Origin of the sequence: Rhodanobacter thiooxydans (assembly GCF_021545845.1) — a bacterium.
In the GTDB taxonomy this organism is placed as follows: domain Bacteria; phylum Pseudomonadota; class Gammaproteobacteria; order Xanthomonadales; family Rhodanobacteraceae; genus Rhodanobacter.
In genome coordinates this window covers 3,281,284-3,742,656 of sequence record NZ_CP088923.1, presented here as the reverse complement: position 1 = coordinate 3,742,656, position 461,373 = coordinate 3,281,284, and the positions used below count along the sequence as shown (strand labels likewise).

Sequence of the window (461,373 nt, the reverse complement as noted above, 5' to 3'; positions counted from 1 at the left end):
TTGTGCAGGCGCCGGTAGGTGGCGCTGACGCCCCACGACCACTGCGACGTGATCAGCTGCTGGAAGCCCAGGATCGCCTCGTCCTGGTAGACCGGGTCCATGTTCTTGTCGACCTCGGAACGCAGGTCGCCCACGGTGCCGTCGCCCTGCGAATTGTCGACCGCGCCGATTTGCGGCCCGAGCTTCGGGACAGCGTACTGCACGCCGTTGAGGGTCTTGTACTCCCAGCCGGCGAACGCGTAGTAGGTGCGCTCGTCGAGCAGGCCGCCGGCCTGCTTGATGTTGATCACGTTGGCCACCGGCAGGTAGTAGCGGCCGAGGTTGCCAAACAGCTTGGTGCTGCCGTCGCCCTTCATGTCCCAGGAGAAGCCCAGCCGTGGCGCGATCTGCCGGCTCATCTTGATGTAGCTGCGGCCGGCGGCGTCCTGGTTGTCGAAGCTGTCGTTGCGCACGCCGGCGTTGATCACCAGGTTGGGCGTGAGCTGCCAGTTGTCCTCGATGTAGTACGCGGCGTTCTTGGTGGTGAAGGTGCCGGCGATCTCATAGCGCCGCGCGCGCACGTAGGCGTCGTAGCCGGCCGGCACCACGCCGCCGTTGGAGATGGTGGAGCCGGCGCTGGCGGCGTACAGGTTGTAGTAGTACGCACCCGGTCCGGCGTAGTGGCGGCTGTAGTCGGAGGTGTCGTTCTCGTGGTCGTAGCCGAAGCGCACCAGGTGGTCGCCCAGCGTCCACTCGAAGTCGGCACGCGCCTGCTTGCGGGTGTCGTTGCGCTTGTACACGGAGGAACTGCTGGTGCAGCCCAGCCGCACGCCGGGGTCGTGCAGCCGCCTGAAGGCGTTGTTGGCCGCGACGTAGTTGCAGTCGATGTCCAGCTGCGAGTGGGTGAACGCCTCGCGCTCGTTGCGACCGGTCATCAGCTTCATCGACAGGTCGTTGGTGAGGTAGCTGGTCCAGGTCAATGCCCAGTTCTTGCCGCCGGTGTCGGTGAAGACCTGGTTGGTGCGGGTGCCGGTGGTGTTGGTGTCGTAGTCGTAGCCGTAGACGTCGCCGGTGTTCTTGTTCTTGTCGGAGAACGCCATCAGCTGCAGCACGTTGCTGCCGGTGATGTTCCAGTCGATGGTGGTGCCCCAGAAGCCGGTGTGCGAGTTGTTGGAAGTCAGCGTGGTGCCGGCGTTGTTGGTGTTGCGCGGGCTGCTGCCGCGCGCCTCGTACATGGCGAAGATGAACAGCTTGTCCTTGACGATCGGGCCGGAGGCCCAGACGTTGGTCTTCACCAGCGAGTCCTGGTCGCGGCTGGCGGTGAGGTAGCGCCGGCCGCTGGCGTCGTAGTGGTCATCGGCGCGCGAATGCCAGTTGCCCGGTTCCAGGGTGATCTCCATGCCGCCCTTGAATTCGTTGGAGCCCGAACGCACCACCGCGTTGACCACACCGCCGGTGGTGCGGCCGAACTCGACCGAGTAGCCGCCGGTCTTGACCTGGAACTGGTCGTAGAACGCGAACGGTGCCTCGGAGAAACCGTTGCGGTTGTAGAAGTCGGTGACGTTGAGGCCGTTGACGTAGAACGCGTTCTCGGCGATCGAGGAGCCGCCGAAGGAAATGCCGCCGAAGGCAGCGTTGCCCTTGACCACGCCGGGGGCCAGCAGGGCCACCGAGGTGACGTTCTGGTCGACCGGCAGGCGCGCCAGTTCGGCGCGCGAGACGATGGTGGCCGACTCGGTGGAGCTCACGTCGATCACCGGCAGCACCGAGCCGGTGACGTTGATGGTGGCCAGGCTGGTCGCGTTCGCCGCGCCCAGGTCCACCGTGGTGGTGGTGCCCAGCGCCACCGTGACGTTGCGCGTCGGCCCCACCGGCTGGCCGCTGCTGCTGGCGCTGATGGTGTACTGGCCCACCGGCAGGAACGGGAAGCGGTAGTTGCCGTCGTTGTCGGCGGTGATCGTGCGGGTCAGGCCGGTGGCCGGATTGGTCACGACCACGGTGGCGCCGGCCTGGGTGCGGCCGGCCACCGAACCGTCGTTGTTGGCTGCGTACACCTGCGGTCCGCCGAAGGCGGCCAGTGCCAGTCCGAGCGCCGTGCCGAGTACGGTCCTGCGCAATGTCCGGGTATTGTTCATGTCCCCATCTCCCCCATCGACGCCGTCGATGCCATGTTCATGAAAAGCTGCTGGTTGGTTAGTTGCTGCTGCGTCCCTGCGCCGCTGGCAGAACCTGCCAGTCGAAGTCGTAATCCAGTTGATCGAAATAAAGGTTGCCGCCGCGCCATTCGGCTTCGCCGCGCTGCGAGTCCACGTCGTCGGAACGGAAGTGCCGTTTGGACGGCTGGAAGCGGCGGCCGAAGTCGTCGTTGAAGGCGATGCGCCAGTTGTCGAGGCCGCCGAGGTAGAACCACTCCAGCGCCTGGTCGTCGCCGGGTTTCGGCTGCAGGCGGCCGGTGGTGACGTCCATCGGCACCCAGCCGTACGGCGGCAGGTATAGGTAGCCCCAGTCGTGGATGTTGCTGTAACGGCTGCCGTCGTCCGAATAGACCATGCCCGACTGCCAGCGCGCGGGGATGCCGTTGAGCCGCAGCAGGGTCATCAGCAGCAGGGTCTGCTGGCCGCAGTCGGCGTGGCCGGCGTGCAGCGCGTAGTCGCTGATGTTGGAGATCGTCGAGTACTCGCGCGCGCCGGCCCAGGGGATGCGGTCGACCGCGGCGAACAGCTTCTGTGCGATGCGGTACGGGTTCTTCTCGTCGCCGACGACCTTGCGCGAGAACGCGCGCATCGCGTCGGTGAACACGATGTGCGGCGCGCGCTCGGCCACGAACGGGGCCAGTTCCGGCGTGATTTTTTCCGCGGTGACCTTGGCCGGGTCGAGCGCGTGGTACTGCGCCAGCAGGGTCAGCTCGTAGGTGACCGAGAACACCGTCTTCTGCCCGGCCACGGCGGGCTTTTCCAGGTACACCGTGCGCTGCGGCGCCGACGCCGGCGCGATGTCGTGTTTCGCCGGCATGCTGGCCACGTAGCGGATGTCTTCCTGCTGGCCCGGCACCGCCTGCGGGTAGGGGATCCATGCGCGCACCGTCTCGCCGGCGGGCACCGCGTCGGCGTCGATGCTCAGCGTCTGCGTCATGCGCAGGCGCTGCGGCAGCACGCTGCTCTTGTGTTCGGCCAGCGCGGCCTGGTAGATCGCGCGCTGGTGGTCGTTCAGCACTTCCATCGGGCCGTCGCTGATCGGCGTCCGCACCGCTCGCCGCGCCACCGCTTCGGGGCTGAGCCGGAACAGGTTGCCGGGCGCGCGCTTGAAGTACAGCGTGCGGCCGTCAATCAGCTGATGTTCGAACAGGCCGGCCGCGTCCCATTTGGCGAACTCGGCATCGGTGAGGTCGGGGATCTGCTTGTGCACGCGCGCCTCGACATCGTCGGCGCTCAGCGTGAAGTCGAGCAGGATGCGGCGCATGCGTTCACGCTGGAAGGCGAGCGCGTCGCGCGTGCCGGCGGTCAGTCCGGGTTGTGCCAGTGCGTCGGCGATCGCCGCTTCGGCGGCCTTGAAGTGGCCGGCGTCGATCTGGGCGATGATGGGGGTGACGGCCTTGCCGTCTTTGTTGTTTTCGGCATGCGCGAACGGCACGACGAGCAGCAGGGCGAGCAGGGGCGCAGCGAGGCGCAGGCCGCGAGTGCGACGGCATATTCCCGGTGCGACAGGCAGCAACGTATCCATCGACAAACGTCCCCGCAACGAATCCCCTGAAACCGCTGTGTAACACGCTTGCAAATGCCGGTCAATAATTTATGCTTCTTTAATATGAAAGAAGAATCAACTATTCCTTGATGGCGGAAGCCGGCCAGCCTGCGAATACCCGCGAACGATCCACGAGGGGATGCAAGTGATCCATACGGTCTGGCCTTACCTGGCGCTGATGCTGCTGATCGCCGGGCTGTTTCCGGCGATCGAACGCCGCTTCGGCTGGAAGGTGTTTTCGGTGCTGCCGCCGATCGTGCTGACCTATCTGTTTGTCACCGCGCTGGCGGTGTCCGGGCTGTGGCAGGTCAACGCGGAGATCAAGGCGGCGCAGTCGATGCTGGTCTCCCACCTGGTGCCGGCGCTGCTGTTCCTGCTGATGATCAATTGCGACCTGCGCGCGATCTGGCGGCTCGGACCGCGCGTGCTCGGCGTGTTCGCCTGCACCTCGCTCAGCCTGTTCGTGGCCTTCATCGCCACCTACCTGCTCTACCGCCACTGGCTGCCCGGCGACGCCTGGCAGCCGCTGGCCGCGCTGTCCGGCAGCTGGGTTGGCGGCAGCGCGAACATGATCGCGGTGAAGCAGGCGATCGGCATGTCCGATACCTATCTGGCGATGTCGCTGCTGACCGATGCGCTCGGCTACTCGATGTGGGTGGTGGTGCTGTTCTCGGTGGCGCGACTGGCGCCGGCGTTCAACCGCTGGACCCGGGCGGTATCCAGCGGCGACATCCCGCTGGCGCCGGCGAAGACCAAGGCGCCGACCACCTACGACAGCGTGCTGCTGTGGCTGGGCATGGCGCTGGCGGCGGCGGCGCTGGCGGGCTGGCTGGCCGACTGGCTGCCGGCATCCGGCATGGTCAGCGCGACCACCTGGACCATCCTGCTGGCTACCGGCTTCGGTCTGGTGGCGGCGCACACGCCGCTGGCGGAGTTCCCCGGCGCCAGCACGATCTCCAGCGCGATGCTGATCAGCGTGGTAGCGGTGCTGGCCTCGCAGAGCAACTTCGAAGGCATCGCCGCGGCGCCGCTGTACCTGCTGTGTGGCGTCACCATCATCGCCATCCACGCGGTGCTGCTGGTCGGCTTCGCCAAACTGTTCCGCTTCGACCTGTACCTGTGCGGGATCTCCTCGCTGGCGCATATTGGCGGGGTGGCGGCCACGCCGATCCTGGCGGCGAGCTATTCGGCCGCACTGGTGCCGGTCGGCATCCTGCTGGCGCTGCTCGGTTACATCCTGGGTACCGGCTTCGGGCTGGTGGTGGCGATGGTGTTGTCGGCGCTGGCCGGCCCGTGACGCGGTTTCAACATAGGACCAAGACGATGCGAATTCCCCTGCTTGCCGCCACCGTACTCGCGCTCGCCTTCGCCGGCGCACCGCTGCAGGCGCGCGCGGCGAACGATGCGTTGACCGTGCCGCCGTCCGGCGTGCTAGGCGTCGGCGAGGCGCAGCTCACCCCCACGTTCTGGATCGGTCTGCAGGCCGAGCCCGACCGGGTGATCCTCGACCGCGCGGCGATCGAGGCGCAGAACGCGAAGCTGCTGCAGGTCGATCCGTCGATGCACGACCTGCGCGCGTTGCCGAAAACGCTGAGTCGCGAGCAGGTCGCCGGCTGGATCACGGCGTTGTCCGAGCGACCGGACCGTCCGCTGTTCGACGTCGACGGCCAGCCGGTGCCGGCCGCCACGCTGGACGCCATGGTCGGCAACCTCGCCCTCGGCGCGATCCCCGCACAGCAGCCGACACGCTACGGCCTGGTGGTGCGCCGCGCTGCGCTGCGCACGTTCCCCACCGCGCTGCGCGTATTCAGCGAGAAGGGCGACACCGACATCGACCGTTTCCAGGAGACCGCCGAATTCCCCGGCACGCCGGTGGCGATCGTGCACGCCAGCGCCGACGGCCGGTGGCTGTTCGTGGTCAGCCCCCGCTACGCCGCGTGGACCGGGAAGGAAAACGTGGCCGAAGGTAGTGCTGCGCAAGTGTTTGGCTACGCCGACAAGACGCCATACCGGGTGATCACCGGCGCCACCGAGCACACCGTGTTTACCCGCGAGCAGCCGGCGGTATCGCAGCTGCAACTGGACATGGGTGCGCGCATACCGCTGGTCACCGACCTGCCGCCGGACCAGCCGGTCAACGGCCAGACGCCGTATACCGCGCACGTGCTCGAGCTGCCGCTGCGCAAGGCTGACGGCACGCTGGCGTTCACCCCGGCGCTGCTGCAGAAGAACACCGATACCGCCGCCGACTACCTGCCGCTGACCCGCGCCAACATCATCCGCCAGGCGTTCAAGTTCCTCGGCGAGCGCTATGGCTGGGGCCACGCCTACGACGGCCGCGACTGCTCGGGCTTCGTCTCCGATGTGTACCGCAGCATGGGCGTCGAGATGCCGCGCAATACCAGCAGGCAGGCGATCAGCCCCGCGCTGGAGCACCGCGCGTTCACCACGAAGGACAGCCGCGAGGCGCGCATCGCGGCCGTGCAGGCGCTCGAGGTGGGCGACCTGGTCTACATCCCAGCTCACGTGATGATGGTGATCGGCCACCTGCACGGCCAGCCGTACGTGATCCACGACACCACCGGCATGAGCTACCGCAAGGCCGACGGCAGCAAGGCGCGGGTCAAGCTCAACGCGGTGTCGGTGACGCCGCTGCTGCCGCTGCTGTTCAACGACCAGCAGAGCTATGTCGAGCGCATGACCAGCATCGTGCGCATCCGCCCATGACGGAAACCCATCCCCTCTCTCGCGGCGTCATTCCCGCGCAAGCGGGAATCCACTTTGCCTTCCCGGTCCGGAGCAGGATGGATGCCCAGCTTCGCTGTTGAAAAAGCATCTACCGCTTGCGCGGGAATCACGTCGTGACATGTCATCGCACAGGATCAGAGCAAGCCAATCCATGAAGATCACAGACATCCAGTTCGGCATGCTGCGGGTGCCGCTGAAAACCCCGTTCAAGACGGCGCTGCGCACGGTCAACACGGTGGAGGACATCGTGGTGATGGTGCACACCGACTCGGGCCAGGTCGGCTACGGCGAGGCGCCGGCCACCGCGGTGATCACCGGCGACACCCACGGTTCGATCATCGACGCGATCCGCCACTACATCTCGCCGCGGCTGATCGGCCAGGACATCGCCAACCTCAATCACCTCACCCAGCTGATCCAGTCTTCGATGGAGAAGAACACCAGCGCCAAGGCGGCGGTGGAGATCGCGCTGTACGACCTGTGGGGCCAGCTCTACGGCGCGCCGCTGTACAAGCTGCTGGGCGGCGGCGACCCGGTGATCACCACCGACATCACCATCAGCGTCGACTACATCGACAAGATGGTGGCCGACTCGGTCTCCGCGGTGGAGCGCGGTTTCGAATCGTTGAAGATCAAGGTGGGCAAGGACATCGGCGTCGACATCGAGCGGGTCAAGGCGATCTATGCCGCGGTGGAAGGGCGTGCGCTGCTGCGGCTGGACGCGAACCAGGGCTGGACCGCGAAGCAGGCGGTGTACGCGCTGCAGACGCTGGAGGACGCCGGCATCAAGCTGGAGCTGATCGAGCAGCCAGTGAAGGCGCGCGACCTGGCCGGCATGCGCTACGTCACCGAGCGCGTGCACACCCCGGTGATGGCCGACGAGAGCGTGTTCGGCCCGATGGAGGTGATCGAACTGATCCGCCTGCGCGCGGCCGACATCATCAACATCAAGCTGATGAAGACCGGCGGCATCTCCAATGCGGTGCGCATCGCCGACATCGCCGGCATGCACGGCGTCGAGTGCATGATCGGCTGCATGCTGGAAACCTCGATCAGCGTGGCCGCGGCGGTGCACGTGGCGGTGGCGAAGTCGAACGTGATCACCAAGGTCGACCTGGACGGCCCCTCGCTGTGCCAGTTCAACCCGGTCGACGGTGGGGTAATCTTCAACGAGTCGGAGATCTCCGTGACGGACGCGCCCGGACTGGGCATCCGCGAGATCCGCGGATTGGAGAGGATCGAAGCCTGATGTCGCCGCTGGTCAAAATCCGTTCGGAACGCGACCAGATGTCGGCAGTGGAGCGGCGCATCGCCGACTTCATCCTGGAGAACGCGCAGCTGCTGCGCGACTACTCGTCGCAGCAGCTGGCCAATGCGCTGGGGATCAGCCAGTCCAGCGTGGTCAAATTCACCCAGAAGTTGGGCTTCAAGGGTTACCCGGACCTGAAGTACTCGGTCGGCGAGGCCATCGCCCGCGCCGACAACGGCGACACGCCGCAGGTCGCGGAGGCGAGCGGCGGCGAAGGCGGCGGCGCATCCGCCGGCCACCTGTGGCGGCGCAAGTCCGAAGCCGAGGAGGCGACCCGGCTGATCAACCCACCGGGAACCCTGCATGCCGTGGCCGACGCGATCGAGCAGGCCGGCCGCGCCGGCAAGGTGTTCATCATCGGGCTGGGCGAGGACGACATCCATGCGCGCGGCTTCGCGCTGAGGCTGTCGCTGCTGGGCATCCTCACCGTGCACAATTTCGACACCGCGCGGATGACCGCGAACGTCTCCGCCGCCGGTCCCGGCGACGTGCTGCTGGTGTTCTCCGAGCACGGCAACCACCCGGCGCTGTGCAAGATCGCCCGCTATTTCCGCGAGCGCCGCGGCCAGGTGATCACGGTGACCCGGCACACCGCCAACCCGCTGCGCGCGCTGGCCGACCTCAGCCTGGTGGTATCGGCGCACGATGAGCTGCCGTACATCCAGCCGCTGCTGTACCAGTCGGCGCTGCAGCACCTGCTCGACGGCGTGTTCGTGCAGTTGTGCGAAGGCCACGACGACCTCCACGCGCAGCTGCTGGCCAACCTTGACCGCATCCAGCTGATGCTGGAGCCGTGATTTGGCCGTTCAGGCGTTCCCGATGCCTCGGCGCCTGAGCCCCTCTCCCCCCGGGAGAGGGGTTGGGGAGAGGGTACGGCAAGGCCGCACGCTCCGCTCCGCCCGAACCCTCACCCCTGCCCCTCTCCCAAGGGGAGAGGGGTCCCACCGTGCGAGGTCGTCGCAAACCATGCGTATTTCCCTGCTGCTCGGCTTTGCCATCCTGTTTGCCGGCACCGCGCACGCCGGCGCCGCGAACGCGCCATGGCAGAACGCCCGCCAGATGATCGTGGTCACCACCGCCGACTGGAACGTCGATCACGGCGAGCTGCGCGCCTTCGAGCGTAGCGGTGACGCCTGGCAGGAGGTCGTCGCGCCCGCGCCGGTGACCGTCGGCAAGAACGGCGCCGGCTGGGGCCTGGGCCTGAGTGCGCCGCAAACCGGTGGCCCAGTGAAACGTGAGGGTGACAAGCGCAGCCCGGCCGGCGTGTTCCGCATCGGCGAGGCGTTCGGCTACGCCGCCCACGCGGCCACCGCGCTGCCGTACCGTGCGCTCACCGCCACCGACTGGTGCATGGATGTCAGTGGCGCGGCGCAGTACAACCGCATCGTCGATGCGGACGTGGTCGGCCTGGAGGCGGTGAACAGTTCCAGCGAACCGATGCGGCGCGACCTGCACGCGAACGGCGACCAGCGCTACCGGCTCGGCTTCGTGATCGAGCACAACGCGCAGGCGGCGCCGCAGGGCGGCAGCTGCATTTTCGCGCACCTGTGGAAGTCGCCGGCCGACGCCACCGCCGGCTGCACCGCGATGGCGCCCGCGCTGATGCAGAGACTGCTGGCCTGGCTGAAGCCGCAGGATCATCCGGTGTTCGTGCTGCTGCCGCAGGGTGAGTACGAACGCCTGCGCGCATCGTGGCAACTGCCGGCGCTGGCGGAGGCTGCGCGGTGAGTGCCACTACCCGGGTGCTGATCGGGCTGGCCGCCGGCGCGGTGATCGGTTTACTGCTGGCCGGCTGGAACGAAACCGTGGCGCTGCAGGTGGCGAACGTGGCGCAGCCGATCGGCAAGCTGTGGCTGAACGCGCTGCAGATGACGGTGGTGCCGCTGGTGCTGGCGCTGGTGGTGGTGGGCGTCAACACCGCCACCGACGCGGCCGCCTCGGGCCGCATCGCGCGCCGCGCGATCGTGGTGTTCATCGTGGTGCTGAGCGGCGGCGCGCTGTTCGCGGCGCTGGCCGCGCCGCTGGTATTCTCGCTGTTCCCGCACAATCCGGCGCTGATCACAGCGCTCGACCATGCCAGCGTGCCGGCGGCCGTGCAGGCGGCGCCGAACTGGATCGACACGCTGGTGGCGATCGTGCCGAACAACGCGATCATGGCCGCGGCGCAGAGCGCGATGCTGCCGCTGGTGGTGTTCGCGCTGTTCCTCGGTTTCGCGCTGACCCGGATCGAAGCAAAGCGGCGCGCGCTGCTGATGGAGTTCTTCCAGGCGGTCGCCGACGCGATGATCGTGATCGTGCGCTGGGTGCTGTGGATCGCGCCGCTGGGCGTGTTCGCGCTGATTCTTTCGGTCTGCGCCCGCTCGGGCCTGGGCATGCTCAGCGCGCTCGGCGTGTACGTGCTGGTGGAGTGCCTGCTGTATCTGTCGGTCACCGCGATGATGCTGCCGCTGGCGGTGGCGTTCGGCGGCGAGAAGCTGCGCCGTTTCGCGCTGGCGCTGGTGCCGGCGCAGGTGGTGGCGATCAGCACGCAGTCCTCGCTGGCCTCGCTGCCGGCGATGCTGGAAAGCGCCGACCGCCGGCTCGGCTACCCGCAGCAGGTGGCTGCGCTGGTGCTGCCGATGGCGGTGAGCCTGTTCCGCCTGACCAGCCCGGTGCAGTACGTCACCTCGGCGGTGTTCATCGCCTGGGCCTACGGCATCGACCTCGGCACCGCGCAGCTGTTGGCCGGTGCGCTGCTGGCGGTGGTGATCAGCCTGGGTTCGGTCGGCCTGCCGGGCCAGGTCACCTTCATCGCCACCAATCTGCCGGTGGCGCAGGCGATGGGCCTGCCGCTGTCCCCGCTGGGCCTAATGCTGGCCGTCGACACCATCCCCGACGCGCTGGCCACGCTGGGCAACGTCACCGGTGACATGACCGCCACCAGCGTGGTGGCGCGGCAGTCGCGGGGCGACCTCGGCCGGGCGCTTCCGTGAATTGACGCGGTGGCGGTGGCGCGGGCCGGCGACCCGGCGCGGTCACGCGCGGTGCGCGCAGTGCGGTTATCATGATGCACTGCGCCAATGCGACCGAAGCGACTCCCGCCATGCTGCTGATGATCGACAACTACGACAGTTTCACCTACAACCTCGTGCAGTACCTGGGCGAGTTGGGGCAGACGGTCAAGGTGGTGCGCAACGATGCGCTCACCGTGGCCGGCATCCGCGCGCTGAAGCCCTCGCACATCATGATCTCGCCGGGGCCGGGCACGCCGGACGATGCGGGCGTGTCGCTGGACGTGCTGCGCGAGCTGGTCGGCGAGATTCCGGTGTTCGGCGTGTGCCTGGGCCACCAGGCGATCGGCCAGGTGTTCGGCGGCAAGGTGGTCCGCGCCAAGCGGATCATGCACGGCAAGACCTCGCCGGTGATCCATCGCGGGCAGGGCGTGTTCGCCGGCCTGCCGAATCCGTTCGAGGCCACGCGCTACCACTCGCTGGTGGTGGAGCAGGGCTCGCTGCCGGATTGCCTGGAAGTCACCGCGTGGACGGAAAACCCGGACGGCTCGATCGACGAGATCATGGGCCTGCGCCACAAGACACTCGCGGTCGAGGGCGTGCAGTTCCACCCCGAATCGATCCTGACCCAGCACGGCCACGACCTGCTGCGCAATTTCCTGGGCCAGCCGCTGAGGGTGGCAGCATGAACGGTCACGCCCGCGAGATCACCATCACGCCGCAGGAGGCGTTGCAGCGCACGATCGAGCACCGCGAGATCTTCCACGACGAGATGATCGCGCTGATGCGCCAGATCATGGGCGGCGAGGTGAGCCCGCTGATGACTGCGGCGATCATCACCGGCCTGCGCGTGAAGAAGGAAACGGTGGGCGAGATCACCGGCGCCGCGCGGGTGATGCGCGAGCTATCGGCGAAGGTGGACGTGCCGGCGCACCAGCACTTCGTCGACATCGTCGGCACCGGCGGCGACGGCGCCTCCAGCTTCAACATCTCCACCACGGCGATGTTCGTGGCGGCGGCGGCCGGTGCGCGCATCGCCAAGCACGGCGGGCGCAGCGTGTCGTCGAAGTCCGGCAGCGCTGACGTGCTGGAAGCGCTGGGCGCGGCGATCGAGCTGCCGCCGGCGCAGGTCGCGCAGTGCATGGCCGAGACCGGCATCGGCTTCATGTTCGCGCCGAACCACCACCCGGCGATGAAGGTGGTGGCGCCGGTGCGCAGGGAAATGGGCGTACGCACGCTGTTCAACATCCTCGGCCCGCTGACCAACCCGGCCGGTGCGCCGAACATCCTGATGGGCGTGTTCCATCCCGACCTGGTCGGCATCCAGGTGCGCGTGCTGCAGCAGCTTGGTGCACGCCATGCGCTGGTGGTGTGGGGCCGCGACGGTCTGGACGAGATCTCGCTGGGCGCCGCGACGCTGGTCGGCGAGTTGCGCGACGGCGTGGTGCGCGAGTATGAGGTGGAGCCGGAGGATTTCGGCCTGGCGATGGCATCCAGCCGCAACCTGCGGGTGGAGAATGCGGACGAGTCGAAGGGCATGCTGCTGGACGTGCTGCAGGGTCGTCATGGCGTGCAGCACGACATCGTCTGCCTGAACGCCGGCGCGGCGCTGTACACCGCCGATGTGGCCGCTTCGATCGGCGAAGGCATCGAGCTGGCTCGCGCCACGATTGCCAGCGGCGCGGCGCATGCGAAAATGCAGGTCTTCGTGGCAGCCACCCGGCGGCTTGCCCCTTCGCGGTAGCTGCACGCGGCGCCGGTATCCTTGTTGCGCACTGGACGCGCCCCACACCACCAGTGAGATGCCATGACTGACATCCTCAATCGCATTCTTGCGCGCAAGACGGAAGAGGTGGCCGAGCGCCGGACCCGGCTGCCGGAAACCGAGCTGGTCGCGCGCATCGCCGAGCTGCCCGGCACCCGCGGTTTCGCCGCGGCGATCGAGGCCAAGATTGACGCCGGCCTGCCGGCGGTGATCGCCGAGGTGAAGAAGGCCAGCCCGAGCAAGGGGCTGATCCGCACCGACTTCGACCCGGCCGCGATCGCCAGGAGCTACGCGGCGGCCGGCGCTGCCTGCCTGTCGGTGCTGACCGACAGCGATTTCTTCCAGGGCAGCGAGGCGTTCCTGCAGCAGGCGCGCGAGGCGTGCTCGCTGCCGGTGCTGCGCAAGGATTTCATCATCGACGCCTACCAGGTGTACGAGGCCCGCGCGATCGGCGCCGATTGCGTGCTGCTGATCGTCTCGGCGCTGGATGACGACGTGCTGCTGCAACTGTCGCTGCTGGCGGCGGAGCTCGACCTGGACGTGCTGTGCGAGGTGCACGACGAGGAGGAGCTGGAGCGCGCGCAGGCGCTGCCGGTGCCGTTGATCGGCGTGAACAACCGCAACCTGCGCAGCTTCGAGACCTCGCTGGAGACCTCGCTGGCCCTGCAGGGGCTGATCGAGTACGACCGCGTGCTGGTGGCCGAGTCCGGCATCCACACGCAAGAAGACGTGGCGCGCCTGCGCGAGGGCGGCATCCAGGCGTTCCTGGTCGGCGAGGCGTTCATGCGCGCCGAGGACCCGGGCAGCGAGCTCAAGCGGCTGTTCGCCCTGCCGTGACCGTGATGACCGAGGGGGAAAGGGTGGCCGCGTCGCCACGCGTGGTGCTGTTCGATTTCGACGGTGTGCTGATCCGCGGCGATACGTTCCGCCAGTTCGTGCGCGAGCGCTACCGGCGGTCGCCGTGGCGCTGCGCGCTGGCCCTGCTGTGTTCGCCGCTGTTGCTGGCGCAGCGCCCGTTCTCGCGGCGCCTGCCGCTGTACACGCTGGTGCGCATCGCCCTGCTGGGGCTGGGCGAGCAGCGCTACCGGGCGGCGGCGGACGCGTTCGCCGCGATGCTGGCGCGGCGGCCGAAGCAGTTCTGCCGCGATGGCCTGCAGGCGTTGCGTCGACACCAGCTGGCGGGGGACCGCGTGCTGGTGGTGACCGGTTGCGAGCACACTCTGGCCAGCGGGATCCTGCAGCAGCTCGGCCTGACCGGGCTGGAGGTGCTGGCCTCGCAGCTGCGGCCGGGTTGGCTGGGCATGCGCTTGCTGCGGCACAACGTGGGCCGCCGCAAGGTGCAGTCGCTGACCGAGTACGGCGTCGGCGGCTGGCAAGTCGCCTACGGCGATTCGATGCACGACGCGGCGATGCTGGCGCTGGCCGCCGAGGCGGTGCTGGTCAACGGCACGCCCAAGCTGTGCAAGAAGATCGAGAAGGCGCTGGGCCGCGCGGTCACCCGCGTCGAATGGTTCTAGCCGCTACAGCAGCGTCTGCGCCAGCTGGCCCAGGCTGATCAGCACGATCAGGCTGCCCACCGCGGCCATCACGGCCTGTTCGGGCAGGTGGCGCACCAGCCAGGCGGCGAACGGCGCGGCGACCACGCCGCCGGTAAGCAGGCCCAGCACGATCGGCCAGTGGCCGACGCCGACGTGCCAGACCAGGGTGGCGGAGACGCAGATCGTCACCACGAACTCGGCGGCGTTGACCGAACCGATCGTGCTGCGCACGCCGCCGCCGCGTGCGATCAGCGTGCTGGTGGCCAGCGGGCCCCAGCCGCCGCCGCCGATCGCGTCGAGCAGGCCGGCGAAGAAACCGAGCACGCCGCTGTGCTGGACCTGGTGGCGGGTCAGCCGCCGGCCGAACGCGCGCAGCAGCACCATCGTGCCCAAGATCAGCAGGTAGGCGTTGACCCAGGGCCGGATCGCCTCGCCCGGCACGCTGGCCAGGAAGGTCGCGCCGAGGATGCCGCCGATCGCGCCGGGAATGGCCAGCTGCCAGAACAGCCGCCAACGCACGTTGCCGAACCAGGCGTGCGATGCGCCGGAGACGCCGGTGGTGAATACCTCGGCGGTGTGCACGGTGGCGCTGGCCACCGCCGGTGGCAGGCCCAGCGCCAGTAGGATCGAGTTGGAAACCAGCCCGTAGGCCATGCCCAGCGCGCCATCGACCAGCTGGGCGAGCAGGCCGACACCGGCGAAGACGAAGAATTGCCCGTAGTCCAAGCGTTGTCTCGCAGCCGGTGGCGGAACGCCATCCTTGACCAGTCTCCGTAAAAAACCGGTTCAGACGGCGGATGGTCGAGCCTGCGTGGAATCAGCGCGTGCCGCGCACCACGATGGTCTTGCCGGAGACGTCGATCATGCGCTGTTCCTCCAGCTGCTTGAGCACGCGGCCGACCATCTCGCGCGAGCAACCGACGATGCGGCTCACTTCCTGGCGCGAGATGCGGATCTGGGTACCGTCCGGGTGGGTCATCGAGTCCGGCTCCTGGCACAGGTCCAGCAGGGTGCGCGAGATGCGGTTGGTGACGTCCATGAAGGCCATCCGGCTGACCTGGCGCGAGGTGCGCAGCAGGCGGTTGGTCAGCTGCGAGCCGATGGCGAACAGGATCTTCGGGCATTCCTCGCGCAGCGGGCCTTCCATCAGCTGGAACAGGCGCTCGTAGCTGACCTCGGCCATCTCGCACGGCGCGCGCGTGCGCACCATCGACTCGCGCTGCGCCTGCTCCACGAACAGGCCCATCTCGCCGATGAACTGGCCGCGGCTGATGTAGGCGAGGATCAGCTCGCGCCCCTGCTCGTCCTCGGTGCACACCGCCAGCGAGCCGTCGATCACGTAATACAAGGTGTTGGCCGGGTCGCCAGGGCGGATGATCGCGGTCTTGCCCGGGTAGCGCCGGCGGTGGCACAGCGCCAGGAAGCGCTCCATCGCGGCGGGGTCCGGGGCAAAGCCGAGCGGCGCCTGCGAACGTTCGAAGGCCTGTTGGAGCTGATACTTGAGTTGCGCCACGATCATCTCCTAACGGTGGTTGTCATTGAACAGCGGCAACCATTGCCACACGCCGTGCGTGTTCATGAACCATCCTTGCAAGCCAGCATTATGGCAAACCTGAGCGCTTGTCGCTGGTTCAATTTCTGTTCTTTTTGCCTCATACTTCGCGGTCTTCCGGATGCGGCGAGGCCGTCGCATGCGGTTCACAAGGGTCGTGCAGGCTGCGCGCCTGTACTTCACACCATATCGCGGGGACCCTTGTCGCTAACCCGCCTCTGCTGCTGGCCGAGTGTTCGGCCATGGAGAGCCGCCTGTGGTCAAGCCACTCCCCCGTCTGCGCCTGCAGGGTTTCAACAACCTGACCAAGGCGTTGAGCTTCAACATCTACGATATCTGCTACGCGGTGTCCGAGGACCAGCGCCAGCGCTACATCGAGTACATCGATGAGCAGTACGACGCCGACCGCCTGACCCAGATCCTCACCGACGTGGCCGAGATCATCGGCGCGAACATCCTCAACGTGGCCCGCCAGGACTACGACCCGCAGGGCGCCTCGGTGACCATCCTGATCTCCGAGGAGCCGGTGGTGGAGAAGCTCGGCCGCGACTCGATCGCGGGCGCGGTGGTGGCGCACATGGACAAGAGCCACATCACCGTCCACACCTACCCGGAAACGCATCCGCACAACGGCATCGCCACCTTCCGCGCCGACATCGACGTGGCCACCTGCGGCGTGATCTCGCCGCTGAAGGCGCTGAACTACCTGATCGACAGCTTCGAGTCGGACATCGTCATCGCCGACTACCGCGTGCGCGGCTTCACCCGCGACGTGAAGGGCAAGAAGCACTTCATCGACCACAAGATCAACTCGGTGCAGGACTACCTGGCCAAGCACATCCGCCAGAAGTACGAGATGTTCGACGTCAACGTGTACCAGGAGAACATGTTCCACACGAAGATGCACATCAAGGACTTCGACCTCGACACCTACCTGTTCGAGGCGCACGCCGACGACCTCTCGTTCAAGGACCGCCAGCGCATCGAGCAGCTACTGCGCCGCGAGATCGAGGAACTGTTCCACGGCCGCAACCTGATGTGACGAAAAACCCGCCGGAAGGCGGGTTTTTTTTGGAGTTTTCTGTCGGGATCCGGGTCGGAAACCGTGCCATGCGGCACCTGCTGTTCAGGCTCCGCCGAACAGCTGCTCGGCGCGCTGGAACAGCACCCAGCTCGTCGCGATGACCTTGTCGCCGCCCTGCGGGCGGTTGCCGCGGTGGGTGTGGGTGAACGAAGCCGGCGCCAGCAGCAGCGTGCCGGTGCGCGGAACGATCTTCCGCTGCTGATGGAGGAACTCGGTTTCCCCCTCGGTGAAACCGTCGTTGAGGTAGATCGTCCACAGCAGGTGCCGGTGCAGGGTGTCCGCGCGCCGGTCGCGCGGGTACAGCTCGCAATGCCAGTAGGGATAGCCGCCGCGCCCCGCGCTGTAACGCTGCAGGTTGATGGCGCCCGGCCGGAAGACCATTTCCGCCAGGGCCGACAGCGCGCCGTCGTCCATCGCGCGCAGGCGCTCGGGCGTCAGCCGGTGGCGCGTGCCGCCTGGGCCCGGGACCTCAAGCATCAGCGGTGCGACCAGTGCGTGCGGATAGCGGCGCAGGTACGCCAGCAGGCCGCGGAACACCGTCTGGTTGAGCAACGCTTCCGCGTCGTGCCAGTCGGCTTGTTCGCTGAGGGCCAGATCCTGGCTGTCCTTCAGTTCGGGCAGCACGCCGCTGCCGACCCGGCCCGGGCGGGTTTTTCCGCTGGCGGCAAAGCGCTCCACCAGCATCGCGCACTGCGCTGCAGTCAGCGCATCGCGGTACGTCTCGATAAAGTCAGCCGGGCCATCGGCGGCATCAGGGGCAGTGGGCATGCGGGGCACCGTTGGCATGCAGCGCTCGGAAAGAGCGGGAGGAGTGCAGGCACCCATCATGGCATGCTGCGGGTCGGTCTTGAATACGCCGTAGCGCGGCGCGCCGCGGATAGCTAGTCGAGCAAGCCGCGGCGCAGCGCATATCGCACCAGCTCGGCGGTATTGCGCACGGCGATCTTGGTCAGTACGCGGGTGCGGTGGTTTTCCGCCGTCTTGGTGCTGATCGACAGGCGGCGCGCGATCTCCTTGGTGGTCAGGCCCTCGGCAATCAGGCCGAACACTTCGCGTTCGCGCGCGGTGAGGAGTTCGTAGCGATCGTCCGGCAGGCGCTCGGGATGCTGCAACTGCTCCGCCAGCGCGCGCGAGGCGTGCGGCCCGAAATGCGCGCGCCCGGCGTGGACGTTGCGTACCGCGGCGAGCAATTCGGCCGCCGCGCTGTCCTTGACCAGGTAGCCGCTGGCGCCGACGCGAACGGCCTGCAGCACGTACTGGTCTTCCTGGTGCATGGTCAGCACCAGCACGCGCGTGTCCGGCAATTCCTGGGTCAGGCGCCGCACCAGCTCGATGCCGCTCAGGCGCGGCATCGACAGGTCGGTGATGACGATGTCCGGACGGGTGGCCAGTGCCTTGCCGACGGCCTCGACGCCGTCGGCTGCCTGCGCGATGACCTCGATGTCGCCGTCGCCCTGCAGGATGCCGACGAGGCTCTCGCGGACCAGGTTGTGATCGTCCACGAGCAGGACACGGATGGGCTTGGGCGGCATGCGGATACCGTGCCCGCCATCCCGGGTTGCGTCAAGCACAGGCCCGGCGGGCCCGGGTCAGCGATTGTCCAGCGGCACGACCGCGCGCAGACGGGTGCCGTGGCCGGAAGCGGAACGCAGCTCGAACTGGCCGTTGAACAATTGCAGGCGTTCACGGATGCCGCCCAGGCCGGTGCCGCCGGCAGCCTGTGCCTGCACCGGGTCGAAGCCGCAGCCGTCGTCGACGATCTGCAGCTGCATGCGGCCGCTGCGCTCGACCAGGTGCACCAGTACGCTGCGCGCGCCGGCATGCTTGACCACGTTGTTGAGCGCTTCCTGGGCGATGCGGAACAGCAGCGTCTGCAACTCTTCGTCAAGGGCGGGTATCGGTTCGATTTCCACGGTGATCGCCATGCCGGCCGCTTCGCCGAGGCTGCGCGCCAGCCAGCGCAGTGCCGGTTCAAGGCCGAGGTCGTCGAGGATCGGCGGGCGCAGCAGCCGCGAGAGCTGGCGGGTGTCATCGAGGGTGTCGGCGCACAATGCGATCGCCTCGTCGAGGCTGGCGCGCAGCGTCCCGAATTGCACCGGCAGCGCGTCGCCGATCTGTGCGAGCCGGTGCTTGAGCGCCGTCAGGTTCTGGCCGATGCCGTCGTGCAGGTCGCGCGCGAGGCGACGCCGCTCGTCCTCCTGCACGTGCAGCACCGAGCGGCCGAGGCGACGGAATTCGCGCTCGCTCGCTTCGAGCCGCTGCAGCAGGTGCTGGTAGCGCAAGTGGGCTTCGGCGGGAGGAGGCGGGGTGTCGTGGGTCATGGCATAGGGGCATCCGCTTCCGTGCGGCGGGCCGGCGCACTTCCTGCATCGTGCAATCGGTCGGGCAATGTGGCCTGGAAGGCGGCCCGCGCCGCCGCCGCGGCTTGCTCGGCAGCCGTCGCCCCGGCGCCGTCGCCGGCCAGCCGCTGGGCGCTGGCGCCCAAGGTGTGGATCTGTGGCGCTCCCAGCACCTCGCTGCCGCGCATCAGGTTGACCGCCTCGCGGTAGGCGCGTACTGCCGCCGTCGCATCGAGCGCGGCGAGCGCGCGTTGCATCGCCAGGGTCAGCCAGTCCAGCCGCAGCTCGGCATTGCCGAGCATGGCGGTCGCAGCATCCAGGCCGGTATCGGCGCGCGGGTCGAGGTGCGCGCGCAGCAGCGCTACCCGCAGTTGAAGTTCGCGTACCCCCGACGCCTCGGCCAATGGCTGCGCGTCGTCCAGGGCTGCAGCCGCGCTTCTCGGGTCGCCCGCATGCACGGCCAGCTGCGCACGCACGATCTCGACCCCCGCACGCTGTTCGCGCGAGGTGCCGGGGCCGGTACCTTCGAGCGCCTTGAGTTCGCCCCGTGCCATGGCCTCGGCGCCCGCGGCGAGCAAGGCCTGCACGCGCAACAGGCGGGTGTCGGCTTCGCCGCGCCGATCGCCGCGCTGGCTGAACAGGGCGATGGCCTTGTCGGCCTGGGCGAGCGAGCCGGCCACGTCGCCCTGCATCAACGCGAGCTTGGCCAGATTGCGCCGGCTCACGGCCGCCTCTTCGGGCATCTGCTGCTTTTCGGCTTCAGCCAGCGCGCCTTCCTGCAGCTTGCGCGCCTCTGGCCAGCGGCCGCGCGCCGCCGCCAGCAGCCCCAGGTTCTGCCCGGTGCGGATGCGGCCGGTGTCGCCGAGGCCGGCCTCGCTTTCCGCGGTACGTTGCCAGTAGCTCTGCGCGTCGTCGTAGCGGCCGAGCTGGAAGTTGGCGAAGCCGATGTCGTTGAGTGCCTGGGCCAGTCCATGCGCATCGCCGACCTGCTGCCAGCCCTGCAACGCACGACGGTAGGCGTCGAGTGCTGCATGGTAGTCGCCGCGTTCCTCGGCAAGCACGCCCAGTTCGTTGTCCACGGCAGCCAACCCTTCGCGGTCGTCGAGCTCGACCGTCAGCGCGCGGGCCTGCGCGAGTGCGCTGCCGGCTTCGTCGAAGGCTCCGCGCAGGCTCAGCACGTTGGCCAGATTGCGCAGGCTGGTGGCCACGCCGCGACGGTTGCCGACGTCGCGCTGCAGCGCCGCCGCCTTGCGGTATTGCTCCTCGGCATTGGCGGTCTGGCCGAGGCGGCCATAGCCGATGCCGAGCGCGTTGGTCGTTTCCGCTACCCCGTAGAGGTTGCGGCCACGCTTGTACAGCACCAGCGCGCGCACCAGGTAATCGTCGACGGCGCGTCTCGCCTCACCCTGCAGGATCGAGAACTTGCCCAGCTCGAACCAGGCGCGCGGATCGTCGCTGTCGCGGGCAGTAAGTTGCGACAGCCTGGCAATGGCGGCGCGAAAATCGCCGCCGCCGCCCTGGGCTCGCGCCAGTTGCAGATCGGCCAGGGTGTCGTCGGGCGTTTCGGCCAGTTGCGCACGCCATTGCGTGATCGCAGCCGGAACGTCGCCGTCGGACAGCGCGCGTTCTGCGGCGAACACGCGCTGCAGCCGGGCAGGCCCGGCGTTGGCCGCGCGCTGCCCGTGTTCGATCGCCTCCAGCGCCACATCGCGCTCGCCGATCGCCTGCGCCAGGCGGAGCTGGGTGCGCCACAGCTCGGGGTCGTCGCGTTCATGCCGGGTGAGGGCGCGCAAATCCGTCAGTGCGGCGGGGATGTCGTTTTTCTCACGCGCCTGCAGAACCGCGCCGAAGGTATCCAGCGTCGCTATGGCGGTGGGTAGTTTCAGCTCCGATGCGGGCGCAGGTGCGCCGAGCGCCTTGGCCAGGGCCGGCTCGGTGAGCCAGGCGTGCAGGGCGCCAACCGTATCCGCGGCCAGCGGACCGTCCACGGTTTGCGGTACGCCGTCGTCCCCGCGCAGCTCGGCGTGCACGTACCAGTGACCGTCGCGCTGGCGCAGATCCGGGGACAGGGTGCGGTCGGCCACGGCAAGGCGGCGCAGCGTGGCGGGGTCGGGGGCGCTGCCGGCGGCGTCCAGCTGGCGCAGCGCCTGGAGGGTCCGGTCGGCATCGACGCTGGCGACGCCGGGCAGTGCGAACAGGGTTGCGCGAAGGTAGGCGTCCAGCGCGGTCACGCGCGGCGCCGGCAGCGCCGCGCCGCGCAACGGCAACACCAGCACCCGGTGGAGCGGCGGCGCGGCGGCGATGCCGGCCGCCTTGTCGTGCGGCATCCACCACAGCGTGCCGGCGACACCGATCGTGGTCAGCAAGGCCGCCGTGGCGAGCCAGGCGCGACGATGCGCGCGCAGGTCGGGCGGCATCGCGCGGCGGTCGATGGCCTCGATCACGGCGGCCGCATCCGGCAATCGGTGCGCCGGGCGCGGTCGCAGCAGCTGTTCGATCAGCCGGGCGACCCAGGTCGGCACGTCGGGGCGTTCGCGGGTGACCGGCGACGGGGTACGGACCAGTCGCTGGGCGATCGCCTCGGCGGCGGTGGCGCCCTGGAACGCAGGCGTGCCCGTCAGCATCTCGCGCAGGATCAGGCCCAGCGCATACAGGTCGCTGCGCGTGTCCACCGGATCACCACGGGCCTGTTCCGGGGAGAGATAGTCGGGAGTGCCGATCACCGCGCCCGTACCGGCCAGGGTAAGGCCGCTGCTGGCGAGCGAACGGGCCACGCCGAAGTCGCTGATGTACGCGTTGCCCTCGCGATCGATGAGCACGTTGGCCGGTTTCAGATCGCGATGCACCACCTGCCGGGCATGCGCAGCCTGCAGGCCGAGAGCGATCTGCCGCGTGATCCGCAGCGCGTCCTCCAGCGGCAGCGCGCCACGGTCGATGCGCCGGTCCAGCCCTTCGCCGTCGACGTAGTCCATGCTGATCAGCCAGTGGCCATCGTGCTGGGCGAGGTCGTGGATGCGCACCACCTGCGGGCTGGAAACCTGGCGCGCGAGCAACAGCTCCTGGCGGAATCGTTCGAACGCATCCGGCCGCGCCGCCAACTCGGGCCGCAACAGCTTGAGCGCGACCGGCACGTCCAGCGCGGTGTCATGGGCGCGGTAGACCACGCCCATGCCGCCCACCCCGAGCAGCGCCTCGATGCGAAAACGCCCGGCAAGCATGGTGCCGGGCGCCAGGTTCATGTGCGCATAGATGCCAGTGGCGGTCGGCTCGCTCGTCATGTCTCCAGCATTCTCTCGCCGAGGATGCTGTTCCAGTCGAGCGGCGTGGGCGGGACCATGGCCAGGTCCTCGCGCGCGCGATGCGCGATGAGCCACAGCGCGGTGCGCTCGGCAAATGCCTCCAGCAGTTCCAGGTCGAGCGTGGTCAGCGGTGGCCCTGCTTCGCGGCGGTCGGCGTAGATCGCGCCCAGCACCCGGTCGCCGTCCAGCAGCGGCAGGCAGACCAGCGTACGCAAGCCGCCCTGCACGACCGAAGCGCAGGCGCCGGGCCACGCATCGCCGCCGATGTCGTTGAAGACGACCGCGCGGCGTTGCTCGATGGCACGGGTGACTGCGCTGAGGCTGCCGGCGAATTCGCGACCGATCATCTGCGACGGTTCCAGCGCGAGCGCGGCGAGGACGCGGTGGCGGCCGTGCGTGTCGACCAGCAGGAAGCCCCGGCTGCAGCCGGCGAGTTCGGCCACCGCACGCAGGCTGGCGTCGGGCAGCGACTGGCCGGAGGCGGCATCATCGGTGCTGTCGTTGCGGGCGATCGCGTCCAGGTGGGCGGTGCATGCGGTAGCCGTGAGGCGGCGTTCGCTGCGACGTTTGGCGTCCGCTTCCGCCGCGGCGCCGTCGAGCAGCGCGAACTCGCAGTGGACGTCGCCGAAGCGCAGCCAGCAGGACGTGTCGATCACCGCGGAGTCGATCCGGGCGCCTTCGACGAAGCTGCCGTTCTTGCTGTGCAGGTCGGCCAGCTGCCAGCGTCCGTCGCTGGCGAAAAGTTCGGCGTGCATGCGCGATATCGATGGGTGTTCCAGCCGCAGACCGCTGTCGTCGGCACGACCGATCCGCAACCGGTCACCCGGGCCGAGGGGGCGGGTGAGGGCGGCGTGATCTGGGACGAATGCGGTCAGCCGTGCCTGCATGCGGCGATATTAGCGCACGGCATTCGCGTGCACAGGCGACCGCACAAGGCCCGGCGAAGCCCATGCGCCGTCCAGACCCACGTTCGCGCTGGCGAACCCTTCAGCGACCGAAATCGCGCTGGTAGCCGATACTGAAGGCCAGCGTGGAGGTGGCGGCCAGCAGTTCGCCGGCCTGGTTGTCGGTATCCCGGGTGGCCCGCCATTGCGAGGGAATCGCCGTGCCGGCCCGGCTCGCCACGCGTGCGCGCAGCTGATCGAGCGAGTTCAGGGCGTCGCCGAACTGCCCCTGGTTGACGGCGCTCTGCGCCGCGTCCGCGCTCATCTGCAGCGGTCCGCGTTCGGACAGCGGCAGCGCCGCGATCAGCGACTGCAGCCGGTCGAACTTGTCGGCCACCACCTCGCTGCTGGGGCGAGCATCGGTCAGCACCAGGAACTGCGAGAAACCTCCGGTGGTGCCGCGTGCGCGCACGCTGCCGGGCGCAATCTCATCGGTGATGTCGCGGAAACTTCCGTTCAGCGGTGCCTTGAACAGGCGCAGCTGGCTTCCGGCCGCGTAGGTGAGCGCATGGGTATGCACCTCGACGCGCACGGTGCGCTGAAAGCTGAGCCCACCCAGTGCCGGCGGCTCGATCGTGACCATCAGCGGAAACGAGGGATCGAGCCGGTTCAGGCCCGCATTGGGCAGCCGCGCCAGCAGCGCCGGACTGGACAGGTCCACCAGTTGCGCACTCACGCCGAGACTGTCGGGACTCAAGCCCAGGCTGTCGTCGAAAGTCAGGATCACTTCGGCCAGCGTCTGCTGGGTCGGCAGGTCGACCCGCGCCGTCGCTACGTTGCCGGCGACCGCGACGGTGACCGGCAGGTTCTGCACCAAGGCCAGCGGGGCGCACAGGCAAAGGGCCAAGCCAAACACCAGCTTGGCTGCAAGGGCGGATTTCGGCATGGCGGGCCTCCTGAATGCGGCGCCGGTGACGGCAGGCGCTCGAAAAATCGTGCGGACGCCTGAACCTAGCCGATCCGGTCCGCTGGCGCCAATAGGGGAGTTCACTCAGTACGCGCGCGTCTGGCGCTCCGAGTGCATGGCTGCGGGGATGCCAATGACAGGGCGGCGTGAGTGATTTCCCCTGTGGCGGATGGGTGCAATCCCGGATGGAGAAGCCGCCATGCCGGCCGGGATACTCCAAAAAGCGCCCCATCCCGGCGGGCGAATTTCCGGAGCCATCACCATGTCGTCCAGGTTTGTTCCAAACGTCAAACGCAGGACCTTCCGCCTCTGTGCCGTGGCGGCAGGCCTGCTGGCCAGCGGCGTTGCGCTGGCCGATGCCCAGCTTGATCCGCAGCTGCTGACGAAGATGGGCGTTGCCGCCCCCACGGACCAGTTGCAGGTCGTCATCAGTTACCAGCAGTCCGGCCCGGTCACCGCCGAGCAGGTTGCCGCGCTCCAGGCGCTTGGCATCGACAGGGGCGTGACCATGCGCACGCTGCCGATCGCCGGCGCGTTGGCCACCCCTGGCGAGATCCGCGCGCTGGCCACGCGCAGCGACGTGGTTTCGATCTATTTCAACGCCCCGCTGCAGTACCTCAACAGTGAGGCGCGCAAGATCTCCGGCGCCGCGCGCACGGTGGAGAACCCGGCCGACTACCACCGCGCGATCCCGTTCAGCGGCAAGGGCGTGAGCGTGGTCGTCAACGATTCCGGCGTCGACGGCACCCACATGGACCTGCAGTACGGCCCGCACCTGGTGCAGAACACGCAGGGCGTGACCAACCTCGCCTCGTTCGATTCGATGCTGCCGATCACCTATGTCGAGGGCGTGCCCAACACCGACTGGGGCTCGGGCCATGGCACCCATTGCGCCGGCACCATCGGCGGCACCGGCGCCCGCTCGAACGGCCTGTATCGCGGCGTGGCGCCGGGGGCCGACCTGGTCGGCTACGGCTCCGGCGCCGTGCTGCTCATCCTCGACGCGGTCGGTGGCCTCGACTACGCCGCGACCAACCAGTTCAGCTTCCGCAACCCGATCCGGGTGACCAGCAATTCCTGGGGCAGCTCGGGCAAGTTTGATCCACTGAATCCGGTCAACATCGCCAGCTACGAACTTTACAAGCGCGGCATCGTCAGCGTGTTCGCCGCAGGCAACGACGGCCCGGGCGAAGACACTCACAATCCCTACGCCCAGGCGCCATGGGTGATCTCGGTGGGCGCCGGCGAGAAGAACGGCGTGCTCACCGGGTTCTCCTCGCGCGGCAAGCGCGGCGAGTCCGGTACCTTCAAGATGCCGGACGGCGTGCAGTGGACCTATATCAACCAGCCGACCATCGTGGCGCCTGGCGTGGACATCGTCTCCACCCGCGACAGCACGGGCACGCTGCCGGCACTCGCGGCTGAAAAGGACGCGGCGACGCTTGCGCCGGCCGAACTGCCGTTCTACACCGTGATGAGCGGCACCTCGATGGCCACGCCGCACGTGGCGGGCATCGTCGCGCTGATGCTCGAGGCCAACCCGAACCTGACCCCGGCGAATGTCCGCGACATCGTCACGCGCACCGCCACCAACATGACCGGACGGCTGCCGTGGGAGGCGGGCGCCGGCCACATCAACGCCTACACCGCGGTGGCCGAGGCCGCCGGCGTGCGCGGTGGCTTCGGTGCGACCGTAAACGCGCTGAACAGCTTCAACAGCAGCGAGGTGCTGGTCGCGGGGCCGCCGCCGGTACCGTTCTCGGTGAACTTCGCGCCGATCGGGCCGGTGGGCGAGCAGTCCTTCACGGTCGGGCCGGAGACGGCCTGGGTGAGCGCGCGCGCCACCATCGACGCCAACACCCTCGCGCTGGTGCTGATCGATCCGGACGGCGTGCGCTACGGCTCGTCGATCGCGCTGCCGGTGCTCGGCGACACGGTGACCACCGGCGCGCCGGCCAAGCCGGGCGTGTGGCGCGTCACCGTGCGCGGCATCGGTTCGGTTTCCGGCGTCGCCCTCGATCCGGCCAAGGTCACCAACGGCTATGCGGCGCCCGGCACGGTGAACGGCGAGATCGGCTTCCTCAACAGCGGCGGTTACACCGGACTCGGCGACATCGCCAACCATCCGGCCAAGTCGGCGATCCAGTTCGCCGTGGCCAACCGCCTCGTCGACGGTTACCCGAATGGGCAGTTCCGTCCCGACCAGTTCCTCAAGCGCGGCGAGCTGGCGCAATACCTGCTGATGGGCACCAGCGTGCGCCAGTACCTGCCGTTCTCCGGCCAGCGCAGCTTTACCGATGTCGGTACCAGCGACAGCGTGTATCCGTTTGCCGAGTCGGCCGTCGCCAGCGGGGGCGCCTTGCGCGATCTGAGCAACAAGCAGGACGGCGTGATGACGCTGCAGCCGAACGCCACGTTCCGGCCGAACGACAGTGTCAGTCGGCTCGGTCTCGCCTATTCCCTGGTGCAAAGCCTGGCGTTGCAGAACGAGGCGCGTTCGTTCACTGGCGACCTCACCGCGTTCTACGACGGACGGCGCATCCCGCTCGACGATGCGGCCTCGATTCCGGCCAACCTGCGCGGTTACGTGCAGCTGGCGCTGGATCGCGGCGTCATCAATGCGCGCTTCGCGGTGGTCCAGGGTCCGTATGACCTGCAGCCGACCCTGCATGCCTATTTCGATCCGGGCCTTTCTGTCACCCGCGCGGCCTATGCCGTCGCCGCCGGTCGCTATCTCTCGCTTTACCAAAGCGGCAAGTAGGCCGGAGAGTCCGCGAAGCGTTTTGGATCTGCCATGCGGCCCGGCTCCCCGGGCCGCATTTTTTGTGGCGCTGGCTCGTGCCCCGCGGGAACCCGGACCTATACGCGGTAGGCCACCGCTTTCATCACCAGCGAGCTGAACCGCATCAACGTCGGCAGCGGGGCAGGCAGGTCAACGCCTCCTCGCTGCTGCGCGGCCTGCGCGTGGCGGATCTCGTCCGACTGCATCTGGGTCAACACCGCGCGCGAGCGCTGGTCCTGCGCGGGTAGCTTTTCCAGGTGCTCGGCCAGGTGGGCTTCCACCTGGCGCTCGGTTTCCACTACGAAGCCGAGGCTGAGCGGGTCGCCGGCCAGTGCGGCGGCGGCGCCGATCGCGTAGCTGCCGGCGTACCACAGCGGGTTGAGCAGGCTGGGGCGGCTGTCCAGTTGCTTGAGCCGCTCGGCACACCAGGCCAGGTGGTCGGTTTCCTCGACGGCGGCATGCAGCAGGTGCTGGCGGTTGTCGGCGTTGCGCGCCAGCGCAGCCTGGCCGAGGTACAGCGCCTGCGCGCAGACCTCGCCGGTATGGTTGACGCGCATCAGGCCGGCGGCGTGTCGGCGCTCGGCATCGTCGAGCGCGGCCTCGGCGAGGCCGGTGGCGGGCGAGCGGCGGTGCGCCGCGGGCGTGCCGGCGATCGCTTCCAGCGCGCGTTCGCAGCCGGCAAGCAGGCGGTCGAGGTGGCTCAGCGTGCGTATGTCCATAGGATTTCCAGCAGTGGTTCGGACCCGAGGCCGGTGGATGCCTCGCCGCCACCGTCTGCGGCAGGTGGCCCGCATGGTGGGGGCTTTTCAAGCGGTCCGGTGGTCATGCTATCATTGCCAGCTCACAGCTCGCCGGCCGGTGGGCTTGCGCCGTGGATGACGGCTCCGCTATCATCTCGCGCCTTTGTTCCACCGAAGCATGCTTCCTGAATCATGCGTACCGCCTCACGGCGGCAGACAGGTATTCTGAAATGAAAACGTTTAGCGCCAATGCCGACAACGTCAAGCGCGACTGGTTCGTGGTCGATGCCACGGACAAGACGCTCGGTCGCCTATCGACCGAAATTGCCCGTCGTCTGCGCGGCAAGCACAAGCCGGAATACACCCCGCACTGCGACACCGGCGATTATATCGTGGTGATCAACGCGCAGAAGGTGGCGGTCACCGGCGCCAAGCTGGACGACAAGATGTACCACCGCTTCACCGGCTACGTCGGCAACCTGAAGACCACCAGCCTGAAGGACCTGCTGGCCACCTACCCGGAGCGCGTGATCGAGATCGCCGTCAAGGGCATGCTGCCGAAGAACCCGCTGGGCCGCGAGATGTACCGCAAGCTCAAGGTCTACGGCGGTGCCGAGCACCCGCATACCGCACAGCAGCCGCAGGCGCTGGAGATTTAAGGAAATGAGCATGGCAACCCAGCAGAATTACGGCACCGGCCGCCGCAAGACCTCCGCCGCCCGCGTGTTCCTGCGCAAGGGCAAGGGCGCAATCGAAGTCAACGGCAAGTCGCTCGAACAGTTCTTCGGCCGCGAGACCTCGCGCATGATCGTGCGCCAGCCGCTCGAGCTGACCCAGAACACCGACAAGTTCGACATCAAGGTGACGGTTGCCGGCGGCGGCATCACCGGCCAGGCCGGCGCGATCCGTCTGGGCATCGCCCGTGCGCTGATCGAATACGACGAAAGCCTGAAGTCGCCGCTGCGCAAGGCCGGCTTCGTGACCCGCGACGCCCGCGAGGTCGAGCGCAAGAAGGTCGGTCTGCACAAGGCACGTCGCGCCACGCAGTTCTCGAAGCGCTAAGCCAAGTTCCATAGCCCCGTCGCCAAGCGGTAAGGCACCTGACTCTGACTCAGGCATTCGGTGGTTCGAATCCATCCGGGGCTGCCAAATCCAGATGCCATCACGCGCCAGCATGCATGGCGCCGAATCGGAAGCCCGCCTCTTGGCGGGCTTCTTCGTTGTGGCGACCCGGGTGCGGCGAACCGCATGAATCCGCAGGAAATTTCGCCGCCATTCTGGCGTCCCGCCTCTTCGGTTACGCATCGCGGCAGCGTAAAATTTCCAATTTCCTCCATGGTCACCCCATGACGCGAGCCACCGACACCCCCGTGGCGCACACCGACGTGCGCACGGTAGGCAGCACCGATGCGCTGCCGATTGCCCCGGCCCTCGGCCTTTCGCTGGACGCGGCGCGGATGCCGCGCAAATCAACCCTGGTCACCCGCCGCATCCTGCTGATCAGCGTGCTGGCGGTGATCCTGGGCGTGCTGGCGGCGTATATCGCGCAGTTGCTGATGCTCACCATCAACCTGATCACCGACCTGTGCTTCTACGGCCGGGTGTCGGACGTGATCGGCCCGCATGCGCGCGGCGGCTCGTTCGTACTGTCGCCGGCGGGCAACCAGCTGGGCGCCTGGGTCATCCTGGTTCCGGTCATTGGCGGTCTGCTGGCGGGCATCATGGCGCGCTGGGGCTCGCGCGCGATCCAGGGCCACGGCATTCCCGAGGCGATGGAGCAGATCCTCACCAACGAGTCGAACATCCCGGCGCGGATCACCTGGCTGAAGCCGCTGTCCTCGGCCTTCGCCATCGGCACCGGCGGTCCGTTCGGCGCCGAGGGTCCGATCATCTCCACCGGCGGCGCGATGGGTTCGTTGATCGGGCAGCTGCTGCGGGTCACCGCGAACGAGCGCAAGGTGCTGCTGGCCGCCGGCGCGGCGGCCGGCATGGCGGCGGTGTTCGGTGCGCCGGTGGCCTCGCTGGTGCTGGCAGTGGAACTGCTGCTGTTCGAACTGCGCCCGCGTTCGCTGATCCCGGTGGCGCTGGCGGCGGTGACTGCGGTCGGCGTGCGTTACGCGACCTACGGCGCGGAGCCGGTATTCCCCATGCCCGTGGTGCCGCAGCCGGGCGGCTGGGCGCTGATCGGCTTCGTCCTGATCGGCGGCCTGGTTGGCTATGCCTCGGTGTGGGTGACCAAGGCGGTGTACGGCGTCGAGGACCTGTTCGAGAAGCTGCCGATCCACTGGATGTGGTGGCCGGCGCTGGGCGCGCTCGTGGCTGGCGTGGTCGGCTGGATCGAGCCGCGCACCCTGGGCGTGGGCTACGACAACATCGACGCGCTGGTGCAGGGCCACTTCGGCCTTGCCATGCTGCTCAGCTTCGGCGCGCTGAAGTTCATCTCCTGGGTGATCGCGCTGGGCAGCGGCACGTCCGGCGGCACGCTAGCGCCGTTGTTCATGATCGGCGGTTCGCTGGGGGCGGTGATCGGCATCGGCCTGGATCATGTCCTGCCGGCTTTGGCCATCGACCCACGTATCGCAGCGCTGGTGGGCATGGCGGCCATCTTCGCCGGCTCCTCGCGCGCGCTGCTGACGGCGGTGGTGTTTGCCTTCGAGACCACGCACCAGCCGGCCTGCCTGCTGCCGCTGCTGGGCGGCTGCACTGCGGCCTACCTGATCTCCGCGCTGATCATGCGCAACACCATCATGACCGAGAAAATCGCCCGCCGCGGCGTGCGCGTGCCCTCCGAGTACGCGGCGGATTACCTCGAACAGGTGGCGGTGGGCGACGTGTGTTCACGCGAGGTGGTGACGCTCAGGACCAGCCAGACTCTGGCCGAGGTGCGCCCCTGGCTCAACGACGGCGCGCCGGAGACGCGCCACCAGGGTTTCCCGGTAGTGGACGAGAGCGGCCGGGTGTACGGCGTGCTGACCAGGCGCACCCTGCTCGATCCGCAGTGGCACTACACCCAGACCCTCGGCGAGCTGGTGACGCGCGAGCCCATCGCGGTCAACGAGAACCACTCGCTGCGCGAGGCGGCCGACCACATGGTGGCCGAGAAGGTGGGGCGGCTGATCGTGGTGGGCAAGGACGACTCGCGCAGGCTGGTGGGCATCCTCACCCGCGGCGACATCCTTGCTGCCCATGCGCGGCGCCTGCGCGAGGCGCGCGAGTCCTCGCGCCACCTGCGTTTCCGCGACGGCCTGAAACCACGCCAGGCTGCCGGCGACCTGATGGAAGGCTACGGGCACGCCCGCGGTTCGAAGAAGCGCTGAGGCAGACAGAGGCGGCGGCCCGCTGCGCCGGGCCGCCCACGCCTCACATCTCGCGGTCGCCGATCAGCACCACGTCCGCCGGCCTCCGCGCGAACAGGCCGACCGTGACGATGCCGGGCAGCTGGTTCAGCTCGCTCTCCAGCGCGGCCGGGTCGACGATCTGCCAGCCGTGCACGTCGATGATCCAGTTGCCGTTGTCGGTGGTGACGCCGTCGCGCCACACCGGCTGGCCACCGCGCTTGACGATCTCGCGGCCGATCAGGCTGCGCGCCATCGGGATCACCTCGATCGGCACCGGGAACTTGCCGAGCAGCTCGACCCGCTTGCTGGAGTCGATGATGCAGACGAACTTCTCGCTGGCCGCCGCGACGATCTTCTCGCGGGTCAGCGCGGCGCCGCCGCCCTTGATCAGCCGCTTGTACGGATCGCACTCGTCGGCGCCGTCGACGTAGAGCGTCAACGGGCCGGTGGCGTTGAGATCGAGCACCGGAATGCCCAGCTTCTTCAGCTGCGCGGTGGACTGCTCCGAGCTGGACACGGCGCCCTGGATGCGCTGCTTCAGGTCGGCCAGCGCGTCGATGAAGAACGCCACGGTGGAGCCGGTGCCGACGCCGACGATGGCGCCATCCTCGACGTAGCGGATCGCGGCTTCGCCGGCCAGGCGTTTTTCGTTGGCATTGCTCATGGATGGGGTCCGGTGAAAGAGGGTCGGGCAGCGCTCATTCCAGCGCGAGGATGTATTTCCAGTGCGCGGCATCGACCGGCATCACCGACAGCCGGTTGCCCTTGCGCAACAGCGGCATGTCGGCCAGCGCGTCGTGGCCCTTCAGTTCGTCCAGGCTGATCGTGCGCTTGAGCTTCTTCACGAACTTCACGTCGACCAGCATCCAGCGCGGGTTGTCGCGCGAGCTGCCGGGGTCGAAGTATTTGCTCTTGGGGTCGAACTGGCTGGGGTCGGGGTAAGCGTCGGTGGCGACCTCGGCGATGCCGACGATGCCGGGCACGGCGCAGTTGGAGTGGTAGAAAAACACCTTGTCGCCGGGGCGCATGTCGTCGCGCATGTAGTTGCGCGCCTGGTAGTTGCGCACGCCGTCCCAGGCTTCGCGCTTCTTGCGCTTGAGGTCGTCGATCGAGAACGCGTCCGGTTCGGACTTCATCAGCCAGTGGTTCACGCGGCGGTCTCCGGGTGGGGGGCTGGCGCGTGGCAGTCGATAAGTTCGCGCTCGGTGGCGACGAAATCGAGCGGAACGTCCCATTCCGCCTCTTCGATCGCGGGCAGTTCCTGGAACGCGTAGGCGATGCCGACCAGCAGCGGTTCGGTCGGGCGTACCTGCTCGTTGAGGAAGGCGAAGCTGCGGTCGTAGTAGCCGCCGCCGTGGCCGAGCCGGTGGCCGTGGCGATCGAAGCCGAGCAGCGGCACCAGTATCAGGTCGAGCTGGAACGGCTCCAGCAGTTCACCCGGCGCGACCGGCTCGGGTATGCCGTAGCGGTTCGGCTGCACCTCGTCGCCGGCTTGCCAGGGCGCGAAGCGCAGCTGTCGGCCCGCCGTGATCACCGGCAGCAGGAACTGCTGGCCGCGGCCGGCCAGCGGCGCGATCGCCAGATTCAGCGGCAGCTCGCCGTGGCTGGCCCAGTAGCCGGCCACGCGGGTATCGGTGAGGTATTCGGGCAGCTGCTCAAGGCTGCGACGCAGGCCCTGGGCAGCGGCGATGCGCTCGGTCGGCGGCAGGGCGCGACGCTGGTCGGCCAGGCGTTGGCGAAGCTCGCGTCGTCGGGCGAGGGCGTCCACGGTGCGCGCAACTCCGTCGTGGTGCGCCCCGTTCGTCGCTGGACGAACGGGGCGGGGGAATGAGTGGCGTCAACCGCGATGCCGCTGCCCGCCGAACGACCTTGATCCACGATGGATCAGGTGGGAGAGCTACATGGCCTCAAGGCTTTCCGCACGTGGCGGACATGCACAACAGCCGATGTGAAGCCGACCCGGGGCCGTATTTAGGAACAAGGCAAATGTAACGGCGTGCTGGCGCACATCGCAGAAAACGCCGGGGCCGATTTTAGGCGCTTGTTCCGGAATGTGCCACTGCCGGCGAGCGTGCGGACCGCTGTTCAGCGCCGCAGCGGTTCGCCGTCGAGCGCGGCATCGAGCTTGCTTCGCAGCGTGGCGAGGCCGTCGCTGAGGCGGCGCTCCTGGTTGTCGTGCTGCTTGCGCAGGCTGAGGAATTCGTGCGCCACGCTGATCGCGGTAAGCACGGCCAGCCGCTCGAAGCTCGGCGCCTTGGCGTTGGCGCGCAGTTCGCGCATCTTGCGGTCGAGGAAGCCGGCGGCCTCGAGCAGGCCCTCGCGCTCTTCCGGCGCGCAGGCGATCAGGAATTCGCGGTCGATCAGTCGCAGTGCGACCGGTTCACTGCTGCTGGACATGGGCACGCTCAACCGTTGTTCTCTAGCGATTTGAGCCGCTGGATCATCGCCTCGACGCGGCTGCGGGCCTGCTCGTTGCGCGCCAGCAGGCCGGCGCGCTCGCCGGACAACTGTTCCTGGCTCTGGCGCAGGCTGCGGTTCTCCTCGGTGAGGCGACGCACCGTATCGAGCAGCCGGTCAAGCTGCCGGGCCAAGGCGGCCAGCTCTTGATGGACCGGATCGGTCTGGACGGGTTCGGGCGTGCTCATGTCCAAAACTATAACAGGACGCCGGCGGAAAACAGCCGGCTCGGTGGCGGTGCCGGGCTGCATTAGACTGGCGGCCATTTCCTGCAGGAGCATCGCCATGGCGGCACCCGAATTCGTGGGCCACGACGAGATCGACGCGCTGGTCGGGCGTCTGCGCCTGGGCACCACGGGCAGCGAGCTGCATGGCTCGCTGAGCGGCTACCTGGCCGGCGGCGGCTCGTTGCGCGGCAGCCCGGTGCTGGCCGCGCTGCAACTGGATGGCGAGGTCGCCGACGTCGGCGCGCAGGACCTGGCCCTGCTCGACCGGCTGGCCCGGCAGAGCGAAGCCGAATTGGCCGATGCCGAGCTGGGCTTCGAGCCGCTGCTGCCGGAAGACGACCGCCCGCTGGCCGAACGCGCCGAGGCGATGGTCGACTGGTGCCGCGGTTTCCTGGGCGGTTTCGGTCTGGCTGGCGCCGCGGCGCACGCGCAGCTGTCGGAGGAGGCGCAGGAGGTGTTGCGCGATCTCGGCACGGTGGCCGCCTCGTCGTTCGATTTCGGCGATGAAGACGAGGACGAGGACGCGCTGGTCGAGGTGCAGGAGTTCGTGCGCGTCGCGGCGATGTTGCTGTACGCCGAATGCGCGGCGCCCGACCCGTCGTCCAGCGGCCGCGTGCATTGATCCCTGATGCCTCGAAACTGGCTGCGCTGGCGATCGGCGCAGAGGAGTTCGCGCGACGGCGCCGCCAGCTGATGCAGATGGCCGGCGAGGATGCGGTGGTGCTGGTCGCCGCCGCGCCCGAACGCATGCGCAACGCCGACGCGGCGTGGCCGTACCGGCAGGATTCGGACTTCCATTACCTGGCGGGTTTCCCCGAGGCCGACGCCATGCTGGCACTGCTGCCGGGGCGCCGGCACGGCGAGGCGGTGCTGTTCTGCCGCGAGCATGATCCGGCGCGCGAGCGCTGGCACGGCCCGTCGATCGGCACCGAGCGGGCGGTGGCCGACTTCGGGCTGGACGACGCCTTCCCGATCGAGGACATCGACGACATCCTGCCCGGCATGATCGAAGGGCGCAGCCGCGTGTACTGCCACTTCGGCCGCGAGCCGGATTTCGACGCGCACCTGCTCGGCTGGATGCGCCGCCTGCGCCAGCTGCGCGGCGGCGGCGTGGTGCCGAAGGAGTTCGTGGCGCTCGGCCACCTGCTGCACGACCTGCGCCTGTACAAGTCGCGCGCCGAGCTGAAGCTGATGCGCACGTCCGCCGCGGTCGCCGCGGACGCGCACCTGGCCGGCATGCAGGCCGCCACGCCGGGCCGCCACGAGTACGAGGTGGAGGCCGAGCTGCTGCGGGTGGTGCGCAGCCGCGGCGCGGTGGCGGCGTTCCCGCCGATCGTCGCCGGCGGCGCGAACGCCTGCGTGATGCATTACCAGAGCAACCGCGCGCCGCTGCGTGCCGGCGAACTGCTGCTGATCGACGCCGGCGCCGAACTGGATTGCTATGCGTCCGACATCAGCCGCACGTTCCCGGTCAACGGCCGCTACAGCCGCGAGCAGCGCGCGCTGTACGAAGTGGTGCTGGCCGCGCAGCTGGCGGCGATCGAGGAGGTGCGGCCGGGGCGGCCGTTCGGCGCCGCACACACGGCGGCGGTGCGCGTGCTGGCCGAGGGCCTGTGCGAACTGGGCCTGCTCAAGGGCAGCGCCGACGAGGCGGTTGCGAGCGGCAGCTACCAGCGCTACTTCCCCGCCAAGACCGGCCACTGGCTGGGGCTGGACGTGCACGACGTGGGCGACTACCGGGTCGACGGCGAATCGCGCCTGCTCGAACCGGACATGGTGCTGACGGTGGAGCCGGGCCTGTACGTGCCGCCCGACGACCGCTCGGTGGCCGAACGCTGGCGCGGCATCGGCATCCGCATCGAGGACGACGTGGCGGTGACCCGCGACGGCCACGAGGTGCTGAGCGCCGCGGTGCCGAAGGAACCCGAGGCGATCGAGGCGCTGCTGGCCGCACGCGGGTGAACGGATTGGGGCGTCGCTAGGTCAGCGCGTCCGGCAGTTCGGAATCCTCGCGCTGGCGGTTCGCCTCGTCGGTGGCGTGCAGCTCGTACCACATCGCGTTGAGGATCGCGAAGGCGCAGGCCAGACCCAGGCCGAGGATCCATGAGAAGTACCACATAGTCAGACCACCTCCGGTTCGTTGCGCACTCAATAACCGCCGTGCGCCTTGCGCACCTGTTCCAGCGTGACCCGCCCGCGCATCACCCGGTACACCCAGCCGGTGTAGAGGATCACCACCGGCAGCAATACCGCCGTGGCTACCAGCATCAGCTGCAGCGTGCCGCGGCTCGACGAGGCGTCCCACACGGTGAGGCTGGAACGCGGGTCGAGGCTGGACGGCAGCAGGAACGGAAACAGCGCGAAGCCGGCCGAGGCGATCGTGCCGCCGACCATCACGCTGCTGGCGAGGAAGCCTGCCATGTTGCGTCGGCCCACCAGCGCCTGCACGCCGACCGCCGCGGCCAGCGCCAGCAGCGGCGCGGCCCAGAACCACGGAAATTGCAGGTAGCTGGCGAACCAGCTGCCGCCGACCGCGACCTGCTTGAACAGCGGGTTGGAGACGCCTGCGGTCGCCGCCGGCCCGACGATCGCGTAGCCGGGCACGCCCCAGGCCAGCCACAGGCCGGCCAGCACGTACAGCGCGGCGAACACCAGCGTGGTCCAGCGCGCGATCGCCACCGCGCGCGCGGCGATCGCGTGGTCGGCCTTGAACGCCGCGAAGCACGCGCCGTGCGCCAGCAGCATGGCGAGCGAGATCAGTCCGCACAGCAGCGCGAACGGATGCAGCAGGTCGAGGAAGCCGCCATGCCAGCTCATGCGCAGGTCGTCGTCGAGGCGGAACGGCAGGCCGAGGAACAGGTTGCCGAACGCGACGCCGGCCAGCAGCATCACCGCCAGCCCGGAACCGGTCAGCACCCAGTCCCACAGCGAGGCCCAGCGCGCGTCGTGGATCTTGCCGCGGAAGTTGAAGCCGACCGGGCGCAGGATCAGCGCCAGCAGCACCAGCGCGATGGCGAAGTACATGCCGGAGAACGACACCGCGTAGAGCATCGGCCACGCCGCGAAGGTGGCGCCGCCGGCCAGGATGAACCACACCTGGTTGCCTTCCCAGGTCGGCTCGATGCCTTCCAGCAGCACCTGCCGTTCCTCATTGTCGCGCCCGAGCACCTTCAGCAGGCCGGCGACACCGAAGTCGAAGCCGTCCATGATCGCGAAACCGATCAGCAGCGTGCCCAGCAAGGCCCACCAGATCACCCGCAACATCGCGTAGTCGAGCATGGCGATCTCCTCAGGGCCGGTCGGAGGAAAGGACGGTGGTCGCCGGCGGCCAGATGCCCAGCCCGTCCGGCCCCTTGCGCGCGAACTTCAGCATCAGCACCACGTCGACCACCGCCAGCGCGGTGTAGAACAGCACGAAGCCGCCGAGCGAGGTGAGGACCTGCCCCGTGCTCACCGCCGACACGCCCAACGCGGTGGGCAGTACGCCCTCGATCGCCCACGGCTGGCGGCCGTACTCGGCCACGATCCAGCCCAGCTCGATGGCGACCCACGGCAGCGGCAGGCTCCACAGCGCCAGCCGCAGGTACCAGCGCTGGCTGTCCAGCGTGCGCTTGCTAGCCTTCCAGAACGAGAGTGCGAACAGCGCGATGAAATAGAAACCGCAGGCGACCATGATGCGGAACGACCAGAACAGCACCGGCACGTTCGGAATGGTGCTGTCGGCGGCCTGCTGGATGTCCGCCGGCGTGGCCCGGCGCGGGTCGTCCACGTACTTCTTCAGCAGCAGCGCGTAGCCGAGATCCTTGTCGTGCGCAGCGAGCGTCGCTTTCGCCTGTGCGTCGTCCTTGTTCCGGCGCAGCATCAGCATCGCGTCGTAGGCCTGGATGCCGTTGCCGATGCGTCCCTTCGCATCATTCACCAGTTCGTTGATGCCGGGCATTGTCTGGTCGAGCGAGCGGGTGCCGATCAGCCCCATCACCCACGGGATCTTCAGCGCGTAACGGGTGGTGCGCTGTCCCATATCGGGCAGGCCGAACACGGTGAACGGGGCCGGCGCCGGCTCGGTCTCCCACATCGCCTCGATCGCGGCCATCTTCATCTTCTGGTTCAGCGACACGCCGTAGCCGGATTCGTCGCCGAGCACCACCACCGACAGCGCCGCGGCCAGGCCGAAGCTGGCTGCCACCGTCATCGAGCGTTTGGCGAAGTCCACGTTGCGCCCGCGCAGCAGGTACCACGCGCTGATCGACAGCACGAACATCGCGCCCAGCACGTAGCCGGCGCTCACCGTGTGCACGAACTTCTCCTGCGCCACCGCGTTGAACAGCACCTCGGAGAACGAGGTGACCTCCATGCGCATCGTGGCAGGGTTGAACGCCGAGCCCACCGGGTGCTGCATCCACGCATTCGCCACCAGGATCCACAGCGCCGACAGGCTGGTGCCCAGCGCGAGGAACCAGGTCACCAGCAGGTGCTTGATCCGCGAGAGGCGGTCCCAACCCACGAAGAACACGCCGATCAGGGTGGCTTCGAGGAAGAACGCCATCAGCCCCTCGATCGCCAGCGGCGCGCCGAAGATGTCGCCCACGTAGTGCGAGTAGTACGCCCAGTTCATGCCGAACTGGAATTCCATGGTCACCCCGGTGGCCACACCCATCGCGAAGTTGATGCCGAACAGCACGCCCCAGAACTGCACCATGCGCTTCCACACTTCGCGCCCGGTCATCACGTAGACGCTTTCCATGATGGCCAGCATCCACACCAGCCCCAGCGTCAGCGGCACGAACAGGAAGTGGTACAGCGCGGTCAGCGCGAACTGCAGGCGCGACAACGTGACCACGTCGGCGTCGATCAGGATCATGGCTGGGCTTCCGGCGGTGCGGGCGAGGCAGGGGCCAGTCGTTGTGCGACCGCAGCCGGGCTGACGTCGGGTTTCGGCTGCGGCGCGAACACCACCCACCAGATCAGCGTGAGCGCCGCGAGCTTCAGCGCGACAATGCCGAACAGCTCGAGCGTCAGCCGCCGCAGCGGACGTGGTGCCGTCCGGAGGCTTGCGGGCGGAACGCTGGAAATCGCGGGACCGGACATGCTACGGATCCGTGCATCACCTGTTCGTCAGCATACGCCGCACGGATGTAGGCGCGGTGTGGACGAATATCGCAGCGGAGGCTGGTACCGGGCGCGGTGTCGGTCGCGATGGTCCGGCTCAGCTCAGCGCGAACGCGTCGCGCGTGAGGTTTTCCGGCGCGCCGTCGGTGCACACCACGTCATCCTCGATGCGGATGCCACCGTACTGGCGGAACGCGTCGACCTTCGCCCAGTCGACGTCGGCGGCGACCGGCTGGTTGCGCAGTTCGGCCAGCAGCATGTCGATGAAGTACAGGCCGGGCTCGATCGTCACCACCATGCCCGGTTCCAGCACGCGGGTCATGCGCAGGTACGGGTGGCCGTCCGGGCGCGCGATGCTGCCGCCGTGCTCGCTCTGCTGGAAGCCGGCGACGTCGTGCACCTGCAGGCCGATCGGGTGGCCCAGGCCGTGCGGGAAGAACGCGCTGCTGACGCCGGACTCGACCGCGCTTTCCGCGCTCATGCGGATGAAGCCGTGCTCGCGCAGCACGCCCGCGATGACGTGGTGGGCGTGGATGTGCAGCTCGGGGTAGCTCTGCCCGGCGCGCACCTTCGCCACGAAACCCTGCTGGGCGGCGTCGAGGCTGTCGATCAGCGCCTGGAATTCGGCCGCGTGGGGCGCGGCGTAGGTGCGCGTGATGTCGCTGGCGTAGCCGGCGGCGCTGGCGCCGGCGTCGATCAGGAACGAGCGGCTTTCATGCGGCGGTGTGCGGTCGAAGTGCGTGTAGTGCAGCACCGCGCCGTGTTCGTTCAGGGCCACGATGCTGGCGTAGGGCAGTTCGGCGTCGATCTGGCGCGCAGCGGCGAGGTAGGTCAGGTGGATGCCGAACTCGCTGCGGCCGGCGCGGAAAGCGGCCTCGGCGGCGCGGTGCGCGCGCGTGCCGATGCGGCTGGCTTCGCGCATCAGCGCCAACTCGTACGGGGTCTTGTACGAGCGGTGCCAGTGCAGGTAATCGAGCACCGCTGGCGGGTTGTTGACCTCCACGCCGTCGATGCCGGGGCAGGCCGGGGCAATCACCGCGCACCTGCCGGCCGGCAGCTGCGCGACGGCTTCCGCCGCGCTGCGCACGGTGACGATGTCGAAGTACTCGACCCAGTAGCCGCGCGGCGCTTCCGGCACTACGTGCCAGTAATCGCGCGGCTGCACGAACACCAGCTTCGGTTTCGCCCCCGGGGTGTACGCGACCCAGCTGCCCGGCGCGCCGTCCAGCGGCAGCCAGTGCCTGAAGTGCGGGTTGGCGATGAATGGGTAGTCCTGGTCGTCGAGGAACTTGCGCAGCGGCGTGCCGGCGGCGACCAGCAGGTGGTCGAAGCCGCCCAGCGCGAGGGCCTTGTCGGCGCGCTCGCGCAGGGTGGCCAGGTGGTGCGGATACAGCGGGGCGGCCTGCTCGTGCATGGTGACTCCTCGGCGGCGCGGGCGGATCGGCGGCGGCCAGTGGCCGCGTCGCGCGGGCGCCGGCGCGGCCCGTGAACGGGGAAGGGGAAACAGGTGACCATGATCGCGCGTACGCGCGCTGCCCGCCAGCGAACGACGGGCGGAGGCGGCTCAGAGGGTGTCGACAAAACAATCAGCTTGCGAGTCTAGTGGCGAGGATACGCGCTTCGACTAACCAGACCCAAGCCACCGGCGCCCATGCGGAGCGATCATGGTGCACCATCAGTCGCCGGGCGCGCTCGTTCCAGGCATGAGTGCGCTCAACAACCCAGCGTTTGGCAAGGACGACGAAGCCTTTGGCCACGGGGTCGGGCAGTAGCGGAAGCTGTGCACCCTGCCACGATCCCGTGTTGCGGTTTTGCGGGTGGCGAACGATCTCGACCTTCAAGCTCGGGTGCGCGGCCTCGATGCCTTCCTTGCACTTGCCGGCGTAGGCGCCGTCGGCATAGAGCTTGAGCAGTCCAGGAACCTTGGCAACGGCTTGATCCACAACGGCGGGCGCGGCATCGCGATCCTGCACACTGGCGGCGGTCACGCTCACCGCCAACAACCACCCGAGCGTGTCCACCAACAGGTGGCGTTTGCGACCCTTGACCTTCTTGCCGGCGTCGCGTCCAGTCATGCCGCCTTGCGCGCTGCTGCGGTTGCTTTGTGCGTCGATCACGCCGGCCGTGGGCTCGGGCTTGCGGCCTTCGCGTTCCCGCCACTGGGCGCGCAGACGATCATGCATGGCTTCGAACAAACCGGCCTTCGCCCAGCGGCTGAACGTCTTGTGGACACTGGCCCACGGCGGGAAGCTCTTGGGCAGCAAGCGCCAGGCGCACCCCGTGCGCACCACATAACAACAGGCGTCGACGACGCGTTTGCGCGCATAGCTTACGGGCCGCCCCTGCCCGCCATCGCGCTCGAACAAGTCAGCCACCCACGCCCATTCCGCGTCGGTCAGGTCGGTGTTCATGCCGCTGGCACCTTCCTTGCGCCGATGCCTTGCCGTATAGCCATAGCGTTGGGGTGCACCATCCGCCGGCGTGGGTTCCGGCTTGGCGATGGCAGGCTTCGCCTTGTGGATACCGGCCTGCCGCAGCGCCTTGCGCACCGTGGCCGAACAGACCTTGACCTTCGTTTGCTCACGCAACGCGCCGGTCACCTCGTCCAAGGTCGCGTGCGGCGATGCCTTCACGATGGTACGCAAGGCGGTGACATGCCCTGCGTTCAGGCTCGGCTTGCGCCCTCGTTTCACCGGCGTCGCCTCGGTCTTGCTCATTCAAACCCGCCCAAAGTGCCTGTTTACGGCATGTTCGCAGCCTATTTTTGTTTTGTCGACACCCTCTCAGAGCTTGTGAAGAAAACCACATCCCGTGGTTTTCTTCGATCGCGAGTCCGGTACACGCCCGGACCCGCTCACATGAAACAGTCACTGGCGTGACTGTTTCATGTTCGGCCGTCGGGCAACCGCTCCTGGGTTGCCTCAACTCGGGCATCCATGCCCTCGCCATGCCCTCGCCGCGGCTGGCCTGAGAGGTTGAAAAAATCACAACCTCTCAGTCCTGCGCCAGCCAGCTCTCGATCCGCGCGGCGTCGGCGTCGGTGATCGCCACGATGCGGTAGCCCGCCCAGATCTGCCCCGAACTGGCGGCGGCTTCATGCCACTGCTCCTGGATGCCGACTTCGATCGGTTGCGACGATGCCAGCATCCGCTCCGCACCGGGCAGCGTCAGGCTGACCTGGTACAACGCTTCGCTGCGCGGCGCCTGCGCGCCGATCAGCAGCATGCCGGTCATCGACAGGTTGCCCAGGTGGCCGATCGGCAGGCCGCTGATCGCGTCGGTGACCACGGCGTTGGCGCTGGCGCGCTTGCGTTCGGCGCGGCGCTGGTCGCTGCTGCTCATCGGTGTGCGTCCTCCGGCGGGGCGTGGCGGCGTGGCGCGGTGGCCTGGCGCAGGCTGCCGGTGAGGCTGCGCCAGGCGCGGTCGAGCAGGCTCTCCGGTTGCGCCGGTACTTCGCAGGCGCGACCGCTGGCCACCTCGCGGGCCAGCTGCGCCAGGCTCGTCTCCTCGCCGCGCTGGCCGCGCTGGCTGACCAGCAGGCAATGCCCGGAGACCGGCGAGTACCAGGCCAGCTTGCGCCGGGCGATCCGCCCGCTGGCCGGGTCGACGAACTCGAACCAGCTGCCGAACGGCAGCTGGCGCAGGTGCTGTTCGATGTCCCGTTCACGCGGGCTGGGCTCTGGCGCCGCGGCCGGCGGCGCCAGCGCCGATTTCTGCGGCGGAGCGGACTGCAATTCGCCGAGGCGCTGATGCTGCTTCAGGCGCAGCGCGAGGTCGGTGGCGCTGGGCAGCTCGCCGACAGGGTCGGGGGCACCCGCGCCGAGCAGCCGCTGCGCCACCTGCACGGCTTCCTCGGCGTGCATGCCGATCCGCTGCAGGCCGGCTTCCACCTCCGCCTGCAGCTGCCGGCGGTCGCCCACCGGCAGGCGGCCGAGCAACTGGTCGGTGATCGCCAGTTGCGTGTCGAACGCCTCGCTGTCCTCGCCATGCCGCAGCAGGGTCAGAGCCAGCACGTCGGACCAGGCGCGGTCGAGCAGGGCGCGCAACAGGCCGCGCGGCGGCGACAGCGCGAAGCGTTCGGCCATCAGTTCGCCGGCGCGGTGGCGGGCCTGGTCCAGCCGCTCGCGCCCCTGCGCGGCTTCCACGTGGCGCCGTTCGGCGGCCTGCGCCTTGCGCGTGAGCAGGGCCAGGTGGTGTTCGATGTCGGCCAGCAGCGTGGTGTACAGCCCCGCACTGGGCGGTTCCCGGCTGGCGCGGGCGACCAGTTGCTCGAGCTTGCTGGCGAGTGGGCGGTTGCTCTCGTCGTCGCTGCCGTCGAGCCAGTCGTTTGCGGCGGCAGTCACCGTGTCGAGCAGCCGGCGCGCCGGATGCTCGCGTTGCTCGAAGAAGCCGCGGTCGGTCACCGCCATGCGCAATACCGGCAGTTGCAGGTCACCGAGCAGCTGGCGGGCGTTGCCGCCGCGTTGCAGCTGCTGTCCAAGCTGTTCGAACAGCCGCGCGACCAGTTCGACCTTGTCGCTCTGCTCATCGCTCAGGCGGGTGCGTGGCGCGTCGCCGGGCTTGCCGGCGTTGAGCTGGGCCAGCAGCTCCTCGCGCAGCCGTGCCGCGCTGCGCAGTTCACGGCCGGCCTGGTCGGTGAGCTGGGCCAGGTGTTGCTGCAGCGCGCCCAGCGCGGATTGCAGCTCCTGTTCGCTGGCGGCGCGGCCGGCCGCCTGGCCGCTGACCCCGCTCTGGCTGGCGCGCTGGCGCGCGAGCAGGTCGCGCAGGGATTCAAGCACCTCGATCGGCGCGCCGCTGCCGGCGCTGACGCCGGTGTGGGGTGCGCCGGTGGGCGCGGCAGCCGGTTCGCTGGCCGCTGCAGCTCCGCTGCTGGCAACAGGGCGCGATCGTTTGCCGACGTGGCGCGGGATGGGGATGCTGCGCAGTTGCGGCAGGATGCCGTCGCCCTGCAGGTGCGCATTGATGACGTCGTACATCGGCGCCAGCGCCTGGATCACCCACTGGTCGAAGTGCTGCAGCAGCATCAACTGGTGCTTCAGCGGCAGTTCCAGCTCCGCCCCCGCCTCGTGGCAGGCCCGGGCCAGCGCGTAGGGACCCAGCGGCAGCGCCAGCCCCTCCAGTGGCGGTGCACCGATCAGCACCGCCAGCCGATGACCCAGCTCGTACAGCACACTGGCGTGGCGCACCTCGCCGCGGACGCCCAGCTGTTCCTGGCTCATCGACACTTCCTGCTCGCCGGGGTCGACCAGCGCCAGCGTCTGCCACGGCTTGGGGCTGGCGGCGGCCGGCGCGGACCGGGCGCTGTCGATGCCGTTGAACGCGCTGCCGATATGCAGGACGAAACGTTGCGTGTAGGCGGCGCGGCCCTGCAGCACACGCTGCCGGCTGGAGAAGCAGTCCTGCTGGTCGCCGGCATGGTGCGCGCGCTCGGCTTGCGCGAAAAGCTGCTTCTCGAACTCGCTCAGGCAGCGCCGCAGGGGTTCCTGCAAGCCGTCCACGCACTGATGGCAGCTGGCTTCCAGCAGGCGCTGCGTACGCGCCGGCCAATGCGCATTGCCGATGCGGCTGCCCTGATGCAACGCGGACGAATGACGTCGATCGTGCCCGACATCCATGCATGAACCCTGGTGAATCCCCCGAAGCGGCAAGTCTATGCCGGTTGCGGCAGCGACGCCATCCGCGCGGGTGGCCGCAGCGCGCTTTTCAGTCCAGGAAAAGGCCGATCACGTCGTTGAGGAAGCGCTGGCCCAGCGCGGTGGTGTGCAGCCGCTGCGGGTCGTCGTGCAGCCAGCCGTGCCGGCGCGCCGTTGACAGTGCGGCGGCGATGCGCGCCGACGGCAGGCCGGTGCGCTCGGCGAAGGCGGCCATCGGCACGCCGTGGACCAGGCGCAGCGCGTTGAGCATGTATTCGAACGGCAGCTCGTCCGCGCCGACCATGCTGTCGCCGCCGATCCGGTCCGGACCGCCGTTCGCTTGCATGTAGGCGCGCGGGTGGCGGCTCTTCCAGCGCCGCCGCACCAGGCCGCTGGCCGCGTCGCTGAGCTTGCCGTGGGCGCCGGCGCCGATGCCGAGGTAGTCGCCGAATTCCCAGTAGTTGAGGTTGTGCAGGCAGCGTCGGTCAGGCCGGGCGTACGCGGAGATTTCGTACTGGCCGTAGCCGGCCTCGGCCAGGCGCGCCTCGCAGGCCTCCTGCATCGCCCAGGCGTGGTCGTCGTCGGGCAGCGGCGGCGGGTTGGCGGCGAACACCGTGTTCGGCTCCAGCGTCAGCTGGTAGTGCGAGATGTGCGTGGGCGCGAGCGCGACCGCGCGTTCCACGTCGGTCAGTGCACCATCGAGATCCTGCCGCGGCAGCGCATACATCAGGTCGAGGTTGATGTTGGCGTAGCCGGCGTCCTGCGCCGATTTCACCGCGGCCTCGGCCTCGCTGGCCGAATGGATGCGGCCGAGCCGCCGGAGCTTGTCGTCGTCGAAACTCTGCACGCCGAACGAGATGCGGTTGACGCCGGCGGCGAGGTAGCCGTCGAAGCGACCGTGCTCGACCGTGCCGGGGTTGGTCTCCAGGGTGATCTCGGCGTCGTCGGCCAGCGGCAGCCGCTCGCGCACGCCGTCGAGCAGGCGCGCGATCAGCTCCGGCGCGAACAGGCTGGGCGTACCGCCGCCGAAAAAGATGCTGATCAGCGGGCGGCCTTCCAGCGCCGCGGCAAACTCGGCGCGGTCGGCGTCGAGGTCGGCCAGCAGGTGGCCGATGTAGGCGGCGTAGGGCGGCGGCTCGCTGCGCAGGCCGTGCGAGTTGAAGTCGCAGTACGGGCACTTCTTCACGCACCACGGCATGTGCACGTACAGCGACAGTGGCGGTGCGGTCAGCGACACGGCAGATGGCCGGGATGTGCGGATGTATCAGAGTAGTGGCGCATGAGGTCTCAGCAAGGCGACGGTCGCTGCCAGTTCGTGTCGCAAATAGCTGTCAAACAACTCTTCGGTCGTTCTCGGTGGGTTCTTGAGCGATGCGCGGTGACTGCGAACGGCCATAATCACGGCCGATCGGTCGATGCCGAAGGCATGCTCGATGAAGGTGTCGGGATGCTGTGCGGTGATTCCGTGTGGCGCGAGCGCGTTGTCAGGGAAATCCTTTAGGTTGTAGGTCACGATGGTTCCGGCGTGGCTGAAAATTGCTGCAGCAAGTATGTGGCGGTCGTCGGAATCGGGCAGGAGCAGCCCGTTCTCCAGATGTTCGTATCCCGTGATCAGGCAGTCGGGTATCGCTTCATCCATCAGTCGTCGAGTTCGCTCCAGATCGTCGCGGGAAAGATCGGGACGCTGGCGCACAATGCCCTGATCCATTCTTCGTGTACGCGCGCAGTCCAGCGCGCGCGGTACAAGCCACTCAGGGCGAGATGTAGCAAGAGATTGCGCAGGGATTCGCGGTACAACACGCAGGCGTCGAACATCGCGACGAAGTTCGACATGCCTCAATAGTCCAGATCGAGTTTTTGTGCCTGTTCGGCTAGGGCGTCCAGTGCTGCATGGCTCTGCATCAGACGTTGCTCGCGGTACGCCATCAGGTCGCGGAAATAGATACGTCGATGCGTGCCGACCTTGTGATGGGTCAGCTCGCCGCGATCGATCAAGCCGACCAGGTACGGCCGTGAGACGTTGAGAAAATCCGCGGCTTGCTGCGTGGTGAGCTCGGCATGGACCGGGACCAGGCTCATCGCGTTGCCTTCGGCCATGTTGGCGAGGATGTCTACCAGCATTCGCAGTGCCGCCACCGGCACCTCGATCTCCTGCTCGCCGTCGATCACGCGCAGGCGTGCGGTGGAGCCGTGGCCGATACAGGCCGCCAGCAGGCGGCTGCTGGTGCGCGCCAGTTCGGATTCCTGGGGAGTGGCGGGCAGGTTGACGAGTTGTTCGTTGCGCAGGGCGGTCATAGCAGAGCCTCCCGTGGATGGAGGACGAGCGTAACGCGGCATCGAAATAAACGCAATAAACGCAATAAACGCAAAAGCGAAACAAGCGAAAGCGGTACCTGTTAGTTACGGCGCCAACATCGTGGCGGATGCTGCCTGCGGCCAGCACCTTCATGCAGCCCGACACCAAGTCGTGGTGTGGTAGCGGCGGCGCAGATGCTTGCCCGGATCAGGCCGGGCGAAGTTTCGCGTGCAATTGCGCCAGCGCCTGGCCGCGGTGGCTGAGCGTGTTCTTCAGCGCCGGCTCGAGTTCGGCGGCGCTGCGCGACTGGCCGTGCGGCAGGAACAGCGGGTCGTAGCCGAAACCCCGCTCGCCGCGCGGCGCATCGAGCACGCGGCCGTGCCAGCGGCCTTCGGCGATCAGCGGGGCGGGGTCGTCCGCGTGCTGCAGCAGGACCAGCGCGCAGAGGAAGAATGCGCCGCGCTGCGCCGCCGGCACGCCGTCCAGCGCGCGCAGCAGCTTGGCGTTGTTCGCCGCGCTGTCGCCGTGCTCGCCAGCATAGCGTGCGGAGTACAGGCCGGGCGCGCCATGCAGGTGATTCACGCACAGGCCGGAGTCGTCGGCCAACGCGGGCAGGCCGCTGGCGCGCGCGGCGTGGCGTGCCTTGAGCAGCGCGTTCTCGACGAAGCTGAGTCCGGTTTCTTCGGCGTCCTCGATGCCCAGGCTCGATTGCGTGACCACCTCGAAGCCGCTGTCGGCGAGCAGCGCATTGAACTCCGCGAGCTTGCCGCGGTTGCTGCTGGCCAGCACGATGCGCTGTGTCATGGACTCACTCCGTCAACCTTTGGAAATGCGTGTAGGGCGGGCACTGCCCGCCGGCTGCTGGGTGGCAGGACGATGGCGGGCAGTGCCCGCCCTACGCTATCGGGCCAGTGCCGCGCGTTGCGCCGCGACCAGTTCGCCGATGCCCTTCCCGGCCAGCACCAGCAGCGCGTCCATCTCGTCGCGGCGGAACGCGTGGCCCTCGGCGGTGCCCTGCACCTCGATGAAGCCGCCGCCGTCGTTCATCACCACGTTCATGTCGGTGTCGCAGTCCGAATCCTCGGCGTAGTCGAGGTCGAGCACCGGCACGCCCCTGTAGATGCCCACCGAGACCGCGGCGACCGCGCCCACCACCGGGTTGCGCCGCAGGTTCTCGCGCTTCATCAGCAGGTTCACCGCGTCCACCAGGGCCACGTAGGCGCCGGTGATCGCCGCGGTGCGGGTGCCGCCGTCGGCCTGCAGCACGTCGCAGTCCAGCGTGATCACGCGCTCGCCCAGTGCCTGCCGGTTGACGCAGGCGCGCAGGCTGCGGCCGATCAGCCGCTGGATCTCCATGGTGCGCCCGCCCTGGCCGCCGCGGGTGGCCTCGCGCTGGGTGCGGGTGTTGGTGGCGCGCGGCAGCATGCCGTACTCGGCGGTGATCCAGCCCTCGCCCTTGCCGCGCAGCCAGGCCGGCGCGCGGTCCTCGATGCTGGCGGTGCACAGCACGCGGGTATCGCCGAAGCTGACCAGCACCGAGCCTTCGGCGTGGCGGGTGTAGTGGCGTTCGATGCTGACGCTGCGCAGCTGGTCGCTGGCGCGGCCGCTGGGGCGGATGACGGAGTTCATGGGCGGTCCTGGGGACGCTTGGCCGGATTGGGCAACGCGGACCGGAGAGTTTACCATTGCATCCTTTCCCCATGTCCGGAAGACGCCGATGATCCGCAGCATGACGGCCTATGCCAGTGCCGAGAACACCGGCCCCGCCGGCACGCTCAGCTGCGAGCTGCGCACGGTGAACCACCGCTATCTCGAGCTGAGCCCGCGACTGCCGGACGACCTGCGCGGCTTCGAGTCGCAGTTGCGCGAGCGGGTGGCGGCCAAGCTGTCGCGCGGCAAGCTGGACCTGACCGTGCGCCGCACCAGCGATGCGCGCAGCGGCTCGCTGCAGGTGGATCATGCGCTGCTGTCGCGCCTGTCGGAGCTGAACCTGGACATGGCCGCGCTGTTTCCCGGGCTGCAGGTGCAGTTCACCGAGTTGCTGCGCTTCCCCGGCGTGCTGCAGCAGGCCGAGGCCGATCCGCAGGCGCAGCAGGCGGCCTTGTTCGACGTGCTCGATCGCGCGCTGGACGCGCTCGCCGCCACCCGCGAGCGCGAGGGCGAGAAGCTGGGCGCGATCCTGCGCGACCGGCTGGATGCGATCGAGCGCGTGGTGGTCGACGTGCGCGGCTGGATGCCGGAAATCCGCGCCGCGCTGCGCAGCCGGCTGGAAGCACGGCTGGCCGATCTCAAGCAGCCGGTCGAGCCGGGCCGGCTGGAGCAGGAACTGGTGCTGCAGATCACCCGCACCGACGTCGACGAGGAACTGGACCGGCTCAGCACGCACATCGGCGAGACGCGCCGCGTGCTCGGCCTGAAGGAACCGGTCGGCCGCCGGCTGGATTTCCTGATGCAGGAGTTCAACCGCGAGGCGAACACGCTCGGCTCCAAATCGGTCGACGCGCGCAGCACCAACGCAGCGGTGGAGCTGAAGGTGCTGATCGAGCAGATGCGCGAGCAGGTGCAGAACATCGAATGAACGCCCCGCTCGAAGGCACCCTGTTCGTGGTCGCCGCGCCCTCGGGTGCGGGCAAGTCCACCCTGGTCAACGCGTTGCTGGAGCGCGAGCCGGGGATCTCGCTGTCGGTGTCGCACACCACGCGGCCGCCGCGGCCGGGCGAGCAGTACGGGCGGCACTACTACTTCGTCGAGCGCGCCGAGTTCGAGCGCGAGATCGCCGAAGGCGTCTTCCTGGAACATGCCGAGGTGCACGGCAACCTGTACGGCACCTCGCGCACTGCGGTGCAGCAGCTGCTGGGGCAGGGCCGCGACGTGCTGCTGGAGATCGACTGGCAGGGCACCCAGCAGATCCGCGCGAGCAAGCCCGATTGCGTCAGCGTGTTCATCCTGCCGCCGTCGCGGGCGGAACTTGAACGGCGCCTGCGCGGTCGTCGATCGGACAGCGCCGAGGTGATCGAGCGCCGCCTGCGCAATTCGCGCGGCGAGATCGCCCACGCGCACGAGTTCGACTACATCCTGGTCAACGACGTGTTCGACGAGGCGCTGGCCGGGCTGCAGGCGATCGTGCGGGCGGTGCGCCTGCGCAGCGCGCTGCAGTGGCAGCGGCATGAGGCGCTGATCGCCGAGCTGATGGCCGGAGCCTGAGACCCGTGACCGTTTTTACATGGTCTTCGCAGCGCGCTTCCATTACCTTGTCTCCTCTCCCCACGGCTTTCTCCGCCCATGACCGAAACCGTTCGCGCCACGCCTGACGACGCCACCCTGGTGCGCATCCGCGGCCTGACCACGGTGCTCGGCGGCAAGACCATCTTCGACGCGCTGGACCTGGACATTCCGCGCGGCAAGATCACCTCGATCATGGGCCCCAGCGGCACCGGCAAGACCACCCTGCTCAAGCACATCACCGGGCAGATGTACGCCGATGCCGGCAGCATCCACGTCGACGGCCGCAACGTGGCCGAGCTGTCGCGCGATGAGCTGTACAAGCTGCGCGAAGGCGTGGGCTACTTGTTCCAGAACTCCGCCCTGCTGACCGATTTCGACGTGTTCGAGAACGTGGCGTTCCCACTGCGCCAGCACACCAAACTGCCGGAGGTGCTGATCCGCAACCTGGTGCTGATGAAGCTGCAGGCAGTCGGCCTGCGCGGCGCGGCACGGCTGATGCCGAACGAGCTGTCCGGCGGCATGGCGCGACGGGTAGCGCTGGCGCGGGCGATCGTGTTCGACCCGCAGTTGATCCTGTACGACGAGCCGTTCGTGGGGCTCGATCCGGTCGCCCTGAACCAGGTGATCAAGCTGATCCTCACCCTGAACCGCACCCTGGGCATCACCAGCGTGGTGGTGTCGCACGAATTGGCTGCCGTGCAGCAGATGGCCGACCACGTGGTGCTGCTTTCCAACGGCAAGGTGGTGGCGCAGGGCGACCCGGCGACGATCGCCGACGACGGCTCGCCGTGGACGCGGCAGTTTTTCGGCGGCGAGGCGGACGGCCCGATCCCGTTCCGCTATCCGGCCGGCGACTACGCCACCGAGCTGGGCTTTGCCGGGGCGGCGAAATGAACGCACGCGCTCCGCGGCCCCGCAACGTGCTGACCCAGTCGCTGGCGCAGATCGGCGCCTGTGGCCTGTTCCTGTTGACCCTGCTGGCGGCGGTGCCGCGCAGCTTCCGCTACCTGCGCGAAACCATCCGCCAGCTGTGGTTCGTCGGCGCGATGAGCCTGACCATCATCATGGTCTGCGGCCTGTTCGTCGGCATGGTGCTGATGCTGCAGCTGTACCACGTGCTGTCGATCTTCGGCGGCACCTCGGCCAGCGGCATGGTGGTGGCGCTGTCGGTGTACCGTGAACTGGGGCCGGTGGTCACCGCGCTGCTGTTCGCCGGGCGTGCCGGCACCGCGGTCACCGCCGAGATCGGCCTGATGCGCGCCACCGACCAGATCTCGGCGATGGAGATGATGGCGGTCGACCCAGTCGCCTATGTCGCCACGCCGCGCTTCCTGGCCGGGCTGATCGCGATGCCGCTGCTGAGCTGCGTGTTCTGCGCCATGGCCATTTTCGGCGGCCACCTGGTCGGCGTGACCTGGCTCGGCATCGACAACGGTACGTTCTGGTCGAACATGACCGCCCAGGTCGACGTGCGTACCGACATCGTCAACGGCGTGCTGCTGAAGAGCCTTGCGTTCGGCGCGGTGGTGTCGCTGATCGCGGTGTTCCAGGGCTTCACCACGCCGCCGACCAGCGAAGGCGTGGCCTACGCCACCACGCGCACCGTGGTGGCGTCGTCGATCGCCATCCTGGCGCTGGATTTCGTCCTCACCGCCTTCCTGATGTGACCGCCATGACTTGTCGTTTTCCGAGGATTCTGCCGTGAGCCAACCGAGAAGTTCCTACGCCGTCGGCACCGGCCTGTTCATCGTGCTCGGCTTTGCCGCGCTGGCCTACCTGGCCACCCAGACCAGTTCGGTGGCGAACGTGCGCCAGGGCGACAGCTACGTCGTCGACGCGCAGTTCACCAACATCGGCCAGCTGAAGGAGCGCGCGCCGGTGAAGGTGGCCGGTGTGCGCGTGGGCCAGGTGCAGTCGATCACGCTGCAGCCGGGCCGCGACGTGGCCGAGGTGAAGCTGTCGATCGACAAGCTCCACGACAGGATCCCGCAGGATTCGGTGGCGACCATCTTCACCAGCGGCCTGCTCGGCGACCAGTACGTGGGCATCGAGTACGGCAGCGCGAAGCAGGTGGTGGCGGCCGGCGGCACGCTGGCGCGCACCAAGTCGACCCAGCCGCTGGAGGAGATGCTGGGCAAGTTCTTCGGCGCCGGCGGCGTGGTCGACAACGTCGGCGGCAGCTATGCAGTGAAGGCGAGCTTCACCAACGTCGGCACGCTGTCGGCCGGCGCGCCGGTGAAGATGGCCGGCGTGGTGATCGGCAGCGTGCAATCGGTGCATGCCGACCCGGTCAAGTTGAACGCCGACGTGGTGCTGTCGATCGACAAGCGCTACGACGCGATTCCCGACGATTCCTCCGCTGCGGTGTTCACCAGCGGTTTGATCGGCAGCCAGTATGTTGCGATCCAGCCGGGCGGTTCGCCCGACGCGCTCAAGGACGGCGACGAGATGATCCTGACCCAGTCCGCGTTGCAGCTGGAGGACTTGATCGGCAAGTTCCTGGTCAACGGTTCGCCCGGCGACAAGAAAGACGCCGGCAACGGCAACAAATAAAATAGCCCGCCATTCCCCGCCGGCTCGCCGAGCCGGTTAGCCCAAGGAGTTACCCATGTTGCGCAGACTGGCTCTTGCCACCGCCATCGCATTCGGCGCCGTCGCATTCGGCGCTGTCGCCACGGTTCCGGCGTTCGCCCAGGCGGTCCCCCCGGTCGCAGCCCCGGCGGCGACCCGGCTGGCTCCGGTGCAGGTCGTGCAAGCCATCGCCGACCAGCTGGCCACGGCGATCGAGGGGCATCGCGACGAGCTGAAGAGGAACCAGGAGAAGCTCATCAGCGTCATCGACGAGGCGTTCCTGCCGCACTTCGACATCGACTACGCCTCGATCCTGGTGCTCGGCCAGCATGCCCGCGAGGCCACCCCGGCGCAGCGCGAGCGCTTCGCCCGGGCGTTCTACAACTCGATCACGCACCGTTACGCCGAGGGCCTGTTGAACTACACCCGCGGCCGGGTCAAGGTGCTGCCGTTCAACGGCGATCTCAACGACAAGCGCACCGTGGTGCGCACCCAGGTGGTACTGGACGACGGCAAGCTGGTGTCGGTCGACTATGCCTTCCGCAAGGGGCGCAACGGTGACTGGAAGGCCTACGACGTGATCATCGAGGGCATCTCCTACGTCACCAACTACCGCAATCAGGTGGACGCGGAGATCCGCAAGGTCGGCGTCGAGCAGCTGATCAGCAATATCGAAACGCAGGGCTCCAAGGCGCTGGACGTGATGGCCAAGGACAACAAGGACAAGTCGTGACGCAGGCCGCCGCAGACAGCTTCCAGCTGGACCTCGGCACGCCCGGCACGCTGGGCGTGCGCGGCGAGCTGAGCTTCGATACCGCGGCCGCTGCGTGGCAGGCGATCCGCGTTGCGCTGGCGGGCGGCCCGGTGTCGCGGCTGGACCTGGCCGGCGTGCGCCACAGTGACAGCGCCGGGTTGGCCTGCGTGCTGGCCGTCGCGGCCGACGCGACCCGTCGCGGTCAGGCGTTGCAGGTCGTGCACGTGCCGGCCGGCATGCAGTCGCTGGCCCAGGTCTGCGAGGTCGACCGGCTGCTCGGCTGAGCGAAGGCCCGGGGTCGCGCAACACAAAGAAGGGGCCGCGAGGCCCCTTCTTTGTGTCGACCATGCGCTGCGCTCAGGGCTGCTTGCTGGACGTTTCCGGGTGCTTGTTTTCCCACTGGTGCTGCTGGTCCAGCAGTTCCTCGGGGTCGAAATTCTTTTCGTTCAGGCCTTGCATCTGCTGGATGATCTCGACCGGCGGGTTGCCGTCGTAGATCTTGTACAGGCGCTGCTGGCGGTACGCGTCGCGGATGAATACGTAGGGATCGTAGGCGGATTGCAGGAAGCCCTCCGCGTCGATTCCGCGCGAGCGCAAGGTCACTAGGTATATCGCCTGTGGCACGTACTCCAGGCCATTGTAGTCATGGTTGACTGCATACAGGCTCAACGGGTCGAAGAAGTAGCTGTCGACCGGCAGACGCCAGATATCACGCGCGGTACTGGGGCCGAAGAACGGCAACATCAGGAAGTCGCCTTCCGGGGCACCCCAACGCGCCAGGGTGACGCCGAAGTCGTTGTCTTCTATCGGCAGGCCAAGCTGGCTGGCCGGATCGAAGAAGCCGCCGACGCCCAGGGTCAGGTTCACCAGGAAGCGGCCGGTGCTCTGCAGCGCCTGCTTCGGACGCGCCTGCAGCAGGTCGTTGGCGACCGTGACCGGCATGCGGATATTGGTGAAGAAGTCGCTGAACGAGCGGCGTACCGGCGGATTGGTCACCTTGCGGTAACCCATCGCAACCGGGCGGATCACCGCCTGGTCCACCGCGTCGTTGAATTTGTAGGCGCCGCGGTTGTATTTCTCCAGCGGATCGTCGGTGCGCGGCTTGGCGATGGTGCAGCCGGCCAGCAAGATGATCGCGAGCACGGCCAACCAGCGGCGCAACTTGGGGAGTCGAAGCGGTGAGGGCATCGGTGCGGGGGTTCGCGTCGTGGGGGTAGTAAGTGTACTGTCTGGTTTTGTATCTTACACGGCTTTCAGCTGGCTTCCGGCGAGTGCGCCGCCGGTTCACGGCCAGCCCGCCATGATACGCGGCAGCCGCATTGCCAGCAAAGCATCCGCTCATCTACACTGTGAGGCCATATAAGTCGTTTTAATCCCTAAGGATTTCGCATGGCACGCATTACCGTGGAAGACTGCCTAGAGGTGGTCGACAACCGTTTCGAACTAGTACTGATGGCGACCAAGCGCGCGCGTCAGCTGGAAAAGGGCGCCGAGCCGGCCGTCAACCCCGACCATGACAAGCCGACCGTGCTGGCGCTGCGCGAGATCGCCGCCCGCCGCATCGACCAGGCCACCATCGACCAGATCGACAAGGCCGAGCGCGAGCGCGCCGAGCGCGAGGCGCTGGAGTGGGCCGCGGCCGAGGTTGACGACGACCTGTCCAAGGGCGGCGACGACTGATGGACGGCGGCTGCTGTAGCAAACGCACCTGTCGCGCCGGCAAGTCCGGTGCGGCGGTCGGCGCGCGCCGCGCAGCCAGCCGCTTCACCCCCGGCGAGGTGGGCGCCTGAGCAGGCGCCGGCAGCGAATGACTGCGGCCACCCACCCCGCCACGGTCGACCTCTCCGCGCTGCCGCCCTATGCGCTGGCCCTGAAAGAGCGCATTGCCTACCTGCCCGAGGTGCAGGTCGATCGCGTGCTGCGCGCGTTCCAGCTCGGCGCGCAGGCGCATGCCGGGCAGGAGCGCAAGAGCGGCGAGCCGTACATCACCCACCCGGTGGCGGTGGCCGGCATCCTGGCCGAACTCGGGCTGGATACCGAGACGATCATCGCGGCGATCCTGCACGACACCCTGGAAGACACCGAGCTCAGCCGCGAGATGCTGGCCACCGAGTTCGGCGAGGTGGTGGCCGAACTGGTCGATGGCGTCACCAAGCTGGACAAGATGCGCTTCGGCACGCGCCAGGAGGCGGATGCGGAAAGCTTCCGCAAGATGCTGCTGGCGATGGCGCGCGACATCCGCGTGATCCTGATCAAGCTGGCCGATCGCCTGCACAACATGCGCACGCTCGGCGCCAAGGACGCACCGTCACGCCGCCGCATCGCGCGCGAGACGCTGGAGATCTATGCGCCGATCGCGCAGCGCCTGGGCATGAACAAGTTCAAGGCGGAACTGCAGGATCTCGGCTTTCGCGCGCTGTACCCGGACCGCTACCGGGTGATCAGCGAACGCATCCGCGCCGCGTTGGGCAACCGGCGCGAGGCGATGGGCAAGATCGAGGCGGCGCTGTCCGCGCGGCTGGTTGCCGACCACCTGCCGGCGCGCGTGGTCGGCCGCATCAAGTCGTCGTGGAGCATCTATTCGAAGATGCGCAACGAGCACAAGAGCTTCGCCCAGCTGATGGACGTCTACGGCTTCCGCGTGGTGGTGGACAGCGCGATGAGCTGCTACATGGCGCTCGGCGTAGTGCATGCGCTGTACAAGCCGGTCGACCGCCGTTTCAAGGATTTCATCGCGATTCCCAAGGCGAACGGCTACCAGTCGCTGCACACCGTGCTGCTGGGCCCGTTCGGCGCGCCGATCGAGGTGCAGATCCGCACCGCCGAGATGGATTCGGTGGCCGAGCGCGGCGTGGCCGCGCACTGGGCCTACAAGACCGACTCGGGTCCGGCCAACAGCGCCCAGGCGCGGGCACGCGAGTGGCTGTCCTCGCTGGTCGACAGCTCGGCGAGCACGGTGTCGTCGTCGGAGTTCATCGAGAACGTCAAGATCGACCTGTTCCCCGACGAGGTCTATCTGTTCACTCCGCGCGGCGACATCCTGTCGCTGCCGCGCAACGCCACCGCGCTGGACTTCGCCTACGCCGTGCACACCGACGTGGGCGACCATGCGGTGGCCGCGCGCGTGGACAAGAAGCTGCTGCCGCTGCGCACCAAGCTGGAGTCCGGCCAGCTGGTGGAGATCATCACTGCGCCGTCGGCGGTGCCGAATCCGGCGTGGCTGGAAGTGGTGGTCACCGGCAAGGCGCGCACCGCGATCCGCCAGTACCTGAAGCACCTGCAGCACGAGGACGCGGTTGACTTCGGCCACCGCATGCTCGATCGCGCGCTGGACGCGCAGGGCAGCAGTCTGGACGGCATTCCGCCGGCGGTACTCGACCGTTTCCTGGAAACCTCCAAGCTAAAGCGGCTGGAGGAACTGCTGTCCGACATCGCGCTGGGCAACCGCATGCCCGACGTGGTCGCCAGCCAACTGCTGGCGTCGCGCGGCAGGAAGGCCGGCAAGCCGCACACGGCGGCGCACGCGCACGAGAAGATCCGCATCACCGGCGCCGAGCGTGGCGTGCTCAGCTTCGCCAACTGCTGCCATCCGCTGCCGGGCGACGAGATCATCGGCTACCTGTCCTCGGGCAAGGGCATCGTGGTGCACCGCGAGGAATGCCCGAACGTGGTCGAGCTGCGCAAGTCGCCCGAGCGCTGCGTGGCGATCGAGTGGGACCGCGACGTGCAGGGCGACTACCGCGCCGAACTGCGCATTGAGGTGACCAATCGTCCCGGCGTGCTGGCCACCGTGGCCGCCGCGATCGCCGCCGCCGACTCGAACATCGAGAACGTGGAGTATGTCGAGCGCGACGCCGTCGCGGCCACCCTGCTGTTCGCGCTGGAAGTGAAGAACCGCAAGCACCTGGCCGACGTGATCCGCCGCGTGCGCCGCACCGGGGTGGTCAGCGGCGCCTATCGCTACCCCTTGTGACTCGGGATTCGTTCGGAGCCTCAGCGTGCCGGAATGTGGGCAGGGGAGCTGCGACACGCTAATCTTCCCGGATCCGAATCCGAATCCCGAGGCCATCCATGTCCCGCAGCATCATCTCCACCGAGCAAGCCCCCGCCGCGATCGGCCCGTATTCGCAGGCCGTGCGTGCCGGCAATACCGTGTATTTCTCCGGGCAGATCCCGCTGGACCCGGCCACCGCAGCGCTGGTCGACGGCGACATCACCATGCAGACGCGGCGGGTGTTCGACAATCTCACCGCGGTGGCGGCGGCGGCTGGCGGCTCGCTGGCGCAGATCGTGCGCGTGGGCATCTACGTCACCGACCTGGCGAACTTCGCCGCGGTCAACGCGGTGATGGCCGAATACTTCCAGCAGCCGTATCCGGCACGTTCCACCATCGAGGTATCCGGCCTGCCGAAGGCGGCGCAGGTCGAGGTCGACGCGGTGATGGTGCTGGGCTGAGCATCATGGGCGTTGTGCGCCGACACGCGTTGTCGGCGCGTGGTTTACGACGGAAGGCGGCGCTCGGTTAGGCTTGCAGGCCATGGCCACCCGCACCATTCGCCCCGCTCTCGCCATCGATGCCGACCCGGGCCTCACCCCGGTAAGCGCGCTGCCGGGCGTCGGTCCGGCGCTGGCCGCGTCGCTGGCCCGGCTGGGGCTGGAGCGGGTGCAGGACCTGTGGTTCCACCTGCCGCTGCGTTACGAGGACAAGACCCGGATCACCGCGATCGCCGAGCTGCGGGTGGGCGAGCGGGCGCAGGTCGAGGGCGTGGTCGAGGCAGTCGAACGCGGCTTTCGCTATCGCCCGCAGCTGAAGGTGGCGGTCGGCGACGCCAGCCGGCAGACCCTGCTGCTGCGTTTCTTCCACTTCAACCGTGCGCAGGCCGAGCAGTTGCTGCCCGGCACGCGGCTGCTTTGCTACGGCGAAGTACGCCACGGCGCGCAAGGGCTGGAGATGGTGCACCCCAACTACCGGCGCCTGGACGAGGCGGCGGCAGCCACCGTCGACGAGACGCTGAGCCCGGTTTATCCCACCACCGAGGGGCTGGGCCCGAAGCGGCTGGCCGGGGTGATCGGCAAGGCGCTGGCGCTGTTGCCGCCGGCGGCGCAGCTGGAGCTGATCCCGGCGGCGTTGTGCGCCCGGCATGGCCTCACCTCGCTGCGTGACGCGCTGCTGTACGTGCATCGTCCGCCGCCGGATGCGCGTCTGGACCAGCTGATGCTGGGCCGGCATCCGGCGCAGCAGCGGCTGGCATTCGAGGAACTGCTGACCCAGCACCTCAGCCTGAAACGGATGCGCGCGGCGGTACGCCAGCGGCGCGCGCCGAAACTGGGCGGCGCGGACGAGCTGCGCGGGCGCTTGCTGGCAGGCCTGCCGTTCCGCCTGACTGCGGCCCAGCAGCGCGTTGGCGAAGAGGTAGCGCGCGACCTGGCGCAGCCGCGGCCGATGCTGCGGCTGGTGCAGGGCGACGTCGGCAGCGGTAAGACCGTGGTTGCTGCGCTGGCGGCGCTCGCCGCCGTGGAGTCGGGCCACCAGGTCGCGCTGATGGCGCCGACCGAACTGCTGGCCGAGCAGCACCTGCGCAACTTCCGCCACTGGCTGCAGCCGCTCGGCGTCGAGGTGGAGTGGCTGGCCGGCAAGGTCACCGGCAAGGCGCGCCAGCAGGCACTGGCGCGGGTCGCCGAAGGCGCGCCGGTGGTGGTCGGCACACATGCGCTGATGCAGGAGGGCGTGGCGTTTGCGCGGCTCGGCCTGGTGATCGTCGACGAGCAGCACCGCTTCGGCGTGCAACAACGGCTGGCGCTGCGCGACAAGGGCAGGGACGGCGAGCTGGTGCCGCACCAGTTGGTGCTGACCGCCACGCCGATCCCGCGCACGCTGGCGATGAGTGCATACGCCGACCTCGACGTGTCGTCGATCGACGAACTGCCGCCCGGGCGCACGCCGGTGCAGACCATCGCGATCTCGAACGCGCGGCGCAGCGACGTGATCGAACGCATCCACGCCGCCTGTGGCGAAGGGCGCCAGGTGTACTGGGTATGCACGCTGATCGAGGAATCCGAGCAGCTGCGGGCGCAGGCGGCCGAGGTGGCGTACGCCGAACTCTCCGCCGCACTCGCCGGCTTCAGGGTCGGCCTGATCCACGGCCGCATGAAGCCGAAGGAAAAGCAGGCGGTGATGGATGCGTTCAAGGCCGGCGAACTGGCCGTGCTGGTGGCGACTACAGTGATCGAGGTAGGCGTGGACGTGCCCAACGCCAGCCTGATGGTGATCGAGAACAGCGAGCGGCTGGGCCTGGCCCAGCTGCACCAGTTGCGCGGCCGGGTGGGGCGCGGCGCGGTGGCGTCGAACTGCGTGCTGCTGTACCAGCCGCCGCTGGGCCGGCTGGCGCGCGAACGGCTGCAGGTGATGCGCGACACCAGCGACGGTTTCCGCATCGCGGAGAAGGATCTCGAACTGCGCGGTCCCGGCGAGGTGCTGGGCACCCGCCAGACCGGCCAGCTCAGCTTCCGCATCGCCGATCTGGCCCGCGACGCGCACCTGCTGCCGGCGGTGCAGCAGGTCGGCGAGCATATGCTGGCCGAACACCCGCGCCAGACCACGCAATTGATCGAACGCTGGATCGGTGGCGCGGCGCGTTACGCGCATGCGTGATTTTTGCGATCATCCCTGATTGCGAAGATCAAACGGGCGGCCATCCCTGGCCGCACTTTTCAAGTTTTTTGCGATCATCCTTGATCGCGAAAAAATCGCCCGGAGCGATTTTTGACACCGTGCCAGCGATGGCCCGAAGGGCGGCCGCCAAGGAGGGTGGTCGCAAGATCAAACGGACGGCCATCCCTGGCCGCACTTTTCAATATTCTTGCAATCGTCCCTGATTGCGAAGATCAAACGGGCGGCCATCCCTGGCCGCACTTTTCAATTCTTGTGATCATCCATCCATGAGCAAGCCGCAACTCCTGATCGACACCGATCCCGGCGTCGACGACGCCCTGGCCGTCCTGATGGCCTACGCCCATGCCGACGTCGCCGGTCTCAGCATCGCCGCCGGCAACGTGGGACTCGGCCATACCGTGCGCAACGCGCGCACCCTGGTCGACCTGGTCGGCGCGGCGACGCCGGTGTTCGCCGGTTGTGCCGCGCCGCTGGTGCGCGCGGCGGACGAGGATGCCGCCTTCGTGCATGGCCAGGACGGTTTCGGCGACATTGGTTTTCCCGAGCCGGCCGCTGCGCTCGCCGCCGAGCCGGCCGCGCTGGCCCTGCTGCGGCTAACCCGCGAACGGCCGGGCGAGCTGACCCTGGTGGCGCTGGGGCCGCTGACCAACCTGGCGCTGGCGCTCAGACTCGATCCCACGCTGCCCGCGCGAGTGAAGCGGCTGGTGGTGATGGGCGGCGCGGTGACGGGCCACGGCAATACCGGCAAAGTGCCGGCGGAGTTCAACATCGGCTTCGACCCGGAGGCGGCGCACGTGGTGTTCGAGGCGTTCCCGACGTTCGACCTGGTGGACTGGGAAGCCACCTTGCGGCATGCCTTCGACGATGCCGAATTCGACGGCTGGCTGGCGACCGGCGATCGGCGCGCGGCGTTCTTCGGCAAGATCGTGGCCATCGCGCGCCGCTACAATGCGCAGCATGATCGCCACGGGCTGGTAGCCGCCGACGCGCTGGCGATGGCGGTGGCGCTGGACCCCACCATCGTCACCCGCAGCGAAACCCGCGCCGTGGCGGTGGAACTGGACGGCGGCCTGACCCGCGGCGCCACCGTGGTCGACTGGAAGGGGCGGCTGGGTTGGCCGGCCCGGGCGAACATCGTGCTGGAAGTGGACCAGGCCCGCTTTGCCGCGATGGTGCGGTATGCGCTGGGCGTGCCTACCTGAGCGGACTTGCGGCGTTCCCGGCTTCGCCGCTACAATGCCGCTCTTTTCACCACCGCTTTAGAGCCAGCCATGAAGCCTGCTATCCATCCGAACTACATCCCGGTGGTGTTCCAGGACCTGTCGTCCGACTTCGCGTTCCTGACCAAGTCGACCATGTCCAGCAAGGAAACCATCAAGTGGGAAGACGGCAATGAGTACCCGCTGATCAAGGTGGATATCTCCAGCCATTCCCACCCGTTCTACACCGGCAAGCAGAAGACGCTGGACGTCGGCGGTCGCGTCGACAAGTTCCGCCGCCGCTATGCGGGTGCCATCAAGGAATAAGTGACGCGAGAGCCGGCGCCCGGGCGTCGGCTGCGCGGATTGCGGTTTGGGACACGGGGCAGGCGCAGGCCTGCCCCGTGTCTTTTTGCGTTGGCCATTCGACCATTCGCCATCGAATGCCAGCGCGACCTTGTGCGATAATGGCTGCTGAACTGGCGTCAGCGCGCCCGTTGCATCGCGTGTTTTCCCCGGCATGCCATGCCCAGCATTCCCTCGCCGGCCGGCGCTCCCCTCGCGGTTGCCGGCGGTGGCGACCCACATGTAAGGAGGTTTCCGTGTCCGATCTCAAGACCGTCAAGCTGGTGGATGAATCGAGCAAGCGCAGCAGCGAACTGCCGCTGGTCAGCGGTACGCTCGGCCCCGCGTGCATCGATATTGCCACGCTGTACAAGGACACCGGCCACTTCACGTACGACCCCGGCTACGGTTCGACCGCCAGCACCAAGAGCGCGATCACCTACATCGACGGCGACAAGGGCGTGCTGCTGTACCGCGGCTACCCGATCGAGCAGCTGGCGGAGAGCTCCAGCTTCCTGGAGGTGGCTTACCTGCTGCTCAACGGCGAGCTGCCGAAGCCGGCCGAGTTCGCCACGTTCGAGCACGACGTCGCGCACCACACGATGCTGCACGAGTCGCTGAAGAACTTCTTCCATGGCTTCCACCACGACGCACATCCGATGGCGATGCTGGCCGCTGCGGTGGCCTCGCTGTCGGCGTTCTACCACGACGACCTCAACGTCGACGACCCGGCCGACCGCAAGCTTGCCGCGATCCGCCTGATCGCCAAGATGCCGACCATCGCCGCCGCCTGCTACCGCTATTCGATCGGCTGGCCGATGCGCTACCCGCGCAACAACCTCGAGTACGTCGACCGCTTCCTGCACATGATGTTCGAGGTGCCGAGCGAGCCGCTGCAGATGAACCCGGTGGCGGCCAGGGCGCTCGACCTGCTGTTCATCCTGCACGCCGACCACGAGCAGAACGCCTCCACTTCGACCGTGCGCCTGGTCGGCTCCACCGGCGCCAACCCGTACGCGTCGATCGCCGCCGGCATCACCGCGCTGTGGGGGCCTGCGCACGGCGGCGCCAACGAGGCGGTGCTCAAGCAGCTGCAGGAAATCGGCACGCCCGACAACGTGGAGTCGGCGGTGCTGCGCGCGAAGGACAAGAACGACAGCTTCCGCCTGATGGGCTTCGGTCATCGCGTGTACAAGAACTTCGACCCGCGCGCGAAGATCATCCGCGAGATGTGCCACAAGGTGCTGGCCGAGCTGGGCGTCAACGACCCGCTGCTGGACGTGGCGATGAAGCTGGAAGAGGCGGCGCTGAAGGACGACTACTTCGTCGAGCGCAAGCTGTACCCGAACGTCGACTTCTACTCCGGCATCATCTACAAGGCGCTGGGCATCCCCACCGAGATGTTCACCGTGATGTTCGCCATCGCGCGCACCGCCGGCTGGATCGCGCATTGGATCGAGCAGCACGAAACGCCCGGATCGCGCATCGGCCGCCCGCGCCAGGTCTATATCGGCGCCGACGTGCGCAACTACGTGCCGACCGCGAAGCGCTGATCGCCCACGTGGCACCGATGAAAAGCCCCGGTCCTGGCCGGGGCTTTTTCGTGCGGCGAGGTGGCCCGGAATCAGCGCAATGCCGCACCCAGCCGCTGTTCGAAGGCCTGGTCGGCATTCTCGTCGAGCAGCATCTCCACCTGGGCCAGCGAGGCGCGCCGCATCGGCCGGTCGTCGGCGCGGCCCAGCGGAGCCTGGCGCAGCGCGTCGCGCGGCAGCACGGTGAGGTCGAATGGCAGCTCGTCGGCGGCGAACAGCAGCACCGGGTATTCGGGCTGCTCGTCGCGGCTGTAGCGCAGCCGGCGCACCTGGGTCTCGACCGGCACGCCGCGTTCGCGCAGGTACAGCACGACCGCTTCCGGGTCGTCGCTGTACACGTGCAGGCACACCGCTGAATGCGCGTCGGCGGTGCCTTCGAGCACGCTGCCGACCAGGCGCGGCTCGAACGCGGCGAGAAAACGCATCGCCTCGACCGCCGCCTCGCGGCGCTGGCGCAGCAGCTGCGGCTGGCGGTCGGCGAGGAACAGCCGCTGGTGCTCACGCAGCGCCTGTTCGATCTCCAGGTTGCGCGGCAACGCCTGCGCATCGAGGATGCCCAGCCGCTCGGCGGCCTTCAGCTTGGCATGGTGGAAGTCGCGGATGCCGTGTTCGCTCATCAGCCGCGCGGCTTCCTGGGCCACCCGCAGGCGGTTGCGCTGCAGGCGGTCATGCGCGTGGATGCGGTGGTGGTCGCCTCGGGACATGGCGCATTCCTCAACGATGGGTGGGCGACGGCCGGGGCGGGTCTCGCCCCGGAGGGCATCAGAAGATGTCGTAGGCGTGCTGCTGGTCCTGCTCCTTCTGCTGGGCGGCCTGGCTGCGCAGGCGGTCGACGTCTTCCACTCTGAATATCTCGTTGATGCCGTCGGGGTCGCTGGTGGCGGTGGGCAGCCCGCTGTAGCGGTTGATCCATACCGTACTGATTCCCGGTGGCATCGGCAACGTGCTCGACGGCTGCCCCTTGAGCACGCTGCCCATGTAGGACATCCAGATCGGCAGCGCGGCCTTGGCGCCGAACTCGCCGCGGCCGAGCGAGCTGTAGTCGTCGAAGCCCACCCACACGGCGGTCGACAGCTCGCCGTCGAAGCCGACGAACCAGGCGTCGCGGTGGTCGTTGGTGGAGCCGGTCTTGCCGGCCAGGTCGTCGCGCTCCAACGCGCGTGCGGCCGAGCCGGTGCCGCGCAGGATCACGTCCTTCATCAGTGAGGTGACCAGGTAGTCGTTGCGTGCCTCGATCACGCCCGGCGCGAGTACCGGCGGATGCGCGCCTTCGCCATGCGCGTCGGCCGGCAGCACCGCGTCTCCGACGCCGTCGACGCTGCCGGACCCGGCGGGCGCGGTGGACGAGGCGCTGGCCAGGCTGTTGGCGGGCGCGGGGTTCATCCCGGCCGGTGGCGGGCCGGGTGGCCGTGTGTCAAGCAGGCGCTCCTGGCAGTTGCGGCAGGCGCGCGCGGGGTTGGCCACGTACACCGGCTGGCCGTTGCGGTCGTCGATCTCGTGGATGAAGTACGGCGTGACCAGGTAGCCGCCGTTGGCGAACACCGCGTAGCCGCGGGCCATGCCCATTGGTGACACCGAGGCGGTGCCCAGCGCCATCGACAGGTTGGCCGGCATGGCGTCCTGCGAGAAGCCGAAGCGGGTGGCGTATTCGCGCATGTAGCGCACGCCGACGGCGTCCAGCAGGCGCACCGAGACCAGGTTCTTCGACTGCACCAGCGCTTCGCGCAGGCGCATCGGCCCGGCGAACTTGTCGTCGTCGTTGGAGGGCGTCCAGATCCCGTTCGGACGCGAAGGGTCGGGCAGCGCGAGCGGCGCGTCGTTGATGATCGAGGCGGGGGTGAAACCGCGCTCGAACGCCGCCGAGTACAGGTAGGGCTTGAAGCTGGAACCGGGCTGGCGCGCCGCCATCACCGCCCGGTTGAACTTGCTGCGCACGAAGTTGAAGCCGCCCACCAGCGCCTGGATCGAGCCGTCCTCCGGCGCGACCGAGGCCAGCGCGGCCTGCGCAGCCGGAATCTGCGCCAGCTGCCACTCGCCCTTGTCGTCGCGCGCCAGCCGAATGATGTCGCCGCGCTTGAGTACGCCGTCGACCCGGCTCGGCGCCGCGCCGACGCGGTCGTCGTTGATGTGTGGGCGCGCCCAGCTGACAGTGGCGAGGTCGAGGATCACGCTCTCGCGGTTGGACAGGTAGACCGTGGCCTGCTTTGCGTCGCTGGCCGTGACGATGCCCGGCTGCATGCCGGAGACGCTGGTGTAGGCGGACAGCAGGCTGTCCAGCTCCGCCTCGCCGGCGCCGGCAGGCAGCTCCTGGTGGGCTTCCGGCCCGCGCCAGCCGTGCCGGCGGTCGTAGGCGATCAGCCCGTCGCGCAGCGCTTCCACGGCGGCCTGCTGGCGGCCGCTCTGCAGCGTGGTCCTGACTACGTAGCCTTCGGTCAGCGCGTCGTTGCCGAAGCGGTCGAGCACCTGCCGGCGCACCATCTCGGCCAGGTACGGGGCGTCCACCTCGATCGGCTGCTCGTGCGGGTAGGCGCGGTTCGGTTCGGCGATCGCCTGCTCGTACACGGCCTTGGTGATGTAGTCATGGCGCAGCATTTCGCCCAGCACCCAGTTGCGTCGGGCGATCGCGCGCTTCGGGCTGTTGATCGGGTTGACCGCCGAGGGCAGCTGGAAGGTCGAGGCGATCAGCGCGCATTCGGCCACGGTCAGCTGGTCCAGCGTCTTGCCGTAGTAGTACTCGGCGGCCGCGGCCACGCCGTACGAGCGATGGCCGAGGAACATCTTGTTGAGGTACAGCTCGAGGATCTGGTCCTTGCTGAGCTCGTGCTCGATGCGCAGCGCGATGAAGATCTCGGTGAGCTTGCGCGAGTAGAGCTTCTCCGGGCTCAGGAAGAAGTTGCGGGCGACCTGCTGGGTGATCGTCGAGCCGCCGGGGCCCTTGTCGCCGCCGGTCACCAGCACGTGCCAGCCGGCGCGCGCGATGCCGTGCCAGTCCACGCCGGGATGGTGGTAGAAGTCCGCATCCTCGGCCGACAGCACGGCGTGCTTGAGCCGGTCCGGCACCTTCCCGATGTCCACCGGGATGCGCCGGGTCTCGCCGAAACTGGCGATCAGCTTGCCGTCGGCGCTCAACACGCGCAGCGGCACCTGCATCGGGTAGTTCTTCAATTCGGCCACCGAGGGCAGCCTCGGCGCGATCAGCCAGTACGCTACACCCACCGCGACCACTGCAAGGAGCAAACCGGAAAAGGCCAGGGCCAGAGCCCAGCGCAGCAAGCGTTTGAAAATTTGCATGGTGTGGGGATAGCGAGACCTGAGTCAAAACACGGCAGAGTATAGATGTAGGAGTATTTCCGGCATGAGGAGCGGTCGACCAAACCCAAAGGCTGGTCCGGCAAAGCAAGGGTCGGGCCGATCGGAGCTTCCCCATAAATGTGGCGGGGATCACGCCAATTACTTGAGAAAGTTCCTGTAGGCCATTGCCATTGCGTTATTTTTTCGATTTAATGCCATTGCGTACCCCGCCAGGATTCTGGCTACGGGCGTCAGCGGCAAGGGGGAAACACCGTGGGGCTTTTTACACCGAAGAAGCCGGCGCTGATTGGTGTCGACATCAGTTCGACTGCCGTCAAGCTGCTGCAGCTAAGTCAGGCGGGCGGCCGTTATCGCGTTGAGCATTACGCGGTCGAGCCGCTGCCGCCGAACGCCGTGGTCGAGAAGAACATCGTCGAGATCGAGGCGGTGGGCGATGCGATCCGTCGCGCGCTGGCACGCTCGGGCTCCAAGCTCAAGCACGCTTCCGCCGCGGTGGCCGGGTCGGCGGTGATCACGCGCATCATCCCGATGACCGGCGACCTTTCCGACGACGACCTGGAAGGCCAGATCCAGGTCGAGGCCAATCAATACATCCCGTACCCGATCGACGAGGTCAGCCTCGACTATGAGGTGCTCGGTCCGGTCCGCGACAACCCCGACATGAACAACGTGCTGCTGGCCGCCTCGCGCACCGAGAACGTGGACATGCGCGTGGCTGCGTTGGACCTCGGCGGACTCACCGCCAGCGTGATCGACGTCGAGGCATTCGCGATGGAGAACGCCTTCGCGATGATTGCCGACCAGCTCAACGTGGGTCGCGACGCGCTGGTGGCGGTAGTCGACATCGGCGCCACCATGACCACGCTGTCGGTGCTGCGCAACCAGCGCACGATCTACTCGCGCGAGCAGGTGTTCGGCGGCAAGCAGCTGACCGACGAGATCATGCGCCGCTTCGGGCTGTCCTACGAGGAGGCCGGCCGCGCCAAGCGCAAGGGCGGCCTGCCCGAGTCCTACGAGACCGAGGCGCTGGAGCCGTTCAAGGAATCGCTGATCCAGCAGATCAGCCGCTTGCTGCAGTTCTTCTTTGCCGGCAGCGAGTACAGCAAGGTCGACCAGGTGGTGCTGGCCGGCGGTTGCGCCTCGATCGAGGGGCTTGGCCAGATGCTGGAGGAGCAGCTCGGCGTGCCCTGCGTCGTCGCCAACCCGTTGGCGCGCATGTCGCTGTCGCCGCGGGTCCAGGCACAGTCGCTGGCGCAGGACGCCCCCGCGTTGATGATCGCGGTCGGCCTCGCCCTGAGGAGCTTCGACTGATGGCACACGTCAACCTACTTCCGTGGCGCGCCGCACGGCGCAAGCAACGCGAACGCGAGTTCTACATGCAGCTCGGTGCCGCCTTCGTGGTGGGTCTGGGCGTGCTGCTGTTGTGGATTTTCTGGATGGACCAGCGCATCAACAACCAGAACGACCGCAACACCTACCTGCAGACCGAGATCAAGCAGCTCGACGTGCGCATCGCCAAGATCAAGGACCTTGAGAAGGTGCGCGAGCACCTGCTGGCACGCAAGCAGATCATCGAGCAGCTGCAGGCCGACCGCTCGCAGATGGTGCACCTGTTCGACGAGCTGGTGAAGACGATTCCCACCAGCGCGCGGCTGAGCGGGCTGAAACAGGGTGGCCAGGCGATGTCGCTCGACGGCGTGGCGCAATCCAACGCCAGTGTCGCCGAGTACATGCGCAACATCGAAGGCTCGCCCTGGATGGGCCATGCCGACCTGCGCAAGACCGAGAACACCCATAACGGCAGCCGCATGCCCTATACCTTCGGGCTGAACGTGACGCTGAACAAGCCGAAGGCCGACGAGACCGACAAGGTGTCGATGCTGCCGGGCGCCGCTGCTCCCGCTGCGGCGGCGACGGTGCCCGCCGCGGCAACCGCGCCGGTGGCTGCTCCTGTGGCGAAGTCTGCGACGACGGCCGTTCCGGAAACCAAGCCGGTGAGTGCGCCAACTGCCGCGGGAGGCGCCGGATCATGAGTTTCCTCCACGATATCCAGAACCTCGACCGCAACAACGTCGGTGGCTGGCCGCAGACGGTCAAGATCTTCTTCACCGCGCTGCTGTTCGGCTTCGTGCTGCTGGTGGGTTGGTACTTCTTCGTCAGCGACCAGCAGGACAGCCTGAAGACGCTGGCCGGCAAGGAAGACCAGCTCAAGCAGGAGTTCTCCACCAAGCAGGCCAAGTCGGTCAACCTGGAGGCGCTGCAGCAGCAACTCGACGAGATGCAGGACATGCTGCGCCAGCTGCTGCGCCAGCTGCCCAGCAAGACCGAGATGCCCGAGCTGCTGGTCGACATCTCGCAGACTGCGCAGGCCGCCGGTCTGGAGAGCGACCTGTTTCAGCCCGGTGCGGAGACGCCGAAGGATTTTTACGCGGAAAAACCGATTGCCCTGAAGTTTACCGGCACCTACCACCAGTTCGGCACCTTCATCAGCGGCGTGGCCTCGCTGCCGCGGGTGGTGATCCTGACCCTGCACGACGTCTCGTTGACGCCGAAGTCGCCGGGCAAGGACGGCACCTCCAACGGCCAGCTGGTGCTGCAGGGCACCGTGAAGACCTACCGCTACCTGGATGACGAGGAAAGCGCCGCCGCGAGCAAGGGCAAGCCGGCCGGGGGGGCGAAGTGATGAACATGTCTGCTGCAATCACGCCCACCCGCATCGCCCGGCTGATGCTGATGCTCGGCGCCGCGCTGATGCTCGCCGGATGCACCCGCGGCATGTCGGACCTGCGCACCTGGGTCGCCCAGGAAAAAGCCAAGAAGGGCGCGCCGATCCAGCCGCTGCCGGTGATCAAGACCTTCGAGACGTTCACCTACACCGACCAGGACCGGCGTGATCCGTTCAGCCCGAGCACGGCCGAGATGGACAACAGCGCCGCCGCCAGCGGACCGCGGCCGGACGCCAACCGCGCCAAGCAGCCGCTGGAGCTGTTCGCGCTGGACAGCCTGAAGATGGTCGGCACGGTCGGCACCGGCGCGAGCATGGAGGTGCTGGTCAAGGATCCGGGTGGCGTGATCCATCGCGTTCATGACGGCGAGTACATGGGCCAGAACTACGGACATATCACTGCGATCAGCGAAGACCACATTGAGCTGGTCGAGCTGGTATCCAACGGTAATGGTGGCTGGATGGAACGTCCCGCCAGCGTCGCGCTCGACGCGAAATAAGGAATACAGGGGCAGATGCAATGACCAACCAAATCCAATCCGTCCGGGGCCGTGTCATGCGCCATGCGAGCCGTTACATGTTGATGGGCCTGCTGATCGCCGGCGCCACCTGGGCCAGCGCTGCGATGGCAACCACCACCACGCTGAAGAACATCAGCTACGACGCACTGCCCGGCGGCAGCGTCGAGCTGCACATGGACTTCGGCGATGGCCCGGTGCCGCAGCCGAAGATCTTCACCACCGGCAATCCGCCGCGCATCGCGGTCGACTTTGCGGACACCGACAACGCGGCAGCCCGGCATCTGGACATCGGCAAGGGCTCGACCTCCGGCGTATCCGCCGTATCGGCCGGCGGACGCACCCGCGTGGTGGTCGAGCTGATGCGCGAGTCGAGCTACCGCTCGCGCGTCGAGGGCAACAGCCTGGTGTTGACCGTCAACAACGGCAGCGCCGACCAGTCGGTGACCACCGCGTCCACGATCGACCCGACCAAGGCACTGCCGTCGTCGTCGGCTGGTCCGGCCATCTCCAACATCGACTTCCGTCGCGGCCCGAACGGCGAAGGCCGCGTGCTGGTCAACTTCAGCGGCAGCGGCGCGAATGCCGAGATGACCCGCAAGGGCGACAAGGTGCTGGTCAGCATCGACCACGCCAACCTGCCGGCCAACCTCGCCCAGCGGCTGGACACGCTGGACTTCGCCACACCGGTGCAGTCCATCGTCACCCGCGCTGGCAACGGCGGCGGCGCACGCATGGAAATCACGGTCAAGGGCAACGTCGAGACCTCCGCCTACCAGACCGCCGACCAGTACGTGGTCGAGGTGGCGCCGAAGAAGGCCGAGGCCGCCAAGGACGCCAAGCTGGCCCGGCTGGGCCAGGAGCCGAGCTACAACGGCAAGCGCGTCACCTTCAACTTCCAGGACATCCCGGTGCGCTCGGCGCTGCAGCTGATCGCCGATATCTCCGGCCTCAACCTGGTCGCCTCCGACAGTGTCGGCGGCAGCGTCACCCTGCGCCTGGTCAACGTGCCGTGGGATCAGGCGCTGGACGTGATCCTGCGCGCGAAGAGCCTGGACAAGCGCCGCAACGGCAACGTGGTGTGGGTCGCGCCGCAGGCCGAACTGGCCAAGTACGAACAGGACCTCGCCGACGCCAAGCTGAAGGCGCAGGACACCGCCGAACTGGTCACCGACTACGTGCCGATCAGCTACGGCAAGGCGGCCGACATCGCCAAGCTGCTGACCAGCGGCAGCATGCAGGGTGGCGGCGGTGCCGGCGGCAGCGGCAATACCCAGCGCGGCTTCCTGTCGCCGCGTGGCAGCGTGTCGTTCGATACGCGCACCAATACGTTGTTGCTCAACGACACGCCGGACAAGATCAAGCAGCTGCGTGAGCTGATCGCGGTGCTGGACAAGCCGGTGCAGCAGGTGCTGATCGAATCGCGCATCGTGGTCGCCAGCGACGACTTCACCCGCGAGCTGGGCGCGAAGTTCGGCGTCAACGGCCGCATCAACAACACCGAGTTCCAGAACGCCGCCACGGCCACGCCGGCGCTGACCGCTGGCCTCGGCGGCGGCAACGTGACTTCGGGCGGCCTCAACGTGAACCTGCCGGTCACCCCGGCGGCCGGCACCTTCGGCCTGGCCATCCTCGGCGCCAACTACGCGATCGACCTGGAGCTCTCCGCGGCCCAGACCGAGGGCCGTGGCGAGGTGATCTCCAGCCCGCGCGTGATCACCGCCAACCAGCAGGAAGCGGTGATTCGCCAGGGCCAGGAAATCGGCTACGTGACGTTCCAGAACAGCGCCGGCAGCGGCGCCGGCAGCGGCACCGCCACGGTGCAGTTCAAGGACGCCGTGCTGGAGCTGAAGGTGACCCCGACGATCACTGCCGACAACCGCGTCTACCTGATGATCAACGTCAAGAAGGACGCGCTGGCCGGTTACGTGGACGCGCCAGGAAGCGGCAAGATCCCGACCATCGACACCCGCGAGATCAACACCTCGGTGCTGGTCGACAACGGGCAGACCGTGGTGCTGGGCGGCATCTACGAGATCAACAAGGCCAACACCATGACCAAGGTGCCTGGTCTGGGCGATATTCCCGGCGTCGGCGTGCTGTTCCGCAAGACCTCACGGACCAACACCAAGGCCGAGCTGCTGATCTTCGTGACGCCGCGCATCCTCAGCGAAACGCTGCAGTAAGCGCGCACGCCGGCCATGAAAGAGGCGGCTTCGGCCGCCTCTTTTTTTTGCGCGCGCCCGCGAAGCGGCCGCGGGCCGATTAAACTTCCAAGGTCGCCGATGGTCTGTAGCACGCCATCCGGTTCGGCGGCATCCGGCCATCCGGGCCGCGCCGCCGTCACGCCAAGCACGGAACCCGCTCATGGATATGCCCGAAACCCCGACGCCCAGCCGCCTGCAGCAGTCCTTCGTGCAGCTGCGCGGCGACCTGCAGCAATGCATCATCGGCCAGCCGCACCTGATCGACTGCCTGCTGGTGGCCCTGCTCGCCGATGGCCACCTGCTGGTCGAGGGCGCGCCGGGCCTGGCCAAGACCACCGCGGTGAAGGCGCTGGCGGCGCGCATCGAGGCGGACTTTCACCGCGTGCAGTTCACCCCCGACCTGCTGCCGGCCGACCTCACCGGCACCGACGTGTTCCGCCCGCAATCCGGCAGCTTCGAGTTCGAGCGCGGCCCGCTGTTCCACAACATCATCCTCGCCGACGAGATCAACCGCGCGCCGGCCAAGGTGCAGTCGGCGCTGCTGGAGGCGATGGCCGAGCAGCAGATCACCGTCGGCCGCCACACCTGGCAGTTGCCCGAACTGTTCATGGTGATGGCGACGCAGAACCCGATCGAGCAGGAGGGCACGTTCACCCTGCCGGAGGCCCAGCTCGACCGTTTCCTGATGCACGTGACGATCGGCTATCCGGATGCCGTCGCCGAACTGGCGATCCTCAAGCTGGCGCGCGAGCAGGCCAGTCGTCGTGCCCATCCGGTCGCCGCCCCGCCGGCGTTGCTCAGTCAGGCCGACGTGTTCGCCGCGCGCGATGCGGCGATGGCGGTGCACATGGCACCGGCGCTGGAGGAATACCTGACCCAACTGGTGCTGGCCACCCGCGACGCCGGCCGCTACGGGCCGGAGCTGAAGCGCTGGATCGCCTGGGGCGGCAGCCCGCGCGCCACCATCGCGCTGGACCGCTGTTCGCGCGCGCAGGCGTGGCTGGCCGGCCGCGATTACGTATTGCCGGAAGACGTGCACGCGATCGCCCACGAGGTGCTGCGCCATCGCGTGCTGCTCAGCTACGAGGCGGAAGCCGAAGGCGTGCGCCCGGACCAGGTGATCGAGCGCCTGCTGGATCTCGTGCCGCTGCCGTGAACGCCGTCGTGTCACATCGTGCGGACGGTGACGGCCGCAGCCGGGTCGCGCTGGCCGAGCTGATCGCGCTGCGCGCGCGGGTCGGCCGTGCGCGCCTGGCGCCGCTGCTCAGCCGCGCCGCGCGCAGCGGCCAGCAGTCCAGCCGTCTGTACGGTCGCGGCATGGACTACGCGGAATCGCGCGTCTACCAGGCCGGCGACGACGTGCGCCGGCTCGACTGGCGGCTCACTGCGCGCAGCGGCAAACTGCACACCAAGCTGTTCCAGGAAGACCGCGAAGGCTGCCTGCTGATCCTGCTCGACACCCATGCCAGCATGCGCTTCGGCACCCGCGTGCGCTTCAAGTCGGTGCAGGCGGCGCGCGCCGCCGCCGCCGCCGCGTGGTACGCGGTGCGCGCCGGTGAGCGGGTCGGGGTGATGGCGTTCGGCCACGCCGACCAGTTGCTGCGGCCGCAGGCCGGGCCGCGCGGTGCGTTGGCGGTGTGCGGTGCGCTGGCCGAATGGGACGCGCAGCCGGTGTCCGATCGGGTCGAGCCGCTGTCCGATGCGCTGGCCCGCGCTGGTCGCGTGCTGCACGGCGCCAGCCGCGTGCTGCTGGTCAGCGACGGCTTCAGCGCCGACACCGCGGCGCGGCAGCGCCTGCTCGACCTGGGCCGGCATGCCGGGATCAGCGTGCTGGTGGTGGCCGATGCGCTGGAACTGGCGCCGGCGCCGCCCGGGCGCTATCCGCTGGAACATGCCGGTGAGCGCTGCGAAGTGCTGCTGCAGTCCGAACGCCAGCGCGGCGATTTCCAGCGGGCGCTGGGTGCCGGCGCGGCGCGGCTGGGCAAACTGGCGCAATCGCTGGGCCTGCGCTGGAACAGCATCGACACCGCGGCCGATGCGTTCGAGGCGGTCAGCGGCCTGCTCGGCGCGAGGAAATCGGCACGATGAACGTGCCCCCGCCCGCGGCATCGTCCGGCCCCGACTTGCGCGATATCCACCTGCCGCCCGAGCCGCCCTGGTGGCCGCCTGCGTTGGGCTGGTGGCTGCTCGCCATACTGGCGCTGGCGTTGCTGCTGGCCGGTATCTGGTGGTGGCGCCGATACCGCCGCGCGCTGCGTCAGCGCCGGCAGGTGTTGCGGGAACTCGATCGGCTCGCGCAGCAGCACCAGCGCGACGGCGATGCAGCAGCGCTGGCGGGTGGGCTGCACCAACTGCTGCGTCGGGTGGCGCGCCGGCACGATGCGCTGGCAGTGCAGCAACGCGGCGACGCCTGGCGGCAAACGCTGGCGCGGGTGCCGGTCGACGCCGCCACGCTGGAGCGACTGCTGGCGCTGGACCAACAGATCTATCGGCCGCCCACCGCGTTCGACCACGCGGTCGCGATCGCCGCCGTGCGCCGCTGGCTGCAGCTGGCGTTGAAGCCTGCGGCGTGGAAGCCGGCCGCGACGGAGCGCGCCGATGCCTGAATTCGCCTGGCCCTGGGTGATCGTGCTGCTGCCATTGCCGTGGCTGCTGCGCCGCTGGCTGCGACCGGCCGCGCCGGGGCAGGCGCTGCACCTGCCGCAGCCGGGCGTGCGGCTGGCCGCCGTTGCCGGCAACCCGGCGGCGCGTGGCGCCACGCCGTGGCTGCTGGCGCTGGCCTGGCTGTGCCTGCTGGCCGCGGCCGCGCGGCCGCAATGGATCGGGCCGCCGCAAACGCAGCAACGCAGCGGCCGCGCGCTGATGCTGGCGGTGGACCTGTCCGGCAGCATGCGCACCGAGGACATGCAACTGGCCGGGCGGCCGGTCAGCCGCTTCGGCGCGGTGGAGGCGATCGCCGGCGATTTCATCAGCCGCCGCAGCGGCGACCAGATGGGCTTGATCCTGTTCGGCAGCCAGGCCTTCCTGGTGACGCCGCTGACCTACGACCTCAGCGCGGTGCGCGCGCAACTGCAGGGCGCGGCGGTGGGCCTGGCCGGCACCGAGACGGCGATCGGCGACGCCATCGCGGTGGCAGTGAAGCGGCTGGCCGCGCTGCCCGAGCAGGCGCGCGTGCTGGTGCTGCTCACCGACGGCGTCAACAACGCCGGCAGCATCGCGCCACGCGACGCGGCACGCGCGGCGAAGGCGGCCGGCGTGCGCATCTACACCATCGGCATCGGCGCCACGCGCATGCGCATTCCCGGTTTCTTCGGCAGTCAGCTGGTCAACCCCTCGGCCGACCTCGATGCGGACATGCTCACTGACATCGCCACGCAGACCGGCGGGCGCTTCTTTCGCGCCACCGACAGCGGCCAGCTGGCCGATGCGTATCGCGCGATCGACGCGCTGGAACCGATGCCGCAGCACGGCCCCAGCTTGCGTCCGCGGCACGAACTGTTCCGCTGGCCGCTGCTGGCCGCGGTCGCGTTGCTGTTGCTGGTGATCGTGCCGCGCCGTTTCGCGCGCGCGCGGGAGTTGCCGGCATGAACGAACTGCTGCAGCAGTTCCATTTCCTGCGGCCGTGGTGGCTGGCCGCGCTGCTGCTGTTGCCGCTGCTGGGCTGGTTCGGCGTGCGCCGCAACGTGGCTCAGGTGGAACTGTCGCGGCTGGTCGACGCCGAACTGCTGCCGCACCTGCTGTACGGGCGCGCCGGCAACCGCAGCTTGCCGTTGTGGCTGTTCGCGCTGGGCTGGATATTGTGCGCGCTGGCCCTGGCCGGGCCGACCTGGAGCCGCGTGGAGCAGCCGCTGTACGCCAGCCGCGCCGCGCAGGTGGTGGCGATCTCGTTGTCGCAGCACATGCTGGCGCGCGACGTGGCGCCAAGCCGGCTCGACCGCGCGCGCTACAAGGCGCGCGACCTGTTGCACGCCAACCAGGACGGCCTCAACGCGCTGGTCGGCTATGCCGGCGAGGCGTTCGTGGTGGCGCCGCTGACCTCCGATGCGCATAGCCTCGACGACCTGCTCGCGGCGATGGCGCCGGACACCATGCCGGTGGACGGCGACAACGCGGCCGCGGCGATCGAACGCGGCGTGGCGCTGATCCAGGACGCCAAGGCTGGCGGCGGTTCGCTGGTACTGATCACCGACCAGGTCGAGGTAACCGCCACGGCCGCCGCGCGCAAGGCGGATGCAGCGGGTGTGCGGGTCTCGGTGCTTGGCGTGGGCACGCCGCAGGGCGGCCCGGTGCCGCTGTCCGACGGCGGCTTCCTGCGCGACGCGCAGGGCGGCATGCTGCTGGCCCGTCGCGACGATGCCGCGTTGGCGGCGCTGGCCGCGGCCGGCGGCGGCCATTACGTGGCGATGGGCGCGGACCAGCGCGACGTCGACGCGCTGCATGCGCAACTGCAAAGCACCAGGGCGACGCTGGCAGACGGCCAGCACGGCGACCAATGGCAGGACCGCGGTGCGTGGCTGCTGCTGCCGCTGCTGCCGCTGGCGGCGCTGGCGTTCCGCCGCGGCTGGCTGCTGGTGCTGCCGCTGGCCGTATTGCCGCTGTGGCCGGGCACGGCCGCGGCGACGAGCTGGCACGACCTGTGGCGGCGCCCCGACCAACAGGCCGCGCAGGCCTTGCGCGCGGGCGATGCGAAGCGGGCGCAGCAGCTCGCGCGCGATCCGGCCTGGCGCGGCGCGGCGGCGTATCGCGCCGGCGACTACGCCGCTGCGGCGCAGGCGCTGCCGCAGGCGCCCGGCAGCGACGCGGCGTACAACCTCGGCAACACGCTGGCGAAGCAGGGCGAATATCAGCAGGCGCTCGCGGCCTATGACCGTGCACTGAAACTCGATCCGGCGAACGCCGACGCCAAGGCGAACCGCCAGGCGGTCGAGGACTGGCTGCGCCGGCAGCAACAGCAGCCGTCGGACCAGAAGGAACACGAAGGCCACGGCGGCAAGCAGAACCAGTCGTCGCAGGGCGAGCAGGGCAAGAGCGGCAAACAGGATGCGAAGGACTCGGCGTCCGCGCCGGACAACGCCGGGCCTTCAGGTCAGCCAGGCCAGAACGGCAAGTCGCAAGAACAGGACCCGTCTGGCAAGGATGCATCGCAGCAGGGCAAGTCCGGGCAGGGCGGCGCCGCTCTGCCCAAACCGCAGAGCGCGCAGCAGCAGGCCGAGCAGAAGGCGCAAGCGGAACAGGCGCAGCAGGCCCTGAAGCAGCAGATGGACGCCGAGTTGGCGAAGCCGGACGACGACAAGGCCGGGCACCAGCTCGGTACGCTGGCCAAGGACGACCCACAAGCGAAACTGCCGGCCGACCTGCGCCATGCCCTGCAGCGCGTGCCGGACGATCCCGGCGCGCTGCTGCGGCGCAAGTTCGAACTGGAATACCAGCAGCGCCACGGCGGCGCGCCGAGCGAGGATCAACAGCCGTGAAGTTCCGACATGTCGTGCATGGGTGCCTGCTGATGCTGGCGCTGGTTCCGGTGCTGGCCGGCGCCGCCGAGGTGACCGCCACGCTGGATCGCGACCACGTGCAACTGGGCGAGACGGTGACGCTGAACGTGCGCGTGCAGGGCGACACCGGCGCCGCGGCGCCCGATCTGCGCGCGCTGAACCAGGACTTCCAGCTGCTCGGTACCTCACAGAACAACAGCCTCAGCGTGGTCAACGGCCGGGCCAGCGCCGAGCTGACCTTCGGCGTGGCGTTGCGGCCGCGCCACGTCGGCGTGCTGCAGATTCCCGCGCTCAGCGTGGCCGGCAGCCGCACGGCGCCGCTGCAACTCACCGTGACCGCCCCAGACTCGACCGCGGCGGTCGCCACCCAGCGCGACGTCTTCATGGAATCGCAGGTCGAGCCGGCGCATGGCTACGTCGGCCAGCAGCTGACCTACGTGGTGCGCCTGTACTACGCCAACCGCATCGGCGGCGACGCACCGTCACCGCCGCAGGTCGATGGCGTGGAAGTCAGCGCGCTCGGCAAGGGCCTGAACTACGACGCCGAGCGCGGCGGCCGTACCTATCACGTGCTGGAGCAACGCTACGCGCTGATCCCGCAGCACGCCGGCAAGGTCGAGATTCCGCCGGTGGATTTCCAGGGCGAGGCCGCCGACCCGCGCGATCCCAACAGCTTTTTCGGCGCCACCGTGCCGGTCAGCGCCAGCGCGCCCGCACAGACGATCGAGGTGAAACCGGCACCGGCCGACTGGGGCGGTAGCGCATGGCTGCCCGCGCGCCAGCTGAGCCTGAGCCTGGACGGCTGGCCGACCGCGCAGAGCGCGTCGCCGCGGGTCGGCCAGCCGCTCAACCTGACCATGAACCTGCAGGCCAGCGGGCTGTCGTACGAAGCGCTGCCGGCGCTGAGCCTGCCGCCGCTGGACGGCGCTACGGTGTATCCGGACAAGCCGGTCACCGGCAACCGCCAGGACGGCCAGTGGGTCATCGGCCGGCGCCAGCAGTCGTTCGCCATCGTGCCTGAACACGCCGGCATGCTGACCATTCCCGCCACCACGCTGAAGTGGTGGAACGTGCTGACCGACAAGGTGGAAGTAGCGCAGATCCCCGCGCACAGCATCAGCGTACTGCCGGCGATCGGTGCGGCTGCTGCCGCCGCGCCGTCCGCACCAGTCGAAGCGGTGGGCAGCGCCGCCGCCACACCCAGCCCGGTGGCGCCCGCCACCATGCCATGGCGCCGGATCGCGCTGGCCAGCCTCGGCCTATGGCTGCTCAGCGTGCTGGCCTGGTGGCTGTGGCAGCGCCGCCGGCGCGCCTCGCCGGTGACGCCGCCGGCCGCAGCGCGCACTTCGGCGCGCAACGGCCAGCTGGCCTTCCTCGCCGCGGCGCGCGGCAGCGATGCGGCCGCGCAAGTACGCACCCTGCTGGCCTGGGCGCGCGCGGAACGGCCGGCGATCCAGCACCTGGGCGAGTTGTCGGCGGCGCTGGACGACGCCGCGCAGCGCACTGCGATCGAAACCCTGCAGCAGCGCCACTACGCTGCCGCGCCGTCACCCGATGCCGGCGTGAACCTGGCCGAAGCGTTCAAGCGCGGCTTCGCCTGGCGTGCCGTCGTTGCCGGCGAGGACTCCGGGCTGGCGCCGCTATACCCATTCAAGCTGCACTGAGAGGTTGTGATTTTTTCAACCTCTCAAACCGGCCACAGTCCGCCGTTTTCCGCACGCATGGCCACGAGGCAAGGAGCAAAGCGCTGTAGGGCGGGCACGGCCCGCCGGCTTTTGCCGGTGCGGCCGAGGGCGGCAGACAGGTTTTCCACCGGGCAGGTGCAGATCGGCGGGCGGTGCCCGCCCTACACCGTCAGCGCGTGCTGGAACACCGCGCGCATGCCTTCGCTGAAGCAGCACAGCGTCACTTCGATGTCGTCCGCGGCGGCCAGCTCGTCGCGCAGCGTGGCCACCGCCACTGCAGCAGCCTGCGCGGCGGGGTAGCCGTAGACGCCGCAGCTGATCGCCGGGAATGCGATGGTGCGCAGTTGTTGCCCACGCAGCAGGTGCAGCGCGTTGCGGTGGCAGCGCGCCAGCAGCTCGGCTTCGCCGTCGTCGCCGCCACGCCAGACCGGCCCGACCGTGTGGATCACCCAGCGCGCGGGCAGCGCGAAGCCGGGCGTGATGCGCGCCTCGCCGGTGGGGCAGCGTACGCCGGGAGCGATCTCCGGCAGCGCACGGCAGGCCTTGAACAGGGCCGGGCCGGCGGCGCGGTGGATCGCGCCATCCACCCCGCCGCCGCCGAGCAGGCTGGGGTTGGCCGCGTTGACGATGGCGTCCAGCGCCAGGCGGGTGATGTCGGCATGGATGACTTCGATGGGCATGGGGCGGCAGCTTACCTTATGCTTCGGACAGGCATTGGCGCGGCGGAGCGGCAACGGACCATGGCGAAAACGGAAGACCTCTCCTTCGGCTACCTGCTCAGCGACGTGACCTTGCTGTTCCGCAAGCATTTCGACCGGCGCGCGGTGAAATTCGGCTTGACCCGCGCGCAGTGGCGCGCCACCAAGGTGTTGTACCACCGCGAGGGCCTGCGGCAAACCGAGCTGGCCGAATTCCTGGAAATGGAGCCGATCGCGGTGGGCCGGGTGATCGACCGGCTGCAGGCGGCCGGCTTCGTCGAGCGCCGGCCGGACCCGAAGGACCGCCGCGCCTGGCGGCTGTACGTCACCGAGCAGGCGCGGGTGATCGTAGGCGACATGGAACTGATCGCGCGCGAGCTGCGCAAGGACGCCACCCGCGGCATCGACCACGACGAGCTGCAGCAGGCGTTGGCGGTGATCGGCCGGATCAAGGACAACCTGCAGGCGCTGGAGCAGGGCGAGCCGGGCACGCCGTGATCCGTGCCTGCGGCACTGGCCAGTGCCATTGGTCGCGGTCTCTCGTGAGCCGATCCGCGGTGTAGTGGGGACCGGCGTGGTGCGGGACGGGTCAACCCGGAGCCAGTGCATGCGTTGTCGTGAGCTTGGCGCATAGTCGTCGGCCCTGCGGTTCCCAGCCGCACCCGCATCGCCACCGCGCGTGGCGCGAAGATCGAGAAGCCTCGCGCATGTCCTGGAAAAAAAATCGCCCTCGTCGTGGTTGCCTTGCTGGCGGTCGCGCTGGTCGTGCGCTTCGGACGCGGCGGCGGTGACAGCGCCGAGCAGGCTGCCAGGACGCTGGCGGCGGTGCCGGTCGAGGCGGTCAGCGCCACCTTGCAGAGCGACCGCGCCGCGCAGGAACTGGCGCAGACCCAGCTCGACTATGCGCGCATCGTCGCCCCGTTCGACGGCATCGCCGGCGCGCCGCTGGCGTGGCCGGGCACGCAGATCAGCACCGACAGCACCAACCTCGTGGTGCTCAACCAGGTCGAGCCGGTGCGCGTGGCGTTCAACATCCCCGAGGACAGCCTGCCCGCCGTGCGCGCCGCGCTGGTCAGTGGCGCGCTCGCCGTACAGGTGACCGTCTCCGGCGACCAGGCACGCCGCTGGCCGGTACGCTGGAATTCGTCGACAACGCGGTTGACGCCACCACCGGCACCATCGTGCTGAAGGCGCGCTTCGACAATGGCGAACACCCGCTCACCCCGGGCCAGTTCGTGCGGGTGATGCCGCCCACCACGCGCCTGGCCGGCGTGGTCAGCGTGCCGGTGCAGGCGCTGCAAAGTTCCAGCAGCGGCAGCTTCGTGTTCGTGCTCGGTACCGATGGCAAAGTGCAGCAGCGCTACGTCACGCCCGGCCCGACCAGCGCCGGGCGCGCGGTGATCGACAAGGGCCTCAAGGCTGGCGAGCAGGTGGTCACCGAGGGCCAGATGCTGCTGGTCGACGGCAGCGCTGCCACCGTCAAGCGGAGCTGATCGGATGAACATCCCCGAGCTCTGCATCCGCCGCCCGGTGATGACCCTGCTGCTGATGACGGCGCTGCTGGTGTTCGTGATCTACCCGTTCCTCGGCAACCTGTCCGCCACGCTGATCCCGGCGGTGCGCCGCCGATCTCGGTGCTCGGCACGTTCGGCGTGATATACGCGCGCAGTACCAGTACACGCTGCAGTCGGTGAACCTCGACCAGTTGTACGAGTGGAGCGGCAAGGTAACCCGTGCATTCGCCGCGCTGCCGGGCTTCGAGCACGTCGCCAACGCCTCGCTCGACCTGTTCGCCTCCGTCGGCATCGTGATGCTGATCGGCATCGTCAAGAAGAACGCGATCATGCTGATCGACTTCGCGCTGGAGCGGCAGCGCGAGGAAGGTATGGCGCCGGCGCAGGCCATCGTCGACGCCCGCCGCGTGCGCTTCCGCCCGATCGTGATGACCACCATGGCGGCGATGGCCGGTACGCTGCCGATCGCGTTGGGGCTCGGCGCCGGCGCCGAGGTACGCCGCTCGCTGGGTCTGGCGGTGGTCGGCAGCCTGCTGTTCTCGCAGGTGCTCACGCTGTACCTGACGCCGGTGATCTATCTGTGAATGGACCAGCTGCGGCGGCGCTTCCGGCGCGCGAGCCTGCCCGCGCGGGCGGCGTAGCTTGCGATATCCAGCCGCGCGCAACTAGGCTGAGCGCTCCGTCAGCGAGGGAGCGGACATGCGTCGCCCGAGCACGATCGCCATCGTATTCGCCGCCGCCAGTGTGGTCGCCTGCGTCCATGCCGGCACCCCCGCGTCGATGGATGCCGCCGCACTGCAGGCCTGGGCCGGCAAGCCGTGGGACAAGGCCACGCTGATGCATACCACGGTGGATGTGGGCCGCTATCGCGGCGTGCCGGTGATCGCCGAGCACCCCTGTTCGGACGTCTGCCCGCAGTACACCGTGCGCATCATCCACTACCAGCTGCCGCCGGAGGCCTTGTGCGCCAGCGTGGGCGGCGTCGAGAAGGAAGTGCTGGTGCCGATCGCGATCACCGTGATGCCGAAGACGTTTTGCATACCCGAGCCGCTGGTGGCCTCGGGGGCGTACTACGCGAAGTAAGCGGTGCTTTGCTCCTCCCCCTGCTGCGCATGGGGAGGTTGGGAGGGGGTCGCTTTTGATCTTGGGTCCTGTCTGAAGAGCGACCCCACCCCGGCCCTCCCCTGCGTTGCAGGGGAGGGAGCACCGCTGTTTACTCGCCGGCGCCGTCCTTCGCGAAGGCGCCCAACGCGGAGCCGAAATCGCCCTTGGCCTGCGCCGCCATGTACGAGAACGCCGCGTACACCGCCACGTTCTGCGCCAGTTCCTTCGGGTCGATCTTGTCCAGCGTGTCGTTCGGAGTGTGGTGCCAGTCGAAGTACCTGGTGCCGTCCTGGGTCAGCGACAGCGCGGCCATGCCCTTGGCGTGCATCTGCGACAGGTCCGAACCGCCGCCGCCGGGGCGCTCGGTGTCGTAGGCCACGCCGACCGGCTCCAGCACCCTGGCGATCTGCGCGATGGCGTCGCGTGCCGCGGGCTTCACGCTGGCGCTCATGCGCCAGATCGGGCCGGCGCCGAAGTCCGACTCGGTGCCGAGCTGGAACTTCGCCACCTCCTTCGCGTGCTTGTCGGCGTAGGCGCGACCGCCCCACAGGCCCATCTCCTCGTTGGCGAACGCGATCACCCGGATGGTGCGGTCGGGGCGCTGCGGCAGCTCGCGGATCAGCTTGCCGGCGGCCATCGCGATGGCCACGCCAGCGCCGTCGTCGATCGCGCCGGTGCCCAGGTCCCACGAGTCGAGGTGGCCGCCGATCGCCACCACCTGGTCGGGGTGCTTGCGACCGGTGATCTCGCCGATCACGTTGGCGCCGGTGTACTCGCCGACCACGCCGCAGTCGAGGTCGAGCTTCAGCGTGACCGGTTTGCCGTAGGCCAGCACGCGGGTGAGCTGGTCGGCGTCGGGGTTGGCCAGCGCGGCGGCGGGGATCGCCTTGGTCGAGTCGCGGAAGCCGGCGACGCCGGTGTGCGGCGCGCGTTCGTGTACGTCGGTGCCGGCCGAGCGCAAGAGATAGCCGGCCGCGCCCTTCTCCGCGGCGAGCACCGGGCCGGCCACGCGTACCGCCGAGCCCATGCCGTAGCCGTGGCCGTCCTTCGCGCGCTGCATACGGTAGTCGACGTAGACGATCCGGCCCTTGACGCTGGCCGGGTCGGCCGCCTTCAGCGCGTCGAGGCTGTCGAACCTCACCACCTCGGCGCTCAGCCCGCCCTTCGGCGTGCCGGGCGAATAGCCTAGTGCGGTCAGCGTCAGCGGCTGCGGAAACGGCGCCACGATCGCGGCGTGCTCGCTGCGGCGGACCCACAACGGGTACGTCACCGGCTCGGTGTAGACCTTGTCGTAGCCGAGCTCCTTGAACTTCGCCACGGCCCACTCGACCGCGCGGCGGTCGGCCGCGCTGCCGGGCAGGCGCGCGCCGACCTCGGTGGTCAGCGACGCGGTGACCTTGTACGCGGTGTCGTCGTGCAGCGCCTGGTCGCGCAGTTGTTCGGCCGTCTTTACGGCCGCGACGGGGATCGTGGTAGCGGCGCTGGCGATGCCGCTGGCCAGCAGGCCGGCGGCAAGCAGGGTGAGGGGGAGACGGCGCATCGGGGAACTCCGCGTGGGGGAACCCCGATTATGGCGGCACGGGCCATCGCCGCTTAGGCCAGAAGTCATGGGTGGCGGAGCGCGCATGTAGGAGCCCGCTCGCGGGCGATGCCTTTGCTTGTTCTGCAGCGGGGGAGGGCTTCAGAGCGAAGAGCTTTCGTCTGCCTTTGGCAGCCGAGTTACTTTCTCTTTGCGTGGCCACGCGTACGCAGGATGCGTGCGCGAACAGCGAAGCTGGCCCGAAGGGCGAAGGGCAGGATGCCCGGAGTAAAGAGAAAGTAACCCAAGAGAAAGGCCACCCCGCTTCCGCGCTTTCCGGGCATCGGGCAACTGCTCTTGCGTTGCCTCAACTCGGGCATCCATGCCCTCGCCATGCCCGCAAGGTTCGCGTGCGGGCTACGGGGTTTTTCGACAGCACATCGGGCAACCGCTCCCTGCGTTGCCTCCACTCCGGCATCCATGCCGTCGCCTGTGCTGGCGACAAACTGGCCGGCATCCATGCCGGCCACCCTGCGGGCTTTTCCTCCACCCGCCCGCCGCTGCAGAGGGGACCCCGGGTAGAGCAGCGCGCATCCTGCGCGCACTCTTCAGGAGAACCAGATCAAGAGCAAGAGCGAGAGCGAAGCCACAGCAAAGCCACAGCAAAGCGGTGCTTTGCTGTGGCTGTTGCTTTCCGCTTCATCACCGAGTGCGGGCCAGGATGGCCCGCAGCTCTACCCGGGGCCCCTGTGCGGCGGTGAGCCGGGGTCGACAGGCCGCGCAGCGGGCGAGTCCATGGATGGACTCGCCTTTTCGCACGGGCAGGATGCCCGTTCGAAAAGCCCGGCCCCGGCTCACGAACTTGCCGGGCATGGCGAGGGCATGGATGCCCGAGTGGAGGCAACGCAGGAGCAGTTGCCCGATGCCCGGCAAGCGCCAAGCGGGGTGTCGTTTTCTCTGGGTTACTTCTCTTTTGGACAAGCCAGTACTGTCCGGTTAATCCGGAAATAGAATCAGTTGGTTAGCGTCGTCGTCGGCAGAAAGCTGTGGTTCCTGCCGCCGCAAGGCGCATTCCAGCGGGGTTTGCTCGAACAACGTCACACTCAGAATCTGTAGAAGTTCATAGAGTGAAGTCGTCAGCTGGAGACGCTTGCGCACGATGGCGATCAGCACGTAGACGGCGACGGCGATCCAGACCTGCGTCTTCACTGCGTTGGGCGAGGTGCCGAAGAACGCCTTGATGCGCAGGTGCTGCTTGATCCATTTGAAGAAAATTTCGATCTGCCAACGGTGGCGATACAGGGCACTGATGGTCGCCGCAGGAAGCACAAAGTGATTGGTCAGCAAGACGATGGACTGACCGCTGTCGGTGTCACGCACGCGTACACGGCGTAGCGGGCCAGGGTATTTCTTGCGGACGACGTCCCGTGTCAACACGACGGTCTGATCGCAACCGATGAGCGTGCGATCAGACACCGGATGGGAGTAGCGTCGCCGCACTCGGAGGTTCTTCTTGGTGCGCATCAGGAAGAAGGAACCTTCGCAGTGGAATCGATAGAGCCGCTCGAAATCGAGATAGGCGCGGTCCATCAGATAGATCGCGCCAGGTTCAGGCACGAGCTCGTCGAGCATGTGGACATCGTGCTGGCGGGACTCGGAAAAGCTGATGACCGTAGGGATTGCGCCGCGAATGTCGAGCAGCGTATGTACCTTCAATCCACCGCGGCCGGGATGCATCGCCCGCGCCCACGGGAACACCGACAGGCACAACTCGATCGTGGTGGAGTCGAGCGCATAGGCAGTGTGTGCCAATTCGACGTCGAGCGGTTCGTTGACGTAGAGACGGCGCGCCGTGGCGATCAGGGTTTGCGCGAACTCGGCATAGATGCGCCAGTCACGTTGTTCATTGGCATCGGCCAGTGTGCTGCGTGCTACATGCCCACGAATGCCCAAGTGATAGAGCTTGGCCTGATGAGCGCGCAAACAGATCTCGATATCGCGCAGGCTTTCGCGTCCGGTGAGTTGAGCAAAGGCCATACACAGGAACTGATCGAGGCACGCGAATCGCTTCACATAACGATTGCCATCGAACTTGGCAACGAGGCGACGAAACGTATGCATCGGCAGATGCTGCATGAGCTGCGTAAACACAAAGCGCCCTTCATGCATGACGACGTCCTCCGAGGTGACGTCGTCCAGCCTGAGGCAAACCGGGTTGAAATCGCTAACACCCGGAAAGCGTCGGTTACTGCCCTCAGATCAACCGTTTACCAAGCTCCGCGTGCGCTTTCCCCGGACAGTACTGGGACAAGCAAAAGAGAAGTAACTCGGGCGCCGCAGGCGCACGAAAGCTTTTGCCTCTGGCGCATTTCGCTCCGAACGGAGCAAGAGCATCACGCACGACCGAAGGGAGCCCCTTGCGGACAAGGTGCGCTCCCGCGCGAGCTATGGCTTGTTCTTCAGCAGGTCGCGGATCTCGGTCAGCAATACCACGTCGGCCGGCGGCGCGGCGGGCGCTGCTTCCTGCTTGCGGCTGAGCTTGTTGATCGCCTTGACCATCATGAAGATCGCGAAGGCGATGATGATGAACTGGATCAGCGTGTTGATGAAGGCGCCGTACTGGATCGCCACCTCGGCCACCTTGTGCGCCGGGTTGGTGTTGTCGGCCGGCTTGAGCACCCACTTCAGCTGGCTGAAGTCGATGCCACCGGTGAGCCAGCCGATTGGCGGCATGATGATCTGGTCGACCAGGGAGGTGACGATCTTGCCGAACGCACCGCCGATGACCACGCCGACCGCCAGGTCGATCACGTTGCCGCGCATGGCGAAGGCCTTGAACTCGCTGATCATGCTCATGCTGTGTCTACTCCCCTCGGGTTGGGCCGGATGGCGGGACGACTTTAGCGTGCCAACCTAGGCGCGCCCAGATGAAGGCGGCGTGGAAGCGTCAGACGATGCGGCCGTGCAGTTCCGCCACACCCACCAGCTCGGCGTGGAAGCGGTCGCCGCGCTGCAGTGCGGCCACGCCGGCCGGGGTGCCGGTGAACACCAGGTCGCCGGCCTTCAGCTCGAACAGCGTGGACAGCGCCGCCAGGATGTGCGGCACGTCGTGCACCATTTCACCCAGCGTGGCCTGCTGGCGCGGTGCGCCGTTCACGCTGAGCCGCAGCACGGTCTGCGCGTCCACCGTCGCCTCGTTGGCCGGGCGCAGCGCGGAGACCGGGGCGGAGTGGTCGAAGCCCTTGGCCACGTCCCAAGGGTGGCCCTTGGCCTTGGCCTGCGCCTGCAGGTCGCGGCGGGTCAAGTCCAGGCCCACGCCGTAGCCCCAGATCAGCGCCGCGGCCTGGTCGGGGCTGAGGTTGCGGCCGCCGGCACCGAGTGCCACCACCATCTCCACCTCGTGGTGCAGGTCGGCGGTGGCCTGCGGGTAGGGCACGTCGGCGCCATCGGCGACCACCGCGTCGGCCGGCTTGCAGAAGAACATCGGCGCGGCCTGGTCCACCGTGGCGCCCATCTCGCGCGCGTGTTCGGCGTAGTTGCGCCCGATGCAGAACACCCGGCGGATCGGGAAGCGCTGGTCGGAGCCGAGGATCGGCAGGCTGGGGACGGCGGGCGGGATGATGGCGTAGTTCATGGCCGCAAGCGTAGCAAAGCCGGGCCGGGCGTGGCGCCGGATGCCGCCCGCCGCGGCGTGTCGATTCGCTGCGTTCCCGTTCGTCGTCTGCAGGGGAGCCGTCCGGTGGCGGATGACAGCTGTCACCGCCGATGGTTGATGCCGTGCTCTGACAGCAATCCGGCATGTCGCCCATGCTGTGCCTCGTCATCTGGAACATGGCCGTTGAAACGGGAGTGGATGTGGACAACGCCGATCTGTTGAAGGAACTGCGCATCGAGCGCCACCAGCGCGAAGACCACGGGCGCAACCCGGGGCGCTGGCGCAGAACGAGCGCGACGCCGCGCGCCAGCGCGAGCTGGCGGCGCAGGGGCTGGTGCCGAAACAGGCGGTCGAACAGGCGTGCACCCTGGCCGACACACGCGCGCCCAGCTCGCCGCGTAACAGAAGCAGGTGGCCGCCGCCGACGCCCAGGCCGCGGTGGCGCAGGTCAACTTCGACTATTGCGCGGTGCGCGCGCCGTTCGACGGCGTGGTCACCACCAAGGACGCGCAGATCGGCGAGATCATCTCGCCGCTGTCCGCCGGCGGCGGCTTCACGCGCACCGGCGTGGGCACTACCGTCGCCACGCGCGCCCGTGAGATCGCCACGCTGCCCGCGATCGGCTTCCGCGGCCCGCCGGTGGTGGTGGCAGTGATGCTGGAGACCATGCTGCTGGCGTTGCTGGGCGGTATCGGCGGTGGCTTGCTGGCCTGGCTGGTATTCAACGGCTACAGCGCCTCGACCCTGGCCCAGGGCGCGGTCGGCACGCTCAGCTTCAAGCTGGCGGTGACCGCGGCGCTGCTGTGGACCGGCCTGAAGTGGGCGCTGGCGATCGGCTTCATCGGCGGCCTGTTCCCCGCCGTGTGCGCCGCGCGGTTGCCGGTCACCACCGCACTGCGCGAGCCGTAATTCCAGCTTGTCGCAGGAGCCCGCTGGCGGGCGATGCCTTCGCTCAAGAGCATCGCCCGCCAGCGGGCTCCTACAGTGGGTCTCGTCTCAAGGCATCACCGGTGGCACGTAAGTCAGCGTCAGCCCCAGCAGCCACAGCATGCCCAGCACCAGCGGCACGTGCACCACCAGCTGCATGAAGGTGTAGCCGACCACGTCGCGCGCCTTCAGCCCGAGTACGCCGAGCAGCGGCAGCATCCAGAACGGGTTGATCAGGTTCGGCAGCGCCTCGGCCGCGTTGTACACCTGCACCGCCCAGCCCAGGTGCACGTGCAGGTCGTTCGCCGCCTGTATCACGTACGGCGCCTCGACCAGCCACTTGCCGCCGCCGGAGGGCACGAAGAAGCCGAGGATCGCCGAGTACGCGCCCATCACCGCGGGGAAGCTCTCGGTGCCGGCGATGTGCACGAACAGGTTCGACAGCCGGTGGGCGAGGGTGGCGCCATCGCTGCCGGGCACGTGGGTGAGCAGCGCGGCGATGCCGCCGTACAGCGGAAACTGGATCAGCACTCCGGACGTGCTCGGCACCGCGCGGCTCACCGCGTCGAGGAAGCTGCGCGGGCGCCAATGCAGCAGGATGCCCAAGGTGAGGAACAGAAAGTTGTAGGTGTTGAGGTTGGCGATCGCGGTCACCGCCGGCTTGCTGGCGAACTCGTGGCCGAGCCAGCCCAGCCCGAGCAGGCCGATCGCCAGCGCCAGCAACGGGCTGTACTCCAGCCACTCGCCCGGTCGCGTGCGCGGCGGCAACGCGGGCGTCGAGCTTTCGCCGATGTCGAAATCCTTCGAGGTGCGCGCATTCGCATCCGATGGCGCGGTGTACCAGCAGATCAGCAGCGACACCACGATCAGCACCGTGGTCAGCACGATCGACTGCCACAGGAAGATGGTCTGGCTGAACGGCAGTACGCCGGTGATCGCCAGCAGCCCCGGCGGCATGCTGGCCGGGTTCGCCTGCAACTGCGCCGCCGACGAGGACAGGCCCATCGCCCAGATCGCGCCTAGGCCGAGATACGCCGCCGCGCCGGCCGCGCGGTAATCCATGCGCAGGTCGTCGCGCCGTGCCAGCGCGCGCACCAGCAGCCCGCCGAACACCAGCGAGAACCCCCAGCTGAGCAGCGAGGCCAGCATGCTGACCAGCGCGATGTACACCACCGCACCGCGGCCGCTGCGCGGCGCCCTCGCCAGCACATCGATGAAGCGCGCCACCACCGGCGCGGTGGCCAGCACGTAGCCGCCGATCACCACGAAGGCCATCTGCATGGTGAACGGGATCAGGCTCCAGAAGCCGTCGCCGAACGCCGTGACCGTTGCGGTCGGCGTGGCGCCGAAGGCGAATGCCGCCAGCGCCACCACCACCACGCCCAGCGCGGCGAACACCCACGCATCCGGAAACCAGCGCTCCGCCCACGCGGCGCTACGCAGCGCCATGTGCGCCATCCAGCCGTCCTGCCTCGCGTTCATGCCGCTCTCCGCCGGTGAATCACCACATCGTCGCGCGGCGGCGGATAGGCAGGCAAGCCGACGATAGTCGACCCCCCCGCTTCAATGAAGCAACGCTGCGTCGCCGCAGGCGGCGCCTCGTTCGCCCTTCCCCCTGCCAGGCAGGGGGAAGTTGGAAGGGGGTAACGCTTTTCGGCGCAGAGCAACCCCACCCTCCCACGAGGGATTCCCTTCGGTCACAACCCTCCCCTGCAAGCAGGGGAGGGAGCAAGGCCGCACGCCCCTGAGTTACAAGGGGAGGGCCAAGGCCGCACGCTCGGTCCCTCCCCCTGCAAAGCAGTGGGGTCAGGTGGGGGTAACGCTCTTGACCTACCGCTTCTGCTTCGCCAGCGTGATCACCGCCACGCCGGCCAGGATGATCGCCATGCCGGCCAGGTCGAACGGTCCGACGTGCTCGCCGGCCAGCAGCACGCCGAACAGCACCGCCACCGGTGGGTTCACGTAGGCGTAGCTGGTGGCCAGCGCCGGGCGTGCGTGCCTGAGCACGTACAGGTAAGTGCTGAACGCGATGATCGAGCCGAACACCGCCAGGTAGACGATCGCCAGGGTGGAACGCACGGTCGGGTGCACCGGTAACCGCTCGCCGCTGAGCAGGGCGAAGCCGAGCAGCGCGGCGCTGCCGCAGATCATCTGTGCGGCGGTGTTCATCGGACCGGGCGGCATCGCCTGGCGCCGGCTCCACACCGAGCCGAACGCCCACGCTGCCGCGGCCACCAGCAGGGCGGCCGCGCCGATCGACGAGCCGGCCAGGCTGCTGCCCAGGTTCAGCACGATCACGCCGGCGAAGCCGATGGCCAGGCCGATCGACTCGCGCCGGTGCGGCCACTCGCCATACATGCCCGAAAACAGCGCCGCGAACAGCGGCATGCTGGCCACCGCCACCGCAGCGATGCCCGAGCTCACCCGCTGCTCGGCGAAGCACACCAGGCCGTTGCCCAAGCCGAGCAGCAGCAGGCCGACGACTGCCGCGTTGCGCCACTGCTCGCGCGTCGGCGGCGCCATGCCGCGCCAGCGCAGGAAGCCATACAGCGCCACGCCGGCACCGAGGAAGCGCACGCCGGCGAGCAGGAACGGCGGCCAGCTTTCCAGCGCGAAGCGGATGCCCAGGTAGGTCGAGCCCCAGATCACGTACAGCGCCAGCAACGCCAACGGGATCAGTAAGCCGGGATCAGCCAGCCGGCGCGGCCTTGCGGCCGCGATGGAGGCAGCGGTATCGGACATGGGGGTGGACCCGCGTGGGGAAGGCGCATTATCCGCCGGTTTCCCCGCCGCGGGTTCAATGCGTGACCGGCCGTCCCTGGCGGATCACCACGAACTCGCCTTCCAGCACGGTCGGCTTCGTATCGGTCCTGGCGGCGGCCGGCCGGGCCGGGGCGCTGGCCAGCTTCCACTGGCGCACGGCCAGCCACATCAGGCCGCCGAGCAGCAGCACGCTGGCTACCACCAGCCCGAACACCAGCAGCACGCCCAGCACCGCGATGCCGAGCAGCAACGACAGGGCACGCGCCAGTGGATGGCGGGGACGATGGTGGAGCGGCAGGACGAAGCGCATGTGTTAAAAATCCGTGTGGTAAAATCAACGACTTACGCCACAACCATGGGGCTATCCGGCCCGCGAGGCAAGTGCCGATGGATACATTCACTCCCGCCCAGTCGACGAACCGGCAGGCGCTGTGCCGGCTGGACGAGATCCCCGACGGCGGCGCCACTGCGGTCGATGCCGTGCTGGCCGATGGTGAGGAAAGCATCATCCTGCTGCGCCGGGGCGACCAGGTGCGTGGCTACCTCAACGTCTGCCCGCACGCCGGCCGCCGCCTCGACTACGCCCCCGGCAAGTTCCTGCTGAAGGACGACACCCTGACCTGCTGCGTTCACGGCGCCACCTTCGACCGGGCCGACGGCCTGTGCATCGGCGGTCCGTGTCGCGGCGAGCATCTGCGCGTGGTGGCGGTGCAGGTGGAGGCGGGCGTGGTGAAGCTGGCGAAGTGAGGCTGGCGGGCCGGGCTACAGCCGGCCGTCCACCGCAGCGGGCGGCAGCAGGCTCTTGATGTCGAACACGACGCAGTTCTCGCGGCCGTAGCGGCGGATGTCCGCGTCGCCGTGGCCGAGGAAATCCCGGTGCGCCACGGCCAGCACGATGGCGTCGTAGGCGTGCCGGGCGGGGGCGTCGATCGGGGCGACGCCGAGCTTCTGCCGGGCCTCCTCAGGGTCGGCCCAGGGGTCGTACACGTCCACTTGGGCATGCGCCGTTTCGAGTTCACGCACGATTTCCACCACGCGCGTGTTGCGCAGGTCCGGGCAGTTCTCCTTGAAGGTCAGCCCCAGGATCAGGATGCGCGAGTCGACCACGTGGATGCGCTTGTTCGCCATCAGGCGCATCACCTGGTGCGCCACGTACAACCCCATGCGGCTGTTGATGCGCCGCGCGGCGAGGATCAGCTCGGGGTGATAGCCGAGGATGGTCGCCTTGTGCGTGAGGTAGTACGGGTCCACGCCGATGCAGTGGCCGCCGACCAGGCCGGGCTTGAACGGCAGGAAGTTCCACTTGGTGCCGGCGGCGTCGAGCACGTCCTGGGTGTCGATGCCCATGGTGTTGAAGATCATCGCCAGTTCGTTCACCAGCGCTATGTTGACGTCGCGCTGGGTGTTCTCGATCACCTTGGCCGCCTCGGCCACCTTGATGCTGGGCGCCTTGTGCGTGCCGGCGGCGATGATGCGGCGGTACAGCGCGTCGACGAAGTCGGCGGTCTCCGGGGTGGAACCGGAGGTGATCTTGGTGATCGTGGGCAACCGGTGCAGCTTGTCGCCAGGGTTGATCCGCTCCGGGCTGTAGCCGCAGGTGAAGTCGTGGTTGAAGCGCAGCCCGGAGGCGCGCTCCAGCACCGGCACGCAGATTTCCTCGGTGGTGCCGGGGTAGACGGTGGATTCGTAGATCACCACGTCGCCGCGCTTGAGCACGCCGCCGATGCTGGCGCTGGCGCTCTCCAGCGGGCGCATGTCCGGCCGGTTCGCCTCGTCCACCGGAGTGGGCACGGTGACGATGAACACGTTGCAGCGTGCGAGGTCGCGCACGTCGGTGGTGAAGCTGAGCCGACCGGCCGCGGCGAGTTCCCCGGCGGGGGTTTCGAGCGTGTGGTCATGGCCCCGCCGCAGTTCGTCAACCCGGCTGGCGCTGGTGTCGAAGCCGATGGTGTCCAACTGCTTGCCGAACTCCACCGCAAGCGGCAGCCCGACGTAGCCGAGCCCGACGAGGGCGATCCTGGGTTCGTTCAAGTGCGTATTCCCTGTTGCCGACGGCGGCGCATCGTGCGGCGCGCGGTCCGGCGGCGAACATACCAGCGATGCGCGCTGCTGTCGCTTGTTCGGCGTGCATTCAATGGAACATCAAGTTGATCGCGAGCAGGGTGACGACGAGGACCAGCAAGGTCAGCGGCAGGCCCACGCGCAGGAAGTCCTTGCCCTTGTAGCCGCCGGGGCCGGTGACCATCATCAGCGCGGGGTGGCCGGAGCTGAGCAGGAAGGTGTTGGAGGAGGACACCGCCACAATCAACGCGTAGGCCGACGGATTACCGCCGGTGGCGACGGCCACGCTGATCGCGATCGGCACCATCATCACGGTGGCGCCCACGTTGGACATCACCTGCGAGAACAGCAGGGTGAGCACGGCCAGCACCAGTTGCAGCAGGTAGGGCGAGGAGTTGCCCAGGTAGTGCAGTACCTGCTGCGCCAGCCACGCAGCGGTGCCGGTGGCGTCCATCGACCAGCCCAGCGGGATCAGGCAGGCGATCAGGAAGACGGTTTTCCAGTTCACCGCCTTGTACGCCTCGTCCATGTTCAGCACGCCGGTCAGCAGCATCGCGATGGCGCCGGTCATCATCGCGATCGACAGGTCGAGGTTGGTGAACAACGCCAGGCTCTGGGCCATCAGGAAGAAACCCACTGCCTGCCAGATCTTGCCGGGGCGCTGCTGCTCCTTCGGGATGTCGGTGACGACGACCAGGTCCTTGTCTTCCGCGGCCAGTGCCAGGTCGCGCCAGTTGCTGTGCAGCACCACGGTGTCGCCGGCGCGCAGGCTGACCGAGCGCACGTCGTCGCGGAATACCTGGTCGCCGCGGTTCACCGCCAGCACCGAGATGCCGAAGCGCTTGCGCAGGCGCAGCTCGCCCACGGTGTGCTTGATGAAGCGCGACACCGGCGGGATCACCACCTCCGAAATGCCGGCGCGGGTGGGGTTGAACAGCTCGCCGAGCTGGCGCATGCGGGTGGACAGCCGGCACAGCTGGTTGTTGGCGAACTGGTTCAGCTGCTCGCGCGGGCCGAGCACGCCGAGCACCGAGCCCACCCAGATCACGTGGTCGGCCGGCGGCGCCATGCGCGCGTCGTTGCCGCTCTTGATCGCCAGGATCAGCGGCGCCTCGTGCAACTGCTCGACCTCGCCGATGCTCATGCCGACCAGCGGGCTTTCCGCGGTGACGGTGAGTTCGGCGGTCTCGCCGACGATGCCGTAGGTCTCGGCGAAGTAGCTCTCGGTGCGCCCCGGCGTCACCTTCAGTCGTTCGTCCTCGTGTCCGGGCAGCAGCTTGCTGCCGAAGAAGTAGAAATACGCCACGCCAAGCAAGGCCAGCGCCAGGCCGATCGGAGTCACGCTGAACAGGCCGAATTTGGGGATGGTGTGCGCGCCGGGCATCAGGTTGGCGTTGGCGCTGGCGATCAGGTCGTTCAGCACGATCAGCGAGGAGTTCGCGATCAGCGTGGTGTTGGTGGCGGTGAGGATGCAGAACGCCATCGGCAGCAGCAGCCGCGACAACGGCACGCCGGTGCGCGCGGCCAGCCGGCTGGACACCGGGATCATCAGCGCGGCCAGCGCCTGGCTGGGGATCACCGCGCTGAACAGGCTGGCCACCAGGTTGATCACCACGCCCAGCCGCGACTCCACGCCGCGCGCCATGTGCATCACGAAGTTCGCGGTGAGGTTGAGCACGCCGGCGCGGTCCAGCCCCTCGCCCATGATCATGATCGCGATGATCGCGATTACCGCGTTGCCGGCGAAGCCGTTGAACACCCGGTCGGCGGGAATCAATCCGGTGAGGCCGATCACCACCACCACCAGCAGCGCCACCATGTCGGCGCGGATCCACTCCATCACCAGCATCAGCATGGTGAAGCCCACCAGCCCGAGCACCAGGATCATTTCGGGGGTGAGCGAGAGCGCCACTAGCTGACGTCCCGGCAGGGCAGCTGGCAATCATGGATACGGCGGGGCAGTGGGAACTTCACGCTGCGGTCGATTCGTCCCTGGGCGGATGAGCGCGAGTATAAGCGGGGTGGTGCGATGGCTGGTGAACCAAGGGCCAAGAGCGACCCCACCCCGGCCCTCCCCTGCGAGCAGGGGAGGGAGCACGGCGCGACGGCATGGAGGTGCCGGCTTTTTGCTCCCCTGCTCATCGCAGGGAAAGGCGCACAGCGTTTTGCTCCTCCCCCTGCTGGCAGGGGGAGGTCGGCGACCGAAGGGAGTCCTTTAGGTGAGGGGGTTACGCTCTTCGCCCATGCCAAGCGAAGGATTCGCCATGCACCTCAAATGGATCCGCGCCCGCCAGCTCCGCAACGACAGCACCGACGCCGAGCGCTGCCTGTGGTACTTCCTGCGCAGCGAGCAACTGGCTGGCCACAAATTCCGCCGCCAATATCCGCTGGCCGGTTACATCGTCGATTTCGTCTGCGTGCCCGCGCGACTGGTGATCGAGCTGGATGGCGGGCAGCACCTCGACGCACTGGCGTACGACCAGCGGCGCACCGAGGCCTTGCAGCGTGAGGGTTATCGCGTGCTGCGCTTCTGGAACGACGACGTGCTGTTGCGCACGCAGGATGTGCTGGCGGAGATTTTTCGGGTGCTTGAAGAAAGATCAAAAGCCTGACCCCACCCCAACCCTCCCTGCGACCGAAGGAAGTCCCTTTAGGGGCAAGCAGGGGAGGAAGTGCAGCAGGCGGGCCGGGTAGCTTTTCTTCCTCCCTCTGCGCAGTAGGGGGGACACCGCCGCTCTGCTCCTCCCCCTGCGAAGTAAGGGGAGGTTGGGAGGGGGTCAGGCTCTGCGGTAAAGCAGATCCCACACCCCATGCCCCAGCTTCAGCCCGCGCCGCTCGAAGTGGGTCTCGATGCGCCATGCAGGCTTCTCGGCGTACTCGCCAGGGCCAGTAGCGTTGCGCCAGTCGGGCGCCGCTTCCATCACCTCCAGCATGTGCTCGGCGTAGGGCTGCCAGTCGGTGGCCAGGTGCAGCAGGCCGCCGTTTTCCATGCGCGAGGCGAGCAGGGCGACGAATTCGGGCTGGATCAGGCGGCGTTTATGGTGGCGCTTCTTGTGCCACGGGTCGGGGAACCAGATGCGCGCCTCGGCCAGCGTGCCCGGGGCGATCTCGTGCTGCAGCACTTCCACGGCGTCGTGCTTGTACAGCCGCACGTTCTGCGCGTTGCGCGCGGCCAGCGCGTTCATCAGGCGGCCCACGCCGGGGCCGTGCACTTCCACGCCGATGAAGTCACGCGCCAGGTCGTGCTCGCTGGCCCAGGCCAGTGCTTCGCCGTTGCCGAAGCCGATTTCCAGCACGCGCGGCGCGGCGCGGCCGAAGTTCGCAGCGAAGTCGTGCGGGGCGCCCCGGTAGTCGATGCCGTAGCGGGACCACAGCGTGTCGAATGCACGCTGCTGCGCCGGTGTCATGCGCCCTTCGCGCAGCACGAAGCTGCGGATGCGGCGCATGTATTCAGGGGTGGAGTCGTCGATCGTCGGCATCCGAGCATTGTAGAGCTTTGCCCCACCCCAGCCTCCCCTGCGAGCGGGGGAGGACAACCGCTTAGTGCGCTGCCTCTCCCCCGCACGCAGGGGAGTGGAGCCATGCTCGCGGGTTCAGTGCTCTCCCTGGTCCTCACGCACCTGCCGCTTGGGGTTGGGCGCCTCGCCGCGTTGTGGCTGCCGTGTTTCGGCGCGCGGCTGCGGCATGGCGTGCGGCTCCGGCATGGCGTGCGGCTCCGGCATGGCGCGGGGTTCTGGCATCGCACGTTGCGGCGGCTGGTAGCGCGGCATCGGTTCGCTGCGGTCCGGGGCGGGCAGCGGGCGCGGCGCTTCGTGCACGTACTCGCGCGGCGCGGGTTCGGGCCGCTGGAAGCGCGGCGCGGCCGGTTCGCGCAACGTCGGCTCCATCGGCTGCGGGCGTTGCTGCTGCATGGCGCGTTCGGACGGGTAGCGCTGCACGCGAGCATCGTCCGCCGGCGTGGGCAGGCGGCGGGATTCGGCGCCACGGATCGGCGCCGGCTCCGACGGCAGCGGGCGGTTGTCGGGGATTGCGCGCGACCGCCCTTCGGCGGCGGGCGCGATGTAGCTGACACCCGGACGCGGCATCGCCTCGGGGCGGTTCGCGTCGTCGCGTCCACGCGGATGGGCGAAGCGGGCCGAGCGCAGTTCGGCAGCGTCGCGCGACATCTGCGGCCGGTCCCCGGGGTCGGCCGCGGTGATGCGCGGAGCGACCGGAAGCTGCCCGGGCATGGTCGCCGGCCGGCGCGGGCTGGCGTCGTTGCGATCGGTCAGGTCGGGGCGCTGGCTGCGCCCGGGCCGGCCCATGTCGTCGAGCACGCGCACGTTGCTGCGCGGCGTGGCGAAGCGATTGTCGCCGGGGCGGGGGAAGGCGGCCTCGCGGGGCGCCGGGGGTGCGCGTCGCGCCACCACCTCACGGTCGAAGCCGCCGGCGGGCAGGTCGCGTGCGTGCGCACTGCGCGGCGGCCGGTCGGCGTTTTCCTGCGGGCGCAAGCGGTCGATGCCGCGCACCGGTACCGGTGCGCCGGCGAGCTTGCGCGGATCGACATCGAGCAGGTCGCGTTGCACGCGGTGTCCTTCAGCGAAGCTGCGGCCGGGTACGGCGGTGAAGCCGCGCGGCGCCATGCGGTTGGCGTAGCTGGCGTCGCGGAGCGGACGGCCTGTGCGGTAGTAGTTGTACTGGTTGTTGATGTTGTTGATGACGGTGGTGCGGTTGACGGTGTTGTGCACGTAGATGTTGGTGACGTTGACGCGCGTGTAGTAGCTGCGGTCGCAGCGGTACCACGGGTTGTAGACCTCGCCCGGGCCGAGCGGGAACCAGCCCACCGGCGCGCTGCCGATGCCGATCGACCAGCCGCCGCCGCCGACGAAGGCCACCAGCGCCGGCGCGTAGACCGGGCGCACCTCGAGCGGGCCCGGGATCCAGCCCCAGCCGCCGCCGAGGTAGGCCCAGCGGCCGTAGTGGTAGGGCGCGAAGCCCCACGGCGCGTCGTCCACCCAGGTCCAGCCCCACGGCGCGATGTACGCCCAGTGGCCGCTGCGGTACGGCGCCCAGTCGACGCCGACGTCGGAGGGGTACCACACCGCGCCGTACTCGCGGGTTTCCCGCCAGCTGCCGTAGCGGTCGAGGTCCTGGTAGCCCACCACGTCATCGGACACGTAGCGGCGGCTGGACGAGCGCGTGTAGCGGCGGTCGCGCTGGCTGGCCCAGTCGTCGAACGCGTCGCCGCCGGCGTCGTCGGTGATCGTCACCGAGGCCAGGCTGGAGTCGGTGAAGAGGTAGCTGCGGCCGGGGTTGATCGGGCGCTGCGCATTGTTCTCGCCGAACACGGTGGCGCGGCCATCGAGCGCGGTGACCCGGGTGCTGCCGTCGCGATCGTCGACGTCGACGCGGAAGGTGCCGGGCTGGTCGGCCACCAGCGCCACCGTCGGAGTGTCGATCTCGTAGCTCTGGCCGTCGTCGAGGCGGCGCACGGTGAGGCTGAGCGTGCCCTGGGTCAGCTCGAGTTGGGCCAGGTTGTCGTTGAGGTCGAGCAGGCCGAAGTCGGTCCGCCCGTCCATGCGCAGCGTGCCGCCGCCGAACTCCAGTTCGGCGCGCGCGCCGCGGGCGGTGGACAGTTTGTCGCCGCGGGTCAGCGGGCGGTTGATGTTGGCGTCGCTCCAGTCTTTCGCGCCGGCAGGCAGAAAGCCGAGGTCGCCGGCGATGTACGACAGTCGCGCCACCCGGCTCGGCGGATCGGCGCGGTCGTTGGCGCCGCCCTGCGCGTGGGCCAGGCCGGCGACCAGGCACAGCAGCATCAGCGCCAGCGCTTGCCAGCGGCGGCGCCACGAAACGGGGAACTTGGCAAACCTGGGCATGCGGCTCTCCTTGGGGAGTGCGTATGAGGCTGGAGCGGGGCGGGCGTTCGTCATGGTGCGGTCAACGTGCATTGTCAGGCCGGCGATGACGGCCGCCAGAGTGTCCGCAGAGGGCTGTTCAGCACGCGTTGGGCGCCGTGCCCACTTGTGCATGCGGGCGCCTTTCGCAAGAGCCTCACCCCCTCCTGACCTCCCCCTGCGATGCAGGGGGAGGGACCGGGCGTGGAGTTGCGCGCTTCGCCCCCTCCCCTGCATGGCAGGGGAGGGCCGGGGTGGGGTGCTCTTCGTCGCGAGGCCGGGGTCGTGAAGCGGCGCGCCCTGCTCCCTCCCCTGCATGGCAGGGGAGGGCCGGGGTGGGGTGCTCTTCGCTCCCCCGAGCTTTCCAACCACGCGAATCCCGGGTTACCATCCGTGCGCCCGGCGGGTGTAGCTCAATGGTAGAGCTGTAGCTTCCCAAGCTACTGACGAGGGTTCGATTCCCTTCACCCGCTCCACTCCCCGGTCGCCGAACATCCCGAAACCCTATGGCGGATCTGATCACCGCGGCCCTGACGACCTTGGGCTGGCGCGAGCGGCTGGCGTTGCCGCAATTGGGCATCGGCATGCTCAAGGCCAAGCTCGACACCGGAGCGCGCAGCAGTTCGCTGCATGTGGATACCCTCGAAGAATTCCAGCGCGACGGCGTGACCTGGCTGCGCTTCACGCTCCATGTCGGGCGGCGCCAGCCGGTGGAAACCCGTTGCGAGGCGCCGGCGTGGGATCGCCGCGCGGTCACCGACACCGGCGGGCGGCGCACCGAGCGCTGGTTCATCCGCAGCGAGGTACAACTGGCTGGGCAGCGCTTCAGCGTCGACATCAACCTGATCGATCGCCGGCATATGCTGTTTCCGATGCTGCTGGGCCGCAGTGCGCTGAACGGGCGCTTTGCGGTGGACCCGGCACGCTCCTACACCCAGCCGCGCCCGCTGCTTGCAACCACGGACCTTCGATGACCCGCCCATGAAGATTGCGATCCTCTCGCGCAACACCCGGCTCTATTCGACCAAGCGTCTGGTCGAGGCGGCGCGCGTGCGCGGGCACGTGGTGCGCGTGTTCGATCCGTTGCGCTGCTACGTGCGCGTCGCACCGGGCGCCTCGTCGATCCGCTACAAGGGCAGGGAGGTGCGCGACATCGACGCGGTGATCCCGCGCATCGGTACCACCAGCACGTTCTACGGCACCGCGGTGCTGCGCCAGCTGGAAATGATGGGCGTGTACACGCCGAACCCGTCCGACGCGGTGCTGCGCGCGCGCGACAAGCTGCGCTGCCTGCAGATCCTCGCCGCGCAGGGCATCGACATGCCGGTGACGGTGTTCGGCGACAACCCGGACGACGCCGACGACGTGCTGGCCCTGCTCGGCGATCCGCCGCACGTGATCAAGCTCAACGAGGGCAGCCAGGGCACCGGCGTGGTGCTGGCCGAGAAGCGTGCCGCCTCGCAGAGCGTGATCGAGGCGTTCCGCGGGCTATACGCGAACTTCCTGGTGCAGGAGTTCGTGGCCGAGGCGAAGGGCAGCGACCTGCGCTGCTTCGTGGTCGGCAAGAAGGTGGTGGCGGCGATGCAGCGCGACGCCACGCCGGGCGATTTTCGCGCCAATCTGCACCGCGGCGGCACTGCGATGGCGGCTACGCTGAGCGTCGAGGAGAAACGCATCGCCGTGCGCGCGGCCGGCGCGCTGGGGCTGGGCATCGCCGGCGTCGATCTACTCCGCTCGAAGCGTGGCCCGCTGCTGCTGGAAGTGAATGCCTCGCCTGGGCTGGAAGGCATCGAGGCCGCCACCGGCGTCGACGTGGCCGGCGCGGTGGTGGAGCTGCTGGAGGCGCAGGCGCGCGAAGTGCCTGCCGAGACCCGCCCGCATCGCAAGCCGGTCAGGGCCTGAGCTGCCATTGCACGATGGCATCACGGCCGGATGAGCACGGGTTAACCGCACCGTAACCCGGCACCCCCTATAAAGCGGGCACTGTTTTTTGCGGTACCGCGGCCTGCGTGGCCCGGTGAGGCAGACAATGGTATCGGGGCAGTAGCTCTTGGGCCCGGGTGGGCGACGGCAAGTCGCGCATCCGGGCTTTTTTCTTGCCGTGCCAGTCCCCATTCAGTTTCACGGTGCCGCCGGCGCACCGGCTTCACCCAAGATTGTTAAGCTTGCAGCTCCAGCCGGCCCGTGCGCCGGCTGCGCAGGAGTGACCCATGCGCGTACTGGTAATCGAAGACAACAGCGATATCGCCACCAACATCGGCGACTATCTGGAAGACCGCGGCCACGTGGTGGATTTCGCCGGTGACGGCGTGACCGGCCTGCATCTGGCGGTGGTGCACGATTTCGACGTGATCGTGCTCGATCTCACCCTGCCTGGCATGGACGGCCTGGAAGTCGCGCGCAAGCTGCGCCACGAGGCGCACAAGCAGACCCCGATCCTGATGCTGACCGCGCGCGACGCGCTGGAACAGAAGCTGACCGGTTTCGAATCCGGCGCCGACGACTACATGACCAAGCCGTTCGCGCTGCAGGAGCTGGCGGCGCGGCTGGAAGTGCTGGCGCGCCGCGGCAAGGGCCCGCAGAGCCGCGTGCTGAAGGTGGCCGACCTCACCTTCAACCTGGACACGCTCACGGTGAACCGCGAAGGCAAGTCGATCCAGCTCAACCCGATCGGCCTGAAGCTGCTGCAAGCGCTGATGGAGGCGAGCCCGTCGGTGGTCACCCGGCAGGACCTGGAGCAGCGCGTGTGGGGCGAGGAACTGCCCGACAGCGACAGCTTGCGCGTGCACATCCACGGCCTGCGCGCGGCGATCGACAAACCCTTCGACAAGCCGCTGATCCACACGCGGCACGGCATTGGCTATCGGATGGTCGAGCCGGATGCAATCCAGGCGTAAGCTGCGGTTCCGCCTCGTCGTCTCCTTCGCGCTGTTCGGCTTCGGCCTCAGCGCGTTGTTTGCGTTTGCGGCGTTGAACATCCGCACGCGGGTGGAGGATCAGCTGGTCAATGCCAGCCTGATGGACGACGCCAAGTGGGCGAATCAGCAGGCGCGCGAGCATCCCGGTGCCCCCAGCGGCTCCCGCTTGCTCACCGGCACCGTGCTCAGTGACCGCACCTTGTACAAGGCACCGCTCACCTGGCAGAGCCTCAAAAACGGGGTGCACGACATTTTCGAACCAGGACCGGACGGCAAGGAGCACCATTACAAGCTCGCCGTTTATCGCGAAGGCGGCATCATCAGCTTTCTGCAATATGACGTGTCGCGCGAAGAGCTCGGCAAGCAGCAACTGCTCTTCAGCGTGATCGGCGCGGTATTCCTGTTTGGCCTGCTCTCGCTGGTACTCGGCCTGTGGCTGTCGCGCAAGGTGCTCAAGCCGGTCAGCGAGCTGGCCAACCGCCTGCGCGATTTTCGCAAGGCCGGCAAGGCCGAGCCGCTGGCGCCGCATTTCGCCGACGACGAAGTGGGCGAGCTGGCGCACGCGCTCGACGAGTACTCGGCGCGGCTCACCGCGATGGTCGAGCGCGACCGCGAATTCAATTCCGACGTCAGCCACGAGCTGCGCACGCCGCTGGCGGTGATCGCCTCCACCACCGAACTGTTGCAGGGCTCACCCGACCTCACGCCCAAGCTCGCCGAACGCCTCAAGCGCATCGAGCGCGCCTCGCGCCAGGCCACCGAACTGATCGAGGCGCTGCTGCTATTGTCGCGCGCCGAGCGACGCGGGCCTACCCGCGGCGAGACCACCGAGGTGGGCAAGGTCGCCGCCGACGTGATCGAGAGCCAGCGCCCGCAGATGCGCGGCAAGCCGCTGACCATCGAGCTTGCCGTCAGCGCGCCGGTCAGCGTCAACGCGCCGGCCTCGGTGCTGTCGGTGGCGCTGACCAACCTAGTCGGCAACGCGATCAAGTACACGCTGGAGGGCAGCGTGCGCGTCGAAGTGGGCGATGGCCGCATCGAGGTGATCGACACCGGCCCCGGGATCAAGCCGGAGGACGCCGAGCGGCTGTTCCAGCGCGGCGTGCGCGGCGAAGGCGCCGGCGGCAGCGGCGCCGGCCTGGGCTTGGCGATCGTGCGCCGGCTGTGCGAGCTGTACGGCTGGGACGTGTCGATGCGCCCGCGCAACGACGCCAACGGGGCGATTGCCAGCATCAGGTTCGGTTGACGCCGCAAGCTCCTCCCCCTTGCCATGAGGGGGAGGTTGGCGACCGCAGGGAGTCCTTCAGGTGGTGGGTTGTCCGGGTTTGCCGGGAGCGGAGATCAAGAGCGACCCCACCCCGACCCTCCCCTGCGATGCAAGGGAGGGAGTACAGCGGCTCCTCCCCGTCAAGCAGGGGAGCACCGCGGCTTTGCTCCTCCCCCTGCTAGCAGGGGGAGGGCCGGGAGGGGGTCGCTTTTGATGTTGGCTTGGCGAAGAGCGACCCCGCCCCAGCTCCCCCCTGCTGCGCAGGGGGGCAACACGTCACACCTGCTCCAGCCAGCCCCACTTGTCGTGGGTGCGGCCGTCGAACAGGCCGAAGAACAGTTCCTGCAGGCGCAGGGTCACGCGGCCGGCCTTGCCGGTGCCGACCTGCTTGCCGTCGACCGCGCGGATCGGGGTGATTTCGGCGGCGGTGCCGCACATCAGCACTTCCTCGGCGAGGTAGAGGTATTCGCGCGGGATGTCGCGCTCGACCACCTCGATACCGTCTTCGCGGGCCAGCGTCATCAGCGTGTTGCGAGTGATGCCGGTGAGCAGCGAGGCGCTGGCCGGCGGCGTGTGCAGCACGCCGTCGAAGACCAGGAACAGGTTCTCGCCGGCGCCTTCGCTGAGCAGACCGGTGGAAGCCAGCGCAATGCCTTCGCCGAAGCCCAGGCGGCGCGCCTCGCGCGCGATCAGCTGACCGGACAGGTAATTGCCGCCGGCCTTGGCGCCGGCCGGGATGGTGTTCGGCGCGAAGCGCTGCCAGCTCGACACGCAGGCGTCGATGCCGTTCTGCAGCGCTTCGGCGCCGAGGTACGGGCCCATCTGCCAGGCGGCCACCGCCATGTCGATCGGGGTTTCGGCGGAGAGGCCGAAGCCGCCCAGTCCGCGATACGCCAGCGGGCGCAGGTAGGAAGCGCCCAGGCCGTTCCGGCGGATGACTTCACGACAGGCCGCGGCCAGTTCGTCGGCGGTGTACGGCAGCGCCATGTCGTAGATCTTGGCGGACATGTACAGCCGGTTCAGGTGGTCGGTGAGGCGGAAGATCGCCGCGCCGTCGGGCGTGGCGTAGCTGCGGATGCCCTCGAACACCGACGAGCCGTAGTTCAGCGCATGCGACATCACGTGGGTGGTCGCCTCGGCCCAGGGCTTGATGCTGCCGTTCTGCCAGATCCATTCGGGGTATTGCTGGGCCATGTCGGTTCTCCGTTGGGGACCGCCCATGATAACTGCTGGTCGCCGGGGTGGCGTCAATGGCTGCGTCAATTCGCGCTGCGCAGCCACAGGCAGCCGGCCTGGCGTACGAGGTCGAAACGCAGTTCGCGCGGGACGCCGCTGCCCTCGTTGCCGGCGGTATGCAGCACCAGTTGCTCGCCGGGCGATGGCGTCGCGGGTGCGGTGTCCGTCACTGGTGGGGTGTCGATGCTGGCGGCAGGGGCCGGTGTGGCGCCGCCCGGCAAGTCCACGTCCAGCAGCGGCTGCTTCATCAGTTCGGCCAGCGAACGGATGTCCGCGATCACCGCACCGCGGCCGTAACCGTCCCACAGCATCAGGCCGGCGAGGCGGTTGGCGTCACGGCTGGCGAACGCGTCGATCACGCTCTGGCGCAATTCGCCTGGGCTGGCGGCGCACAGGATCGGCGGCGGCTCCCGCAGCGACGCGGCCTGCACGGGCGGGTCGTCCGGGTTGACCGGACTGGCTTGCAGCGCCGTGCAGGGCTGGTCGGTGAACACCGCGCCACCGTTCGCGCCGATGCAGCGATGGATCGGCGACTGTGCCGCGACCGGAGCAGTGACGGCCAGCAGTATCAATGGAAGCAGGGCGGCCAGGCGGTACATCGCGCCAGCATATCCGCCGCGCGGATCAAAAAAGTTGCTGCAGCACCGCCTGGGTCGCCTTCGCCCGGTTCAGCGTGTAGAAGTGCAGCCCGGGCGCGCCGCCGTCGAGCAGGCGCCGGCACAGCTGCGCCACCACCTCGGCACCGAGCGCGCGGATCGAGTCGGCGTCGTCGCCGTGGGCCTGCATGCGCTTGGCGATCCAGCGCGGGATCTCGGCTCCGCACAGGTCGGAGAAGCGCTTCAGCTGGCTGAAGTTCGCGATCGGCATGATGCCCGGCACGATCGGCACCTCGACGCCGAGCCGGTGCACGTCGTCGATGAAGCGGAAATACGCATCGGGGTTGAAGAAGTACTGGGTGATCGCACCGTTCGCGCCGGCGTCGATCTTCGCCTTGAAATGCCTGAGGTCGCACAGCGCGTCGTCGGCCTGCGGATGGGTTTCCGGGTACGCCGCCACCTCGATGTGGAAATGGTCGCCGCAGTGCTCGCGGATGAAGCCCACCAGTTCGGCGGCGTAGCGGAAGTCGCCCGCGCTGGCCATGCCCGAGGGCATGTCGCCACGCAACGCCACGAGGCGCCGGTAACCGGCGGCGCGGTAGCCGTCCAGCAGCGCGGCGATCTCCGCCCGCGTGCCGCCCATGCACGACAGGTGCGGCGCCACGTTGAAGCCATGCTGCGTGTGCAGCCGCGCCACGGTGTCGCCGGTGTAGCTGAGCGTGGAACCGCCGGCGCCGAAGGTGACCGAGGCATATTCCGGCCCGTGCGCCTTCAGCACCTGCGCCGCGCGGTCGAGCTGAGCGCGCTGCTCGTCGGTCTTGGGCGGGAAGAATTCGAAGCTGATGGCGGGCATGGGCGTCCTTCGCGGCGGCTGCGAGCAATTCTATACGTTCATCGCGATGGAAAGATAGACTTCCAGATGCGAGGCAGGGAAACCCCGCGTGATGTCCGCTTGCGCAGGCATGACGTCATCATCAATCGGGCATGGCTCCCGGCAGGAACAAGCGCCGCGTGCGCTACGCTGGGGTTTTCCATCGGCTCGGTCATGTCCATCGTCCTCACCCCGTTCGCCCGTGCCCGCCTGTTTCCGCGCGAGCGGCGCGGCAACACTATCCAGGACTGCAGTCCCGAAGCGTTCCAGCAGCGCCTGAACGACGAGCCGCCGTCGCGCGTGCTGGATGGCTACGCGCCGTTCTGCAAACTGCACGTGCACCGCAACTGGACCACCACGCGCTGCCTCACCGTGCCGATTACCGAGGCCAACCGCCACCGGCTGCGCAGCGCCTACGAGGCACGCACCAAGGCCGAACTGCCGGTGCTGGTGCGCTGGTTCGAGGGCGTGGAATCACCGGTGGCGAACTGGCTGATTCCGATCCTCTACAGCCGCGAGCAGCTGGCGAAGGAAGGCGAGCCGATCGACGCCGACTGGGGCATCGTCGGCTGCCTCTACACCATGGAGCCCGAGGAAATCCCGATGGCGCCGATCACCATGCTGCGCAACGCGCTGGGCGTGGACGAGGGCGGCTCCGGCGTGCCGCTGGACCGCGAGGCTTATCGGCGCAGCGTGGCGTTCTGGGAGACCAACGCGAACTGGCGGCCCTGATCCATCCGGGCGTTTTGATGGGTGTTTTTGCGTCTACGCCTACGAAACGGGCGCCTCACGGCGCCCGTTTCGTATATGCACCAACGAAGCCCCGCTCAATAACGGTAGTGATCCGGCTTGTACGGACCTTCCACCGGCACGCCGAGGTAGGCGGCCTGGGTCGGGGTGAGCGTGGTCAGTTTCACGCCGATCTTTTCCAGGTGCAGGCGGGCGACTTCCTCGTCGAGCTTTTTCGGCAGGATGTAGACCTTGGCCTCGTAGCTGTCCTTGTGCGCCCACAGGTCGATCTGCGCCAGGGTCTGGTTGGAGAACGAGTTGGACATCACGAAGCTCGGGTGGCCGGTGGCGCAGCCCAGGTTGACCAGGCGGCCTTCGGCGAGCAGGAAGATCGCGCGGCCATCCTTGAAGGTGTACTTGTCCACCTGCGGCTTGATATTGAGCTTGCTCACGCCGGGCATGGCGTTCAGCGCGTCGACCTGGATCTCGTTGTCGAAGTGGCCGATGTTGCAGACGATGGCCTGGTCCTTCATCGCTTTCAGGTGATCCAGGGTCAGCACGTCCTTGTTGCCGGTGGTGGTGACGTAGATGTCGCCGCGGCCCAGCGTCGATTCGACCGTGTTGACCTCGAAGCCTTCCATCGCCGCCTGCAGCGCGTTGATCGGGTCGATCTCGGTGACCACCACGCGCGAACCGTAGGCACGCAGCGAGTGTGCGCAGCCCTTGCCGACGTCGCCGTAGCCGCACACCACCGCCACCTTGCCGGCCAGCATCACGTCCATCGCGCGCTTCAGGCCATCGGCCAGCGACTCGCGGCAGCCGTACAGGTTGTCGAACTTGCTCTTGGTCACCGAGTCGTTGACGTTGATCGCCGGCACCAGCAGCGACTTCGCCTCGGCCAGCTGGTACAGGCGGTGCACGCCGGTGGTGGTCTCCTCGGAGACGCCCTTCCAGTCCTTGACCACGGTGTGCCAGTAGCCCGGGCGCTCGGCGTGCACGCGCTTGAGCAGGTTCTTGATCACCTGCTCCTCGTGGCTGCCCGAAGCGCTGTTGACCCAGTCGCTGCCGTTCTCCAGCTCGTAGCCCTTGTGGATCAGCAGTGTCACGTCGCCGCCGTCGTCCACCACCAGCTGCGGGCCGACGAAGCCGCCCTTGCCGTCGGGGAAGGACAGCGCGTCCAGCGTGCAGTCCCAGTATTCCTCCAGCGTCTCGCCCTTCCAGGCAAATACCGGCGTGCCGGTGGCGGCGATCGCGGCGGCGGCGTGATCCTGCGTGCTGAAGATGTTGCACGAGGCCCAGCGCACGTCGGCGCCGATGTCCTTCAGCGTCTCGATCAGCACCGCGGTCTGGATCGTCATGTGCAGCGAGCCGGTCACGCGCACGCCCTTGAGCGGCTTGGCGGCGGCGTACTTGCGACGGATCGACATCAGGCCCGGCATCTCGTGCTCGGCGATATCCAGCTCCTTGCGGCCGAAATCGGCCAGCGAGAGGTCGCGGATCTTGTAGTCGTGGGTGCTTTCTTTGAGTGCGGCGTTCATCGGTAAGCTCCGGTTAGTGCGAGGCTCCTGTGAAGAGTCCGGCCACGGATGGCCGGTCTGCTGCGAAGGGACTCGCGTACAAACAACCGGGCGCCGTTGTGGAACGTGCCGCGCCGAGCCTGGCCGGTTCCCGCGAAGTTCGTTCACGGCAACGGTCGCAGCGCCCCTCGGCGGGCAGTGCAGGAGGGCCATTGTAACGGCAGATATGGGCTTATGCCGCATGGTTGGGTGTCACCCGCGCCGGGATTGGTTACGCTGGGAATCTGGCCTGCCATGGAGTTGCCGTGTGGAAGCAAGTCGCGAACCCGAGTTCCTGCCGCCCGACGGCCCGCTGCGCGAGGATGTCGGCCGGCTCGGCGCGATGGTCGGGCGCATGCTCGCCGAACAGGGCGGCAGGGCGTTCTTCGAGCGGGTCGAGCAGGTGCGCCAGGCGGCGATCCGCCGCCGCCGTGAAGGCGCCACGCTGGAGGAACTGGCCGCCTCGCTGGCCGGCCTCGACGCCCGCGACGCCGAAGCGCTGGCGCGCGCGTTCGCCACCTACTTCCAGGCGGTGAACACCGCCGAGCGGGTGCACCGCATCCGCCGCCGCCGCGACTACCAGCGCGAGGGCAGCGCGCCGCAGCCGGAGTCGCTGCTCGACGTGCTCGGTCGCCTGAAGGCCGAGGGCGTGGGCGCCGACGAGCTGGTCGGCTGGCTCGACCGGCTGTGGATCGAGCCGGTGTTCACCGCGCACCCGACCGAGGCGGTGCGCCGCTCGCTGCTGGAGAAGGAGCAGGCGATCGTCGCCTCGCTGATCGACGGCTTCGACCGCGAGCGCACGCCGCAGGAGCGCAAGGACGACGACGACCGCATCTACATGGCGCTGTCCGCCGGCTGGCAGACCGCCGAGGCCTCGCCGGTGCGGCCCAGTGTGCTGGACGAGCGCGAGCACGTCGATTTCTACCTGGCCCATCCGCTGTACCGGATCGTGCCGACGTTGTACGAATCGCTGGCGCAGGCGCTGCAGACAACCTACGGCGTGGCGATCCGGCTGCCACGGCTGCTGCGCTTCGCCAGCTGGGTTGGCGGCGACATGGACGGCAACCCGAACGTGGGCGCCGACACCATCGCCGACTGCCTCGACTCGCAGCGCGCGCTGGTGCTGGAGCGCTACCGCGAGGACGTGGCTGCGCTGGCGCGATCGCTCAGCCAGACCGAGGGGCGGGTGGCGGCGTCCGATGCGCTGCGCGTGCGGCTGGCCGACTACCGCGCGCGTTTTCCCGCGGCCGCGGCGCAGATCCGCCCGCGCCACGCCGACATGCCGTACCGCTGCCTGCTGCAACTGGTTGGCGCACGGTTGGCGCTGACCCAGGACGACGACGCGGACGGCTATGCGTCCAGTGATGAATTTCTGGACGACCTGCAGCTGATCGCCGACAGCCTGTTCCAGCATCGCGGCGTGCACGCCGGCGCCTATGCGGTGGAACGCCTGCAGTGCCGCGTGCGCAGCTTCGGCTTCCACCTGGCGCGGCTCGACGTGCGGCAGGATTCGCGCGTGCACGACGATGCGCTGGCGGCACTGCTGGCCGAGCCGGACTGGGCCACGCGCGACGGCGCCGCGCGCGCCGACCGGCTGCGCCCGTACGCCAGCGGCGATGCGGTTTTTCCGGACAGCCATGATGCCAACGCCACCTCGCTGCAGGCGGTGTTCGCCATCCTGCGCGACAGCCGCAAGAGCCACGGCTGCGACGCCACCGGCCTGTACATCATCAGCATGGCGCGCTCGGCCGCCGACGTGCTGGCGGTACTGGCGCTGGCGCGGCGTGGCGGACTGGTCGATCCGGCGAACGACGTACCGCTCAACATCGCGCCGCTGTTCGAGACCGTCGACGATCTGAAGAGCGCGCCGGCCACCTTGCGCGCGCTGCTCGACGATCCAGTCTACCGCCGCCACCTCGCTGCGCGCGGCGACCAGCAGTGGGTGATGCTGGGTTACTCCGACAGCGGCAAGGATGGCGGCACGCTGGCCTCGCGCTGGGGCCTGCAGCGCGCCCAGGTGGAGTTGCTGGAGGTGGCGCACGCGGCCGGCATCCAACTGGCGTTTTTCCACGGCCGCGGCGGCTCGGCCAGCCGCGGCGGTGCGCGCATCACGCCGGCGCTGATGTCCGCGCCGCGCGGCGCGGTGGCCGGCGTGCTGCGGGTGACCGAGCAGGGCGAGGTGATCCACCGCAAGTACGGCATCCGCGCGCTGGCGCTGCGCAACCTGGAGCAGACCGTGGGCGCGGTGCTGCGCGCCTCGCTGCGCCCGCGCGAAGACGAATCGCGCGAGGAGCGCTGGCGCGAAGTGATGAACACGCTGTCATCGACCAGCCGACAGAGCTACCGCGCCTTCGTCGAGCGCGACGGTTTCGTCGACTACTTCCGCAGCGCCACCCCGGTCGACGTGATCGAACGGATGACCCTGGGCTCGCGCCCGGCCAGTCGCCGCAGCATGCGCGGCGTGCAGGACCTGCGCGCGATCCCGTGGGTGTTCGCGTGGACCCAGTGCCGCTCGATCCTGCCTGGCTGGTATGGCCTGGGCAGTGCGTTGGAGCAGGGTGCACGGCAATTTGGCGAAGAGACGCTGGTGGAGATGGCGCGCGATTGGGCGTTCTTCTGCAACCTGCTCGACGACGTGGAAATGGTGCTGGCCAAGTGCGACCTGCCCATCGCCGAGGCGTTCTCGAAACTGTCCGGCCCGCTGCACGAGGAATTCTTCGGACTGGTCCGCGACGAGTTCGCGCGCACCCGCCGCTGGCTGCTGCAGCTGAAGGGCAGCGGGGTGCTGCTGCGCGGCGAGCCGCGCCTGGCCGCCTCGATCCGCCTGCGCAATCCTTATGTGGACCCGATGAGCCTGCTGCAGGTCGACCTGCTGCAGCGCTGGCGCGCCAGCGACCGCCAGGACGATGCCGTGCTGCAGGCGCTGGTCGCCTGCGTCAACGGCGTGGCACAGGGATTGCAGAACACCGGCTGATCGCGCCCTCCCACTTCGGCTCTTCAGCCAGTTTTGCCGGATAGCCCCCACCTTCCAGGAGCCCGCTCGCGGGCGACGCCTTTGATCTTGCGAATCCCGAATCCCGAATCCCGGCCTTCAAAGCATCGCCCGCGAGCGGGTTCCTACGGCGCGTGCGTGATGACGGCCTGCAGCGCCGCGATGCGCTGCTCGCGTGGCAGCCGCTTCCAGGCAATTTCCAGCTTGAGCGCCTCGCCGCGGCTGGCGACCCACACCCAGCCCAGCAGTTGCTTCGGCGGGTTGGAACGGGTGAAGCGCGCGCCCTTGCCGCTGAGATGTTTCGCGTAGCGTTGTTCGGGGTCGCGCGCGATGCCGGTGTAGACGCGGCCATCGACACATTCGAGCAGATAGACGGCCCAGGTGTCGGCGCCGTCACTCATGCGTTCAGGCCCACTCGACCAGGCCTTCGGCCTCGCACACCTGTTTCCACGACGGGCGGGCTTTCAGCGTGCTGGCCAGCGCGGCCAGCTGCGGCCATGCCGTCGCCGGCCTGGGCATGTTGCGCGACCAGCGCATCAGCATCAGCGCGTACAGGTCGACCAGGCTGAAGTTGTCGCCCAGCATGTAAGGACCGTGCGCGGCGAGATGCGCGTCGATCTTCGACCAGCATTTCTCGATGCCGGCGCGGGCGGCCTGCTTGATCGTATCGGCGCCTTCCGGCAGATGGTCCGCGGGATAGAACCACTGGCGGAACAGCGGTTGCAGGTTGTTGGCCAGGTACAGCATCCATTGCAGGAAGTCCGCACGCTGCGCGCTGCCGGGGGCCGGCGCCAGCGCGGCTTCAGGATGCCGCTCGGCCAGCAGCATCGCCAGCGCCGCGGCCTCGCCGTGCGGCACGCCATCGATCACCAGGGTCGGCACCACGCCGTTCGGATTGATCGCCAGGTAGGCGGCGCTGCGCTGCTCACCCTTGTCGATGTCGACGCGCTTGAGTTCGTGTGGCGCGCCGATCTCCAGCAAGGCGAGGTGGACGGCGAGGTTGGCGGAGCCGGGAGCGTAGTAGAGCGTGTACATGGCGATCATCCGCAAGGGGCAATCCGCGAATGATACGCCGCCATCTTGGCGACACGGTGCCGAATGTCAGCCGTCCAGTTCCGACCAGCGCGCATAAGCCGTGTCGAGTTCGGCCTGCAACGCCACCAGCGCCTCGTTCGCCTTGACGATGGCGGCGCTGTCCTGCTGGAAGAACGCGGGATCGTTCATCGCCGCGGTGTGTGTGGCGACGTTGGTTTCCAGTTGCTCGATGCGTTGCGGCAGCTGCTCCAGCTCGTGCTGTTCCTTGAAGCTGCGCTTGGGCTTGGCCTTTTTCTCGTCATCCCGGCGAAGGCCGGGGTCCAGCGACTTGTTCGTGGCGGAAGGCGCTGGCTCCCGGCTTTCGCCGGGATGAGGGGGTTGCGGCCGCTGACGCAGCCAGTCGGTGTAGCCGCCCACGTATTCGCCGATGCGGCCTTCGCCTTCCAGCACCAGCGTGCTGGAGACCACGTTGTCGAGGAAGGCGCGGTCGTGCGAGACCAGCAGCAGGGTGCCCTGGTAGTCGGTGAGCAGTTCTTCCAGCAGTTCGAGCGTCTCGACGTCGAGGTCGTTGGTCGGTTCGTCCATCACCAGCAGGTTGGACGGCTGCGCGAACAGTTTGGCCAGCAGCAGGCGGTTGCGCTCGCCGCCGGACAGGCGGGTGATCGGGGCGCGCGCGCGTTCGGGCGAGAACAGGAAATCCTGCAGGTAGCCGATGATGTGCTTGCGCTGGCCGTTGAGCTCGATGTACTCGCGGCCCTCGGCCACGTTGTCCAGGGCGTTGAGCTGGTCGTTGAGCTGCAGCCGGTGCTGGTCGAAGTAGGCGACCTGGATGCCGGTGCCCAGCTCCGCGCTGCCGCGCTGCGGCTTGAGCTCGCCCAGCATGATCTTCAGCAGGGTGCTCTTGCCGGCGCCGTTCGGACCGATGATGCCGATGCGGTCGCCGCGCATCACGGTGGTGGTGAGGTCGTCGATCAGCACGCGGCCGCCGTAGGCCTGGTGCACGTGCTTGAGGTCGATCACCTTCTTGCCGGAGGCCTGCGCATTGGCCGCCGTCATCTTCACGTTGCCGCCGAGGTTGCGTCGCTCGGCGCGTTCCACGCGCAGCGCCTTCAGCGCACGCACGCGGCCCTCGTTGCGGGTACGCCGGGCCTTGATGCCCTGGCGGATCCACACTTCCTCCTGTGCCAGCTTCTTGTCGAACAGCGCATTGGCCTGGGCTTCGGCATGCAGGCGTTCCTCGCGCCGGCGCAGGTAGTTGTCGTAGTCGCCGGGCCAGTCGGTCAGCGCGCCGCGGTCGATTTCGACGATGCGCGTGGCCAGCGCGCGCAGGAAGCTGCGGTCGTGGGTGACGAAGACGATGCTGCCGGCGAACTGCTTGAGGAAGCTTTCCAGCCAGCCGATCGCTTCGATGTCGAGGTGGTTGGTGGGCTCGTCCAGCAGCAGCACGTCGGGCTTGCGCACCAGCGCCTGCGCCAGCAGCACGCGGCGCTTCATGCCGCCGGACAGCGCGGCGAAGTCGGTTTCGCCAGGAAGCTCCAGCTGGGCCAGCACGTCGCTCACGCGGCGGTCCAGGTCCCAGCCGTGCTGCGCCTCGATCTGGTGCTGCACGTCGCCCAGCGCATCGAAGTCGCCCTCGTCGAGCAGGTGGTGGTAGCGCGCCAGCAGGTGGCCGAGGTCGCCCAGTCCCTCGGCGACCACGTCGAACACGCTGCCTTCGGTGCCGTGTGGCACTTCCTGCGCCATCCGCGCGATCACCACGCCGTTCTGTACCCGCACCTCGCCATCGTCGGCATGCAGCTCGCCGGCGATCAGCTTCATCAGGGTGGATTTGCCTTCGCCGTTGCGGCCGACGATGCACACCCGCTCGTTCGACTCGATCGACAGATCGACATGTTCGAGCAGGAGCGGGCCGCCGATGCTGAAGTCGACGCGTTGCAGTTGGATGAGAGACATCCGCCCATTATAGCTGGAGCGTATTGGCCATCTGCCTTTGAGGCAGGCGCAATGCGAATCTTTCCCATGGCAGTGGTTGTTTTATTTTAGGAAAAATTTATTGCCATAATTTTCTCAAAAATCTACAGTGCCTGGATTGGGAAAACGGGGGCAGCGTCATGGAACGAAGAACCGGTGACTACGTGGCTGGCAGCCTCGCTGGCAGTCGTTACAAGGCTTTCGTACCGAAGCCGCTGCCGCCAAAACCACCGTTGATGTTTGGTCCTGCTCTGGTTGCGCAGCTCGAGCGCGCCAACCAGGCGCTTGGTCGCTTGGATGGCATCACCCTGATGCTGCCCGACCCGGCGTTATTCCTGTATCAGTACGTGCGCAAGGAAGCCTTGCTGTCTTCGCAGATCGAGGGCACTCAATCCTCGCTGTCCGACTTGTTGCTGTACGAACTGGCCGAGATGCCGGGGGTGCCGATCGACGATGTGGAGGAGGTGTCCAACTACGTAGCTGCGCTCCAGCATGGCCTCAAGCGCCTGCGCGAAGATGACTTTCCACTGTCATTGCGGCTGATCCGCGAGATTCACGGCGTGCTGTTGCGTGGAGGTCGTGGCGCGACCAGGCATCCCGGTGAGCTTCGTATCGGCCAGAACTGGATCGGTGGCAAATCGCCTGCGCTGGCCGGTTTTGTGCCGCCACCGCCCGAGCGTCTGGCGGATTGCCTGAGCGAGCTGGAAGCCTTCCTGCACACCGACCGGAACGAGATGCCGGCCCTGATCAAGGCGGCGCTGGTTCATGTGCAGTTCGAGACGATCCATCCGTTCAACGATGGCAACGGTCGCGTCGGGCGTCTGCTGATCGCGCTGATCCTTTGCGCCGAAGGCGTGCTGCGCGAGCCTTCGCTTTACCTCAGCCTGTATTTCAAGACCCGACGCCAGCAGTACTACGCGCAATTCGACGTCGTGCGCAAGACCGGCGACTGGGAGGCGTGGCTGCTGTTTTTCCTCGAAGGCGTGGAATCCACTTCGCAGCAGGCCGTAGATACCGCCCAGCGCATCCTGGCACTGTTTGCGGAGGATCGTGAAAAAGTGCGCGGACTGGGTCGCCGCGCCGGCAACGCGCTGCAAGTGTTCGAACAGTTCATCCGACGTCCGATTCTTGATGCACCGACCATCCACAAGACACTGACCGTAGCCCCACCCACCGTGCGCTCGGCCATCGGTGCCCTGCAGGAGATGGGCCTGCTCAATGAAATCACCGGTCAGCAGCGCAACCGCATCTGGATTTACCAGAGTTACTACGCGCTGCTGAGCGAAGGCGCTACGCCGCTGTGACGAGCTCGCTGCCGCTTGCTTGATCCTAATATTCTGCAGAGACTGCCGCGTCACGCATTCTCGTCCAGCACTACCTCAACGACCTTACAGCGATGCGGCAGGCCACCCATGTGAGCGTCGAGACCCGGGCGGTCGTCGCAGCCATGCGCGAAGCCCCGCGGTGACTGCCTTCCGCTGCACCGCCAAACTGCTCAAGGCGATGAAGGAAGCGCCCGAGGCCGATCCGGCATCGGCCGGCAACCGGCTCGGCGAATGGACGGCCACGCTGGTGCGGGTGGGGCGCATCCAGTTAGTGCTGGCGGTGAGCGAGCCGACCCGTTTTGCGGTGGCGATCGACGCGGCTCCTTGTGCGACGGCACCGCAACGCTTTGCGGCCGCCCTGTTGGCGGCTCTGCTCGATCTGGAGATTCCCGCAGATCTCGCGGTGGCCAAGATCGAAGCCATGCTGCCGCTGCAGGTGGTCGCCAGCAACTCGCGCTCGGTGCTGGGCAGCCTGAACCAGTTCGCGTGGTGGGCCGATTGCGCCATCTGCAGTCGCGAGGCGACTTCGGCGCGCGAAGTACCCCTCGACCTGGCGCGCATGATCGTGCTGAAACCGAAGGGTATCGACTGGCCTGCCGATCGCGTTCGCGAGGCATTCGGCCTGCCGCCTGTCGGTCGGCGGGCGTCGCGCCATGACGTACCGGCACCGGGCAGTGCATGGCGCTGACGCGTTCTGGCTATGGGCCATGCCGGCGGTGGACCGGTATCAGCCCGACGACGCTGCTGCGAGGATCGCGTGCTCGGCGCGATTGCGCCCCTGCTGCTTGGCGGCGTACAGGGCCACGTCGGCGCGCTTGAGCAGGCTTTCGGCGGTGTCGCTGGGAGCGACGCTGGCCACGCCGCAGCTGATGGTGATGGCGTGCTCGCCGATCAGCGGTTGCGCAGCCACGTGGGTGCACAGGGCTTCGGCCTTGCGCAGGCCGTCGGCGGCATCGGTTTCCGGCAGGATCACGACGAACTCCTCGCCGCCCCAGCGCCCCAGCGTATCCACGTCGCGCAGCGCTTCTCCCGCGCGTGCCGCCAGCGCCACCAGTACATGGTCGCCGACCTTGTGGCCGAAGCGGTCGTTGATGCTCTTGAAGTGGTCGACGTCGATCATGATCAGCGCGAACGCGCGTCCGTAGCGGGCGAAGCGCACCAGCTCGAACTCGAGGATCTCCGCGAGCCGCCGCCGGTTGGGCAGGCAGGTGAGCACGTCGGTGTTGGCCAGCTGCCCCAGTTCGTCGACGGTGAGCTGCGCGATCTGCAGGCGCTGCTGGTAGCTGGAGAAAAAGTACAGCGCGGCCACCAGCACAGCGGACACGATGTGCAGCTGGATGGTGAAGTTGCCTTCCGGCCGCTCGGGGTGGTGGATCAGGTACGGCAGGCTGATCGCGAACAGCAGTACCTGGACCGACAGTGAGACGATCAGCCCGGTCCGGTGGCTGGTGAGCATGAAGGCCATGACGTAGATGATCGGAATCCACAGGTACAGCGGCCTGAGATCGATGGTGGCGCCTACCTCGGGAAAATACAGCTTGAGCACCATGCAGCCGGCGCAGATCACGGCGACGAAGACCAGGCAGGTGATGTCGATGACACGTTGCGACAGCAGGCGTCGGCGGACGATGGCAAACATCACCGGATGGAAGACGATGTTGGCGCCCAGCACCGTGCGCAACGCGATCGACGACACGCCGCGCCACTCGAACAAGGCCCAGGCGATGAGCGTGCCGAGCCAGGCCAGGATCAGCGCCACCATCAGCGGGGTGCGCTTGGACTGCTCCGTGTCGGGCCGGATCGGGTCGTGTCGTTTCATGGACGTCTATCGGCCAGCCGCGGGTTCGGCGGAGCCTGGCTACGGATATCGGGTGTGCCCCTGCGGCGTGATGTCATGCGGCTGGGAATCCTGGAAGTCAGCGGCGTCAAGTCGTACGGCATCGCAAGGGCGGATGATCCGGGTGATCCCCCCCCAAAGCATGCCCCTGACCAGCCTAAAACAAGACAGGCCGCCCGGAGGCGGCCTGTTTCGACGGGTGCGCGGCATGCGCGCGCAGCTGCCTTACTTCAGCTTCGCGTCCTTGCGCAGCGCCTCGGCGCGGTCGATCTTTTCCCATGAGAACGTGGTGTAGGACTTGCCGTTGGCGTCCTTGACCAGCTGCGGGGTGCGGCCGAAATGGCCGTAGCTGGCGGTCTGCTGGTACATCGGATGGATCAGGTCGAGCATCTGCAGGATGCCGTACGGACGCAGGTCGAAATGGTTGCGGATCAGCTTCTCGATTTTCTCGTCGCTGATCTTGCCGGTGCCGAAGGTGGTGACCGAGATCGAGGTGGGGTGCGCCACGCCGATCGCGTAGCTGACCTGCACCTCGCAGCGGTCGGCGATGCCGGCAGCCACGATGTTCTTGGCCACATAGCGCGCGGCGTAGGCGGCCGAGCGGTCCACCTTGGACGGATCCTTGCCCGAGAACGCGCCGCCGCCGTGACGGGCCCAGCCGCCGTAGGTGTCGACGATGATCTTGCGGCCGGTCAGGCCGCAGTCGCCCACCGGGCCGCCGATGACGAACTTGCCGGTCGGGTTGATGTGGATCTTGGTGCCCTTGTGCAGCAGCTTGGCCGGCAGCACGGGCTTGAGGATGGTCTCGCGCACCGCCTCGATCAGGTCCTTCTGCTTGACCGACGGGTCATGCTGGGTCGACAGCACCACGGCGTCGATGGCGGTGGCCACGCCCTGCTCGTAGTGCAGGGTGACCTGGCTCTTCGCGTCCGGGCGCAGCCATGGCAGCGGCGAATTCTTCCGCTTGCGGACTTTTGCCTGCTGCTCGACCAGGCGGTGCGAGTAGTAGATCGCCGCCGGCATGAAGTCCTTCGTCTCGTTGGTGGCGTAGCCGAACATCAGGCCCTGGTCGCCGGCGCCCTGGTCTTCCGGGTTCTTGCGGTCCACACCCTGGTTGATGTCCGGCGACTGCTTGCCGATCAGGTTGATCACGCCGCAGGTGGCGCCGTCGAAGCCGACGTCGCTGGAGTCGTAGCCGATGTCGACGATCACCTTGCGGGTCAGCGCCTCCAGGTCGATCCACGCGCCGGTGGTGATTTCGCCGGCGACGATCGCCACGCCGGTCTTGACCATGGTTTCGCAGGCGACGCGGGCGCGCGGGTCCTGCGCGATGATCGCGTCGAGCACGGCGTCGGAGATCTGGTCGGCGACCTTGTCCGGATGGCCTTCGGAGACCGATTCGGAGGTGAACAGGTAGTTGGACATCGCGGTTTATATCCCTTCGTGCGGATAGAAAGATAAAAGAAGTCGGGCATGATACATCGCCGCCCCCGGTTTTGCAGCTTGCGGCGATTCTGGTGGCTGTTGGGTTAGGCCCATGTTCAGTCGTTTGGACGGCTTTACGGCCTGCTGCGGCGCGGCGGGGCGGCCCGCGCATGACTCAGTAGGGGCTGGCGCGCGCCTGCACGAACGCGAAGAAGAACACCGCATCAGGATCGTTGCGGACCGCCTGCAGCTCCGTGCGCATGCCGGCGACCGTGGCGGCCTCGACCTTTCCGGCCAGCACCAGTTGTTCGGCCGCCGACAACAGCAGTTCTTCCCAAAATTCGATCATGTGCTTGCGGCGCGCGGGCTGGCGGTTGTCCAGATGGATGCTCTTCACCTCCGTCTGCACGTCGCGGTAGCCGCCGGCCAGCAGCAGGTTGCCCAGCTTGGCGCCGATGAACGGGTCGCCGCCGCTGTCGTACTGGTAATCGTTGAAGGCCATCCAGTAGCGCAGCAGGTTCGGCGAATAGGGGTCGAGGAAAAAGGAGGAGTTGAGCACCTCGGTGACGTAGACGGTGGCGCTGGGGCTGAGCACGCGGCGTACCTCGCTGAGTACGCGCGCCGGGCTGGGCATGTGCTCGAGCACCCAGCACAGGTAGGCCGCATCGAAACTGCGTTCGGCGAAGGGAAGGTCGGTGGCGTCGGCCTGCTGCAGGGTATAGCGCGTCGCGCACCAGGGGGTTTGGCCCAGGTTGTGGCTGGCGGCGGCAAGTTGGGCGGCGGAGCGGTCGATGCCGGTGACGTGCAATTGCGGAAACCGTCGCAACAGGATCTCGGTCTGGGCGCCAACCCCGCAACCGACTTCCAGCAGGCGCGTCGCGTCGCTGTAGTCGATGTGGCTGAACAGGCTGGTTTCGAACATGTGCGCCTGCCGCACCAGCCGCGACTGCTCCTCCGCGGAAAAGCCGTGGATATAGGGGAATTCACCTGCGGTCGTGCTGCTGTTCATCGTCGATGTTCAAGGAGTCGCTGCTGCCGGCTACGGTACTCCTCCGCCATGGCCGCAGGGCGCGGTCGACGATTCTGCGGCGACCGCGTTCAGGCCGCCAGACGCGCCTCGTCCTGCAGCGCGGCGAAGTAGTCGCGGGTCAGGCGCAACTGCTCGGTGGCGTTCTCGGCGCGGTTGACCACCTGGCGGAAGGCGGCGTTCTCGGCGCGGTCCTTCGCATACCAGCCCAGGTGCTTGCGCGCGATGCGCACGCCGGCCGGCTCGCCATAGAACGCGTAGAGCTGTTCGAGATGGCCGAGCAGTATCGCGGCGACCTCGGCCGGCTCGGGTTCGGGCAGCAGTTCGCCGGTGGCTAGGTAGTGGGCGATCTCGCGGAAGATCCACGGCCGCCCCTGCGCGCCGCGGCCGATCATCACCGCGTCGGCGCCGGTGGCGTCGAGCACCTGCTTCGCCTGCTGTGGCGTGCACATGTCGCCGTTGGCCAGCACCGGCATGCGCACGGCCGCCTTCACCGCGGCGATGGTGGCGTACTCGGCCTCGCCTTCGTACCTGTCGGCGCGGGTGCGCCCGTGCACAGCCAGTGCGGCGATACCGGCGTCCTCGGCGATGTGCGCGATGGCCAGCGCGTTGCGGTTCTGCCGATCCCAGCCGGTGCGGATCTTCAGCGTCACCGGCACGTCCACCGCATCCACCACCGCCTTCACGATGCGCGCCACCAGCGGCTCGTCCTGCAGCAAAGCCGAGCCCGACCACACGTTGCACACCTTCTTCGCCGGGCAGCCCATGTTGATGTCGATCAGCTGCGCGCCGTTGGCGACGTTGAAGCGCGCCGCCTCGGCCAGCATCGCCGGGTCGTAGCCGGCGATCTGCACGCTGACCGGCTCGGGTTCGCCGGCGTGGTCCATCCGCATGAGCGACTTGCGCGTGTGCCACAGCTTCGGGTCGGCGTTGGTCATCTCCGACACGGCCAGCCCCGCGCCCAGCCGCTTGCACAGCAGGCGGAACGGCTTGTCGGTGACGCCCGCCATTGGGGCGAGCACCAGCGGCGGGTCGATGCGGTAGGCGCCGATCTGCATCCGCGCAGTGTAACCGCAGCGCAGTGACGTGCGGCGTGCCGGAGCCGGTGGGTGCGTCGCCACGCGGCTTGTTCAGAGTCCGGAAAAATCAGGTTTACGTTTTTCCATGCAAGCGGTGAATGCTTCACGCGCCGCCTGGCCGCGCATCATCCGTCCAAAGCTGGTGCTCTCTACCCTCTAGGCGCTGCTGCACGGCACTTTGTCGCGCCAGCTTCATGAGTCGCTTGGTCTCGACCAACGCAGACGACGGCTTGTCCGCAAGCTTGCGCGCCTGCGCCAGCGCAAGCTTCAGCCGCCCGGTGATAGCCCAGTATCTGCGGCGCGAACAGGCTTGATGCCAACTCGGGCACCAGGCCCAGATGACGAACGGCGTGGCGAACTTCGTGTTGTCACCAGCACAGACCAGATCGCTGTGGAATAGCAGCGTGGTACCGATCCCGACCGCCGGACCGCAAACCGCGGCGACCAGCGGTTTGGGGAAGGCGGCCAGCAGTCGCAAAAACCGCATCAGCGGTGGCGCTATTTGTGGTGGCTTGATCGACGCCTCGATCTGCTCGATGAAGTCGGCGATGTCGTTGCCTGCAGTGAAGATCGAGGCATCGCCCAGGATCAGAACGACGTGCACGGAAGCGTCATCCACGGCCTGCTCCAGCGCTTCCGCAAGTCGGGTATACATCGTGGACGTTATCGAATTTTTGCGTGCCACGCGATTGAAGCTCGGAGTCATGACGCGTGCTTCGACGTCGCTGAGGATTTCGCTTGAGTCAGCCATGACCGTGCTCCAGGCCAGGTAATGGGTGGCCGCAAGGCAGCTGCCGCCCTGTCGGGCGCTGTCAAGCACACCCGAGCGATTGCGAGCCGTGCCCTGGCCACAGCCTGTCGTTCTTGTTGCGCAGGAACCCTCCGGGTCCTTCTCCGGTACGTGGCCGGGTGGATGGTGGGCCCCAAGAATCAGGTGACGCGCGCATCGTCTCCACTGCGCAGCCTCTCGAACGGGCAATCGCTGCGCTATCCCCCCGGATCGAGTTGAAGGTCACGGCGTGCAGACCTTCGAAACGCGTCGTGGCCTGCATCCGAACCAATCACGCCGTATGACGACTCGGCCTTGCGCAAGGCATTCGCGGAAACATGGCTTGGCGGGCGCTGCATTACATGCAACGCCGATATTTCCGCGAGCTTTCGTGGGTAATCGACGCGTCATCCCTGGCTGGCCTGATCTGACTCCCTGACCGGCCATAAAACCACCGGGGATATGTGAATAACATCCCATTTTGGCGCCGGAAGACAGTGAGCCAAGTGTTCCATTTTGAACTCAAGACATTTCATTTTGAAATGTCGACGTGTTTTTGCAGTTCGCCGGATAATCAAGCAAGTATTTGATTAGGAACGAAAATGCCGACTTGGCATTGAACTTGCTGCAATCTCATGACGCCGCCGGCATTTTTGAGCTTCCGGATCATTTTACTGCGCTGCAGCATAGCTTGCGGTGCACAAGCGGAGAAGTCAAACAATGGTTCAACGAATCAAGATCATTGTCCCGATCCCCATGGGTGCCGAAGGAGTCGCCGCGCGGGCCTCGCAGTTGCCGCCGCGTCTGGTACTGCCCGGTTTCGAGCCCGAATTCGTGTCGGTCGCCAAGGGTGCTGCGCTTGGCGATAGTGCCTACGACTCCCTGCTGATGGATTTTTCCGTTGTCGAGGCAGGCCTGCGTGCGCAGGAGGAAGGCTACGCGGCGGTGTGTATCGATACCGTCAGTGATTCCGGCCTGGATGCATTGCGTTCGCGCCTGGATATACCCGTGATCGCGCCGGGTGCCGCGGCTTTCCATGTCGCATGCATGTTGGGCAAGAAATTCACTGTGCTGACGATGTGGGACGAGTGGTTTGCGCTCTACGAAAAAACCTTGACCGCGTATCACCTGTGGCCCCGGGTGGCGTCGCTGCGGTCGATCAACACCCGTCCGGATCTCGAAGAGTTACTTGCCGGCAAGGAGGAAGTCGTTTTCCAGAAGTTGGAGGACGCGGCGCGCAAGGCCATCAAGGAGGACGGCGCAGACGTCATCGTCCTGGGTTCCACCACGATGCATCAGTCCCACACCTACCTTTCGGAACGCCTGCCGGTGCCGGTGATCAATCCCGGCCAGGTCGCCTGGAAGTTGTGCGAAATGTTCTTGACTCTGGGCCTAAGGCATAGCCGCAAGGCCTACCCGGCGCCCCAGGCGCCAAATGACGCTGTGTATCACGGCTTCGCCAATTGACCCACTGGAGAAATTGAATGTCCAAGCTCACCCGTCAGCAATTGATCGACCTTGCCGTCACCAGCTATTTCGGAAACGTGGACAAAAAGAACATGGATGCCGTGCTCGCGTGCATGCACGATGACATCGTGGTGACCGTCCAGACCGCCAATCACGATCACGACGGCATCGAGGGCGTGCGCAACATGTTCGAGACGCTGTTCACCACCTACAAAAGGACTTGGCACGGTGATTTCGAAGTCACCGCCGATCCCGAAAACCAGACCGTGGCGACGCGCTTCAATGTCACGCTGGAGAAGCCTGACGGAACTTTCGATCCGCCGATGAAGAATTGCAATTTCTTTTACGTCAGGAACGGAAAGTTCTTCCGCTACTACGTGTTCATGAACGGCGTCAGCGTCCTACCCTGATCTGAACAAGCATGAGTGAGTCGCGCCTTCCCCTGCCGACGGGCAGGGGAAGGTCGGGATACTGCACCCTCAAGTAACGCGTTCCTGTGCTGACAGGCGCGGAGGTTCTACTTGCACCCCGTACCGATTTCGGTCGGGCCTCGGTACCAATTGAAAGGAAAGCCGAACCGCCATGAGCAAGGCACTGGAAAAAATACGCATATTGGATCTGACGCATATGCTTTCGGGTCCGTACGCCGGAATGATTCTGGCGGATCTTGGTGCTGATTCGATCAAGGTGGAGCCACTTGGCGGCGAAGGCACCCGCGCCTTGCTGGCCAACAATGCGAAATATTCACGCCACGGCATGGGTGCTTATTTCATTACCTTGAATCGTGGAAAGAGAAGCGTCTGCATTGATTTGAAGCAGGAGGAAGGCCTGCAGGTTTTCTACGACCTGGTACGTGCTGCGGATGTTGTTATCGACAACTTCAGTGCCGGTGTTACTGCCAGACTGCGTATTGACCATTCTCACCTCGCCAAGATAAACCAGCGAATCATTACCTGCTCTATTTCGGGGTTCGGTCAAGACGGTCCAAATTACAAGCGCCCGGCATTTGACCAGGTCGTGCAGGGTATTGGCGGCGGCATGTCGATCACGGGTGAAAGTCCCGACCGGCCGATGCGCTCGGGAATACCGATTGGCGATTTGGGTGGAGGCATGTTCGCGGTGATGGGAATACTCGCCGCACTCCAGGCGCGCGCATCGCATGGGCGGGGCCAGCATGTAGACATCAGCATGCTGGATTGCCAGATAAGCATGTTGAATTACATGGCAACCATGCACTTGATGAGCGGCGAAAACCCCGAGCCACTGGGCAACGGACATTTCGTTCATGTCCCTTACAACACTTACCGGACGGCTGACGGATTCGTCATCGTCGCCGTGATTTACGACAGTTTTTGGGCAAGTCTCGTTGATCTGCTTGACATAGACGAATTTCGCGCCGAGAAGTACAAGACGCAACCCGGGAGGCTGGCTGACAAGGCGTTCATCGACCAGAAATTGGACGAGGCGATTGGTACTCAGAGCACAGCGTATTGGGTAGAGAAGCTCAGTGCGGCGCGCATCCCTTGTGCACCGGTCAATCAGTTCAGCGAAGCCTTGTCCGATCCGCAGGTCCTGCACCGGAACATGGTGGTCAGCATCCCGCAGCCGAGCGGCGAAACGGTCGAGGCACCGGGCAATCCGATCAAGTTGTCCCTCGACGCGGCGGATGACTTCGGCGCGCCACCACTCCTGGGTGAGCATACGGAATCGGTGCTTGTCGATGTCCTTGGGTATGCGCGCAACAAGGTCGCAGCGCTGCGCGACCGCAAAGTGGTGGCCTGAGATGAGCACCGTCGACGTGGTCATCAATGAGGTTGGCCCCCGGGATGGGTTGCAGAACCAGGCACGCGTGCTCGACGTCGCCGAGCGCATCACCATGATTCAGGCATTGGTCGACGCCGGCTTGCGCAGCGTCGAAGCAGGCAGTTTCGTCTCGCCCAAGGCCGTTCCGCAAATGGCCAACACGGTGGCGGTGTTCGCACAGTTGCCACGCCCGGACCTGGTCCGTTACTCGGCGCTGATCCCGAATGCGCGTGGCTATGAACTGGCGAGCGTGGCGGGCGCGCGTACGTTGTCGGTGGTCCTGTCTGCTACCGAAACCATGAACCGGCGCAACATCAACCTGAGTCTCGAACAGACGACGGTGATCTGCGCAGAGTTGATGCGCCGCGCCAGAGAGGATGACATCCAAGGTTGGGCCTATCTGGCCGTCGCGTACGAATGTCCGTTTGAGGGTGAGACTCCCGTCGCCCGGGTAGAGCGTCTTGCCGCAAAGATGATCGAAGCCGGCGCTGACAAGCTGATCGTCGCCGACACCATAGGTGCGGCCAACCCGGCCCAGGTCCATCTGCTGATTTCCCGCCTGGTGGCGAGTTACGGCGCGGAGCGGATTGCCTGCCACTTTCACGACACACGAGGCATGGCACTGGCGAACGTACTTGCCGCGCTTGACGAGGGCATACGCGCTTTCGACAGCTCGATCGGTGGTCTGGGCGGATGCCCCTTCTCTCCGGGAGCGAGCGGCAACGTGGCCACCGAAGATGTTGTGTTGATGATCGAATCGATGGGCCTGCGCACAGGCATCGATCCGCTGGCCCTGGTCGCGGTGGTTGACCATTGCAGCGAATTGCTGGGTTCCCCGCTGGGCGGACACGCATACAACTGGCTGAAACGCCAGGCGACCCAGAAAGCCGGGAGGCTGGCGTGATGGCACGACTTTGGAGTGTGCTTGCCCGGCTCTCGCCTTGGCTCCTGATTGCGGCGCTTGGTTACGCAGCGGTCTTCGTGCAGATCGACGTCAAGACCACGTCCATGGCGCAACCTCTGATCGAACAGCGTGACCAGTTTCTAGGCGGTGTCGATGATGGACAGCACTACTGGTTTGTTGGTCAGGACGGGGCGTTGTTGACCATGGACCAGAAAACCGGAAGCTGGCAGCGCACTCTGCTTGAGCCTCGCGAAAACCTGCAGGCGATAGCAGCCAGCGACGCCGGCACCCTGGTGGTGGTGGGCAATGACGGGCGCCTCTGGGTCCGCGAAAACGGCGAAGAGTGGACGACGCAGGAACTACCGCTCGGCAATGTCGCCCGCAAACTTATCGATGCCGCTTTCCTGGACGGGAATTTCTGGGTGGTCGGCGAGATGGGCGCGGTGTTTCGCGGCTCCGCAGACGGCAAGTCATGGACACGAATGCGCGCGCCGGAAGACATCGTGCTCAATCGCATTCGCTCCGGCCCGGGCCATTCGCTGTGGATCACCGCCGAGGCGGGAAGACTGCTGCGCAGTGACGACGAGGGTGCCACCTGGGAGCTGATCGAGCTCGACGGCGAGAGCTTGCAGTCCATCGCCTTTGCGGGCGACGTCGGGGTGATCGTCGGCAACCGGGGGCATATCTACCGCAGCGGCAACGCGGGGCATGACTGGACGCTCCTGCCCGAGCTGACCACGGACCATTTCTATGACGTTGTCGCCAAGCAGGACGGCTGGATCGCGGTTGGTGAACAAGGGACGGTGTTCAGTGCCTACCGTGACGCGCTGAAGTGGCAACGCGTGCACGCCGACAACTTGAGCAGGAGGTATTACATGCGCGTGCTTCCCGCGCGGCAGAAATCCGTATTGGTCGGGCACGAAATAGGTCAACTAGTCAGCCTGAATGAATATCGTGCATGGCCGGCCGAGGGGCAGCAATGAAGAACCCAATCGACCTCGCTGTAATCATTTCAACTTACGCGATTCGACATCGCGTCAAGGTATGCATTGTCATTGCGCTGATTACCACGTTCTTCGCCGCAAGCCTGACCAGGCTGGACATTCAATCGCGCTTCGGTGACATGATTCCGCAGAATCACCCGTACGTGAAAATATACGAGAAGTACCAGGACACGTTCGCGGCTGCCAATCGCGTCACGGTGCTGGTACGCGCCGTGGACGGAAACATCTTCACCCTGCCGGTGCTCGGCGAAATCAAGCGCATCACCGACGAGATGCAGACTGTGACCGGTGTCAACCAGTCCCAGATCACATCCCTGGCATCGAGCAAGCTGAAGCGTATCGAGGCGTCGAGTGAAGGCATCGAGACGCGAACGCTGATGTGGCCGAATTTGCCGAAAAACCAGGCGGAAATCGACACCTTGCGGCAAGCGGTGCTGGACAGCCCCATGGTGTATGGCTTGTATGTCGACCGGGATCTTGGCTCGGCACTGATACAGGTGGACTTTTACGACCACCTGGTGGACTACAAGAAGATCTTTCCGCAGGTGCAGAAGATCCTGGATTCGTCCCCGATCAAGGATCAGGTCAGTTTGCATGTCGTCGGAGAACCCATCCTCTACGGCTGGGTCGCGCACTATCTTGGTGAAACCGTCTCGATCGCGCTGCTCTCGCTGGTCGCGATGCTGGTGTTGCTCTTCATGATCACCCGGACATGGCGAGGCACGCTGCTGCCCTTGATCGCGGGGCTGGTTTCCGCCACCTGGGCGCTCGGCATCGGCTCACTGCTCGGTTACAACTTCGATCCACTGGTGATTGTCGTCGCCTTCATCATCACGGCGCGCGCATTTTCACATTCGGTCCAGCTGATCACGCGATTTGATGATCTCACGGTGGGCCGCGGCGTCGAGCCGCGAGCAGCCGCACAGGAATCGATGCGCGAATTGTTTCGCCCCGGCATGCTCGGGTTGTGGGCGGATGCGGGCGCGGTCCTCTGCGTCATCATCACGCCAATACCGCTGATGCACAAAGTGGCCATCGTCGGCTCGATCTGGGTCATGACGATTACGGTTTCCGCCGTGGTGCTGACCCCGGTTCTGCTGTCGTGGATCAAGCGCCCCGATCGATACGTCCACTCGGTCCGGCTGGAAGGGATCCTGGCCATCTTCACGCATTCCGCCACGTGGGTGGTGACGACCCGGGCACGCTACTTCGTGGCACCGCTTACCGCGCTTCTGCTGGCGGTCTTCTTCTTCGAAGCCACGCGGCTGACCGTGGGTGACGCAAGTGCGGGCTCGCCGATCTTGCGGCAAGACTCCGCCTTCAACCAGGCCAGCGCCCTGATCAACAGCAAGTATCCGGGCTCCGAGCAGATGTTCGTCGCCGTGGAAGGAGATGCCCCTGACGCACTCAAGAGTCCGGAAGTGCTGGACTGGATGCTCAGATTCTCGCGGTACATGGAACGCCAACCGGAAATCGGCGGAAGCATCTCGCTGGCGGATATTGTCGTGGATATCCGCAGAAACCTGCATGAGGGCAATCCCCGATACCGGGAGCTTGGGGCCGACGCGCTGGAGAACGGGGAGCTGATCAACTTCTACATGCAGGGATCCAGCCCGGGTGACCTGAACCAGTTTACCGACGTGCAGTTCCAGAACGGCGCCGTCACCATGTTCTTCCACGATCGCAGGGGAGAAACACTGCGCCAGGCAATTCACAACGCAGGTACGTTCATCGACGAAAATCCACTTGCACATGCGACGGCGCGCCTCGCCGGCGGGGTGCTCGGAAACATCGCGGCGGTCAATGAAATCGTGTTGCGTGATCAGGTGAAAGCCATCGCCCTGGCGTTTCTGGTGGTTGTCCTGTGTTGCCTGGTGGCGTACCGAACCTCGGTCAGTGGCGTGTTCTTCATCGTCCCCGTGCTGATCTCCAATGTGGTGACCTTTGCCTTCATGGCATGGCATGGCATTGGCATGAGCATCAGCACCCTGCCGGTCGTTGCGCTCGGCATCGGGCTGGGCGTCGATTACGCCTTTTACATCGTCGACGGAATCAAGGAACACCTCGAAAACAACCCGCAGGCGACGCCCGAAGAAGCAGTTCGGCAGACGCTGGGTTCGGCTGGTCGTGGGGTGGCTTTGACTGCGCTGGTGCTGGCTGCCGGCGTGTTGTTGTGGGCCTGGTCGTCGCTGCGTTTCCAGGCGGAAATGGGAATTCTGATTGGTATCTGGCTGATGACGTCGGCCTTTACCGCGCTGTACGTCATGCCGTCCCTCGCTTTGGTTTTCAAGCCGGATTTCATTTTCAAGAAAGCGAGACTGGCGTCTTCCATCGAGCCGATCCTGACTGACACCTATTAGGGGGAGATGATCATGAAAACAGAACCACGCCTTCTCATGCCGAGCATCTGCAGGCTCTCTGCCGTATGTGGTATTGCCTTGTATGGAATGTTCTCATCAGATGTTGCCCTTGCCGACCAAGGCCTTTTTGACGGCTGGGAAGTGGGCGGCTACGTACGCGCACACATTTCCATGAATCTTCAGGACCCATATCTGTCGAACCCGGCCACGAACGGCAAGCCACGCGGCGATTACAAGAACGACGTGTCGATGGCGCGCGGCTCGGCCCGACTGAACCTGTTCCGCGACTTTGGCAAATCACAGGTGAACCTTACGGTTCGCGGTGTTCGCGAGTACGAAACGAAATACCTGAGGGATCTGCAGCGGACTGCCGATGAATACGCCGCAACCGACCTTTTCAGCCATCGCTCGAGATCCAGCGTGCGGTTGATGGATGACGTCTACAACGAGCTCGATGTTCGCGAGCTCTGGTGGCAAGTGGAGGTTGCCAGCGGCAGCACACTGAAGCTCGGGAAGCAGCAGGTCGTCTGGGGCGAAACGGATTTCTTCCAGTCGATGGACGTTATTCACGGCTACGACTTCCGCTGGCGTTCGTTCCTGGAGGCCGAAAACGAAGAGCTGCGCAAGCCCTTGTGGATGCTGAACTTCAACCAGCGCGTCGATGCATGGGACGGCAGCATGCAGCTGATCTACATCCCGGGGCGGACCAATCCCGGCTACACGCGAGGGAACAATTACGACGTCGAGGGTGGCCGTTGGGCGAACACGCCGAATCGTGGCATCACGTTTGCGTCGGCACCGTTCGGTGCGGACGTGCCGTATAACTTCTCGCACCCTGGCGCGCGGCAGCGTGATGATTCCTTCGGCATGCGCTGGACCGCCACCGCCGGTGAATGGGGCTACTCGCTGGCTGCTTTCCGTGGCCCTTCTCAAGTCCCGGTCATCAACCCGAACCCGAACAGTCCACTGGGCGTACGGGACTCCGTGACGGGTCGAACCTTCCTGGGTGCCTGGAAGGGTCGGTACATGTCCGATCCAGGCTCGACGGTGGGCGAGTTGATCTTCCCGTACATCACCGTATTCGGGGGCTCGGTCAACCGTTATCTGGTGGGCATTGATGCCGTGTTTTCCGCCGAGGCGTCCTACATCCCGCACGCGACCTACAACGTTGGCGTGCTGGCCGGCGAGGCGGGTGGTTGTGCATTCTTCCCGGGCTTCTGCGGCATTGTCGATCGGCCCGTCATCAAGACGATGGTCCGGCTGGACAAGCAGGTGGACCTCACCTCGTTCCTCAAGACCAGCCGTCCGTCCTTCCTGTCGGTCCAGTTGTTCAACACGACGATAACCAAGTTCGACCGCGCCGATGAGATCGTGAATCTGGCCGGGTTCAGTGGGCGTACCAAGCGCAATTCGGCGTTGATTACCGGAATTCTCGCCATGAATTACAGCAATGACCGGATCAACCCGACCCTGGCGCTCGGCAGTGATCTTACCTATGGCGGCGGGTTCGTCATCCCCAGCGTGGAATTTGCATTCGGCAACCACTGGCGCGTCAAGGCCGAGGCGGACATTTTCTTCAACCGCCGTTCCCAGAACAGAGCACTGACGGGGTTCAATGACACCAACCTGTTCGGTTATTTCGCCGGTAACAATCAATTGGCTGTCCGGACAACCTACCAGTTCTAAAGGAGAACAGACTCATGAAAATCATCGTTTCGGCAGTCATCCTTCTTATTGCGGGAATCGCCGGCACCGCAATTGCAGCCAACCTGAAACCCGGCGACACGATACAGGCGTCAAACCTCGACGCACGGCAGACCGACACCTTCGAGGGGCACAAGGTTTCCGATCTCCTCACGGATCGGATGCAGACGTTGATCCGCAACGAGGGGCTGGTGATCACGCTTGCCGCATCGAAGCCCGTCGTGCTGGGCAAGGACTACATGGCGGCGACCAAGGCCAACGCTGGCAAAGCCAAGTACAACCCGGATACGCGGCTGGTCGAAGGTTGGGTCGCTGGCATGCCATTCCCGGATGTGACCGCAGATGATCCGCATGCTGCGGACAAGCTGATCTGGAACGGGTATTACGCTCAGCCGATCAAGAATATCCAGGACTATCCGCGCTACGCGTACCTACTCATCAGCGAGAAAAGTGGGCTCGAGCGTCGTCAGGTCTGGCGCTTCCTTCGCTACTACATGAAGGGTCGGCTTGGTACCGATACGGTCGTCGAAGGAGATGGCAGCATCCTTTCCAAGACCCTGATGTATGCCACCTATCCCAACGATATTCGTGGCCTCGGCCTGTTCGTGCAGCGTTACGACTCGCCCAAGCTCGAGGATTCATGGGCATACCTGAAGTCGGTGCGGCGCACCCGGCGCTTGTCTGGCGGTACGTGGATGGATCCGATCGGTGGTAGTGATCAACTCAACGACGATATCGAGATTTTCAACGCCCACCCGACGTGGTACGCCAGCTATCGCCTGCTCGGCAAGCGCTGGATCCTGGCGACGCCTCACTCGACGGCCGTGACGTGGGATTCCAAGGCGTCGGGCAATGCGGAATTCCCAGTGGTTGATTTGGCCGATGCACCACATTGGAACCCGAAGGATAGTTGGGAGCCGCGCGAAGTGTGGGTCATCGAGGCGATCACGCCACCTGGACATCCATACAGCAAGAAGGTGCTTTACATGGATACGCAGTTTCCGCGTTTCTACATGGCGGAGGCGTATGACCGGAAGGGCGATTTCTGGAAATGGATGTACTACGGCCTGAAGACCATTCCCACCGGCGATGGTGACGTAGGCATGATTTCCGCCACCGGTTTCACGATCGATTACCAGAGAAGGCACGCAACCATCTTCATTCTTGGTGACGACGCGCGATTGAATACGCAGGGAATTCACGCTGACGACGTGAACTTGCAGCAGCTGGAAAAAGTTGCGCGGTAAGCGCTGCCTGTTTTTCTCAATGAAACCCGAAACACGTAAATGGGGTAGTTATGACTTATCGACTGGGTGTTGACGTTGGCGGGACCTTTACCGACTTGTTGCTGGTAGAGGAGAACACGGGTGATAGTTACACCGCCAAGGTGCCCTCGACGCCGGATGACTCGTCGATCGGGGTACTCGATGGCATCGAGAAGATCTGCAAGGCTTCCGGTGTCGACCCCTCACGGGTCCGCTCGGTGATGCACGGGACCACGGTGGCGACGAATGCGATTCTCACTCGACGTGGTGCCCGAGTCGGGCTCGTCACCACCCGTGGCTACAAGCAGGTATTGCACATTGCCAGGTCATTCGTGCCTGGTGGACTGGGCGGCTGGGTCATCTTCAATAAGGGCGAGCTGCTGGCTCCGCTGGAGCTGACGATTGAAGCCGACGAGCGCGTCGACGCCCAGGGCAAGGTGGTAAAAAGCCTCGACGAGGACGGCATTCGTGTTGGCCTCGAGGGACTGCGCAAGGCTGGCGTCGAGGCACTGACCATCAGTCTGATCAATGCCTACGTGAATGGCGAAAACGAGCAACGCATCGGTCGCATTGCAGCCGAGGTGATGCCCGGGGTGCCGGTCTCGCTGTCGTCCGAGGTCGTGCCAGAGATGCAGGAGTACGAGCGCACCGAGACGACGGTCGTCAACAGTTACGTACGCCCGCAGATGGCGAAGTATGTGGAGCGCCTTCAGAACGAGTTGAAAGTGCGCTTGCGGCCGGATGTCAGGCTGTCCATTCTGCGTTCGGACGGCGGCCTGGCGACCTCCCAGTCAGCCACGCAAGCACCTGTCAACATGTTGTTGTCGGGCCCCGCCGGCGGCGTCTCGGGTGCAGTCTGGTTTTGCTCGCGAGCAGGCTACTCGCGGGTGTTGACCTGTGACGTCGGCGGGACATCCACCGACGTCGCGTTGATCGACGAAAACCATGCCAAGCTGCGCCGGGAAACCCGCGTCGGGGATATTTCGGTGCGCGCACCATCGGTTGACGTGCGCAGCATCGGTGCTGGAGGCGGATCGATTGTGTCGGTACCGGAGCTGACGGGTGCGTTGCGGGTTGGCCCTGAAAGTGCCGGCGCATCGCCGGGTCCAGCGGCCTACAACATGGGGGGTACAGAGGCCACGGTCACCGACGCAAACATCGTACTTGGCTACCTACCGGAGGTTCAGCGACTGGGCGGTGACTTTGCCCTGCGGCGCGACCTTGCCGAGGCCGCCGTGCAAAAGATCGCCGATGCGATGGGTATCTCCCTGCACGAGGCGGCCGAGGGTATCGTGCGTATCGCCAACGAGCACATGTACGGTGCGCTCAGGCTGATCAGCATCGAGCAGGGCTACGACCCGCGCGAATTCGCGCTGTGCGTCTTCGGTGGTGCGGGGCCATTGCATGGCAATGCGCTGGGCATCCTGATGAACTCGTGGCCGGTCATCGTGCCGCCGGGCCCTGGCGTGCTGTGTGCGTATGGTGATGCGACAACGCGTATCAAGGACGAGGCATCGCGATCGGTCATTCGCCGCCTGAGTGACATGAGCGTGGATGAAGTCATCGAGATTATCGATGGCCTCAGCGAGAACGTCCGGAGCTCGCTTGAGGAACAGAATGTTCCCGTGGGCCAGCAGCAGTTGAACTGGCAGGCCGACGTGCGTTACCAGGGGCAAGCCCTGCTGCTGACCCTGGAAGTCGATCCGGCGCTGTTGCGCGAGCAAGGTCTGGGTACCCTGACTGCAGCTTTCGATGCCGAGCATGAGCGTCAGTTCACGTTCGCACTCAGCGATGCGCACGAACTTGTCAATCTGCGCGCGATCGCACGCGCATCACAGTCGACCATTGCCGGCAAGAAGCTGGAACCGGACCGCGGTGATCTGAAGGCGGCCGTCGTCGGTGAACAGGTGATCTATCACGCGGGAGTGGAGTACACCGCCACGGTCTACGACCGTGGCTTGCTGCGCATTGCCCAGCGCATCGCCGGCCCCGCCATTGTCGTGGAAATCGATTCAACGACGGTGATCTTTCCGGGTTACCACGCCAGCGTCGACAACGTCGGCAATCTGTTGATTCGCCCCAACGGAGATCAGGAGAAAGTGTCGTGAGCGCACGTATCATTCAAAGTCATTCCGAACCCTTGCGCCGCGTTGAAGTGGACGCGGTTACCGTGGACATCATCGAGAACGCCCTTGCCAACGCGCGCAGCGAGATGGATACCGTACTGTTTCGCACCGCGATGAGCCCCGGCATCCGTGAACAGGGCGATGCGTTTCCGATCATTGCCGGGGCCGACGGCAAAATGCTGGTGGGTCAGTTTGGCTCGTTTATCGCGGGTCTGCTGGACGCCTATGAAGGTACGGTCGAGGATGGAGATGTATTTCTCACCAACGATCCGTACATGTGCAATGGGGCGGTCAGTCACATGCCTGACTGGTTGGTACTGCTGCCGGTCTTCAAGGATGGCCGCCTGATCAATTACGCGGCTATGTTCGGCCACATGACCGACGTGGGTGGCAAGGTGCCGGGCAGCCTGCCGACCGACTCGCGTACCGTGTGGGAGGAGGGTATCCGGATTCCACCAGTCAAGCTTTACCGTGCCGGCAACCTCAACGCCGACATGCTCGATGTGATTCTGCACAACGTGCGCGTGCCGCGCTGGAATCACTCCGATCTCAATGCGCTGGTGGCCGCCTGTCGCAGTGCCGGTCGGCGCTGCGTGGAATTGGCCGAGCGTTTTGGCGACGACGGGTTTTACAGCGCTCAGCAGATGATGCTCGAGCGCACCCACCGCGCGATGAAGGAGATCATCCAGCGGGTGATTCCGGTGCAGCAGCAGACCTTCGAGGACTACATCTGTGACGATGGCGCCGGCCACGGCCCATACACCTTGCGCTGCGCGCTCTGGCGCGAGGGTGACAAGGCGATTTTCGATTTCGAAGGCACCGATCCACAAGCACCGTCTTCAGTGAACTTCTATCTCAACGAGGAAATGTTCAAGATCTTCTTCGGCGCCTTGACGATCAGCCTCTTCGATCCGGCGATCCTGCTCAACGACGGCTTCTACGACCTCGTCGAAGTCCGGATTCCGAAGGGTTCGATTCTTCGCCCGAACTTTCCGGCGGCCGTATCGTGTCGCACTCACCTGCTCGGCCGCCTGTTCGACGTCATGGGTGGCCTGCTTGGCCAGGGTTCGCCGCAAGCCATGAACGCGGCCGGTTTCTCGGATTCGCCGCACCTCATGTATTCCGGATACGATGCCAATGGCGAGTGGTTCCAGCTGTTCCAGATCGGTTTCGGTGGTATTCCAGGTCGACCTGCCGGTGACGGACCGGATGGGCACTCGTTGTGGCCGGGCTTCACCAACGTACCGAACGAGTTCGTCGAAGCGTATTTCCCGCTGCGCATGGAAACCTACGAGACGATTGCCGATTCCGGAGGCGCCGGCCTGCATCGCGGCGGCAATGGCTTGCGGGTCGTGTATCGCCTGCTGGCCGATGGCGAGGTTTCCATCCACGACGATCGTTGGTTGACCCACCCGTGGGGCGTCAATGGTGGTGAGCCGGGCCAGCGTAGTCGCAAGGAGCTGGTGCGCACGGATGGTACCCGCCAGATTCTGCCGTCCAAGTGTGACCGCGTGCAGATCAAGGCCGGCGACTTGCTGTACTTCGATACCTGGGGCGCCGGTGGCTGGGGTGATCCGCTCGAGCGCGATCCAGCCAAGGTATTGGCGGATGTACGCAAGGGCTTGGTCACGGTGGACGGCGCGCGCCGCTATGGCGTGGTCATCGAGGCAGATGCCGTCGACGAGTCGGCTACTGTCGGTTTGCGTGCCGAGATGGGCAGGAAGCGTCCGCCGATCACTTTGTTCAATCGCGGCGGGACGATTGCCGAGTTGAAGGAGCGCTGCATGGCCGATACCGGATTGCCGGCGCCGGTTACGCCAATGTGGACCTGAGCAGAGGGGGGAGACATGGCACTTGAATCGAGAGAGTTGCGACGGGCAAAGCGCTACGCGCTGATTCTGGTCGATCTCACCATCGGTTTTACCGACCCCGTACGCAGCCGGCTGGGCAGCGAGTGCGACGAGGTCATTGAGGCCAACCAGCGCTTGTTGGAAAGTTTTCGCGCAATGGGCGCCCCTGTGTTCTACACGAGGCTCATGTATGACGATCCAGCGCAGGCGAGCGTATTCCGTGAGAAGCTGCCTGCGCTGGATGACCATGTTGCGGGATCGCCGTTGGTGGAGATCGATCCCCGCGTGCAACCGGCACCGGGCGAACTGGTGATCGTCAAGCACGGCGCCAGTGGATTCTTCGGCACCGACCTTGCTGGGCGGTTGTACGCCGCCGGCGTGGATGGCGTGGTGGTAACCGGGTTGACTACCAGCGGTTGTGTGCGCGCCACGGCATTGGACGCGCTGCAGAACAATTTGCGCGTGCTAGTCCCGCGCCAGGCGGTGGGCGATCGTGACGCGGCGGCGCACGAGGCCAACCTGCGTGACTTGCAACTCAAGTATGCGGACGTGGTGGAGCTTGATGAATGTCTGGCGCTGTTCGATTCTTAGCGTGGCGGCAGCAGTGCTGAGTGCCTGCGCTGCCGTTCCGCCACCGCGTGTCGTGGCGACGCCACCGCTGGCTGGCGGCGAGGTCTGCCATGCCTACGTGCGGACGTGGGTCAATCACTTCCGCGCCAGTGTTGCCGACTCCGGCGTGGCTGCGTCCGAACGACAATTGTTGGCAGCACGTGCGCAACTTTCGGCCCAGGCCATCGACGCAGCCGACTGCGAGCTTCCGAACTGCATGATCGTGCCGCTTTCGGGTGGGCGCCTGGACAGCTATTGCGGATATCGCCGGCTCGACCCGAGCCGGCGTGAGCTGTATCAATGGGTTCCGTATAGGTAACGCACCATGACTCCGATGACTCTCTACGACAAACTGTGGAACAGCCATCACGTGGCCGACCTGGCAGATGGTTCGAGCCTGGTTTACATCGATCTGCAACTGCTGCACGAGGTTACTTCGCCACAGGGCTTTTCCAATTTGCGCCGGGCCGGCCGTGCTCCATGGCGCCGTAGCTCCGCCATCGCGATGCCGGATCACAACGTGCCGACCGAGGGTCGGGTTCAGGGCCTGGCGGGGTTCACCGATCCACTTGCGCGACTGCAGGTGGAGACGCTCGAAAAAAACTGCGCCGAATTCACGGTGCCCATGTTCAGGCTGAATGATCCGCGTCAGGGCATCGTACACATTGTGGGACCGGAACAGGGTCTGACGCTGCCCGGCATGACCGTTGCCTGTGGCGATTCGCACACGACTACGCACGGGGCGCTGGCCACGCTCGGTTACGGCGTGGGCAGCAGCGAGGTCGAACACGTGCTGGCCACGCAGACGCTGCGCTGCCGCAAGCTCAAGAACATGGCGGTCGAGGTCAACGGGCAATTTGCTCCCGGTGCAGGAGTCAAGGATCTGGCCTTGCATGTCATCGGCCTGGTCGGCACTGGAGGCGGCAGCGGGCACGCGATGGAGTTTCGCGGGACGGCAGTTGAAGCCGCGTCGATGGAGGCACGGATGACCCTGTGCAACATGAGCGTCGAGGCCGGAGCGCGGGTCGGTCTGATCGGCTACGACGCGGTGACCGAAGCCTACGTGCGTGGGCGGTCATATGCGCCAGTTGGCGAGATGTGGGGGCGGGCAAGGGCGTATTGGGCGGGCTTGCACAGCGACCCTGGCGTGCAATACGACCGACGGGTCGTCATCGCGGCGGGTGACGTGCCGCCGTGCGTTACGTGGGGAACGTCGCCGGAAATGGTTGTCCCGATCGATGGGCGCGTCCCGTTGTTGGAGAGCGCCCGTGACGATACCCAACGCGACGGGTGGCGCCGCGCTCTCACCTACATGGGGTTGGAGGAGGGGCAGCCGATTGCCGGTACGCCAGTCGACAAGGTGTTCATCGGGTCCTGCACCAACTCGCGCATCGAGGATCTTCGGCTGGCGGCAGACCTGGCGCGGGGTCATCACGTGCATGCCCGAGTAAAGCGGGCACTCGTGGTGCCCGGCTCAGGGATGGTCAAGCTGCAGGCCGAGCGCGAGGGCCTTGATAAAGTGTTCCTTGCGTCCGGTTTTGAGTGGCGTGAACCGGGCTGCTCGATGTGTCTTGGCATGAACCCCGACCGGCTCAAACCGGGCGAACGCTGTGCCTCCACCTCCAATCGCAATTTCGAAGGGCGCCAGGGACGAGGTGGCCGCACGCACCTGATGTCGCCGGCCATGGCGGTAGCCGCGGCGATCGCGGGCGCGCTCGCTGACGTGAGGGAGCTCTGATATGCAGGCATGGACCCACCACGAGGGCGTTGTCGTTCCGATCGATCGCGCCAACATCGACACCGACGTGCTGTTGCCGAAGCAGTACCTGAAGAGCCTGGAGTCGCACGGCTTTGGCGTGTTCCTGTTCGATGACGAGCGCTACCTTGACTCCGGTGAGCTTGATACGCCGCCGGGGAGCCGACGCGAGAATCCGGATTTCGTGCTCAATCAGGCGCCATATCGCGGGGCCTCGGTGGTCTTGACACAGGCCAATTTCGGTTGTGGTTCAAGTCGGGAGCACGCGGTTTGGGCGCTGCGTGATTTCGGGGTACGCGTGATCCTTGCGCCAAGTTTCGGCGACATCTTCTTCAATAACTGTTTCAACAACGGAGTCTTGCCGATCCGCCTGGAACAATCCGTGATTGATCGACTGTTCGCGCAGTGCCTTCCGTCCCCGGGCATGACGGCGAGCATCGATGTGGCTCGCAGGGAACTGGTGTTGGGTGATACCCGGCTGGTGTTCGAGCTTGATCCAGGGCGCCAGCACAACTTGCTGCATGGGCTCGATGACATCGGCGAGACCTTGACGATGGCCGATGCGATTCGTGCCTACGAGGTGACACGTCAGCTGAACGAGCCATGGGTTTTTCGCTGACGGCATGCTAGCTTCAGATAACCGGCTGCGTTGAAGGCTTGGGGGCGTTTGCATCGGGTTGTGGATGTTGGATACGGAGGTGGCTCGTGGGATTCAGTGCTGACAATCTGAGCCGGCCGCGCGTATGCGTCATTGGCAATTCCAAGTTCACCCAAGTGATCCACAGCGTGGTGGACGAGTTTCGCGGTGTCGCGCGAATCACAGTCATCGATCGCCTGTTCAGTGATGCCGTGCGCTCGGCACAGGAGCTGGTGGAGGCGCAGCAGGTCGATGTCTTCGTCAGTGCCGGGGCGAACTCGTTCTATTTGAAGGACACCCTGTCGGTACCTGTCGTTGGCCTCAAGGTCACCTCGGCGGATCTGATCCATGCGGTCCTGACGGCGCGGCGCATTTCGCGGCGAATCCTGCTGCTGACCTACGAACGCCAGGAGAACGACCTCGACGTGCTGAAGGTGTTCGATGATATCGAAGTCCTGCACTGCACCTACACGACGGCCGAAGAGATCAAGGAAATATTCCACCGACATCGCAACGAGGGTTACGGTGTGGTCATCGGTTCGAGTTATGCCTGCGATCTTGCAGACCAGTGGAACATCAGCTCGGTACTGATTTATTCACGCACTTCCTGTCGCGCCCTGCTGCACAAGGCGATTCGCTGGGCCGGGCAACACGCTCACCAGCGCCAGCAGGAATCATTGTTGCGACTAGCCCTCGATGGCAGCTCGTGCCCCACTGTTTTCACCGCACGGGACGGCTCCGTGATGGCTTCGAACAGCGCGGCTCTGTCGCAGATTCCGCGCTTCGCCAAGCGACAGCGCCTGGAAGGCATCCTCGACAAGCAGCTACTCGACGCGCCGCGCCTGCATGCCGAGCAGACGATGCTTGGCACTCGTCCGTGCGTGGTCAGCAAGGACGTGCTGGAGCTTGCTGACGGTACCCCGATATATGCCTATCGCTTCGAGCTCAGCCAGCCTGCCGAGGTTCCCAGTGACAGTCGGCGATTGGTGTTCCGGTCGCAGTCCATGGCCGAAGTGCAGAAGCTGCTGGACGTCTACGGTGCCAGCGCCCGCATCGTCCTGTTGCATGGCGAGACCGGAACCGGCAAGGAGTTGGCAGCGCGCGCGGTGCACGCTGCCAGTGACCACGCCAGCGGCCCGTTTGTCACGGTGAATTGTTCGGCTATCCCGGTCGATTTGTTCGAGTCGGAGTTGTTTGGCTACCTGGACGGCGCGTTTACCGGCGCCAAGAGCGGTGGCCGATCCGGGCTGCTTGAGGCGGCCAATGGCGGTTCATTTTTCATGGACGAGATCAATTCGTTGTGCCTGGCACACCAAGCGAAGTTGCTGCGGGTGCTGCAGGAAATGGAGGTGATGCCAGTCGGCGGGCGCAAGGCAATACCCCTGGACGTCAAGTTCATCGTTGCCTGCAACGTCGATCTGGCAGCCGAGATGCATGCCGGCCGCTTCAGGGAAGATCTTTATTATCGGCTCAATACCTTCCGCATCCGCATGCCGCCATTGCGCGAGCACCCGGAGGACATCGTCATGCTGACCGGCTACATGGCGCGCCGCGCGGTTGCAAAATACCGTGTCAGCATCGACGTGGATGTCCTGGTGGATGGGCTCTCACCGATTTTCCGTGGTTACCACTGGCCGGGAAATGTGCGCCAGTTGGAGAACCTCATCGAGCGGCTGGTCGTGTCAGGCCAGCTTTACCAAAGCAGCCAGGCCATCGTGGATTACCTGCCGCGTCTGGCGCCGGAAATCTACACTGACAACAGCAGTGAAAGTGCAGCCCAGGGTCACCTCAAGAACGTCGAACTGGAGGAGATCACTCGGGTATTGAAGATGTTCGGGGGCAAGCGATCCGAGTCCGCCGAATATCTTGGTATCAGTCCGACCACGCTATGGCGGCGCCTGAAGCAAAATCAGATCAATTGAGGCATCGTGACCACAGAGGCCAGTCAAATGGAAGCTTCGCCAACCATCGACCGGGTCCATCACCTGGCGTTCGTGGTGGCTGATCTTAACCGGGCCGTGGCACGGTTCGAGAGGCTGCTCGGCATCAAGGTTGGTGAACGCGGGCCCGTTCCGAGCCGCGGTGCGGAAGTAGCCATTTTCAGATTGGCCAACATGAATCTCGAGGTGGTAGCACCGGTAGCCGCGGACAGTGAGCTGCACCGCCACCTGAAGGAACATGGGGAAGGCTTCTATCACATTGGCTTCGGGGTCGATGACGTCGAACGTACCTATTCGGAACTGGTAGCTCGCGGTGTCGACATGGTGAGCAGTCCGTACTCCACGTACAAGGACTGGCGCATCTCATACTTCAGAGAACCATTGCTCGGTGAGGTGCGAATGCACATCATTGATGCGGCTTCTGACTAGCCGACTGGCGTTTGTTTCGGACGTCTGGACGTCTGCGCTGCGCAAGGCCATCCGAAAGCCATTGGCGATGGACGGGCGATTCTCTCATGTCTGCCGGGCGTGGATGCGCAGGCATCGCGGGGACCCCCGTACTCATCTGAATGAGTGTGGAGATCACCACGGACATGAGGTTGTCCGTAAGCGTCCGCCCGTCACACCTTGTTGCCCGCCAGGTGGCTATGCCAATGGCAGTAACGTGTGGATATCGCGGTCCTTGGTTGTGGGTAGTCGAGTGAGGACGTCAGTGAGCCAAGCGTGGGGTTCAAGGCCGTTGGCCTTGGCGGTGGCGATCAGGCTCATGATGGCCGCGGCGCGCCGACCGGCGGTTTCGGAGCCGGCGAAGAGCCAGTTCTTGCGACCGACGGGGATGGGCCGGATGGCGTTTTTGATGGGGTTGTTGTGTGTGCCTTGTAAAGGTGTCAATGGTTCGTCGGTGCGAAACCGACCCGGCAAACTCTCGTTCCAGCCGGAAGCACAAGGGGCGGTCCAAGAGGCAACGAATGGGCTGAAGCACTTCCTGAAACGGCCTCGAAGGAGGTCAGCGCGCTACGCGGGCCGCAACGTGAGTGAACACTGAGCAGGCCTCGAAACATCGTTGTGGGAGCCGACCCGCCACAATAACGGGAAAGGCCGTCGTCGTCGGAGAAGCGAGCGAGAAACGCATCCGAGGATCCCACCGGGGTAGTGGTGGCAGCACGCGTAGTCATGATCATTGACGCAACAAGGGAAGTCCGCATCGGTGCGCGGAAGGCAACCGTGCAACGGCGGCCTCGTGAGAGGTGGAGCCGGCCGGAGCGGATGGCGGATGGGGGCGTAGTAGCGACGAAGCCGGGTAATGCCGGTGGAGCCAAGGCCCCCTGTTTCAGGGCAAATGTCGGAACGTGGCAAGAACCCGAGGATTGACGATGAGTCTAGGAACCTCGCCCGAAAAGGTTCGGACGTTGCAGACCGCATTGCAGGCGAAAGCCAAGGCAGAACCGACCGCACGTTTCCATAGTCTGTGGGACAAGGTGTGTCGCACGGACGTGCTCGACGAAGCATACCGACGGTGCCGTGCCAATCACGGTGCGCCGGGCAGCGATGGAGAGCGCTTCGAGCATATTGAAGACCACGGACGCGGGTGCTGGTTGGAAAGATTGCAGCAGGAGTTGCGCGCCAAGAGTTATCGGCCAATGCCCCTGTTGCGCGTATGGATCCCCAAGGCCAATGGAGGGGAACGGCCGCTCGGTATTCCAACGATACGGGACCGGGTAGTGCAGATGGCGGTGTTGCTGGTGATCGGCCCGATCTTCGATGAAGACCTCTCGCCTCGGCAGTTTGGTTTCCGGCCGGGGCGTGACGCGAAGATGGCGTTGCGTTGCATCCATTTTGGTATTACTCAACGTGGAGCGCGTGAAGTCGTCGATGCGGACCTGTCCGATTATTTCAACACCATTCCCCACGGCGACCTGATGCGTTGTGTCGCCCGTCGGATCGCCGACGGCACGTTGCTGGCGATGATTCGACGGTGGCTGGATGCGGCGGTGATGGAGCGTAGGCCACAGGGCGTACGCATCAGCACCGAGGCGAAAAGCCATCATCGCGGCACGCCGCAAGGCGGCATCATTTCGCCCCTTCTGGCCAACCTGTATTTCCGGCGCTTCATGCTGGCGTGGCATCGCTTCGGATACGCACAAGAACTGGGTGCCGAGGTGGTCAACTACGCAGACGACTTCGTGATCCTCTGTCCGTCAGGACGAGGCGAGCGAGCGCTGGAGGTGGTGCGCCACTTGATGACGCAACTGGGGTTGACGGTCAACGAGAAGAAGACCCGGCTGGTTCGATTGCCGGCCGAGCGCTTCGATTTTCTCGGTTACACCGTCGGCCGCTTCTTTGGCAAGGACGGGCGCCCGTACTGGGGTTCGGCTCCATCGAAGAAGGCCATCAAGAGCGTACTTCGGAAAGTCCACGACGCTACGTCGTCGCGATGGTTCAACAAGGATGTGTCCTCACGGATTGACGAACTCAATCCGCTGCTTCGAGGCTGGGCTGGCTACTTTAACCAAGGGCCGGTGTCTTCCAGTTATCGACTTGTACAGGACTACACCCGACGACGGCTACGAATCTGGTTGATGCGAAAACAAGGCCGCAAGGGAACGGGGTACCGCCAGTACTCCGACCAATGTCTTCATGAGAAATGGGGACTGATACGCCTCACGTCGCCACGCATGAACTTGTCGAACGCGAAGGTCTGATGCACTGAAAGAGAGCCGTATGCGGGAAATCTGCACGTACGGTTCGATGAGCGGGATGTGGAAACGGAGTCATGGTCCGGACAGTAAGGCACCGCCGATCGAAAGAGGCGGCAACCGATATGCCAAACCTAACGCCACCGCGCCACATCTCGACTCTACCGATCGGCCAGGCGCCGTCGTCGAGGACGCGCATAAGCGCCTCCCGGCGTCGGAGAGTGTAATGGACGGCGCGGCTCAGACCGCTGTTGCCCAGAGCCTTGGGCTGAAGGCCATCCAGCCAGTGTTTGAAGGCGTCGAGCCGGGGGGCGAGATGGCGGCGTCGCTCGCGCAGGCGGGTGGCATCGTCGAGGTCGCGCAGCTTGGCTTCAATGGCGTAAAGCTCGACGATGCGGTCGATCGCCTCCCTGGCCAGCGGGCTGCCACTGGCCTGGTGCGCATCGACGAAGTGCGCCGCGCATGCACCCAGCAGGCCAGTTCGGTGACGCCGGCGGCAAACAGCGCCTTGTAGCCGCCGTAGTTGTCCACCATCAACGCACCACGCCAGGTGTCGAGGAACGCGACGGCGTGCTTACCGGCGCGGCTGGCGCATAATCGAAGAGGACGATGGGCTGCGTACCGGTGCTGCGATAGGCGAACAGGATCGGCTGGCGCCACACCGGCGGCAGCGCTGCCAAGACCAGCGCCACGCCCAGCAGCCACATGCGGTGCGGCTTGGCCATCGGTCCGCGGAAATCCTGCGCGTGGCCCAGGGCGCCGCCCAGTACGCGGATATAGGCGGTGAGCGCGGCCAGCAGGGCGGCCAGCCAGCCGAGCCAGGGCAGCGCGATCGCGTAGCCCAGCGCCACCAGGAACAGCGAATCGGTCAGCCGGTCCGGCAGCTCGTTGTAGAGCGCGCCGGTCGCCGTACCCTTGCCGCCCTCGACGGCGACCATGCCGTCGAACAGGTTGCACAACAGCCGCAGCCCGATCGCCAGCGCGCACGGCAGCGCACCGGCTGCGCCAGGCAGGGCCAGCAGCGCCCAGGCGTCGGCCAGCGCGAACAGCACGCTGAGCACGGAGATCTGGTTGGGCGTCAGCCGGCTGCGCGCCAGCGCCGCGGCGATGCGTTGCGCCCAGCCGCTGCCGCGCACGGCGATGGGGCGTCGATTGGCGCCCTGCATGGCGTATCCCCCGTGTCCAGCGCGCATGCTAGCGCGGGTGGGCCGCCACCGGTATCGACCTCAGCCGCGCCGTTTCATGCGCGCACGCCAGAACAGGAAGCCGGTCACCAGGAAGAACGGCGGCAGCACGCCCGCGGCGGTCACCAGCGCGCGCCACGGCATGCCGCCGACGCCGCCGGAGTGCAGCGGGTAGACCGCGTTGTTCATGCGCGTGCCGGCGCCGCTGGCGGTAGCGTCGAGGTGGCCGAGCACGCTGGCGTTCCAGGGGTCGAGCCAGATCGTGCTGCGCCCGACCTGGTGCCACTCGCCGGGTGCCTGCGCGCGGATCACCAGCTGGCCGTTGCGCGCCTCCGGCAGCGTCACGCGGTGCAGCGCGGCGCCCGGCAGTGCGCGCTCGGCGGCGGCCAGCGCGGCGGTCCAGTCGATCGGCGCATCGCGCCACGCGATCGGCGCCGGGGGCGATGGCGGCGGCGCTTCGGCGAATACCGCGCCCAGCAGCCGGCCGGTGCCTTTGCCGTAGACCATCAGCGTGCCGGTGAGGCTGAGCAGCAGGATCAGCGGCAGCGCGAGCACGCCGGTACTGCGGTGCCAGCTCAGCCAGCGCCGCGTGGACGGCTGCGCGTGCGGGCGCAGGCTGGCGGCGACGTGGCGTCGGCCCGGCCACCACAGCAGCGGCCCGGACGCGAGCAGACACAGCACCAGCCAGCCGAGCATGCCCAGTAGTTCCTTGCCGGTCTCGCCGCCCAGCAGGTGGGTGTGCCATTCAAGCAGCACCTGCAGCGCGTCGCCGCGCGGCGCGCGCGTCAGCAGCAGCTCGCCGCTGGCCGGGTCGAGGTAACGGCGCGCGCCGTCGCCGAAATACAGCTGCCAAACCGGCAGGCCGGGCAGCGGCAGGTCGGTCGCGCGCAGGTCCTGTGGCTGCCATTCCGTGGCGATGCGTGCGAGCACCGCCGCGCGTTGCGCCGCGTCGGGCAGGGCGTGTCCGGTGAGCTGTGGGTAAGCCATGCGCAACCACGGCTGCTGCCAGGCGAGCAGGCTGCCGCTGAGCGCGATCAGCGCATACGCCATGCCGACGCTGAGGCCGAGCCACAGGTGCAGCCGCTGCAGCCACTGCCGCGTGCGTCCGCGCAGTCGCCAGGGCATCGGTCCGGCAGTGGCGGCGGGCCCGCTCAAGACGCTTGCTGCCAGGTGTGCGAAACCACGCGGCCGCGGCCGGCGAAGTACGGGTCGTCGTCGTCCAGCCCATGGCCGCCGCGAGTGGGCGCGCTGGTGCCGACGGTGACGTCCTGGCGCGCGCCGTCCCGTTTCGGTGCCCGCCTGGTGATGATGTTGATGAGGCCGCCGGCGGCGCCCAGGCCCTGCATCGTGTTGGAGCCCTCGACGATCTCGATCCGCTCGATCATCGCCGGGTCGATCGTGTAGGCGTCGCGCGAGCCGTTGCGCAGCGGGCTCGATTGCGGCACGCCGTCGACCATGTACGGAGGGTTGCGCCCGCGCAGGGTCTGCCCGCGCGAGCTGAGCTTCTGCGTCGAGGGGGCGAACGAGGGCAGCAGGTTGCCGATGGCGTCGGAGAGATCCGGGTTGATCGCCAGCTGCCGGCGCAGGTCCTCGGCGGTGATCACCGTGATCGTGGTCGGCATCGCGCACTGGCTCTGCGGCGTGTGCAGCGTGCTTTCGGAAACCTCGACGCGCTTGAGTTCGACAGCGCCCTTCTGGTCGGCGGCATGGGCGACGCCCGCAAGAGTGAACGCAACCGATAAGGACGAGCGGGCGCAAAACGACATGGAGACCTCCAGTTGAGGAGGCGCATATTAAATGAAAATGATTCTCAATAATAAATGCCGCCGCACCTGCTTCGCCCGGTTCAGTGCGTCGGCACGGCCCGTTGCGCCGCGACCGGATCGTGTCGGTGCTTGAACAGCGGCACGAACAGCAGCGCCATCACCAGCGAATAGCTGGCGAACGCCAGCCAGATGCCCTGCCAGTCCTTGCAGATCGCCACCGCATCGTTGCACTGGTGGTTGGTGAAGAAGTGGTCGATCACGAAGCCGGCGATCAGGCTGCCCAGCACTGCACCGACGCCGTTGGTCATCAGCATGAACAGGCCCTGCGCGCTGGCGCGGATCTTCGGGTCGGCCTGGCTCTCGACGAACAGCGAGCCGGAAATGTTGAAGAAGTCGAACGCCATGCCGTAGATGATGCACGAGAGCACGATCATCCACAGCCCGCCGGCCGGGTCGCCGAACGCGAACAGGCCGAAGCGCAGCACCCAGGCCAGCATGCTCATCGTCATCACCGCCTTGATGCCGAAGCGCTTCAGGAAGAACGGGATGGTGAGGATGAAGGCGGTTTCGGAAAACTGCGAGATCGAGATGATGATGGTGGAGTACTTCACCGCCAGCAGGTTGGCGTACTCGGGCACCTTGACGAAGTCGCTGAGGAAGGCGTCGCCATAGGCGTTGGTCAACTGCAGCGCCGCGCCCAGCAGCATGGCGAAGATAAAGAACACCGCCATGTTGCGGTTCCTGAACAGCACGAACGAGGTGAGGCCGAGCCGATCGACCAGGCTGCGCCCCTGGGCAGCGCCCAGCTTGGGCGGGCACTTGGGCAGGGTGAAGGCATACAGACCCAGCAGCAGCGAGGCGGCCGCGGCCACGTGGAACTGCGCCGGCGAAGCCTTGAAGCCGAGCAGGCTGGTGGTCCAGGTGGCGGCGATGAAACCGATCGTGCCCCACACGCGAATCGGCGGGTAGGCGGCCACCACGTCCAGGCCGTCCTGCTTGAGCGCGTTGTAGGCCACCGTGATCGCCAGCGAGATGGTGGGCATGTAGAAGCACATGTTCAGCAGCGTCACCCAGAACATCTGCTCCGGGTCGCGCACGTGCGGGATCGCGAACAGCACCACCGCGCCGGCGATCTGCAGCATGCCGTACAGGCGTTCGGCGTTGATCCACTTGTCCGCCACGATGCCGACCAGCGACGGCATGAACAGCGAGGCGATGCCCATGGTCGAGAAGATCGCGCCGAAGCTGGTGCCCGACCAGTGCTGGGTCTGGAACCACCAGGTGCCGATGGTCAGCAGCCAGGCGCCCCAGATGTAGTACTGGAAGAAATTGAGTACGGTAAGGCGGAGCTTGAGGCTCATGGACGAGGTTTCCCCTGCAAGGCCGGGGTCGACCCCGTGGCCACGATGTCGTGGCAGGGCAGGTTAGACGACGCCGGCGCCAAGCGGCAAGGTGCGATGCGGCAGCTCAATCGGTGTCGGCCAGCGCCACGGCCACGCGCTCGCGCAGCACCGGCAGCAGCTCGGCCTCGAACCACGGGTGGTGCATTACCCACGGGCGGTTGCGCGGACTCGGATGCGGCAGCGGCAGCACGCCGCGGGCCAGGTGCGTGCGCCAGTTGCGCACGGTGTCCGTGAGCGTGGCATCGCGCGCGTCACCGAGCATGCCTACCTGCGCGTACTGCCCGATGGCGAGGGTCAGCTGCACCTGGCCGAGCAACGCGAACAGGCGCGGATGCCAGATGGCCGCGCACGCCGGCCGTGGCGGCAGGTCGCCGCTTCTGCCCTTGCCCGGGTAGCAGAAATCCATCGGCACGATCGCCACGCGATCGGCGTCGTAGAACGTGGCGCGGTCGATCCGCAGCCAGTCGCGCAGGCGCTCACCGCTGACGTCGTCGAACGGAATGCCGCTCTCCTCCACCTTGCGCCCCGGTGCCTGGCTGACGATCAGCAGGCGCGAGCGCGTGGAAGCCTGCAGTACCGGCCGCCGCCCCGGCGGCTGCTGCATCGCGCAGGTATGGCCACAGCGGATCTCCGTCAGCAACGCGTCCAGGGTGTGCTGCTGCCCAAGGTTGACCGTGCTTCTCCCGTTTCCCATCTGCAACCACTCCCGCTACCGCTTTCGTGTGTCCGGTAATTCGAAATCCCGCATCCCGCCGCTCAAGGCAGCAATTTCCCCGGATTGAGGATGCCGTCCGGATCGAACGCGGCCCTGATGCCGCGCATCAGCCCCAGCGTGGCCGGCTCCAGCGCCAGCGGCATGAACTCGCGCTTGACCAGGCCGATGCCGTGTTCGCCCGACAGCGTGCCGCCCAGCGCCAGCACCAGCGCGAACAGCTCGGGCAGCGCCGCGTAGGCGCGCTCGATTTCGTCCACGTCGCGTGGCAGCAGGTTCACGTGCAGGTTGCCGTTGCCGGCGTGACCGAAGCACACCAGCGGCACCGCGTGCTTCGCCGCCAGCGCCTGGGCGCCGTCCACCAGCGCGGGCAGGCGGCTCACCGGTACCACCACGTCCTCGTTGATCTTGTGCTCGGTCACCGCGCGCTGGGCAAACGAGAGCGCCTTGCGCGCGGCCCACAGCGCGGCGTTCCCGCCGGCGTCCGCTGCCACGTCCAGCGCGATCAGGCCATCGCCGTGCGCGGCGCGCGCCACGGCGTCCTGCGCAAAGCCTACCGTCTCCGGCGTGCCATCGACCTCGATCAGGAGCAGGGCACCCGCCTCCGGCACGCCGGCGTCCGGCACGTGATCGCGTGCCAGCTTGAGCGCCAATGCATCCATGAACTCCAGCGCCGAAGGCGTCGCCGGCTGCGCCATGATGCGCGCCACCGCCTGCGCCGCCGATACGGTGTCGCGATAGGTGGCGCGCAGCGAGCGCAGCGCGGCAGGCCGGGGCGTGAGCTTCAGCGTGGCTTCGGTGATGAGCGCCAGCGTGCCTTCCGAGCCGACCAGCAGACGCGTCAGGTCATAGCCGGTGGAGTCCTTGGTGGTGTGCGTGCCGGTACGGAAAGCCACGCCGCTGCCGGCCACGCCGGCGAGGCCCAGTACGTTGTCGCGGGTGGCGCCGTACTTCACCGCGCGCGGTCCACCCGCATTGCAGGCGAGGTTGCCGCCCACTGTGCACCATGGCGCCGAACCCGGGTCCGGCGCCCAGAAGAAACCGTGTGGCGCCAGCGCCTGCTGCAGCACCTCGTTGGTGACGCCCGGCTGCACTACGGCAAGGCGATCGTCGGGAGCAATGTGCAGGATGCGGTCCATGCGGGTGAAGCTCACCACCACGCCGCCTGCCACCGGCACCGCGGCGCCGGTGGAGCTGGTGCCGCCGCCGCGGGCGGTGAGCGGTACGCGATGTTCGCGGCAGGCGCGTACCAGCACCTCCACCTGTTCGTGCGAGGTGGGGAACACCACGGCCTCGGGCAACTGCTCGTAGCGCGAGTTGTCGCGGGCGAACGCGCGTCGCTCGGCCTCGCGGGTGGCGAGCGCGTCGCCGGGAAAGATGTCGCGCAGGCGGGCGAACAGTGCATCAGGCAGGGGCATCGACAAAGCGTAATCCACTCGCGGGAAGAAGTTGCTGCGCCAGATCAGCCGAACCTGATCAGCCGGCTTCGAACGCGCCGCGCAACCATTCGCGGCGGATCGCCTCGGGTGGGCCGTCGTAGCTCACCACGTCGAAGCGGCAGTTGCGCCGCGCGTGCTGCGGGTGCGCGGCGAGCCAGTGTTGCGCGGCAAGAATCAGCTTGGCCTGCTTGGCCGCGGTGACCGAGGCGACGGCGTCGCCATGGCTGGCGCTGCGCCGGTAGCGCACCTCGACGAAGACCACGGCGTCGCCGTCGCGCATCACCAGGTCCAGCTCGCCGTGGCGGGTGGTGTAGTTGCGCGCCAGCAGTTTCAGGCCGGCGCGTTCCAGTTCGCCGCAGGCGCGCTGCTCGAAATCGTCGCCGGCGGCGCGCATCAGTTCGCGGCGGGCTGGAAGGTTCCGCTTGGCGCGGAGCCCGCCGGCGCAGGCTCGGCGCTGGCGGGCGGCGCGTTCGAGGGCGCGTCGTCCAGTTGCAGGCTGCCGCCCAGCGGGCGCGCCAGGCCATTCTGGAACTGCGCCCAGATCAGCACCCGACGTACCCGACCGAACTGGTCGGCGGCGAGCTGGCCGCTGGCGCCGGGCACGTAGCTGCCCGGGTGGGCGCGCAGCCATTCCAGGTAGGGCACCAGGTTCCATGCATCCATGCCGAACGCGAACAGCCGCGCTGCGCCGCCGCGCGCGGCCGGCAGGCGTGCGGCGATGCCGTCGTGGTTGGGCAGGCCCGGCTGGGCGTCGAACAGCCACGGCGCGTCGCAGAATTCCACCCCGTCGAGATCGCGGTTCGCGGCGACGTCGTCGCTGCCTTCGTAGACGTGCGAGGTGGCAAACACCGGCAGGTTCACCTGCGCGATGCGCAGTTGCGGCAGCAGCAGGCGCGCCTGCTCCGGTCGCATGCTGATGAAGATGCCGGTGTCGCCGACCGCGCCACTGGCGGCAGGCGCCGTGGTGGTGCCGGCTGCCGCGGGCTGGCCTGGCGCCGCCGCTGCACTGGTGCCGGCGGGAAGCTTCAGCCCGGCGATGAGGCTGGCGTAACTGGTGACGCCCGGCGGCAGGGTGACCATGCCGGCCAACTCGCCGCCGCGCGCCGCCAGCTCGGCCTTGAACGCGCCGGCGGCGCGCTGCGCGAAGTCGTCGGTGGAAACCACTGCGTAGACGCGGCGCAGGCCGCGCTCGACCATGTGGTCGGCGGCCTGGGCGCCTTCGGTCTCCGGCAGCAGGCCGAATTCGCTAGCGTCGCCGGCAGGCAACTGCTTGTCGTCGGGGTGGTTCAGCGCCAGCAGCGGCACCGGCAGCCGCGGCTGGCTGAACACCGCGGCGACCTCACCGCGGGTCAGCGGGCCGACCACCAGCCGGGCGCCGTCGCTGACCGCCTGCTGGTACGCCTTGACCGCGCCGTCGGCGGTGCCCTGGCTGTCGTAGACGCGCACCGACGGGCGCGGCGCGTGATTGCGCCCGGCGTCGAGGTAGGCGGCGAAGAAGCCTTCGCGGATGGCCGTGCTCGCCGCGGCGTAATTGCCGTCGCTGGGCAGCAGCAGCGCGACCTGGCTGGGCGCCTTGTAGCCCTCGCGCACGTTCGCGTCGGCGCCGGGCAGCAGGGTGCCGACCGGTTGCTGCAGCTCCGGCGATGGCTGCGCCACGGCGACGCCGAGCCGGCTCAGCGCTTCGTTCACCCACGGCAGCATGCGGTCGCCGCGCTGCATCGCGGCGGCGCGCTGCTTGAGCGAGTCGACACCGACCTGGCCCAGCAGGTCGAGAACCTGCTGGCGATTCTGGGAGTGGTCGTAGCCGCTCAATTGGCCGTCCATCTGCACGCGGGTACGGGCGGCGCCCCAGCGATCGCCGCTGGCGGCCATGGCGCGGGCGCGCCACTCCAGCAGGCGCAACTGCAGTGGCGCGGGCACCGTCACGTTCGGCTGGGTGGTGAGCCGCAGCGCGGTGGCGGCGTCATGCCGGTCGAGCGCGAGCTCGGCCTGCAGCAGGTCGAAGCGCAGCGGTTCGTCGCCGCTCAGGCGCTGGCGCTTGATGTCCGCCAGTACCGGGATGGCGCGGTCGAGCTGGCCTTCCTCGCGCCACGCCTCGGCGGCCAGCAGGCGGTAGCTGTCGGCGTGGCCGCGCGATTGCGCGGCGAGCGCCAGCCACGCCTGCGCGGCCTGGTCGAACTGGCCCTGGCGGGACAGCGCTTCGGCGCTCTGCGCGGCGGCGAGCTCGGTCGGCGAACGCGGCGTGTTGGCCGGCACGCAGGCGACCAGCACCAGGGCGGCCAGCAGTGCGGTCGCGGCGACGCGCGAGAGGCGCATGAAGCGCATGGGAATTCCCTTGTTCGTCATGGTCATCAATGCGCGATCATAGCGGATCGACTTGCCGGCTTACGGCGCAGGAGTTTGCAGATGTCACCAGAGCCTGTTCATGATCTCCAAGTGCCCCGCGCCGGGAACTGTTTGCGCGCTGGTCAAGGAAGAACGAAGGAGTGGATGTCCGTCCACGACCGAGTGATGACGCCGACATGCGGGCAAACAGACCCGGCCCTTCGGGTTGCCATCGAGCGGCCGCCAGGCGGCCGCTCGCAGCTTGGCCTGACAACCAGTCAGGCGCTGCGCTACGCGCTACCACCTGACAGTCGCTCGATGACAACGCGGGGCACTTGGAGATCATGAACAGGCTCTCGGAATTAGGCTCCCTGTGGGTGGTCGCCACGCCGATCGGCCATCGCGACGATCTTTCCGCGCGCGCCATCGACACGCTGCGCCAGGTGGCGGTGATCGCCGCCGAGGACACCCGCCACAGCCGGCCGTTGCTGGTGCATCACAACATCGACACGCCGCTGATCGCGCTGCACGAGCACAACGAGCGCGAGGCGGTGGAGTCGATCGTGCGCCGCATGCAGGCTGGCGAGGCGGTGGCGCTGATCTCCGATGCGGGTACGCCGCTGATCAGCGATCCGGGTTTCCGGCTGGTGCGCGCCGCGCGCGCCGCCGGCATCCGTTGCATTCCGGTGCCGGGCGCCTGCGCGGCGATCGCCGCGCTGTCGGTGGCCGGCCTGCCCAGCGACCGTTTCGTGTTCGAGGGTTTCCTGCCGCCGAAGGCGGCGTCGCGGCGCAGCCGGCTGCAGGAACTGGCCGGCGACGCGCGCACGCTCATCTTCTATGAGTCGTCGCACCGCGTCGCCGAAAGCCTGGCCGACATGCGCGACGTGTTCGGCGCCGGGCGCGAGGCGGTGCTGGCGCGCGAGCTGACCAAGCTGTTCGAGACGGTGATCGGCAAGCCGCTGGCGGAGCTGGCCGCACGGGTGGCGAACGATCCCGACCAGCAGCGCGGCGAATGCGTGATCCTGGTCGCCGGCCGCGGCGAGGAAGCCGACGCGAAGCTGGCCGAGGGCCAGCGCGTGTTCGCCATCCTGCGCGAGGAGCTGCCCCCGGCCAAGGCCGCCAAACTCGCGGCCGCGATCAGCGGCGCGCCGCGCAAGACCTTGTATGAATCGTGAAGCTGGTTTCGGCGAGCTTTTCCGAATCCCGAATCCCCAATCCCGAATCCCGGACCATTACAATGGCCCCCGGAGTCGGCCGGACAGTCGCGTCGCACGCAAGTGCATCGAGGAAAGTCCGGGCTCCGCAGGGCAGAGTGCCAGGTAACTCCTGGGCAGCGTGAGCTGACGGCCAGTGCAACAGAGAGCAGACCGCCGATGGCCTCGCAAGAGGATCAGGCAAGGGTGAAAGGGTGCGGTAAGAGCGCACCGCGTACGGGGCCAACGCCGTACGGCACGGTAAACCCCACTCGGAGCAAGACCAAATAGGGGAACGATAACGCGGCCCGCGTTGTTCCCGGGTAGGTTGCTGGAGCCAGGCGGCGACGCCTGGCCGAGAGGAATGACTGTCGCGCCGCAAGGCGTACAGAACCCGGCTTACAGGCCGACTCCACCTCTTCCATGCCTGCATCGCCATCGCGACCCCTCGTCGCGGTGGCGATGCAGGCGTCTGCGTGAACGGTGGTTCATGCCGGAGTGGCTACGCGGTGCCGATCCGGTGGGATTTCGCCAGGCGAGGGCCTGAGGCAACGTGTTTTTATTTATAAAAAATTCCCTGCTTTCAAACACCTTGCTGGCGTTCCTCAGAAAATGCTGCACGTATGGTCAGCATTCTGCCTTTACTCCTTGATTCACAAGCGAAATTCCCTTGACAGTCTCATGGGGCGAGATTATCGTGGGCTCCAGTGTGAAATCGTGGGTTTTAGTGGAGTCTGCTGATCGTGTTCCAGGGCGAAACCGCCATCACCATCGACGACAAGGGCCGCCTGACCATCCCGACCGTCTACCGGGAGCAGGTGGCGGGCGAGTGCGCCAATCGTCTGGTGATCACCTACAACCCGTTTGAGCCGGGCTGCCTGTGGCTGTTCCCGTATGCGGCGTGGGAATTGGTGCGCGACCAGGTCAACGCGCTTTCCAAGGTGGTCAAGGCGCATCGCGACATGCAGATGAAGCTGGTCGGTGCGGCCGCGGTGGTCGAACCCGACTCGGCGGCGCGGGTGCTGCTGCCGCCCAGCCAGCGCGCCACCACCGGCATCGAGAAGAAGGCGGTGCTGCTGGGCATGGGCGACAAGTTCGAGCTGTGGAGCGAGCAGGAACACCTCAAGAAGATCCGCCAGACCATCGGCGAAGCGGAGATCACGCAGGCAATGGCGGAATTGCGCCTGTAAGGCGCGATCGGCATGTGGGTGGGACGGGAGCGGGAGTGCGGCATGGCCGAGCAAGTTTTGCGGCACATCCCGGTGATGCTGGGTGAAGCAGTGGAGGGACTCGCCGTGCATGCGGGCGGGCGCTATCTCGATGGAACCTTCGGTCGCGGCGGTCACGCCCGCGCGGTGCTGTCGCGCCTGGGCTCCGACGGCCGGCTGCTGCTGATGGACCGCGACCCCGCGGCGATCGCCACGGCGCAGGCCGAATTCGCTGCCGATCCGCGCGTGACGATCCGCCACGCGAATTTTTCCAGCCTGGCCGAGTGGGACGAGACCACCGCTGGTCTCGATGGCGTGCTGCTCGACCTGGGCGTGTCCTCGCCGCAGCTGGATGAAGCCGCACGCGGCTTCAGCTTCATGGCCGACGCGCCGCTGGACATGCGCATGGACCCCACCCAGGGCGAGAGCGCCGCCGAATTCCTGGCCCAGGCCAGCGAGCGCGAGATCGCCGACGTGCTGTGGCACTACGGCGAGGAGCGCCACAGCCGGCGCATCGCCCGCGCCATCGTGGTCGACCGCGATGCCACCCCGTTCACTCGCACCGGCCAGCTGGCCGCACTGATCGAACGCGTGGTGGGCCGGCGCGAGCCGGGCAAGCATCCGGCCACGCGCAGCTTCCAGGCGCTGCGCATCCGCGTGAACGGCGAGCTGGATGCCCTCAAGCAGGGGCTGGATGCGGCGCTGGAGCGGCTCAAGCCCGGCGGCCGGCTGGCGGTGATCAGCTTCCATTCGCTGGAAGACCGTGCGGTGAAGCTGTTCATCCGCGATCACTCCGGCCGCGTGCAGAACAGCCGCCGCGGGCCACCGGTGCAAGCCGCGCCGGCGCGGCTTGCCGCGGTCGGCAAGGCGCAGTTCCCGTCCGCGACCGAGCAGGCGGCGAACCCGCGCGCGCGCTCGGCCGTGCTGCGCGTGGCGGAGAAGTTGACGTGAGGGCGCTCGGCGCCCTGAGCCTGCTGATGCTGCTGATCGCGGTGCTGGTCAGCGCGCTCGGCGTGGTGTGGACGCGCCACGAGAGTCGCGTGCTGTTCGTCAACCTGACTGCGCTGCAGAACCAGCGCGACGAGCTGAACATCGAGTACGGCAAGCTCGAGCTGGAGCAGGCCACCTATGCCGAACCGCGGCGCATCGACGACGAGGCCCGGCAGAAGCTGGGCATGGTCGATCCGCGTCCGCAAGACATCCGGTTGCTGCGCTGATGAGCTGGCGCAACCACCGCGCTCCCGCCCATCCCGGCCGCCGCCGCGGCGCCGGCCCCAGCGCGCGCCGGCGCATGGTGGTGGTGGTCGGCCTGCTGAGCCTGGTCTCGGTCGGGCTGGTGGCGCGTGCGTTCGACCTGCAGGTGGTGCGCAAGCAGTTCTACCAGCGCCAGGGCGATGCGCGCTTCCTGCGCGAGATGCCGATTCCGGTGTCGCGCGGCACCATCTTCGACCGCAACGGCGAGCCGCTGGCGGTGTCCACGCCGATGATGTCGATCTGGGCCAACCCGGCCGAGGTGCTGGACAGCGACGAACGCATCCCCGCGCTGGCGCAGGCGCTGGGTGTGGACGCCGACAGTCTGAAGGCGCAGCTGGCGCAGCGCTCGGACCGCGAGTTCGTCTATCTGCGTCGGCAGATGGCGCCGGCGGCGGCGCAGGCGGTGCTGGACCTGGGCATTCCCGGCATCAACGGCCAGCGCGAGTTCAAGCGCTACTACCCGTCCGGCGAAGTGACCGCGCACGTGCTCGGCTTCACCAACATCGACGATCGCGGCCAGGAAGGCCTGGAGCTGGCCTACGACGACTGGCTGGCCGGCAAGCCAGGCGCAAAACGCGTGATTCGCGACCGCATGGGCCATGTGGTGGAGGACCTTGAGCAGGTGCGCGCACCGAAGCCGGGGCAGAACCTCACGCTCAGCATCGACCGGCGCATCCAGTTCCTCGCCTACAGCGAGCTGAAGAACGCGCTGGAGAAATCGCAGGCCGACTCCGGCTCGATCGCGGTGCTCGATGTGAAAACCGGCGAGGTACTGGCGATGGCCAACCTGCCCACCTACAACCCGAACGCGCTCGGCGGCAGCCGGCCCGGCCAGCGGCGCAACCGGGCGATGACCGACGTGCTCGAGCCCGGCTCCACCATCAAGCCGGTCCTGATGGCGGCGGCACTGTCCAGCGGCAAGTACACGCCGACCAGCCCGATCATCGACACCACCGGCGGCCACTGGTATTTCCAGGGCCACGACATCCACGACACGCACAACTATGGGCTGCTGACGCCGACCGGGGTGATCACCAAGTCGAGCAACGTGGGCGCTGCGCACATCGCGATGACGCTCGACACGGCGCTGATGTACGACACCTACCGCGCGTTCGGCTTCGGCAACAGCACCGAGAGCGGCTTCCCCGGCGAGGCTGCCGGCTCGCTGCGCATCGGCCGCAGCTGGCGCCCGCTGGAGAAGGCCATTCTCGGCTACGGCTACGGCCTCAACGTGACCGTGCTGCAGCTGGTCAACGCCTACGCCACCATCGCCGACGGCGGCGTGATGCACAGCCCGAGCTTCATCAAGGGCGGCGACGCCACCTCCAAGCAGATCATCTCGCCGGAAGTGGCGGGCCAGCTGCTGCGCATGATGGAGACGGTGACTGGCCCGGGCAGCACCGGCACGCTGGCGCGCATCGCCAACTACAGCGTGGCCGGCAAGACCGGCACCGCGCACAAGGCCAGCATCGGCGGCTACGCCAAGAGCAACTACACCTCGGCGTTCGCCGGCATCGTACCGGCGTCCAACCCGCGGCTGGCCGCGGTAGTGGTGATCGACAACCCGCAGAAGGGCAGCTACTACGGCGGCACCGTGTCCGGACCGGTGTTCTCGCGGGTGATGGAAGGCGCGCTGCGCCTGCTCGACGTGCCGCCGGACAACATCGGCCGCTGGTACGTGGGCGGCCCGTTGCAGGGCACCGGGCTGGTCGGTGCGCAGCCGCCGGTCGATGCGCCGATCGACGACGCCCCGGTCGACGAGGACACGCCATGAGCAGCGGCCACCTCGACCAGTTGCTGCTGGGCATCGCCGACGCGCCGATCGCCGCGGCGCCGGACGTCGGCCGCATCGTGGTGTCCGGCCTGAGCCTGGATTCGCGCCGGGTGCAGCGCGGCGACGCGTTCTTCGCCTTGCGCGGCAGCCACGCCCACGGCATCACCTTCGCCGCCGGCGCCGTGCAGCGTGGTGCCCGCGTGGTGCTGGCGGAAGCGCCCGCGCCAGGTGAATTCCTGCCCCTGCCTGCAGGGGCAGATGCCGAAGGCGGAAGGAGTCGACTGCCGCAGGCAGTCGGCGAGGTTCCCGTGCTGTGGATCGACGGCCTGCACGGCCAGGTCAGCGAGATCGCCGCGCGCTTCTACCGCCGCCCCAGCGAGTCGATGCGCATGGTCGGCGTCACTGGCACCAACGGCAAGACCTCGTGCGTGCAGCTGCTGGCGCAGGCGCTGACCCTGCTCGGCCACCGCGCGGCGTCGATCGGCACGCTCGGCGCCGGCGTGCATGGCCAGTTGCACGAAGGCGAGCGCACCACGCCCGACGCGGTGACGGTGCAGGCGCTGCTGGCGGAATTCCGCGACGCGGATGTCAGCCACGTCGCGATGGAGGTCTCCTCGCACGCGCTGGAGCAGGGCCGCGTGGCGGCGGTGGATTACGAGGTGGCCGCGTTCACCAACCTCACCCGCGACCACCTGGACTACCACGGCAGCATGCAGGCCTACGGCGCGGCGAAGGCCAGGCTGTTTGCCTGGCCGGGCCTGCGCAGCGCGGCGATCAACATCGACGACGCGTTCGGTCGCGAGCTGGCCGGGCAGTTGCCCGCCGGCGTCGAGCGGCTGCGTTTCAGCATGGCCGGCGACGAAGAGGCGGAAGTCGCCGCCAGTGCGATCGTCAGCTCGACCGAAGGGCTGGCGTTCCTGCTGCGCACGCCGTGGGGCACGCGGGCGGTGCGCAGCCAGCTGATCGGCCGCTTCAATGTGGCCAACCTGCTGGCCGTGGTGGCCTGCCTCGGCGCGCTGGGCGAGCCGTTCGCGCGCATCGTCGAGGTGGTCGCGCAGCTGCAGCCGGTGAACGGACGCATGAGCCGGCTCGGCGGCGTGCAGGGCCAGCCGCTGGTGGTGGTCGACTATGCGCACACGCCGGATGCGCTGGAGCAGGCGCTGACCGCGGTGCGCGCGCATTGCACCGGCAAGCTGATCTGCGTGTTCGGCTGCGGCGGCGAGCGCGATGCCGGCAAGCGTCCGCTGATGGGCGCGATCGCGGCGCGGCTGGCCGACGTGGCCATCGTCACCGACGACAACCCGCGTGGCGAGGACGGCGACGCGATCGTGGCGCAGATCGTCGCCGGCATGGCGGCGGCGCGCGCGATGGCGGTCGAGCGCGACCGGGCGGTGGCGATCGCCGACGCGCTGCAGCTGGCGCGTGCCGGTGACGCGGTGCTGATCGCCGGCAAGGGCCACGAAACCTACCAGGAGGGCGCCGCCGGCAAGCGTCCGTTCGACGATATGGCGGCGGCGCGCGCAGTGCTGGAGCGGATCGGCAGGGAGGCACGCCCGTGATGAAGCTCGCCGCCATCGCGCTGTGGACCCATGGCTGCCTGTTCGGCAGCGACGTCGAGGTGACCGGCGTCGCCATCGACACGCGCAAGCTCAAGCCCGGCGACCTGTTCGTGGCGATCAGGGGCGAGCGGGTGGATGGCCACGATTACCTGGCCGAGGCCGCCGCGCGCGGCGCGGTCGCTGCGCTGGTGACGCGCAAGGTCGACAGCGCGCTGCCGCAGCTGCTGGTAGACAACACGGAACTGGCCCTCGGCGACCTGGCCAGTGCGGTGCGCGCCCAGCGCAACGTGCGCGTGGTCGGCATCACCGGCTCCAACGGCAAGACCACGGTGAAGACGCTGGTCGCCTCGATCCTGTCGCGGCACGGCCGCACCCACGTCAGCGCCGGCAACTTCAACAATGAACTGGGCCTGCCGCTGAGCCTGCTGGCGATGCCGCCGGACACCGGATACGCGGTGTTCGAGATGGGTGCCGGCAAGCCGGGCGACATCGCCTACCTGGCCGCCATCGCGCGGCCCGATATCGGCCTCGTCACGCTCATCGCGCCGGCGCATCTTGCGCGCATGGGCAGCATCGAGGGCGTGGCCGAGACCAAGGGCGCGCTATACCAGTCTTTGCCGGCCGATGGCATCGCGATCATCAACGCCGACGACGCGTTCGCCAGCTTCTTCGCCGGCCTGGCCGGCGCGCGCCGCGTGCTGCGCTTCGGCCTCGAGCAGCCGGCCGACGTCGGCGCCGACATCGTCGAGCAGCGCGTGGACGGCTCGCGCTTCGTGCTCAGCACGCCACAGGGCGATGCCGAAGTGGCGCTGCCGCTGCCCGGCCGCCACAACATCGCCAACGCGCTGGCGGCCACGGCGGTGGCGCTGGCGCTGGAGGTGCCGCTGGGCACCATCGTGGCCGGGCTGGAGCAGGTGCCCGGCGTGGCCGGCCGGCTGCGCCGTGAAACGATGACTGGCGGCTGGACGCTGATCGACGACAGCTACAACGCGAACCCGAGCTCGATGGCGGCGGCGATCGACACCTTGCTGCTGGCCGGCGGTGAACGCTGGCTGGTGCTGGGCGACATGGCCGAGCTGGGCCCCGACGCGCGAGCGCTGCACGCCGGCATCGGCGTGCGGGCGCGCGAGCGCGGGGTCGAGCGGCTGTTCGCCGTCGGTCCGCTCGGCGTGGCCACGGTCGAGGCGTTCGGCGCGGGCGGCGAGCATTTCGAGGACAAGGCGGCGCTGATCGCCGTGCTGCAGGCGCAACTGCACGCGGGCGTCACCTGCCTGGTGAAGGGCTCGCGCTCGGCCGGCATGGAGCAGGTGGTGGTGGCGCTCGGCGGTCATGCCGGCAAGAACAAGGGGGACGCATCCGATGCTGCTTGAATTGGCCGACTGGATGGCACGACATTTCACCGCCCTGCACCTGTTCCAGTACATCACCTTCCGCACCATCATGGCCGCGCTCACCGCGCTGTCGCTGTCGCTGTGGTGCGGACCGTGGCTGATCAACCGGCTGGCGGCGCTGAAGGCCGGCCAGGTGGTGCGCAGCGACGGTCCGCAGACGCACCTGGTCAAGGCCGGCACGCCGACCATGGGCGGCGTGATGATCCTGCTCTCGGTCACCGTCGCCACCTTGCTGTGGGCCGACCTGCACAACCGCTACGTGTGGGTGGTGCTGGCAGTGCTGCTGAGCTTCGGTGCGATCGGCTTCTACGACGACTACCGCAAGCTGGTGCTGAAGGACAGCCGCGGCCTGGCCAGTCGCTGGAAGTATTTCTGGCAGTCGGTGTTCGGCCTCGGCGCGGCGCTGTTCCTCTACCACACCGCCCAGCTGCCCGCGGAGACCGCATTGTACGTGCCGCTGTTCAAGCACGTGGTGCTGCCGCTGGGGCTGTTTTTCGTGGTGATCACCTATTTCATGATCGTGGGCTTCTCCAACGCGGTGAATCTCACCGACGGGCTGGACGGCCTGGCGATCATGCCCACCGTGCTGGTTTCCGGCGCGCTCGGCGCATTCGCCTACCTGGCCGGCAACAAGGTGTTCTCCGAGTACCTGGGCATCCCCTCGATCCCCGGCGCGGGCGAGCTGGCGATCTTCACTGGGGCGCTGTCCGGCGCGGGGCTGGGCTTCCTGTGGTTCAACACCTATCCGGCGCAGGTGTTCATGGGCGACGTCGGCGCGCTGGCGATGGGCGCGGCGCTGGGTTGCGTGGCGGTGATCGTGCGCCAGGAGATCGTGCTGCTGGTGATGGGCGGCGTGTTCGTGATGGAAACCGCCTCGGTGATGATCCAGGTGGCGAGCTTCAAGCTCACCGGCAAGCGTGTGTTCCGCATGGCGCCGATCCACCACCACTTCGAACTGAAGGGCTGGCCGGAGCCGCGGGTGATCGTGCGCTTCTGGATCATCAGCGTGGTGCTGGTGCTGATCGGCCTTGCCACGTTGAAGGTGCGCTGATGATGAAAGCCGGGATTCGAGATTCGGGATTCGGGATTCGCAAGAGCGGTCGCAAGTCCGTAGCGCCGCGCTGCGCCCGCTTTGCCGAATCCCGAATCCCGAATCCCGAATCCCGCGCCTCCAAGGGAGGCGCCCATGTTTGACGCCACCACCCAGGCCAAGCGGCGCAGCGGTCCGTGCGGCAGCTTCGATCTGTGGCTGCTGGTTGCGCTGGTCGGGCTGGCCGGCGTGGGCGTGGTGATGGTGACGTCCAGTTCGATCGCGGTGGCCGACAGCCAGCACCTCGGCGCGTTCTATTTCCTGAAGAGGCATCTCTTGTTCCTCGGCTTCGGGCTGGTCGCCGCCGGCCTGGCGATGCGCACCGAGCTGAAGCTGCTGGAGAAGTTCGCGTTCCCGCTGCTGGCGCTGGCGTTCCTGATGCTGCTGGCGGTGTTCGTGCCGCACCTGGGCATGCGCATCAACGGCGCGCGACGCTGGCTGAACCTGCTGGTCACCACGTTCCAGCCGGTGGAGGCGGTGAAGCTGATCCTGGTGATCTACGTCGCCAGCTACCTGGTGCGCCACCGCGAGAACGTGGAAACGAAATTCCTGGGCTTGTTCAAGCCGCTGCTGGTGGCCGGCATGATCGTGCTGCTGCTGCTGGCGCAGCCGGACTTCGGCTCGGCCACGTTGGTGATCGCGGTGACCATCGCGATGGTCTGGCTGGGCGGAGCGCGGCCGATCTTCCTGTTCCTGATGGGCCTGCCGCTGATGCCGCTGCTGTACGTGGCGGCGACCGGCGAAAGCTACCGCATGAAGCGGCTGACCTCGTTCATGGACCCGTGGAAGGACCCGTTCAACGACGGCTTCCAGCTGACCCAGTCGCTGATGGCGATCGGCCGCGGCGAGTGGACCGGGGTGGGCCTGGGCTCCAGCGTGCTGAAGCTGTCCTACCTGCCGGAGGCCCATACCGACTTCATCTTCGCGGTGATCGGCGAGGAGCTGGGGCTGGCAGGCGTGCTGCTGGTGATCGGCCTGTTCGGCCTGGCGGTGGGGCGCGGCCTGTACCTGGGCCTGAAAGGCGTCGAGGTGGGCCAGCGCTTTGCTGGCTACGTCGCGTTCGGTATCTCGCTGATGCTGGCGATGCAGGCGTTCGTGTCGGTCGGCGTGAACCTGGGTGCGCTGCCGACCAAGGGACTGACCCTGCCGCTGATCAGCTACGGCGGTTCGTCGATGGTGCTGACCTGTGCCATGGCCGGCGTGCTGCTGCGCGCCACCTGGGAGATCAACCGCGCGCTGGACGCACGGCAGATGGCCACGCGGATGCCGGCGGCGGTGGCCGCGCTTGACGCGAACGTCGCGGCGAAGCCGCGCGAGGCGGTGGCGGCATGATCACGTCCGGGATGACCAGCCCTTCGGCTGTTGAAAGCCGAGATACGGGATTCGGGATTCGCAAAGGCATGCCGCGCAGGCTTGCAGCGATGTCGCACGCCCAGCATCGGGAGAATCTTGACGCTCGCGCGCAGCGCCCTGCCGAATCCCGAATCCCGAATCCCGATTCCCGGCCCGTACTCATCATGGCCGGCGGTACCGGCGGGCACATCTTCCCCGGCCTCGCCGTAGCCGAGTGCCTGCACGCGCAGGGCGTGCCGGTGGTGTGGCTGGGCGCGGTCGGCGGGATGGAAACGAAGGTGGTGCCGGCGCAGCAGATCGAGTTGCACACCGTGGCGGTGGGGGGCCTGCGCGGCAAGGGCATCAAGACCCGGCTGCTGGCGCCGCTGATGCTGCTACGTGCGCTGTTTGCTTCGCTCGCCGTGTTGCGCCAGGTGCAACCGCGCAGCGTGCTGTCGATGGGCGGTTACGTGGCCGGCCCTGGCGGCCTCGCCGCGTGGCTGCTGCGCCGGCCGCTGCTGGTGCACGAGCAGAACCGCGTGGCCGGCTTCACCAACCGCAAGCTGGCCGGACTGGCGAAGCGCGTGCTGGCCGGTTTCGCCGGTGCCTTGCCGCGGGCCGAGTGGGTCGGCAACCCGGTGCGCGAGGCGATCGCCGCGTTGCCGCCGCCGGCCGCGCGCATGGCGGGGCGCGACGGCAAGCCGCGTCTGCTGGTACTGGGCGGCAGCCTCGGTGCCCGCGCGCTGAACCTGGCGCTGCCGCGGGCGCTGACGCAGTTGCCCCCGGCGCAGCGTCCCGAGGTGCTGCACCAGTGCGGCAGCCGCGGCCTCGACGAAGCTCGCGAAGCGTATGCGCAGGCCGGCGTCGAGGCACAGGTGGTGGCGTTCATCGACGACATGGCTGGCAGCTACGGCTGGGCCGACCTGGCCGTGTGCCGCGCCGGCGCACTGACCCTGGCCGAGCTGGCCGCGGCCGGGCTGGGCGCGGTGCTGGTGCCGTTCCCGCATGCGGTGGACGACCACCAGACATGCAACGCCGAAGTGCTGATGGCGGCCGGCGCCGCCGAACTGATGCAGGAGAACGAGCTGGACGTACAGATTCTGGCGCAGCGGTTGGCATCGCTGCTGGGCGATCGCCACCGCCTGCTGGCGATGGCCGAAGCCGCGCGCACGCTGGCGAAACCCGATGCGGCGCAGGTCATCGCGCGCGCTTGCCTGGAGGTCGCCGCATGACGCCGCGTCGATTGCATGCGCATGAGGACCCGATGAGCACGTTCCGCCGGGTGCACTTCATCGGTATCGGCGGTGTCGGCATGAGCGGCATTGCCGAGGTGCTGCACAACCTCGGCTACGCGGTGTCCGGTTCCGACCGCGCCAACTCGCCCACCGCGCAGCGGCTGCGGCAACTGGGCATCGACGTGCACGTCGGCCACGCCGTGGAAAACATCGGCGATGCCGACGTGGTGGTGACCTCCAGCGCGATCAGGCAGGACAACCCGGAGCTGGTCGCCGCCCGCGAGGCGCGCATCCCGGTGATCCCGCGCGCGGAGATGCTGGGCGAACTGATGCGCTTCCGCCGCGGCGTGGCGATCGCCGGCACGCATGGCAAGACCACCACCACCAGCCTTACCGCCAGCGTGCTGGCCGAGGCGGGCTACGACCCGACCTTCGTGATCGGCGGCCAGCTCAACGCGGCCGGCGCGAACGCGCGGCTCGGTACCGGGCAGTACTTGGTTGCCGAGGCGGACGAATCCGACGGCTCGTTCCTGCTGTTGTCGCCGGTGATCGCGGCGGTGACCAACATCGACGCCGACCACCTGGAGAACTACCACGGCGATTTCGCCGAGGTGAAGAAGGCGTTCGCCGACTTCCTGCACCGGTTGCCGTTCTACGGCCTGGCCGTGCTGTGCGCGGACGACCCGGAAGTGGCCGTGCTGGCGAAGTCCACCACGCGCCGCGTGATGACCTACGGCATCGACGCCGCCGACGCCGACGTACGCGCGCAGAACGTGAGCCAGCACGGCTTCGAGATGCATTTCGAGCTGCTGCTGCCGGGCCGGGCCGAGGCGCTGCCGGTGAAGCTCAATCTGCCGGGCCGGCACAACGTGCTGAACGCGCTGGCCGCCGCGGCGATCGGCTGGCAGCTCGGCGTCGAGGCCGATGCGCTGGCGCGGGCGCTGGAGAACTTCCAGGGCGTCGGTCGGCGCTTCCACCGGCGCGGCGAGATCGCGCTGGACCAGGGCAGCGTGCTGCTGGTCGACGACTACGGCCACCACCCGCGCGAGCTGGCCGCGGTGTTCGCCGCCGCCCGCGGCGGCTGGCCCGGGCGTCGCCTGGTGGTCGGTTTTCAGCCGCACCGCTACAGCCGCACGCGCGACCTGCTGGACGACTTCGCCAACGTGCTGGCCGAGGTCGACGTGCTGGTGCTGACCGACGTCTACCCGGCCGGCGAGGCGCCGATCGCCGGTGCCGACGGCCGCGCGCTGGCGCGGGCGGTGCGCGCCCGCGGCAAGGTCGATCCGGTACTGGTCGAGCATCCGCGCGACCTGAAGGACACCCTGCCGACGCTGCTGCGCGACGGCGACCTGCTGCTGCTGCTCGGCGCCGGCGACATCGGCGCGGCGGCGGTGGAGCTGGCCCAGCTCGGCAACCTTAGGACGAACAAGTGAGCATGAAGGTGACCGTGAACAACATCAGCGATCCTGCCCGGTTCGGCCGCGTCGCCGTGGTGATGGGCGGCAGCTCGGCCGAGCGCGAAGTCTCGCTGGATTCCGGCCGCAACGTGCTGGAAGCGCTCAGGGCGCGCGGCGTGGACGCGCAGCCGGTCGACGGCATTCCCGCGCTGCTCGACGCGCTGCGCGCCGGTGGCTTCGCGCGCGTGTTCAACATCCTGCACGGCCAGCATGGCGGTGGCGAGGATGGCGTGCTGCAGGGCGCGTTGGAGGCGCTGAACGTGCCGTACACCGGCTCGGGCGTGCTCGGCTCGGCGCTGTCGATGGACAAGCCGCGTTCGAAGCGCGTGTGGCAATCGCTCGGCCTGCCGACCCCGAAGTTCGTGGCGCTGCCGCGCGGCGCTGACCCCGGATCGAGTCCGGGGCAGGCGGTGCATGCGGCGGCGAAACAGGTCGGCTTTCCGCTGATCGTGAAGCCGGCCTGCGAAGGATCCAGCGTGGGCGTCACCCGCGTTTTCGAGGAATCCCAGCTGGACCAGGCGGTCGAGCTGGCCGCGAAGTATCCAGGTGACCTGCTGATGGAAACCCTGATCGAGGGTGACGAACTGACCGTTGCCATCCTCGGTCGCCAGGTGCTGCCCAGCATCCACATCGTGCCGAAGGGCGCGTTCTACGACTACAACGCGAAATACATCGCCGAGGACACGCTGTACCTGTGCCCCGGCCTGGAAGGCGATGCGGAGACGGAGCTGCGCGCACTGGCGCTGGCCGCGTTCGACGCGCTGGGCTGCACCGGCTGGGGCCGGGTCGACGTGATGCGCGACCGCCAAGGCCGCAACTGGCTGCTGGAGGTGAACACCGCACCCGGCATGACCTCGCACTCGCTGGTGCCGAAGGCGGCCAAGGCGGCCGGCATCGACTACCAGGAGCTGTGCTGGCGCGTGCTGGAAACCAGTTTCCGCGATGGTTCGTTCGACGCGGATGGCTCTACCGAATCCCGAATCCCGAATCCCGGCTCTCAACAGCCGAAGGGCTGGTCATCCCGCGCCTCCAACGGAGGCGCCCAGTGAAAGGAACCATCCGCCTCGTCGCCTGGTGCCTCGCCATCGCGCTGGTCGCGCTGCCGATCGTCGGCGTGTTGCGCGGGTGGTTCGCGGTCGGGCGCTGGCCGGTGACCCAGCTGACGGTGCAGGCCGAGTTCCGGCACGTCGGCGCGGACGACATCCGCGCCGCGGTGCGACCGCATCTGGGCAGGGGCTTCTTCGCGCTGGATCTCGACGTGGTGCAGAAAGCGGTGGCTGCGCTGCCGTGGGTGGAATCGGTGGAAGCGCGCAAGCGCTGGCCCGATACCCTGCTGCTGCGCATCTACGAGCGCGAGCCGTTCGCGCGCTGGAACGACAAGCAGCTGATCAGCCGCCAGGGCCTGGTGTTCGCGGCGCCGGGCATGGACGGCATCGGCGCGCTGCCGAGCCTGCACGGTCCGGATGCGCGGCTGGCCGAGGTGGTCAGCTTCTACGCGGAAACCCGCAAGGCGTTCGCCGGCACCCATCTGCAGGTCGCCGGCGTGGCGCTGACCGAGCGCGGCAGCTGGAGCGTGAGCATGGCCGGCGGCGCGCAGGTCGTGGTCGGCGACCGCGAGTACGCCGGGCGCCGGTTGCGCCGCTTCCTCGACGTCTATCCGCAGCTGATTGCCGGCCATGCCGACGGCTTCGCCTACGCCGATCTTCGCTACACCAATGGATTCGCCGTGCGCTGGCCGCCGACGGCCGCCGCCAACGCTGGAGGTTCGCCCCGCTCATGAAGCCGCGCAATGACAAGCAACTGGTGGTCGGGCTCGACATCGGCACCTCGAAGGTGGTGGCCATCGTCGGCGAGTACGAGCCGGGCGAGCCGATCACCGTGATCGGCATCGGCACCCACGTCTCGCGCGGCATGAAGCGCGGCTCGGTGGTCGACATCGAATCGACCGTGCATTCGATCCAGCGCGCGGTGGAGGAGGCCGAGCTGATGGCCGGCTGCGACATCCGCTCGGTCTACGCCTCGATCTCCGGCAGCCACCTGGAAACCCGCAACTCGCACGGCAACGCGGCGATCCGCGACCGCGAAGTCACCGCCAGCGACCTGGAGCAGGTGCTGGAGGCGGCCAGCGCGGTGGCGATCCCGGCCGACCGCAAGGTGCTCTACAAGGAATCGCAGGAATACCGCATCGACGGCCAGGACGGCATCCGCGCGCCGATCGGCATGAGCGGCGTGCGGCTGGAGGCGAACGTGCACCTGGTCACCGGTGCCGCGGCGGCGGTGCAGAACGTCACCAAGTGCATCCAGCGCTGCGGCCTCACCGTGGACGAGCTGGTGCCCTCGGCGGTGGCCAGCGCGAAGGCGGTGCTGACCGACGATGAGCGCGAGCTCGGCGTGTGCCTGGTCGACATCGGCGCGGGCACCACCGACATCGCAATCTACACCCAGGGCTCGATCCGCTACACCGCCTCGCTGCCGGTGGGCGGCGACCAGGTCACCAGCGACATCGCCTATGGCGTGCACACGCCGACCGCGCACGCGGAGGAGATCAAGATCAAGTACGCCTGCGCGGTGACCGGGCTGGCCCACGCCGAGGAAACCATCCAGGTGCCCAGCGTGGGCGATCGCCCACCGCGCCGGCTGGCCCGGCAGTCGCTGGCGCAGAGCGTGCAGGCGCGCTACGAGGAAATTTTCGAGATGGTGCAGGACCAGCTGCGCCGCTCCGGCTACGAGAGCCTGGTGGCGGCCGGCGTGGTGCTGACCGGCGGCGCCTCGAAGATGGAAGGCGCGCTGGAGCTGGCTGAGGAGATCTTCCACAAGATGGTGCGCATCGGCGTGCCGCAGCAGATCGAGGGCCTTGGCGAAGTCGTTTCCAGTCCGCTGCACGCCACCGGCGTGGGCCTGCTGCTGCACGGCGCGCGCGCCGGCGGCACGCGGGCAGGCGGCCCGATCGGCGGCAGTGTCGGCGGCGTGGTCGGCAAGCTGCGCGGCTGGCTCACCAGGAATTTCTGAGCAACACGAATCCGGTGGCGCAGGAGGCGTCGCCACGGGCGGAGGGACATCCGCCCACCACCATGGACCGACAGGAGTCGCCACCCATGGTTACAACGACAACAACTCTGCGGAGGACGGGAAATGTTTGAACTGATCGATAAACTTGCACCCAATGCGGTCATCAAGGTGATCGGCGTGGGCGGCGGCGGCGGCAATGCCGTGGCGCACATGCTGAATGCCAACATTGAAGGCGTGGAATTCGTCGTCGCCAACACCGACGCACAGGCGATGAACAGCTGCGGCTCGCGCACCCACCTGCAGCTCGGTGGCAACGTGACCAAGGGTCTCGGCGCCGGTGCGAATCCCGAAGTCGGCCGGCAGGCTGCGCTGGAGGATCGCGAACGGATCGAGGCGATGCTGGAAGGCGCCGACATGGTGTTCATCACCGCCGGCATGGGCGGTGGCACCGGTACCGGCGCGGCACCAGTGGTGGCGCAGCTGGCCAAGGAGAAGGGTATCCTCACCGTGGCGGTGGTGACCAAGCCGTTCCCATTCGAGGGCCGTCGGCGCATGCAGGTTGCGCTGAAGGGCATCGAGGACCTGTCCCAGCACGTCGACTCGCTGATCACCGTGCCGAACGAGAAGCTGCTCAGCGTGCTCGGCCGCGAGGTCACCCTGCTCAACGCGTTCAAGGCCGCCAACGACGTGCTGCAGGGCGCCGTGCAGGGCATCGCCGACCTGATCACCGCCCCGGGCCTGATCAACGTCGACTTCGCCGACGTGCGCACCGTGATGTCGGAGATGGGCCTGGCCATGATGGGCTCGGGCACCGCCCGCGGCGACGACCGCGCCCAGGCGGCGGCCGAGGCGGCGATCAAGAACCCGCTGCTGGAGGACGTCAACCTCAACGGTGCCTGCGGCATCCTGGTCAACGTCACCGCCGGTCCCAACCTGACCATGCGCGAGTTTGACGAGATCGGCCGCATCATCCACGACTTCGCCAGCGAGGACGCCACCGTGGTGATGGGCACCTCGCTGGACCCGGAGATGAAGGACGACGTGCGCGTCACCGTGGTCGCCACCGGCCTCAACCGGGCGATGGCCTCGCGCCAGCAGCCGCCGATCCGCATGGTCGAGACCCAGCAGGTGCTGATGCGCCCGCGTCCGGTGGTGCTGCGGACCGGCACCGGCAACGAGGTGGTCGACTACGCGCAACCGGAGATGGCGGTCAGCCACGGCCGTACGGAACCGGCGGCACCGGCGAAGGGCGCCGAGCCGGGCTTCGATTACCTGGATATCCCGGCGTTCCTGCGCCGCCAGGCCGACTGAGTAGGCATATCGACTTCGGACCGCTTGCACAAGTTAAGGAAATGCGAAAGGATTGAACGATCGCCCGTTGGATCGGTCACTACTTCCATCGTGCCGCGCCGGCGCCGTCTGCCGGACCGAGCGATGCGCGGGGAAGGGCCGGGGTTGGCTTCGGCTGGCCGTTCGCAGCTTTACAGCAGCAAGACTGTGCGTCGGGATGACGCATGGCCTGTCGGCGCGGGATTGCCCGCAGCGACTGGCCCGATACCCCTGCCGGATTCCCGTCCCAGGCCCGGGGTATCGTGTCGCGCCGCCGCCTGATCGGGAAAACCGCAGCGGACGCGTCAGCTTTCAAGGATGAAAGAAACATGAAGGCTTAATCAGACTGTACGGTACGGTTTGCTTTCACCACAGGTTAAAACTGTGTTAGCATCCGCCCCTGATTGGCTGCTGCCTACACAGGTACCAACTACAATGATCAAGCAGCGTACGCTCAAGAACGTCATCCGGGCGACCGGCGTCGGCCTGCATACGGGTGACAAGGTGTACATGACTTTGCGACCCGCGGCGCCGAATACGGGCATTGTGTTCCGCCGCACCGACCTGACCCCGCCGGTGGATATCCGCGCGCGTGAGGACAATGTCGGTGATACCCGGCTGTCGACCACGCTGGTCGATGGCGAGGCGCGCGTTGCCACGGTCGAGCACCTGCTCTCGGCGATGGCGGGCCTGGGCATCGACAATGCCTACGTCGACCTGTCCGCGCCGGAGGTGCCGATCATGGACGGCAGCGCCGGTCCGTTTGTCTTCCTGCTGCAGTCCGCCGGCATCGAAGAACAGAACGTGGCCAAGCGCTTCATCCGCATCAAGAAGCCGGTGAAGGTGCAGGAAGGCGACAAGTGGGCCAGCTTCGAGCCGTTCGAGGGCTTCAAGGTCGGCTTCTCGATCGACTTCAACCACCCGATCATCAGCCAGCGCACCTCGCGCGCCGAGATCGACTTCTCCACCACCTCGTTCGTCAAGGAAGTCAGCCGCGCGCGCACCTTCGGCTTCATGCGCGACATCGAGATGCTGCGCGAGCACAACCTGGCGCTGGGCGGCTCGATGGACAACGCGGTAGTGCTGGACGACTACCGGGTGCTGAACGAGGACGGCCTTCGCTACGAGGATGAGTTCGTCAAGCACAAGATCCTCGACGCGATCGGCGACCTGTACCTGCTCGGCCACAGCCTGATCGGCGCGTACCACGCGCACAAGTCCGGTCACGAACTGAACAACAAGCTGCTGCGCACCCTGATGGCCGATGCCTCGGCCTGGGAAGAGGTCAGCTATCAGGATGATCCGGCCACCTCGCCGATCTCCTACGCCCACCCGGCACAGGCCATCTGAGCCGACCAGCGGCCAGTCCTCTACGAGTCCCTCACGAAAAACGGCTCCGTCGCGCGACGGGGCCGTTTTTTTGTGGGGCCAATCACGTTCTGGGGGCGCTGCGCTTCACGCCTTCGCGACATGGCTGATTACTCCTTAACAAATGGCGTGCTATAAAACCGCCTGCGACATGCGGACCGGCGCCATCAATCGGTGCCGGGCGAGGGGGAATCAGCGGTTTCGGCGAAGGACGCCAGCTCAAGGAACAGCGCCCGCAATTCGGGGTCTGTGAATGATGCGGCGGCGGCCCTGAGGTGGGCGGCGGCGGCAGGCGAAAGCGGTTTCGACCGGTCCGGCGCTGTGGCGGCTGGTGCAGGGGGGATCACTTTCACGGTGACTGAACTGGCGCAGGTGCCAATGGCATGTGCGGCGGCAAGGATTTGCGTCTGCATCAAGCGCAGCCGCGATGCCCAGCCCGGTGAAGACGCCAGGAAGACGAGGCGATCGTTGCGCAGGTTGGCGAACCTCACCTGCTCGCGAAGCGGTAACGGCAATGTCTGGCGCAGTGCGCGGTCCAGCGCTTCCAGCGCGTCGGCCCTTCGGGCCAGCGTCGCGAAGGAGCCGCAGTCGGCGAGGGGCTTCGGCCCGCTGCCGGTGCGGCGGGAAGTGGCCGGAGTGGCGCGTTGCATGGTGCCGGAATTCGACCCAGGAAAGACATGCAGATCATACTCGTATCACGCGCCCGGAAACTGCCGAAAACCCTCGACCTGGCCGACCATCGCCTGCGCTGGAAGCTGTTCTCGGCCGCTGCGCTGGCGGTACTCGGTTGCATGGGTGTCGGCGTGGCGCTGGCCATGCTGGTGGCCAGTCCGCGCGACCGCGCGCTGGCCGAGATCCGCGACCTGCAGCAGCAGGCCCGGCAGCAGGACGCCCAACTGGGCGGGGTGCGCCAGGAAGCCCAGCGCAGCCTCGACGCACTGGCCGTGAAGCTGGGCCAGCTGCAGGCCCAGTCGACCCGCCTGAACGCGCTGGGCGAACGCCTGGCGGAGGTCGGCAAGCTCGACGACGGCGAGTTCGATTTCGACCAGCAGCCGGCCGTCGGCGGCGTCGAGGACCCTGGCAGCAGCGCTTATGCCCTGCCGCCTGCGCTGGACAACAGCATCACCCAGCTGGCCAGCCAGTTCGATCGCCAACAGGCGCAGCTGTCGGCGCTGCAGAGCCTGCTGCTGGATGCCCGGATCGAGTCGAACCTGAAGCCGACCGGGATGCCGGTGCCGGGTTATATCTCCTCCTATTTCGGCGTGCGCGCGGACCCGTTCGACGGCCGCTCGGCGCGGCATACCGGCATTGATATCTCGACCCCGCTCGGCACGCTGGTGCACACCGTGGCCGAGGGCATGGTGACCTTTGCCGGCGTGCGCCAGGGCTACGGCAACGTCGTCGAGATCGACCACGGCAACGGCTACATGACCCGCTATGCGCACAACAGCGCGCTGGTGGCGCGTCCTGGCCAGCACGTGCAGGTCGGCGACGTGGTGGCCCGGGCCGGCTCCACCGGTCGTTCCACCGGTTCGCACGTGCATTTCGAGGTCTGGTACAACGGCCGCGTGGTCAACCCGCTGGCGTTCGTGCGCAACCATCGCTGAGGCCCGTTGCTGCCCACCATGCCTTGAATCCGGCGCTGGCCGGCGCCATTCAGGATGACGCTGCGGCCTGGCTCGACCGGCCGCATCCCGGCGCGGCTGCCTCCGCGGATGGTGCCCGGCGGGCATGTAGTAACATGCTCGATTGGCCCGCGTGCGCCGTGGGCATTTCACTCCAACCCGGAAGATCGATGTTCAATCGTGCCCTGACGAGCCTGTTTGGCAGCCGCAACGAACGCGTGTTGCGCCAGCTTTCCAAGAGTGTCAACCGCATCAATGCGCTGGAGCCCGAATTCGAGAAACTGAGCGATGACGAGCTGCGCGGCAAGACCGACGTGTTCAAGCAGCGTGTTGCGGCCGGGGAATCGCTCGACAAACTGCTGCCGGAAGCGTTTGCGGTGGTGCGCGAGGCGGCCAAGCGCACTCTGGGCATGCGCCCCTACGACGTGCAGATGATCGGCGGCATGGTGCTGCACCAGGGCAAGATCGCCGAGATGCGCACCGGCGAGGGCAAGACCCTGGTCGGCACGCTGCCGGTCTACCTGAATGCGCTGGCCGGCAAGGGCGTGCACGTGGTCACCGTCAACGACTACCTGGCCCGGCGCGACTCGGCCCAGATGGGCAAGCTGTACAACTTCCTCGGCCTGGCCGTGGGGGTGGTGTACCCGGGCATGGACCACGCAGACAAACACGCGGCCTACGCCGCCGACATCACCTACGGCACCAACAACGAGTTCGGCTTCGACTACCTGCGCGACAACATGGCGCTGAGCAAGGAACAGCGCTATCAGCGCGGCCTGCACTATGCGATCGTCGACGAGGTCGACTCGATCCTGATCGACGAGGCGCGCACGCCGCTGATCATCTCCGGTCCGGCCGAGGATTCCCCGCAGCTGTACATCGCAGTGAACAAGATCGTGCCGCAGATGGTCCGCCAGATCGAGGAGAACGGCGAGGGCGACTACTGGGTCGACGAGAAGCAGAAGCAGGTGCACCTGTCCGAGGCGGGCATGCAGCACGCCGACGAACTGCTGCGCGCGAGCGGCGTGATCGAGCAGGACAGCGGCCTGTACGACTCCAAGAACCTGGCGGTGGTGCACCACCTCAACGCGGCGCTGCGGGCCAACGGCATCTACCAGCGCGACGTCGACTACATCGTGCGCGACGGCGAGGTGATCATCGTCGACGAGTTCACTGGCCGCACCCTGCCGGGTCGGCGCTGGTCGGACGGCCTGCACCAGGCGGTGGAGGCGAAGGAAGGCGTGCCGATCCAGCGCGAGAACCAGACGCTGGCCACGGTGACGTTCCAGAACCTGTTCCGCATGTACAAGAAGCTGGCCGGCATGACCGGCACGGCCGACACCGAGGCGTTCGAGTTCCAGAGCATCTACGGCCTGGAGGTGGTGGTGATTCCCACCCACAAGCCGATGATCCGCAAGGACAACCCGGACATGATCTTCCTGTCGCAGACGCCGAAGTACAACTCGGTGATCGAGGACATCCGCGCTTGCCACCAGCGCGGCCAGCCGGTGCTGGTGGGCACCACCTCGATCGAGGTGTCCGAGCTGCTGTCGGGCTTGCTGAAGAAGGCCGGCGTGGCGCACGAGGTGCTGAACGCCAAGCAGCACGAGCGCGAGGCGCACATCGTGGCCCAGGCCGGCGCACCCGGCCAGGTCACCATCGCCACCAACATGGCCGGCCGCGGCACCGACATCGTGCTCGGCGGCAGCCTGGAGGCGGCGCTGGCGGAGCTGCCGGCGGAGGCCGGTGAGGCCGACCGCCAGCGCGTCAGGGCCGAGTGGAAGAAACTGCACGAACGGGTGGTCGCTGCCGGTGGCCTGCACATCATCGGTACCGAGCGGCACGAGTCGCGCCGCATCGACAACCAGCTGCGCGGCCGTTCCGGTCGCCAGGGCGATCCGGGCTCCTCGCGCTTCTACCTGTCGCTGGAGGACAACCTGCTGCGCATCTTCGGCGGCGAAGGCCTGGTGCGCTGGATGAAGCGCTTCGGCATGAAGGACGACGACGCGCTGGAAGACCGCATGATCAGCCGCCAGATCGAGAAGGCGCAGCGCAAGGTCGAGCAGCACAACTTCGACATCCGCAAGCACCTGCTGGAGTTCGACGACGTCGCCAACGACCAGCGCAAGGTGATCTATCGCCAGCGCGACGAACTGCTCGACGACGACGAGGTGCAGGCCACCGTTGCCGACATTCGCGACGACGTGGTGCAGAGCATGGTGCGTGCGTACGTGCCGGACGATAGCATCGACGAGCAGTGGGATCTGGCCGGGCTCGACCGCGAGCTGGAAAGCGAGCTGGGCCTGTCGCTCGACCTCAAGCAATGGATCGAGCAGCAGCACGAGATCGACGCGAAGATGCTCCTCGAGCATGTGCGCGGCGCGGTGCATGAGCTGTTCCAGGCCAAGGAGGCGCAGATCGGCGCCGAGACCATGCGCCAGCTGGAAAAGCACATCATGCTGACGGTGGTGGACAACGCCTGGAAGGATCATCTGGCCAGCATGGATTACCTGCGCCAGGGTATCTACCTGGTCGGCTACGCACAGCAGGACCCGAAGCAGGCGTTCAAGCGCGAGTCGTTCAAGCTGTTCTCCGACATGCTCGAGCGGATCAAGGCCGAAGTGGTGCAGATGCTGGCGCGGATCCGCATTCGCAGCGAGGAGGAAGTCGCCGCGATGGAGGCCGAGCAGCGCCGCCTGGCCGATCGCCTGCAGAAGCAGATGCTGGCCAGCGGCGGCGGCGCGCCGACGGAAGGCGCGTTTGGCGGCGCGGTGGCAGCCGAGGCGGCGGTCGGTGCCAGCATGCGTCTGGCGCAGCAGCCTGCGCAGCACGATGGCTCCAAGGTCGGACGCAACGACCCGTGCCCGTGCGGCTCGGGCAAAAAGTACAAGCACTGCCACGGCCAGCTCGCCTGAGTTGTTTTTTTGCAATCGTCCCTGATCGCGAGGGTCAAACGGGCGGCCATCCATGGCCGCACGCCTCATCAAAAGAAAACCCCGCTGCGGCGGGGTTTTTTCATGGCTGTCGGTTCAGTAGTGGCGGATCAGTCCTCGCCGCCGGGTGGGCGTTTGCGATACGGCTCGGCGTTGACTGCGATGTACTGCAGCTCCTCGCTGTCCAGCCGCAAGGCAGTGAGCTGCCCGCCCCAGACGCAGCCGGTGTCGATCGCGTGCACGCCGAGTCCGGCGAAGCGGCCCAGTGCCGACCAGTGGCCACAGACGATGCGGGTGTCGCGCCGGCGCATACCGGGCACTTCGAACCACGGATACAGTCCGGCCTTCTGCGTGCCGGGAGCACCCTTCGCCTCGAAGTCGATGCGGCCGTTGACGTCGCAGTAGCGCATCCGGGTCATCGTGTTGATGGTGGCGCGCTGGCGGTCCAGGCCCTGCAGCCGGCTCGACCACAGCGCCGGCCGGTTGCCGAACAGGTTGCGCAGCAGACGTGGATGGTGCGGGCTGGACAGCTCGCGCTCGACCTCTTGCGCGGCGCGCTGCGCCTGGCGCAGCGTCCACGTTGGCGCCAGGCCGGCATGCACCATGGTCCAGTTGAGCTGCTCGTCATGGTGCAGCAGCTTCTGCGAACGCAGCCACTCGAACAGCACCGGTGCGTCGTCGGCGAACAGCACCTCACGCAGTTCGGGGTTCACCCGGGCCTGCGCGTCGGGCCGGCGCTGGGCGATCGCCAGCAGGCTGAGGTCATGGTTGCCCAGGGTGACCACGCTGTATTCGCGCAGGCCGTGGATCAGCCGCAGCGTGTCCAGCGAGCGGCCGCCGCGGTTGATCAGGTCGCCGCAGAACCACAGCCGGTCCTGTGCCGGGTCGAAGCGCAGCTTGTCGAGCAGGCGTTGCAATTCGGGATAGCAGCCCTGCACGTCGCCGATCGCGTACGTAGCCATGTCAGCGCAGGGCCATCAGTGCAGCGTACGCGGAATGGACAGGGTGAAGGTCGGGATGGGCGCCTCGAACTCCGTGCCGTCGTCGGCCAGCATCCGGTAGCTGCCGCCCATGGTGCCGACCGGCGTCTCCAGCACCGCGCCGGAGGTGTATTCGAAATCGTCGCCGGGCCGCATCCAGGGCTGTTCGCCGACCACGCCTTCGCCGGTGACCTCCTCGACCTTGCCGTTGCCGTCGGTGATCATCCAGCGGCGTGCGAGCAGGCGCGCGGGCATCTCGCCGGCGTTGCGCAGGGTGACGGTGTAGGCGAAAACGTAGCGATTGTCACCGGGCTTCGATTGGTCGGGGACGAAGCGGGTTTCGACCTGCACGTCGATCGTGTAGGAAGATTTTTCAGTCATGCCCGGATTGTAAGGCCTGCCGCCGTGAATGGGGCGCGCGTTTCCCTCAGAGGCTGCCGTAGACCTTGGCCAGGCGCACGAAATCGGCCGGAGCGAGGGTTTCGGCGCGCGCTTTCGGGTCGACCTCGGCGCGCCGGATCGCGTCGGCGTCGAGCAGTTGCCGCAACGCATTGGCCAGCGTCTTGCGGCGCTGGCCGAACGCGGCCTTGACCACCGCGTGAACGTGTTCCGGCACCGCGTCGTGCCGTTCGTCGGGCGGCAACGGCTGCAGCCGCACCACCGCGGATTCGACCTTCGGCGGCGGGCGGAACGCCTCCGGCGGCACCTCGAACAGCGGTTCCACGCGACAGGCCAGCTGCAACATCACCGACAGCCGGCCGTATACCTTGCTGCCCGGTTCGGCGGCCATGCGCTCGACCACTTCCTTCTGCAGCATGAAATGCATGTCGCGGATGGCCGCGGCATGCTCGACGCAGTGGAACAGGATCGGGCTGGAGATGTAGTACGGCAGGTTGCCGGCAATGCGCAGCTGCGGCACGCCGTGGCGGTGCGCCAGCGCGCTGAAGTCCACCTTCAGCACGTCGGCGTGGACGACGTGCAGCTCGCCCACCGTGGCGGCACGCGAGCGCAGGGCGGGGATCAGGTCGGTGTCCAGCTCGATCGCGGTGAGCCTGCCCGCCGCCGCCAGCAGCGGCAGGGTCAACGCGCCCTCGCCGGGGCCGATCTCGACCATGAAATCCTCCGGCCGCGGTGCGATCGCGCCGACGATGCGGTCGATGTAGCGCCGGTCGTGCAGGAAGTGCTGGCCGAAGCTTTTCTTGGGGCGTGCGTTCATGGGGCAGCAGTGAGAGGTTGTGATTTTTTCAACCTCTCAGGTCGGCCAGGGCGAGGGGCATGGATGCCCGAGTTGAGGCAACGCAGGAGCGGTTGCCCGATGGCCGAACATGAAACAGTCACGCAAGTGACTGTTTCATGTGAGCGAGTCCGGGCGTGTACCGGACTCGCGATCGAAGAAAACCACAGGATGTGGTTTTCTTCACAAGCTCTGAGAGGTTGTGATTTTTTCAACCTCTCAGGTCGGCCAGGGCGAGGGGCATGGCGAGGGCATGGATGCCCGAGTTGAGGCAACGCAGGGAGCGGTTGCCCGATGCCCGAGTTGAGGCAACGCAGGAGCGGTTGCCCGATGGCCGGACATGAAACAGTCACGCCAGTGACTGTTCCATGTGAGCGAGTCCGGGCGTGTACCGGACTCGCGATCGAAGAAAACCACAGGATGTGGTTTTCTTCACAAGCTCTGAGCGAAGAGGAGCGGGGAACGAGAGTGGTGGCCTGGCTGCTTTTGCTCACTTCTCACTCCTCTTCGTGCTCTTCTCGCTGGCGCGCCGCCAGCGCCAACGCGAGGTTTGCCGCCGCGATCAGGCTGGATGGATCGGCGCGGCCGCTGCCGGCCAGGTCCAGCGCGGTGCCGTGGTCGACCGAGGTGCGGATGAACGGCAGGCCGAGGGTGAGGTTCACGGTGCGGTCGAACGCCTCGCTCTTCAACACCGGCAGGGCCTGGTCGTGGTACATCGCCAGCACGGCGTCGTAATGCGCGCGCTGTGCCGGCACGAAGGCCGTGTCGGCGGGCAGCGGGCCGAGCAGCTGCATGCCTTCGCGGCGCAGGGCGTCGAGCACCGGGATCAGCGTGTCGATCTCCTCGCGGCCGAGGTGGCCGCCTTCGCCGGCGTGCGGGTTGAGCCCGAGCACCGCGATGCGCGGCGCGGCCATGCCGAATTTGCGCTGCAGCTCGGCGTGCACGATGCGCAGCGTGCGGGTCAGCGCAGCCGGCGTGATCGCCGCCGATACCGCTGCGAGCGGCAGATGGGTAGTGGCCAGCGCTACCCGCAGTTCCGGGCTGGCCAGCATCATCACCACGTCGGCGCGCGCGCGTTCGGCAAAGAATTCGGTATGTCCGCTGAAGCGGATGCCGGCGTCGTTGATCGAGGACTTCTGCAGCGGCGCGGTGACCACCGCGTCGTAGCGGCCAGCCATGCAGCCGTCGGCGGCTTCGGCCAGCGTGTCCAGCACGTGACGGGCGTTGCGCGGGTCCGGCCGCCCCGGCACTTCCTCGATGGCCAGCGGAACGTGGTGCAGACGCAGCGAGCCGGGGCGGCGTGCCGCCTGGTGGCTGCCGTCGTCGTCGGTGAGTTCGATGGCCACGCCGCAGCGCGAGGCGGCGCGTTGCAGCAAGCCGCGGTCGGTGATCGCTACCAGGCTCGCCGCCAGCGGCGTGGCGGCCAGGCGGATCAGCAGTTCGGCGCCAACGCCCGCCGGCTCACCCGCCGTCAGCGCGAGCCGGGGCAGTGGCATGGTGTCCAACCGCCGTTACGGCGAGCTGGCGGCAGCCTGGCTGTCCGCGTCGCGCAACTCGGGCACCAGGACGTCGACATAGGCGTTGGAGCGCAGGTCGCGCAGGTAGTCGTCGTAGACCTGTTCGGACTTGCGCGTGCCGATGGCCTGCCGCGCCTGGTCGCGTTCGATCTGCACGGTCTGGTCGCGCTGGCGTTCGCCGAGCCGCTGCACGATGTGCCAGCCGGCGGCGCTCTGGAACGGCTGCGATACCTGGTCGTCCTTCAGCTGGGCCAGTTGCGCGGCAATGGCCTGGCCCCATGCCTGCGGCGGAAACCAGCCCATGTCGCCGCCGATGTTGGCGGTGGTGTCGTCCTTGGAGTTTTCCTTCGCCAGCGTGGCGAAGTCCTCGTGCTTGTCGACGACGCGGTGGTACAGGTCCTGCGCCTTCTGCTGGGCCTGCGCCGGGGTCAGCAGGTCGCTTGGCTTGATCAGGATCTGCCGTGCGTGCAGCTCGGTGACCATCTTGCGGCTGTTCTGGCGCTGATCGACCAGCTTGAGGATGTGGAAGCCGGTTGGGCCGCGCAGCGCCGCGCTGACGTCGCCGGGCTTCATCGAAGCGAGGGTGTCGGCGAACGCGGGCGGGATCTCGTCCAGCCGGCGCCAGCCGAGGTCGCCGCCGTCGAGCGCATCGGGCGCGTTGGAGTAGCGGATCGCGGCGGCGTTGAAATCCATGCCGCCCTTGATCGCGGCCAGCGCCTGCTCGGCCTTGGCCTGGCTGGCCTGGATCGCGGTGGCGTCAGCGCCGCCCGGGATGCCGATCTGGATGTGCGCCAGGTGCACCTCGCCGGCCTTGTAGGTCGGGCTGCTGAGCAGGTTGTCGATCTCGCTGTCGGTGACCGAGACCGAATCCTGCACCACGCTCTGGTGCAGCCGCTGCACGGTGATCTGGTCGGCCAGCTGCTCGCGGAACGAGGCGAAGCTGGCGCCGCTGCGCTCCACCTCGGCACGCAACTGCTCGGGAGTGAGCTTGTTCTGTTCGGCCACGCCCTGCACGGCCTGGTCGACGTCGGCATTGGAGATGCGGATGCCCTGGTCCCGCGCCTTCTGGATCTGCAGGCGCATCAGCACCAGCCGATTCAGCACCTGCTGCTGCAGCACGTTCATCGGCGGCAGCTGACCGGCGCGGCCGGCGTACTGTTGCTGCACCGAAGCCACGGCGTCGTTCAGCTCGCTCTGCAGGATCACGTCGTCGTTGACCACCGCCGCGATGCGGTCCAGCGGCTGGTCGGCCGGCGCCAGCAGCTGGGCGTGGGCGGGGAGCATGATCGCGAGCGCGAGCAGGAGGGATGCAAGGGATTGCTTCATCAGTGGAAAGCCTGATTTCGCCGGGGCGAATGCGTTTATTGATAGCCGAGAATATCACGGCGCAGCAGTGGATCGATCTGGCTGCCGGTGGAGCCCAGCCCCTTGAAAACCACCTCGAACATGACGGCATTGTCGCGATGGTTGATGTTGCCGCCGGTCGGCGCCGGACCGAAGCCGTAGTAGCTCTGGTTCACGTAGCTGCGCCCCACCAGCCGCAGCGACACGCAGCAGCTGTCGTACTCCACGCCGGCCAGTGCATCGACGCTCTCGCGATCCTTCACCGAGTAAGTCCATGCGCCCACCAGCCGCCAGCGCTCGGACACCGGGTAGACCACGGAGGCGTTGTATTGTTCCAGCAGGCCCCGACGGTAACGGTAGGAGAAATTGAGGACGCCGTCGGTGCGGATGCGCCGCTGCAGCTGCACCGAGGCCAGGTCGGTGAGACGGGTGTTCGGGCTCCACTGATAGCTGCTGCCCAGGCGCCAGCGCTCGCTGAGCTGCACGTCGAGCTGGGCCACGTAGGACGAGCGGACCCAGTCGGTGCCCAGCACCTTCTGTGGGCTGAAATAGTGGATCTGGCCGATGCTGGCCGATACCCGCTCGACACCACCGTCGTCGAGCAGGCGGCTGGTCAGCGCCGCGGTGAGGTTGTTCGCGTCCATCTGGCGGTCGGCGCCGGAGAACTGGTTGGTCGAGAACAATTGCCAGTAGTCGAACGACATCACGTTGGTGTCGAACAGCGGCAGGTTGTCCTGCTTGCGGTACGGCACGTACAGGTAGTACAGCCGCGGCTCCAGCGTCTGCGTATAGCTGCTGCCGAACAGCGTGGTGCTGCGGTCGAACACCAGTCCGCTGTCGAGGCTGACGATCGGCATCGAGCGGCTCGGCGACTTCTGGTTGAACGGCGAGGTTGCACCGCTGCCGAGCTGCCCACCGTAGCCGTAGTTCTGGTAGCTGCTGTCCAGCTGGTAGGCGGTGTAGCGGTAGCCGAGCCGCGGGCGCACGAACCAGGCCGAGCTGCCGAAGTCGGCCGCCAGGTACGGGTAGATGTCCTCGCGCTGGCCTTCGACGAAGCCCGCCTTGCGGAACGCCACCGCCGAGCTGTCCACGCCGACTTCCAGCCAGCGCGACAGCGGCACGTCCAGGCTGAACTTTGCGTAGGGCAGCTGCTTGTAGGGCAGACCGTAGTCGGTGACGAACGGGTTGACGTTCTGGTAGATGGTGCCCCCGAAGGAGGCGTTCCACCACTTGCCGCCACCCATGATCGCGGCATTGGAGGCGAGCGTGTAGACGGCGGAGTGAGACAGGGCATCGCCGTAGTCGTACAGGTAGCTGCTGTCCGAGGCGTGGTTGTACGAACCCACGAACTGCCAGCCTCGCCACAATTGCGTGCTGTCGGAGAAGTTGACCAGGTAGCGCGAGTCGCCCTTGGTGACGGCCAGGCCGTCGTTCCCGCCGCGGTCGTCCGGCACGTACTCCACGTTGAGCTGGCCGCGGCTGCCTGCGGTCAGGTAACGGAATTCGCCGGCCAGCATCGCACCGCGCGCGCTGTAGTAGCGCGGGTCCAGCGTGGCGTCGTAGTTCGGCGCCAGGTTCAGGTAGTACGGCGTGCTGATCTCGTAGCCCGAGCGGCTGGTGTGGCCCACGGTCGGGTAGAGGAAGCCGGTCTTGCGGCGGTCGTCGACCGGGAAGCTGAAGTACGGCAGGTACAGGAACGGCACGTTGCCGAGGCGCATGGTGGCGTTGCGCGCCACGCCGACGCCGGTTTCCTTGTTGATGGTGATGGACTTGGCGCGGAACTCCCACAGGTGGTGGCCGACGTCGCAGGTGGAGTAGGTGGCCTGCGAGTAGCGCGAGTGCTGCGCATCCAGCATCTGGCCCTGGCTGGCGGTGCCGTTGCCGCGCGCGTCGAGCATCTGGTAGCGCACGTCGTTGGCGGTGCCGCGGCTGGCCTCGGTGTTGCCGCGCATGCTGGAGGCGGCCAGCAACTGGCCGGCCTCCTGGTAGCGCACGTTGCCGCGGGCGTCGTAGTCGGTGTTCTGGTCGTTGTAGTCGATGCGCTCGGCCTGCAGCTGCTGGTCGGCGCGCTGCAGCTTCACTTCGCCGGAGAGGTGGTAGACGGACTGGTTGGAGCTGTCCACGTGCTGCGCCTGCACCAGGGTGGGGCTGGTCTCGCGCAGGCTGGCGTCCTTGCCCAGGCTGGGGTCGTAGAACTCCAGCAGGGCATTGGGCCGGCACATGGCGTAGTTGAGCGGGCGCGGCGCGCAATGGAACGAGCCCAGCGGACAGGCCTGGTTGGTCGGAGCGGCGGGCGGGGCCGGGGGGGTGCTGGCGTCGGCCTGGCCGCCGAACAGGGCAAGGGCGGCAGCGACCGCCAGCAGGCGGCGTGGAGGTAGCTTGGGCGTCACGGGGAATCTGCCGGCTTCGAAGGCTCGTTAAGCTAGCAGAAAGACCCCCCGGACGGCAGGTGAAGCTTTGCCGCCGCACGCCGGGGATTCAGCCGGGACGGGTACTGGAAGGGAAATCCGGAGTGGGAAAGCAAGGCGCCGTGCGGCGGCCTAGCCGATGAGGGCGCCGACGTGCGCGCCCACGCAGGCGGCCAGCGCGCCCCGGTCGTAGCCACCTTCCAGGGTGGACACCATCCGGCCGCCCGCATGCGCGTCGGCCAGTGCCGCCAGGCGTTCGGTGATCCACGCGTAGTCTTCGCTGCCCAGGCGGATGTCGGCCAGCGGGTCGTTGCGGTGGGCGTCGAAGCCGGCCGAGACCAGCACCAGCTGCGGCTTGAACGCATGCAGCCGCGGCAGCAGCACGCCGTCCCACAGCTCGCGGAACTCGTGCGAGCCGGCGCCCGGCGACAGCGTGCCGTTGACGATATTGCCCACCCCGCGCTCGTCCTCGCGGCCACTGTCCGGATACAGCGGCGACTGGTGGCTGGAGGCGAACAGCACGCGCGGCTCGCGCTCGAAGATGTCCTGGGTGCCGTTGCCGTGGTGCACGTCGAAGTCGGCGATGGCCACCCGCTTGAGCCCATGCGCGACCAGCGCATGGGCCGCGCCCACCGCGACGTTGTTGAACAGGCAAAAGCCCATCGCCTGCTCGCGCGTGGCGTGGTGGCCGGGCGGCCGCACCGCGCAGAAGGCGCGCCGTACCTCGCCACCGAGCACCGCGTCGACCGCCGCGACCACCGCGCCGGCGGCACGCAGCGCCGCCTCGGTCGAGCCGGGGCCCATCACCGTATCCGGATCCAGCGCGAGCATCTCGCCCGCCGGCGCACCGAGCAGGACCTCGCTGATGTGCGCCGCGCCGTGCACGCGCTGCAGCTGCTCGCGGGTAACCCGCGGCGCCTCGATGCGGTCCAGCGCGGCGAAGCGGTCGTGGTCCAACGCCTGCAGCACCGCCTGCAGCCGTGCCGGCCGCTCGACGTGCCCCGGGCCGGGGTCGTGCTGCAGGCAGGCAGGATGGGTGTACAGCCGCAGCATCGCGGCGGCTCTAGGTCGCGGAGGGCTTGCGGCGGCGCTCGTGCTGCCACAGCACTTCGCCGTGGCCGCTGGTGCGGGCCAGCACGCGCGAGATCACGAACAGCAGGTCGGACAGCCGGTTCAGGTAACGCTGCGGCTGGTTGCGGATGTCCTCCACTCGCGACAGCGCGACCACCGCGCGCTCGGCGCGCCGGCACACGGTGCGTGCGAGGTGGCTGCAGGCTGCCGCCATGCCGCCGCCGGGCAGGATGAATTCCTTCAGTGGCGGCAGTGGCTCGTTGAGCGTGTCGAGGATGCGTTCCAGCCGCTCGATGTCGCTGTCCTCGACCATCGCCATGCCCGGAATGCACAACTCGCCGCCGAGGTCGAACAGGTCGTGCTGCACCTGGGTCAGCGCCTCGCGTACCTCGTCATCGACGCCGTCGGCGGCCAGCAGCATGCCGATCGTGCTGTTGAGTTCGTCCACCGTGCCGTAGGCATCGACCCGCGGCGAGTCCTTGCCCACGCGCGAGCCGTCGCCGAGACCGGTCGAACCGTCGTCGCCGGTGCGGGTGTAGATCCGCGAGAGGCGGTTGCCCATGTCAGTGCCGGGTGTAGCCGCGGTGCGGCGCGGCGTGCGCCAGCTGGGTCGCCAGCACGTGCAGCACTGCGCCCAGCGCCACGTACACGGCAGTGCCGGCGAGAAACGGCAGATACCAGTCGCCGAGGTTGCCGAGCCACGCGCCGAAGCTGCGCGGCGCCGGCACGCTGGCGCTGATCCAGTAGAAGCTGCCGTTGGAGACCAGGTAGCAGGCACCCTCGGCCACCAGCAGCGCGCCGGCCGCGAGGCCCAGCGTGCGCAGGTTCAGACCCTGCTGGCGCTTCGCCAGCCAACTGCCGCCCAGCCACAGCGCGCCGTAGGACGGCAGCAGGAACCAGTAGGCCGGCGACACGCAGTAGTGGCTCCAGAAGTCGATGCCCTGGCCGCTGATCACCAGGTAATCCATCAGCACCGCTTCGGCCATCAGCAGCGGGAAGGCCCAGCGGCCCTGGCCGCGCAGCCAGAAGCCGGCGAGGAAGAACACGCCCCACGAGGCGTCCCACAACGCGTGGTGCAGCAGCGAGGGATGGAAGCGGGTGACGCCCATCACCAGGGCCAGGCCCAGGAAGATGGTCAGGCGTCGGGTCGTTGAGGTTGCCATGTGGACTCCGTGCAGCTCGGCGGGATACAGGTCTGCAAGTTTAGCCCAATGCGACCGGCCCGATGTGTCGGTGCCGCGCCGGCGCGTATCATCCACGGCATGAATGCTTCCGCATCCCCTGCCGGCGGCAGCGTGCTGGTCATCGGCGGCGGCCTGGTCGGCACCAGCCTGGCGATCGCGCTGGATGCCGCCGGCGTCGCCGCCACCCTGGTCGAGGCCGCCGCGCCGCGCACCGATGCCCAGCCCAGCTACGACGAGCGCAATCTGGCGCTGGCCCGCGCCACCGTCAACGGGCTGGAGGCGATCGGCGTGTGGCGGCACGCGGCCGTCCGCGCCACCCCGATCCGGCACATCCGCGTCACCCGCGCCGGCGAGTTCGGTAGCGCACGCCTCGATGCGGAGAAACACGGCGTCGACGCGCTGGGCTGGACCCTGCCGGCACGCGAACTCGGTGCGGCGCTGCTGCGCCGGCTCGACGAATGCACCCGGCTGACCCGGCTGGCGCCGGCGAGACTGGCGTCGCTGCAGCCGTTGCCCAGCGGCTGGCGCGCCCAGGTCGAAACCGCCGACGGCACGCGCAGCCTCGACACGCCGCTGCTGGTTGGCGCCGACGGCACGCAGTCGTTCGTGCGCGCGCAGCTGGGCATCGACGCCGAGAGGCACGACTACCGGCAGACCCTGTTCGTGTGCACGGTCACCGCGGAGCGCGAGCACGCGAACCGCGCGTGGGAGCGTTTTTCCGATGAAGGGCCGGTTGCCCTGCTGCCGCTGGCCGAGCGCCGCTGCGGCTTGGTGCTGACGGTGGCGGCTGCCGAGGCCGAGGCGGTGGCAGCGCTGGACGACGCCGGTTTCATCGCGCTGGCGCAGCGCCGTTTCGGCTGGCGGCTGGGCCGGCTGAGTCGCCCGGGCAAGCGGCATCCATATGCGATCCAGCGGGTCGCCGCGGCGCAACTCATTGCGCCGCGTGCGGTGCTGGTGGGCAACGCGGCGCAGACCGTGCACCCGATCGGCGCGCAGGGTTTCAATCTCGGCCTGCGCGATGCACTGACCCTGGCCGAACTGGTCGCCGCCGCGCCCGAGCCGGGCGCATCCGAGCTGCTGGCGCGCTACGCCGCGCGGCGCGCGCCGGACCGCGAGGGCACCATGGCGATGAGCCACGGCCTGGTGCAGCTGGCTTGCCTGCCGCAGCCGCTGCTGGCGCCGCTGCGCTCGCTGGCCCTGCTCGCCTGCGACCGGCTGCCGCCGCTGCAGCGCGCACTGGCGCGGCGCGGCATGGGTTTCCGCGGCGAGCCGCCGCTGGCGGTGCTGGAGCGTCTGCCATGAATGCACCGGCACAGGAGATGACTTCGCGTCGTCGCCCGCCCGCGCTGGACGTGGCCGTGGTCGGCGGCGGCATGGTGGGTGCTGCCGCGGCGCTGGCCCTGGCGCGCGCGGGCTTCGCCACCGCCCTGCTGGAGGCGCGCGCGCCGGCGGCCTGGGATGCGCATGCCGAGGTGGACCTGCGCGTGGTCGGGCTGGCGCCGTCGTCGGTGATGCTGCTGGACGAATTGGGCGTCTGGACGTCCATCCGCGCTGCCCGCGCCAGCCCGTACACGCACATGCACGTCTGGGACGCCGCAAGCGGCGCGGCGATCGACTTCGACGCCGCCAGCGAGGGTCGCGACCGGCTCGGCTACATCGTCGAGAACAGCCTGGTGCAATGGACGCTGTGGCAGGCGCTGGACGCCGCACAGGGAAGTGCCAGTGCCGCGGGCGCAGGACGCGCAGGAGCGGCCGCCGCACAGGGAAGTGCCAGTGCCGCGGGCGCAGGACGCGCAGGAGCCAGTGTGCGCCGGCTGTGCCCGGCCGAAGTGCGCGGTTTCGAGGCGCGCGAGGATCGCATCCAGCTGGAACTGGCCGATGGCGAGACTCTTTCCGCCAGCCTGCTGGTGGCGGCCGACGGCGCCGGCTCGCCGCTGCGCGCACTGGCTGGCATCGGCACGCGCGGTCGCGACTACGCGCAGCGCGCGGTGGTGGCCCACGTCGCCACCGAACGTCCGCACCAGGACACTGCGTGGCAGCGCTTCCTGCCGGGCGGTCCGCTGGCGCTGCTGCCGCTGGCCGACGGGCGCAGCTCGATCGTGTGGTCGCTGCCCGAGGCCGAGGCGCAGCGCGTGCTGGCGCTGGACGACCAGGCTTTCCTCGACGAACTCGGCGTCGCCAGCGATTTCCGACTGGGCCGGATCGTCGCCGCCACGCCGCGCGCGGCGTTCCCGCTCAGGCTGCAACTGGCCGAGCGTTACCAGGCCGACCGTTTCGTGTTGCTGGGCGACGCCGCGCACGCGGTGCATCCGCTGGCCGGGCAGGGCGTCAACTTGGGCCTGCGCGACGTGGCCGAACTGCGCGACACGCTGCTCGACGCGCGTGCCGCCGGCCGCGACATCGGCGCCGCCCACGTGCTGCGCCGCTATGCGCGGCGCCGGCGCAGCGCCGATACGCTGGATGCGCTGGGCTTCGATGCTCTGGCCCGCATCTACGCCTGGCAGTCACCGGCGCTGGTGGCCGCGCGCGGCATCGGCGTGCGCGTGCTGGACCGCCTCACGCCGCTGAAGCGGCGATTGTCGGAGCACGCTGCCGGACTGTGATCTTTGCTCCTCCCCCTGCTTGCAGGGGGAGGAGCACCGCAACCCTCCCCTGCGACCGAAGGGAGTCCCTTTGGGACAAGCAGGGGAGGGAGTCAATGCCACCGGAGGATCGATCATGCGCATCGCCCGACTCTGTTGCCTGCTGTTGCTCGCCGGTTCAAGCCTCACCGTTCAGGCGAAGATGGTGCATCGCCCGATCGAATGGACCCAGGACGGTACCCGTTTCCACAGCGTACTGGTTTACGACGACGCGTCGAGCGCGAAGCGGCCGGGCCTGGTGATGGTGCCGAACTGGTATGGCGTCAACGACGTGGCCGTAAAGAAGGCCGAGATGATCGCCGGCAAGGATTACGTGATCCTGCTCACCGACATGTACGGCGCCAACGTGCGCCCGCAGCCGGGCCATGCCGACCAGGCGCAGGCGGCGGTGAAGCCGCTGTACGGCGACCGCACGCTGATGCGCAAGCGGATCAATCTGGCGTTGGATCAGCTGAAGGCGCAGGCCGCCAGCGCGCCGCTCGACGCATCGAAGTTGGCTGCGATCGGCTTCTGCTTCGGCGGCTCGGCCGTGCTCGATCTGGCGCGCAGCGGTGCCGACGTGGCCGCGGTGGTGTCGTTTCACGGTGGTTTGGATACCGACAACCCGGCACTGGCGAAAAATATCAAGGCGCGCGTGCTGGTCATGAACGGCGCCGATGACAAGGGCACCATGCCGGATGCGGACAAGTTCATGGACGAGATGCGCATGAGCCCCGCTGACTGGCAGTTCGTGGTGATCGGCCACGCCGTTCACTGCTTCACCGAGACCGGCGAGAACTCGCCCGGCTGCCGCTACGACGAGCGTGCCGCCACCCGCAGCTACCGCCTGATGCACGACTGGCTGCGCGCGGCGTTTGCCGGCACACCATAGGGTTCTTGTTGGGCGCGATGACGCTGTTGGTTCGGGAGCAGGGATCTTGATCTGCCAGCGGCGGCCGAGTCACTTTTTTCTCTTGCGTGGCCCTGTAGCGCACTCTGTCCACAAGGGACTTCCTTCGGTCGTGCGCGATGCTCTTGCTCTTGCCGCATTCAGAGCGAAAAGCATCAGAGACAAGAGCTTTCGTGCGCCTTCGGCGCGCGAGTTACTTTCTCTTTGCGTGGCCAAAGAGAAAGTAACCAAAGAGAAAGGCCACCCCGCTTCCGCGCCTTGCGGGCATCCTGCCCGCAAGGTTCGCGCTCGGGTTACGGGGTTTGTCGACAGCACATCCTGTGCTGACGACAAACTGGCCGGCATCCCTGCCGGCCACCCTGCGGGCTTTTCCTCCACCCGCCCGCCGCTGCAGAGGGGACCCCGGTAGAGCAGCGCGCTCCCAGCGCGCACTTTTCAGAAGAGCCAGATCAAGAGCGAGAGCGAAGCCACAGCTAAGCGACGCTTTGCTGTGGCTGTTGCTTTTCAGCTTCATCACCGAGTGCGGGCCAGGATGGCCCGCAGCTTTACCCGGGGCCCCTGTGCGGCGGTGAGCCGGGGTCGACAGGCCGCGCAGCGGGAGTCGACAGGGATGTCGGCTCCTTTTCGTCCGGACAGGAGTCCGGTCGAAAAGCCCGGCCCCGGCTCACGGACTTGCCGGGCAGGATGCCCGGCAAGCGCCAAGCGGGGTGTCGTTTTCTCTTGGGTACTTCTCTTTTGGACAAGCAAAAGAGAAGTACCTCGGCCTCCGCAGGAGGACGAAAGCTCTTGGGCTTTTTCTCCGGATGGTGAAAGGCGACTGTCGCGCACACCAGCCGCCACCCCTCAATCCGCGCGTTCGCGCACCGCTTCCATCGTCAGCGCGGCCAGCTGGCGCAGGCGGGTGCCGCCAGTATCGGCGAGCAGTTCCTTGAGGCGTTCGCCGGCGTCGTGCTGGTCGAGACTGCGGCGTTCGGCCAGCGACGCGGCGAGGGCGCGGCCCATCGAGTCGAAGATCAGCGCGTAGGCGAAGGCGTGCAGCACGCCGCCGCCCAGCGTGCCGAGGCCGGGGAAGGCTTTCATCGTGTTGCCGGCGACAGCCAGCACGATCGAGCTGCCGGTGCGCAGGGTGAGTCGGGCCTGCTGCACGAAATCCTCGATCTGCACGTCGCTGACTTTCACGCCATAGAGTTCGGCGAGCGCGCGGGTGAGGCCGGTGGCGAGCACGCCCTGGATCACCAGGTCGCTGCCCGGCGCCACCGCGGCCAGCGCGCCGACAATGGCGCGGCGGGCGTACTTGCGCACGATGCGCTCGGCTTCCTCCGCGCGGGTCTGCGCTTCCAGCGTGCCGGTGCGCTGGTGCAGGCCGGCCAGCACGGCGTTCTCGCGCAGGTCCTCCAGGCCTTCGGCGCCGGGCGCGGTGAGCCGTTCGAGGGCCTGCAGCAGCGGTTCGATCGCCGGCCTGCGCTGGCGTTCCACCGACTCGGTGCCGCCGTCGGCAAGCTGGCGTTGGTAGCGTTCGCCGCCGCCGGCACTGATCGCCAGCACCGCGCTGGCGATGCCTTGCGCATGCCGGCGCAGGCGTGCTAGCAACTGATCGCGTTCGGCATCGCTCCACTGGTCGGCCTTGTTCAGCACCAGCAGCAGCGGCTTGCCGAAGTCGGCCAGCCAGCGCAACTCGTCGGCCTGGCCGCGGTTGAGGTCGCCGGCGCACAGATAGATCACCGCGTGCGCGCGCAAAGCTTCCTCGCGCGCCAACGTTTCGTGCGCCTCGCCGCCGGCCTCGCGGCTACCGGGCACGTCAGCCAGCACCAGAGTGCGGCCATCCGGCAGGTGGCCATCGTAATGGCCCACGGCGCGGGTGGTGCCGCCGCGCACGTCGCTGGCCACCTGCGCATGCGGCGCCAACGCGCGAACCAGGCTGGACTTGCCGCTGGAGATCTCGCCGAACAGCGCGACGTAGACGCGCGCGCTGGCACGGCGGCGATCGAGCTCGCCCAGTTCGGCCGCCAGCGCGCCGGTGTCGGCGCCGCGTTCGCGCAGCTGGCCGATGCGCTGCTCCAGGCTGCCGCGATCGGGTGTCGGCGGCGGCCGGCGTCGCCGGCGCGGACGCAGCAGCCACCACAGCACGGCGAGGCCGGTCGCGGCGAAAACCAGCAGCACGCCGCCCAGCGTCCACTGCAGCCACGTCGGCAGATCCAGGAAACGCTGCGCCAGCGCCAGCGCGCGTTCGGCGGCGGCGAACAGCAGCCATAGCAGCGCGGCCACGGCCAACGCGGTGAGCAGCAATCGCAGGCGTCGGGACATCCGCGCATTCTAGCCAGCTTCCTGGCGCCGACCCTGCGCAGCCCTGTTCGCGCCCGCGACGTGGTTTTGGCACTATCGTGTGCCGGAATGGGGCTTCGGCCGAGGCCGGCGCAGACTCGCAGCGCCGGATCGGGGGGACTGATGGGGAACGGATCAAGGTTGTCCGCTTGGCTGCTGGGCGTGGTCCTGGGCGCGTTGTTCGTGTCCATGCCCGCTGCCCTGGCAGAACCCGTGGTGGCGGGCACACCGGCGGCGGCTCCGTTGCCGACGCCGCAGTTCCGCCGCTACGGGACGACGGACGGTTTGCCGAGCGGCGCGATCTACGCCGCGGCACAGGATCGCAACGGCCTGATGTGGTTTGGCTCGGCCGGTGGTCTGGTGCGCTTCGACGGGGTCGGTTTCAAGGTGTTTCGGCATGCGACAGATGACCCGAACTCCTTGCCTGCCAACCCCACGTATTCCCTTCTGATCGATCGCGACAACCGGGTCTGGACCGGTGGCATTTCGACCGGGCTGACTGCCTATGACCAGAAGAGCGAGCGCTTCCGGTTGTGGACGCACGACGACAAGCAGCCGGCCAGCCTGGCCAGCGACGAAGTCTGGGGCATGGCACAGACGGCCGACGGCACGTTGTGGGTGGCCACGGAGGGCGGCCTCGATCGCCTGCGACCGGATGGAGGCGGGTTCGACCACATACCGCTGGACGTTGGCGGTGGGAAACGCTCCGCCTCGTTCGGCCAGACGCGGGCGCTGTTTGCCGGGGCCGACGGTCGGCTGTGGATCGGTGCGGAAAGTGGCCTGTACCTGCGCGAGTCCGACGGCACGATGCACAAGGTGCCGGTGGATCCCTCGTTTGGCGGCGACCTGGGCAAGACCTGGCGCATCGACGGCGGGCACGGCGAGATCCGGGTGTCGCTGACCGGCGGTCTGCTGATCATCGGCGCCGATGGCGTGGCGCGGCCGCTGGCGAGCCGGCAGCTGTCATCGCAACGAATCATGAGCAGCACCCGCGACGCATCGGGCCGACTGTGGATAGCCACGGCCGAAGGTGTCTTTCTGGATCAGGTCGACGGGGATCATGCCGATGGACAGCTGCAGCGGATCGCTGCTCAACCGCTGTTGCAGGGTGGGCTGCCCAGTAGCAAGACGTGGCAGACGACTCTCGATGGCGAAGGTGGACTATGGATCACCTTCGAGCAATCCAGCATCGCCTACCTGCCGCCGGGATGGGGCGGGTTCTCCCGCTTTACCCACATTCCGGACGATGCCGACAGCCTGACCGGTATTGCGGCGTCGACGATTCTCATGGGCCGCGATGGCAGGTTGTGGCTGGGTGGCAACGATGGCTGGATCGACAAGCTGGATGCGGTGACCGGCCGGATACAGCATGTCGCGCAGGGCATCCAGGGGCAGATCGTGTCGCTGGCAGAGGATTCGCGTGGCCGCCTGTGGATCGACAACCCGCCCCAGCTCCATCTGCTCGACCGAGGCAAGCTCGCTTCGATCGATCTTGGCCATGCGCGAGTGACGCGACCCGTGCTGCTCTGTGCCGGCGACGCTGGACGGGTGTACGTCGCCTCATGGAATGAAGGCGTGTTCGTCGTCGACCCCGACAGCCTGGCCATTGCGCCGGTGGCGATGGAGCAGGGCAGCGACGGCATCCTGCGTCCCGATCAGATCACTTTCCATGCGGGCAGTCTCTGGTATGCGAGTGAGGGCGGTTTGCTGCGGCAGGATGAGAAGGACGGGAAACTGCGTTTCGTGCCGGGCATACCGCGGCAGGAGATCGTTGCTTTCGCCTTCGATGCGACCGGCTTCTGGCTGGCCACCAATGGCTCGGCGCTCGAACACTACCGGTATGCCGACGGACATGCCGTGCAAGATGACGGCATCGACCTCGACCACGAGGGGCTCAAGTCGGATCTGCGCGACTTGCGGGTGGATCGACAAGGCCGGTTATGGGTGTTTGCCAATCCGGGCCTGTGGCTGTTCGACCAACACACGCGCCGCTTCAAGTCGTTTGGTCCGGCGCATGGCCTGTCGAATGCAAATTTCGACGGCACCGCGACTGCCATGGCACCCGGCGGAATGATGTTTGTCGCCAGCAGCGGCGGTGTCGTGGCGTTCCAGCCCGAACGGTTGCTGCAGACGGAGAAGGCCGGCTCGTTGCCGGCGCTGTCGCTGGCGTATCTCAACGTGCAACGCGCCGGCGAAGTACGCGCCATCGCCCTCGACAGCAAGGTGGTGCAACTGGGTTGGCGCGATCGTGACCTGCGCGTGGGTGTACGGCTCGCTTCGTTCATCAACCCCGCGGTCAACCACTACCGCTTCCGGTTGAACGGGTTCGACAGCGGCTGGGTCGATGCGGGCAACCGCGCCGAGCGGGATTTTGCGGGGCTTGCTGCGGGCGATTACACGCTGGAAGTGCGGGCTGCCGGTGCCGATGATCGCTGGGTCGGGCTGGCCACGCCGATCAGCATCCATGTGCAGGCGCCGCCGTGGCTGCGCTGGTGGGCGTGGGCGATCTACGTGCTGCTCGCGGCCGCGCTGGCCGGGCTGGTGCTGCGCGGCTGGCGGCGGCGCATGGCGCAACGCCATCGCATGCAGCTGGTCGAGCAGCAGCGGCAGCTGGCCGAGGCGGCGAGCGCGGCGAAGACGCAGTTCCTGGCCACGCTGAGCCACGAGATCCGCACGCCGATGACCGGCGTGATGGGCATGGCCGAGTTGCTGCTGAGCACACCGCTGAACCGCCAGCAGCATGACTACACGCAGGCCATGCAGCGCTCCGGCGGGATGCTGCTGAAGCTGCTCAACGACGCGCTGGACCTGGCGCGGATCGAGGCCGGCAAACTGGAACTGGAGCCGGTGCCGTTCGAGCCGCGGCAACTGCTGGGGGACGTGGCGCAGCTGGAGCAGGGCCTGGCGCACGCCAAGGGCATCCGCTTCGTGCTGGAGCTGGCCGAGGAGCTGCCGGCCCAGCTGCTGGGCGACGCGGTGCGGATCAAGCAGATCCTGCTGAACCTGGCCAACAACGCCTTGAAGTTCACCGAGCACGGCAGCGTCATCTTGCGCGCGCAGCGGATCGAGGGCGGCCTGCAGTTCAGCATCAGCGACACCGGCCCGGGCATTCCCGAGGCCAGCCAAGCGCGCTTGTTCCAGCGCTTCGAGCAGGCCGAGAGTCCGCAGCGGCGCGCCGGCAGCGGGCTGGGGCTGGCGATCTGCCGCGAGCTGGTGGACATGATGGGCGGCAGCATCGAGCTGGAATCGCGGCTGGGTCACGGCAGCACGTTCCGCGTGCGGCTGCCGCTGAGCGCCCCGGCGGTGGCGCCGGCGCCGGTGGAGCGGCCGAGCGGGCGGAGCTACCGGCTGCTGCTGGTGGAGGACGACACCATCGTGGCGGCGGTGATCCGCGGCCTGCTGGAGCGCGAGGGCCATGCGGTGGTGCACGTGGTGAACGGGCTGGCCGCGCTGGCCGAGCTGGCGCATGCGCAGTTCGACGCGGTGCTCTTGGATCTGGACCTGCCGGGCGTGGACGGTTTCCAGATCGCGCGGCTGATCCGCCAGCGCGAGCACGCCGGGCTACGCCTGCCGATCGTGGCGGTGACCGCGCGCCAGGGCAGCGAGGACGAGGCGAAGGCGCGCGCGGCGGGCATGGACGGCTTCCTGCGCAAGCCGCTCAGCGGCGAACAGCTGGTGGCCGCGCTGGTGCGGGTGGTGGACGGCCCGATGATGCCAGCATGAGCGCCGGGACGGGCGCCCACCGACGTCCCGCGTCGGGAGCTTCGAACAGGCTCCAGCTCACATGTCGTACTTGTGCAGCTCGAAACCCAGCCGCTGGTACTCGCGCCAGCGCGTACGCGAGCCCGCGCGTTCGGCCGGGTCGGCGGCCACCACTTCCAGCACGCGCTGGTAGTGGCCGGCGGGGCAGCTCTCGCGCAGGTTGATCAGCAGCGGCCGGTCGGCGCTGTCCACGCCTGGCGGCGCGATCAGCACCGCGGTCTGCTCGTCGTCGTCATCACCGGCCAGCTGGTGCGGGATCATCGCGTCGTCGTCGAACGCCCACAGCAGCTCGTCCAGCGCCTCGGCCTGGGCAAAGTCGCGGGCCAGGATCAGCGTCGGCTGCTCGCCGGCGAATGCCTTCTTCGCCAGCTCGCAGACCAGCAGCAGCGGCTGCTCGCGGAAGCGCGGCTTGTCGATCAGGTAGAAGTCGGCGCGCATATCAGGATTCGGGATTCGGGATTCGGGATTCGACGGGGTGCGGGCTTCGGCTCTTACCAATCCCGAATCACGAATCCCGGTCCAACAGCCACTGCGCCAGCAGCGCCACCGGGCGGCCGGTGGCGAGGCCCTTGCGGCCTTCCTCCCAGGCAGTGCCGGCGATGTCCAGGTGGGCCCAGCGCTGGCCGTCGGTGAAGCGCGACAGGAAGCAGCCGGCGGTGATCGCGCCGGCGCTCTTGCCGCCGATGTTGGCGACGTCGGCGAAGCCGGAGTCGAGCTGCGCCTGGTAGTCGTCCCACAGCGGCAGGCGCCAGGCGCGGTCCAGCGTTTCCTCGCCGGCGGCGAGCAGTTCGGCGGCGAGGTCGTCGTGCTTGCTCATCAGGCCGCTGGCGTGCTTGCCCAGCGCGATCACGCAGGCGCCGGTGAGCGTGGCGGCGTCGACCAGCGCCTGCGGCTGGAAGGTCTGCACGGTATAGGTCAGCGCATCGCACAGGATCAGCCGGCCTTCGGCGTCGGTGTTGAGCACTTCGATGGTGAGGCCGGACAGGCTGGTCAGCACGTCGCTGGGGCGGTAGCTGTCGCCGCCGGGCATGTTCTCCACGCTGGGCACCACACAGACCAGGTTGAGCTTCAGGCCCATCTTCACCGCGGCGACGAACGCACCGAGCACGCCGGCGGCGCCGCCCATGTCGAACTTCATCTCCTCCATGCCGGCGCCGGGTTTCAGGCTGATGCCGCCGGAGTCGAAGGTGACGCCCTTGCCGACCAGCGCGTACGGCTTGTCGCCGTCGTTGCCGCCCTTGTACTCGAGTGCGATCAGCCGCGGCTTGTTGACCGAGCCGCGCGCCACCGCCAGCAGCGAGCCGAAGCCGAGCTTCTCCATCTCGACGTGGTCGAGCACGCTGCAGCTGACCTTGTCCTGCGCGTCGGCGAAGGCCTGGGCCTGCGCGGCGATGTACGCCGGGTTGCAGATGTTTGGCGGCAGGTTGGCCAGCTCGCGCGCGAAGCGCACGCCCTCGGCGATCGCCACGGCCTGGTCCAGGCCGGCTTGCGCGTCGGCGCTGGCGGCGAAGGTGAGCGCGGCCAGTTCGTTCTGCTTGCTCTTGTCGCGCGGCTTGAACGTGGCGGTGTAGCGGTAGGCGGCGTGGTCGCTGGCCAGTGCGGCGATGCGCACGCGCCAGGCAATGTCGCGGCCGGGCACGTCCACCTCGGTGAGATAGGACACCGCGTTCGCCACCGGCAGGCGGCCGAGCGCGCGCGTCGCTTCGATGTTCACCTTCTGGTAGCGCGCCGCGTCGAACGATTTCTGCGCGCCCAGGCCGACCACCAGCACGCGTTGCGCGGCGACGCCAGCAGGCGCGAACAGCACGGTGGTGGAACCAGCCTTGCCGCTGATGTCGCCGCTCTCCACCTGGCGCTTGATCGCGCCGCCGGCGGCACTGTCCAGCTGGGCCGCCGCGCTGGTCAGCACGCCCTGTTCGTACACGCCGATCAGCACGCAGGCGCTGTCGACGGTGGCGGGGGCGGCGGCGCCGAGGCTGAACTGGAGTGTCATCGGGGAGGTTCCTGCGTGGGCCCGGCGGCGGCCGGACAGGCTAGACTTGCGGTTTGCCGGCCGATCGGCCGGGCCGTTCAAGCGGACAAGTTTATCGCATGCTGAGCATCCTCGACCGCTACTTCCTGCGCGAGCTGGCGCAGACCGTGGCCGCCACCGTGGTGGTGCTGCTGGTGATCGTGGCCGGCAGCGCGTTCGCCAAGGTGCTGCAGCAGGTGGCCAACGGCAGCTTCCCGGCCAGCGTGATGTTCCAGGTGCTGGGCCTGCGCACGCTCGACGGCCTCACCAACATGCTGCCGCTGGCCAGCTTCGTCGGCGTGCTGCTCGGGCTGGGCCGGATGTACCGCGAGAGCGAGATGCACGTGCTGTCCTCGTCGGGCATGGGCCCGCGCGGGTTGCTGCGGCCGATACTGATGCTCGGCGGGCTGCTGGTGGCGCTCACCGCGCTGGTTTCGCTGGGACTGGGGCCGTGGGCGGTGCGCACCAGCGACGCGCTGGTGGCCGAGGCGAACCGTTCGGTGATCGCGGCCGGGCTCGACGCCGGGCGCTTCACCGAACTGCCAGGCAGGGGCGGCATCATCTTCGTCGACAGCCTGAGTCGCGACGGCAGCAAGCTGGGGCGCACTTTCGTGGCGAGTCAGAGCGAGGGCAAGGACGGCCCGCCGCACCTCAAGGTGGTCAGCGCGGCCAGCGGCGCGCTGTACCAGGAGAGCAACGGCGAAGGCCGCTTCATCGCGTTCAAGGACGGCTGGCAGTACGACATTCCGCTGGGTGCGAACAACTGGCGGCAGATGCAGTACCGGCGCAACGACACCTCGCTGTCCAGCGTGCAGGCCAACGACGACGATGACCCGGCGCATTCCAAGAGCAGCTGGACGCTGTTCCGCTCGGTCGACCCGACCGACCGCGCCGAATTCGCCTGGCGCGCCAACGCACCGCCGCTGACCTTCGTGCTGCTGCTGCTGGCGTTGCCGCTGTCGCGGCAGAGTCCGCGCGAACCGAAATACGGCCGCCTGCTGCTGGCGGTGGTCACCTTCTATCTCTATTACACGCTGCTGGCGCTGGGCCGTGCGCAGATCGGCAAGGGCCACTGGCATAGCGAGGCGCCGCTGTGGGCGCTGCACGCACTGGTGCTGGCGCTGGCGCTGTGGATGCTGTGGAAGCAGTATTCCCCGCGCAAGCTGCGCGGGTCGTCGTCGGGTGTGCCGGCATGACGGTATTCAACATCAAGCGGGTCGACCGGCTGGTGGCGCTGAGCGTGCTCGGCTCGATGCTGATGGTGTGGCTGGTGCTGACCGGCTTCGATGCGGTGACCCAGCTGCTGCGCCAGCTCGGCAACGTCGGCAAGCATGGCTACACGCTGAGCAATGCGGTGGCCTATGTGCTGGTGACCTTCCCGCGTCGCGCCTACGAGATGTTCGGCAATGCCGCGCTGATCGGCGGCCTGCTCGGCCTGGGCGGGCTGGCCAGCACCGGCGAGCTCACCGCGTTGCGCGCGGCTGGCATGTCGCGCCTGCGCATCGTCGGCTCGGCGGCGGGCGTGGTCGCGGTGCTGATCGTCGGCGTGGTGATCATGGGCGAGACGCTGGCGCCGTGGGGCGACCAGCAGGCGCAGGCGATGCAGTTGCGCGCGAAGACCGGCAGCCTCGGCATGGGCACCAGCAGCGGGCTGTGGGCGCGCGACGGCGCCGACGTGATCAACGCCCGCGGCACCTCGCTGAAGCAGCGCGACGGCGTCGGCGCGGTGCAGTTGAGCGACGTGCGCGTGTTCACTTTCGGTGCGGACGGCAAGCTCAGCCGCTTCGTATGGGGCAGGACTGCCGAGCACAACGGCAAGCAATGGGTGCTGCACGACGCGCGCGTCACCACGCTGGATGCGCAGGGCACGCACGCCAGCACCGCGGCCGCGCTGCCGTGGCAGTCCAGCCTCGATCCACAGGTGCTGGCGCAGTCGGTGATCCAGCCGCAGTACCTCTCCATGCGCGACCTGCGCCGCAACATGGACTATCTCGAAGGCAACGGCCAGAGCTCCGGCAGCTACGCGGTGGCGTTCTGGCGGCGTGCGCTGTATCCGCTCAACGTGCTGGTGCTGGTGCTGTGCGCGATGCCGTTCGCGTTCGGTTCGCTGCGTTCCGGCGGGCTGGGCAAGCGCATGTTCATCGGCATCCTGCTCGCGCTCGGCTGGTACTTCCTGCAGCAGGCGATGGTCAACTTCGGCACCGTGTACGGCATGCCGCCGCTGGTGGCGAACCTGCTGCCGGCGCTGATCCTGGTGGCCGCCGCCTGGTTGTACTTCCGCCGCCGCGTCTGAACAGCCGGGCTTGTCCGGCGCGCCCGATGCGGCCAAGCTGGCTGCCCTGGCCGGAATCGAGGAGTGCACCGTGGAATGGGTTGATCTGCGCAGCGATACGGTAACGCGCCCCACCGCCGCCATGCGCGAAGCGATGCTGGTGGCCGACGTCGGCGACGACGTCTACGGCGAGGACCCCACCGTCAACGCGCTGCAGCAGCGGCTGGCCGACGAGCTCGGCTTCGACGCCGGCCTGTTCGTGCCCAGCGGCACCCAGTCCAACCTGCTGGCGCTGATGAGCCACTGCGAGCGCGGCGACGAATACCTGGTCGGCGCGGACGCGCACACCTACAAGTTCGAGGGCGGCGGCGCGGCGGTGCTCGGTTCGATCCAGCCGCAGCCGATCGCGCAGGCGACCGACGGCAGCCTGCCGCTGGAGCGCATCGAAGCGGCGATCAAGCCGGTCGACCCCCACTTCGCGCGTACCCGCGTGCTGGCGCTGGAGAACACCTGGCATGGCCGCACGCTGCCGCTGGACTACCTGCAGTCGGCCCACGACACGGCACGTGCGCATGGACTTGGCCTGCACCTGGACGGCGCGCGGCTGTTCAACGCCGCGGTGGCCGGTGGCGTGCCGGCGCGCGAGATCGCGCGGCACTTCGACACGGTGTCGATATGCCTGTCGAAGGGCCTCGGCGCGCCGGTCGGTTCGGTACTGCTCGGTTCGCACGGGCTGATCGACAAGGCGCGCCGCTGGCGCAAGGTCGCCGGCGGCGGCTGGCGCCAGGCCGGCATGCTCGCCGCGGCGGGCCAGTACGCGCTGGACCACCATGTGGCGCGGCTGGCCGACGACCACCGCCGCGCCGCCTACCTGGCCGGTCGCCTGCGCGAGATCGCCGGCGTCGACCTGCTCGGCCAGTACACCAACATGGTGTTCGTCGACGTGCCCGCCGGCCGCCTGCGCGAATTGGACGTCCATCTGCGCGAGGCCCGCATCCGCATCAGCATCGGCTACCTGCCCACGCTGCGCCTGGTGACCCACCTGGACATCGACGACGACGGCATCGAGCGCACGGCCGCGGCCTTCGCGGCGTTCTTCGGGCACGGCTGAGCGGAGGCGCGGGTCGCCGCGGAACGAACCGGGGGGGACGGTGTCGAATCCGCGAGGTTCCGTTCGTCGCCTCCGGGCCAGCCCGGTCTGGCCAGTGAGGAATGGGTCACGCGCAAATTGACCTCCCACCTGTTCATCTCCCTCGATGGCGTCGTCGAGGCGCCGGACCGGTACTTCCGCGAGGATCTGTACCAGGATCTTTCGCTGTTCGACGACGAAACGGTGGCCGGGCAGGGGCGTCGCCCGCTGTCCCGGGAAGGCGAACCCATCCAGCTCGGCCTGCAGTCGGCGCGAACCATGCCGCGCGGGTTGCAGTATCCGGTGTTCCGGCTGCGTACCTGACCGCCGCCACGCGCCGTACCCGCTTCCCGTGGCGGCTGCCATCGAACGACCGGTTCAATACCGCAGACCGGGTGCATCATTTTGTCGATCGCCACCGTCGCGGGGATGGCGGGGTGCATGCGGCTCACCGCGCAGGGTGCATCCGCTGTACGGCGCGACCTGGCAACCCCGTTGCACTCCCGGCGGCGTTGAACCGGTGATGGCGCGCACCGGCCATGGGCCGTTGCCGGACGCGGTCCGGCTGTGTGCCCGCGAGGTTCCACTTACACTGTGCCGGCCGCACGGCAGCAGGGGGAGAAACGCATGCTCGCTCGAACACTCGGAATGCTGGGCCTGTGGTGGCTGCTGGCGGCGCCGCTGCCGGCACAGGAGGTGCCGTCGGCGCTGCGTGACTGGCAGGGCTGGGTGCTGCACGACGTGCCGCAGCACGATTGCCCGTGGCTTGCCAGCCAGGCGCCGAACGCCGGCGGCAACCGCCAATGCGCCTGGCCCGGTCGGCTGCTGCTGGCGGCGGATCGGGACGGTGGCCGCTTCGCATTGGACGTGCACGTAGACGCGCCGAGCTGGGTGGCGCTGCCCGGCGACACGCGGAGCTGGCCGCAGCAGGTCAGCGCGAACAGCCAACCGGCCACCGTGCTGCAGCGAGATGATCAGCCGATGGTGTGGCTGGCGCCCGGCGACTACCAACTGCGCGGAATGCTGCCGTGGGCATCGCGACCGGCGCGTCTGCGCGTGCCCGCGGCGATCGGGCTGGTGGCGCTGAGCGTCGATGGCGCGGCGGTGACGCGCATCGAGCGCAACGGCGAACAGCTCACCCTGGGCGAGGCTGCCGCCGCGCAGCGTGCTGCCGACGCACTGTCGCTGCGTGTTTACCGCCGCCTCGCCGACGGCTTGCCGGCCACGCTGGAAACCCGATTGCAGTTCAACGTCGCTGGTACTGCGCGCGAGCAGGCGTTCGGGCCGGTGTTGCCGCAGGGTTTCGTGGCCACCGCCCTGGCCGGCGAGCTGCCGGCGCGGCTGGAGAACGACGACCGGCTGCGCGTGCAGCTGCGGCCGGGCCAGTGGACGATCAGGCTGGAGGCGCGTAGCCTCGCGCCACTGGCGAAGGTGGCGCTGGGGCTGCCGGCCGCGCCCTGGCCGCGGCAGGAGATCTGGAGCTACGCCGACGATCCCGCGCTGCGCAGCACCCGCGTCGAAGGCCACGCCACCGACGCGGCGCAGGCCGGCGTGCCGGGCGAGTGGCGCGAGTTGCCGGCGTTCGTGCTGGACGAGGGCGCCGGCCTGGCGATCGAGCAGGGCGCGCGCGGCGACGAGGGTGGCAAGGGCGAGCAGCTGCACCTGCAACGCCAGCTGTGGCTGGATTTCGACGGCGCCGGCCTCAGCGTGGCCGACCGGCTCAGCGGCGAGCTGGGTCATCGCCAGCGTCTCGACGTGGCGGCACCCTGGCAATTGCAGCGGGCCAGCCAGGGCGGCGAGCCGCTGCTGGTCAGCCAGGGCGAGGGCGGTCGCAGCGGCGTCGAACTGCGCGAGCAGCGGATCGATCTCGACGCCGGCCTGCGCCTGCCCACGCGCCGCGGCGCGATCCCCAGCGCCGGCTGGCAACTGCCGCTGGAAAGCATCGACGCCACCTTGCATCTGCCGCGCGGCTACCGCCTGCTCGGCGCAACCGGGGTGGACCGCTCGCCCGATTCGTGGGTGGCGCGGTGGAGCCTGCTCGACCTGTTCGTGGTGGCGCTGATCGCGCTGCTGGCCGGGCGCCAGCTTGGCTGGCGGTGGGCGCTGCTGGCCGCCGGCTATCTCGTGCTGGCGCAGCACGAGGCCGCCGCGCCGCTGTGGACGCTGGCGGTGACGCTGGCGCTGGCCCTGCTGCTGCGCGCCCTGCCGGAAGGACGGTTGCGCATGGCCGCGCGTACTGGCGCGGTGGCCACCTTCGCGCTGGCGGTGCTGTGGACCCTGCCGTTCGCGGCGGCGCAGTTGCGCTACGCGCTGCATCCGCAGCTGGAAGGCGGAGGCCAGAGCCGGATTGTTTCGGCGGGATATGCCGAGCAGGCTGCACAGGAAGAGGTTTATGCGAAGGCACGGATGAAGCAGTCGGCGCCGGCGCCTGCACCCATGGCGCCGCCACCGGTCGGCGAAGTTTCCGCCGACGCGGCGATGCCTCTGCCGCCACCGCCACCGCCACCTGCGACGGCGATGCGAAACGATTCGAGCTTGTCGCTGGAGGCCGTCACCATCACAGGGTCAGCCGTGCAGAACCTCAGCAGCGTATCGACCCTTGCCCGCAACGCTGCCGACAACCGCGGCCCGACCCAGGCCGGCGCCGGCACGCCGCACTGGGACCAGGGCAACAATTATCGGCTCGGCTGGTCCGGCCCGGTGACCGCGCAGCAGAGTACGCATCTGGTGATCGCGCCGGCGTGGCTGGTGCGGCTGCTGCGGGTGGCGATGGTGGGGCTGCTGGCGCTGCTGCTGGCGAAACTGGTGCCGTTGCTGCTGACGCCGCTGCGCGGCCGCTGGCGCGACTGGCGCGGTGGCGGTGCGGCGAGCGCCGCCTTGCTGGCCATCGCACTGCTGCCTGCCGGGGCGCGCGCGCAGAACCTGCCCAGCCCGGATCTGCTGAACCAGCTGCGCAATCGACTCACCGAGGCGCCGAAGTGCGCACCGGCCTGCGCTGCCGTGGCGCAGGCACAACTGCAGGCGAGCGGCGATACGCTGGCCGTGGAGCTGGAAGCGCACATCGGCACGGCGGTCGCGGTGCCACTGCCACAGGCCGACGACGCGCTGCAGCTGCTCGACGTCGGCGTGGACGGCCATGCCAACGCGCCGCTGGGCCGCCGCAGCGACCAGCTGCTGCTGCGGCTGGAACGCGGCGTGCACCGGATCAGCCTGCGCTACCGCATCGGCATGGCCGACAGCGCCAGCCTGCGCTTTGCGCTGCACCCGCAGCACATCGCGTTCAGCGGCCAGGGCTGGTCGCTGGCCGGGGTCGATGACGGCCGCCTGCTCGGCGACAGCATCGCCTTGCAGCGCCTGCGCACGGCCAGCGACGGCAAGCAGCTGCCGCCCGCGCAGAGTTTCCCGCCGTACGTGCGGCTGACCCGCCGCCTGCAGCTGGGCGTGGACTGGACCGTCGAGAACACGGTCGAGCGCGTGGCCCCGCAGGACGGCGGCTTCAGCGTCGCGCTGCCGCTGCTGCCTGGCGAGCATCCGCTGGGCGATGGCGTGCTGGTGAAGGATGGCCGCATCGGCATCACCTTCAATGCGAACAGCAGCGAGGCGAGCTGGAGCAGCCGGCTCGACCATGCGACGGCCCTGGCGCTCGAGGCGCCGGCGCTGGGCGAGCGCGCGGAGGTGTGGGAAATCCATGCCGCGCCGATGTGGCACGTGGAGGCGAAAGGCGTGCCGACCAGCGCCAGCGACGACGGGCTGCTGTACCAGCCGCTGCCCGGCGAAAAACTGCAGCTGGCCTTCAGCCAGCCGGCGGCGATCGCCGGCGACAGCCTGGCGTTCGACGGCGTGCAGGTCACCAGCCGCGCCGGCGAGCGCGCCATCGAAACCTCGCTGGACCTGCGTGCACGCAGCACCCGCGGCGGCGAGCACGCGATTGGCCTGCCGGCCGGTGCCGAATTGCTCGATGCGCAGCGTGATGGCGAGCCGGTCAATCTGGCGCTGCGCGACGGCAAGCTCAGCCTGCCGCTGCTGCCCGGCGAACACGGCTACGCGCTGCGCCTGCGCGAGCCGTACGGTGTCGCCGCGCGCACGCGCACGCCATCGTTTGCGCTGCATGCGCCGGTAGCGAATATCGACCTCACGCTGCAGCTGCCGCAGGACCGCTGGGTACTGTGGACGTGGGGGCCGGCCAGCGGGCCGGCGGTGTTGTACTGGTCGCAACTGGTGGTGCTGCTGCTCGCGGCATGGCTGCTGGCACGCTACGCGCCCACGCCGTTGCGCTTCCGCCACTGGTTGCTGCTCGGGCTGGGTTTCTCCGCGTTCGCCTGGAGCGCCTACGCGCTGGTGGTGGCGTGGTTGATCCTGCTCGGCCTGCGCGCGCGCGGCACGCCATCGGAACGGCTGGGTGACACCGCGTTCAACCTGATGCAACTGGGTCTCGCGCTGCTCACCCTGCTGGCGCTGGTGGTGCTGGTCGGTGCGGTGCCGAAGGGCCTGCTCGGGCTGCCGGACATGCACGTGGCCGGCAATGCTTCCAGCGCGTGGAACCTGCGCTGGTTCGCCGACCAGAGCGCCGGCACGCTGCCGGTTGCCGGCGTATTCAGCGTCCCGCTGTGGGTGTACAAGCTGGCCATGCTGGCGTGGGCGCTGTGGCTGGCCTGGTCGCTGATCGACTGGCTGCGCTGGGCGTTCGAGGCGTGGACGCGTGGCGGCTACTGGCGCAAACGCGCGCCCAAGTCAGGCGCGCCGCCGCCGCAGCTGCCGCTCTCGACGACGGAGCCGCCGCATGCCTGACGTGCGCGCCATGCTGGCCGCCGCCGTGGTGCGTCTCGGCGAGCGCGCCGACGCCGAAGCGCTGCTGCTGCACGTGCTGCAGCAGCCACGCAGCTGGCTGTTCGCACACGCCGACGAGGTGCCGGATATGGACGTCCAGACGGCTTATGCCGCCCTGGTCGAACGCCGCGCCGCGGGCGAGCCAGTGGCCTATATCACCGGCCGGCGCGGCTTCTGGTCGCTGGAGCTGGAAGTGAATCCGGCCACGCTGATCCCGCGCCCGGAAACCGAACTGCTGGTGGAGCTGGCGCTGCAGCGCCTGCCGTCAGTCGCCGCCTGCAACGTGGCCGACCTCGGCACCGGCAGCGGCGCGGTCGCGCTGGCCATTGCGCGCGAGCGACCACGCGCCCGGGTGGTCGCCACCGACGCCAGCGCCGCCGCACTCGCCGTCGCCCAGCGCAATGCGCAACGCCTTGGCCTCGGCAACGTGGCCTTCGTGCACGGCGACTGGCTGGCCCCTCTGGCCGGCCAGCACTTCGACCTGATCGTCTCCAACCCCCCCTACATCGAGGCCGCCGACCCGCACCTGGCGCAAGGCGACCTGCGTTTCGAGCCGCCCGCGGCGCTTGCCTCCGGCCCCGACGGCCTCGATGCCATTCGCCGCATCGTGCGCGACGCCCGCGCCCACCTGCATCCCGACGCCTGGCTGCTGTTCGAGCACGGCTGGAACCAGGGCCTGGCGGCCCGCGTGCTGCTCGCCGAGGCCGGCTACGCCGACGTTTTCAGCGCCCTGGACCTGGAACAACGCGATCGCGTTTCCGGTGGGCGCAGGAGCGCGTAGGAGCCCGCTGGCGGGGTGGTGGGATCAGCCCGCGTTGGCCGCGACGGTGACCAGTTGCGGAAAGCGCGCGCGGATGGCGTGGCGGATGCCCGGCAGATCGAGGCCGGCCATGCTCAGCACTTCCTCGCGGCTGCCGTGCTCGAGGTAGGCATCCGGCAGACCCAGGTGCAGCATCGGCAGCACGATGCCGTGCGCGGTCAGGCATTCGGCCACGGCGGAGCCGGCGCCGCCGGCGATCGCGTTGTCTTCCAGCGTGACGAAGGCGTCGTGGGTCTTCGCCAGTTCCACGATCAGGGCTTCGTCCAGTGGCTTCACGAAGCGCATGTTGACCAGGGTGGCGCCGAGCTCGGCGGCGATCGTGGCGGCCGGCGCCAGCATGGCGCCGAAGCTGAGCAGGGCCAGGCCGTGGCCGCGCCGGCGCAGCTCGGCCTTGCCGATCGGCAGCGTGTCGAGTTGCCGGTGGATCGCGGCGCCGGGGCCGGTGCCGCGCGGGTAGCGGATGGCGGCGGGGCCGTGGTGGTGGAAGCCGGTGCTCAGCATCATGCGGCACTCGTTCTCGTCGGCCGGCGCCATGATGACCATGTTCGGCAGGCAGCGCAGGTAGGTCAGGTCGAAGCTGCCCGAATGGGTGGCGCCGTCCGGGCCGACCACGCCGGCGCGGTCGATGGCGAAGGTGACGTCGAGGTTCTGCAGCGCCACGTCGTGGATCGCCTGGTCATAGGCGCGCTGCAGGAAGGTGGAGTAGATCGCCACCACCGGCTTGGCCCCTTCGCAGGCCATGCCGGCGGCCAGCGTCACCGCGTGCTGTTCGGCGATCGCCACGTCGAAGTAGCGCTCGGGGTATTTCTTCGAGAATCGCACCAGGCCGGAACCCTCGCGCATCGCCGGGGTGATGCCGAGCAGGCGCTCGTCGGCGGCAGCCTGGTCGCATAGCCAGTCGCTGAAGATGTCGGTGTAGGTGGGCCTGGCCGGCGCGGGTTTCTTGACCACGCCGGCCTCGGGGTCGAACGGGCCGACCGCGTGGTACTCGATCTGCGCCTGCTCGGCCGGGGCATAGCCCTTGCCCTTGGTGGTGATCACGTGCAGCAGCTGCGGGCCGGGCAGGTTCTTCACCGTGCGCAGCGCCTGCAGCAGTTGCGGGATGTTGTGGCCGTCGATCGGGCCGGTGTAGTGGAAGCCCAGCTCCTCGAACAGCGTGGAGGGCACGAACATGCCCTTGGTGTGTTCTTCCCAGCGCTTGAACCAGCGGCCGGCGAAGGACTGCTTCGGGATCGCCCGCTTGGCCCGCTCGCGCACCGCATTGAGCCGCCGGCTGGCCATTGCGCGCGCCATCATCTTGGTCAGCGCACCGACGTTCTCGCTGATCGACATGCCGTTGTCGTTGAACACCACCAGCATGTCCGGCTCGATGTCGCCGCCGTGGTTGAGCGCCTCGAACGCCATGCCGGCGGTCATCGCGCCATCGCCGATCACCGCCACCACCTTGCGGTGGTCGCCCTTGCGCTGCGCGGCGACCGCCATGCCCAGCGCGGCCGAGATCGAGGTGGACGAATGGCCGACGCCGAAGGTGTCGTACTCGCTTTCCTCGCGCCGCGGGAACGGCGCCAGGCCGTCCTTCTTCTTGATCGTGGTGATGCGGTCGCGGCGCCCGGTGAGGATCTTGTGCGGGTAGCACTGGTGGCCGACGTCCCACACCAGGCGGTCGTGCGGGGTGTCGAATTCGTGGTGCAGCGCCACGGTGAGTTCCACCACGCCCAGGCCGGCGCCGAAGTGACCGCCGGAGCTGGCCACTGCCTCGATCAGGTACTGGCGCAGCTCGTCGGCGACGGCGGGCAGTTCCTCGTCGCTCACGCGGCGCAGGTCGGCCGGCGTCTCGATCGGCGCCAGGTGGGGGTAGTGGGAAAGGTCGTTCATCCGCGTATTGTTGGTCCAGCGGCGGGGTGGGGCAAGGGCGAAACCATGAAGAAGGCCTGTCCATGGCGGCTGAAGGCCCGCAAATCCGGCATGCGGCGACCGTCGCCCGCTCCGGGCCCATGCCCGGGCGGGTCGACGAGATCAATCGAAAGCCGCGGGAACACCGCAGCGCGCGCGTCGGCGCGTGTGCCTAGGAACGTGGGCGGTAGAAACCAAGCAGGCGAGGCAAAGCCGTTTTGAGCCAGCTTGCGTGACGGTTTGCCGGCCCATAGTGGTTCCATGGGCCAAAAATCGGCGCGGAAGGTGGCCAAAACGGCGCAGCCGCAGCCGCTTGTGTTTCTGCCGCCCACGCTCCTAGGCGGCTTCCACCAGCGGGCGGCGGTCGCGCGGCAGCCGGCTGACCAGGAACTCCATCTGGTCGGCCAGGATGTTGCGGTTGGAGAGGATCAGGTGTTCGACCCAGCTCGGCCGGTACGGTACCGCCAGCAGCGGCATGTTGGCCTCCTGCGGGGTGCGGTTGCTCTTCTTCAGGTTGCACGCGAGGCAGGCGCTGACCACGTTCTCCCATTCGTCCCTGCCGCGCTTGGAGATCGGCAGCACGTGGTCGCGGGTCAGTTCGGCGCGGGTGAAATGGTCGCCGCAGTACAGGCAGATGTGGCGGTCGCGCGCGAACAGGGCGGTGTTGGTCAGCGCCGGCGCCGGGTCGATCGCATGCTCGCGGCAGTGGCCGGTGCTGGCGATGATCGGGTGCAGGCGCAGCAGGCTCTGCGCGCCGAGCAGGCGGTTGTGGCCGCCATGCACGGTGAGGCAGGGGTCGCCCAGGGTCCAGGCGACCGCGTCACGGACATACAGGCAAACCGCCTCCTGCCAGCTGATCCAGTCGAGGATGCGGCCGGCGGCGTCCAGTGACAATACGCGGGTCGCATGGAGGTCGGCCCGACTTGGCACTTCCATCAGCATGTAAGTCGTCCTTCAGCCAGGGCGTCGAAAGAGCGTTTCGGCAATGCGGGAATGGTGGTCCGGGATCAGCATAGAACAATTCCATTGCAATTCGCATGCAAATGGTGCAGCGGCGCCACGTGGGGGCAGTCGCCGTGCTCGGCGGGCGCTGATATGATCGCCAGTCAACACAGACCTGACGCCGGGTTTGATAGGGGCGCTTGGTGGTGACCCGGCACGGCGTGGGCAGAGGTGGACAACGTGGCTGAAGTTCTTTTCTACGAGCAACCGGTACCGCTCAATCGCGTCGAGCACAAGGACCTGCGCATGAAGGCCGTGCCGAACGTGAAGTTCGCCATGAGTGCGCACTCCGTGCCGTTGACCGGCGTGGAGTTCGGCATCGCCGCGCGCGACCTGCTGATCGTGTTCGCCGGCACCAGCGTCGCCGACGCCGGCCCGGTGGCCCTGCTCGGCCTGCGCCAGAACGAAAATCTGTACGTCGACGTGAACGGCCAGTGGGCACCGGATACCTACGTTCCCGCCTTCGTGCGCCGCTACCCGTTCGTGCTGGCCGAGAAGCCGGCCGGGCAGGAAGGCGACGACTTCACCGTGTTCCTCGACGAACGCTACGAGGGCTTCAACACGAGCGAAGGCCAGCGCCTGTTCAAGGAAGACGGCACCGACAGCGAACTGCTGGCCAATGCCGTGGGTTTCCTCGGCGATTTCCAGCAGAACGTGGCGCGCACCAAGTGGTTCATGGAGCAGCTGAACAAGCATGACCTGCTGGAGCCGCGCACCGTGCAGCTGCAGAAGGAAGGCAAGGACGGCGGGCAGGGCAAGTCGATCAACCTCAATGGCATGTTCGTGGTCAACGAGGCCAAGCTGCGCGAGCTGGACGAGAAGACCGCCCAGGAGTTCCTGCGCGAAGGCATGCTGGGCTGGATCTACGCACACCTGCTGTCGCTGACCAACATCGACCGCCTGGCCCACCGGCTGGACCAGCGCGAGCAGGCAGAGGCGGCCGCCGGCACGCTCACGAACTGACCGTGCGGTTGCTGGTGTTCGCAAGGAAGCCGCCTCCGGGCGGCTTCTTTCGTTGGCGGACTCAACGCACCGGCTTGGCCAGCCGCAGCAGGTCCGGCAGGTAACCGGAGGCTTCGTACAGCGCGCGGGCACGCGCGTTGCCGGGGAACACCGCCAGCGTCACCAGCTGGCAATGGTGGTCGCGTGCCCATGCCTCGGCGTGCGCCAGCAGCGCCTTGCCGACCCCGCGATTCTCGTACGGCGGCGCCACCGCCATGTCGGAGATGTGGCAGTTGCCGCGTCCGGTAAAAAAATCCGCGGTGCGCTGCAGGTGGATGAAGCCGGCCCGTTCGCCGTCGGCGTCCTCGGCCACGAACAGGTAACTGTTCGCCGGTTGGTCCTCCAGGTGGCGCTGCAGGTCGTTGCGGATCCCCTCGATGCACTCGTGGCGACGCCGCCACGGCGGCAGCGTGAAATCGGCGAAGCGCGGCGCCTGCGCCAGAATGAAGTCGTCGTCCTCTTCTTCGGCCAGGCGGATCAGCAGGGACACCTCGGTCATGGGGATCGACTCGGCGGTTGGGTGACAGTGCCGTTTCTACACCTTGCCTGATGATGGCGGTAGCCCTCGGGTAGCTGGAAGCAGGCCGCCGGCAGGCCCGTGTATATTTTTGCGCAGCGCGGCAGGGCATCGGCCTCGCCTTGCCGAACGGCATCCACGCAGGGAACCCGTCCATGTCGACCACCCGCTGCATCCATCTCCGGCCCGCCGGCGAGCCCGTGCTGGCGCAGGGCATGCGCGCCATTCATGACGACCTGAAACTGCCGTCGGCATTCCCGCCGGAAGTCGAGGCCGCCGCGGCACGGGCGGCCGCAAACCCCCGCTGGCCGGAGCTGGATCGCAGCGACATCGCGCTGGTCACCATCGACCCGCCCGGCTCGCTGGATCTGGACCAGGCGCTGCACGTGGAGCGCACCGAGGGCGGCTATCGGGTGCACTACGCGATTGCCGACGTCGCCGCTTTCGTCAGCGCCGGCGACCCGGTCGACCTGGAGGCGAACCGGCGCGGCGAGACGTTGTACGGCGCCGATACGAAAATACCGCTGCACCCGAAGGTGTTGTCCGAGGATGCCGCCTCGCTGCTGCCCGATCAGTTGCGGCCGGCGCTGCTGTGGACGATCGAGCTGGACCGGACCGGCGAGAGCGTGGCCGTAGACGTGCGGCGGGCGAAGGTCAGGTCACGCGCGCGGCTCGACTACGCCGGCGTGCAGCAACGCATCGACGCGGGGGCAGCCGAGCCGATGTGGGCGGTGCTGCGCGAGGTCGGCGAGTTGCGCCGGCAGCGCGAGTTCGCCCGCGGCGGCGTCAGCCTGCCGCTGCCGGAGCAGGAGGTCAGCGTGGTCGATGGCCGCTGGAAGCTGGCGTTCCGCGCGCGCCTGCCGATCGAGGACTGGAACGAGCAGCTCTCGCTGCTGGTCGGCATGGCCGCCGCGGACCTGATGGTGCAGGCGAAGCTGGGCCTGCTGCGCACCCTGCCGCCGCCCGATCCGTACGCCATCGAGCGCCTGCGCGTCACCGCGCGGGTGCTGGGTATCGCGTGGCCGCCCGGGCTGGATTACCCCGGCTTCATCCGTTCGCTGGACCCGTCCAACGACGTCCATGTGGCGATGCTCACCGCCTGCACCACGGTGCTGCGCGGAGCCGGCTACACGGCGTTCGACGGCACGCTGCCGGCGCAGCCGATGCACTCGGCGCTGGCCGCGCAGTACACCCATGCCACCGCGCCGCTGCGCCGGCTGGTCGATCGCTACACCGGCGAGGTCTGTGTGGCGCTGTGCGCGAAGCAGCCGGTGCCGGCGTGGGCGCTGGCCGCGTTGCCGGGCCTGCCGGCCACCATGCAGGCTTCCGGCCACCGCGCCGGCCAGTACGAACGGGCGGTGCTGAACCTGGCCGAAGCCGCCGTGCTGGCGCCGCGCGTGGGCGAGGTCTTCGACGGCGCGATCGTCGAAGTCGCCGATGACGATCCGGGCAAGGGCACGGTCATCGTGCGCGACCCGGCGGTCGAGGCCAGCGTGTCAGGCACCGCGAGTCTTTCGCTCGGCGCCGACGTCAGGGTAAGCCTGGTCGAGGCCGATCCGATCAGGCGCGTGACGCGTTTCGAACTGGCGGGATGACCGCGGCGACTGCCGTTCAATCGCGTCGCGGATCGAAAGTTGGTCGCCGTGGTCTGAGCGCCTGACGCGCTGAGGTCAGGATTCGTGTGCGCGGATCGCGCGGGAGAAGTCATCGCCCGCCGCCGTGTTTCGCGCCCGTTCGGTGATGCGGCTGCGGCGGCGCAGCTCGTCGAGCGGCACGCTGCGATCCACCGCACCCACCTCGTGCAGGTAGCCCGGCAGGTAGCCGGTCAGCAGCAGGCGGATGTCCCACGGCAGTCCCGGCTCGATCTGCCGGGCCATGCGGTAGACGATCGTGGTGCAGTTCGAGGTGATCGTGTTGTAGAACGCCGGCCTGCCGGCGAGCGTGTTCGCCGCCTGCACATAGGAGAGGAACAGCCTGCGCATGGCCGCCTTGTCCATGCGCAGCGGATACAGGTAGTCGTCCTCGCCGCGCACGTTGGTGCGCACGCGGATGATGTCGTGTTCGTCGGCAGCCACCAGCACCGTCTCGAACTGCTTGAAGAAGCCGCCGATCGGCGAATACTGCTCGCCGCGCTGCCGCCGGATCTCCACCGAGAAGACCACGCGATTGCCGTCGTCGAAGCCGAACGAGAGCATCGCGTGGGCGATCGCCCGGCTGCCCCAGTACGACAGCACCGCGTCGGCCGAGGCGAGGTGGTCCAGGTCGTAGTGGCGGGTTTCCCAGCGCGCGTCGTAGTCGTCGTCGCTGCGCCAGTCGAAATCGCGCACATTGTCGAGGGTGACTTCGCTGCCGCTCACCGTGCCGGTGAACTGGCGCGCCACGTCGTCGGCCCAGACCCGCGTGCCGGACGGTGCGATGCCCGCCCACCACAGCAGCAGCAGCGCGTACATCGCCGTGTAGACACCCAGCGGAAGCCAGCTGCGGCGGACCATGGCGACGGCGGCCAGGGCGATCACGGCCAGCGCCCACAGCGTGCCGCCGAGCGTGCGCACGGTGGCGTTGCCGGGCAGTTGGTACCACAGCGCCATGGCGCCCCACGCACCGGAGACGAAGCTGGCGAGCGACACCGCCGCGAAGAGCGCCACCCTGCCGATCATCCCGCGCTTCTTGGCCATCTCGTTCCCGGACATCCGTCCATGCCGCAAGCCTGCCGCTTTGACTGCACCATGGCAACACCGGAATCCCGATGCGGCGGCTACAATCGCCGCACCGTCAGGTTCGGGATGAGATACCGATGGGATCGCCGCAGATGAAGGCCGGAATCCGCGCCTGGGCAGTGCGCTGCATCGTCGTCATCGGGCTGCTCGGCCTCAACGCCTGCGCGATGGTCGGGGTGAGCCACGTCAACACCAACGACTACGTCAGCCAGCGGCGTGCCGACGTGATCGTTGCCGGCCGGCCGAGCGACCGCACCGTGCAGTCGCTCAACGTGGTCGCGCTGACGCCCGACGGCTGCCGGCGCGAGTTCGCCGCCTGCACCGACACCGTCGCTCACGCGGCGGGGCTGACCGACGAGCAGCGGCTCTCCGCGCTGGCCGAGCTGTGGTTGGGCCGGGCGCTCAGGGCGGAGCGGTCGCAGTCCGGCGCGATGATGGACGATGCGACGCTGGACGCCTTCCTGCAATCCGCACGCTACGCCTATGCGTATCTCTTCTACACCGCGCGTTCGCCTACCGAGCGCACGTTCGAATTGCGTCAGGTACAGGTGACGTGGTTCTACAACCTGGCCGTGCAGCGCGCGATGAGTCGCTTCTTCCTGGAGCTGCCGCATCTGGACCCGCGCTGGACGCAGGCCACGCTGGCCGGCTGGAGCATGCTGCGCTCGCAGAGCGACGTGCGTCTGCCTGGCGGCACGCACCTGCCGGCGGAGCTGATCCCCGCCGCGAACCTGCGCTTCGAAGGCCTGCGCAATATCTATCGACGCGACGGCTTCGGCTCCAACTTCGTGGCCGTGGCGCCGGCGGAAGCGGCCGACGCCGAGGTGCCGTGGCGCGAACCCGATTACGTGCCGATCACCGGCGCGCTGGAATTCGAGGGCAGCACGCTGGATGCCGTGCTGGCGACGCGGCAGGTGCGCCTGCTGGTGCGCGACCCGTACCACGACAACACCGTCACGGTGGGCGGCCGGGTGGTGCCGCTGGGCGCGAATTTCACCGCACCCTACGGCGTATGGCTGGCCCGTTCGGGCTTCGCCAGCCAGTCGATCCGCTCGCTGCTGGGCCGCGAGGGCGGCATCAAGACGCCGCGCATACTGCTGATGCAGCCTTACGACCCGGACCGGCTCACCGTGGTGATGCTGCACGGCCTGGCGAGCAGCCCGGAAGCGTGGATCAACGTGGCCAACGAGGTGATGGGCGACGAGAAACTGCGCCGCAACTACCAGGTGTGGGAGGTCTATTACCCGACCAACCTGCCGGTGGCGGTGAACCTGGCCAACATCCGCAAGGCGCTGGACGCCACGCTGCAACATTACGATCCATCCGGCCAGGCGCGCGCCTCGAACAACATGGTGCTGATCGGCCACAGCATGGGCGGCGTGATCGCGCGCCTACTGGTGTCCTCCAGCGGCGACCAGTTGTGGAGCCTGTTCCCGGAACGCGCCAACCTGTCGGCAAGGAAGCGGCAGCGGCTGCACCAGCGGCTGGCGCCTTATCTGCAGTTCACCCCGATGCCGCAAGTGACCCGCGCGGTGTTCCTGGCCGCGCCGCATCGCGGCACGCCGTACGCCCAGCACCGCCTCGCGCGCTGGGTCGGCAACCTGATCCGGCTGCCGGTGGCCGTATTGAAGGAAATGGCGGAAATCGGCAACCTGCTGGAATCCGACGATTCGGGCGAGGCCCGGCCGCTGTACATGCCCAACAGCATCGACAACCTCCGCGACAACGACCCGTTCATCGTCGCCGCCGCCAACCTGCCGATCTCGCCGCAGGTGCACTACCACACCATCGTCGGTGTGTATAAATCGAAAGGCGCGCTGCAGGACAGCAGCGACGGCGTGGTGCCGTACGAGAGCGCCCATCTGGACGGCGCCGATTCCGAACTGGCCATTCCCTCCTGGCACAGCGTGCAGGAGACGCCGGCGGCGATCGTGGAGCTGCGCCGGATCCTGCGGCTGCAGCTGGCGACGTTGCAGCAGGCGAAGTGACCGCAGGCATCGGCAGCATCTGTTTTTCACGCCACGGCGCGACAATGGCTGGGTATAGCAACACGGCACGCAGCGGCGTTCGCCGTTCCGGGGCCGGGAGAAAGCCATGATGCAGCGGATCGTGATCGCCGGCGGCGCCGCCGGCGGGCTGGAACTGGCCACCAGGCTCGGCCATGCGCTGGGCAAACCCGGTCGCGCCAGCGTTCGGTGATTGCGCGGCATGCCCGCGTGGCGGCGGTGCCAATGGCAAGCTGCCCGCGCTGGCCCAGGTCGCGCATCAGCAGGCAGCCCTGCTGGTTGGCAACCTGCGCCGTCGGCTCGGCGGCAAACCCTTGCAGGATTACCGCTACCAGGACCACAGCACGCTGATTTCGCTGGCCTCGTACAACGCCTTCGGCAAGCTGTTCGGCAACCGCGTCATCGAGGGGCGCCTCGCGCACTTCTTCTACGCCTCGCTCTAGCGCATGCACCAGACCGCCCTGTACGGCCCCTGGCGCACTTCGCACAAGCTGCTCGGCGATGCGATCGCCCGCAACACCCGGCCACTGCTGAAGTTGCATTGAGGCATCGGTGCGCCGGCGGTTGCGGCGTCCGCGGCGGACATGTCGGATTCGCGCTTCATCGGCACGCCTGGGGAATCCGCAATCATGCGCGAATCTTTCGCCGTGGCGGCGAGCCTCGCCATGGGTATCGTGTTGTCGGCCTCATGCCCGGGCCAGGACAGCAAACCCAGGCCGCCGATCGTCACCGATCCGGTCTACACGAAGCCGCAACAGCTGGTGGACATGGACCACGGACGCCGCATGAATCTGTACTGCCGCGGCTCGGGTTCGTCCACGGTGATCCTCGACGCCGGCATGGGCGATTCCTCGATTTCCTGGGCGCTGGTGCAACCGTCGCAGGCGAAGCGCACCCGGACCTGCGCGTACGATCGCGCCGGCATGGGCTTCAGCGATGCGCCCCGGCACGGCCGACAACATCGCCGAAGACCCGCATGCCCTGTTGCGTGCGGCGCACATCGGTCCCCCGTACGTGCTGGTCGGGCATTCGATGTCCGGCCTGACGGCGCGCGTGTTCGTCGATCGCTATCCGGACGGCATGGTTTCGCTTGCCGTGCCTTGTCCCGGAGCTACCTCGTGGCAGGCGCCGCCGTTCATCCCGCCCTTGTTGCGGCAGCTGATGACCAGCTCCCAGCAGGCCTCGAAGCCACCGTTGCCGGCGGTGCGCTGGATCTTGCAAGCGACGCCGTGGGGGCCGGGTTTGCCGCAGTCCACGCGGGCCGCATCGGGTTCTGAAATGCGGATGCACGCGGCAAGCATCAGCCCCGCGTTGGCCATGGCCGCAGCGCGGGCGAGGGTTTTCAGTGTCATGGGTTGCGGGTCAACATTCGTCCCCGCGGCAATTTCCACCATGTCCACCGGCGTGGCGGGCTCGATCCGTATTTCGCCATCCGGTCGCGTGACCGGGATCTCGTGACAGGCCAGAAACGAGGAGTCGGGCGGGGTAGGTTCATCGATCGATCGCCCTGGCGGGAGCGTCGATCCGGCATCGGCGTGGAGCAGCCCTAAGTCGACACCGCCGCATGGGCGGGGCATCGCTCGGCGCGGGAAGCCGCGCCCCTGGCTGGTGCTGGCGGTGCTGCTGTCTTGCGCGCTGGTGGCCTGGGCTGTGATCCAGCGGGTCACGGCACCGGTCCCCCGGCGGACGAAGTGGCCTGGCGTAACCGCATCGATGGCCCCGGATGACATCGCCGACATTGGCAAGCCTATTGCTTGCCTGAGTGCATGAGCGAGCTTGCCTACGACATCACCTATCTGGTCGAATCCGCATCGGCCGAGCCTGCGGCACCATCGCGGGCGCCTATCAGGACGCCGGCGGCCGTGGCGCCGTCACCGGCCAATGCGGTCAATGCGCAGGAAACGCTGGCGCGGGAACTGTTGCAGGTGGCCGATGCCCATGAGGCGCTGATCCAGCAGTATCTGCGGTTCAGCGGCATCGTCTGCCAGGGCACTTCCCCGCAGTAACCTGCCAAAGGGCTGCCGCTCTCGAAGAAAAGCTGACGCATTTCGACACCGCCGCTGACACGATCCCGCCTCGAGCGGACGTTATTTGACCGACCTAGAAAACCGGTACCTGAGGTATTGGCCAGGGTGGGGTGATACCAGACGGAGGGGTCGACGCCGTCGCGAGGGGTGAGGTTGCCGTCGACCGCGTCGCGCAAGGCCTGCTTCATCAGCGGGATGGCGGCGGCCAGCTGGTGCAGCGGATAGGTGTTGAAGCCGTCGTTGCCCTCGACCTGGATCCGCTGCTGGTACAGCACGCCGCCGGTGTCCACCCCGGTATCCGCCAGGTGCGTCGAGGTTGCGCGTGTCGCGTAAGCCCCAGTAAAGCTCGAAGTCGATGGATATCGTGAACGCGCCGATGTTCATGCCATCCTAGGCCGTCTTCCTTCCCGCCCGAGCGCACCAGCTTACGCCGAACGCCAGCGTGGCGCGGCGGCCGGGGAGGCTTGCCGCCGGTGCGCCAGCAGGAAAGCCCAGGCCGACCGGACTTCCTGCTGGCGTAGCCGACGGGGCCTCAGGCGATTTCAGGCAACGTCGTCACCCCGGCCTCGATCGCCGCCTTGTGCGTCAGGGTGCGCGGTAGGATGCGGGCGAAGTAGAACGCGGCAGTGTCGCGCTTGGCCTGCTTGAACGCGGCCGATTGCGCGCCGGCTTCGGCGGTGGCCACGCTGCGCGCCCACAGGTAGGCGAGCGTGACGTAGCCGGAGTAGTACAGGTAGTCGGTCGCCGCGGCGCCGAGCTCCTCCGGGTTGGCCGCCACGCGCTGGGCCAGGCTCACGGTGAGCTCGCTCCATTCCTTGGTGGCGATGGCGAGCGGACCGATCAGGCCGCGCAGTGATTGGTCGGCGCTGTGCTGCTGGCAGAACGCGCTGATCTCCTGCAGGAAGTGTTTCGCACCCACGCCCTGCAACTGGAGGATCTTGCGGCCCAGCAGGTCGGCCGCCTGGATCCCGGTGGTGCCTTCGTACAGGGTGATGATGCGCGCGTCGCGCACGAACTGCTCCATGCCGTTCTCGGCGATGTAGCCGTGGCCGCCGTAGATCTGCAGCGCTTCCTTGGTGCACTCCTGCGCCAGCTCGGTGGTCATGCCCTTGGCGATCGGGATCAGGAAGGCGACCAGTTCACCGGCCTTCTGCCGCGCGGCTTCGTCCGCTGCGCGATGTTCGATGTCGGTCTGCAGCGCGGTGTACAGCAGCAGCGCGCGCGAACCTTCGACGAAGGCACGCTGGGTCAGCAGCATGCGGCGCACGTCCGGCTGCACCAGCAGGTTGTCGGCCGGCTTGTCCGGGAACTTCGGACCGGACAGCGAACGTGACTGCAGCCGCTCGCGCGCGTAGTTGAGGCTGTTCTGCAGCGCGCGCTCGGCCAGCGCCAGGCCCTGCACGCCGACCGACAGGCGCGCCGCGTTCATCATGGTGAACATCGCGGCGAGGCCCTTGTGCGGCTTGCCGATCAGGTAGCCCTCGGCACCGTCGAAGTTCATCACGCAGGTGGAGCAGGCGTGGATGCCCATCTTGTGCTCGATCGCGCCGGCGGCCACGGTATTGCGCGCGCCCAGCGAGCCGTCCTGGTTCACCTTGAACTTGGGCACGATGAACATCGAGATGCCGCGGCTGCCTTCCGGCGCGTCGGGCAGGCGCGCCAGCACCAGGTGCACGATGTTCTCGGCGAGGTCGTGTTCGCCGGCGCTGATGAAGATCTTGGTGCCACTGATCTTGTAGACGGCGTGGCCGTCCGCGTCCGCCGCCGCTGGCTCGGCGCGGGTCTTCAGCAGGCCGAGGTCGGAGCCGGCCTGTGGCTCGGTCAGGCACATGGTGCCGGTCCAGCGGCCCGCGACGATCGGCTTCATGAAGCGCTCGCGCTGCCATGCCTCGCCGTGCTGCTCCATCGCATGGGTGGCGCCTTCGGACAGCAGCGGGTACAGGCTCCAGGCCAGGTTGCCGGACTGGAAGATCTCGGTGGTGGCGATGCCGAGCACGCCCGGCAGCGCCTGGCCGCCGTAGGCCTCGGGGTTGGTCAGGCCGGTCCAGCCGCCTTCGGTGAACGCCTTGAACGCTTCCTTGAAGCCCTTCGGCGTGGTCACCGTCTGGGTGGCCTTGTCGTAGTGGCAGCCTTCCGCGTCGGCCGGCGCGTTGGTCGGCGCCAGCAGCTGTTCGCTGAGGCGGCCGGCTTCGTCCAGCACCGCGTCGAGCAGGTCGCGGCTGTGCGCTTCGCCGCCTTGCAGCGAAGTCAGGGTCTGTTCGGCGTCGAGTACGTCGAACAGGGCGAAACGCAGGTCGTCGAGGGGGGCCTTGTAAGCGGTCATGGTGATTCCTTCGGTGGAAAGCGGGGGTGTCTAGCGGTATGTGTCGGGGATGCCAGGCACCGGGGAGATCCAGTCGTTGCCGTTGAAGTCGAACGAGCGCGGCTTGTCTTCCTGCTCGGGTCTGGCGCTGGCGCTGCCGCTGATGCGGTAGGCCAGCGCGCCGCCGCTGCCTTTGGCGGCGACCGCATGCAGCGCCTGGCTCATCGCCGCGGTGGGCAGCACCCGAAGCTGGACCACGTCGCCGGCGAGTTCGGGAATGTCGAGGTCGAACGCGGCGTGCAGCCGTACCGGCACCAGCTCGGCTACCTGCAGCTGGCCGTCCAGCGACTTGAAGTCCATCCCGGCGTAGCTGTTGTTCTGGATGCGCACGGTCAGTTGCCATTGCCCGCCCGGCAACACCAGCAGTTGCTGGATGCTCAGGGTCGGCGGATACACGCTCTTCTTCGCCGGGACGCAGGCGGCCAAGCCCAGCAGCAGGACGGGGGTGATCCAGCGCAACAGACGCATCGCGGTCTCCAAACGATCGTTTGAATGTCGATTCTAACCACGTTCGGGGGGCTTGGCGCCAGTGCAGCGAATGGCCGCCGTCGGCAGCGGCGCTGAGCCGGCGCGAAGTTCGAGCGCTGCCTGCGAAATCTCCGGCAGGCGCAGGCCGGGCTTTCGTGCAACGCGCCTGACGAAGGTTTCGCGGTCATCCGCAAACGGGCATCATCGGTGTTTCATCTTTTACCCACAGGGTTTCGCCGCATGTCACGACGTTTTGTTGCTCGCCGCTCGCCGATCCACGGCAACGGTGTGTTCGCCACCGCGCCGATCAGGAAAGGCGAGGAGATCATCGAGTACAAGGGCAAGTTGATGACCCATGCGCAGGCCGACGACCTGTATGGCGACGGCGGCGAGACCGGCCACACCTTCCTGTTCACGCTCAACGACGACTACATCATCGACGCCAACCAGGGCGGCAACAGCGCACGCTGGATCAACCACAGCTGTGCGCCGAACTGCCGCGCGCTGGTCGAGGAAAGCGCCAGCGGCGACCCGCGCAGGGACCGCGTGCTGATCGAGGCGATCCGTAGCATCAAGCCGGGCGAGGAGTTCACCTACGACTACGGCATCGTGCTCGATGTGCCGCACACCGCGCGCCTGAAGAAGCTGTGGAAGTGCCTGTGCGGCTCGCCGAAATGCACCGGCACGCTGCTCAAGCCCAAGCGCTAGCCAGCAGTCAAAATTCGCTTCTATACTCGCCAAAGTTGCCCGACATGGGGGAGGGCAACCAGGACGGCAACAAGGGGAAGGAAGCGATGGAAACGAATCCGTATGCCGCGCCAGCGGCGGTGATCGACGATGCGGCCGCGTGGGACGCGTACGATCTGGAAAACCGCAAGGCCGGGCGCGGCAAGCGCCTGGGGGCCGTGCTGCTGGACGGGCTGGTCAATCTGATCTGGGCCCTCCCGGTCTTCTGGGGCGGCATGATGGCGGTCGGCGTCAGCAAGGGGGTCAAGCCGGCCGCGCCGATGATCGGCGTGATGCTGCTGGGCTTCGCGCTGCTGGTGGCGATCTTGGTAGTCAATTGCGTGCTGCTGCACCGGCACGGGCAGACCATCGGCAAGCGCGCGCTGGACATCGCCATCGTGCGCACCGACGGCAGCCGCATGGGCCTGCTGCGCTACATCTTCATCCGGGCGTTGCCGGTGAGCCTGCTTGGCGCGATTCCGTACGTGGGCTGGCTGATTTCGCTGGCCGATCCGCTGCTGATCTTCGGCCCGGAGCGCCGCTGTCTGCACGATCTGATCGCCGACACCATCGTCGTCGACGTCTGATGCTCGACACCGTCCGCGAGATCGAGACGCCCGAGGGCGTCTCGCTGCGTCTGCGTGCGGCCGGCGCGTTGCCGCGCGCGCAGGCGTGGATGGTCGACCTGTTGCTGCGCCTGGTGGTGCTGTTCGTCGCGATGATCCCGCTGGCGCTGTTCGGCAAGGGCGGCAACGGGCTGGCCATGCTGCTGATGTTCGCGCTGCTGTGGGCGTACTCGGTGGTGTGCGAGGTGTGGCTGGACGGGCAGACCCTGGGCAAGCGTGCTCTGGGCCTGCGCGTGGTCAAGGCCGACGGCACGCCGGTGACCTGGCTGCCGTCGGTGGTGCGCAACCTGCTGCGCGTGGTGGATGCGCTGCCCGGCGTGTACGGCGTGGGCCTGGCCAGCACGCTGATCGATCCGCATGCGCGGCGGCTCGGCGACATCGTGGCGGGCACCATGGTGATCCACGCGCAGGAGCTGCCGGCCGGCCAGCAGGTGCCGGCGTTGCCGGCGCTGCCGCTGCCGCAGGTGCTGGCGGCCGACGAACAGGCGGCGCTGGTGGAGTACGCCGAGCGCGCCGGCCAGCTCACCGTGCAGCGGCAGGAAGAACTGGCCAACCTGCTCACGCCGCTGACCGGGCAGCGCGATACCGCGGCGATACGGCAACTGGTGGCGCACGCCAACTGGCTGCTGGGGCGCGCATGAAGCAGGAACGTTTCATCGCCCTGCACAGCCGCGAGTGGGATGGCCTGCAGTCGTGGCTGAGCGCGCTGGAGCGCCAGCCGAAGCGCACCCTGCGGCAGGAACAGGCGCTGGAGTTTCCGCAGTCGTACCGGCGCGTGTGCCATCACCTGGCGCTGGCGCGCGGGCGCGGCTACAGCCACGAGGTCACCGAGCGGCTGCAGCGGCTGGTGCAGCAGGGGCATCGCGTGTTGTACCGGCCACCGGCGCTGCGCTGGCACCGCGTGGCGGGTTTCCTGCTGGCGGGCTTCCCGCGCCTGGTGCGTGCGCAGTGGCGCTGCATGGCGCTGGCGGCGGCGCTGTTCTACCTGCCGGCGCTGTGCCTGGTGGTGCTGCTGCAACTGCGCCCGGAGCTGGCGCATACGTTGTTCAGCAGTGCGCAGCTGGTGCAGTTCGAGAAGATGTACGACCCGGCGAACACGCAGATCGGCCGCAGCAGCGGCACCGACCTGCAGATGTTCGGCTACTACGTGATGAACAACGTCAGCATCGCGTTTCGCACGTTCGCCTCGGGCCTGGTGTTCGGCGTCGGCGCGATCTACGTGCTGGGCGCCAACGGCGTGTTGATCGGCGGGGTGGCCGGGCACCTCACCGCGATCGGCTACGGCGGACCGTTCTGGCGGTTCGTGGTGGGCCATTCGGCGTTCGAGCTGAGCGCGCTGGTGATCGCCGGCGGCGCCGGCCTGCAGCTGGGCCTGACCTTGCTGGCGCCGGGGCGGCAGCGGCGCGGGCCGGCGCTGGTCGCGGCCGGCTGGGTCGGCGCGCAACTGGTGCTGGGCGCATTCGCGATGCTGCTGGTGGCGGCGTTCATCGAGGCCTACTGGTCGTCGATCGCGGCGCTGCCGGACCCGCTGCGGTTCGGCGTCGGCGCACTGCTGTGGCTGCTGGTGCTGGGCTGGCTGTGGCGCGGCGGCAGGGCGGGCACGCATGGAGCTTGAGCGGATCAGCGTGGTGCTGCGGCCGCGCGCGCCGCGCGAGGCGCTGGACCTGGGCGCCGCGCTGCTGCGTGCGAACGCGGCGGCGGTGTGGTCGGCGTGGTTCGCCTTCACCCTGCCGGTATTCGTGCTGTGCAATGCGCTGGGCGTGCTGCTGGGGTTGCCGTGGCTGGGCCTGGTGCTGGTGTGGTGGCTGAAGCCGCTGTTCGACCGCCTGCCGCTGTACGTGCTGTCGCGCGCGGTGTTCGACCGCGCGCCGGGCTGGCGCGAGACCCTGCGCGGCCAGCGCCAGTGGAGCTGGCGCAGCACGCTGGCCGGGTTGAGCTGGTTGCGCATTGACAGCAGCCGCGCGCTGCGCCTGCCGCTGGATCTGCTCGAAGGTGCGCCGCGTCAGCAGCGCGCCGCGCGCTGGAAGGTGCTGCGCCGACGCATTACGGGCGAGACCAGCCTGCTCACCTATGGCTGCCTGCAGTTCGAGCTGGTGTTGTTCCTGAGCTGCTGGCTGTTCGCGCTGCTGCTGATTCCGCACGAGTGGCGGCCGGAGTCGCTGGCCGGCTTCTTCCGCGACGACGTGCAGGTCGCCGCCACACCGTGGATCCTCGCTGGCGCCACGGTGGCCTACCTGGCGATGAGCGCGATCGAGCCGCTGTACGTGGCCTGCGGTTTCGCGCTGTATCTGAACCGGCGCACCCAGCTCGAAGCGTGGGACATCGACCTGGCGTTCCGCCGCCTGCGCGCGCGCCTGCAGGGGCTGGGCAAGCTGCTCGGCGTGCTGCTGCTGTGCGCCGGCGCGCTGCCGCTCTCGGTGCGGGCGGCAACTGCGAGCGTGGACGTGCCCAAGCCGGCGGCCAGCAACCTCGATCAGGTGTTCGGGCCGCCGGCCGGCGCGGACCGTTTCGCCGCCGCGGCCGCCGAGGTCTATCGCGATCCGCGCTTCGGCGGCGAGCGCACGGTTCGCCGCTGGAGCTTCAAGTACGCCTCGGCGCCGGCCGCGCGTGCGCAGCCGCTGTCGTTCCCGCTGCTGGCGCGCGTGCTGGCGGCGATGTTCAAGGGTTTGTTGTGGCTGGGGCTGATCGGCGCCGTCGGCGCGCTGGCGTGGTTCGCCTGGCGCTGGCGCAGGCGGCGGGTGCCGGCCGCCGACGAGGCGGCGCCGGCACCGTTGCATGGTTTGGCGAATGCCGAGGCACCATCGCCGCTGCCAGCCGACCTGGCGGCGGCGACCCGCGCCCTGTGGCAAGGACAGCGCCGGCGCGAGGCGCTGGCGCTGCTGTACCGCGGCAGTGTGGAGCGCACTGCGCAGCTGCTGCAGTTGCCGCCGGCAGTCGGCGCGACCGAGGCGGACTGGCTGCGCCAGGCCGCGGCCATCGCCGACGCGGAGCGCGCGCAACGCGTGGTGGCGATCGTGCGCGCCTGGCAGTTCGCCGCGTACGCCGGGCGCTACCCGGACGATGCCGCGATCGAGCGCCTGCTGAGCGGCTGGCCGGCGCAGTCAGGGGCGTCGGCATGAACCGCTGGGCGCTGCTGCTGCCGGGCCTGCTGGTGCTGGGTGCCGCGTTGCTGGTGGCGGGCTTCTTCGCCACCTTCGAGCGCAAGGACGTCACCGAGCCGATGGCGGCGCATGGTGAGGCACGCTACAACCGCTTCTTTGCGCTGGAGCAGACGCTGCGCCGGTTGGGCGAGCCGGTGATCTCGCTGACCACGCTGGATCCGAAAAAAATGCCGCTGACGTCCGGCGCCACCCTGCTGCTCGGTGCCGAGGCGGCGCGCGTCGATGTCGACGATGCCGCGCGGATCGCCGCGTTTGTGCGCAGCGGCGGCCACCTGCTGCTGTCGCCGGGGTCGGCCGCGAAGGTGCATGTGCCGCTGTTCGAGGCGCTGGGCCTGCTCGATCCGCGCCCGGCGGAACATGCCTGCAGCCTGCTGCGCACCGCCGCCGCGAACGAGAAGGAGGGCGTGCTGCTTTGTGGCCAGCGCTTCCGCCTGCAGCCGGGCGCGCCCGTGGAGGCAGCGATCGGCGATGCGCAGGGCGGCTATCTGTTCGCGCGCACCCGGCTGGGCAAGGGCACGGTCAGTCTGCTCGCCGGCTTCAACGCGCTCTCGCGCAACGAGCTGAAGCAGGCCGCCGCGCAGCAGTTCGCCTGGCGGTTGCTGGCGCCGAACCGCGGGCGCGGCGTGCTCTACCTGGTCTACGCGCTGGACGGCCCGGCCTTCCTCAAGTGGCTGTCGATCAAGGGCTGGCCCGCGCTGCTGGCGCTGGCCGTGTTGCTGGCCGCGTGGGTGGCGATGCGCAGCGCGCGGCTCGGCCCGCTGCTGCCGGCGCCGGCCTTGCACCGGCGCGCGCTACTCGAACACGTGCAGGCCGCCGGCGAGTTCCTGTATCGCCGCGACGGCGGCCGCAGCCTGCACCGGCTGGCCTGCGAGACCGTGCTGGCGCGCCTGCGCCGGCGCGACCCGGCCTGCGTGATGCTCAGCGGCGACGCCCTGTACGCACGCCTGGCCGAACGCTTCGGGCTCGACGCCGCGCAGGTCGCCCAGGCCTTCCAGTCACCCGCGAACGCGCCGGCGTTCCGCGCTTCCATCATCACCCTGGCCCGACTCAGGAGCCGCCCATGAGCACCGAAACCCTCGTCGCCCCGGCCACGCCGCCGGCACCGCTGCCGATCGCCGAACTCGGCGAACACGCACGCGCCCTGCGCACCCAGGTGGCGCGCGCCTTCATCGGCCAGACCGAGGTGTTCGAGCAGGTGCTGCTGGCCCTGCTGGCCTCCGGTCATGTGCTGATCGAGGGCGTGCCCGGGCTGGGCAAGACGCTGCTGGTGCGCGCGCTTGCCGCCTCGGTCGGCTGCAGCTTCGGGCGCGTGCAGTTCACCCCCGATCTGATGCCGGCCGACGTCACCGGCCACGCGATCTACGACCCGAAGACCGAGGCATTCAAGATCCGCAGCGGCCCGGTGTTCACCAACCTGCTGCTGGCCGACGAGATCAACCGCGCGCCGGCCAAGACCCAGGCCGCGCTGCTCGAATCCATGCAGGAAGGGCAGGTGACCATCGAGGGCCGCCGTTTCGCGCTGCCGGCGCCGTTCATGGTGGTGGCCACGCAGAACCCGATCGAGCAGGAAGGCACCTATCCGCTGCCCGAGGCGCAGCTCGACCGCTTCCTGATCAAGGTGACGATCGGCTATCCCACGCTGGAGGACGAGTGCCGCATGGTCGCCGGCGTGGTCAACGGCAAGGTCGCCGCCGAGCTGGACGTGTCGCAGGTGAAGCCGGTACTGAGCCAGGCCCAGCTGCTGACCGCGCAGCGCGGCGTGGCGGCGATCCGCATGGATGCGGCAGTGACCGACTACGCCGTGCGCATCGTGCGCAGCACGCGCGAATGGCCCGGCGTGATCGGTGGCGCCGGCCCGCGCGGCGGCTTGGCGCTGGCGCGGCTGGCGCGCGCGCAGGCGGCGATCGACGGCCGCGATTTCGTTACCCCGGACGACGTGCGCGCGGTGGCGCTGCCGGCCTTGCGCCATCGCCTGCTGCTAGCGCCGGAGGCGCTGCTGGAACGCCAGCGCCCCGACGACGTACTCAAGGCGCTGCTGCACAAGGTGCCGGCGCCGCGCCAATGATGCGAGCTACCCGCCTTTTTTGTAGGAGCGCACCCTGTGCGCGATGCTCTTCGCTCCGATGGAGCATCAGAGCATCGCGCACAGGGTGCGCTCCTACACGCATGCTCGGGGGCTGTTGATGCGGCCAGCTCCCGCGCTGCTGTGGCTGCTGCTTGGCTGGACCGTACTCGGCGTGCTGGTCAGCCTCGGCTGGCTACCGCTGGCGGCGTGGCTGGCCGGCGGCGGCGCGGTCGTGCTGCTGACGCTCATCGACGGCTGGCGCCTGCGCCGGACGCCGTCGCCTACCGTGCAGCGCGAGCTGGCGCCGGTGCTGCCGCTGGGGCCGGAGGCACGTGTGAGCCTGCGCCTGCGTGGCACGGCACGGCGCGCCCAGAAGCTGCGCCTGCACGACCTGCATCCGGGCGGCTGGGCGGCAAGCGGCATGCCGCGCACGGTGGTGTTGCCGCCGGGCAGCGAGGTGCTGCTCGACTACGCGGTCACCCCCGATGCGCGCGGCCAGTTCAGCTTTGACGGCTGCCACGTGCAACTGCGTTCGCCGTGGCATTGCTGGACCGCGCGCCGCGTGCTCGGTGCGGCATCGACGGTGCGGGTCTATCCGAACTTCGCCGCGCTGGCCGAGCTGGCCGGACTGAGCGTTGAGCTGGCCTCGCGCAGCGTCGGCGCGCGGCTGCAGCGGCGCCGCGGCGAAGGCACCGAGTTCCAGGAGCTGCGCGACTACCGCGTCGGCGACAGCCTGCGCAAGATCGACTGGAAGGCCACCGCGCGCAGCAGCCGGCTGATCTCGCGCGAGTACCGCGATGAGCGCAACCAGCAGGTGGTGCTGATGCTCGACTGCGGCCGCCGCATGCTGGCGCAGGACGACCAGCTGGCGCACTTCGACCACGTGCTCAACGCCTCGCTGGCGCTGGCCAGCATCGCACTGCGCCAGGGCGACGCGGTGGGCCTGCTGGCCTGCACCGGCCAACAGCAGCGCTGGCTGCCGCCGCAGCAGGGCAGCGGCGGCATGGACATGCTGCTCGGCGCCGGCTACGACCTGCAGGCGATGCCGCTGGCCACCGACTACCTCGCCGCCGCCAGCGCGCTGCAGGCGCACCAACGGCGCCGCGCGCTGGTGGTGCTGGTCACCAACGTGCGCGACGAGGACGACGCCGAACTGCGCGCCGCGGTGAGCATGCTGTCCAGGCGCCATCTGGTGATGCTGGTCAGCCTGCGCGAACTGGCCCTCGACCGCGCCGCCGCCGACCCCGGCGACGAACTGGAAACCGGCATCCGCAGCGCCGCCGCGATGCACTACCTGGCCGAACGCGAACGCGTGCACGAAGCGCTGCGCCGCGAAGGCGTCAACGTGCTTGACGTCAGTTGCAGCGAATTGTCCGGCGCACTGATCGAACGCTATCTCTCGGTGAAGCGCAGCAGCCGGCTATAGGCTGGGATTGGCTGTGCGGATACGCGCCGCGGCTCGGCCGACACGGCCCTTCTCCCTCCGGAAGAAGGTGGCGCGCAGCGCCGGATGAGGGTTCGGGCGAAGCGTGCGGCTGCAATGTGGATTGCTGCTGCTCGCTTCGCCCGGACCCTCACCCCAACCCCTCTCCTGAGGGGAGAGGGGCTTGCAAGAGACAGGTTTCGATGCCGGTTCGAATCCCCGGTTTCAATCTCCGAACGTCGCAGGTATCCATCACTCCTCCTCCGCATGCGGCTTCCACGCTGCACTGAGCTGCTTCTGCACCGGCGGCGGCACCGCTTCGTAGTGGCTGAGGTCGAGGCTGTAGCGGCCGCGGCCGCCGGTCATGGATTTCAGTTCGGTGGGGTAGTCGGTGAGTTCGGCCAGCGGTGCTTGTGCCTTGATCACCAGTTCGCCGCCGCGCTGGGTGTCGGTGCCCAGGATGCGCGCGCGCTTGCCGGCGAGGCCGCCGGTGACGTCGCCCACGCTGCTCTCGGGAATCGCCACCTCGACGTTGACGATCGGTTCCAGCACGATCGGCTGCGCCTTGCCGACCGCATCGAGGAAGGCCTTCTTGCCGGCGCTGACGAAGGCGACTTCCTTGGAGTCGACCGGGTGGTACTTGCCGTCGTACACGGTTACGCGCAGGTCCTGCAGCGGATAGCCGGCGACCGCACCGTGCTCCATCGCCTGGCGCACGCCCTTCTCGATCGCCGGCAGGAACTGGCCGGGGATCACGCCGCCCTTCACCGCGTCGACGAACTCGAAGCCGGCGCCGCGCTCCAACGGCTCGACGCGCAGGAACACCTCGCCGAACTGGCCGGCGCCGCCGGTCTGCTTCTTGTGCCGGTGGTGGCCTTCGGCGTCGGCGGCGATGGTTTCGCGGTAGGCGATGCGCGGCGGCTGCGCCTCCACCTCGACGCCGTAGCGTTCGCGCATGCGCTCCAGTACCACCTTCAGATGCAGTTCGGACAGCCCGCGCACCACCGTCTCGTTGAGTTCCTTGTGGTGCTCGACGCGGAAGCACGGGTCTTCCTCGGCTAGCCGGGCCAGCGCGTTGGAGAGTTTCTGCTCCTGGCCCTTGTGCCTGGGCACCAGCGCCAGGCCGAACATCGGCAAGGGGAAACTCGGCGGCGCCAGCGCAATCAGGTCCTCGTCGTGCGAGTCGTGCAGTACTGCGTCGAAATGGATCTCCTCCACCTTAGCCACCGCGGCGATGTCGCCGGGGATCGCCGCCTCGATCTCCACGTGGCCCTTGCCCTGCGGACGCAGCAGGTGGCCGACCTTGAACGGCTTGCGGCCGTCGTCGACCAGCAGCTGGCTGTCGCGGCGCACCGTGCCCTGCCATACGCGGAACACGCCGAGCTTACCCACGAACGGGTCGTTGACGATCTTGAACACGTCGGCGATTACGTGGGCCGCCGGGTCGGCGCTGACCTGCAGCGGCGTGCCGTCGCCGCGCACGAACGGCGGCGGGTTGCCCTCGGCCGGGTTCGGCAGCAGCCGCGCGGCCACGTCCAGCAGTTCGGGCACGCCCGCGCCGGTGCGCGCGCTGACGAAGCAGATCGGCACCAGGTGGCCTTCGCGCAGGCATTGTTCGAAGGCGTCGTGCAATGCCTGCGGGGTCAGCGCGCCTTCGCCGGCGTCGAGGTAGCGGTCCATCACGGTCTCGTCGACCTCGACCACCTGGTCCAGGATGCGCTGGTGCGCCTCGGCCAGCGAGGAGAAATCGGTGGCGCCGTCGGCATGGAAGAAGCAGTCCAGCACGCGGCTGCCGCGGCCGGCCGGCAGGTTCACCGGCAGGCATTCGTTGCCGAACTCCTCGCGCAGCGCGTCCACCAGCGCGCCCAGCTTGGCGCCGTCGTAGTCGATCTTGTTGATCACCAGCATGTGCGCCAGGCCACGCGCCCTGGCGTGCATCATCATGCGGCGGGTGCCGTGCTCGATGCCGTTGACCGCGTTGACCACCACCGCCGCCGTTTCCACCGCGGCCAGCGCCGACAGCGTGCCGCCGCGGAAGTCGGCGTAGCCGGCGGTGTCGATCAGGTTGAGGCGGCAGTCGCCGTGCTCGATCTGCGCGATGCAGCTGTCGATGGAGTGGGCGCGCGCCTTTTCCTGGCTGTCGCTGTCCGACACCGTGTTGCCGCGCTCGACCGAGCCCAACGCCTGGATCGCGCCGCCGGCGTGCAGCAGCGCTTCGAACAGCGTGGTCTTGCCCACGCCGGCGTGCCCGGTGAGCGCGATGTTGCGGATGCTTTCCGTGGAATACGTCACGATGCGACCCTCCCATGCAGGGCGTGGCCTCGTGGCACGAACGGCACCGCACGAGGCCGCGCGTTGGCGGCTGACGATGGCGGGCCGTCATGGTCGTCCTGCACCTGGGCAGGCGAGCCGTGCGCCGGGCAGGGGCGGTCATGGCGGAGAGACGGCGCGTGGCGCCGTCCGGCTAGCCTTGAGCCATCCGCCGGTTCGGTCAAGCTGCAATGCGGGGAACCGGCGCGGCGCGGCGGCGGTCCCAGCGCAAGGCCCGCCAGCCTGCCGCCGACGACCGATCGGCGCAGGTTCAAGCGTCATCGGCCATGCTGTGTGCAGCCATTACCCCAAGAGGCACCGTCATCGTTCGCCCGCAGCCGCTTGCCCGGCACCACCCTTCGCCGTCGAATGCGCCACCGGCCCAGCCGGGCCGCGGCCCGGGCCTGCGGGATGACGCGGGGCGGGTGTTGTTGCGGCCGGGGCGCTGGCGCGAGTCGTGGCGCGACCGCCGCGCGCACTGGCTGGCGCTGCTGGTAGCCGGCCTGCTGCACGTGCTGTTCGTGCTGGTGGTCTGGCAGCAGATGCGCCCGCCCACGATCCCTGCCGCGGCGCCCGCGCAGGCGGAGGTGCTGCAGGTGCGGTTCATCATGCGGGCGTCGCCCACCGCGACGGCGCCACCCCCGCCAGCGCCAGTCGCGCCGTCGCGGCCCCGCCTGCCGCCGCGTTCGTACGAGCCGCCGGCGAAGGGCACGATGACCCTGCAGGCGCCGGCACCGGCCGCTGCACCGCGTCTTTACGACGAACAGGGCCAACCGCTACTGCCGGCGGCCGCGGCCAGCGCGCCCGCGCCCGACTACGTGCAGCGCCTGCCGCAGGGCGATCCGCGGGTCATGCAGCATCGCAGCGCGGTCACCTATCAGGCCACGCGCTTCGAGAAGGACTGGAGCAGCGGCGGCAATGCGTTCGACAGCGCGCTGCAGAAACTGGTGGACAACACCACGGTGAGGAAGACCGTCAACCTGCCCGGCGGCGTGCGCATCCATTGTGGCGTTTCGCTGGCCATGCTGGCCGGTGGCTGCGGTGGCGATCCGCCGCCACCGCCTTCGGCGAAAAGCGGCGACGAACGTCTCAGCATGGCGCCCGCGAAGCCGCTGGCCGGCGACGCGCATGCGCCGACGAAACCCAGCGAAGAGGCATGCATTGCGATGTACCGCGCCGGCAAGCCGCTGGCGTGGGGCTGTCCGGTCGATACCGCGAATCGCGCAGTCGATGCCGAGCTGCGCGAGCGTGCCGCGGGTGCCGCGCGCGGCCACTGAGCGTCATGCGAAGGCGCGCCAGTGCCCGCTACACTCGCCGCATGCCCCCACCGCCGGACCCGCCAGCCGCCAGCCGCCCCGCCAATCCGGCGCGGGTGATGCTGAACTCGCCGCTGGCGGCGGCCACGCGGGCCAGGGTCTACCACCAGCACACTCGTCCGCGTCCGCGCGAACGCGGCCTGCGCATCCTCGCCATGGTCGGCGCGTTGCTGGTGCACCTGGTGTTCCTGTTCGGCTTCGTGCTCGGCCCGGCGTTCGAGGTGGTGCCACCCGCGGAGCCGCGGCAGCAGCTGCTGCAGGTGCGCCTGATCGAGCCGCCCGAGCCGCCGCCACCGCCGCCGGTGCGCGGCACTCCGCCGAAGGAGCGCGGTCCGCGGCACCAGGGCCGCAGCCACCGGCCCGCGTCGGTCAGCGAACGCAGCGCGAACACCGAGGCCGCGGTGGCGTCGCCGCCGGCCACGGCCGTTGCACCGCCGGCGATCGCGAAAGCCGCGAAGACGCACGCGCCGAAAGCGCAGCCGCCCGCCGCGCCGCCCGCGCCGGTGAGCCTGCCGCAGCCGGCGCCCGAACTGCAGCCCGTACCGCTGGCCGGCGAGCCGCCGGCGGTGACGCTGCCGACGCCTGCCGTGCAGCCGCCGGTGTCGCCGAAGTTCCAGCCCGAAGCGGTGCGCCGGCCGCAGCTGGAGGGCAACCGCCCAATGCCGCCGCCACCGTCGCTGGCGCTGCCCGAGCTGCCGCCGCAGGCCGCGCCGCCGATCACCATCTCCAGCATCGCGTTGAACACCGAGTTGCCGAAATCCGCTGCGCCGGCCAGCGTGGCGCCGGTGCGTGCACAGCTTCCCGCCGCGCCGCCGGTGCCCGAGCTGCAGCCCGTGCCGTTGCCGGCGCAGCCTTTGCCGAGCGTCAATCTGCGGGCGTCACCGAGCATGCCGGCGCCGAGCGTGCCAGCCGAGAAGCCGCAGCTGCAGGCACCGTCGATCGAGGTGGCCGAGGCGGAACTCGAGGCGGTGCCGCTGGCGCCGGCGGTACCAGCGCGGGTCGAGCCGTCGGTGCCGAAAGCGAAGGTCGAGGTTACCGAAGCCGCGAAGAAGATGGACGTCCAGACGTCCATTGAGCGGCCGCAATTGAGCACACCGCCGGCTGTCGTTGCCGCCGCCGCGCCGGCGCCATCGGTGAGCAGTCCGCCTGCGGAGTCGTCGCCTGCTGCGGCCGAACAAGCGACGCCAAGCCCGGCCGAGGCTGCCGGCGTGCGCGATGTCAGCCGCGCTCCCGACGCCACGCCGCAAGGCAGCGACCTGGGCACGCCCGGCACGCCCGAAGGCGTGCTTGCTGCGCCGGAAAGCGCCAACGCCGGCAGCCCCGCATCGCCGGCGGCGCGGCAGGGCAACGATCACGGGCGTCGCGGGGAGCAGCCCGGCAAGGGCCAGCTTGGCGGCCACCAGCCCGGCGCGAAAGAAGGTGCGCGGCAGGGTGCACTGGGCGGCTACGTGCAGCTCAAGCCGCGCGGGGACACCGAGATCATGCGCCACGGCACGCCGAACATCGGCTACCAGCCCACCCGCTTCGAGCAGGACTGGACCCCCGAAGGCGAAAGCTCGATCGACACCGCGTTGCGCCGCGCGGTGGAGAAGACCACGGTCAACCATACCTTCCACCTGCCGCGCGGCGTGCGGGTGGAGTGCTCGATCAAGCCGCTGCTGCCGATCGCGCTGCTCGGCTGCGCCAATCCCGACCCGCCCGCCAAGCCGGTCGGCGCCAAGGCTTACGAGCGCCTGCACCTGGCGCCCGCCAACCCGGTGGCCGCACCCGCGCCGGCGGCCAGCCGTGCCGCCCCCGTGCCGATGGTCAAGTTCGACAACAGCGCCGAATGCGCCGCCGCGCGCGTCGCCGGCGGTCCGCCGCCGCCGGGCTGCGCAGGCATCGTGCTGCCGGTGAAACCCGCCGTCCCCGCCGCGTCATCCAGCTCGTGGGTACCGGCGAACGACCAGTTCCATTGAGGCGCGGCGGACGGTCATTCCTGCTCGGGCGCACCGGATGCGTCGCAGGCTCGCCGCTTCTTCTTTGCTCAATCCGAAACGGGAATGCTGGTTTCAGCCAGCCAGTCGATCACGGCGCGCAGTGCCTCGATGTTGCCTGATCCTGCGTTGCGCCGGCCGTGATAGAGAACCAGTTGCTGCTGTGCGCTGGTGCCGTGGGTGACGATGGTGTCGAGGTGTCGCAGGGACGAACTCCTCCTCCAATCCAAACGTGTAGGGGCTGGAAGGCTCGGCGGTCATCGGGAGCTCCGGCGTGTTGGCGCCCCAGCATCACGTATCGCGCATGACGATTCCGTTGTAGGCATGCCGCGCGCCTCGGCGGGCGGCACCTCGACGTCGAACCTCGCCCCGCTTTTCGATGGCACCGGAGTTGATGGAAGTGCCGGCGTCGTGGCGTGGCGGTCGCCGTTGCCGTGACCGCCATGGGCTAACGCGAAACTGGCCGCGTATTCGCAGGAAATTGCGCGGAATTGAAAGGCTGCCGGAAGTTGCGCGGCGCCATATGCTGGCACCTTTCCGTGGGGGCGCGGCATCGCATGCCGCGATACGGAAAGGCGTCACCGGTGTGGACTCGCGGCACGTCGCCGCAGGCGCCGTTACTCGCGTCCGTATCCGGTTCAGAGAAAGCCAATGCTGTTTTCTGGAGGGAGAAATTCATGTCATTGTCAACGTCCGGCGGCCTCAGCCTCGCGCTGTGTGCCGCCATCAGTCTTGCCATCACCGGAAGCGCCCAGGCCGCCACCACCACGGGGCCCGAGGTCACGCCGGCGGTGCAGCACGACACCCTGCATTCGCTGCGCGGCGTGATGCCGCGTCCGGATGATTTCGCCAAGAACTCGCACGCACATCCGGCCCACCGGCTGCCCTTCATCGACGGCCCAGGCAACCAGACCGACGGCGCGGTGCAGAGCAGCCCCACCGGCAGCTTCGCGCCCGCACTCGGCGCCGGCTTCGACGGCGTGGGCCAGGGCTTCAGCGGCCCGCAGGGTACGTTCACCGTCAACAGCGCGCCGCCGGATACCAACGGTGCGGTCGGTGCCACGCAATACGTGCAGATCGTCAACAGCGCGTTCGCGGTGTTCGACAAGTCGACCAAGGCCGTGACCTACGGCCCGGTGACGACCAACACGCTGTGGGCCGGTTTCGGTGGCCCGTGCGAAACCGACAACGACGGCGATGCCACCGTGGTCTACGACAAGGCGGCCGGCCGCTGGGTGATCTCCCAGTTCGCGGTGACTGCCGCGCCGTACTACCAGTGCGTGGCGGTGTCGGCGACCAGCGACGCCACCGGCGCCTACTACCGCTACGCGTTCCCGTACGGCAGCGTTTTCCCGGACTACCCGAAGATGGGCGTATGGCCGGATGCCTATTACGAAACGTTCAACATGTTCAGCGGCAACACGTTCTCCGGCGCGAAGCTCTGCGCCTATAACCGCAACGCGATGCTGAGCGGCGCCGCGGCCACGCAGCAGTGCTTCCAGCTGTCCAGCAGCTATGGCGGTGTGCTGCCGGCCGACCTCGACGGCGCCACCGCGCCGCCGGCCGGTTCGCCGAACTACCTGATGAACTTCGGCTCCAGCAAGCTGAACCTGTGGAAGTTCCACGTCGACTGGGCGAACACGGCCAACACCACGCTGACCGGCCCGGTCAGCATCCCAGTGGCCTCGTTCGCCGCGGCCTGCGGCGGCGGTACCTGCATTCCGCAGTCTGGCACCAGCCAGAAGCTCGACTCGCTGGCCGACCGGCTGATGTTCCGCCTGGCCTACCGCAACTTCGGCACTTACGAGTCGCTGGTGGTGAGCCATTCGGTGCAGGTCGGCACCACGCACCGCGACCCGTATACCGGCGTGCGCTGGTATGAGGTGCGCAGCCCGGGCACTACGCCGGTGGTCTATCAGCAGTCCACCTTCTCGCCGGACACCAGCTACCGCTGGATGGGCTCGGTGGCGATGGACAAGATGGGCGACATGGCGCTGGGCTACAGCGTATCCAGCAGCGCACTGCACCCGGCGATCCGCTACACCGGCCGCCTCGGCACCGATGCGCTGAGCACCATGCAGGCCGAGAACAGCATCATCGAGGGCCTGGGTTCGCAGAGCGGCAACAACCTGTCGCGCTGGGGCGACTACAGCGCGATGACGGTCGACCCGGTCGACGATTGCACGTTCTGGTACACCACCGAGTACCTGAAAAGCACCGGCTCGTTCAACTGGAACACGCGCATCGCGTCGTTCAAGTTCCCGGGCTGCCTGTAACCGATGCACCGTCCGGCCTTGTCGGCCGGACAGTCTCGGCGAGGTGTACGGAACGGGGCCGCCGTGGGGCGGCCCCGTTTTTCTCTTGGAGCCTTCGCGAATGAGGCGCCGCCTCCCGGATATTCACAGCAGTCGCAGCAGTTCCTTCATCAGCGGCAGCCGGCGCACGCGCACGGCACTGGCGCGGAACACGGCGTTGGCCAGCGCAGGGGCGGCGGTGGGCATGGCGAGGAAGCTGGCGCCGGCCGGCGCGCGGTCGCCGGGGACGGTGATCACTTCCACGTCGTTCGGCAGCTGCGCCATGCTGGCCAGCGGATAATCCTTGTAGCTGTGCTGTTGCACCTGGCCGTCCTTGACGGTGATGGCCGCATTCAGCGCGATGGACAGCGCGTCCAGCGTGGCGCCGGCCACCTGGCCCTGCAGCCCCAGCGGATTGATCACGCGGCCGACGTCGACCGCGCAGACGACGCGCTGGATGACCAGCTGTTCGCCCTGCATCGCCGCTTCGATCGCATGCGCCACGTAGGCACCGTCGACGTGCCAGCAGGCGATGCCGAGACCGTTGATGGTGCGCAGCCAGTTCTTCCACTCGATGCGGTCGGCGACCAGCTTGAGCACGTTCACCAGGCGGCCGGTGTCCAGTGTGCCGCCGCTGCTCAACGGCAACGCGCGCGGTTCGCCGAGGATGCGTAGGCGGGTTTTCAGCGGGTCCTCGCGCATCTGGTGCGCGAGCTCATCGATGAAGCTTTCCACCGCGAACGCGTTGCTGAGGTGCGGCATGCCGCGCATCGGGCCGCGCGGCTGCGCCGATTCCAGCGCGTACCAGTCGCTGCGGTAGTTCGGCACCAGCGCGGCGGGCAACTGGTCGGCCTGCAGTTCGGACGTCCACAGGCGGTCGTCCGGCGTGCCGCGACGCGCCAGCGCGGAGGCGCTGGCCATGCGCTGGTGCCAGGCCAGCAGCTGGCGCTTGCGGTCGACGATCGCGCTGATCCGGTGCACGCTGCCGGCGCGGTAACAGTCGTGGCTGAAGTCCTCGTCGCGCGTCCACAGCAGGCGCACCGGCTTGTTGACAGCCTTGGCCAGCAGCACCGCTTCGGCGACGTAGTCGTGGTCGAGCCGGCGGCCGTAGCCGCCGCCGACGCGCGGCACGCGGATGTCGATGCGGTCGGGGGCCAGACCGGTCAGACGCTGCACCACGGCCCAGGCTTTCTGCGGCGCCTGGGTCGGCACGACCAGGCTGGCGCGGTCCTTGTCCAGCCGCACCAGGCAGTTCATCGGTTCGGCGGTGGCGTGCGCCAGCCACGGCTGCACGTAGGTGGCGTCGAGGCGACGCGCCGCTTTCCTGCCGGCGGCGTCGACGTCGCCGTCGTTGCGCACGCGGCTGGTGGGCAGGGCATCGCCGGCGAGCAGGGTGGTGGCCTGCTGCTCCAGCGCAGCGCTGTTCTCGCCGCTGCTGGCGCCGGGCTTCCATTCGAGCTGGAGTTTCGCGCGGCCCTGCAAGGCGGCCCAGGTGTTTTCGGCCAGCACCGCCACCGCCGGGGCGATCACCGTGCTGCCCAGCGGCTGGCCGGGCTCGGGCTTGAGCTGGACGACCTTCACCACGCCTTTCACGGCGAGCGTGTCGGTGGTGTCGATGTGTGCCAGCGTGCCGTCCGGCCACGGGCAATGCGTCAACACGGCGACCAGCGCGTCGCCGTAGTAGTGGTCGATGGTGTAGAGGGCGGTGCCGGTGACGATGGCGCGCGCATCGACGTCGCCGGCGCTCTGGCCGATCAGACGGTAGTCGGCGGCGTTCTTCAGCGGCGGCACGCTGGACGGCAGCGCGATCTTGCCGGCATCGGCGGCCAGGCTGCCGTAGCCGAAGCGGCGGCCGTCCGGCGCGATCACCGTGCCGGCCTCGCAGTGCAGGCGGCTGGCCGGCACGCCGAGCCGGCGCGCCGCCGCCTGCAGCAGCAGCCAGCGCGCCACCGCGCCGATCTGGCGCAGGTCGTTCCACGCGGCGGGGATCGAGCCGCCGACGCCGCCGAGCTGGCGGCCGTAGGTCCAGCGCGGCTTGCCGTTGTCGTTCTCCACGCCAAGGCCGAGCGGCACCACGCCGACGCGGTTCCAGTCGGCGTCCAGTTCGTCGGCGATGATCCGCGGCAGTGCGGTGGCGACGCCGCTGCCGGTGTCCGGGTCGCGTGCGCCGATCAGCACGTTGCCACTGGCGTCGATGCGCACGTAGGCGCCGAGGTCGTAGAGGTTGTCGCCGAGCATGGCCGGCGGCAGTGGCGCGTCGGCGGCGTCGGCGACGCGGATGCCCACCACCAGCGCACCGGCGCCGCCGGCCAGCACCTGCAGGAAGCGGCGGCGCGAGAGCCGGATGCCGTGGCCGCTCATGCGCGGGCTGCCTTGCCGGCGGCGGCGCGCTTGATCGCGCGGCGCACGCGGGTCTGGCAGCCGCAGCGGCACAGGTTCGGCAGCTGGTCGATGTCGCCATCGTCCGGCTGGGGTTTGCGCCGCAGCAGGTCGATGCCGGCGATCAGCCAACCTGGCGTGCAGTAGCCGCAGCCGATCGCGTCCTCGTCGATGAAGGCCTGCTGCAGCGGATGCAGGCTGCCGTCGTTGGCGGCCAGACCTTCCACGGTGGTCACCGCCTTGCCGGCCAGCCTGGCCAGCGGCTGCATGATCGCGGAGACCGCCTTGCCGTCGACCAGCACCAGGTCGGCGCCGTTTTCGCCGGCTTCGCCGCCGTATTTGGTGCCGGTCAGCCGCAGCACGTCGCGCAGGTACCACAGCAGCGGCATCTGCGGATCGCCGGTGTGGCGGAAGCGCTCGCCGTTGACCTCGAGGTCGATGCCGTCGCGGATCTTCTCCGCCACGACGCCGCTTTCCTGGGCGGTCGACAGGACCTGGGCTTGCACGCGCGCCATCCATCATCTCCTCGGGGTCGATCCGCGCATTGTGGCATTGCTGCCGCGGGCTAGGGACGCGTGCGGCTGAACAGGCGACGCCAGAGCGCATAGACCGGCACGCCGGCGAGCATGATCAGCAGGCCGATGCCGGTGTTGCGCGGGTTGTCGCGCAGCGACAGCAGCACCACCAGCGTCACCGCGGCGACGAACAGCAGCGGCAGCCACGGGTAGCCCGGCACGCGGAAGCCGCCGGATACGGCGTCGTGGCGGCGATACCAGAACAGGGTGGCGACGCCGATCGCGCAGGCCAGCCAGTCGCCGAAGGTGGCGTAGTCCAGCAGCTGGCCGTAGCTGCCGGACAGCGCCAGCACGATGGCCCAGCCGGAAAGCAGCAGCAGCGCGGTGTTCGGCGTGCGCCAGCGCGGGTGCAGCCGCGCCACCGCGCGGAAGAACAGGCCGTCCTCGCCCATCACCTGCAGCACTCGCGCGCCGGCGACCAGGGTGATGTTGCAGAAGCCCAGGGTGGAGATCGCCACGCCCAGCGCGATCAGCTTCGCGCCAAGCGGGCCGGCCACCTGCTGCATCACGTCCGCCGCCGGCGCGCTGCTGGCGGCCAGCCCGGCATGGCCGAGCACCGCGAGATAAGCCACGTTGACCAGCGCATAGGCGCCGATCACCAGCAGCATGCCGAGGGTCAGCGCGCGCGGCAGCGTGCGCTGCGGGTCGCGCACCTCGCCGGCGAGGTTGTTGAGATAGGTGAAGCCGGAATAGGCGAACAGCACCGGCAGCGCGGCGCCCATGAAACCGACGTCCTGGCGAGCCGGATCGGCCGCCAGCACCTGGCCGTGCCCGGCGCCGGCGAGGAACAGGCCACACCCCACCAGTGCCGCCACCGCCAGCAGCTTGAGCAGGGCGAACAGGTTCTGCACCTGAGCGCCGAGGCGGATGCCGAACAGGTTGATGCCGCTGACGAACACCAGCGCGCCGACGGCGAGCGGCAACGTCCACGCCGCCGGCAGCCCGAACAGCGCGGCGGCGTAGCGGGCGAAGATCGTCGCCACCGCCGCGGTGGAGCCGGAGTAGATCACCAGCAGCATGGTCCAGCCGAACAGGAAGCCGGCCAGCGGCCCGAACGCCTCGCGCAGGTACACGTAGCTGCCGCCCGCGCGCGGCCGCCGCGCGCCCAGCTCGGCGTAGCACAGCGCGCCGACCAGGGTGAGCAGGCCGGCGGCCACCCACATCAGCAGCAGCGCCAGTCCTGACTCGGTGCGCTGCGCCACGATGCCGGGATTGAGGAAGATGCCGCCGCCGATGACGCCGCCGACCACGATCAGCGCAGCATCCCACGGGCGCAGGCTGCGCACGTAGCCGGGAGAGGCGTCGTTCATGCAGGGGAGGTCGCTGGCGGCGGGAGCCGCAGCATGGCGGTCGGCGCGTGGACGGACAAGTACTTCAGTCCAGCTGCAGCTCGCCACGGATGACCACGGCGCAGGCGCCGCCGATGCTGATGCTGCCGTCCGTCGCGTCGCGCACCACCTCGACGCAGCCGTCGCGGCCCACTTCGCGCCCCTGGCTGGCGCGGTAGCGCAGGCCATAACCCGCCGGGTCGCCGACCTCGGCAAGGAAGGCCATGATCGCCGCGTTGGCGCTGCCGGTGACCGGGTCCTCGGGAGTGCCGTCGGCCGGGCAGAACGCACGCACGGCCATGCTCGCCTCGCCGCTCCGCTGCCGGCCGAATACGCTGACGCCGACGGCGCCGGCGGCTACGCAAAGCGCGCCGATCGCGGCCAGGTCGGGCTGCAGCTGGCGCACCGCCGCCTCCTCGTGCAGGTTACAGACGAACCACCGCGGCCCGTTGTCGACCAGGCGCAGCTGGCTTTCCGCCAGTTCGGCATGCATGGCCCAGCCGAGCCGGGCACGCTGCTGTGCCGCCACGGTCTGCAACCCGGCTGGCGGCGCCTGCACGTGGATGATCCGCCCGCTGCCGCTGCCCTCGACGCGCACTGGCAGCAGCCCGGCCGCACACTCCTGCTGCAGCTGCCGCTGGTGCGGCGACACCAGGCCGGATTCGATCGCGGCATAGGCGCTGCCCACGCTGGGGTGGCCGGCGAACGGCAGTTCCTGGTGCGGGGTGAAGATGCGCACGCGGTAGTCCGCCGCGGCGCTGGTCGGCGGCAGCAGGAAGGTGGTTTCGGAAAGGTTGGTCCAGCGCGCGAACGCCTGCATCGTGGCGTCGTCGAGGCCGGCGCCGTCGACCACCACGGCCAGCGGATTGCCCAGCAGCGGCTTGGCGGAGAACACGTCGAGCTGGATGAAGCGGCGGTTGCGGGGCATGGTGGTTTCCGGTAGGGCAACCGCCCGACGATTGCACCGGCGGGCGCTGCCGACAAGTGACAGGCGGCAACGCCGGCACCGGCGCGCAGCCGTTCCTGCCGGCATGGAACGAGTTGTCGAAACGTCGGACTCGTTGCGGCCGCGGCAGTTCGCCGGCAGCTTGCAGTCGAGTCGACCCCACACCTCAGTCGCGGCCCCTGAACACGATCCGCGCTGGTTGCGCGAGTCTGGACCGGCGCGTCTGATCATGGAAGTGTCTGATTGCCAGAAATTTCTTGCGGCTTGTGGCTGACGCGCCGGACGTGCGGAAGCGTGCTGTCCGTGTCATGCGGCCGCGGGCCGCTTTCGGGCGGAAGGCCGATTTGCGGCACAATGGGAGGGTTGTGCGCCGCGAACAGTCGTTCGTCGGCGCCTTGGTCCCCGAATCGAAGCCGCCTGTCCAGACCCATGACCACCATCAAGCAAGCAGACCTGATCCAGTCCGTCGCCGACGCATTGCAGTACATCAGCTACTACCACCCGGTCGACTACATCAAGAGCCTCGCCGCCGCGTACGAGCGCGAGGAATCGCCCGCCGCGAAGGACGCGATGGCGCAGATCCTGATCAACTCGCGGATGGCCGCCGAAGGCCACCGGCCGCTATGCCAGGACACCGGCATCGTCACCGTGTTCCTCAAGGTGGGCATGAACGTGCGCTGGGACGACGCCACCATGTCGCTGGAGGACATGGCCAACGAAGGCGTGCGCCGTGCGTATCTGAATCCGGACAACAAGCTGCGCGCCAGCGTGCTGGCCGACCCGGCCGGCAAGCGCACCAACACGAAGGACAACACGCCGTCGGTGGTGAACATGTCGATCGTGCCGGGCGACACCGTCGAGGTGATCGTGGCGGCCAAGGGCGGCGGCTCCGAGGCGAAGAGCAAGTTCGTCATGCTCAACCCGTCCGACTCGATCGTGGACTGGGTGCTGAAGACCGTGCCCACCATGGGCGCCGGCTGGTGCCCGCCAGGCATGCTCGGGCTGGGCATCGGCGGTACCGCCGAGAAGGCGATGCTGATGGCGAAGGAAGCGCTGATGGAGGAGATCGACATCCAGGAGCTGATCGCGCGCGGCCCGGCCAACCGGGCCGAGGAACTGCGCATCGAGTTGTTCGAGAAGGTCAACGCGCTCGGCATCGGCGCGCAGGGCCTGGGCGGCCTGACCACCGTGCTCGACGTCAAGGTGAAGGATTTTCCGACCCACGCGGCGAACCTGCCGGTGGCGATGATCCCGAACTGCGCCGCCACCCGCCACGCACACTTCGTGCTGGACGGCTCCGGTCCGGTGATGCTCGACCCGCCGTCGCTGGAAGACTGGCCCAAGCTCACCTACGACGCCTCGAAGGGCCGCCGGGTGAACCTCGACACGGTGACCCGGGACGACGTCGCCAGCTGGAAGCCGGGCGAGACCCTGCTGCTCAACGGCAAGCTGCTCACCGGCCGCGATGCCGCACACAAACGCATGGTCGAGATGCTCAACCGCGGCGAGCCGCTGCCGGTGGATTTCAACGGCCGCTTCATCTACTACGTCGGTCCGGTCGACCCGGTGCGCGAGGAGGTGGTCGGCCCCGCCGGCCCCACCACGGCGACGCGCATGGACAAGTTCACCGAGCAGGTGCTGGCCCAGACCGGCCTGCTCGGCATGGTCGGCAAGGCCGAGCGCGGCCCGGCGGCGATCGAGGCGATCAAGAAGCACCGCTCGGTGTACCTGATGGCGGTGGGCGGCGCGGCGTACCTGGTCTCCAAGGCGATCAAGGCCTCGCGCGTGGTCGGCTTCGCCGATCTGGGCATGGAGGCGATCTACGAATTCACCGTCGAGGACATGCCGGTCACCGTGGCGGTCGATGCCGGCGGCAGCTCGGTACACCAGACCGGCCCGCGCGAATGGCAAGCAAGGATCGGCAAGATCCCCGTCTTTGTTCAATAAACCCGTGCGCGCAGCGCACGCCATCGCCTCCTCCCCCTCTGGGGGAGGATTGAGGAGAGGGTACGAGACTTGCGCGATCTGGTATCGAGGTGTGTCAGCGCACGCCATCGCCTCCTCCCCCTCTGGGGGAGGATTGAGGAGGGGTGGCGCAGGGTCACCGCAAGCCCCGCGATCGGAAACCAAAAGCACCCCACCCCAACCCTCCCCTGCGAGCAGGGGAGGGAGCAGGGCGCTCCTTCTTTGCCGGGCTTGCGGTGTCGACCATTCGGCCGTCCATACGTCCAAATGGATCGCCCACAAAATTAATTTGCAATTCCAATGCCGCGGCGCAACACTGGTCGAATGCCCATCACCCTATAGCGAACCCCCGTGACCCCGCCCAACCCCGCGCCGCTCTCCGCGGACGCCCCCTGGATCGTGATGAAGTTCGGCGGCACCAGTGTCGCCACGCTTCCCCGCTGGCAGAACATCCGCGAACTGGTCGCCAGCCGCCGCGCCGAAGGCGCGCGCGTGCTGGTGGTGGTTTCCGCGCTGACCGGTATCACCGACGCGCTGAAACAACTGTGCGGCGAGGGTGGGCAGGACAAGCGCAAGGCGGCGGCCGGCGCGATCGCGCAACGCCACTACGACCTGCTGGAGCACATGCAGCTGGCGCTGCCGGACACGCTCGGCGCGCGTCTGGCCGACCTGGCCGGGCTGGCCGCCAACGGCCCGGCGCCGCGCGGCGAACTGGCCTGGCAGGCGCAGGTGCAGGCACACGGCGAGCTGATGTCCAGCGCGCTCGGCGCGGCGTTCCTCAGCCACAGCGGCCTGGCCACGCAGTGGCTGGACGCGCGCGAATGCCTGGCGGCGGTGGCGCTGCCAAACCAGAACGAGCGCACCCGCCTGCTGTCGGCGATGGTCGAGGCGAAGCCCGACGCAGCCTTGAATGCGCGCCTGGCCGCGCTGGGCGAGGTGTTCATCACCCAGGGCTTCATCGCGCGCGAACAGCATGGCCGCACCGTGCTGCTCGGCCGCGGCGGCTCGGACACTTCGGCCGCGTACTTCGGTGCGCTGCTGAAGGCGCAGCGGGTGGAGATCTGGACCGACGTGGCCGGCATGTTCACCGCCAACCCGCGCCAGGTGCCGGGTGCGCGCCTGCTGCAGCGGCTGGACTACGAGGAGGCGCAGGAAATCGCCTCCACTGGCGCCAAGGTGCTGCACCCGCGCTGCCTGTCGCCGCTGCGCGAACCGCGCGTGCCGCTGCTGATCAAGGACACCAACCATCCCGAACTCGAAGGCACGGTGATCGGCCCCGAGGTGCGCGCGCACGCGCCGAGCGTGAAGGCGATCAGCGCGCGCAAGGGCATCACCCTGGTGTCGATGGAATCGGTGGGCATGTGGCAGCAGGTGGGCTTCCTCGCCGACGTGTTCGCCCATTTCAAGACCCACGGCCTGTCGGTGGACCTGATCGGCTCGGCCGAAACCAACGTCACCGTGTCGCTCGACCCGACCGAGAACCTGCTCGACTCCGACGCGATCGCCGCGCTCGCCAGCGATTTGGCCAAGGTATGCCGGGTCAAGGTGATCGCGCCGTGCGCGGCGATCACCCTGGTCGGTCGCGGCATGCGCTCGTTGCTGCACACCTTGTCCGGCGTGCTGGCCGAGTTCGGCCAGCTGCGCGTGCACCTGATCTCGCAGTCGTCGAACAACCTGAACCTCACCTTCGTAGTGGACGAGGAAGTCGTCGATGTGCTGCTGCCGCATCTGCACGACCTGCTGATCGGGGCAGGCGCGCTACGCACCGACGACAGCGCGTTGTTCGGCCCCAGCTGGCAGATGCTTTACGGCGGCGGCGAGGTCGTTCCCGCCGTGCCGGCGTGGTGGCGCGTGGCGCAGCGCCCGCGCCTGCTGGAACTGGCCGCCGAGGCCACGCCGCGCTACGTCTACCACCTGCCCACGGTGCGCCAGCAGGCGCGCGAGTTGAAGTCGCTGGCGGCGGTGGACCGGCTGCACTACGCGGTGAAGGCGAACACCCACCCGGCGATCCTGCGCACGCTGGCGGCGGAAGGCTTCGCGTTCGAGTGCGTGTCGCCGGGCGAGCTGGAGGCCGTCGGCGCCGTGGTGCCGGAGTCGGCGCCGCTGCTGTTCACGCCGAATTTCGCGCCGCGCGGGGATTACGCCGGCGCACTCGCCACCCGCGCCACCGTCACGCTCGACGCGCTGCATCCGCTGCAGCAGTGGGGCGAGCTGTTCCGCGGCCGCGAGATCGTGCTGCGGGTGGACCTGGGCCGCGGCCTGGGTCACCACGAGAAGGTGCGCACCGGCGGCAGTGGCAGCAAGTTCGGCTTGCCGCTGGACCAGCTGCCGGTGTTCCTGCAACTGGCCGATGCGCACGGCGTGACCGTACGCGGCCTGCACGCGCACCTGGGCTCGGGCGTACTCGACGCCAGCCACTGGGGCGAGGTCTACGCGCAGCTGGCCAGCCTGGCCGAGCGCATCGCCAGCGTGGTATTCCTCAACATCGGCGGCGGGCTCGGCGTGCCGGCGCATCCGGGCGAGGCGCCGCTGGACATCGCCGCGCTCGACCGCGCGCTGCGCGAGGTCAAGGCGGTCTATCCGCAATATCAGCTGTGGATGGAGCCTGGCCGCTACCTGGTCGCCGACGCCGGCGTACTGCTGACCCGGGTGACCCAGCAGAAGGACAAGGGCGGCTTCCGCTACCTCGGCGTGGACACCGGCATGAACAGCCTGATCCGCCCGGCGCTGTACGACGCCTGGCACAAGATCGTCAACCTCACCCGGCTCGGCCAGCCGGCCACCGCGCTGTACCAGGTAGTCGGTCCGATCTGCGAATCCGGCGACGTGCTGGGCACCGATCGTCGCCTGCCCGAGGCGGCCGAGGGCGACGTGATCCTGATCGCGCAGACCGGCGCGTACGGCAAGGTGATGTCCTTGCACTACAACCTGCGCGACGAGGCCGACGAAGTGGTGATCGAAGCCTGATCCGGGGTTCGCCTGTCCAGGGGGCAAGCGGGCGAAAGGCGCGGGATCGCCGTTTGTCCCGGCCTTTGCCCGCCGAAAGCCATCGGGCCGGCACCGCCCGAAGCTAGAATCAGCCTGTTCGCTCCCAACGATGCGGGCGATGGAGAAAGATGTGAGCCACACGATGCAACCGCGCCTGACCCAGGTCTTCCGCTTCGTGCGTTCGAGCTACGCCGATGGCGTGGCCGAGCTGGCGTATGCGTTCGACGACGGCGAGGAACTGGTCGAGCGCATCCGCTTTCCGAATGCGCCGGTGGTGCCGGCCGGGCGCGCGGCGGCGTTCGACGCCGCCCTGAAGCTGCTGCATCTGATCGCTGGCATCAGCTATTACAAGGCCGGCGTGCCGCCGCGGATCGAACTGGCCAGTGGTCCGCTCGACGACGCCACCGCCGAGCTGCTGGACCAGCTGTACCTGCATGGCCTGGCCGAGTTCGCCTACCGCAACGGGCTGGATCTGCGCGGTCGGATTGCGTTCCCTCGGGGTGGTAGTGCGAGCGTGGTCGGCACGCTCGATCTGCCCAAGCGCACCCTGGTGCCGATCGGCGGCGGCAAGGATTCGCTGGTCGCGGTGGAGGCGATCAAGTCCATCGGCGGCGAGGCCACCGCGGTGTGGGTGGGCAGCTCCGCGCTGATCGCCGGCTGCGCCGAGCGCACCGGTCTGCCTACCTTGAACATCCAGCGCGAGCTGGCGCCCGGCCTGTTCGAGCTGAACCGGCTGGGCGCGTGGAACGGGCATATCCCGGTGACCGCGGTGAACTCGGCGATCCTCGGCGTGGCGGCGATCCTGTACGGCTATAACTCGATCGCGTTCGCCAACGAACGCTCCGCCTCGGCCGCCACGCTGGAGTACGACGGCCAGCAGGTGAACCACCAGTGGAGCAAGAGCCTCGCCTTCGAGATCTTGCTGGGTGACTGGCTGCACACCCACGTGGCCGCCGATCTCGACTACTGCTCGCTGCTGCGGCCGTACTCGGAGCTGGCGATCACCCGGGCGTTCGCGAAGCTGACGTCGTACTTCGACGTGTTCTCCAGCTGCAACCGCAACTTCAAGCTGCTCGGTCCGAAGCCGGTGGACCGCTGGTGCGGGCAATGCCCGAAATGCCACTTCGTGTTCCTCGCGCTGGCGCCGTTCCTGCCCAAGCCGCGGCTGCTGGCGATCTTCGGCCGCAACCTGCTCGACGACGAAGGCCTGGCCGCCGGCTTCGACGCGTTGCTGGAATACCAGGACCACAAGCCGTTCGAATGCGTGGGCGAGGGCGCCGAGGCGCGCGCGGCGATGTATGCGCTAAGCCAGCGGCCGGAGTGGCAGGAGGACGCGCTGGTCGAACGCTTCCGCAGCGAGATCCTGCCCAAGCTCGACGCGGCGCAGCTGGCGCTGGAGCCATGGCTGGAACCATCGCCCGAACATCGCGTGCCGGCGCGGTTGCAGCCCGCGCTGGTGGCGATCGGCGGATGAAGGTCCGCGCTCGCGCCGTAGGAGCCCGCTCGCGGGCGATGCTTTTGACGCCGGGATTCGGGATTCGGGATTCGGGATTCGCAAGAGCAGGAGCAGGAGCAGGAGCAGGAGCAGGAGCAGGAGCAGGAGCAGGAGCAGGAGCAGGAGCAGGAGCAGGAGCAGGAGCATCGCCCGCAAGCGGGCTCCTGCCGTGGGGCTTCCATGCGTATCGCTGAACTGGCCGATCGCCGCGTGGCGATCTGGGGTTTCGGTCGCGAGGGTCACGCGGTGATCAAGGCCTTACGCGCGTACCTGCCGGCGCAGACGCTGACCTTGTTCTGCAACGCCGCCGAAGTCGAGGCGGCGCGCGCGTTCGACCCTGCGCTGGACATCGTCGCCGGCGAACCGGATGCGGCGACGCTCAGTCGGTTCGACGTGGTGGTGAAGTCGCCCGGCATCTCGGCCTACAAGCCCGCCCTGCTGGCCGCGCAGGCGCAGGGCACGCGGTTCACCTCGGGCACCGCGCTGTGGTTCGGCGAGAACCCCGACGCGCGCGTGATCGCGGTGACCGGCACCAAGGGCAAGAGCACCACCAGCGCGCTGATCGCGCACCTGGCGCGTGCACTTGGTGTGCGCACCGCGCTGGCCGGCAACATCGGCCTGCCGCTGCTGGAGCTGCTCGACCAGCGCGCCGAACTGTGGGTGATCGAACTGTCCAGCTTCCAGACCGGCGAAGCCGGGCCGCTGGAGCTGGGCGTGGTCACCAGCCTGTACGAGGAGCACCTCGACTGGCACGGCTCGCGCGAGCGCTATGTGGCCGACAAGCTGAAGCTGGCCGACGCCTCGCGCACGCTGCTGGTCAACGGCCTGCAACCAGGCCTGCTGGAACGCACCGCCGCGCATCCGCGTCGCCTGCTGTTCGGCACGCTGGAAGGCTGGCATATCAGCGACGGTTTCATCTGCCGCGGTGCGCAGGCGGTTTTCCCGATCGGGCAACTGGCGGCGCCGGGCCTGCACAATGCACTCAACGCCTGCGCCGCGCTGGCCGCGCTGGAAGCGGTCGGCATGGACGCGCTCGCCGCTGCGCCCGCTCTGGCGACGTTCCGCCCGCTGCCGCACCGCCTGCAACCGCTGGGCGAACGCAATGGCTGGCACTGGGTCAACGACTCGATCAGCACCACGCCGCTGGCCACGCTGGCCGCCCTGGAAAGCCTGCACGGCCGCACGGTGACCGTGCTGGTCGGCGGCCACGACCGTGGCTTGGACTGGACGCCGTTCGTCGAGGCGATGCGTGCGGTGCCGGCGCATGCGATCGTCTGCATGGGCGCCAATGGCGCGCGCATCGAGGCAGCGCTACGCAGCGCCGAGGTGGCCTGTTCGATCCTGCTGGTTGCCAATCTCGCCAGTGCGGTCGAAGTTGCCAGGGCTCGCACGCCTGCGCATGGCGTGATCCTGCTGTCGCCGGGTGCGCCCAGTTTCGATCAGTTCAAGGACTACGCCGAGCGGGGTCGCCGGTTCAGTGCGCTGGCTGGGTTTGATTCTTCCAGAATTGCCAGTATTGATGGGCTGGGTATCGAGGGAACTCCGCGCGACTGAATCGCTTGCGGGGACTGGTCGTCGGCGACATCGCCGATGTCCGGCACTGTAGGAACGCACTTGTGCACGGTGCTCTTGCCGCATTCAAAGCGAACAGCGGTCGATCGCCTGCGATGCCTCCAGGCTCCCGATGACGAGTGCAGGCTCACGCCTGCGGAAGCCTTGAATGGTTGGCCTGATCGGCGGAGTTGTCTCCCTGCTCCGCTTGAACCGTCAGCTCGGGAGTAAATGGAAGCCACATGAAGATCCGTGAAAGCGGCATACCCGACGAGGTCCGGTGGGCCAGCTTCTTCGACTGCGAGGCGGCCGTCGGAAAGCTGTTCGGTGTGACGGAAGTGCAGGGCGATGTAGTCGAGTTTGGCTGCGGCTATGGCTCGTTCACGGTGCCGGCGGCGCAGCGCACCAGCGGGGTGGTTACCGCGCTGGATATCGAGCCGGGGATGATTGACGTGGTGCGCGGGAAGGCCGCGAGCCTCGGGCTGCACAACATCCGGGCCGAGTTGCGGGATTTCGTCGCGGACGGTGCGGGCGTGGCTGCCGGTTCGCAGGCGCATGCAATGATTTTCAACCTGCTGCACCTGGCGCAGCCGGGAAAGTTGCTGCTGGAAGCTCGCCGGACCCTGCGGGATGGCGGAGTACTTTCGGTAATGCACTGGCGCAGCGACATCCCGACTCCGCGCGGGCCGCCGCTGGCGATACGACCGACGCCGGAACAGTGCCGGCAATGGATGGCCGACGCCGGATTCCGCGACATTGAATCGGTTGATCTGCAGGATGGTTGTCCGTTTCATTTCGGCCTGACTGGCCGGCGCTGATTGACGACCAGCGACTCGCGGAGAAGGTATCGAGGCGTTCTGAAACGGTGCCGAGCGCGAGTGGCACTTGAGCGGTGTCATCCTCGCGAGTTGTTTTCAACAACGAAGCTGGTCAAGCCGGGATAGTGTTTTGGCTTGACCTGATAACGACCGATGGCACTGGATTCCCGCTTTCGCGGGAATGAGGAAAAAGTGGGGCTTCAGCGCGCGTAGCGCGCACGCGGCTCGTTCACGCGCTTTTTGCCGCTGAGCTTGATGTTCTGGCGTAGCCAGGCGGCGAACTCGGTTTCGGACAGGCTGCCTTCGGCGAGAGCGAGATAGCACGGGTATAGATCGAGATCGTCGGCGTCGAGGATGCCGCCGTTGAGCATGATGAATACTTCGCAGGCGACGGCAGCCGTGCGCTTGTTGCCGTCCACGAAGGGGTGGTTGCGTGCCAGGCCGAAAGCCAGGCTGGCGGCGAGTTCGGCGAGATCCGGTGGCGGATCGCCGTAGGCATGCGATTGCTTCGGGCGCGCAAGGGCGGAATCCAACAGGTTGTCATCGCGCACGCCTGAGCCGCCGCCGTGTTCGGCCAGCTGACGTTCGTGGATGGCGATGGCGAGCGGTCTTTCGATCCAGATGATCATCTTCATCTGCCTATTGCGCTAGTTTGTGCAGCAAGGTGCGCCGTTTGCGCATGACTTCCTCGGCCACCTCCATCTGCCTGGCCAGGGTGGGGTCGTAGGTGGTGAGGCGGATGCCGTCGGGGGTTTCCAGCGCGAACAGTTCGTCGCCTTTTTCCAGGCGTAGGCGGGCCAGCAGTTCGCGCGGCAGGATGACGCCGGCGGAGTTGCCGATGGTGGTGATCTTGAGCTTCATGGCGGTCTCCCTAGTTTGTTATAACGTATGTTATACATTGGGCAATGGCTTGGGCGCAACGCCCGTGCCATTGCGGGTTATGCTCCTTTCCCCGCCTGCGCAGACCCGGCCGGCGAAACGGGAAGGGAGAAAACATGAAGCCAACAGATCATCCGGATGGCGAAAACCGCATCAGCGAATATCACCCGGCGGATTCAGGAGCTGCGGGATTGGCGGGGCGAGTTGCTCGCGCGTGTTCGTCGGCTCATCCACGTGGCCGATCCGGGGATTCAGGAGGAGTGGAAATGGGCCAAGCCGACGTCAGGAGGAACGCCGGTGTGGTCGCATGACGGCATCGTCTGCACCGGCGAGTCGTACAAGCAGTACGTGAAGCTGACCTTCGCCCGTGGTGCCGCGATCAGCGACCCGAAGAAGCTTTTCAACGCGAGCCTGGAAGGAAGCACGCGGCGTGCGATCGACCTGCGCGAAGGGGACGGGATCGACGAGGCGGCGTTCAGGCAACTGATCCGCGCGGCGGTGGCGGCCAACGCTGCCGCGCTTGCGCAGCGGGCAGCCAGGAAAAAGTAGGCCTGTTGCCGGTCGGTTTTCTGGCGGAATCGCCTGTGGCCACACCCGTTCGAGCTCCACGCAAAAGGGCCGCACTTGCATGCGGCCCTTTGTTTTCAGCGGTTGGAAAACGCCTACCAGATCTTCACTCGATCCTTCGGCGCCAGGTACAGCTTCTCGCCCGGCTTCACGTCGAACGTGGGGTACCACGCGTCCAGGTTGCGCACGGTCTGCGCGCGGAAGTCGGCGGGGGCGTGCACGTCGGTGGCGAGGCGCTGGCGCTGGGCGGCGTCGCGGATCTTCGAGCGCCAGGCCTGGCCGTAGGCGAGGAAGAAACGCTGGTCGCCGGTCAGGCCGTCGATCACCGGCGCGGGCTTGCCGTCAAGCGACTTCCGGTAGGCTAACCAGGCGATGGTCAGGCCGGAGACGTCGGCGATGTTCTCGCCCAGGGTCTGCTCGCCGTTGACGTGCAGGCCGGGCAGCGCCTCGTACTGGTCGAACTGTTTCGCCAGTTGCTGGCCGGCGGCCTTGAAGTGGGCCAGGTCTTCCGGTGTCCACCAGTTCGCCAGGCGGCCCTCGGCGTCGAACTCCGCGCCCATGTTGTCGAAGCTGTGGCTGATCTCGTGGCCGATCACCGAGCCGATCGCGCCGTAGTTGGCGGCGGCATCGGCATGCGGGTCGAAGAACGGCGGCTGCAGGATCGCGGCGGGGAAGTTCAGCGCGTTCTGCAGCGGCAGGTTCAGCGCGTTGACGGTCTGCGGGGTCATCCACCATTCGTTCTTGTCGACACTCTGGCCGAGCTTGGCGCGCTGGTGTTCGTACTCGAACTTGCCGGCACGCAGCTGGTTGCCGAGTGCGTCGTCGGCACGGATCTGCAGGGAACCGTAGTCGCGCCAGCTATCCGGGTAGCCCACGCCGACGCGCAGGGTGGCGAGCTTGGCCTTGGCCTTTTCGCGCGTGGCCGGGGTCATCCAGCTCAGGGTGTCGATGCGGTCGTTGAACGCGGCGATCAGGTTCTTCACCAACTGCTCGATTTCCACCTTCGACGACGCCGGGAAGTAGTGCTTGACGTAGAGCTGGCCCACCGCGTCGCCGAGGTCGCCGCTGGTGGCGCCGACCGCGCGCTTCCAGCGCGGCTGCTGCTGGGGCGTGCCCTGCAGGGTGCGGCCGTAGAAGTCGAAGCTGAGGTCGGCATAGGCCTTCGGCAGCAGGCCGGCGCTCTGGTTGAGGGTGTGGAACAGCAGCAGGTCCTTCCACGCCGGCAGCGGCTCGCTGGCGACCAGTGCCGACAGGCCGGTTACCGCATTCGGCTGCCAGGTGTCGATCTGCTGCTGGCCGTCCAGGCCGGCGGCCTTGAAGTAGCTGGCCCAGTCGAGGCCCGGCGCCTTCTGCGCGAAGTCGGCCATGTGCCAGAGGTTGTTGGCCTTGTGGATATCCTGGCTGTCGAGCAGGTCCGTCTGCGCCTTCGCGATCTTCGTCTCCAGGTCGAGGACGGTTCTTGCCTTGGCCGCCGCGTCGGCGGTGCCGGCCTGTTCCAGCAGGGCGCCGATGTAGGTCAGGTACTTGCCACGCGTTGCCAGCATGTGCGGGTCGCTGGACAGGTAGTAGTCGCGGCTGGGCATGCCCAGGCCGCCCTGCAGCAGGTAGGCGATGTTGCGCGAGGGATCTTCCAGCCCCTGCGTCACGAACAGGCCGAACAGGTTCTGGGTATGGAAATGGGTGGCGTTGACCGGGTCGACGTCGGCGCGCAGGCGGCTGCCCAGCACGCGGGCCAGGTCCCTGCGCGAACCGATCGCGTCGATCTGCGCCAGCTCCGGCTTGAGCGGCGCCAGGCCATGCCGCTCAATGGCGGCGGTGTCCATCCACGCGGCGTAGTAGTCGGCGATCCTGCGCGCATTGCTGCCGGCGGCGGGATGGCCGGCGCCGGCGTCGCGGATCAGCTCGGCAGTGTTCTTCTCGGCCTGCTCGAACACCTTGAGGAAGGTGCCGGTGCTGGAGCGGTCGGCGGGAATCTGCGCGGTCTTCAGCCATTCGCCGTTGGCGTAGCGGAAGAAGTCGTCCCCTGGTCTCACGCCGTGGTCGATCCCGGCCAGGTCGATGCCGGAGGACCGGCTGGCCGGCGTCGCCGCCCATGCCGCCGGACTGCACAGGATCGCCGTCGCCAGTATCCATCGCGTGCGCTGCATGCTCGTTCCTCCGCCGTGGAAAGCGCCCACGATAGTCCGCCACGGCAACCTTGTGTGCATGACCTGTGGACCAGGCCGGCCGGCCATCGCCGACCGTGCCGGTTATTTTTCGATGCGGTAGTTGAGGCTGGCGCGGCCGAATTCGGTGGCCTGTTGCGCCTCGAAGTTCCAGCGCCGGCTGAGGCGGTAGCGCAGGGTGATCACTTCGCCGGGCTCGAACAGGCCGACGCCGTAGCTGAGGTACAGGCGCGGCGAAAGATACTTGCCCACGGTGAACGCCGAGCTGCCGCCGAGCGCCTCGTTGCTGGACACGCCGACGTCGTCCGCGCCCAGCTTCGCGCCGACGCTTTTGGCCAGCAGGTCGCCGGCGGCTGAGCCCAGCGCCTGCGCGGCGGCGCTGACCATGTCGCCTTCGCCGCTCTTTACCTGCGACAGCGGCTTGCCGGTGACCAGGTAGGACAGCGCGTCGGACTGCTCCATCACCGGATTGGAGAACACGGTGAGGATCGGTCGCTGCGCGGTACCGGAAACCAGCAGCCCCACTTCCTGGCCTTCGTCGATGGTGGCGTTCGGGTTGAGCTTGCGCACGGCGCGGATGTTCAGCCCCGGGTTGTCGATCGGCGTGCTGGCGAACAGCAGTTGGCCGCGCTGGATCCTGAGGTTCTGACCGTACGCCTTGTAGGTGCCGTCGACGGTCAGCTGGCCCTGGCCGGTGGTGGCGCGGCCGGGGCGTTCGAGCACGGTAAGCACGCCGCCGACGCGGCCGTCCAGGCCCATGCCGATGACGTGCGTCTGCTGGCCGAGATCCACCTTGACCGTCGCGCTGACCGGCAGCTTGCCGGCGGCTTGCTGCTGTTTCTCGTCGACCACGACCACATCGGGCGAGGCCCGGGTGGCACCGGCGCCAGGCAGTATGTCCACGTTGATGTCGGCGCTGTCGATGCCGAGTGCGCCGCCGATGTCGATGCCCCTGCCATCCTGTTGCACGGTCAGGTCCGGCGACACCACGACTTTCGCGGCAGGAATGTCGGCGGCGGTGAAGTGGCTGCCTTTGAGCGTCAGCCGGGTCGGCATGCCGGCGCCAAAGCCGGCGTTGCCGTCGATGGCCAGCGTGCCGGCGCCCGATGTCAGCTGGCCGCGGATCAGCAACTGCCGCGCGTCCATGGTGCTGAGCGCGAGCTGGCCATCGCTCAGCTTGAGGCCGGCCGATGGCACCTCGGCAGCGAAGCCGCGCACATTCGCCTGGCCGGTGAATGCCGGCCGCCCGAGCGTGCCGGCGAAACGCAAGTTGCCGTCGGCGTGGCCCTTGACGTTGGCCAGCTCGCTACTGAGCAGCTCGATGAAAGCGAGGTTGTTCAGACGCAGGTCGAGCTGGCCACCCAGCGTCTGCTGCGCGCCGCTGAGGGTGAGCTGGCCGTCGATGCGACCGCCGTCGTCGAGGCCGCCATGCAGCTCGATGCGCCGGCTGGCCGGCGCGAGGTCGGCGGTGAGGCGCAGCTGTTGGTAACGCAGCAGGGGTTCCTCGGTATGGTCGGTGTAGCTGATGCTGCCCTGCGTCGAGCTGATCGACGCGTGCCCGTTGAGCGCGCCGGCGGCGCTGCGGCGGACCTTGCCGCTGCCTTCGATGACGCCGTCGGCGCGCATCGGCAGGTCGGCGTTGCCGCTGGCGTTCAGCAGCAGCGCCAGCGGCAATGCCTGCAGTCGGTAGCTGGCGTCGAGGTTGCCGGGTTTGTCCTGCTTCGCGGCCACGCACAGTTGCGGTTCGCCGGCCGTCAGGCACAGCTCGGACAGGCTCATCGCGCCGTCGTTGTAGCTGAGCCGCGCGGGTTGCAGCAGGCGCCAGCCGGGCATGCTCTGCGGTTCCAGGTTCAGCGTGGAGAGCGTGCCGCTCCACGTCGATCCCTTCAGCGCCCCGCGCAGCGCAAGTCTGCCGGAGAGCTGGCTGCCGCGGGCATCGACGTCCAGGCGATGGTCGCCCTGGCTGCCTTCGGCGAGCAGGTCGAGCTGCTGGAACTGCAGGCCCTGCAGGTGCGCGCCGCGGGTCCGCAGATCCAGCTTGCCGGCCGGATGGCTGATGTCGGGGATGCCGGCCACCAGCTGCAGCGCATCCACCTTCTGCTGCTGCCAGGCCAGCGACTGCCCGTGCAGCTGACCGTTGACGCTGAGCCTGGGTTGCCTGCCGCGGATGCTGAAATGGCCGTCCAGACGTCCGCCGGCATCCGGCAGCCAGTCGCCCAGCGAGGCGATCGCCAGTTGCAGGTCGGTGTCGTTGCTGGCGCCCGGGCGGGCCAGCAGCTTCACCGTGCTGCGGCCGGAGGTTAGGTCGAGCCGGCCATCGATCACCTGGTCTGGCGACAGGTGCAGCTTGCCGTGGCCGCCGATCACACGCTCGCGCAGCTTGCCGGACAACTGGCGGATTTCCAGCGTGGCGTCGGGTCCGTTATTCGCCAGGCTGCCGCTGCTGGCCATGGTGAAATCCAGCGTGCCGTTCCAGCCGGCGATGAGCTGGCCGGGATCGAACTTGCTGGCACTGGCCTCGGCCTGCCACGCCAGGCTCGGCTGCAGGGTCAGCGTGCCGGCGACCTGCAGACCGCCTTGCGGTTGTTTCAGTGCCAGCGTGTGCAGGGTGACCCGCTGCGGCGTGCCATCGAGGTTCAGCGCCAGTTGCGCCGGCATGCCGGGTGGGCCGATCGCGACGCTGCCTTCGGCGTGGTAGCGGTCGGCGCTGCCGCTGGCCTTGAGTTCGCCGTGGCTGGCCAGCGCCTGGCCGATCAGCTCCGCCGGCAGCTGCAGCTCGTTCCAGCGGATGTCGAGTTGCGCGTTGGGCGGCTTGGCCGCGAGCTGCATGATGCCGCTGACTTCCACGCTGCCCTTGATCCGCGGCGAGCCGAGCTTGAGCTGCTGCAGGGTCAGCGTGGCGTAGTCGCGGCTGAACTGCGCGCGCAGCGGCTGCAGCAGCAACGGGTAGTCGTCGAGGTCGAGCTGGCCGTCGAGCGTGCCGCCGTAGCGGTCGCCGTGGCCCTGCACGGCGATGGCCAGCGCCTTCAGCGAGCCGGTACCGAGCAGCGCCTTCGGATCGAAGCGTGGTGCATCGAGCCGGCTGGTCCAGGCGTAGTCGCCGGATTGCACCAGGTCCACCCGCAGTCGTGCGACGGCCGGGGCGGTGAGTTGGAGGTCGATTTGCGCCTGCTTGCCGTCGCTGTGCGCATCAAGATCGCCGGCATAACTGGTGTCGCCGATTTTCCAGGCGAAGGCGGCGTTGCCGTCGCCCTGGTAACGCGCCCCGATCCCCAGCCTGCCGTCGAGGCTGGCGTGGCCGTCGGGCGCCTGCAGCACGAGTTGGCGCAGTTCGATGCCGCGATCGGTCCAGCTGCCGGCCAGGTCGAGCCGGTTGCAGGCGAACAGCGGCTGGCCGCCTTGCAATACCTTCACCGTGCCGACATGCGCGCGATCGAGAATCAGCGCAACCGGCGGCTGCAGCGAGAAGCCGCCGGCGTTGGCGCTGTTCTGTTCGGCGGGTTTGGGCAGCGCCACCTCGACACCATCCACGTCCAGCGTGGCCACGTGCACGCGCCTGGCCAGCAGCGGCCAGAAGCGCAGATCCAGCCGCGCCTTCGCTACCGTCACCACGGTGCCCTTGCCGTCGTCGTAGCGGATGCCGGCGAGGTCGAGCGGGCCGAACAGATGGCCCTGCGCCTGTTGCACCTGCAGCGCGCCACCAGTGCCGGCCTGCGCCCGCGCCAGCGCGAAGCGCAGCCCGGCACTGGTGTCGAGCAGCCACCACAGTGCCGCCGCCAGAACCAGCAGCAAGGTGGCGAACGCGATCGCGGTGCGCTTGACCCACTTCATGCCGTCAGCCTGCTCCATCGATGGTTTCTGCCAGGGCGAAGCCGGGAAGGAGTGATTCAGTATTGACGAAGAGCGACCCCTCCCCAACCCTCCCCTGCGTTGCAGGGGAGGGAGAAAGACGGGCGCTGGCCGATTGCGTCTTCATCACAGATCCGGCCCGATCACCAGATGCAATCGGATGCCGTGCGCGCGATCGTCGTGGAGCGGCGTGCCCAGGTCGACGCGGATCATGCCCACCGGCGAGCGCCAGCGCAGGCCCAGTCCGGCGCCGATCTTCGGCCGGTAGTCGGTGCCGTCGAATGCGTTGCCGGCATCGACGAAGGCGGCCATGCCCCAGTTGCGCGTGAAGTAGTGCTCGACCTCGCTGCTGGCGACCAGCAGATGGTGGCCGCCGAGCACGCGGTCGGCGCTGTTGCGGGGGCCGATCGACTGGTAGCCGTAGCCGCGCACCGAGCGGTCGCCGCCGGCGAAGAAGCGCAGCTGCGGCGGCAGCGCGGCGAAGTCGTCGGTCCAGGTCACGCCGGCGCTGCCGCGCAGGATCAGCCGGTTGCGCCGGCCGAACGCGCGGATCCACTTCGCGTCGGCGGTCAGTTCGCTGAAGCTGGCGTCGGACAGCGCTCTGCCGGCGGTGCTGCGCGCGGCCACGCTGAGCAGCCAGCCGCGGCTCACGAAGTCGGGGTTGTCGGCCTGCTTGCGCGTCAGCGCGGCCTCGCCGAACACCAGCGTGCTGTGCCCATGTTCGACGCCGGGTGTGTTGTCCGGCTCGCCGCCGCGCTTGCCCACGGTGAAGGTGCCGGACAGTACGTGCACGCCCAGGCTGCGGGTCCAGCCGTGCCACTGGCGGGTCTCGTTGCCGACCAGTTCCAGCGTGCGCGATTGCGAGGTGGCGGTGTTCGCATCGCGGAAGTTCGCGCCGATGTTGTAGCTGCGCTGGTTGTTGCCGGGCATCGGGATCGAGTACAGCGTGGACAGCGTCTTCAGTTTCTGCGCCACTACCAGTTCGTTCTTCCACTGGTGCCCGCGCCGGTTGACCCAGCGCCGCTCCATCCCGGCGCGCACGCCGAAGCCGGTGTCGGTGCCGATGAACGGGCCGCCGGTATAGATCGTGCGCTTGGCCGGCGCCAGCTGCACGGTGACGTCGACCACGCCGTGCTTCGCGTGGTCCATCTCCGGCTGCACGTTGACCACCGCGAAGTAATCGGCGCCGTTCAGTACCTGCTGCAGTTCCAGCAACTGCTTTTGCGAGAAGTAGTCGCCGGACTTGAACGGCACGTAGCGGTCGAGAAAGCCGTCCTTGAACTGCGCGCCGTCGAAGTGCACCTGGCCGTAGCGGTAACGCGGACCGGCCTGCCACGCCAGCTTGATCGCCGCGCTGTGGCTGGCGCGGGTAACTTCGACCCGATGGGTGAGCAGGCGCGCGTCGAGGAAGCCGTTGGCGGTGAGCTGTGCACTGAGCGCGTCGCGCGCCGCGTCGTAGGCGCCGTGGTCCAGGGTCTTGCCCTGGAGCCGTTCGAGCGTGCGCTTCGCGCGGCGGATCGGGGCCAGCGCGGCGGCCTCCGGCGCCAGCCTCACCTCGACCGAGGTGACCTTGACCGGCTCGCCCGGCTGCACGTGCAAGGTTACCCGCCAGTCCTTGCCGACCGGCTGCAGCTCGCCGGTGACGCTGGCGTCGTAGTAGCCGTGGGGCTCCAGCGCCGCCTTCAGCTGGTCGGACGCGCGTTGGTACAGGCGCTTTGCCTGCGCGGCGCTGACGTCGCGGTGGCTGTACTGCGACAGCTCCATGCCGGCCGTCGCCGCCGCCTTCAGCGGGTCGGCGATACCGTCCACCACCAGTTGCACCCCGGCATGGGCCTGCGACGCCAGCAGCAACAGCGACAGCAGAAGGCTCGGGCGTCGGCGGAGACGGCGCATGCGCGGGGGTTCGTTCTCGAGGCGTCTTCGATAAGCGGCAGCTTACCCAAAGTGGAGCATGACTCGTGTGTACGAGGGCGGCCCTGCCTGGAGGCAGGAGCCGGAGCGCGTTCCTGATCCTGTCGATGCGGGCGCCGCCCGCATCAACCGACCGTATCGCCCGAGCGATGCGCGATCCATGCGCCGATCACCGCCGAGACATAGGGAATCGACTGCGCGGCGAGGATGAACATCCACAAGGTGCCTTCGACGTAGCGCGTGCCGTAGCCCAGCGCCATGCCGATGATGCACAACGCCAACGCGATCGCCATCAGCAGTTCCTCGCGCACCGGGGCGAACGCGGCGAAGCTGCTGCCGCCCATGCGCCGGCTCTTCGCGGTCACCACGAACGAGGTCTTCTGGCGGGTGAGCCCGTGCAGGATGCCGCGCGCGATGGCATGCGACAGGCCCATGCTGGCCAGCGAGGCCATCAGCGTGTCGTACCAGCTGCACGGCACGCGGGCGCGGTACAGCACGATGCCGAAGATGGCCTTGGCGAAGAAGAAGCCGATCACCGGGATCAGGAACAGCTGCATCGGCAGGCTGAAATACTGCGGGAAGGCGATCATGCCCGCGGTCCAGAACAGCGCCATCAGGGTGAAGATCAGGTGCAGCGCGTCGGCGAACCAGCTGAACCAGCCGGTGAGGAAGTGGAAGCGCTGGCCGGCCGAGAGCGGGCCCTTTTGCGTCATCCACCGCCAGCGGCCCTTGAGGATCTGCATGGCGCCGAACGCCCAGCGATAGCGCTGGCTCTTGTACGCCTTGAAGTCGGCCGGGGTTAGCCCCTTGCCCATCAGCTCGTCGACGTAGACCAGCTCGTAGCCGGCATGCATCAGGCGCAGGCCGAGCTCCGCGTCCTCGCAGATGGTCCACTCCGACCAGCCGCCGGTACCTTCCAGCGCCGAGCGCCGCACCATGGTCATGGTGCCGTGCTGGATGATCGCGTTGCGCTCGTTGCGGTGGTGCATGCCGATGCGGAAGAAGCCGTCGAACTCCCACGCGGTCATGCGGCGGAAGCGGTTGTGCTCGAAATCGCGGTGTGACTGCGGGCACTGCACCACCGCCACCTTCGGGTCGTGGAAGTGGCCGGTGAGGGTGGCCAGCCAGTCCGGGCGCACCACGTAGTCGGCGTCGATCACCGCCACCACGTCGGCTTCCGGCGCGGTTTCCTTCAGGCCGAAGTTCAGCGCGCCGGCCTTGAAGCCGGGCCACGGTTCCAGGTGGAAGAAGCGGAAGCGCGGGCCGAGCTTCTCGCAATAGGCCTGCACCGGCTGCCACACCGCCGGGTCCTTGGTGTTGTTGTCGATCACCAACACTTCGAAGTTGGCGTAGTCCAGTGCGGCCAGCGAATCGAGCGTGACCTGCACCATCTCCGGCGGTTCGTTGTAGCAGGCCAGGTGGATCGACACGAACGGCTGCTTCTCAGGCGGGTCGGGCGTGAGCATGCCGGCGTGGCGGAGCCAGTCGCGCCGCCACAGCACCTCGGTGAACTCGAAGCCGTTGATCAGCAGGATGGCGAGGATGGCGATCTGCGCCGGGAACAGCAGGGTGAGCATGGTCCAGTCGACCCAGCTCAGGTAGAAGTTGAACGGCAGCGTGGCCGACCACACGATCAGGCCGCAGGCGAGCTGGATCAGCGCGGCGAAGAAGAACCGCCCCATCAGCTTGAAGCGGCTGAAGCGGCGCGCGAACAGGATCATCGGCAGCAGCGCCAGCAGGCTCGCCGCGATCGCCTTCCACGGCCACGAGGTGTCCTCGACCACCGGGCCGGTCAGCGGGAACTTCAGCTGGCGGTCGGCGTTGAACATGCCCCAGTACGCGCCGGTGCGCCCCTCGCCGAGGTTCTCCTTCCACGGCTGGTCGAACGCCTCCATCAGGTAGTAGTCGATGTGCGCGGCCTTGGCCGCGTTCATCCAGTCGCGGATGAAGATCGCCTCGTTGGACACCGACGGGTCGGCGTACTCGTGGCGGTCGCCGTTCGACGGCCAGCCGATTTCGCCGACCACCACCGGCTTGTCCGGGTAGCGCTGGCGGATCTGCTGGTAGGCGCCGAGCGCCTGGTCCAGCGCCGGATGGGGGTTGCCGGAGGGGCCGCTGACCGGCACGCCGTTCCAGAACGGGAACAGGTGGATGGTGATGAAGTCCACGTGCTGCACCAGCTCGGGGTACTTCAGCCAGATGTAGTCCGGCTCGGCGATCGACACCGGCTGGTGCACGGCCGCGCGCACGCGGTCCAGGTACAGCATCATCTGCTCGGGCGGCAGGTCGTTGCGGAACAGCACCTCGTTGCCCACGATGACCCGGGTGACGGTGTCCGGGTAGGCGCGCGCCTTGGCGATCAGCAGCTCGATCTCGCGCTCGTTGTTGTCCAGCCGCTTGTCGATCTCCGCACCGGCCATCACCTTCAGCCCTACGGCCTGCGCCAGCCGGTACAGCTGCGGGTTCTGCCGCATGGTGTAGCTGCGGATGTGGTCCGTGTACCGATGCAGCAGCTTGAGGTCGGCGGCGATCTCGTCGTCGCTGGGATAATCCTGCTTGAACGGGCTCTGGTAGCGCTGGAACACCGACAGCGCGTAGCCGCCGACCTTGCCGTGCCAGTCCTCCGGCCCGCGCGGGTAGTTGCCCCACCACCACAGCCCGATGTTCATCGCGGCCACGATCAGGGCGAGCACGATCGCCGTGAGCAGCGGATACCGGCTGTTGTGGTTTGCTGCGGTGGCGCTCAAAAAAATCCCCGGAGGAAGCCTGCGCAACAGGCGGTAGAGCCCGAGGAGCTTAACCAATCCATGCCATCGGGCTCAATAAAGCGCGTCAGCTGCGGTCAGCGCAAGGTCAGGAGCGCAGCGCGCCAGGACGGCGGGCGAGACGGAAACGGCGCCCTCCCCGGGAAGGCGCCGTCGGTTCCGGGCGAATCGCCGGAAGGCCTACTTCAGCAGCGAGCGCAGCATCCAGGCAGCCTTTTCGTGCTCCTTCAGGCGTCCGGTGACCATGTCGGCGGTGCCGTCGTCGCCGGCAGCGTTGGCGGCCTTGAGCGTGTCGCGCGCGGTGGCGGCGGCGATCTCGTGGCCTTCGACCAGCTGGGCCACCATCGCCTTCCATTCCGGCACGCCGGCTTCTTCCTTGATCGCGCTGAGCTTGGCGAACTGGCTGTAGGAGCCGGGGGCGAACACGTCCAGCGTGCGGATGCGCTCGGCCACCTCGTCGGCGGCCAGCCACAGTTCGTGGTACTGGGTCGCGAACATGGTGTGCAGGCTGTTGAACTGCGGGCCGGTGACGTTCCAGTGGAAGCTGTGGGTCTTCAGGTACAGCGAGTAGGTGTCGGCCAGCAGCCGGGACAGGTGCCTGGCGACCGCCTCGAGGTCCTTCCCGGCGATACCGATGGAAATGGCCATGTGCTGCTCCTTCCTGCGGTGAGTCGATGGATCAACCGTAGCGGGTCGGTGCCCGCGGGTGAAATGAATCCTTCGGATGTTCCCGATAGTCCGCGGCTATCGGGTTGGCGACCCGCCAGCAGCTATCATGCGCGGTCCGATGAACGACACCCACTCGACCGCCAACGATTCCGCCGGTTCCGGCCTGCGCGGCCAGCTGGAGACGGTATGCAGCCGCGATTTCGGCCGCCTGCTGGGCCGCTGGCGTGCGCTGTCGCGCCGACCCGATGAAGACAAGCTGGCGTCGCTGCGCGCGGATATCGAACGTTCCGCGGCCAAACGTCGCGCCCGCGCCGTGGCCAAGCCGCCGATCCGGCTGGACGAATCGCTGCCGATCAGCGCGCGCGGCAAGGACATCGTCAAGCTGATCCGCGAGCACCAGGTGGTGGTGATCGCCGGCGAGACCGGTTCGGGCAAGACCACCCAGTTGCCGAAGCTGTGCCTGGCCGCCGGCCGCGGCGAGGCCGGCATGATCGGCTGCACCCAGCCGCGCCGGCTGGCCGCCCGTTCGGTCGCGCGCCGGGTGGCCGAGGAACTGGGCACGCCGCTGGGCGAGGTGGTGGGTTTCCAGGTGCGCTTCAACGACCAGGTGTCCGAGCGCAGCCTGATCAAGTTCATGACCGACGGCATCCTGCTCGCCGAGACGCAGGGCGACCCGTGGCTGTCCGCCTACGACACCTTGATCATCGACGAGGCGCACGAGCGCAGCCTCAACATCGACTTCCTGCTCGGCTATCTGAAACGGTTGGCGATCAAGCGGCCGGAACTGAAGATCATCGTCACCTCGGCGACGATCGACACCGCGCGCTTCGCCGAACATTTCGACGGTGCGCCGGTGGTGGAGGTGGAGGGGCGGGCGTATCCGGTCGAAACGCGCTGGCGGCCAGTGGGGGGTCAGAGTCACTTTTCGCAGGCGAAAAGTGACTCTGACCACAGACAGGGCAGCGCCGAGCACATCGCCGCCGTGCTCGACGAGATCACCCGCGGCGATCCGCGTGGCGACGTGCTGGTGTTCCTGCCCGGCGAGCGCGAGATCCGCGACGCGCACCTGCTGCTGTCGCGCCGGCAGTACCGCGAGACCGAGATCATGCCGCTGTACGCACGGCTCTCTGCTGGCGAGCAGGACCGCGTGTTCAAGCCCGGCGTGAAGCGCCGCGTGGTGCTGGCGACCAACGTGGCCGAGACTTCGCTGACCGTGCCGCGCATCCGCTACGTGATCGACACCGGTACCGCGCGGGTCAAGCGCTACAGCCAGCGCAGCCAGCTCGAACGGCTGCATGTCGAACCGATCTCGCAGGCGGCGGCGGATCAGCGCAAGGGCCGCTGCGGCCGTGTCGGACCGGGCATCTGCTATCGCCTGTACGACGAGGCGGATTTCGCCGGCCGCGCCGCATTCACCGACCCGGAACTGCTGCGCTCGTCGCTGGCCAACGTGATCCTGCGCATGCTGGCGCTGAAGCTGGGCGAGGTCGACGAGTTCCCGTTCCTGGAAGCGCCCGACCCGCGCGTGGTGGCCGACGGCTTCCGCCGGCTGACCGAAATTTCCGCGATCGACGAGGGGCGCAAGCTCACCGCGATCGGCCGTACCCTGGCGAAGTTGCCGATCGACGTGCAGCTGGCGCGCATGCTGGTCGAGGGCGAGCAGCTGCATGCCCTGCGCGAGCTGCTCGTCATCGTCGCCTTCCTCAGCATCCAGGACCCGCGCGAGCGCCCCGCCGATGCACGCCAGCAGGCCGACGCCGCACACGCCGCGTTCGCCGATCCGAAGTCCGACTTCGCCGGCGTGCTGAACCTGTGGCGCGCCTATCACGATGCGCACGAGGAGCTGACCCAGTCGAAACTGCGCGACTGGTGTTCGCGGCACTTCCTCAGCTTCATGCGCATGCGCGAGTGGCGCGAGCTGCACCGGCAGTTGCTGCTGGTGGTGGGGGAGCTAGGCTGGAAGCTGGATGGGCAGCCGCAAGCTGCGCGCCCTGCTCCTCCCCCTGCGCGCAGGGGGAGGTTGGGAGGGGGTGAAGCTTTTAAGATCAAGAGCACCCCTCCCCAACCCTCCCCTGCGAGCAGGGGAGGGAGCGAGAGCGTCGACGCCGATCGGTTGTACGAATCAGTACATCGCGCCTTGCTCGCCGGCCTGCCCACCCAGGTCGGCCGCAAGGACGAAAAGGGCGTCTACCAGAGCACGCGCGAGCGCAAGTTCCAGCTGTTCCCCGGCTCGGCGCTGGCGAAGGCGCCGCCGAACTGGGTCTTCTGCGCGCAGATCCTCGACGTGGGCGGGCGCGTGTGGGGCATGATGAATGCACGCGTCGAGCCGCTGTGGATCGAGCAGCAGGCCGCGCACCTGCTGCGCACACATTGCCGCGACCCGCACTGGTCGAAGAAGCGCGGCTGCGTGGTGGCGTACGAGCAGGTCAGCCTGTTTGGCCTGGTGCTGGTGGAGAAGCGGCCGGTCACCTTCCAGCGGCAGGATCCCGCGCTGGCCCATGCGATCTTCCTGCGCGAGGCGCTGGTGCGCGGCGACATCGACACGAAGGTGGATTTCGTGCGCGCGAACCAGCGCGTGCTGGAGGAGGCGCAGGGCATCGAGGCGAAGCAGCGGCGCGAGGGGCTGATTCGCCACGAGGACGAGCTGGTCGCATTCTTCGAGGGCAAGCTGCCCGAGGAGATCGCCAGCAGTCGCGCGCTGGACGTGTGGTACCGCAAGGCACGCCCGGCCGAGCAGGCGGCGCTGCGCTGGTCGCTGGACGACGTGATGGCCGGCGGCGCCGGGCTAGACGCGAGGGCCTTCCCTGCCGCGCTGGAGATCGGCGCGCAACGCTACCGGCTCGAATACCGTTTCGTTCCTGGCGACGAGGCCGACGGCGTCACCCTGCAGCTGCCGCTGGCGATGTTGAACGCGCTGCGGCTGGCACGCTGCGAATGGCTGGTGCCGGGCCTGCTGGCCGACAAGGTGGCCGAGCTGATCCGCGGCCTGCCCAAGGCGCTGCGGCGCAACTTCGTGCCTGCGCCGGACTTCGCGCGTGCGTTCGTCGAGGCCGAGGCGCCGCGCGACGAATCGCTGGTGAAGGCGCTGGCTGCATTCCTGCAACGCGCCACCGGCGTCGAGCTTGCCGCCGGCGACTTCACCGCCGTCGAACTGCCGCCGCACCTGCTGATGCGCTACCGCCTGCATGACGAGCGTGGCAGGACGCTGGCCAGCGGTCGCGACCTGGCGGCCCTGCGCGGGCAATGGGAAGGGCCGGCGCGCGAGGCGTTCTCGCGCAAGACCGATCTCGAGCTGACCCGCGAAGACGTGGCCAGCTGGGATTTCGAGGAGATCCCAGCGCAGCTGCGTTCCGAGGGCGGACTCACCGCGTTCCCGGCGCTGGTCGACCTGGGCGAGACGGTGGCGCTGCGCGTGTTCGAGCGCAGCGACGAAGCGCGCGTGGCGCATCGGCAAGGCGTGGTGCGGCTGCTGCGCAATGCGCTGGCCAGCGAGGCGAAGCAGGCGCGCCGCCGGCTGCCGATCGGCCATGCGCTGGCCTTGAAGTACGCTCCATTGGGCGGCGTGGAGGGCTTGCGCGAAGACCTGCTCGAAGGCGGCTTCGCCGACCTGCTGCAGCGCCATGAGCTGGACGTGCGCACCGCCGGCGCGTTCGAGTCGTTGCGCACGCAGTGCGCGCGCGAGCTGTTCGGCGCCGGCGTCGAGCGGCTGAAGCTGGCCGAACCGATCATCGAGGCGCAGGCTGATCTCAAGCCCTGGCTGCAGCCGCCGCTGCTGGGTTTCGCGCGCGCCAGCCACGACGATCTGCGCGAACAGTTCGACGCGCTGCTGGTGCCGGGTTTCCTGCGCGAGCTGCCGCCGGCACGGCTGGCGCACTACCCGCGCTACCTGAAGGCGATGCGCCTGCGCGGCGAGCGTCTGCGCCAGGACCCGGCGAAGGACCAGCAGCGCCTGCTGCAGGTGCTGCCGTATTGGCGCGCGTACCTGCAGCACCGCGCCGCCGGCGCCGACCCGGCGGGTCTGGACGAGTTGCGCTGGCTGATCGAGGAATGGCGCGTCTCGCTGTTCGCGCAGGAACTGAAGACCGCCGAGCCGGTCTCGGCCAAACGCCTGGCCAAGGCGCTGGCGGCGCTGGGCTGAGCGATACGGCGCCCCTGCGCCGCAGGAGCAGGCTGGCGCCGGCTTCGGGTCAGTTGCTCAGAGGGTGTCGACAAAACAATCAGCTTGCGAGTCTAGTGGCGAGGATACGCGCTTCGACTAACCAGACCCAAGCCACCGGCGCCCATGCGGAGCGATCATGGTGCACCATCAGTCGCCGGGCGCGCTCGTTCCAGGCATGAGTGCGCTCAACAACCCAGCGTTTGGCAAGGACGACGAAGCCTTTGGCCACGGGGTCGGGCAGTAGCGGAAGCTGTGCACCCTGCCACGATCCCGTGTTGCGGTTTTGCGGGTGGCGAACGATCTCGACCTTCAAGCTCGGGTGCGCGGCCTCGATGCCTTCCTTGCACTTGCCGGCGTAGGCGCCGTCGGCATAGAGCTTGAGCAGTCCAGGAACCTTGGCAACGGCTTGATCCACAACGGCGGGCGCGGCATCGCGATCCTGCACACTGGCGGCGGTCACGCTCACCGCCAACAACCACCCGAGCGTGTCCACCAACAGGTGGCGTTTGCGACCCTTGACCTTCTTGCCGGCGTCGCGTCCAGTCATGCCGCCTTGCGCGCTGCTGCGGTTGCTTTGTGCGTCGATCACGCCGGCCGTGGGCTCGGGCTTGCGGCCTTCGCGTTCCCGCCACTGGGCGCGCAGACGATCATGCATGGCTTCGAACAAACCGGCCTTCGCCCAGCGGCTGAACGTCTTGTGGACACTGGCCCACGGCGGGAAGCTCTTGGGCAGCAAGCGCCAGGCGCACCCCGTGCGCACCACATAACAACAGGCGTCGACGACGCGTTTGCGCGCATAGCTTACGGGCCGCCCCTGCCCGCCATCGCGCTCGAACAAGTCAGCCACCCACGCCCATTCCGCGTCGGTCAGGTCGGTGTTCATGCCGCTGGCACCTTCCTTGCGCCGATGCCTTGCCGTATAGCCATAGCGTTGGGGTGCACCATCCGCCGGCGTGGGTTCCGGCTTGGCGATGGCAGGCTTCGCCTTGTGGATACCGGCCTGCCGCAGCGCCTTGCGCACCGTGGCCGAACAGACCTTGACCTTCGTTTGCTCACGCAACGCGCCGGTCACCTCGTCCAAGGTCGCGTGCGGCGATGCCTTCACGATGGTACGCAAGGCGGTGACATGCCCTGCGTTCAGGCTCGGCTTGCGCCCTCGTTTCACCGGCGTCGCCTCGGTCTTGCTCATTCAAACCCGCCCAAAGTGCCTGTTTACGGCATGTTCGCAGCCTATTTTTATTTTGTCGACACCCTCTCAGAGCTTGTGAAGAAAACCACATCCTGTGGTTTTCTTCGATCGCGAGTCCGGTACACGCCCGGCCCTCGGGCAACTGCTCCTGCGTTGCCTCAACTCGGGCATCCATACCCTCGCCATGCCCTCGCCGTGGCCGGTCTGAGAGGTTGAAAAATCACAACCTCTCAGCGCGTCCGCCGCACGTGCACGCTGCCGTTGCAGCCATTCACGTACATCAGCCAGCTGTCGAACAGCGACGGCTTGAGCTTGACCGCCGGGTTGTCGGCGCTCATGCAGACGGGTGCGTCCGAGCCGATCTGCTTCCATGCCTGGCCATTGTCCAGGGTGAATTCGTCGTGGCCGTGCCAGCCGCTGAAGTGCCCGACCAGGTGGGCGTTGAACTTGCTGCGCTTCTGCTTTGGTTCGTAGAACACCGGCTGGCCGCTGGTGTCGACCATCTTGGTGGTGGTCTTGCCGTGCTGGCGTAGCCATTCGTCGAGATTCTGCAATTCCTGCGCCGACAGCTTGTCCAGGCCGGCGGCCTTGAATTCGGTGGCGCTCATGCGCTGTTGCAGGCCATCGGCCTGTTGCGCCTGCGCAGACAGGCAAGCCAGCGACAGCGCCAGCAGCAGCGGCAAGCGCGGGTGGCGGGGACGAATCGACATGGGCGCATCCTCGGGGCAGAAGGGAAGCGCCGATTCTGCGCGGTAGGACGGCCCCGCGCCAAGGGGAGCAGGGCGATTTGCCCCACGACGGTCGGCGCGGCTGCGGCTACCATGAGGCGGCAATACCCGAGCTGATCTTCCATGGCCCCGATCGTCGAACCCTCCAGTTTGTCCCGCTGGCGCGAGCATGCCGGCGCCGTGTTGCCGGCACTGGCCGAGCCGCTGGAGGCCTGCACCACCCGCGCGGTGAACCAGGTCGAATGCGCCGACGTGCTGGAACTGCTCGGCATGCTCGGTTGCGACGCGCAGACCCAGGCGGCGGCGCTGTGGTTCGAGCTGGCCCGGGTCGACCCTGCGCTGTGGGCGCAGCGTCGCGCGGCGTTGCCGGCCGAACTGCAGCGGCTGGTCGACGGCCAGCAAGCGGCCGAGCAGGTGTGGGCGCTGCACGCGCAGCGGCCGCCGCAGGGCGCGGCCGAGGGTCTGCGCCGGCTGCTGCTGGCGATCGTGCGCGACCTGCGCGTGGTGTTCGTGCTGCTGGCGCGGCAGCTGGCGCGGATGCGTGCGGCGCCGGCGTTGCCGGAGGACGAGCGGCAGGCGCTGGCACGGCTCACCCGCGACATCCACGCGCCGCTGGCGAACCGGCTCGGCATCTGGCAGCTGAAGTGGGAGCTGGAGGATCTGGCGTTCCGCTACCTGCAGCCGGGCACCTACCGGCGCATCGCCAACCTGCTCGACGAGCGCCGCGCCGACCGCGAGGCGTTCATCCACGATTCGCTGGACCAACTGCAGCGCGCGCTGGCGGCGGCCGGCATCCAGGCCGAGCTGGCCGGGCGGCCCAAGCACATCTATTCGATCTGGAAGAAGATGCAGCGCAAGTCGCTGGACTTCTCCGACCTCTACGACATCCGCGCGGTGCGCGTGCTGGTCGACAGCATCACCGACTGCTACGCCGCGCTGGGCGTGGTGCACGCGCTGTGGCCGCACCTGCCGGGCGAGTTCGACGACTACATCGCGCGGCCCAAGGCCAACGGCTACCAGTCGCTGCACACCGCGGTGATCGGGCCGGAGGGCAAGACGCTGGAAGTGCAGATCCGCACCCACGCCATGCACCGCGCCAACGAACTGGGCGTGGCCGCGCACTGGCGCTACAAGGAAGGCGGCAGCGCCGACGCCGAGTTCGAGGCGAAGATCGCCTGGATGCGCAAGCTGCTGGAGCCGCGCGGCGAGGACGACAGCGCGCTGGCCGCCGAGCTGCAGACCGAACTGCTGGAAGACCGCGTCTACCTGCTGACCCCGAAGGGCGAAGTGTTCGACCTGGCGCGCGGCGCCACCGTGCTGGATTTCGCCTACCTGGTGCACACTGAGGTCGGCCACCGCTGTCGCGGCGCCAAGGTCAACGGCCGCATCGTGCCGCTGACCTTCCAGCCGCAGAGCGGCGACCGCGTGGAGATCCTTACCGGCAAGCTGGCCGAGCCCAGCCGCGACTGGCTGTCGCCACACCACGGCTACCTCAACACCGCGCGGGCAAAGGACAAGGTGCGCGCGTGGTTCCGCAAGATCGCGCACGACGCCAACCTCGCGGTGGGACGCGGCATGTTCGAGCGCGAGCTGAAACGCCTAGCGCTGGCCAGCGCCGACGTGACGAAGTTGCCGGCGCACTTCCATCTGAAGAACCACGACGAGCTGCTGGTGGCGCTGGCGCTGGGCGAGGTCACGTCGGGGCAGATCGCCCGCGTGCTGCAGGAGGCGGCGCAGCCGTCCGAACCGGCGGCCGTCACCCAGTCGGGTACGCCGGTGGCCTCGCGCCACGCCACGCTCGACCACAGCGCGCTGCGCATCGAAGGCATCGGCAACCTGCTGACCACGCTGGCGCGCTGCTGCCAGCCGCTGCCCGGCGACCCGGTGCGCGGCTTCGTCACCAAGGGCCGCGGCGTCTCCGTGCATCGCACCGACTGCAGCAGCCTGGCGCGGCTCGCCGCGCGCGATCCGGACCGGGTGATCGAGGTGAGCTGGGGCAACGCCGCGGCGCAGGCCTACGAGGTCGACATCGAGCTGCGCGGCTACGACCGCAAGGGCCTGCAGAAGGACGTCACCAGCGTGGTCAGCAACGCCGGTACGCACATCATCGCTTCGTCCAGCCGGCTGTTCGTGCACACCGGCGAGGTGGAGATGCGCTTCACCCTGCGCGTGCGCGACTTCGAGCAGCTGTCCACCCTGCTCGGCAAGCTGTTGGCGCTGCCCAACGTGCTCGACGTGCGCCGGGTCGGCACCGGCTGAATGACCGCGCAATGCCGGCCGGGGGACGGAACGGCGCCGGTGGCCGGATGTTAAGCTGCAGCGTCAGCCTGCACGGCCACGAACCATGAGCGGACGCCGCGACCACCACGACGCACATCCACCGACTCGTACCGAGCCCACCCTGGGCGACCTCGGTCGACTGGATGTGCCGCCCGCGCCGGCCGAGGAACCGCTGCCGCCGGTTTCGGTCGAACCGCGCCAGCCGCGCTGGGAGGGTGGCCCGCGGCGGCGCCGGCAGCATCGCCGCGGCTGGGGGATGTGGTTGCTGCTGCTGGCGCTGGCGGCGGTCGGCATGCTGTGGATGAATCAGAACCGCCTGCGCGGCATGCTGCCGCGCACCGACTTCAACACGGTGCTGGCGCAGGCCCAGCAGGCCCTGCAGGACGGCCGTCTGGACGGCCAGAATGGCAGCAGCGCGCGCGAGCTGTTCCAGGCCGCGGCGGCGCTGGAGCCGGACAACGACCGCGCCCGCGACGGCCTGCGTCAGGTCGGTCAGGCCATGCTGGCGCAGGCCGACGCCGCGCTGCAGGCGGGCCAGCTGGCCCAGGCCACACAGCAGGCGACGGTGGCCCGCGAACTGCTCGGCGGCGGCAGCGACATCGACCGGCTCGACCGTGCGATCGCCGCTGCCCGCGCCGCGCAGGTGCACACAGGGGATCTGGTCGACCAGGCGCAACAGGCGCTGGCCGCCGGCAAGCTGGATGGCCCCGAGGGGGCCGGTGCGCTGTACCAGCGCGTGCTGCGCGCCGACCCCGGCAACGCGGTGGCCGCGCACGGGCTCGACCAGGTCGGCAACGCGCTGGCGGTGCAGGCGCGCGCGGCACTGGACGCGAAGGACGGCGCCACGGCCGACGCGCGCATCGAACAACTGGCCACGCTGCAGCCGAACAACGGCGCGCTGCCGGCGCTGCGCGCGCTGCAGGCGCAGACCCGCAAGCAGGACAGCAGCGCGCTGGAGTCGGCGCTCGCTGCCGGCCAGGAGGCGCTGCGCGCCGGCCGCATCGTCGGCAGCGGCGAGGACACCGCGCTGGCCCGGTTCCAGGCCGCGCTGAAGCTCGATCCGGACAACGCCCAGGCGCGCGACGGCCTCGGCCGGGTGGCGCAGGCGCTGACCGTGCAGGCCAGTGCCGCGCTCGACGGCGGCGACACCGCGCAGGCGGCGAAGCTGCTCGAGCAGGCGGCCGAACTGGCGCCGCGCTCGGCCGACCTTGCCGCGGCGCGGGCACGGCTGGACAAGGCATCCGCGCCGACACCGCCGCCGGCGCGTCCCGCGGCAGCGGACCAGGCGTCGACGCCGGTGGCCCCGCCGGCCACGCCGGCCGTGTCGCCGCAGCAGCACGAAGCAGTGGCGCTGCTGGTGCAGCGCGCGCAGCTGGCGGCGAGCAACGGCAACATCCTGATGCCGCCAGGCGACAGTGCCTACGACCTGTACCGCAGCGCGCTGGCGATCGACGGCAACGACGCGGCGGCGCTGCACGGCCTGCAGGCCCTGCCCGGGCGGGTCGAGGGCCAATTCAACCAGGCGCTTGCCGCCGGCGACCTGGGCAAGGCCGGCGACCTGCTGGCGAGCTTCGCCGAACTGGCGCCGGGCAACGCCGCGCAGGGCGCACTGGGCAACCGGCTGGCCGGCGCCTGGCTCGACCAGGCCGAGCAGCAACTGGCGCATGGCGACCGCAGCGGTGCCGACCAGTCACTGCAGCGCGCGCGCAAGCTGGCCCCGGCCAACCCGCGCGTGCTCGACCTGGACGTCCGCCTGCGGCGTGGCGGGTGAGCGCCGCATGACGGTACTGGTGTTCGGCGCCAGCAGCCAGATCGGCCACTTCCTGTTGCCGCGCCTGCTCGCCAGCGGCGAGGCGGTGCTCGCGCTGAGCCGGCAGCCGCGGTCCACGCAGGCCGGAGTGACCTGGCTGCAGGGCACGCTGCCGGACTGTGTGCCGGTGGTGCCGCCGCTGTCGGCGATCATCAGTTTCGGCCCGCTGCAGGGACTGGCTGACTGGCTGGCGCAGGCCAGCATGGCCGATGCGGCGCGGGTGATCGCCACCAGTTCGATGAGCGCCGAAAGCAAACGCGATTCCAGCGTGCCGGCCGAACGCGCCCTCGCGCGCCAGCTGCGCGACGGCGAGGCCGCGCTGGCCGCTGCCTGCGAGCGGCACGGCTGTGCCTGGACCGTGCTGCGGCCCACCCTGGTCTACGGCGCCGGCCTGGACAAGAGCCTCAGCCCGATCGCCCGCCGCGCGATGCGACTGCGGCTGTTTCCGCTGCCGTCCGGACGCGGCTTGCGCCAGCCGGTACATGCCGACGACATCGCGCAGGCGGTGCTGGCCGCGCTGGAATGCCCGGCGGCGGCCGGGCGGATCCTGCCGATCGGCGGCGGCGAGCGGCTGCGTGCCGGCGAGATGTTTGCGCGGGTGCGTGGCAGCCTGCCGAGAGCCACCGTGCCCTTGCCGCTGCCGGCCTGGCTGCTGCGGCTGGGCCAGCGCGCGCTGCCGCCGCTGCGCGGTCCGTTGAGCCGGCTGGACAGCGACCTGGTCGCCGACAACGGCGAATTGCAACACCTGCTCGGCATCCGTCCGCGCCCGTTCCGCCCCGACGCCGCGATGTGGGTACCCCCCGTGTAGATACCGTCTCGTTCCGCGTTATGCAAGCGAGCATCCAGGTGATGCGTGCGCAGAGGCAACGAGGCGGTGTCTGGGGTAGTCAGGATCAAACAGCGAGTTGGTATGGATGACGCCCCAGACTAGGTGCAGGAGCTTCCGCATGGCGGCACACACGGTCACGATGGGGAGCTTCCCGCGTGCGAGCAACCGTTCGCAGAAGGCACGAACCACGGGGTTGTGGTTCTTGGCGCAGATGGCGGGAAAGTAGAGTTTGGCGCGCAAGCCGGGGGCACCGGTTTTGGAGATCCGGACCTGTCCCTTGAGCGTGCCCGACTCGCGCCGTGCCGGGTTGAGGCCGGCGAAGGCGACCAGCTTGCCCGGCGCGTCGAAGCGTCGCAGGTCGCCCAGTGCGGCGAGCAGGGAGGCCGACGTGGTCTTGGCGATGCCGGGGATGGACGTCATCAACGCCGCGTCGTAGCGCAGCTGGGGATCCTTGTCGATGTGATTGTTGATGCGCTGCTCCAGCGCCTTGATCTGCTTGCGCAGTTCCTTGAGCGACGCTTCCACCGAGTCGCGTACGGCGTCATTGGCGACGTCGAGTCGGTTCGCTTCCATCCGCTCCATGCCCTTGAGATCGTCCAGCCGTTCGACCAGCGCGCGCAAGGTGCGCTGGGCCGCTGTCGGCGGCATCCACGGCGCCATCGGATGGGTGCCGGCCTGCTGACTGGTGGCGAACTGCGCAATGAGCTTGGCGTCTGTGCGGTCGGTCTTGGTTCGCGTCAGCTGGCTCTTGCCGAAGTACTTTACTTGCGCCGGATTGGCCACGTAGACCGTCTTGCCTTGCTGTACCAGGAAGATGGCCAGTGCCTCGTGATAGATCCCCGTCGCTTCCATGCACACCGCCGCTTCCGGCGCGTGCTTGTCCAACCAGGTCATCAACTCCTGGAAGCCTTCTTCACGATTGGCCACCTTGGCGCGTGTCTGGAATTTGCCCGGCTTGGCCAGACCAACGGCCACATCAAACGTGGCCTTGGCCACATCCACTCCCACAACGTTTGTCATCGCCTTACCTCGCATGGTTTGTTCCGATCACCATGCTCATCCGGCTGATCCTTAGGTGTGCAGGCTCACGCCAGTGGCGGGCCGAGGGTACCGTTCAAACTTCTGGATGAGCGAAATCGGAACCGGGGTGTGCATCTACGTCACGGGCTCGAAGCCAAAGGAGCGCATCGGCATCACCCGGTTCCCCCGATGATCAGTCGGGAATGCTCGACCCTGACAGGTCGGACATCAAGACCTAAGGAGCGCACCCTGTGCGCGATGCTCTTCGTCAGGTGGCGAAAGAGCATCGCGCACAGGGTGCGCTTGTATGTTTGGTCCCGGCAAGCGAGAAAGAGCTTGCCGGGGTGGAGGGACCAGGTTCGCATCTGGCCAAAGGCACAGACGGTAGGAGACTTCGTCCCGCCCCTCACCACCAGCGCCAATAAGGAATCTATCGGCCTTTGGGACCGACGATTTGTGGCAAGCCAGCGCAGGTGAGTTCCCGGCAAGCGCCCTGAAAGCTACCCGGGAGAACCCCTCATGGCAATGCATGTTGAAGCTCGATTGATTGGCGCCGATGTGGCCAAGGCGGAGCTGGTGATTCGCCAGTCCTGGTCGTCGGATGTGGTGAAGTTGAGCAATGAACGCAAGGCGATCGACCGCTACCTCAAGACGCTGGCCGGCCCCGTGTGCCTGGCGGTGGAAGCGACCAACGTCTTTCACGTCCTGCTGGTCGAGCGGGCTCACGCGTTGGGGCATTCGATCTACGTGATTGATGGCCTGCGGCTGAAGCGCTACCGCGAAAGCATCGGCGGACGAGCCAAGACCGATGCGTCGGACGCCGCCTTGCTATTGCGCTACCTCACGCATGAAAAGAGCGATCTGCGGGCGTGGACCCCGCCGCCAGCGGGCTATGCCACGGTCCAGCGTCTACTGCGCCGTCGCGCCGTGCTGGTTCAGGCACAAACGACCTTGCGTCAGAGCCTGCAATGCCTGCCGGAGCTAAAGACCTCCACGCGCGCCATGCTGGCCAAGATGGCCCACCTGCAGCACCTCATCGACCAACGCGTGCAGAAGGCACTGCTGCATCAAGGCTGGAACGCCGACGCACGACGCTGTGAGGGGATCGAGGGGATCGGCCCCGTCACCGCCGCCGCCCTGACCCTGATCTTCCACCGCGGCGCCTTCAAGAGCGCCGATGCCTACATCGCCTTCATCGGCATGGACGTCCGTGTCCGCGAGTCAGGCACCTTCAGCGGACGACGCAAGCTGACCAAGAAAGGGGACCCGGAACTGCGCCGGTTGCTTTACATGGCCGCCATGACCGCTTGTCGATCGTCCACCTGGAAACCCTTCTACGAGCGTGCCATGGCACGTGGCTTGACCCGCATCCAGGCGCTGGTCGCGCTCGGACGCAAACTCGCACGTATCGCCTTCGCGCTGCTCAAAAACCAGTCCAACTACCGCGCCAAGGCGCATCAGATGGCTTGACTAACAACATAGAATCTCCTACCGGTTCCCCGATGCCTTGTTGCCCGTATTCGGCCATAAAACCGCCCGCCGCGTTCATATGCCCGCCGGGTAGCAGGCCCTATGATCCAACCACTCGATAGCCGGATTTCCCCGCGTTGGCCCTCTTGACCCGTACTCGCGCGTTGGCACGCCGCAGCTGGCCGTGGTTGCGCATCCCGTTCTGGATCGGCATGGGCCTGCTGTTCGGCTTCGTGCTGCCGTACACGCTGGTGCTGAACAAGCGGGTGCAGGACCGTTTCAACGAGCTGGTGTTCGCGGTGCCCACCCGGGTCTACGCGCGGCCGCTGCCGCTGGCGGCCGACACGCCGATGACCAGCGCAGCGCTGGAACTGGAGCTGACCTTCGCTGGCTACAGCAACGACGGCAAGGGTCAGGTTGCCGGCAGCTGGGTGAAGCAGGGTGCGCGCTACACCATCGCCTCGCGCGGCTACGCCGGGCCGGACGGCGGCGAGCTGCCCAAGCGCATCCGCGTCACGCTGGGTCAGGGCGTGGTGCAGTCGGTGCAGGACGCGGCCAGCGGCAAGCCGATCGAGCTGGCCCACCTGGACCCGGCGCGCATCGCCACGCTGTACGGCGCCAGCCAGGAAGAGCGCCGCTTCGTGCGCCTGGCCGACGTGCCGCCGCTGCTGGTCAGCGGCCTGCAGGCGGTCGAGGACCGCGACTTCAACCACCACATCGGCATCGACGTCAGCGCGATCGCGCGCGCCGCGTTCGCCAACCTGCGCGCCGGGCACACCGTGCAGGGCGGCTCCACGCTGACCCAGCAGCTGGTGCGCAACCTGTTCCTCAGCCGCGAGCAGAACTTCACGCGCAAGATCAACGAGGCGCTGATGGCGCTGCTGCTGGAGGCGCACTACAGCAAGGGACGCATCCTCGAGGCCTACGTCAACGACGTTTTCCTCGGCCAGCAGGGCGGCCAGGCGGTGCACGGTTTCGCGGCGGCGTCGGAGTTCTACTTCGGGCGCCGGCTGGAAGACCTGCGGCCGCAGGAGATCGCGTTGCTGGTGGGCATGGTGAAGGGGCCGAGCTACTACGACCCGCGCCGCTCGCCGCAGCGCGCGCTGGCCCGGCGCAACCTGGTGCTGCAGGAATTCTTCGATACCAACCTGATCGGCGCCGGGCAGCTCAATACCGCGCAGGCCGCGCCGCTGGACATCGTCAAGAACGGCCAGCTGCCGCACAACCGCTTCCCCGCCTTCATGGACCTGGTGCGCAAGCAGATCACCGCCGACTTCGACGAGCAGGCGCTGCGTGAGGGCAAGCTGTCGATCTTCACCACGCTGGATCCGGCCGCCCAGCTGTACGCCGAGCGGGCGATCACCGACAGCCTGAAGGGTCTGGGCAAGCGCGGCGACGGGGTGCAGGCGGCGGCGGTGGTGACCAGCGCGCAGACCGGCAGCGTGCTGGCCGTGGTCGGCAGCAGGACGCCGGGTGAGCAGGGCTTCAACCGCGCGCTCGACGCGCGCCGGCCGATCGGCTCGACCATCAAGCCGTTCGTCTACCTGGTGGCGCTGACCCAGCCGCAGCGCTGGAACCTGGCCAGCCTGATGGACGATGGCCCGGTCAGCATGCGCCAGCCCGACGGCAGCTACTGGACGCCGCAGAACGACGACCACCGCAGCCACGACCCGCTGATCATGGTCGATGCGCTGGCCCACTCGTGGAACCTGGCCACCATCCACCTCGGGCTGCAGGTCGGGTTGCCGCGCATCCAGGCGTTCCTGAAATCGTTCGGCATCGGCGACATCAACCCCAGCCCGTCGCTGCTGATCGGCGCGCAGGACCTGGCGCCGCTGCAGCTCACCCAGCTGTACCAATACCTCGCCGCCGACGGCCATGCGCTGCCGCTGGTGGCGGTGCGCGGCGTGCTCGACGGCAACGGCCGCACGATCAAGCGCTATCAGGTGCAGGGTGGCCCCGGCGAGTACCGGGACGCGGTGCGGCTGACCACCTGGGCGATGCAGCAGGTGGCCGAGTACGGCACCGCCAGCGCGCTCGGCAACTCCGCGCTGGCCTCGCTGCACGCCGCCGGCAAGACCGGCACCAGCAACGACATGCGCGACAGCTGGTTCGCCGGTTTCACCGGCGAGCACCTGGCGGTGTTCTGGATGGGTCGCGACGACAACAAGCCGACCACCCTGTTCGGCGCCAGCGGCGGCCTGCGCGCCTGGCGTGAGCTGTTCGCCAGGCTGCCGACCCGGCCCTTGTCGGCCGCGCCCGGCGAAGGGCTGGAGATGGCCTGGATCAACCCGTCCAGCGGCCGGCGCACCGAACCGCAGTGCGCGGGCGCGCAGCAGGTGCCGGTGATCGCCGGCACCGTGTCGGCCGACGCCGAAGGCTGTTTCTGGCAGGGTATCCAGAGCCTGTTCGGCGGCAGCAACGGCCCGCCGCCCGCTGCCGCCGGCGCCGCCTCCACCGCACCCGACTTACCGAACGGAAATTGATCATGCAATACCTGGGCAAAGCTTCTTCCCTGTTGTTGGTCGCCGGCCTGCTGGCGGGCTGCGGCATGTTCGCCACCACGCCGCCGCTGGAAACGCGCCCGTCGGCGCCGGCCCATGACCAGGTGGCCGCGATCCGCGCCGCCGGCGACCGCGAGAAGTCGGTCATCGACGTGAACCCGTTGCGTGATCCGGGCATCAGCTCGCTGCAGGACACCGCCCGACGCGACGAGCAGGCCGGCAAGTACGTCGACGCCGCAGCCACGCTGGACCAGGCGCTGAAGCTCAACCCGGAGTCGCCCGACCTGCTGCAGGAGCGCGCGGAAGTGGCGGTGCGGCTGAAGGACTTCTCCGCTGCCGAGAGGCTCGCCCACAAGTCGTGGTCGCTCGGCCCCAGGCTGGGCCCGCTGTGCGCACGCAACTGGCAGACCATCGTGGAGATGCGCCTGCAGGCGCGCGACGTGGCCGGCGCCGACACCGCGCGCAAGTGGGTGGCGCAGTGCCACAAGCCGGGCATCCCGCGCTATTGAGTTTGTCGTGCGCGGACCCCGCGCAGTCGGCGGGCGTCAGAACAGCGCCACCAGCACCAGCACGATGCCCGCGATGCTCGCCGCCCAGATCAGCGTGCGCAGGTACGGGATGCCGGCGGCGTAGGCCGGCACGTAGGCCACGCGCGCCCAGAAGTAGAGCTGGGCGCCGAGTTCGGTGAAGTGGTCGTGGCGCTGCAGCAGCTGCGCAGCGAGCACCACGGCGACGAAGAACGGGAAGGTCTCGAGAAAATTCGCGCTGGCACGCTGCAGGCGGCCGCCCACGCCGCTGAGCGGCGGCTTCACTTCGTCGCGGGGACTCGCGGCCCAGCCCAGTCCGCGCTGGGCGACCGTGCAGGTGGCGGCAAGCGCGACCTGCAGCAGACCCAGCACCACGCTCCACATCAGCATGCACAGTTCGGTCGTCATCGCGCTACTCCCCTGCGGTAGTGGTGCGCCATGGTGGGGCATGCATGCGGCGGCCGCCAGTGGCCGCCGCAACTGCCTGGTTGTCGGGTTGATGCGCCGGTGACGGCGGAGGTTCCCGCCGCCGTTTTGTCCCGCGCGGCCGCTCCGCCATACTTGGCGGATGGACGCCCTCGAAGACACCGAGTCCGACGACGTCGGCGCCCTGCTCGGTGCCGAGGGGCCGTTCGCGCGCGAGCTGCCGGATTTCGCGCCGCGGCTGGCGCAACAGGCGATGGCGCGGGCGGTGCAGCAGGCCATCGCCGGGCGCGACACGCTGATCGCCGAGGCCGGCACCGGCACCGGCAAGACCTACGCCTACCTGGTGCCGGCGCTGCTCTCGGGCGAGCGCGTGATCATCTCCACCGGCACCAAGGCGCTGCAGGACCAGCTGTATTTCCGCGACCTGCCGAAGGTGCGCTCGGTGCTGGGCGCACGCTTGAAGACGGCGCTGCTGAAAGGCCGCGCGAACTACCTGTGCCTGTACCGGCTCGACCAGACCGTGCGCGATGGCGGCAGCCTGGAGCGCACGCAGGCGGCGCAGCTGGCGACGATCCGCGCCTGGTCCGCGCGTACCCGCCGCGGCGACCGCATGGAGCTGGCCGAGGTACCGGAGGAATCGCCGCTGTGGCCGCGGGTCACCTCCACCGCGGAAAACTGCCTCGGCGTGGAGTGCCCGTTCTACGACGACTGCCACGTGTTCAAGGCGCGTCGCGAGGCGATGGAGGCCGACGTGGTGGTGGTCAACCATCACCTGCTGTTCGCCGACCTGGCGCTGAAGCAGGAAGGCTTCGGCGAGATCCTTCCGGGCGCGGCGGCCTTCATCCTCGACGAGGCGCACCAGATCCCCGAACTGGCCGGGCAGTTCTTCTCGCAGAGTCTCAGTGCGCGCCAGCTCACCGACATGGCGCAGGACACGCTGGCCGAATGCAGCGGCGTCACTGGTGCGATCGGCCTGCTGCTGGAACCGGTCGAGGCCTTGCAGGATGCGTTGCGCAAGCTGCGCCTGGCGATGGAGCCGCTGCCCGCGCGCGGCGCGTTCGCCCTGCTGGAGGATCGCACCGAGGTACGCGCGGCGCTGCACGAGCTGGGCGAGCTGCTGGCCACGCTGGCCGAACTGCTGGCCTCGCAGGCCGAGCGCTCGCGCGGCTTCGCCAACCTGCACGAGCGCGCCGGGCTGTTCGCCGAACGGCTGCAGCGCATCGTCGAAACGCACGGCGACCAGGACGTACGCTGGTACGAAACCTTTCCACGCGGCTTCGCGCTGTATGCCACGCCGCTGGATCTCGCCGCGCCGATGCGCGGCCTGCGCGAACGCACCCAGGCGGCGTGGGTGCACACCTCGGCCACGCTGTCGGTGGCCGGCAACTTCGACCATTTCGCGCGCCAGCTCGGCTTGGACGAGCCGCAGACGCTGAGCCTGGACAGTCCGTTCGACTACGCACGCCAGGCATTGTGCTACCTGCCGTCGGGCTTGCCCGACCCGAACGCGCGCGACTACACCGACAAGGTGGTCGAAACGGTGCTGCCGGTGCTGCATGCCTCCAGCGGCCGCGCGTTCCTGCTGTTCACCTCGCACCGCGCGCTACGCCGCGCCGCCGAGCTGCTGCAGGACAAGGTAGCGTGGCCGCTGTTCGTGCAGGGCAGCGCGCCACGGCCGCGGCTGCTGGAAGAGTTCCGCGCCAGTGGCCATGGCGTGCTGCTTGGCGCGGCGAGTTTCTGGGAAGGCGTCGACGTGGTCGGCGAGGCGCTCAGCGTGGTGGTGATCGACAAACTGCCGTTCGCCGCACCCGACGATCCGGTGCTGATGGCGCGCCTCGCCGCGCTGGAACAGTCCGGCATCAATCCCTTCATGGGCTGGCAGGTGCCCAGCGCGGTGATCGCACTGAAGCAGGGCGCCGGCCGGCTGATCCGCAGCATGCACGACCGCGGCGTGCTGGTGCTGTGCGACCCGCGGCTCACCACCAAGGGCTACGGCAAGCTGTTCCTCGCCAGCGTCCCGCCGATGCCGCGCACGCGCGACTTGGCGGACGTGCAAGCCTTCTTCGACGATGCGGGGGAAAACCCGTAGGAGCCCGCTGGCGGGCGGTGCCTTGAGGGCCGGGATTCGGGATTCGGGATTCGCCGAAGCAAAAGCGTCGAGCTGCGACAGGCCTTGGCTCGCGCGCAACTGGCTCAGGCTGCCGCGACCTCGACCGTCACGTGCACCAGTTCCTCGTGGATGGCCAGCTGCCGGCGCACATCCTCGGCGCTGATGGCCGTGCTGGCCACCAGTCCAAGAATGCAGGCGTAGCTGTCGCGGCCGACGCGCCACACGTGCAGATCGCTGATGGCCGCCGTGGCGAACTTTTCCCGCACCACGTCGCGGATCTCCTCGACCACCGGCTGATCCATTTCGGCATCCAGCAGGATCCTGCCGGATTCGCGCAGCAGCCCCCAGGCCCAGCGCGCCACCAGCACCGAACCGACGATGCCCATCGCCGGGTCCAGCCACGCGGCGCCGTAGAGCTTGCCGCCGACCAGCGCGACGATGGCGAGCACCGAGGTCGCCGCATCCGCGACGACGTGTAGGTAGGCCGCACGCAGGTTCATGTCGTGATGGCGACCGTCGTGTCCGTGGTGTCCGTGGGCGTGGTCGTGCCCATGGTCGTGCCCATGGTCGTGTCCATGCGCATGCCCGTGATGGTGTTCGCCCTTCAGCAGCCACGCGCACAGCAGGTTGACACCCAGGCCGAGCACCGCGATCAGGATGGCATCGTCGTAGCGGATCGCCGCAGGCACGAACAGCCGTTCCAGCGACTGCACCATCATCAGTGCGGCGACCACCGCCAGCAGCAGGGCGCTGCTGTAGCCGCCGAGGATCTCGATCTTCCACGTGCCGAACGCGAAGCGGCCGTCCTGTGCGTAGCGCCGGGCGAACACATAGGCCATCACCGAAAGGCCCATCGCCAGGGCGTGCGAGCTCATGTGCCAGCCGTCGGCTAGCAGGGCCATCGAGTTCAGCCAGTAGCCGCCGGCGATCTCCACCACCATCATCGCCGCCGTGATGAACACCACGCGCCGGGTATTGCGCTCCGCCTTCGCGTCGACGTGGTTGAACTGGTGGCTGTGGATGAAGGCTGAGACGTCGGGGGCGGGCATGGCGGAGTTCCGTGGTTATATACTCCCCCATAGTATATGACCGGCAGGCCGTTGCCATGTCCCACGTGCAGGAAAACCGCAAGAAACTGGTCGCCCGGGTACGCCGCATCGGCGGCCAGCTGGCTTCGCTCGAACGCGCCATCGACGGCAACGAGGAATGCGGCGCGGTGCTGCAGCAGCTGGCCGCCGTGCGCGGCGCGGTCAACGGCCTGATCCTGCAGGTGATGGAAGGCCACCTGCGTTCGCACGTGGCCGACACCGGCAACGCGAAGCAGCAGGACGAGCTGCTGCCGGTGCTCGGCGTGCTGAGGAGCTACCTCAAGTAGCGGAGGCCAAGGTGCTCAAAGTGAAGAGTGGTCGATCGCCTTCGGCGGCCGAGTCACTCTCTCCATGCGTGCTTAAAGAGAAGGAGCAGGTAGGGTTCACTATAGTCAGGCGGGAAGTGGACCTTGAAACCGCCCCTTGTTATCGCGGATCGCCTGCTGGAAGCCCAGGCACCAACCCGGAAGACGACGCATGTCCGTTGAACGAGGCGACCACCCCGGCAACTGGTTCCGGGCTGGCGGACAGAACTATGCGAGGTTCCGCCCGGAATACCCGCCCGCGCTGGCCGCCTTTCTGGCGAGTGCCTCGCCCGACACCCGCTTCGCTGTCGATGTCGGCTGCGGCTCCGGCCAGTTGGCGGCACAGCTGGGCGCGTATTTCGACAGCGTGCTCGGCCTTGACCCCAGCGCCGACCAGATCGTGCATGCGCCCGTCACCGAACGCGTGCGGTATGCCCAGGCGCCCGCCGAACACCTGCCGGTGCCGGACCGCAGCGCGAGTCTGGTGGCGGCCGCGCAGGCCGCGCACTGGTTCGACCTTCCCGCGTTCTATGCCGAGGTCAGGCGCATCGCCCGGGAGGGTGCCTTGCTGGCGCTCATCAGTTATGGCGTGCCGAAGCTGGACGAAGCACTGGACGAGCACTTCCTGCACTTTTATCGGGACGAAATCGGTCCGTTCTGGCCACCGGAACGGCAGATGGTCGACCGTGGCTACGCGGACCTCGATTTTCCTTTCGCGGAGTTCCCGCCGCCCGCAATGGCGATTCGGAAAGCGTGGTCGCTCGCCGAGCTCATGGGCTACATCTCGACCTGGTCGGCCGTGAAACATGCCGTGAAGCAAGGCCACGGCCGGGTGATCGAGTGTTTCGTGACGAATCTGGCCGCACGCTGGGGGGACCCGGCAACGAAACGGCCGGTGACCTGGCCCATCAACATGCGCACCGGAATCGTATGAGTCCGGGCCATGACATCCCCCGCTGGCGTCGGGCCGAGCGGTCAGGCCCGGCAGGTCGTGACCGTTCGCCGGGCGGTGCCGCCATTGGGGCCCGACTGGCCCGGCTTTGCGGGCATGCCGCCAGTCTTTGCCCCCGCACGCTGGTCGGCTTCATCGAACCGACCGGCTCGTCCCTCACCGTCATTCCGGCGAAGGCCGGAATCGCACTTGTAACCAGGCCCATCGCACGCGCGGACGGCGAAGCAAAAAGGGCATCGCCCAACACGATGCTTTGCTGCATCGCTGAGGTGCGATTCCGGCCTTCGCCGGAATGACGATTGGAAGGGTGTTCGAAATCCTGGAGCCGCGGGCCTCTAAAAGTATTCCGGATGGCAGTGAGCGGAAACCGGGATCCAGCGTCTTGACCACGCTCAGCCAGGCAAGCCGTTCGCACCTGGCGTGGCTTGCGATGGCAAGCGAAGTCGAAGCACCCGCCAGCGATCGCGCTTCGACTTTCGGCCCTTCCGGGCCTGCGTCAGGGCGAACGGTGGGCCAGATCCCACCATGCTCCGTGGTCAATCGAGCGCGTGGCCGATAGTCCACCCCGGCACCGCCAACGCCTCCACCAGAAAATCCACCAACCGCCGCGTCTTGATCGGCAGGTGCTTGCGTGAGGGATACACCGCATGGATGCCGAGCGTCATCGCGTGGTACGTCGGCATCAGTTCGACCAGGTCGCCGCGGCGCAGGTCGTCGGCGACGATGAAATCCGGCTGCAGGATGATGCCCTGGTGCTCCAGCGCGGCGGCGCGGCAGGTGTCGCCGTTGTTGGCGTGGATGCGGGTGCGGGTGCGCACGACGGCGGGGCTGCCGTCGGGTGCGGTGAAGGTCCATTCGTCCCTGGCGGCGAAGTAGCTGTAGGAGATGACTTCGTGCTGCGCCAGTTCCTGTGGCTGCTGCGGTGTGCCGTGCTGCGCCAGGTAGGACGGTGACGCGCAGGCGATCATGCGCGTCGAGGCGAGTTGCCGGCTGACCAGCTGCGAGCTGGGCAGATTGGTGATGCGCACCGCCAGGTCGTAACCCTCCTCGACCAGGTCGACGACGCGATCGCTCAGTTCGATGTCCAGCGACACTTTCGGGTACAGCTGCGCGAAGCGCGGCCACAGCGGGGCCAGCTGCAGCACGCCGAAGCTGAGTGGCGCATTGATGCGCAGCCGCCCGCTGGGCTCGCCGCTGCGCGAGCTGATTTCCGATTCCGCCTCGTCGATCGCGGCGAGCATTTCTTTCGCGCGGGCGAAGAACAGCTGGCCATCGTCGGTCAGCGACAGCCGCCGCGTGGTTCGCTGCAGCAGGCGGGCGCCCAGGCGCTGTTCGAGCTCGGCGACGTGGCGCGACACGGCCGCCTTGGACAGCCCGGTCGCCTCCGCGGCGCCGACGAAGCTGCCGGCCTCGACCACGGCGACGAAGCTGGCCATCTCCTGGAATTTGTCCACGACGGTATCCTTTGTCTCTATTTACGAAACAATAAGTCAATCAAAGGCTAATTTATCAACGCGTAATTGATCAATAGAGTACTCCCCATGCCCGGATGCTCCGGGCACCCCACGGAGACTTCCATGAACATCACCCTGATCGGCACCGGCAACATGGGCTCGGCCCTTGCCAGGCAACTCACCCGCGCCGGCCACGCCGTGCGCATCACCGCCCGCGACCTCGTCAAGGCGCAGGCGCTGGCCGCCGCCAACCCCGGCGCCGTGGCCGCGGCCCCCGCCGAGGCGCTGGCCGGTTCGGACGTCGTCATCGTTGCCACCGGTTATGCCGACGCGGTGCCGGCGCTGCGCTCGCTGGGTTCGCTGGCGGGCAAGGTGGTCATCGACATCACCAATCCGCTGACCGCCGACTACATGGGCCTCACCCTCGGCTACGACACCTCGGCCGCCGAGGAGATCGCCAAGGCCGTGCCCGAAGCCGAGGTGGTCAAGGCGTTCAACACGCTGTTCGCCCAGGTGCTGGCCGACGGCCCGCGGTTTGCCGATGGCCAGATCGCCCCGGCGTTCTTCGCCGGCGACAGCGAGCGGGCGAAGCAGACCGCGAAGGCGCTGATCGAAAGCCTCGGCTTCACGGCGGTCGACGCCGGCCCGCTGAAGAACGCGCGCTACCTCGAACCGCTGGCCGCACTGAACATCTACCTCGGCTACGGCGCCGGCCTTGGCACGTCGATCGCGCCGACCTGGATCAGCAAGGCCTGACGCGCCTCGCGTCGACCATTCTTCCCCACTTTGCAAGGAGTCCACATGAACGCTTCACTGACATTGTTCGGCCGCGTCGGCCTCTCGCTCATCTTCATCATTTCCGGCTGGGGCAAGATCGCCGCTTACGCCGGCACCCAACAATACATGGCATCCGCCGGTTTGCCGGGCAGCCTGCTGCCGCTGGTGATCGCGCTGGAACTCGGCGGCGGCCTGGCCATCCTCACCGGTGCCTTCACGCGCTGGATCGCGCTGGCGCTCGCCGCGTTCTCGCTGGCCAGTGCGGCACTGTTCCACGCCCACCTCGGCGACGCCGCGCAGGCGATCAACTTCTGGAAGAACGTGGCGATGGCCGGCGGCTTCCTGATGCTCGCCGCCCAGGGTGCCGGTACGCTCAGCCTCGACCATCTGTGGAACAAGCGCCGCACCGCCTGACTTCCAACCTGCCGTTCAACGCAGCGGGCGCAGCAGCGCCCGCTGCCCTTTTCAGGAATCGTCATGACCGCTCCCTCGATCTTCATCTCCCATGGCTCGCCGATGTTCGCGCTGGAACCGGGCGTGCTCGGCCCGAACCTGCGCGCCGTCGGCCAGTCGCTGCGTGGCGTCAGCGCCGTGCTGGTGGTGTCGCCGCACTGGCAGACGCGGGGCGTGCGCGTCGGCTCCAGCAATGCGCCGGAGACGATCCACGACTTCGGTGGCTTCCCGCCGCCGCTGTATCAACTGCGGTACCCCGCGCCGGGTGCGCCGACGTTGGCGCAGGACGCCGCGCAGCTGCTCGCGCAGGCGGGCTTCGACGTCGCGCTCGACGAACGCCGTGGCCTCGACCACGGCGCCTGGGTGCCGCTGCGCTACCTGTTCCCGGGCGCCGACGTGCCGGTGTTCCAGGTGTCGCTGCCGCAGAGCATCGATGCCGCCGGCGCATTGCGGCTGGGCCAGGCGCTGGCGCCGCTGCGCGAGCGCGGCGTGCTGGTGGTCGGTTCGGGCAGCCTGACCCACAACCTGTACGAATTCCGCCAGGCCATCCGCAACCCGGAGTACGCGCAGGAGTTCGTCGACTGGGTTCGCGATGCGGTGGCCGCGCGCGACGTCGAGGCGCTGGTCGACTACCGCCGCCGCGCGCCGCATGCCGAGCGTGCGCATCCGACCGAGGAACACTACCTGCCACTGTTGGTGGCCATGGGCGCAAGCGCCGGCACGGATGCGGCGCGGCTGGTCGAAGGCGGCATGACCTACGGCGTGCTGTCGATGGATTCGTTCGCGTTCGGCCTGCCGGACGCGGCTGCCGCCTCACTGGAGCCTGCCGCATGAAGACCTTGTCATCGCTGTCGGTCGATCCCGCCTTCGCGCTGGCGTTCCGCACGCTGCAACCGCCGCCGCAGAAGCCGGCGTCGCTGCTGGTACTGCTGCACGGCGTTGGCGGCAACGAGAGCAACCTGGCCGCACTCGGCGCCGACGCCGGCAGCGACACGCTGGTGGTGCTGCCGCGCGGCCCGATCGCGCTGGGGCCGCAGGCGTTCGGCTGGTTCCGCGTCGCCTTCACCGGCCAGGGGCCGCAGATCGTCGCAAGCGAGGCCGACGCCAGCCGCCGCGCGCTGATCGACTTCATCGGACAACTGCAGCAGGCGCACGGCATCGACGCGGCGCATACCGTCGTTGCCGGCTTCAGCCAGGGCGGCATCCTCAGCGCCAGCGTGGCGTTGACCGCGCCCGAGCGCGTGGCCGGGTTCGCCGTGCTGGCCGGCCGGATCCTGCCGGAACTCGAACCGCAGCTTGCCGATACGCCGCGCCTGGCCACGCTGCGTGGCTACGTTGCGCATGGTACGTACGACGACAAGCTGCCGGTGAGCTGGGCGCAGCGGGCCGGCGACTGGCTCGCTCGCCTCGGTGTCGCGCACGAGACGAAGCTCTACCCGACCGGGCACGAACTGGGCGCGGCGATGCGCACCGATTTTCTCGCCTGGCTGGCCCGCGGCGACCAGCGCTGGAACCGGCCCGGCGCAGGGCGATAAGTCGGGGCGGGCGGGAACGCCCGCCATCCCGCATGGCGACACGCACGATGCGCGGACAGGCCATGGTCGCCCGACTGCCTGCGTTTCGCCCGCGTTTGCCCGCTGCCGTGCCGCGGGCGCTGCTGTGATCGGCACTCCGGATCCAAGGGAGGGCTGCGAACATGGGCAAGTGGACACAGAGCGTGACCGCCAAGGTGCTGGGCATCGGCGTGCTGGCGTTGCTGATGACGATACCGTTGATGCAGGTGCGCGGCCTGGTCAGCGAGCGCCAGCAGTTGCGCGAGGGAGCGATCGCGCAGATTGCGCAGGGTTGGGGCGGCCGGCAGGTGTTGGGCGGCCCCGTGCTGGTGGTGCCGACACTGCGCCAGGTGGCGCCGGAAGGGCTGGCGACGGCGGCGCGCTGGCAGGCGGGTAACGAGAGCGTGCTGGCCGACACGTTGAAGCTGGACGTGGCGATGGCGGTGGACACGCGCAGCTATGGCATCTACGCGGCGCCGGTGTTCGTCGCCACGGTGAAGCTCGGTGCGCAGTTCCGCACGCAGGACATCGCCCAGTATCGCCGCGCCAGCAATGCGACGTGGCAGGGCGGCAAGGCCGAGCTGCGGCTGCCGATCGCTGATCTGCGTGGCCTGCAGGAGGTCACCGAGCTGCGCATCAACGGTCAGCCGGCACGCTTCGAATCGTCGGCCGATCGACTCGGCAGCTGGCCGAACGTGGTGGTGCCGATCGACCTGGATACGCTGGGCGAGCAGCCGATCGACGTGCAGGTCGGCCTGAAGCTGGCCGGCACCGAGGCGCTGCAACTGCTGCCGCTGGGGCGCAGCACCGACGTGACGATGCGCGCGCCGTGGCGCGATCCCAGCTTCGTCGGCGCGGCGCTGCCGCTGGAGCGCAGCATCAACGGCCACGGCTTCAGCGCGCACTGGCATCTGCTCGACCTCAACCGCAGCTACGGCCAGCACTGGAGCGATGATGACGGCATGAAGCAGGCGCTGCAGGCCTCGACCTTTGGCGTGCAGCTGTACCAGCCGGTCGACGTGTACCAGCGCAACGTGCGAGCGGGGAAATACGGGCTGCTGTTCATCGCGATGACCTTCGTAGCGTTCTTCCTGTTCGAGGTGCTCAAGCGGCTGCGCGTGCACCCGGTGCAATACCTGCTGGTCGGCGCGGCGTTGGCCACGTTCTACGTGGTGCTGCTGGCGTTGTCCGAGCAGATCGGTTTCGGCCCGGCATATGCGTTGGCGGCCGTCGCGGTGGCCGTGCTGGTGGGCGGCTACGCGATGGCGGTGTTGCGTGCGCGGCGCGCCGGCCTGTTGCTGGGCGGCGTGCTGGGGCTGATCTACGCGATGCTGTACGGGCTGATCGCGGCCGAGCAGTACGCGCTGTTGATCGGCGCGCTGGTGCTGCTGGCGATGGTGGGCCTGATGATGTATCTGACCCGCCGCATCGACTGGTACGCGAGCATGCCGACGACAGCGGGGTCGACCTCGGCCGAGCCGCCAGCCGCTATCATGGACAAATCATGAACCTGCTCGCGATCGAAACCGCCACCGAAGCCTGCTCCGTCGCCCTGATCCACGGCGACGAGCTGATCGCCCGCAGCGAGATCGCGCCGCGCCGGCACACCGAACTGGTGCTGCCGATGGCCGACGAGCTGCTGGCCGAGGCCGGCATCGGCCGCCGCGCGCTCGACGCCATCGCGGTAGGCCGCGGCCCCGGCGCGTTCACCGGCGTGCGCCTTGCGGTGTCGCTGGCGCAGGGCATGGCGCTGGCGCTGGACCTGCCGGTGGTCACCGTCTCCTCGCTGGCCGCGCTGGCGCTGGAAGCGCCGGAAGAAGAGGGCACCGCGATCCTGGCCGTGATCGACGCTCGCATGGGCGAGATCTACGCCGCCTGCTACCGCCGCGATGGCGCGGACGGCCTGCTCGCGCTGGACGACGAGCGCATCTGCACGGCGGAGACACTGGTGTTGCCCGAAGCCCGCGCCTGGCAGGTCGTCGGCAGTGGCTGGGCCACCTACGCCACCGCGTTGTCGCAGCGCCTCACCGGCCCCCTGCGTTCCGCCGACGGCCTGCGCTATCCGCAGGCCGTGCACGTGGCCGAACTCGCTGTCCGCGAATTCAAGGCCGGCCGCGCACTGCCGCCCGAACAGGCCCTGCCGGTTTACCTGCGCGACAAGGTGGCGTTGACGCTGGTGGAGCAGGGGAAGGCTTGAGCTGTTGGCCCCTGCCGCGCAGGGGAGTTGGATGTTTTCGTAAGGGCGGTTGGTGTCGTATCAACACGTCATAATGATTGCAGTCAAGGGAACATCGCCGTCAGTCTCATTGGAAATTTTGATGCCACCTAATATTCAGGAACCCGGAAAAGAGAGTTTTAGCAATTTTCGTACGGGCATCTTCTTGTTGCTGCTTATGGTGGTCGGTGGCCCCGTATGTTTGATTTTTCTCACATGGCAGACTGATATAAGTCTTTATCCGAATGTCGAGAAATTTGTTGTTTATCCATTGGGCATCGCGGCAGGTATCTTTGGTGGATGGCGTTGTTGGCTCAATTTCCGAGCGAAGGATTACAAATATCGATCGAAAGACGGAACAATCGTGCAAGTCGATCCTATACAAGCCTTCGTTTCGATGATCCTGATGGCTTGCCTTGTAACTCTGATTTTTGGTTTTTTTGTCCGCGGCATGTTGCGCACGGCGATTGCATTTATACCAAGCACCTCGAAAACATTTGATGTCACAATCGAAGAGGTGGGCTATAGCAGAGGATGCAAACAAGTTATTAGTTATGTCGATGTACTTACTTCACAGACGGTCACGCTTTGCGAGTCTTTTGGAGAGCGGCGCGTTGGCGAAGTTGCAACCGTCAAAGAGTCCGTGGGATTGCTAGGGACAAAGCTGGTGCGAATCAAGTTCGATGGACAAAAGTGACGGGCATCCGAAGGCGCATGTTTCGTAGTCGGTAAATGAGAGCTGTTGGATAGCGAGATCTCACAGCCGGCCGATCACTAACTGCACCATCAAGCTGCTCACCGCCACTGCAATCCACACGCCCAGCCCCAGCAGAATCGGCCGTGCGCCGCTGGCGATCATCTTGCGCAGGTTGGCGGACAGGCCTATGGCGGTGAGCGCCACGATGATCAGGAACTCGGCCACGACGTGCAGCGCGGGCAGGGTCGCGGCGGGGATCAGACCGACGGTGCGCAGTGCCGAGGCCACCAGAAACCACAGGATGAACCACGGGAAGATCCGGCGCAGGCTGAAGTCGGCGGCACTCTTTTTCTTTTCGCGCGCGGCCACCGCGAAGGCCAGCACCAGGCAGATCGGGATGATCAGCGTGGCGCGGGTCAGCTTGACGATGGTGGCGTAGTCGCCGGCCGCGTGGCTGTAGCTGTAGCCGGCGGCGACCACCGACGAGGTGTCGTTGATCGCGGTGCCGGCCCACAGGCCGAAGCCGAGGTCGGACAGCTGCATCAGGTGGCCGAGCGGCGGGAACACCAGCACGGCGATCACGTTGAACAGGAAGATGGTGGAGATCGCGAACGCGGTGTCGTGGTCGTCGGCCTCGATGATCGGCGTCACCGCGGCGATCGCCGAGCCGCCACAGATCGCAGTGCCCACGCCGATCAGCACCTTCAGTTTGTCATGCACGCCCAGCCAGCGGCCCAGCGCCCACGCGCTGACGAAGGCCACGGTCAGCGTCACCAGGGTCACCGACAGCGATTCGAGGCCGGTTTTCGCCACCTGGTCAAGGCTGAGGCCGAAGCCCAGCGCGATGATCGACCACTGCAGCACCTGCTTGCCGGCGAAGGCGATGCCGGGCGTGAAGCGTGCGCCGGGTGAGAGCACGTTGCGCACCGCGATGCCGAGCAGGATACCGATCACCGGGCCGCCGACCAGCGGCAGCCGCCGGCCCAGCCACCAGGCGACGAGTGCGATTGCGACGGCCAGCAGCAGGCCGGCGGCGCGGCTGCGCAGGGTCGGGCGGGCGAGGGCGGCGGCGAGCGGTGTGTTCATGGCGCGAATGCCTTGGGTTGGCGTCACCGCGGCGAAGGCCGGCCCAGTGCTTTCCCGACTTTTGGCCGAGAAGTCGCTGGATGACCAGCTTAGCTGTTGTGAAGCGCTTCCTGCTTGCGCAGGAATGACGGGCAAGTACGAAATTGTCGGGTCGTTGGCGCGCCATTCTCCTCGTCCACGCCTATCAGTAAAACTTGGAAAAGCTGATATGAAGTATAAGATTGGGTGATGATCAACATCAGCCCGCGCCAGCTCGAGGTGTTCGTGCAGATCGCGCTGGCGGGGAGCGTGCGCGCCGCCGCCGAACGCCTGCACCTGACCCAGCCCGCGGCCAGCATGGCGCTGGCGGAAATGGAGCGGCAGCTGGATGCGCCGCTGTTCGACCGCGAACGCGGCCGCCTGCACCTGAATGCCCGCGGCCGCGAGCTGCTGCCGTTGGCACAGGAGCTGCTGGAGCGCCATGCCGAGCTTGGCCGCCGCGGGCGCGAGGAGGGCGCGGCGCTCACCGGCGAGCTGCGCATCGGCGCCAGCAACACGGTGGGCAATTACCTGGTCGGTGAACTGCTCGGCGGTTTCGTGCACGCGTATCCGCAGGTGGCGATCCGCCTGCGCGTGGCGAACACCGAGACGATCGCCGCCGCCATGCTCGAGCACACGCTGGACGTCGGTTGCGTCGAGGGTCCGGTGGCACATCCGCTGCTGGAAGTGCGGCCGTGGCGCGACGACCGGCTGGTAGTGTGCGCGCCGCCGGAGCATCCGCTGGCGCGTAGGCGTGGCCTGAAGCCGGCGGATTTCGCCGGCGCACGCTGGGTGCTGCGCGAACCGGGCTCGGCCACCCGCGCCACCAGCGAGCGGGTGCTGTCACAACTGCCGCCCGGCGAAACGGTGCTGGAACTCGACCAGATCGAGGCAATCAAGCAGGCGGTGGTGGCCGGCCTCGGCATCGCCTGCCTGCCTGCCGTGGCGGTCACCGATGCGCTGGCGACCGGGAGGTTGAAGGCGCTGAAGACGCCGTTCCTCGACCTGCGCCGCAAGCTCTCGTTGCTGCTGCACAGGCAGAAGTACCGCGGTGCGCTGCTGGATGCGTTTCTGGCGAAGCTGTAACGACCGTGTCGTTGCCGGTGCGCTTTTCCCTGGTCATTGACCGCTGGAATCGAGAATGTCGATCGCGCTGTCCGGCAACGTCAGTTCGGCTGCGCCCATCAGTTCGTCGAGCTGCGCCGGGCTGGTGGCGCTGGCGATGGGTGCCGTGACTTGCGGCTGCGCCATCAGCCAGGCCAGCGCGACCTGTGCCGGGGTGGCGGAGACGTCGTCGGCGACCTTGCGCAGAACATCCAGCAGCGCCAGGCCGCGCCTGTCGAAGTAGCCTTCCAGGAAGCCGGCGCGCGCCTTGCCCTTCAGGTCGCCGACGCTTTTGTACTTCCCGGTCAGGAAGCCGCTGGCCAGCGAGAAGTAGCTGACCAGGCCCAGGTCGTACTCGGCGGCGATGTCCACCAGTCCGGACTCGACATCGGCGCGGTCGTACAGGTTGTAGCGCGGCTGGATGACTTCGTAGCGCGGCAGCCCTTGCCCCGTCGATACCGCCAGCGCCTCGCGCAGGCGCGCGGCTTCATGGTTGGAGGCGCCGAGGGCACGCACCTTGCCGGCTTTGACGAGTTTGGCAAACGCGCCAAGGGTTTCCTCCAGCAGCACCTCCTTGTCATCGACGTGGGCGAAGTAGACGTCGATGTAGTCGGTGCGCAGGCGCTCGAGCGAGTCGTCCACGGCGGCGGCGATGCTATCGGCCGACAGGCCCTTGTGCCGATCCCACATGCCGACCTTGGTCATCAGCACCACGTCGTCGCGGCGCCCGCGGCGTGCGAGCCAGTTGCCGATCACGGTTTCCGATTCGCCGCCGGACAGACCAGGGGCCCACGACGAGTAGACGTCGGCGGTGTCGATGGCGTTGAAGCCGCGACTGGTGAAGCGGTCGAGCAGTTCGAACGAGCGGGTTTCGTCGGCGGTCCAGCCGAACACGTTGCCGCCGAAGACCAGCGGTGCGATCTGCAGGCCGGAACGGCCGAGTTTGCGTTTGTCCATGGTGGGTGTCCTCTCGATTTGCGCGGATGGTCAGGCGATGGTTTCGACGGTGCCGCCGTCGGCGCGCAGCGCGGAGCCGGTGGTGGCGCTGGCCTGCGGGGATGCGACGTAGACGCTGAGGTTGGCGACCTCTTCCGGCGTTGCGAAGCGGCCGAGCAGGTTGGACGGGCGATTCTCGGCCAGGAACAGGCCCTCCATCTCCAGCGGCGTCACGCCGCGCCTGGCCGCCAGCTCGGTCATCATCGCCACGCCGCCCTCGGTACGCGTCGGCCCCGGCAGGATGGTGTTGACGGTGACGCCGGTGCCGGCAAGCACCTTCGCCAGGCCGCGCGAGAGGCCCTGCACGGCGGACTTGTTGGCGCCGTAATGGACCATCTCGGTGGGAATGTTGAGTGCCGACTCGCTGGACACGAACTGGATCCGCCCCCAACCGCGTTCGCGCATGCCTCGGGCGTAGTGGCGGCCCAGGCGCACGCCGCTCATGACGTTGACCTGCCAGTACTCGTCCCACCGCGCATCGTCGATGTCGAAGAACTCGCGGGTGCCGTAGACGCCGAGGTTGTTGACCAGGATGTCCGTGTCCGGTCGCACCGCGATCAATGCCTTGCAACCTTCCGCGGTGCCGACATCGGCGACCACGCCGTTGGCGTCGTCGCGGCCGCTGGCCTTGCGTACCCTGGCGACCGCAGCGTCCACTCGTTCGCGCGTGCGGCCGACGATGGTGACGCTGGCGCCGGCGCTGGCCAACCCGGTGGCGATGGCCAGGCCGATGCCGCCGGTCGAGCCGGTGACGATGGTGGTCTTGCCCGACAGATCGATGTTCATGGGGTTCTCCCGTTCGTTGCCTGCCCGGCGATCAGAACCTGTGAAGAAAACCACTTCCTGTGGTTTTCTTCTATCGTGCGTCCGGTACATGCCCGGACGCACTCACGCGGATCAGTCACTTGCGTGACCGCTCCGCGTCCGGCCATCGGGCAACTGCTCCTGCGTTGCCTCAACTCGGGCATCGGGTAACCGCTCCCTGCGTTGCCTCAACTCGGGCATCCATGCCCTCGCCATGCCATCGCCGTGGCCGGACTTCGAGGTTGAGAAATCACAACCTCTCAGCCGAAGCGGAAGGCGGAAATCGTGGTGTCCATGATCTTTTCCGAGTACGCCTGGCGGCCTGCGGAGTCGCCGGCGGCACCGGCGGCGACCATCAGCGGAAGCAGGTGCTCCTCGGCGCCGGACGGGTGGCACATGCGCGCGTTGGGAGCTTGCATCCAGTGGGTCAGCAGCGCATCGCGGCGATCCGGGGCGCTTTCCACCGCCGTCGTCAGCCAGTCGTCGAACTCGGCCGAGATCGGCGTGAAGCGCGGGTCGCCGTAGCCGCGCATGTTGTGGAAACTCATGCCGCTGGCGACCACCAGCACGCCCTGGTCACGCAGCGCGGCCAGGGCACGGCCGGCGGCGATGTGCGCAGCCGGGTCGAGGTCGCGGCGCAGCGACAACTGCACGACCGGAATGTCGGCGGCCGGAAACATCAGCTTGAGTGGGATGAATACGCCGTGGTCGAAGCCGCGGTGGCCGTCGATGCGCGTGGCCAGGCCATCGCGCGCCAGCAGTTGCGCAATCTGCGTGGCCAGCCCGGGGTCGCCGGGCGCCGGGTAGGTCAGTTCATAGGTGTGTGGCGGGAAACCGCTGTAATCGTAGATCAAGGGCGGGCGCGCGTGGCCGCTGAGGCTGAACTCCGCTTCCAGCCAGTGCCCCGACACCAGCACGATGGCCCGCGGCCGCGCCGGCAGGGTACCGGCCACACCCTTGAGCCATGCGGCCAGGCGCTGCCAGGTATCGGGCGGGTTCCAGTCCATGAAGAAGCACGGGCCGGCCCCGTGGGGGACAAAAAGCACCGGCATCCGCGGGTTGGTGGCGGTGCCGGGGAGTGGTTGATTGTTCATGGCTGCAGCCCTCGTGGAATTCATCGCTCCATGATGGATTGCCTACCCGAAATAGAGAATCGGGTAATGTCAAGCAATACTTCGTACACATGGTTGGATGTGATATGGACCGGGTTACCAGCATGCACGTGTTCGTGCGTGCGGCCAGTGAGGGCAGCCTGTCCGCGGCGGCCCGCCACCTGGGCATGCCGCCGGCCATGGCCACCAAGCACGTCAATGCGCTGGAGGCGCGGCTGGGCGTGAAGCTGTTCTGCCGAACCACGCGCCGGCTGGGCAACAGCCCGATGCGGGTTTGCGCCGCGCCGGACTACCCCGACCGCCGCGGCGCATCGTCGAACTCACCCAGCACAACTGCCTGAGCTACACGCTCTCGGCCATGCAGTGCCGCCGACATTGGGCCTTTGGCAGCGGCGGCGAGCACCGCGTGCCAGTTGGCGGCAACCTGCTTGCCAACAACGGCGATGCCCTGCTGGCGGCGGCCGTGCACGGGCAGGGCATCATCCACCAGCCGCGGTTCATCGTCGGCGGCGCGTTGCAGCGCGGTGAACTGGTGGTGCTGGAACTGGACAAGCCGCCGATGGATCTCGGCGGCATCCATGTACTGTATCCACCCGATCGCCGCCCCCGGCCAAGGTGCGGGTGATGATCGATCATCTCGCACGGCGTTCGCGGGGCCGGAGCCCGGCACGCCGGCGCTTGCTTCGCACCGACCGCCCCGCGCGCGAACTCCGCGGTGAATCGTTGATCTGACCCCTCCCGGGGTGGATTGCCCCCGTTCCAAGGTGTCCGCCAAACCCGGGCCAGCTCACACCGCCCCCCTGTTTTAGGCGTCAGGGCGCGGCGTTCCCGAGGATCGCGCCCAACGTCGCGGCCACCTGCTCGTGGGTGCGCGCGCGCAACAAGGCCGCGGCGTGGCGGCGCAGGTGGGCGTGGCCGAGCGTGGCGAGGCGGTCGCGTACCTGCAGGATCTGCGCCGGATGCATGCTGAATTCGTTCAGGCCGAGCAGCAGCAACAGCGCGGTGAAGTTCGCGTCGCCGGCGATCTCGCCGCACAGGCTGACCGGCTTCTTGGCGCGGCGGCCGGAAGTGAGCACGTGCGAGATCAGCCGCAGCAGCGCCGGCTGCAGCGGGTTGTAGATGTTCTCCAGCGCGTCGTTGCCGCGGTCGGCGGCGAGTACGTACTGCGCCAGGTCGTTGGTGCCGATGGCGAGGAAGTCGGCATGCTCCAGCAGCGCGCGCACGTTGATCGCCGCCGCCGGCACCTCGATCATCGCGCCCAGCGGCAGCTTCTCCGGCAGGTCGATGTTCTCGCGCTTGAGGTCCTGCCGCGCCAGATTGAACAGCGTGCGCACCGCGATCAGCTCGTCCGGCTGGGTCACCATCGGCACCAGCACGCGCACCGGGCCATAGCAGGCGGCGCGCAGGATCGCGCGGATCTGAGTGGTGAACACCGCCGGGTAGCGCAGCGACAGGCGCACGCCGCGCACGCCGAGCGCCGGGTTGTCCTCGCCGCGCAGGGCGAGCCCGGCGGCGTCGGCCTTGTCGGCGCCCAGGTCCAGCGTGCGGATGGTCACCGGCAGGCCGCCCATGCCCATCACCAGGTCGCGGTAGGCGATGAACTGCTCGTCTTCCGACGGCAGGCCCTTGTGCTTGAGGAACAGGAACTCGGTGCGGTACAGACCCACGCCGTCGGCGCCGCGGGCGCGCGCCAGCGCCACGTCGGCGGACGTCTCGGCGTTGGCCAGCAGGGTGATCTCCACGCCGTCGCGGGTGCGCGTGGGCGCGTTGGCCAGCTTGGCCAGCCGCCGGCCTTCGGCGGCCGCCTCGCGCTGCCAGGCACGGTAGCGCGAGAGATCCTGCGCGGCCGGGTGCACGATCACCTCGCCGCGCTCGGCGTCGAGCAGGATCAGGTCGTCGTCGTGGATGTTGGACAGCGCGTCGCGGGTGCCTACCAGCATCGGCAGGCCGAGGCTGCGCGCCAGGATCGCGCTGTGCGAGTACGCGCTGCCGGAGCTGGCCACCACGCCGAGCAGGCCGTTGCCGGCCAGCTGCGCCATGTCGGCTGGCGCGATGTTGTCGGCGATCAGAATCTCGCCCACCCGTGCGGCCAGCTTGCGTTCTTCCGGGCTGGTCTGTCGCTGCAGCGCGGAGATCACCCGGTTGATCACCTGCTCGACGTCCTCCTTGCGGCTGCGCAGGTAGGGGTCGTCCATCGCCTCGAACACCGCGGACAACCGGTCGCGCTGTTTCTTCAGTGCGGCGCCGGGGCGGTAGTGGCCGATCCGCACCAGATCGTCCAGCCCGCGCAGCAGCTCGGCGTCGTCCAGCAGCAGGCTGTGCGCGTCGATGAACTCGTTGACCTCGCGCGCCAGCGCGCCGTGCAGCTTGCCGCGCAGCTCGCGCAATTCCTGCCGCGCGGTGTCCAGCGCCTGGTGCAGCTTGGCCAGCTCGCCCTCGACCTCCTCCTCGGCCAGCGGCCGGGTATCCACCGCATAGCGGCTGGGCTGCACCAGCCGCGCACGGCCGAGCGCCATGCCGTGCGCGGCGACGGTGCCGGCGAGGAGGTGTCTCACGAGCGCCCCCTTGGGGCGCCGGGATTCGGGATGCGGGATATGGGATTCGGTTTGAAGCCGGGATTCGGGATTGGGAATTGGGGATTCGGCAAAGCGGGCCGCGGCAAGACCCGCCGCAGCGGCGCTTTTGCTTTTTCGAATCCCGAATCCCGTATCCCGAATCCCATCGCTTTCAGGCTCCTTCGTCGAACTTGCGTTCGAACAGCGCGACCACCGCGGCCAGTGCGGCTTCCTCGTCGGGGCCGTCGGCGCGGACGGTGAGCGGGCTGCCGAGGCCGGCGGCCAGCATCATCACGCCCATGATGCTTTGTGCGTTCACTTCGCGGCCCTTGCTGACCAGGTGCACGGTGGCTTTGAAACCCTGCACCAGTTGTACCAGTTTGGCCGAGGCGCGGGCGTGCAGGCCGAGCCGGTTGGTGATGACGATCTCCTTTTCAAGCATGGTCGATGAAGATTCCCCCGCGGCCACCGCTGGCCGCGATTTCGGCCAGTTCGTCCAGCGGTTTTTCCGCATAGTTGAGTACGCGCAGCAGCATCGGCAGGTTGAGCCCGGAGACGCAGTGCAGGTGTACGCCCAGCGCGCCCAGCGACAAGCCGATGTTGCACGGCGTGGCGCCGTACAGGTCGGCCAGGATCAGCACGCCGTCGCCAGAGTCGAGCTCGCGCGCGTGGTGCGCGGTGAGCGTGCGCATCACGTCGGGGTCCGCGCTGGGCGGCACCTCCACCGCCGCCACCTTGAGCGGCAGCCGCGGCATCACGTGGTGCGCGGCGGAGATCAGCGCCTGGCCGACCGCCTCGTGGGTCATCAGCAGCACGCCGACGCTCACGGCCGGCGGCCCGTGCGGAGGGTGGTCGCGGACGGCATGGCCATCACTCCAGTTCGCGGTGGAAGGTGAGCACGCCCTCGCGGCGCGAGCGATAGTGCGCGGCGAGCTTCTCGACCAGGTAGACCGAGCGGTGGCGTCCACCGGTGCAGCCGATCGAGATGGTCACGTAGCTGCGGTCGTCCTGCTCGAAGCGCGGCAACCAGGCGTCCAGCCAGCGCGCGGTGTCGGCGAAGTATTCGTTGACCAGCGGCGCGGCTTCGAGGAATTCGCGCACGGGTGCGTCCTTGCCCGACAGCGGGCGCAGGCGTGGTTCCCAGTGCGGGTTCGGCAGGCAGCGCGCGTCGAACACGAAATCCGCGTCCAGCGGCAGCCCGCGCTTGAACGCGAACGACTGGAACATCAGGGTCAGCCCCTCGGTGGCCTGCGCGTAGCCGGTGGCCACCAGCCGGCGCAGCTGGTGCACGTTGAGCTCGCTGGAGTCGATCACCTTCTCGGCGATCGCCATCATCGGGCGCAGCAGGCGGCGTTCCTCGGCGATCGCATCGGCCAGCGACACGCCGCGCGTGGCCAGCGGGTGGCGGCGGCGCGTTTCCGAATAGCGCTTGATCAGCACCTCGTCGCGGCAATCCAGGAAGATCAGGTGCACCTGCACGCCGGCGCCGGCCAGCTCCGACAGCACGGTCGGCATGTGCGCGAAATCGGTGCTGCGGTTGCGCACGTCCACGCCCACCGCGATGCGCCGCGGCCGGCTGCGGCGGTCGCCGCGGATGGCGGCGTCGACCAGCTGCGGCAGTAGCACCACCGGCAGGTTGTCGACGCAGTAGAACTCCAGGTCCTCCAGCGCGCGCAGCGCCACCGTCTTGCCGCCGCCGGACATGCCGGTCAGCACGATCAGGTGGATGTCGTGCGGGTCGGCCAACGGGCCGGGCGGGCGGGTCTCGTCGCTCATGCTTTCACCATGGGGGCAGTCGGCGCAGCTGGTGCGCCTGGCGGTCGATGAAGGTCTGCGCCGGGTCGATGCCCTTGCTCTTCAGGGCGTGGCTGCGCACCGCCGCCTCGACCAGTACCGCCAGGTTGCGGCCGGAGGCCACCGGAATGGTGATCATCGGCACCTTCACGTCGAACACCTCGCGATGGCCGATGTCGCCGGTGAGGCGGGTCAGCGCGTCGCTGCCGGCGTCGAGGTTGAGCTCGCCGTCGCGCAGCGGCTTCAGGTGCACCACCAGGCGCAGGTATTTGGAGGCCTTGACCGACATGTGGCCGAACATCTCGCGCACGTTGAGCACGCCCAGCCCGCGCACCTCCAGCAGGTCCTGCAGCAGTTCGGGGCAGCTGCCGTCGATCACGTCCGGCGCGATCAGGGTGAACTCGGTGGCGTCGTCGGCGACCAGCCGGTGGCCGCGGCTGATCAGTTCCAGCGCCAGCTCGCTCTTGCCGGAACCGGCCTCGCCGGTGATCAGCACGCCGATCGAGAACACTTCCAGGAACACGCCGTGCAGGGTGATCTTCGCCGCCAGCATGCGCGCCAGGTGGTACTGCAGGTAGGTCAGCAGTTCGTGGCCGCGCTTGGGGCTGATCCACAGCGGCGTGTTGGTTTCCTCGGCGACCTCGCGCAGGTCGGCCGGTACGGTCTGGTCCTTGGTCACGATCAGCGCCACCGGCTGGTAGGCGGCGATCTTGTGCATCACTTCCCAGCGCTGGCGCGAGTCCAGCCCGTCGAGGTAGTTCAGCTCCTCCGAGCCGATGATCTGGATCTTGTTCGGGTAGATGACATTGAGGTAGCCGATCAGCGACGGCCGCCGCGCTTGCGCCACACCCGGCTCGAGCGCGCGCGATTCCCCGCGCATGCCGGACACCCAGCGCAGGGCCATGCGCTGGTGGACGCCATCGTAAAGTTGTCGCGCGCTGATCCGGTCCAAGCCTTGGGTCCTTTGCGCCGCGTGTCGGTAGCCGGTGGGCCGCGGCGGTGCGCGGCCATTGTGCCAGCTTGGGCAGATACGCGCGTGCAGAGGGAGAAACGGCCCGCCCTGGAACGGGCGGGCCGCGGTTGGCGGGAACCGCTTTCGGTCAGCCGTACTGGCGTTCGTCGCGCGTCTCGCGCTGGTGCTTGTCGGCGACCTTCTCGCGGTACTTGCGCAGCTGGGCGACCAGCTTGTCGAACAGCACGTCGATGGAGGCGTACATGTCGGCCTCGGTGGCCTCCGCGTGCAGGGTGGCGCCGACGACGCCCAGGGTGCCGTCGGCGCGGTGCTGCAGCTTGTCGACGGACAGCACGATCGCCAGGCTCTTCAACTTGTCGTCGAGGCGGGTGAGGCGGTCGAGTTTGGCGGTGGCGTGGTCGCGCAGGGCCGGGGTGACTTCGATCTGCTGACCGCTGAGTTGGAATTGCATGGGGCGCCTCCTCTGGTGGTGCAGTGCCGCGTTTCGCGGCGGGTGGACGTGCCTCGCGCGGGGCGACGCACATCGTCAATCATCCTGTCTCTGCTATGGGAACGCTTTGACGATAACCAAGTTCCCGCGGGCGGCCTGCGACAATCAGCCCGCGCGCTGGCGTTCGCTGGAGGTGGGTATGCGCAGTCCCTCCCGATACTTGGCCACGGTGCGGCGGGCGACCTGGATGCCCTTGCGCTGCAATTCTTCGGCGATCGCCAGGTCGGACAATGGCTTGCGCACGTCCTCGGCGTCGATCAGCTTGCGCAGCATGGCCTGGATCGCGGTGGCCGAGGCGCTGCCGCCGTCCTCGGTGGACACGCCACTGGAAAAGAAATACTTCAGCTCGAAGGTGCCGCGCGGGGTGTGCAGGTACTTGCGCGTGGTGACGCGCGAGATGGTCGACTCGTGCATGCCCACTTCCTCGGCCACCTCGCGCAGCACCAGCGGGTGCATCGCCTCGGGGCCGTAGTCGAGGAAGGCGCTTTGCCGCCGCACGATCGCCTCGGCGACCTTCAGCAGGGTTTCGGCGCGCGATTCCAGGCTCTTGATCAGCCAGCGCGCCTCCTGCAGCTGGCCGCGCATCCAGCTGGCGTCCTCGCCGCGGGCCTGGGCGATCAGGCCGCAGTAGTGCTGGTTCAGGCCCAGCCGCGGCTGCGCGTCCGGATTCAGGCTGACCCGCCAGCGGGTGCCGTCGCGCAGCGCGTAGACGTCCGGCGCCACGTATTCCACCGGGGTGGCGTCGAGGGCGGCGCCGGGGCGCGGGTCGAGGCTGCGGATCAGCACGGCCGCGTCGGCCACGTCGTTCTCGTCGGTGCGCAGGCGCCGCGCCAGCCGGGTGATGTCGTTGCGCGCCAGCAGTTCCAGCTCGGTGTCGACGATGCGCAGCGCGAGGTCGCGCTGCGGCGTGTCCGGGTCGAACTGTTCCAGTTGCACGCGCAGGCAGTCGCGCAGGTCCAGGCTGGCCACGCCGGCGGGGTCGAAACCCTGCAGGCAGCGGCGCACCTCCTCGATCTCGGCGATGCTGGCGTCGAAGGCGGCGGGCAACGCGGCGAGGATGGCTTCCAGCCCCTCGGCCAGGTAGCCGGCAGGGTTCAGCGCGTCGATCAGCACGGTGGCGATCAGGTGCTGGCGCGGGGTGAACGAGGCCAGGTTGAGCTGCCACAGCAAGTGCTGCTGCAGGGTTTCCGGCGCGGCGTTCTGCGGCTCGAAATCCTCATCGCCGCGCGTGCCGCTGCCGCTGTTGCTGCCGACGCTGTTGCTGGAGAAGTCGATCGGCGTTTCGGCCACGCCGCCGTCGGACCAGTCGCTGGTCTCGCCGTCGTCGCCGGCGGTGGCGGCGACCGCTTCGACGCTGGGGTAGTCGCTTTCGACGACGGCGTCCTCGGTCGCCTCCTCGTCCTCGACTTCCTCGGCGAACTCCAGCAACGGGTTGCTCTCGGCAATCTGCCGCAATTCGGCTTCCAGCTCCAGCTGCGACAGCTGCAACAGGCGTATCGCCTGCTGCAGTTGCGGCGTCAGGGTCAGCTGCTGGTGGAGGCGAAACTGCAGTGCGGGTTTCATGCCAGCCAGTCGGGGGAGGGGAGGGTCGACCCAATCCTAGCGCGTGCCCGCGGGTGCGGCCATAGCGGCCGCGGGCGGAAACCGGTCGTGACAGGATGGGTCAGAGCCGGAACTCGCGGCCCAGGTAGACCTCGCGCACCTTCTCGTCGGCGAGGATGTGCGCCGGGGTGCCGCGCGAGAGTACCTCGCCCTCGTTCAGGATGTACGCGCGGTCGCAGATACCCAGTGTCTCGCGTACGTTGTGGTCGGTGATCAGCACGCCGATGCCGCGTTCCTTCAGGTGCCGCACGATGCGCTGGATCTCGCCGACCGAGATCGGATCGACCCCGGCGAACGGTTCGTCCAGCAGCATGTAGCGCGGGTTGGCGGCCAGCGCGCGGGCGATCTCGACCCGGCGCCGCTCGCCACCGGACAGGCTGATGCCCTTCTGCGCGGCGATGTGGGTGATCTTCAGTTCGTCCAGCAGGTTTTCCAGTTCGCTGTCGCGCTGCGGCGCGCTGAGCCCGTTGCGCAGCTCCAGTACCGCCATGATGTTGTCCGCCACGCTGAGCCGGCGGAACACCGACGCTTCCTGCGGCAGGTAGCCGATGCCGAGCCGGGCGCGCTCATGCATCGGCGCGCCGGTGATGTCCAGCTTGTCCAGCTTGATCGTGCCGGCATCGGCTTCGATCAGGCCGACCACCATGTAGAAGCAGGTGGTCTTGCCGGCGCCGTTGGGGCCGAGCAGGCCGACCACCTCGCCTTCGCGGATCGAGAAGCCGAAGTCCTTGACGACCTGGCGCGACTTGAAACTCTTCTGCAGACCTTCGGCGGACAGCATCGGTTACCGCTGCCCCTGCGGCGCGGAACTGCTCCTGGCCGGAGCCGGCGCGGCGGCCGGCTGCGACTTGGGTTTGAAGGTCATGTGCACCATGCCGTCGCCGGCGCTCTCGCCAGTCATCTGGCTGGTTTCGGTGTTGTAGGTGAGCCGGTCGCCGCGCGCATCGCCGCGGCCCTTCTGGGTGACCGAGGCGTTGCCGCTGAGCACCGCGATGCCCTTGAGGTTGTCGTAGTCGAGCGTGGCGGCGTCGCCCAGCATCAGGTTGCCGTTGTCGTCCAGCTGCTCGAGGTGCGCCGGGCTGCCGGTGATGACCACCCGGCTGATCTGGGTGTCGGCGTCGAAGTACACCTTGGCCTGCGCACCGGTGGCTTTCAGCGTGCCCTGGGTGATCACCACGTTGCCGGTCAGCGTGCTCACGCTGTTCGGCTTCTGGAAGCCGTCGAAGTTCTTCGCGGCAACCTGCATCTCCTGCTGGCGGTCGCTTTTCCTGGCCAGCGCCGGCTGGGCCGCGAGCAGGCCCAGGGCCGCGATGGCAAGCGCGAACCTAGCGCTGGCGCGGCGGGAAGGTGGCATGGACATCATCGAGCAGCTCCAGGTGTTTGTCGTTGAGGTCGGCGCGCATGCCGACGCCGCTGATTCTAGTGCCGCCTTGCACCATCTGCGCCGGGGCGGCGGTTTCCAGGCGGTTCTGCTTGGGCCAGGCGGTGACGTCGGCGGTCTGCAGGTGGGTTGCCGGCGTGTCGCCGAACGCCGTCCGGTTCATTTCTACCGGGCCCTGCAGCTTGAGCTGGGTGCCGTCCTTGTTGACCCAGCCGTACAGCGACTGGCCCAGCCAGTCGGGCACGCCGGCCTGGTTGGACGGCAACTGGAAGGTGGGCGAGCTGAGGTACAGCGAGTCGTCGCCCTCGCGTCGCTCCAGGTGCGGCGACTGCAGGTAGAAGCTGGGCAGGCCTTCGGCGTTGTACTCGGTCATGCGTGCGTCGGTGAGGGTGTAGCCGGAGCGCGGCGGGCCGACGAAGTCGCTGGTCCGCGGTGCCGGCCCGAACCACCACAGCAGCAACTGGACCACGCCCGCAGCCAGGGCGATGGCGAGGGTCGCGGCCGGCAGGCGCCGGTCACGCAGCCAGCGGCGCAGCTTCATTGCCAACGCTCCCGCTCGGCGGCGCCCTTGCCCTGCGCGTGCAGGATCAGGTCGCACACCTCGCGCGCCGCGCCCATGCCGCCGCCGCGAGTGGTCTGCCAGTGCGCCGCCGTGGCCACCCAGGGGTGCGCGTTGGCCACCGCCACCGCCAGCCCGGCGAGACGCATCGGCGGCAGGTCGGGCAGGTCGTCGCCGGTGAAGGCGGCTTGCTCGGGCGCCAGTTGCAGCGCGTCGAGCAGCTCACGCAGGCAGGCGCGCTTGTCGCCCTGGCCCTGGTAGACGTGGGTGATGGCCAGTTCCTCGGCGCGCAGCGCCACTGGGTGGCTGATCCGCGCGCTGATGATCGCCACCTGCACGCCGTTGGCCTGCAGCCGCTTCAGGCCGAGCCCGTCGTGCACGTAGAACACCTTGGTCTCACGGCCGTCCTCGCCGTACCACAGGCGCCCGTCGGTCAGCGTGCCGTCCACGTCGAACACGGCCAGGCGGATTTTCGCGGCGCGGGCGAGCAGGTCGGCGGGGAGGTTGGTGAGGTAGTTGGTGGGCACGGGCAAGATTTCAGGGAGTGCAGGATCAAGAGCGGCGTGTTTGATTTTGTCTGATTCGTCGAGACGAATCAGACCTCAGACCACACGCGCACGGAGCAGATCATGAATGTTCAGCGCGCCGACCACGCGCTGTTCGTCGTCGACCACCAGTAGCGCGTGGATCTGGTACTTCTCCATCAGTTGTGCCGCTTCCGCCGCCAGCTTGTCCGCGCCGATCGTCTTCGGGCCGCGGGTCATCAGCTCGGCGACGGTGGCGCCGCGCAAGTCCACGCCGTCGTCGTCCAGCGCGCGGCGCAGGTCGCCGTCGGTAAAGACCCCTAGCAAGCGTTGTTCGGCGTCGACCACGGCGGTCATGCCCAGGTGTTTGCGGGTCATCTCGACCAGGGCGGCGGTGAGGCTGGCGGCGGGGGAGACCCGCGGCACCTCGTCCCCGCTGTGCATCACGTCGCTGATGTGCAGCAGCAGGCGCCGGCCCAGCGCGCCGGCCGGGTGCGAGCGGGCGAAGTCGTCGGAGGTGAAGCCACGCGCCTCCAGCAGCGCGATCGCCAGCGCGTCGCCCAGCACCAGCGCCACGGTGGTGCTGGTGGTCGGCGCCAGGCCCAGCGGGCAGGCTTCGCTGGAGATGCTGCCGTCCAGGTGCACGTCGGCCTGGCTGGCCAGCGAGGAGGTGGCGCGGCCGGTGATGGCGATCAGCGGGATACCCTGGCGCTTGATCACCGGCAGGATGAACAGCAGTTCGTCGGTCTCGCCGGAGTAGGAGATCGCCAGCACCACGTCCTGCGGCAGGATCATGCCCAGGTCGCCATGGCTGGCCTCGCCCGGGTGCACGAAGAACGCCGGCGTGCCGGTGGAGGCCAGGGTGGCGGCGATCTTGCGCCCGACATGGCCCGACTTGCCCATGCCGCTGACCACCACGCGGCCACGGCAGCCCAGGATCAGCCGGCAGGCTTCGACGAAGGCCGGCCCGATCCGTGGCTCCAGCGCTTCGACGGCGGACGCCTCGGTGGCGATCACCGTGCGTGCGCTGCGGGTGATGGCGTCCGGATTCAGGTCGATCGGGGCGGGTGGGGCGATGCGTGCGTTCATGGAGGCTCGATGAAGGGGCGGACAGGTGCCCGGTGGGTCATGGTTGGCGGCCCCGCTCGGGCCGGCTGCAAGCGCGGTCATTTCTGCGCCCGCGGATTTCCATTACCATGACACGTCCGCATTTTAACGTCATAAGCCAGCGCATGGGTTCCGGCGGTAAGGGAATTCGCTGCCGGCTGCCCAGACTCCTGCATGGAACCCCTCCCGATGGACCCAGTCCGCATCCAGGCGATGATCGAAAACGGCATGCCAGGCGCCCAGGTGGAGGTCAGCGGTGCCGACGGCGTGCATTTCGAGGCCACCGTGATCGCCAGCCAGTTCGCCGGCAAGCTGCCGCTGGCGCGGCACCGGCTGGTCTACGCCACGCTGGGCGAGCTGATGGGCGGCGCGATCCACGCGCTGGCGCTGAAAACGCTGACACCCCAGGAGGCCGGGATTCGTGATTCGTGATTCGGGATTCGTGAAAGCCGAAATCCCGCCACCCTCTCGCACCCCTGCTGTTCCGAATCCCGAATCCCCAATCCCGAATCCCGTTCATCCAATGGCCAAAATCCTCATCAACGGCGGCGTGCCACTCCATGGCGAGGTCGCTATTTCCGGTGCCAAGAATGCTGTGCTGCCGATCCTCGCCGGCTGCCTGCTGGCCGACGAACCGGTCAGCATCGGCAACGTGCCGCACTTGCACGACGTCACCACCTTCATCGAACTGCTCGGCCAGATGGGCGTGCAGCTGGTGCTGGACGACCGCATGAAGATGCACGTCGATCCGCGCACCACCAGCACCTGCGTGGCGCCATACGACCTGGTGCGCACCATGCGCGCCTCGATCCTGGTGCTGGGCCCGCTGGTGGCTCGCTTCGGCCAGGCCGAGGTCTCGCTGCCCGGCGGCTGCGCGATCGGCTCGCGCCCGGTCGACCAGCACATCCGCGGCCTGCAGGCGCTGGGTGCCGAGATCACCGTCGAAAACGGCTACATCAAGGCGAAGGCGAGCCGGCTGAAGGGCACCCGCATCGTGATGGACATGGTCACCGTCACCGGCACCGAGAACGTGATGATGGCGGCGACCCTGGCGCGGGGCACCACGGTGATCGAGAACGCGGCGCAGGAACCGGAGGTGGTCGACCTGGCCCACTGCCTGGTCGCGATGGGCGCGCAGATCGAGGGCGCCGGTACCTCGACCATGGTGATCCACGGCGTCGAGCGCCTGCACGGCGCCGAGTACGAAGTGCTGCCGGATCGCATCGAGACCGGCACCTTCCTGGTCGGCGCGGCGATGACCGGCGGCAAGGTGCGCGCGCGGCATGCGCGCGCCAACACGCTGGACGCGGTGCTGGTCAAGCTGGAGGAATCCGGCGCGCAGATCTCCACCGGCGACGACTGGATCGAGCTGGACATGGGCGGGCGCCGGCCGAAGGCAGTCAGCATCAGCACCGCGCCGTACCCGGCGTTCCCCACCGACATGCAGGCGCAGTTCACCGCGCTCAATTGTGTCGCCGAAGGCACCGGCGTGGTCACCGAGACGGTGTTCGAGAACCGTTTCATGCACGCCCACGAGCTGCAGCGGCTCGGCGCCGACATCCGCCTCGAAGGCAACACCGCGGTGGTGCATGGCGTGGCGCAGATGAGCGGCGCGCCGATCATGGCCACCGACCTGCGCGCCTCGGCCTGCCTGGTGCTGGCCGGGCTGGTGGCCAAGGGCGACACCGTGGTCGACCGCGTCTACCACATCGACCGCGGCTACGAGAACATCGAGGAAAAACTCGGCGTGCTCGGCGCGAAGATCCGTCGCCTGCCGAACTGAGAAGCCGGGATTCGGGATTGGGGATTCGGGATTCGGTCGGCAAGGAGGCGGATTCTCGCGAGAGCCCGCTTTTTGCGAATCCCCAATCCCCAGTCCCTAATCACGGCTCTGAGTAGCGCACCAGCTCCATCACCATGTCGCCGCCGTCGTGCTGCGACAGCTTCACCGGCAGCGGGTAGCGATCGGGCGCGTACCAGGCGCTGAAGCCACGGTCGGCGTCGGTGCGGTCGACCCGCTGGGCGTCGAAGCGGCCGGCGGGCACCGTGATGGTTTCCCGGCCGGTCACCTTGAAGTTCTGCACCTGCACTTCCTGGCGCACCGCCACCGGCAGCGCGACCTGCTGCTTGCCGTCGCGCAGGGCCACGCCGAGCGCCAGCGCCAGGGTGTTGCGCTCGACCATGCCGGGGACGGTCCGGTAGCTTTGCGGGCCCTTGCCTTCGTCGACGCTGACCTGTTGCCTCGGCCAGTCGACCGCCAGCTGGCGCTGTTTCTGCTTGACCGCCGTCTGCATCCGGTAGTCGTAGCTGATCGCCTCCGGCACGTCGCCCTTCCAGCGGAAGCGCGAGCTTTCCGTGACGCTGGCAGCGAGCAGCGCGGCCAGCCCGCCGGTGCCCTTGACGTCCTTGCGGTAGATCCACTCGCCGTTGCCGGCTGCGTGCAGGCTCACCGTGGCCTGGCCCATCGGCTGACCGCCCTGCGACACGTTGTAGGTGGCGGTGAACGCCGGGGGCGCGGCGGCAGTGGCGGCGCCGGCGCCAAGCAGCAAGCCGAGGCCGAGCAGGGAGGCGAGCAGGGAGCGGATGGTCATGTGCCGAGTCTGCCCATGCGGGGCTGAACCGGTTCTAAGGCCGCTCTTGCCCGTCATTCCGCCTGACCAGCCTCCGGCTGTTGAAAAGCGCCTCACCGGGATCACGGCGGTTGTTCAGACCTGTCCTGAGGCTGCAGGCCGTGGTCGCCCAGCCGCAGCGGCGCCAGCAGCAGCTGGCCGTCGAAGCGCGGCGCCAGGCCGTCCCAACGCAGCCGCCCTTCGGTCAGCAGGCGCAGCACCGCCGGTAGCAGCCGGTGTTCCAGCGGCAGCAGGCGCTGGGCCAGGCGTTCCTCGTCGTCGCCGGCTTCGATCGGCACGCAGGCCTGCGCGATCACCGGGCCGCCATCCAGTTCGGCGGTGACGAAATGCACGCTGGCGCCATGTTCGGCATCGCCGGCTTCCAGCGCGCGGCGGTGGGTGTGCAGGCCGCGGTATTTCGGCAGCAGCGAGGGGTGGATGTTGATGATCCGGCCCACCCACGGCTGCAGCGCCTCGCCATCGAGCACCCGCATGAAACCGGCCAGTACCAGCCACTCGGCACCGCTGGCGGCGATGCGGGTGAACAGGTCGAAGTCGAACGCGCGCCGGTCCGGGTAGCTGCGCGGGTCGAGCGCCAGCGTCGGGATGCCGGTGGCTTCGGCCAGGCGCAGTGCGGGCGCGGCGGCCTTGTCGCTGCCGACCAGCACGAACTCGACCGGCAGTTCGCCGCGTGCGTGCGCATCGAGCAGCGCGGCGAGGTTGCTGCCACGCCCGGAGGCGAGCACGGCAACCTTGGCAGGGGCAACGGTCATGGAGCGGTTCAGCCGATCTGCACGCGCTCGTCGCCGGCCGCGGGCACGATCGCGCCGATCACCGAGCTGGCCAGGCTGTGCTTCGTCAGCAGCGCGGAGGCGCCCGCCACCGCGTCGCGCGGCAGGATCACGGTGAAGCCGATGCCGCAGTTGAACGTGCGCCACATCTCCTCGCGCGCCACCTTGCCCTCGCGCATCAGCCAGTCGAACACCGGCGGCAGCACGATGGCGGACGCGTCCAGCGCAATGCCGAGGCCGTCCGGCACCACCCGGATGATGTTCTCCTTGAGGCCGCCGCCGGTGATGTGGGCCATGCCGTGTACCGGGATTTCCCGCAGCAGCTCCAGCATCGGCTTCACGTAGATCGTGGTCGGCGCCATCAGCGCGTCGACCAGCTTCACGCCGCCGAGGTCGAGGTCGAACGGGTTGCCGGCGCGCTCCAGGATCCTGCGGATCAGCGAATAGCCGTTCGAATGCGGGCCGCTGGAGGCCACGCCCAGCACCACGTCGCCGGCGACGATCGCCGCGCCGGTGAGCATCCGCGATTTCTCCACCGCGCCCACGGTGAAGCCGGCCAGGTCGTATTCGCCCGGCGGGTACATGTCGGGCATCTCGGCGGTCTCGCCGCCGATCAACGCGCAGCTGGCCAGTTCGCAGCCGGTGGCGATGCCGCCGACCACGGCGGCGGCGGTGTCCACGTCCAGCTTGCCGGTGGCGAAGTAGTCGAGGAAGAACAGCGGCTCGGCGCCCTGCACCAGCACGTCGTTGACGCACATGCCGACCAGGTCGATGCCGATCGTGTCGTGGCGGTGCAGCGTCTGCGCCAGCTTCAGCTTGGTGCCCACGCCGTCGGTGCCGGACACCAGCACCGGCTCCTTGTAGCGGCCGGAAAGGTCGAACAGGCCGCCGAAACCGCCCAGCCCGCCCATCACCTCGGGGCGGAAGGTGCGCTTGACCAGCGGCTTGATGCGTTCGACCAGCGCATTGCCGGCGTCGATATCGACGCCGGCGGCGCGGTAGGTGAGGGCGTCAGACATGGCGGGAACCGGCGTGGACGAAACGTGCAAGTTTACCAGCTTGCGGTGCCGTTGCCGGCCGCTGGCGCCGGGTTTGGTGACGGCCGCGATGGACGGAAGGGGGCGCGATTGGGCAGACTTCCGGCGAGCTTTCCCGGAAGATGCCACCCATGCGCCTGCCCCGCCCGTTGATCGTCACCCTGTTGCTGCTGCTTGCCGCGTTGCCCGCGGCGCGGGCGCAGGTCGCCAGCTCGCCGTATGCGGTGGTCGTGCCGGTGGCCGACACCAGCGACGCGCAGCGCGACCAGGCGTTCGCCACCGCGCTCGGCCAAGTGCTGACGCGGGTCGCCGGCGGCCAGGACCTGCGCAGCAACGCCGGCTATGCCGAAGCGCTGGGCAAGGCGGCCTCGATGGTGCAGAAGTTCCAGTACCAGCGTGCCGCGACTGGGCTGGTGCTGGAGGTGGAGTTCGAGCCGGGCACGGTGCGCCGGCTGGTGGCGAAGCTGGGCGTGCAGAGCGCTGGTATCAAGCCGCCGGTGCTGTTGCTGGTGCAAGGCAGCGACGGCCACCTGCTCGACCAGACGGCGTTGGCCAGCCTGGCCGCCGCCGCCGGCGCGCGCGGCACCAACGTGGCCTATCCCGATGGCAACCAGCCCGACCCGACCAAGGTCGCCGCCGTCGAGCCGGCCGCGCTGGCGGCAGTCAACCGGCAGTACCACACCGGCCTGGTGCTGCTCGGCAAGCTGCACAATGGCGGCGCGGACTGGACACTGATCTCCGGCGGCCAGGCGCAGCACTGGAGCGGCCAGGGCGCGAATGCGGACGCATTGCTGGGCGACGCCGGCAACGGCCTGGCCGACCGCCTCGGCAAGCAGTTCAATGTCATCGGCGCGGGCCCCAGCGAGGGCAAGCTGTGGGTCGGCGGGCTGGAATCGGCGATGGATTACGCCAATCTGGTGGCGATCCTGCAGGACGACCCTGCGGTGAAGCAGGTGCAGACCCTGGGCGCGCAGAACGACGGCGTGCTGCTGTACGTCAAGGCGTCCGCGCCGATCAGCGCGCTGGCCGCGAACCTCGCTGCCGGCGGCCACCTGCTGCTGCAGAGCGAAGCGCATCCGGGCGCCGACGTCAACCTGCGCTGGCTGAGGTGACAGGGTGAATCAGGACAAGGACCTTTCGCGCCGCTGGCAGCTGCTCGCCATCACGGCGGCCATCGCCTGGCTGGTCTGGCTGCTGGCGCCGGTGCTTATGCCGTTCGCGGTGGCCGCCATGCTGGCCTACCTGGGCGACCCGCTGGCCGACCGGCTGGAACGGCTGGGGCTGAAGCGGATGTGGGCGGCCACCATCGTGTTCGTGGTGATCATGGTCGTGGTGGTCGGCGTGCTGCTGCTGCTGATCCCGCTGATCGCGCGCCAGATCGAGAACCTGGTCAGCAACCTGCCGCGCTACGGCGACTGGGCGCAGAACACCGTATGGCCGTGGCTGCAGGCGCGATTGCACCTGGATCCACACACCTTCGACAGCGACCGCCTGCTGACCGCGATCAAGGAGCACATGGCCTCGATCGGCGGCGTCGCCACGGCGGTGCTGGGCAAGGTGTCGCGCGGCGGCCTCGGCATCGCGATGTGGTTGACCAACCTGGTGCTGATCCCGGTGGTGGCGTTCTACCTGCTGCGCGACTGGGACCGGCTGGTGGCGAAGGTCGACGGCATGTTGCCGCGCTCGATCCAGCCCACCATCGCCTACCTGGCCAGCGAGTCGGACCAGATCCTGGGCGCGTTCGTGCGCGGCCAGCTGCTGGTGATGCTGGCGCTGGGCGTGTTCTACGGCGCCGGCCTCAGCGTGGTCGGGTTGACCGTGGGCCCGCTGATCGGCATGGTCGCCGGCCTGCTCAGCTTCGTGCCGTACCTGGGCTTCATCATCGGTTTCGTCGCGGCGATCGTGGCGGCGCTGGTGCAGTACGGCGACTGGGTCCACGTGTTGCTGGTCTGCGGCGTGTTCGCGGTCGGCCAGCTGCTTGAAGGCTACGTGCTGGTGCCCAAGCTGGTCGGCGACAAGATCGGCCTGCACCCGGTGGCGGTGATGTTCGCGGTGCTGGCCGGCGGCTACCTGTTCGGCTTCCTCGGCGTGCTGCTGGCGCTGCCGGCGGCGTCGGTGATCATGGTGCTGCTGCGTTACTTGCTCGAACGCTACCGGTTGAGCGAGCTGTACAACGAGGCGGGGCCGGACGATCCGGTGATTGCCGAGGTGGAGCTGGCCGTGCATCGCGACGGCGCGGTCGAGGCCACGGTCGAGCCGCCGCAGGACGACCGGGCCGAGTCATGATCCCGCAGTTGCCGCTGGCTTTGCGCTGGCCGCGCCGCCAGCGCTTCGAGCATTTCCACGCCGGCGCCAACGCCGCCGCGCTGGCCGCGGTGCAGGCACTGGCGCTGCAAGCCGCTGCGCCGTGGGTTTACCTGCACGGCGCCGCCGGCAGCGGCCGCAGTCACCTGCTGATGGCCGCCTGCCAGGCCGCCAGCGCGGCGGGGCGACAGGTGCAGTACCTGCCGCTGGCCACGGTCGCTGATCACCTGGCGGCCCTGCGCGGCGTCGCCGGCGGCGAGCTGCTGGCGCTGGACGACCTCGGCGCCATCGCCGGCAAGCGCGACGCGGAGCACGCGCTGTTCGACCTCTACAACCGCGCAAAAGCCGAAGGCAGCGCGTTGCTGTTCGCCGCCGATGCGGCGCCGGCCCAGCTCGGTATCGAACTGCCCGACCTGCGCTCGCGTCTCGGCGCCTGCACTCAGTTCGCGTTGAAGCCGCTGGACGACGCCGAGCGCCGCGCGGTGCTGAAAGCGCAGGCCGCCGCGCGTGGCATCGAGCTGGACGACGGCGTGCTGGACTGGCTGTTCGCCCGCCACCCGCGGGATCTTGGCGCCTTGCTCGACCTGCTCGACCGGCTGGATGTCGCGTCGCTGGCCGCGCAGCGTCGCATCACCATCCCGTTCCTGCGCGGTTTCTTGCGCGAGGCCGCATCCTGAAACGATGAAGGCGCCCGCGGGCGCCTTCGCTGATTCGATCGGGCGAACCGCTCAGGCCTTGAGCAGCCCCGGTGTGGCGTGCTGGCCGACGGCGTCGGTCAGCGCCTTGGCCACGTTGAGGTTGCCGGCGATGAGGTTGCCGCTGGCCGGGATGCCGTCGCGGCCGGCGAAGTCGCCATAGCGGCCGCCGGCTTCATGCACCAGCAGCACGCCGGCAGCCATGTCCCACGGCTTCAGGCCGATCTCGAAGTAGCCGTCGTAGCGGCCGGCGGCGACGTAGGCGAGGTCCAGTGCGGCGGAGCCGGAGCGGCGGATGTCCTCGGCCTGGCCGAGGATGGCGCGGGTCATGTCGAGCTGCGCGTTGAGATGTTCGCGCTGGCGGAACGGGAAGCCGGTGGCGATCATCGCGCCGCCCAGGTTCTCGCGCTTGCCGACGCGCATGCGGCGGTCGTTGAGGTAGGCGCCGTCGCCCTTGCTGGCGGTGTACAGCTCGTCGCGCAGCGGGTCGAACACCACCGCGTGAACCGGCACGCCCTTTTCCAGCAGCGCGATCGACACGCAGAAATGCGGGATGCCGCGCAGGTAGTTGTGGGTGCCGTCCAGCGGGTCGATCACCCAGGTCAGCGGGCCCTTGCCGGTCGCGCCGCTTTCCTCGGCGAGGATCGCGTGGTCGGGGTAGGCGCGGCGCAGTTCCTTGATGATCTCCGCCTCGGCCAGCTTGTCGACCTCGGAGACGAAATCCATCTGCTGCTTCTCGACGACGTTGAGGCCGTCGATGCGGTTCATGTAGCGCAGGATCACGTTGCCTGCGGAACGAGCGGCGCGCGCCGCGATCGTGACGTGGGGTCGGGCCATGGGTTTCGACTTTGGAAGAGAGCGGGGCTGCGGCCGGCGATTCTAGCAGAGGCAGGTCCTGGCCGCCCCGCGTCCACTATCCTTGTCGACCCGAACCACCCATCCGCCCAGTGCATGACCGACCTTCACCACCTCGCCGCCCGCATCCGCTACGTGCTGGTGCGCACCTCGCATCCCGGCAACATCGGCAGCGCGGCGCGGGCGATCCGTACGATGGGCTTCGCGCGGATGGAGCTGGTCGCACCGCACCGTTTCCCTGATCCGGAGGCGAACGCGCTGGCCGCCGGTGCGGACGACGTGCTGGTCCACGCCGGCATCCACGGCGAACTCGTCGACGGCCTGGCTGGCAGCAGCCTGGCGCTGGGCCTGTCGGCACGCCGGCGCGGGGTGAATCTGCCGGAACTCTCGCCGCGCGAGGCGGCGCGGCAGGCGCTGGCGGCGGCGACGCGCGGCGAGCAGGTGGCGCTGGTGTTCGGCAACGAGCGCACCGGGCTGGAGAACGAGGAACTGGCGCGCTGCCACGCGATGGTGCGCATTCCCAGCGTGGACGACTTCAGCTCGCTCAACCTGGCGCAGGCGGTGCAGGTGATGGCCTATGAACTGCGCATGGCGATGCTCGGCGACGAACCCCCGCCGCCGCCGGAGCACGACGAGCCGCCCGCCGACGCGGCGCAGATGGAGCAGTTCTACCGCCACCTGGCGCAGACGCTGGACGACATCGACTTCCACAAGGGCCGCGAGCCCACCACCATCATGCTGCGGCTGCGCAAGCTGTTCCAGCGCGCCCAGCCGGACGCGCGCGAGCTGCGCGTGCTGCACGGCATTCTTGCCGATGCGCAGCGGATGGCGGGGCTGGCCAACGGCAAGTAGCCGGCTTTGCTCCCTCCCCTGCGCGGCAGGGGAGGGCTGGGGTGGGGTGCTTTTTGCCAGGACGGTGCGAAGAGCTTCACCCCCTCCTGACCTCCCCCTGCGGGCAGGGGGGAGGGACCGGCCGTGCGGTCAGGGATGTTGGTCACTGCTCGTCGTCAGACAGTTCCAGCGACGGCGCCGGCGTGACCAGCAGCTTGTCGATGCGCGCGCCGTCCAGGTCGACCACCTCGAAGCGGATGCCGCGCCAGGCGAACATCTCGCCGGTCTGCGGAACGTGGCCGAGCGCGGTCATCACCATGCCGGCGGCGGTGCGGTATTCGTGCTCGTCCTCGCCGGGCAGTTCATCGATCTGCAGCAGCTCGCGCAGGTCGTCGGTGGAGAGGCTGCCGTCGACCAGCCAGCTGCCGTCGGCACGCCGCTTGATCGGGCTGTCCTCGCCGCTGCCGGCGTGGCCGATCTGGCTGGCGCCGACCACCGCCGCCAGCAGGTCGTTGACGGTGACCACGCCTTCGATGTCGCCGTACTCGTCGACCACCAGCGCCAGCGGCGTCTCGGCGTCGCGGAACTCCTCCAGCAGGTCCAGCGCGCGTGCGGTGGCCGGCACGAACAGCGGTTTGGCCAGGTGGCCGAACAGCTCTGGCGTGCCCTCGGCGAAGCTGTGCAGCAGGCGTTTGACCTCGACCACGCCGACTACCTTACTCTCGTCGCCGCGATACACCGGGTAGCACGAATAAGGGGTCGCGCGCAGCACCTCGATGTTTTCCTCGCGGGGCGCCGCGATGTCCAGCCAGGCGATGCGCATGCGCGGGGTCATCACGCTGTCCACCGTGCGGTCGCCCAGGCGCAGCACGCGGTTGACCATGTTGTGCTCGTCGGCGTCGAGCACGCCCTGCTCGGCGCTCTCGGCCACCAGCAGGCGGATCTCCTCCTCGGTGACCACGCCGCCTTGCGGGGTGGCCCGCAGCAGGCGCAGCAGCAGGTTGCTCGACGCATTCAGCAGCAGCACGAAAGGCGCGGTCAGCCGCGACAGCAGCAGCATCGGGATCGCCGCGTACGAGGCCAGTTTTTCCGGCGCCGACAGCGCCAACCGCTTGGGCACCAGTTCGCCGACCACGATCTGGATGTAGGAGATCAGCACGAAGCCCAGCACGATGCCGACGCCCCGTGCGTACGGCGCCAGCCACGCCAGTGGCGCGCTTTGCAGCAGCAGGGTGGAGATCTGGCCGCCGAGCGCGTCGCCGGCGACCGCGCCGGTGATCAGCGTCACCACGGTGATGCCGACCTGGATGGTGGACAGGAAACGCTCCGGCGCCTCGGCGTGCCGCAGCGCGGCGGCGGCCTTGCGGCTGGTCCGGGCCATCTGCTTGAGGCGGCTCTTGCGCGAGGCCACCAGCGCCATCTCCGACAGCGCGAAGAAGCCGTTGCAAAGGGTGAGCACGAGGACGAGCGCGATTTCGGTCAGCATCGCGGCAATGGCGGGGGAGGCTGCATGGGCACAGTGTAAGGGTTGCGCGGGCCGCCGTTCATGAGGGCATTGATGCGGGGCAACACGAGCGTCCTGTAATATTACTGTCATCCAACCCTTCAGGCATGGCCCGGATGTTTTCACTGCAGACGATTTTCGGCAAAGGCGACAAGTTCTACGGCCTGCTCGAACAAAGCGCCGCCACCGTCTGCGAAAGCGCCGGCGCCCTGCACGAACTGCTGACCCGGCCCGGCCAGGGGCCGATGATGGCGCCCTTCACCGCCACCCGCGCGCGGGAGAAGGCGCTGGCTGCGCAGATCAGCGAGGAGCTGGTGAACACCTTCGTCACCGCGCTCGATCGCGAGGACATCGAGGCGCTGAATTCGGCGCTGTACAAGATCCCCAAGACCATCGAGAAGTTCGCCGAGCGCTACGAGATCGTGGCCGATCGCCTGGCGGGCGTGGATTTTGCCCAGCGCACGCTGGTGCTGCAGCGTTCCAGCGAGGTGGTTGCCGAGATGATCGGCGAACTGCGCCGCGGCCTGCGCATCGACCCGGTGAAGAAGCTGCAGGACCGCCTGCAGGCGCTGGAATCGGAAGGCGACCGCATGCTGCTGGCACCGTACCGCACGCTGTACACGGAAGGCGGCGACGCGATGCGGGCGATGCTGGCGAAGGACCTGTTCGAGCTGATCGAGAAGGCTATCGACAAGTGTCGCGACGTCGGCAACATCGTCTATTCGATCGTGCTGAAGAACTCCTGAGGTTACGCCCGTGACCTCGCGCCTTCCGTCCCGTCCGGCCGCGCTGCCGGCGTTGCGCACGTCGTTCCGCCCGATCGGGGGCCGCGCATGAGTATCGTCATCGCGGTGGTGGTGATTGCGCTGGTCTTCACCTACATCAATGGTTTCCACGACACCGCCAACTCGATCGCCACGGTGGTGGCGACCAAGGTGCTGTCGCCCGGCCAGGCGGTGCTGCTGGCGGCGGGCACCAACCTGGCCGGCGCGTTCATGGGCACCGCGGTGGCGGCCACCATCGCTTCCGGGCTGATCAACGCCGGGGTGATCGAGATGGGCTCGCAGCTGCTGGTCTGCGCGCTGCTGGCGGCGATCGTGTGGAACCTGATCACCTGGTGGCTGGGCCTGCCGTCCAGTTCGAGCCATGCGCTGATCGGCGCGCTGGTGGGCGCGGCACTGGCGGCTTCCGGCAACAATTTCGACGCGGTGGTCTGGGTCGAGGGCAGCGTGCTGAAGGGCCACGGCGTGGTGCCCAAGGTGATCATCCCGATGGTGCTCTCCCCGCTGGCAGGTTTCATCATCGGCTTCGTCCTGATGGGCGCGCTGTATGCGCTGCTGGCCTGGTTCGCGCGGCGGCAAGGCTGGCTGCGCCGCTTCGGGCGCACCCCGTTCGTCAATTTCTTCTTCGGCAAGGCGCAGGTCGTTTCAGCCAGCGCGATGGGCGTGGCGCACGGCATGAACGACGCGCAGAAGAGCATGGGCATCATCGCGCTGGCGCTGGCTGGCGCCACTGCGGCGCACCAGTTCGACCACCTGCCGGCGTGGCTGGGCTTCCTGCGCATCGAGGGCGACCCGGCCGGCGGCTTCGAGATCCCGGTGTGGGTGAAGGTAGTCTCCGCGCTGACCATGGCCGCTGGCACCGCCGGTGGCGGCTGGCGCATCATCAAGACGCTGGGCCACAAGATGGTCAAGCTGCACCCGATCAACGGCTTCGCCGCCGAGACCAGCTCGGCGGCGGTCATCCTGGTTGCCTCGGCATTCGGCATTCCGGTGTCGACCACGCACAACGTGTCCGCCTCGATCATGGGCGTGGGCGCGGCCAAGCGTTTCAACTCGATCCGCTGGTCGGTGGTCGAGCGCATGGTGTGGGCGTGGATCCTGACCCTGCCGGTCACCGCGCTGCTGGCCTACGGGCTGGTGGTGGTGTTCCGCATGGCGTCCTGAGGCATCATCCATCCGCCTGCGGAACCCGCTCGCGGGGCGATGCTCTACCGAATCCCGAATCCCGAATCCCGGCCCGCCGCGAGCGGGCTCCTACAGAGTGTCGTCGCCGGCACTGATCAGCCGCTCCAACTGGTCGCCGAGCACGCCCAGCTCGCGCACCACGCGCTGCAGTTCGGTGCGGTCGAGGAACTCGTAGGGGCGGTTTTCGCACAGGTGCAGGTAGGGCGCGCCGTCCAGGTCGGTCACCGCCAGAAAGCCGGTACGCTGCTGCCAGTTGAAGCGCAGGCAGCGCACCGGGTCGGTGCCGGCGAGCGGACCGATCGGGGTGGATACGCGCAGATAGCGCAGCCCCGCTTCGTCTTCCAGTTCCGCCAGGTAGATGCCCTGGTAGCGGTTCGGCGCCAGTTTCAGATCGAAGCTGATCAGGTAAGGATCGTTCTGGCGCAGCTCGTGCAGGCTGCCGAGGTGGGAACGCACGGCTTCGAAGTGGCGCATGGCGGCTTCCTTCGACAAGGACCGGAAGCTACTCTGCCACGGATACCCGCTTGCGTCGCGTGAACCATGAATGAGGCCGCCGCCCGCATCTACGCCGCCATCGCCGCGATCCCGCGCGGCCGCGTCGCCAGCTACGGCGCCATCGCCGCCCGTGCCGGACTGCCCGGGCGGGCGCGGCTGGTCGGCCGGCTGCTGGGCGAGGTGCCCGACGGCATGGAATTGCCGTGGTACCGCGTGCTGCGTTCCAGCGGTCACATCGCGATGGCGCCGGGCAGCCGCGGTTTCCGCGAGCAGTCGCGCCGGCTGCGCGCCGAAGGCGTGGAGGTGAAGAACGGCCGCGTGCCGCTGTCGCGCTTCGGCCTGGATGGCGACCTCGACCACGCGCTGTGGGGCATGCCGGACGCCTGAACGGCGGTGCTGCCGACGAGTCGTCGCAGCTATTCCCGGCGGCCGGGCCGGGCCGGTTTGTTACCATGCAGCCGATGAAAGCCATAGAGCCTGCTCATGATCTCCAAGTACCCCGCGCCGGGAGCTGTTTGCGCGCAGGCCAAGGAAGAACGAGGGCACGCGGGGAGAGTCCATGGATGGACTCGGCTCTGAGGAGCGAGGAGTGGACGTCCGTCCACGACCGAGTGATGACGCCGGCATGCGGGCAAACAGACCCGGCCCTTCGGGTTGCCATCGAGTGGCCGCCAGGCGGCAGCGCGCGGCTTGACCTGACGGCCAGTCAGGCGCGGCGCCACGCACTACCACCTGGCGGCCACTCGATGGCAACGCGGGGCACTTGGAGATCATGAACAGGCTCTCAGCCCTCGAGCTGCTGCAAAGCATTTTCGGTTATCCCAGTTTCCGCGGCCAGCAGCAGGCCGTGGTCGAGCATCTTGCCGAGGGCGGCGACGCGCTGGTGCTGATGCCCACCGGCGGCGGCAAGTCGCTGTGCTACCAGATTCCCGCGCTGCTGCGCCAGGGCACCGGCATCGTGGTGTCGCCGCTGATCGCGCTGATGCAGGACCAGGTGGATGCCTTGCGCGAAGCCGGCGTGGCGGCCGCCTATCTCAACTCCAGCCTGGGCGCGGCAGCGCAGCGCGAGGTGGAGCGCCAGCTGCTGGCCGGCGAGCTGAACCTGCTCTACGTCGCGCCCGAGCGGCTGCTCACGTCGCGTTTCCTGGGCCTGCTGGAAAGCATCGAGGTGGCGCTGTTCGCGATCGACGAGGCGCACTGCGTGTCGCAGTGGGGCCACGACTTCCGCCCCGAGTACCGCGAGCTGGTGGTGCTGCACCAGCGTTTCCCGCAGGTGCCACGCATCGCGCTCACCGCCACCGCCGACCCGCGCACGCGCGAGGAGATCGTGGAGCGGCTGGCGCTGCAGGAGGCGCGGCGCTTCGTCTCCAGCTTCGACCGGCCGAACATCGGCTACCGGGTCGGCCTGCGCCACAACGCGAAGCGTCAGCTCGCCGAATTCCTGCAGGGTCACCGCGGCGAGTCCGGCATCGTGTACTGCCTCAGCCGGCGCAAGGTGGACGACACCGCCGCATGGCTGGCCGAGGCGGGCGTCGAGGCGCTGCCGTACCACGCCGGGCTGGACGCGGCCACCCGCGCGAAGAACCAGCAGCGCTTCCTGCGCGAGGACGGCGTGGTGATGGTGGCCACCGTCGCGTTCGGCATGGGCATCGACAAGCCCGACGTGCGCTTCGTGGCGCACCTGGACCTGCCGCGCAGCATCGAGGGCTACTACCAGGAGACCGGCCGCGCCGGCCGCGACGGGCTGCCGGCCGAAGCGTGGATGATCTACGGCCTGTCCGACGTGGTCACCATGAGCCAGATGATCGCGCAGTCCGAATCGGACGACGAGCGCAAGCGGGTCGAGCGGCAGAAGCTGGAATCGCTGCTGGCGTATGCCGAGGCCACCGACTGCCGCCGCCAGCTGCTGCTGGGCGCGTTCGGCGAAAGCCACCCCGGCGCTTGCGGCCATTGCGACAACTGCGTCGCGCCGCCGAAGACCTGGAACGCCACGGTGCCGGCGCAGAAGGCGCTGTCGGCGGTGTACCGCACCGGCCAGCGCTTCGGCTCCGGCCACGTCATCGACGTGCTGCGCGGCGAGGAAACCGAGCGCGTGCTCGCCCTCGACCACCACCGGCTCAGCACCTTCGGTATCGGCGCCGATCTCGACGAGAAGCAGTGGCGCTCGGTATTCCGCCAGCTGCTCGCCGCCGGCCTGCTGGAGGCCGACGCCGAAGGCTACGGCACACTGCGCCTCACCGCCGCCAGCCGCAGTGTGCTCAGCGGCGGCCGCCAGGTGAGGCTGCGCGAGGATGCCCGTCCCGAGCGCGCCAGCCGGCGCCGCCGTGACAGCACGCTGGTCACATCCGGTAAAGGCGGCGGCAGCCTCGGCATCGAGGCCTACGAACAGGACTTGTGGGACGCGCTGCGCACCTTGCGCACGCAACTGGCGAAGCAGCAGGGCGTGCCGCCGTACGTGGTGTTCCACGACGCCACCTTGCTGGCGATGCTGCGCGCCATGCCGGCCAACGAGGACGAGCTGGCCGGGGTCAGCGGCGTGGGCGAGGCCAAGCTCAAGCGCTACGGCCGCGACTTCCTGGCGGTGATCAACGCGCCCGCCTGAGCACCAGCAGCGTATCTTCTCCCGGCGCCAGTTCGCGAACCCCTGCGCCGTTCGACTCCCTCCCTTCAGGGAGGAGCTGGAGTGCGGTTGCGTGCGCCCCACACTCCGCCCGCACCCTCATCCGCCCTCCGGGCACCTTCTCCCGGAGGGAGAAGGGAAAAGCCGGGGCTTGATATGGGCAGGGGGCACCGGAGACAGGAGTGAAGGTACGAGCAGGCTCTTGCGAATCCCGAATCCCGAATCCCTTCACTGCATACGTATTCACCCGGACACAGTCAGTCGCCACGGTGCAGACTCGGGCGCATCTTGATGCCATGACGTTGGGGAGACGCGATGGGCACGATGGAGGTGACGGGCGACGGGCTGGGCCAGCGTGCCACCGCGCGGGTGGTGCTGATCTCGGCGGCGGCGGCGCTGGGCGGGTTCCTGTTCGGTTTCGACACGGCGGTGATCAATGGCGCAGTCGACGCGGTGCGCGGCGGCTTCGCGCTGGACGCGGCGCAGATCGGCTTCGCGGTGTCCTGCGCGCTGCTCGGCTCGGCGGTGGGCGCCTGGTATGCCGGCATGCTGGCGAACCGCTTCGGCCGCGTGCGCACCATGCAGGTGGCGGCGGCGCTGCTGGTGGCCAGCGCGCTGGGCTCGGGGCTGGTCACCGGAGTGTGGGACCTGGTGCTGTGGCGGCTGGTCGGCGGTGTCGGCGTGGGCGTGGCCTCGGTGATCGCGCCCACCTACATCGCCGAGGTGTCGCCGGCGCACATCCGCGGCCGGCTCGGTTCGATGCAGCAGCTGGCGATCGTGCTGGGCATCTTCGCGGCGCTGCTCAGCGACGCCTGGCTGGCCGGCGTGGCCGGCGGCGCGACTGAGCCGCTGTGGCTGGGGCTGGCGGCGTGGCGCTGGATGTTCCTGGTGGCGACGCTGCCGGCGCTGGTCTACGGCACCCTGGTGCTGGGCGTGCCGGAATCGCCGCGCCACCTGGTCGCCAAGGGCCGCCTCGACGAGGCCCGCGTGGTGCTGCGCAACGTGCTGAACATGCACAACGAAACCGCGCTGGACAACAAGCTGCGCGACATCGAGGACAGCCTGCGTTCCGAACACAAGCCGCGCCTGCGCGACCTGTGCGGCAAGACGGCGGGCCTGCTGCCGGTGGTGTGGGTCGGCATCCTGCTGTCGGTGTTCCAGCAGTTCGTGGGCATCAACGTGATCTTCTACTACTCGTCCACGTTGTGGCATTCGGTGGGCTTCAGCGAGGCCGACTCGTTCACCATCACCGTGGTCACCTCGATCGTCAACGTGCTGGTCACCCTGGTGGCGATCGCACTGGTCGACAAGGTCGGCCGCAAACCCCTGCTGGTGGTCGGCTCGGCCGGCATGGCGATCACCCTGGGATTGATGGCGTGGTGCTTCTCGCAGGCCACCGGCAGCGGCGCCACGCTGAGCCTGCCCGGCGCCACCGGCGTGGTGGCGCTGGTCGCGGCGAACGCTTATGTGGTGTTCTTCGGGGTGAGCTGGGGCCCGGTGGTGTGGGTACTGCTGGGCGAGATGTTCCCCAACCGGATCCGCGCCACCGCACTGGCGGTGGCCGCGGCGGCGCAGTGGCTGGCCAACTTCGCGATCACCAGCACGTTCCCGGCGCTGGCCGAGCTGGGCCTCACCTTCGCTTATGGGCTGTACGCCGGCTTCGCGCTGCTGTCGCTGCTGTTCGTGCTGGCCGGCGTGCGCGAGACCAAGGGCATCGAGCTGGAGGACATGCGCGCATGAAGGCCATCGGGCATACCGCGCCCCGGTCGGTGGCGCCGGCAGCGGACTGCGCCTGCCGCGAGGCGAGGCGGGCGGTATACGACAGGCGACGGGCAAACCGGCTAGGATTCGGGGGCCCCGGCACCGTGCCGGAAAAGCGGATGGCGGATCAGGCCGCGGATGAAGGGAAAAGCCACATCGATCGACATTGCCCACCTGGCCGGGGTATCCCAGGCCACGGTGTCGCGCGCGCTGCGCGGCAGCCCGCTGGTCAATGAGGAAACCCGGCGGCGCATCCAGGCAGCCGCCGACCAGCTCAACTACAAGGTCGACAAGAACGCCTCCAACCTGCGCCGGATGCACACCGGCACGCTGGCGCTGCTGTTCTTCGAGGACCCCACCGCCGACGAGTCGCACATCAACCCGTTCTTCCTGTCGATGCTGGGCTCGATCACCCGCGCCTGCGCGTTGCAAGGCTACGACCTGCTGATCTCGTTCCAGCAGTTCTCGCGCGACTGGCACGCCGATTTCGCCGACAGCAAGAAGGCCGACGGCCTGATCCTGCTCGGCTACGGCGACTACCTGGCGTATACCGACAAGCTGGAGAAGCTGGTGGCGCAGGGCACCCGCTTCGTGCGCTGGGGCGCGGTGCTGGCGGATCAGCCCGGCGTGTCGATCGGCTGCGACAACTTCCGTGGCGGCCAGGCGGTGGCCGCGCATCTGCTGGAGCGCGGCTGCCGCCGCATCGCCTTCCTCGGCGACGCCTCCAGCCACTATCCCGAGTTCTTCGGTCGCTATCGCGGCTACGTCGATGCCCTGCAGCAGGCGGGCGTGGAAGTGGACCCGGCGCTGCAGGAGAACGCCGAGAGCACCGAGCACTCCGGCTACGAGGCGATGCGCAGCCTGATCCTGCGCGAGGTCGGCCTCGACGCGGTATTCGCCGCCAGCGACCTGATCGCGATCGGCGCCATGCGCGCGCTCAGCGACCATGGCCTGCGCGTGCCGCAGGACGTGGCGCTGGCCGGCTTCGACGACATCGCCACCGCCAGCTTCGTCAACCCGCCGCTGACCACCGTGCTGCAGGACACCAAGCAGGCCGGCGAGGTGCTGGTGGACAGCCTGCTCGGCCTGATCCGCGGCGAGCCGGTGGACAGCGAGGTGCTGCCGGTGAAGCTGGTGGTGCGGCGCTCCAGCCTACGCTGAGAGGTTGTGATTTTTTCAACCGCTCAGGCCGGCCACGGCGAGGGCATGGCGAGGGCATGGCGAGGGCATGGATGCCCGAGTTGAGGCAACGCAGGGAGCGGTTGCCCGATGCCCGAGTTGAGGCAACGCAGGAGCGGTTGCCCGAGGGCCGGGCATGAAACAGTCACGCCAGTGACTGTTTCATGTGAGCGAGTCCGGGCGTGTACCGGACTCGCGATCGAAGAAAACCACAGGATGTGGTTTTCTTCACAAGCTCTGAGATCATCGCTGCGCGGCGCCACTACCGCCTTTGCATGCAATCGCATAATCTGCCACTGCCATACCACTGGCGTGACGGACGCTCGCACCATGGATCAACCACGGCTGGAGCTGGACTTTCATCAGGTATTCGAACGGGTCACCGACGCCTACATGGCGCTGGACCGGGACTGGCGCTATACCTACCTGAACTCCACCGCCTGTCAGCTTTTCGGGCGCAAGGCGGAAGAACTGATCGGTCGGCACATCTGGACGGAGTTTCCCGAAGGCATCGGGTACCCGTTCCAGCTCGCCTACGAAAAGGCGATGGTCGAACAGTGCCCGCAACACGTCGAGGCGTTCTACCCGCCGTACCATCGCTGGTTCGAGAACCGCATCTATCCGTCGGCGGACGGGCTGACGATCTATTTCCGCGACATCACCGAGCGCAAGCGCGCCGAGCAGCTGGCGACCGGCCAGCACGAGATCCTGGAAGGTATCGCGGCGCAGCGGCCGCTGGTGGAAAGCCTGGAACGGATCGCGCGCCTGCACGAGACGATGAACCCCGGCGCGTTGTGCTCGCTGCTGCTGCTCGATGACGACGGCCGGCACGTGCTGCATGGCGCCGCACCCAGCCTGCCGGACGCGTACAACTGCGCCATGCACGGGCAGGAGATCGGCGAGGCGCATGGCTCGTGCGGCACCGCTGCGTGGCGCGGCGAGCGGGTGGTGGTGGCCGACATCGCCAGCCACCCGTACTGGGAGAACTACCGGGAAGTGGCGCTGGCGCATGGCCTCAAGGCGTGCTGGTCGACGCCGGTGCTCGGCAGCCACAAGGAAGTGCTCGGCACGTTCGCGGTGTATTTCCGCGAGCCGCGCGAGCCACGCGAGGAGGAACTGCACAGCATCGATCAGATGTTGCCGATCACCGGCATCGCGATCGAGAGCGAGCGCCTGGTCGCGCGCCTGCGCGAACGCAACCGCTTCTTCGAGTTGTCGCAGGAGATCTTCTGCATCCTCGACCCGCGCAGCGGGCTGCTGCTGCGGTTCAACCCGTCGCTGCCGCACCTGACCGGCTACGGCGCCAGCGAGCTGACCTCGCGGCCTTACCGCGAATTCCTGCTGCCGCAGAACCCCGGCGACGATGCCGACCCGATGCTGGCGAGCGGCCAGTCCTGCGGGCGCGTACACGAGTTCGTCAACCGTTGCCGCTGCCGCGACGGCAGCGAGCGGTTGCTGGAGTGGGTCTCGTTCGCCGCGCCCGACGGCCTGCTCTACGCGGTGGCGCGCGACATCACCGAGCGGCGCCGGGTCGAGGCTGAGCTGGCCCGTGCCTCCAGCCACGACCCGGTTACCGGCCTGCCGCAGCACCTGCTGCTCGGGCGCGAGGTGAGCGACCTGCTGAAGGACAGCACGGAGCCGGTCTGGGTGCTGGTGATCGGGCTGGACCGCTTCCAGGGCGTCAACGAATCGGTGGGTCACCTGAGCGGCGACGATGTGCTGCGGCAACTGGCCGGTCGCCTGCAGGCGGCGTTGGCCGAGCAGGGCCGGATCGCCCGCTTCGCCGGCGACGAGTTCGTGGTGACGGCGGCCGGCCTGTCGGCGGACGGCGCACTGGCGTTGGCCGAGCGCCTGCGCGCCGCCGTGGCCGAACCGGTCGAGGGCAGCGATTACCGCCTGCTGCTGACCGCCAGCGTCGGCATCAGCCATTCGCCCGACCACGGCACCGATCCAAACGACCTGCTGCGCCGGGCCGAGGCCGCGATGAACCAGGCCAAGCGGGAGGGACGTGACCGGGTGTCCGAGTTCTCGGTCGAGCAGATGCGCGATCTGGAAGACCGCCTGGTGATGGGCAACCAGCTGCGCGATGCGATCCGGCGCGGCGAGCTGGAACTCCACTACCAGCCGCAGTATCGCGCCACCGACCGTCGGCTGACCGGTTTCGAGGCGTTGCTGCGCTGGAACAGCCGCCAGCTCGGCCAGGTCCCGCCGGGGCGTTTCATCCCGATCGCCGAAGCGCTGGGTCTGATGCCCGAGATCGGCGAGTGGGTGCTCGACGCGGCCTGCCGGCAACTGCGGGCGTGGCTGGACCGCGGCCATCGCGACTTCACCGTCGCGGTGAACATGTCGGCACAGCAGTTGCAGCGCCCCGGTCTGGCGGCGCAGGTCGGCGCGGCCCTGCAGCAGTACGGCGTGCCGGCGGCGATGCTGGATATCGAGATCACCGAGAGCTCGTTCATGGAGAACGTGTGGCGCGTGCAGCGCACGCTGGCCGAGCTGAAGGCGCTGGGCATCTGCTTGTCGCTGGACGATTTCGGCACCGGCTATTCCAGCCTGGCCTACCTCAAGCAATTCCCGATCGACAAGCTGAAGATCGACCAGGCCTTCGTGCGCGAGCTGCCAGCGGACGCCGCCGACGCGGCGATCGTGCGCACCATCATCGAGGTGGCGCACGCACTGCACATGCATGTCGCCGCCGAAGGCGTGGCGACCCAGGCACAGGCGGACTTCCTCGCCGCCGCCGGCTGCGATGAACTGCAAGGCAACCACCTCGGCCCGGCCCTGAATGTGGAGCAGGCCGGGGAGCGTTTCGGCGAGGGGCGCGCGTAGCGGATCGGCGGCGTTCGCTCAGGCGGCGCCGGCACGTTCCTGCAGCGCCCACAGTGCGGCGAGCGCCTGGCTGGCTGACTCGACGGGCACGAACAGGTGGTCGTGACACGCGGCGGCGACGACGTTGCAGCTGATGCCGGCCTCGGCCAGCGCAGCCGCCACGGCGGCGGTCAGGCCGACGGCGTGCAGGTCGGAATGCACGGTCAGGGTGATCCACGCGGCGCGGAACAGCACCGCCAGCCCGGCATCTACCGCCTGCTGCTCCTCGACGATGAGCGTGAGTCCCTCGCGCTCGCGGAAGGTGGCGATCGGTTCGACGCGAGTGGGGATGCTGCCGCCGGGCAGCGCGACGAATACATACACGCCGCGGTTCAGCACGGGATGCATCGAGTGCAGCAGTTCGGCGAGATTCGAGACGGCGCGGCTCATGGCAGTCCCCGCGACAGGCGCAAGCGATCAGCTCGCCGGCCGCACGCTCCTGGGCCGGTACGCCATGCCGACGCCCGCCGGCGCGGTCGGTTCGAAGCCGAACCCGGCATACAGCTCCTGCGCCCTGCCGTCCGCGATCAGGCTGACGTAGCCGCCGGGCGGCACGTTTGCGTCGAGGTAGTCCATGATCTCCCGCATGATGCGCTTGCCCAGGCCCTTGCCCTGGTGCCCAGGCAGCACCGCGATGTCCACCACCTGGTAGAAGCATCCGCCGTCTCCGATGACGCGGCCCATGCCGACCGGCTCGCCGCGATGCAGGATCTGCACCGCGAACAGCGAGCCCGGCAGCCCGTGCGCGACCGCATCTTCGGACTTCGCGCTGAGCCCTGCACCGGTGCGCAGGGCGTGGTAGACGCTGCCGCTCGGGATGGCGTGGAGGACGGCGTAGGCTGCGTCGTTCATGCTCATGCTGCTATTGGCGCCGGTTCATTTGCCGGCCGACGATGCTGTGGGCGTCTTGCGGAACAGTCGAAGCCAGAACGCCAGCTCGAACAGCACGCCGGCGAGCACCAGCACGCTGCCGACCAGCGGAGCGCCGAAGTACAGCGGGCCGAGGCCGATGGCATAGGCGGCGATGGCCGCGAGGAAGATGGCGAAAGTGATCAGGTGGCGCATGGATTCACCTCTTTGCGTGGGGCGTGGCGTTCACGGATGGGCCGCAGGCTGTTTCGTGGCAGCAAGGGCCGGCCCGCGTTTCACCGCGCACGGCCATCGTAGTGCCGGACCGGGATCGCCGAAAGCTCGATGCCCTCGATGCGGCGGATGTTGATCGCGGCCATCGCGTTGCCCTTCGGGTTCGTACCTTCGGCGTACGGATGCATGCCGCAGACCGGACAGAACCGGTGCTGGACGGCGTGCCTGTTGAACGTGTAGCTGCTGGTGGCGTCCTCGGGCGTGAGCAGGTGGAGCTTCTCGCACAGCACGAACCACAGCGGCGAACCCCTGCGCTGGCAGATCGAGCAGTTGCACGCCAGCGCTTCCCCGATCTCGCTTTCCACCTCGAACGCCACCTTGCCGCAGTGGCAGTTGCCTTTGTCATTCATGACCGGACTTCCGATGTTCCGCGTCGGGGCGCGATGTTCGACGATGGGCCCGCGATGGATCGTGCCATCACGATATCCCGCTGCGGGTCGTTGCCCAGCGGAAAAACGTGGTCACCGACCTCGACGAAGCCGCACTTCCGGTAGAACGAGATCGCCCGCGGGTTGCGTTCCCACACGCCCAGCCAGGCCACGTCCGAGCCGCGTGCCTGCAACGCTCCGATACAGGCGCCCATCAGCTCCTGCGCGATGCCCTTGCCGTGCCAATCATCAACTATGTACAGCCGCTGGACCTCGCCCGGGGATTGGGCTGGAACGCAATCCGGCGCGTCACCCCAGCGCAGTTGGGCAAACCCTACGAGCCCTTCGCCATCCTCGCACATCAACGTAAGCATGTTCGGGCTGGCAATCTCGCCCGATTGGATGGCCTCGCTGTAGCTGGTCCGGCAATGAAGATCCATGTCTTCACCCGTATTCACGGCGCCAAAGGTGGTTCGGAACGTCGCCTCGGCAAGCCGGGAGAGTGGCCCTGCGTCGCTGCGGCTGGCTTTTCGTATGACGGGCAACGGAACCTCCAGAGGGCACTTGATCCCTGTCAGGCCCGAATCGGGGCATGTGGATGGATGCTCGGTCGCCGTCACTCGGGCGTCAAGCCGAGGGAAAAGCGACGCACTGATCGGTGCATTTGCCGTGGGGGACACAAAATACCCCTGACGCGAATGGCACTTACTTAAGCCCCGTTTGTCCCCGGATCAAGTCCGGGGCAGGCTCTGAGCGAAGGCCGAAGTCGAAGGACACGCCGGCAATGGGGCGGCACTGACCTGGCGGCGCTTCGACTCCGCCCGCTGCGGGAAAAGTGACGGGAAAAGGGGGCGTGGCCAATTAATCCCACGCTCAATGCTCGCCAGTGTGAGGGGCGAGGCTTACTTCTTTTGGATGACATGGCAAAAAATGGGGCTAGATTCGCATACCCGACATCCCGAGCACGATGACGATCGCCAGGAGCATGCTTGCGCTGACCGTGAGTATCCAGCCGCGATCAACCACGCGCCGGCCCACCCCGTGCGCGAGAAGTATTCCGCGCGCGCCCGAGGCAAGATGGCCAAGCACGAAGAAGACCCCCAGCAGGTAGTGCGGCAGCAGCCGGATATTCCATGCCCCGTGGATGATGCCGTCCGGGGCGCCCACGGCAAATGCCCAATCACTCGGAGTGTTCAGGTAGCTGCGGGCGTAAACGAATACCGAGTCCAGGTGTCCGATGACGTAGACGGCGAGATACAGACCCGCGGCCAATTGAAAGCTGCGGAAAACGTCGCCGCGTTTGCCGCTCCAGTGCCAGAACAGACGCATGCCGGTTATCGTCTGCAAGAGCAGCAGCAACACCAGGATCGGCTGCACAATGGGGTTCCGGTAAACGGTCGCGCCGATGTGCTGAACGGCGTTGTACGTTTCCGACGAGGCAAGGAAGAACACGTGGTTGATCACGTGAAAGGCGATGTAGAAGACGATCACGGCTGCCGTAATGCCGTGAACGACCCGCCAGCGGGTGACGCTGCAGGGTCCGTCCGCGGGCTTCTCGGTATCGGGGCTCGCGAGCGCAATCCCCGCCATGGCCACCCACAGCACCGACCAGACAACCTCGTCAGGCAGACGGCTCTTGACCATGTAGGTCACGACGCCCAGAAAGACGTAGAGCGTTGGCGCCATGACGGTGGCGTAGGCGAGTCGGCGCATGCTGGTGGGCCCGGGAAGCTTCCAGGCGAAGGCAAACCCGACGGCGGGCGTGAGGAACACACCAGCGAGCATCACGACGGCGAGCGGAATCGACGCGGACCCAGTTGCCGCGGGGCCGCCGACCGCCATGTGGAAGCCATCGAGCCAGAATGGATAGCCGATGGCCGCCACGGCGGGAATCAGTCCGAGGAGTCTTGCCAAGCCGTACGACCTGACGCCGGTGGTTCGCACCCCCGACATCTCGCGCATACTCGTATTCATTTTCGGAGTCTCCATGCGCGCGCTGTCGGTCATGCGATGCGGGTGGTTGACGTTCTGGAAGAACCCGGCGCTGGCCAGTGCCTGCTTGAAGTCACCAGCCGGGAACTCCACGCCGTGATCATTGTGCAGCAAAGTGCCGGCCGCTGGTTGGCGTTGACGCAGCGCCGCGGCCAGCACCCGGCGGGTCAGCTGGGCCGTCTGGGAAAATGTCCCTGACACTTTTTGCCTATGGCTTGACCGAATAGCGGCTGGAGGTTGCGATGCGGTTCCAGGCGTTGATGACGATCGCCAGCCATTCGACCGCTGATATTTCGTCGGCGGACAGGGTTGCCGCCGCCAGATCGTAAACCGTATCCGGTACCTGCCCCTCGGAGATCAGCGTAACCGCCTCGATGAGCTCCAGCGCGGCGCGTTCTTTCCCGGTGAAGTAGTCGGCTTCCTGCCATGCTGCAAGAACAGCGATGCGATCCGCCGGCTCGCCACTGGCAAGCGCGTCCCGTGTGTGCAGTCGGCAACAGAAGGCGCAGTGGTTGATCTGGGAGGCGCGCAGGCGCAAGAGATGCGAGAAGCCGTCGGCGAACCCTGCCTTCGTCAGGGCGTCGGACGCAAGTCGTTCGAGCTTCGCCACGGTTTGGTACAAATCAGGTGCGGATTTGCTGAGATTTACTCTTTCAGTCATTTGGATTTTTCCTTGGTGCTGTCTGACATTGGAGCCAAGTCGAGCCCATGCGCGAAGCGATCGGGCCCCCGACTTGAGCGAACCGTCAGGTCATAGCTAGTTGCGGGACCATACGATATCAATCCCTTCGGACGTTCCTGTTGCGTGCCTGAGCAGGGAGATGAACTCACTGCTCGCGCCAAGGCGCTCCAGCACATCGATCGCCGTGTGCTCGACGAAGTAGTCCTGATCCGTAGACGACTCCTCCTCCATGTGGTCGATCAGGATCTCCAGGTCACGCTCCGAGATATTTCCGAGCGTGCGGCCACTTTCCTTTTCCGATATGCGAATACTCATGAATGAGGCTTTTTTCATGGGTTGCGGGATCGATGGGGTGCGGCCTGACGCTTGGCAAGCTCCGCATCGGGGCAGATGCACCCGATGTTCGGCCTTCGGCTTTCCTCGGTCAAGTCGACGAATCCTGCCGTGCAACAAGGAGTTGCGGATGGCGACTGGTGTAGGTGAGGGACGGTGGCACGATTGCATCTTTCATGAATCGGGGTGCCAGGTCTTATCCCCACAATCGTCGGTGGTGACGGGGCTGATTCCAGGGTGCCGGTGGGTATCCCGCTTGCCGGCTGTCATTCGGCGACGTTTGCCGCCCAGGCGCTACGGCTTGCGCACCGAGGCCACCTGCGTGGGATAGCTGCGCTGTTGATCCTGGCGCGTCGGAAAATGTCCCTGACACGAATGGCACTTACTTAAGCCCGTTCGTCCCCGGATCAAGTCCGGGGCAGGCTCTGAGCGTAGGCCGAAGGCCGCACGCGGGGAGTGGCCATGGATGGCCACGGTCCTGAGGAGCGAGGAAGTCGAAGGACACGCCGGCGATGGGGGCGGCCCTCACCCTGGCGGCGCTTCGACTCCGCCCGCTGTGCGGGCTACGCTCAGCGAGAACGGGGCTTAAGTAAGTGTCATTCGTCCTTGACACCTTTTGCCCGATCTCGCCTTCCACCTCGAACACCACCCTGCCTCAGTGGCAGCTGCTTTTGTAGTTCATGACCATTCTCCCGATGTTCCGCGTCGTGGTCTGGTGTTCGACGATGGGCCTGCGATGGATCGTGTCATGACGATATCCCGCTGTGGAGCGTGCCCAGCGGAAAGACGTGCTCGCCGGTCTCGGCGAAGCCGCACTTCCGAGTTGAATTCGCCGCTGACGGCGCCGTCTGCGGTGTCCACGGTTGCCGCGGGCGGGCTGCCGGTGAACACCCGTGGGAGGAACCACGGACTTAGGGTTGCCGGGCGCGTGGGTCGTAGCCGGTCATCATGGTCTTGCCTGCAGGTGGCAGGTTACGCATGCGTGCCACCTGCTGCGCATCCACCGCTCCACCGCGGTTGCCCCAGCTGGAGCGCACGAAGGTAAGCAGCGTCGCCAGCTGGCTGTCGTCTAGCCGCTCGCGGAAGGCCGGCATGCTGAACTGGGTGGGCGTGTCGCGGCCGGACGGCATGGTGCCGCCGTGCAGGACCAGGCGGATCACCGAGCCCGGGTCGCTGCCGTTAAGTACGGGGTTGCCGGCCAGCGCAGGGTAGACCTGACCGTAGCCGTGGCCGTCACTGCGATGGCAGGCCGCGCAGTTGTCGAGGTAGAGCTGGGCGCCGGCTGCGCCGACGTTGCCCGCGGCCAGGGCGGTGTGGGTCGCCGGGTCATAGGCCAGCGCGGCCTCCTGCCGCGCCGGCGGCAGCGATTTCAGGAAATGTGCGATGGCGGCGAGATCCCCGTCGTCGAGATACTGCGTGCTGTGCTGGACCACGTCGGCCATGCCGCCGAAGATGGCGCTGTGCTCGCTGCGTCCCGTCTTGAGCACGGCGACCAGTTCCTCCGCGCTGACGCTGCCCAGCCCGCTCGCCGCTTCGCCGCGCAGGCTGGGGGCGATCCAGTGGTCGCTCTCGCCGCCGCTCAGGTAGGTCGTGCCGTCGCTGGCGCTGAGTGCCTTTTCCTGCAGCGTGAACGAGCGCGGCGTGTGGCAGGCGCCGCAGTGGCCGAGGCCCTCGACCAGGTATTCGCCACGCGCCAACGCCGGGTCCTGCACCGCGGTTGCCGTCGGCGGCGCCACCGTCGGCGCGAACAGCCAGCGCCAGTACGTCAGCGGCCAGTTCATCGACAGCGGCCACGGGATGCCGTTGCGGCGGTTGGCCTGCTCCACCGGAGCCACGTCGTGCATGAAGTAGGCGTACAGCGCCTGGACGTCCTGGTCGCTCACCTTGGCGAATGAGGGGTAGGGCATCGCCGGATAGAGCGTCTCCCCCGAGTCCGCGATGCCGCGCCGCACGGCGCGTTCGAACTGGCCGTAGGTGTAGTTGCCGATGCCGGTCTTCGGGTCGGGCGTGATGTTGGTGCTGTAGATGGTGCCGACCGGCGACGCGATCGGCAAGCCGCCAGCGAAGGGCTTGCCGCCGGGCGCCGTATGGCAGGCCGCGCAATCGCCCGCCCTGGCCAGGTATTCGCCTTGCCTGAGCTGCGCTTCGGTCGGCGCCGCCGTGGTGGTCGCGGCGTCGCCGCCGCCGCGGAACAGCTTCGTCGGCAGCCACGCCAGCAACAACAGCACGGCCAGCACTACGATGGTGCGCCACCAGCCGCCACTGCGTCGACGTCGGGACGGAGCGTTCATGTCTGCACCAGGGGACCGGGATGCTTGAGATAGGTCTCGCGGATGGCCTTGGCCGACCAGTAGGTGAGGCCGCCGATGAGGCCGGTCGGGTTGTAGCCGAGGTTCTGCGGGAACGCCGATGCGCCGGTCACGAACACGTTGGGCACGTCCCAGCTCTGCTGGAAGCGGTTCAGCGCGCTGGTGGCCGGGTCGTTGCCCTGGATCACGCCGCCGGTGGTGTGCGTGGTCTGGTACTGCCGGGTGTCGTAATGGTCGCCGGGCTTGCGCAGGGTCTGCGAGGTGGTCCGGGGCTTCATCCGGGCGACGATCTCCTGGGCGCGCTCGGTCAGGTAGCGCGTCATCTTGTACTCGTTGTCGTGCCAGTCGAAGGTGATCCGCAGCAGCGGCTGGCCGAACGCGTCCTTGTAGGTGGGGTCGAGGTCGAGGTAACGGTCGCGGTAGGCCATCACTGAGCCGTGCGTGCCGACGAACGTGGTATGCAGGTAGCTGTCCTTCGCCGCACGTTTCCATGCCGCGCCCCAAGCCGGTGTGCCGGGCGGCACGGCCAGCTGCTGGATCGGCCGCCCGCCGGTCTGACCGCCGATGATGTAGCCGCCGCCGATGAAGCCGAGCGGGCCATGGTCGAAATGGTCGGAGTTGAAGTCGTCGACGATCTGCGAACCGCCGGCGCCCGCGCCGATGAATGGATTGATGGCGGTGTCCTTGTCGAAGAACAGGCCGATGCTGCTCATCATCTGGTACGCGTAGTTCTTGCCGATCACACCGGCGCCGGTGGCCGGGTCGTAGGGCTTGCCGATGCCCGAAAGCAGCATCAGCCGCACGTTGTGCATCTGGAAGGCGGCCACGATGACCAGCTCGGCCGGCTGCTCGATCTCCTTCCCCTGCGCGTCGACATAGGTGACGCCGGTGGCGCGTTTGCCGCCGGCGTCGAGGTTGATCCGCGTCACGTGGCTGCCGGTGCGCAGGGTGAAATTCTTGCGCCGCATCAGCACGGGCAGGATCGTGGTCTGCGGCGTCGCCTTGGCATACATGTAGCAGCCGAAGCGTTCGCAATAGCCGCACAGGTTGCACGGCCCCAACCGCGCGCCATAGGGGTTGGTGTAGGGCTGGGAGGCATTCGATGCCGGCTGCGGGAACGGCTGGTGGCCGAGGGCCCTGGCGGCGTCGGCGAACAGTCTGGCGCCCTGGGTATCGGCGACCGGCGGGTTGGGGTAGGCGCGTTTGCGCACGCCCTCGAAGGGATTGCCGCCTTGCTGGATGGCGCCGTTGAGGTTGCCGGCGCGGCCCGAGGTGCCGCAGACGTACTCGAACTGGTCGAGGAACGGTTCCAGCTCGTCGTAGCCCACCCCGTAGTCCTGGATCTGCATGTCTGCCGGCATGAACTTCTCGCCGTAGCGCTTGGCGATGTGGCTGCGGAACTCCAGGTCTTCCGGGGAAGGCCGGTAGTGCTGGCCGTTCCAGTGCGTACCCGCGCCGCCCACGTTGTTGCCCAGCAGGAACGAACCGTACTGGCGATAGGGCACCGCCGTGTCGCTGACGGCGTGGCGGATGGTGATGGTTTCCCGCGCCAGCGGCTGGAACAGCTTGCCGCGGATGCCATAGGCCAGCTCGTCGGCGATGCCGGGGTAGGCCCAGTCCGGCGAGGTGTCCTGGTAGTTGCCGCGCTCCAGCGCCAGCACTTCCACGCCGGCCTCGCTCAGTTCCATGCCCATGATCGCGCCGGTCCAGCCGAAGCCCACGATCACCACGTCCACCGGCTTCATGCGGATCATGACTGCCGCTCTCCGCGGATCGACACCGGGCCCAGCGGATAGACCTTACCCGGCTGCTCGATCCAGTCGGCGTAGTCGGCACGCGCACCGGGGAAGCCGATCATCTTCCAGCCGCCCATCTGCCTGTTGCCGCCATACATCGGGTCGGCGAAGTAGCCTTCCTTGGTGTTCTGCAGCAGTTGCGCGAAGAACGTGGCCGCCGGCACCTGCTCGAGCGTGATGCCGCCCTTCTCCAGTTGGTGCAGCACCTCGTCGCGCACCTCCGGGGCCAGCGCGGGAAAATCCTTGTCGTGCTGCTTCCTGCACCAGTCGTCGATGGCGGCGATGGCGGTGCGGTAGAGGTCGCGTGGCGTGAAGCGCAGCTGGTAGCCGAGCGTGGACGGCGTGTCGGGCACGAACGGCCCCTGCATGTACCAGAAGCCGCCGTGCCCGTAGGCAGCCTCCATCTCGCGGTCGATGAATTCGGGCACGCCGGCTTCGAGCGCACCGGGACCGTCCTCGTTGGCGGGAATCAGCCGATCCACCGCGGCCTGCAGGAACTCCCACTCCGGCGCGGTGAAGTAGCGCGGCGCATAGGCGCTTGGCTGCGCGGCCGCCGTGGCATGTTGCGTCGGCGCGAACGCGGAGGTGCCGAGCAGGCCGACCGCCGGGGCGATGGCCAGCGACTGTCGCAAGAAACCTCGCCGCGATGGCGAGCGGGGCTGGTTCGACATGACGCCTCCCGGGCGATCGTGCGTGATCGCCTCGCGCATGCTGGCAAGTCGGGCGCGAGCAAAACGTGAAGTTGCCTGCGCGCCTGTGTGCGCCGGATCGCCCGCCGTTGCGACGCCGGCGCGTCAGTGCACCGGGTGCCCGCGTTCTTCCATCAGCCGGGTGAGCTCGGCGACCAGCTCGGGGTGGGTCGCCGCGGCGTCGAGCAGGTAGACCTGCACATCGTGTGCCGGCACGCGGGCGCGCAGGCGGCCGTGCTCGGCCACGTCAATTGCACTGCCGCCGAGCGCCGGCTGCCAGCGGCCGGGCTGCAGGTAGTCGCTGATGTCGAATGATGCGACGGCATCGCCCTTGTTGAGCAGCACCAGCGCGATCTGGTGCGTATCGCCCTTCTGGTACACGCGGTAGAACGCGGCCTGGTTGCCGGCGAAGCGCAGCGGCAACATTAGGCCGCGTTGCATGGCGGGGGTGCTTTCGCGCAGCAAGGCGATGCGCTTGAGCTGGCGGTAGACCGGACTTTTCGCGGCGTTGTCGATGCGCTGCTGGCCGTAGTAGTTGCGGTTGCCTTCGTGCTCGGCCTTGCCACGTTCGAAGCCGGTCTCGGAGCCGTAGTAGATCGCCGGGATGCCGCGCGCGGTGAACAGCCAGTTGTTGGCGTCGATGAAGCCGGCGTCGTCCGTCTTCAGCCGCGCCATGTCGTGGTTGTCGTAGAAGGTGACCAGTTCGTACGGGTTCTGGTACGGGCCGTTGGTCAGGTAAAGGCGGTCGAGCAGGTGGGCGTAGTCGCTGCCGGGGCGCTCGAACACCTCGGCGATGCGACCGCGCAGCGGGAAGTCGAGCACGCTGATGGCGCCGCTCGAAGGCCAGGTGTACTGGCCGATGTTGTCGGGGCTGTAGTCGAACGCCTCGCCGAACATGAAGAAACCGGGGTGCTTCGCGCGGATGCGCGCGCTGAACTGCTTCCAGAATGCGGTGGACATGTGGCTGATGGTGTCGATGCGGAAGGCATCGGCGCCCTCGCCGATCCACTGCTCGTAGGCGCCCACGAAGTAGTCGAGCACGGCCGGGCTCTGGTCGTCGTTGTTGGACAGCTGCACCAGGTCGTCGTAGGCGTGGTAGAAGCGGTGCAGCGGGTTGCGTACCGGGTCCAGCTGGTACGGCGGCAGGTTCTGCTGGTCGGCAACGAGCTTGCCGTTCTTGTCGAAGATCTGGCCGTACTGCGGTTGGCGCACCGGCATGCTGAAGGCGGGCGAGCCGTGGTTGACCACGATGTCCTGCACCACCTTGAGCCCGGCCGAGTGCATCTTCGCGGTGAACTGGCGGAAGTCGAGGCCCTTGCTGGGCAGGTGCTCGTCGAGCTTGTAGAAGTTGACGCCCCAGTAGCCGTGGAAGCCGGTCTTGCCGCGGTCGGTGAACTTCGAGCCCCAGCTCACCGGGTCGCCGCCGGTGAATGCCTCGTCGGGGTTGTCCACGATCGGGGTGATCCACACCGCGCCGAAGCCCATGCCGCGGATGTAGCCGGCGTTGTCCAGCACGCCCTTGAAGTCGCCGCCGAGGTAGCCGATGTTCGCGCTCTCGCCCTTGGGCGCGCCAGCAACCGGGACGTCGAAGGTGCGATGCGCGCCGCCCTGGTCGCGGTGGTCGTTCGACGGATCGCCGTTGACGAAGCGGTCGGTCATCACGAAGTAGATCGCGTTGGACGCGAACGGCGCGTCGGTGCCGACGAACTCGGCTGGAGTGGCCGCCTGGGCCAGGCCCGCGACCATGGCCAGTGCCAGACCCGTAATGAGGTTCTTTGCCATCATGTTTTCCCGTTCAGTACGTGTCCGCGACACGCACGTTTGAAGGTAGGAGCCCGCCCGCGGGCGATGCTCTTGGAGCAGGGATGACCAGACGTTCGTCTGTTGAAAGCCGGGATTCGGGATTCGCAAAAGCAAAAGCAGTGCCCGCGAGCGGGCTCCTACGGTGATGAGGGGGCGGTGGGTTCGGGTACGCGCAGCGTGCACAGGCCGGCGACCAGCAGGCTTACGCCGCCCAGGCCCAGCGCCCAGATCGGCTGGCTGTGGAAGAACAGTTTCAGCAGCACGCCCAGCACGCTGGCGGCGAGCAGCTGCGGGATCACGATGAAGAAATTGAAGATGCCCATGTACACGCCCATCTTCGCCGCGGGCAGGTTGTCCGACAGCATCGCGTAGGGTAGTGAGAGGATCGAGGCCCAGGCGAAGCCCACGCCCACCATCGAGACGATCAGCCAGTGTGGGTCGCGGATGACCAGGAACGACAGCAGGCCCAGCCCGCCCAGCCACAGATTGATCAGGTGGCTCCAGCGCAGCCCGCAGGCGCGCACCAGCAGCGGAATCAGGATCGCCGCCAACACGCCCACGCCGTTGTAGGTGCCCATCAGCACGCCGGCCCAGTTGGCGCCCTCGTTGTAGGCGACCGAGGTGGTGTCGCTGGAGCCGTAGAACGTCTGCGACACCGCCGAGGTGGTGTTGATCCACATGGCGAACATCGCGAACCACGAGAAGAACTGCACCCAGTTCAGCCGGCGCATCGGCAGCGGCATGCCGTGCAGGTCGCCCATGATGTGGCGCAGCGGGCCGTCGCTGCGGGTGCGGCTGAGCCACACGAACAGCGCGCCGAAACCGGCCAGGCCGCCGGCCAGCAGGTACAGCTCCTGCTCCAGCGCGAAACGCCGGATCAGGCCCAGCAGCACCAGCCCCAGCAGCAGCAGCAGCGCGCCGATCTTCCACGCGCCGGCCACGCTGCCGGGCGCCTCCTCGATGCGGTTGTCGGAGAACGACTCCAGCTGCTCCGGCGGGTACTCGCGGGTGCTGAGGATGGTCCACAGCATCGCCGCCAGCAGCACGAACGCGCCGGCGTAGAAGGCGTACTTCACCGAGTGCGGCACTTCGCCGGCCGGCGCCGTGTTGGCTACGCCGAAGTGGGTGAGCACGTAGGGTAGGAACGAGGCGACCACTGCGCCCACGCCGATGAAAACACTCTGCATCGCGTAGCCCAGCGGGCGCTGCCTCGGCGGCAGCTGGTCGCCGACGAAGGCGCGGAACGGCTCCATCGACACATTGAACGAGGCATCCATGATCCACAGCAGACCCGCGGCGATCCACAGCGTGGGCGAGTTCGGCATCGCCAGCAGCGCCAGCGTGGCCAGCACCGCGCCGGCGAAGAAGTACGGCCGGCGCCGGCCGAAGCGGTTCCAGGTGCGGTCGGAGAAATAGCCGATGAGCGGCTGCACGATCAGCCCGGTGAACGGTGCGGCGATCCACAGCAGCGGGATCTGGTCCACGTTCGCGCCCAGCGTCTGGAAGATCCGGCTGACGTTGGCGTTCTGCAGCGCGAAGCCGAACTGGATGCCGAGGAAGCCGAAGCACATGTTCCAGATCTGCCAGAACGACAGCTCGGGTTTGGCGCGTGAGACCTTGCCGTCCTTCACGGGGCGCCCCGGCCGGCGGCGAGCGGGGCGATCAGCAGGTCATGCACCTCGGCCTGGTTCAACGGGCCGCTGCTGCCGCCGTTGCCGCCGCTGCCATTGTCGGCAGTGTAATGGGCGAAGTGTGCGAGGTAGCTCATGTTGAATCCGTCGTCGAGGGCGAAGCGGCAGGTGCTGCCGGCCTTCGCGGTGAAGCTGGCCCAGGTGGACTGCTGTGCGCGCACGCTGTGCGGCATCACGATCGGCAGGCGCTGCGGGTCGCTGCCGTCGCAGCGGACATCTAGCATCTTCACCGCGGCGGTTACGCCGGTGTTGATCGGGCCGTGATCGTTGGCGTAGTCGAGCGCGACGCGGTAGCGGCCGCTGGCCGGTGCGGTCCACGTGCGCGGCCAGCTGCCGTTGACCTTCGCCGTTTCGCCCACGCAGGTGTCGGGGCTGTGCAGCGACTCCAGCCCGTACACATCCACCCGCGTGGTGCTGAGGCAGGCCAGGTCCGGCTGCGGAGCGAGGCGGGTACTGCTGTCGATGTCACCGTGCACGCGGCCGTTGAGATAGAGCCGCATCTTGCCGTCCGTGCTGACCTGCCAGCCGCCGCCGTCGGCGTGTACCCGCGGCGCGGCAGGGGTGATCGGCGCGTACAGCGGTGCGTCGGTGCGTAGCGGCGCGTCGGGCACCTGCACCGCCTTCAGCGTCACCGTGGTCGCCGTGCCCTGCGTGCGGGTGCGGTCGGCGACGAGCAGGTTGCCGGTGACCTTCCCCGGCAACTGCAGGGTGATCTGCCGGTTGCGCAGGTCGAGCGTGATCGTGCGGCGCTGGCCGAACAGCATTGGCACCAGCGCGGTCGGCAGCTTCGGCTCAACGCTGCCGTCCTCGTTCAGGCCGAACACGCCTTCGGTGACCACTGCCAGCGCCGCCGCCACCGACCACAGCTGGCGCGGCGAATTCACCACCGGGCCGCTGAGCTTGCCTTCGTCCACGTGCTGGCCCTGGGTCAGCAGCTCGTAGTTCTCCATGTTGGAGCCGTACAGCGCGGCGCCGCGCAGCACCGACTCGATCTCGTGCGCGATGCGTGCAGGTTGTTCCGTCTTGCGCGCGGCGCGCAGCGCGTAGGCGCTGACGAACGGCCAGATCGCGCGGTTGTGGTAGACCGGCTGGTCGCTGCGCTCCGGCCAGATCACCGGGCTGCCCGCCGGCCACGCGGGATAGTTCGCCAGCGTCTGGCGGGCGCGTTCGCCGTCGGCCACGCCGCTGTCGACCGCCAGCGCGATGCCGAGCAGGTCGTAGCTGTCGTACGGCGTGCCGTCGCCGCCGATGTAGCTCATGTACATGCCGCGGTCGGCGCGCCAGAAGTGCGCATTGATCGCCGCCTTCAGCGCCGCCGCGCGGGTGCGGTAGCCGGCGGCGGCTTTCGCGTCGTGGTGGGTGTCGGCCAGGCTCGCGGCCAGCTGCAGCGCCTGGTAGTGCAGCACGTTGGTGGACAGCGCGTAGGACTGCGCGATGAAGGTCACTTCATCCGCGGTCCATGCCGGATAGGTTTGCTCGCGCCAGTCGAGGAAGGAGGTCTCGCCGCGGTACAGGCCGAACGCGGCGTCGAATGCGTACTGCCGATCCTGCGCCAGCGTATCGCCCAGCGCCTTGTACACGTCGCTGGCAAAGGCCTGGTCGTCGAGCAGGTGGCGTGCGCCGAAAAACCACACCACGCGGTCGGTGCTGATCGGCCAGCTGCCGCCCGAGCCGGTGTCCTGCATCGCGTACAAGCCCTGCGGCGCGGACGGGACGCGCACGTCGGACAGCTTGAACTTCAGCCCGTTGCGCGAGCGCGTCGGGTCGAAGCGCCACAGGCCCAGGTCGATCGCGTAGGACAGGTCGCGCGTCCACACGTATGGCCACTTCAGGCCGGTCTCGAAGCACTGGCAGGGAATGGGTTGGCCGTGGTCGAACGCGCCGTCGCGGATCGCGCTGACTGAATCCTGCTTGAGGTCGTCCTGCGCCATCGCGAACAGGCCGTCGAACAGCAGGCTGGCGGTTTCCGTGCGCAGCGGCTGCGCCGCGATCACGCGCTGGCCGTAGGGCCAGGCCAGCGTGTAGTTCTGCTGCGCATCGCGGCTGATGGCGACGTGCACGCCGTGCCAGTCCAGCCCGTCGTGCCAGGCCGGCGCGGTGGCAGAGGCGGAGGCGGCCAGCATGGCCGCCGCGAGGATGCTCAACATGCGCGTGCCGCGTGCGGCCCGCGCTGGATGATGTGCCCGGTCGGCATGGCCCCTCCTGCAACTGTGGTGTCGTGCCAGCGCGCGGCCCGCGGGTGGCGCGCCGGCACAGTGGTTGTCACCGCATGGTAGATAGCGTCGCACTGCAGCAACCAGCCCATGCATACGTATTCATGGGCGAACGGGCGGGTGTCGACCCCGACACCACCAGCGCCGTTCCGTAGGGCGGGCACCGCCCGCCAGCTTTTGGCCGAGGCCGGGGGCGGCGGGCGGTGCCCGCCCTACGGAGTGGTGTGCAAGCGCCTCAGCGCAACTCCACCACCACCAGTCCCTGCACCGGCACGTCGATCGTGAACTTGCCACTGCGCACGTCCACCGACTCTGGCGCCGCCAGCTTGCCGGCTTCACGCAGCTCGGTGATCTGCGCGCGGCTGGGGAAGTCGGGGCGACCCATGCGGTCGAATGCGGCGACGGCGTTGCCATGGGTTTCGTCCACGCGCCAGACGGTGGCGCGGGCCGCGGCGGGCAGCTGCTTCACGACAACATCGAAGCGCTTCGGCGCACCGACGGGTTTGCCCGGCGTGTAGCTGGCGGTATCGCCGACCGGGGGGGCGTAGTTCCACAGCGCGATCACCAGCGTGCCGTCGTCGCGCCGGGTGATCAGGGCGGAGTCCGACTTCGTCGCCAGCTGCCGGTCGCCCAGCTTGTGCAGGATCGCGAACGCGTTGAACGCGGGCTTGGCGATGCGGTTGGCGGCGATCAGACCGAAACCGCCGTAGAACGGGTTGCGCACGATGCCCTGTTCCTCGAACACGTCGGAGAACGACCAGTAGCTCATCGTCTCGACCTTGCCCGCGCACTGGCGGATGGTGTTGGCCAGCCACGGCCCCATGAACACGGTGTCGGTGACGTTGGGCAGGTTGGCGTAGCTGGCGTTGTACTCGCTGAAGATCAGCGGCATGTGCGGGTAGGGCGAGGCGGCGATTTCCTTGTGCACCTTGTCCACCGCGCGGCAGACCATGTCGGCGCGCGGGATCTTCTCGTCGCTGTGGAACACGTTGCCGGCGGTGTCGTCACCGTAGACGTGGCTGCTGACGAAATCGACCGGTACGTTGTTCTTGTGCGTGTGGGCGAGGAAATCGGTGGTCCACGCCGCCTGCGCGGAGGATGGGCCGCCCACGCGCAGGCGTGGGCTGACCGCCTTCAGCGCGCGCACGGTGTGGTCATACAGTTTGAAATAGCTTTCCTGCGCCGGCTTGCCGGTCCAGAAGCCGATGTTCGGCTCGTTCCACACCTCGAAGTACCAGCTGGCCACCTCGTCGATGCCGTAGCGCTCGACCATGTGCTTCGCCAGCGCGCCGATCATCGCGTCCCACTCGGCATAGTCCTTCGGTGGCGCGACGTTCGGGTGGTACCAGAACGGGTGCAGCGCGGTGGGGTCGGAAGTCAGCTCCGGCGGCATGAAGCCCAGTTCCACGAACGGCTTGAAGCCGCGTTCGAGCAGGCCGTCGTAGATCTGGTCGATGTAGGAAAAGTTGTAGGAAATCTTGCCCTGTGCGTCGCGCTGGATCAGCCCCACGTCGTGGTCGAGGATGCCGTGGAAGCGGATGTAGCCGACGCCGGTGGCCTGGTGCACGGCGTCCAAGTCCTTGCGGTAGTCGTCACGCAGCGCCAGCGCGGCGCGGCCGGAGCCGAGCGTGTGTTCCCAGAAATGCGGGAACGGCGTGCCTTGCGCGCTGGCGTCGACATTCAGTTTGACGGCGGCCGTAGCGGGCGGTGCCGCGTTGGCCGTAGCGGTAACCAGCAGGGCGGTCGCACAAAGGCCCAGGGCCAGGTGGCGAAGCGAGGCGGAAAAAGTCATGGCGGGATCTCCAGTTCGACGCCTGGATGGCGCGGGGCGGGGGAGCGGGCAAAGCCCGCAACCGTCAGGATGTAAACGTTTACATCGAGGCGCAGTTTCCTACACGCGAAGGGCCGCGTCCAGCGGCGGCGCGGCAAATCTGCCACGCCGCCGCCATGGGCCGGATTCACTGCGCCAGGATCGCCCCGTAGTGGCCGTTCATCGCCACGCTGACCTGGCCGTTCTGCACGGTGTAACGCGTGCCGGAAATCAGCTCGGTGACCGTGCTGCCGTTGGTCATGCTCAGCTGCCACACCGGCACCGTCACCGTATGCGTCACCGAATCGTTGTTGAGCGCCACCGCGATGCGGTTGGTGGCGTCGAAGCGGCCGAAGGCATACAGCTTGTTGGTGTCGTCGGTCAGCAGCGTCATGAACGAGCCGGTGCGCAGCGTGGGGTAGGTGTTGCGGATCGTGATCAGTTTGTTGGTCAGTGCCACCGCGCTGTTGGTCGAGGTGCCGACGGTCCAGTCGAAGGTGCGGCGATTGTCCGGGTCGGCGCCGCCCTGCATGCCGTACTCGTCGCCGTAGTAGATCGTCGGCGTGCCCACGTAGGTCATCTGGAAGAACAGTGCCAGGTAGGTCTTCCAGATGTCGCCGCCGGCGCGGTTGCCGAAGCGCGTGACGTCGTGGCTGCCGAGCGCGTTGCTCATGGTCTGCTGCACGTTGGTCGGGTAGTTCGCGCGGGTGCCGTGCAGCCAGCTGTCGAACTGGCTGGTCGGGATCGAGGCGACGTTGCCGTTGTAGTCCTGGCCGGTGATCCACTCGGAGACGGGCTGCATGAAGCCGTCGTAGTTCATCGCGCTGTCCCACTGGTCGCCGCCGGCGGTCCACGGGCTCGCATTGCCCCAGAACTCGCCGAGGATCTCCGCGTTGGGGTTGACCGACTTCACCGCGTTGCGCAGCTCGGCCGTGATCTGGTGGTTGGTCGCGTCGCTGCCGTTGTTGCCTCCCGCATCGAAGTACTGCGCCGCGTCGAGGCGCCAGCCGTCGATGGCGTAAGGAGCCTTCAGCCAGGTCTGCACCACGGAAGTGCTGCTGCCGTAGATCGCGTTGCGCACGGCCGAGCCGCTGGCGCCGTAGTCGAGCTTGGGCATGCTGGAGATGCCGAAGAAGGCGGAGTACGTGTTGGGCCAGGTCTGGAACGTGTAGTAGCCGTACCACGGGCTGGACTGCGACTCGTAGGCGCCGTTCGTGGTCCACCAGTGGTAGCGGTCGAACCAGGCGTGGGTGTCGCCGGTGTGGTTGAACACGCCGTCGAGGATCAGGTAGCCCTTCGGTCCGTTGGCGGTGCCGTGGATGTCGGCGGCCAGCGTCTGCAGCAGTGTGTTGCTGCCGAACGCCGGGTCGACCTGGGTGTAGTCCTCGGTGTCGTACTTGTGGTTGGTCGGCGAGAGGAAGATCGGGTTGAGGTAGATGATGTCGGCGCCGACGGTGTTCTTGATGTAGCCGAGCTTCTGGTCGATGCCGGCCAGGTCGCCGCCGAAGAACACGGCGCTGTTGCAGCCGCCGACGTTGGACACAACGCTCGAACCCCAGGCGTGCTTCTCGGTGGCGCAGCCGGCGTAGGTGTACTGGCCGTTGGCAACGTCGTTGGCGGTGTTGCCGTTGTAGAAGCGGTCCGGGAAGATCTGGTACATCACGCCGTTCTTCATCCACGCCGGGGTGGTGAAGCCGGGCAGGATGAAGAAGTCGCCGGAGGACGGCTCGGCGGAAGTGGTGCCCGCCGCGTTGAGCCACGCCGTCGCGGTGCCGTCGTTGATCTGGAAGCGGTAGTACTTTTTCGAGGCGCTGGCCGGGATGGTGCCTTTCCAGAAGTCGAAATTGCCGGTGGCGTCGTTGGCCGACCAGCTCATCGCTACCCAGTGGAACAGGCCGTCGGCGCTGTCGTAGTACTTGATGTTGGCGCTGGTGATGTCGCCCTTGAAGGTGCGCAAGGTCAGCGTGACCGCCTGCGTGGCGGTCGGTTCGGCATAGCTGTCGTAGAGCGGGCCCTGGTCGTGGAACAGGCCGCTCCATTCGACGTTGTTGTCGTTGCTGGCGGCCAGCGCACGATCGTGCATGGCCGGTAATGCGTAAAGCGCCAGCGCCGCGGCGAGCGTGCATGTCAGGGTGGATCTGGAACCGTGCCGTGCCTTGCCTTGATTGCCCATCGAACTTCCCTCCGCAGGTGGATGGAACGAAAAGCTTTCGGATGAGACGGCTGTTTCCTTGTAGGAGCGCACCTTGTGCGCGATGCTCTTGGCTCCGTTCGACATCAGAGCATCGCGCACAGGGTGCGCTCCTACAGTCAGGGTTTCAGGTCGAGGGTGAGCGCCGTGGCGCGCGCGGCGGCGACGCGCACCCAGGTGACCTCGCCGTAGCGGTCGTGGCCGCTGGCCCAGCCTTCGCCGTCGGCCTGTTGCAGCGCGTCCAGGCTGGCGAAGGCTTTCAGCTTGCCGCTGACGCCGGTGGCCGCGCCGCCGTGGACCTTCAGCAGGTAGAAGCGCAGCGCCGGCTTGAAGCTGCCGCTGGCGGCGCCGAGTTCCAGCTGTACCGTGTCGCCGCGGCGCTGCACCGACAGCGGCTGCAGGAAGTACGCGTCGTGTCCGTAGTCGTAGCTGACGCCGTCATCGTCGTAGTAGTCGAACGTGCTGTGCTGTGCGGCGGGGAACACGTCGACGTCGAGCTGGGTCAGCGGCCGTTCGCCCACGTAGTCCACCGGATCGGCGCGAGTGGGGATGATCGCGCCCTCGCGCACGAACAGCGGGATGTCGCTCCAGTGCTCGCTGTCGATCGCCAGACGGATGCGGCGGCCGCCGTCGTAGCGCTTGCCGCTGAACCAGTCGATCCAGCGCCCGGTGGGCAGGTAGATGTCCTTCGCACGCTGGCCCTGCTTAACCACCGGCGAGGCCAGCAGCCAGTCGCCGAACAGCCAGCTGTCGACGTCGTTGCGCAGGTTCGGGTCGTTGGGCCAGTCGAACAGCAGCGGCCGCACCAGGCCCACGCCGTCGGCGCGGCGCGCGTGCTCGTAGCTGTAGATGTACGGGATCAGCGCGTAGCGCAGACGGATCGCTGCGGTGGCGGCCTGCTCGGCGACCGGGCCGTACACCCACGGCTGGCGCTTCTGGCCGAGCTCGCCGTGCACGCGGAAGATCGGCGTGAACGCGCCGAACTGCACCCAGCGCGCGTAGTTCTCCGGCGTCGGCGTGCCATTGCGGAAGCCGCCGCCGTCCATGCCCCACTGCATCGCGCCCACGTTGATCGCGCTGAGCATGCGCGCGCGCTGGGCGGCCATGCTGGCGAAGCCGGTGTCGATGTCGCCCGACCACAGGCCGTAGGCGTAGCGCTGCGAACCCAGCCAGAAGTTGCGGTTGATCGACCACACGCGCTGGTTGGAGACGGCGCGCTGGCTGTCGTACAGCGCGCGCTGCATGTTCAGGAATTCGGTGTCGCTGCCGACGGTGTCCGCCTCGTCGTTCCACCAGCCGACGATGCCGTGGTCGTAGCCGTACTTGATCGCCAGTTCGCCGAACCAGCGGCGCGCGGCGGCCAGGTCGAAGTTGATGTCCTTCACCGGCTTGTGCGAGAAGTAATCGTCGCTGACCTTCTCGTCGGGCACCCAGAAACCGTGCGCGCTGGCGTAGCGCCCCTCCACCGTGTCGAGGTGGATGCGCGGTTTCATGATGCCGGTCAGGCGAATGCCGCGGGCATCCATCTGCTTTTTCAATTCGCCGTTGGGGCCGTCGGGGAACTTGATCGGGTTCCACCGGAACTCGCCGTAGTCGTCCTCACCCCACGCCTTCCAGTCGAAGTCCAGCGTGATGTTGTCGATCGGAATGTGCTTGGCGCGGTAGGTGTCGACGATCTGCAGCAGTTCCTGCTGGTCGATGTCCCACTGGCTGTTGGTGAAGCCCATCGCCCATTTCGGGAACAGCGGGGTGCGGCCGCTGAGCTGCGCCAGTTCGGCGAAGATCTGCGCGGGCGTGCCGAGCAGGATGTAGTAGTCGGCCTGCCGGCGCGCCGCGTCGACGGCGCTGATGGCGCCCGGCGCCAGGGTGAAGGTGGCGCCGTCGCTGTCCAGCAGCACGCCGTAGCCGGCGCTGCTCCATACGAATGGCGCGCCGGCGTGGCCCTGCTCGCCGGACATGGCCACCTGCGTGCCGCTGCGCAGCATGCCGGCCGAGGCATCCTCGGTGGCGTTGTAGCCGCCGATGCCGTACAGCGCGTCGCGCGGGTCGTGGCGCAGGCTCAGCGTGCTCGGTGGCGCGGGGTCGAGCTCGATCTGCAGCAGTGGCTGCTGTTGCGCGTCGCTGATCCGCAACTGGTGGTGCTGCCGGTCCCAGCGCACCGAGCCGCGCTCGCTGGCGAGCATCGGCCCGTTCGCGTCGTCGTCGTCGCTGCGCCGGGCATGGAAGGCGGGCAGGCTGGCGGCGGGGTCGAGCACCAGCGCGGGCGTCGCGGCGGCGTGCGGGCGCTGCACGTGCACGATGCCGGGCGCGACGAAGCGCACGACCAGCTGGCCGCCCCGGGTGTCGATGCTGATGCCGTGCTTGACGATCGTGTCCATGAGCGGTGCCGGTGAAGTCGTTGCGGGGGACGGCAGCGCCTGGGCAATGCCGGCGCCGAGCGGGGCCAGGGCGAGGCCAAGGCACAGCCAGGCGAGGCGGTGTCGGCGTGGGGAAACGGGTTTGCTCATCGCATCGGACTCCGTGGTCACTGCAGGATCGCGGTGGTGTACGCCGGCAGCTCCAGGCGCTCGTGCTGCAAACTGGTGCCAGGTGCGCTGCGCAGCCGCACGCTGCGGAACGGCTGCCCGTCCAGCGCCAGCGACTGCGCCTGGCCGGACAGGTTGTGCACCACCAGCGCACGGCCGTGCGCGTCGTCGAGCCGCCAGGCGGCGACGTGTGGGTTGCCGGTGTTCCACGGCTGGAGCGCGCCGTCGCGCAGCACGGGAAGTTCGCGGCGCCAGTGGATCAGCGTGGTGTAGTAGTGCAGCAGCGAATCCGCGTCGACCTGCTGCGCCTCGACCGATACCGCCGGGCCGTCGTGCATGGTGAAGGTTTTCCAGGTGGTTTCGCCCGGCGCGTCCGGCACGCGGTTCCAGCGCATCGGCTCGCGCAGGTCCGGGTCGGGTTTCCTGCCGCGCATGCCCAGCTCCTCGCCGTAGTAGACGAACGGCTGGCCGGGCAGGGTGAGCAGCATCGCGGCGGCCATGCGCATGTGCTGCGGGTTGTCGCCCAGCTGGCTCATCACCCGCTCCTGGTCGTGGTTGGACAGGAACGGCGCGTCCACGCCGGACTTGCCGGTGACCTTGCGGTAGGCGGCGTCGGCATGCGCGAGCAGCGCGCCGAGATCGCCGGCGCGTTCGCTGCGCGCGCTGTCGATCAACTGCACCGCCAGCGGGAAGTCGAACACCGCGTCGAGCGGCTTGAAGTACGGCGCCAGCTCGTCGGCGGAGTCGCGGGTCACCTCGCCGACCACGTAAGCGCCGGGGTTGACGACATCTAGGCCCTGGCGGAATTCGGACCACCAGGCGAGGTTCTTCTGCAGCGTGAGCGGGTTGTGGAGGTCCGCCTTGAAGTCGTAGTAGATGTGCTGCGCGGCATCGAGGCGGAAGCCGTCCACGCCCTTCTTCAGCCAGTACTGGCCGAGCTTGACCATCTCCTGCCGCACCGCCGGCGTGTCGTAGTCGAGGTCGGGCATTTCGCGGGAGAAGTCGCCCAGGTAATACGCCTTGCCGAGCGCATGCCAGGCCTGCGCGCCGGCGGCGTCTTCGGCGTGCAGGTCGGTGTGCGGGCCGGCCCAGCTGTACCAGTCGTGATGCGGATCGGTGGGATCGCGCGCGGCGACGAACCACGGGTGCTGGTCGCTGGTGTGGTTGATCACCAGGTCGATGATTACCTTGATGTCACGCTTGTGCGCCTCGCGCAGCAGGCGCTCGAAGTCGGCCATGCTGCCGTACTGCGGGTTGATCGCGTAGTAGTTGGTGATGTCGTAGCCGTGATAGGTGGGCGAGGGGTTGATCGGCATCAGCCAGATGCCGCTGACGCCGAGCGACTGCAGGTAGTCGAGCTTGGCGGTGACGCCGTTGAGGTCGCCGATGCCGTCGCCGTTGGTGTCGTACCAGCTGCGCACGAAGATCTCGTACCACACGCCGGAAGGGGCCGACGCGACCGGCGCGGCGGGGGCGGCTAGCGCCGGGGCGAACCCGCCCGACGCGAGTGCGGACAGGGCCAGCAGCATGGATGCCACGAGTCGGCGGATCATGGCGCGGCCACCGCGGTGCGCTGCGCAACGTCCGTGGCGCAGCCGGCGCGGGCCACGAACTCGTGGTGCAGCGGCAGCGTGTTCTTCGCGCGGCCGATCAGGGTGCGGATGTCGGCGAGGAAGCCGTCCAGCTGCGCGTCGGTCAGCGCGTCGGCCAGCGGGTGGTGGCGCTGCGGCACGATGCGCTGGCCCAGCAGCACCTGCACCCAGCCGGTCTCGGCGAACAGCTCCTCGCCTTCGCGGAACACCATGCCGGTGCGGCGGAACAGCTCGATCCGCCGCGCCAGCGAGGGCGGGATCTCCATCGCGCCACACTGCTGCCAGAACGGCGTATCGGTGCGCTCGGTGGCCTTGTAGTGCAGGATCAGGAAGTCGCGCACGTGCTCGTACTCGAAGCGGGTCTGGCGGTTGTATTCGTCCACCAGTGCGCTGTCGCAGCGGCGGTCGGGGAACATCGCCAGCAGGCGGCTGACGCCGGACTGCACCAGGTGGATGCTGGTCGATTCCAGCGGCTCCATGAAGCCGGCGGCCAGGCCCAGCGCGAGGCAGTTGCGGTTCCACGCCAGCTTGCGCATGCCGGTGACGAAGCGCAGCGGGCGCGGATCGCCCAGCGGCTCGGTTTCCAGGTTCGCCAGCAGCTGGGCGGCGGCCTCGTCGTCGCTGATGAAGCGGCTGCAGTACACGTGGCCGTTGCCGGTGCGGTGGCGCAGCGGGATGCGCCACTGCCAGCCGGCCGTGCGCGCGCTGGCCTGGGTGTACGGGCGCATCGGCCCGCCCGGCGCGCTGCCCACCGCCAGCGCGCGGTCGCAGGGCAGCCACTGCTGCCAGTTCTCGTAGCCGGTGTTCAGCGCGCCCTCGATCAGCAGGCCGCGGAAGCCGGAGCAGTCGATGAAGAAGTCGCCCTCGACGAGCTCGCCGCTGTCCAGCTGCAGCGATTCGATGAAGCCGTCACCCTCGCGCAGGCGCACGTCCACCACCTTGCCCTCGGTGCGCTGCACGGCGCCGGGCGCGATGCGTTCGCGCAGGTATTGCGCGTAGCGCGAGGCGTCGAAGTGGTAGGCGTAGCGGGTGCCGCCGAGCGGGCTGTCGGGAATTTTCTCCAGCGGCGCGAAGCGATTCTCGGCGGCGGCCGCGGCGTTGAGCGAGTACGCCCACAGGTCCGGCGTGTCAGTGCCGCCGCGTTCCTGCACGGCGCGCAGCCAGTAATGGTGGAATGGGGTCAGCCCCAGCGGCAGGCCGAGGTCGCCGAACGCGTGCAGGTAGGAATCGCCCAGGCGGGTGAAGCCGTTGAGCTGTACGCCCAGCTTGTAGGTACCGTGGGCGAAGCGCAGCATCGCGTCCTCGTCGATGTCGAGGAAGCGATTGATGTGGCGGATCTGCGGAATGGTGGCCTCACCCACGCCGACGGTGCCGATCTCGGCCGATTCGACCAGCCGGATCTGCACCTGCGGGCCGAGCGCCTGCGCCAGCAGCGCCGCCGCCAGCCAGCCGGCGGTGCCGCCGCCGACGATCACGAGGCGGCGGATGCGGGGATCGTTCATGTCATGGCTCCTCGGCACCCTGTCTGCATGATCGTAAAAAAAAGCCCCGCCGGACAACACACAGCGGGGCAGCTTGGGGAGGTAATGCCGATACGGCTTACTGGAACTTGTACGAGACGCCGATATCGTAGCGACGGCCGTAACGCTCCCACGTCAGCACCTGACGGGGGTCGTTGTTCTGGTACGTGATGAAGCGCTTGTTGGACAGGTTGGAGCCCTGCACGATGAAGGTCAGGCCCTTCAGGCTGCCGCTGTCGAAGCTGTAGCTGAGCTGGGCGTCGTAGGTGCTGCCGCCCTTGACGGTCTGCATGATGCGGGAAGCACTGATGCCCGACACCTCGCCCAGGAAGCTGGAACGGTAGCTGTCGCTGATGCGCGCCTCGAAGCCATTGTGCTGGTAGTACAACGTGGCGTTGGCCACCCACTTCGACAGGCCCGGCACGGTGATCGGATCGGAGTTGCCGGCGTACACCAGCGAGCTCTTGGTGCGGTTGCCGGTGAGGATCATGCCGAAGCCGTCGAGCACCGGGGTCACCAGGTTGAACGGCGTGTTCAAGGTGACCTGGGCGCCCTTCACGTAGCCGCGGCCGTCGTTGGTGGGGCCGGAAACGATGCCCTTGGTGGTACCCAGCTGGGCCTGCTGCGCCGGCGTCAGGCCGAACGGCAGGAAGGCGCTGAAGTCGTACAGGTAGGCCGCGTTCGGGTTGATGTAGTCATGCAGCTTGATGAAGTAGCCCGATAGCGCGAAGTAGCCGGCGCCGCTGCGGCACAGGTCGGAGTTCTTCGTGTCGTTGGAGTTGCACTCGTAGCCGTTGCCGCCCGAGAAGTAGTGCTCGTAGCTGACGTTGTAATTGTCGGCCATGGTCGGCGTCAGCTTCGGGTTGCCACCCGAGGCGCTGAAGTAGGCCTGGTTCGGGTCGGTGTTCGGCAGGTGCGTGATGTTGCCGCTCACGCCGAGACTGGCGTTCATCTGGTCCATGCGCGGGCGGGCCAGGGTGCGGGCGGCGCTGACGCGCAGGTCGTCGTTGTCGGTGAAGCCGAAGATCAGGTTCGCGCTGGGCAGGTAGCGGGTGTAGGTGGTGCTGGCGGTGACCGGGATCAGCTGAGTCTGTCCGCCGGTGACCGAGCTGCCGGGCGCCACGCGCTCGCCCACGCCGCGCTGCGAGGTGCGCTGCGCCTGGATGCCGAAGTTGCCGCGCAGGCTGACACCGCCCAGGTAGGTATCCAGGTTCATCTGCAGGTACGGCGTGAGGGTCTTCTCGCGCACCTTCCAGTTCGGCGGCAGCGACAGCGACGAGCCGAAGGTCGGCACCTGCTGCAGCGTGCCGTTGCCGATCAGCTCGAACGGGTTGTAGCAGAGCTGCGAGCTCACGCCCATCCACGACAGCGGGTCGCAGCTGCTGCCGGTGAACGGCGCGGTCTTCACCGCGTTGCCGCCGCTGATGGTGCCGCCGCCCAGGGTCAGGAAGTCCTGGTCGATGTGGTAGGTCTTGCTGCGCTTGCTGTACGCCACGCCGAACTCCATGCTGGAGAACGGACCGCTGGTGAAGCTGCGTTCCACCGACAGGCGCAGGTTGGCGAGGTAGTCCACGGTGTGCGGCGCGTTGATGAAGCCGGCCTGCACCACGTCGTTGCCGCCGCCCCAGCCCTGCGGGTCGGTCAGCACCACGCCGTTGGTGTAGTTCAGCGACGGGTTGAGGTAGAGCAGACCGTTGCTGCGCTCGACGAAGCCGAGCGTGTCGGTGGCGCCGGTCGAGCCGTAGCCGGTGCCGGAGTAGCTCTCGAGGTTGACGTCGCGGCGGGTGGCGCGCGAGTAGTTCGCGTCGAGGTCGGCCGTCCAGTTCTCGTTGATGGTGAACTTGTTGTCCCAGTTGAAGTTGTAGACCCGGGCGCTGGTGGCGTTGTAGTCGTTGCGGATGACCGGCTTGACGTTGCCGTAGGTGCCGGCGACGTCCATGCCGTTCTGCACCGTGCTGCCGGGCAGCAGCTTCGCCGAGCTCCACCACAGCGGGAACTCCATGCCCTTGGCCTGCTGCACTTCCTTGAAGTTGTCGTAGGTCATGTCGATGGTGCCGGTGTACCACTCGGTCGGCTTCCACTGCACGGTGGCCAGCACGCCACGGCGCTTCATCGAGTCGGAGATGCCGAAGTTCTTCGCGCCGCCGATCACCGCGTTGCCGTTGTTGTCGTTCGGATAGCCCCATGGCTGCTGGTGCTGGATCTGCGAGGGGTTGTTCTCCAGGTCCACGCCCAGGGTGACGCCCAGGGTGTGGTCGGCGAACTGGTGCACCCACACGCCATTGACGTTGTAGCCCTTGTCACTGACGCCAGGGCCGTTCGACAGCTGGGACATGTCGTTCCAGATGTAGTGGGCGTTCAGCGCCGCCTCGGGGCCGCTCTTCTCCAGCGGACGGATGGTGTGCATGTCGACCGTGCCGGTCAGGCCCTGGCCGATCAGGTTGGCGGAGGGCGACAGGTGCACCACCACGTTGTCGAACCAGCTCGACGGGTACTGGTCGAACTGCACGTCGCGGTTGTTCGAGGTGGAAACCTGCTGGCCGCCGTTGATCAGCGCGGTGGAGAAATCCGGGCCCATGCCGTGGATGGTCAGCACCTGCGGGCGGCCGCTCACCGTCTGCACGGCGAGGCCGGGCAGGCGGCCGAGCGTGTCGGCGATGGACACGCCGGGCAGCTTGCCGACCTGCTCGGCCGACACCGCCTCGACGATGGTGCTGGAGTTGCGCTTGAGCGCGGTGGAGTTCTCGATGCTGCTGATGAAGCCGTTCACCTCCACGGCCTGCATCTTCTGCGCCTTGTGCTTGCCGTCGGCGTCCTTGTCGTCCTTCTTGGTCTGCTCGGGCGACGTCGTCGGCGCCTGATCCTGCGTGCTCTGCTGCGGGCCGGCCGCGGGTGCGGTGGCGGCATAGGCCGTGGCGTACATGCCAAGGCACACCGATGCAATCGCCATCGCCAGCATGTTGTGTTTCAGAACCATGTAAATCCCCTCCCACGAATGGTGTGTCGCCGTCGATCTCGGTTATTGGTTTTCCCCGCGCTTCCGTCGGCGACAACCGTCGGCAGGTGCGCTGCCGAGGTTTTCGGCGGCGTGTTTGCATGGTAGGCCGGCATTTCCGCAGCGAAGCATTTCCTGCATACGTATTCATGACGGGCGCTGTATCGCGCTTGCTGCGCTGCGGCAACGCGTGCTCCCGCACCGGGCCTGCATGGTGCGGGCCGCAATGCAGCTTGACTTTGCATGTGGCATGGAGGCAGCGGCCGCGTGCCCGTCCTGCGTTGCATGCCGCAGCTGCAGCACGAATGAATACGTATGCACACCCGTGCTGGTTGCAACGGAGCCGCGGCTAAGCTGATCGCCATTCAATGACGGGCACGCGGACGTGCCCATCTCATGCGGGGGACACGTTCAGATGAGTGATGCACCCTGGTGGCGCGGAGCCGTCATCTACCAGATCTATCCGCGCAGTTTCCTGGACACCGACGGTGACGGCGTGGGCGACCTGCCGGGCATCATCGAACGGCTCGACTACGTGGCGGGCCTCGGCGTGGACGCGATCTGGATCGCGCCGTTCTTCCGCTCGCCGATGGCCGATTTCGGCTACGACATCGCCGACTACCGCGATGTCGATCCGCTGTTTGGCACGCTGGCGGATTTCGACGCGCTGCTGGCGAAGGCGCACGCGCTGGGCCTGAAGGTGATGATCGACCAGGTGCTCAGCCACACCTCGGTCGAGCACGCGTGGTTCCGCGAAAGCCGGCAGAGCCGCGACAATGCGAAAGCCGACTGGTACGTGTGGGCCGATGCGCGCGAGGATGGCGGCCCGCCGAACAACTGGCTGTCGCTGTTCGGCGGCAGCGCCTGGCAGTGGGAGCCGCGCCGCGGCCAGTACTACCTGCACAACTTCCTGACCTCGCAGCCGGACCTGAACTTCTACCACCCGGATGTGCGCGCGGCGATCCTCGACAGCGTGCGCTTCTGGCTGGACAAGGGTGTGGACGGCTTCCGCCTGGACGCGATCAACTTCTGCTTTCACGACGCGTTGCTGCGCGACAACCCGCCCAAGCCGAAGGACAAGCGCGTGGGCCGCGGCTTCAGCCCGGACAACCCGTACGCGTTCCAGTACCACTACTACAACAACACGCGGCCGGAGAACCTCGCGTTCCTGGGCGAGCTGCGCGCGCTGATGGATCGTTACCCGGGGGCGGCCACGCTGGGCGAGATCTCCTCGGAGGATTCGCTGGCGACGATGGCCGAGTACACCCGCCCTGGCCGCCTGCACATGGGCTACAGCTTCGAGCTGCTCACCGACGACTTCAGCGCCGCGTACATCCGCAGCACGGTGCAGGCGCTGGAAGCGCAGATGACCGACGGCTGGCCGTGCTGGGCGATTTCCAACCACGACGTCGAGCGCGTGCTGACGCGCTGGGGCGGCGGCCAGCCTTCGCGGCAGCTGGCCAACCTGCTCACCGCGATGCTGTGTTCGCTGCGCGGTTCGGTGTGCGTCTACCAGGGCGAGGAGCTGGGCCTGACCGAAGCCGAGCTGCCGTACGAGGCGCTGCAGGACCCGTACGGCATTGCGTTCTGGCCGCAGTTCAAGGGCCGCGACGGTTGCCGCACGCCGATGCCGTGGAGCGACGCCGACGCGCAGGCCGGTTTCAGCGGCGGCATGCCGTGGCTGCCGGTGCCGGCGGAACATCACGCGCTGGCGGTGAGCCGGCAGCAGGCCGACCCGCATTCGGTGCTGAACGGCTTCCGCCGCTTCGTGCACTGGCGCCAGTCGCAGCCCGCGCTGCGCTGGGGCGATATCGCCTTCATCGACACTGCCGAGCCGGTGCTGGCGTTCACCCGCCGTCTGCACGGGCAGACCGTGCTGGTGGCGTTCAACCTGGCCGACGCCGATGTCGCGATCGACCTGCCTGCAGAGCTCGGCGAGCCGCAGCCGCTGGACGGCCATGGCCTGGTGGCTGGCCGGCTCGACGGCCGCCGCCTGCAGCTGCCCGGCTACGGTGCATGGTTCGCCCGCATGGCGTGATGATGCTTCGCCTCGTCGTCCTGCCGTGGCTGCTGTTCGGCGCCTCGCTCGTCAGCGGCAGCACGATCGCGTCGCAGGGCGTCGCCGCTGACGCTCCGGTGCAGTTGCAACTCGACGCGCCGGCGTTTGCGCCGCAGAAGATCGCGGTGACGGTCTACCTGCCGCCGGGTTACACGCCGGCGACGGCACGTCGCTACCCGGTGCTGTACGCGAACGACGGCCAGGACATGCCCGCGGTGGAGCTGCAGCCGACATTGGCGCGGCTGTACCGCGAGCGGGCGATCGAGCCGGTGATCGTGGTGGCGATCCGCATGCTCGACGACCGAGCCAGCGGCTACGGCCTGTTCGATCGCGCCAGCGCGCGCAGCCTCGTCGGCGGTTCGCGGATCGGCCCGATCGGCGTGCGCGCGCGGGACTATTCCGCCTGGGTCGCCACCGTGCTGGTGCCCTATGTCGACGCGCACTACCGCACGCGCCGCGCCGCACGCGGACGCACGATACTGGGCTGGTCGCTCGGTGCGCTGAACGCGTTCGGCCTCGGCTGGCAATATCCGGAGCTGTTCGGCCGGGTCGGCGCCTTCTCGCCCTCGTTCTGGCTGGCGGCGGACCGCAGCAGCGCCACCGCGATCCAGCACACGCGGCTGGCGCAAGCGATGGTCGATCGCGGACCCCGGCGCGCCGGCCTGAAGATGTGGTTCGCGGTGGGCACGACGGAAGAGAGCGATGACCGCGATGGCGACGGCGTCAACGACACGATCGACGACGTGCAGGATCTGCTGGGAGGCTATCGCGGTGCCGACGGCTTTCGCGCGCGTGGCCTGAGTCAGCTCGGTTATTCGATCAACCTGGACTATGCGGGGCATCCGTCGCGCAGGGCGGATGCCTCGTTGTTCCTGTTGCCGGGCGGCCAGCACAACCAGGCGTCATGGAAGCAGATGTTGCCGCTGTTCCTGCGCTGGGCTTACGGCCGGCGTTGATCGCCTTTGCTCCTCGCTTTGCGATGCAGGGAACAAGGTTTCGACTCCTCCCCCTGCGTGCAGGGGGAGGTGGGGAGGGGGTTGCTCAGGCTGGCGGGGAAGATCAAGAGCTGACCCCACCCCAACCCTCTCCTGCTGCGCAGGGGAGGGAGCACAGCTTGGGTTACTTGCGCTCGGCGGCGCTGGCGTCGCGGATGCCGCGGAACTCGGAGTCCTTGCTCCAGTCCGGCCACTGGTCGGAATTCGCCAGCTGGCTGCCCACGGCATAGAGCAGCTGCAGGTCGCGCGCCATGCCGGTGAAGGTCCAGCTGGCCTGCCATTCGTCGCCAGGCTGGTGGTAGCGCTTGGCGGTGTAGTCGTCGGCCGCTGCCTTGCCGGCCTTGATGCCGCCGTCGACCCAGTCGTTGCCGGAGCCGAATGACACCGCCGGCACGCCGCGCTTGGCGAACGAGAAGTGATCGGAGCGGAAGAAGTAGCCGGCTTCCGGCTTCGGGTCCGCGGTGTAGCTCATGCCGTACTGCTTTGCCTTGGCCACCAGGTCGTCCAGCAGGCCGAGCTTGGCGCTGCCGGAGATGGTGAAGTTGCGCGCCGGGCCGTGCGGGTCGAGCGCGTCCATGTTGAGCACGCCCACCGTGGTGGCCAGCGGGTACAGCGGGTTGGCGGCGTAGTACTCGGAGCCGAGCAGGCCCTTCTCCTCGGCGGTGACGTTGAGGAACACCACCGAGCGTTCGGGCTTCGGCCCCTGCGCGAACGCACGGCCGATCTCGATCAGCGCCGCGGTGCCGGTGGCGTTGTCCACCGCGCCGTTGTAGATGCGGTCGCCCTTCGCGTCGGGCGCGCCGACGCCGAGGTGGTCCCAGTGCGCGCTGTAGATCACCGTCTCGTCCGGGTGTTTGCTGCCCTCGACCATGCCTACGATGTTGTGCGAGGTGATCACCCCGGTATCGACCTTGAAGTTTGCCGACAGGCTCTCGCCCTTCAGCGTCACCGGCTTGAACGCGCGGGTCTGGGCCTGCTTCTTCAACGCATCGAAATCCAGTCCGGCATGCTTGAACATGCGCACTGCCAGGTCCCGCTGGATCCAGCCTTCCAGTTGCGGATGCACGGAGCCGGGCTTGTCGCGCACGATGTCGAACATCGTGTTGGTGTTGGAGTTCTTCACCGTGGCCCAGCCGTACGAGGCCGGCGCGGTTTCGTGCACGATCAGCAGGCCCAGCGCGCCCTGCCGCGCGGCTTCCTCGTACTTGTAGGTCCAGCGGCCGTAGTAGGTCATGGCCTTGCCGCCGAAGTCGCCGTGGCCGGTCTCGAAGTCGGGGTCGTTGATCAGCACCACGGCGATCTTGCCGTGCAGGTCGACGCCCTTGAAGTCGTCCCAGTGGCGCTCCGGCGCCTTGACGCCGTAGCCCACGAACACCAGCGGCGCGTTCTCGATCGCCACCGTGGTCGAGCCGTCCATCGGCGCGCGCACAGCGATCTGTTCACCCTGGGTCAGCGTTTCCTGCTTGCCGCCGAGGCCCAGCTTCAGTGCCGGCGCGCCCACGATCTGGCTGCGCCGCAGCGGCACCGCCTGGGTCCAGCTGCGCTTGCCGTCCTTGAGGTCGCCGCCGGGCTGCAAGCCGGCGGCCTGCATCTGCGCTACCACGTAGTCGATGGTCTTGGCCTCACCCGGCGTGGCCGGGCCACGGCCCTCGAACGCATCGGAGGACAGCGTCTTCACCTCGGCCGACAGCCGTTCGGTGCTGAAAGTGGGGGCGTCGGCGGCCTGCGCAGTGGCGCAGGCCGCCATCACCAGGGCAGAGAGGAGCAGTCGCTTCACGGGCAATCACCTGTCGGGGGGAGAGAGGATTCCCCGATGGTAGTGAGCGACCGCGGGCGGGTCCAGCCGGCGGCGGACCGCCTAGTAGGTGCCGACCACCTTGCCGCTGGTGGCGTCGATCTTCAGCTTGACGGGGTTGTCGGCCGGGTTCCTGGCCTTGGCCTTCCACATGCCGTCGTCGAAGTCGAGGTCGTGCACGTGCGTGTAGCCCTGGGTTTCCAGGGCGGCACGGACATCGTCCTTGCTCAGTCGCGACACCTGCTCGTCCGGGTACACCTGGCCGGTGCTGGCGTCGATGCGCAGGTCGACCCGGCTGCCGTTCGCGCTCCTGGCTTCGGCGTGCCACATGCCGTCCTTGAACTTCAGGTCGTGCACCTTGGTATAGCCCTGCGCGGTGAGCCGGCTTTGTACCTGCGGCTCGGTCATCGCCTGCTGCGCCACCGCAGCGGAGGAAATGCCCAGCGCCAATGTTCCCAGCGCCAGGGTGAGGGCCAGTGGAGCGAGCTTGTGGACCATGGAGGACACCTGGTTGCCTGCGGAAACCCGAGTCTCGAATCGGCCCAAGCAATCGGCGGTGAACGCGGCATCGTGCTGGTGGCTGGCGTTCAGGCAGGTGACGCGGGCGTCAAGCTTTTCGCTGCTGCGCCGATAGCCGTGTTCATGCCCGGTAGCCGCCAGTTGGCTATAGTGCCGGCTGGCCCAGGGGGTGAGGTTTTGATGAGTGAGCGTCAGGCACCGTTTCGCCCTTCCGGCGGACCGCAGGGCACCCGGTTTTTTTCCACCGAGGCGCTGCGGCAATACGCCAGCGAGACCGCGAGCGCGACGGATCGCCGGATCAGCGTGCACGAACCGGTGCTCGAAGGCACCAGCGCCGGCATCGAGGGGTATCGCTTCGCGCTGGGCCCGGGCCGCCAGTCCATCGGCCGCCGGGGCGACAACGAGATCGTCATCGACGACCTCAGCGTGTCGGGCAACCATGCCTGGATCACCAACCAGAACGGTCACTGCATCATCGTCAACACGCTGTCCACCAACGGCACCTTCGTGAACGACCAGCGTATCCACGAGGTGGCCTTGCGCCACGGCGACCACATCCGGCTGGGGCAGGCGGAGTTCGTGTTCCTGACCCGTGAGCATGGCCAGCCGGAACCGGCATCGCGGCGCCGGATCGTCGTCGCGGTGCTGCTCGCCGCGGTGGCGGCGCTGGCCGCGCTGGTGTGGTGGTTGCGCGGGTCGCCGTGAGCGCGGACGCCATTCCGCAGCATGTCGGTCGCTACCGCATCGAGGGCGTGCTCGGCGAAGGTGCGATGGCGGTCGTCTACGCCGGCTTCGACCCGGACATCGAGCGCAAGGTGGCGATCAAGTGCCTGCACCGCGAGGTGGCCGCCGACCCCGCCTACCGCCGCCGTTTCCTGATCGAGGCGCGCGCGGCCGGGCACCTGACCCACCCGCACATCGTCACCATCTTCGACGTCGGCGAGACCGACGACGGCCGCTCCTACATCGCGATGGAGCGGCTGCCGGGCGAGACGCTTGCCAGCGCCGTCGCCCGCGCGGGCTTTCCGCCGCTGCCGGTGGTCATCGACCTGGTGGGCCAGCTTGCCGCGGCGCTCGACTACGCGCATGCGCGCGGCATCGTGCACCACGACGTCAAGCCCGAAAACATCATGCTGGTCGACGGCTGGAGCTACGCCAAGATCAGCGACTTCGGCATTGCCGAGCGCCGCGGCTCGCCGGGCGACGCCGGCGGGACCTCCGCGGAAATCGGCGGCACCCCGGCCTACATGGCGCTGGAGCGCCTGCGCGGCGAGCGCACCGATGCGCGCAGTGACCTGTTCTCGCTGGGCGTGGTGCTGTACTGGTTGGTCGTCGGCAAGCTGCCGTGGCCGGATATCGGCAACCCGCAGCAACTGCTGCGCAAGCGCCTGCGTCTGCCGCGGCCGCCGATCCGCCCGCGCGACCCGGCCACGCCGTCGATCCTGGTCAGCATCGTGCGCACCCTGCTGGCGCCCGTGGCGGAGTCCCGCTACCAGCGCGGCGCGGAGGTCATCGACGACCTGCGCCTGGCCGCGCGCGAGTACGAGCGCGAGCGCGAGAATCCGCTGACCACCCGCATCATTTCCCTGCGCCTGCGCTGGGCCAGCAGCCTGGGCGCGATCCTGAGCCTGGTGCTGATGCTGGGGCTGGCCGCGATCTATGCCAAGCAGAACGCCGCGGTAACCGGCGTGGCGCTGGATTTCGGCAGCTCGATGGGGCGCATGATCGCCGGCGAATCGGCCGAGAACCTGCTGCTCGGCGACCAGGCCGCCACGCGCGCGCTGGTCACCGACGTCTCGCGCAACCAGCAGATCCGCTACCTGGCGATCGCCGGCCGCGACGGCGGCATCATCGCCAGCACACAACCGCGGGAGGTCGGCCAGCGGCTGTCCGCGCCCGACGGCGAGAAATATCTGCCGCCATCGGGTGACGTCCGGAGCTACCTCAGCCGTACCGCCGGCGACCGCGGGCAGGGCGGCATGCTGCTGTTCGACGTGCCGATCCAGTACCAGGCCAAGACCGTGGGCGAGCTGCGCCTGGGCATCAGCAACGCAGCGCTGCGTGCGGCGCAGCGGACCACCTTGTGGGTGATCGCCGTAGTGCTGGTGCTGACCCTGGCTGCGGTGGTTGGCGCGGCCTACTGGCTGTTCCGCCGCCCGCTCAACATGCTGGCGCTGCTTGGCGATGCACTGCTGAAGGTGGCGCGCGGCGATTTTCGCCACCGCATCCGGCTGGCCCGCCGCGACGAGCTGGGCCGGCTGTTCGATGCCTTCAACCTGATGAACGGCGCGTTGCAGGCGCGTCAGCACCGGTCAGCGACGCCCGCGCCGGCCGCCGCCGGCGAAGATGTCACGCGGCCGACGCGGATCATGGCTGCGGTCACGGAAGACGGTGCCGGCGAACCCTGAGCCGCGGCTCAGTATTGCTTGAGCCGCTGCTTGAGCTCGCGCGCGCGGGTGCGGTAGACGATCGCCGGTTCGTAGTCCGGCGCGATCGCCAGGATCCGGTCCCACAGCGCGATGGCCTGGTCCAGCTGCTGGTCGCGGTACAGCACGATCGCGCGCTCGTGATACGAGTCCAGCAGTTGCTTGCGCAGCGCGACCGCGCCGGTGCCGGTCGGCTTCAGGCTGGGGTCGATGCTCAGCGCCTGGTCGAGGCGGGCCAGCGCCTGCTGCTGGTGGCCCTGACCGAGCAGGGACACGCTCTCGTCCTGCAGTCGGCGCGCGGCGGCCGCCGGCGGCTCGGCGGATCGCACGACCGCCGTCGGCAACGTGGTCGCCGCCGACACCGCGGGTGCCGCATTGGCGGCGGCCGACAGCGGCATGTGCAGCGTCTCGCCGACGCGCAGCAGCGAAGGATTGGTCGAACCGTTGTAGCGGGCCAGGATCAGGAACAGGTTCGGGTCGCCGAGGTAGCGCGCAGCCAGCGTGCTGTAGGAATCGCCCGGTTGCACCACGTGCGCGCGCCAGCGCTCGCCCAGCTCCTGCCGTGGATCGGCGGTGAGCTGGCGCAACATGGCCCGTGCGGCACGGTCGCCCGGGCGCCGTTCCAGGATCCGGCGCAAGGCCTTTTCGCCTTCGGCGTAGTGGCCGGACTGGAGCCGGTCGCCGATCGCGGCCAGCGACGGCTCCCTGGAGGCGTCTGTCGATGTCGCCGCTGCCGCCGGCGCTGCTGATGGCGTGACCACCACCGCGGCATGCCTGTCGCGCAGCTGCGCGCAGCCGCCCAGCCCCAGCGTGGCCAGGGTCACCGCCATCAGCATCGCCCGTTGCCACCGGCCGGCGGCAGCGGGCGAGAGCGCGCAGGTGTCGTTGGGCAGACTCGTCATGTGCTGATCCCCCGTGCCGGCATCCGTCTACGCCTTCCGTGTCCGCCGCGGCTTCGCCTGCGCCGCCGCAATCAATTCCTGCAGATAGGCAATGCCTTCCTCCTCCGGGAAGAACGCCACCACGTCGGCCACGCTCAGCTCGTGCCGCTGGCGCAAGGCCAGGAACTCCTCTCGCGCCCGCGCCAGCCGCTGCGCCGCTACGGCCTTCTTGCCAAGCGGCTTGGCCGGCGATTGCGGTTCGGGCTTGCGTTCGAGCCTGGCGAGCTCTTCCTGGAATTGGCGAAAATCGTATTTCTGGGCAGTCATGAAATAGAGAATAACGGTCGGTGGCCCGATTTTCGCACGTCGGGCCATCGCCGCGCAGTTGCACGGGCCTTTGCCGATCCTTGGCGCGTGCCGCCGGGCGAGGCAAAAGCGCGCCAATGAGAGCAGTAGAGACCTGTTGTCATGCCTGGTGACCGGGGACGGCGAAGCGCCGAAACGGGACCTTCATCAATCGACCTGCCGACATTGCCGGCTCAAGCATTGATCGGCTCGGCTGCCGGTTTGGCACATGCACAACGCCACTCGTCGTGCCGGTGCCGTGGCCCGCCGTACGCAATCACCGTCCCTTCCAGCGTTTTCACGGGAAGGTCACTTGACCAAAGCCTAGAATCGTGACTCGCATCACGGTTTTCTAGGCAGAAGCATAGTTGCGACGGGGAATGTGGGGGAGGCGCAAACATGTACGGGCTAATCCGGTTCCGTGCGTTGCACTGGCAGTTGCTGCTGGCATCGGTCGAGTTTGTGTTGCTGGTGGCGAGTGTCTACGGCGCGGTGGTGCTGCGTTACCTGGGTGATGTCAACACCCAGGTTGCGTTCAGCGAAGCGCTGCATTGGCGTGGGCTGCTGGTGGCGATGATGCTGATTGTCTCCATGGAGGCGCTGGGGTTGTACCAGGTCCATCTGCGGGCGGGCTGGCTCGGCCGGCTCAGTCGGCAAGGCATCGCCTTCGCGCTGGGCTGGATCGCGCTTACCGTGTTGTATTACGCGGTTCCTGCGGCTTACCTGGGCCGCGGAGTCCTGGGCATCGCGCTGGTCGTGGGCTACTTGGTCGTGGCGTTGTGGCGGGTGGTGTTCCTGGGTTTCGTGGACGCCGACCTGTTCAAGCGTCGCGTGGTGATGTTCGGCGCCGGCGAGCGCGCCGCCGAGGTGAGCCACAAGATGCGCCGCAGGACCGACCAACGCGGATTCAAGGTCCTGGGCTACGTGCCGGTTGGGGATGATCCGATATCCGTCTCCGCGCCCTTGCTGCTGCATCCCGACGGGGCCTTGTACGAATGGGCGGCCCGGCGCGGCGTGGACGAAATCGTGGTGGGGCCGGACGATCGTCGCGGCACCTTGCCGGTGGACGCGTTGCTGGAGTGCAAGCAGCGCGGCATGGCAGTGACCGAGCTCACCGAGTTCTTCGAGCGCGAGGCCGGCAGGATCAAGATGGATCTCACCAACCCCTCGTGGCTGATATTTTCGGACGGCTTCAACAGCTCTCCGGTGCGGCGCTCGATCAAGCGGGCCTTCGACGTGGCCGTCGCCACGCTGGTGCTGCTGGTGGCGTGGCCGTTCATGCTGTTGACGGCCCTGGCCATCCGGCTGGAGTCGGGCCGCGGTGCCCCGATCCTGTACCACCAGGAACGGGTGGGCGAGAACGGCGAGCTGTTCTCGGTGATCAAGTTCCGCAGCATGGGCATCGACGCCGAGCGCGACGGGGTGGCCCGCTGGGCCAGCAAGAACGACGGCCGGGTGACCCGGGTCGGGCATTTCATCCGCAACGCCCGGCTGGACGAGTTGCCGCAGCTCTGGAACGTGCTGTGCGGCGACATGAGCATCATTGGCCCGCGCCCCGAGCGGCCGCAGTTCGTGGCCGATTTCAACACCCGCATCCGCTATTACCGCTTGCGCCATTGCGTGAAGCCGGGGCTGACCGGCTGGGCCCAGCTGCGCTACCCGTACGGTTCCTCCCTGGAGGACGCCGAGCAGAAGCTGAATTTCGACCTGTTCTACGTGAAAAACCACAACCTCGTGTTTGATCTGACCATCCTGGCCCAGACCGTGGAAGTGGTGCTGTTCGGGCGTGGCGCGCGCTGAAATCAACGGACACAGAGGGGGACAAGGGATGAAACCGCACCCGGGAAACGGCTTTTTCTGGCTGGTGATGGCAGCGGGCTTGCTGCTGCTTGGCGGCTGCAGCAGCGCACCGATCGTCGATGGCCCGGCCGCGGCGACGCCGCCGGTAGAGCGCTACATCATCGGGCCTGGCGATACGCTGGAGATCTTCGTGCGCGACAACCCCAGCCTGTCCACCACCGTGCCAGTGCGTCCCGACGGGCGCATCTCGATCCCGCTGGTGCAATCCATCATGGCGGCCGGCGAAACCCCGGACAAACTGGCGAGCGACCTGGAGGGCGCGTTGGGCCGCTACGTCCGTTCGCCGCTGGTGACCGTAATCGTCAAGAGCTTCGTCGGCGCCTATAGCCAGCAGGTGCGCGTGGTCGGGCAGGCGATGATGCCCAAGGCGGTGCCTTACCGCAGCGGAATGACCCTGCTCGACGTGATGATCGAAGTCGGCGGCCTCACCAAGTTTGCGGCGGGCAACGGTGCGAAGGTCGCGCGTCGGCTGCCCGACGGCAGCGAGCAGACCATTCCGGTGCGGCTCGGCGACCTGATGAACGGCACGATCAAATACAACATGGTCATGCAGCCCGGCGACATCCTGATCATTCCGCAGTCACTGCTCTGACGCGACGCGTGCAAGTGCATGGCAACCGTCAACGACATCGGGAAGGTGAAGTGATGCAGAAGCAATCGTTCGATTTGCGTGAGCTGTTTCAGCACGTGCTGCTGGAGGCGCGCACCAGCTGGCGCTACCGCTGGCATGCGCTGATCGTCGCGTGGTGCGTGGCGATCGTCGGCGCGGTGCTGGTGTTCAGCCTGCCGAACAAGTACGCGGCCAATGCCCAGGTGTATGCCGACACCGAGGCGCTGACGAATCCGCTGCTGCGCGGGGTTGCGGTGCAGCCGGATGTGGGGGGCCGCCTCCTGATCATGACCCAGACCTTGCTTTCGCGCCCCAATCTCGAGGCCGTGGCGGACAAGACCGGGTTGTCCCTGCGCGCCACGACCCCGGCGGACAAGGACGAGTTGCTGCTCAAGCTGGGTGCTGCCGTCACGGTGAAGGGTGCCGGACCCAAGGACCTCTATGACATCAGCTATGCCGATCCCGACCGTCGGATGGCGCAGAAAGTGGTGCAGGCGTTCCTGCAGATCCTGATGAACGAGACGCTGGGTGCAAATACCGTCTCCACCGAGACGGCGCAGAATTTTCTGCAGCAACAGGTCCAGGCCTACAGCAACCGGCTGAACGAGGCGGAGCAGAAGCTCGCGGATTTCCAGAAGGCCAATGTCGGCTATGTACCGGACCAGGGTGGCAGCAGTTACTCCGCGCGCCTGCAGGCGGCCGAGACCCAGTTGCAGAACCTGCAAGGCCAATACGATACGACCGTCGCCAGTCGCGCGACCACCCAGCAGCAGATGCGTGCGCTGGCGAGCAGCGGCTCGACCTCGCTGGGAGCCGACCCGCGCACCCAGGATGTCGACAAGCAGATTGCGACCTACCAGCAGCAGCTCAACCAGCTGTTGCTGAGTTATACGGACGAATACCCCGACGTGGTTTCCACCCGGCGCATGATCGCGCAACTGCAGGCGCGGCGCGATGCGCTGCGGAAGAGTGCGCCCGCGAGCCCGATGCTGGGCGTGGTCTCGGACAATCCCGTGTACCAGGAAATGCAGAAATCCATGTATTCCACCCAGGTCAGCGTCCAGGCGCTGGCCACGCAGATCGCGCTGCAGAAGCGGCAGATTGCCGACCTCAAGGGCAGTGTGGACAAGATCTCCGACGTGCAGGCGACCTTGCAACGGCTGATGCGCAATTACGACGTTACCAAAAAGCAGTACGACCAATTGGTGGAGCGCCTGAACACGGCCGAGCTGTCTCAGGATGCAACGCAGAGCGGCAACAACCTGAAGTTCCGCGTCATCAATCCACCGGTCGTTCCGCTGCGGCCGGTGAGCCCGAAACGCGGGCTGCTGCTATTGCTGGTGCTCGCGCTGGCGCTGGCTGTCGGCAGCGGGTTTGCGTACTTCCTGCACAAGATGAATCCGGTGTTCGTGAGTCTCAAGAGTTTGCGGGAGTCCGGCAATTATCCCGTGCTCGGCGGGCTCAGTCTGATCACGTCGCCATCGCGGCGTCGGAATCAGCGCCGCGAAGTGGCCGGGTTTTGCACGGGGGCTGGTCTGCTGGTCATGGTGTTGATGCTGGGGTTCGCCTTTGACGGACAACTTGCCCGGCTGGTGCAGCATTTCTTCATGGTGGGGGCCGCATGAGCATCGTCGAGAAAGCAGTCGAGAAGCTCAAGAACCTGCAGCCCGAACCGCCGGTATCGGCGGCTGTCGAGGCGACACCAGCGCGTTCGGTGCCGACGATCGAGCGTTTGTCCGGCAAGGCGCGGACTGTGGACCAAACCACGGAAACTGCGCCGGCCTGGCACGTGGATCCGATGGCCCTGGAACGCGCCGGCCTGCTCCCTGCTGGCGACGAGGCGAACGATCGGCTCGCCGATGAGCTGCGTCGCATCAAGCAGCCGTTGATGGACAATGCCATCGGAAAAGGCGCCAAGGTGTTGCCGCACGCAGGGCGCATCGTGGTGACCAGCGCGGTGCCTGGCGAAGGCAAGTCCTTCACCGCAATGAATCTGGCCCTGAGCCTGGCGCACGAGATGGATTTCGACGTGTTGCTGGTGGACGGCGATATACCGAAATCCCATATCACCCGCGCTTTGGGGCTCGAGGGGCACCCGGGGCTGATGGACGTGCTGGTGGACGAACGGCGCCAGCCCGCCGAGGTCATCGTGCGAACCGATGTACCGAATCTGCTGGTGGTGCCGGTGGGGCGGCGCCATCCGCTGACTACCGAGTTGTTCGGCAGCCTGCGCATGGAGCACGTGCTTGAAGAACTTGGCGGTCGACACCTGCGTCGTCTGGTGGTGTTCGACTCCTCGCCCCTGCTGGCGACTCCGGAGTCGCAGGTGCTGGCTTCCCACATGGGCCAGGTGGTCATGGTGGTAGCCGCGGGCTGCACGGGTCAGCATGCGGTCGATTCGGCGCTGCAAAGTTTGAGCGACTCGCAATATGTCGGCCTGGTTCTCAACATGAGCTGCCTGCCGGCAAGCGAGAACTACTACAACACCTACTATGGCCTGTATCCCCGGGTCCACCTGGCCGGGGAAGCCTAGATGCGCGTTCGGTCGGCGTCGATTGTCCTGTCGTCGATTGCCCTGGGCGGCTGGCTGACAGGAGCTGCAGCCCAGAGCGTGGACCCCTCCATGCCGCCTGCGCAGAACTCGGTCGGCGGATTTGCCGGGAGTTCCGAGAATCTGCCGCCGGGCATCATCCCGCAGCCGAGCGTCGATTCCCCGGGCGTGGTCGTGGGCGTCACGCTCGGTGAGCTGTACACCGATAACCTCATGCTGGCGCCCAGCGGCAAACCGAAACAGACCGGCTGGATCACCGAGATCCAGCCGTTCATCAAGTCCGCCTTCAGCGGGCCGCGGTTCTCCGGCGTGTTTGACTACACGCTCACGGGGTATCTGTACGAGGGGCAATCGCGCCACAACCAGTTGGCGCAGAATCTCGACACTCACGGCACGCTCACCCTTCTTCCGCAGCATTTCTTCCTCGACGGCAGCGCGTTATACGGACGCGAGGTCGTCAACAATGAATTGCCGGCCGGCTCCGGTACGTTTTTCCTGGACAACAACCGCGCCAATGTCGGGCGGGGCACGCTCAGCCCGTACTGGATCCAGGAGCTTGGCAACGTGGGCAGCGCGATGCTGCGCTACAGCTACGGGCGCGTGCTGTACAACACCAGAGGCATTCCCGCGCAAAGCAACGATCTGTTGATCGGCACGTCCGACATCACCAGCAACGCGGTGCAGTTCAACCTCGTAAGCCCGAAGGACCAAAAGTGGACTTGGAACCTTGGCTATGTCGACCAGCGCATCGAGTTTGATTCCGGCCGCAGCTCGCGCTTTTCGACCGCCAGGTTGGGCGGCGCGGTGCAGGTCCGTGACAATGTGAGCTTGCTGGCCGATGTCGGCAGGGAGAACAAATTCCTCGCCGACGGCACGGTGAACAGGCTGGGCGCGAGCTTCTGGGACGCCGGCGCCGAGTGGTCGAATACGCTGAATGATTTCAAGGTGCTGGTCGGGCACCGGTTCTATGGTCGCAGCTACCAGTTGTCCTGGACGCGCACAGCCGCCTTGCTGACGACGGTCGCAAGTTATGTGGAGCGACCCACCGATCTCAATCAGCAGTTGCTGGGACAGGGAACGGACACCATCCCGTCACTCGGACTCCCGGTGATTCCTTCGCTCAGGGAGCAGCGGGTTTACCTCATGAAGCGCGCCACCGCATCGGCGGCCTACGAGATGCCCAAAGGCGTCTTGAGGGTCACGTTGTACGACGAGCGGCGCAACTATTTTCTCCTGAACAGCGGTCGGGAGAGAGTGACCAATGCGGATGTCGCCTGGCTGTTCAATATCGGGCCATTGACCACGTTGACCCCGACATATGTCTGGCAGCGTTACCGCTACCGGGACGGGCAAACCAACTACAGCCAGTACGCGCAACTGGATCTCGTGCACCAGCTCGATCCGAAGAACTTCGCCAGCCTGCGGCTGCGCCGCTATTCCCGCCATGTGCATGCCGTGTCGCCCGACGCGCACGGATACCGCGCGAACGTGGTTTTCCTGCAGTTCACCCATCTGTTCTGAGAACGGCATGTATCAGGCGTTTTACAAACTGCGTGGCAAGCCTTTCCAGTTGACCCCGGATGCGGGAATGCTGTTCCCCAGCAAGGGTCACAAGCGCGCCATGGCGTATCTGCTCTACGGTTTCGAGCAGGGTGAAGGCTTCGTGGTCATCACCGGTGCAGTCGGAACCGGCAAGACGCTGCTCATCCAGAAGCTGTTCGAGGAACTCGCACATCGCAACCTTGCCGTGGCCAGCATTGCCTCAGCCAACCTCGATGGCGACGACATCTTGCCGGCCGTGGCCGCGGCGCTTGCCCTGCCTTTTGAGGGGCGCGGCAAGGAAGCTCTGCTGCAGGATGTGAAGCGGCACCTGATATCGCTGCACGCCCGTCAGACGCATGCCCTGCTGGTGGTGGACGAAGCGCAGACGCTTACCCCGGCGGCACTCGAGATGCTGCGCATCCTGTCCAACTTCGAGTTCAGGGGCCGTGCGCTGCTGCAGGTATTCCTGGTCGGCCAGACCGAATTGCGGCGCATCATCGTCAGCAACCACATGGAACAGTTGCGCCAGCGCATCATTGCCTCCCACCGGCTTGATCCCATGAGCGAGGAGGAAAGCCGCGCGTACGTCCTGCACCGCCTGCATGCCGTCGGCTGGAACGACGACCCGGAACTGGCGCCCGACGTTTTTACCGGGGTTTACCTGGCCAGTGGCGGGATCCCCCGCAAGATCAATCTCGTCATGGACCGTCTGCTGCTGCACGGTTATCTGGAGGAACTGCACAGCCTGGACCAGACGGAACTCGCCATTGTGCTCGATGAGATCCATGAGGAAATGGCCGGCGTGCCGGCGACGCTGGAAGCGTCCGCGGTGCCCGAGGAGCTGGATCTGACGCGTGCCGTCGTGCCATCGGATCCGGAAAGCGTACTTGCCTCGCTGGACCTCGAACGCAACAGGGTCATGTTGCAGTTGCTGCGTGAAGAGGTTCGACGCCGGGAGGTGCTGCTGCTGGCCGCGTCGCCGCTGGCACCGGTCGTGCACGAGGCGGCGATCGCCGACGCGCGGTACCCGGGTTCAGGCCAGGAAGACCCATGAGCACGGCGCGGCCACAGCTCGAGCCCGTCACCAACGCCATGACGGTGGATGTGGAGGACTATTTCCAGGTGGCGGCCTTCGAGCAGTGCATCCGGCGCGAGGATTGGCCGCGCTGGCCCGTCCGCGTCGACGGCAATACCCGGCGCGTGCTGGAGCTTTTCGAGCGGCACGGCGTGCACGCCACCTTCTTCGTGCTGGGCTGGGTGGCGGAGCGCTTCCCCGCGCTGGTGCGCGACATCAGCGCCGCCGGCCATGAGATCGCAAGCCACGGGTTCGGCCACGAGCGCTTGACGAATCTGAGCCGGGCGGAGTTTCGCGACAGCATCACGCGCACGAAACTCCTGCTGGAGGACACCACCGGTACCGCCGTGTATGGCTACCGGGCACCCAGTTATTCCATCGGACCCACCACGTTGTGGGCCCACGAGGAATTGCGCGACGCCGGGTACCGCTACAGTTCCAGCATCGTGCCGATCCATCACGACTTGTACGGCATGCCCGCGGCACCGAGATTTCCATTTTTTACGAAGCGCTCCGGCTTGCTCGAAATTCCGGTGACGACGGTGCGGCTGTGCGGGCGCAACTGGCCGTGCGGCGGTGGCGGTTATTTCCGCTTGTTGCCGTATGCGCTGTTCAGGCGCGGCCTGCAGCGCGTCAACCGGCGCGAGCGGCGCTCCGGAGTGTTCTATTTTCATCCATGGGAAGTGGATGCGCAGCAGCCACGGGTGCCCGGCGTGACGCTCAGGAACCGGGTGCGCCACTATTTGAACCTGCCCCGCACGGCGCCCCGGCTTGAGCGGCTCGTGCGCGATTTCCGTTTCGACCGCATGGACCGGGTGTTTCTCGCCCGCGCGTCCGCCGATTATCCGGTGGTGGCGCTGCAGGCCGTCGAACTCGGCGCGCACTGAGGGGATGCGAGATGCTCGACCACGCACACGCCAGTCATTCCGCCGACCCTTGCACCGTCAGGCGCCTGGAAAGGGGCGACGAACGGCGCTGGGACAACTTTGTCGAGGATGCGCCGCGGGCCACGTTTTTCCACCGGGTGGCCTGGCGCGGGATCCTTGAGCAGGTGCTCGGCCATCGCTGCCACTATCTGTACGCGGAACGGCACGGAGTCATCACCGGCGTTCTGCCGCTCGCCGAGATTCGCAGCCGGCTGTTTGGCCACGCACTGATCTCGATGCCGTTCTGCGTGTACGGCGGGGTGGTGGCGGGCGACCCGGGCAGCGAGGCACGGCTCACCCGAGCCGCGACCGCGCTCGCCGACGAGCTGCGCGTCGACTATCTCGAACTGCGCGACCGCGAGCTGCGCCATCCCGGCTGGCCGGTCAAGGATCTGTACGTCGGCTTCCGCAAGGCGATCTGCGCGGACCATGACGAAAATCTCAAGGCGATCCCGCGCAAGCAGCGCGCCATGGTGCGCAAGGGCATGGGCGCCGGCTTGCAGGTGCGCCACGACGGCAGCATTGCCGAGTTCTACCGGGTGTACGCCGAGAGCGTGCGCAATCTGGGTACGCCGGTGCTGTCGCGCCACTATTACACGCGGTTGCAGCAGGCGTTTGGCGAGGATTGCGAGGTTTCCGTGGTCACCCACCAGGGACAGCCGGTGGCCGCGGTGATGAGTTTCTACTTTCGCGATGAAGTGCATCCGTATTACGGCGGCAGTGTGGCACGTGGCCGTGATCTGGCGGCCAACGACTTCATGTACTGGGCGGTGATGCAGCGTGCGGCCGAGCGCGGCGCCCGGCTGTTCGACTACGGCCGCAGCAAGCAGGACAGCGGTTCCTACCACTTCAAGAAGCATTGGGGTTTCGAGCCGCAACCGCTGCCGTATGCCTATTACCTGGTGCGCGCCAGGACGGTGCCGAATATCAGCCCCACCAACAGCAGGTACCGACTTTTCATCGAAGCCTGGAAGCGGCTGCCGCTGCCGGTGAGTTGTGCGCTGGGGCCATGGCTCGCGCGGGATCTGGGCTAACGCATGCAATCGGTACTGTTCCTCTGCCATCGGCTGCCCTGGCCGCCCAGCAAGGGCGACAAGATCCGCTCGTACCATGTGCTGCGGCGGCTCGCCGAACGCTACCGCGTGTACCTCGGCACGTTCGTGGACGATCCGGTCGACTGGCAGCACCTGGCGGCGGTCGAGGCCCTGTGCGCCGACGTATGTGTCCGGCCGTTGCCGTCCTGGCGCGCGGGCTGGCGCGCGCTTGCGGCGCTGGTGCAGGGCGAGCCGCTTACCGTCGGGGTCTACCGCGACCGCGTGATGCAGCGCTGGGTCGAACGGTTGCTGGCCGAGCACAAGCCGGAGCTGGCCTTGTGCTATTCGTCGGGCGTGGCGCCGTTCGTCATGCGGCACACCCAGTTGCGCCGGGTCATGGATTTCGTCGACGTGGACTCCGACAAGTGGAACCAGTACGCGCAGCAGGCCGGTGCCGTGAAGCGCCAGGTGTACCGGTGGGAAGCGCGGCGGCTGGCAGAGTTCGAGCGCACCATTGCCGCGCAGTTCGACGCCAGCGTGTTCGTCTCGGAAGCCGAAGCGGCGTTCTTTCGACAGCGGGTACCGGAGTCGGCTGGCCGGGTGCACGGCATCCCCAATGGGGTGGATGCCGCGTACTGGGATCCGCAACGGGCCTGCTCCAGCCCCTACCGGCCGGGAGAACGGGTCGTGGTATTTGCCGGTGCCATGGATTACCGCGCCAACGTGGATGCGGCGCGCTGGTTCGCGCAGGAAGTCTGGCCGCGGATCGCCGTCCGGCGCCAGGACGCCCGCTTCTACATCGTGGGGAGCCAGCCGACGGCCGCGGTGCGCGTGCTGGGCCAGCTCGCCGGTATCACGGTTACCGGACGGGTGGAGGATGTGCGGCCATACCTGGCGCATGCGCATGTCGTGACCGCACCGTTGCGGGTTGCGCGTGGCATCCAGAACAAGGTGCTGGAGGCGCTGGCCATGGAGAAGGTGCTGCTGGCGACGCCTGCAGCCTACGCGGGCGTCGCGGATTTCGCGGGCCGCCAGGGCTGTATCGATGAATCGCCCGAGGTCATGGCGACGGAGGCCTTGCGCTGGCTGGATGCGCCGCAGGCGGTGCGGGTGCCGGCGGCCCGCGCCGAGGTGCTGGCCCGCCATGACTGGGGGCGCAGTCTCGACACGTATGAAAATGTGTTGCGCAATGTGCGCCACGGCGCAGCCTCCATGGATGTCGTTGGCACTGCCGGGTTGGGGGTCTGCCCATGAACAGGCCGTTTGCCGCCGTGGCCGGCTTCTCCGTGCGCGCGCCCGACTGGGTACTGGCCGCGGCTGCGTTCGCCGTCGCCGTCGTGGTGCTGCTGGTCTGCTACTGGCGGACCGTGCAATCGCTGGTATGGGCGTGGGCGCACGATGGCACTTACCAGTACGCCTTCCTGATCTTTCCGTTGAGCCTGTGGGTGGCATCCGGTCTGCGCCACCAACTCCAGGCGAGCGTGCCGGTGCCCAGCCTCTGGGGACTGGCGGCGGTGACGGTGCTGGTGTTCGTGTGGTATGCCGGCCGCCTGCTCGACGTCAATCTGGCGCAGCACTTCGCGTTCGTGGCGCTGTTTTCGGCGCTGGTGCTGGCCTGCTGGGGATGGCAAGCGTTATGGGTGCTGGCGTTTCCGCTCGGCTATCTGGTGGTGTTCGCGGTTCCCTGGGGCGATGCGCTGGTGGGGCCGCTGCAGGACATCACGGCGCATTTCGCCGTGCGTGCACTGGAGCTGACCGGCACGCCGGTGCTGCTCAACGGACGCGAGATCATCACGCCCTCGGCGGTATGGATGGTGGCCGATGCCTGCAGCGGCGTGAAGTTCTTCATCGCCTGCACGGCGCTCGGCTGCCTGTATGCCTACCTGATGTACCGGCGCTGGTGGAAGCGGGTGGTGTTCGTGGCACTGGCGGCGGTGGTGCCGGTCATCGCGAATGGCCTGCGGGTGTATTTCACCGTGCTGATCGGCGAGACCTGGGGGCTGGAATATGCGACCGGCACGGACCACATGATTTTTGGCTGGCAGTTCTTCGGCACGGTGCTGCTGCTGCTGTTGCTGGTCGGCTGGTTCTTCCGCGACCCGCCGGTGATGCCGGAACCTTCCATCGCCCGCGGCGACATGCCTGCCACGGCGCGCAGCATGGTGTGGCCGGCGGCGGTGGCGCTGCTGATCGCGGGTCCGGCCCTGGCCGGCGGAGTGGTGGCCCCGGCAGCGCCGGAAACCATGCAGCTGACCGCACCAACCATCGCTGGCTGGCATGGGCCACAGGCTGCCGCGGACGGCTGGCGGCCGATCTTCAGGGGGGCGGCGGGGCAGGTACGGGTGTCCTACCAGTCGGCCGCCAGCGGCGAGGTGGTCGAGTTGTTTCATGCCATCTATACCGGCAAGCCGCGCCGGGGTCATACCCTGATCACCTACGGCAACGATCTCTACGATCCGGCGCGCGCGCAAATCCTGAGTCGGACCCGGCGGCAGCTCGACCTTGCCAGCGGGTGGAGCACGACTGCCGCCGAGCTGCGGCTGGTGGGCGCGAGCGGCTCGCGGTTGGTGTGGTACTGGTACTGCGTGGATCGCCGCTGCACCCGCTCGCCGGTGCTGGCCAAGTTGCTGCAGGCATGGGCCGTACTGCGCGGGCAGCTGCCTCGTTCTTCGGTATGGGCATTGTCGTCGCCGGTTGCCGGCGACGATGCCGATCGGGTGCGGACGAAGCTGCACGCCTTCGCGCAGACGCTGCCCGTGCCCGGCGTGCCGGAGGTGCAGGAGCAGCGGTCACCCGATCTTGCGGGGAGCCAGCCATGAACGCCCAGCCGCTGATCGTGCATGTGCTCTACCGGCTGGACACCGGTGGCATGGAGCATATGCTCGTTACCCTGATCAACCAGACCTGCCAGTGCTACCGCCATGCGGTGATCTGCCTGGAAGGCTACGGTGCGCTTCGGGATCAAATCGAGCCTGACGATGTCGTGTGCGTGGCTCTGGCCAAAAGGCCCGGTAAGGATTGGCGTTGCTATTTCAGGCTGTGGCGCGTCTTGCGGGATCTGAGGCCGGACCTCGTCCACACGTACAACATCGGTGCCGTGGACGTGGCGCCGGTCGCCCGGCTTGCAGGGGTTCGTCGCGTCGTGCATGCGGAACGAGGCCGTGATGCCGCCGACCCGCGCGGCGAAAGCCGGAAGCACCAGCTTTTGCGCCGCTGGCTCCTGCCGTTCATCGACCGTTATCTGGCGGTCTCGATGGACCTGCAAGACTGGCTTGTAGAAAAAGTGGGCATACCATTTTCGCGCGTTGCGTGTATTCCCAATGGCATTGACGCAACCGCGTTTGCCGGCACGGCACATGAAAGAGGTGTACGCCCCTTGCTGGGAGCTTTCGCGCCCGCCGGAACCGTGCTGATCGGCACGGTCGGGCGACTGGATGCCGTCAAGGACCATGCCGGACTGATAGCCGCCTTCCGCATTCTGTGCGAGGCATTGCCTCACCAGCGCGAGCAGTTGCGCCTGGTCCTGCTGGGTGGAGGGCCGCAGCGCGCTGCGCTCGAAGCGCAAATCGCGCGTGGCGAACTTTCGACGCAAGTCCGGCTGCTGGGCAATCGCAGCGATGTGGCGGCGCTGCTCGCGGAGTTCGACGTCTTCGCGCTTTCCTCCATCGCCGAAGGCATGCCGGGTGTCCTGTTGGAGGCCATGGCGTCAGGACTGCCCGTGGTGGCCACCGACGTCGGCGGGGTGGGCGAAGTGGTGGTGGCCGGCATGACAGGAACGCTGGTGCCGGCCGGCGATCCGCACGCGCTGGCGGCGGCGCTGCGCACCTATGTCGCCGACGAGCAGCTGCGGCGTCGGCATGGTGCCGCCGGACGAGCGCGCGTCGCTGCGCGGTTCAGCCTACACAGCATGGTGTCCGCGTATGTCGCGCTGTACGACGAACTGCTGGGTCGGCAGGCGAACGCCGTGCAGCCACACATGGTGTCCGGCTTGACCGGGCACAAGGAGCACTGACATGTGCGGTCTGGCCGGCATCGTTTCGTCGTACCACTCCGGCGTGGATGAGAAAGTTCTGCTGGCCATGCGCGATGCGCAGCGCCACCGCGGACCGGACGAGGCCGGGCTGTATCTCGGCAGGGGCGTGGGGCTGGGACATCGCCGCTTGTCCATCATCGACCTGGGCCATGGGCAGCAGCCGATGGTGGATGAGGTGGCCGGTCTGGCGTTGGTCTACAACGGTGAGCTGTACAACTTCCCGGCGCTCAAGGCCGAGCTGGAGACGGGTGGCGCGGTGTTTCGCAGCCGCTGCGATACCGAAGTGCTGCTGCGCGCCTGGCAGCACTGGGGCGAGGCCTGCCTGGCGCGCCTGGTTGGCATGTTTGCCTTCGCGGTGTGGGACATGCGTGCGCAGCGCATTTACCTGGCGCGCGATCAGCTGGGCATCAAGCCGCTGCACTATGGCTTCACCCGCGCCGGCGAGCTGGTGTTCGCTTCCGAACTCAAGGGGCTGCTGGCGCATCCCGGGGTGGAACGCAGTCTCGATCCGCAGGCGCTGGAAGATTATCTTGCCCTCGGCTACGTGCCGGATCCGCGCAGCATCTATCGCGGAATCTTCAAACTGCCGCCCGGCCATTGGCTGAGCTGGCGTGCCGGCGAAGCGCGACCGGTTCCCCGGCAGTACTGGGATGTACCGTTCAAGCTCGCCGCCGACTTCACGGCGGATGAGGCTGCAGAGCAGCTTCACGGCTTGCTGGACAACGCCGTGGCAGGGCAGATGATGGCGGACGTGCCGCTCGGCGCGTTTCTTTCCGGCGGCGTGGATTCCAGCGCCGTGGTGGCCAGCATGAGCCGGGTGTCGCAGCAACCGGTACGCACCTGCTGCATCGGTTTCGACGACGACCGCTTCGACGAAATCGCCCATGCGCGTCAGGTGGCCGGGCATCTGCATACCCGGCACTTCGAGCGGCGGGTCAGCGCCGATGATCATGCGCTCCTCGACACGCTGGCGGCGGTTTACGACGAGCCATTTGCCGACAGCTCGGCGCTGCCGATGTACCGCGTGTGCGAACTGGCACGGAGCCAGGTGACCGTGGCGCTGTCCGGCGACGGTGGCGACGAGGATTTCGCCGGCTACCGGCGCTATCGCCTGCACGCATGGGAAAGCGGTCTGCGTGCGCGCCTGCCGCTGGCGTTGCGCAAGCCGCTGTTCGGCGTGCTGGGCGGTCTCTATCCCAAGGCTGACTGGGCGCCGCGCCCGCTGCGCGCCAAGACCACGCTGCAGGCGCTCGCCCGCGACGACGTGGAGGCTTATTTCCATACCGTCAGCACTACCTCGACTGCGCTGCGCCAGCGGTTGTACAGCGCGAGCTTCAAGCGCGAACTTCAAGGTTACAGCGCGCTCGCGGTGTTCCGTGCCCACGCTGCACGCGTGCCCACCGATCATCCGCTGCTGCTGGCCCAGTACCTGGATTTCAAGACCTGGCTTCCCGGCGACATCCTGACCAAGGTGGACCGGGCCAGCATGGCGCACAGCCTGGAGGTCCGCGTGCCGCTGCTCGATCACCGCCTGGTCGAGTGGGCGTCATCGTTGCCGCCCGGGTTGAAGCTGAGGGGGGGGGCCGGCAAATACATCCTCAAGAAAGCGCTCGAAGCGGATTTGCCGCACGATGTGCTGTACCGGAGCAAGATGGGTTTCAGCGTGCCGCTGGCAGCGTGGTTGCGCGGCCCGCTCGCGCGGCGCGCCCGGGACGCCTTGCTTGCCGGAGCCATTGCCGAATGCGGGTACTTCGAGCCGGCCATGCTCGATCGGCTGCTGCGGCAGCATGAAGCTGGCCGGCGCGATCACAGCGCGACGCTATGGAGCCTGCTGATGCTGGACGCCTTTATGCGCCGCATGCAGCAGCCCGCTGCTGCAGCCCCCGCCGAGGCGGCGCGCAGGGTCGTGGCCGCCGGGGTACAGCCATGAGGAACGTATCGTTCAACGGCGTTGCCGGTGGTGTCATGCCGTCGGCAGAAGACGCATTCGACGCGGCACGGCAGCGTGCTGGGGCCGGCGTCGAGGCGGCTGGCGAACGCAGGATCCGCCTGCTGGTCTTCACCAGCCTGTATCCGAATGCCGCCCAACCGCGCCACGGCGTGTTTGTCGAGGAGCGTCTGCGGCATCTCGTGGATTCCGGGCGGGTGACCGCGACGGTCGTGGCGCCGGTGCCATGGTTTCCGTTCCGGCATCCGCGCTTCGGGGCCTACTCGGCATTTGCCAGGGTGCCTGCGCATGAGCAGCGCCACGGCATCCAGATCAGCCATCCACGCTATCCGGCCATTCCGAAGCTTGGCATGAGCATCGCGCCCGAGCTGATGTATCGCGCCCTGCTGCCGGACCTGCGGAAACTGCAGGCCGACGGGACCGACTTCGATCTGATCGATGCCCACTACTTTTATCCGGATGGCGTGGCGGCGGCACGACTGGGTGCGGCGCTGGGCAAACCGGTGGTGATCACCGCGCGCGGTACCGACGTGACGTGGATTCCGCGCTATCGTCGACCCAGGGCGCAAATCCAGTGGGCAGCGGAGCGCGCCGCGGCCATCGTGGCCGTATCGCAGGCGCTGAAGGACAAGGTCGCCGCCCTGGGCGTCGACCCCGGGAAGATCACGGTGCTGCGCAATGGCGTCGACCTTGATCGTTTCGGGCCACGGGACCGCACGGCAATCCGTGCCGGATGGGGCCTCGCCGGTCCGGTATGGTTGACGGTGGGCCATCTGGTCGCGCTCAAAGGCGTGCACCTTGTCATCGAGGCGCTGGCGCGCGTGCCGGAGGCGACCCTGCTGATCGCCGGCGAGGGGCCGGAACAGCGCAAGCTGCGCGGCCTGGTCGACCGGCTGGGTCTGCACGCGCGCGTGCGCATGCTCGGCGCCATTCCCCACGCGCAGCTGTGCGACTACTACAACGCGGCGGACGTGCTGGTGCAGGCGTCGAGCCGCGAAGGCATGCCCAACGTCGTGCTGGAGTCCCTGGCCTGCGGCACGCCGGTGGTGGCCGCGCCGTTTGCCGGTGCCGCCGAGTTGCTGGACGCGCCGGAAGCGGGGGAGATCGCCGCGCAGCGGAGCGCCGAAGGCATTGCCGCCGCATGGCTGCAGCTGCGGGAGCGGGCGCCGACACGTGCCGCCACCCGCGCTGTGGCGGAGCGGCTGGGGTGGTCGCCGGTGGTGGAAGCGCAGCACGCACTCTATGCGCGGATACGCGCGGCCGCTGCCGAAGATGCGGCATTCGGAGCAGAGCCATGAACCACAGCCCGCGCGCCGCACTGCAGCAGGATCGGTCAGGAGCGTCGGCCGAGCGGCCGCTGCGCATCCTGCACGTGCTCGACCATTCGTTGCCCCTGCACAGCGGCTATACCTTCCGTACGCTCGCCATCCTCGAGGCGCAGCGCGCGCTGGGGTGGGAGACGATGCAACTGACCGGCCCCCGGCAGGGAGACGACCGCCAGCGCGAGGAACAGGTCGGCGACTGGACGTTCTACCGCACGCCGCCGGCGACCGGCCTGCTGGCAGGATTGCCGCTGCTCCGGTACCGCTGCCTGATGCGCGCGCTGCAGACCCGGCTGGCCGAGGTGGTGGACAGCGTGCGTCCGGACATCCTCCATGCGCACTCGCCGGTGCTGGACGCGTTGCCCGCGCTGGCGGTGGGCCGGGCCGCCGGTATCCCGGTGGTGTACGAGGTCCGTGCGTTCTGGGAAGACGCTGCCGTCGACCTCGGTACGGCGCGCGAGGGAGGGGCGCGGTATCGGTTGACGCGCGCGCTGGAAACCCGGGCACTGCAACGGGCAGACGCCGTAACCACGATCTGTGATGGCCTGCGCGGCGACATGCTGGAGCGCGGCATTCCCGCCGACAAGGTCACCGTCATTCCCAACGCCGTGGACACTGCCCGGTTTCGATCCACGACCAGCGTCGATGCGGAGCTGCTGGGGAAGTACGGACTTGTGCGCGGGTACACGCTGGGCTTCGCCGGCTCGTTCTACGCCTATGAGGGGCTGGACGCGCTGCTCCGGGCTATGCCGCTGGTGCTGCGCGCGGTGCCGCAGGCGCGCCTGCTGCTGCTGGGCGGCGGTCCGCAGGAGGCCGCCCTGCGCGCGCTGGCCGCCCGCCTCGGCCTCGAGCGCGAGGTGCACTTCGTCGGTCGCGTGCCGCACGGCGAAGTCACCCGCTACTACGGCGTCATGGATGTCATGGTCTATCCGCGCATCTCGCGGCGGCTGACGGAACTGGTGACGCCGCTGAAGCCGCTCGAGGCGATGGCCATGGGCAAGCTGGTGGCCGCGTCGGACGTCGGCGGCCACCGCGAGCTGATCCGCGATGGCCGCAACGGCCACCTTTTCCCCGCTGGCTCGGCCGAGGCGCTCGCGCAGTGCCTGATCGAGCTGCTGACGACGCACGCCGGTTGGGACAAGGTGATCGCCAACGGGCAGGCGTTCGTCGAGCGCGAACGTACCTGGTCGGCGAGCGTGGCGCGTTACCGCGCCGTCTATGCCGACGTACTCGATCGTCGCCGACGCGGCGCGGGAGGGGCGCATGATCGCTGATACGCCCGCGGTGGTACTGGGTGCCGGGGTCAATGGCCTGGGCGTGGCGCGCAGCCTGGCGCACGCGCGGGTCCCGGTCTGCTTGCTGGATACCGATATGCGGCGTGCGGAAATGCATACCCGCGCGGCGCAGCCGTTGCAGATCCATGCGACGCACGGTGAAACGCTGGTCGAAGACCTGGTGCGCCTGGGCACGATGCGGTTTTCCGGTGTGCGCCCGGTGTTGTTCCTGACCCAGGAGGAAAGTGTCAAGACCGTTTCGCGTCATCGCGATCTGCTGTCCGCCTATTACCGGTTCAGCCTGCCGCCCGGAGACGTCGTGGATACCTTGTTGCACAAACAGGGGTTCCAGCGCCGCGCCGAACAACTCGGCAGCCCCATTCCGCCGCTGCTGCACATTCGCACGCTCGCGGATTTGTCCGCGCTCGAATACCTGCATTATCCGGTGGTGGTCAAACCCGGCGAACGGAATGTCGATTACGGGTGGCGGTTCAGGAAGGCGTACCGCGTGGAGAGCGCCGCGGAAGCTGCCGGGCTGGCCCGTCGCATCCTGCCGGTGATGGCCGACGTGGTGGTACAGGAGTGGATCGAAGGCCCGGATTCGAACATCTATTTTTGTCTGCAATGCCTCGGCGGGCAGGGGCAGGTGGTGGGGTCGTTCACCGGTCGCAAGATCCGCTCGTGGCCGCCACAGGTGGGCGGTACGGCCAGTTGTACCGCGGCCGCGGAAGTCCATGCGGAGCTTTCCGCCATGACCACCCGCTTCTTTCAGGCCGCGGGCGTGATCGGCATGGCCGGCATGGAGTACAAGCGCGATGCGCGCAGCGGCGAGTTCCGCATGGTGGAGCCGACGATCGGGCGCACCGACTACCAGGAAGAAGTGGCGAGCTTGAACGGCGTCAATCTGCCGTATGCGGCCTGGTGTTCGGAGCTGGGGCTGTCGTTTCCGCCGCCCGCCGCTGCAAAGCGACCGGTCGTATGGCGAGTGCGCTCCGAGGACATGCAATCGGCAGCCGCCCAAGGTCAGCAGCTCACGCAGGGCTATCCGCGCGGCGGCCGGGTAGCCGATGCCTTGTGCCGGTGGTGCGATCCCATGCCATGCCTGGCAGAGGGCATGCAACGCGTCCGACGTGCGCTGCACAGCCGGACTTCGAAGATGCTGCCGGGATCGCTTGCGGCCAGGAGCAAGTCATGAACGCGGTCATCCGACTTCTGTCCGGGGGCCGGGTACGTCCGGCAGTGGATGTGCGCCATGGACTGCAGGCTGCCGCCGAATGGCTGGCGCGCGCCCAGGACGCCACCGGCTGCGGCGGTGTCAGCGCCTATTACGACGCAACGAAGCGGCAATGGACTGGCGCCTATCCGGAAACCACCGGGTACATCATTCCGACCTTCCTGCGCTACGCGCAGTTTTCCGGCCAAGGCGATTATCAGGAGCGCGCCATCCGCATGGCCGAGTGGGAAACCGCCATCCAGCTCCCTGAAGGGGGCGTGCGTGCCGGTACGCTGGATTCAACTACGGTGGTGCCGACCATCTTCAACACCGGGCAGGTGTTGTTCGGCTGGCTGTCCGCGTGGCAGCAGACGCGGGACGCGCGTTTCCGTGATTCGGCGCTGCGCGCGGCGGACTGGCTGGTGGCTGCCCAGGACCCGGATGGTGCGTGGCGGCGTTTTGCGTCGCCGTTCGCCGTGCATGCCGTGAATACCTACAACACGCGCGTGGCGTTTGCGCTGGCCAAGGCCAGCCAGGTCTTGCAGGAGCCGCGTTATCTGGATGCGGCGGTGCGCAACGTGCAGTGGGCGCTTGCGCAGATGCAGCCCAACGGGTGGCTGCAGAACAACGATCTGGAGGACAACGATCGTCCGCTGACGCATACCATCGCCTATGCGACCCGCGGCATGCTGGAAGTCGGCTTGGTCGCCGGCAACGACGCCTTCGTGGATGCCGCGGCGCGCGTGGCGCGAGCGGTTGCGCAAACCCAGCGCCGCGATGGCGCCTTGCCTGGCCGGCTGGATTCCGCCTGGCGGCCGGCGAGCCGCTGGACCTGCGTGACCGGCAACGCGCAGATGGCGATCATCTGGCAGCGCCTTGCCAGAGAAACCGGCGAGCGATCCTGGCTGCCGGCGGCCGAGGACGCCGACCGGTTCAATTTGTCGATCCAGAACCTGGCCGCAGTTGACGGTGGCGTTCGCGGCGCGCTGCCCGGTTCGCATCCGCGCTCAGGCGGCTACATGAGGAATCGGTATCCGAACTGGGCGGCCAAGTTCTGCATGGACGCGCTGATGCTGCAATTGGAAGTGGGCTAGCCATGCGCGATATCGCCTTCGCGTTGATCATGCTCGGGCTGATCCCCCTGGCCGCAATTCGCCCGTATATCGGTTTGCTGGTGTGGTCGTGGCTCGGCTACATGAACCCGCATCGGCTGACCTTCGGCTTTGCGTACAGTTTTCCATGGGTGATGCTGGTGGCCGCCGTCACGCTTCTGAGTTTGGGGGTTGGCAAGGAGAACAAGCGAATCCCCAGGTCGACGGTCAGCGTGTTGCTGATGATGTTTCTGCTGTGGACTGGATTGACCACCTTCTTTGCGGTCCTGCCGGATGCGGCCTGGGTCAGTTGGCAGACCTTCGCCAAGATCATGGTGATGGTGTTTGTGACCCTGATGCTGATCAATAGCCGCGAGCGCATGCATTGGTTGATATGGGTGATTGTGATTTCGCTGGGGTATTACGGCCTCAAAGGAGGCTTGTTCACGATCACCAGCGGCGGCGGCAATCGCGTGTTCGGCCCAGCCGGAAGCTTCATCGGGGACAACAACGACCTGGCCCAGGCGCTGTGCATGGTTCTGCCACTGATGCGCTACCTGCAGCTTCAGTCTTCAAGAAAAATGGTGAAGGTGGGACTGGGGCTGGCGATGTTCCTTACCGGCGTCGCGATACTTGGTACCTACTCGCGTGGCGGGTTCATTGCGCTCGCAGTGGTAAGCGCGGCCCTGCTCCTGAAAAGCCGGAAACGGTTGACGCTCGCGATCGCACTCATGGCGATTGGGCTCACTGCTTATCATTTCATGCCTCCCGAGTGGAGTGCGCGCATGGATACGATCCATCACGCGGAGGATGTGAATACGATGCAGTCCCGCATCCAGTCTTGGGAGTTTGCAGCCAATGTTGCGCTGCATCGCCCGTTGACCGGGGGCGGCTTCAAAGTCTATGAAAGCGAGGCCCTGTGGAACCGCTACGCACCCGAGGATGCTGTCCAACGGGCAGTGCACAGTATTTATTTTCGAGTGCTTGGCGAACAGGGCTTTCCGGGGCTTGCGATCTTTATTGGGTTGCTGGTGGCCAGTTGGCGAAGCTGTGCATACGTTCGCAACAAAAGCCGACATTTACCAAACGAAAAATGGGCGTTCGACCTTTCTTCAATGCTCCAGATAAGCCTGCTTGCATTCATGGTTGCAGGTCTGGCCACCACCTCGAGCTACTTCGACCTCAGTTATCAGCTGATGGCGATGTGTGCGTTGCTGAAGGGTCTATTGCCGGAAAGAGTCGCCGCATATGCGGGGTCAGCAGGGGCCGCTGCAACGCAACCGCACCTGCTGGGACGCGGGCAGGCCGGGCATTCATTCGGGAAGCCTTGATGAAGAGGTGTGTGGTGGGCAAATGTGTAGTGATGACCGGCTTCCATTTTCCGCCGTCTGCACTGAGCAGCGGTCACCTGCGGCTCTTGGCGTTTACGAAATACCTGCCCGAGCATGGCTGGGACCCGGTGGTCCTTTCCGCCACTCCGGGCGCGTACGAATTGACCGATCCCGCCAGCGTTCGATCCATACCCAAAGATTGCAATGTATGCCGTGCCTTTGCGCTGGACGCCAAGCGCCACATGGCAGTCATGGGCAGGTATCCGACCATTTTCGCGTTACCCGACAGGTGGTCGAGTTGGTGGCCCGCCGCTGTCTGGAACGGACTGCGTCTGATCAGGCGCCACCATGCGCAAGCGATATGGTCGACGTTTCCCATCATGACCTCCCATTGCGTCGCCTACACCCTGCATCGTTTGACGAACATCCCGTGGATCGCGGATTTTCGCGATCCGGTTGCGAGTTCAACGGCGGGCAAGAACCCGATGGCGATAAGGTCGCAAGCTCGATGGGAGCGTCGTGTCCTGTCGCACGCGGCGCGTTCGGTGTTCACGACCCCGGGAGCAATGCAGTGGTGTGCCGAGCGCTACCCCGAGGCTTGGCGTGCCGGTCGTTTGGCGGTCATCACCAATGGATACGACGACGAGGCATTCGTCGACCTCAGGCGCCCTCCGCCACAGGCCGGGCGACCGTTGGTGCTGCTGCACAGCGGTCTGTTGTATCCGGAAGGTCGCAGCCCCCTGCCGTTCTTTGCTGCACTCGCGCGTCTCAGGGACTCGGGTGGCGTAACTGCAGGGATGGTCAAGGTCGTCCTGCGGGCGAGTGGCTCTGAGGCAACCTACACTCGGGAGGTTCAGCGTTTGGGGCTGGGAGAGATGGTGACTTTGGCGCCACCTGTCGGCAACCGCGAAGCACTGTCCGAGCAGGTCGCGGCCGATGGATTGCTGCTGTTCCAGGGCAGCAAGTTCGACCTGCAAATTCCGGCCAAGGTATACGAGTACCTGCGGATCGGGCGGCCGATCTTCGCGCTGGTCGGACCAAACGGCGACACCGCCGCCCTGTTGCGAGAGTCCGGTGGGGCGGAATTCGTCGCGGCCGATGACGTCGACGCTATTGCGACGGGTCTGCGCCGATTCCTGTACGCGTTGACCAAGGGGACCGCCCCGTCCCAGCGGCCTGCCGTGGTCGCCCAGTATTCGAGGCGCGCCGGGGCGGCACAACTGGCCTCCTTGCTTGAACAGGTTTGCACTTGAACGTCTTCCGGATCCGGATGGTGTTTGCGGGCCCGCTCGCGAACATATCGCGGCCCCTCGCGGGCGTCGGACCCGGCACCATTCCACAGCCGCATCAAGGAGCAGTGAATGAACTGGAACCCTGACGAGCATTACAAGAGCCGAACGGTAGCCGTCGACTACGACGCAAGCCGGTTCTCGAGTATTCCAGGGCGGGTATTCAACTTCCTCGAAAAACGGACCGTCGCCAGGTGTTTTTCCCGGCTATCCAAAGGCAGCACGATCGCCGACGCGCCATGCGGGACCGGGCGTCTTGCTGAGGCGCTGCTGGAGGCTGGATACAGTGTCCACGGCTTCGACATTTCCGAAGCCATGCTGAGTGTGGCGCGACAACGCCTGGTTTCGTACGCGGGGACCTTCACCTGCGAGGTGGCGGACATGAAGAAAGACCCGCCGAGCGGCCCAATCTGTGACGGTGCTTTGTGCGCGCGCGTATTGATGCACTTTCCGCTCGACGGACAGATTGAGTTCCTGACTGCGGTCGCCAGCTTGAGTAGTTCAATCGTCGTCATCAACCAGAGCCTCGATTCGGGCTATCAAAGGTTTCGGCGGCGCTTGAAACGGCTGATGGGACATCAGCCACCCGCAAATTATCCGATAAGCAACCGGGATATCAGGCTACTGTTGGAAAAGTCCGGCCTGCGTGAGGTGGGGCGTCAGCGCCTGCTTCCGTTGGTCAGCGAGGCCGTGTATATCGTTGCAGAAAAGGTCTGATGCCTTCCAACTTTGGGTAGTCAACGGGCGACATGTGTAACACGAATCATCAATCGATTTGGGAACCTCGGAAATACGATATTGGTTCGCAAGACGGCCAGGAACGCGTGATTTTCATGACTAAAGAAGCTGGGTTCCCGCCTGTGTGGGCGATCCTGGAAGGACGAACAATTGAATCGGGGCGACCGAAGCCCTGGAATAATCAGGACTGATCATGGTACGGACTCCCAGGCTTGTTCCCGCCAGGCAACCTCCGACCGTAGTCTTGCGCGGCCGTCCGTCCGGCCCGGAAGGCGAGGATGTTTTCGCCGCAGGGTTTCGTTGCTGGTCAGTAAGGTCGATACGCCGTGCCCGATAACGAGCAAAAACAGAGAACCAGTGTACGGCAGGCCTTGTCGTTGTCTTTCGTGCAGAGGCTCGTCGGACTCGTTTTTAGTTTTGGCTCAGTCGTGATCATAAGCCGATTGCTGACCCCGGCGGAGGTCGGCGTGTTTTCGGTCGCGGCGGGAGTCGTGGCCCTGATCAATATGCTGCGCGACTTCGGGGTCAGCGAATTCGTGGTCCAGGAACCAGTTCTCGATGAGGCGCTGGTGCGCACGGTGTTCACGATCAACCTCATGATCGCATGGGTCCTCGGCGGCATCATCATCGCGGCCAGCGGCGTGATCGGGGCGTTCTACGGGGATCCTGGCGTGACGCGGGTGCTGAAGGTGCTCGGGTTCGTTTTTTTTCTGCTCCCGTTTGGCACCACGGCGATGGCGTTGCTGAACCGCGAACTGGAGTACGGGAAGCTGGCCAAGATTCGCATCAGCGAATCCATCATCCGTAGCTGTACCGCAGTTGCGCTTGCGTACGCCGGATTCACGTACATGAGCATCGCGTGGGCATCGGTGGCCGGCATCTCGGCGCTTATCGTCGGTTGCACGCTCTGGGGTTGGCAGTACCGCGTGAAGGGACTGAGTTTCGTGCATTGGAAACGTGTTCTGCACTTTGGCTCCAATCGCACCATTTCCGACGTCGCCAGCCAACTGGGAGAACAATCCGCCAGCCTCGTGATCGGCAAGATGTCGGGCATGACGGACGTCGGGCTGTTTTCGCGCGGATATGGCGTGGTCAACATGTACCGCACCAACGTTCTTGGTGCGATCGGAGCGGTTGCCTTTCCCGCGTTCGCACGCGAGCACCGGGAGCACGCCACGGCTCCGGAGTTGTTCCTGAGGGCGCTGGTTTACACGACTGGGATCAGTTGGCCGTTTTTTGCATGTGGTGTCATTCTGGCCTATCCGATCATCAACATTCTGTTCGGCGATCAATGGGATGCGGCAGTTCCGCTGATGCGTTGGTTGTGTCTCGCCGCATTTATCGGAACACTGATGTTCCAGTGCAACCTGTTCCTGGTTGCGCTGGGACGGGTAAGGGCCGTGACCCGCGTGGAGGTTCAATATCAAACCGCCAGAATCGGCATTACCGTCGGCGCAGCCTTTTATGGCGTCACGGCGGTCGCCGCCGCACAGGTTCTTGTTTATATCATTGCTACCGTGCTGTATTACCGGAAAATGCGGAATTACGACGCGCTGGCAGTTCGCAAGTGCGCCAGGGCGCTGGTTCCGAGCGCCGTGGTCACGCTGGGTGCCTGCGCCGTACCGGCAGCGTTGGTCCTTTGGCCCGAGCTGATGGCGCGACACATGCTTTTGGCGTTTGCATTGGCTCTCGTCGGCGGTGGTGCGGGGTGGTTGCTGGGCCTCGCGGTCGCACGCCACCCCTTGCTGGACGAGCTCAAGCGTGTCGTTTCCCGTGTTTACTCGCGTTACCACCTGGTGCGTGGCTAGGCCGTGATCAGGCTGGACGTCGCTGGGGTACTCAACGCGCGGTTCACCTGCATCCAGTGCCGCGCGTCGGGGAGCTGGATCGCGCTGACGAGGCTGCTGCCGAGGCAAAACTCGAGCATCCAGCGGCTGCGGTGCGCGCGCTGTCAGGAGCAGATCGTGGCCAAGGTGAGTCGAGAGGATGACTTGCGCAACGATGCCCGTGCGGAGGCACGCCGTGAGTATGAAACCCTGTGCACACTCCAGCGCGTGTTTCCCCAGGACGAGCACTTTGGGACCTTGGTGTCGCTGGGTTATCTGGAGGCCTGGGGGCGCGGGGTCATGATCACCCGCCATTTCGGCGGCGACAATCTGGCCCAACACCTGCGATCCCTGGGCGAGCCCGGTGCGCGGGCGGCATGCCGTGCGGCGGGCGCCTGGTTGCGCAGGCTGCACGAGAGCGGCGCTCCGGACGTGCAGACGAGCGTGCTGGGTGTGGCGGACAAGCTCGACTATCTGGTGGTCACCTACGGTGCGGTCCTGCGTCGTGATCGCGAAACGCAGGCCGCGTGCCGATGTCTGGAACAGACAGCTTCGCGCATTGAGGCAAGCGGGTTCCGCTTCGTGCGCCAGCATGGCGATTTCAAACCGCAGAACATGCTGTATGACGGTACCCGATACATTGGGCTGGACATCCATTGGCAAAGTGCCGGACCGGCAGTCTATGACCTTGCGCCATTCCTCAACCATCTGTGGCTTCTCGGCCGCACGCTTGGAGGTTTGCCGACGAATCGCCATGACCGGCAGCGCGAGTCGATGTTCCTTGCCGGCTATGGGTACGAGGATGGCGCACGGGCTCTGCACTGGGCGCAGTTGTATTTCGCGCTGTGCTACCTGGGTGCCTATCGCCAGAAGGGATGGCTGGCGGCGAACTATGCGAGATGGCGGATTGGGCCGTTGGTGCGTGAGCTTGCGAGGCGGCTCGAGGAAGTCTGCTGAGCTGACGAAGTGATGAGCAGCCCGAACCGCGGGCGGGGTTAGTAGAATCGAAGCGTCATCAGGGTAGTCCACCACAATAAAATGTCATCGCGGTATACAGACTCCATGCTATCAGCCAAGGCTTTTTTCGAAACCCCATCGGAGCGCCTTACTCCACGCATGGAGGAGGACTTTTTCACCTCGCTGATGACGAGAAACAAGACTTACAAGACTACATTTCACGATCGCTTTTTCGACATCAATCCGTATCTCCAGGAGTATCTCCTGCGCCGTGCTCCACCGGCGCTCAGAATTCTGGACGTCGGGGTTTCTTCCGGTATAAGCACAGTCGAGCTGTACGATGATCTGAGTCGGGGTGGGCGCGAGGTCGAGGTTGTCGGCACCGATATTCTGATCGACGCCCTCTTGGTAAAGGTGTTTCCAGGGTGCCACGCGTTGGTCGATTCCGGCGGGTTTCCGCTTCGGTTCGATTTCCCCTTGGTCACCATGAAGCCCTGGGTGACGCGCGATGATTATTACAACGGACTTTTCATCTTGCGCAAGTTCGTCAATACCTTATTCACCCGTCGCGTCCACCAAATATTGCGTAATCCGCACGATGTCCGGATCTGCGAAGTGAAGCTGGTTACCCCGCGAGCGCTGGCCAAGGCTGGTATCACCCTGCATACCGATGATATAAGCAGGTACAACAGTGGATTCGAGGGGAAATTTGATTTTGTTCGCGCAGCTAATGTGCTCAACAGTGGATATTTTCCTCCCGCGATCCTTTCGACGATGGTGGCGAACATCGGTTGCTACCTGAACAAACCCGACGGCAGCCTGCTGGTGGTGCGCACCCATGAAGACCGTGCCAGCCACGGAACCCTGTTTCGCAGGGGGAATGGTCGGCATTTTGAGGTGGTTCATCGGTTTGGATCCGGATCGGAGGTTGAAGAGATCGTGTCAGGGGTAGAGATACCGACGAAATGACCTCGCCGGGAAACAGTCATTGATAAGGGTTTCGAAACGGAACATGGATGGACTCGGAGGGGAGGTGCATGATCGCAGCACTGGATAGGAACGGCGGTCGTAACTCATTGACGGCGGGGTCATGGGCCTGAATGTGTCTCCCTCCGGTTGTGTGTCGGCAAGAGACGCATGTCCATGCTGAACGCGCTATCGGTATTCCTTGTTGGCGGCGATTCCAACGGGCAAATCCGCGCGGCACGCTCGTTGGAGCGGCAACGGTTTGTCCGTGCCGCGCAGGTCGAATGGGACGGAGGCAGCGTTGTCGCGTGGGGGCACCCCGATCAACGGCAAGCCGAGGATTGCCTCGTTCAAACCCCATCGGGAACGGCCTGCTGTGTCGGTCCGCTGTGGTTTCGCGGTCATTTCGGCCGGCAGGCGTTGGCCTCGCTGCTCGACGAAGTTCGCGCGACGGGGTGTTTGGAAGAAGGTTCGCTGCGCGGCAACTTTGCACTGTTTCTCGACACGGGCGAACACACTTGGCTGTTGAACGACGCCTTGGGCTTCGTACGCATCTACACGAGTGCAGATGACCGTTTTTTCAGTACTAGCTGGCTGGCTGTCTGCGCTTATGGGCAGTGCGTTGAGCCTGACGCCGCCTCGGCGATTGAATACGTACTGCTGGGGGCAGCACATTCCTGCCATTCAGTGGCGCGCGGGGTCGACTTGATTCCCCTTGGTCAGGTCATGGATTTGCGGCAGCGCCGTGCGTGGCAACGATTCCCCCACGGTTTCGATGTGCAGGCGCCTGAGTTCCACTCGTTGGATGAGGCGGTGGAGGACATCACCGAGCATCTGCGCATGATTTCGGCCGAGGTGGCATCGGCCTTTCCGGGCCAGATCAATGCGGCGTTGTCGGGCGGTTTCGATTCACGCCTGATTGTCGCGGGCTTGCTTGCTGCCGGTGTGCGGCCCCGATTGTTTGTGTATGGCGATGCCGACTCCGCCGATGTGGCAGTGGCCAGGACCGTGGCTACTGCAGCAGACCTCGCATTCGAAGCCATTGACAAATGCGCGATGAACCGCGGTTTGCCGATGCCCGACATCGAAGCCCTGGAGCAGAGCGCGCTGTTCTTCGACGGCCTGCCTAGCGACGGCATCGATGATCCGGGCGCCGATCGCCGCACCCGATTGCAGCAGACTGCCGACGGGTGCATTGCGCTGAATGGTGGCGGCGGCGAGATCTTCCGCAACTTCTTCCATCTGCCGAACCGTGCCTTTAACGCCCGTGACATCGTGAAAACCTTCTACCGCGGATTCAGCCGCGGCGTTTTCCGCGATCCCAATGGCTTGGCAAGTTACGAAGCGCGGCTCGCCGCGTCGATGCGGAACATCGTGGGCATGTCTGAAGTCGGGAGCGAGCTTCTGTCGCGCACGCAAGTGGAGCTGCTCTACTCCCTGTTTCGCTGCCACTACTGGATGGGTGTCAACAACAGTGTGGCGGTACGCCACGGAAACTACACGACGCCGCTGGTGGATCTGGAGTCCGTGCGCCTGGCGCTCCGGGTGCCGCTGCGCTGGAAGAACGCGGGCGCCCTGGAAAGTCGCTTGGTCGCCGCACTGCATCCGGCCATCGCTGCGCAGCCTTCCGCCTACGGCTTTCGTTTTGACGCTGGACCGGGTTGGAAGGAACGACTGGCCGAGTGGACGGCGTGCGCGCGTCCCGTGCGGCTTCGCCCGCTGATCAATGCCACGCACCGAAACCTGCAGAACGTGCTGCAGGTCGCGCCTGCGGTGTTGCAACGGTACCGCGCGCTTCTGCCCGGCGAGTGGCGCATGGATTCACTGCTCGATCTCATTCAGTTGGCGGATGAGCGTGCTTTGGGGCGCGCTCTTGCCGTCGAGGTTGTGTGGCGGCGGCTGCTCTAGTGCTCAACGCGCGGAACCCGGCGCATGAGGTTCGGCGGCCGAAGCGCGTCGTGCCAGGACAAAATCTGGAAGGCAATCCTGATTGCATCGGACCAGAGCAAGGGCTGCGTCGGGTGGGTACCCTTGCTGCAAAGCAGATCGACAGGTCATTGCGACACAGAGCGCGGCATGACCGCGAAATTGGGATAGTTGTTGTAGGCGGTTGTGCCGCTGGGTTTCACGCTGCGCGACTCAAAACGATTCCAGGCATCGTGTGCTTTGGGCACGGCACTATCGGCGGCGGCGGCCAGCCCGGTCTGCAGATTCGCAGGATAGCCCGTTGCCGAGTCCGGGTATCCATGCATCTTGCCGGCTTGCCACGGTTGTTTTTCCAGCGTCTCCATGGCGGTCACCATGGCCGGCGAATTGCAGGCCAGTCCGACCAGACTGGGAAACGTCGCTGCGTATATGGCACTGTATGAGGGCAGGTAGGTCTTTCCAGTAGGATCGGCAACCACCAGCGTGTAGGCAGAGGCTTCCAGCCAGCAGTAGCCCTGGGTTGGATTGGCTTGCCAGTCCGTCATCAAACCGATCTCGAACTTCGCCAGCCAGTCGCGCAGCTCCCCGGCTCCCGCAAAACCGAGTTCCGCGGCGTGGCCCGCCGACCAGGTGAAGAAGTTGTGCATCCACGGCGCCATCGCGTTTCGGGTGCCGCCTTGCATGCTGTAGCTATGACCACTGTCCAGCAGCCCCAACGGATTGGCGTTTGGATTGTTGGTGTACTTCTGATTCCAGTCCGCCAGCGAGTTCTCCACGTCCGCTTTGAACTCGGCTTTCAAGGGGTAGTCATCGGGCAACAGCCACGCCGCATCCGCCATCTGGCGCAGTGTCCATGCCTTGCCACGCACCTGGCTATGACTTTTGTCGATCAACCCCTTTGCATAATCGCGATACTCCGCGCCTGACCAGATCTCATTGAACGAGGCCGCAAACGCCAGCTCCGACATGTAGTAGTACGAACCGGTCACCAAGTATGGTACGTAGGACTGTGCCGGCTGGTGCGCGTTGTCCCACAGGTTCGGGTTGCCCGTCCCATATGAGGTCGGTGTGCAATTCGTCACCACGGTGTTGTTCACGCAGGTTGGCAGCAGATCACGCCGGTAGGCAGCAACCTTTTCCCGGTGGACCGCGGAACCTGTCAACGCCTGCTTCGCAACGCCATTTGCGTAGGCCCAGCCCGTTGTCGTGACGTTGGGATGCTGCTGGATGCTGAGCGGCCAGCCGGTTGCCTGGTCCCGGTAATGGATGTCATAGGCGCCCAGCGCATCGGTGTTGGCCAGCATCCAGTTGTAGGCGCGCAGGTCCGGGTTGACGATGTACACGCTGGTCCAGCGCGGCAGCGGACCAATCGCCGCTTGTGCCCCGGCCATGTGCATCTTCTGGGTCTGGTCACAGTGATCCAGGGGCGCGCAGGCCTGGCGCAGGCTGGCCAGGAACTTCTCGTCGGGCGTCAACGGCATGTAGCGCGACACGGCCTTGCTGGCCTGGATGTAGCCGGTGTCCTGCTGCAAATAGACCTGTGGCTGGGCATGGTTCCACCACAGCACCTGGTGCCAGCGCGTGTATGCGTACTGCGTCAGGGCAGGGCTGGTGTAGCCCGCGCTCCCCGAGATCAGGGTTGCCGTGTACTGCGGCTGCGCCTGTGGCATGTAGGCCCAGCTGTTTTCCACGATGACGTCGGTTTGTACCTGGCGCACGGCGCCATGCGAGCCGTGCGCATGGGCGCGCACCGCAAAGTAGATTCTCAGGTTCGGGTTGGTCGTGCCATCCGCCGCCGTCACCGGTCCGTTGACGATCCATTCGCTGGCCTGGGGGCCGGAAAGCCACTGGTTGCATTGGGTGCCCCAGGGCTTGCACGCGTTCGTGTCTTTGGCTGTCTGCAACAGGGTGCGGGCGTTTGCGGTGTATTTGCGGCCGCCGATGTTGAGTGACACGCTGGTGTCGTAGCTAGTGGCAAGCAATTGCGACAAGCTGATGGGCACGTCCTGTCCGGTCGCCGCTGGCGAAGGGCCCGCGGAAAGCGTCAACGGCAGCGTTGCATTGCCCGGCAGCGTTGGAGTCATCACAGTCAGCACCGCATGGCGCAAGCTGCCGTCGGGATAGGTAGCCTTGCTGTCCACCTGCAAGGCTATCGGCTGGCCCTTGATGGTGGCAGTTACCGTCCGGCCCCGAGGTATGTCGCCAGCCTTGAAGACCTGGCCGAAGGTGACCGGAACATTGGTCTGCGCTTGCGCGACGGTGCTGATCACCTTGTCCGTCACCGCCGTTGCCGCTCGCGCCGGCGCCGCAGCAAGCATCCACATGCAGCCGGCGCACCCACACAGCATCTTCGCCGCGGCTCGGCCAAGCCGGTTTCCCTGCTTGAACCGCCTGGCTTGCTCGCTCATACGCATGGCTTTGTCATCCTGCCGTCTCGTGATGTCGCGCCGCCCCGGGCTGATCGCATCGAACCAGGTCGCCTCGACCAAGGCGGCCTGTTGCCGACCATGTGCTTGCCCCATGGGCTTGCCTTGTACAGAAGCTGGTGTCAGCGGGATGTGAGTTGCCGCCGGCGGCGGAACCGCCGCTTTGGGCTGCGACGCACGTCTGGCAGCGGGGTTGCGCCTACGCTAACCTGATGGCCAGCCGTCGCTCTGTCTCCGCCGGAATCGTGAGCGTGCCGCCATGTCACTTTGCCGAAGCGAACGCGAGGTTTCTTCCCGCCGGATTTGCAGCAGTCTACGGAGTCGACCCGTGCCTGGATCAGGGTCGGCCTTGCCGTTCCGCCGTGTCGCACGGCTGGCCGCCGACAGGAAGCCAGACATGATGTCCACTCCGCGCTGAAATGACGATGCTTGTCCTGCAGATCGTGATCCTCTGTCTGGTGGGCGCGGCCATCGTGCTCTGGGCGCTTTATTTTCCGTATCCATCGCCGCTGATACGGCGTTGGCTTCCGCCGCGCAAACGCTGGCCGGAAAGGCAGGTCCGCACGTGGCTGAAGCGGGGGAAATTCCAGCATGCATTCCTGCACTATTTTTACCGTGATCCGGAGCGTATCGCGCCTCCGGGCAACAGTATGCTGGCTCCGGCAGACGGGCTGGTGACCAGTGCGCAGATGCATGGGGGCGTGCGCTATCTGGTGATTGCGCTCAGTTTCTGGGACATGCACGTGCAGCGCAGTCCGGTGTCCGGTCGGGTGCTCGGCGTGGAATCGCACGGCGACGGCTTCATGGACGGGGAGGGGCGGGAGTTTGCGTTCCTGCGAGAGAAAGCCTGCCCGGTACAAAAGCGTCTGGTGATTGCCGTAGATGCCGGACAAGTTGCGGTGCGCTTGATTACCAGCCTGGCGGCGCGGCGCATCGAAACCTGGGTCCAGGAGGGCGAGGAGATCAAGCGCGGGCAGAGGATCGGCCGGATCCTGCTGGGGAGCACCGTGGTGCTCGAGCTGCCGGCGACCGTGAACCTGCTGGTGCGCATCGGCGACCGCGTCTGGGCTGGGGAAACGGAGGTTGCAGAAGGTGTGACTCCCCATGAATGACTTCTTGTGGTCATCCGGCCAACTGGGTTGGGGCGTTTTCACGCTTGTCGTTTTCACCGGCCTGTGGTGGCTGCTGGGCGACCTGTATTGGCGCCTGCAGAGCGTCCGGATCGGTCGGTTCCTGGTTACGCTGGCCACCGGTTGGGCCGTCGGGGTTGGCCTGATTCTTCTGGGCTTCCATCTGGGAAGTCGGTAGAAGCGCGAAAACCGCCGACGGCTTTCCACCTACTTGGCGGCCAGGCCGGTCAACTCGCGATACAGTTTTTCCGCGGCTGGTTTGTCTTGAAAATCGGCGCCTGATTTTTGCAGCGTCGTGAGCGTGCCGAGCGCGCCGGCAGGATCGCCGGTGCGTGCCTGGGCCACGGCCAGATGGTATTGGATCGCTGGTGTCTTGGGTGTCGCCTTGGCTGCTTGCAGCAGAATCGGCAGCGCCCGCTTGGGTTGATTGTGCGCGATCAGCGCCCAGGCGTAGGTGTCCGCGATGTCCGGCGATCCAGACGCCAGTTGGTAGGCCCGCTCCGCCAGTGCCAGCGCCTTGGGGTTGTTTTGCTCCGTGTAAATCCAGGCGAGGTTGTTGAGTGCGCTTACGTTGGACGGGTACGTCTTCAATACCTGCTCGTACTGGCCAGCAGCCAGCGCGTTCTGCGTGCGGTTCAGGTAGTAGCTAGCCAGCAGCAAGCGGGTGGCAGCATCGTCCGGATGCTTGGCCAGCCAGTCGCGCAGTACGCCCTCCGGCGCGTTGGCCCCGCTTTCGCTCAGCGCCTGGAAGCTCTTGAACACCAGCGGCCGGTCGTATCGGAGCTTCAGTCCCTGCTGGTAGGCCTGGGCGGCCTCACGATAAGACTTGTTCGCCATGTACAGGTCGCCCTCCAGCGAGAAGCCCGTCGCCCTGGTGGGGGCTTGCTTCTGCAGCGTTTGCGCGAGGGCAATGGCGCCGGGCAGGTTGTGGTCCTGCAGCTTCAGGAATGCCCGCAACGCCACTGCCGTCGCTTGACCCGGATCGGCCTTGATCACGGCTTCGAGATTGCCTTCGGCAGCCTTCGTGTCTTTGCCGAGGATCTGCGCGCGCGCCAGGTTGGTGCGGTACAAGGGCATCTGTGGCGCGAGATTCACGGCTTGCTGCAGCGGCTTCAAGGCTTCACCGTGATGGCCGGCGTTGAGTTCCGCCGCGCCGAGGGCATTGAGCGCTACCGGGTTGTCGGGGTTGGCCGCCGCCAGCTGCGTGGCCGTGCCCAGGGCTTCGTCGAATTTGCCGCTTTCGCTGTCCAACGCCACCAGGGCGATGTACGCGTTGATGGACTTCGGCGCCTCGTCGATGGCCTGCTTGAATCGCCTGGCGGCCTCGGCCTTGTCGCCTTGCAGTGCGGCGAGCTGGCCGAGCGCGGTCATCGCCGCCGCGTTGTGCGGGTCTTTTTTCAACACCGTTGCGTAGCGGCCGGCGGCGGCTTCGTGATGGCCTTCGATTGAATCCAGGCTGCCCAGGCTCAGCAAGGCGGCAAGATTCTCCGGGTCCAGCTTCAGGGCTTCGGAGTACTGGGCGCGCGCTTCCGGGCGCTGACCGGCCGCGACCAGCGCGGTCCCGTACATCAAGTGCGCGGCGCTGTTGCGCGGATTGCCGGACGCATAGGCGGCTGCCACCTTGACCGCCTCAGCCGGGCGCTGCTCGCGCAGATAGGTCATGACCAGCAGGCTGTTGCGGCGCGCCTCGGTGGAGGCGTTGCCCGCGGGAATCTCCTGCAGCAGGCGGATCGCTTCCGCTTCATTTCCGCTGGCGAGGGCGTTGCCGGCGCTGGCAAGCCGGGTGTCGGGCGGGTTGCTGGCACTGCTTGCGGCGGCTGCCGCCCCCGGTGAACCGGCACCCGTGGTGGCGGCCCTCTCCAGCATTGCCAGCAGCTCGGTATCGGACAGCGCCCCCGGCGCGACCGGTCGAAGCGTATCCAGCGCCTGGCGCGAGCGTCCTTCGCGGTAGAGCGTGAGTGCCAGCAACTTGCGCACGTCGACATTCTTCTGATCCATGCCCATGGCGTTGCTGAGGTACATTTCCGCCTGGCCGTAGTTGCCTTGCGCGTAGTTGACCGCGCCCATCAGCAGCTGCGCCTGGACGTTGTCCGGCGACATCTTGAGCACCTGCTGAAGCTCGGCAATCGCGGCGTCCAGATCTCCCTGCCGGTACAGCACCATGGCGTGCAGATAGTGCGGATACGGTTGCTGCGGCGACATTTTTTCCAGCGTCTGGATGCTGGCCAGCGCCTTGTCGAACTGCTTCTGCTGTGCCTGTGCGCTGGCCAGCCGGGTCAGTGCGTAGAAGCGCTCTTGCGGCAACCAGTCAGGGTTCTTGAGGCCCATCACCTTCTGGTAGTCCGCTTCGGCGCCGGCGAAATCGGCGCTGCCGAATGCCAGGTCGCCCTTCGCGACCCAGGCCTGCGGATTTTCCGGCGCGGCGGCCAATGCCTGTTGCAGGTACTTGCCGGCGGAAGCCGGATCGTTGGCGGTGGCTGCCAGCTGAGCCAGTCCCACCAGCGCGCCCAGGTTCTCCGGGTCTGCCGACAACGCGGCCAGGTACGTTTGCCGGGCCTGGTCGAACTGCCTGAGCGCGCGATAGGCGTCGCCTCGCAGCGCGGCGACGCGTGCCTTGATCTTGGACTGGTAGGGCTGGTCGGAGGGCAGGGTGGCGAGCAGCTTGTCGTACTGCTGCGTCACCAGCAACGCGCGTCCCATGGGTACCGCCCAACGTTCTGCCGGCACCTTGTTCGCCTTGGCGTTTTGCAGTTCGCTCAGGGTGTCCGCCGGATTGCCCAGCATCAGCGAAGCTTGCCCGAGCAGCAGCCAGGCCTCGCCGTTCTTGTTGTCGCGTTGCAGGACCTTTTTGGCCTCGATGTAGGCCGCGCGATACTCCCCCTTGGCCTGGTATCTGGTACCGGCATCGACGCTGCCCTGCCTGCTGGCGAGGCCGCAGCCGCTCAGTGACAAGGCGGCGCACAGCAACGCCAAGCCATGACGAACGATCCGCGTGTTCAGCCTGATCAAGCGCATATCTTTACCCCCAGTTCGCCGCGCGCCACGCGCGGGTCAATCTGCTTCGGTAGGTTTCTTCAAGCCGTGCTTGTCCAGAAGGTCATAGAGCGTCGGGCGGCTGATCCCGAGCAGACCCGCGACATGCGAGAGATTGCCGCCAGCCCGGGTCAGGGCCAGTTGGATCGCATGTTTTTCAGCGTCGTTACGTACTTTGCGCAAATCCGGAATATCGCTGCCGGCCGCACCGAGATGCAGCTCCTTCAGTTCGATCTGCTTCCCATCCGCCATGATGACTGCGCTGTTGACGACGTTCTCCAGTTCACGCACATTGCCGCGCCACGGACACGCCTCGATCGCCTTGAGCGCCTTCGCAGTGAAACCATGGACCGCGCGGCCGTGGCGGCTGGCCGCCTGTTCGAGAAAATGCCGCGCCAGCGGCGCTATGTCGCCGGCGCGTTCACGCAGCGGCGGAAGCCGAATGGTCACTTCGCTGACGCGGTAGAACAAATCCTCGCGGAACCGCCCTGCACCGATCAGCGCCGGCAGGTCCTGGTGCGTCGCGCAGATGATGCGCACGTCCACCGGAATCGGTTCGCGCCCACCGATGCGTTCGACCACCCGCTCCTCGAGAAACCGCAGCAGCTTGGCCTGCAGCGCAAATGGCATGTCGCCGATCTCGTCGAGCAGCAGGGTGCCGTTCACTGCCAGTTCGATCTTGCCCTTGGTCTGCTTGTGCGCACCGGTGTAGGCGCCTTTCTCGTGGCCAAACAGCTCGGCTTCCAGCAGGGTTTCAGGAATGGCAGCGCAGTTGATCGCCACGAACGGCCCGTCGCGCCGCGTGCTCAGGCGGTGCACCGCGCGCGCGAACACTTCCTTGCCGGTGCCGGTCTCGCCGAGCAGCAGGACGGTGGCGTTGGAAGGACTGACCTTCTCTATCAGCCGGAAGGCATCGAGCATGGCCTCGCTGCTGCCGATGATGCCTTCGAGCGTCGTGGTCGACTGGTTTCTGAGCTTGCGGTTCTCGGCCTCCAGTTCATGCACCCGGAAGGCGCGATCCACGATCAGGCGCAGGACTTCCAGCTCCAGTGGCTTGGAGCAGAAGTCGTAGGCGCCGCAGCCGATGGACTTGACCGCGTTGTCGCGGTCGCCGTTGCCGGTGACCACGACGATCTTGGTATGCGGCGCTTCCTGCAGGATTCCCGCGACGGTGGCGAAGCCCTCGGCGGTGCCGGTGGCGTCAGGGGGCAAGCCCAGGTCCTGCAGCACCACCGCCGGCTCATGGCGGCGCAGCAGGGCGAGCGCGGTCGGCCGGTCACCGGCCATGACCACGTCGTAATCCTCGAAGCTCCAGCGCAGCTGACGCTGCAGGCCGGCATCGTCCTCGACGATCAACAGGCAGCGCTGCTTCTGGTTCATGGCGCGGTCTGCGCTTGCCCAGCCGCCATGGCGGCCCCGGCGGGCTCGGCCAGCGGCAACTGGATGGTGAATACGCTGCCCTGGCCCGGGGTGCTGTTCACGCGCATCGTCCCGCCCAGCGAATGCACGTATGCGCGAGCCTGATAGGCGCCGATGCCCATGCCCTTGCTGGCCTTGGTGGTGAAGAATGGCTTGAATAACCGGTTGCGGATGAAATCCTCGTCCATGCCTGCTCCGTCATCCTCGATTTCGATGGTGGCAAGGCCGGGCTCGTGCCTGACTCTCAGCAGGACGTGACCGTGGGACTGCGCTGCATCCTGGGCGTTGCGGATCACGTGCCCGAGCACGGTGGCCAGCTGTTCGGTATCGGTCTGCACCCACAGGTCGTCCGTCACCGGCCGGTATTCCGGCCGTGGCGACTGCGCGCGGCACTCGTCGAGCGCCTTGTCGAGCACCGTCGCCAGTGCCACGCGACCGTGTCTGGCTGGCGCCACGTCGCCGCGCAACTGCTCGAGCAGGCGCGAGATGCGCTGCACTGAATTGGCCACCGTCGCGAGCATGTCGCCCACGAACGCCGGGTTGTGCTTGTGGCGCTCGGCGTTCTGCAGCAGCAGCGATTGCTGGGCCGCGAGGTTCTTGAGGTCGTGCATCAGGAACGCGGTGAGCCGGTTGAAGCCTTCGAACTGGCGCGCCTCGGCGAGGCGCCGGGCATCGGCTGCCTGCGCCAGGATGCCGGCCACCTGACTGCCGGCGGCGCGGAGCAGATCGATGTCTTCCCAATCGAACGCGCGACGCGCGCGCGCGCGCGCCAGCACCACGAAACCGACCAGCCGGTCTTCCAGTACCAGCGGCACCAGCAGCCAGGCGCGCGGCAAGCCGGTCAGTTCGGCCGGCGCCCGCAGTTGTTCGTCGCCCAGCGGCGGCGGTTCGTCCAGGTCATAGATCCACCGGCGCGTTCGCATGAGTCCGAACGCCGGCAGGCTGGCCGGAAGCTTCAGGCCGGCTGGCGTCGGCATGTTCCAGCGCGCTTCCGGCACGAAGTCATCGGCATCGTCGCGCATGAACAGCGTGCCGGCCGGGCTGTCCATGATCTGCGCGATGGCGTGGACCGCGCGCTGCGGCAATTCCGTGTCGCCAGCGGACAGCGTCGCGGTCAGACGCAGCCATTCCTCGCGATAGTCGTGGCGGAAACTGAAGAAGTTCTTGTGCAGGAACACCCGCAGGCGCGAGCGCGCCTGACCGGAAAATGCGATCAGCAGCACCAGCAGCAACGCGAAGCAGACCAGCGTGATTTCCGCCACCCGGCCCCAGTCGCCGCCGTACAGGCGCACGTAGTAACCGCCGATCGCCGTGCCGATGATGTAAATCGCGACCACCAGCAGGCTGGTGGAATAGAACACCGCGCGCCGCGACACGCCCACATCCAGCGACCACTGCGGGTTGCGCGCCGCCGCCACCAGCAGCAGCGGCACCAGCAGGGCGTCGATGAAGCCGCGTGCCGCCCATGCGCTGACGTTGAACTGCCGGTAGAGCACCGCGTAGGAGTACAGGAAGATGTCGTAGGCGAACAGCAGGCCGAGCGCGATCACCAGAAACTTGAGCGCCCAGCGTTGTTGCGGTTGCACGTTGCGGTAGATCTGTTCGAGCAGCATCACGCCACTGAGGGCGAGCACCAGCACACCGACCAGCGGCACGTTGGCGCTGAACGGCAGGCCGGTCGCCTGCGGCAGACCCGTCACCGGCCACAGGCAGTAGAGCGCGAGCACGATCCAGAGTGCGTGCGCAACAACGCGCAGATCGCGCAGCAGGCCGGATATCGGCCACGCGCTGAACAGGGCACTCACGAAAACGATCCAGGCGCCGTAACGCAGAACCTCGGCCAGCAGCATCCAGTTGGCCGCCACCGTCCGCTGCCACTCGGCGTAAGCCAGAAACGCGCCCCACAGGGCCGAGGCCATCGCGGCCAGGATCAGCAAGGCACCGGTGCGCTGACCGCGCCAACCGATGCCCAGCAACGCCGCACCGGCGAGGAACGCGGCGGCGGCGGTCAGGTAACTGGTGATGATGATGACGTGCATACCTGGACGATCCCCGGTGCGCCACGCAGTTGTCTGCGCTCAACCTGGCATGTGCCTGCGGCCGGGTTCAGGCACTGCCCAGCGTACGCTGATTGGCGGCTGCGGGAACCGTCGTTGCTTCGGCAACGCGAGGCGGCACGCTCAGCAGACGCTGGCGGATGTCGGCCGCCACGCGTGCCGCGGTATGTCCGTCCCAGAGTTGGGGCCTGCGTCCATGCGGCCAGCAGCCGGCGAGAATCTCGTCCACTGCCGGCACCAGCTCGGCGGCAGTCACCAACCGGTTGGTGCCCTCCGTGATCGTGATCGGCCGCTCGGTCGTGGTGCGCAAGGTGAGGCAGGGGATGCCGAGATAGGTGGTTTCCTCCTGGATGCCACCCGAATCCGTGATGGTCAGGCGCGCACCGCACACCAGGCTCATGAAGTCGACGTAACCAAGCGGCTCGATGACTTGCAGGTTGGGCGCCTCGGCCAGTTTTGGCCACAGGCCGAAGGCTTGCAGATTCTTGCGGGTGCGCGGGTGCACCGGAAACACCAGCGGCAGTCTGACCGCTATGCGGGTCAGCTGATCGACCAGCGCCGTGAGCGGCCCGGCTGCGTCCACGTTGGAGGGCCGGTGCAGGGTTACCACCGCGTAGGCGCGATTCTCCAGCCCGAGCCGGCGACGCTCGCCGCCGGCATCGATGCGTTCGCGCATGAGTTCGTAGGAATCGATCATGATGTTGCCCACGCGGGTGATCTTTTCCGGCGGCACGCCTTCGGCGGCGAGATGCTCGTCCGCGTCCGGCGATGGCGTCCACAGGATGTCCGCCAGCGTGTCGGTCACCAGCCGGTTGATCTCCTCGGGCATCCGGCGGTCGCCGCTGCGCAAGCCGGCTTCCAGATGCGCGACCGTGATGTGCAGCTTCGCGCCGACCAGCGCGCAGGCCATGGTTGAATTGACATCCCCGACCACCACGACCAGGTCCGGTCGATCCGCGGCGCAGGCCGCTTCGTAGGCAAGCATCACGTCGGCGGTTTGTTTCGCGTGGCTGCCGCTGCCTACGCCCAGGTGCAGATCCGGCGGCGGCAACTTCAGGTCACGGAAGAAAGCATCCGACATGTTCTGGTCGTAATGCTGGCCGGTGTGCACCAGCCGCAGGCGACACCACGGCTGTCCATGCAGCACGTGAAACAGCGGCGCGACCTTCATGAAGTTGGGTCGCGCGGCCGCGATCAAGTCGATCCTGATCCGCTGCATGACGGGCACCCCTCGGTTCCATGGCGGGTTGAGTGTAGGACGTTGCCGGCATTCCGGCGTGGTCCGGCGGAAGTCTCGCGCTGTCATTGCAGGATCTTGCCGGTTTGCAGACCGGCAATGGTTTGAGGCGGGCAAGCGTCACGAGTGCGGCGAAGCACGCAAGCCGGGCGAGAGGAGCTGCCGCTGCAACTCCGGATCCGGCGACAGGTAGACGCAGCCCAGGTGTCCATGCGTGCCGCTCAGTGGCGCATGAAACGGCGACGCGCCATGGACAGGATGAGTCGTTGCAGCGGGTTGTTGTTGCCCCCGGGCCGCCACGTGCGTGCGAGCTTGTTGCGGTAGGCATCGAAGTGCAGGCCGTGAGGCGCCGCGAGCACCTTGCCCCTGCCAAGCAGGATCTTCAACGCCTGGGTACCGGCGATCCCGGCGCAGATTTCACATGCCATGGGCGTCGATGGTCCCCGGTGGTTGACCAGGTCCACCGCCGAGGGGTCGACCAGATAGCCTTGATGCAGCACGGCGGGCGCCAGACCCACCATGAAGCGCAGCAACTGTTCGTCGGTCGTTCTACCTTCCAGCCGGAAGTACTCCTCAAAGGTCATGTGACCCGGCAGGAACGCCAGTACCGCCGCACCCATGCCCAGCGGTGCCGCGGTAACCGCCGGAATACCGTGCTTGGCGCACAGGGCAAACAGCCGGGCGCGGATATCGAGTACGAAAAAGTCCAGCCCGTCGACGTACAGATCCACTCCCGAGAGGAACTGCTCCATGTTGTCGATGGTGACCCCGATGGGGAACTTGTTGATGTCCAGCTCCGGATTGATATCCCGCGCCATCCGGGACACCACGTCGACCTTGGGCTGGCCAATGGTCGACTGGAATGCCCCGGCCTGCCGGTTGAGATTTTCCGTGCCGAAGCGGTCGAGATCCGCCAGGTTGAACGACTGGATGCCGAGTCGGGTCAGAGTCAACAGATGGCTGCCACCAACACCGCCAAGTCCGGCGATCGCCACGCGCATGGAGCGAAGCCTCGCCTGCTCGGTCGTGGTTATCCAGCCGATCGTCCGGCTGAATGCCGTGGCGTAGTCGAACGGCTCAGTCGTGTCCGATGCATCAGACATCATGGGACATCTACCCTCGGCATTACTGCGCAAAGCCGTTGCCCGGCCGGTACGGCGAGCCCGCCAACATTCAACGCAGACATACAGTTGATGGCGCCGCTTCGGGAAGCAGCGCCATCAACCGTCAAACCGCACGCATCACGAGGTTCCTGCTCTATGCGTGCCCGTCAGCTTCCTTTGCCGCGCCGCCGTACTAGCAAGCCCAGAAAGGCCAAGCCAAGGCCCAGCAGACCCATTTCGCCCGGCTCGGGCACCGTTCTGCCGATCAATGTGGCCGTTCCCGTAATCGGGTAGTGGCAGATGTTGGCCGGATTCGGTGAGATACCCGTGCACGTCCTGACTGCGCTGAACAGGAACTCCGAATTGAGCGTGAAGTCCGCGAATCCACCCAACCCGTCGGCTTGCGTGTGGGTCTGGAAGAAGGACGCCGCGGGACCTCCGGTCGCGTCCAGGAAACCAAGTCCGTTGGATCCAGTCAAGGGATGGGTAACCGTGCCAACGACCGTGGAGAAAAGCTGCGCGGTGCCCGCAAACCCAAGCACCGAGCCCGTATGGCCGGACAAGGTGAGCCACGGCGTACCGACCCCGGCTGTCGTCGGATTCAGCACATTGAAGCTGCTGGTGTTGTCGACGAAAAAGCTGATCGACCCAGGACTGAACTCAACCTGGTTGCCGGTAATCTTCGACACCGTGTACTGGAAGGTGAAGTTGAGGTCGCAACCCGGACAAAAGCTGTCCGCCGCAATACTCGACCCAAAGTCGGTAATCCCGTTGAACGAGGAAATCAACCCGTAGCCGGTCAGTACGTTGCCGACGCCCGAAATGCTCGATTCGCGGAAGTTGACTGCCTGGATGGTCAGGTCCAGCGGATTGCTGGGATCCCACACGACACCGCCCACGTTGGTGGGAGTTGCAAACGTCGATCCACTCCATGCACCCAGCGCCAGCGCGCATGCGAGTGCGATTCCGATGCTTTTCTTTTTCATCATGATTTTTCCTCCACTGAGAACCAGTCCGGGTAATCGCAGTGGCCGTGGTGCCCGATTGACGTTGCCCTGCGAACTCCTGAAAGCAACGGGCATGCCATGAATACAACATAATGGTTTATATGGTATTTTTTATGCAGAGCTGGCAAGTTTGCTCGATATTTGTAAGACATTCCGGCACCATGTCGCACCGGCCATGCGGGGGAGCTGCTGCTTCACCAGATGCCCCGCCGTAGTGTCGCCGCTGGCTGCCTCACGGGCATGGATCCAACCTGTTGAATGGAAACATGTTTCTACGGCAAGCCGCGTCTGAGCCGCCGGCAGCCGAAGCAGCTTTCCGCCTATCCCGCCGAGTGGGTTGCGCGACCCGATATGGATGTAATGAGTTGTTTTAGCTGCAGTTTGTCTGGCGACGCTGGCAGCAATCCGCGTTTGTAAAGGATTTCGACACGCGGTGGAAATCGCATCGCCTCGCCGCGTGCAACCGCAAGGGCAACGGAAGGCGCAGCTGACATGCTGCTGTTTCGACGTTCCATCGCCAGCGCCCTGCGTGGGAGGGGCGAAAAACCAGGGGCGCGCAATGCCTGAGGGCCGTCGCATACAGGCGGAGGTCGCGCCTGACCAGGCTATTGGTGGAAGGCACCAAAACTTTCGAGCGCTCGTCGCCCGCTGCGACCGCGCGGTGCGGACCGTACGTGGCCAAGCCGCAAGAACACGAGCCCGTACCCCGGCGCGCACAGGTCGTGCAGGGCCGCGCCCAGACGCGAGAGCGGTCGCTGAAAGGCCGGTTCGACGGCTACGAACCCCAGGCCGAGAACCCCTGCCGCCGCATACGGCTGGACCGACAACCCGTCGAGGGTGGCCTGAAGCCACGCGCGCTGCAGGGCGCGGCCACCAGCGAGTACGTCGGATCGGGTCGTGGACGGAATGACGAGCAGGCAGAGACCGGGCGACAACCGGATCGGCAGCCAGGCCGAGCGCCACCCCAGAACCGATGCCGCGCCCAGCCGGTTGAACATGCTCATCATCGCGGGACGGCGCAGCATCTGGAAGACCGGGCGCAGCGGCGGCTCCACGGCCAGCGTCGCCGGGGCCAGGCCTTCCTCGCAGGCGGAGTGCCAGCCGACGGCGAAGCGGATACTCGAAAACAGTTCTGCGTGCAGCGTCGGGCTGCTGAAACGCAGCGTTTCGGCCTGCCTGATGACATCCAGTGCCGCATTTCTCTCACGCGGTGTCTGTGGCCACCAAAGCCGCTGCCCAGGAATCAGCTGGGCCTGCGCATTCAGGTGCGCTTGCGCATCGGCGGTGATCGGGCCGCTCCAGGGAAAACGGCGGTCGGTGTGACGCTGCGCGATGGCACCAGCCAGCGGCTCGTGGGGAGGCTGCTCGGGATCGTGGCGCCAACGGATGCGGGCGACCCACAGCTCGTCGTCGGGCTGCGGGAAGGGCTGCAGGTCCGCCGCATAACCGAGCGACCGCGCGTGGACGATCATGTTTTCCAGGCACGCGCCGGCGGCCAGGTCGCTAAGGACATATCGGGTATCGGATCCGTGGCCGCTGCGGCTGGCGTCGATCCGAAGGTCCAGGTCGTCGCCGCGCCACGCGAAACGCCACGGCTGCGAGTTGTCCGCCGAGGGTGCGGCAATGCCTGCGCACAGAATGCCTTCTTTCGTATGCCGATCCACGGTCCGCATCCGTCCGATATGACAACTGCTTCCGGCCGATCACGGTTACCTTGCGTACCCGGCAATCAGCTCGCCCACATGAGCACTATACGCAGGGGTAGCGGCGTGCACCAAGATGCGTCTTCCAGGCGAGACCGCCGTGATCGACGTCGGCGCATGCGTGGCCACCTGTCGGACCAACACCATCGTGGCAACGCTCGCGTGCCGCATGCCGATGTTCGGCTGCCGACGTGCAGCGCGAAGCGGGACACGATCGGGTTCCTGAGGGTCTTCGCGTATGGCGACGCTGTTCACACTATCATCGTATACGGGGTCGTACAATCGAGCACGACGCGAGGCCTTTTGCACTTGAATGGCCACGCCTTGTCAAACCACGTTGCATTGGTCGCGTGGCGAAGACACATTCATTGCAGCACCGATACCCGTCTTGGATGACGTCGACAGACACGGGGGCGACTCCGCGTTGTCAAGGGGGCAGTATGCCTTGAAATAACGCGTCCCTGACCGGCGACTGAAGCATGAATTTAATCAAATCGGTAGAAATACCCGAGACAGTCGTCGACATTACGGCGCGCCTCAATCGTTCGGCGCTGCGCGCCGGTGAGCAGCCCTGTTTCTGCGCGACCAGCCTTGAGCAGGTGGAATCGGCCTGGCGGCTGGTGTACGAGCGCTATTCGCAAATGGGGCTGATTGACGAAAACCCGTTTGGCATGCATGCCGTCCCCTCTGCCGTGGGAAAGCATACGTGTGTGATATGGGGAGCAGAGGGACAGGAAGTCGGCTACACGATGTCACTGTTCCGCGACAACCCCATGGGACTCGCGCTGGACAGCGTATACGCGGGACCTCTGGACGAACTGCGGCGAAAGGGCCGTCGCCTGCTTGAGGTGGGGATGCTGGCGGATCGCCGCCGGGGCGCGTCGCGTGGCGTCGGGGTTCTGTTCGGTATGATGCGCTGGGCTGTCCACCATGCATTGCATGCCGGCTTGACCGATATCGTCATCGGGGTGCATCCGCGGCATGTTCAGTTCTATGTACGTTGTTACGGCTTCGAGCAATTCGCGACGCCGACAAGTTACCCCATGGTGCGAAACAATCCGGTGGTGCCCTTGCGCCTTCGTCTGCTTGAGGGGCTGGCGAAAGACGAGTTGCCACGAGGGCTCGCTGATGCGCGTGACAACCCGCTCCCCGCCAGCAAATTCTCGCATCGCTTCGGGTTCGAGCCCGAGCAACTGCGAGGCTCCCTGATCGCGGGCTTTTTGAAAGCCAGCTATGGCGTTGATCCGTGCCGGATGGCCGGTTCGGAGCTTGCCTGGTCAGCCTAGGCTTGGTGACAGTCTCTGCCGGGTCGAACGTGCAAGGCGTCGAGCAGCTCGAACGTCGGCATCGCCAGGGCACTCAGCAGATGCATGGCATGGCTATGGGCCATCAACCCGTCACATCCTTCCAATAGGGCGCAAGCTCGCTGAGCAGGCGCAGCGAATCGTTGGTCGCCGCTGCAGCACCGGCCTGGCGCCACCCTCCATGCAGGACTACGCCGGGCTGCGGTGATCGCGGGCGTCCTGAACCTGCGTCCCTCTTGGTCTGCCAGCGTACGCAATCTCTGGCGACGGCGCGGATCAATCTTTGAAACGGTTCGTCCGCAGTCCTGCGGCAACGCGAAAAAACGTCCCGCGCCTTGGTCGGCGCTCGAGCCTCGGTGGTCCGTCCTGTAATCCCTGTTCGCCCCGGGGCTGCGTCGCCGGTGGCGAAACTGTCGGAAGAATTTACAAAATTGCAGCGTTTGTTGGCTGGAAACAAGCACGAATTCAATCAAACCAGCGGCTTGTGGGCTTGGCCTGGAATGTGCTTCTAAAACTGTCTGCGGGAGTGTGCTTGCCGGTAACGATGGATACCCGGGGTTCAAAGGTCCCGGGCTGCCTGGCGACGGACGGCGACAAGTCTCGACGGAGGTCAAACACCATGAAAAGGATCCTGGTTCTGACTGGCATTGCTCTGGCCGCACTGACCGTGCTGCCCTTGCAGGTCGCCGCGACCCCGATCTCAGCCAGTATCAATCTGAATACCGTTTTTGCCGGCAACACGCCGGATGGCAGCAGTGCGCCCTGGCTCACTGCCGAGTTCACATCTTCCGTGGGTTCGGGCACCGGAACGCTGGTGCTGACCTCCCACTTGACCGGGCCGGATTTTGTACAGGGGTTGAGCAGCAAGAAATCCACGGTCGGCTGGGCCTTCTATCTCGATCAGGTGCTCTCTTCCTCCGGGATCACATGCACCGCAGGTGCTTGCGCGAGCAACGGCACGCTATACAACGCGAGCGGTTTCAATACCGGCTCAGTGCCGGGCATGTTCAACCTTGCGTTCGGCTGGTCGTCCGGCAGCCAGTTCATGGCCGGCAATTCAGCGACCTATGATCTGACGTTCTCGCACCTGCTGACCGGGAATCCGTTTGTGGAGAACGGTAACCGCTGGTCATCGGTGGCACACGTGCAGGGCGTCGTCGGCGGCTGCAGCGGCTGGATCGTGTCGGGGGACGGAGTCGGCGCCAGCGGCAGCGGGCCGTGCGTCGACCCTCCGCCCGTGTCGGTACCGGAGCCGGGTGAACTGGGCATGTTCAGCCTCGGTCTGCTGCTTGCCGGGCTGTTCCTGCGGATGAAATACGTGCAGCTTCGAAAAACCCGCTGAGAAAGTGGGCTTGAACGCTGTCGTAAATGGTGGCCGGGGACGGAATCGAACCGCCGACACGGGGATTTTCAATCCCCTGCTCTACCAACTGAGCTACCCGGCCGGGAAGCTGGCGATCAGGGCAGCTGCGATGGCTTGCCGATGATGCGTGGAGCCGCGCATTAGACCGAATGCGCGGCTTTTCGTCAAGACTCCAGGTTGGGTGGAGTGAAGCCGGCGGCATGGTCGAAGTCGCCGCCAAACAGGAATTTCTCCATCTGCTCGCCGAGGTATTTGCGCGCCTTCGGGTCGAGCGGGTTGAGCCGGTATTCGTTGATCAGGGTGGTCTGATGGGCCAGCCATTGCTGCCAGGCACGCTTGGAAATCTCGGCGTAGATGCGCTGGCCGAGCGGGCCGGGCCAAGGGGCGAAGTCCAGGCCTTCGGCGTCGATGCCGAGCTTGGCGCAGTGAATGGTACGGCTCATGGGGTTTCCTCGGGGCTTTGCGGGTATCGGTAGGAGCGCACCCTGTACGCGATGCTCTTATGTCGATCGAAGTGGAGAGCATCGCGCACAGGGTGCGCTCCTACACGATGTTTTGGAGCTGGATGTTCTGGAGCAGGGTGCGGACTGGGGCGGGTAGTCCCAGTGCGCCCAGTTCGTCGGCATCGCACCAGCGCAGCTGCGGATTATCGGCGATGCCGCGCTGCGCTGTCGCGTGGTCGAACAGCAGCGGCTCGATGGCGAGCCGGTAGTGGCTGAAGACGTGGGTGAACGGGGCTAGCGCCTGCGCGTCGTCGACCCGTGCGTGCTGCTGCGCGATGCGCCAGGCGCCATCCGGGTCGCTGGCCTCGGGCAGGCTCCACAGGCCGGACCACACGCCATGCGGACCGCGCCGTTCCAGCAGCACGCGGCCATGGCGGTCGCGCAGGACCAGCATCACGGTGGCGCGGGTGGGAATGGATTTCGCCGGTTTGCGGCTGGGCAATAGCGCGGTGAGGCCGTCGCGGCGGGCGACGCAGTCGGCGGCCAGCGGGCAGGCTTCGCAGTGCGCGCGCGCGCGCATGCAGACGGTGGCGCCCAGATCCATGATCGCCTGGGTGTAGTCGGCCACGCGGGCCTTCGGCGTGTGCGCCTCGGCGTGTTGCCACAGCTGTTTTTCCACCGCGCTGTCGCCGGGATAGCCGTGGATGCCGTGCCAGCGCGCCAGCACGCGCTTGACGTTGCCGTCGAGGATGGGGAAGCGCAGCCCGTGCGCCTGGGCGAGGATCGCGCCAGCGGTGGAGCGGCCGATGCCGGGCAGGGCGGCGAGTGCGGCGAAGTCGCGCGGCAGTTCACCGTCGTGCCGTTCCGCGCAGATCAGTGCGGCGCGATGCAGGAAGCGCGCGCGACGGTAGTAGCCGAGGCCCGACCACAGCGCCAGCACGGTGTCCTCATCGGCGGCGGCAAGATCACGCAGGGTGGGCAGCGTGCGGACGAAGCGTTCGAAGTAGCCGATCACGGTGGCCACCTGGGTCTGCTGCAGCATCACCTCGGACAGCCATACGCGATAGGCGTCGCGCCGACCGTCGTCGAGCGCGTGCTGCCAGGGCAGGTCCTTGCGGCCGTGCCGGTCGAACCAGCGCAGCAGGCGGGCAGCCAGCGATGCACTCATGGCGATGGTTTGCCGGCGACAGGCTTGCTCGCCGGCGCGGCGACCGTGGCGGCAGCCGCGGGCACGTCCGTGCCGGCACGGATGGTCAGGCCTTCGATGCTGATGCTGCCGGCCTGCAACTGCGCGATCTCGGCGTGGCCGCTGCCCGGCGGCACGCTCAGCTGCGGCCCCTGCGGGTTGTCCAGCTGGCTCCACCAATGCGCCAGCGCCAGCGGCGGCAGGCGCAGGTCGGCGTGATTGGCGGGGCCGTCGAGCTTCAGCGCAAGCAGCAGTGGATTGCTCTGGTCGGCAGGAGTCAGCAGCAGCGAGACGTCGTACTGGCCGGCATTGGCCTGGTCGAGTTTGCCGGCGAGGTTGGCGGCGGCGTCGGCGGCGCCATGCCAGTGCGCGTTGCCGGTGAGCGCTAGCGTGGTCGCGCTGCCCTGCGACAGGTGCAAGGTGATGTTGTCGAGCTGCAGCGCGTTGCCCTCGATGCGTGGCGTGGCGGACAGCCGCAGCCGCAGTGGCGTGCCCGCGGCGGTGGTGGCGGACAGGCTGAGCGGGAACGGTTGGCCGGAAACCAGGCTGCCGGCTTCGAGCGAGACATTGCCGAGCAGCACCTGGTTGCCGCGCACCACGCTGCCGCGGCTGACGCTGACACCGGTGTCGATGCGCGGGATGTTCGGCGGCACGCCGTCGGGCTGCGCGGGCAGCGCGGCGAGCCATTCCTGCAGCGCGTCGAGGTCGACCCGCGGCGACTCGATGTGCAGTTGTGAGATGACCGTGGGGCCGCCCAGCACGGTATGCCACGGCAGCACCAGCTGGCCGTGTGCGGCCAGCAGGATCGGTGCGCCGGCGCCTGCGGCATTGAGCGTGATGCCGTCCAGGTCCAGCGCCGGCCGCGGGAACAGGGTCGGGCTGGCCGGGCTGGCCAGGTTCAGTTCGAGTCCGGCGCTGCGCGCCTGGGACTGCAGCATGTGGGTGAAGCGTTCCGGCTGCAGCAGGATATAGACCGCGATCACCGCGGCCAGCAGCAACGCCAGCGCGAAGCCGCCGAGGACCAGCAGGGTCAGACGCAGTCGGCGCGGCATGCGCTCAGCCTCGCCGGCATGATTCAGTCATGGCCCTGCGCCCCGCCGCCGAGGCTGGCCGGCAGCAGACCGTCGACGAACGCCGCGGCTTCGAACGGACGCAGGTCGGTGGCGCTTTCGCCCAGGCCCACGAAGCGGATCGGCAGGCCGAACTCGCGTGCCAGCGCGAACACCACGCCGCCCTTGGCGGTGCCGTCGAGCTTGGTCACCGCCAGCCCGGTGACGCCGACGATCTGGCGGAACTGGCGCACCTGGCTGACCGCGTTCTGGCCGGTGGTGCCGTCGATCACCATCAGCACCTCGTGCGGCGCGTCGGCGTCGAGCTTCTTCAGCACGCGGGCGATCTTGCCCAGCTCGTCCATCAGCCCGCCCTGGGTGTGCAGCCGGCCGGCGGTGTCGGCGATCAGCAGGTCGGCGCCGCGCGAGCGCGCGGCCTGCAGCGCGTCGAAGATCACGCTGGCGGCGTCGGCGTCCTGGCCCTGCGAGATCACCGGCACCGCGTTGCGCTTGCCCCAGGTCTTCAGTTGCTCGACCGCGGCGGCGCGGAAGGTGTCGCCGGCGGCCAGCATCACCGCGCGCTGCTCGTCGCGCCAGCGGCGCGCCAGTTTGCCGATGGTGGTGGTCTTGCCGGCACCGTTGATGCCGACCACCAGCACCACGAACGGCTTCCTGCCGTCTACCTGCAGCGGCTGCTCGACCGGCTTGAGCAGGGCCAGCAGCGCCTGGCGCAGCGCGGCCAGCAGCGCCGGCGCGTCGGCGAATTCGCGCTTGTGCATGCGCTTGCGCAGGCTCTCGACCAGCTCGGTGCTGGCCTCGATGCCGACGTCGGCGGTGATCAGAGCGGTTTCCAGCTCGTCGAGCAGGTCGTCGTCGAGCTTCGGATGGCGCACGAACAGCGAGCCGAGGCTGCGTGCGAAGCCGCTGTCGGCCAACCGTTCGCGCCAGCTGCGCCTGGTCGGCGCCGCCGCTTCGGCAGCCACGGCGGCCGGCGCCACGAAACGCTCGGTTTCAGGCCGGGTTTCCGCCGGCGCGGCGATTTCGGCCAGCGCCTCGTGCAGCACGCCGTCGCCGCTTTCCGGCGCAACGGCGGCGGCGTGCTCTGCCTGCTTGTCGGCGGGCCCCGCTTCGGTGGGCTTTTTCTTCCAGAACTTGAGCATCGCGGCGGTGATTCAAAGACAATGGGCGGCATGCTAACACTCCAACCTGTACTGGCCGCTGAGGGCGCGACGGCATGAACGGTGCGCGCCGCAGCGCGTCGGGGCGCATCCGCATCATCGGCGGCAGCCTGCGCAATTCGCGGCTGGAAGTGCCGGAGCTGCCCGGCCTGCGGCCCACCCCCGAGCGGGTACGCGAAACCCTGTTCAACTGGCTGGCGCCGGTGCTCGGCGGCGCGCGTTGCCTGGACCTGTGCGCCGGCACCGGTGCGCTCGGCATCGAGGCGCTGTCGCGCGGCGCGGCCAGCGTGCAGTTCGTCGAGCGTGACAGGCAGGCGGCGCAGGCGCTGCGCGCAAACCTCGCGCGGCTCAAGGCCGACGGCGGCCAGGTGGCGGCGCTGGAGGCGGAGGCGTTCCTGCACGGCGCGGCGCAGGTGTACGACCTGGTCTTCCTCGACCCGCCGTTTGCGCTGCAGTTGTGGCCGACGCTGGCGCGCCAGTTGGAACAGGGCGGCTGGCTGGCCGAACGGAGCTGGATCTACGTGGAGTCGCCGCGCGGCCAGGCCCCGACCCTGCCGCCGACCTGGCAGCTGCATCGCGAGGGTCACGCCGGCGAGGTGCGCTTTGCGCTCTATCGGCGCGCGCTTCCGTTAAGCTAGGGCCACAACCACTGCCGCTTCCCTACTCGTGAGCAAAACTTTGGGCAACTCGCGCCTGGCCGTCTATCCAGGCACCTTCGATCCGATCACCAACGGGCACACCGACCTGGTGACGCGCGCCGCGCACCTGTTCGATCACGTGGTGGTGGCGGTGGCCGACAGTTCCAACAAGGGTCCGGGTTTCAGCATCGGCGAGCGGATCACCCTGGCGCGGCTGGCGCTGGCCGACCTGCCGAACGTGGAGGTGCGCGGCTTCGATTGCCTGCTGGCCACCTTCGTGCAGGAGGTCGGTGCCGGCGTGATCATCCGCGGGCTGCGCGCAGTGTCGGATTTCGAATACGAATTCCAGCTGGCCAGCATGAACCGGCATCTGATTCCGCAGGCGGAAACGCTGTTCCTGACGCCGGCCGAACAATACAGTTTCATCTCGTCCTCGCTGGTGCGCGAGATCGGTCGCCTCGGCGGCGACATCTCCAGTTTCGTGCATCCGGCGGTACAACAGGCCATGCGGCAGCGCTGGCAACAGAGCCGTTCCGACTTCAACAAGCAACCCGAAACAAAAGGTGACCACCATGCGTAAGTTCGCTCTCATCGCTGCCCTCGCGCTGACCGCCAGCCTGATCCTGAGCGCCTGCGGCAAGCAAGAATCCGCCGAGCAGGCCGGCCGGCAGACCAGCCAGCAGGCGACCAAGCCGACCGACCCGAACGACACCAAGGCGTGGAACGCCTACCTCGGCCAGATCGTGCAGAACAACATGCAGGGCATGAAGGCCGACCGCCCGTACCCGTACCTGGTGCCGGGCGGCGATTCGGAGGAGGCGGTGGCGGGTCGTGGCCGTCAGCTGTCGAACGTGGAGGACACCGTGGCTCGCGGCGTGCTGCCGGGCAACATGCTGGTGTTCGCCGGCCCGGATTCGGCCAAGACCGCGGACCTGGTGGCTGCGGCGTTCAAGGATGCCAAGCCCGGTTCGTTCAAGGACGTGATCGTCCTGTTCATCGGCGACCAGGCCGACCAGCAGCGCGTCGATGACGTGCTGAAGCCGACCGGCGCCACGGTGCGCTTCGTCGCGATGTAAGCACGCCGCCGCGGGTGCAGGTGGGGGAAGGGGAGGCTGCGCGGTGGCCGTTTCTCCTTCCCGTTTCCCTCGTCCGCCGCGGCTCCGACCCCATGTCCCTGAAGATCCTCGACACCTGCGTCAATTGCGACGTCTGCGAACCGGCCTGCCCGAACCAGGCGATCTCGCTGGGCGAGGAGTTTTACGTGATCGACCCCTCGTTGTGCACCGAATGCGTCGGTCATCATGACGAACCGCAATGCGTGGCGGTATGCCCGGTCGAATGCATCGTCAGCGATTCCGAGCATGCCGAATCGCGCGAGCAGCTTGAACTCAAGTACCGTCAGCTGATGGCCAAGGAGTCCGCGGCATGAGGTTTTCCATGAACTGGCGCGTGCTCGCCCTGAGCCTGCTGCTGGCTGGCGGCAGCGCGTTCGCCGCCGATGTCACGCCGAAGGCGGCGCCGCCCGCACCGGCCCACGCCGCGTCGCTGCGTCCCGGTCACGCGGCCGTCGCCAGCGCGAACTTCCACGCCACCGAAGCCGGCCTCGAAGTGCTGGCCAGGGGCGGCAATGCGTTCGACGCGGCGGTGGCGGTGGCGGCCACGTTGTCGATCGTGGAGCCGGAAAGCTCCGGCACCGGCGGCGGCTTCATGGCCGTGCTGCACCTGGCGAAGGACGGCCGCGACGTCTTCATCGACGCGCGCGAGACTGCACCGGCGGCAGTGAACCCGAAGGATTACCTCAACCCGGACGGCAGCCCGAACCGCGACGCCGCGCTGCGCGGACCGCTGTCGGCCGGCATTCCGGGCCAGCCGGCCGGGCTGGCGCTGCTGTCCAGCCGCTATGGACGGCTGCCGCTGGCGCAGTCGCTGGCGCCGGCGATCCGCATCGCGCGTGACGGCTTTCAGCCGGACGAGCGCCTGCGCGGCGCGATCGCCGGCACGCAGAAGGATCTCGAGCGCTGGCCCGCGTCGGCCGCCAAGTACCTGCCGGGCGGCAAGCCGCCGGCGGAAGGCGCGGTCTGGCGCGACCCGGACCAGGCGCGCACGCTGGAACTGCTCGCTGCGCACGGTCACGACGGTTTCTATCGGGGCGAGGTCGCGCAGAAGCTGGTCGAGGCGGTACGCGCCGCCGGCGGCAACTGGACGCCGGCCGACCTGGCCAGTTACCAGGCCAAGGAGCGCACGCCGATCAGCGTCGACTACCGCGGCTACAGGATCGTCACCGCACCGCCGCCGTCCTCCGGCGGCGTGGCGATCGCCGAGATCCTCAACATCCTGTCCGGCTACGACCTGACCAAGATGGATGCCGCCACGCGCGCGCACTACATCATCGAGGCGATGCGCCGCGCGTTCCGCGACCACAACGACTACCTGGGCGACCCGGACTTCGTGCAGATGCCGCTGGACATGCTGCTGTCGCCGTACTACGCCGCCGGCCTGCGCCAGGGCATCCTGCCCGACAAGGCCACGCCGTCGTCGATGCTGCCGCGCGCCGAGGCGCCGGAGCCGGGCATGCACACCACCCACTTCTCGATCATCGACGCCGACGGCAACATGGCCGCGGTGACTTCCACGGTGAACTACACGATGGGTTCGGGCTTCGTCGCCGCCGGCACCGGCGTGCTGCTCAACGACGAGATGGACGACTTCGCGCTGGTGCCGGACAAGCCGAATGTGTACGGCCTGCTAGGCAGCACGGCGAACGCGCCGAAGGGCGGCAAGCGCATGCTGTCGTCGATGTCGCCGAGCATCGTGATTGGCGCCGACCGCACCGCGGTGATCGGCTCGCCTGGCGGCTCGACCATCATCACCCAGGTGCTGGAAGGCATCCTGCATTTCATCGACGGCGAGAGCGCGCAGCAGATCGCCGCGCACAAGCGCTTCCACCACCAGTACCTGCCGGACGTGGTGATGGTGGAGGACAGCACGTTCGACGCCGCCGCCAGCGAGGCGCTGACGAAGATGGGCTATACGTTGAAGCCGCGCGAATCGTGGGGCTTCATGAACGTGGTCACCTGGGACCGCAAGGCCAACCGGCTCGACGCCGCCAGCGACCCGCGCCGGCCCTCGGGGCTGGGCAAGGTGCAGTAGGCCCTTCGAAAACTGGCCATTGCTCGTCATTCCGGCGAAAGCCGGGATCCAGCGCCCAGGGTTTCGGTGAGCCAGAGTCACTGGGTCCCAGCTTTCGCTGGGACGACGGTCCAAATCGAGGTTTTTTCGAAGTTCCCAGCAAGGTCAGACCATGGAATTGTTCTTGCTCACCGGCAATTCGCAGCAATTGGACGGCGGCGCCATGTTTGTTCGGCCCATCCATGGGCCTCACCCTTCGGGCCAGCCTTCGGCTGTCCAAATCCGCTCCTTGCGGATTTGTGTTCGGCCCATCCATAGGCCTCACCCTGCGCTGCGCGCAGGGCCGCCTGCGGCGTCCGGATTCGTTCCTGACGAATCCGTGGCAACGCGAGGTATCTGAAAATGGAACTCTGGTCTCTGCTGGGCAACTCACAGCAATTGGACGGCGGCGCCATGTTTGGCAACGCTCCTCGGGTGCTGTGGTCGCGCTGGATTGCGCCGGATGCGGAGAACCGGATTCCGCTGGCCTGCCGCTGTTTGCTGGTGAAGGATCTGGGCGGGCGCAACGTGCTGTTCGAGACCGGCATCGGCGCGTTCTTCGAGCCGGCGCTGCGCGAGCGTTACGGCGTGGTCGAGTCGCGGCATGTGCTGCTGGATTCGCTGGCCGAGGCCGGGCTCGGCCACGAGAACATCGATGTGGTGGTGCTGTCGCACCTGCACTTCGACCATGCCGGCGGCTTGCTGGCGGCGTGGGAAGAGGGCCAACCGCCGCGGCTGCTGTTCCCGAACGCACAGTTCGTGGTGGGCGCGGAGCACTGGCGCCGCGCGCTGCAGCCGCATCCGCGCGACCGCGCCTCGTTCGTGCCGGAGCTGCAGCCACTGCTGGAAGCCAGCGGCCGGCTGGAGCTGGTCGATGGCGAACATTCGCGGACGCTGGGCGAGTCGGTGCGCCTGTTCTTTTCGGATGGCCATACGCCCGGCCTGATGCTGGCCGAGGTCGGCGGCGTGGTGTTCTGCGCCGACCTGATCCCCGGCCGCTTCTGGGTGCATCTGCCGATCACCATGGGCTACGACCGCTACCCGGAGAAGCTGATCGACGAGAAGCGCGTGTTCCTGGAGGACAAGCTGGCGCGCGGCGTGCAGCTGTTCTTCACCCATGACCACGATTGCGCGCTGGCGCGGGTGACCCGCGATGGGCGCGGCCGCTTCGGCACCGCCGACGAGCAGCGCATCCTGCGCGGCATGCCGCCGCCCCGCCAGGCGGAAGCGGGCTGATGAAAGGGCGCAGGACGGGCTCCCTGCAAGGGCTGGCATGGAACGTCATCGGTGCGCTGCTGCTGCTGGCCGGCATCGGCCTGGCGGCAACCACCGAACGCAGCCTGCTGAACTACCGCGTGGTAGCCGGCCTGCATGGTGGCGCGGTGATCGACCTCGGCACCAACTCGCCGCCAGCCGGCGGCGAGCACGGTGCGATGGCGCGCGTGACCGGTACGCCGACGGTGGTGGAGGCGCCGCGCGATCCGGATTTCAACCTGCGGGCGAATACCCCGGTGCTGGTGCGCCATGTGGAGATGTTCCAGTGGCGCGAGGTGCGCGTCGGCAGCGGCGTGCACTACGAACTGGACTGGGTCGACCACCTGCTCGACGCCGACCGTTTCGAGGAACCGCAGGGCCACGCGAATCCGGTTGGCTTCCCGCTCAGCGGTAAGCAGTTCGACGCCGGCCTGGTGCGACTCGGCGGGTTCGGGTTGGGGCCCGTGCTACTGCATGCGATACCGGGCACGCAGCAGGTCACGCCGGACCCTGGTGCACTGCCGGCGAACCTGGCGGTCAGCTTCAGTCGCTACCAGGACTACCTGGTGACCAGCGCGCGGCCGGGCGACCCGCGGCTGGGCGATGTGCGGGTGAGCTGGAGCGAGGTGCCGCTGCAGGAGCTGACCGTGGTCGCGCGCGTGGATGGCGACCGGCTGGTGGCGGCCACCGAAGCTGCCGACGGCAAGGGTTACGTCGTGCAGGTCGGCGACGTGCCGGTGCTGGACATCTTTCCGGATCTGCCGGTTCCACCGGAGTTCGTGACCGGCTGGCGGATCCTGGCGGTGCTGCTGGCGTCGCTGGGGGCGTTCGTGCTGCTCGCGGTCCAGCGTAACCGGTGCGAGCCGCTGCTGGCGCTGGGCCTGGCGGCGCTGGCCGTGGGCATCGTAGCCGGCGTGCTCTGGCTCGGCAACGACACGCGCAACATGCTTGGCTGGCTGGCGCTGGCGCTGTGCGGCCTGCTGCTCACCGGCTGGCGACTGCGCCGCGTGCGTTGAACGCGCGGGGGCTTCGCGTCTTCCCTCAGGCCGTCGCCGACTTGCCGTCGGCCGAGGCGAACACCTGATCGGCCCACTGCGTGGCACCCAGGTAGATCGTGGCCATGCGCTGGATGCGCTGCGGCACGGCGTGCTCGCTGGTCAGCTCGCCGGCTTCCCAGGCGAGGATCTGTTTCAACAGTGGCGCGAACGGCCCGCCGCGGCCGGTCAGCGCATCGCTGATCTCCGGCACCAGGCGCAGGTGGGTCAGCAGGAACTCCATCGGCGCGCACATCAGGGTATCGAGCAGCGAGAACAGGCCCACGGTGAAGGCCATCTCCGGATAGCCGTTGGGCATGCCGGTGGCCAGCTCCTCGCACATGTGCGCGCGGATCAGCGCGGCGCGCAGCAGTTCCGGCGGACGGTCGTCCATGCTGCACATGGACATGGTGTCGATCCAGTTGCGCATGCGCATGACACCGAAGAAGATCGCCGCCTGCTGCACCGACTTCAATTGCCGCGGCAGCGCGAAATAGGCCGAGTTGACGCAGCTGAGCAGCTTGTAGCTGAGTACCGCGTCGTCGCGCACAATGTTGCCCAGCTCCACCGGGCCGGGGTTGCTTTCCTGCAACACGCGCATCAGGCGCAGCATGCTCAGGCGATTGGCGGTGAGCACGGGTACCGCCACCGGTTGCGGGATCAGCAGGTAGCGGCCCTGGATCGCCTTCAGCGGCAGCTCCAGGCAGCGTTCGTAGGAGAGATGGTCGTTGACGTGGCCGGCCACCACCTGGATGCCGCGCTGGTGCAGCTCCCCGGCGCGTTCCTTCAGCCGTTCGGGGCTCAGGTGGCTGGCGTCCAGCCGCACCAGCTGCACCATCTGCAGCAGGGTTTCCAGCGCCAGGCTGCTTTCCAGGTCGGCGCCGGGCACGTCGAGCATGAACTGGCAGCCGCGCTGCGCCATCTGCTGCAGGTGCTTCATCAGCGGCGCGTCGGTAGCCACGTGCGGCAGCAGCACCACGCCGAGGCGCGGCTGGTGCAGCAGCACGTCGGAGTCTTCCGGCAACAGCTCGGCCGGCATGTTGAGGAATGCGCGGTTGCCGCGCACCAGCCGGGTCAGCGCGCCGTCGGTGATGGTCGACAGCACGCATTGCAGCAGGGTCTGCTCGTCGCCCGGCTCGCGGTGGAACACGATCTCGTAGGCGAACAGCTGGCGCTCGCGGTCGAGCATGGGCACGCGCAACACTGGCAGCGGCACCGAGGTCGGCAAGCCCTCGCGACCCGGCGTGCCGATGGAGGGGGAGGCAGCGGAGGAAGCGTTCGGTTGGCTCATGATCGGTCGTCGTGGTTGACGGTGGGCGCGCCGGGGGAGGGCTGCTTCGCAGTCAGTGGGGGGATCGTTTGCGTGGGCAGCCGGTGGCGTGGTCTCTCATCGCGAGGTCATACCGCCGCCAGCACCTGCGAGCGCAGGCTGGCATGCAGTTCGCCGGAGCGGCCGTAGAGTTCGTTCTCGCCGGCGTGGCCGGTCAGCACGGCCAGCGCGCGGCGCGTCTGGCTCAGCCGCTGGCTGACCACGCTGCCGTTGCGCTGGTTGAGCAGGTGGCAGTACTGCAGCCGCTGCACGATGCGGCTCCAGCCAGCCGCCGAGGCGGCCGCCACCGCCGGCTGCTCGGCCGCCAGCTGCCGACGCTCGGCGTCGAGCTGCTCCAGTTGCAGCATCAGCGCCTGCTTGCGCGTGCCGGCCTGGTCCAGCGCGTCGCTGTCGCGGGCGTCCAGCGCCGTGCGCTCGGCTTCGAGCACCTGCGCGAGCCGGTCGACCGCCTGCTGCATGTCGCCCAGCACCGCGGCCAGCGCGTCGTCCAGCTCGTGCTGCAGCGGACGGTTCATGCCTTGCCCGTGCCGCCGAGCTGCTGTTCCAGCGCGAGCATGCGGTCGGCGATGCGCCCGGCATCGACCTTGTAGCTGCCGTCGGCCAGCGCCTGGCGCAGGCGTTCCACCCGCGCCGCGTCGATCACGGTGCTGTCGTCGGTCCGGGCGGCTTCCTGCAGCGCGAGGGCCGAGTCGGTCAGCTTGAGCTGGTCGCCGGCCTTGGGCACGGCGCTAGCGGCATCCGCCGAACCGCTGGCCGTGGTGGCCGGGCCGTTGCCCGCGCTGCCGGTGGTCTGCGTGAACTTCGGCAAGCCGTTGTTGGAAATGGTCGTATTCATGGGTCCGTGCTCGCTGGGGTGTGGCCCTGTAACCGACAGATCGGCTGCAGTCGCGGAAACTTTAGCGGTGAATGGCGGGCGTGGCGGCGCCGGCTGGCGGCGCTCATGGCAGCGCGACCACCGTGCCCGGGGCGCTGACCATCGCGTCGACCACCTTGCCCGAGCTTTCGTTGCGCACCCGTAGGCGGGCGCCGTTGTCGCCGCTGCCCATCGCCACGCCGGTCGCGCGTACCTCGATGCCGTCGAGCCTGGCCACCATCTCCACGCGGTCGCCGGCACGCACCATGCGGCGGCCGCCCAGTGCGCCGGGCGAAAGCACGCTGCCCTGCGCCAGCGAGCGGGCCAGCGTGCGGCCGGCCACCTGGGCGAGGTTGTCGATGTAGCCGTAGCCGAGCCGGGCAACGTCGCGCTCCTCCGCGTGCACGTCTGCGGCGCCCAGGCCGTCGCCGCGCAGCAGCGGCCGGCTGGTCACCAGCACGTGGCGGAACAGTTGCAGCTGCAGCGGCACGCGCACGGTCCAGCCGCCGGGTTGCGGGCAGCGCACCGGCACGGTCAGGCGCGACGAGGTCGCCGCATAGACAGGCACCACGGCGCGCAGCGGTTCGCGGCAGGCGTCCAGGCGCAGGCGCAGGTCGAGCGGCGCGGCGCTGACCACCACCCGGCTGCCCGGCAGCGCGTAGTGCTCGCGCACCGCCTGTTCGGCCGCGGCGCGTACGCTGTCGGGCGATTGCGTGGTGGCGGTGGTGCCGTCGGCACGGGCACTCTGCGGCCACGCGCCGAAGCCCAGCGCGGCGAGCAGCAAGCCGGTGACGAGGAGCCCGGTTTTGCTCATGCGTCCGCCAGCAAGGCGCCGAGTTGTCCGAGCAGCGCTTCGCGATCGGATTCCATCTGCTGCGACAGCGTGGCGGCCTGTTCGAGCTGGCCGTCGCAAAGCAGGGTGACGAAGCGGTTGCCCTGTTCGCACAGGCGGCTGCCGCTGCCGCTCAGGCCGGCGCTGGCGGGGTGGCCCTGGTACAGCGCGCCCAGTCGGTCGGCGCTGCGGTTGATCGCGTGGGTATCGAACCAGCGCCGATCCAGCGCGCCCGGTTCCAGCAAGGCCAGCTCCGCTGCCTGGCGCAGGTTCAGCGACGCCTCGCGCAGGGTCAGGCTGAGGCTGGCCGGGTCGCGGCCGCTTTCGCCTTCCAGCCAGTCCAGCCCCAGCCGGTGCGCCAGCAGGGCGGCGCGATGCAGCGCGTCGGACTGGCGCCGCGCCTCGTTGCCGCGGCGCTGCAGCGCGCCGAGCGCAGCCTGCGCCGCGGTGGCGCGCGCGTGCTGCACATCGTGGTTCTGCTGCAGCTTGTGGATGCGCGCGCCGGCGGCCTGCACGGCTTCGCCGCCTTCGCGCAGGGTGGCGCCGGACTGGCCGACGCCGGCCTGCGCGCGCTCCAGTTGCTGCAGGCTGTGCTGCACGTCACCGTCCAGCTGCAACGAAAAATCGCCGATCGAGCCGGTGACGGCCTCGATTTCGGTGGTGGTGAGCGTGGTTTTTTCCGCCAGCTGCTTGACCTCGTCGGCGACCACGGCGAAGCCGCGGCCCGCCTCGCCGGCACGCGCCGCCTCGATCGCCGCGTTCAGCGCCACCAGGTTGGTCTGGTGCGCGATCTCCTGCACCACGCCGATCAGCTGGCGGATCTGCGCTACCTGCTCGGCCAGCTTGCTCTGGTTGCGGTTCATCGCCGACAGCGCGCTGCGCAGCAGGCGCAGCTGGCCATCGAGCTCGCTGACGCTGCGTTCGCCGGCCTGCCCGGCCTGCCTGGCCTGGTCGAGTTCGGTGCCGATCTGCTGCAGCGCCGTCGAGATACCGGCGCTGCCATCCGTCAAACGATCGACGCTGCCGCAGCCCTCGCCGGCGGCCTTGGCCAGCGCCGCCTGTTCGCGCGACAGCTGCTGCACTGCGCCAAGCACCAGACTCTGCTGCTCCACGGTCTGCAGCGCCACCGAGGCAGGCGGCCGGGCGGCGACGCGGGCCAGCAATGGAGCCAGCACGTGCGCCGCGCGCGGATACCGCCGTCGCAGCGCGGCGACTTTCGCGTCGTCGCCCGCGACGGCGGCCTCCACCAGGGCAGTGAGGTGCGTGGTCCAGGTCAGGCTCATGGGGCGGAGGTCACCTTGGGTATGTGGCGCGGAAGTGCAACCGCTGCATCGACAGCAAGCTGCGAAACTTGAGGAAGCAAGTCGCATGCCAGTGCGGCGAAGAGCGCACCCCTCCCGGTCGGTACACCCTGCTGCGCAGGGAGGGAGCGAAGCACGGCAGCGCTCAAGTGCGCCGTGTTGCGGCCGATAGCCACCGCGTACGGCCGCGGCGGCGGCAGCGCACCCGAGGAGAGCGCATGGGCGGCACGTTGCTGGAAAAGGTGGAGCAGCACACCCGGCTGGCCGGGCACAACCGGGTGGCCATGCTGCTGTTCCGGCTGGGCGACGAGCAGCTGTTCGGCATCAACGTGTTCAAGGTGCGCGAGGTGCTGCGCCGTCCACCGCTGGAGCGCATGCCGGGCGTGCACGCCTTGCTGGCCGGTAGCTGCGACTACCGCGGGCAGACCATTCCGGTGATCGATCTGGCCGCCGCACTTGGCTACGCGCCGCTGCGCGAGGTGGCTTCGGCGCATCTGATGGTGACCGAATTCAACCGCTCGGTGCAGGGCTTCCTGGTGGCGGACCTGCAGCGCATGGTGCAGTGCGCGGGCGAAACCCTGGTAGCGCCGCCGAGCAACCTGGGCTTCGGTGCGCGGGTCAATGCGGTAACCCGCATCGACGGCGCGCTGATGGCGGTGGTCGACGTGGAGCACGTGCTGGCCAGCATCGACGCCCCGCCGGCCGAGCTGTCCATGCAGATGCAGCGCGCCGCCGACACCCGTGCGCTGTCGCCGCGACGGGTGATGGTGGTGGACGATTCGCTGATCGCGCGCCGCCGGCTGGTCGGCTTGTTCAAGCAGATGAACATTGAATGCGTGGTGGCGACGGATGGCCGCGAAGCGCTCGAGCGCCTGCAGGAACTCGCGGCGGGCGACCCCGCCGATGGCGTCAGGCTGGTGGTGTCGGACATCGAGATGCCGCGCCTGGACGGCTACGCGCTGACCCGCGCGATCCGCGAGACGCCGGGCCTGCGCCAGCTCAAGGTGGTGCTGCACAGCTCGCTCAGCGGCATCTTCAACGAGGCGATGGTGAAGGAGGTCAAGGCCGACCGCTTCGTCGCCAAGTACCAGCCGGACCTGCTGGCGCAGGCGGTGCTGGAGCTGTTGCCCGAGCCGGCAGAAGTGTCGGCGCGCTGACTCCGGCGCGGCTGGCGCCAGCAGTGCGTCAACAATCCGTCTTTTCGCCGGCGGCGCCCTCGCGGTGTCGCGGGCACGGCTTCGCCAGCCCAGTTGCAGCAACGCTTTCCCCGTGGTGGCATGCAATTTGCCTCCAGCTCCGTGCGGCAACTGCACGCGGAGCAAAGCGATGTCCCTGACCCCTGACAACCTGTTCGGTATCCACACCCGGGCTCTGGACCTGTGGCAGCGCCGCACCGAGGTGCTCGCCAACAACCTGGCCAACGCCGACACGCCCGGCTACCTGGCCCGCGACATCGACTTCCGCAAGGTGCTGGCGGACGTCGGCGGCAGCCAGGGCGAACTGCCGCTGCAGACCACCGCCGCCGGCCAGATCGGTACGGCCGGGCCGGTGGCCGACGGCGTGCTGGCATACCGCGTGCCGACCCAGCCGAGCATGGACGGCAACACCGTCGACGCCCAGGCCGAGCAGGCTGCGTTCGCCGCCAACGGCGTGCACTACCAGGCCAGCCTTTCCTTTATCACCGCGCGGATCCGCATGTTGCGCATGGCCATCAACGGAGGTCAGGGCTGATGTCACTGTTCTCGATCTTCAACGTAGCCGGTTCCGGCATGGCGGCGCAGTCGCTGCGCCTGAACACGGTGGCCAGCAACCTCGCCAATGCCGACAGCGTGGCGACCACGCCGGACGCGGCCTACCGCGCGCGCGAACCGCTGTTTGCCGCCGTGAAGAACCGGCAGGACGGCGGCGGCGATGCGCCAGGCGAGGGCGTGCAGGTGCTCGGCGTCACCGAGAGCCCGGCGGCGATCCCCAGCCGCTACGAACCCGGCAACCCGCTGGCCGACGCCGACGGCTACGTCTACAGCAGCAACGTCAACCCGGTGGACGAGCTGGTCAACATGATCTCTGCCTCGCGCTCGTACCAGAACAACGTCGAGGTGATGAATTCCACGCGCCAGCTGATGCAGAAGACGCTGGATCTTGGCAAGTGAGGCAGCTACCGATGAGGCACACGGCATGAGCGGCATGAATGTTTCGAACGTGGGCGCCAGCGCCGGCCAGGCGGTCCGCGCGGGCAAGGACAAGACCCTCAGCCAGGCTGACTTCCTGAGCCTGCTGACGCAGCAGATGCGCAACCAGGATCCGACCAAGCCGACGGATTCGTCGCAGATGGTCAGCCAGCTGGCGCAGATCAGCCAGGTCTCGGCGACGCAGGCGCTGCAGACATCGTTCGACGACCTGAGCAAATCGATGCAGGGCAACCAGATCCTGCAGGCCAGCGGCATGGTGGGGCGCAATGTGGTGGTGCCGTCCGCGGCCGGCACGCTGCGCGACGGCGGTATAGACGGCGCGGTGAACGTGCCCGACGGTCGCGGTCAGGTACTGGTGAAGATCAACGACACGCAGGGCAACGTGCTGCGCACGATCAGCCTGGGCACGCCGCCGGCGGGGCTGGCGCGTTTCCACTGGGACGGCATGGGCGACGATGGCCGGGCGTTGCCGGCGGGAACCTACGGCCTCGCGGCGCAGGCCGGCAACACCGCCGTGGCCACCTACGCCAGCGGCAAGGTCACCGGCGTGGGCATGACCGGCAGCGACGGTGTCTATCTGGATGTGGACGGTTTTGGCGGTGCCCTGCTGAGCCAGGTTGCGCAGATCAACTGACGGCCCCGCGGGGCTTCAATACAGAGGAATTATCCGATGCCTTTCAACATTGCCTTGAGCGGTCTCAACGCGGCCTCAAAGGATCTGGAGGTTACCGCCAACAACATCGCCAACACTGCCACCACCGGCTTCAAGGGCTCGCGCACGCAGTTCGCCGAGCTGTTCAACGCCGCCGGCCCCAACCTCAGCTCCAGCCAGACCGGCAGCGGTGTGCGGCTGACCAACGTGGCGCAGCAGTTCACCGCAGGCAGTGTCGAGACCACCAACAACAGCCTGGACTTCGCCATCAGCGGCAACGGCTTCTTCACCGTGCACGACGGCAAGGGCTATTCCTATACCCGTGCCGGCGCGTTCCAGAAGGACCAGAACGGCTACGTGATGAACGCCAGCGGCCAGCGCCTGCAGGTGTTCCCGCCGGTGGCCGGCGGCACGTTCGATACCAGCACGCTGACCGACCTGCAGCTGTTCACCGCGCAGAACGCGGCCAAGGCCACCGGCACCGTGCAGATGTCGCTGAACCTGCCGTCGGACGCCACACCGCCGGCGACCCCGTTCAAACCGCTCACCGATCCGTCGAGCTACAACCAGGCCACGCCGTTCACCGCCTATGACTCGCTCGGCGCCACCCACAGCGGCGTGGTGTACTTCGTCAAGGACCCGGCGGCCAACGTGTGGAACGCCAGCCTGTACATCGATGGCGGCTCCACCGGCGCCTCGCAGCAGCTCACCTTCAACAGCAGCGGCGCGCTGGTGAAGCCGGCGAACGGCATGCTGAATTTCCCGGCGGTGTCGGTCAGCCCCGGCGCCAACCCGATGCAGCTCACCCTGGACATGAGCAAGGCCACCCAGTTCGGCAACGCCTACGCGGCCAGCGCGATCAACCAGAACGGCTACCCCACCGGCATCCTTTCCAGCATCGACGTGTCGCGCGAGGGCGTGGTGCAGGCCAAATATTCCAACGGCCAGACCTCCGCGCTGGGCCAGCTGGCACTGGCGCAGTTCTCCAACGAGCAGGGCCTGCGCCAGCTGGACAACACCAATTGGGCCGCCTCCTACGACTCCGGCACGCCGGTGATGGGCGCTGCCGGCGGCGGCACCTTCGGCAGCGTGCAGGCCGGCGCGCTGGAGGCCTCCAACACCGCCGACCTCACCGCGCAGCTGGTCAACATGATCAAGGCGCAGCGCAACTACCAGGCCAATGCGCAGGTGATCTCCACCGACAACCAGCTCACGCAGACCATCATCAATATTCGTAACTAAAGGCTCGCTGCCACCCGCCGCACCCGCGTTTCCTCGGCGTCATTCCCGCGAAAGCGGGAATCCAATTCGGCCGGGGAAGCCAAGGTCAGGATGGATTCCCGCTTTCGCGGGAATGACGTCCGGAAGGGGTCGCAACTCGCGAAGAACCGAGGCAATCCATGGATCGTTCGCTTTATGTAGCCATGACTGGCGCCACGCAGATGATGCGCGGGCAGTCGGAGGTGGCGCACAACCTGGCCAACGCCGACACGGTCGGCTTCAAGGCGCAACTGTCGGCGTTCCAGCCGCTGGCGGTGCAGGGCCCCGGCATGCCCACGCGGATCAACGGCGTGGCGCAGGGACTGGGCGTGGACCTGCGCGAGGGCGGCCAGATCGAGACCGGCCGCGAGCTGGACGTGGCCGTGCAGGGCGCGGGCTGGATCGCGGTGCAGGGTGTCGACGGCAGCGAAGGCTATACCCGTGCCGGCGAGTTGCGGCTGACTCCCGATGGCCTGCTCACCGATGCCCGCGGCAACCTGGTGCTGGGCGACGGCGGTCCGATCAGCGTGCCGCAGAGCGCGCAGGTGAACATCGGCGCCGACGGCACCGTGTCGGTGGTGCCGATGGGACAGGGGCCGGAAACGATCGCCGCGGTCGGCCGCATCAAGCTGGTCAACCCAGCCGCCGACCAGCTCGCGCTAGGCAGCGACGGGCTGATGCACCTGGCCGGCGGCGCCACGGCGGACACCGATCCCGCGGTCACCCTGAAGTCCGGCGTGCTCGAGTCCAGCAACGTCAACCCGGCGCAGACGCTGGTGCAGATGATTCAGCTGTCGCGCCAGTACGAGTTGCAGATCCGCGCCGTCCGCAGCGCCGACGAAAACGCGCAGTCGGCCTCGCGCCTGCTGCAGATGACCTGATCCCCATCGTTCAAACAGACATCCAGACATCCATTCGGAGTCCATCGACATGTTCTCATCCCTGTGGGTAGCCAAGACCGGCCTCGACGCGCAGCAGACGCGCATGGACGTGATCTCGAACAACCTCGCCAACGCCAACACCACCGGCTACAAGAGCGCGCGCGCCTCGTTCCAGGATCTGGTCTACCAGAACCTGCGCCAGCCCGGTGGCCAGACCACCGAGCAGACCCAGGCGCCGTCCGGCCTGATGCTGGGCACCGGCGTGCGCGTGGCCGGCAGCGAGAAGCTGTTCACCCAGGGCAACATCGAGCAGACCGGCAACTCGCTGGACCTGGCCGTGCAGGGGCGCGGCTTCCTGCAGGTGACCATGCCCGACGGCAGCATCGCCTACACCCGCGACGGCTCGCTGCACATGGATCAGAACGGCCAGATCGTCACCGCCAACGGCTACGCGCTCGACCCGGCCATCAGCGTGCCGGCCAACGCGCAGAGCATCACCATCGGCAGCGACGGCACCATCAGCGTGAGCGTGCCGGGCCAGGCCGCGACGCAGCAGATCGGCACGGTGCAGCTGGCCGACTTCATCAACTCGGCCGGCCTGCAGCCGAACGGCGACAACCTCTACCTGGAAACCGCCTCCAGCGGCTCGCCGCAGATCGGCCAGCCGGGCCTGAACGGTCTGGGCACGCTGGCGCAGGGCGCGCTGGAGTCCTCCAACGTCAACGTGGTGGAGCAGATGGTCGACATGATCGAGACCCAGCGCACCTACGAGATGAACTCCAAGGCGGTATCGGCGGCCGACTCGATGCTGCAGTTCCTCACCAACAAGACCTGAGGCGCGCCGTGATGCCTGCCCGTCCTTCCTCCCTCTCGGGAGTCCCGAACAACCTCTTTTCCCCTCGTCATTCCCGCGAAAGCGGGAATCCATGTTGCTGTTCCGCAAAGCCGCGATGGAATCCCGCTTTCGCGGGAATGACGGTGTCGGGTGTGCTCCGCGGCTCCCTCGTGCTCTGCGCGCTGGCCCTGCTGGCCGGCTGCGCCAGCGGCCCGTACGCGCGCGACGATACCGAGTGGGCGCCGACGCCGCCGCCCGCGCCGCAGATCGCGGCGGAGCAGGCCAACGGCTCGATCTATCACGACCAGCAGAACATGGAGCTGTTCGCCGACCCGCGCGCGCACCGCGTGGGCGACATCCTCACCGTGGCGCTGGTGGAAAGCACCCAGGCCAGCAAGAAGGCCAGCACCAGCACCAGCAAGACCGACAAGGCCAAGATCGCCTCGCCTACCGTGCTTGGCCAGAACCTGTCGATCGGCGGCAACGCGGCGAACATCGGGCTGGACGGCGAGCGCAGCTTCGACGGCGCCGGCTCCAGCACGCAGAGCAACCAGCTGGTCGGGCAGATCACGGTCACCGTGGCGCAGCGCCTGACCAACGGCAACCTGCTGGTGCGCGGCGAGAAGTGGTTGACCATCAACCAGGGCCAGGAGCTGGTGCGCATCTCCGGCATCGTGCGCCCGCAGGACATCGGCCAGGACAACGTGGTGCCGTCCACCCGCGTCGCCGACGCGCGGATCAGCTACACCGGCCGCGGCACGCTGGCCGACGCGAATACGCGCGGCTGGCTGTCGCGCTTCTTCAATTCGAAGTGGATGCCGTTCTGATGAGTGCTATGAACACCACATCACACGCTTCTGCTCCCTCCCCTGCTTGCGAAGGAAGGGGCATGGTCCTCGCGCCGCCCGCCTCCGCTCCCTCCCCTGCTCGCAGGGGAGGGTTGGGGTGGGGTGCTTTTGATCTTGACGTCAAAAGCTTTACCCCCTCCCAACCTCCCCCTGCATGCAGGGGGAGGGGCCTGATCATGGCCGCTCTGGTGTTCCTGCTGGGGTTTGTTGGCCCCGCCCGCGCCGACAAGGTCCGCGACCTGGTGCAGGTCGCCGGCGTGCGCAGCAACCAGCTGATCGGCTACGGGCTGGTGGTGGGCCTGGACGGCTCGGGTGACCAGACCACGCAGGCGCCGTTCACCACCCAGAGCCTGGAGAACATGCTGCAGCAGTTCGGCATCACCGTGCCGGCCAGCGCGCGGCCGCAGCTGAAGAACGCGGCCGCGGTGATGGTGACGGCGGATCTGCCGCCGTTCGCCAAGCCCGGCCAGACCATCGACGTCACCGTCGCCTCGATCGGCAACGCCAAGAGCATCCGCGGCGGCCAACTGCTGATGGCGCCGCTGCGCGGCGCGGACGGCAACGTCTACGCGGTGGCGCAGGGCAGCGTGGTGGTTGGCGGCATCAGCGCGCAGGGCAAGAGCGGCTCCAGCGTGCAGGTGAATATCTCCGCCAGCGGGCGCATCCCCAACGGCGCCTCGGTGGAACGCACGGTGCCCTCGTCGTTCAGCGGTGGCGGCGACCTGATGCTGAACCTCAACACCGCCGACTTCACCACCGCCACGCGCATCGCCACGGCGATCAACCGGGCCTACGGTGCCGGCACCGCGCAGCCGCTCGACGGCGGCTCGGTCAGCGTGCGCGGGCCGCAGGACCCGGCGCAGAAAGTGGCGTGGCTGGGCGTGATCCAGAACCTCGACGTGCAGCCGGGCGACGCGCCGGCGCGGATCGTAGTGAACTCGCGTACCGGCACCGTGGTGATCGGTTCGGACGTGCGGGTCAGCGCCGCCGCGGTGGCGCACGGCGCGATCCAGGTCACCATCAGCGAGCAGGCGCAGGTCAGCCAGCCGGCGCCGTTCAGCCGTGGCGGACAAACCGCGATCGTGCCCAGCAGCAGCGTGCAGGTCAGCGAGGAGGGCGCGCACATGTTCAAGTTCGGCCCCGGCGTGAGCCTGGACACCATCGTGCGCGCGGTGAACCAGGTCGGCGCCACGCCGAGCGACCTGATCTCGATCCTGCAGGCATTGAAGCAGGCCGGCGCGCTGCATGCCGACCTGGTGGTGATCTGAGCCGGCCCGCAATCATGACGCCCATCACCAGCAACGCGCCCGCACTCGACACCTGGACCGAACTGTCCGGCTTCCAGCAGCTGCGCGCGCAGGCGCGCAGCGACGAGGGCAAGAGTGCGCTGCCGGCGGTGGCCAGGCAGTTCGAGGCGATCTTCACCCAGATGATGCTGAAGTCGATGCGCGACGCGAACGCCAGCATGGGCAGCGACTTGGCCGGCAGCGAACAGGTCGACTCGTACCGCGAGATGTTCGACCACCAGCTCGCGTTGAGCCTGGCCAACGGCAACAACGGTCTGGGCATCGCGAAGATGCTGGTGCGCCAGCTTGGCGGCAAGCCGGCTGCCGCCGCCGACGCCCACGGCACGCTGCCGACGCCCGTCGCCGGTGTGCCCAATGCCGACGTGCGCGCGCTGCTGCAACTGGGCGCCGGCGACGATGCGAGCGACGCAACGGCCGGCATCATGGCCATGCCGTCGACGGCCGACGCCGGTTCGGCGTGGAGCCAGACGCTCGACCGCATGGCGCAGGGTGCGCTCGATGCGGCGGGCGCCGCGGCGGAACTGCTGCCGGGCGGCGACCCGGTGGGCTTCGTCCGCACGCTGGCACCGCACGCCGAAGTGGCGGCGAAGCAGCTGGGCGTGTCGGTGCGCGCGCTGCTGGCGCAGGCGGCGCTGGAAACCGGCTGGGGCAAGCACCTGCCCAGCCACCGCGACGGCAGCAGCAGTTTCAACCTGTTCGGCATCAAGGCCGGCGGCAACTGGAGCGGCGACAAGGTCAGCGTACCCACGCTGGAGTACGAGAACGGCGTGGCGGTGCGCCGGCACGATGCGTTCCGCGCCTACGACTCGCCGGCGGATGCGTTCGCCGACTACGCGCGCTTGCTGGTCGACAGCCCGCGCTATGCGCAGGCGTTGGGCCAGGGCGAGAACGTGGCCGGCTTTGCGCGGGCGCTGGTGCGCGGCGGCTACGCGACCGATCCGTCGTACGCGGCCAAGATCACCGCGATCGCCAACAGCCCGCAGATGCGCGAGGCGCTGGCGGCGCTGCGGCGGCCGGGCGAATTCAAGTGAACACGCGCCCGGCCGTTACCGTGACCACATGCCGCGTCCTTCCGGCGGCGCCCCAGTTGTCGAGGATGGACCACCATGGTTGACATGCTTTCGACCGGCGTGTCCGGGCTGCTCGCCGCGCAGATCGGGCTCGGTACGGTGAGCCACAACGTGGCCAACGCGAACACCGACGGCTACAGCCGCCAGCAGGTGTCGTTCAGTGCCAGGCTGCCCGAGGGGCAGGCCAATTACTACGTCGGCACCGGCGTCAATACCGTGGCGGTGCAGCGCGCCTACAGCCAGTTCCTCAACAGCTCGCTGTGGTCGGCCACCTCGGCGCAGGGCCGCGCCGGCAGCATGGCCAGCCTCACTGGTCAGCTCAACGACCAGCTTTCCGGCAGCAGCAACCTGCAGACCTCGCTGGACAGCTTCTTCGGCGCCGTGCAGGACATGGCCAACGCGCCGTCGGACGCCGCCTCGCGGCAGGTGCTGCTGGCCCGCGCGGGCGGGCTGGCCAGCACGTTCCGCGCGCTGTCCGGCCAGTTCAACCAGCTCTCCGGCCAGGTGCAGCAGCAGATCGGCGAAGCCGTCGATGCGATCAACAGCGACAGCCGGTCGATCGCCAAGTTGAATGGGCTGATCCGCTCCTCGCAGGCTACCGACGGTACGCCGCCGGCCGACCTGCTCGACCAGCGCGATGCACTGGTGAAGAAGCTGGCTGGCCAGGTCGGCATCAGCGTGGTGCCGCAGAACGACAACACCATCAGCGTGTTCGTGGGCAATGGCCAGGCGTTGGTCACCGGCACCGAGGCGCATGCATTGGGCACCGCGCCCAACGCGTACGACGCCACCCGGCTGGAAGTGGTGGGCGCGGCGTCCGGTGCGGTGCTGAGCGGGCGCATCGGCGGTGGCACGCTGGGCGCGCTGCTGGATTTCCGCGGCAACGTGCTCGATCCCGCGCAGAACCAGCTGGGTCGCAGCGCGCAGGCGCTGGCCAGCGCGTTCAACGCGCAGCACGCGCAGGGCATGGACCTGCGCGGCAAGCTCGGCGGCAGCTTTTTCGACGTGGCCGGCCCGGCTGTGCAGGCAGCCGCCACCAACAGCGGCAGCGGCACGCTGAGTGCCGGCATTGGCGACATCGGCGCGCTGACCGGCAAGGATTACGTGCTGAGCTACAACGGCAGCAGCTGGAGCATGCGCGACACCAGCGGCAATAGTGTCGCGCTGGCCGGCAGTGGCACCAACGCCGCCCCGTTCACCGCCGCCGGGCTGAGCCTGGTGGTGGGCGGCAGCGCCAGCGCCGGCGACAGTTTCCGCGTGCAGCCCAGCCGCAACGCCGCTGCGAGTTTTTCGGTGGCGATCGACGACCCCGACAAGGTTGCGGCCGCGGCGCCGCTCAAGGTCGCGGCGGCGGCCGGCAATACCGGCACAGCATCGCCCACCGTCAGTGTCAGCAACGGCAGCGATCCCAACCTGTTCAGCAGCAGCTCCGTCGTGTTCGCCTCGGCCACCAGCTACAGCATCGACGGTGGCCCGGCGCAGGTGTTTGCTCCCGGCCAGACTATCGTCCACAACGGCTGGAGCATGCAGCTCGGTGGCGCGCCGCAGGCCGGCAACCGTTTCAGCGTGCAGGCCAACAGCAACGCGCAGGGCGACAACAGCAATGCGCTGATGCTGGGCAAGGTGGCCAACCTCGGCGTGCTCGACGGCGGCGTCACCAGCGCCGGCCGCGCCTACAGCCAGCTGGTCGGCCAGGTCGGCAGCGCCGGTGCGCTGGCCAAGGACGACCTGAGCACGCAGACCGCGGTGTACAGCCAGGCGATGAGCTCGCAGCAGAGCGTGTCCGGCGTGAACCTGGACGAAGAGGCCGCCAACCTGTTGCGCTACCAGCAGGCCTACCAGGCTTCCGCGCAGGTCATCAGCACCGCCAACAGCATCTTCGGCGCACTGCTCAGCGCCGTGAAGGGGTAAGCCATGCGAGTCTCCACCAGCTGGATGCAGCAGCAGTCCGTCGGCAGCATGATGGACCGGCAGAGCGAGCTGTCCGACCTCAACATCCAGTTGAGCACCGGCAAGCGCATCAACCAGCCGTCCGACGATCCGGTGGGCGCGGCGCGCGCGCTCGACCTCACCCATCTCACCGCCGACGCCGCGCAGTACCAGCGCAACATCACCAGCGCCAACGCGCGGCTGGGGCTGGAAGACCAGACCCTGTCCAACGTCACCAACGTGCTGGGCCGCGTGCGCACGCTGCTGCTGCAGGCCGCCAACGGTTCGCAGACCGACGCCACCCGGGGCGACATCGCCGCCGAGATGGTGCAGCTGCGGCAGCAACTGCTCGGCCAGGCCAACAGCAAGGATGGCCAGGGTGATTACCTGTTCGCCGGCAACCGCACCGGCACGATGCCGTTCGTCTCGCAGAACGGCGTGAGCTATGTCGGCGACGACGGCCAGCGCATGGTCGCCGCCGGCCCCGGCCTGCAGGTGGCCACCGGCGACCCCGGCAGCGCGGTGTTCGCCGGGATTCCCACCGGCAACGGCAGCTTCGCGGTCAGCGCCGGCGCGGCCAACACCGGCAGCGCGGTGGCCGGCGCCAGCAGCGTCAGCAATCCCAACGCGATTCCCTCGGCGTGGGACGGCGGCAGCTACCGCATCGTGTTCACCGCCGCCGACGCGTACGAAGTGCGCGACGGCGCCGGCACCGTACTGGACAGCGGCAGCTACGACGCCAGCCGCGGCGGCAGCGTCAGCTTCCGCGGTGCGCAGGTGGCCTTCAGCGGCACGCCCGCCGCGGGCGACCAGTTCTCGCTGGGCGCCTCCGCGAAGCAGGACGTGTTCACCACGCTGGACAACATCATCAAGACGCTGCGCACGCCCAACGGCGGCGGTGCGCCGATGCAGAACGACATCAACACGCAGTTCGCCAGCCTCGACCAGGCGATCGACAACATCAGCCGCACGCGCGGCATGGTCGGTGCGCGCATGAATGCGCTGGACCAGCAGAGCGGACTCAACGACGACCTCACGCTGCAGTACAAGAGCGCGCTGTCCGGCGTGCAGGACCTGAACTACTACGACACGATCAGCCAGCTCGGCGCGCAGACCACGGCGCTGCAGGCCGCGCAACAGACGTTCACGAAAATCCAGGGTTCAAAGTTGTTCGACTATCTGCGTTGACAAGGCTCAAGTTTCCATGGTGGGGGTCGAAACAGTCACTGAGGCGGCGGTGTTCCCATCGGAATCCCCGCTGGCTGCCACCGCCGGCCACCGGCACCTACGACCCTTTCTGGAGATACTCCCATGGTCATGAGCGTCAACACCAACATCAGCTCGCTGAATGCCCAGAACAACCTGGCCAAGTCGCAGAGCAAACTCGCCACCGCGATCATGCGTCTGTCCTCGGGCATGCGCATCAACAGCGCGAAGGACGATGCCGCGGGCCTCGCCATCTCGACCCGCTTCACCACCCAGATCAACGGCCTCAACCAGGCGGTCAGCAACGCCAACGACGGCATCTCGCTGGCGCAGACCACCGAGTCGGCGCTGAACGAGGTGACCAACAACATGCAGCGCATCCGCACCCTGGCGGTGCAGTCGGCCAACGCCACCAACTCCGACAGCGACCGCGCCGCGCTCGACGCCGAAGTGCAGCAGCGCCTGTCGGAAATCACCCGCATCTCGCAGCAGACCACTTTCAATGGCCGCCACGTGCTCGACGGCACCTTCGGCAGCGCCGCGTTCCAGATCGGCGCCAACGTGGGCGAGACGATCTCGGTCAACCTCAGCCAGGGTGCGGGCGCCAAGCAGGTCGGCCAGATGGCCAGCTCGGCGACCGGCGACCTGACTGCGATGTTCACCGCCAGCGCGGCGACGCCGGGCACCGCGACCAGCCTGGCCGTGGGCGCCTCGACCGTCGTCGCCGCGGGCGACCTGACCATCGGCGGCACCGGCGTGGCCGCCGGCACCTACACCGGTGCCCAGTTCGCCGCCGCGATCCAGACCGCGGGCGGTGCCGGCGTCACCGCGACCTTCAACTCCACCACCAACCAGATCACCATCAGCAATACCAATGCGACGGCAGTGGCGATCGCCGGCACCAAGCAGGCGACCTATTTCAGCACCACCAGCGTGGCGGCGCAGACGCCGGCCAACAGCGGCATCCTGACCCTGGCTACCGGCGACCTGACGATCCAGGCGGCGGGCGGCGGTGCCGCGGCCGACATGGCCGGCACGTACAGCAGTGCGCAGAGCCTGGTCGATGCGATCAATGCCAAAGGCGTCGCCGGCGTCTCTGCCTACTACGACAGCACCAACCACGCGGTGCACCTGAACTCGCAGGCGGCGCTGACCGTGAACGGCGCCAAGTCCGGCACGGGTGCGGGCAACCTGGGCTTCGCCGGCGCGGGTGCCACCGCGATCGCCGTCGGCGGCAATCTGGCCAGCAGCGACGTGAAGACGGTGACCACCGCCAACGACACCATCAGCCGCATCGACGCCGCGTTGAGCACGGTCAGCTCGATGCGCAGCGACCTGGGCGCGGTGCAGAACCGCTTCCAGTCCACCATCGCCAACCTGCAGACCATCTCGCAGAACCTGAGCGCGTCGCGCAGCCAGATCCAGGATGCCGACTTCGCCGCGGAGACCGCGAACATGTCCAGCGCGAACATCTTGCAGCAGGCGGGTGTCTCGGTGCTGGCGCAAGCCAACGCTTCCACCCAGAGCGTACTCAAGCTGCTGCAGTAAGTTGCCACCGGAGCGGCCGCGATGCATCGCGGCCGCTCCATCCATTTTTGAGGAACCCCGCACATGGCGATCACCGTCGGCTCCACCAGTACGCCAACCACCGGTCTGCTGACTTCGCTGGGCGTGGGTTCCGGGCTCGACGTAGCCACCCTGGTCAGCCAGCTGGTCGCCGCCAAGAAGGCGCCGCAGCAGAACCAGATCACCAGCCAGACCAACACGGCGAACACCCAGCTTTCGGCGCTGGGCCAGGTCAGCGCCGCACTTTCCGCGCTGCAGTCGGCGATGGCCACACTGACCGACGGCAGCGCCTTCACCGCCCGCACGGTGGCCAGCAGCGACACCACCGTACTCGGCGCCAGTGCCACCGGCACTCCGGTCAACGGCAGCTACAACATCGTCGTGACGCAGCTGGCCACCGCGCTGAAGGCCTCGTCCGGCGCATTCGCCAACAGCAGCACCGCGGTCGGTACCGGCACGCTGACCATCGCGGTGGGCAGCCAGTCGATGAGCCTCACCCTGGACAGCACCAACAATTCGCTGGCGGCGATCCGCGACGCGATCAACGGTGCCAGCAGCAACCCCGGCGTGAGCGCCACCATCGTCACCGGCACCGACGGCGCGCACCTGGTGCTGAGCGGTACCCGCACCGGCGCTGCCAACGGCTTCTCGGTCAGCAGCAGCGGTGGCGACGGCAAGCTGGCGGCACTGAACTACAACCCGGCGGCCACCAGCGGCAACGGACTGACCGTGGTCACCGCCGCCGCCGATGCCAAATACAGCATCGACGGGCTGGCCGCCAGCAGCGCCGGCAACACCGTCAGCACCGCCATCGACGGCCTCACCCTGAACCTGGTCAAGGCCGGCAGCAGCACGCTGAGCGTATCCAGCGACACCAGCAAGGCCACCAGCGCGCTGACCAACCTGGTCAACACCTACAACAGCTTCGTCGGGATCTACCAGAACCTGACCAAGTACGACGCCACCAGCGGTACTGCCGGCGCATTGCTCGGCGACGCCACGCTCAACCGCATCAACAACACCCTGTCGAGCGTCATCGGCGGCACCGCCAACGGCGCCGCGCTGTCCTCGATCGGCATCTCGCTGCAGGTGGACGGCACCCTGCGCCTGGACAGCGCCAAGCTGGCGACCGCGCTATCCGACGGCGGCAAGCAGGTCGGCAGCCTGTTCGGCGGCACCAACGGCTTCGCCGCGAAGCTGAATACTCCGCTGACCAGCTGGGTCGGCACCCAGGGCGTGCTGGCCAGCCGCACCAGCAGCATCAACCGGCAGCTGAGCGACCTGGCCAATCAGCAGACCACGCTGAACAGCCGCATGGCCAGCCTCACCGCGATGTACCAGGCGCAGTTCAGCGCGCTCGACACGCTGATGTCCAAGCTCAACAGCACCAGCACCTATCTGCAGCAGCAGTTCGATGCGCTTACCAACAGCAGCAAGAAGTAAGAGGACACGGTCATGGGATTCGGCTACGGTGCTGGCGCCTATCAGCAAGTCCGCTCGCACGGCGGAGTGGAATCGGCCGATCCGCACGGGCTGATCACACTGCTGATGGATGGCGCACTGGAGCGTCTGGTGAAGGCCCGCGCGCACATGCTGCGCGGCGAGGTCGCGGCGAAGGGCGAGGCGATCTCACGTTGCATCGAGATCATCGGCGGGCTGCGCGGCAGCCTCGATCCCAAGGCGGACCCGGTGCTGGTCGGCCGGCTGGATTCGCTCTACGACTACATGAGCCGCCGCCTGCTGCAGGCGAACCTGCGCGACGACGCCAGCCTGATCGACGAGGTCAGCAGCCTGCTGCAGCCGATCCGCGACAGCTGGGTGAAGATTGCTCCCGCGGCCAGCCAGCGGGCGGCCGGCGCGTGAGCATGGGCGTGCTCGAACTCGCGCTCGGGCTGACCCGCGCGATGCTGGCCGCCGCGCAGACGCAGGAATGGTCGCGGCTGGTCGAGCTGGAGGCCGAGCGCGAGCCGTTGCTGCTGCGCCAGCATGCGTCCGACCCGGACAGCCTGGCCCGGCTGGACGAAATTCTGGCGTACGATCGCCAGCTGCAGGCCATCGTCGGCTGCGCGCGGGATTCGGCGGCCGTGCAGTGGCAGCAGGAAACCGATCGCGCCCGTGCGATCGCGGCCTATACCCGGCCCTGACCACCGGCCCGGCCCTGACCAATGGCGCCGCCGACGTGGCGGTTTCGGCCTCAACGCGTCGCGGAGCCACGCCATGACCTCAGACAGCACGCCCCCGGGCGATACCTCGTCGGCCAGCGCTGCAGTGGCGGCCTGGGACGACTTCGAGCAGCGGGTCAGCTGCGAGGAGAGCCTGCATGCCGATTGCGAGCCGCTGGCCTGGCCGCCCTCGCCGGCGTTGCTGCAGCAGTTGGCCGAGCGCAACGCGAACGTGCTGGCGGCGATCGCCGCGCTGGAGGAGCGCCGCGCCGACGGCGGCGAGGACGACAGCCCGCTGATGCAGGAAATGCTGCGCATGGACGCCAAGCTCAGCGTGCTGATGGAGATCGTCAACAACTTGCTGGTGCCCGCCAGCGTGCTGCCGCCGCGGCAGCCGCTGCGCTTCAACGCGATCGGCGCACTGCTGCCCGCGGGCCTGGCGCCGACCGCCGGCGGGCTGCTGCTGCGCATCCGTTTCGACCTGTGCCGCAGCCTGCCGCTGGAACTCGCCGCGCAGGTGCAGCGGCAATTCGACGATGGCCGGACGTTCGTGGCTTTTGCGCCGCTGGGCGACGCACTGGGTGACGCAATTGAGCGTCTGGTTTTCCGCCATCACCGACGCAAAGTGGCAGGGGCGCGCCAGCCGGTTGCGTAAGCAGTGATCCGGCCGACGCACAGTATGTGATGCAGTTCGCAATTGTGGAATTCCGCCGGCGCTTCCCATGACGCCGCTCACACTTGGCATGTGCGCCAGGCCATGCCCGGGATGTCGCGCAAATCGTTCATGTTTCATGCAGTTAGGAAACACGACCGGACGTGTTTGCCGATGCGTCGGTGTCGGTTTTTCCGACGCGCGACGTTTTACCGACGCAATGGTCGGAAAGTTGGCCTCCTAATTGCTCTTGGTTCATCACGCCGGCAATGGAAACCCGGCAGCGATGAGAAGGCGTTCCCGACGGAAGCATGGGGCCGCCAAAACGAGCAGTGTGGTAAGGAGAGAAAGCGGTGCAGAAATTCGACTTCCTGGTCATCGAATCCGACGAGACGCGTGTGGACTCCGTACTCTCGGCCCTTCACTTCCTGGGCTACCGGCCGCAGCACGGCGCCGCCTGTGCCGCGGTGGACGAAGCCACCCATGCCTGGCGCGCGGTTTACGTCGGCAGCGTCGCCGACGCCGCCGAGGCCGAGCGCCAGTTCGCCCTGCTGGGCGCCGCCGCGTCGCACGTGCCGGTGCTGCTGGCGGCCGATTCGCCCTGGCTCGATCGCTTCGGCGCGGCGTCGTCGACGTTTGCCACGCGCATGGCCACGCTGGAGTTTCCCCTGCGTTACGAGAAGATGGCCGAAGCCATGCGCAACATCTATGCGCGCCTGCTCGGCGGCCAGTCCGGCGCGCTGCGCTTCGTCGGCAACGCGGCGCCGATGCTGCGCGTCAATGCGTTGATCCGCCAGGTTGCACCGTTCGATTCCACCGTGCTGGTGCTGGGCGAGTCGGGCACCGGCAAGGAGATGGTGGCGCGGGCGATCCACGCGCATTCGCCGCGCCGCGACAAGCCGTTCGTGGCGATCAACTGCGGGGCGATCCCGGCGGAGCTGCTGGAGAGCGAGCTGTTCGGCCACGAAAAGGGCTCCTTCACCGGCGCGATCAGCGCGCGCAAGGGCCGCTTCGAGATGGCCGAAGGCGGCACGCTGTTCCTCGACGAGGTCGGCGACATGAGCCTGCCGATGCAGGTGAAGCTGCTGCGCGTGCTGCAGGAGCGCGCCTATGAGCGGGTGGGCGGCAGCAAGACCCTGCGTTGCGACGTGCGCATCGTCGCCGCCACCCACCGCAACCTGGAGGAGTCGATCGCCAGCGACCGCTTCCGCGAGGACCTGTTCTACCGGCTCAGCGTGTTCCCGCTCGAACTGCCGTCGCTGCGTGAACGGCTGGACGACCTGCCGGTGCTGATCGCCGAGTTCAACCAGCGCCTCGCCCGCCGCGGGCTGGGCGTGGTGCGCTTCAGCGCCAGCGCGATGCAGTCGTTGTGCGCGCATGCCTGGCCGGGTAACGTGCGCGAGCTTTCCAACCTGGTCGAGCGCATGGCCATCCTGTTCCCGCACGGCGAGGTGCGCAGCAGCGACCTGCCGACGAAGTACCGCGGTCAGCAGGCCGTCGACGAGGTGCACGGCGCGGCGTTGCTGGCGCTGATGGAAGACGAGCTGCCGCCGAGCGAAGCCGCCGTGCAGCCGGTGGCCGAGACGCTGCGCACGCTGCCGGAGCAGGGCCTGGACCTGAAGGACCATCTGGCCGACATCGAGGTGGGACTGATCCGCCAGGCGCTCGATGCCACTGGCGGCGTGGTGGCGCATGCCGCGCGCCTGCTGCACATGCAGCGCACCACCCTGGTGGAAAAGCTGCGCAAGTACGGCTTGCAGAACAGCCTGGCGGCTTGAGAAGCCGGGATTCGGGATTCGAAATTCGGGATTCGTAGGAGCCCGCTCGCGGGCGATGCCGTTAGCTTTTGCGAATCCCCAATCCCGAATCCCGAATCCCGGCAACAGCTGGCACGCCTCGTGCAATCACTCACTCGAAATCCCGTCACGCGTCGGGAATCCGTCATGAGGACGCATCGCGATGAGCACCATCGACGTCAACAACCTGCTGTCCCAGATGCGCCAGATGAGCGCGCAGGTACGTGCGCCGGAAACGGCGTTCAAGCCGGCGGCTGTCGCCGGGCAGGCAGATTTCTCCGACGTGTTCAGGCAGTCGCTGTCCGCCGTGGGCCGCAACCAGATGGAAGCCGATCGCATGGCGGCGAGTTTCGAGCGTGGCGACCCGGGCGCGGACCTTGGCCGCACCATGATCGCGATGCAGAAGGCCGACCTCTCGCTGCGCACCGTGGTCGAGGTGCGCAACAAGCTGGTCGATGCCTACAAGGAAATCATGAACATGCCGGTCTGACGCGTTCGCGTCGATCCGCTTCCATCCCCTAGCCGAAGAGCAGCAGCATGGCCGACAACGCCGTCGCGACCACCGCCAACAACGGTACGCGCCTGGACCCCTTCAAGCAGATCGCCCGCAACCCGGCGACGCGGCAGCTGGTGCTGCTGGTGGCGGTGGCCGCGGCGGTGGCGCTGGGCGTGGCGGTGGTGCTGTGGTCGCGCGGCCCGAACTACGGTTTGCTGTACGCCGGCCTGGAGCAGAAGGACGCTTCGGCGATCACCCAGGAGTTGCAGGCGAACAACACGCCCTACCGGTTGAGCAGCGACGGCTCGTCGATCATGGCGCCGGCGGCCGACCTGGCGGCACTGCGGCTGAAGCTGGCGGCGAAGGGCTTGCCGCAGGGCAGCGCCAGCAGCAGCACGCTGCCGGCCGCCGATTCGCCGTTCGGCATGAGCGATCTGGCCGAGCGCACCCGCTACCAGCAACTGCTGGAGGCGGATCTGGGCACCACCATCGGCGGGCTGCAATCGGTGCGCGCCGCACGCGTGCATCTGGCCTTGCCGAAGCCTTCCGCGTTCATCCGCGACAGCCGCGAAGCCAGCGCCTCGGTGCTGGTCACGTTGTACCCCGGCCGCCAGCTCGATGCCGGCCAGGTGGCGGCGATCGTGCACCTGGTGGCGGCCAGCGTGCCGAACCTGGAAGCGCGCCAGGTTTCCGTGATCGACCAGCAGGGCCAGCTGCTCACCGCCGACCCGGAAAGCCCGGGCGCGGTGGGCGACAACCGCCTGCGCATCGCTACGCGGATCGAGAACACCTACGCCCAGCGCATCGAGGAACTGTTGACGCCGCTGGTCGGTCCCGGCCGGGTGCATGCGCAGGTGCATGCGGACCTGGACTTCAGCCGCACCGAGAAAGCCACCGAGACCTTCGGCCACGACCACCCGGCGCTGCGCAGCGAGCAGACCAGCAGCGAGCAGCGCGGGGCAGGCGCTGCCGCCGCGGGCGGCGTGCCCGGCGCGCTCAGCAACCAGCCGCCGGTGATGGTTGCGCAACCCACCGCGGCGAAGCCCGACGCCGGCAAGGCCTCCGCTGCCGCCACCGCCACGGCCGCGACCGCCAGCCCGGGCGAGAGCTCCGGCAGCGCCACCCGCAACTACGAGCTGGATCGCACCATCAGCCATGTCAGCGACCCGGCGGGACGGCTGGCCCGGCTGACCGTAGCGGTAGCGCTGGACGACAAGCTGGCCGCTGCCGGCAAAGCGGACAATCCGGATGATCCCGCTGGCGATGCGGCGGCAGCGCCCAAGAGCGTGCCGTTCAGCGCGCAGGAACTGCAGCACCTGACCGAGCTGACCAAGAACGCGGTGGGCTTCGACGCCGCCCGCGGCGACAGCGTCAGCGTGGTCAACCAGGCATTCCAGCGCGGCCCGGCGGTCGATGCCTTGCCCGAGACCCCGCTGTGGGGCCGGCCCGGGGTGCTGGACCTGCTCAAGCAGGGCGCCGGCGTGCTGATCGCGCTGCTGGTGGCGTTCGGCCTGCTGCGTCCGCTGCTGAAGGGCTTGCTGCGCGGCGAGACGGCGACCCGCGCGATGCCCTCGCCGATGCCGCAGATCTCGGTGCGCGTCGACGACGAGCTGGCGGCCAACGAACCGGCCCGGCTCGGCGGCGCCATGCCGACGCTTTCGTACGAGCAGCGTGTCGGCCAGGCCAGGCGGATGGTTGGCGAAAACTCCAAGCAGGTGGCGCAAGTGGTGAGGAACTGGGTGAGCGAAGATGGCAACTAATCGTTCCGACGCATCCGTCACCGGTGCGCAGCGCGCGGCAATTCTGCTGCTGACGCTGGGTGAGCAGGATGCCGCCGAGGTGCTCAAGCACCTCAGCGCGCGCGACGTGCAGGCGGTGGGTACCGCGATGGCGGGGCTCACCAGCGTCTCGCGCGAACACGTCGAGCACGCACTGACCCGGCTCAACCAGGACATGGGCCAGCAGACTTCACTGGGTGTCGGCACCGAGGAATACATCCGCAAGATCCTCACCAATGCGCTGGGCGAGACCAAGGCCGGCGGGCTGATCGACCGCATCCTGCTCGGGCGCAGCAGCAAGGGGCTGGAATCGCTCAAGTGGATGGAAAGCCGCGCCATCGCCGAGATGATCAGCCAGGAACACCCGCAGATCATCGCGCTGGTGCTGGCACACCTGGAGCCCGACCAGGCCGCCGAGGTGATCGGCTACCTGCCGCCGCGCGTGCGTTCGGACGCGGTGATGCGCATCGCCACGCTCGATGGCGTGCAGCCGCATGCGCTGAACGAGCTGGACGAGATCATGGAGCGCCAGTTCTCCGGCAACAACAAGAAGCTCAAGTCCGCCAGCGTCGGCGGGCTGAAAGCCGCCGCCGACATCCTCAACGCGATGGAAACCAGCCGCGAAACCGAACTGATGGCGGCCATCCGCAGCCAGGACGACGCGCTAGGCGGGCGCATCGAGGACTTGATGTTCGTGTTCGAGGACCTCGCCGAACTGGACGACCGCGGCATGCAGCTGCTGCTGCGCGAGGTGCCATCGGGCACCCTGATCACCGCGCTCAAGGGCGCCGAACCGGCGGTGCGCGAGAAGATCTTCGCCAACATGTCCAAGCGCGCCGCCGACATGATGCGCGACGACCTCGAGGTGAAGGGGCCGGTGCGCCTGAGCGAAGTCGACGCGGCGCAGAAGGAGGTGCTGGGTATCGCCCGCAAGCTTTCCGACGCCGGCCAGCTCAGCCTCACCTCGGGCGGGGATGAATTCGTCTGATGACCGCCACCATCCACAATGTGGCGGCGGATTTCCAGCGCTGGGAGCTGCCGAACGTGGGCACCGGGCCGACTGCGTCGGCAGCGGCCAACGCGCCGCCACCGCCGACCGTACGCGAGCTGGCGGCGCTCGAGCAGCAGGCGCGCGAGGAAGGCTATGTGGCAGGCCACGCCGAAGGCGCCGCCGCGGCGCAGCAGCAGCTGCGCCAGCGCCTGGCCGAACTCGACGCGCTGTACGACGCGGCCGCGCGCCCGCTGCAGCAGCTCGACGAGCAGACTGGGCAGGAGCTGGCGCGGCTGGCCATGATCGTGGCGCAGCGGGTGATCGCGCACGAACTGCAGCTGTCGCCCGCGCTGGTCATCCAGGCGGTGCGCCAGGCGGCCACCGCCCTGCCGGCGGCCACGCGCGAGTTGCGCGTGCACCTGCATCCTGACGACTTGGCCCTGCTGCGCGAATCGGGCGCCGCCGAAACGCACTGGCAGCTGCTGGCCGACGCAACACTCGCGCGCGGCGACTGCCGTCTGGAAAGCGAGCGTTCGCGGCTGGATGCACGGGTGGAAACCCGCCTGGCGGCATTGATCGACGCCGTCCTCGGCGACAGCACAGGATCCGCCGAATGATCGCCGCGACCGCCCTTGTAGGAGCCCGCTGGCGGGCGATGCTTTTCTGGCCGGGATTCGGGATTCGGGATTCGGGATTCGCAAGAGCGGAAGCAAGAGCGTCGCCCGCCAGCGGGCTCCTACAAAAGCGGTGGGGCGCTGAGTGAATACGGAGGCGTTCATCGCCGCGCGGCGGGCGAACTGGCAACGCCAGTTCGCGCGGTTGGGCGCGCGCGCCCAGGCGGAGCGCACGCTGGTGGTGGAGGGCAGCCTGCGTCGCGTGGTCGGGCTGACCCTGGAGGCGGAAGGCTGCGAGGCCGCGCTCGGCGCGCGTTGCCTGGTCGACACCGCCGACGGCGCCACGCTGGAGACCGAAGTGGTCGGCTTTGCCGACGAACGCCTGCTGCTGATGCCGGTGGGCGACATGCACGGCGTGCTGCCGAACGCGCGTGTGCGCCCGTACGCGCGCAGCGGCGGCCTGCCGGTCGGCATGGGCCTGCTCGGCCGCGTGGTCGGCGCCGACGGCGTGCCGCTGGACGGGCTGGGCGCGCTGGCGTCGGACGAGCACGCCGCGCTCAAGCGCGAACCGATCAACCCGATGGCGCGCAAGCCGATCGACGCGCCGCTGGACGTCGGCGTGCGCGCGATCAACGCGCTGCTCACCGTCGGCCGCGGCCAGCGGCTGGGCCTGTTCGCCGGTTCCGGCGTGGGCAAGTCGACCCTGCTCGGCATGATGACCCGTTACACCAACGCCGACGTGGTGGTGGTCGGCCTGATCGGCGAGCGCGGTCGCGAGGTGAAGGAATTCGTCGAGCACACGCTGGGGCCGGAGGGCAGGGCGCGCGCGGTGATCGTCGCCGCGCCGGCCGACGCGCCGCCGCTGAAGCGCCTGCGCGGCGCGCAGTACGCCACTGCGATCGCCGAATGGTTCCGCGACCGCGGCCAGCGCGTGCTGCTGCTGATGGATTCGCTGACCCGCTACGCCCAGGCGCAGCGCGAGATCGCGCTGGCGATCGGCGAGCCGCCGGCGACCAAGGGCTACCCGCCGTCGGTGTTCGCGATGATGCCGGCGCTGGTCGAGCGCGCCGGCAACGACGCTGAGGGGCGCGGCTCGATCACCGCGTTCTACACCGTGCTCACCGAGGGCGACGACTACCGCCACGACCCGATCGCCGACGCCGCGCGCGCGATCCTGGACGGCCATGTCGTGCTGTCGCGCGACCTCGCCGAAGCCGGCCACTACCCGGCGATCGACATCGAGGCCTCGATCAGCCGCGTGATGCCGGCGGTGGTGAGCCGCGAGCACCTGCGCGCGGCGCAACGCTTCCGCCAGGTCTATTCCGCCTATCGCCAGCAGCGCGACCTGATCGCGGTGGGCGCGTACCAGAAAGGCTCCGACCCGCAGGTCGACCAGGCGATCGAGATGTGGCCGCAGCTGCGCGCGTTCCTGCAGCAGGAAGTCGACGAACCGATGACGCTCGAAGCGGCGGTGGAAAACCTTGACGCCCTTGCCGCGCAGGTGGCTGCATGAACTCGCGCGCGAAACAGCTGGAGCCTGCGGTGGAACAGGCCCGCCAGCGCAGCGAGGCTGCGCTGGCGCAGCTGGCGACGCAGCAGCAGTTGCTGGCCCGGGCCGAGCATCAGCTCGCCGAGCTGCAACGCTACCGGCTGGAGTACGCGGCGGCCGGCGACGCGGCGCAGAGCGTGACGGCGCTGCTCAACCGGCAGCAATTCGTGGAGCGCATCGACCGCGCGATCGTGCAGCAGCAGGCCGAGCTGGACCGCCAGCACCGCCAGTTGAGCCGGCTGCGCGAGCAATGGCGCCATGCGCATGCGCGCGAGAGCGCGCTGGACAGCGTGGTCTCGCAGCACCGCGAGGAAGAGCGCCGTGCCGCCGACCGCCACGAGCAGGCCGAGCTCGACGAACGCATGCAATACCGGAGGCTGCGATGAACATCGAGCCCGCCCTGCCGTCGCTCGTGCGGGTTGGTTGGCCGCGCCGCCGCCCGTCGTGCGCATCCCTTGCTGAAGGATGGTCCACGCCATGACTGTTTCCGCCCCCGCTGCACCCAGCGCCGCCAGCGCGGCCGCCTCGCGAGCCGCCGTCGAGCCGCGCGACGGCAACGCGACACCGACCGGTTTCGACAGCCAGCTGCACGCCGCGCGACAGCGGCAAGAACCCGACAGCGCGAACGAGGCATCGGGTGGGCAGCAGGACGAGCGCCAGCCGACGTCGGCAGCGCGCTCGCCGCGCGACCCCTCGGCCGCTGCCGTGCCCGCGGCGAAACCGGACGTCGCGGCGGCAGTACCGGTACCCGTACCCGTGCAGGCGGAACTGGCGGACGTGACCGCAGCGGACGGATCGGCGCCACGGCGCGAGCCGGGCGACGAGCCGGCACCCGCCGTGGCGGATGCCATGCTCGCCTTGCTCGGCTCGTCGCTGGCCGGCGTGTGGCCGCCCGTCGCCGGTGGCGCCAGAGCGGTCGCCGGCGCGCCGCCGTCGGGCGGCAAGGGGGCGACCGGCGACGCGCAGGCTGCCGCCATGCTGCAGCTCGCGGTGGCGGCCAGCCCGGCCGCTGCGCCCGTCAACATCGTGCCGCTGGCGGCCAGCATGCTGGCGCCGGCGCAGGCTGTACCATCGGCCGCGGACGCGCTCAACAAGCAGGCAGCGCAGGCGCACGCCGCCGCCGCCGTACTGCCGGCGCCGCCCGCGGCCGCCGCGCCGCCTGCGGTGCATCAGCTGCAACTGCCCACGTCGCCGACCAGTCCGTCGTTCGCCCAGGATCTGGGCCAGCAGTTGGTCTGGCTGAGCGGACAGAACGTCAAGCAGGCGCGGATTCGCCTGCATCCGGAGGAACTCGGTTCGCTCGATGTCAGCGTCAGCGTGAGCCACGGTCGCGTCGACGTGGTGTTCAGCGCGCAGCACGCGGCAGCAGTGCCGGCGGTGCAGCAGAGTCTGCCGCTGCTGGACCAGATGCTGGCGCGGCATGGCCTGTCGCTCGGCCACGCCGAAGTCGGTCAGCACGATCGCGGCGACCGCCGCGGGCACGCAGGCGGCGGCGGCGCGCTGGAGGAGATCGCCGACATCCATGGCGCCGCGCCGATGACCGTGGCCAGGATCGGCCTGCTCGACGCGTTCGCCTGAGTTCGCCCGCACCTCGTCCTGCCGCTGCCTCTTGGCCGGCGGCCTCGACTGTCGCGCGCGGGCGGAACTTTTGCGGGAAACACCGCGCCGAGATCGCGTCGCGACGACCCGCCGGCGCCCGTCAAGAAAGCGCCGCGCACGCCGCTTCGTTCGTCATGAAGCGAGCTGGTACAAGGTTTTCCGCCGATGGCACGCGGCTTGCTTTTGATGCTGGGCACGCGCGTTGCGCGTGTCTTTCAATCATCTGTGGATCGAGGTTTTCATGGTCGACGAGGAACAAGCTGGCGAGGTGGTGGATACCCCGCCGGAGCGCAAGAGCCGCAAGCCGCTGGTGATCGCAGTGTCGGTGGTGCTGCTGCTGGCGTTGGGCATCGGCGGCTATGTGTGGCGGTCGCGCCAGTCCGTGCCGGGCAAGGCCGGCAAGTCGACACCGAAGGTTGCCCAGGCCGAACTCTACCTGCCGCTGGACCCGGCCTTCGTGGTGAATTTCCGTGACGCCGAATCGCTGCGCTACCTGCAGGTCGGCGTCACCCTGATGTCGCACGACCCTGCCGCGATCGAGGTGGCCAAGGGCGCCGACCCGGTGATCCGCGATGCGCTGGTGGCGCTGTTCAGCAACCAGGACTTCGCCATCATCAGCGATACCGCCGGGCGCCAGAAGGTGCAGGCCGATGCGCTGGTCGCCGTGCGCAAGATCGTCAGGGCGCGGCTCGGCCGTCCCGGCATCGACGCGCTGTACTTCACCAGTTTCGTGATGCAGTGACGGAAGGGCCGCAGGCATGAGCGATCTGCTTTCCCAGGACGAGATCGACGCGCTGCTGGACGGCGTCAGCGGCGGCGCGGTGGCCACCGGCGGCGACGAGCCGCCGCCCAGCGACGCGGTGGTCACGTACGACTTCACCCAGCAGGACCGCATCGTGCGCGGGCGGTTGCCCACGCTGGAGATGGTCAACGAGCGCTTCGCGCGGTTCTTCCGGCTGGGCGTGTTCAACGTGCTGCGCAAGACCTGCGAGGTCTCGGTGCTGGGCGTGAAGATGGTCAAGTTCGCCGAGTACGTGCACAGCCTGGCGGTGCCGAGCAACCTGAACCTGGTGCGCATCAAGCCGTTGCGCGGCACCGCGCTGGTAGTGTTCGAGCCGCGCCTGGTGTTCACCGTGATCGACAACTTTTTCGGCGGCGACGGGCGCTTCCATGCCCGCATCGAGGGCCGCGACTTCACCGCCACCGAGAACCGGGTGATCCAGATCATGCTGGAGGAGCTGTTCGGTGCGATGGTCGAAGCATGGGCGCCGGTGCTGGAACTGCAGTTCGAATACCAAAACTCCGAGATCAACCCGCAGTTCGCCAACATCGTCAGCCCGACCGAGACGGTGGTGGTGTCGCGCTTCCACGTCGAGCTCGACGGCGGTGGCGGCGAGATCCACCTGACCCTGCCGTACGCGATGGTCGAGCCGATCCGAACCCTGCTCGACGCCGGCGTGCAGAGCGACCGCGCCGACCGCGACGACCGCTGGGCGGAGATGCTGCAGGAGGAAGTGTTCGACGCGGAGGTAGACCTGAGTTCGCTGCTGCTCGACGTGCGCCTCAGTCTCGGCGAGTTCCTGCACCTGCGCCCGGGCGACGTGATCCCGGTGCAACTGCCGGAGCTGGCCACCGTCTACGCCGAGGACGTGCCGGTGTTCCGCGGTCACTACGGCCAGTCAGGCGGCCGCAACGCCGTGCGTTTCCATGCCCAGGCCGGTCGGCGCGAGAAGCGCGCGGCCGGCGATCAATTCAAAGAGAAGAATCCAGCATGAGCCAGCCCACAGAAGTTGCGTCGGCCCCCGCCGGCGAGCGCGTCGAGTTCGATTCGCTGCACGGCCTCGCCGCCGGCAGCGGCGACGTCAACCTCGACATGATCCTCGACGTGCCGGTGACCCTGGCGATGGAAGTCGGGCGCACCCGCATCAGTATCCGCAACCTGCTGCAGTTGAACCAGGGCTCGGTGGTGGAACTGGACCGCGCCGCCGGCGAGCCGCTGGACGTGTTCGTCAACGGCACCCTGGTCGCGCACGGCGAGGTGGTGGTGATCAACGAGAAGTTCGGCATCCGCCTGACCGACGTGATCAGCCCGGCCGAGCGCGTGCGCAAGTTGCGGTGACAGAGCCGTGAATAGGGAATGGGGAATAGGGAATGGGGTCGTCGCGGCGCTGGCGCCGGCGGCGCTGCCCGCCGCCGACGTCAATGTGGGCGGCGAGCTGTTCCGTGTGTTGCTCAGCCTGGCGGCGGTGGTGGCGATGATCTTCGTGGCGGGCTGGCTGAGCCGTCGGCTGCAGGCGCGCAGCCGGCCGGGCGGGCGGCGCATTCGCTGCGTGGAGGCGATGGCGGTGGGCGCGCGCGACCGCGTGCTGCTGCTCGACGCCGACGGCAAGCGCCTGCTGGTCGGCGTGGGTCCGGGCGGCATGCGCACGCTGCACGTCTACGAGGGCGTACCGACCGAACCCGCGGCAGCCGAACCCGCCGCGGCGCCGCTGCCTGCGTTCGGCGAACTGCTGGCGCGCTGGAAGCGCGGCGCATGAGGATCTGGCGCTGGATCGTTGCCGTGTCGCTGCTGCTGTTGCCGCTGGCGGCGCTGGCGGCGCCGCCTGGCATTCCGCTGGTCAACGTGCAGAACGTGCCCGGCGGCGGGCAGAACTGGACGCTGTCGCTGCAGGTGCTGGCGCTGATGACCGCGCTGACCCTGCTGCCGGCGATCGCGCTGATGATGACCTCGTTCACCCGCATCATCATCGTGCTCGGTTTCCTGCGCCAGGCGCTGGGCACGCAATCGACCCCGCCGAACCAGGTGCTGCTGGGGCTGGCGCTGTTCCTCACCCTGTTCGTGATGTCGCCGGTGCTGAACAAGTCTTACGCCGACGGCGTGAAACCGTACATGGACGGCCAGCTCACCGCCGAGCAGGCGCTGCCGGTGGCCTCCGCGCCGTTCAAGCAATTCATGCTGGATCAGACCCGCGAGGCGGATCTGGCGCTGTTCACCCGGCTGGCCGGCGAGAAGCCCTATGCCAGCAAGGCCGAGGTGCCGTTCAAGGTGGCGATGCCGGCGTTCCTCACCTCGGAACTTAAGACCGCGTTCCAGATGGGCTTTCTGCTGTTCATTCCGTTCCTGATCATCGACCTGGTGGTGGCCAGCGTGCTGATGTCGATGGGCATGCTGATGGTCTCGCCGGTGATCATCTCGCTGCCGTTCAAGATCATGCTGTTCGTGCTGGTGGATGGGTGGACGCTGCTGCTCGGGACCCTGGCCGGGAGCTTCTACACGTGACCGCGCATCGGCGGCCCGGAGCCCTCGTAGGAGCCCGCTCGCGGGCGATGCTCTCGCTTGTCTCCGCGTTCGGAGCGAAGAGCTTTCAGAGCAAGAGCTTTCAGAGCAAGAGCTTTCAGAGCAAGAGCTTTCAGAGCAAGAGCTTTCAGAGCAAGAGCTTTCAGAGCAAGAGCTTTCGTCTGCCTTTGGCAGCCGAGTTACTTTCTCTTTGCGTGGCCAAAGAGAAAGTAACCCAAGAGAAAGGCCACCCCGCTTCCGCGCCTTGCGGGCATCCTGCCCGCAAGGTTCGCGTGCGGGCTACGGGGTTTGTCGACAGGGCATCCTGCCCTGACGACAAACTGGCCGGCATCCCTGCCGGCCACCCTGCGGGCTTCTCCTTCGCCCGCCCGCCGCTGCAGAGGGGACCCCGGGTAGAGCGGCGCGCATCCTGCGCGCACTCTTCAGAGGAGCCAGATCAAGAGCAAGGCAACAGCGGAGCGGCGTTTTGCTGTGGCTGTTGCTTTTCGCTTCATCACCGAGTGCGGGCCAGGATGGCCCGCTGCTCTACCCGGGGTCCCTTGCGCGGCGGTGAGGCGGGGTCGACAGGCCGCGCAGCGGGCGTTGCCAGGGATGGCAACGCCTTTTCGCGCGGGCAGGATGCCCGCTCGAAAAGCCCGGCCCCGGCTCACGGACTTGCCGGGCATGGCGAGGGCATGGATGCCCGAGTGGAGGCAACGCAGGAGCAGTTGCCCGAGCCCGGCAAGCGCCAAGCGGGGTGTCGTTTTCTCTTGGTTACTTCTCTTTTGGACAAGCAAAAGAGAAGTAACTCGGGCGCCGCAGGCGCACGAAAGCTCTTGGCTCTAAAAACTCTCACCTCGAACGAAGCAAGAGCATCGCGCACGAGTGCGCTCCTACAGGCGCAGGCACGACAGCTCTCCACCGCCGCTGCGGCGAAGCACGCCATTGGAACCCGCGCATGACCCCCGAATCCATCATGGAAATCGGTCAGCATGCGCTGTACGTGGCGATGCTGGTGGCCGCGCCGCTGCTGCTCGCCGCACTGGTGGTGGGTCTGCTGGTGGGCGTGATCCAGGCGGCCACGCAGATCAACGAGATGACGCTCAGCTTCATCCCCAAGCTGATCGCGATGGCGCTGGTGGCGCTGATCGCCGGGCCGTGGATGTTGCGCCTGCTGGTGCAGTACACCACGCAGCTGATCGAGAGCCTGCCGGGCGCAGTCAGATGACGGCGCTGGACCTGGCGCAGTTGCCGACGTGGCTGGGCAGCCTGTTCTGGGCGGTCGGCCGGGTGAGCGGGCTGTGCCTGGTGGCGCCGGTGTTCAGTGCGACGGTGGTGTCGGCGCGGATCCGTATCGGCGTGGTGGTGGTGCTGTCGCTGGTGCTGGCGCCGTTGGCGCCGGCGACGATCGATCCGCTCAGCGGCGACGGCGTGGCGACGATGGCGGGGCAGGTGCTGGTCGGCGCGGCGGTGGGCTTCGTGCTGAAGCTGGTGTTCGAGGCGGTGTCGTTCGGCGGCGAGCTGGTGGGACAGAGCATGAGCCTGGGTTTCGCCGAGGTGGTCAACCCGCAGGCCGGCGGCAGCGCGAACGTGCTGAGCGAGTTCTACCTGCTGCTGGTGACCCTGCTGTTCCTCGCGATGGACGGCCATCTGCGCCTGATCGCGCTGCTTGCCGACAGCTTCCACAGCCTGCCGCCGGGCATGCCAGCGATCGACGCCAGCGGCCTGCACGCGGTGGCCAGTTTCGCAGCAGAGCTGTTTTCCGGTGCCGTGCGCGTCGCCCTGCCGGCAATGACCTCGCTGCTGGTGGTGAACGTCGGCTTTGCCGCGATCAGCCGCGCGGCGCCGTCGATGAACCTGTTCGCGGTGGGTTTTCCGATCACCGTGTCGCTGGGTTTCATCGCCTTGTGGCTGGCGCTGCGCAGCTTGCCGGGCGCATTCGCGGCGTTGCAGGACGACGCCTGGTCGCTGATGCGCAACCTGCTGGGAGGTTGATCCGTGAGCGACGACAGCGACCAGGAAAAAACCGAACAGCCAACCGAGAAGAAACTTCGCGAATCGCGCGAGAAAGGCGAGGTCCCGCGCTCGCGCGACCTGTCCGGCGCCATGGTGGTGCTGGCCGGCGTGGCGGCACTGATGAGCGGTGGCGAGCAGGCGTTCGCGCATGCCAGGCGAATTTTCTCGCTGGGCATGCACTACTCGCGCGACGCCTTGTTCAGCGATGACCTGCCGGGCCGCACGCTGCATGCGGTGGTATACGAGGCGCTGGGACTGTTCTGGCCGGTGGCGCTGGCCACGATGCTGGCCACGCTGGCCGCGCCGCTGCTGCTGGGCGGGCTGAACTTCAGCGCGCAGGCGCTGCAGCCGAAATTCGAGCGGCTCGACCCGATCAAGGGACTGGGCAAGATTTTCGCCATGCGCGGTCTGGTCGAGCTGGGCAAGGCGCTGCTGAAGCTGCTGTTCATCGGTGCGGTGCTGGTGCTGCTGCTGCGGCACTGGCAGAGCGAGCTGCAAGCCACCGGCCGCGGCCCGGTGCTGGCCGGCATCGCGCAGTCGATCAGCCTGCTAGGCCGCGCCGCGCTGTGGTTCGGCTCCATGCTGGCGCTGATCGGTGGCATCGACGCGCTGTACCAGAAGTTCGACCACACGAAGAACCTGCGCATGACCCGGCAGGAGATCAAGGATGAGATGAAGGAAAGCGAGGGCAACCCCGAAATAAAGGGACGCATCCGCCAGGTGCAGCAGGCGCAGGCGCGCCGCCGCATGATGGAGGAACTGCCCAAGGCTGATGTGGTGGTGGTCAACCCCACCCACTTCGCGGTGGCCTTGCGCTACGACGAAGGCCGCACCGGCGCGCCGCGGGTGATCGCCAAGGGCGTCGACGTGCTGGCCCAGCAGATCCGCCTGGTGGCGGGCAGCCACCGCATCCCGCTGGTCGAAGCGCCGCCGTTGGCACGCGCCTTGTATGCCACGACTGAACTGGGCCGGGAAATCCCCGCCGCGCTGTATGTGGCGGTGGCCCAGGTGCTGGCCTACGTCTACCAGTTGAAGCAGGCCACGGCGCAGGGCGAGGCACCACCGGCAGCGCCAACCCCCGAGGTCGACCCCGACCTGATGGGGCCTTACCGCGAATAACGACGAGTCAAATCCATGACGGGTGCAGACGTACTAGGCAACTTCAAACAACTTGCGCGACGGGGTCTTGGCGCGCCAGTGATGATGCTGGTGATGCTGGCGATGCTGATGTTGCCGCTGCCGCCGTTCCTGCTCGACATGCTGTTCAGCTTCAACATCGCGCTGTCGCTGGTGATCCTGCTGGCGGTGGTCTACGTGATGCGCCCGCTGGAGTTCGCCGCGTTTCCCACCGTGGTGCTGATGGCGACCTTGCTGCGCCTGGCGCTGAACATCGCCTCCACCCGCGTGGTGCTGCTGCACGGCCACGACGGCCCCGGCGCGGCCGGCAAGGTGATCGAGGCGTTCGGCGAGTTCGTCATCGGCGGCAACTTCGCGGTGGGCCTGGTGGTGTTCGCGATCATCACCATCATCAACTTCGTGGTGGTCACCAAGGGCGCCACCCGCGTGTCGGAAGTGACCGCGCGGTTCACCCTGGACGCGATGCCCGGCAAGCAGATGGCGATCGACGCCGACTTGAACGCCGGCCTGCTGACCCAGGATCAGGCGCGCGAGCGTCGCCAGGAAGTGCGCGAGGAGGCGGACTTCTACGGCTCGATGGACGGCGCCTCGAAGTTCGTGCGCGGCGACGCCACCGCCGGCATCCTGATCCTCATCATCAACATCGTCGGCGGCTTCTTCGTCGGCGTGATGCAGCACGGCCTGTCGGCTGGCGAGGCGGCCAAGACCTATACCTTGCTGACCATCGGCGACGGCCTGGTCGCGCAGGTGCCGGCGCTGATGCTGTCGGTGGCGACGGCGATCATCGTCACCCGCGTGTCCAAGTCGCAGGACATGGGCAAGCAGGTGATCGGCCAGGTGTTCGGCCAGCCGCGCGCGCTCGGCGTGGCGGCGGCGGTGCTGACCGTGATGGGGCTGATCCCCGGCATGCCGAACGTGGCGTTCCTGCTGCTCGGCGCCAGCTGCGGCGGCGTGGCGTGGCTGCTGCTGAAGCGCGAGCGCGAAACGCGCGCCAGGCTGGCCGAGTCGACCGCCGAGAAGCCGGCCCCCACGGTGGCGCCCGAGCGCGTCGAGCTGGGCTGGGAAGACGTGGCCAGCGTCGATCCGCTGGGGCTGGAGGTGGGCTACCGGCTGATCCCCCTGGTCGACGTGCACCAGGGCGGCGAGCTGATGGGGCGGATCAAGTCGGTGCGCCGCAAGCTGTCGCAGGAGCTGGGCTTCCTGGTGCCGGCGGTGCATATCCGCGACAACCTCGACCTGGGCCCGAACACGTATCGCATCACCCTGATGGGCGTGCCGATGGGCGAGGCCGAGGTGCACAACGAGCGGCTGATGGCGATCAACCCCGGCCAGGTGCACGGCACGCTGCAGGGCATCGCCACGCAGGATCCGGCGTTCGGCCTGGAAGCGGTGTGGATCGAGAGCGGCCAGCGCGAGCTGGCGCAGAGCTACGGCTACACCGTGGTCGACCCGGCCACGGTGATCGCCACTCACCTGTCGCAC

Annotated in this window: 396 protein-coding genes, 3 tRNA genes, 2 other RNA genes, 5 pseudogenes and 1 riboswitch (2 of these 407 cut by a window edge); of the genes and pseudogenes, 233 read left to right on the top strand and 173 right to left on the bottom strand. The window is 67.8% G+C overall.

The annotated features are described in order from the left end of the window. Both LRK53_RS17035 and LRK53_RS17030 read right to left on the bottom strand, forming a co-directional pair. Positions 1-2,114 carry the 5' portion of a TonB-dependent receptor gene (locus tag LRK53_RS17035; RefSeq protein WP_027492275.1) on the bottom strand. Its footprint begins 883 nt before the window's first position, so 2,114 of the gene's 2,997 nt are visible here — the first part of the coding sequence; its start codon is at positions 2,112-2,114; its stop codon lies off the left edge, out of view. A 58-nt stretch (positions 2,115-2,172) separates the two neighbouring features. Further along, positions 2,173-3,699, bottom strand: a complete 1,527-nt coding sequence (locus LRK53_RS17030; protein WP_027492274.1) for a transglutaminase-like domain-containing protein — start codon at positions 3,697-3,699, stop codon at positions 2,173-2,175. Between the two features lie 160 nt (positions 3,700-3,859). Between LRK53_RS17030 and LRK53_RS17025 the strand changes: the two genes are divergently transcribed. The 10 genes from LRK53_RS17025 to LRK53_RS16980 all read left to right on the top strand — a co-directional run bounded on the left by LRK53_RS17025 (position 3,860) and on the right by LRK53_RS16980 (position 14,049). Next, positions 3,860-5,017, top strand: a complete 1,158-nt coding sequence (locus tag LRK53_RS17025; protein WP_037089344.1) for a DUF819 family protein — start codon at positions 3,860-3,862, stop codon at positions 5,015-5,017. A gap of 26 nt (positions 5,018-5,043) precedes the next feature. After that, complete coding sequence (locus LRK53_RS17020; protein WP_027492272.1) at positions 5,044-6,447, top strand: C40 family peptidase; 1,404 nt, start codon at positions 5,044-5,046, stop codon at positions 6,445-6,447. 172 nt (positions 6,448-6,619) lie between these two features. Further along, positions 6,620-7,717, top strand: a complete 1,098-nt coding sequence (locus LRK53_RS17015) for a dipeptide epimerase (protein ID WP_027492271.1) — start codon at positions 6,620-6,622, stop codon at positions 7,715-7,717. Next, positions 7,717-8,574: a MurR/RpiR family transcriptional regulator gene (locus LRK53_RS17010; protein ID WP_027492270.1), complete on the top strand. Its 858-nt coding sequence runs from the start codon at positions 7,717-7,719 to the stop codon at positions 8,572-8,574. Before LRK53_RS17015 ends, LRK53_RS17010 begins: the two co-directional genes overlap by 1 nt. Positions 8,575-8,743: 169 nt before the next feature. After that, positions 8,744-9,505 carry a L,D-transpeptidase family protein gene (locus tag LRK53_RS17005; protein ID WP_027492269.1) on the top strand — a complete coding sequence of 254 codons (762 nt, stop codon included), beginning with the start codon at positions 8,744-8,746 and terminating at the stop codon, positions 9,503-9,505. Continuing rightward, on the top strand, positions 9,502-10,749 hold the full coding sequence (locus tag LRK53_RS17000) for a dicarboxylate/amino acid:cation symporter (protein WP_027492268.1): 1,248 nt from the start codon (positions 9,502-9,504) through the stop codon (positions 10,747-10,749). The genes LRK53_RS17005 and LRK53_RS17000 overlap by 4 nt, the downstream gene beginning before the upstream one ends. Positions 10,750-10,859: 110 nt before the next feature. Then, positions 10,860-11,456, top strand: a complete 597-nt coding sequence (locus LRK53_RS16995) for an anthranilate synthase component II (RefSeq protein WP_027492267.1) — start codon at positions 10,860-10,862, stop codon at positions 11,454-11,456. Next, on the top strand, positions 11,453-12,511 hold the full coding sequence (trpD, locus tag LRK53_RS16990) for an anthranilate phosphoribosyltransferase (protein WP_081666591.1): 1,059 nt from the start codon (positions 11,453-11,455) through the stop codon (positions 12,509-12,511). Before LRK53_RS16995 ends, trpD begins: the two co-directional genes overlap by 4 nt. A gap of 63 nt (positions 12,512-12,574) precedes the next feature. Further along, entirely contained in the window at positions 12,575-13,369 is a 795-nt protein-coding gene (trpC, locus tag LRK53_RS16985; protein ID WP_027492265.1) for an indole-3-glycerol phosphate synthase TrpC, read from the top strand. Between the two features lie 5 nt (positions 13,370-13,374). Beyond that, positions 13,375-14,049 carry an HAD family hydrolase gene (locus LRK53_RS16980; RefSeq protein WP_027492264.1) on the top strand — a complete coding sequence of 225 codons (675 nt, stop codon included), beginning with the start codon at positions 13,375-13,377 and terminating at the stop codon, positions 14,047-14,049. A gap of 3 nt (positions 14,050-14,052) precedes the next feature. Here LRK53_RS16980 and LRK53_RS16975 read toward each other — a convergent pair whose 3' ends face one another. Beyond that, the gene (locus LRK53_RS16975; RefSeq protein WP_027492263.1) at positions 14,053-14,796 is read right to left on the bottom strand and encodes a sulfite exporter TauE/SafE family protein; all 744 of its coding nucleotides are present in this window, start codon (positions 14,794-14,796) and stop codon (positions 14,053-14,055) included. Positions 14,797-14,887: 91 nt separating this feature from the next. Next, positions 14,888-15,589 carry a cAMP-activated global transcriptional regulator CRP gene (crp, locus tag LRK53_RS16970; RefSeq protein WP_008435116.1) on the bottom strand — a complete coding sequence of 234 codons (702 nt, stop codon included), beginning with the start codon at positions 15,587-15,589 and terminating at the stop codon, positions 14,888-14,890. A 289-nt stretch (positions 15,590-15,878) separates the two neighbouring features. Here crp and speD point away from each other — a divergent pair, with 289 nt between their 5' ends. After that, a complete protein-coding gene (gene speD / locus LRK53_RS16965; protein ID WP_008435114.1) occupies positions 15,879-16,664 on the top strand; it encodes an adenosylmethionine decarboxylase in 786 nt (261 codons plus the stop codon). 84 nt (positions 16,665-16,748) lie between these two features. Here speD and LRK53_RS16960 read toward each other — a convergent pair whose 3' ends face one another. The 6 genes from LRK53_RS16960 to LRK53_RS16935 form a co-directional block, all read right to left on the bottom strand. Then, positions 16,749-17,474, bottom strand: a complete 726-nt coding sequence (locus tag LRK53_RS16960) for a 2OG-Fe(II) oxygenase (protein ID WP_027492262.1) — start codon at positions 17,472-17,474, stop codon at positions 16,749-16,751. Between the two features lie 113 nt (positions 17,475-17,587). Then, on the bottom strand, positions 17,588-18,238 hold the full coding sequence (locus LRK53_RS16955) for a response regulator (RefSeq protein WP_027492261.1): 651 nt from the start codon (positions 18,236-18,238) through the stop codon (positions 17,588-17,590). A 57-nt stretch (positions 18,239-18,295) separates the two neighbouring features. Continuing rightward, positions 18,296-19,027 carry a sensor histidine kinase gene (locus LRK53_RS16950; RefSeq protein ID WP_027492260.1) on the bottom strand — a complete coding sequence of 244 codons (732 nt, stop codon included), beginning with the start codon at positions 19,025-19,027 and terminating at the stop codon, positions 18,296-18,298. Beyond that, positions 19,024-22,323 (bottom strand): serine/threonine-protein kinase, encoded by a 3,300-nt coding sequence (locus tag LRK53_RS16945; protein ID WP_027492259.1) that lies wholly within the window; start codon positions 22,321-22,323, stop codon positions 19,024-19,026. Before LRK53_RS16945 ends, LRK53_RS16950 begins: the two co-directional genes overlap by 4 nt. Next, positions 22,320-23,231: an FHA domain-containing protein gene (locus LRK53_RS16940; protein ID WP_081666590.1), complete on the bottom strand. Its 912-nt coding sequence runs from the start codon at positions 23,229-23,231 to the stop codon at positions 22,320-22,322. The genes LRK53_RS16945 and LRK53_RS16940 overlap by 4 nt, the downstream gene beginning before the upstream one ends. Before the next feature lie 100 nt (positions 23,232-23,331). Next, positions 23,332-24,174 carry a DUF6689 family protein gene (locus tag LRK53_RS16935; RefSeq protein WP_027492257.1) on the bottom strand — a complete coding sequence of 281 codons (843 nt, stop codon included), beginning with the start codon at positions 24,172-24,174 and terminating at the stop codon, positions 23,332-23,334. A gap of 283 nt (positions 24,175-24,457) precedes the next feature. Here LRK53_RS16935 and LRK53_RS16930 point away from each other — a divergent pair, with 283 nt between their 5' ends. Next, the gene (locus LRK53_RS16930; RefSeq protein WP_235642400.1) at positions 24,458-26,956 is read left to right on the top strand and encodes a S8 family peptidase; all 2,499 of its coding nucleotides are present in this window, start codon (positions 24,458-24,460) and stop codon (positions 26,954-26,956) included. A gap of 98 nt (positions 26,957-27,054) precedes the next feature. Here the strand turns inward: LRK53_RS16930 and coq7 are convergent, their stop codons facing one another. Further along, positions 27,055-27,696, bottom strand: coding sequence for a 2-polyprenyl-3-methyl-6-methoxy-1,4-benzoquinone monooxygenase (coq7, locus tag LRK53_RS16925; RefSeq protein WP_027492256.1), 642 nt, complete (start codon positions 27,694-27,696; stop codon positions 27,055-27,057). 251 nt (positions 27,697-27,947) lie between these two features. Between coq7 and rplM the strand changes: the two genes are divergently transcribed. The 4 genes from rplM to LRK53_RS16905 all read left to right on the top strand — a co-directional run bounded on the left by rplM (position 27,948) and on the right by LRK53_RS16905 (position 31,034). Further along, the gene (gene rplM, locus LRK53_RS16920) at positions 27,948-28,376 is read left to right on the top strand and encodes a 50S ribosomal protein L13 (RefSeq protein WP_008435100.1); all 429 of its coding nucleotides are present in this window, start codon (positions 27,948-27,950) and stop codon (positions 28,374-28,376) included. 10 nt (positions 28,377-28,386) lie between these two features. Further along, positions 28,387-28,779 (top strand): 30S ribosomal protein S9, encoded by a 393-nt coding sequence (rpsI, locus tag LRK53_RS16915; protein ID WP_008435098.1) that lies wholly within the window; start codon positions 28,387-28,389, stop codon positions 28,777-28,779. A 12-nt stretch (positions 28,780-28,791) separates the two neighbouring features. Continuing rightward, positions 28,792-28,866, top strand: a tRNA-Gln gene (locus tag LRK53_RS16910). Positions 28,867-29,063: 197 nt separating this feature from the next. Next, positions 29,064-31,034: a chloride channel protein gene (locus LRK53_RS16905; protein ID WP_235642399.1), complete on the top strand. Its 1,971-nt coding sequence runs from the start codon at positions 29,064-29,066 to the stop codon at positions 31,032-31,034. A gap of 43 nt (positions 31,035-31,077) precedes the next feature. Here LRK53_RS16905 and rpiA read toward each other — a convergent pair whose 3' ends face one another. The 6 genes from rpiA to LRK53_RS16875 form a co-directional block, all read right to left on the bottom strand. Further along, complete coding sequence (gene rpiA, locus LRK53_RS16900; protein ID WP_027492255.1) at positions 31,078-31,719, bottom strand: ribose-5-phosphate isomerase RpiA; 642 nt, start codon at positions 31,717-31,719, stop codon at positions 31,078-31,080. A gap of 34 nt (positions 31,720-31,753) precedes the next feature. Further along, positions 31,754-32,191: an EVE domain-containing protein gene (locus LRK53_RS16895; RefSeq protein ID WP_221174189.1), complete on the bottom strand. Its 438-nt coding sequence runs from the start codon at positions 32,189-32,191 to the stop codon at positions 31,754-31,756. A gap of 11 nt (positions 32,192-32,202) precedes the next feature. Then, positions 32,203-32,823 (bottom strand): 5-formyltetrahydrofolate cyclo-ligase, encoded by a 621-nt coding sequence (locus LRK53_RS16890; RefSeq protein ID WP_235642398.1) that lies wholly within the window; start codon positions 32,821-32,823, stop codon positions 32,203-32,205. 66 nt (positions 32,824-32,889) lie between these two features. After that, a non-coding RNA gene (gene ssrS, locus LRK53_RS16885) (6S RNA) lies at positions 32,890-33,076 on the bottom strand. 64 nt (positions 33,077-33,140) lie between these two features. Then, entirely contained in the window at positions 33,141-33,452 is a 312-nt protein-coding gene (locus LRK53_RS16880; RefSeq protein WP_008435090.1) for a cell division protein ZapA, read from the bottom strand. 8 nt (positions 33,453-33,460) lie between these two features. Beyond that, positions 33,461-33,700 (bottom strand): TIGR02449 family protein, encoded by a 240-nt coding sequence (locus LRK53_RS16875; RefSeq protein ID WP_037089350.1) that lies wholly within the window; start codon positions 33,698-33,700, stop codon positions 33,461-33,463. Positions 33,701-33,797: 97 nt separating this feature from the next. Between LRK53_RS16875 and LRK53_RS16870 the strand changes: the two genes are divergently transcribed. Both LRK53_RS16870 and LRK53_RS16865 read left to right on the top strand, forming a co-directional pair. Further along, complete coding sequence (locus LRK53_RS16870) at positions 33,798-34,361, top strand: UPF0149 family protein (protein WP_027492252.1); 564 nt, start codon at positions 33,798-33,800, stop codon at positions 34,359-34,361. Next, on the top strand, positions 34,358-35,701 hold the full coding sequence (locus LRK53_RS16865) for an aminopeptidase P N-terminal domain-containing protein (protein WP_027492251.1): 1,344 nt from the start codon (positions 34,358-34,360) through the stop codon (positions 35,699-35,701). Before LRK53_RS16870 ends, LRK53_RS16865 begins: the two co-directional genes overlap by 4 nt. 16 nt (positions 35,702-35,717) lie before the next feature. On the opposite strand, the gene cydX is transcribed toward LRK53_RS16865, so the two are convergent. The 14 genes from cydX to rph form a co-directional block, all read right to left on the bottom strand. Next, positions 35,718-35,858 carry a cytochrome bd-I oxidase subunit CydX gene (cydX, locus tag LRK53_RS16860; RefSeq protein WP_008435083.1) on the bottom strand — a complete coding sequence of 47 codons (141 nt, stop codon included), beginning with the start codon at positions 35,856-35,858 and terminating at the stop codon, positions 35,718-35,720. 29 nt (positions 35,859-35,887) lie between these two features. Next, positions 35,888-37,018, bottom strand: coding sequence for a cytochrome d ubiquinol oxidase subunit II (gene cydB, locus LRK53_RS16855; protein ID WP_027492250.1), 1,131 nt, complete (start codon positions 37,016-37,018; stop codon positions 35,888-35,890). Between the two features lie 10 nt (positions 37,019-37,028). Then, complete coding sequence (locus LRK53_RS16850; protein ID WP_027492249.1) at positions 37,029-38,600, bottom strand: cytochrome ubiquinol oxidase subunit I; 1,572 nt, start codon at positions 38,598-38,600, stop codon at positions 37,029-37,031. Then, the gene (cydP, locus tag LRK53_RS16845) at positions 38,597-38,827 is read right to left on the bottom strand and encodes a cytochrome oxidase putative small subunit CydP (protein WP_027492248.1); all 231 of its coding nucleotides are present in this window, start codon (positions 38,825-38,827) and stop codon (positions 38,597-38,599) included. Before cydP ends, LRK53_RS16850 begins: the two co-directional genes overlap by 4 nt. A 118-nt stretch (positions 38,828-38,945) precedes the next feature. Beyond that, the gene (pepQ, locus tag LRK53_RS16840) at positions 38,946-40,262 is read right to left on the bottom strand and encodes a Xaa-Pro dipeptidase (protein WP_027492247.1); all 1,317 of its coding nucleotides are present in this window, start codon (positions 40,260-40,262) and stop codon (positions 38,946-38,948) included. Between the two features lie 172 nt (positions 40,263-40,434). After that, positions 40,435-41,565, bottom strand: coding sequence for an IS5 family transposase (locus LRK53_RS16835; RefSeq protein WP_235642382.1), 1,131 nt, complete (start codon positions 41,563-41,565; stop codon positions 40,435-40,437). Positions 41,566-41,842: 277 nt separating this feature from the next. Continuing rightward, on the bottom strand, positions 41,843-42,190 hold the full coding sequence (locus LRK53_RS16830) for a PilZ domain-containing protein (RefSeq protein WP_027492896.1): 348 nt from the start codon (positions 42,188-42,190) through the stop codon (positions 41,843-41,845). Continuing rightward, on the bottom strand, positions 42,187-44,463 hold the full coding sequence (locus LRK53_RS16825) for a DUF1631 family protein (RefSeq protein ID WP_235642397.1): 2,277 nt from the start codon (positions 44,461-44,463) through the stop codon (positions 42,187-42,189). Before LRK53_RS16825 ends, LRK53_RS16830 begins: the two co-directional genes overlap by 4 nt. 88 nt (positions 44,464-44,551) lie before the next feature. Further along, complete coding sequence (gene hemW, locus LRK53_RS16820) at positions 44,552-45,718, bottom strand: radical SAM family heme chaperone HemW (protein WP_027492895.1); 1,167 nt, start codon at positions 45,716-45,718, stop codon at positions 44,552-44,554. A 27-nt stretch (positions 45,719-45,745) separates the two neighbouring features. Next, positions 45,746-46,120, bottom strand: coding sequence for a VapC50 family PIN domain-containing toxin (locus tag LRK53_RS16815; RefSeq protein ID WP_221174209.1), 375 nt, complete (start codon positions 46,118-46,120; stop codon positions 45,746-45,748). After that, on the bottom strand, positions 46,120-46,314 hold the full coding sequence (locus LRK53_RS16810) for a hypothetical protein (RefSeq protein ID WP_221174208.1): 195 nt from the start codon (positions 46,312-46,314) through the stop codon (positions 46,120-46,122). The genes LRK53_RS16815 and LRK53_RS16810 overlap by 1 nt, the downstream gene beginning before the upstream one ends. Positions 46,315-46,317: 3 nt before the next feature. After that, a complete protein-coding gene (locus LRK53_RS16805) occupies positions 46,318-46,776 on the bottom strand; it encodes a helix-turn-helix domain-containing protein (protein WP_027492894.1) in 459 nt (152 codons plus the stop codon). Between the two features lie 208 nt (positions 46,777-46,984). Further along, on the bottom strand, positions 46,985-47,581 hold the full coding sequence (rdgB, locus tag LRK53_RS16800; protein WP_235642396.1) for an RdgB/HAM1 family non-canonical purine NTP pyrophosphatase: 597 nt from the start codon (positions 47,579-47,581) through the stop codon (positions 46,985-46,987). Between the two features lie 96 nt (positions 47,582-47,677). Beyond that, entirely contained in the window at positions 47,678-48,406 is a 729-nt protein-coding gene (gene rph, locus LRK53_RS16795) for a ribonuclease PH (RefSeq protein WP_027492892.1), read from the bottom strand. A gap of 88 nt (positions 48,407-48,494) precedes the next feature. Here rph and LRK53_RS16790 point away from each other — a divergent pair, with 88 nt between their 5' ends. From LRK53_RS16790 to LRK53_RS16760, 7 genes are all read left to right on the top strand, one after another. Then, the gene (locus LRK53_RS16790) at positions 48,495-49,355 is read left to right on the top strand and encodes a YicC/YloC family endoribonuclease (protein WP_008435059.1); all 861 of its coding nucleotides are present in this window, start codon (positions 48,495-48,497) and stop codon (positions 49,353-49,355) included. Then, positions 49,352-49,981: a guanylate kinase gene (gene gmk / locus LRK53_RS16785; protein WP_027492891.1), complete on the top strand. Its 630-nt coding sequence runs from the start codon at positions 49,352-49,354 to the stop codon at positions 49,979-49,981. The genes LRK53_RS16790 and gmk overlap by 4 nt, the downstream gene beginning before the upstream one ends. Positions 49,982-50,059: 78 nt before the next feature. Further along, positions 50,060-50,896, top strand: a complete 837-nt coding sequence (locus LRK53_RS16780; RefSeq protein ID WP_027492890.1) for an ABC transporter ATP-binding protein — start codon at positions 50,060-50,062, stop codon at positions 50,894-50,896. Then, entirely contained in the window at positions 50,893-51,669 is a 777-nt protein-coding gene (mlaE, locus tag LRK53_RS16775) for a lipid asymmetry maintenance ABC transporter permease subunit MlaE (protein WP_027492889.1), read from the top strand. The genes LRK53_RS16780 and mlaE overlap by 4 nt, the downstream gene beginning before the upstream one ends. Positions 51,670-51,703: 34 nt before the next feature. Continuing rightward, entirely contained in the window at positions 51,704-52,555 is an 852-nt protein-coding gene (gene mlaD / locus LRK53_RS16770; protein WP_027492888.1) for an outer membrane lipid asymmetry maintenance protein MlaD, read from the top strand. A gap of 55 nt (positions 52,556-52,610) precedes the next feature. Next, a complete protein-coding gene (locus LRK53_RS16765) occupies positions 52,611-53,306 on the top strand; it encodes an MlaC/ttg2D family ABC transporter substrate-binding protein (RefSeq protein WP_027492887.1) in 696 nt (231 codons plus the stop codon). After that, positions 53,303-53,611, top strand: a complete 309-nt coding sequence (locus LRK53_RS16760; protein WP_027492886.1) for an STAS domain-containing protein — start codon at positions 53,303-53,305, stop codon at positions 53,609-53,611. Before LRK53_RS16765 ends, LRK53_RS16760 begins: the two co-directional genes overlap by 4 nt. A gap of 73 nt (positions 53,612-53,684) precedes the next feature. Here LRK53_RS16760 and LRK53_RS16755 read toward each other — a convergent pair whose 3' ends face one another. After that, positions 53,685-54,515, bottom strand: a complete 831-nt coding sequence (locus LRK53_RS16755; RefSeq protein WP_037089767.1) for an MlaA family lipoprotein — start codon at positions 54,513-54,515, stop codon at positions 53,685-53,687. A gap of 201 nt (positions 54,516-54,716) precedes the next feature. On the opposite strand from LRK53_RS16755, the gene rpoZ reads away from it, so the two are divergent. The 7 genes from rpoZ (at position 54,717) to LRK53_RS16720 (ending at position 63,097) form a co-directional block, all read left to right on the top strand. Beyond that, a complete protein-coding gene (gene rpoZ, locus LRK53_RS16750) occupies positions 54,717-55,007 on the top strand; it encodes a DNA-directed RNA polymerase subunit omega (protein ID WP_007509529.1) in 291 nt (96 codons plus the stop codon). Positions 55,008-55,134: 127 nt separating this feature from the next. Further along, positions 55,135-57,300 (top strand): RelA/SpoT family protein, encoded by a 2,166-nt coding sequence (locus LRK53_RS16745; protein ID WP_027492884.1) that lies wholly within the window; start codon positions 55,135-55,137, stop codon positions 57,298-57,300. 98 nt (positions 57,301-57,398) lie between these two features. Continuing rightward, positions 57,399-57,782, top strand: coding sequence for a RidA family protein (locus LRK53_RS16740; protein WP_027492883.1), 384 nt, complete (start codon positions 57,399-57,401; stop codon positions 57,780-57,782). Positions 57,783-57,864: 82 nt separating this feature from the next. Further along, positions 57,865-59,979 (top strand): ATP-dependent DNA helicase RecG, encoded by a 2,115-nt coding sequence (recG, locus tag LRK53_RS16735; protein ID WP_027492882.1) that lies wholly within the window; start codon positions 57,865-57,867, stop codon positions 59,977-59,979. 287 nt (positions 59,980-60,266) lie between these two features. Then, positions 60,267-61,202 carry a nucleoside hydrolase gene (locus LRK53_RS16730; RefSeq protein WP_027492881.1) on the top strand — a complete coding sequence of 312 codons (936 nt, stop codon included), beginning with the start codon at positions 60,267-60,269 and terminating at the stop codon, positions 61,200-61,202. A gap of 69 nt (positions 61,203-61,271) precedes the next feature. After that, entirely contained in the window at positions 61,272-61,526 is a 255-nt protein-coding gene (locus LRK53_RS16725) for a type B 50S ribosomal protein L31 (RefSeq protein ID WP_027492880.1), read from the top strand. Between the two features lie 275 nt (positions 61,527-61,801). Continuing rightward, positions 61,802-63,097: a citrate synthase gene (locus LRK53_RS16720; RefSeq protein ID WP_027492879.1), complete on the top strand. Its 1,296-nt coding sequence runs from the start codon at positions 61,802-61,804 to the stop codon at positions 63,095-63,097. 71 nt (positions 63,098-63,168) lie between these two features. Here the strand turns inward: LRK53_RS16720 and LRK53_RS16715 are convergent, their stop codons facing one another. Both LRK53_RS16715 and LRK53_RS16710 read right to left on the bottom strand, forming a co-directional pair. Continuing rightward, positions 63,169-63,840 carry a hypothetical protein gene (locus LRK53_RS16715; protein WP_027492878.1) on the bottom strand — a complete coding sequence of 224 codons (672 nt, stop codon included), beginning with the start codon at positions 63,838-63,840 and terminating at the stop codon, positions 63,169-63,171. A gap of 58 nt (positions 63,841-63,898) precedes the next feature. Then, positions 63,899-66,427: a penicillin-binding protein 1A gene (locus LRK53_RS16710; protein WP_027492877.1), complete on the bottom strand. Its 2,529-nt coding sequence runs from the start codon at positions 66,425-66,427 to the stop codon at positions 63,899-63,901. Positions 66,428-66,700: 273 nt separating this feature from the next. Here LRK53_RS16710 and LRK53_RS16705 point away from each other — a divergent pair, with 273 nt between their 5' ends. From LRK53_RS16705 to LRK53_RS16655, 11 genes are all read left to right on the top strand, one after another. Beyond that, positions 66,701-67,759: a pilus assembly protein PilM gene (locus LRK53_RS16705; protein WP_027492876.1), complete on the top strand. Its 1,059-nt coding sequence runs from the start codon at positions 66,701-66,703 to the stop codon at positions 67,757-67,759. Next, positions 67,759-68,481 carry a PilN domain-containing protein gene (locus LRK53_RS16700; protein WP_027492875.1) on the top strand — a complete coding sequence of 241 codons (723 nt, stop codon included), beginning with the start codon at positions 67,759-67,761 and terminating at the stop codon, positions 68,479-68,481. Before LRK53_RS16705 ends, LRK53_RS16700 begins: the two co-directional genes overlap by 1 nt. Continuing rightward, the gene (locus LRK53_RS16695) at positions 68,478-69,131 is read left to right on the top strand and encodes a type IV pilus inner membrane component PilO (RefSeq protein ID WP_027492874.1); all 654 of its coding nucleotides are present in this window, start codon (positions 68,478-68,480) and stop codon (positions 69,129-69,131) included. Before LRK53_RS16700 ends, LRK53_RS16695 begins: the two co-directional genes overlap by 4 nt. Then, positions 69,131-69,673, top strand: a complete 543-nt coding sequence (locus LRK53_RS16690; protein WP_027492873.1) for a pilus assembly protein PilP — start codon at positions 69,131-69,133, stop codon at positions 69,671-69,673. The genes LRK53_RS16695 and LRK53_RS16690 overlap by 1 nt, the downstream gene beginning before the upstream one ends. A 56-nt stretch (positions 69,674-69,729) precedes the next feature. Further along, a complete protein-coding gene (locus tag LRK53_RS16685; protein WP_027492872.1) occupies positions 69,730-71,877 on the top strand; it encodes a type IV pilus secretin PilQ in 2,148 nt (715 codons plus the stop codon). A gap of 181 nt (positions 71,878-72,058) precedes the next feature. Beyond that, complete coding sequence (locus LRK53_RS16680; protein ID WP_027492871.1) at positions 72,059-73,054, top strand: AAA family ATPase; 996 nt, start codon at positions 72,059-72,061, stop codon at positions 73,052-73,054. Continuing rightward, the gene (locus tag LRK53_RS16675) at positions 73,051-73,986 is read left to right on the top strand and encodes a DUF58 domain-containing protein (RefSeq protein WP_027492870.1); all 936 of its coding nucleotides are present in this window, start codon (positions 73,051-73,053) and stop codon (positions 73,984-73,986) included. The genes LRK53_RS16680 and LRK53_RS16675 overlap by 4 nt, the downstream gene beginning before the upstream one ends. Beyond that, positions 73,983-74,504 carry a DUF4381 family protein gene (locus tag LRK53_RS16670; protein WP_027492869.1) on the top strand — a complete coding sequence of 174 codons (522 nt, stop codon included), beginning with the start codon at positions 73,983-73,985 and terminating at the stop codon, positions 74,502-74,504. Before LRK53_RS16675 ends, LRK53_RS16670 begins: the two co-directional genes overlap by 4 nt. Beyond that, positions 74,497-75,486: a VWA domain-containing protein gene (locus LRK53_RS16665; protein WP_235642395.1), complete on the top strand. Its 990-nt coding sequence runs from the start codon at positions 74,497-74,499 to the stop codon at positions 75,484-75,486. Before LRK53_RS16670 ends, LRK53_RS16665 begins: the two co-directional genes overlap by 8 nt. Further along, a complete protein-coding gene (locus LRK53_RS16660; RefSeq protein ID WP_027492868.1) occupies positions 75,483-77,369 on the top strand; it encodes a tetratricopeptide repeat protein in 1,887 nt (628 codons plus the stop codon). The genes LRK53_RS16665 and LRK53_RS16660 overlap by 4 nt, the downstream gene beginning before the upstream one ends. Then, positions 77,366-79,054, top strand: a complete 1,689-nt coding sequence (locus LRK53_RS16655; RefSeq protein ID WP_027492867.1) for a BatD family protein — start codon at positions 77,366-77,368, stop codon at positions 79,052-79,054. Before LRK53_RS16660 ends, LRK53_RS16655 begins: the two co-directional genes overlap by 4 nt. A gap of 182 nt (positions 79,055-79,236) precedes the next feature. On the opposite strand, the gene LRK53_RS16650 is transcribed toward LRK53_RS16655, so the two are convergent. Continuing rightward, a complete protein-coding gene (locus LRK53_RS16650; protein WP_027492866.1) occupies positions 79,237-79,755 on the bottom strand; it encodes an O-acetyl-ADP-ribose deacetylase in 519 nt (172 codons plus the stop codon). A 60-nt stretch (positions 79,756-79,815) separates the two neighbouring features. Between LRK53_RS16650 and LRK53_RS16645 the strand changes: the two genes are divergently transcribed. The 6 genes and pseudogenes from LRK53_RS16645 (at position 79,816) to LRK53_RS16620 (ending at position 82,370) form a co-directional block, all read left to right on the top strand. Continuing rightward, complete coding sequence (locus LRK53_RS16645) at positions 79,816-80,271, top strand: MarR family winged helix-turn-helix transcriptional regulator (protein WP_027492865.1); 456 nt, start codon at positions 79,816-79,818, stop codon at positions 80,269-80,271. A 237-nt stretch (positions 80,272-80,508) separates the two neighbouring features. Then, on the top strand, positions 80,509-80,961 hold the full coding sequence (locus LRK53_RS16640; RefSeq protein ID WP_235642394.1) for a hypothetical protein: 453 nt from the start codon (positions 80,509-80,511) through the stop codon (positions 80,959-80,961). Continuing rightward, entirely contained in the window at positions 80,898-81,266 is a 369-nt protein-coding gene (locus LRK53_RS16635) for an efflux RND transporter periplasmic adaptor subunit (RefSeq protein WP_235642667.1), read from the top strand. Before LRK53_RS16640 ends, LRK53_RS16635 begins: the two co-directional genes overlap by 64 nt. 4 nt (positions 81,267-81,270) lie before the next feature. Continuing rightward, entirely contained in the window at positions 81,271-81,429 is a 159-nt protein-coding gene (locus LRK53_RS16630; RefSeq protein ID WP_185754641.1) for a hypothetical protein, read from the top strand. A gap of 109 nt (positions 81,430-81,538) precedes the next feature. Further along, positions 81,539-81,871: pseudogene (locus LRK53_RS16625) on the top strand (efflux RND transporter permease subunit); the annotation flags it as partial. 115 nt (positions 81,872-81,986) lie between these two features. Further along, entirely contained in the window at positions 81,987-82,370 is a 384-nt protein-coding gene (locus LRK53_RS16620; protein ID WP_027492861.1) for a hypothetical protein, read from the top strand. 130 nt (positions 82,371-82,500) lie between these two features. Here LRK53_RS16620 and LRK53_RS16615 read toward each other — a convergent pair whose 3' ends face one another. The 5 genes from LRK53_RS16615 to LRK53_RS16595 form a co-directional block, all read right to left on the bottom strand. Next, the gene (locus LRK53_RS16615) at positions 82,501-83,931 is read right to left on the bottom strand and encodes a M20/M25/M40 family metallo-hydrolase (RefSeq protein WP_027492860.1); all 1,431 of its coding nucleotides are present in this window, start codon (positions 83,929-83,931) and stop codon (positions 82,501-82,503) included. A gap of 975 nt (positions 83,932-84,906) precedes the next feature. Further along, positions 84,907-86,079, bottom strand: a complete 1,173-nt coding sequence (locus LRK53_RS16610) for an IS4 family transposase (RefSeq protein ID WP_027491452.1) — start codon at positions 86,077-86,079, stop codon at positions 84,907-84,909. 276 nt (positions 86,080-86,355) lie between these two features. Next, positions 86,356-86,766 (bottom strand): large-conductance mechanosensitive channel protein MscL, encoded by a 411-nt coding sequence (gene mscL / locus LRK53_RS16605; RefSeq protein ID WP_027493210.1) that lies wholly within the window; start codon positions 86,764-86,766, stop codon positions 86,356-86,358. A gap of 91 nt (positions 86,767-86,857) precedes the next feature. Then, complete coding sequence (locus LRK53_RS16600) at positions 86,858-87,544, bottom strand: fumarylacetoacetate hydrolase family protein (RefSeq protein WP_027493209.1); 687 nt, start codon at positions 87,542-87,544, stop codon at positions 86,858-86,860. Between the two features lie 122 nt (positions 87,545-87,666). Continuing rightward, positions 87,667-87,825 carry a hypothetical protein gene (locus tag LRK53_RS16595; RefSeq protein ID WP_185754665.1) on the bottom strand — a complete coding sequence of 53 codons (159 nt, stop codon included), beginning with the start codon at positions 87,823-87,825 and terminating at the stop codon, positions 87,667-87,669. Between the two features lie 319 nt (positions 87,826-88,144). On the opposite strand from LRK53_RS16595, the pseudogene LRK53_RS16590 reads away from it, so the two are divergent. Then, positions 88,145-88,474: pseudogene (locus LRK53_RS16590) on the top strand (ABC transporter permease family protein); the annotation flags it as partial. 87 nt (positions 88,475-88,561) lie between these two features. Here the strand turns inward: LRK53_RS16590 and LRK53_RS16585 are convergent. The 3 genes from LRK53_RS16585 to LRK53_RS16575 form a co-directional block, all read right to left on the bottom strand. Then, entirely contained in the window at positions 88,562-89,950 is a 1,389-nt protein-coding gene (locus tag LRK53_RS16585; protein WP_027493207.1) for a short-chain fatty acid transporter, read from the bottom strand. Between the two features lie 372 nt (positions 89,951-90,322). Then, on the bottom strand, positions 90,323-91,234 hold the full coding sequence (gene yedA, locus LRK53_RS16580) for a drug/metabolite exporter YedA (RefSeq protein ID WP_027493206.1): 912 nt from the start codon (positions 91,232-91,234) through the stop codon (positions 90,323-90,325). A gap of 55 nt (positions 91,235-91,289) precedes the next feature. Beyond that, complete coding sequence (locus LRK53_RS16575) at positions 91,290-91,565, bottom strand: hypothetical protein (RefSeq protein ID WP_027493205.1); 276 nt, start codon at positions 91,563-91,565, stop codon at positions 91,290-91,292. Positions 91,566-91,642: 77 nt separating this feature from the next. On the opposite strand from LRK53_RS16575, the gene LRK53_RS16570 reads away from it, so the two are divergent. Beyond that, on the top strand, positions 91,643-92,002 hold the full coding sequence (locus tag LRK53_RS16570) for a Rieske (2Fe-2S) protein (RefSeq protein ID WP_027493204.1): 360 nt from the start codon (positions 91,643-91,645) through the stop codon (positions 92,000-92,002). A gap of 15 nt (positions 92,003-92,017) precedes the next feature. On the opposite strand, the gene LRK53_RS16565 is transcribed toward LRK53_RS16570, so the two are convergent. Both LRK53_RS16565 and LRK53_RS16560 read right to left on the bottom strand, forming a co-directional pair. Beyond that, positions 92,018-93,286, bottom strand: a complete 1,269-nt coding sequence (locus tag LRK53_RS16565; protein ID WP_027493203.1) for a nucleotide sugar dehydrogenase — start codon at positions 93,284-93,286, stop codon at positions 92,018-92,020. A 100-nt stretch (positions 93,287-93,386) separates the two neighbouring features. Next, complete coding sequence (locus tag LRK53_RS16560) at positions 93,387-95,204, bottom strand: SLC13 family permease (protein WP_037089998.1); 1,818 nt, start codon at positions 95,202-95,204, stop codon at positions 93,387-93,389. Positions 95,205-95,580: 376 nt separating this feature from the next. Between LRK53_RS16560 and LRK53_RS16555 the strand changes: the two genes are divergently transcribed. Next, positions 95,581-95,928 (top strand): endonuclease domain-containing protein, encoded by a 348-nt coding sequence (locus tag LRK53_RS16555; protein WP_027493201.1) that lies wholly within the window; start codon positions 95,581-95,583, stop codon positions 95,926-95,928. A 165-nt stretch (positions 95,929-96,093) separates the two neighbouring features. Here LRK53_RS16555 and trmB read toward each other — a convergent pair whose 3' ends face one another. Continuing rightward, positions 96,094-96,795: a tRNA (guanosine(46)-N7)-methyltransferase TrmB gene (gene trmB, locus LRK53_RS16550; RefSeq protein ID WP_027493200.1), complete on the bottom strand. Its 702-nt coding sequence runs from the start codon at positions 96,793-96,795 to the stop codon at positions 96,094-96,096. A 114-nt stretch (positions 96,796-96,909) separates the two neighbouring features. Beyond that, positions 96,910-99,171 carry a FecR family protein gene (locus tag LRK53_RS16545; protein WP_027493199.1) on the bottom strand — a complete coding sequence of 754 codons (2,262 nt, stop codon included), beginning with the start codon at positions 99,169-99,171 and terminating at the stop codon, positions 96,910-96,912. Between the two features lie 420 nt (positions 99,172-99,591). Between LRK53_RS16545 and LRK53_RS16540 the strand changes: the two genes are divergently transcribed. The 5 genes from LRK53_RS16540 (at position 99,592) to LRK53_RS16520 (ending at position 103,353) form a co-directional block, all read left to right on the top strand. Beyond that, positions 99,592-99,665 (top strand) — tRNA-Gly (locus LRK53_RS16540). A 30-nt stretch (positions 99,666-99,695) separates the two neighbouring features. Continuing rightward, a complete protein-coding gene (locus LRK53_RS16535) occupies positions 99,696-100,163 on the top strand; it encodes an ATP-dependent zinc protease family protein (protein WP_027493198.1) in 468 nt (155 codons plus the stop codon). A gap of 7 nt (positions 100,164-100,170) precedes the next feature. Next, positions 100,171-101,091 (top strand): 30S ribosomal protein S6--L-glutamate ligase, encoded by a 921-nt coding sequence (gene rimK / locus LRK53_RS16530; RefSeq protein WP_027493197.1) that lies wholly within the window; start codon positions 100,171-100,173, stop codon positions 101,089-101,091. A 308-nt stretch (positions 101,092-101,399) separates the two neighbouring features. After that, on the top strand, positions 101,400-102,086 hold the full coding sequence (locus tag LRK53_RS16525) for a response regulator transcription factor (protein WP_008433707.1): 687 nt from the start codon (positions 101,400-101,402) through the stop codon (positions 102,084-102,086). Continuing rightward, complete coding sequence (locus LRK53_RS16520; protein WP_027493196.1) at positions 102,070-103,353, top strand: sensor histidine kinase; 1,284 nt, start codon at positions 102,070-102,072, stop codon at positions 103,351-103,353. The genes LRK53_RS16525 and LRK53_RS16520 overlap by 17 nt, the downstream gene beginning before the upstream one ends. A gap of 297 nt (positions 103,354-103,650) precedes the next feature. Here LRK53_RS16520 and LRK53_RS16515 read toward each other — a convergent pair whose 3' ends face one another. The 3 genes from LRK53_RS16515 to metF all read right to left on the bottom strand — a co-directional run bounded on the left by LRK53_RS16515 (position 103,651) and on the right by metF (position 106,059). Beyond that, entirely contained in the window at positions 103,651-104,568 is a 918-nt protein-coding gene (locus LRK53_RS16515; protein WP_027493195.1) for a branched-chain amino acid transaminase, read from the bottom strand. A gap of 65 nt (positions 104,569-104,633) precedes the next feature. Further along, complete coding sequence (locus LRK53_RS16510) at positions 104,634-105,209, bottom strand: DUF4124 domain-containing protein (RefSeq protein WP_027493194.1); 576 nt, start codon at positions 105,207-105,209, stop codon at positions 104,634-104,636. Positions 105,210-105,234: 25 nt separating this feature from the next. After that, positions 105,235-106,059 (bottom strand): methylenetetrahydrofolate reductase [NAD(P)H], encoded by an 825-nt coding sequence (gene metF, locus LRK53_RS16505; RefSeq protein WP_235642393.1) that lies wholly within the window; start codon positions 106,057-106,059, stop codon positions 105,235-105,237. A 192-nt stretch (positions 106,060-106,251) separates the two neighbouring features. Between metF and LRK53_RS16500 the strand changes: the two genes are divergently transcribed. Then, positions 106,252-106,809 (top strand): DUF3228 family protein, encoded by a 558-nt coding sequence (locus LRK53_RS16500; RefSeq protein ID WP_027493192.1) that lies wholly within the window; start codon positions 106,252-106,254, stop codon positions 106,807-106,809. 95 nt (positions 106,810-106,904) lie between these two features. Here LRK53_RS16500 and ahcY read toward each other — a convergent pair whose 3' ends face one another. Continuing rightward, positions 106,905-108,344, bottom strand: a complete 1,440-nt coding sequence (gene ahcY, locus LRK53_RS16495) for an adenosylhomocysteinase (RefSeq protein ID WP_235642392.1) — start codon at positions 108,342-108,344, stop codon at positions 106,905-106,907. An 81-nt stretch (positions 108,345-108,425) separates the two neighbouring features. Then, a riboswitch (S-adenosyl-L-homocysteine riboswitch) is annotated at positions 108,426-108,519 on the bottom strand. 111 nt (positions 108,520-108,630) lie between these two features. Between ahcY and ppc the strand changes: the two genes are divergently transcribed. Beyond that, a complete protein-coding gene (ppc, locus tag LRK53_RS16490; protein ID WP_235642391.1) occupies positions 108,631-111,336 on the top strand; it encodes a phosphoenolpyruvate carboxylase in 2,706 nt (901 codons plus the stop codon). 143 nt (positions 111,337-111,479) lie between these two features. Here ppc and LRK53_RS16485 read toward each other — a convergent pair whose 3' ends face one another. The 3 genes from LRK53_RS16485 to LRK53_RS16475 all read right to left on the bottom strand — a co-directional run bounded on the left by LRK53_RS16485 (position 111,480) and on the right by LRK53_RS16475 (position 114,342). Further along, on the bottom strand, positions 111,480-111,755 hold the full coding sequence (locus LRK53_RS16485) for a GIY-YIG nuclease family protein (RefSeq protein ID WP_027493189.1): 276 nt from the start codon (positions 111,753-111,755) through the stop codon (positions 111,480-111,482). 4 nt (positions 111,756-111,759) lie between these two features. Further along, on the bottom strand, positions 111,760-112,389 hold the full coding sequence (locus LRK53_RS16480) for a glutathione S-transferase family protein (RefSeq protein ID WP_027493188.1): 630 nt from the start codon (positions 112,387-112,389) through the stop codon (positions 111,760-111,762). Between the two features lie 66 nt (positions 112,390-112,455). Next, on the bottom strand, positions 112,456-114,342 hold the full coding sequence (locus tag LRK53_RS16475; protein ID WP_235642390.1) for an ATP-binding cassette domain-containing protein: 1,887 nt from the start codon (positions 114,340-114,342) through the stop codon (positions 112,456-112,458). A gap of 158 nt (positions 114,343-114,500) precedes the next feature. Here LRK53_RS16475 and LRK53_RS16470 point away from each other — a divergent pair, with 158 nt between their 5' ends. Both LRK53_RS16470 and LRK53_RS16465 read left to right on the top strand, forming a co-directional pair. Continuing rightward, positions 114,501-115,664 (top strand): Fic family protein, encoded by a 1,164-nt coding sequence (locus LRK53_RS16470; protein ID WP_027493187.1) that lies wholly within the window; start codon positions 114,501-114,503, stop codon positions 115,662-115,664. 160 nt (positions 115,665-115,824) lie between these two features. Then, positions 115,825-116,373: a DUF6933 domain-containing protein gene (locus tag LRK53_RS16465; protein ID WP_027493186.1), complete on the top strand. Its 549-nt coding sequence runs from the start codon at positions 115,825-115,827 to the stop codon at positions 116,371-116,373. A gap of 39 nt (positions 116,374-116,412) precedes the next feature. Here the strand turns inward: LRK53_RS16465 and LRK53_RS16460 are convergent, their stop codons facing one another. From LRK53_RS16460 to LRK53_RS16440, 5 genes are all read right to left on the bottom strand, one after another. Next, positions 116,413-117,504 (bottom strand): GGDEF domain-containing protein, encoded by a 1,092-nt coding sequence (locus LRK53_RS16460; protein WP_051257599.1) that lies wholly within the window; start codon positions 117,502-117,504, stop codon positions 116,413-116,415. Positions 117,505-117,747: 243 nt separating this feature from the next. Next, on the bottom strand, positions 117,748-118,947 hold the full coding sequence (metK, locus tag LRK53_RS16455) for a methionine adenosyltransferase (RefSeq protein ID WP_027493185.1): 1,200 nt from the start codon (positions 118,945-118,947) through the stop codon (positions 117,748-117,750). Between the two features lie 175 nt (positions 118,948-119,122). After that, positions 119,123-119,956, bottom strand: coding sequence for a methyltransferase domain-containing protein (locus LRK53_RS16450; protein WP_027493184.1), 834 nt, complete (start codon positions 119,954-119,956; stop codon positions 119,123-119,125). 89 nt (positions 119,957-120,045) lie between these two features. Next, on the bottom strand, positions 120,046-121,032 hold the full coding sequence (gene dusB / locus LRK53_RS16445) for a tRNA dihydrouridine synthase DusB (protein WP_027493183.1): 987 nt from the start codon (positions 121,030-121,032) through the stop codon (positions 120,046-120,048). 124 nt (positions 121,033-121,156) lie between these two features. Next, positions 121,157-121,804 carry an enoyl-CoA hydratase-related protein gene (locus LRK53_RS16440; RefSeq protein WP_221174216.1) on the bottom strand — a complete coding sequence of 216 codons (648 nt, stop codon included), beginning with the start codon at positions 121,802-121,804 and terminating at the stop codon, positions 121,157-121,159. 738 nt (positions 121,805-122,542) lie between these two features. On the opposite strand from LRK53_RS16440, the gene LRK53_RS16435 reads away from it, so the two are divergent. The 16 genes from LRK53_RS16435 (at position 122,543) to LRK53_RS16360 (ending at position 141,676) form a co-directional block, all read left to right on the top strand. Then, positions 122,543-123,289: an aspartate/glutamate racemase family protein gene (locus tag LRK53_RS16435; RefSeq protein ID WP_037089983.1), complete on the top strand. Its 747-nt coding sequence runs from the start codon at positions 122,543-122,545 to the stop codon at positions 123,287-123,289. A gap of 17 nt (positions 123,290-123,306) precedes the next feature. Further along, positions 123,307-123,699 (top strand): nuclear transport factor 2 family protein, encoded by a 393-nt coding sequence (locus LRK53_RS16430; protein WP_027493181.1) that lies wholly within the window; start codon positions 123,307-123,309, stop codon positions 123,697-123,699. Positions 123,700-123,871: 172 nt separating this feature from the next. Then, on the top strand, positions 123,872-125,071 hold the full coding sequence (locus tag LRK53_RS16425; RefSeq protein WP_027493180.1) for a CaiB/BaiF CoA transferase family protein: 1,200 nt from the start codon (positions 123,872-123,874) through the stop codon (positions 125,069-125,071). A gap of 1 nt (position 125,072) precedes the next feature. Beyond that, positions 125,073-125,996: a hydroxymethylglutaryl-CoA lyase gene (locus LRK53_RS16420; protein ID WP_027493179.1), complete on the top strand. Its 924-nt coding sequence runs from the start codon at positions 125,073-125,075 to the stop codon at positions 125,994-125,996. Beyond that, complete coding sequence (locus LRK53_RS16415; RefSeq protein WP_037089981.1) at positions 125,996-126,979, top strand: WD40/YVTN/BNR-like repeat-containing protein; 984 nt, start codon at positions 125,996-125,998, stop codon at positions 126,977-126,979. Before LRK53_RS16420 ends, LRK53_RS16415 begins: the two co-directional genes overlap by 1 nt. Further along, positions 126,976-129,360, top strand: a complete 2,385-nt coding sequence (locus LRK53_RS16410; protein WP_235642389.1) for an efflux RND transporter permease subunit — start codon at positions 126,976-126,978, stop codon at positions 129,358-129,360. The genes LRK53_RS16415 and LRK53_RS16410 overlap by 4 nt, the downstream gene beginning before the upstream one ends. Before the next feature lie 12 nt (positions 129,361-129,372). Continuing rightward, entirely contained in the window at positions 129,373-131,046 is a 1,674-nt protein-coding gene (locus LRK53_RS16405) for a DUF1302 family protein (protein ID WP_027493177.1), read from the top strand. Between the two features lie 14 nt (positions 131,047-131,060). After that, positions 131,061-132,311 carry a DUF1329 domain-containing protein gene (locus tag LRK53_RS16400; protein ID WP_027493176.1) on the top strand — a complete coding sequence of 417 codons (1,251 nt, stop codon included), beginning with the start codon at positions 131,061-131,063 and terminating at the stop codon, positions 132,309-132,311. A 50-nt stretch (positions 132,312-132,361) separates the two neighbouring features. Next, on the top strand, positions 132,362-134,437 hold the full coding sequence (locus tag LRK53_RS16395) for a hydantoinase/oxoprolinase family protein (RefSeq protein ID WP_027493175.1): 2,076 nt from the start codon (positions 132,362-132,364) through the stop codon (positions 134,435-134,437). After that, a complete protein-coding gene (locus tag LRK53_RS16390) occupies positions 134,434-136,287 on the top strand; it encodes a hydantoinase B/oxoprolinase family protein (RefSeq protein ID WP_027493174.1) in 1,854 nt (617 codons plus the stop codon). Before LRK53_RS16395 ends, LRK53_RS16390 begins: the two co-directional genes overlap by 4 nt. Before the next feature lie 15 nt (positions 136,288-136,302). Further along, positions 136,303-136,896: an isochorismatase family protein gene (locus LRK53_RS16385; protein ID WP_027493173.1), complete on the top strand. Its 594-nt coding sequence runs from the start codon at positions 136,303-136,305 to the stop codon at positions 136,894-136,896. After that, entirely contained in the window at positions 136,868-137,233 is a 366-nt protein-coding gene (locus tag LRK53_RS16380; RefSeq protein WP_185754663.1) for a hypothetical protein, read from the top strand. Before LRK53_RS16385 ends, LRK53_RS16380 begins: the two co-directional genes overlap by 29 nt. 6 nt (positions 137,234-137,239) lie before the next feature. Next, the gene (leuC, locus tag LRK53_RS16375; RefSeq protein ID WP_027493172.1) at positions 137,240-138,652 is read left to right on the top strand and encodes a 3-isopropylmalate dehydratase large subunit; all 1,413 of its coding nucleotides are present in this window, start codon (positions 137,240-137,242) and stop codon (positions 138,650-138,652) included. A 1-nt stretch (position 138,653) separates the two neighbouring features. Then, entirely contained in the window at positions 138,654-139,289 is a 636-nt protein-coding gene (gene leuD, locus LRK53_RS16370; RefSeq protein ID WP_027493171.1) for a 3-isopropylmalate dehydratase small subunit, read from the top strand. Between the two features lie 86 nt (positions 139,290-139,375). After that, a complete protein-coding gene (locus tag LRK53_RS16365) occupies positions 139,376-141,229 on the top strand; it encodes a sigma 54-interacting transcriptional regulator (protein WP_027493170.1) in 1,854 nt (617 codons plus the stop codon). A gap of 6 nt (positions 141,230-141,235) precedes the next feature. Further along, positions 141,236-141,676: a VOC family protein gene (locus LRK53_RS16360; protein ID WP_185754662.1), complete on the top strand. Its 441-nt coding sequence runs from the start codon at positions 141,236-141,238 to the stop codon at positions 141,674-141,676. 216 nt (positions 141,677-141,892) lie between these two features. Here the strand turns inward: LRK53_RS16360 and LRK53_RS16355 are convergent. Further along, a pseudogene (locus LRK53_RS16355) lies at positions 141,893-142,114 on the bottom strand (transposase domain-containing protein); the annotation flags it as partial. 506 nt (positions 142,115-142,620) lie between these two features. Between LRK53_RS16355 and ltrA the strand changes: the two are divergent. Further along, positions 142,621-143,949, top strand: coding sequence for a group II intron reverse transcriptase/maturase (ltrA, locus tag LRK53_RS16350; protein ID WP_037089979.1), 1,329 nt, complete (start codon positions 142,621-142,623; stop codon positions 143,947-143,949). Here the strand turns inward: ltrA and LRK53_RS19270 are convergent. The 10 genes and pseudogenes from LRK53_RS19270 to LRK53_RS16305 all read right to left on the bottom strand — a co-directional run bounded on the left by LRK53_RS19270 (position 143,909) and on the right by LRK53_RS16305 (position 152,772). Next, positions 143,909-144,361, bottom strand: coding sequence for an IS66 family transposase (locus LRK53_RS19270; protein ID WP_255324884.1), 453 nt, complete (start codon positions 144,359-144,361; stop codon positions 143,909-143,911). The two genes, ltrA and LRK53_RS19270, sit on opposite strands and share 41 nt — an antisense overlap. Positions 144,362-144,474: 113 nt before the next feature. Beyond that, positions 144,475-144,603, bottom strand: a pseudogene (locus LRK53_RS19265) (hypothetical protein); the annotation flags it as partial. 56 nt (positions 144,604-144,659) lie between these two features. After that, a pseudogene (locus tag LRK53_RS19330) lies at positions 144,660-145,109 on the bottom strand (CDP-alcohol phosphatidyltransferase family protein); the annotation flags it as partial. 60 nt (positions 145,110-145,169) lie between these two features. Further along, positions 145,170-146,252 carry a PepSY-associated TM helix domain-containing protein gene (locus LRK53_RS16335; RefSeq protein ID WP_037089976.1) on the bottom strand — a complete coding sequence of 361 codons (1,083 nt, stop codon included), beginning with the start codon at positions 146,250-146,252 and terminating at the stop codon, positions 145,170-145,172. Positions 146,253-146,278: 26 nt separating this feature from the next. After that, positions 146,279-146,893, bottom strand: coding sequence for a TonB-dependent receptor plug domain-containing protein (locus tag LRK53_RS16330; protein WP_027493165.1), 615 nt, complete (start codon positions 146,891-146,893; stop codon positions 146,279-146,281). A gap of 80 nt (positions 146,894-146,973) precedes the next feature. Next, positions 146,974-148,254, bottom strand: a complete 1,281-nt coding sequence (locus LRK53_RS16325) for a nucleoside permease (RefSeq protein WP_027493164.1) — start codon at positions 148,252-148,254, stop codon at positions 146,974-146,976. A 106-nt stretch (positions 148,255-148,360) separates the two neighbouring features. Next, entirely contained in the window at positions 148,361-148,990 is a 630-nt protein-coding gene (locus LRK53_RS16320; protein WP_185754660.1) for a uracil-DNA glycosylase family protein, read from the bottom strand. A gap of 62 nt (positions 148,991-149,052) precedes the next feature. Then, the gene (locus LRK53_RS16315) at positions 149,053-150,426 is read right to left on the bottom strand and encodes an FAD-binding oxidoreductase (protein WP_027493162.1); all 1,374 of its coding nucleotides are present in this window, start codon (positions 150,424-150,426) and stop codon (positions 149,053-149,055) included. 58 nt (positions 150,427-150,484) lie between these two features. Next, positions 150,485-150,841: a YraN family protein gene (locus LRK53_RS16310; RefSeq protein WP_008433738.1), complete on the bottom strand. Its 357-nt coding sequence runs from the start codon at positions 150,839-150,841 to the stop codon at positions 150,485-150,487. Next, complete coding sequence (locus LRK53_RS16305) at positions 150,841-152,772, bottom strand: penicillin-binding protein activator (RefSeq protein WP_027493161.1); 1,932 nt, start codon at positions 152,770-152,772, stop codon at positions 150,841-150,843. Before LRK53_RS16305 ends, LRK53_RS16310 begins: the two co-directional genes overlap by 1 nt. A gap of 344 nt (positions 152,773-153,116) precedes the next feature. Between LRK53_RS16305 and rsmI the strand changes: the two genes are divergently transcribed. From rsmI to lpxC, 17 genes are all read left to right on the top strand, one after another. After that, positions 153,117-153,947: a 16S rRNA (cytidine(1402)-2'-O)-methyltransferase gene (gene rsmI, locus LRK53_RS16300; RefSeq protein WP_027493160.1), complete on the top strand. Its 831-nt coding sequence runs from the start codon at positions 153,117-153,119 to the stop codon at positions 153,945-153,947. A gap of 71 nt (positions 153,948-154,018) precedes the next feature. After that, positions 154,019-154,383: RNase P RNA component class A (gene rnpB, locus LRK53_RS16295), an RNA gene on the top strand. A 325-nt stretch (positions 154,384-154,708) separates the two neighbouring features. Next, on the top strand, positions 154,709-155,155 hold the full coding sequence (gene mraZ, locus LRK53_RS16290) for a division/cell wall cluster transcriptional repressor MraZ (protein ID WP_027493159.1): 447 nt from the start codon (positions 154,709-154,711) through the stop codon (positions 155,153-155,155). 42 nt (positions 155,156-155,197) lie between these two features. After that, a complete protein-coding gene (rsmH, locus tag LRK53_RS16285) occupies positions 155,198-156,124 on the top strand; it encodes a 16S rRNA (cytosine(1402)-N(4))-methyltransferase RsmH (protein WP_027493158.1) in 927 nt (308 codons plus the stop codon). A 26-nt stretch (positions 156,125-156,150) separates the two neighbouring features. Then, positions 156,151-156,390, top strand: coding sequence for a cell division protein FtsL (ftsL, locus tag LRK53_RS16280; protein ID WP_037089989.1), 240 nt, complete (start codon positions 156,151-156,153; stop codon positions 156,388-156,390). After that, positions 156,390-158,201, top strand: coding sequence for a peptidoglycan D,D-transpeptidase FtsI family protein (locus LRK53_RS16275; RefSeq protein ID WP_027493156.1), 1,812 nt, complete (start codon positions 156,390-156,392; stop codon positions 158,199-158,201). The genes ftsL and LRK53_RS16275 overlap by 1 nt, the downstream gene beginning before the upstream one ends. Next, a complete protein-coding gene (locus tag LRK53_RS16270) occupies positions 158,198-159,760 on the top strand; it encodes a UDP-N-acetylmuramoyl-L-alanyl-D-glutamate--2,6-diaminopimelate ligase (RefSeq protein WP_027493155.1) in 1,563 nt (520 codons plus the stop codon). The genes LRK53_RS16275 and LRK53_RS16270 overlap by 4 nt, the downstream gene beginning before the upstream one ends. Continuing rightward, complete coding sequence (locus LRK53_RS16265; RefSeq protein ID WP_027493154.1) at positions 159,757-161,130, top strand: UDP-N-acetylmuramoyl-tripeptide--D-alanyl-D-alanine ligase; 1,374 nt, start codon at positions 159,757-159,759, stop codon at positions 161,128-161,130. Before LRK53_RS16270 ends, LRK53_RS16265 begins: the two co-directional genes overlap by 4 nt. Continuing rightward, positions 161,120-162,202: a phospho-N-acetylmuramoyl-pentapeptide-transferase gene (gene mraY / locus LRK53_RS16260; RefSeq protein WP_027493153.1), complete on the top strand. Its 1,083-nt coding sequence runs from the start codon at positions 161,120-161,122 to the stop codon at positions 162,200-162,202. Before LRK53_RS16265 ends, mraY begins: the two co-directional genes overlap by 11 nt. Positions 162,203-162,337: 135 nt before the next feature. Beyond that, positions 162,338-163,573 carry a putative lipid II flippase FtsW gene (ftsW, locus tag LRK53_RS16255; protein ID WP_027493152.1) on the top strand — a complete coding sequence of 412 codons (1,236 nt, stop codon included), beginning with the start codon at positions 162,338-162,340 and terminating at the stop codon, positions 163,571-163,573. A gap of 185 nt (positions 163,574-163,758) precedes the next feature. Next, positions 163,759-164,805 carry an undecaprenyldiphospho-muramoylpentapeptide beta-N-acetylglucosaminyltransferase gene (murG, locus tag LRK53_RS16250; RefSeq protein WP_037089972.1) on the top strand — a complete coding sequence of 349 codons (1,047 nt, stop codon included), beginning with the start codon at positions 163,759-163,761 and terminating at the stop codon, positions 164,803-164,805. Beyond that, positions 164,802-166,241: a UDP-N-acetylmuramate--L-alanine ligase gene (gene murC / locus LRK53_RS16245; protein WP_027493150.1), complete on the top strand. Its 1,440-nt coding sequence runs from the start codon at positions 164,802-164,804 to the stop codon at positions 166,239-166,241. The genes murG and murC overlap by 4 nt, the downstream gene beginning before the upstream one ends. A 2-nt stretch (positions 166,242-166,243) precedes the next feature. Then, entirely contained in the window at positions 166,244-167,314 is a 1,071-nt protein-coding gene (locus tag LRK53_RS16240; RefSeq protein ID WP_027493149.1) for a D-alanine--D-alanine ligase, read from the top strand. Then, a complete protein-coding gene (locus LRK53_RS16235; RefSeq protein WP_027493148.1) occupies positions 167,311-168,045 on the top strand; it encodes a cell division protein FtsQ/DivIB in 735 nt (244 codons plus the stop codon). Before LRK53_RS16240 ends, LRK53_RS16235 begins: the two co-directional genes overlap by 4 nt. Further along, entirely contained in the window at positions 168,042-169,274 is a 1,233-nt protein-coding gene (gene ftsA / locus LRK53_RS16230) for a cell division protein FtsA (RefSeq protein WP_235642388.1), read from the top strand. The genes LRK53_RS16235 and ftsA overlap by 4 nt, the downstream gene beginning before the upstream one ends. A gap of 123 nt (positions 169,275-169,397) precedes the next feature. Beyond that, complete coding sequence (gene ftsZ / locus LRK53_RS16225) at positions 169,398-170,585, top strand: cell division protein FtsZ (RefSeq protein ID WP_027493146.1); 1,188 nt, start codon at positions 169,398-169,400, stop codon at positions 170,583-170,585. Positions 170,586-171,038: 453 nt separating this feature from the next. Then, positions 171,039-171,953 carry a UDP-3-O-acyl-N-acetylglucosamine deacetylase gene (gene lpxC / locus LRK53_RS16220; protein WP_027493145.1) on the top strand — a complete coding sequence of 305 codons (915 nt, stop codon included), beginning with the start codon at positions 171,039-171,041 and terminating at the stop codon, positions 171,951-171,953. Between the two features lie 185 nt (positions 171,954-172,138). Here lpxC and LRK53_RS16215 read toward each other — a convergent pair whose 3' ends face one another. Continuing rightward, positions 172,139-172,621: a DciA family protein gene (locus tag LRK53_RS16215; protein ID WP_027493144.1), complete on the bottom strand. Its 483-nt coding sequence runs from the start codon at positions 172,619-172,621 to the stop codon at positions 172,139-172,141. Positions 172,622-172,648: 27 nt separating this feature from the next. Here LRK53_RS16215 and LRK53_RS16210 point away from each other — a divergent pair, with 27 nt between their 5' ends. After that, positions 172,649-173,578, top strand: coding sequence for a M23 family metallopeptidase (locus tag LRK53_RS16210; RefSeq protein ID WP_037089969.1), 930 nt, complete (start codon positions 172,649-172,651; stop codon positions 173,576-173,578). 188 nt (positions 173,579-173,766) lie between these two features. Then, a complete protein-coding gene (gene secA, locus LRK53_RS16205; protein ID WP_027493142.1) occupies positions 173,767-176,511 on the top strand; it encodes a preprotein translocase subunit SecA in 2,745 nt (914 codons plus the stop codon). Between the two features lie 128 nt (positions 176,512-176,639). On the opposite strand, the gene LRK53_RS16200 is transcribed toward secA, so the two are convergent. The 9 genes from LRK53_RS16200 to LRK53_RS16160 all read right to left on the bottom strand — a co-directional run bounded on the left by LRK53_RS16200 (position 176,640) and on the right by LRK53_RS16160 (position 186,246). After that, complete coding sequence (locus LRK53_RS16200; RefSeq protein WP_027493141.1) at positions 176,640-177,491, bottom strand: symmetrical bis(5'-nucleosyl)-tetraphosphatase; 852 nt, start codon at positions 177,489-177,491, stop codon at positions 176,640-176,642. A gap of 15 nt (positions 177,492-177,506) precedes the next feature. Next, positions 177,507-177,890 (bottom strand): Co2+/Mg2+ efflux protein ApaG, encoded by a 384-nt coding sequence (gene apaG / locus LRK53_RS16195; protein WP_027493140.1) that lies wholly within the window; start codon positions 177,888-177,890, stop codon positions 177,507-177,509. A gap of 46 nt (positions 177,891-177,936) precedes the next feature. Further along, positions 177,937-178,725 (bottom strand): 16S rRNA (adenine(1518)-N(6)/adenine(1519)-N(6))-dimethyltransferase RsmA, encoded by a 789-nt coding sequence (gene rsmA, locus LRK53_RS16190; protein WP_027493139.1) that lies wholly within the window; start codon positions 178,723-178,725, stop codon positions 177,937-177,939. Positions 178,726-179,240: 515 nt separating this feature from the next. After that, entirely contained in the window at positions 179,241-180,239 is a 999-nt protein-coding gene (gene pdxA, locus LRK53_RS16185) for a 4-hydroxythreonine-4-phosphate dehydrogenase PdxA (protein ID WP_027493437.1), read from the bottom strand. Between the two features lie 15 nt (positions 180,240-180,254). Further along, positions 180,255-181,586: a peptidylprolyl isomerase gene (locus tag LRK53_RS16180; protein ID WP_027493436.1), complete on the bottom strand. Its 1,332-nt coding sequence runs from the start codon at positions 181,584-181,586 to the stop codon at positions 180,255-180,257. A gap of 35 nt (positions 181,587-181,621) precedes the next feature. Further along, on the bottom strand, positions 181,622-183,994 hold the full coding sequence (locus LRK53_RS16175; RefSeq protein ID WP_027493435.1) for an LPS-assembly protein LptD: 2,373 nt from the start codon (positions 183,992-183,994) through the stop codon (positions 181,622-181,624). Between the two features lie 150 nt (positions 183,995-184,144). Beyond that, positions 184,145-185,065, bottom strand: a complete 921-nt coding sequence (locus LRK53_RS16170; protein WP_027493434.1) for a histone deacetylase family protein — start codon at positions 185,063-185,065, stop codon at positions 184,145-184,147. A gap of 10 nt (positions 185,066-185,075) precedes the next feature. Continuing rightward, positions 185,076-185,645: a cob(I)yrinic acid a,c-diamide adenosyltransferase gene (locus LRK53_RS16165; protein WP_027493433.1), complete on the bottom strand. Its 570-nt coding sequence runs from the start codon at positions 185,643-185,645 to the stop codon at positions 185,076-185,078. Position 185,646: 1 nt separating this feature from the next. Beyond that, complete coding sequence (locus tag LRK53_RS16160) at positions 185,647-186,246, bottom strand: hypothetical protein (protein WP_037090122.1); 600 nt, start codon at positions 186,244-186,246, stop codon at positions 185,647-185,649. A gap of 99 nt (positions 186,247-186,345) precedes the next feature. Between LRK53_RS16160 and ubiH the strand changes: the two genes are divergently transcribed. The 3 genes from ubiH (at position 186,346) to LRK53_RS16145 (ending at position 189,780) form a co-directional block, all read left to right on the top strand. Next, positions 186,346-187,569, top strand: coding sequence for a 2-octaprenyl-6-methoxyphenyl hydroxylase (gene ubiH / locus LRK53_RS16155; protein WP_027493432.1), 1,224 nt, complete (start codon positions 186,346-186,348; stop codon positions 187,567-187,569). Next, the gene (locus tag LRK53_RS16150; protein WP_027493431.1) at positions 187,566-188,870 is read left to right on the top strand and encodes a UbiH/UbiF/VisC/COQ6 family ubiquinone biosynthesis hydroxylase; all 1,305 of its coding nucleotides are present in this window, start codon (positions 187,566-187,568) and stop codon (positions 188,868-188,870) included. Before ubiH ends, LRK53_RS16150 begins: the two co-directional genes overlap by 4 nt. Before the next feature lie 115 nt (positions 188,871-188,985). Further along, positions 188,986-189,780: a dienelactone hydrolase family protein gene (locus tag LRK53_RS16145; protein WP_027493430.1), complete on the top strand. Its 795-nt coding sequence runs from the start codon at positions 188,986-188,988 to the stop codon at positions 189,778-189,780. Between the two features lie 861 nt (positions 189,781-190,641). On the opposite strand, the gene LRK53_RS16140 is transcribed toward LRK53_RS16145, so the two are convergent. Further along, positions 190,642-192,102 (bottom strand): GTPase, encoded by a 1,461-nt coding sequence (locus LRK53_RS16140; RefSeq protein ID WP_027493429.1) that lies wholly within the window; start codon positions 192,100-192,102, stop codon positions 190,642-190,644. Between the two features lie 159 nt (positions 192,103-192,261). On the opposite strand from LRK53_RS16140, the gene LRK53_RS16135 reads away from it, so the two are divergent. After that, positions 192,262-195,843: a hybrid sensor histidine kinase/response regulator gene (locus LRK53_RS16135; RefSeq protein WP_027493428.1), complete on the top strand. Its 3,582-nt coding sequence runs from the start codon at positions 192,262-192,264 to the stop codon at positions 195,841-195,843. Between the two features lie 57 nt (positions 195,844-195,900). Here LRK53_RS16135 and LRK53_RS16130 read toward each other — a convergent pair whose 3' ends face one another. Further along, positions 195,901-196,320 carry a DNA polymerase III subunit chi gene (locus LRK53_RS16130; protein WP_027493427.1) on the bottom strand — a complete coding sequence of 140 codons (420 nt, stop codon included), beginning with the start codon at positions 196,318-196,320 and terminating at the stop codon, positions 195,901-195,903. Positions 196,321-196,387: 67 nt separating this feature from the next. Beyond that, positions 196,388-197,875, bottom strand: coding sequence for a leucyl aminopeptidase (locus LRK53_RS16125; RefSeq protein ID WP_027493426.1), 1,488 nt, complete (start codon positions 197,873-197,875; stop codon positions 196,388-196,390). Positions 197,876-197,973: 98 nt separating this feature from the next. Here LRK53_RS16125 and lptF point away from each other — a divergent pair, with 98 nt between their 5' ends. From lptF to prmC, 6 genes are all read left to right on the top strand, one after another. Then, entirely contained in the window at positions 197,974-199,089 is a 1,116-nt protein-coding gene (gene lptF, locus LRK53_RS16120; protein ID WP_027493425.1) for an LPS export ABC transporter permease LptF, read from the top strand. Continuing rightward, positions 199,086-200,186: an LPS export ABC transporter permease LptG gene (gene lptG / locus LRK53_RS16115; RefSeq protein WP_027493424.1), complete on the top strand. Its 1,101-nt coding sequence runs from the start codon at positions 199,086-199,088 to the stop codon at positions 200,184-200,186. Before lptF ends, lptG begins: the two co-directional genes overlap by 4 nt. Positions 200,187-200,256: 70 nt before the next feature. Next, complete coding sequence (gene ltaE, locus LRK53_RS16110; protein ID WP_027493423.1) at positions 200,257-201,276, top strand: low-specificity L-threonine aldolase; 1,020 nt, start codon at positions 200,257-200,259, stop codon at positions 201,274-201,276. A gap of 117 nt (positions 201,277-201,393) precedes the next feature. After that, positions 201,394-201,618 carry a hypothetical protein gene (locus tag LRK53_RS16105; protein WP_027493422.1) on the top strand — a complete coding sequence of 75 codons (225 nt, stop codon included), beginning with the start codon at positions 201,394-201,396 and terminating at the stop codon, positions 201,616-201,618. A 303-nt stretch (positions 201,619-201,921) separates the two neighbouring features. Further along, positions 201,922-206,082 (top strand): hypothetical protein, encoded by a 4,161-nt coding sequence (locus LRK53_RS16100; protein ID WP_027493421.1) that lies wholly within the window; start codon positions 201,922-201,924, stop codon positions 206,080-206,082. Further along, positions 206,075-206,902: a peptide chain release factor N(5)-glutamine methyltransferase gene (gene prmC, locus LRK53_RS16095; protein ID WP_027493420.1), complete on the top strand. Its 828-nt coding sequence runs from the start codon at positions 206,075-206,077 to the stop codon at positions 206,900-206,902. Before LRK53_RS16100 ends, prmC begins: the two co-directional genes overlap by 8 nt. A gap of 24 nt (positions 206,903-206,926) precedes the next feature. On the opposite strand, the gene dxs is transcribed toward prmC, so the two are convergent. Next, positions 206,927-208,816, bottom strand: coding sequence for a 1-deoxy-D-xylulose-5-phosphate synthase (dxs, locus tag LRK53_RS16090; protein WP_027493419.1), 1,890 nt, complete (start codon positions 208,814-208,816; stop codon positions 206,927-206,929). Positions 208,817-209,170: 354 nt separating this feature from the next. Continuing rightward, entirely contained in the window at positions 209,171-209,776 is a 606-nt protein-coding gene (locus LRK53_RS16085) for an HNH endonuclease (RefSeq protein ID WP_027493418.1), read from the bottom strand. Between the two features lie 231 nt (positions 209,777-210,007). Between LRK53_RS16085 and LRK53_RS16080 the strand changes: the two genes are divergently transcribed. Continuing rightward, positions 210,008-210,799, top strand: a complete 792-nt coding sequence (locus LRK53_RS16080) for a SapC family protein (protein WP_027493417.1) — start codon at positions 210,008-210,010, stop codon at positions 210,797-210,799. Positions 210,800-210,860: 61 nt separating this feature from the next. Here LRK53_RS16080 and LRK53_RS16075 read toward each other — a convergent pair whose 3' ends face one another. After that, on the bottom strand, positions 210,861-211,337 hold the full coding sequence (locus LRK53_RS16075) for a GNAT family N-acetyltransferase (protein WP_027493416.1): 477 nt from the start codon (positions 211,335-211,337) through the stop codon (positions 210,861-210,863). Between the two features lie 173 nt (positions 211,338-211,510). Between LRK53_RS16075 and LRK53_RS16070 the strand changes: the two genes are divergently transcribed. Further along, the gene (locus LRK53_RS16070; protein ID WP_027493415.1) at positions 211,511-212,950 is read left to right on the top strand and encodes an RNB domain-containing ribonuclease; all 1,440 of its coding nucleotides are present in this window, start codon (positions 211,511-211,513) and stop codon (positions 212,948-212,950) included. A 75-nt stretch (positions 212,951-213,025) separates the two neighbouring features. On the opposite strand, the gene LRK53_RS16065 is transcribed toward LRK53_RS16070, so the two are convergent. Beyond that, the gene (locus LRK53_RS16065) at positions 213,026-214,030 is read right to left on the bottom strand and encodes an Lnb N-terminal periplasmic domain-containing protein (RefSeq protein WP_027493414.1); all 1,005 of its coding nucleotides are present in this window, start codon (positions 214,028-214,030) and stop codon (positions 213,026-213,028) included. A gap of 134 nt (positions 214,031-214,164) precedes the next feature. On the opposite strand from LRK53_RS16065, the gene LRK53_RS16060 reads away from it, so the two are divergent. Both LRK53_RS16060 and LRK53_RS16055 read left to right on the top strand, forming a co-directional pair. Then, positions 214,165-216,060 carry an esterase/lipase family protein gene (locus LRK53_RS16060; RefSeq protein ID WP_235642387.1) on the top strand — a complete coding sequence of 632 codons (1,896 nt, stop codon included), beginning with the start codon at positions 214,165-214,167 and terminating at the stop codon, positions 216,058-216,060. A 173-nt stretch (positions 216,061-216,233) separates the two neighbouring features. Continuing rightward, positions 216,234-216,521, top strand: a complete 288-nt coding sequence (locus tag LRK53_RS16055; protein WP_027493412.1) for an NAD(P)/FAD-dependent oxidoreductase — start codon at positions 216,234-216,236, stop codon at positions 216,519-216,521. 624 nt (positions 216,522-217,145) lie between these two features. Here LRK53_RS16055 and LRK53_RS16050 read toward each other — a convergent pair. The 4 genes from LRK53_RS16050 to LRK53_RS16035 form a co-directional block, all read right to left on the bottom strand. Next, positions 217,146-217,745: a hypothetical protein gene (locus LRK53_RS16050; protein ID WP_185754680.1), complete on the bottom strand. Its 600-nt coding sequence runs from the start codon at positions 217,743-217,745 to the stop codon at positions 217,146-217,148. 125 nt (positions 217,746-217,870) lie between these two features. Next, positions 217,871-218,395 (bottom strand): hypothetical protein, encoded by a 525-nt coding sequence (locus LRK53_RS16045; protein WP_185754679.1) that lies wholly within the window; start codon positions 218,393-218,395, stop codon positions 217,871-217,873. Between the two features lie 242 nt (positions 218,396-218,637). After that, a complete protein-coding gene (locus tag LRK53_RS16040) occupies positions 218,638-220,428 on the bottom strand; it encodes an acyl-CoA dehydrogenase C-terminal domain-containing protein (RefSeq protein WP_027493409.1) in 1,791 nt (596 codons plus the stop codon). 30 nt (positions 220,429-220,458) lie between these two features. Continuing rightward, a complete protein-coding gene (locus LRK53_RS16035; RefSeq protein ID WP_027493408.1) occupies positions 220,459-220,935 on the bottom strand; it encodes a hypothetical protein in 477 nt (158 codons plus the stop codon). A 240-nt stretch (positions 220,936-221,175) separates the two neighbouring features. Here LRK53_RS16035 and LRK53_RS16030 point away from each other — a divergent pair, with 240 nt between their 5' ends. The 8 genes from LRK53_RS16030 to LRK53_RS15995 all read left to right on the top strand — a co-directional run bounded on the left by LRK53_RS16030 (position 221,176) and on the right by LRK53_RS15995 (position 228,939). Then, positions 221,176-221,643, top strand: coding sequence for an SET domain-containing protein (locus LRK53_RS16030; RefSeq protein WP_027493407.1), 468 nt, complete (start codon positions 221,176-221,178; stop codon positions 221,641-221,643). Then, positions 221,595-222,248 carry an RDD family protein gene (locus tag LRK53_RS16025; protein ID WP_235642386.1) on the top strand — a complete coding sequence of 218 codons (654 nt, stop codon included), beginning with the start codon at positions 221,595-221,597 and terminating at the stop codon, positions 222,246-222,248. Before LRK53_RS16030 ends, LRK53_RS16025 begins: the two co-directional genes overlap by 49 nt. After that, positions 222,248-222,928 (top strand): RDD family protein, encoded by a 681-nt coding sequence (locus LRK53_RS16020; RefSeq protein WP_027493405.1) that lies wholly within the window; start codon positions 222,248-222,250, stop codon positions 222,926-222,928. Before LRK53_RS16025 ends, LRK53_RS16020 begins: the two co-directional genes overlap by 1 nt. Then, positions 222,925-223,902, top strand: a complete 978-nt coding sequence (locus LRK53_RS16015) for a stage II sporulation protein M (protein ID WP_027493404.1) — start codon at positions 222,925-222,927, stop codon at positions 223,900-223,902. Before LRK53_RS16020 ends, LRK53_RS16015 begins: the two co-directional genes overlap by 4 nt. Next, positions 223,892-225,406: a hypothetical protein gene (locus LRK53_RS16010; RefSeq protein WP_027493403.1), complete on the top strand. Its 1,515-nt coding sequence runs from the start codon at positions 223,892-223,894 to the stop codon at positions 225,404-225,406. Before LRK53_RS16015 ends, LRK53_RS16010 begins: the two co-directional genes overlap by 11 nt. Beyond that, positions 225,403-226,512 carry a DUF4350 domain-containing protein gene (locus LRK53_RS16005; RefSeq protein ID WP_027493402.1) on the top strand — a complete coding sequence of 370 codons (1,110 nt, stop codon included), beginning with the start codon at positions 225,403-225,405 and terminating at the stop codon, positions 226,510-226,512. The genes LRK53_RS16010 and LRK53_RS16005 overlap by 4 nt, the downstream gene beginning before the upstream one ends. Then, positions 226,509-227,513, top strand: a complete 1,005-nt coding sequence (locus LRK53_RS16000) for an AAA family ATPase (RefSeq protein ID WP_027493401.1) — start codon at positions 226,509-226,511, stop codon at positions 227,511-227,513. The genes LRK53_RS16005 and LRK53_RS16000 overlap by 4 nt, the downstream gene beginning before the upstream one ends. A 118-nt stretch (positions 227,514-227,631) precedes the next feature. Then, complete coding sequence (locus LRK53_RS15995; RefSeq protein WP_027493400.1) at positions 227,632-228,939, top strand: DUF58 domain-containing protein; 1,308 nt, start codon at positions 227,632-227,634, stop codon at positions 228,937-228,939. 249 nt (positions 228,940-229,188) lie between these two features. On the opposite strand, the gene fusA is transcribed toward LRK53_RS15995, so the two are convergent. Then, positions 229,189-231,228, bottom strand: coding sequence for an elongation factor G (fusA, locus tag LRK53_RS15990; RefSeq protein WP_027493399.1), 2,040 nt, complete (start codon positions 231,226-231,228; stop codon positions 229,189-229,191). A 443-nt stretch (positions 231,229-231,671) separates the two neighbouring features. On the opposite strand from fusA, the gene LRK53_RS15985 reads away from it, so the two are divergent. From LRK53_RS15985 to LRK53_RS15975, 3 genes are all read left to right on the top strand, one after another. Further along, positions 231,672-232,523, top strand: coding sequence for a hypothetical protein (locus LRK53_RS15985; protein ID WP_235642385.1), 852 nt, complete (start codon positions 231,672-231,674; stop codon positions 232,521-232,523). A gap of 41 nt (positions 232,524-232,564) precedes the next feature. Next, on the top strand, positions 232,565-234,520 hold the full coding sequence (locus tag LRK53_RS15980; RefSeq protein WP_235642384.1) for a hypothetical protein: 1,956 nt from the start codon (positions 232,565-232,567) through the stop codon (positions 234,518-234,520). Positions 234,521-235,215: 695 nt separating this feature from the next. Continuing rightward, positions 235,216-236,814 (top strand): hypothetical protein, encoded by a 1,599-nt coding sequence (locus LRK53_RS15975; protein WP_027493396.1) that lies wholly within the window; start codon positions 235,216-235,218, stop codon positions 236,812-236,814. A gap of 123 nt (positions 236,815-236,937) precedes the next feature. Here LRK53_RS15975 and LRK53_RS15970 read toward each other — a convergent pair whose 3' ends face one another. From LRK53_RS15970 to LRK53_RS15955, 4 genes are all read right to left on the bottom strand, one after another. Further along, positions 236,938-239,193: a xanthine dehydrogenase family protein molybdopterin-binding subunit gene (locus tag LRK53_RS15970; RefSeq protein ID WP_235642383.1), complete on the bottom strand. Its 2,256-nt coding sequence runs from the start codon at positions 239,191-239,193 to the stop codon at positions 236,938-236,940. Continuing rightward, positions 239,190-239,726 carry a (2Fe-2S)-binding protein gene (locus LRK53_RS15965; protein WP_027493394.1) on the bottom strand — a complete coding sequence of 179 codons (537 nt, stop codon included), beginning with the start codon at positions 239,724-239,726 and terminating at the stop codon, positions 239,190-239,192. The genes LRK53_RS15970 and LRK53_RS15965 overlap by 4 nt, the downstream gene beginning before the upstream one ends. Before the next feature lie 50 nt (positions 239,727-239,776). Further along, the gene (locus LRK53_RS15960) at positions 239,777-241,096 is read right to left on the bottom strand and encodes an APC family permease (RefSeq protein ID WP_027493393.1); all 1,320 of its coding nucleotides are present in this window, start codon (positions 241,094-241,096) and stop codon (positions 239,777-239,779) included. A gap of 64 nt (positions 241,097-241,160) precedes the next feature. Next, a complete protein-coding gene (locus tag LRK53_RS15955) occupies positions 241,161-242,042 on the bottom strand; it encodes a PhzF family phenazine biosynthesis protein (RefSeq protein ID WP_027493392.1) in 882 nt (293 codons plus the stop codon). Positions 242,043-242,489: 447 nt separating this feature from the next. Between LRK53_RS15955 and LRK53_RS15950 the strand changes: the two genes are divergently transcribed. The 5 genes from LRK53_RS15950 to LRK53_RS15930 all read left to right on the top strand — a co-directional run bounded on the left by LRK53_RS15950 (position 242,490) and on the right by LRK53_RS15930 (position 250,877). After that, a complete protein-coding gene (locus LRK53_RS15950) occupies positions 242,490-244,007 on the top strand; it encodes a fumarate hydratase (RefSeq protein WP_027493391.1) in 1,518 nt (505 codons plus the stop codon). A 420-nt stretch (positions 244,008-244,427) separates the two neighbouring features. Then, positions 244,428-246,992: a bifunctional aspartate kinase/diaminopimelate decarboxylase gene (locus LRK53_RS15945; RefSeq protein WP_027493390.1), complete on the top strand. Its 2,565-nt coding sequence runs from the start codon at positions 244,428-244,430 to the stop codon at positions 246,990-246,992. A 139-nt stretch (positions 246,993-247,131) separates the two neighbouring features. After that, positions 247,132-248,487, top strand: a complete 1,356-nt coding sequence (gene murL / locus LRK53_RS15940) for a UDP-N-acetyl-alpha-D-muramoyl-L-alanyl-L-glutamate epimerase (protein ID WP_425504514.1) — start codon at positions 247,132-247,134, stop codon at positions 248,485-248,487. A gap of 201 nt (positions 248,488-248,688) precedes the next feature. Beyond that, positions 248,689-250,062 carry a UDP-N-acetylmuramoyl-L-alanine--D-glutamate ligase gene (murD, locus tag LRK53_RS15935; RefSeq protein ID WP_027493388.1) on the top strand — a complete coding sequence of 458 codons (1,374 nt, stop codon included), beginning with the start codon at positions 248,689-248,691 and terminating at the stop codon, positions 250,060-250,062. Between the two features lie 239 nt (positions 250,063-250,301). Further along, positions 250,302-250,877, top strand: a complete 576-nt coding sequence (locus LRK53_RS15930; RefSeq protein ID WP_027493387.1) for a class I SAM-dependent methyltransferase — start codon at positions 250,302-250,304, stop codon at positions 250,875-250,877. A 200-nt stretch (positions 250,878-251,077) separates the two neighbouring features. Here the strand turns inward: LRK53_RS15930 and LRK53_RS15925 are convergent, their stop codons facing one another. Both LRK53_RS15925 and LRK53_RS15920 read right to left on the bottom strand, forming a co-directional pair. Beyond that, positions 251,078-251,506, bottom strand: coding sequence for a type II toxin-antitoxin system death-on-curing family toxin (locus LRK53_RS15925; protein ID WP_027493386.1), 429 nt, complete (start codon positions 251,504-251,506; stop codon positions 251,078-251,080). 10 nt (positions 251,507-251,516) lie between these two features. Continuing rightward, positions 251,517-251,738 carry an AbrB/MazE/SpoVT family DNA-binding domain-containing protein gene (locus tag LRK53_RS15920; RefSeq protein ID WP_027493385.1) on the bottom strand — a complete coding sequence of 74 codons (222 nt, stop codon included), beginning with the start codon at positions 251,736-251,738 and terminating at the stop codon, positions 251,517-251,519. Between the two features lie 156 nt (positions 251,739-251,894). Between LRK53_RS15920 and LRK53_RS15915 the strand changes: the two genes are divergently transcribed. Further along, complete coding sequence (locus LRK53_RS15915) at positions 251,895-252,305, top strand: DUF1801 domain-containing protein (protein WP_027493384.1); 411 nt, start codon at positions 251,895-251,897, stop codon at positions 252,303-252,305. 113 nt (positions 252,306-252,418) lie between these two features. Here LRK53_RS15915 and LRK53_RS15910 read toward each other — a convergent pair whose 3' ends face one another. From LRK53_RS15910 to LRK53_RS15890, 5 genes are all read right to left on the bottom strand, one after another. After that, positions 252,419-254,470: a M13 family metallopeptidase gene (locus tag LRK53_RS15910; RefSeq protein ID WP_027493383.1), complete on the bottom strand. Its 2,052-nt coding sequence runs from the start codon at positions 254,468-254,470 to the stop codon at positions 252,419-252,421. A 102-nt stretch (positions 254,471-254,572) separates the two neighbouring features. Then, complete coding sequence (locus LRK53_RS15905) at positions 254,573-258,319, bottom strand: translocation/assembly module TamB domain-containing protein (protein WP_027493382.1); 3,747 nt, start codon at positions 258,317-258,319, stop codon at positions 254,573-254,575. A gap of 144 nt (positions 258,320-258,463) precedes the next feature. Then, entirely contained in the window at positions 258,464-260,230 is a 1,767-nt protein-coding gene (locus tag LRK53_RS15900) for an autotransporter assembly complex protein TamA (RefSeq protein ID WP_027493381.1), read from the bottom strand. Positions 260,231-260,373: 143 nt separating this feature from the next. Further along, entirely contained in the window at positions 260,374-262,995 is a 2,622-nt protein-coding gene (locus LRK53_RS15895; RefSeq protein ID WP_027493380.1) for a glycosyltransferase family 2 protein, read from the bottom strand. A 198-nt stretch (positions 262,996-263,193) separates the two neighbouring features. Beyond that, complete coding sequence (locus LRK53_RS15890; protein WP_027493379.1) at positions 263,194-263,661, bottom strand: Dps family protein; 468 nt, start codon at positions 263,659-263,661, stop codon at positions 263,194-263,196. A 139-nt stretch (positions 263,662-263,800) separates the two neighbouring features. Here LRK53_RS15890 and hrpA point away from each other — a divergent pair, with 139 nt between their 5' ends. Continuing rightward, a complete protein-coding gene (gene hrpA / locus LRK53_RS15885) occupies positions 263,801-267,820 on the top strand; it encodes an ATP-dependent RNA helicase HrpA (protein ID WP_027493378.1) in 4,020 nt (1,339 codons plus the stop codon). A gap of 79 nt (positions 267,821-267,899) precedes the next feature. Here hrpA and LRK53_RS15880 read toward each other — a convergent pair whose 3' ends face one another. After that, positions 267,900-269,030 (bottom strand): IS5 family transposase, encoded by a 1,131-nt coding sequence (locus LRK53_RS15880; RefSeq protein ID WP_235642382.1) that lies wholly within the window; start codon positions 269,028-269,030, stop codon positions 267,900-267,902. Between the two features lie 230 nt (positions 269,031-269,260). Beyond that, positions 269,261-269,740 carry a hypothetical protein gene (locus LRK53_RS15875; protein WP_027491470.1) on the bottom strand — a complete coding sequence of 160 codons (480 nt, stop codon included), beginning with the start codon at positions 269,738-269,740 and terminating at the stop codon, positions 269,261-269,263. A 141-nt stretch (positions 269,741-269,881) separates the two neighbouring features. Between LRK53_RS15875 and LRK53_RS15870 the strand changes: the two genes are divergently transcribed. From LRK53_RS15870 to LRK53_RS15860, 3 genes are all read left to right on the top strand, one after another. Continuing rightward, entirely contained in the window at positions 269,882-272,017 is a 2,136-nt protein-coding gene (locus LRK53_RS15870) for a RelA/SpoT family protein (protein ID WP_027491471.1), read from the top strand. Positions 272,018-272,102: 85 nt separating this feature from the next. After that, positions 272,103-273,809, top strand: a complete 1,707-nt coding sequence (locus LRK53_RS15865; protein WP_027491472.1) for a tetratricopeptide repeat protein — start codon at positions 272,103-272,105, stop codon at positions 273,807-273,809. A 7-nt stretch (positions 273,810-273,816) separates the two neighbouring features. After that, on the top strand, positions 273,817-274,656 hold the full coding sequence (locus tag LRK53_RS15860) for an SDR family oxidoreductase (protein ID WP_027491473.1): 840 nt from the start codon (positions 273,817-273,819) through the stop codon (positions 274,654-274,656). 18 nt (positions 274,657-274,674) lie between these two features. On the opposite strand, the gene LRK53_RS15855 is transcribed toward LRK53_RS15860, so the two are convergent. Next, positions 274,675-275,697: an IS110 family RNA-guided transposase gene (locus tag LRK53_RS15855; protein ID WP_081666535.1), complete on the bottom strand. Its 1,023-nt coding sequence runs from the start codon at positions 275,695-275,697 to the stop codon at positions 274,675-274,677. 558 nt (positions 275,698-276,255) lie between these two features. Here LRK53_RS15855 and LRK53_RS15850 point away from each other — a divergent pair. The 3 genes from LRK53_RS15850 (at position 276,256) to LRK53_RS15840 (ending at position 280,180) form a co-directional block, all read left to right on the top strand. After that, a complete protein-coding gene (locus LRK53_RS15850) occupies positions 276,256-277,167 on the top strand; it encodes an IS110 family RNA-guided transposase (protein WP_235642183.1) in 912 nt (303 codons plus the stop codon). Positions 277,168-277,304: 137 nt separating this feature from the next. Next, the gene (gene mrcB, locus LRK53_RS15845) at positions 277,305-279,653 is read left to right on the top strand and encodes a penicillin-binding protein 1B (RefSeq protein WP_027492634.1); all 2,349 of its coding nucleotides are present in this window, start codon (positions 277,305-277,307) and stop codon (positions 279,651-279,653) included. A 2-nt stretch (positions 279,654-279,655) separates the two neighbouring features. Further along, positions 279,656-280,180 carry a tetratricopeptide repeat protein gene (locus LRK53_RS15840; RefSeq protein WP_027492633.1) on the top strand — a complete coding sequence of 175 codons (525 nt, stop codon included), beginning with the start codon at positions 279,656-279,658 and terminating at the stop codon, positions 280,178-280,180. Positions 280,181-280,216: 36 nt separating this feature from the next. On the opposite strand, the gene LRK53_RS15835 is transcribed toward LRK53_RS15840, so the two are convergent. Then, positions 280,217-280,606, bottom strand: a complete 390-nt coding sequence (locus LRK53_RS15835) for an MAPEG family protein (RefSeq protein ID WP_027492632.1) — start codon at positions 280,604-280,606, stop codon at positions 280,217-280,219. A gap of 160 nt (positions 280,607-280,766) precedes the next feature. Between LRK53_RS15835 and yoaA the strand changes: the two genes are divergently transcribed. After that, a complete protein-coding gene (gene yoaA, locus LRK53_RS15830) occupies positions 280,767-282,713 on the top strand; it encodes a DNA repair helicase YoaA (RefSeq protein ID WP_027492631.1) in 1,947 nt (648 codons plus the stop codon). Positions 282,714-282,817: 104 nt separating this feature from the next. On the opposite strand, the gene dmeF is transcribed toward yoaA, so the two are convergent. After that, positions 282,818-283,783 carry a CDF family Co(II)/Ni(II) efflux transporter DmeF gene (dmeF, locus tag LRK53_RS15825; RefSeq protein ID WP_027492630.1) on the bottom strand — a complete coding sequence of 322 codons (966 nt, stop codon included), beginning with the start codon at positions 283,781-283,783 and terminating at the stop codon, positions 282,818-282,820. Between the two features lie 56 nt (positions 283,784-283,839). On the opposite strand from dmeF, the gene LRK53_RS15820 reads away from it, so the two are divergent. Then, a complete protein-coding gene (locus LRK53_RS15820; RefSeq protein ID WP_027492629.1) occupies positions 283,840-284,109 on the top strand; it encodes a metal/formaldehyde-sensitive transcriptional repressor in 270 nt (89 codons plus the stop codon). Between the two features lie 190 nt (positions 284,110-284,299). Further along, positions 284,300-285,061: a class I SAM-dependent methyltransferase gene (locus tag LRK53_RS15815; RefSeq protein ID WP_027492628.1), complete on the top strand. Its 762-nt coding sequence runs from the start codon at positions 284,300-284,302 to the stop codon at positions 285,059-285,061. A gap of 554 nt (positions 285,062-285,615) precedes the next feature. Here the strand turns inward: LRK53_RS15815 and LRK53_RS15810 are convergent. Continuing rightward, complete coding sequence (locus LRK53_RS15810) at positions 285,616-286,533, bottom strand: LysR family transcriptional regulator (protein ID WP_027492627.1); 918 nt, start codon at positions 286,531-286,533, stop codon at positions 285,616-285,618. Positions 286,534-286,656: 123 nt separating this feature from the next. On the opposite strand from LRK53_RS15810, the gene LRK53_RS15805 reads away from it, so the two are divergent. The 7 genes from LRK53_RS15805 to LRK53_RS15775 all read left to right on the top strand — a co-directional run bounded on the left by LRK53_RS15805 (position 286,657) and on the right by LRK53_RS15775 (position 292,228). Continuing rightward, complete coding sequence (locus LRK53_RS15805; RefSeq protein WP_027492626.1) at positions 286,657-287,289, top strand: NADPH-dependent F420 reductase; 633 nt, start codon at positions 286,657-286,659, stop codon at positions 287,287-287,289. A 45-nt stretch (positions 287,290-287,334) separates the two neighbouring features. Further along, positions 287,335-287,724 (top strand): DoxX family protein, encoded by a 390-nt coding sequence (locus LRK53_RS15800; RefSeq protein ID WP_027492625.1) that lies wholly within the window; start codon positions 287,335-287,337, stop codon positions 287,722-287,724. 63 nt (positions 287,725-287,787) lie between these two features. Further along, the gene (locus LRK53_RS15795) at positions 287,788-288,597 is read left to right on the top strand and encodes a dioxygenase family protein (RefSeq protein WP_027492624.1); all 810 of its coding nucleotides are present in this window, start codon (positions 287,788-287,790) and stop codon (positions 288,595-288,597) included. Further along, positions 288,594-289,298, top strand: coding sequence for an alpha/beta hydrolase (locus LRK53_RS15790; protein WP_027492623.1), 705 nt, complete (start codon positions 288,594-288,596; stop codon positions 289,296-289,298). Before LRK53_RS15795 ends, LRK53_RS15790 begins: the two co-directional genes overlap by 4 nt. Positions 289,299-289,459: 161 nt before the next feature. Continuing rightward, positions 289,460-290,824, top strand: a complete 1,365-nt coding sequence (gene creD, locus LRK53_RS15785; protein ID WP_027492622.1) for a cell envelope integrity protein CreD — start codon at positions 289,460-289,462, stop codon at positions 290,822-290,824. Further along, complete coding sequence (gene tsaB / locus LRK53_RS15780; RefSeq protein ID WP_027492621.1) at positions 290,821-291,513, top strand: tRNA (adenosine(37)-N6)-threonylcarbamoyltransferase complex dimerization subunit type 1 TsaB; 693 nt, start codon at positions 290,821-290,823, stop codon at positions 291,511-291,513. Before creD ends, tsaB begins: the two co-directional genes overlap by 4 nt. 121 nt (positions 291,514-291,634) lie before the next feature. After that, on the top strand, positions 291,635-292,228 hold the full coding sequence (locus LRK53_RS15775) for a hypothetical protein (RefSeq protein ID WP_235642381.1): 594 nt from the start codon (positions 291,635-291,637) through the stop codon (positions 292,226-292,228). A 60-nt stretch (positions 292,229-292,288) separates the two neighbouring features. Here LRK53_RS15775 and LRK53_RS15770 read toward each other — a convergent pair whose 3' ends face one another. Beyond that, entirely contained in the window at positions 292,289-293,314 is a 1,026-nt protein-coding gene (locus tag LRK53_RS15770) for a YeiH family protein (protein WP_027492620.1), read from the bottom strand. A 228-nt stretch (positions 293,315-293,542) separates the two neighbouring features. Here LRK53_RS15770 and LRK53_RS15765 point away from each other — a divergent pair, with 228 nt between their 5' ends. Next, a complete protein-coding gene (locus LRK53_RS15765) occupies positions 293,543-294,418 on the top strand; it encodes a LysR substrate-binding domain-containing protein (RefSeq protein WP_235642380.1) in 876 nt (291 codons plus the stop codon). Positions 294,419-294,451: 33 nt separating this feature from the next. On the opposite strand, the gene LRK53_RS15760 is transcribed toward LRK53_RS15765, so the two are convergent. From LRK53_RS15760 to LRK53_RS15750, 3 genes are all read right to left on the bottom strand, one after another. Beyond that, positions 294,452-295,393, bottom strand: a complete 942-nt coding sequence (locus LRK53_RS15760) for an aldo/keto reductase (RefSeq protein ID WP_027492619.1) — start codon at positions 295,391-295,393, stop codon at positions 294,452-294,454. A gap of 30 nt (positions 295,394-295,423) precedes the next feature. Then, positions 295,424-296,218 carry an SDR family NAD(P)-dependent oxidoreductase gene (locus LRK53_RS15755; protein WP_027492618.1) on the bottom strand — a complete coding sequence of 265 codons (795 nt, stop codon included), beginning with the start codon at positions 296,216-296,218 and terminating at the stop codon, positions 295,424-295,426. A 278-nt stretch (positions 296,219-296,496) separates the two neighbouring features. After that, entirely contained in the window at positions 296,497-297,330 is an 834-nt protein-coding gene (locus LRK53_RS15750; RefSeq protein ID WP_221174200.1) for a DODA-type extradiol aromatic ring-opening family dioxygenase, read from the bottom strand. 104 nt (positions 297,331-297,434) lie between these two features. Here LRK53_RS15750 and LRK53_RS15745 point away from each other — a divergent pair, with 104 nt between their 5' ends. Together LRK53_RS15745 and LRK53_RS15740 are read left to right on the top strand one after the other, a co-directional pair. After that, positions 297,435-297,689, top strand: coding sequence for a helix-turn-helix domain-containing protein (locus LRK53_RS15745; protein WP_221174199.1), 255 nt, complete (start codon positions 297,435-297,437; stop codon positions 297,687-297,689). Next, positions 297,623-297,973, top strand: a complete 351-nt coding sequence (locus tag LRK53_RS15740; RefSeq protein WP_221174198.1) for a LysR substrate-binding domain-containing protein — start codon at positions 297,623-297,625, stop codon at positions 297,971-297,973. Before LRK53_RS15745 ends, LRK53_RS15740 begins: the two co-directional genes overlap by 67 nt. A 187-nt stretch (positions 297,974-298,160) precedes the next feature. Here LRK53_RS15740 and ptsP read toward each other — a convergent pair whose 3' ends face one another. The 12 genes from ptsP to LRK53_RS15680 form a co-directional block, all read right to left on the bottom strand. After that, on the bottom strand, positions 298,161-299,903 hold the full coding sequence (ptsP, locus tag LRK53_RS15735) for a phosphoenolpyruvate--protein phosphotransferase (RefSeq protein WP_027492614.1): 1,743 nt from the start codon (positions 299,901-299,903) through the stop codon (positions 298,161-298,163). 172 nt (positions 299,904-300,075) lie between these two features. Beyond that, on the bottom strand, positions 300,076-300,345 hold the full coding sequence (locus LRK53_RS15730; RefSeq protein ID WP_008433967.1) for an HPr family phosphocarrier protein: 270 nt from the start codon (positions 300,343-300,345) through the stop codon (positions 300,076-300,078). After that, positions 300,338-300,730 carry a PTS sugar transporter subunit IIA gene (locus tag LRK53_RS15725; protein ID WP_008433969.1) on the bottom strand — a complete coding sequence of 131 codons (393 nt, stop codon included), beginning with the start codon at positions 300,728-300,730 and terminating at the stop codon, positions 300,338-300,340. The genes LRK53_RS15730 and LRK53_RS15725 overlap by 8 nt, the downstream gene beginning before the upstream one ends. A 43-nt stretch (positions 300,731-300,773) precedes the next feature. Beyond that, a complete protein-coding gene (gene rapZ, locus LRK53_RS15720; RefSeq protein WP_027492613.1) occupies positions 300,774-301,679 on the bottom strand; it encodes an RNase adapter RapZ in 906 nt (301 codons plus the stop codon). A gap of 4 nt (positions 301,680-301,683) precedes the next feature. Beyond that, a complete protein-coding gene (gene hprK, locus LRK53_RS15715) occupies positions 301,684-302,649 on the bottom strand; it encodes an HPr(Ser) kinase/phosphatase (protein ID WP_027492612.1) in 966 nt (321 codons plus the stop codon). 148 nt (positions 302,650-302,797) lie between these two features. Further along, entirely contained in the window at positions 302,798-303,121 is a 324-nt protein-coding gene (hpf, locus tag LRK53_RS15710) for a ribosome hibernation-promoting factor, HPF/YfiA family (protein ID WP_008433976.1), read from the bottom strand. 144 nt (positions 303,122-303,265) lie between these two features. Continuing rightward, positions 303,266-304,723, bottom strand: a complete 1,458-nt coding sequence (locus LRK53_RS15705; RefSeq protein ID WP_027492611.1) for an RNA polymerase factor sigma-54 — start codon at positions 304,721-304,723, stop codon at positions 303,266-303,268. Positions 304,724-304,823: 100 nt separating this feature from the next. Next, complete coding sequence (lptB, locus tag LRK53_RS15700) at positions 304,824-305,543, bottom strand: LPS export ABC transporter ATP-binding protein (protein ID WP_027492610.1); 720 nt, start codon at positions 305,541-305,543, stop codon at positions 304,824-304,826. Positions 305,544-305,546: 3 nt separating this feature from the next. Next, positions 305,547-306,125 (bottom strand): lipopolysaccharide transport periplasmic protein LptA, encoded by a 579-nt coding sequence (gene lptA, locus LRK53_RS15695; protein WP_027492609.1) that lies wholly within the window; start codon positions 306,123-306,125, stop codon positions 305,547-305,549. Further along, positions 306,088-306,684 (bottom strand): LPS export ABC transporter periplasmic protein LptC, encoded by a 597-nt coding sequence (lptC, locus tag LRK53_RS15690; RefSeq protein WP_027492608.1) that lies wholly within the window; start codon positions 306,682-306,684, stop codon positions 306,088-306,090. The genes lptA and lptC overlap by 38 nt, the downstream gene beginning before the upstream one ends. Then, positions 306,681-307,229 carry a KdsC family phosphatase gene (locus tag LRK53_RS15685; RefSeq protein WP_027492607.1) on the bottom strand — a complete coding sequence of 183 codons (549 nt, stop codon included), beginning with the start codon at positions 307,227-307,229 and terminating at the stop codon, positions 306,681-306,683. The genes lptC and LRK53_RS15685 overlap by 4 nt, the downstream gene beginning before the upstream one ends. A 75-nt stretch (positions 307,230-307,304) precedes the next feature. Continuing rightward, entirely contained in the window at positions 307,305-308,315 is a 1,011-nt protein-coding gene (locus LRK53_RS15680) for a KpsF/GutQ family sugar-phosphate isomerase (RefSeq protein WP_027492606.1), read from the bottom strand. Positions 308,316-308,522: 207 nt separating this feature from the next. Here LRK53_RS15680 and LRK53_RS15675 point away from each other — a divergent pair, with 207 nt between their 5' ends. After that, positions 308,523-308,765: a BolA family protein gene (locus LRK53_RS15675; protein ID WP_027492605.1), complete on the top strand. Its 243-nt coding sequence runs from the start codon at positions 308,523-308,525 to the stop codon at positions 308,763-308,765. Positions 308,766-308,856: 91 nt separating this feature from the next. Beyond that, a complete protein-coding gene (murA, locus tag LRK53_RS15670) occupies positions 308,857-310,116 on the top strand; it encodes a UDP-N-acetylglucosamine 1-carboxyvinyltransferase (RefSeq protein WP_027492604.1) in 1,260 nt (419 codons plus the stop codon). Positions 310,117-310,216: 100 nt separating this feature from the next. Here murA and LRK53_RS15665 read toward each other — a convergent pair whose 3' ends face one another. The 3 genes from LRK53_RS15665 to purM form a co-directional block, all read right to left on the bottom strand. Further along, the gene (locus LRK53_RS15665) at positions 310,217-310,924 is read right to left on the bottom strand and encodes a DUF3108 domain-containing protein (RefSeq protein ID WP_027492603.1); all 708 of its coding nucleotides are present in this window, start codon (positions 310,922-310,924) and stop codon (positions 310,217-310,219) included. Between the two features lie 101 nt (positions 310,925-311,025). Continuing rightward, the gene (gene purN, locus LRK53_RS15660) at positions 311,026-311,715 is read right to left on the bottom strand and encodes a phosphoribosylglycinamide formyltransferase (protein WP_027492602.1); all 690 of its coding nucleotides are present in this window, start codon (positions 311,713-311,715) and stop codon (positions 311,026-311,028) included. 8 nt (positions 311,716-311,723) lie between these two features. Further along, positions 311,724-312,752, bottom strand: a complete 1,029-nt coding sequence (purM, locus tag LRK53_RS15655) for a phosphoribosylformylglycinamidine cyclo-ligase (protein ID WP_027492601.1) — start codon at positions 312,750-312,752, stop codon at positions 311,724-311,726. Positions 312,753-312,901: 149 nt separating this feature from the next. On the opposite strand from purM, the gene LRK53_RS15650 reads away from it, so the two are divergent. The 3 genes from LRK53_RS15650 to hda are packed head-to-tail and all read left to right on the top strand — an operon-like array spanning position 312,902 to position 315,751. Continuing rightward, positions 312,902-313,882, top strand: a complete 981-nt coding sequence (locus LRK53_RS15650) for a DUF2066 domain-containing protein (RefSeq protein ID WP_027492600.1) — start codon at positions 312,902-312,904, stop codon at positions 313,880-313,882. Positions 313,883-313,886: 4 nt separating this feature from the next. After that, positions 313,887-315,056: an AI-2E family transporter gene (locus LRK53_RS15645; RefSeq protein WP_027492599.1), complete on the top strand. Its 1,170-nt coding sequence runs from the start codon at positions 313,887-313,889 to the stop codon at positions 315,054-315,056. Next, entirely contained in the window at positions 315,053-315,751 is a 699-nt protein-coding gene (gene hda / locus LRK53_RS15640; RefSeq protein ID WP_027492598.1) for a DnaA regulatory inactivator Hda, read from the top strand. Before LRK53_RS15645 ends, hda begins: the two co-directional genes overlap by 4 nt. 51 nt (positions 315,752-315,802) lie before the next feature. On the opposite strand, the gene LRK53_RS15635 is transcribed toward hda, so the two are convergent. Continuing rightward, positions 315,803-316,606: an inositol monophosphatase family protein gene (locus tag LRK53_RS15635; RefSeq protein WP_027492597.1), complete on the bottom strand. Its 804-nt coding sequence runs from the start codon at positions 316,604-316,606 to the stop codon at positions 315,803-315,805. Between the two features lie 114 nt (positions 316,607-316,720). On the opposite strand from LRK53_RS15635, the gene LRK53_RS15630 reads away from it, so the two are divergent. Further along, positions 316,721-317,476 (top strand): RNA methyltransferase, encoded by a 756-nt coding sequence (locus LRK53_RS15630; RefSeq protein ID WP_027492596.1) that lies wholly within the window; start codon positions 316,721-316,723, stop codon positions 317,474-317,476. Between the two features lie 142 nt (positions 317,477-317,618). On the opposite strand, the gene LRK53_RS15625 is transcribed toward LRK53_RS15630, so the two are convergent. Further along, positions 317,619-318,941, bottom strand: a complete 1,323-nt coding sequence (locus tag LRK53_RS15625; RefSeq protein WP_027492595.1) for a hemolysin family protein — start codon at positions 318,939-318,941, stop codon at positions 317,619-317,621. Between the two features lie 134 nt (positions 318,942-319,075). Here LRK53_RS15625 and LRK53_RS15620 point away from each other — a divergent pair, with 134 nt between their 5' ends. Both LRK53_RS15620 and LRK53_RS15615 read left to right on the top strand, forming a co-directional pair. Then, positions 319,076-319,705, top strand: coding sequence for a DUF47 domain-containing protein (locus LRK53_RS15620; protein WP_027492594.1), 630 nt, complete (start codon positions 319,076-319,078; stop codon positions 319,703-319,705). Positions 319,706-319,792: 87 nt separating this feature from the next. After that, the gene (locus tag LRK53_RS15615) at positions 319,793-320,905 is read left to right on the top strand and encodes an inorganic phosphate transporter (RefSeq protein WP_027492593.1); all 1,113 of its coding nucleotides are present in this window, start codon (positions 319,793-319,795) and stop codon (positions 320,903-320,905) included. A 90-nt stretch (positions 320,906-320,995) separates the two neighbouring features. Here LRK53_RS15615 and LRK53_RS15610 read toward each other — a convergent pair whose 3' ends face one another. Next, a complete protein-coding gene (locus LRK53_RS15610; protein ID WP_027492592.1) occupies positions 320,996-321,400 on the bottom strand; it encodes a hypothetical protein in 405 nt (134 codons plus the stop codon). Positions 321,401-321,466: 66 nt separating this feature from the next. Here LRK53_RS15610 and LRK53_RS15605 point away from each other — a divergent pair, with 66 nt between their 5' ends. The 5 genes from LRK53_RS15605 (at position 321,467) to LRK53_RS15585 (ending at position 329,810) form a co-directional block, all read left to right on the top strand. Next, positions 321,467-321,808, top strand: coding sequence for an MGMT family protein (locus LRK53_RS15605; RefSeq protein WP_027492591.1), 342 nt, complete (start codon positions 321,467-321,469; stop codon positions 321,806-321,808). Positions 321,809-322,193: 385 nt separating this feature from the next. After that, complete coding sequence (gene recQ / locus LRK53_RS15600; RefSeq protein ID WP_037089610.1) at positions 322,194-324,023, top strand: DNA helicase RecQ; 1,830 nt, start codon at positions 322,194-322,196, stop codon at positions 324,021-324,023. Positions 324,024-324,356: 333 nt separating this feature from the next. Then, positions 324,357-325,781: a sugar porter family MFS transporter gene (locus LRK53_RS15595; RefSeq protein ID WP_027492589.1), complete on the top strand. Its 1,425-nt coding sequence runs from the start codon at positions 324,357-324,359 to the stop codon at positions 325,779-325,781. Between the two features lie 159 nt (positions 325,782-325,940). After that, positions 325,941-326,963, top strand: coding sequence for a LacI family DNA-binding transcriptional regulator (locus LRK53_RS15590; protein WP_008434020.1), 1,023 nt, complete (start codon positions 325,941-325,943; stop codon positions 326,961-326,963). Positions 326,964-327,311: 348 nt separating this feature from the next. Then, the gene (locus LRK53_RS15585) at positions 327,312-329,810 is read left to right on the top strand and encodes a sensor domain-containing protein (RefSeq protein ID WP_027492588.1); all 2,499 of its coding nucleotides are present in this window, start codon (positions 327,312-327,314) and stop codon (positions 329,808-329,810) included. Between the two features lie 18 nt (positions 329,811-329,828). Here the strand turns inward: LRK53_RS15585 and LRK53_RS15580 are convergent, their stop codons facing one another. From LRK53_RS15580 to LRK53_RS15485, 20 genes are all read right to left on the bottom strand, one after another. Continuing rightward, positions 329,829-330,239 carry an ACT domain-containing protein gene (locus tag LRK53_RS15580; RefSeq protein WP_027492587.1) on the bottom strand — a complete coding sequence of 137 codons (411 nt, stop codon included), beginning with the start codon at positions 330,237-330,239 and terminating at the stop codon, positions 329,829-329,831. A 27-nt stretch (positions 330,240-330,266) separates the two neighbouring features. Further along, complete coding sequence (locus tag LRK53_RS15575) at positions 330,267-330,701, bottom strand: GNAT family N-acetyltransferase (protein ID WP_425504512.1); 435 nt, start codon at positions 330,699-330,701, stop codon at positions 330,267-330,269. Positions 330,702-330,725: 24 nt separating this feature from the next. Beyond that, positions 330,726-330,914, bottom strand: coding sequence for a hypothetical protein (locus LRK53_RS15570; RefSeq protein WP_027492585.1), 189 nt, complete (start codon positions 330,912-330,914; stop codon positions 330,726-330,728). A gap of 80 nt (positions 330,915-330,994) precedes the next feature. Beyond that, positions 330,995-331,342, bottom strand: a complete 348-nt coding sequence (locus LRK53_RS15565; RefSeq protein ID WP_027492584.1) for a GFA family protein — start codon at positions 331,340-331,342, stop codon at positions 330,995-330,997. Beyond that, a complete protein-coding gene (locus tag LRK53_RS15560; RefSeq protein WP_027492583.1) occupies positions 331,339-331,905 on the bottom strand; it encodes a GNAT family N-acetyltransferase in 567 nt (188 codons plus the stop codon). Before LRK53_RS15560 ends, LRK53_RS15565 begins: the two co-directional genes overlap by 4 nt. A gap of 391 nt (positions 331,906-332,296) precedes the next feature. Continuing rightward, positions 332,297-333,553: a hypothetical protein gene (locus tag LRK53_RS15555; protein WP_221174197.1), complete on the bottom strand. Its 1,257-nt coding sequence runs from the start codon at positions 333,551-333,553 to the stop codon at positions 332,297-332,299. A 7-nt stretch (positions 333,554-333,560) separates the two neighbouring features. Next, entirely contained in the window at positions 333,561-334,013 is a 453-nt protein-coding gene (locus LRK53_RS15550; RefSeq protein WP_027492581.1) for a carboxymuconolactone decarboxylase family protein, read from the bottom strand. A 96-nt stretch (positions 334,014-334,109) separates the two neighbouring features. After that, entirely contained in the window at positions 334,110-334,367 is a 258-nt protein-coding gene (locus tag LRK53_RS15545; protein ID WP_037089594.1) for a hypothetical protein, read from the bottom strand. Between the two features lie 911 nt (positions 334,368-335,278). Then, positions 335,279-336,658: a c-type cytochrome gene (locus tag LRK53_RS15540; RefSeq protein ID WP_051257561.1), complete on the bottom strand. Its 1,380-nt coding sequence runs from the start codon at positions 336,656-336,658 to the stop codon at positions 335,279-335,281. Further along, positions 336,655-338,430: a GMC family oxidoreductase gene (locus LRK53_RS15535; protein ID WP_027492580.1), complete on the bottom strand. Its 1,776-nt coding sequence runs from the start codon at positions 338,428-338,430 to the stop codon at positions 336,655-336,657. The genes LRK53_RS15540 and LRK53_RS15535 overlap by 4 nt, the downstream gene beginning before the upstream one ends. Beyond that, on the bottom strand, positions 338,427-339,143 hold the full coding sequence (locus tag LRK53_RS15530; RefSeq protein ID WP_027492579.1) for a gluconate 2-dehydrogenase subunit 3 family protein: 717 nt from the start codon (positions 339,141-339,143) through the stop codon (positions 338,427-338,429). Before LRK53_RS15530 ends, LRK53_RS15535 begins: the two co-directional genes overlap by 4 nt. Positions 339,144-339,266: 123 nt before the next feature. Continuing rightward, positions 339,267-340,943: an alpha-amylase family glycosyl hydrolase gene (locus LRK53_RS15525; RefSeq protein WP_425504511.1), complete on the bottom strand. Its 1,677-nt coding sequence runs from the start codon at positions 340,941-340,943 to the stop codon at positions 339,267-339,269. Between the two features lie 158 nt (positions 340,944-341,101). Beyond that, positions 341,102-342,595: an MFS transporter gene (locus tag LRK53_RS15520; protein WP_027492577.1), complete on the bottom strand. Its 1,494-nt coding sequence runs from the start codon at positions 342,593-342,595 to the stop codon at positions 341,102-341,104. Then, on the bottom strand, positions 342,592-344,802 hold the full coding sequence (locus LRK53_RS15515) for an alpha-L-rhamnosidase-related protein (protein WP_235642379.1): 2,211 nt from the start codon (positions 344,800-344,802) through the stop codon (positions 342,592-342,594). Before LRK53_RS15515 ends, LRK53_RS15520 begins: the two co-directional genes overlap by 4 nt. 301 nt (positions 344,803-345,103) lie before the next feature. Next, a complete protein-coding gene (locus tag LRK53_RS15510; protein WP_027492576.1) occupies positions 345,104-346,660 on the bottom strand; it encodes a GH39 family glycosyl hydrolase in 1,557 nt (518 codons plus the stop codon). Positions 346,661-346,826: 166 nt separating this feature from the next. After that, entirely contained in the window at positions 346,827-348,851 is a 2,025-nt protein-coding gene (locus LRK53_RS15505; protein WP_027492575.1) for a glycoside hydrolase family 13 protein, read from the bottom strand. Between the two features lie 137 nt (positions 348,852-348,988). Next, complete coding sequence (locus LRK53_RS15500) at positions 348,989-351,376, bottom strand: glycoside hydrolase family 31 protein (protein ID WP_235642377.1); 2,388 nt, start codon at positions 351,374-351,376, stop codon at positions 348,989-348,991. Between the two features lie 17 nt (positions 351,377-351,393). Then, on the bottom strand, positions 351,394-352,947 hold the full coding sequence (locus LRK53_RS15495) for an alpha-amylase family glycosyl hydrolase (protein ID WP_027492573.1): 1,554 nt from the start codon (positions 352,945-352,947) through the stop codon (positions 351,394-351,396). Continuing rightward, positions 352,944-354,488, bottom strand: a complete 1,545-nt coding sequence (locus tag LRK53_RS15490) for a tryptophan halogenase family protein (RefSeq protein WP_037089588.1) — start codon at positions 354,486-354,488, stop codon at positions 352,944-352,946. The genes LRK53_RS15495 and LRK53_RS15490 overlap by 4 nt, the downstream gene beginning before the upstream one ends. Positions 354,489-354,585: 97 nt before the next feature. Next, the gene (locus LRK53_RS15485) at positions 354,586-357,483 is read right to left on the bottom strand and encodes a TonB-dependent receptor (protein ID WP_027492572.1); all 2,898 of its coding nucleotides are present in this window, start codon (positions 357,481-357,483) and stop codon (positions 354,586-354,588) included. A gap of 433 nt (positions 357,484-357,916) precedes the next feature. On the opposite strand from LRK53_RS15485, the gene LRK53_RS15480 reads away from it, so the two are divergent. Both LRK53_RS15480 and LRK53_RS15475 read left to right on the top strand, forming a co-directional pair. Then, the gene (locus tag LRK53_RS15480; protein WP_027492571.1) at positions 357,917-359,539 is read left to right on the top strand and encodes an alpha-glucosidase family protein; all 1,623 of its coding nucleotides are present in this window, start codon (positions 357,917-357,919) and stop codon (positions 359,537-359,539) included. Beyond that, positions 359,539-360,516: an alpha/beta hydrolase gene (locus tag LRK53_RS15475; protein ID WP_037089586.1), complete on the top strand. Its 978-nt coding sequence runs from the start codon at positions 359,539-359,541 to the stop codon at positions 360,514-360,516. Before LRK53_RS15480 ends, LRK53_RS15475 begins: the two co-directional genes overlap by 1 nt. A gap of 163 nt (positions 360,517-360,679) precedes the next feature. Here LRK53_RS15475 and LRK53_RS15470 read toward each other — a convergent pair whose 3' ends face one another. Together LRK53_RS15470 and LRK53_RS15465 are read right to left on the bottom strand one after the other, a co-directional pair. Continuing rightward, a complete protein-coding gene (locus LRK53_RS15470) occupies positions 360,680-362,332 on the bottom strand; it encodes a M28 family metallopeptidase (RefSeq protein WP_027492569.1) in 1,653 nt (550 codons plus the stop codon). An 81-nt stretch (positions 362,333-362,413) separates the two neighbouring features. Continuing rightward, entirely contained in the window at positions 362,414-362,848 is a 435-nt protein-coding gene (locus LRK53_RS15465) for a PepSY domain-containing protein (protein WP_037089584.1), read from the bottom strand. 201 nt (positions 362,849-363,049) lie between these two features. Between LRK53_RS15465 and LRK53_RS15460 the strand changes: the two genes are divergently transcribed. Beyond that, positions 363,050-363,574 (top strand): FHA domain-containing protein, encoded by a 525-nt coding sequence (locus LRK53_RS15460; RefSeq protein ID WP_027492567.1) that lies wholly within the window; start codon positions 363,050-363,052, stop codon positions 363,572-363,574. Continuing rightward, positions 363,571-365,277: a protein kinase domain-containing protein gene (locus LRK53_RS15455; RefSeq protein ID WP_235642376.1), complete on the top strand. Its 1,707-nt coding sequence runs from the start codon at positions 363,571-363,573 to the stop codon at positions 365,275-365,277. The genes LRK53_RS15460 and LRK53_RS15455 overlap by 4 nt, the downstream gene beginning before the upstream one ends. Before the next feature lie 8 nt (positions 365,278-365,285). On the opposite strand, the gene LRK53_RS15450 is transcribed toward LRK53_RS15455, so the two are convergent. After that, on the bottom strand, positions 365,286-366,197 hold the full coding sequence (locus LRK53_RS15450) for a LysM peptidoglycan-binding domain-containing protein (protein ID WP_027492565.1): 912 nt from the start codon (positions 366,195-366,197) through the stop codon (positions 365,286-365,288). Positions 366,198-366,224: 27 nt separating this feature from the next. Continuing rightward, entirely contained in the window at positions 366,225-366,503 is a 279-nt protein-coding gene (locus tag LRK53_RS15445) for a hypothetical protein (RefSeq protein ID WP_027492564.1), read from the bottom strand. Positions 366,504-366,920: 417 nt separating this feature from the next. Here LRK53_RS15445 and LRK53_RS15440 point away from each other — a divergent pair, with 417 nt between their 5' ends. From LRK53_RS15440 to LRK53_RS15330, 23 genes are all read left to right on the top strand, one after another. Next, a complete protein-coding gene (locus LRK53_RS15440) occupies positions 366,921-368,321 on the top strand; it encodes a TIGR03013 family XrtA/PEP-CTERM system glycosyltransferase (RefSeq protein ID WP_027492563.1) in 1,401 nt (466 codons plus the stop codon). A gap of 28 nt (positions 368,322-368,349) precedes the next feature. Further along, positions 368,350-368,973, top strand: coding sequence for an XrtA/PEP-CTERM system exopolysaccharide export protein (locus LRK53_RS15435; protein WP_027492562.1), 624 nt, complete (start codon positions 368,350-368,352; stop codon positions 368,971-368,973). Positions 368,974-369,026: 53 nt separating this feature from the next. After that, positions 369,027-370,616 carry an XrtA system polysaccharide chain length determinant gene (locus LRK53_RS15430; RefSeq protein WP_027492561.1) on the top strand — a complete coding sequence of 530 codons (1,590 nt, stop codon included), beginning with the start codon at positions 369,027-369,029 and terminating at the stop codon, positions 370,614-370,616. Next, positions 370,613-371,524: a P-loop NTPase family protein gene (locus LRK53_RS15425; RefSeq protein WP_027492560.1), complete on the top strand. Its 912-nt coding sequence runs from the start codon at positions 370,613-370,615 to the stop codon at positions 371,522-371,524. The genes LRK53_RS15430 and LRK53_RS15425 overlap by 4 nt, the downstream gene beginning before the upstream one ends. Continuing rightward, positions 371,525-373,063 (top strand): TIGR03016 family PEP-CTERM system-associated outer membrane protein, encoded by a 1,539-nt coding sequence (locus LRK53_RS15420; RefSeq protein WP_027492559.1) that lies wholly within the window; start codon positions 371,525-371,527, stop codon positions 373,061-373,063. Between the two features lie 7 nt (positions 373,064-373,070). Then, complete coding sequence (locus LRK53_RS15415; protein WP_027492558.1) at positions 373,071-374,138, top strand: AAA family ATPase; 1,068 nt, start codon at positions 373,071-373,073, stop codon at positions 374,136-374,138. Next, entirely contained in the window at positions 374,135-375,046 is a 912-nt protein-coding gene (locus tag LRK53_RS15410; protein ID WP_027492557.1) for an XrtA system polysaccharide deacetylase, read from the top strand. The genes LRK53_RS15415 and LRK53_RS15410 overlap by 4 nt, the downstream gene beginning before the upstream one ends. 11 nt (positions 375,047-375,057) lie before the next feature. Beyond that, entirely contained in the window at positions 375,058-376,119 is a 1,062-nt protein-coding gene (locus LRK53_RS15405) for a FemAB family XrtA/PEP-CTERM system-associated protein (RefSeq protein WP_235642375.1), read from the top strand. A gap of 3 nt (positions 376,120-376,122) precedes the next feature. Continuing rightward, positions 376,123-377,373, top strand: a complete 1,251-nt coding sequence (locus tag LRK53_RS15400) for a TIGR03087 family PEP-CTERM/XrtA system glycosyltransferase (RefSeq protein ID WP_235642374.1) — start codon at positions 376,123-376,125, stop codon at positions 377,371-377,373. Continuing rightward, complete coding sequence (gene xrtA, locus LRK53_RS15395; RefSeq protein WP_027491097.1) at positions 377,370-378,938, top strand: exosortase A; 1,569 nt, start codon at positions 377,370-377,372, stop codon at positions 378,936-378,938. Before LRK53_RS15400 ends, xrtA begins: the two co-directional genes overlap by 4 nt. After that, complete coding sequence (locus tag LRK53_RS15390; RefSeq protein WP_027491096.1) at positions 378,935-380,131, top strand: TIGR03088 family PEP-CTERM/XrtA system glycosyltransferase; 1,197 nt, start codon at positions 378,935-378,937, stop codon at positions 380,129-380,131. Before xrtA ends, LRK53_RS15390 begins: the two co-directional genes overlap by 4 nt. Before the next feature lies 1 nt (position 380,132). Continuing rightward, the gene (locus LRK53_RS15385) at positions 380,133-382,082 is read left to right on the top strand and encodes an XrtA/PEP-CTERM system amidotransferase (protein WP_027491095.1); all 1,950 of its coding nucleotides are present in this window, start codon (positions 380,133-380,135) and stop codon (positions 382,080-382,082) included. After that, positions 382,079-383,398 (top strand): glycosyltransferase, encoded by a 1,320-nt coding sequence (locus LRK53_RS15380; protein ID WP_027491094.1) that lies wholly within the window; start codon positions 382,079-382,081, stop codon positions 383,396-383,398. Before LRK53_RS15385 ends, LRK53_RS15380 begins: the two co-directional genes overlap by 4 nt. After that, the gene (locus LRK53_RS15375; RefSeq protein WP_027491093.1) at positions 383,395-384,696 is read left to right on the top strand and encodes a TIGR04063 family PEP-CTERM/XrtA system glycosyltransferase; all 1,302 of its coding nucleotides are present in this window, start codon (positions 383,395-383,397) and stop codon (positions 384,694-384,696) included. The genes LRK53_RS15380 and LRK53_RS15375 overlap by 4 nt, the downstream gene beginning before the upstream one ends. Further along, positions 384,686-385,891 (top strand): carboxylate--amine ligase, encoded by a 1,206-nt coding sequence (locus LRK53_RS15370; protein WP_027491092.1) that lies wholly within the window; start codon positions 384,686-384,688, stop codon positions 385,889-385,891. Before LRK53_RS15375 ends, LRK53_RS15370 begins: the two co-directional genes overlap by 11 nt. Next, positions 385,888-387,003: a pectate lyase gene (locus LRK53_RS15365; RefSeq protein ID WP_027491091.1), complete on the top strand. Its 1,116-nt coding sequence runs from the start codon at positions 385,888-385,890 to the stop codon at positions 387,001-387,003. Before LRK53_RS15370 ends, LRK53_RS15365 begins: the two co-directional genes overlap by 4 nt. Before the next feature lie 2 nt (positions 387,004-387,005). Beyond that, positions 387,006-388,331, top strand: coding sequence for a putative O-glycosylation ligase, exosortase A system-associated (locus tag LRK53_RS15360; protein ID WP_027491090.1), 1,326 nt, complete (start codon positions 387,006-387,008; stop codon positions 388,329-388,331). A gap of 32 nt (positions 388,332-388,363) precedes the next feature. Continuing rightward, positions 388,364-389,584, top strand: a complete 1,221-nt coding sequence (locus tag LRK53_RS15355) for a glycosyltransferase (protein ID WP_235642373.1) — start codon at positions 388,364-388,366, stop codon at positions 389,582-389,584. A gap of 108 nt (positions 389,585-389,692) precedes the next feature. After that, positions 389,693-390,337: a methyltransferase domain-containing protein gene (locus tag LRK53_RS15350; protein ID WP_027491088.1), complete on the top strand. Its 645-nt coding sequence runs from the start codon at positions 389,693-389,695 to the stop codon at positions 390,335-390,337. Between the two features lie 347 nt (positions 390,338-390,684). After that, entirely contained in the window at positions 390,685-392,166 is a 1,482-nt protein-coding gene (locus LRK53_RS15345) for a lipopolysaccharide biosynthesis protein (RefSeq protein ID WP_235642372.1), read from the top strand. A gap of 3 nt (positions 392,167-392,169) precedes the next feature. Next, positions 392,170-393,141: a phosphotransferase family protein gene (locus LRK53_RS15340; protein WP_185754530.1), complete on the top strand. Its 972-nt coding sequence runs from the start codon at positions 392,170-392,172 to the stop codon at positions 393,139-393,141. Positions 393,142-393,246: 105 nt separating this feature from the next. Then, positions 393,247-394,110 carry a class I SAM-dependent methyltransferase gene (locus LRK53_RS15335; RefSeq protein WP_027491085.1) on the top strand — a complete coding sequence of 288 codons (864 nt, stop codon included), beginning with the start codon at positions 393,247-393,249 and terminating at the stop codon, positions 394,108-394,110. 168 nt (positions 394,111-394,278) lie between these two features. Continuing rightward, positions 394,279-396,015: an asparagine synthetase B family protein gene (locus tag LRK53_RS15330; RefSeq protein ID WP_235642371.1), complete on the top strand. Its 1,737-nt coding sequence runs from the start codon at positions 394,279-394,281 to the stop codon at positions 396,013-396,015. 146 nt (positions 396,016-396,161) lie between these two features. On the opposite strand, the gene LRK53_RS15325 is transcribed toward LRK53_RS15330, so the two are convergent. Then, positions 396,162-398,555 carry an RIFT barrel domain-containing protein gene (locus tag LRK53_RS15325; protein ID WP_235642370.1) on the bottom strand — a complete coding sequence of 798 codons (2,394 nt, stop codon included), beginning with the start codon at positions 398,553-398,555 and terminating at the stop codon, positions 396,162-396,164. Positions 398,556-398,884: 329 nt separating this feature from the next. Here LRK53_RS15325 and LRK53_RS15320 point away from each other — a divergent pair, with 329 nt between their 5' ends. After that, positions 398,885-399,571, top strand: coding sequence for a phosphatidylserine decarboxylase (locus LRK53_RS15320; protein WP_235642369.1), 687 nt, complete (start codon positions 398,885-398,887; stop codon positions 399,569-399,571). Continuing rightward, positions 399,564-399,767 carry a hypothetical protein gene (locus tag LRK53_RS15315; protein WP_027491081.1) on the top strand — a complete coding sequence of 68 codons (204 nt, stop codon included), beginning with the start codon at positions 399,564-399,566 and terminating at the stop codon, positions 399,765-399,767. The genes LRK53_RS15320 and LRK53_RS15315 overlap by 8 nt, the downstream gene beginning before the upstream one ends. A gap of 29 nt (positions 399,768-399,796) precedes the next feature. On the opposite strand, the gene prsT is transcribed toward LRK53_RS15315, so the two are convergent. From prsT to LRK53_RS15280, 7 genes are all read right to left on the bottom strand, one after another. After that, positions 399,797-402,556, bottom strand: a complete 2,760-nt coding sequence (gene prsT, locus LRK53_RS15310) for an XrtA/PEP-CTERM system TPR-repeat protein PrsT (protein WP_235642368.1) — start codon at positions 402,554-402,556, stop codon at positions 399,797-399,799. Positions 402,557-402,640: 84 nt separating this feature from the next. Further along, complete coding sequence (gene prsR, locus LRK53_RS15305) at positions 402,641-403,978, bottom strand: PEP-CTERM-box response regulator transcription factor (protein WP_235642367.1); 1,338 nt, start codon at positions 403,976-403,978, stop codon at positions 402,641-402,643. Positions 403,979-403,998: 20 nt separating this feature from the next. Beyond that, on the bottom strand, positions 403,999-406,080 hold the full coding sequence (gene prsK, locus LRK53_RS15300; RefSeq protein WP_027491078.1) for an XrtA/PEP-CTERM system histidine kinase PrsK: 2,082 nt from the start codon (positions 406,078-406,080) through the stop codon (positions 403,999-404,001). A 67-nt stretch (positions 406,081-406,147) separates the two neighbouring features. Continuing rightward, positions 406,148-407,317 (bottom strand): non-hydrolyzing UDP-N-acetylglucosamine 2-epimerase, encoded by a 1,170-nt coding sequence (gene wecB / locus LRK53_RS15295; RefSeq protein WP_027491077.1) that lies wholly within the window; start codon positions 407,315-407,317, stop codon positions 406,148-406,150. A gap of 239 nt (positions 407,318-407,556) precedes the next feature. Beyond that, entirely contained in the window at positions 407,557-408,441 is an 885-nt protein-coding gene (locus LRK53_RS15290) for a ThiF family adenylyltransferase (protein WP_027491076.1), read from the bottom strand. Between the two features lie 164 nt (positions 408,442-408,605). Continuing rightward, on the bottom strand, positions 408,606-409,427 hold the full coding sequence (locus LRK53_RS15285; RefSeq protein ID WP_027491075.1) for a PEP-CTERM sorting domain-containing protein: 822 nt from the start codon (positions 409,425-409,427) through the stop codon (positions 408,606-408,608). Between the two features lie 623 nt (positions 409,428-410,050). Next, positions 410,051-411,118, bottom strand: a complete 1,068-nt coding sequence (locus tag LRK53_RS15280; RefSeq protein WP_027491074.1) for a nitroreductase family protein — start codon at positions 411,116-411,118, stop codon at positions 410,051-410,053. A 509-nt stretch (positions 411,119-411,627) separates the two neighbouring features. Between LRK53_RS15280 and LRK53_RS15275 the strand changes: the two genes are divergently transcribed. Together LRK53_RS15275 and LRK53_RS15270 are read left to right on the top strand one after the other, a co-directional pair. Beyond that, a complete protein-coding gene (locus tag LRK53_RS15275) occupies positions 411,628-412,434 on the top strand; it encodes an N-acyl amino acid synthase FeeM domain-containing protein (RefSeq protein WP_235642366.1) in 807 nt (268 codons plus the stop codon). Between the two features lie 637 nt (positions 412,435-413,071). Further along, positions 413,072-413,794 (top strand): hypothetical protein, encoded by a 723-nt coding sequence (locus tag LRK53_RS15270; RefSeq protein WP_027491072.1) that lies wholly within the window; start codon positions 413,072-413,074, stop codon positions 413,792-413,794. A gap of 27 nt (positions 413,795-413,821) precedes the next feature. On the opposite strand, the gene LRK53_RS15265 is transcribed toward LRK53_RS15270, so the two are convergent. From LRK53_RS15265 to ftsY, 5 genes are all read right to left on the bottom strand, one after another. Then, positions 413,822-413,897, bottom strand: a tRNA-Phe gene (locus LRK53_RS15265). Positions 413,898-413,979: 82 nt separating this feature from the next. After that, positions 413,980-414,258, bottom strand: coding sequence for an oxidative damage protection protein (locus tag LRK53_RS15260; RefSeq protein ID WP_027491071.1), 279 nt, complete (start codon positions 414,256-414,258; stop codon positions 413,980-413,982). Positions 414,259-414,358: 100 nt separating this feature from the next. Continuing rightward, positions 414,359-415,426: an A/G-specific adenine glycosylase gene (gene mutY, locus LRK53_RS15255; protein WP_027491070.1), complete on the bottom strand. Its 1,068-nt coding sequence runs from the start codon at positions 415,424-415,426 to the stop codon at positions 414,359-414,361. Beyond that, a complete protein-coding gene (locus LRK53_RS15250) occupies positions 415,423-416,496 on the bottom strand; it encodes an AsmA family protein (protein ID WP_027491069.1) in 1,074 nt (357 codons plus the stop codon). Before LRK53_RS15250 ends, mutY begins: the two co-directional genes overlap by 4 nt. A gap of 23 nt (positions 416,497-416,519) precedes the next feature. Continuing rightward, positions 416,520-417,653: a signal recognition particle-docking protein FtsY gene (gene ftsY, locus LRK53_RS15245; protein WP_037088715.1), complete on the bottom strand. Its 1,134-nt coding sequence runs from the start codon at positions 417,651-417,653 to the stop codon at positions 416,520-416,522. A 74-nt stretch (positions 417,654-417,727) separates the two neighbouring features. Here ftsY and rsmD point away from each other — a divergent pair, with 74 nt between their 5' ends. The 7 genes from rsmD to LRK53_RS15210 all read left to right on the top strand — a co-directional run bounded on the left by rsmD (position 417,728) and on the right by LRK53_RS15210 (position 423,747). Next, positions 417,728-418,309 carry a 16S rRNA (guanine(966)-N(2))-methyltransferase RsmD gene (gene rsmD, locus LRK53_RS15240; RefSeq protein WP_027491068.1) on the top strand — a complete coding sequence of 194 codons (582 nt, stop codon included), beginning with the start codon at positions 417,728-417,730 and terminating at the stop codon, positions 418,307-418,309. A 28-nt stretch (positions 418,310-418,337) separates the two neighbouring features. Next, positions 418,338-418,889 carry a pantetheine-phosphate adenylyltransferase gene (gene coaD, locus LRK53_RS15235; protein ID WP_235642365.1) on the top strand — a complete coding sequence of 184 codons (552 nt, stop codon included), beginning with the start codon at positions 418,338-418,340 and terminating at the stop codon, positions 418,887-418,889. Continuing rightward, entirely contained in the window at positions 418,882-419,385 is a 504-nt protein-coding gene (locus LRK53_RS15230; RefSeq protein ID WP_027491066.1) for a hypothetical protein, read from the top strand. The genes coaD and LRK53_RS15230 overlap by 8 nt, the downstream gene beginning before the upstream one ends. A gap of 92 nt (positions 419,386-419,477) precedes the next feature. Further along, a complete protein-coding gene (locus LRK53_RS15225; RefSeq protein WP_027491065.1) occupies positions 419,478-419,738 on the top strand; it encodes a YfhL family 4Fe-4S dicluster ferredoxin in 261 nt (86 codons plus the stop codon). After that, positions 419,735-421,459: a gamma-glutamyltransferase gene (gene ggt, locus LRK53_RS15220; protein ID WP_027491064.1), complete on the top strand. Its 1,725-nt coding sequence runs from the start codon at positions 419,735-419,737 to the stop codon at positions 421,457-421,459. Before LRK53_RS15225 ends, ggt begins: the two co-directional genes overlap by 4 nt. A 381-nt stretch (positions 421,460-421,840) precedes the next feature. Next, complete coding sequence (locus LRK53_RS15215) at positions 421,841-422,713, top strand: MBL fold metallo-hydrolase (protein WP_027491063.1); 873 nt, start codon at positions 421,841-421,843, stop codon at positions 422,711-422,713. Further along, positions 422,713-423,747, top strand: coding sequence for a TMEM43 family protein (locus LRK53_RS15210; RefSeq protein ID WP_235642364.1), 1,035 nt, complete (start codon positions 422,713-422,715; stop codon positions 423,745-423,747). The genes LRK53_RS15215 and LRK53_RS15210 overlap by 1 nt, the downstream gene beginning before the upstream one ends. 25 nt (positions 423,748-423,772) lie before the next feature. Here LRK53_RS15210 and LRK53_RS15205 read toward each other — a convergent pair whose 3' ends face one another. The 5 genes from LRK53_RS15205 to LRK53_RS15185 all read right to left on the bottom strand — a co-directional run bounded on the left by LRK53_RS15205 (position 423,773) and on the right by LRK53_RS15185 (position 428,063). Next, the gene (locus LRK53_RS15205) at positions 423,773-425,056 is read right to left on the bottom strand and encodes an EAL and HDOD domain-containing protein (protein ID WP_027492138.1); all 1,284 of its coding nucleotides are present in this window, start codon (positions 425,054-425,056) and stop codon (positions 423,773-423,775) included. 107 nt (positions 425,057-425,163) lie between these two features. After that, positions 425,164-425,610 (bottom strand): flagella synthesis protein FlgN, encoded by a 447-nt coding sequence (locus tag LRK53_RS15200; RefSeq protein WP_027492137.1) that lies wholly within the window; start codon positions 425,608-425,610, stop codon positions 425,164-425,166. After that, entirely contained in the window at positions 425,607-425,930 is a 324-nt protein-coding gene (gene flgM / locus LRK53_RS15195) for a flagellar biosynthesis anti-sigma factor FlgM (protein ID WP_037089290.1), read from the bottom strand. Before flgM ends, LRK53_RS15200 begins: the two co-directional genes overlap by 4 nt. A gap of 103 nt (positions 425,931-426,033) precedes the next feature. Next, complete coding sequence (flgA, locus tag LRK53_RS15190; RefSeq protein ID WP_235642363.1) at positions 426,034-426,762, bottom strand: flagellar basal body P-ring formation chaperone FlgA; 729 nt, start codon at positions 426,760-426,762, stop codon at positions 426,034-426,036. Further along, positions 426,759-428,063, bottom strand: a complete 1,305-nt coding sequence (locus LRK53_RS15185) for a methyl-accepting chemotaxis protein (protein WP_027492135.1) — start codon at positions 428,061-428,063, stop codon at positions 426,759-426,761. Before LRK53_RS15185 ends, flgA begins: the two co-directional genes overlap by 4 nt. 236 nt (positions 428,064-428,299) lie before the next feature. Between LRK53_RS15185 and LRK53_RS15180 the strand changes: the two genes are divergently transcribed. The 34 genes from LRK53_RS15180 to flhA all read left to right on the top strand — a co-directional run. Further along, positions 428,300-429,238: a chemotaxis protein gene (locus LRK53_RS15180; RefSeq protein ID WP_235642362.1), complete on the top strand. Its 939-nt coding sequence runs from the start codon at positions 428,300-428,302 to the stop codon at positions 429,236-429,238. Positions 429,239-429,407: 169 nt separating this feature from the next. Next, a complete protein-coding gene (gene flgB / locus LRK53_RS15175) occupies positions 429,408-429,812 on the top strand; it encodes a flagellar basal body rod protein FlgB (RefSeq protein WP_027492134.1) in 405 nt (134 codons plus the stop codon). Beyond that, positions 429,812-430,231, top strand: coding sequence for a flagellar basal body rod protein FlgC (gene flgC, locus LRK53_RS15170; RefSeq protein ID WP_027492133.1), 420 nt, complete (start codon positions 429,812-429,814; stop codon positions 430,229-430,231). The genes flgB and flgC overlap by 1 nt, the downstream gene beginning before the upstream one ends. A 34-nt stretch (positions 430,232-430,265) precedes the next feature. Further along, the gene (locus tag LRK53_RS15165; RefSeq protein WP_235642361.1) at positions 430,266-430,904 is read left to right on the top strand and encodes a flagellar hook assembly protein FlgD; all 639 of its coding nucleotides are present in this window, start codon (positions 430,266-430,268) and stop codon (positions 430,902-430,904) included. A 36-nt stretch (positions 430,905-430,940) separates the two neighbouring features. Further along, a complete protein-coding gene (gene flgE / locus LRK53_RS15160; RefSeq protein WP_027492131.1) occupies positions 430,941-432,164 on the top strand; it encodes a flagellar hook protein FlgE in 1,224 nt (407 codons plus the stop codon). A gap of 158 nt (positions 432,165-432,322) precedes the next feature. Further along, positions 432,323-433,063, top strand: a complete 741-nt coding sequence (gene flgF / locus LRK53_RS15155) for a flagellar basal-body rod protein FlgF (RefSeq protein ID WP_027492130.1) — start codon at positions 432,323-432,325, stop codon at positions 433,061-433,063. 49 nt (positions 433,064-433,112) lie between these two features. Next, positions 433,113-433,898, top strand: coding sequence for a flagellar basal-body rod protein FlgG (flgG, locus tag LRK53_RS15150; protein ID WP_027492129.1), 786 nt, complete (start codon positions 433,113-433,115; stop codon positions 433,896-433,898). Positions 433,899-434,050: 152 nt separating this feature from the next. Beyond that, positions 434,051-434,725: a flagellar basal body L-ring protein FlgH gene (gene flgH, locus LRK53_RS15145; protein ID WP_027492128.1), complete on the top strand. Its 675-nt coding sequence runs from the start codon at positions 434,051-434,053 to the stop codon at positions 434,723-434,725. Positions 434,726-434,922: 197 nt separating this feature from the next. Beyond that, positions 434,923-436,014 (top strand): flagellar basal body P-ring protein FlgI, encoded by a 1,092-nt coding sequence (locus LRK53_RS15140; RefSeq protein WP_027492127.1) that lies wholly within the window; start codon positions 434,923-434,925, stop codon positions 436,012-436,014. A 14-nt stretch (positions 436,015-436,028) separates the two neighbouring features. Next, complete coding sequence (flgJ, locus tag LRK53_RS15135; protein ID WP_027492126.1) at positions 436,029-437,084, top strand: flagellar assembly peptidoglycan hydrolase FlgJ; 1,056 nt, start codon at positions 436,029-436,031, stop codon at positions 437,082-437,084. 75 nt (positions 437,085-437,159) lie between these two features. Then, positions 437,160-439,034 carry a flagellar hook-associated protein FlgK gene (gene flgK, locus LRK53_RS15130; protein WP_027492125.1) on the top strand — a complete coding sequence of 625 codons (1,875 nt, stop codon included), beginning with the start codon at positions 437,160-437,162 and terminating at the stop codon, positions 439,032-439,034. 3 nt (positions 439,035-439,037) lie between these two features. Next, entirely contained in the window at positions 439,038-440,240 is a 1,203-nt protein-coding gene (flgL, locus tag LRK53_RS15125; protein ID WP_027492124.1) for a flagellar hook-associated protein FlgL, read from the top strand. Positions 440,241-440,363: 123 nt separating this feature from the next. Next, on the top strand, positions 440,364-441,806 hold the full coding sequence (locus LRK53_RS19260) for a flagellin N-terminal helical domain-containing protein (protein ID WP_027492123.1): 1,443 nt from the start codon (positions 440,364-440,366) through the stop codon (positions 441,804-441,806). Between the two features lie 63 nt (positions 441,807-441,869). Next, the gene (gene fliD / locus LRK53_RS15110) at positions 441,870-443,267 is read left to right on the top strand and encodes a flagellar filament capping protein FliD (protein WP_027492122.1); all 1,398 of its coding nucleotides are present in this window, start codon (positions 441,870-441,872) and stop codon (positions 443,265-443,267) included. A gap of 12 nt (positions 443,268-443,279) precedes the next feature. Next, positions 443,280-443,687 (top strand): flagellar export chaperone FliS, encoded by a 408-nt coding sequence (fliS, locus tag LRK53_RS15105; RefSeq protein ID WP_027492121.1) that lies wholly within the window; start codon positions 443,280-443,282, stop codon positions 443,685-443,687. 2 nt (positions 443,688-443,689) lie between these two features. Further along, positions 443,690-443,968, top strand: coding sequence for a flagellar protein FliT (gene fliT, locus LRK53_RS15100; protein WP_027492120.1), 279 nt, complete (start codon positions 443,690-443,692; stop codon positions 443,966-443,968). A gap of 73 nt (positions 443,969-444,041) precedes the next feature. Further along, the gene (locus tag LRK53_RS15095; protein WP_027492119.1) at positions 444,042-444,641 is read left to right on the top strand and encodes a PilZ domain-containing protein; all 600 of its coding nucleotides are present in this window, start codon (positions 444,042-444,044) and stop codon (positions 444,639-444,641) included. Between the two features lie 350 nt (positions 444,642-444,991). Beyond that, entirely contained in the window at positions 444,992-446,416 is a 1,425-nt protein-coding gene (locus LRK53_RS15090) for a sigma-54 dependent transcriptional regulator (RefSeq protein ID WP_027492118.1), read from the top strand. Positions 446,417-446,597: 181 nt separating this feature from the next. Beyond that, positions 446,598-446,924, top strand: coding sequence for a flagellar hook-basal body complex protein FliE (gene fliE / locus LRK53_RS15085; RefSeq protein WP_027492117.1), 327 nt, complete (start codon positions 446,598-446,600; stop codon positions 446,922-446,924). Between the two features lie 47 nt (positions 446,925-446,971). Further along, positions 446,972-448,690: a flagellar basal-body MS-ring/collar protein FliF gene (gene fliF, locus LRK53_RS15080; RefSeq protein WP_027492116.1), complete on the top strand. Its 1,719-nt coding sequence runs from the start codon at positions 446,972-446,974 to the stop codon at positions 448,688-448,690. Beyond that, entirely contained in the window at positions 448,680-449,696 is a 1,017-nt protein-coding gene (gene fliG, locus LRK53_RS15075) for a flagellar motor switch protein FliG (protein ID WP_027492115.1), read from the top strand. The genes fliF and fliG overlap by 11 nt, the downstream gene beginning before the upstream one ends. Beyond that, the gene (locus tag LRK53_RS15070) at positions 449,696-450,316 is read left to right on the top strand and encodes a FliH/SctL family protein (RefSeq protein WP_027492114.1); all 621 of its coding nucleotides are present in this window, start codon (positions 449,696-449,698) and stop codon (positions 450,314-450,316) included. The genes fliG and LRK53_RS15070 overlap by 1 nt, the downstream gene beginning before the upstream one ends. Positions 450,317-450,458: 142 nt before the next feature. Then, on the top strand, positions 450,459-451,826 hold the full coding sequence (gene fliI, locus LRK53_RS15065; protein WP_027492113.1) for a flagellar protein export ATPase FliI: 1,368 nt from the start codon (positions 450,459-450,461) through the stop codon (positions 451,824-451,826). Next, a complete protein-coding gene (fliJ, locus tag LRK53_RS15060; RefSeq protein ID WP_027492112.1) occupies positions 451,823-452,248 on the top strand; it encodes a flagellar export protein FliJ in 426 nt (141 codons plus the stop codon). Before fliI ends, fliJ begins: the two co-directional genes overlap by 4 nt. Before the next feature lie 91 nt (positions 452,249-452,339). Then, positions 452,340-453,440 carry a flagellar hook-length control protein FliK gene (locus LRK53_RS15055; RefSeq protein WP_185754602.1) on the top strand — a complete coding sequence of 367 codons (1,101 nt, stop codon included), beginning with the start codon at positions 452,340-452,342 and terminating at the stop codon, positions 453,438-453,440. A gap of 229 nt (positions 453,441-453,669) precedes the next feature. Further along, the gene (locus LRK53_RS15050) at positions 453,670-454,203 is read left to right on the top strand and encodes a flagellar basal body-associated FliL family protein (RefSeq protein WP_235642360.1); all 534 of its coding nucleotides are present in this window, start codon (positions 453,670-453,672) and stop codon (positions 454,201-454,203) included. 16 nt (positions 454,204-454,219) lie between these two features. Next, on the top strand, positions 454,220-455,236 hold the full coding sequence (fliM, locus tag LRK53_RS15045; RefSeq protein WP_027492110.1) for a flagellar motor switch protein FliM: 1,017 nt from the start codon (positions 454,220-454,222) through the stop codon (positions 455,234-455,236). Next, positions 455,233-455,580 carry a flagellar motor switch protein FliN gene (fliN, locus tag LRK53_RS15040; protein ID WP_027492109.1) on the top strand — a complete coding sequence of 116 codons (348 nt, stop codon included), beginning with the start codon at positions 455,233-455,235 and terminating at the stop codon, positions 455,578-455,580. Before fliM ends, fliN begins: the two co-directional genes overlap by 4 nt. A 7-nt stretch (positions 455,581-455,587) precedes the next feature. After that, entirely contained in the window at positions 455,588-455,998 is a 411-nt protein-coding gene (gene fliO, locus LRK53_RS15035) for a flagellar biosynthetic protein FliO (RefSeq protein WP_235642359.1), read from the top strand. Further along, positions 455,995-456,741, top strand: coding sequence for a flagellar type III secretion system pore protein FliP (fliP, locus tag LRK53_RS15030; protein ID WP_027492107.1), 747 nt, complete (start codon positions 455,995-455,997; stop codon positions 456,739-456,741). The genes fliO and fliP overlap by 4 nt, the downstream gene beginning before the upstream one ends. Positions 456,742-457,696: 955 nt before the next feature. Continuing rightward, the gene (gene fliQ, locus LRK53_RS15025) at positions 457,697-457,966 is read left to right on the top strand and encodes a flagellar biosynthesis protein FliQ (RefSeq protein ID WP_027492106.1); all 270 of its coding nucleotides are present in this window, start codon (positions 457,697-457,699) and stop codon (positions 457,964-457,966) included. Next, positions 457,963-458,733 carry a flagellar biosynthetic protein FliR gene (gene fliR / locus LRK53_RS15020; protein ID WP_027492105.1) on the top strand — a complete coding sequence of 257 codons (771 nt, stop codon included), beginning with the start codon at positions 457,963-457,965 and terminating at the stop codon, positions 458,731-458,733. The genes fliQ and fliR overlap by 4 nt, the downstream gene beginning before the upstream one ends. A 3-nt stretch (positions 458,734-458,736) precedes the next feature. Further along, positions 458,737-459,873 carry a flagellar biosynthesis protein FlhB gene (gene flhB, locus LRK53_RS15015; RefSeq protein ID WP_027492104.1) on the top strand — a complete coding sequence of 379 codons (1,137 nt, stop codon included), beginning with the start codon at positions 458,737-458,739 and terminating at the stop codon, positions 459,871-459,873. Positions 459,874-459,888: 15 nt separating this feature from the next. Further along, positions 459,889-461,373, top strand: the 5' portion of a protein-coding gene (gene flhA, locus LRK53_RS15010) for a flagellar biosynthesis protein FlhA (RefSeq protein WP_027492103.1). It continues 606 nt past the right edge of the window; only the first 1,485 of its 2,091 coding nucleotides appear in the window; its start codon is at positions 459,889-459,891; its stop codon lies beyond the right edge, outside the window.

Bases quoted from the DNA above. Each gene is read 5' to 3' on its own strand.
- LRK53_RS17030 (WP_027492274.1), bottom strand. From the start codon at position 3,699: ATGGATACGTTGCTGCCTGTCGCACCGGGAATATGCCGTCGCACTCGC.
- LRK53_RS17025 (WP_037089344.1), top strand. From the start codon at position 3,860: ATGCAAGTGATCCATACGGTCTGGCCTTACCTGGCGCTGATGCTGCTG.
- LRK53_RS17020 (WP_027492272.1), top strand. From the start codon at position 5,044: ATGCGAATTCCCCTGCTTGCCGCCACCGTACTCGCGCTCGCCTTCGCC.
- LRK53_RS17015 (WP_027492271.1), top strand. From the start codon at position 6,620: ATGAAGATCACAGACATCCAGTTCGGCATGCTGCGGGTGCCGCTGAAA.
- LRK53_RS17010 (WP_027492270.1), top strand. From the start codon at position 7,717: ATGTCGCCGCTGGTCAAAATCCGTTCGGAACGCGACCAGATGTCGGCA.
- LRK53_RS17005 (WP_027492269.1), top strand. From the start codon at position 8,744: ATGCGTATTTCCCTGCTGCTCGGCTTTGCCATCCTGTTTGCCGGCACC.
- LRK53_RS16995 (WP_027492267.1), top strand. From the start codon at position 10,860: ATGCTGCTGATGATCGACAACTACGACAGTTTCACCTACAACCTCGTG.
- trpD (WP_081666591.1), top strand. From the start codon at position 11,453: ATGAACGGTCACGCCCGCGAGATCACCATCACGCCGCAGGAGGCGTTG.
- trpC (WP_027492265.1), top strand. From the start codon at position 12,575: ATGACTGACATCCTCAATCGCATTCTTGCGCGCAAGACGGAAGAGGTG.
- LRK53_RS16980 (WP_027492264.1), top strand. From the start codon at position 13,375: ATGACCGAGGGGGAAAGGGTGGCCGCGTCGCCACGCGTGGTGCTGTTC.
- crp (WP_008435116.1), bottom strand. From the start codon at position 15,589: ATGATCGTGGCGCAACTCAAGTATCAGCTCCAACAGGCCTTCGAACGT.
- LRK53_RS16960 (WP_027492262.1), bottom strand. From the start codon at position 17,474: ATGCCCACTGCCCCTGATGCCGCCGATGGCCCGGCTGACTTTATCGAG.
- LRK53_RS16955 (WP_027492261.1), bottom strand. From the start codon at position 18,238: ATGCCGCCCAAGCCCATCCGTGTCCTGCTCGTGGACGATCACAACCTG.
- LRK53_RS16950 (WP_027492260.1), bottom strand. From the start codon at position 19,027: ATGACCCACGACACCCCGCCTCCTCCCGCCGAAGCCCACTTGCGCTAC.
- LRK53_RS16945 (WP_027492259.1), bottom strand. From the start codon at position 22,323: ATGACGAGCGAGCCGACCGCCACTGGCATCTATGCGCACATGAACCTG.
- LRK53_RS16940 (WP_081666590.1), bottom strand. From the start codon at position 23,231: ATGCAGGCACGGCTGACCGCATTCGTCCCAGATCACGCCGCCCTCACC.
- LRK53_RS16935 (WP_027492257.1), bottom strand. From the start codon at position 24,174: ATGCCGAAATCCGCCCTTGCAGCCAAGCTGGTGTTTGGCTTGGCCCTT.
- LRK53_RS16930 (WP_235642400.1), top strand. From the start codon at position 24,458: ATGTCGTCCAGGTTTGTTCCAAACGTCAAACGCAGGACCTTCCGCCTC.
- coq7 (WP_027492256.1), bottom strand. From the start codon at position 27,696: ATGGACATACGCACGCTGAGCCACCTCGACCGCCTGCTTGCCGGCTGC.
- rplM (WP_008435100.1), top strand. From the start codon at position 27,948: ATGAAAACGTTTAGCGCCAATGCCGACAACGTCAAGCGCGACTGGTTC.
- rpsI (WP_008435098.1), top strand. From the start codon at position 28,387: ATGGCAACCCAGCAGAATTACGGCACCGGCCGCCGCAAGACCTCCGCC.
- LRK53_RS16905 (WP_235642399.1), top strand. From the start codon at position 29,064: ATGACGCGAGCCACCGACACCCCCGTGGCGCACACCGACGTGCGCACG.
- rpiA (WP_027492255.1), bottom strand. From the start codon at position 31,719: ATGAGCAATGCCAACGAAAAACGCCTGGCCGGCGAAGCCGCGATCCGC.
- LRK53_RS16895 (WP_221174189.1), bottom strand. From the start codon at position 32,191: ATGAAGTCCGAACCGGACGCGTTCTCGATCGACGACCTCAAGCGCAAG.
- LRK53_RS16880 (WP_008435090.1), bottom strand. From the start codon at position 33,452: ATGTCCAGCAGCAGTGAACCGGTCGCACTGCGACTGATCGACCGCGAA.
- LRK53_RS16875 (WP_037089350.1), bottom strand. From the start codon at position 33,700: ATGAGCACGCCCGAACCCGTCCAGACCGATCCGGTCCATCAAGAGCTG.
- LRK53_RS16870 (WP_027492252.1), top strand. From the start codon at position 33,798: ATGGCGGCACCCGAATTCGTGGGCCACGACGAGATCGACGCGCTGGTC.
- cydX (WP_008435083.1), bottom strand. From the start codon at position 35,858: ATGTGGTACTTCTCATGGATCCTCGGCCTGGGTCTGGCCTGCGCCTTC.
- cydB (WP_027492250.1), bottom strand. From the start codon at position 37,018: ATGCTCGACTACGCGATGTTGCGGGTGATCTGGTGGGCCTTGCTGGGC.
- LRK53_RS16850 (WP_027492249.1), bottom strand. From the start codon at position 38,600: ATGATCCTGATCGACGCCGACGTGGTCACGTTGTCGCGCCTGCAGTTC.
- cydP (WP_027492248.1), bottom strand. From the start codon at position 38,827: ATGTCCGGTCCCGCGATTTCCAGCGTTCCGCCCGCAAGCCTCCGGACG.
- pepQ (WP_027492247.1), bottom strand. From the start codon at position 40,262: ATGCACGAGCAGGCCGCCCCGCTGTATCCGCACCACCTGGCCACCCTG.
- LRK53_RS16835 (WP_235642382.1), bottom strand. From the start codon at position 41,565: ATGAGCAAGACCGAGGCGACGCCGGTGAAACGAGGGCGCAAGCCGAGC.
- LRK53_RS16830 (WP_027492896.1), bottom strand. From the start codon at position 42,190: ATGAGCAGCAGCGACCAGCGCCGCGCCGAACGCAAGCGCGCCAGCGCC.
- LRK53_RS16825 (WP_235642397.1), bottom strand. From the start codon at position 44,463: ATGGATGTCGGGCACGATCGACGTCATTCGTCCGCGTTGCATCAGGGC.
- LRK53_RS16815 (WP_221174209.1), bottom strand. From the start codon at position 46,120: ATGGATGAAGCGATACCCGACTGCCTGATCACGGGATACGAACATCTG.
- LRK53_RS16810 (WP_221174208.1), bottom strand. From the start codon at position 46,314: ATGTCGAACTTCGTCGCGATGTTCGACGCCTGCGTGTTGTACCGCGAA.
- LRK53_RS16805 (WP_027492894.1), bottom strand. From the start codon at position 46,776: ATGACCGCCCTGCGCAACGAACAACTCGTCAACCTGCCCGCCACTCCC.
- rdgB (WP_235642396.1), bottom strand. From the start codon at position 47,581: ATGACACAGCGCATCGTGCTGGCCAGCAGCAACCGCGGCAAGCTCGCG.
- rph (WP_027492892.1), bottom strand. From the start codon at position 48,406: ATGAACTCCGTCATCCGCCCCAGCGGCCGCGCCAGCGACCAGCTGCGC.
- LRK53_RS16790 (WP_008435059.1), top strand. From the start codon at position 48,495: ATGATCCGCAGCATGACGGCCTATGCCAGTGCCGAGAACACCGGCCCC.
- gmk (WP_027492891.1), top strand. From the start codon at position 49,352: ATGAACGCCCCGCTCGAAGGCACCCTGTTCGTGGTCGCCGCGCCCTCG.
- LRK53_RS16780 (WP_027492890.1), top strand. From the start codon at position 50,060: ATGACCGAAACCGTTCGCGCCACGCCTGACGACGCCACCCTGGTGCGC.
- mlaE (WP_027492889.1), top strand. From the start codon at position 50,893: ATGAACGCACGCGCTCCGCGGCCCCGCAACGTGCTGACCCAGTCGCTG.
- LRK53_RS16765 (WP_027492887.1), top strand. From the start codon at position 52,611: ATGTTGCGCAGACTGGCTCTTGCCACCGCCATCGCATTCGGCGCCGTC.
- LRK53_RS16755 (WP_037089767.1), bottom strand. From the start codon at position 54,515: ATGCCCTCACCGCTTCGACTCCCCAAGTTGCGCCGCTGGTTGGCCGTG.
- rpoZ (WP_007509529.1), top strand. From the start codon at position 54,717: ATGGCACGCATTACCGTGGAAGACTGCCTAGAGGTGGTCGACAACCGT.
- LRK53_RS16745 (WP_027492884.1), top strand. From the start codon at position 55,135: ATGACTGCGGCCACCCACCCCGCCACGGTCGACCTCTCCGCGCTGCCG.
- LRK53_RS16740 (WP_027492883.1), top strand. From the start codon at position 57,399: ATGTCCCGCAGCATCATCTCCACCGAGCAAGCCCCCGCCGCGATCGGC.
- recG (WP_027492882.1), top strand. From the start codon at position 57,865: ATGGCCACCCGCACCATTCGCCCCGCTCTCGCCATCGATGCCGACCCG.
- LRK53_RS16730 (WP_027492881.1), top strand. From the start codon at position 60,267: ATGAGCAAGCCGCAACTCCTGATCGACACCGATCCCGGCGTCGACGAC.
- LRK53_RS16725 (WP_027492880.1), top strand. From the start codon at position 61,272: ATGAAGCCTGCTATCCATCCGAACTACATCCCGGTGGTGTTCCAGGAC.
- LRK53_RS16715 (WP_027492878.1), bottom strand. From the start codon at position 63,840: ATGTCCCGAGGCGACCACCACCGCATCCACGCGCATGACCGCCTGCAG.
- LRK53_RS16710 (WP_027492877.1), bottom strand. From the start codon at position 66,427: ATGCAAATTTTCAAACGCTTGCTGCGCTGGGCTCTGGCCCTGGCCTTT.
- LRK53_RS16700 (WP_027492875.1), top strand. From the start codon at position 67,759: ATGGCACACGTCAACCTACTTCCGTGGCGCGCCGCACGGCGCAAGCAA.
- LRK53_RS16695 (WP_027492874.1), top strand. From the start codon at position 68,478: ATGAGTTTCCTCCACGATATCCAGAACCTCGACCGCAACAACGTCGGT.
- LRK53_RS16690 (WP_027492873.1), top strand. From the start codon at position 69,131: ATGAACATGTCTGCTGCAATCACGCCCACCCGCATCGCCCGGCTGATG.
- LRK53_RS16685 (WP_027492872.1), top strand. From the start codon at position 69,730: ATGCGCCATGCGAGCCGTTACATGTTGATGGGCCTGCTGATCGCCGGC.
- LRK53_RS16680 (WP_027492871.1), top strand. From the start codon at position 72,059: ATGGATATGCCCGAAACCCCGACGCCCAGCCGCCTGCAGCAGTCCTTC.
- LRK53_RS16670 (WP_027492869.1), top strand. From the start codon at position 73,983: ATGAACGTGCCCCCGCCCGCGGCATCGTCCGGCCCCGACTTGCGCGAT.
- LRK53_RS16665 (WP_235642395.1), top strand. From the start codon at position 74,497: ATGCCTGAATTCGCCTGGCCCTGGGTGATCGTGCTGCTGCCATTGCCG.
- LRK53_RS16660 (WP_027492868.1), top strand. From the start codon at position 75,483: ATGAACGAACTGCTGCAGCAGTTCCATTTCCTGCGGCCGTGGTGGCTG.
- LRK53_RS16650 (WP_027492866.1), bottom strand. From the start codon at position 79,755: ATGCCCATCGAAGTCATCCATGCCGACATCACCCGCCTGGCGCTGGAC.
- LRK53_RS16645 (WP_027492865.1), top strand. From the start codon at position 79,816: ATGGCGAAAACGGAAGACCTCTCCTTCGGCTACCTGCTCAGCGACGTG.
- LRK53_RS16630 (WP_185754641.1), top strand. From the start codon at position 81,271: ATGAACATCCCCGAGCTCTGCATCCGCCGCCCGGTGATGACCCTGCTG.
- LRK53_RS16620 (WP_027492861.1), top strand. From the start codon at position 81,987: ATGCGTCGCCCGAGCACGATCGCCATCGTATTCGCCGCCGCCAGTGTG.
- LRK53_RS16615 (WP_027492860.1), bottom strand. From the start codon at position 83,931: ATGCGCCGTCTCCCCCTCACCCTGCTTGCCGCCGGCCTGCTGGCCAGC.
- LRK53_RS16610 (WP_027491452.1), bottom strand. From the start codon at position 86,079: ATGCATGAAGGGCGCTTTGTGTTTACGCAGCTCATGCAGCATCTGCCG.
- mscL (WP_027493210.1), bottom strand. From the start codon at position 86,766: ATGAGCATGATCAGCGAGTTCAAGGCCTTCGCCATGCGCGGCAACGTG.
- LRK53_RS16600 (WP_027493209.1), bottom strand. From the start codon at position 87,544: ATGAACTACGCCATCATCCCGCCCGCCGTCCCCAGCCTGCCGATCCTC.
- LRK53_RS16585 (WP_027493207.1), bottom strand. From the start codon at position 89,950: ATGGCGCACATGGCGCTGCGTAGCGCCGCGTGGGCGGAGCGCTGGTTT.
- yedA (WP_027493206.1), bottom strand. From the start codon at position 91,234: ATGTCCGATACCGCTGCCTCCATCGCGGCCGCAAGGCCGCGCCGGCTG.
- LRK53_RS16575 (WP_027493205.1), bottom strand. From the start codon at position 91,565: ATGCGCTTCGTCCTGCCGCTCCACCATCGTCCCCGCCATCCACTGGCG.
- LRK53_RS16570 (WP_027493204.1), top strand. From the start codon at position 91,643: ATGGATACATTCACTCCCGCCCAGTCGACGAACCGGCAGGCGCTGTGC.
- LRK53_RS16560 (WP_037089998.1), bottom strand. From the start codon at position 95,204: ATGATCCTGGTGCTCGGGCTGGTGGGCTTCACCATGCTGATGCTGGTG.
- LRK53_RS16555 (WP_027493201.1), top strand. From the start codon at position 95,581: ATGCACCTCAAATGGATCCGCGCCCGCCAGCTCCGCAACGACAGCACC.
- trmB (WP_027493200.1), bottom strand. From the start codon at position 96,795: ATGCCGACGATCGACGACTCCACCCCTGAATACATGCGCCGCATCCGC.
- LRK53_RS16545 (WP_027493199.1), bottom strand. From the start codon at position 99,171: ATGCCCAGGTTTGCCAAGTTCCCCGTTTCGTGGCGCCGCCGCTGGCAA.
- LRK53_RS16535 (WP_027493198.1), top strand. From the start codon at position 99,696: ATGGCGGATCTGATCACCGCGGCCCTGACGACCTTGGGCTGGCGCGAG.
- rimK (WP_027493197.1), top strand. From the start codon at position 100,171: ATGAAGATTGCGATCCTCTCGCGCAACACCCGGCTCTATTCGACCAAG.
- LRK53_RS16525 (WP_008433707.1), top strand. From the start codon at position 101,400: ATGCGCGTACTGGTAATCGAAGACAACAGCGATATCGCCACCAACATC.
- LRK53_RS16520 (WP_027493196.1), top strand. From the start codon at position 102,070: ATGCAATCCAGGCGTAAGCTGCGGTTCCGCCTCGTCGTCTCCTTCGCG.
- LRK53_RS16515 (WP_027493195.1), bottom strand. From the start codon at position 104,568: ATGGCCCAGCAATACCCCGAATGGATCTGGCAGAACGGCAGCATCAAG.
- LRK53_RS16510 (WP_027493194.1), bottom strand. From the start codon at position 105,209: ATGTACCGCCTGGCCGCCCTGCTTCCATTGATACTGCTGGCCGTCACT.
- metF (WP_235642393.1), bottom strand. From the start codon at position 106,059: ATGCCCGCCATCAGCTTCGAATTCTTCCCGCCCAAGACCGACGAGCAG.
- LRK53_RS16500 (WP_027493192.1), top strand. From the start codon at position 106,252: ATGTCCATCGTCCTCACCCCGTTCGCCCGTGCCCGCCTGTTTCCGCGC.
- ahcY (WP_235642392.1), bottom strand. From the start codon at position 108,344: ATGAACGCCGCACTCAAAGAAAGCACCCACGACTACAAGATCCGCGAC.
- LRK53_RS16485 (WP_027493189.1), bottom strand. From the start codon at position 111,755: ATGAGTGACGGCGCCGACACCTGGGCCGTCTATCTGCTCGAATGTGTC.
- LRK53_RS16480 (WP_027493188.1), bottom strand. From the start codon at position 112,389: ATGTACACGCTCTACTACGCTCCCGGCTCCGCCAACCTCGCCGTCCAC.
- LRK53_RS16475 (WP_235642390.1), bottom strand. From the start codon at position 114,342: ATGTCTCTCATCCAACTGCAACGCGTCGACTTCAGCATCGGCGGCCCG.
- LRK53_RS16470 (WP_027493187.1), top strand. From the start codon at position 114,501: ATGGAACGAAGAACCGGTGACTACGTGGCTGGCAGCCTCGCTGGCAGT.
- LRK53_RS16460 (WP_051257599.1), bottom strand. From the start codon at position 117,504: ATGAAACGACACGACCCGATCCGGCCCGACACGGAGCAGTCCAAGCGC.
- metK (WP_027493185.1), bottom strand. From the start codon at position 118,947: ATGTCCAACTACCTGTTCACCTCCGAATCGGTCTCCGAAGGCCATCCG.
- LRK53_RS16450 (WP_027493184.1), bottom strand. From the start codon at position 119,956: ATGAACAGCAGCACGACCGCAGGTGAATTCCCCTATATCCACGGCTTT.
- dusB (WP_027493183.1), bottom strand. From the start codon at position 121,032: ATGCAGATCGGCGCCTACCGCATCGACCCGCCGCTGGTGCTCGCCCCA.
- LRK53_RS16440 (WP_221174216.1), bottom strand. From the start codon at position 121,804: ATGGCTGACTCAAGCGAAATCCTCAGCGACGTCGAAGCACGCGTCATG.
- LRK53_RS16435 (WP_037089983.1), top strand. From the start codon at position 122,543: ATGGTTCAACGAATCAAGATCATTGTCCCGATCCCCATGGGTGCCGAA.
- LRK53_RS16430 (WP_027493181.1), top strand. From the start codon at position 123,307: ATGTCCAAGCTCACCCGTCAGCAATTGATCGACCTTGCCGTCACCAGC.
- LRK53_RS16425 (WP_027493180.1), top strand. From the start codon at position 123,872: ATGAGCAAGGCACTGGAAAAAATACGCATATTGGATCTGACGCATATG.
- LRK53_RS16420 (WP_027493179.1), top strand. From the start codon at position 125,073: ATGAGCACCGTCGACGTGGTCATCAATGAGGTTGGCCCCCGGGATGGG.
- LRK53_RS16415 (WP_037089981.1), top strand. From the start codon at position 125,996: ATGGCACGACTTTGGAGTGTGCTTGCCCGGCTCTCGCCTTGGCTCCTG.
- LRK53_RS16410 (WP_235642389.1), top strand. From the start codon at position 126,976: ATGAAGAACCCAATCGACCTCGCTGTAATCATTTCAACTTACGCGATT.
- LRK53_RS16405 (WP_027493177.1), top strand. From the start codon at position 129,373: ATGAAAACAGAACCACGCCTTCTCATGCCGAGCATCTGCAGGCTCTCT.
- LRK53_RS16400 (WP_027493176.1), top strand. From the start codon at position 131,061: ATGAAAATCATCGTTTCGGCAGTCATCCTTCTTATTGCGGGAATCGCC.
- LRK53_RS16395 (WP_027493175.1), top strand. From the start codon at position 132,362: ATGACTTATCGACTGGGTGTTGACGTTGGCGGGACCTTTACCGACTTG.
- LRK53_RS16385 (WP_027493173.1), top strand. From the start codon at position 136,303: ATGGCACTTGAATCGAGAGAGTTGCGACGGGCAAAGCGCTACGCGCTG.
- LRK53_RS16380 (WP_185754663.1), top strand. From the start codon at position 136,868: ATGAATGTCTGGCGCTGTTCGATTCTTAGCGTGGCGGCAGCAGTGCTG.
- leuC (WP_027493172.1), top strand. From the start codon at position 137,240: ATGACTCCGATGACTCTCTACGACAAACTGTGGAACAGCCATCACGTG.
- leuD (WP_027493171.1), top strand. From the start codon at position 138,654: ATGCAGGCATGGACCCACCACGAGGGCGTTGTCGTTCCGATCGATCGC.
- ltrA (WP_037089979.1), top strand. From the start codon at position 142,621: ATGAGTCTAGGAACCTCGCCCGAAAAGGTTCGGACGTTGCAGACCGCA.
- LRK53_RS16335 (WP_037089976.1), bottom strand. From the start codon at position 146,252: ATGCCCTGGCGACTGCGCGGACGCACGCGGCAGTGGCTGCAGCGGCTG.
- LRK53_RS16330 (WP_027493165.1), bottom strand. From the start codon at position 146,893: ATGTCGTTTTGCGCCCGCTCGTCCTTATCGGTTGCGTTCACTCTTGCG.
- LRK53_RS16325 (WP_027493164.1), bottom strand. From the start codon at position 148,254: ATGAGCCTCAAGCTCCGCCTTACCGTACTCAATTTCTTCCAGTACTAC.
- LRK53_RS16320 (WP_185754660.1), bottom strand. From the start codon at position 148,990: ATGGGAAACGGGAGAAGCACGGTCAACCTTGGGCAGCAGCACACCCTG.
- LRK53_RS16315 (WP_027493162.1), bottom strand. From the start codon at position 150,426: ATGCCCCTGCCTGATGCACTGTTCGCCCGCCTGCGCGACATCTTTCCC.
- LRK53_RS16310 (WP_008433738.1), bottom strand. From the start codon at position 150,841: ATGCGCGCCGCCGGCGACGATTTCGAGCAGCGCGCCTGCGGCGAACTG.
- LRK53_RS16305 (WP_027493161.1), bottom strand. From the start codon at position 152,772: ATGCGCTTCATGCGCCTCTCGCGCGTCGCCGCGACCGCACTGCTGGCC.
- rsmI (WP_027493160.1), top strand. From the start codon at position 153,117: ATGAACAGGCTCTCGGAATTAGGCTCCCTGTGGGTGGTCGCCACGCCG.
- rsmH (WP_027493158.1), top strand. From the start codon at position 155,198: ATGGCCGAGCAAGTTTTGCGGCACATCCCGGTGATGCTGGGTGAAGCA.
- ftsL (WP_037089989.1), top strand. From the start codon at position 156,151: ATGCTGCTGATCGCGGTGCTGGTCAGCGCGCTCGGCGTGGTGTGGACG.
- LRK53_RS16275 (WP_027493156.1), top strand. From the start codon at position 156,390: ATGAGCTGGCGCAACCACCGCGCTCCCGCCCATCCCGGCCGCCGCCGC.
- LRK53_RS16270 (WP_027493155.1), top strand. From the start codon at position 158,198: ATGAGCAGCGGCCACCTCGACCAGTTGCTGCTGGGCATCGCCGACGCG.
- mraY (WP_027493153.1), top strand. From the start codon at position 161,120: ATGCTGCTTGAATTGGCCGACTGGATGGCACGACATTTCACCGCCCTG.
- ftsW (WP_027493152.1), top strand. From the start codon at position 162,338: ATGTTTGACGCCACCACCCAGGCCAAGCGGCGCAGCGGTCCGTGCGGC.
- murG (WP_037089972.1), top strand. From the start codon at position 163,759: ATGGCCGGCGGTACCGGCGGGCACATCTTCCCCGGCCTCGCCGTAGCC.
- murC (WP_027493150.1), top strand. From the start codon at position 164,802: ATGACGCCGCGTCGATTGCATGCGCATGAGGACCCGATGAGCACGTTC.
- LRK53_RS16240 (WP_027493149.1), top strand. From the start codon at position 166,244: ATGAAGGTGACCGTGAACAACATCAGCGATCCTGCCCGGTTCGGCCGC.
- ftsA (WP_235642388.1), top strand. From the start codon at position 168,042: ATGAAGCCGCGCAATGACAAGCAACTGGTGGTCGGGCTCGACATCGGC.
- ftsZ (WP_027493146.1), top strand. From the start codon at position 169,398: ATGTTTGAACTGATCGATAAACTTGCACCCAATGCGGTCATCAAGGTG.
- lpxC (WP_027493145.1), top strand. From the start codon at position 171,039: ATGATCAAGCAGCGTACGCTCAAGAACGTCATCCGGGCGACCGGCGTC.
- LRK53_RS16215 (WP_027493144.1), bottom strand. From the start codon at position 172,621: ATGCAACGCGCCACTCCGGCCACTTCCCGCCGCACCGGCAGCGGGCCG.
- LRK53_RS16210 (WP_037089969.1), top strand. From the start codon at position 172,649: ATGCAGATCATACTCGTATCACGCGCCCGGAAACTGCCGAAAACCCTC.
- secA (WP_027493142.1), top strand. From the start codon at position 173,767: ATGTTCAATCGTGCCCTGACGAGCCTGTTTGGCAGCCGCAACGAACGC.
- LRK53_RS16200 (WP_027493141.1), bottom strand. From the start codon at position 177,491: ATGGCTACGTACGCGATCGGCGACGTGCAGGGCTGCTATCCCGAATTG.
- apaG (WP_027493140.1), bottom strand. From the start codon at position 177,890: ATGACTGAAAAATCTTCCTACACGATCGACGTGCAGGTCGAAACCCGC.
- rsmA (WP_027493139.1), bottom strand. From the start codon at position 178,725: ATGAACGCACGCCCCAAGAAAAGCTTCGGCCAGCACTTCCTGCACGAC.
- pdxA (WP_027493437.1), bottom strand. From the start codon at position 180,239: ATGCCACTGCCCCGGCTCGCGCTGACGGCGGGTGAGCCGGCGGGCGTT.
- LRK53_RS16180 (WP_027493436.1), bottom strand. From the start codon at position 181,586: ATGAAGCAATCCCTTGCATCCCTCCTGCTCGCGCTCGCGATCATGCTC.
- LRK53_RS16170 (WP_027493434.1), bottom strand. From the start codon at position 185,065: ATGCTGCGGCTGTACACCCATCCTGCCTGCCTGCAGCACGACCCCGGC.
- LRK53_RS16165 (WP_027493433.1), bottom strand. From the start codon at position 185,645: ATGGGCAACCGCCTCTCGCGGATCTACACCCGCACCGGCGACGACGGT.
- LRK53_RS16160 (WP_037090122.1), bottom strand. From the start codon at position 186,246: ATGGCAACCTCAACGACCCGACGCCTGACCATCTTCCTGGGCCTGGCC.
- ubiH (WP_027493432.1), top strand. From the start codon at position 186,346: ATGAATGCTTCCGCATCCCCTGCCGGCGGCAGCGTGCTGGTCATCGGC.
- LRK53_RS16150 (WP_027493431.1), top strand. From the start codon at position 187,566: ATGAATGCACCGGCACAGGAGATGACTTCGCGTCGTCGCCCGCCCGCG.
- LRK53_RS16145 (WP_027493430.1), top strand. From the start codon at position 188,986: ATGCGCATCGCCCGACTCTGTTGCCTGCTGTTGCTCGCCGGTTCAAGC.
- LRK53_RS16140 (WP_027493429.1), bottom strand. From the start codon at position 192,102: ATGTCCCGACGCCTGCGATTGCTGCTCACCGCGTTGGCCGTGGCCGCG.
- LRK53_RS16130 (WP_027493427.1), bottom strand. From the start codon at position 196,320: ATGCGCGCCGACTTCTACCTGATCGACAAGCCGCGCTTCCGCGAGCAG.
- LRK53_RS16125 (WP_027493426.1), bottom strand. From the start codon at position 197,875: ATGACACTCCAGTTCAGCCTCGGCGCCGCCGCCCCCGCCACCGTCGAC.
- lptF (WP_027493425.1), top strand. From the start codon at position 197,974: ATGCTGAGCATCCTCGACCGCTACTTCCTGCGCGAGCTGGCGCAGACC.
- lptG (WP_027493424.1), top strand. From the start codon at position 199,086: ATGACGGTATTCAACATCAAGCGGGTCGACCGGCTGGTGGCGCTGAGC.
- LRK53_RS16100 (WP_027493421.1), top strand. From the start codon at position 201,922: ATGCTCGCTCGAACACTCGGAATGCTGGGCCTGTGGTGGCTGCTGGCG.
- prmC (WP_027493420.1), top strand. From the start codon at position 206,075: ATGCCTGACGTGCGCGCCATGCTGGCCGCCGCCGTGGTGCGTCTCGGC.
- dxs (WP_027493419.1), bottom strand. From the start codon at position 208,816: ATGAACGACCTTTCCCACTACCCCCACCTGGCGCCGATCGAGACGCCG.
- LRK53_RS16085 (WP_027493418.1), bottom strand. From the start codon at position 209,776: ATGCTGATGGAAGTGCCAAGTCGGGCCGACCTCCATGCGACCCGCGTA.
- LRK53_RS16075 (WP_027493416.1), bottom strand. From the start codon at position 211,337: ATGACCGAGGTGTCCCTGCTGATCCGCCTGGCCGAAGAAGAGGACGAC.
- LRK53_RS16070 (WP_027493415.1), top strand. From the start codon at position 211,511: ATGTCGACCACCCGCTGCATCCATCTCCGGCCCGCCGGCGAGCCCGTG.
- LRK53_RS16065 (WP_027493414.1), bottom strand. From the start codon at position 214,030: ATGGCCAAGAAGCGCGGGATGATCGGCAGGGTGGCGCTCTTCGCGGCG.
- LRK53_RS16060 (WP_235642387.1), top strand. From the start codon at position 214,165: ATGAAGGCCGGAATCCGCGCCTGGGCAGTGCGCTGCATCGTCGTCATC.
- LRK53_RS16055 (WP_027493412.1), top strand. From the start codon at position 216,234: ATGCGCTGGGCAAACCCGGTCGCGCCAGCGTTCGGTGATTGCGCGGCA.
- LRK53_RS16040 (WP_027493409.1), bottom strand. From the start codon at position 220,428: ATGACCGCTTACAAGGCCCCCCTCGACGACCTGCGTTTCGCCCTGTTC.
- LRK53_RS16035 (WP_027493408.1), bottom strand. From the start codon at position 220,935: ATGCGTCTGTTGCGCTGGATCACCCCCGTCCTGCTGCTGGGCTTGGCC.
- LRK53_RS16030 (WP_027493407.1), top strand. From the start codon at position 221,176: ATGTCACGACGTTTTGTTGCTCGCCGCTCGCCGATCCACGGCAACGGT.
- LRK53_RS16020 (WP_027493405.1), top strand. From the start codon at position 222,248: ATGCTCGACACCGTCCGCGAGATCGAGACGCCCGAGGGCGTCTCGCTG.
- LRK53_RS16015 (WP_027493404.1), top strand. From the start codon at position 222,925: ATGAAGCAGGAACGTTTCATCGCCCTGCACAGCCGCGAGTGGGATGGC.
- LRK53_RS16010 (WP_027493403.1), top strand. From the start codon at position 223,892: ATGGAGCTTGAGCGGATCAGCGTGGTGCTGCGGCCGCGCGCGCCGCGC.
- LRK53_RS16005 (WP_027493402.1), top strand. From the start codon at position 225,403: ATGAACCGCTGGGCGCTGCTGCTGCCGGGCCTGCTGGTGCTGGGTGCC.
- LRK53_RS16000 (WP_027493401.1), top strand. From the start codon at position 226,509: ATGAGCACCGAAACCCTCGTCGCCCCGGCCACGCCGCCGGCACCGCTG.
- LRK53_RS15995 (WP_027493400.1), top strand. From the start codon at position 227,632: ATGCGGCCAGCTCCCGCGCTGCTGTGGCTGCTGCTTGGCTGGACCGTA.
- LRK53_RS15980 (WP_235642384.1), top strand. From the start codon at position 232,565: ATGCCCCCACCGCCGGACCCGCCAGCCGCCAGCCGCCCCGCCAATCCG.
- LRK53_RS15975 (WP_027493396.1), top strand. From the start codon at position 235,216: ATGTCATTGTCAACGTCCGGCGGCCTCAGCCTCGCGCTGTGTGCCGCC.
- LRK53_RS15970 (WP_235642383.1), bottom strand. From the start codon at position 239,193: ATGAGCGGCCACGGCATCCGGCTCTCGCGCCGCCGCTTCCTGCAGGTG.
- LRK53_RS15965 (WP_027493394.1), bottom strand. From the start codon at position 239,726: ATGGCGCGCGTGCAAGCCCAGGTCCTGTCGACCGCCCAGGAAAGCGGC.
- LRK53_RS15960 (WP_027493393.1), bottom strand. From the start codon at position 241,096: ATGAACGACGCCTCTCCCGGCTACGTGCGCAGCCTGCGCCCGTGGGAT.
- LRK53_RS15955 (WP_027493392.1), bottom strand. From the start codon at position 242,042: ATGCCCCGCAACCGCCGCTTCATCCAGCTCGACGTGTTCTCCGCCAAG.
- LRK53_RS15950 (WP_027493391.1), top strand. From the start codon at position 242,490: ATGACCACCATCAAGCAAGCAGACCTGATCCAGTCCGTCGCCGACGCA.
- LRK53_RS15945 (WP_027493390.1), top strand. From the start codon at position 244,428: ATGAAGTTCGGCGGCACCAGTGTCGCCACGCTTCCCCGCTGGCAGAAC.
- murL (WP_425504514.1), top strand. From the start codon at position 247,132: ATGGAGAAAGATGTGAGCCACACGATGCAACCGCGCCTGACCCAGGTC.
- murD (WP_027493388.1), top strand. From the start codon at position 248,689: ATGCGTATCGCTGAACTGGCCGATCGCCGCGTGGCGATCTGGGGTTTC.
- LRK53_RS15930 (WP_027493387.1), top strand. From the start codon at position 250,302: ATGAAGATCCGTGAAAGCGGCATACCCGACGAGGTCCGGTGGGCCAGC.
- LRK53_RS15925 (WP_027493386.1), bottom strand. From the start codon at position 251,506: ATGATCATCTGGATCGAAAGACCGCTCGCCATCGCCATCCACGAACGT.
- LRK53_RS15920 (WP_027493385.1), bottom strand. From the start codon at position 251,738: ATGAAGCTCAAGATCACCACCATCGGCAACTCCGCCGGCGTCATCCTG.
- LRK53_RS15915 (WP_027493384.1), top strand. From the start codon at position 251,895: ATGGCGAAAACCGCATCAGCGAATATCACCCGGCGGATTCAGGAGCTG.
- LRK53_RS15910 (WP_027493383.1), bottom strand. From the start codon at position 254,470: ATGCAGCGCACGCGATGGATACTGGCGACGGCGATCCTGTGCAGTCCG.
- LRK53_RS15905 (WP_027493382.1), bottom strand. From the start codon at position 258,319: ATGAAGTGGGTCAAGCGCACCGCGATCGCGTTCGCCACCTTGCTGCTG.
- LRK53_RS15900 (WP_027493381.1), bottom strand. From the start codon at position 260,230: ATGCGCCGTCTCCGCCGACGCCCGAGCCTTCTGCTGTCGCTGTTGCTG.
- LRK53_RS15890 (WP_027493379.1), bottom strand. From the start codon at position 263,661: ATGGCCATTTCCATCGGTATCGCCGGGAAGGACCTCGAGGCGGTCGCC.
- hrpA (WP_027493378.1), top strand. From the start codon at position 263,801: ATGAACGACACCCACTCGACCGCCAACGATTCCGCCGGTTCCGGCCTG.
- LRK53_RS15880 (WP_235642382.1), bottom strand. From the start codon at position 269,030: ATGAGCAAGACCGAGGCGACGCCGGTGAAACGAGGGCGCAAGCCGAGC.
- LRK53_RS15875 (WP_027491470.1), bottom strand. From the start codon at position 269,740: ATGTCGATTCGTCCCCGCCACCCGCGCTTGCCGCTGCTGCTGGCGCTG.
- LRK53_RS15870 (WP_027491471.1), top strand. From the start codon at position 269,882: ATGGCCCCGATCGTCGAACCCTCCAGTTTGTCCCGCTGGCGCGAGCAT.
- LRK53_RS15865 (WP_027491472.1), top strand. From the start codon at position 272,103: ATGAGCGGACGCCGCGACCACCACGACGCACATCCACCGACTCGTACC.
- LRK53_RS15860 (WP_027491473.1), top strand. From the start codon at position 273,817: ATGACGGTACTGGTGTTCGGCGCCAGCAGCCAGATCGGCCACTTCCTG.
- LRK53_RS15855 (WP_081666535.1), bottom strand. From the start codon at position 275,697: ATGACAAACGTTGTGGGAGTGGATGTGGCCAAGGCCACGTTTGATGTG.
- LRK53_RS15840 (WP_027492633.1), top strand. From the start codon at position 279,656: ATGCAATACCTGGGCAAAGCTTCTTCCCTGTTGTTGGTCGCCGGCCTG.
- LRK53_RS15835 (WP_027492632.1), bottom strand. From the start codon at position 280,606: ATGACGACCGAACTGTGCATGCTGATGTGGAGCGTGGTGCTGGGTCTG.
- yoaA (WP_027492631.1), top strand. From the start codon at position 280,767: ATGGACGCCCTCGAAGACACCGAGTCCGACGACGTCGGCGCCCTGCTC.
- dmeF (WP_027492630.1), bottom strand. From the start codon at position 283,783: ATGCCCGCCCCCGACGTCTCAGCCTTCATCCACAGCCACCAGTTCAAC.
- LRK53_RS15820 (WP_027492629.1), top strand. From the start codon at position 283,840: ATGTCCCACGTGCAGGAAAACCGCAAGAAACTGGTCGCCCGGGTACGC.
- LRK53_RS15815 (WP_027492628.1), top strand. From the start codon at position 284,300: ATGTCCGTTGAACGAGGCGACCACCCCGGCAACTGGTTCCGGGCTGGC.
- LRK53_RS15805 (WP_027492626.1), top strand. From the start codon at position 286,657: ATGAACATCACCCTGATCGGCACCGGCAACATGGGCTCGGCCCTTGCC.
- LRK53_RS15800 (WP_027492625.1), top strand. From the start codon at position 287,335: ATGAACGCTTCACTGACATTGTTCGGCCGCGTCGGCCTCTCGCTCATC.
- LRK53_RS15795 (WP_027492624.1), top strand. From the start codon at position 287,788: ATGACCGCTCCCTCGATCTTCATCTCCCATGGCTCGCCGATGTTCGCG.
- LRK53_RS15790 (WP_027492623.1), top strand. From the start codon at position 288,594: ATGAAGACCTTGTCATCGCTGTCGGTCGATCCCGCCTTCGCGCTGGCG.
- creD (WP_027492622.1), top strand. From the start codon at position 289,460: ATGGGCAAGTGGACACAGAGCGTGACCGCCAAGGTGCTGGGCATCGGC.
- tsaB (WP_027492621.1), top strand. From the start codon at position 290,821: ATGAACCTGCTCGCGATCGAAACCGCCACCGAAGCCTGCTCCGTCGCC.
- LRK53_RS15775 (WP_235642381.1), top strand. From the start codon at position 291,635: ATGCCACCTAATATTCAGGAACCCGGAAAAGAGAGTTTTAGCAATTTT.
- LRK53_RS15770 (WP_027492620.1), bottom strand. From the start codon at position 293,314: ATGAACACACCGCTCGCCGCCGCCCTCGCCCGCCCGACCCTGCGCAGC.
- LRK53_RS15765 (WP_235642380.1), top strand. From the start codon at position 293,543: ATGATCAACATCAGCCCGCGCCAGCTCGAGGTGTTCGTGCAGATCGCG.
- LRK53_RS15760 (WP_027492619.1), bottom strand. From the start codon at position 295,393: ATGGACAAACGCAAACTCGGCCGTTCCGGCCTGCAGATCGCACCGCTG.
- LRK53_RS15755 (WP_027492618.1), bottom strand. From the start codon at position 296,218: ATGAACATCGATCTGTCGGGCAAGACCACCATCGTCACCGGCTCGACC.
- LRK53_RS15750 (WP_221174200.1), bottom strand. From the start codon at position 297,330: ATGAACAATCAACCACTCCCCGGCACCGCCACCAACCCGCGGATGCCG.
- LRK53_RS15745 (WP_221174199.1), top strand. From the start codon at position 297,435: ATGGACCGGGTTACCAGCATGCACGTGTTCGTGCGTGCGGCCAGTGAG.
- LRK53_RS15730 (WP_008433967.1), bottom strand. From the start codon at position 300,345: ATGCTTGAAAAGGAGATCGTCATCACCAACCGGCTCGGCCTGCACGCC.
- rapZ (WP_027492613.1), bottom strand. From the start codon at position 301,679: ATGAGCGACGAGACCCGCCCGCCCGGCCCGTTGGCCGACCCGCACGAC.
- hpf (WP_008433976.1), bottom strand. From the start codon at position 303,121: ATGCAATTCCAACTCAGCGGTCAGCAGATCGAAGTCACCCCGGCCCTG.
- LRK53_RS15705 (WP_027492611.1), bottom strand. From the start codon at position 304,723: ATGAAACCCGCACTGCAGTTTCGCCTCCACCAGCAGCTGACCCTGACG.
- lptB (WP_027492610.1), bottom strand. From the start codon at position 305,543: ATGCTGTCCGCCGAAGGTCTGCAGAAGAGTTTCAAGTCGCGCCAGGTC.
- lptA (WP_027492609.1), bottom strand. From the start codon at position 306,125: ATGATGTCCATGCCACCTTCCCGCCGCGCCAGCGCTAGGTTCGCGCTT.
- lptC (WP_027492608.1), bottom strand. From the start codon at position 306,684: ATGAAGCTGCGCCGCTGGCTGCGTGACCGGCGCCTGCCGGCCGCGACC.
- LRK53_RS15680 (WP_027492606.1), bottom strand. From the start codon at position 308,315: ATGAACGCACGCATCGCCCCACCCGCCCCGATCGACCTGAATCCGGAC.
- LRK53_RS15675 (WP_027492605.1), top strand. From the start codon at position 308,523: ATGGACCCAGTCCGCATCCAGGCGATGATCGAAAACGGCATGCCAGGC.
- murA (WP_027492604.1), top strand. From the start codon at position 308,857: ATGGCCAAAATCCTCATCAACGGCGGCGTGCCACTCCATGGCGAGGTC.
- LRK53_RS15665 (WP_027492603.1), bottom strand. From the start codon at position 310,924: ATGACCATCCGCTCCCTGCTCGCCTCCCTGCTCGGCCTCGGCTTGCTG.
- purN (WP_027492602.1), bottom strand. From the start codon at position 311,715: ATGACCGTTGCCCCTGCCAAGGTTGCCGTGCTCGCCTCCGGGCGTGGC.
- purM (WP_027492601.1), bottom strand. From the start codon at position 312,752: ATGTCTGACGCCCTCACCTACCGCGCCGCCGGCGTCGATATCGACGCC.
- LRK53_RS15650 (WP_027492600.1), top strand. From the start codon at position 312,902: ATGCGCCTGCCCCGCCCGTTGATCGTCACCCTGTTGCTGCTGCTTGCC.
- hda (WP_027492598.1), top strand. From the start codon at position 315,053: ATGATCCCGCAGTTGCCGCTGGCTTTGCGCTGGCCGCGCCGCCAGCGC.
- LRK53_RS15635 (WP_027492597.1), bottom strand. From the start codon at position 316,606: ATGGCCCGACCCCACGTCACGATCGCGGCGCGCGCCGCTCGTTCCGCA.
- LRK53_RS15630 (WP_027492596.1), top strand. From the start codon at position 316,721: ATGACCGACCTTCACCACCTCGCCGCCCGCATCCGCTACGTGCTGGTG.
- LRK53_RS15625 (WP_027492595.1), bottom strand. From the start codon at position 318,941: ATGCTGACCGAAATCGCGCTCGTCCTCGTGCTCACCCTTTGCAACGGC.
- LRK53_RS15620 (WP_027492594.1), top strand. From the start codon at position 319,076: ATGTTTTCACTGCAGACGATTTTCGGCAAAGGCGACAAGTTCTACGGC.
- LRK53_RS15615 (WP_027492593.1), top strand. From the start codon at position 319,793: ATGAGTATCGTCATCGCGGTGGTGGTGATTGCGCTGGTCTTCACCTAC.
- LRK53_RS15610 (WP_027492592.1), bottom strand. From the start codon at position 321,400: ATGCGCCACTTCGAAGCCGTGCGTTCCCACCTCGGCAGCCTGCACGAG.
- LRK53_RS15605 (WP_027492591.1), top strand. From the start codon at position 321,467: ATGAATGAGGCCGCCGCCCGCATCTACGCCGCCATCGCCGCGATCCCG.
- recQ (WP_037089610.1), top strand. From the start codon at position 322,194: ATGAACAGGCTCTCAGCCCTCGAGCTGCTGCAAAGCATTTTCGGTTAT.
- LRK53_RS15595 (WP_027492589.1), top strand. From the start codon at position 324,357: ATGGGCACGATGGAGGTGACGGGCGACGGGCTGGGCCAGCGTGCCACC.
- LRK53_RS15590 (WP_008434020.1), top strand. From the start codon at position 325,941: ATGAAGGGAAAAGCCACATCGATCGACATTGCCCACCTGGCCGGGGTA.
- LRK53_RS15585 (WP_027492588.1), top strand. From the start codon at position 327,312: ATGGATCAACCACGGCTGGAGCTGGACTTTCATCAGGTATTCGAACGG.
- LRK53_RS15580 (WP_027492587.1), bottom strand. From the start codon at position 330,239: ATGAGCCGCGCCGTCTCGAATCTCGCCGAACTGCTGCACTCGATGCAT.
- LRK53_RS15575 (WP_425504512.1), bottom strand. From the start codon at position 330,701: ATGAACGACGCAGCCTACGCCGTCCTCCACGCCATCCCGAGCGGCAGC.
- LRK53_RS15570 (WP_027492585.1), bottom strand. From the start codon at position 330,914: ATGCGCCACCTGATCACTTTCGCCATCTTCCTCGCGGCCATCGCCGCC.
- LRK53_RS15565 (WP_027492584.1), bottom strand. From the start codon at position 331,342: ATGAATGACAAAGGCAACTGCCACTGCGGCAAGGTGGCGTTCGAGGTG.
- LRK53_RS15550 (WP_027492581.1), bottom strand. From the start codon at position 334,013: ATGACTGAAAGAGTAAATCTCAGCAAATCCGCACCTGATTTGTACCAA.
- LRK53_RS15545 (WP_037089594.1), bottom strand. From the start codon at position 334,367: ATGAAAAAAGCCTCATTCATGAGTATTCGCATATCGGAAAAGGAAAGT.
- LRK53_RS15540 (WP_051257561.1), bottom strand. From the start codon at position 336,658: ATGAACGCTCCGTCCCGACGTCGACGCAGTGGCGGCTGGTGGCGCACC.
- LRK53_RS15535 (WP_027492580.1), bottom strand. From the start codon at position 338,430: ATGATCCGCATGAAGCCGGTGGACGTGGTGATCGTGGGCTTCGGCTGG.
- LRK53_RS15530 (WP_027492579.1), bottom strand. From the start codon at position 339,143: ATGTCGAACCAGCCCCGCTCGCCATCGCGGCGAGGTTTCTTGCGACAG.
- LRK53_RS15525 (WP_425504511.1), bottom strand. From the start codon at position 340,943: ATGGCAAAGAACCTCATTACGGGTCTGGCACTGGCCATGGTCGCGGGC.
- LRK53_RS15515 (WP_235642379.1), bottom strand. From the start codon at position 344,802: ATGTTGAGCATCCTCGCGGCGGCCATGCTGGCCGCCTCCGCCTCTGCC.
- LRK53_RS15510 (WP_027492576.1), bottom strand. From the start codon at position 346,660: ATGACTTTTTCCGCCTCGCTTCGCCACCTGGCCCTGGGCCTTTGTGCG.
- LRK53_RS15505 (WP_027492575.1), bottom strand. From the start codon at position 348,851: ATGGGCAATCAAGGCAAGGCACGGCACGGTTCCAGATCCACCCTGACA.
- LRK53_RS15500 (WP_235642377.1), bottom strand. From the start codon at position 351,376: ATGAGCAAACCCGTTTCCCCACGCCGACACCGCCTCGCCTGGCTGTGC.
- LRK53_RS15495 (WP_027492573.1), bottom strand. From the start codon at position 352,947: ATGATCCGCCGACTCGTGGCATCCATGCTGCTGGCCCTGTCCGCACTC.
- LRK53_RS15490 (WP_037089588.1), bottom strand. From the start codon at position 354,488: ATGAACGATCCCCGCATCCGCCGCCTCGTGATCGTCGGCGGCGGCACC.
- LRK53_RS15485 (WP_027492572.1), bottom strand. From the start codon at position 357,483: ATGGTTCTGAAACACAACATGCTGGCGATGGCGATTGCATCGGTGTGC.
- LRK53_RS15480 (WP_027492571.1), top strand. From the start codon at position 357,917: ATGAGTGATGCACCCTGGTGGCGCGGAGCCGTCATCTACCAGATCTAT.
- LRK53_RS15475 (WP_037089586.1), top strand. From the start codon at position 359,539: ATGATGCTTCGCCTCGTCGTCCTGCCGTGGCTGCTGTTCGGCGCCTCG.
- LRK53_RS15465 (WP_037089584.1), bottom strand. From the start codon at position 362,848: ATGGTCCACAAGCTCGCTCCACTGGCCCTCACCCTGGCGCTGGGAACA.
- LRK53_RS15460 (WP_027492567.1), top strand. From the start codon at position 363,050: ATGAGTGAGCGTCAGGCACCGTTTCGCCCTTCCGGCGGACCGCAGGGC.
- LRK53_RS15450 (WP_027492565.1), bottom strand. From the start codon at position 366,197: ATGACGAGTCTGCCCAACGACACCTGCGCGCTCTCGCCCGCTGCCGCC.
- LRK53_RS15445 (WP_027492564.1), bottom strand. From the start codon at position 366,503: ATGACTGCCCAGAAATACGATTTTCGCCAATTCCAGGAAGAGCTCGCC.
- LRK53_RS15440 (WP_027492563.1), top strand. From the start codon at position 366,921: ATGTACGGGCTAATCCGGTTCCGTGCGTTGCACTGGCAGTTGCTGCTG.
- LRK53_RS15435 (WP_027492562.1), top strand. From the start codon at position 368,350: ATGAAACCGCACCCGGGAAACGGCTTTTTCTGGCTGGTGATGGCAGCG.
- LRK53_RS15430 (WP_027492561.1), top strand. From the start codon at position 369,027: ATGCAGAAGCAATCGTTCGATTTGCGTGAGCTGTTTCAGCACGTGCTG.
- LRK53_RS15425 (WP_027492560.1), top strand. From the start codon at position 370,613: ATGAGCATCGTCGAGAAAGCAGTCGAGAAGCTCAAGAACCTGCAGCCC.
- LRK53_RS15420 (WP_027492559.1), top strand. From the start codon at position 371,525: ATGCGCGTTCGGTCGGCGTCGATTGTCCTGTCGTCGATTGCCCTGGGC.
- LRK53_RS15415 (WP_027492558.1), top strand. From the start codon at position 373,071: ATGTATCAGGCGTTTTACAAACTGCGTGGCAAGCCTTTCCAGTTGACC.
- LRK53_RS15410 (WP_027492557.1), top strand. From the start codon at position 374,135: ATGAGCACGGCGCGGCCACAGCTCGAGCCCGTCACCAACGCCATGACG.
- LRK53_RS15405 (WP_235642375.1), top strand. From the start codon at position 375,058: ATGCTCGACCACGCACACGCCAGTCATTCCGCCGACCCTTGCACCGTC.
- LRK53_RS15400 (WP_235642374.1), top strand. From the start codon at position 376,123: ATGCAATCGGTACTGTTCCTCTGCCATCGGCTGCCCTGGCCGCCCAGC.
- xrtA (WP_027491097.1), top strand. From the start codon at position 377,370: ATGAACAGGCCGTTTGCCGCCGTGGCCGGCTTCTCCGTGCGCGCGCCC.
- LRK53_RS15390 (WP_027491096.1), top strand. From the start codon at position 378,935: ATGAACGCCCAGCCGCTGATCGTGCATGTGCTCTACCGGCTGGACACC.
- LRK53_RS15385 (WP_027491095.1), top strand. From the start codon at position 380,133: ATGTGCGGTCTGGCCGGCATCGTTTCGTCGTACCACTCCGGCGTGGAT.
- LRK53_RS15380 (WP_027491094.1), top strand. From the start codon at position 382,079: ATGAGGAACGTATCGTTCAACGGCGTTGCCGGTGGTGTCATGCCGTCG.
- LRK53_RS15375 (WP_027491093.1), top strand. From the start codon at position 383,395: ATGAACCACAGCCCGCGCGCCGCACTGCAGCAGGATCGGTCAGGAGCG.
- LRK53_RS15370 (WP_027491092.1), top strand. From the start codon at position 384,686: ATGATCGCTGATACGCCCGCGGTGGTACTGGGTGCCGGGGTCAATGGC.
- LRK53_RS15365 (WP_027491091.1), top strand. From the start codon at position 385,888: ATGAACGCGGTCATCCGACTTCTGTCCGGGGGCCGGGTACGTCCGGCA.
- LRK53_RS15360 (WP_027491090.1), top strand. From the start codon at position 387,006: ATGCGCGATATCGCCTTCGCGTTGATCATGCTCGGGCTGATCCCCCTG.
- LRK53_RS15355 (WP_235642373.1), top strand. From the start codon at position 388,364: ATGACCGGCTTCCATTTTCCGCCGTCTGCACTGAGCAGCGGTCACCTG.
- LRK53_RS15350 (WP_027491088.1), top strand. From the start codon at position 389,693: ATGAACTGGAACCCTGACGAGCATTACAAGAGCCGAACGGTAGCCGTC.
- LRK53_RS15335 (WP_027491085.1), top strand. From the start codon at position 393,247: ATGCTATCAGCCAAGGCTTTTTTCGAAACCCCATCGGAGCGCCTTACT.
- LRK53_RS15330 (WP_235642371.1), top strand. From the start codon at position 394,279: ATGTCCATGCTGAACGCGCTATCGGTATTCCTTGTTGGCGGCGATTCC.
- LRK53_RS15325 (WP_235642370.1), bottom strand. From the start codon at position 398,555: ATGGGGCAAGCACATGGTCGGCAACAGGCCGCCTTGGTCGAGGCGACC.
- LRK53_RS15320 (WP_235642369.1), top strand. From the start codon at position 398,885: ATGCTTGTCCTGCAGATCGTGATCCTCTGTCTGGTGGGCGCGGCCATC.
- LRK53_RS15315 (WP_027491081.1), top strand. From the start codon at position 399,564: ATGAATGACTTCTTGTGGTCATCCGGCCAACTGGGTTGGGGCGTTTTC.
- prsK (WP_027491078.1), bottom strand. From the start codon at position 406,080: ATGCACGTCATCATCATCACCAGTTACCTGACCGCCGCCGCCGCGTTC.
- wecB (WP_027491077.1), bottom strand. From the start codon at position 407,317: ATGCAGCGGATCAGGATCGACTTGATCGCGGCCGCGCGACCCAACTTC.
- LRK53_RS15290 (WP_027491076.1), bottom strand. From the start codon at position 408,441: ATGATGTCTGATGCATCGGACACGACTGAGCCGTTCGACTACGCCACG.
- LRK53_RS15285 (WP_027491075.1), bottom strand. From the start codon at position 409,427: ATGATGAAAAAGAAAAGCATCGGAATCGCACTCGCATGCGCGCTGGCG.
- LRK53_RS15280 (WP_027491074.1), bottom strand. From the start codon at position 411,118: ATGCGGACCGTGGATCGGCATACGAAAGAAGGCATTCTGTGCGCAGGC.
- LRK53_RS15275 (WP_235642366.1), top strand. From the start codon at position 411,628: ATGAATTTAATCAAATCGGTAGAAATACCCGAGACAGTCGTCGACATT.
- LRK53_RS15270 (WP_027491072.1), top strand. From the start codon at position 413,072: ATGAAAAGGATCCTGGTTCTGACTGGCATTGCTCTGGCCGCACTGACC.
- LRK53_RS15260 (WP_027491071.1), bottom strand. From the start codon at position 414,258: ATGAGCCGTACCATTCACTGCGCCAAGCTCGGCATCGACGCCGAAGGC.
- mutY (WP_027491070.1), bottom strand. From the start codon at position 415,426: ATGAGTGCATCGCTGGCTGCCCGCCTGCTGCGCTGGTTCGACCGGCAC.
- LRK53_RS15250 (WP_027491069.1), bottom strand. From the start codon at position 416,496: ATGCCGCGCCGACTGCGTCTGACCCTGCTGGTCCTCGGCGGCTTCGCG.
- ftsY (WP_037088715.1), bottom strand. From the start codon at position 417,653: ATGCTCAAGTTCTGGAAGAAAAAGCCCACCGAAGCGGGGCCCGCCGAC.
- rsmD (WP_027491068.1), top strand. From the start codon at position 417,728: ATGAACGGTGCGCGCCGCAGCGCGTCGGGGCGCATCCGCATCATCGGC.
- LRK53_RS15230 (WP_027491066.1), top strand. From the start codon at position 418,882: ATGCGTAAGTTCGCTCTCATCGCTGCCCTCGCGCTGACCGCCAGCCTG.
- LRK53_RS15225 (WP_027491065.1), top strand. From the start codon at position 419,478: ATGTCCCTGAAGATCCTCGACACCTGCGTCAATTGCGACGTCTGCGAA.
- ggt (WP_027491064.1), top strand. From the start codon at position 419,735: ATGAGGTTTTCCATGAACTGGCGCGTGCTCGCCCTGAGCCTGCTGCTG.
- LRK53_RS15215 (WP_027491063.1), top strand. From the start codon at position 421,841: ATGGAACTCTGGTCTCTGCTGGGCAACTCACAGCAATTGGACGGCGGC.
- LRK53_RS15210 (WP_235642364.1), top strand. From the start codon at position 422,713: ATGAAAGGGCGCAGGACGGGCTCCCTGCAAGGGCTGGCATGGAACGTC.
- LRK53_RS15205 (WP_027492138.1), bottom strand. From the start codon at position 425,056: ATGAGCCAACCGAACGCTTCCTCCGCTGCCTCCCCCTCCATCGGCACG.
- LRK53_RS15200 (WP_027492137.1), bottom strand. From the start codon at position 425,610: ATGAACCGTCCGCTGCAGCACGAGCTGGACGACGCGCTGGCCGCGGTG.
- flgM (WP_037089290.1), bottom strand. From the start codon at position 425,930: ATGAATACGACCATTTCCAACAACGGCTTGCCGAAGTTCACGCAGACC.
- flgA (WP_235642363.1), bottom strand. From the start codon at position 426,762: ATGAGCAAAACCGGGCTCCTCGTCACCGGCTTGCTGCTCGCCGCGCTG.
- LRK53_RS15185 (WP_027492135.1), bottom strand. From the start codon at position 428,063: ATGAGCCTGACCTGGACCACGCACCTCACTGCCCTGGTGGAGGCCGCC.
- LRK53_RS15180 (WP_235642362.1), top strand. From the start codon at position 428,300: ATGGGCGGCACGTTGCTGGAAAAGGTGGAGCAGCACACCCGGCTGGCC.
- flgB (WP_027492134.1), top strand. From the start codon at position 429,408: ATGTCCCTGACCCCTGACAACCTGTTCGGTATCCACACCCGGGCTCTG.
- flgC (WP_027492133.1), top strand. From the start codon at position 429,812: ATGTCACTGTTCTCGATCTTCAACGTAGCCGGTTCCGGCATGGCGGCG.
- LRK53_RS15165 (WP_235642361.1), top strand. From the start codon at position 430,266: ATGAATGTTTCGAACGTGGGCGCCAGCGCCGGCCAGGCGGTCCGCGCG.
- flgE (WP_027492131.1), top strand. From the start codon at position 430,941: ATGCCTTTCAACATTGCCTTGAGCGGTCTCAACGCGGCCTCAAAGGAT.
- flgF (WP_027492130.1), top strand. From the start codon at position 432,323: ATGGATCGTTCGCTTTATGTAGCCATGACTGGCGCCACGCAGATGATG.
- flgG (WP_027492129.1), top strand. From the start codon at position 433,113: ATGTTCTCATCCCTGTGGGTAGCCAAGACCGGCCTCGACGCGCAGCAG.
- LRK53_RS15140 (WP_027492127.1), top strand. From the start codon at position 434,923: ATGGCCGCTCTGGTGTTCCTGCTGGGGTTTGTTGGCCCCGCCCGCGCC.
- flgJ (WP_027492126.1), top strand. From the start codon at position 436,029: ATGACGCCCATCACCAGCAACGCGCCCGCACTCGACACCTGGACCGAA.
- flgK (WP_027492125.1), top strand. From the start codon at position 437,160: ATGGTTGACATGCTTTCGACCGGCGTGTCCGGGCTGCTCGCCGCGCAG.
- flgL (WP_027492124.1), top strand. From the start codon at position 439,038: ATGCGAGTCTCCACCAGCTGGATGCAGCAGCAGTCCGTCGGCAGCATG.
- LRK53_RS19260 (WP_027492123.1), top strand. From the start codon at position 440,364: ATGGTCATGAGCGTCAACACCAACATCAGCTCGCTGAATGCCCAGAAC.
- fliD (WP_027492122.1), top strand. From the start codon at position 441,870: ATGGCGATCACCGTCGGCTCCACCAGTACGCCAACCACCGGTCTGCTG.
- fliS (WP_027492121.1), top strand. From the start codon at position 443,280: ATGGGATTCGGCTACGGTGCTGGCGCCTATCAGCAAGTCCGCTCGCAC.
- fliT (WP_027492120.1), top strand. From the start codon at position 443,690: ATGGGCGTGCTCGAACTCGCGCTCGGGCTGACCCGCGCGATGCTGGCC.
- LRK53_RS15095 (WP_027492119.1), top strand. From the start codon at position 444,042: ATGACCTCAGACAGCACGCCCCCGGGCGATACCTCGTCGGCCAGCGCT.
- fliE (WP_027492117.1), top strand. From the start codon at position 446,598: ATGAGCACCATCGACGTCAACAACCTGCTGTCCCAGATGCGCCAGATG.
- fliF (WP_027492116.1), top strand. From the start codon at position 446,972: ATGGCCGACAACGCCGTCGCGACCACCGCCAACAACGGTACGCGCCTG.
- fliG (WP_027492115.1), top strand. From the start codon at position 448,680: ATGGCAACTAATCGTTCCGACGCATCCGTCACCGGTGCGCAGCGCGCG.
- LRK53_RS15070 (WP_027492114.1), top strand. From the start codon at position 449,696: ATGACCGCCACCATCCACAATGTGGCGGCGGATTTCCAGCGCTGGGAG.
- fliJ (WP_027492112.1), top strand. From the start codon at position 451,823: ATGAACTCGCGCGCGAAACAGCTGGAGCCTGCGGTGGAACAGGCCCGC.
- LRK53_RS15055 (WP_185754602.1), top strand. From the start codon at position 452,340: ATGACTGTTTCCGCCCCCGCTGCACCCAGCGCCGCCAGCGCGGCCGCC.
- fliM (WP_027492110.1), top strand. From the start codon at position 454,220: ATGAGCGATCTGCTTTCCCAGGACGAGATCGACGCGCTGCTGGACGGC.
- fliN (WP_027492109.1), top strand. From the start codon at position 455,233: ATGAGCCAGCCCACAGAAGTTGCGTCGGCCCCCGCCGGCGAGCGCGTC.
- fliP (WP_027492107.1), top strand. From the start codon at position 455,995: ATGAGGATCTGGCGCTGGATCGTTGCCGTGTCGCTGCTGCTGTTGCCG.
- fliQ (WP_027492106.1), top strand. From the start codon at position 457,697: ATGACCCCCGAATCCATCATGGAAATCGGTCAGCATGCGCTGTACGTG.
- fliR (WP_027492105.1), top strand. From the start codon at position 457,963: ATGACGGCGCTGGACCTGGCGCAGTTGCCGACGTGGCTGGGCAGCCTG.